The organism is Variovorax sp. BGA-UO-ETr-C22 (genome assembly GCF_059567965.1).
The window spans coordinates 165,001-608,644 of record NZ_JCAQPA010000011.1 but is presented as its reverse complement, the minus strand read 5'-3'; the positions used below and the strand labels follow the sequence as shown (position 1 = coordinate 608,644).

Sequence of the window (443,644 nt, the reverse complement as noted above, 5' to 3'; positions counted from 1 at the left end):
CGCACTGGAAACCCGCGTCGATGCAGCGCGCCGCGGCCAGCGCCGCGACCACTGTCTTGCCCGAGCCCACGTCGCCCTGCAGCAGGCGGTGCATCGGAATCTGGCGGTGCAGGTCGGCCGTGATCTCCTCGCCCACGCGCTGCTGCGCGCCGGTGAGGCCGAAGGGCAGCACGGCGAGCAACTGCGCATGCAGCGAACTCGCCGCCGCGTCGGTGGACGCAGGCAGCACCGGCGCACGCTGCGCCGCGCGCTCCAGCCGCGCCTGCAATTGCGAGAGCTGCTGCGCCAGCAGCTCCTCGGCCTTGATGCGCTGCCACGCCGGGTGGCTGTGGTCTTCGAGCGCGGCGATCGACACGTCGGGCGTCGGGTAGTGCAGGAAGCTCAGCGCGCTGCGCAGGTCCCACGCGCCGCGCAGGCCGATCTGCACCGGAATGGTCTCGTCGAGCAGCGCGCGCGCCAGGCCCGAGCGCACCTCGCGCCGCAGCACCGGCTGTGCGAGCCCGGCCACGGTCGAGTACACCGGCGTGAGCGCGTTGGGCAGCGCCGTGCCGGCCGCCTTCACGGTCGGATGCATGATCTGCCGCCCCACGAAACCGCCGCGCATCTCGCCGCGCACGCGCACCTTGGCGCCCACCGCGAGCTGCTTCTGCTGCGACGGATAGAAGTTGAAGAAGCGCAGCTGGCAGGTGTCGCTGCCGTCGTCGATGGTGGCGATGAGCTGGCGGCGCGGGCGGAACACCACCTCGCACTCGGTGACCACGCCCTCGACCTGTGCCATGTCGCCGTCGCGCGTGTCGGCCAGGCGCACGATGCGGGTCTCGTCCTCGTAGCGCATCGGCAGGTAGAGCGCGAAGTCGATGTCGCGCACGAGGCCGAGCTTGCGCAGCGCGCGCTGCACGAGGCTCAGGCCGGTGCCGGGCGGTTGCGCCGGCGCGGCAGGGGGAGTCGGTTCTTTCTTGGCGGGCACGGACAAGGCTTCTAGCGTGGACGGCAAAGGTCCGTCAAGGCGCTGCGGGCATCGGGGAACATGAACTGGAAACCGGTGCGCAGCAGCTGCGCCGGCACCACGCGCTGGCCTTCGAGCAGCAGGTCGGCCTGCTCGCCGAGCAGCAGCTTCACGGGCGCGGCGGGCGTGGGCATCCAGCAGGGGCGGTGCAGCACGCTGGCCGCGACGCGGGTGAAGGCCTCCTGGCTCAATGCACCCGGTGCGGTGACGTTGAAGGCCTGCGCGCTGGCCGGGCCGGTGTCCGGCTCCGTCACCGTCCACACATGTGCGACGGCGCGGATCAGGTCATGCACATGCACCCACGACAGCCACTGCCGCCCGCTGCCCAGGCGCCCGCCCATGCCCAGTTGCACGGGCATCAGCAGCTGCGGCAGCGAACCCTGGTGGCCCAGCACGAAGCCGAAGCGCAGGCAGGCCACGCGAACGCCGTGCGCCACGGCCGCGTGCGCGGCGCGCTCCCAGCGCTGGCACAACGTCGACATGAAGATGTCCTGCGGCGGCGCGTCTTCGGCGAGTTCGGTGGCGTCGCCCTGCGGCTGCACGCCGTAGTAGCCGATGGCCGAGCCCGAGAGCAGCAGCCACGGCTTGCGCGGGCGCGTCGCGATCCATGCGACGAGCTGCTGCGTCAGGCCTTCGCGGCTTTGCAGCAGCTGCCGCTGGCGCCGCGCGCTCCAGCGCTGGCCGAGGATGCGCGCGCCCGCGAGGTTGATGACGATGTCGATCGTGTCCGCGGCGGGAATCTGGTCGAGCGACTGCACGCAGCGCACCGCGCCGCCGAAGCCCCAGGCGGCGCCGCGCGCGTCGCGCGTCCACACCGTCACCGCATGGCCGTCGGCCAGCAGGTGGCGCACGAGGATCTGGCCGATGAAGCCGGTGCCGCCCGTCACCAGCACCTGCTGCGGCTTCGTACCGAAGCGCACTGGGGCCTCGACGGCACGTACCTGCGCCTGCTTCTGCTGCTTGAACAGCGCGCGCGCCGCGAAACCGTCGCGCAGGCCGGAGATACCGACACCCACGCCGCACAACGCCAGGAAGGCGCTGAGCCAGCCGTGCGGCTGCCACACCATCGCCGTCGGTTGCGCTGCCCAGCCGACCGCGCTCATCGCCAGCAGCGCGATGAACGCGCCGGCGTTGATGGCCAGCACCGTGTGCGTCACGCGTTCGGTGGGCGGCAGCAGGCGGCTGCCGTCTTCGACCACGAAGTCCCACAGCGTGAGCACGATCTCGACGCCGAACACCGCGAGCAGCACCCAAGCCCACGCGCCGTGCCAGGCCCATGCCGACAGCCCGAGGAACAGCGCGCAGTAGATCGACGAGCGCGTGGCGTGGATCGCCAGCTCGCGCCCCGCCGTGCCGCGGCGTGGCAGGGCTTCTGTGCCTTCGTGGTGGTAGAGCGTGTCGAAGGCGCCCAGCGCGCCTTGCGCCGCCATGAGCTGCAGGGCCAGCAGGTGCGTGTCGATCATGCGGACACCGCCTGCGGCTCCGGCACTTCCTCGAACACGCCGACCTGCGTGAAGGTCGTGCCCATGAGGCAGTGGCGGATCTCGATGCGGATGTTGAAGCGCTCGGGCGTCTCGTTGTGGTGCCAGAGAAAAGTCTTGCCCGGCGTGAACAGGCCCGGCAGCGGAAGGCGCCAGCCGAACACCTCCCAGAAATAGCCGTCGCTCTGGAAATGCAGGCTGCCGCTGGGCTCCACGCTCAGCACCAGCTTCATGCCCAGCCCCATGCCCACGTACTCCAGCACCTCGCCGCGTTCGCTCTCGCGCATGAAGCTGGTGAACTGGATCGGCTTGCGGCCGTGCAGGCGGTAGATGCGCTGCTTGTAGATGGCCGGGTCGTCGGGCCGGGCGTAGACCTGGATCTCGACCGGGAAGTGGCTGTCGCTGTAGGGGATCAGCGCGCCCTGGATCATCGGCTGCGTGAGGTGCCCCAAGAGCTTGCCGAAGCGCGAGCAGCGCAGCTCGCTGAGCGCGCCCAGGTAGTGCAGCGCCTTGCCCGGCAGGGGGTTCTTGTCGAAGCGCCGGCGGATGTCGGGGTGCAGCCCCATCCAGGCGCCGCCCAGGATCTTCTTGAAGAGCTCGCCTTCGGAAGGAGGGGCGGGGGACGGCGTGACACGCGCGACGGAAGAATCGACCATGCGTCGATTCTGCCTCGGCAACCCCGAGCGGCGCCCGTGATTCCGGGCCATGGGACAATCGCCGCTCTCCGCCTTTTTCTCTTCCCATGCCTCCTTGGCACGGGCCCGTCCGGCCCTCAAGCACCATGCGCGCCTTCACGCTTTCCGATTTCGATTTCCATCTGCCGCCCGAACTGGTGGCACAACACCCGGCCACCGAACGCACCGCCTCCCGTCTGCTCGACGGCACAGGCCCCGCCCCGGCCGACCGCATCTTCAAGGAACTGCCCTCGCTGCTGCGCGCGGGCGACCTGCTGGTCTTCAACGACACGCGCGTAGTCAAGGCACGCCTGTTCGGCGAGAAGCCGACCGGCGGCAAGCTCGAGCTGCTGGTCGAGCGCGTGCTGCAGGGCCACGAGGTGGTCGCGCACATGAAGGTCAGCAAGAAGCCGCCCGTGGGCACCACGCTCGAGATGGTGGGCGGCTTTCGCGCCACGCTGCTGGGCCGCTGGCCCGAGGAAGACGGCGCGCTGTTCCGCTTCGGCTTCGAGAGCGATGCCGGCGAAGACCCGTATGCGCTGATGCAGCGCTGCGGCCACGTGCCGCTGCCGCCCTACATCACGCACACCGACTCGGCCGACGACGAGAGCCGCTACCAGACCGTGTTCGCGCGCGTGCCCGGCGCCGTGGCCGCGCCCACGGCCGCATTGCACTTCGACGAAGGCCTGCTGGCCGAACTCGAAGCGCGCGGCGTGCAGCGCGCCAACGTCACGCTGCACGTGGGCGCCGGCACCTTCCAGCCGGTGAAGACCGAGAACATCGCCGAGCACACGATGCACGCCGAGCGCTACGAAGTGCCCGAGGCCACGCAGCGCGCTATCGCCGGATGCAAGGCACGCGGCGGTCGCGTGGTCGCCGTGGGCACGACCACGGTGCGCACGCTCGAGTCGTGGGCCAAGAGCGGCGAGGCCACGGGCGACACGCGCATCTTCATCACGCCGGGCTTCGCCTTCGCGCACGTCGACGTGCTGGTGACCAACTTCCATTTGCCCAAGAGCACGCTGATGATGCTGGTCTCGGCCTTCGCGGGCTACGAGCGCGTGATGGCGCTGTATGCCCACGCCATCGCCAACGGCTACCGCTTCTTCAGCTACGGCGATGCCATGCTGCTCGCACGCACCCAGGACTGAACGACATCATGCTGAACTTCGAACTCCTCAAGACCGACCCCGACAGCCACGCGCGCCGCGCCACGCTCACGCTCAACCACGGCAAGGTCCAGACGCCGATCTTCATGCCCGTGGGCACGTATGGCACCGTCAAGGGCGTGATGCCGCGCAGCCTCGAAGAGATGGGCGCGCAGATCATCCTGGGCAACACCTTCCACCTGTGGATGCGCCCGGGGCTGGACGTGATGGCGAGCTTCGGCGGGCTGCACCAGTTCGAGAAATGGGACAAGCCCATCCTCACCGACTCGGGCGGCTTCCAGGTGTGGTCGCTGGGCGCGATGCGCAAGATCAGCGAAGAGGGCGTGAAGTTCGCGTCGCCCGTCAACGGCGACAAACTGTTCCTCACGCCCGAGGTCTCGATGCAGATCCAGACCATCCTGAACAGCGACATCGTGATGCAGTTCGACGAGTGCACGCCCTACGACACCAAGGGCCACATCACGACCGAGGCCGAGGCGCGCGTCTCGATGGAGCTGAGCCTGCGCTGGGCCAAGCGCTGCCAGGCCGAGTTCACGCGCCTGCAGAACCCGAACGCGCTGTTCGGCATCGTGCAGGGCGGCATGTTCGAGAACCTGCGCGAAGAGTCGCTGGCCGCGCTGGTCGACATGGACTTCCCCGGCTACGCCATCGGCGGCGTGAGCGTGGGCGAGCCCAAGGAAGAGATGCTGCACATCATGGGCCACACGCCGCACCGGCTGCCCGCGAACAAGCCGCGCTACCTGATGGGCGTGGGCACGCCCGAGGACCTGGTGCAGGGCGTGGCCGACGGCGTCGACATGTTCGACTGCGTGATGCCCACGCGCAATGCGCGCAACGGCACGATGTTCACGCGCTTCGGCGACCTGAAGATGCGCAACGCGCGCCACAAGAGCGACCCGCAGCCGGTCGACCCGAGCTGCACCTGCCACGCCTGCGCGGGCACCTCGGGCGTGAGCTGGAACGACGGCGGGCGCGAAGGCTTCAGCCGCGCCTACCTGCACCACCTGGACCGCTGCGGCGAAATGCTCGGCCCGATGCTGTGCACGATCCATAACCTGCACTACTACCTGAACCTGATGACGGAGATTCGCGCGGCGCTCGACGCGGGCACCTTCACGGAGTTCCGCGCGCAGTTCAAGGCCGACCGCGCACGCGGCGTCTAGGACTTCGCGGCGCCCGGGGGCTGGATGGCCAGCGGCGTCGCGTAGGGCTCGATGCGCAGCAGCTCGTTCCTGAAGACCACGACCTGCCTGAGCGGTGCCTGCACCAGCGCCCCGCTCGCGTCCTTGTGCGAGGCGTACTGCCAGAGCGTGAGCTGGCCCTTCTCGGCCAGCATGGCGGCCAGCCGCTGCACGGGCGGCGCCGTGCCGGTGCCCAGTTGGGCCGCCTCGATGCCCACCACGATGTCATCTCGCGGCGAGACCACCTTGAAAAGCAGCACGGGCGCCGGTGCCTGCGCCTGTGCGCGGACGTGCCGCGCCGCGAAGGCGGCCGGAAGCAGCGCGAGACAGAAGACGAAGCGGCGGTTGAAGGAGCTCATGGGTCGAAGCGTATGCCTGCCACGGCGCCCTGCCCACAGGCCGGAAGCCATACGCCGGGTGGAGGCCCGGCCGGCACCAGAGACGCCGTCATCCGGTACGCTTGCCCTGTCTTCACTGCGGTTGTCCTCACCCTCATGACCCACGCCTCCCCACCCACGGCCTATACCGCCCGCTACCCCTCGCTGGCCGGCCGCACCGTGTTCATCTCGGGCGGCGCCAGCGGCATCGGCGAATCGCTGGTGCGGGCCTTTCATGCCCAAGGCGCGAAGGTCGGCTTCTGCGACCTCGACACGGCCGCCGGCGATGCGCTTGCCGCGCAGCTGCAGGGCGCTCACCCCGCGCTGTTCGTGCCCTGCGACGTGACCGACACGGCCGCCCTCGCCGCCGCCATCGACGCGGTGCGCCAGCGCTTCGGGCCGGTGTCGGTGCTGCTGAACAACGCGGCCAACGACCGCCGCCACGAGATGGCCGACGTGACGAGCGACGACTTCGACCGCCTCGTGGCCGTCAACATCAAGCACCAGTTCTTCGCCGCGCAGGCCGTGGCCGACGACATGCGCGCGCTGGGCGGCGGCTCGATCGTCAACTTCGGCTCGATCAGCTGGCTCATGAAGGGCCGCGGCTACCCGGTCTACCAGGCCTGCAAGGCGGGCGTGATCGGCCTCTCGCGCTCGCTGGCGCGCGACCTGGGCAAGCAGAACATCCGGGTCAACACGATCATGCCGGGCTGGGTGATGACCGAGCGGCAGATCAAGCTGTGGGTGAAGCCCGAATCGGGCGCGGAGATCGATGCGGCGCAATGCCTGCCGGGCCGCGTGATGGCGGAAGACATCGCCGCGATGGCGCTGTTCCTCGCGGCCGACGATTCGCGCATGTGCACCGCGCAGGACTACGTGGTGGACGCAGGCTGGACCTGAAGCACTTCAACTAACGGTCGCCCCAAAGAAAAAGCCCGGCATGCCGGGCTTTTTGCTGCGTGGGTGGCGGGACGATCAGTCGCGCAGTTCGGCCGGCAGCGTGCCGCCATTGGCGGCGATGCGGCTCATCACCTGCTTGTGCAGGCCGATGTTCCATTCGGCCGAACCCGGTTCGCCGTTGCTGTAGAGGATTTCGCTGGCCAGTTCCTTGCGCGCGGCGAGGCTGCTGTCCAGGCCCAGCAACTTGAGCAGGTCGACGATCGAGGTGCGCCAGTTCAGGCCGGCGGCACCCGGCATCGCGTCCAGGACGGCGGGCACGTCGCCCAGCGGGATCGCAGGCGGCGGTGCGACAGCGGCCGGTGCGCCGGGTGCAGCCGCCGGCGGTGCGGCGACGACTTCAGCGGCGTTGGCCGACGGAAAAATCTTGGAAAAAATCTTGCCGAAAATGCTCATGGGTGTGCTCCGTCAATGTGAATGGGAAAACCCGCGGCACGGCGTTGCGTGACGCAGCCCGGGGTTGTAGCACGACCGTGCGGCGCTTTCGCTACGTGGCCGGCTGAACCGGCGCGCCCGGCGTGACCGATTGCGCAGTGCCGGTCACAGGTGTATGCGGCGCCTGCGCAGCGGCCGAGGTACCGCAGGCATGGCAGAACTTGGAGAACGCGCTCTTGCGCGTGCTGCAGTGGCCGCAGTGGTCGAACAGGCCGATGCCGCAGTGCGGGCAGAAGTCGATCTCGTTGTTCTTCAGGTCGACCGGCCGCTCGCAGCCGGGGCACACGCTCTTGGCCAGGCGGGCCAGCGCGACGTCGTAGCTCAGCTCTTCGCGGCGCACCTGGTCGGGCTGCTGCTCGGCGAGCTTCTGGCGCGCCAGGTAGCGGTTGAGCGCCACGATGGCATAGCGCCCCACCAGCACCGTGAGCACGATGCCCACCACGTAGCGCACGTAGCCGCCGTAGCTCGGCAGGTAGGGCACCAGCTCGACGAAGAAGGCAAACAGGGCGAAGAAGATGAAGCCCCACACGAAGGGCCAGTAGGTGCTCTTGCGCTTCTTCACGAACAGCCAGCCGGCCACCAGCAGCAGCGGCAGGGTCAGCGCGAGCCGGTAGCCGAACACGCGCAGTTCGACGCGGCGGTACTCGGCGTCCAGGCGCTGCTGTGCGTCGTGCTCCAGCACGCCCAATGCCGCGCGCGCACGCTGCTCGGCCTGGCGCGCGTCGAGCGCGATCTGGCGCTGCGCGTCGGCCTTGCGCTGCGCTGCGTCTTCCTTCTGCTTGAAGGCATCGAGCGCCTTGGTGCGCGCGATGAGCTCGGTGTCCTGGTCGGGCTGCGCGGTGGCGCGGCGCGTGGCGATCCAGTTGCCGAAGGTCTCGCGCGCGTTGGCGCTGGCCTGCTGCGCCGTGTTGAGCTGCAGCTGTGCCTGGTCGAGGTCGCGCGCGGCCTGCAGCTCGGCGGCCTCCGAGGCCTTGATGGTGGCGCGCAGCGGCTCGGCTGTCGGCTTGTCGATGAAGTCGTCGAGCACGCGCACGCGCTCGACCTGCGGCAGGTCGCCCACGATCGTGCTGCCCAGCCCGATCAGGAAGCTCGCGAACACGAACGCCACCAGCCACAGGCCGCGGCGGAACCACTTCTCGGACAGGCGCAGGGATTTGCTCATGGTCTTTCCTTCGTTCTTTCTTTTCTTCGTTGCTTCTCTTCGCTCAGAGCTTGAGTGTGACTGGCGCCGCGCCCAGGCCCGCACGCGGCAGCCAGGCAAACACCGAGTCGACGGTCACGGTCTCGATGCGGTCCGAAAACCGCTTCTCGTTCGGATGATCGTCGAAAGCGATGTTGGCCGAGCCCACGCGCCCGCCCAGGCGGGTCAGCGGGCCGAGGTTCAGCGTGGTCGGCTCGTAGCCCTTGAACTGCAGCCAGGCCTGCGCCTGCGCGCGGGTGCCGATGGTGGCGGGTTCCATCGCGGCGGCCAGGGTCTCGATGGCCCACTGGTTCGACTGCTGGTACTTCTGGCCCCAGGCGTAGCTCACGATGCTGTAGGGCGCCACGTTCAGGCGCACGAGGCGCGCATCGGGCTCGCGCAGCGCGGCTATCAGCTGCGCCTGCACCGCCGGCGTGGGCACGGACCAGGCGGCCTCGTAGCGCCACAGGTCGTCGAGGAAGAACTCGCCCAGCCCCTGCCGGTAGACCGCGGCCACCGCCGTGCCGCAGTGGTTGAGCTTGTGCACCACGCGCCACGGGCCTTCGTCGGTCTTGTAGGCGATGCCCAGGTGCGAATAGCGCAGGCCGTACTTGCCCAGGTCCTGCCCGGCGCGCGCCAGGATGACGACGCGCGCGCCGCTCGCGTCGAGCTGCTGCGAGGTGCGCTCGGCCAGCTGCATGCCCTTGACGATCAGCGCCGGCGTCGGCCTGACCTGTTCGCACGAGCGGCCGGCGTTCGCCTGCAAGGGCAGCACCGCTGCGACGGCGAACGCCAGCAGCAACGCGGGGCGCAGGGCGGGTTTCACGACAGTCTTTCGTTGTGGAGCAGTGCGCGGCCGACCGCGTTGGGCACGAAGGCCAGCACCTCGCCCGCGGCCGAGAGCACGACACCCGTGCCGATCACGCTCACGACCACGGCCGTGCCGGCGGCCGCCGACACGCCACGGGTGGCGCGCCCCATCACCTTGACGCTGGCGCGGGCGCCGTCCGAGGCGCGTTCGAGCAGGTAGACGGTGCCGTCGACCGAAGCCTCGACCGCGATCACGGTGAGCACCGAGCCGCCCACCGACAGCGCCGCGGGCACGGCGACCACCGCGGTAGCCGACGCCCCGACGACCGAAGCGGCACCGACCACCGAGGCCACGGGCAGCAGCGACAGCGCGGCCGAGGCCTCGCTCTGGGCCCGTGCGGGCAGCGGCGTCGCGACACTCGCGAACGCGGCGCAGGCGGCGAAGGCCAGGGCGGCCATCGACCGCGCCAGGGCGGTCCTGCGCGAAGCCTGCAGGCCGCGCTGGAGGATCGAAACGGTGGGGGATGAGAGGGGTTGCATGAAGGCCTCGCGGCGCAGTGAAGGTGAGCGAATGATGGTTCGCCTTCACGCCGCGGGGCTCGAATACTTCAACCAGTTTCGATCCTGGCGTCTCGCAGTATCCCGAAGAGATACTTTGGGGCGCACGCCTCAGGAGGCCAGCAGGCCGGCCACGCGCTGGCGCAGCGTCTCGGGCTGCACCTCCTGCGGCGCCACGGGGTGGCCGACGCGCAGGCCCACGCGACTGAAGAAGCCGCGACGGAAAGGCTTGGCCATGGCGACCTGCTGGCCGCCGCGCAGCTCGATGCGGCTGAAGTACGAGCCCCAGAGGTTGGTCAGCGCCATCGGGACCACGGGCGGCTCGATGCCTTCGGCGCGCGCGCCCTCGAGGATCTTCATCACGCCGCCCTTGAAGGGCTGCAGCTCGCCGTCGCGCGTGATCGCGCCTTCGGGGAAGATACCCAGCAGGTCGCCTTCGCGCAGCACGCCGATGGCCTTGGCAAAGGCCGCCTCGTACGCGGCCGGGTCCTCCTTCTGCGGCGCGATCGGAATGGCCTTGGCCAGCTTGAACAACCAGCCGAGCACCGGCACCTTGAAGATGCGGTGGTCCATGATGAAGCGGATCGGGCGCGGGCTCGCGGCCATCAGCAGCACCGCGTCGATGAAGCTCACGTGGTTGCACACCAGCACGGCGGCGCCCTCGGTGGGAATGTGCTGATCGTCCTTGATGTTGAAGCGGTACACGAAGCGCGACAGCACCCAGGCCACGAAGCGCAGCAGGTACTCCGGCACCAGCATGAAGATGTAGAACGCGACCACCGCGTTGGCGATGCCGGTGAACAAAAAGATCTGCGGAATGGTGAAGCCCGCGCCCAGCAGCGCGCCCGCCAGCACCGAGCTGCCGATCATGAAGAGCGCGTTGAGGATGTTGTTCGCCGCGATGATCCGCGCGCGGTGCGTGGGCTGGCTGCGCAGCTGGATCAGCGCGTACATCGGCACGCTGTACAGGCCCGCGAACAGCGACAGCAGCCCCAGGTCGGCCATCACGCGCCAGTGCGCCGGCTGCTGCATGAAGGCGCCCAGGCCCATGCCCGTCACCGGGGGCAGCGCGCGCGAGGCAAAGTACAGATCGATGGCGAACACGCTCATGCCGATGGCACCCAGCGGCACGAGGCCGATCTCGACCTGCCGGCGGCTCAGCGTCTCGCACAGCAGCGAGCCCACGCCGATGCCCACCGAGAACACCACCAAGAGCAGCGACGCCACCTGCTCGTCGCCGTGCAGCACTTCCTTGGCGAAGCTGGGGAACTGGCTCAGGAACACCGCGCCGAAGAACCACATCCACGAGATGCCCAGCAGCGAGCGGAACACCACGATGTTCTCGCGCGCCAGCATCAGGTTGCGCCAGGTTTCGCTGAAAGGGTTCCAGTTGATGACCAGACTCGGGTCGGTGGCCGGCGCGGGCGGAATGGCCTGCGCCACGCCGCGCCCCACCAGCGCCAGCAGCAGGCAGGCCACGGCCACCGTGGTGTGGCCGATCTGCGGCATCGCCACCAGCAGCCCGCCCGCCACCTGGCCCAGCAGGATGGCGACGAAGGTGCCCATCTCGACCATGCCGTTGCCGCCCGTGAGCTCGCGCGAATCGAGCACCTGCGGCAGGTAGGCGAATTTGACCGGCCCGAACAGCGTGGAGTGCAGCCCCATGAGGAACACGCAGCCCAGCAGCACCACCGCGTCGGCGCGCACGAACCCCCAGGCGGCGATCACCATGATCGCGATCTCGAGGTTCTTGACGAAGCGGATCATCTTCGTCTTGTCGAACTTGTCGGTCAGCTGCCCGGCCGTGGCCGAGAACAGCAGGAAGGGCAGGATGAACAGCGCACCGATCACCAGCCCCGCCATCGCCGGCGGCATCCAGCTCAGTTGCAGCTGGTAGGTCACCATGACGGTGAAGGCGAACTTGAAGAGGTTGTCGTTCGCGGCCCCCGCGAACTGGGTCCAGAAGAAGGGCGCGAAGCGCCGCTGGCCGAGCAGGGCGAACTGGTTCGCGTGGGCGTTGGGCTCATGCACCACGGGCGCAGTCGCGGCGGCGGCGGGGGTTGTCATGCGATGCAATCTCCTCTTTGTCTTCTACCGCTGCGCCACGGGCGTTCCAGTGGCCAAGCCGCGTCATGCCGCGATGGCGGCTGGGTCGGGATTGTGCCGCAGCAGGGTGGCGCGCCAGCCCTTTTCGAGGCGGTACAGCGCCATCAGCACAGGCAGGCCGGCCAGCGACGCCACCAGGTGCTTGAGGGTGTGGCCCGACACGAGGTGGCCGGTGGCTTCGTAGATGGCGTGATCGCCCAGTTCGAAGGCCTTGGCCACCACATAGAACGCGATCACCCAGCCCAGCTTGAGCCCGACGGCGCCGCGCATCGGCGTGGCCAGCGCCAGCGTGAGCACCACCGCCATGCCACCGAACTGCACCAGCGCCCACGGCAGCACGTTGCCGGTTTCCTGGCAGACCTCGGCCGCCAGCAGGCCGGCCGTGAGCACGAACCAGGCGGCGGGCCAGCCGGCGCGCTGGCTGACGCGCTCGCAGACGGCGATGCCGATCAGGCCCGCGAAGGCCACGGCCATGCCGGCGCGGTCGGCGGCGAGGCGGGGCGCGTCGGGCATCAGGTGATAGAAGGCCGAGCCGGCGGCGGTGGCGATCAGGCCGGCGAAGAACAGCCAGGCGCAGTCCAGCGTGTTGTCCGGCGGGTCGTTGGCGGGCGGCGCCAAAGGGAACCCGGCCAGCGCCTCCTGGTGCGAGCGGTCGATGCGGTTGAGCCGGTACAGCCCCAGGCAGCCGATCGCCAGGAACGGCAGGTTGCTCAGTACGTCCATCGCGTTGGGCAGGTGGAACAGCGGCCGGTTGTCGGCGAACACGGAGGCGATCGCCACGTCGGCGGCCGGCAGCGCCGGGCCGAAGAAGGCGATCAGCAAGAGCAGCGCGAAGGTGAACAACAGTCCGCGTTCGCGGCGTGTCAGGGTGGGCAGAAGCATGGCGTTCCTCGGTGGGGTGGTGGCTGGCGGGTGGAATCTAGTTGCCAGCCCTCCCCCAGGCATCGAGAATCGATACGAGGCACTATTTCACTCCCTTCGGTATCCTTTTTCTATACCTTCAACCCGTACCCTCCCTTCATGAGCACCACCGTCGACCTGGTCCAGGCCCTCAAGAACGAACTCAAAAGCGCCCGCATGACGTATGCCGACCTGGCCCGGTCGCTGGACATGGCGGAGTCCAGCGTCAAGCGCATGCTGGCCAAGAGCGACATGCCGCTGTCGCGCGTCGATGCGATCTGCCGCGCCCTGAAGATCGATTTCGCCGAGCTGGCGCGGCGCGTGGCCGACGCCCAGCCGCTGCTGAAGGAGCTGACCCACGAGCAGGAAAAGGCCGTGGTCAAGGACAAGAAGCTGCTGCTGGTGGCGATCAGCGTGCTGAGCCAGTGGACGCTGGAGCAGATCGTGTCGTCGTACCGGATCACCGAGGCCGAGTGCATCGGCTGCCTGGCGCAGCTGGACCGCATCGGCATCATCGAGCTGCGCCCGCTCAACCGGTACCGCCTGAAGCTCGCGAAGACCTTCCGCTGGCGCCCGCACGGCCCGGTGATGGAGTTCTTCCGCGAGAACGTGGTGCTCGACTACTACAAGGGCGGCTTCGACGGCCCGGCCGAGGGCCTGCTGCTCGTGCACGGCTCGATCAGCCGGTCGCTCGCGCCCGCCTTCATGGAGCGGCTGCAGCGCGTGGCGCAAGACTTTGCGCAGCAGCACCAGACCGACCAGAAGCTGTCGGCCAAGGACCGCGAGGGCTACACCCTGCTCCTTGGCATGCGCAACTGGGAATTCGAGCTCTTCACCCGCCTGCGGCGGAACTGAAGGCCCGTCAGGGCTTCGCTGCTTCCAATGCGTCGCGCGTGGTGCGCGCCGCGTTCTTCGCCGCGTCGGCGAAGTCTTCGCCCGACGAGGCGTAGATGATCGCCCGCGACGAGTTCACGATGATCGGCGCGTCGGCGCGCCAGCCGGCGCGCACGGTGGCGACCGCGTCGCCGCCCTGGGCACCGACGCCCGGGATCAGCAGCGGCACCGTCGGCGCGAGTTCGCGCACGCGCTCGATCTCGGCCGGGTAGGTCGCGCCCACCACGAGGCCGAGCTGGCCGTTGAGGTTCCACGGGCCCTGCGCCAGGCGGGCGACGTGCTCGTACAGGAAGGGCTGGCCCTCGACGCTGGCCAGGCGCTGGCCCTGCAGGTCGGAACCGCCGGGGTTGCTGGTGCGGCACAGCAGGAAGGCGCCCTTGCCTTCGTACTGGAGATACGGCGCGACCGAGTCGAAGCCCATGAAGGGCGACAGGGTCACGGCGTCGGCGCCGTAGCGCTCGAAGGCTTCGAGCGCGTACTGCTCGGCGGTGGAGCCGATGTCGCCGCGCTTGGCGTCCAGGATGGTGGGCACGTGGGGCGCGTTGCGGCGCATGTGCTCCATCAGGCGTTCGAGCTGGTCTTCGGCGCGGTGGGCCGCGAAGTAGGCGATCTGGGGCTTGAAGGCGATGACCAGGTCGGCCGTCGCGTCGACGATGCGCGCGCAGAAGTCATAGATGCGGCTGGCGTCGCCCTTGTACGCCCCCGGGAATTTGGCTGGCTCCGGGTCGAGGCCCACGCAGAGCAACGAACCGTTGGTTTGCTGTGCAGCGGCCAGCTTGTCGAGGAAAGTCATGGGGCCCGATTTTACGGACCCCGCCCGCCGCTCTCAGGCCGTAGGGGTGGCCTGCTCTGCCGCCAGGCACAGGTCGGCCCAGGCGCGGGCCTTGTCGGCCGGGTTGCGCAGCAGGTAGGCGGGGTGGTAGGTGGCCACCACCGGCACGCCGTTGGCCGACGCCAGCGGCACGGCGCGACCGCGCAGCTTGCCCAGCGGATCGCGGCTTTGCATCAGGCTCTGCGCGGCCAGCGGGCCCATCGCCAGCACGACGCACGGCGCCAGCGCCGTCGCGTGGGCGTCGAAGGCGGCGTCGATCGGCTGCGGGCTGCCGGGCTGGCCGGCGGCCACGCCGCGGTGCGTGCGCATCAGGTGCACGGGCGTGCGGCCGTCGTGCAGCTTCAGCGCGCGCAGCATGTTGTCGAGCAGGCGGCCGGCGTCGCCCGCGAAGGGCTCGCCGTGGCGGCCGTCGGCCTCGGGCGGCATGTCGGCCACGACCAGCCAGCCGCCCTGCACCGGCGCCGCGGCATCGGCCTTGTCGGCGTACAGGCGGCAGGGCGCTTCGACCAGCACGGCGGCGCCTTGCGCGACGGGCGCCGGCGCGACAGGACGCGGCGCCGGGGCGGCCACGGGGCGGGCGACGGGTGCGGGTGCCGGGCGCGGCGGGGGCGGCGCGTCGTACGACTGGTCGCGATCGTCGAGCTCCAGCGGCGGGCCTTCGGGCATGTCGGGCATGCCGGAATCAGCGGCCACGGGGACCTGCGGTTCGGCTTCGACTTCGATCTCGGGTTCCGGTGGCACGGGCCACCAGACCTTCACGCCCATCTCGTCGAGCATGGCGCGCTGTCGCGCGTCCAGGCGCAGGGTGTGGACCGCGGTGTCCGTCATCGCAAAGCTCCCCAGGCGGAGCCTGTTTCGTTGAGGCGCATGCTCATGACGACCGCGTCTTCACGCTTGCCGTCGAACGCCGGGTAGTAGCCCTTGCGCACGCCGACGCTGCGAAAGCCTTGCCGCAGGTAGATGTCGAGCGCGCGCCGGTTGCTTTCGCGCACCTCGAGCCACAGCCACAGCGCGCCCTCGCCGCGCGACCAGCCGGCCAGCGCTTCGAGCATGAGCGGCGCCCAGCCCTGGCGCTGGAAGGCCGGCGCCACGGTGATGTTGAGCAGGTGCACCTCGTCCACGCCCTTCATGGCGACGAAGTAGCCGATCAGCGTTTCGCCCAGGCTCGTGCAGGGCGACTCGACACCCGGCGCCACGCCGGGCGCCAGCAGGCACTGGCAGTGGTAGCCCACGGCCATGGAATCGGTGAAGTTGGCGCGCGTCCAGGGGTGCGTGTAGGCCGTCTGCTCGACCGCGCACACGGCATCGATCCGCTCGACGGTGAGCGGTTCAAGACGGGCTTCGACGGACTGGAGGACGGCGCTCATGCGGGGTTCGGCGGAACGGCGGCCGCCGCCTTGATGGCGGCGCGTTCCTCGGTGGTTTGCGCCACTTTATCGCGAACATACAGCGGCCAGGCCTGCGCGGCGGGCACGGTGCGGCCGGCCGCGAGCAGCGCGGGCGCCAGCCGCAGCATGGCGGCGGCCGTGGGCAGCACCTCGTGGCGGGCCGTGGCGCTTGCCAGGCGCGGGCCGTAGGCGGTGAAGGCATTGCCGGCGAGCGCCCAGCCGGCCGGCACCTCGAGCGCCTCGGGGGCGAGCAGCAGCGGCTCGGGGTCGCCGCCGAACGGGCCGGCGGTGTCGAAGTCGTAGTGCGCGGCGTAGAGCTGGTCCATGCGCGCGTCGAGCACGGCCACCACGCGCTGCGCGCCGAAAGCATGGCGCGCCTCGTCGGCCACGGCCAGCAGGGTGTCGACCGGCAGCAGCGGCACCTTGGCGCCGAAGGCCAGCCCCTGCGCCACCGAGCAGGCGGTGCGCAGGCCGGTGAAGGAGCCCGGGCCGCGCCCGAAGACGATGGCGTCGAGCTCGGCCAACGCGAGCCCCGCGTCGGCGAGCAGCTCGCGGATCAGCGGCAGCAGCGTGCTCGACGCCTGCGCGCCGCCCACGCCGCTGTGCGCCAGCACGCGGTCGCCGTGGCGCACCGCGACCGACAGGTGCTCGGTGCTCGTGTCGAAGGCCAGGAGCTTGTCAGACATTCGGACGCCCCATTCCCGCCGGGCACGGCGTCGGGCAGACCGGCGCCACGCGCACGGCCGCCGCGCGCACGCCGAACAGGATGCCGGCCGTCACCAGCGCGAGCCCGGCGACCAGGCTCCAGTGCATCGGTTCGCCCAGCCACAGCACCGCGCCGAAGGCCGACAGGCCCGGCACCAGCGCCGTGATCATGGTGGTGCGCACGGGGCCGAAGTGCTGGATCATCTTCGTGAAGGTGATGCCCGAGATCACCACCGAGCCGACGCCCTGGAAGGCCATCTGGAACGCGACCTCGCCCCACGGCGCGCTGCCGATGTGGCTCACGACCGCGCCTGAAGCCACCAGCAGCGTGTAGACCGGCACATAGGTCATGAGCGCGAACACGGTGATGGCGATGGTCGCGCGCACGGCGTCCAGGCCGTGGCGGCGCGCCACCACGCTGTAGCAGGCCCAGCAGAAGGCGGCGCCCATGAACATCAGGTCGCCCTTCCAGACCTCGCCGCCCTCGAAGGCGTGCAGCAGGCTGCGCCCGCCGACCACGAGGTCGCCCGCAACGATCATCGCCAGGCCGATGGCGCGCGTGGGCGTGATGCGGTCGCGCAGCACCAGCGCGGCCAGCAGCGTGGTCCACAGCGGCAGGCTGCCGGGCATCAGCACGGCGGCATGGCCGGCCGGCGCGAAGAAGAAGCCGCTGTAGGCGATGAGCGCGTAGGCCACGCCGCCGAAGATGCCGGCGGTGGCGGTGATCCGCAGCGACAGCGGCGACAAGCCGAAGAACGAGGACACCGCGCCGCGGTGCTTGGTCGCCAGCCACGCGCCCCAGGGCACCAGCACCAGGCTGGCGCCGCAGACGCGCGCAAAGGCCAGGTCGAAGGGCGTGAGCGAGCGCGCGGCCGAGGCGCGCGCGATGAGGATGAAGGCGGTCCAGACCACGACGGTGACCACGGCCGCGCCGATGCCGAGCATGCGGGGAGACAGGAGGGGCGGGGAGGTCTGCGGGGGCGCGGCGGGCATCCCGCCATTATCGAGGGCGGGCCCCGGCCGCGCAGGGGCGGGGCGAATCAGCCGGCCTCGTCGGCGCGCAGGATCGCCAGCCCGACCGCGCGCAGCGGCGCCAGCGCCTGCTCGGGGGCCTGCGGCGCCACCAGCAGCTGCGTCGCGTCCGCCAACGGGCTGACCACCCAGGCCGACGCGGCCCCCAGCTTTTCGGACGAGGCCAGCACGACAGTCTCGGCAGCCGCGGCCATCAGCGCGCGCTTGATCTCGGCCTCTTCCGCGTCGCCCGTGGTCAGGCCCGCCTCGGCATGCACGCCGGTGGCGCCCATGAAATACGTGTCGGCATGGATGCGCGAAATGGCCGCCATGGCCGCCGCGCCGACCGCCACCATCGAATGCCGGAAGAGGCGCCCGCCGATCAGCACCACCTCGATGCCGGTGTGCGCCGCCAGCTCGACCGCCACCGACGGGCTGTGCGTGACCACCGTGGCCTGCAGCGCGAGCGGCAGGTGGCGCGCCAGCTGCACGGCCGTGGTGCCGCCGTCGATGAACACCACCTGCCCCGGCTTCACGAGGCGCGCGGCGGCGCGGCCGATGGCCACTTTTTCGTCGGGCGCGAGCTGCTGGCGCCCGCTGAAGTCGGCCTCGGCCGCGGCCACCGGCAGCGCGCCGCCGTGCACGCGCTGCAGCAGCCCTTCGGCCGCGAGTTCGCGCAGGTCGCGGCGGATGGTGTCCTCGGACAGGGCCAGCTCTTCGCTGAGCGCCTTGGCGACGACCTGGCCGTCGCGCCGCAGGACCGAGAGGATGTGTTGTTTGCGTGGGCCGGTGAGCATGGGCCGATGGTAACGGGTTTGCACGTTATTGCACGAATCTTCTTGATATTGCACGAATCCGGTTCTATGCTCACCGCCATGACCCTCCATGACCGCGTCCGGGTGCACGAAGTCACCCTCCTGTCCGACAACTGGTACACGCTGCGCACCACCGCCTTCGACTGGCGGCGCGCCGACGGCGAGTGGCAGCGCATGCACCGCGAGACCTACGACCGCGGCAACGGCGCCACGCTGCTGCCCTATCACCTGGGCCAGCGCACGGTGCTGCTCACGCGGCAGTTCCGCTACCCGGCCTTCGTCAACGGCCACGACGACCTGCTGATCGAGGCGGCCGCGGGCCTGCTGGACAACGCCGCGCCCGAGGCGCGCATCCGCGCCGAGGTGGAAGAAGAGCTGGGCTACCGGCTCGGCACCGTGCAGAAGGTGTTCGAGAGCTTCATGAGCCCGGGCTCGGTGACCGAGAAGCTGCACTTCTTCGTCGCGCCCTACGAGGCCTCGATGCGCGTCGGCGCGGGCGGCGGGCTGGCGGAAGAGGGCGAGGACATCGAGGTGCTCGAGCTGGGCATCGACGAGGCGCTGGCCATGGTGGCCGACGGCCGCATCGCCGACGCCAAGACGATCATGCTGCTGTACCACGCGAAGCTGCACGTTTTCGCGCCGGGATAATCGGCGGATGCCTTTTGCCCCCCGCCGTGCGCAGACCTTCGCGCTGACCCTCGCCCTGCTGGCCCCGGCCGGCGCCCTCGCCCAGCAAGCGCTTCCGCCTCAAGTCGATGCCGCCCTCGCGCGCGCCAAGGTCTCGCGCGAGGCCGTGACCCTGCTGGTGGCCGATGCCGACGCGGGCCGCGCGCCGCGCCTGGCCTGGCGCTCGCAGGTGCCGGTGAACCCGGCCTCGATCATGAAGCTGGTGACCACCTACGCGGCGCTCGACCTGCTCGGCCCGGCCTACAGCTGGAACACGCCGGTCTACGTCGAGGGCTCGGTGGCCAACGGCGTGCTCAACGGCAACCTCTACATCAAGGGCCAGGGCGATCCCAAGCTGGTGCTGGAGCGGGTGTGGCTGCTGCTGCGCCATGTGCAGGGCCTGGGCATCACCACCGTGAGCGGCGACATCGTGATCGACCGCAGCGCCTTCGAGACCACGGTCGAGAACGACCCGGCCGCCTTCGACGGCGAGCCGCTGCGCCCCTACAACGCCTCGCCCGATGCGCTGCTGGTGAACTTCAAGTCGGTGAACATGACCTTCGCGCCCGACCGCGCGGGCCAGTACGCGCGCGTGAGCTACGAGCCCCCGCTGGCCAGCGTGGCGATGCCGCCCACGGTGCCGCTGGCGCCCGGCGAATGCGGCGACTGGCGCGGCGCGCTCAAGCCCGACTTCAGCGACGTGAACCGCATCCGCTTCAACGGCGGCTTTCCCACCGGCTGCGGCGAGAAGAGCTGGGCCGTGGCCTACGCCGACCCGCGCACCTACAGCCTGCGCGCCATCGGCGGCATGTGGGCCGAGATGGGCGGGCGCGTGGGCGGCCAGATGCGCGAGGGCCGCGTGCCCGCGGGCCTGAAGCCGGCCTTCGACTTCGAGTCGCCGCCGCTGGCCGAGGTGGTGCGCGACATCAACAAGTACAGCAACAACGTGATGGCGCAGCAGGTGTTCCTCACGCTGGGCCTCACGCAGAAGCAGCGCGGCACCTTCGAGGCTTCGCGCAGCGCGCTGGGCCAGTGGTGGCGCGAGCGCATCGGCACCGGCGAGGCGTCGCCGGTGTTCGAGAACGGCTCGGGCCTGTCGCGCGACGAGCGCATCAGCGCCGCCGCGCTCGGCAAGATGCTGCAGGTGGCGTGGCGCTCGCCCGTGATGCCCGAACTGGTGGCCTCGCTGCCCGCGATGGGCGTGGACGGCACGCTGAAGCGACGCACGCTGCGCTCGGGTGGCGCGGCGCACCTGAAGACCGGCACGCTGCGCGACGCCTCGGGCGTGGCCGGCTACGTGCACGGCGCGAGCGGCCGGCGCTACGTGCTGGTGGCCATCGCCAACGGCGAGAACGCCGGCGCCGCGCGCGCCGCCTTCGATGCGCTGATCGACTGGACCGCGCAGGACCAGTGACCCGGACGGGGCCCGAGCCGCCCCGCTACTGAATAGGTTCTGCTCGCAAACGCTGCTTGCGCGCGGCCATGGCGCTGCCCAGAATCGGACGCTCGTTCGTTTTCGATACAACTCCAGGAGACGCGTCTTGACCTTGCAGCACCCACGGCATTCACAGCCCTCGTCCTTCCCGGCCCGCCGGGTCACCACCGCGGCGACGCTCGCTGGCGCCACGTTGCTGCTCGCCGCCTGCGGCGGGGGCGGCGGTGGGGGCGGCATCGGCATCGGCTTTCCGCCACCGGGCGGCGGCAGCGACACCGGGCGCGGCTCGGTCGTCACCAGCCCGCCCGAGCAGGGCACCAAGCTCACGGCCGACCAGTTCAGGGCCAGCCTGCAGGCCTCCGACCAGGGCAAGGCGCTGCTGCAGGTCACCGGCGCGCCCAAGTGCGGCGTCGACATGCGTTACCTCGAGTACCGCACCGTCGGCGGCAAGAACGAAGCCACCAACGCCACCGCCGCGATCATGGTGCCCTCGGGTTCCGACGTGGCCTGCAGCGGCGCGCGCCCCGTGGTGCTGTACGCGCACGGCACCACGCCGGCGCGCAACTACAACCTCGCCAAGTGGACCGACACCACCCAGCCGGCCGCCGGCGAAGGGCTGATGGTGGCCGCCATGTTCGCGGCGCAGGGCTACATCGTGGTGGCGCCCAACTACGCGGGCTACGACAAGTCGACACTGCCCTACCACCCGTACCTCAACGGCGAGCAGCAGGGCAAGGACATGGTCGATGCGCTCACCGCGGCGCGCAAGACCTTCTCGGACATCGGAGCGAACGACGCCGGCTCGCTGTTCATCACCGGCTATTCGCAGGGCGGCTACGTGGCGATGGCCGCGCACCGCGAGATGCAGGCCACCGGCAAGACCGTGACGGCCTCGGCCCCGCTGGCCGCGCCCTCGGCCATCAGCCTCTTGACCGACTACACCTACCTGGGCTGGCCGGCGCTGGGCGCCACGCTGTTCGTGCCGCTGCTGTCGACGAGCTGGCAGCAGCAGTTCGGCAACGTCTACAACAGCACCAGCGACGTCTACGAAGCGCAGTACGCCACCGGCATCGACACCCTGCTGCCCACCCTCACGCCGGGCACGCTGTTCTCCAGCGGCAAGCTGCCGCAGCTGGCGCTGTTCCCGGCCGACGGCAAGCCGGGCCCGGTGAGCCCCGAGCTGGCGATCTTCTACGGCGCCAACAACCTCATCAAGCAGAGCTTCCTCACGCAGGCGGCCACCGACATCCAGTCGGCCCCCTGCCCCGGCAACGCGCTGCCGGCCACGGCCGCGTCGCTCGGTTCGGCCACGCCACTGGACTGCAAGCCCGCCACGGGCTTCCGCAAGGCGGCCATCGCCAACGACCTGCGCAACTGGGTGCCGACCAAGCCGATGCTGCTGTGCAGCGGCGCGAACGACCCGACCGTGAACTTCCTGAGCACCCGCGCCACGGCCGGCTACTTCCGCGCCAAGGGCATGCCGGCCGCCGCGCTCGCGGTGGTCGACCTGGAAGACCGCGGCACCACCGACAGCTATTCGGCCGCACGCGCCGGCTTCGCGCAGGCCAAGGACCTGCTGGCACAGAGCACGCCGGGCAGCGCCACCGACAAGGCGCGCGCCGTGACCGCGGCCTACCACGGCACGCTGGCGCCGCCGTTCTGCCTGGCGGCAGCGCGCGGGTTCTTCCAGGGAGTGCTGGCGGCCGGGGGCTGAGCCCCGCGGCCTAAAAGGCGTTGATCAGGCCGCTGCAGCGCGCTGCAAGCGGTCTTTCACGCCTTCCCACTCGGGCGTGTCGGGCGGCGTCTCGACCCAGATCAGCTTCACGCCCTGCGCGTCGAACTCGCGCAGCACCGCGAACAGCTGCTGCGCGGTGGCTGCGGCATCGTCGGGCATGCGCCGCAGCAGCACGCGCTGCGAGCGGCTGCGCACGCTGCTGCGCGTCCACACGGCGATGTGCGCGGCGTTGGCGCCGAGCACGTCGAGGCCCGTCTGGATCGCCTTGGGGTCCATGAGCCGCACCTTGGCGTCGGGCGCGTAGTGCGCCTCCAGCGTGCCCGAGGCGCGCGGGTCGGGCGTGTCGAGCACCTCGCGGTCGCGCAGCGGCTCGCCGACGGCGGCCTCGATCTGGTCGCGCGTGATGAGGCCCGGGCGCAGCAGCACGGGCGCGCCGCGGCTGCAGTCGACGATGGTCGATTCGATGCCCACTTCGCAGGCGCCGCCGTCGACGACGAGCAGCGCGTCGCCGAACTCGTCGTGCACGTGCTGCGCCGTGGTCGGACTGACGCGGCCGAAGCGGTTGGCGCTGGGCCCCGCCAGGCCGGGCACGCCCTGCTCGGCGCAGGCTTCGAGCAACGCCTGCGCCACCGGGTGCGCGGGGCAGCGCAGGCCGATGGTGTCCTGCCCGCCGGCCGCCGCCGTGCCCACGCCGGGCTGGCGCGTGACGATCAGCGTGAGCGGGCCGGGCCAGAAGGCCTGCACGAGCTTCTGCGCGAAAGGCGGCAGCGGCTGGGCGAAGCGCGACAGCGCCTGCGCGCCCTTGGCGCCCGCCGCCACGTGGACGATCAGCGGATGGTCGGCCGGCCGGCCCTTGGCCGCGAAGATGCCGGCAACGGCGGTGTCGCTGCTGGCATCGGCGCCCAGGCCATAGACGGTCTCGGTCGGGAAGGCGACCAGCCCGCCCGCGCGCAGCACGCGCGCGGCCTCGGCGATGGCGTCGGGAGCGCGGCCGTCGAGGATCATGCGAGCGCCGGCAGGCCCAGCAGCAGCGCGGCCTGCGAGGCATTGGCGCGCACGCTCTCGAGCGTGGCGCCGGTGAGGGTCAGGTGGCCCATCTTGCGGCCGCGGCGCGGTGCCAGCTTGCCGTACAGGTGCAGGTGGGTGCCGGGCAGGGCGAGCACCTCGCTCCAGCGCGGCGCGACCGGCTTGGCGCCGTCGCCTTCGCCGCCCGGGAACCACAGGTCGCCCAGCAGGTTGAGCATGACGGCGGGGCTGTGCTGGCGCGGCGCGGTCAGCGGCAGGCCGGCGAGGGTGCGCACCTGCAGCTCGAACTGCGACACGTCGCAGGCTTCCATCGTGTAGTGGCCGCTGTTGTGCGGGCGCGGTGCCATTTCGTTGACCACCAGCGAACCATCGGCCAGCGCGAAGAACTCGACGCACAGCACGCCCACGTAATCGAGGCCGCTGGCGATGCTCTTGGCGGAGTTGACCGCGCCCTGCGCCACGGTCTTGGGCATGTTCTGCGGATGCACCTCGGTCACGGCGAGGATGCCGTCGCGGTGCAGGTTGCGCTGCGGCGGGAAATGCACGATCTGGCCGTCGCGGCCGCGCGCCAGGATCACCGAGCACTCGAACTCGAGCGGCAGCATCTTCTCGAGCACGCAGGGCACGCAGCCGGCGGCCTGCCAGGCCTCGACCAGCTCGGCGCGCGTCTTCACGCGCTGCTGGCCCTTGCCGTCGTAGCCCAGGCGGGCGGTCTTGAGGATGCCGGGCAGCAGTTGGTCCTCAACAGCGGCCAGTTGCTCCGCGGTCTCGATGACGGCATAGGGCGCGCAGGGCACGCCACAGCGCGTGAAGTGCGCCTTCTCGGCGATGCGGTCCTGCGCGATGGCGATGGCCGAGGCCGCGGGCGACACCGGCCGCGCCACCGCCAGGTGCTCCAGCGAGGGCGCGGGCACGTTCTCGAACTCGGTGGTCACCGCGTCGGCCAGGCCGGCCAGGCGGGCCAGGCCGTCGACGTCGGCGTAGTCGGTGTGGATGTGGTGGTGGCTCACGCGGCCGGCGGGGCTGTCGGCATCAGGGTCGAGCACCGCGGTGAAGTAGCCCATGCGCTGGGCCGCGTGCGCGAACATGCGCCCGAGCTGGCCGCCGCCGAGCACGCCGAGCGTGGCGCCCGGGAGGATGGGCAAATCGCCGGCATGGCCCGAATGGCCGGTGCTCACAGTGCACCCCCGCCTTGCGGCGAGAAGGGCGACACCGCCGCGCCCGCTTCGGGCGGCGGCAGCACCATGGCCTCCGCTGCGGCGGTCTGGGCCGTGCGGAAGGCGTCGAGCTTGGCGCGCAGCGCCGGGTTGTTCACCGCCAGCATGGCCACGGCGAACAGCGCCGCGTTGGCCGCGCCGGCGGTGCCGATGGCAAAGGTGGCCACGGGCACGCCCTTGGGCATCTGCACGATGCTGTAGAGGGAATCGACGCCCTGCAGGTGGCGGCTGGCCACCGGCACGCCGAGCACCGGCACCGTGGTTTTCGACGCCAGCATGCCCGGCAGGTGGGCCGCGCCGCCCGCTCCCGCGATGATCGCGGTGAGCCCGCGCCCGGCGGCGCTTTCGGCGTACGCGAACAGCGCATCGGGCATCCGGTGGGCCGAGACCACCTTCGCTTCGTGGCTGATTCCGAATTGCTGGAGAATCTCGACCGCGTGGCGCATCGTCTCCCAATCGGAGTTCGAGCCCATCACTACACCGACCTGAATGGTTTCGTTCATGGTTTCAATTTTACGTTTCACCCCCAGCTGTTCCCGATGATCGACATCACTCTCGAAAATTTCCAGGCCGAGCTGATCGAAGGCTCGGTCGCCACGCCGGTGCTGCTGGACATCTGGGCCGAATGGTGCGGCCCCTGCAAACAGCTCGGCCCGGTGCTCGAAAAGCTCGAAACCGAGTACGCCGGCCGCTTCACGCTGGCCAAGCTGGACGCCGACAAGGTGCCGCAGATTTCCTCGCAGCTGTCCGAGATGTTCGGTGTGCGCAGCATCCCGTTCTGCGTGATGTTCAAGGACGGCCAGCCGGTGGACGGCTTCGTGGGCGCCATTCCGGCCGAGAAGATCCGCGAATTCCTCGACAAGCACGTGCCGGGCGCGGAGGAAGCCGAAGCGGCGTCGGAAGGCGCCGCCGCGCAGGAAGCGCTGGCCGAGGGCGACACCCTGGGCGCGCTCGAGAAGCTGCAGCATGCCGTGGCCACCGACCCGGCCAACGACGACGCGCGCTTCGACTACATCAAGCTGCTGCTGCAGGAAGGCCGCATCGACGACGCCAAGGTCGCCTTTGCCCCGGTGATCGCCAAGACCACGCTGGTGCGCCGCTTCGATTCGCTGCAGCGCTGGATGGACGCCATCGATTTCGCCGCACCCGTCACCGGATCGGCGCCGACGCTGGGCGACTTCGACGACAAGATCGCGGCCAACAAGCGCGACTTTGACGCCCGCTTCAACCGCGCCCGCCTGCTGATGGCCGCCCAGCGCTGGACCGACGCGATGGACGAGCTGCTCGACATCCTCATGCGCGACAAGAGCTGGAGCGAAGACCTCGCGCGCAAGACCTACATCGCGATCCTCGACGTGATCGAGCCGCCGAAGGTGAAGGTCGCCGACGGGCAGATTCCGCCGGACGATCCGGTGGTGGCCACGTACCGCCGCCGCCTGAGCAGCGTGGTGTTGAGCTGAACGGCTGAACGGCTGAACGACGCATTGCGCCTTTCAGTGCGCAATTGAACAAGAAAGCGACCTGTGGGTCGCTTTTTTATTGCTGCCACCACCCCATATAGATAGCATTGCTACTCAATTTCCAATAAAAGCGCATTGCAATGCTCCAACTGACCGAAGAACTCGAAAAAGCCCGCAAGGCCGGCGGCCTGAGCCAGGAGGCGCTGGCCACGCGCGCCGGGCTGTCGCGCATGACGGTGCAGCGCATCGAAAGCGGGCAGATCGATCCACGCCTGTCGACGCTGCTCGAAATGGCCCGCGTGCTGGGGCTCGAGCTGATGCCCGTGCCCGCCAGCCTGCGCCCGCAACTCGAAGACTTCGTGCGCTCGGGCGGGCGCCTGCTCGGCCAGCCGGCGGGCGTGGGCGCGCCGCCGTCCATCGCGCAGAGCCTGGCCGACGAGAACCGGTGAGGCGGTGAGCACGCGCGCCGCCTTCAACACGGGCATCCGCTACCTGCGGATGCAGCTGCACCTGCCCGGTGGCAGGCGGCGCGCCATCGGTTACCTCTCGCAGTACGGCGACATCCTGCGCGTGTCCTTCGACGAGGCCTACATCGCCGACGCGGGCCGGCCCACGCTGTCCCTCGCGTACCGCGGTGCCGACGAGGCGGCCACGCGCGCCATCCTCGCCTCGGCGCGCGACGCCCGCGTCTCGCGCAGCGACGGCCGCTGGCCCAGCTACTTCCAGAACCTGCTGCCCGAGGGCCACAACCGCGAGCGCCTGGCGCAGCAGCGTGGCTGCGCAGCCGACGACGAGTTCGAGCTGCTGGCCGCCGCCGGCCACGACCTCATGGGCGCGCTCGAGGTCGAGCCCGTGCCCACGTCCGAGGGCATTCCCGACACCGTGCGCCACTGGCACACGGCGCTGGGGCTCGACGTGCTCGAACCCGGCTTTGTCGAGATGCCGGTGGAAGACGCCGCCGCCATCCCCGGCGTGGTGACCAAGTTCTCGGCGGTGCAGGACGGGCGGCGCTACGTGGTCAAGCGCCACGGCGCGGCGGGCTCGTTCATCCTCAAGCTGCCGAGCACGCGCCACCCCGACCTGGTCGCCAACGAATACACCGGCTACCGCCTGTGCGGCGCGCTCGGCCTCGACTGCGCGCAGGCCCACGTGATCGACCGTGCCGACGCCGACCTGCCCGAGCAGGTGCCCTTCGCGCAGATCCTGGCGGTGCGCCGCTTCGATCGCACGCCCGAGGGCGGGCGCATCCACATGGAAGAGTTCGCGCAGGTGCTGCAGTACGAGCCGCGCCAGAAGTACGGCCGCGGCCTGGCCACCGACTGGCCCGCCATGCTGCGCGTGCTCGATCGCCTGTCGCCCAACCCGGTGGCCGACGTGCGCGAGTGCGTGCGCCGCCTCGTGGCCTTCATCCTGCTGGGCAACAGCGACGCGCACCTGAAGAACTGGGCCCTGCGCTACCCCGACGGCGTGGCACCGGTGCTCGCGCCGCTGTACGACCCGGTCTGCGTGGCCGCCTTCTTCGAGGATGTGCCGGCGCGCGACTACGGCGTCAACCGCGCCATCGACGCCACACTGCGCGCCTTCGACGGGGCGGCGCTGGAGGCGCTGCTGCGCGCGGCCGGGCTGCTGCGGCCGGCCCGTTTGATGGCCATCGCGCGCGACACCGTGCGCCAGGCCCAAGCCGAGTGGCCCGCGCTGCTGGCGCAGGACGGCACGCCGGCCAGCGTGCGCCGCTGCGTCGAGGCGCGCCTCGCGGGCGGTGTGGCCCTCGCCAGCCTCGCGGCCTGAAGAAGCCCGGATGCGCCATCGGGCCTGTCTTCGCGCCGGCCACGGCGTCGCATACGATGGCGCCGGTTTTAACTTGTTGCAGATTGAAAAGGAAAATTGGCCATGCGTTCCTTCGCCCGCCGTACCGCGCTCCCCGCCGTTGCCTCGGCCGCGCTGCTGCTGACCGCCCTGACCGGTTGCGGCAGCGGCATCAGCCTCGACGAGCCGATCGAAGGGCCGGTGTGGCGCCTGGTGCAGCTGGGCGACGAGCCCATCGCGCCGGGCGGCGATGCGCAGCTGCAGTTCGATCGCAACAGCGGACGGGTCAGTGGTTCAGGCGGCTGCAACCGCGTCACGGGATCGTTCACGCGCGCCGGCGTGTCGCTCAAGCTCGGCCAGATGGCCGCGACGCGCATGGCCTGCGCCGACCCGGTGCGCGGCGCCAACGAGGCGCAGTTCCTGTCGGCGCTGCAGAACACGGCCAGCTACCGGCTGGCGCCGGGGCGGCTCGCGCTGCTCGATGGCAGCGGCCGCACGGTCGCGCTGCTCAGCAGCGGCAACCGCTAGGAAAAAACAGATCAGCCGTGGGTGAGGCGGTCCAGCGCCTCACGGTACTTGGCGGCCGTCTTCTCGATGACTTCGGCCGGCAGGCGCGGCGCCGGGGGCGTCTTGTCCCAGGGCTTGCCGTTGATCTTGGTGGCTTCGAGCCAGTCGCGCACGAACTGCTTGTCGTAGCTCGGCGGGTTGGTGCCGGCGGCCAGCGCGGCCTCGTAGCCCTCGACCGGCCAGTAGCGCGAGCTGTCGGGCGTGAGCACTTCGTCCATCAGCACCAGCGTGTCGTTCTCGTCCAGGCCGAACTCGAACTTGGTGTCGGCAATGATCATCCCCTTGGCGAGCGCGATCTGGGCCGCCGCCTCGTAGATGGCGATGCTGACCTCGCGGATCTGCTGGGCCAGCTTGGGGCCGACGACCTCGACCACGCGCTCGTAGCTGATGTTCTCGTCGTGCTCGCCGGCCGCGGCCTTGGCGGCGGGCGTGAAGATCGGGCGCGGCAGCTTGCTCGCGTTGGTCAGGCCTTCGGGCAGCGGCACGCCGCAGACGGCGCGGTTGTCCTGGTATTCCTTCCAGCCGCTGCCGGCCAGGTAGCCGCGCACCACGGCCTCGACCGGGATCGGGCGCAGGCGCTTGACCAGCATCGAGCGGCCCGTGACCTGCGCCACCTCGTCGGGCTGCACCACGCTCTCGGGCGCTTCGCCCGTCAGGTGGTTGGGGCACAGCGCGCCCAGGCGGTCGAACCACCACAGCGCCATCTTGGTGAGGATCTCGCCCTTGCCCGGGATGGGCTCGCCCATGATCACGTCGAAGGCGCTGAGCCGGTCGCTCGCGACCATCAGGATGCGGTCTTCGCCGACGGCGTAGTTGTCGCGCACCTTGCCGCGCGCAAGCAGGGGCAGGCTCTGGATGGAAGAGGTGTGAACGGTGGTCATGGACGGATGCTCGGCTGGGAAACGGTGACGGGAAAAGCGGATTGTGCGCGCAGAAAAAAGCCACCGCGAGCGGTGGCCTGCGGCGCGCAGTCGGTCTTCGTTAGATGACTTGCTGCGCCAGGTCGCCCTTGGCGTACTTGGCGGCAACGACCTGCAGCGTGTCGCCCTTGATCTTGGCGCCCTGGCCTTCGCAGCCGAACTCGATGTAGCGCTGCTTGCAGATCTGCTTGGCGGCTTCGCGCGCGGGCTTGAGCCACTCGCGGGCGTCGAACTTCTCGGGGTTCTCGGCCAGGAACTTGCGCACCGCGCCGGTCATCGCCAGGCGGATGTCGGTGTCGATGTTGATCTTGCGCACGCCGTACTTGATGGCTTCCTGGATTTCCTCGACGGGCACGCCGTAGGTTTCCTTCATGTTGCCGCCGTATTTGCGGATGATTTCCAGCAGGTCTTGGGGCACCGACGACGAGCCGTGCATCACCAGGTGGGTGTTGGGCAGGCGGGCGTGGATTTCCTTCACGCGCTGGATCGACAGGATGTCGCCCGTGGGCTTGCGCGTGAACTTGTAGGCGCCGTGGCTGGTGCCGATGGCAATGGCCAGCGCGTCCAGCTGCGTGGCCTTCACGAACTGGGCGGCTTCTTCGGGGTCGGTGAGCAGCGAGGCGTGGTCGAGCACGCCTTCGGCGCCGATGCCGTCTTCTTCACCGGCCATGCCGGTTTCGAGCGAGCCCAGGCAGCCCAGCTCGCCTTCGACCGTGACGCCGACCTTGTGGGCCAGTTCGACCACCTTGCGGGTCACGTCGACGTTGTAGTCGAACGAAGCGGGCGTCTTGCCGTCTTCGTGCAGCGAGCCGTCCATCATCACGGACGAGAAGCCCAGGTCGATCGCGCCCTGGCAGATGGCCGGGCTCTGGCCGTGGTCCTGGTGCATCACCAGCGGGATGTTCGGGTACTGCTCGATGGCGGCCTGGATCAGGTGCTTGATGAAGGCTTCACCCGCGTATTTGCGGGCGCCGGCGCTGGCCTGCAGGATGACGGGCGCGCCGGTTTCCTTGGCGGCCTCCATGACGGCCTGGACCTGTTCGAGGTTGTTGACGTTGAAGGCCGGAATGCCGTAGCCGTTGGCGGCGGCGTGGTCCAGCAGTTCGCGCATCGAGACGAGTGCCATGGGAAATACCTCGTGGGAATAGAAAAAGACGGGAAAAAGAGAAGGCGGAAAGTCGGGAGAAAACTACCCCGATTCTACCGAGCCCCCTTGTGGGACAGGGCCGACGCCACCCCGGGCGCCACGGGTACTGGCGCGCAGCTCTTTTTCAACTTTTTCAGATCGGCAACTGCGTGGTCGACAGCACCTGCTTGAGCACCACGAAGGTCCGGATCTGCCGCACGCCCGGCAGGTACAGCAGCTGCTCGGCATGCAGGCGGTTGAAACTGTCGTTGTCGCGGGTGCGCACGAGCATGAAGTAGTCGAATTCGCCCGTGACGACGTGGCATTCGAGGCAGCCCGACACCTTCTGCGCCGCCTTCTCGAAATCGGCAAAAGAGTCGGGCGTGGAGCGGTCGAGCACCACGCCGATCATCACGAGCATGCCGACCTCGAGCGCGTCGGGGTCCAGCAGGGCGACCACGCCCTTGATGAAGCCCGCGGCCCGCAGCCGCTCGACCCGGCGCAGGCAGGCCGGCGCGCTGAGGTTCACCTTGGCGGCCAGCGCCACGTTCGACACCGAGGCGTCGCGCTGCAGGGCGCGCAGGATGGCGCGGTCGGTGCGGTCGAGCTCCGTCGGGGCGCGCAACTTTGTTGTGCTCATGGATTCCTTTCCGGATGAAAAACCTTCTGTATGGCCATCCTGCCTTCTTTTGATCGAAGAAGCCAGCCAACTTCGCAAGCACATTGCAAAGCCTTCTTCCTACGATCGACAGCTTCAACCCCTCACCGCTTTTGGAGCTGCGTCGATGAACCTGAAGAAATTCCCCCGCCACGCCCTGACCTTCGGCCCCACGCCGATCCAGCCTCTGAAGCGCCTGAGCGCCCACCTGGGCGGCAAGGTCGATCTCTACGCCAAGCGCGAGGACTGCAACAGCGGCCTGGCCTTCGGCGGCAACAAGACGCGCAAGCTGGAGTACCTGATTCCCGAGGCGCTCGAAGGCGGCTACGACACGCTGGTGTCGATCGGCGGCATCCAGTCGAACCAGACGCGGCAGGTGGCGGCGGTGGCCGCGCACCTGGGCCTGAAGTGCGTGCTGGTGCAGGAGAACTGGGTCAACTACTCCGACGCGGTGTACGACCGGGTCGGCAACATCGAGATGTCGCGCATCCTCGGCGCCGACGTGCGGCTGGACGCGGCCGGCTTCGACATCGGCATCCGCCAGAGCTGGGAACAGGCCATGGCCGACGTGCGCGCGGCCGGCGGCAAGCCCTTCCCGATCCCGGCGGGCTGCTCGGAGCACCCGCGCGGCGGCCTGGGCTTCGTGGGCTTTGCCGAGGAAGTGCGCCAGCAAGAGGCCGAGCTCGGCTTCAAGTTCGACTACATCGTGGTCTGCTCGGTCACGGGCAGCACGCAGGCCGGCATGGTGGTGGGCTTCGCGGCCGACGGGCGCGCCGACCGCGTGATCGGCATCGACGCCTCGGCCAAGCCGCGGCAGACCTACGAGCAGATCCTGCGCATCGCCAGGAACACGGCCGAGCTGGTCGAGCTGGGCCGCGACATCACGGAGAAGGACGTGGTGCTCGACCGCCGCTTCGGCGGGCCCGAGTACGGGCTGCCGAACGAGGGCACGCTGGAGGCGATCCGTTTGAGCGCGCGCTTCGAGGGCATGCTGACCGACCCGGTGTACGAGGGCAAGTCGATGCACGGGATGATCGAGAAGGTGCGCCTGGGCGAATTCCCGGCCGGCTCGAAGGTGCTGTATGCGCACCTGGGCGGCGTGCCCGCGCTGAACGCCTACAGCTTCCTGTTCCGCAACGGCTGAACCAGACGGCGCCATGAAAAAGGCCGGCATGTGCCGGCCTTTGTCTTGCTGCGAACGAACTCAGCTCGCCCTGCAGATCTTCAGCATGTTGGTGCCACCAGGCGCGCCCATCGGCTCGCCGCAGGTGATGGCGTACACGTCGCCGCTTTGCACGATGCCGCGCTTCTTCAGATGGCTCTCGGCCTGGCGCAGCGCGGTGTCGCGGTCGCTTTCCGAATCCATGAGCAGCGGGCGCACGTTGCGGTACAGCGCCAGCTTGCGCTGCGTGGCCAGGCGCGAGGTCAGGGCGTACATGGGAATGTGCGCGCGGTGGCGGCTCATCCACAGGATGGTGGAGCCCGACTCGGTCAGCGCCACGATGGCCTTGGCGCCCAGGTGGTGCGCCGTGAACAGCGCGCCCATGGCGATCGACTGGTCGATGCGGCTGTAGGTCTTGCCGCTGAAGTCGGCGTCGAGCGTCTTGTCCTCGGCCGCTTCGGCGGCTTCGCAGATGCGGCTCATTTCCTGCACGGTCTCGAGCGGGTAGCGGCCCGAGGCGGTTTCGGCGGAGAGCATCACGGCGTCGGTGCCGTCGAGCACGGCGTTGGCCACGTCGCTCACCTCGGCGCGGGTGGGCACGGGGTTGGTGATCATCGACTCCATCATCTGGGTCGCGGTGATCACCACCTTGTCCATGTCGCGCGCCATGCGGATCATCTTTTTCTGCAGCGCCGGCACGGCGGCGTTGCCCACTTCCACGGCCAGGTCGCCGCGGGCGACCATGATGCCGTCGCTGGCGCGCAGGATTTCTTCCAGCTTCGGAATGGCCTCGGCGCGCTCGATCTTGGCGATCATGCCGGGCTTGTGGCCGTACTCGGCAGCCGCGACGTTGCACAGCTGGCGCGCCATTTCCATGTCGGTGGCGTTCTTGGGGAAGCTCACGGCCACGTAGTCGGCCTGGAAGCTCATCGCGGTCTTGATGTCTTCCATGTCCTTGGCCGTCAGCGCGGGCGCCGTGAGGCCGCCGCCCTGCTTGTTGATGCCCTTGTTGTTCGACAGCTCGCCGCCCAGCTTGACGGTGGTGTGCACCGCTTCGCCCTTGACGCCGTCGACCGTGAGCACGATCAGGCCGTCGTTCAGCAGCAGCTTGTCGCCGGGCTTCACGTCGCGCGGCAGGTCCTTGTAGTCCAGGCCCACGGCATCGACGTCGCCCAGCTCGGTGCGCGAGGCGTCGAGCACGAACTTGGCGCCCGGCTCCAGCCAGATCTTGCCCTGCGCGAACTTGCCGACGCGGATTTTGGGGCCCTGCAGGTCGGCCATGATGGCCACTTCGCGGCCAGCCTTGCGGGCCGCCTCACGCACCATGGTGGCTCGGTCGATGTGGTCCTGCGCCGTACCGTGGCTGAAGTTCAGCCGCACCACGCTGACCTTGGCCAGGATCATCTGTTCCAGCAATTCCGGCGTGCTGGAGGCGGGGCCGAGGGTGGCGACGATCTTGGTGGCGTGGCGGGGGATGCGGTCCGAGCTCATGAAGGGGGTCTCCGTTTTGTATTCGCTACTGTATACACTTTGTGTGTCGAACGGAAGTCAGTCGCCACGGGGGATTTCCCTCCCGTGGCCGGACCGCCGCCGGAATCAGCCGGCCGCGCGCTTGGCCAGGATCTCGAAGGCCGGCAGGGTCTTGCCCTCCAGCACCTCGAGGAAGGCACCGCCGCCGGTCGAGATGTAACCGACCTGCTTTTCGATGCCGTACTTGGCGATGGCCGCCAGGGTGTCGCCGCCGCCGGCGATCGAGAAGGCGCTGCTTTCGGCAATGGCTTGCGCGATGGCCTTCGTGCCGCCCGCGAAGGCGTCGAACTCGAACACGCCCACGGGGCCGTTCCAGACGATGGTGCCGGCTTCGCGCAGCTGCGCGGCCAGGATGGCCGAGGTCTTCGGGCCGATGTCCAGGATCAGGTCGTCCTCGGCCACGTCGGTGGCGGCCTTGACGGTGGCGGGCGCGTCGGCCGCGAAGGTCTTGGCCGTGACCACATCGACCGGGATCGGCACGTCGGCGCCGCGCGCGCGCATGGCGTCGATGACGGCCTTGGCCTGGTCGAGCAGGTCGGGCTCGGCCAGCGACTTGCCGATCGAAAGGCCCGCGGCCAGCATGAAGGTGTTGGCGATGCCGCCGCCGACGATCAGCTGGTCGACGTTGGCCGACAGGCTCTTGAGGATGGTGAGCTTGGTGCTGACCTTCGAGCCCGCCACGATGGCGACCAGCGGGCGCTTGGGCTGGGCCAGCGCCTTGGTGATGGCGTCGATCTCGGCCGCCAGCAGCGGGCCGGCCGCGGCCACCTTGGCGAACTGGGCGATGCCGTAGGTGGTGGCTTCGGCGCGGTGGGCGGTGCCGAAGGCGTCGTTCACGTAGATGTCGGTGAGCGCGGCCAGCTTGCGGGCCAGCGCTTCGTCGTTCTTCTTCTCGCCCTTGTTGACGCGGCAGTTCTCCAGCAGCACGACCTGGCCGGGCTTGACGTCGACGCCGTCGACCCAGTTGGCCACCAGCGGAACCTCACGGCCCAGCAGCTCGCCCAGGCGCTGGGCGACGGGCGCCAGCGAGTCTTCGGGCTTGAACTCGCCTTCGGTCGGGCGGCCCAGGTGCGAGGTGACCATCACGGCCGCGCCGGCGTCGAGCGCCAGCTGGATGCAGGGCACCGAAGCGCGGATGCGCGTGTCTTCGGTGATGCGGCCGGCGTCGTCTTGCGGCACGTTGAGGTCGGCACGGATGAAGACGCGCTGGCCGGCGGCCTTGCCTTGCGCACAGAGGTCGGTGAATCGAATGACGTTCATGGGTCTGAGGATGGTGAAAGACGGGACTGCCCGCATTGTAGTTTTCGCCCTCCGGCACCCCTGCGCGTCTCTTGCGGGGCGGTGATGCTTTTTCAGGCCTTCGACTGCGCGGCCGCGAACTGCTCCAGGATGCCGACGAAGCTCGCCGCCGCGGGCGACAGCGAACGCCGCGCCGCGCTGTACACGCAGACCTCGCGGTGGAAGTCGGGCGACTCGAGCCGCACCATCTGCAGCCCGTGCGCGCGCACCAGCGACGCCGAGTAGGTCGGGCACACGGTCAGCCCCAGCCCCGAGGCCACCATGCCCAGCGCGGTGGTCATGTACGACACCTCCTGCGTGCCCGGCCGCATCAGGAACGCACGCTCCTCGGCCCCCAGCTCGGGCAATACGCGCTGGCGGAAGTCGCGCGTGGGCGCGATGAAGGTGTAGGGCCCCAGCTCGTGCCAGCGCACCTTGCGGCGCTTGGCAAAGGCGTGGCCGGGCGGGCAGATCAGCCAGTGGCGGTCGCGGAACAGCGTGCGGCGCTCGATGGCGGCGGCGTCCACCGCCACGTCCTGGCCCACGGCCAGCTCGACGTCGCCGGCCGCCACGCCCAGCAGCAGGTGCTCGGGCAGCGTGTCGGCCAGGCGCACGTCCACGTCGGGGTACGCCTCGCGGTAGGCGGCGATCACGCGCGGCATCAGCGTGCAGGCCATGAGCTGCGGCGCTGCGAGCCGCAACAGCCCTTTCTTCTTGTCACGCAAATCGGTCACGCCCGCGACCGCACTCGTCAAGTCGCCGAGCAGCCGGTGCACCGACGGCAGGAACTCGCGCCCCGCCTCCGACAGCTGCACGCGCCGCGTGTTGCGGTCGAGCAGCTGCACGCCCATCTCGCGCTCGAGCTCGCGCACCAGCACGCTGAGCGCCGACTGCGTGAGGTGCAGCTGCCCGGCGGCGGTGGTGAAGCTGCCGGTTTCGGCCACGGCGGCGAAGGCGCGCAGCTGGCGCAGGGTGAGGTTCATATATATGGTTATTTCATCAATCGATGAATTAATTTCGATTGCATCATAAGACGCGGCATTGCCCAATCGCGGCCTCAACGGAGACACGCATGCCGACGACGACCGCCCCCACGTCCGCGCCCCCCATTCGCGGGCTGCACCATTTCGCCTGGCGCTGCCGCGACAGCGAGGAAACCCGCCACTTCTACGAAGACCTGCTGGGCCTGCCGCTGGCCCACGTCATCAAGAACGACCACGTGCCGAGCACGGGCGAGTACTGCCCCTACGTGCACATCTTTTTCCAGATGCGCGACGGCGCGTACATCGCCTTCTTCGACCTGGGCGACGACACCGCCGCGCTGCCCTCGCCCAACACGCCTTCGTGGGTGAACCACATCGCGCTGCGCGTCGACTCGGTGGCCGACCTGCTCGCCGCCAAGGCGCGGCTCGAAGGCGCGGGCATCGAGGTGCTGGGCGTGACCGACCACCACATCATCGAGTCGATCTACTTCTTCGATCCCAATGGCATCCGCGTGGAACTGACCACGCCGACCGTGCCGCAGGCCGAGATGGACGCGCACGCGCGCCATGCCCATGCCGACCTCGACGCGTGGACCGCGCGCAAGGCGGCGCTTCGCGCAGCGAAAGGCGCGTCGCATGTCTGAGCTGCAACTTGCCGTCATCGACGTGAAGCCCGGCGCGGCCATGGACAGCCAGTCGGGCCTGCAGCTGCTGCGTCCGCGCATCTACGGTGCCTTCCGCGCGCCGCCGGGGCCGAAAAAGATCGCGGCCATCGTGATGCACCCGACCAGCAACTTCATGGGCCACTACCTCATCGGCCCGCTGGCCGAGCGCGGCATCTGCTGCATGGGCCTGAACTCGCGCTTCGTCGGCAACGACACCGTGCTGCTGATGGAGCGTGCGATTCAGGACCTGGGCGCCGGCGTGCAGTACCTGCGCGCGGCCGGCTACGAGAAGGTGTTCCTGGTCGGCAACTCGGGCGGCGCGGCGCTCTCGGCCTTCTACCAGGCGCAGGCCGAGCAGCTCACGGCCACGCACCTGCCCGACGGCGACCCGACGCACCTGCACGCCAGCGACCTGCCCCCAGTGGACGGCCTCGCGCTGTGCGCCGCGCACCTGGGCCGCACGCGGCTCATGCGCGACTGGATCGACCCTTCGGTCACCGACGAGCACGACCCGCTCTCGGTCGACCCCGAACTCGACATGTACGACCCGCGCCACCGCGTGCCCTACGAGGCCGAGTTTCTCGCGCGCTTCAGCGCGGCGCAGAAGGCGCGGATGGACCGCATCGAGCAGTGGTGCCTCGAGCGCCTCGCGCTGCTGCGCAACACACCCGGCGCGCCGCGCGACCAGACCTTCGTCGTCTACCGCACGCACGCCGATCCGCGCTGCGTCGACCTGTCGCTCGATGCGAACGCGCGCCTGCCCGGCAGCGTCTGGGGCGATGCGCGGCAGGTGAACTATTCGGCCAACGCGATGGGCCGCACCACCTCGCTCACCGCGTTCCTCTCGCAGTGGTCGTCGCGCTCGCAGGCCGACGGGCCCACCAACCTCGCGCGCACCACGGTGCCCAAGCTGCTGCTGACCTACACCGGCGACCAGTCGACCTTCCCGAGCACGCGCGATGCGTGGATGGCCGCGGGCGGGTCGCGCATCCGCAATGTCGACATCGTCGGCGGCAACCACTACCTGGCGGGCCAGCCCGAGCTGATCCCGCAGGCGGCCGATGCCATCGCCGAGTTCGCGCACGCGCTGTAGAAGAGCCATGGAAAACTTTGCATTCGCACCGGCCTACGAGTTGCCGGTCTGGCCCTTCACGCCGCCGCCCGAGCTGAACGGCACGACCATCGTGCGCCACCCGGTCGTGATCGTCGGCGCCGGCCCCTCGGGCCTCACGCTGGCCTGCGACCTCGCGCAACGCGGCGTGCGCGCCGTGCTGCTCGACGAGGACGACACCGTGGGCGTGCGCGGCGCCTCGTCGCGCGGCATCTGCTACGCACAGAAGAGCCTGGAGATCTTCGAGCGCCTGGGCATCTACGAGCGCATCGCGGCCAAGGGCGTCACCTGGTCGTTCGGTCGCACCTTCTCGGACGACCAGGAGGTCTACAACTTCAACCTGCAGGCCACGAGCGTCTCGAAGCAGCCGCCTTTCGTGAACCTGCAGCAGTTCTACATCGAGTGGTTCCTGGTCGATCGCATCCTCGAACTCGGCGTGACCGACCTGCGCTGGAAGAGCCGCGTGACGCACGTCGAGCCGCTCGCCGACGGCGTGCGCATCGACATCGAGACGCCCGCCGGCAGCTACACGATCGAGGCCGACCACCTGATCGACGCCACCGGCGCGAACAGCCCGATCCGCACGCAGCTCGGCGTGGCATCGCACGCCTCGCGCAGCACCGACCGCTGGTGCATCAGCGACGTGCGCTTCGAAAAACCGCTGCCCACCGAGCGCTGGACCTGGGTCGATGCGCCCTTCAACGAAGGCCGCGGCGTGTGGCAGCACCTGATGGCCGACGGCGTGTGGCGCATCGACTACCAGATGCCCGAGGACTGCGACCCCGCCGAGATCAGCCGCCCCGAGGTGGCCGGTGCGCGGCTGCGCGAACAGCTCGGGCCCGACGTGGCGTTCGAGTTCGTGTGGATCGGCCCGTACGGCTACCGCGACCACCTGCTGGAGCGCTTCCGCCACGGCCGCGTGTGCTTCATCGGCGATGCCGCGCACGTGGTGAGCCCCTTCGGCGCGCGCGGCGGCAACACCGGCATCCAGGACGCGGCCAACCTCGGCTGGAAGCTTGCACTGGTCGCGCAAGGGAAGGCCGACGAGGCGCTGCTCGACAGCTACGACGCCGAGCGCCGCCCGGCCGCGCAGGAGAACCTGACGGTCACGAGCCGCTCCGCGCGCTTTCTCGCGCCGCGCTCGCCGGCCGAGCACACGCTGCGCCGCGCCGTGGTGGCGCTGGCCAAGCGCCACACCTTCGCGCGGGCGCTGGTCAACACGGGCCGCATGTCGGTCGCCAACGACTACCCCGCCGCGCCGCTGTTGCCCGAGGGCGCGCGCACGGTGCAGAACCTGCCGCTGCATTGGGCCGACGGGCGCGAGACCACGCTGATGCAGCTGCTGGCCGAGGGCACGCAGTGCCTGGGCCTGTGGTTCGCGCCGACGCGCGCGCAGGCGCAGGCCGCATGCGATGCCACGGCCGCACTGCCGCTGCGCCTGCTGGCCGTGGGCGGCGACAGCGGCCTGCCGACCTTGCAGGCCGACGAAACGCTGGCGCGCCACCTCGGCCTCGACCCCGGCGCGACGGGCGGCTTCGTGCTCGTGCGCCCCGATGCCTACCGCGCTGCGCTCCTTGTGCAGGCCACCCCCGACACGGTCACCGCTGCCGTCCGCACGGCGCTCGCACTCCCCTCGTCCCCATGATCACCGAGCCCCGCATCCCCGACCCCGACGGCTTCTACGCCGCGCTGCTGGCCGCGCACGAAGGCCGCACCGAGGCGCAGAGCGCCGACCTCAACGCCCGCCTCGTGCTGCTGCTGGCCAACCAGTGCGCCGACCAGGCCGTGCTGCTCGCCTGCATCCGCGCGGCAGCCGAGGCCGACGACGACATCCCCACGACCACGACAACACCTCCATGACCGCCACTGTCTCTTTCGCTTCCGCCTCCGACACCCGCGAGCAAAAGCCCAGGCTGCAGGAACTCGCGCCGGGCGCCTACGGCTACATCAGCGACTTCGATCCCAACTGCGGCTTCGTCGTCGGCGAAGAGCAGGTGGTGCTGATCGACACCCGCCCCACGCCGCGCATGGCGCGCGACTTCCTCGCGGCGATCCGCAGCGTGACCGACAAGCCGATCCGCACCATCGTGCTCACCCACTACCACGCGGTGCGCGTGATGGGCGCGAGCGCCTTCGACGAGGTGCAGGAGATCGTCGCCAGCAACGGCACGCTCGACTGGATCCGCACGCGCGGCCAGGCCGACTTCGAATCGGAGGTGGGCCGCTTCCCGCGCCTGTTCGCGGGCGTGGAAGAGATCCCGGGCCTGACCTTCCCGACCACGGTCTTCGACCGCGAGATGACGCTGTCGCTGGGCGGTGGCCGCGAACTGCGGCTCATGGCACTGGGGCGCGGCCATTCGAGCGGCGACACCGTGGCCTGGCTGCCCGACAGCGGCGTGCTGTTTGCGGGCGACGTGGTCGAGAACCACTGCGGCGTGTACGCGGGCGACGCCTACATCGGCGACTGGGCCGGCACGCTCGACGCGGTGCGCGCGCTGCAACCGCGCGTGCTGGTGCCAGGACGCGGCGCGGTGCTGCAGGGCGACGCCGCCTGCGCCGAGGCGATCGGGCTCACGAAGGACTTTCTCTCGACGCTGCTCGACAGCGTGCGCGCGGGCATTGCCGCGGGCGAGACGCTCAAGGGCTGCTTCGCGCGCGCCGAGGCGGCCATGACGCCGCGCTTCGGCGGCTGGCCGGTGTTCCAGCACGTGCTGCCTTTCGACGTCTCGCGCGCGTACGACGAGCTGCGCGGCATCGAGCACCCGGTCGTGTGGACCGCCGAACGCGACCGCGAGCTCTGGCAGGTCCTGCGCGGCACCTGAGCCGCCCCCTTTTTCAACAAAGCAACGGAGACAAAAACGATGAAACGCTTCCTTCCCCTGCTGGCCGCGACCCTCGCGCTCGCCGCCGCATCCTTCGCGTCGGCGCAGCCTGCGGCCTACCCCAGCCAGCCCGTGAAATGGATCGTGCCCTACGTGGCCGGCGGCGGCACCGACAACCTCGCGCGCTCGCTGGCCGAGGCCATGCAGCCGTCACTCGGCCAGCCGCTGATCATCGACAACCGCCCCGGCGCGTCGACCAACATCGGCGTGTCGGTGATGATGCAGGCCAAGCCCGACGGCTACACGATCATGCAGGCCGAGAACGCGGCGCTGCTGTTCAACGAGCACATGTTCGCCAAGCTGCCCTACAAGCCGGCGACCGACTTCACCTACATCGGCACCATCGGGCGCTTCCCGGTGGCGCTGGTCGTGCACCCCGACTTTCCCGCGAAGAACGTGGCCGAGTTCGTGCGCTACGTGAAGGCCAACCCCGACAAGGTGAGCTACGCCTCGCCCGGCAACGGCTCGCCGCATCACATGGCGATGGAGCTGTTCAAGCAGAAGGCGGGCCTCACGATCACGCACGTGCCGTACAAGGGCGCCGCGCCCGCCATGACCGACGTGATGGGCGGCCAGGTGCCGACGATGATGCTCGACCTGGCCTCGGGCCTGCCGATCATCAAGTCGGGCAAGGTGCGCGTGCTGGCCATCGCGCTGCCGCAGCGCGCCGGTGCGTTGCCCGAGGTGCCGACCTTCGTCGAGGCCGGCTTCAGCGACGTCAACGCCTACGCCTTCCACGGCCTGATCGGCCCGGCCGGCATGCCGCCCGAGGCCGTGGCGCGCATCAACACCGAGCTGCACAAGGCGATGAAGGCACCGAAGGTGGTGAAGCTGTTTGCGGAGTTCGGCTTCGAGGCGCTGCCCGGCACGCCGCAGGACTTCTACAAGCTCTCGCGTGCGGAGAGCGATCGCTGGGGCAAGATCATCCAGGCAGCCGGCGTGAAGCTCGACTGATCCGACGGCCCGGCTACCAGCCCAGTCCCAGGTGCAGGGGCAGGTACACCGCCATGCCGGCCAGCATCGTGCCCAGCACGCCGCGCCGCCAGAAGTAGTAGGCGCCGCCGACGACCGCCGCGTAGAGGCGGGCGTCGTGCAGCGTGGTGATCAGGTGGCCCTGCGTCATCACGATCTCGGGCGCGATCACGCCGGCCAGCGCGGCGGCCGGCGCGTAGTGCAGCGCGCGGTGCGCCCACTCGGGCAGGCCCCAGGGCCGGTCGAGGATGAAGAAGAAGCAGCGCGTGAGCACGGTGACGCCGGCGAGGCCCGCGATCACAGCCAGGGACCACCAGTCGGTGCCGCCGCCGCTCACTTGTCGTCCTCCGCGTCGGGGTCGAGCCCGAACTGCTTTTCGAGCCAGAAGCACAGCAGCACGGCCACGCCGATCGCGACCACGATGTTGAGCTTGAGCGGCAGCGCATAGGCCGCGACCGCCGTGGCGCCCGCGATGAGCGCGGCCAGCACGCGCAGCCGCGTCGTCGCCATCGAGCAGACGATGGCCACCAGGCTCAGCACGCCGGCAAAGCCCAGGCCCCAGGTCTGCGGAATGAAATTGGCCAGCGCGATGCCCAGCAGGCTCATGCCCATCCACGCGCACCAGGTCACGAAGTAGTTGCCGGTGAGATACGCCTCTTGCGACAGCCGCTCGGTGGGCGTGGTCGGCGGGGCCGTGTACTGCTTGGTGAAGAGCGCGTAGCTCAGGTCGGCCGTCAGGTAGCCGTGCAGCAGGCGGCGCCAGCGCGGCATGTGCATGAGGTAGGGCCGCAGGTGCAGGCTGAACACCACGAAGCGCAGGTTGACGCAGAAACCCGTCGCCAGAATCACCCAGGCCGGCGCGCCCGCGGCCAGCAGCGGAATGGCGGCCAGCTGCGAGCTGCCGGCGTAGACGAACAGGGTCATCGCCACGGCCTCGAGCACGCTCATGTCCGACTTGACCATGGCCACGCCGGTCATCAGGCCCCAGGCGCCGATGCCGAGCGCGGCCGAGGCCATGTCGCGCATGCCGGCGCGGAACTCGGGCTGGCGGCGCAGCGTGGGCGAGAGGAACATCAGCCGAAGACCTGGCCGGCCTTCAGGTCGAAGCCGCGCAGGAAATCGGCCGCGGGCAGGCGCTTGCCGCCCGGGCGCTGCAGTTCGGTGAGCACCACGGTCGCATCGGCGGCCGCCACGGCGACACCGGTAGCGTCGGCCGAGACGATGGTGCCGGGCGTGGCGGCGCCTGCAGGGCCGGTCGCCACGTGCGCGGCCCAGAGCTTGACGGTCTCGCCGCCGAGCGGACTGTTGGCACCGGGGAACGGATCGAAGGCCAGGACGCGGCGCACGATGGCCGCGGCCGGCTGCGTCCAGTCGATCAGCGCTTCGTGCTTCTCGACCTTGTGGGCGTAGGTGATGCCTTCGGTGGGCTGCGGCGTGCGGACGAGCTGACCGATCTGCGCCAGCGCCTCGACCACCATGCGCCCGCCGAGCGCGGCCAGGCGGTCGTGCAGGCGGGCGGTGTTCTCGCCGGGCGCGATGTCGAGCGCCTCGCGCAGCAGCATGTCGCCGGTGTCCAGGCCCGCGTCCATCTGCATGATGGTGATGCCGGTCTGTGCGTCGCCGGCCTCGATGGCGCGGTGGATCGGCGCCGCGCCGCGCCAGCGCGGCAGCAGGCTGGCGTGGATGTTGAGGCAGCCGTGCGCCGGCAGGTCGAGCACCCACTGCGGCAGGATCAGCCCGTAGGCTGCGACCACCATCACGTCGGGCTGCCACGCCAGCAGCGTGTCGCGCGCGGCGGTGGCCTCGTCGGGGTACTTGCCGTCCAGCCGCAGGCTGCGCGGCTGCGCCACGGGCCAGTTGTGGGCCACGGCGCACTGCTTGACGGGCGAGGCCTGCAGCTTCATGCCGCGGCCGGCGGGCCGGTCGGGCTGGCTCATCACGCCGACGATGTCATGGCCGGCGGCGGCAATGGCCTCCAGGGCGACGCGCGCGAACTCGGGCGTGCCCGCAAAAACGACTTTCAACGCGCTCAATCCCGGATCCGTTCGAATTCGAGGTCATCCCCCGTGTGGTACCGGCGCACCACGCCGGTGGGGTCGATGTAGATATAGAGCATGCGGCGCTCGTTGATGGCCTTGTAGCGCCAGGTCCAGACGGTGCCGTCGAAGGAGCTGACGCGGCTGATTTCGTAGGGCTTGCCGTAGAAGGCCAGCACCTCGTTCTGGCGCCAGCGGTCGACCTGGATGTCGTGGTCGAAGCGCGCCTCGGTGAGCACCTGGGTCACCGAGACGACCTTGCCGGACGCGTCGAGGTCGATGTCGACCACCTCGAAGCCGGCCGGCATGCGCGAGTACTGCAGGCGCTCGCCGCCGCCGTTGAGCGGGTAGCGGCCGGTGGGCGCGCCCAGGCGCTGCAGGGTCTCGGCGGCGGAGGTGCCGGGCTGGATGCGCGTGGGTTCGCTGACGCAACCCGCCAGGAACAGCAGTCCGGCGGCGGCCAGCGAGGACCACGCAGCCCGGTGGCTCATGCCCGTGCTTCTTTCATGTCCTCGCGCTGCTGCTTGAGGAGCTTGCTCTTGATGCGGTTGCGCTTGAGCGGCGACAGGTATTCGACGAACACCTTGCCCATGAGGTGGTCGAGCTCGTGCTGGATGCACACAGCCAGCAGGCCGTCGGCCTCGATGGTGTGGGTGTTGCCGTCGGCGTCGAGCGCCTGGACCTTCACCGAGGTGGAACGCATCACGCCGTCGTAGATGCCGGGCACCGAGAGGCAGCCCTCTTCATTCAGCACCTTTTCGTCGCTGGCCCAGGTGATTTCCGGGTTGATGAGCACGATCGGCTCGTTGCGCTCTTCGGAGACGTCGATCACGACCACGCGCTCGTGCACGTCGATCTGGGTCGCGGCCAGGCCGATGCCGCTCGCGTCGTACATGGTTTCCAGCATGTCGGCGACCAGCGTCTTGATGCGCGCGTCCACGCCCTGCACCGGCTTGGCCACCGTGTGCAGGCGCTTGTCGGGGTAACTCAGAATGATTCGTTTGGCCATGAAATCGGGGGGAAGTTGTGGCTATTTTCGCCAATTCCGCGACGCGTCGCGGCGCATTGACGCGAAAACGTTGCCCTTGCAAGGGCTTCGGGCGCAGAATTCGTAGCAAATTGTGAGATTCGTATGCGCCACGATACTTCGTGCGCTCACCCATCCAGACATGACACAGCCCAGCTCCACCGAACACCAGCGCCCGACCTTCTTTGCCTTCTGGACGGCCGCCCTGGCGGTGGCCGGCAGTTGCGGCGCCACGGCGGCCTGGGCGCAGACGACCTACCCGGTCACGCCCCAGCAGCGCGCCACCGCCCAGCAGACCGCCCAGGCCGGCGTGCCGCTGAGCGAGCTGTCGCCGAAGGCGCCCGACGAGTACACCGTCAAGCCCGGTGACACGCTCTGGGCCATCTCGCGCCTGTACCTGCTGCGCCCCTGGCGCTGGCCGGAGCTGTGGGGCATGAACATCAACGAGATCCAGGACCCGCACCGCATCTACCCGGGGCAGGTGCTGTACCTGGACAAGAGCGGCGGCCGCGCCCGCCTGACCACCCGCCGCAGCGTGGGCGGCGTCGACGGCGGCACCATCAAGCTGTCGCCGCGCACCCGCTTCGACTCGCTCGCCGGCATGGCCCTGCCCACGCTCAACCCGAGCCTGATCGAGCCCTTCCTCAGCGAACCCATCGTGGTCGACGCCAACACGCTCGACGCCGCGCCGCGCATCGTGGCCGGCAACGACAGCCGCGTGCTGCTGTCGCGCGGCGACCGCGCCTATGCGCGCGGCAACGCCGAGTCGCCGCTGGTCGAAAAACCGGGCCCGGTGCAGCACTACCGCATCTTCCGCAGCGCCACGCCGCTGAAAGACCCCGGCACCGGCGAAATCCTCGGCTACGAGGCGCAGTACCTGGGCAAGGCCCAGTTGCAGCGCGGCGAATCGACCACCATCGAGACGACCGGCGACAAGGACGTCATCACGGTCGTGCCGGCCAGCATCGACATCATTGCGTCGCGCGAGGAAATGCGCGCCGGCGACCGCCTGCTGCCCGAGCCGCCGCGCCAGCTGCTGAGCTACGCACCGCGCGCCCCCTCCACCCAGGTGGATGGCCGTATCGTGTCGGTCTACGGCAATGCCGTGCAGTACGCGGCGCAGAACCAGGTCGTGGCCATCAACAAGGGCACGCGCGACGGCGTCGACAACGGCCACGTGCTGGCCATCTTGAAGAACGGCGAGACCATCCTCGACCGCACCGGCGCCCGCAAGGAAACCATCAAGCTGCCGAACGAACGCATCGGCCTGCTGATGGTGTTCCGTACCTTCGAGAAAGTCTCGTACGCACTCGTGCTCGAAATCAACGACACTCCCCGCGCCGGCGACTTCCTCGTCAATCCCTGACACGCGCCTGAGGCTTCTTTCTCGCACACTCGTTTGGAACGCGCAGAACTCGCAGGCTGGCTGCGACTTTCACTGACACCAGGCGTCGGCGACGGCGCCGCACGCCGCCTGCTCGCGGCCTTCGGACTGCCTGACGCGATCTTCGCGCAGCCCGAGGCAACGCTGGGCGAAGTCGTCAGCACCGCCCAGGCCGCCGCGCTCAAGCAGCCGCCCTCCGGCCTGCAGGCGCAGGTCGACCAGACCTGGCAATGGCTGCACCCCGCGGACGACCCCACCGGCGGCGCCATCACGCGCCGCGTCGTGACGCTCGGCGACGCCGGCTACCCGGGCTCGCTGCTCGAGATGGTCGACCCGCCGCTGATGCTCTACGTGCTCGGCGCCGCCGCCTTCGACCTCACGCAAATCGGCCGCAGCCTCGCCGTGGTCGGCAGCCGCAACCCGACGCCGCAAGGCGCCAGCCATGCGCGCGCCTTCGCACGGGCGCTGGGCGAAGCGGGCCTGCCCGTGGTCTCGGGGCTGGCGCTCGGCATCGACGGCGCGGCGCACCTGGGCGCGCTCGACGCGGCCGGCGACGCCCCGGTGCTCGCCACGGTGGCCGTGGTCGGCACCGGCCTGGACCGCGTGTACCCCGCGCGCCACCGCGACCTGGCGCACCGCATCACGCTGCAGGGACTGATCGTGAGCGAGCTGCCGCTGGGCACGCCGCCGCTCACGCAGAACTTTCCCAAGCGCAACCGCCTGATCGCGGGCCTGGCGCGCGGCACGCTGGTGGTCGAGGCTGCGCTGGCGTCGGGCTCGCTCATCACCGCGCGGCTCACGTCGGAACAGGGCAAGGAAGTGTTCGCGATCCCGGGCTCGATCCACTCGCCGCAATCGCGCGGCTGCCACGCGCTGATCCGCCAGGGCGCGAAGCTGGTCGAGTCGGTGAACGACATCCTCGAAGAGCTGCCGCCGCTGGCGCCAGCCGCTCGCACGGTTGCCAGCGACACGCCTTCGCCGGCCCCGGAACACCCACTGCTCGATGCCCTTGGCTTCGACCCGGTGAGCCTCGATGCGTTGAGCGCACGCACCGGCTGGAGTGCGGCCCAGCTGCAGGCGAAGATGCTCGAGCTTGAACTCGACGGGCATGTCTCGCGGTTGCCCGGCGGCCTGTTTCAAAGAGCAGCCGTCGGCTGACGCACGAAGTGCACGAAAGCCTGGGGACACACGACAGATTCCTCGGCTATATTGGACCCATGTTCGAAGTGCTCGTGTTTGTGTATGAAAACTACTGGCGCGGCGATGCCTGCCCCGAACCCGAACAGCTGGGCCGCAAGCTCAGTGCGCACGGCTTCGAGGCGGACGAAATTCGCGACGCCCTGCAGTGGCTCGATGGCCTGAGCCTTGCCACGCAAGGCCTGCAGTTTGAACACCAGGCCAGTGAAGGCGATGACGACAACGCCATCACCACTGCCCGCGTCACGCTGGGCGGCGCGCCCGATGCGGCGCTGCCCCAGTCGAGCCAGTCGATGCGCGTGTACTCGCCGTCGGAGCAGGAACACCTCGGCGCCGAGTGCCTGGGCTTCATCCGCTTTCTCGAACTCTCGAACGTGCTGCCTTGCGGCCTGCGCGAGATCGTCGTCGAGCGCGCGATGGCCGCGCCGGGCGACCCGGTGGCATTGGACGAACTCAAGATCATCGTGCTGATGGTGCACTGGAGCACGGGCATCGAGCCCGACGCACTCGTGCTCGACGAGCTTTGCGAGAGCCGCGAAGGCCGTACGGCACACTGAGCTCGCCTCCGAGCTGCGCGCACTTCCCCACAGACGAGAGCAGCCGCGCGGCTGACTAGTTCAGCAGCCGCTCGGGATTCGCATCGAGCTTCGCCAGCGCCTCGCGCGTTGCGCGCGCGGTGAGCGTTTCTTCCTCGGCCGGCACCAGCAGGCCAGCCTGCAGGTACATCGCCAAGCGCCCAGCCTGGATGAGGAAGCTGCGGCCGTCGGCCGACGCGAACAGGTGCAGCTGCTTGCGGTCGCTGCGCCAGACGAACTGGACCTGGGTCACGCGGTCGTTGTGGTCCAGCATGAACCAGTTGCCGACCTGCAGCTCGTGGGTCCACGCGAGCATGTCTTCGGCCACCTTGACGCCGGCGGTGTCGGAAATGACCTCGATCGCGGTCGCGTCCACGCCGAGCAGCAGTTCGATGCTCTGGGCGTCCAGCGGCAGGCTGGACGCGCTGCCGTCGTCGGTCACGAAGTCTTCCAGGTGCGCCAGCCGCTCGGCCATGGCCTCGATCTTGGCCTGCGGAATGGCTTCGGTCTTCGACATGAAGGCGTCAGTCAACGTGGCGCCGATGGTCTTGATGTGGCCCTCTTGCGGCTCACCGACGATCCCCAGCAGGTCCATGCCCTGGCGCAGGCGCTGCAGCAGCTGCGGCAGGTCTTGAATCACGCGGGCGCGGTCGGCGCGGTTGGGCTTGGCGCTCGCGGCCCAGACCAGCTCGGAGGCCACGCGCTTGAGCATCACGGTGTGCTCGCCCTGCGCGCCGTAGCGCAGCGCGGCGATGGCCAGCACCTCGGCCCAGACCTTGAACAGGAACTCGCGGATCTCGTCGCGCACCGGCATGTCGTTGAGCATCTTGCGCAACTCGATGGTGTACTGGATCGCCATCGTCTCCTTCTGCTCGACCTGCTGCGCCACGCTCATGACGCGCTGCGTGGCGTCACTCTGCGTGAGGTAGCGGCTGAGGAAAGCGACGAACTCGTCGAACACCAGCTTGAACACGCGCTGGCCGGTTTCGGGGTACTGCTCGATCACCTGCACCACGCGCTTGATCTCGTTCTCGAGCGCGCTGCCGGTGATGGCGGCGGCGTCGAAGCCCATCACGCAGGAGCCCATGCGGTCGATCAGCATGCGCGCGGGGTGCTGCAGGGTGCCGAAGAATTCGGGCTCGGCGATGGCCACGCGCAGCACGGGCATCTGCAGCCGCGCGAACCACACGCGGGCGGAGAACGGAATGCGCTCTTCCGCGAGGATCGCCTGGAACATCAGCGCCACGATCTCGACCGTGGCCTTGTCGGCCGTGGTGGGCGCGCGCTTCTTGAGCTCGGCGGTGCGCCGGCGCAGGTCGACGGCGGTCTGCTGGATCAGCGTGGCCTGCTCGCCGCCGCCGTCGATGTACTGCGTGGCCGCCATGCGGTAGGCGACCTCGGCATCGGCGATGGCGCCGGCAAAGGTGCGTGAAAACACGCGGGGCGCGGCCACGCCGCCGCCGGTGCCGGTCGTGCCCCCGCCCGGTTGCGAGGCGCCGGCCTCGCCGCCGATGCGCGCGGCGACAAAGCGCTTGAGGCTCAGCAGCGCGGTCTGCGCGCGCTGCCGGGCGAAGGCGAGCGGCGAGCTGCCCATCATCGAGCTGGAGGCCGGCCCCGACGACGGCACGGACGCCGCATGCGAGGCCTGGAAAGCGAAACCCGGACGCTGTGGCTGCTGTGACTGCTGCTGGCCGTGCGGCACGGCCGCACCCGCCGACGACCCCTGCCCCATCGGCATGCTCGACGACACCGGCATGCCCATGGACGACGGGCCGCCGCCCGAATCGCCCGTGCGGCGCACGAAGCTCTTGAGGTCGATTTCGGGCATCACGCCCTGCGCGATCAGGAAGGCGTTGGCGCTTTCGTAGGCCTTCACGACCACGTCCGCCAGGGCCTGCTGCGCCGTGCCCTGCACGCGGCCCCAGGCCTCGCGGCTCAGGCCGGCAGCCAGCCACTGTTCCACCAGCAGCTTGGCCAGCGTCTCGGGTTTCAGCACGTCCCGGGCATCGAGCTCGTGCGTGCCTTCGAGGTGCTGGATGCGCAGGCGCAGGTCGCTGAGTTCGAAGCTGGCCTTGTCGTGGATGGTCTGCGCGAGGCGCGAGGCGAGGATGTTGCTCTCGACCACCTCGTCGCCGATGAGCTCCAGCCGCAGCGCCGCGGGGGCCGACGAGGTGCCGCCCGCCGGGCCCGTGCCCAGCGCCTTGCGCCAGCCGGTCTGCGCCAGCGACACCCACTGCGAGGCATGCCCCTGGAACGCCACGAGGTCGTCGCGGCTTTCCTGCATGGTGCGCGCGCTGCCGACATCGGAGGCCACCGCGGTCAGCCGGTCGCGGATGGCCTGGGCCAGCGGAGCGATCGCACCTTCCGTGGCCGCCACGAAACGCTCACGCGCCTCGCGTGCGAGCTGCAGGGAAGAAGCGGACCGCGCAGTGCTCATTGATGGATCGGAAAGGCCGGAGAGAACGGTTCATCGGCGACAGCCCCGAGCTTGCATCGGGATGCGCCACCGCACAAGTGCGGGTGACGCGAAGCTGGCGCCGAAGTATCCCTCAGACGACGGCGCCGGCGTTCGGGTCGTCGCCGCCGGAGTCGCCGTCGCGCTTGACCGGCGGGCCCTTGATCAGGTCCTCGCGCTTCACGCCCAGCCACATCGCGATCGCGGCGGCCACGAAGCACGACGAGTAGATGCCGAAGCAGATGCCGATGGTCAGCGCCAGCGCAAAGTAGTGCAGCGTCGGGCCGCCGAAGAAGAACATCGACAGCACCACGAGCTGCGTGGAGCCGTGGGTGATGATCGTGCGGCTGATGGTCGAGGTGATCGCGTTGTCGATGACTTCGGTGGTCGTCATCTTGCGGTAACGACGGAAGTTCTCGCGCACGCGGTCGAAGATCACGACCGACTCGTTCACCGAGTAGCCCAGCACCGCGAGCACCGCCGCCAGCACCGCCAGCGAGAACTCCCACTGGAAGAAGGCGAAGAAGCCCAGGATGATCACCACGTCGTGCAGGTTGGCCAGCACGGTGGACAGCGCGAACTTCCATTCAAAGCGGAACGCCAGGTAGATCATGATGCCGATCACCACCATGGCCAGCGCCTTGATGCCGTTGGAGGTCAGCTCGTCGCCGACCTGCGGCCCGACGACCTCGATGCCGCGCTGCGTGGCCGACGGGTCGACCGACTTCAGCGCCTGCATGACCTGCGCGCTCTGCTGGTCGGAGCTCATGCCCTTCTGGGTGGGCAGGCGGATCTGCACGTCGCGCGAGGTGCCGTAGTTCTGCACCTGCACTTCGGGATAGCCGAGCTTGGTGACGGCCTCGCGCACCTTGCCGATGTCGGCCGATTGCTCGTAGGCCACTTCCATCACCGTGCCGCCGGTGAACTCCACCGACAGGTGCAGCCCGCGGTGGAACAGGAAGAACAGCGCCAGCGCAAAGGTTGCGAAGGAAATGATGTTCAGCACCAGGGCATGGCGCATGAACGGGATGGTCTTGTGGATGCGGAAGAATTCCATGGCGATGGTCCTCGGCCGTTACTTGGTGTCGACCACGGCCGTGCCGTCGGTCTTGGGCCGCCAGACGGTGCCGATCGACACAGACTTGAGCTTCTTCTTCTGGCCGTACCAGAAGTTCACGAGGCCACGCGAGAAGAACACGGCGGAGAACATCGAGGTGACGATGCCGATGCAGTGCACCACCGCGAAGCCGCGCACCGGGCCCGAGCCGAAGGCCAGCAGCGCAATACCGGCAATCAGCGTGGTCACGTTGGAGTCGAGAATCGTGCCCCAGGCGCGGTCGTAGCCCGCGTGGATGGCGGCCTGCGGCGAGGCGCCGTTGCGCAGCTCCTCGCGCACGCGCTCGTTGATCAGCACGTTGGAGTCGATGGCCACGCCGATGGCCAGCGCCATGGCCGCGATGCCGGGCAGCGTGAGCGTGGCCTGCAGCATCGACAGAATGGCGACCAGCAGCATCAGGTTCACGGCCAGCGCGATCGACGAGAACAGGCCGAACAGCGCGTAGTAGGCACACATGAAGACCATGATGGCCAGGAAGCCGTACATCACGCTCTTGAAGCCTTTTTCGATGTTGTCGGCGCCGAGCGTCGGGCCGATGGTCCGCTCCTGGATGATCTCCATGGGCGCGGCCAGCGAGCCGGCGCGCAGCAGCAGCGCGAGGTCGCTCGCTTCGGCCACCGTCATCGAGCCCGAGACCTGGAAGCGGTTGCCCAGCTCGCCGTTGATCGACGGGGCCGTGAGCACTTCGCCCTTGCCCTTCTCGAAGATCAGCATGGCCATGCGCTTCTTGTAGTTCTCGCGGCTGACGTCGCGCATGATGCGACCGCCCTTGGCGTCCATGGTCAGGTCGACCTTGGGCTGGTTGCTCTGCTGGTCGAAGCCGGGCTGGGCGTCGGTGAGGTTCTCGCCGGTGACGAGCACCTGCTTCTTCACGATCACCGGGCGGCCACCGCGGTCGAGGAATTTCTCGGAGCCGAAAGGCACGGGCGCGCCGCTCAGCTCGGCCGCGCGGCCTTCGGCGCTTTCGTCGACCATGCGCATTTCGAGCGTGGCGGTGCGGCCCAGGATTTCCTTGGCCTTGGCCGTGTCCTGCACGCCGGGCAGCTGCACGACGATGCGGTCCAGGCCCTGCTGCTGGATCACCGGCTCGGCCACGCCGAGTTCGTTGATCCGGTTGTGCAGGGTCGTGATGTTCTGCTTGAGCGCGGCGTCCTGCAGGCGGCGGGCCGCCTCGGGCTTGATGGTGGCGGTCAGGCGCCAGTTGGTGCCGTCTTGCGTGTCGGTGGTGCTGAGGTCGGGGAACTGGTCCACGATCAGGCGCTTGGCGGTCTCCAGCGAGGCCGCGTCGCGGAAGGTCACCTCGACGGTCTGGCCGTTGCGGCTGACCTGGGTGCCGCGGATGCTCTTGTCGCGGAAGGTGGTGCGCAGGTCGCTCGCGAACGATTCGGCCTTCTTGTCGATGGCGCCCTTCATGTCGACCTGCAGCAGGAAGTCGACGCCGCCGCGCAGGTCCAGGCCCAGGTACATCGGGAACGCATGCAGCGACGTGAGCCACTTGGGCGAACGCGACAGCAGGTTCAGCGCCACCGTGTAGGGCGGGTCGCTGGCGTCGGGCACCAGGGCGCGCTGCACGACGTCACGCGCCTTGAGCTGGTCGTCGGTGGTGGTGAAGCGGGCGCGCAGCGAGCCGGCGTCCAGCGTCACCAGGTCGGGCGTCAGGCCGGCCGCCTTCAGCGCCTCCTCGACCCGGGTCTGGGTGGCGGCATCGACCTTGACGGTCGTCTTGGCCGCGGACACCTGTACCGCGGGTGCCTCGCCGAAGAAATTGGGCAGGGCGTAGATGAGCCCCACGAGCAGCACGATCACGATGATCGTGTACTTCCAGACCGGGTAACGGTTCATGAGAAGGCGCTTTTCACAAGCGTTTCAGAAATGGAACACGGCGTGACTTGGGGCCCTGCGCCCTGAAGCGCAAGGTTCAGCTCACGCTTTTATTGCTTGACGGCGCCCTTGGGCAGCACCTGGACCACCGCGCTGCGCTGGATCTTGATCTCGACGCCGTTGGCGATTTCCAGGCCGAGGTACTGGTCGTTCAGCGAAGTGATCTTGCCGAGCACGCCGCCGGCCGTGGCGACTTCGTCACCCTTGGCCAGGGCTTCGATCATGGCGCGGGCCTCTTTCTGGCGCTTCATTTGCGGGCGGATCATGACGAAATACAGCACCACGAACATCAGCACCAGCGGCAGCATGCTGCCCAGCGAAGACAACATGTCGCCACCACCGGCGGCTGCGGGCGCGGTTTGAGCGAAAGCAGAGGAAATGAACAAGAGAGTCTCCAGCAGAGGGAAGAGAGAAGAAAAAGACTTCAGATGCGCGGGCCGGGCCCGCGGTTCCGCGCCCACGAGGGATGCGGGCCGCAAGTCAAAGGCTCGGCGGGGGAGGCCGCGCGCAGTCGGGCATTGTATTCGGCGCAGATGGCCGTTTCGCGCCCTTATCCGGCGCACCCCCGAGGGCTTTCAGCTATCGTTTAAATAGCAAAGAGCGCCGCAGGGGCGCTCTTTGTCAGGGGAAACGGGCCTGGCGGATCAGGCCGCTGCGCGCTGCGCCTGGGGGTTGCGCCACTTGGCCATCAGCTCGGTCCAGCGGGTGCGGGCCGCCGCGAGGTTGCGCTCCTTCACGTGGCCATAGCCGCGGATCTGCTCCGGCAGCGCCGCGATCTCCAGCGCCAGCGCGTGGTTGTCGGCGCGCAGGCCCTTGAGCACTTCCTCGATGCTGGCGCGGTACTCGCCGATGAGGGCGCGCTCGGTCTTGCGCTCTTCGGTGCGGCCGAAGACATCGAGCGCCGTGCCGCGCAGGCCCTTGAGCTTCGCCAGGAAGCGGAAGCCCGTGAGCATCCAGGGGCCGAACTTCTGCTTCTGCAGCTGGCCCTTGGTGTTCTTCTTTGCCAGCAGCGGCGGCGCCAGGTGGTAGTTGAGCTTGTAGTCGCCCTCGAACATGCCCTCGACGCGGTCCAGGAAGCTGCGGTCGGTGTGCAGGCGGGCGACTTCGTACTCGTCCTTGTAGGCCATGAGCTTGAACAGGTAGCGGGCCACCGTTTCGGCCAGTCCCGTGCTCTTGCCGACGGCCGACTCGACCTGCTGCACGCGGCCGACGAAGGCCTTGTATTCCTCGGCGTAGGCGGCGTTCTGGTAGCCGGTCAGGAACTCGGCGCGACGAGCGACGAGGGCCTCGACCGTCTCGCGCTTCTTGAACTCGATGACCTGGCCCGGGCGCACGCGCTTTTGCAGCTCGTCCGGGCGCACGGCGGCCTGACGGCCCCACTCGAAGGCGGTCTTGTTGTTCTCGACGGCCACGGCGTTCAGCTCGATGGCGCGCATCAGCGACTCGTGCGCCAGCGGCACCCAGCCCTTCTGCCAGGCGTAGCCCAGGATCATCGGGTTGACGTAGATGGTGTCGCCCATCAGCGCGGTGGCGGCGGCATCGGCGTCGAAGGCGCCCAGGCCGTCGATGCCCACGGCGCGCGCAATTTCAGCGGCGCAGGCGTCTTCGGGGTTCTGCCAGTTGGCGTTGCGCACGAAGGCGGCCGTGGGCGCGCTGTGGCTGTTGAGCGCCACGTGCGTGCGCCCTTCGCGCATGCGCGCCATGGTCTCGGCGTTGATCGTGACCAGCGGGTCGCAGGCCAGGATCAGGTCGGCCGCCGCGGTGCCCACGCGGGTGGTGCGGATGTCGTCCTGCGTGTCGCCGATGAGCACGTGGCTCCAGGTGGCACCGCCCTTTTGCGCCAGACCCGCCGCGTCCTGCGTGACGATGCCCTTGGCCTCGATGTGCGCGGCCATGCCCAGCAGCTGGCCGATGGTGATCACGCCGGTGCCGCCGACGCCCGCCACCACCACGCCCCAGACCTTGCCGCCCGCGAGCGACGGAATGGCGGGCTCGGCCAGCAGGCCGAACTCGGCCGGCGTGGCCGCCTTGTTCTTGCCCTTCTTCTTGAGCTGGCCGCCCTCGACGGTGACGAAGCTCGGGCAGAAGCCCTTCAGGCAGCTCATGTCCTTGTTGCAGCTGCTCTGGTTGATGGTGCGCTTGCGGCCGAATTCGGTTTCCAGCGGCTCCACCGAGAGGCAGTTGCTCTGCACGCTGCAGTCGCCGCAGCCTTCGCAGACCAGCTCGTTGATGACCACGCGCTTGGCCGGATCGACGGCCGTGCCCCGCTTGCGGCGGCGGCGCTTTTCAGTGGCGCAAGTCTGGTCGTAGATGATGGCCGTGGTGCCGGACATAGCGCGGAACTCGCGCTGGATGTCGTCCAGCAGGTCGCGGTGCTTCACCTGCACGTGGTCGCCCGGAATGCTCACGCCCTCGTACTTCTCGGGCTCGTCGGTGACGATCACGACCTTCTTCGCGCCTTCGGCGTGCAGGCTCTCGGCGATCTGCAGCACCGAGTGGCCCTCGGGGCGCTCGCCGACCTGTTGGCCGCCGGTCATGGCGACCGCGTCGTTGTAGAGGATCTTGTAGGTGATGTTCACGCCCGCCGCGATGCTCTGGCGAATCGCCAGCAGGCCGCTGTGGAAGTACGTGCCGTCGCCCAGGTTGGCGAAGATGTGCTGGTCGGTCGTGAAGGGCTGCTGGCCGACCCATGGCACGCCCTCGCCGCCCATCTGCGTGAAGCCGATGGTGGAGCGGTCCATCCAGGTCGCCATGAAGTGGCAGCCGATGCCGCCCATCGCGCGCGAGCCTTCGGGCACGACGGTGCTGGTGTTGTGCGGGCAGCCCGAGCAGAACCAGGGCTGGCGCGTGGCGTCGGCCACGCTGGTGGAGGCCTGCTGCACCACCATCGCGCGCTCCTTGGCCTCGAGGATGGCCAGTTGCGCGTCGATGCGCGCGGCCATGTCGGCGCCCGCGGCGGCCAAGAGGCCGGTCTTCTTCAGGCGCGCGGCGATGGCCTTGGCGATGAGCGCCGGGTTCAGGTCGGCGTTGGCGCGCAGCAGCGTGTGCGAGGTCGGGTTGGGCATCGACCATTCGCCGCCGGAGTAACCGTCGTCCGTGGAGCTGGCGCCTTCGTCGAACTTGCCGACCACGTTGGGGCGCACGTCGGAGCGCCAGTTGTAGAGCTCTTCCTTCAGCTGGTACTCGATGACCTGGCGCTTCTCCTCGACCACCAGAATCTCTTGCAGGCCGGTGGCGAACTCGCGCGTGAGCTGCGCCTCCAGCGGCCACACCACGCCCACCTTGTGCAGGCGGATGCCCAGCTGGCGGCAGGCCGCGTCGTCCAGGCCCAGGTCGATGAGCGCCTGGCGCGTGTCGTTGTAGGCCTTGCCGCTGGCCATGATGCCGAAGCGGTCGTTCGGGCCTTCGATCACGTTGTGGTTCAGGCGGTTGGCGCGGATGTAGGCCAGCGCGGCGTACCACTTGTAGTGCATGAGCCGGGCTTCCTGCTCCAGCGCATGGTCGGGCCAGCGGATGTGCAGGCCGCCGGGCGGCATCTCGAAGTCGGTGGGAATGACGATGTCGACGCGCTCGGGGTCGATCATGGCCGTGGCGCTGGACTCGACGATCTCCTGGATCGTCTTCATGCCCGACCACACGCCCGAGAAGCGGCTCAGTGCGAAGGCGTGGATGCCCAGGTCCAGGATTTCCTGCACGTTGGCCGGGAAGAACACCGGCGTGCCGCAGGCCTTGAAGATGTGGTCGCTCTGGTGCGCGGCCGTGCTGCTCTTGGAGATGTGGTCGTCGCCCGCCACCGCGATCACGCCGCCCCAGGCGGTGGTGCCGGCCATGTTGGCGTGCTTGAAGACGTCGGAGCAGCGGTCCACGCCCGGGCCCTTGCCGTACCAGATACCGAAGACGCCGTCGAACTTGTTGGTGCCCTGCGGCGAGAAGCCCAGCTGCTGCGTGCCCCACAGCGCCGTGGCCGCAAGCTCTTCGTTCACGCCGGGCTGGAAGACGATGTTCTGTTCCTTGAGGAACTTGCTGGCTTTCCACAGCGCCTGGTCGTAGCCGCCGAGCGGGGAGCCGCGGTAGCCGCTGATGAAGCCGGCGGTGTTCTTGCCGACCTGCTTGTCGCGCAGGCGCTGCAGCATCGGCAGCTTGACCAGGGCCTGGACCCCGCTCATGAAGGCGCGCCCGTAGTCGAGGCTGTATTTGTCGTCGAGCGTGACGGTTTCTAGCGCGCGGCGAATGTGCTCGGGCAGCGGGGCGTTCATGTTCTCTGTCTCCGTATTGGCAGGGCTTTGTGGGCCTGGCTGAGGGGTGTGGGTCTGTGCCCGGTAGGGCGCAAGCCCATGGTGACGCAAAGTGTATGCCGGGGTCTGCGACAGGTGTTTGCGTTTTTTGCCTCGGAAAAACGACTTTCAGAAAAAATCTTGCTTAACATCCACCCCTATGGAAAGCATTGACAAGTTCGACCTCGCTATCCTGCAAGAACTGCAGACCGATGGCCGCCTCACGAACGCCGAGCTGGCGCAGCGCGTGGGCCTGTCGGCGGCGCCCTGCTGGCGCCGCGTGCGGGCGCTGGAAGACGCCGGCTTCATCAAGGGCTACCGCGCCGAGATCGACCGCCACAAGATCGGGCTGGGCGTGCTCGCCTTCGTGCGCGTGGACACCGAGCGCGTCACCCACGAAGCCACGCGCAAGCTCGAAGACGCGATCCGCAAGATGCCCGAGGTGGTGGCCTGCCACTACATCAGCGGCACCGGCACCTTCGAGTTGCAGGTGGTGGCGCAGGACCTGAACGGTTTCTCGGCCTTCGCGCGGCAGAACCTCATGAACCTGCCGAACGTGAAAGACCTGCACACCAGCTTCTCGCTGGGCGAGGTGAAGGCCAACAGCGCGCTGCCGCTGGGGCACCTGGCGAAGTAGCCGCCTTTTAAAAAGAAAAGGGCCGCCTCCCGCGAGGGAGCCGGCCCGACGGCGATGCGCCCTGGCGGACTGATTAGAAGGTGATGTCCTTCTCGACGTCCTGCAGCTTGCGGCGGGCCAGCGCCAGGTTCGACTTCGCCTTGTCGAGCACGAAATAGATGAACACGCCTTCCTTCTGCGCCATCGGGCGCAGCAGGTGGTACTGCTTGCCCAGCGTGATGAGGATGTCTTCGATGGTGTCGCTCAGGCCCAGCGCGCGCATCGTCTTGAGCTTGGCGCGCATCACTTCGGTGTTGCCGGCGGCGGCCACTTCGAGGTCCACGCCGGTGCCGGCGGCGCCCAGCATCATGCCGCTGGCGGAATCGACCACGGCAGCGCACAGGGCGCCGTCGGCGGTCAGGAGGGTGTCGAGGCTGGTCTGGATCGAGGCCATGTCAGTAAGTCCTGTGAGTGAAATTCATGCGAATGAAAAAAGAGGGTGGAGACGTCGCATGCCAATCCGTCCCCGCCTGTGAATTCGTAGCCAGAACCTAGAGCTGCGGCGCCTCGAGCGCCCGCACGCAGGCCGCCGTGCGGTACATCGCCTGCGCGAGCACCGCGTCGGCGTCGGCGATGACGTTCACCACCAGCGAGGTCTCGCCGCTGTGCACCGGGCTGACGAGCGCAAAGCCGTTGTCGGTCGCGACCGTGATGCAGGTGCAGCGGCCCAGGCGCGCCTCCTGCGACACCACGGCACCGATGGCGGCGATCGAGCTGGCCATGGCGGCGATGCGCGCGGGCTCGACGTCGCGCCGCGCGACGCTGGCGATCTCGAAGCCGTCGGGCGTGGCGATCACCACCGAAGCGACGCCCGTGACCTCGTCGAGCACGCGGCGGGCCTCGACCGCGGCGCGCAGCTTCAGGGCGTGGGGGATCTTCATGGCGCGGCCTCCTCGTCGAGCACTTCGATCTGCATCAGCAGCGTCTCGATCAGCGCGACCACGTCGTCCTTGCGGCGCGGATCGACCGCCAGCAGCGGCAGCACGAGCCCGCGCGCCGCCAGGGCCTGCGCGTAGTCGTCCAGCGTGGGGGTGGGGTGCGACGGCAGGCGGCTCACGCCCACGGCGCAGGGCATGCGCTCGAGTGCGCCGGCGAAGCCGTCCAGGTACTGGGCCAGGTCGGCCATCGGGTCGGGGCGGCTGTTGTCCAGCAGGATCGCCAGGCCCAGCGCATCGCGCACCAGGATCTTCCACATGAAGTCGAAGCGGCTCTGGCCCGGCGTGCCGTACAGGCGCAGCCGGTCGCCGTTGTCCAGCGTGACCTGGCCGAAGTCGAGCCCCACCGTGGTGGTGGCCTTGGCGACCGAGATGTCGGCGTTGGCGACCTCGGTGGCGATCGGCGCGGTCTCGCTGATGGCCGCGATGGCCGTGGTCTTGCCCACGCCCATCGGGCCCGTGAAGACGAGCTTGAAGTCCCTCATGCCGGCGCCCCGTTCAGGCCAGCCCGAGGCGTCGGCGGATGCGCGAGAGCAGGCCCCGCTTGTGCTGCGCGGCCTCGCCGCCGGCGCCAGCCCCCGAGGGGCGCGGCGCGCGGGCTTCTTCCGACCAGGTCAGCGCGCCTTCTTCCTCCAGCAGGCCGAGGAAGGTGCTGCACTCCTGCACGTCGATGCGGCCCAGCACGCTGAGGCTTTCGGCCGACTGCGCGCTCTTGGACAGGGCCGCCGCCAGCCGCACGTAGATCGGATGGCGCTGCAGGGTCACCTGCGAGGGCCAGCGGATCAGCGAGGCGCGCGCGCGGATCGAGCGCACCATGGCGCGCGCCGCGTCGCCCGAGGCCCCGCTGGGCGCGACCTGGTTGAGCAGCGCGACCAGCTCTTCCGCGTAGATGGGACGTGCCAGCGTGCGGCGCGCGGGCGCGGCAGCCACGGCCTCGCCGCGCGCCACCATCGGCACCACGAAGCGCGCGGACGGCGTCTGCCGCTCGGCGGCCGGCGCATCGCCGTCCACCAGCAACAGGTCGCAGGGCTGCGACTCGCTGACCGTCCACAACGACCGGAGATTGGAGCTGAGGCGAACGATGATCCGCAGGAGCTCGACCTCGACCTGAGGGAGCCCCATGACGCCCAAAACCAATGGCATACCTTCTTCCCTGAGCAATTGTTTTTAATAGTTCCTTATTGTTATATGTGTTAACTAATTGATGCGTTGTGTATCGAGTCGATGCCCAAATTTGGACGCGCACCGAGAAGTAACGCACACGCTGGGAGCGCCGGGCCGGCGGCGCGGCCCTTCGCGAGACCTCTGGGACACTGGGCCCCCATGAATCCCCAAGAAACCGGCCCACGGGCCCTGTCGCACCTGCACACCCTGGGCCTGCTGACCGACGCCGAACACGCGCAGGCGCTCGCGCACCCCGACCTGCCCAACACGCCGCTGCGCACCCCGAGCGAAGCGCTGGGCTGGGCGGCCGCCAAGGGCATCGTGGCGCCGGAGGCCCTGCCCGGCCTGCGCAGCCGCGCCGCTCCCGGCGCGCAAGACGAGGCGCACCGCACCGTGGCGAACGCCGTGGCCATGGTCAGCGGCCAGGCGCCGGCCTGGGTGCTGCTCGAGATCAGCCTCATGGCGAACCGCCTGGAAGACGGCGTGACCGAGAGCGCCCTCGATCAACTGCAGGCGCTGCAGTTGATCGATCCTGCGCAGCACGCACAGGCCTTCAGCCTGCTGCCCGCCCAGGAACCCGAATGGGCGGCGCCCGCCTCGCCGGCCGCCACGCTGGCCTGGGCCGTGCGCACCGGCGTGCTGACGCCGGCGCAGCTGCAGACCCTCGCATCGCCGATGTCCGCGGTCTCGCCGGAAGGCCGGCAGGTCGTGGCCGATGCGCTCGTCCGCACGGAGCGCAGCAGTGGCGGGCGCACGAAGACCGTGCGCACCCACAGCGTGACGTGGAGTTCCACTGGCGCCTCCGGCTCGCCCCGCGCGGGCAAGGTGATCGCCGTCGTGGCCGTGGTGGCGGTCGCGCTCTACTTCCTGTTCGCCCGGTAGGCGGCAAGGGGTCCCGATAGCGACCGCCTAAAATGCTCGCCCACCGCTTCCCGCCGGGCGGCAAGACACAAGGACCCCGAATGAACTCTCTACGCCGTGCCCTGGCCCTCGGCCTCGCTGCCGCCACGCTCGCCTTCGGTGCCCAGGCCCAGAACCGCGAACTCACCGTGGCCTCCAGCGCCACCTACGCGCCGTTTGCCTTCGAGAACAAGGACAAGCAGATCGTCGGCTTCGACATCGACATCATCAACGCCATCGCCAAGCAGCAGGGCCTGAAGATCAAGATCGTCAACACGCCCTTCACCGGCATCTTCGGCGCGCTGAACAACGGTGACGTCGACCTCGTGATCTCGGGCGTCACCATCAACGAGAAGCGCAAGCAGAGCTACGACTTCACGCCGCCGTACTTCGCGGCGCGCCAGCTGATCGCGCTGCCGAAGAACAGCACCGTGGCCTCGCTGAAGGACCTCACGGGCAAGAAGATCGCCGTGGTCAGCGCCTCCACCGCCGACGACATCGCCTCGCGCGAGTTCGGCAAGACCAGCCCCAACATCCGCCGCTTCGAGAGCACGCCGCTCATCATTTCCGAGCTGGCCGGCGGCGGCGTCGATGCCGCCATGGGTGACAACGGCGTGATCGCCTACCGCGTGGCGCAACACCCCGAGCTGAAGACGCTGGACGACAAGTCCTTCCCCGAAGAGGGCTTCGGCATCGTCGTGAAGAAGGGCGACAAGGCGCTGCTCGACAAGCTGTCGGCCGGCCTGGCGGCCATCCGCGCCGACGGCAGCTACGTGACGATCTACAAGAAGTGGTTCAACAAGGACCCGAACGTGCGCTGAGCCGCACGGCATTTTCCTGAACACGGCCGCCCTCACGCGGCCGTTTCGTTTTTCCGCTGACCGACAGATAGACAGAGAGTTGAGGACGCAAGCATGGAACAACCAGTGCTGCTTTTCGGATGGTTCCGCTGGGACATCCTCGTGGAATACAAGGACCTGTTCTGGCAGGGCGCCTGGATGACGCTGCGCATGACCGTGGTCTGCGTGCTGCTGGGCGCGAGCTGGGGCCTGTGCCTGGCGCTGGCGCGGCTGGCGCAGGCGCGCCACGCACCGTGGACCTGGGTCACACGCCTGCTGCTGCGCTGGCCCGCCACGGTGTACGTGAGCTTCTTCCGGGGCACGCCGCTGTTCGTGCAGATCCTGCTCATCCACTTCGCGGTGATGCCGGTGTTCATCCACCCGAGCACGGGCATCCTGATCGACGGCGAGCTCGCGCGCACGCTCAAGCAGGAGCACGGCGCCCTCATCTCGGGCGTGGTCGCGCTCACGCTGAACTCGGCGGCCTACATCTCCGAAGTGTTCCGCGCCGGCATCCAGTCGATCTCGCGCGGGCAGTTCGACGCCGGCCGCTCGCTGGGCCTGAGTCCCGCGCAGGTGATGCGCTACGTGGTGCTGCCGCAGGCCTTTCGCCGCATGCTGCCGCCGCTGGGCAACAACGCGATCGCGCTGCTCAAGGACACCTCGCTGGTGTCGGCCATCGGCCTGGCCGAGCTGGCCTACGCCGCGCGCACCGTGGCCGGCGCCTATGCGCGCTACTGGGAGCCGTACCTGGCGATCTCGGTGGTGTACTGGGTGATGACGCTGGTGCTGACCACGCTGCTGCGCCGGCTGGAACACCGTCTCGCGCGCAGCGACCGGGGTTAGGCGCGCCGCCTCGCGCCACAATAGCGCGACATGCCGCCCATATCCCCCGAAGAGACACCCCTCCCGCCGGCCCGGCCACAGCCCTCGAACCTCGCGGCGCTCGAGCCCCTGAAGCTCCCCGTGTTCCGCATGCTGTGGAGCACCTGGCTCATCGCCAACATCTGCATGTGGATGAACGATGTGGCGGCGGCGTGGATGATGACCTCGCTGACCACCTCGCCGATCTGGGTCGCGCTGGTGCAGTCGGCCTCCACCCTGCCGGTGTTCCTGCTCGGCCTGCCCAGCGGCGCGCTGGCCGACATCCTCGATCGCCGGCGCTGGCTGGTGGCCACGCAGTTCTGGCTGGCCGGCACCGCCGTGGTGCTGTGCGCCGCCATCGCGCTCGACGTGATGACCGCGCCGCTGCTGCTGGCGCTCACCTTCGCCAACGGCATCGGGCTGGCGCTGCGCTGGCCGGTGTTCTCGGCCATCGTGCCCGAGCTCGTTCCGCGCCAACAGCTGCCGGCGGCGCTGGGCCTGAACGGCATCGCCATGAACGCCTCGCGCATCGTCGGCCCGCTCACGGCCGGCATGCTGATCGCGAGCGCGGGCAGCGTGTGGGTGTTCGCGCTCAACGCGGTGCTGTCGGTGGCCTCGGGCTTCGTGGTGCTGCGCTGGCGCCGCGAGCACACGCCCAACCCGCTGGGGCGCGAGAAGCTCATCAGCGCGATGCGCGTGGGCGTGCAGTTCGTGCGCCAGTCGCAGCGCATGCGCGCGGTGCTCACGCGCGTGTCGCTGTTCTTCTTCCATTCGACGGCGCTGCTGGCGCTGCTGCCGCTGCTGGCACGCAACCTCCAGGGCGGCGGTGCCGGCACCTTCACGCTGCTGCTGGCCGCCATGGGCACGGGCGCGATCATCGCGGTGCTGTTCCTGCCGCGGCTGCGCCAGGCGCTCGGGCGCGACCAACTGGTGCTGCGTGGCGCCATGCTGCAGTCGGCCGCCACGGCCGTGATGGCCGTGGCGCCCAACGCCTGGGTCGCGGTGCCGGCGATGTTCTTCGGCGGCATGGCGTGGATCACGGTGGCCAACTCGCTGTCGGTGTCGGCCCAGCTGGCGCTGCCCGACTGGGTGCGCGCGCGCGGCATGTCGACCTACCAGATGGCGATCATGGGCGCGAGTGCGATCGGCGCGGCGCTGTGGGGCCAGGTGGCCACCGTCACGTCGCTGAAGCTGAGCCTGGCCATCGCCGCCGTGAGCGGCACGCTGCTGATGCTGGCGGCCATGCGCTGGGTGACCGACGTGAGCGGCGAAGACGACGTGCGCCCCGCCCAGGCCGGTTGGGCCACCGGCCCGCCGGCCGAGGCGCCGCAGGAAGACGGCCGCGTGGTGATCACGGTCGAGTACCTGATCGACCCGTCGCGCGCCGCGGCCTTCCACCTCGTGATGCAGCAGACCCGGCGCGCGCGCCTGGGCCAGGGCGCCATCGGCTGGGAGCTGCTGCACGACATCGCGCAGCCCGAACGCTACGTGGAGCAGATCGTGGACGAGTCGTGGACCGACCACCTGCGCCGCTTCAACCGCGCCACCGCCGCCGACATGGCGCTGCGCGAACGCCGCCTGGCCTTCCACCTGGGCGAGTCGCCGCCGGTGATCACGCGCTTCGTGGTGCGGCGCTGAGCAGGGCCGTCAGCGGAAGAACGCCAGCCGCGCGAGGAAGGTGTGGTCGGCCTCCGCCGCCATCAGCCCGACCAGCACCAAAAGGCACAGCGGCGGCAGCAGGATCGCGTAGACCAGCGCCATCCGCTCCCACGCCATGTGCATGAAGACCGCGACGATGAGCCCGGCCTTCAGCAGCATGAAGACGATGATCAGGCCCCAGCGCAGGTAGCTCTGCACATGGAAGTAGTCGACCATGTACGACATCGCGCTGAGCACGAACAGGAGCCCCCAGATCTTCAGGTACAGGCCGATCGGGTGCTGCTGGCCGGTGGTGGCGTGGGTGGTGTTCATGATGATGGTCCTCACCAGAGATAGAACAGCGCGAAGATGAAGACCCACACCAGGTCCACGAAGTGCCAGTACAGGCCCACGATCTCGACCACCTGGTAGTTGCCGGCCTTGTCGTAGTCGCCGCGAATGAGCTTGAAGGCCACCGCGAACAGCAGCACCACGCCGGCCGACACGTGCAGCCCGTGGAAGCCCGTGATCATGAAGAAGGCCGCGCCGAACTGCGCCGCGCCCATCGGGTTGCCCCAGGGCCGCACGCCCTCCTCGAGGATCAGCTTGGACCACTCGAAGGCCTGCATGCCCACAAAGAGCTCGCCGAAGGTGGCGGTCACGAGCATCAGCGTGGCGGCGTTCACGCGGTCGCCGCGGTAGGCGAAGTTGACCGCCATCGCCATCGTGCCGCTGCTGCTGATGAGCACGAAGGTCATGATCGCGATCAGCAAAAGCGGCACGTCGGCCCCGCCCACGTGCAGCGCGAACACCTCGCTCGGGTTCGGCCAGGCCACGGTGGTCGAGACGCGCACCGTCATGTAGCCCGTGAGGAAGCAGCTGAAGATGAAGATGTCGCTCAGCAGGAAGATCCACATCATCGCCTTGCCCCACGAGACGTGGAAGGCCTGGCGGTCGGACGACCAGTCGGCCACCAGGCCGCGCCAGCCGCTCGTGGCGACGGCGGGGCCGGTGAGGGTTGCTGCAGTGCTGGAGTTCATGCGAAGCCTCCTCACGCCGTGCCGCAGAGGACGCGCGCCACCTCCGGCGTCACCCACCCCAGCAGCGCGAACAGCGCCAGCCACACGGCCAGCATGAAGTGCCAGTAGCGCGCGCACAGCGCGATGCGCCATCCGGCCCGGGCGGGGTCGGCCCACGCGACGCGCGCCGCCATCGCCCACCCGACGAGGCCGCCCGCCAGGTGCAGCCCGTGCATGGCGGTCAGCAGGTAGAAGAAGCTGCCCGACGGGTTGCCGGCCGGCAGCACCTGCGCGTGCGCCATCGCGGCCCAGGCCCACAGCTGCACGCCGAGGAAGCCCACGGCGCACAGGCCGCCGGCCAGCAGCAGGCGGCGCATGCGCGCCGGGTCCACGCGGCGCGAGGCGGCTTCCAGCGCCACGCTGCCCGCCACCAGCAGCGCCGAGCTGAGCCACAGCTGCCACGGCAGCGCGAGCGCGACCGCGTCGCCGCTGCTCATGCGCATCACGTAGGCCACGGTGAACAGGGAGAACAGCGCGGTGACCACGCCCATGAAGACCCACAGGCCGATGCCCGCCGCGCTCGCGTGCGCGTCGCGCAGCCGCACGTCGCGGGGCAGGCCGCGCAGGCGCAGGGCGGCGTCCGCGTTCATGCCGGGGCTCCGCGCGCGCCGCTCACCGGCACGTCGTCCTTGTCGTCGCTCGCCTGCGGCGGTGCGTTCTGCGCGATGAAGTCTTCCGCCGCGCCCGCCACGCCGTAGGCGTAGGCCCAGCGGTAGGCCACGGGCAGCCGCGGCCCCCAGTTGCCGTGGCCGGGCGGCGTCTCGGGTGTCTGCCATTCGAGCGAGGCGGCACGCCACGGGTTGGCGCCGGCCGGCCGGCCGCGCCAGGCGCTCCAGGCCAGGTTGACGATGAAGAGCAGCTGCGCCGCGCCGACCACCAGCGCGACCACGGTGATGAACTCGTTCAGGCTGAAGGCCGACGGCGGAATGAACTTGTAGCCGTCGAAGTTGTAGTAGCGCCGCGGCATGCCCAGCACGCCCAGGTAGTGCATCGGGAAATAGATCGCGTAGGTGCCCAGGAAGGTGATCCAGAAATGCAGCCGGCCGAGCCGGTCGTCCAGCATGCGCCCGGTGATCTTGGGGAACCAGTGGTAGATGCCGCCGAACACCACCAACAGCGGCGCCACGCCCATCACCATGTGGAAGTGCGCCACCACGAAGTAGGTGCCCGACAGCGGGATGTCCACGCTCACGTTGCCCAGGAAGAGGCCCGTGAGCCCGCCGATGACGAAGGTGCACACGAAGGCCAGCGCGAACAGCATCGGCACCGACAGGTGGATGTCGCCGCGCCACAGCGTGAGCAGCCAGTTGTAGACCTTGATCGCGGTGGGCACCGCGATGACCAGCGTGGTGGTGGCGAAGAAGAAGCCGAAGTACGGGTTCATGCCGCTCACGAACATGTGGTGCGCCCACACCACCACGCTGAGCCCGCCGATGGCCACGATGGCCCACACCATCGTGCGGTAGCCGAAGATGCGCTTGCGCGCGTGCACGCTGATCAGGTCCGACACGATGCCGAAGGCCGGCAGCGCCACGATGTAGACCTCGGGGTGGCCGAAGAACCAGAACAGGTGCTGGAACAGCAGCGGGCTGCCGCCCTTGTGGCCCGACAGCTGCCCCATCGACACCAGCGCCGGCATGAAGAAGCTGGTGCCCACCGTGCGGTCCAGCAGCAGCATCACGCCGCTGACGAACAGCGCCGGAAAACCCAGCAGCGCCAGCACCGTGGCCACGAAGATGCCCCACACCGTGAGCGGCATGCGCAGCAGCGTCATGCCCCGGCAGCGCGCCTGCAGCACGGTGGTCGCGTAGTTCAGGCCGCCCATGGTGGTGGCCACGATGAAGATCAGCAGCGACACCAGCATCAGCACGATGCCGCCGCCATGGCCCGGCGTGCCGGGCAGGATCGACTGCGGCGGGTACAGCGTCCAGCCCGCGCCGGTGGGGCCGCCCGCGACGAAGAAGCTCGCCATCAGCACCACCACCGACAGCAGGTAGACCCAGAAGCTCAGCATGTTGAGGTAGGGGAACACCATGTCGCGCGCCCCCACCATGAGCGGGATCAGGTAGTTGCCGAAGCCGCCGAGGAACAGCGCCGTGAGCAGGTAGATCACCATGATCATCCCGTGCATGGTCACGAACTGGTAGTAGCGCTCGGCGTTGATGAACTCGAACTGGCCCGGAAAGCCCAGCTGCAGTCGCATCAGGTTGGACAGCACCAGGCCGACCACGCCCACCGCGATGGCGGTGCAGGCGTACTGCACGGCGATCACCTTGTGGTCCTGGCTCCAGACGTAGCGGCGCAGGAAACCCTGCGGCGCCGGGTGACCGCCATCGTCGTGTTCGTCGTCGGCGGGGGTGAGCACAGCAGCGTCGGTCATCGCGCGGCCTTCTGTTCGGTGGCAGCCTGCGCCGGCGGGCTGCCCAGACTCTGGATGTAGGCCACCAGCGCGGCCAGTTCCTCGTCGCTCAGGTCGATCTTCGGCATCACCGGCGGGAAGCCCTTCACGTGGCGCGCCTGCGGGTCGCGGATGAAGCTGCGCAGGTAGGCCTCGTCGACCAGCGCGGTGCTGCCGTCGGCCATCGACTCGGTCTTGCCGTACAGGCCCTTCCAGGTCGGCCCCACGCGTGTGCTGCCGTCGATGGTGTGGCAGGCCACGCAGCCCTTGGCGTCGGCCAGCGCGCGGCCCTGGTCGACACGGCCGCCACCGCCGGCCGGTGCCTGGGCAGCCTGCGCCGCCTTGGCCGCTTGCGCCAGCTGCATCGCGCCGAAGGTCGGCAGCGCCGTGCGCCAGGCGTCGTAGGCCGCCGCGTCCTCCACCACCACGAAGCCGCGCATGTTCGGATGGCCCACGCCGCACAGCTGCGCGCACAGCGCCTCGTAGCGGCCCGCGACGGTGGGCGTGAACCAGAAGCGGCTGACCTGCCCCGGCACGATGTTCATGCGGGCGCGGATGGGTGGCACGAAGAAGTCGTGCAGCACGTCGTGGGAGCGCATCAGCACCAGCACCGGCTGGCCGATCGGCAGGTGCACCTCGTCGCCGGGGACCAGCAGGTCGTCCCGCCCCGCCGCGTCGGCCGGGTCGAGCCCGAAGGGGTTGGCGGCGCTGACGAAGCGCGCGTCGGTCGCGCCCAGCTTGCCGTCCGCGCCCGGCAGGCGAAAGCGCCACTGCCACTGCTGGCCCAGCACCTCGAGCACGCGCGCGTCATGCGGCGTGCGCACGTAGTTCGCGTACACCACGAGGCCGGGCGCCAGCAGCGCCATGATGCCGGCGGTGGTGCCGCCGATGAGCCAGCGCTCCAGCGTGCGGCTCTCGGGCGCATGCGGCGCCACGCGGCGCCCCTCGCGGTGGCGAAAGCGCACCACGGTGTAGGCGAGGAACAGGTTGATGACGACGAAGAACAGGCCGGTGATGAGCAGCGTGATGGTCAGCGTGTCGTCCATGCGCTGCCAGTTGGAGGCCAGCGGCGTCGTCCACCACGGGTTGACGACGTGGAACGCCACCGAGGCCACCACGATGAGCAACAGGACGACGGCGATGGTCATGTGCTGCGCTCCCTGGGGTGGCCATCGTGGGGTCCGGGAGTCGCATGCGCGGCGGCTTCAGCGGATCGCCGGAATCCGCGGCTCTTCGCCCTCGAAGCGGGCCTCGGGGTGCGTGGCCTCCAGCATCGCCTCGACCTCGCGCACGCGCGACGGCGGCAGGTCGACCATCAACAGGACCTGGCCCTGCGCGATGGCGCTTTCGAAGCGCGCCAGCCGCGGGCTCGGGATCGACACGCCGACCATGGTGGCCGACCAGGCGCCCACCACGCCGCCCAGCAGCGCCAGGCCCACGGCCACGGCCCATTCGGGCTCGTCGCCGAACACGGGGAACAGCAGCGCGGCCAGCAGCCCGACGACCACGCCGCAGGCGGTGCCGAGCACCCAGCCGGTCTTGGCGGCGTGAACGAGGTCGGAGGTCTGCCAGACGTTGGCCGCATGGAGCCCGGCCATGTCCTGGCCTTCGCGTGCGGCGAAATGCAGGTGCGCGATGTCGACACGCGCCTGCAGCAGATCGTGCATCGCCTGCCTGGCACTCGCCAGGTCCGGCAACAGCCAATAGATGCGTCTTTTCACGGCGCCTCCTTTCCGTCTTGCGACGAGCAAGAGACCATGCTTGAGTTATAGGCTCAACAAGGGCCGCATTCAAGTCGGCGCGCCATCGGGACCGACCCGGTGAGTACGGAAGTTCGTCGGTTTCCAGAAGGGCAATTGCACTGAATAATCCGCCGCTCCAGGCCCCACGGCCTCATGAAAAACAAGAAGGAGCAGACGACATGCGCATGGAGCGAGGCCCCCGGTTTCCATTTTCCCGCCGTCACCCGGCATCCCCCCTTCCCTGGCTCGCGGCCGCCCTTGCAGGGCTCGCAGGCGGCGCCGCGCACGCGGCCTGCGGCCCCACCGCCACGCCGGTCACCGGCGACACGGTGGTCTGCGACGGCACCACGACCGTATCGCCCAGCGTGATCGCCACGCCGGGCAGCATCGGCGTCACCATCACCGTGAACAGCGGCGCCACGCTGACCACCAACGCCACGCAGGCGCTGCTGGTGCGCGATGCGAGCACCATCACCAACAACGGCACGATCACGGTGTCGGGCGGCTCGGGCTCGGCGCGCGCGGCGATGGTCGCCACGGGCAACGACAACACGCTGACCAACAACGGCACCCTGAGCACCACGAGCAGCGGCACCGCGGGCATCCTGGTGACGTCGAACAGCAGCACGCGCACGCGCATCACCAACAACGGCAGCATCGTCACCACGGGGGGCAGTTCGCATGGCATCTCCCTGCTGGGCCCGGGCAACACGGTGGTCAACAACGGCAGCATCTCGGCCATCGGCACCTCGGCCAAGGGCGTGTACCTGCAGGGCGGCAACCTCGTGGCCAACCTGCTGGTGAACACCGGCAGCATCGCCACCACGGGCGCCAACTCGCCGTCGGGCGGCGCCGACGCGGTGCATGCGAACACGCTGGGCGGCAGCTTCTTCTCGCGCGTGGAGAACCGGGCCGGCGCCTCGTTCTCGAGCGCCAACGGCTACGGCTACCGCGGCCAGAACGGCAACGACGTGCTGGTCAACGCCGGCACCATCGAAGGCCACGGCGGCACCGCCAGCACCGACGCGATCTACATGGGCGCGCTCGGCAACGGCACGCTGATCCTGCAGACCGGCTCGGTCATCAAGGGCGGCGCCGACGGCGGCGTCGGCAAGACGGCCAGCACCTTTCTCGAAGGCAGCGGCATGGTCGACAACGCCTTCCGCAACTTCCAGCACCTGACGATGCGCGGCACTGCGTGGTCTTGGCTGACCGACGCGAGTTTTTCGGATTCGATCCGCGTCGAGTCCGGCCGCTTCAATCTGCCCGCCACGCTGACCAGCCCGGTCATCACGGTGCTCCCCGGCACCACCGTGGCCGGCACCGGCACCTTCGCGGGCAACGTGACGAACCAGGGCACGCTGCTGCCCGGTCCGAACGACGGCGTCGGCTTCGGCGCCTTCACGGTGCGCGGCAACTACTTTGGCGGCAGCGGCGCGCTGGTGCAGGTCAACACGGTGCTGGCGGGCGACAACGCGCCGTCGGACAAGCTGGTGATCGACGGCGGCGCAGCCACGGGTTCCACCGGCCTGCGCGTGGTCAACCGCGGCGGCCTGGGCGCGCCCACGCTGGCCGACGGCATCCTGGTGGTGCAGGCCGTCAACGGCGGCACCACGGCCGAGCAGGCGTTCTCGCTGACCCAGGCGGTGGAGGCCGGCGCCTACAACTACCGGCTGTTCCGCGGCGGCGCGACGGGCAATAACCGCGACAACTGGTACCTGCGCAACAACGGCTACCTCGTGGGCGGCACCGTGGTGGGCTCGCGGGAGGAAGCCGCCGAGGTGATCGCCGAGACCGGCGCGCCGGCGACGGTGGAGCAGGTCAAGCTCTACCGGCCCGAGGTGCCGCTGTACAGCGCCCTGCCGATCGCCGTGCGCCGCCTCGGGCTGGCGCAGCTGGGCACCTTCCACGACCGGCAGGGCGATGCGCAGCTGCTCACGGACGGTGAAGGCCGGCAGGCCTCGTGGGGCCGCGTGTTCGGCGAAAGCACGCGACAGCGCCTGCGCGGCGATGCCAATCCGCAGTTCGACGGCAGCGTGAGCGGCCTGCAACTGGGCCACGACTTCCTGGCGACCACCGACAGTGCGGGCGGGCGCCACCGCGTCGGCGTGCTGGGCGGCTACACGCGGGCCAGCGGCCACGCGAGCGGCGTCGCCGACGGCGCCACCAACGAGGCGGCCGGCCGGCTCACCGTCGAGGGCTACAGCCTGGGCGCCTACTGGACGCGCATCGCGAGCAGCGGCTGGTACAGCGACGCCGTGCTGCTGGCCACGCGCTACAAGGCCGATGCGCGCTCCACCTTGGGGCGCGGCGGCCGCCCGCACGGCACCAGCGTGACCGCATCGCTCGAGGCCGGCTACCCGCTGGCGCTGAGCGACACCGTGACGCTGCAGCCGCAGGTGCAGCTCATCTGGCAGCGCAGTTCGCTCGACGACTTCGACGACGGCCTCTCGACCGTGCGCTTCCAGCGCGACAACGCCGTCACCGGCCGGCTGGGCGCGCGGCTCGAAGGCCGCTTCGAGGCGGGTGGCGGCGTCTGGAAGCCCTACCTGAAGCTCAACCTGTGGCACACCTTCAGCGGCAGCAACGCCCTCTACTTCGGGCCGAGCGACCAGGTCGTGAACCGCCGCAACGCGAGCGCGCTCGAAGTGGGCGGCGGCATCGTCGGGCAGGTGAACAAGACGCTGTCGGTCTACGGCGGCCTGGCCTACACCAGCGCCATCGGCATCACCGAGCAGACCGGCGTGCAGGGGCAACTGGGGCTGCGCATGCGCTGGTGACCCCGGGGCGCCGGGGGCCCGGACGGCTCGACTTTTGACCGCCCGTGCAAATTTGATGGCATGCGGTTTGCTTGATAAAGATCAACGGGTATCCACGGATAGCCAGTCTTTTTTGACCGTATGGATAATTTAGCCCATCATCCCGTCCGCCCGCCACGAGGTACACCCCGATGAATCACCCCCCCTTGCGCAGCCGCTTCTGGTCCGACCTGACCAGTGAAGAGTTCTCCCGCCTCGACCGCGAACGGCTGATCGCCGTGCTGCCGGTGGGGGCGACCGAACAGCACGGCCCCCATTTGCCGATGTCGACCGACACCGCCACCATCGACGGCATGGTGCGCGCCAGCCTGCCCTACCTGCCCGACGACCTGCCGGTGCTGTTCCTGCCCACCGTGCCCTACGGCAAGAGCAACGAGCACTCGCGCTACCCGGGCACGCTCACGGTGTCGGCGAACACGCTGATCTCGCTGTGGAAGGACGTCGGCGCCTGCGTCGCCAAGGCCGGCGTGCGCAAGCTGGTGCTCTACAACAGCCACGGCGGGCAGATGAGCGTCATGGACATCGTGGCGCGCGACCTGCGCGAAGAGCACGACATGATGGTCGTGGCCGCCAACTGGTACACCCTGGGCCTGCCCGAGGGCCTGTTCACCGCGCACGAAGGCAAGCACGGCATCCATGCCGGCGACCTCGAAAGCTCGGTGATGCTGCACCTCACGCCCGACTACGTGCGCAAGGACCAATTCCAGAACTTCGGCTCCATGACCGAGCAGCTGGCGGCCGAGAACAAGTTCCTGTCGATCACGCCCAGCGGCAAGCTCGGCTGGCAGATGCACGACATCAACCCGGCCGGCGCCGCCGGCGACGCCACCCGCGCCAGCGCCGAGAAGGGCGCCGCGGTGCTCGACCACGTGGGCCAACGCTTCGTCGAACTGCTGCACGAGATCGACCGCTTCCCCCTCTCGCGCCTGGCCAACGTTCCGGCCTGGCGCTGACGCCAAGGAGTCCCATGGAAAGCACCACGCCATCCACGCCGCCCCTGGTCCGCCTGCGCAACGTCGGCAAGCGCTTTGCCAACGGCACGCTCGCCCTGCAGGGCATGACGCTCGACATCGGCGAGCACGACTTCGTCAGCTTCCTGGGCCCCTCGGGCTGCGGCAAGAGCACCGCGCTGCGGCTGATCGCCGGGCTCACCCGCATCAGCTCGGGCGACATGCAATGGTCGGGCGCCAACACCGGCAGCGCCAAGGACAGCAAGAGCGACCGCGACCTGGGCTTCGTGTTCCAGGAACCCACGCTCATGCCCTGGACCAAGGTGTTCGACAACGTCTGGCTGCCGCTGAAACTCGCGGGCATGAGCCGCGACGAAGCCGCGCCAGTGGTGCAACACGTGCTGGAGCTGGTCGGCCTCTCGCGCTTTGCCGACGTGTACCCGCGCGAGCTCTCGGGCGGCATGAAGATGCGCGTGTCGATCGCGCGCGCGCTGGTCACGCACCCGCGCCTGCTGCTCATGGACGAGCCCTTTGCCGCGCTCGACGAAATGACGCGCATCAAGCTCAACAACGACCTGCTGGCCATCTGGCGCGAGCACCGCTTCTCGATCGTGTTCGTCACGCACAGCGTGTACGAGTCGGTCTACCTGTCGAACCGCATCGTCGTGATGGCAGCGCGCCCGGGCCGCGTGATCGACGAGATCGCCATCGACGAGCCTTACCCGCGCGGCGAGGCCTTCCGCACCTCCAGCCGCTACAACGCGCACTGCACGGCTGTTTCGCAATCTCTGCACGGAGCGCTCCATGGCCTCGACATCGACCATTGAAACCGTGATGCCCCTCGACACCACCAACGAAGCCACGCCGTCCGCCGAGACGCTGCGCGCGCACGAAGACAAGCTGCGCCGGCGCGAGGCCACGCTGCGCATCGTCGTGCCGGTCGTCATCGTTGCCGCGCTGCTGCTGGTGTGGGAGTGGATGGTGCGCGCCAACGACATCCCGCACTACATCCTGCCCGCGCCCTCGCTGATCCTGCGCACGCTGTTCGACAACTGGGGGTCGCTCTCGGGCGCGCTGTGGTTCACGGTGAAGCTCACGCTGCTGGCGCTGGGCGCCGCCATCGTCGGCGGCGTGCTGCTGGCCATTGCGTTCGCGCTGTTCAAGTGGGTGGAAATCGGCCTGTTCCCGATCGCCGTGATCCTGCAGGTGACGCCGATCATCGCGATCGCGCCGCTCATCCTGATCTACGTGTCGAGCACCACGGCGGCGCTGCTGCTGTGCGCGTGGATCGTGGCCTTCTTCCCCATCCTGTCGAACACCGTCATCGGCCTGAAGAGCGCCGACAGCAACCTGCGCGACCTGTTCCAGCTCTACAAGGCCTCGCCCTGGCAGACCTTCCGCTACCTGCTGGCGCCCAGTGCGCTGCCGTACTTCATGGCGGGCCTGAAGATCGCCGGCGGCCTGAGCCTGATCGGCGCGGTGGTGGCCGAGTTCACGGCCGGCACGGCGGGCAAGGAAACGGGGCTGGCCTCGCGCATCCTCGAGTCGAGCTTCCGCACCGAGATCCCGATGATGTTCGCGGCGCTGCTGCTGGTGTCGCTGCTGGGCATCGTGATCTTCATCGTGTTCGCCGCCCTGTCGCGCCTCGTGCTCGGCCACTGGCATGAAAGCGAAATGCGCCGTGAACGCTAGAACGCCGCTGTCCACCGTCGACTGGGACGCCGTGCGCGAGGACCTGCACGGCCTGAACGTGATCGCCACGCCCAGCCAGCGCAAGCAGCTGTCGAAGGACTTCTACTGGTACAGCCCGATCCTCACGGCGCAGCTCGCGGGCTGCGTGGCCGACCTCGTGGTCAAGGTCAGCACCGAGGACGACGTGCGCCAGGCCGCGGCCGTGGCCGCGAAGTGGAAGCTGCCGCTCACCGTGCGCGCGGGCGGCACCGGCAACTACGGCCAGTGCGTGCCGCTCGAAGGCGGGCTCGTGCTCGACGTGACGCAGATGTGCCGCGTGCTCGACCTGGCCGAGGGCCGCATCCGCGTCGAGGCCGGTGCGCGCATGCACGACATCGACCTGGCCGCACGCGAGACCGGGCAGGCGCTGCGCATGTGGCCCTCGACCTGGCACGTGGCCAGCATCGGCGGCTTCATCGCGGGCGGCTTCGGCGGCATCGGCTCGTTCCGCCACGGCATCCTGCGCGACCCCGGCAACCTGCTGCGCGCGCGCGTGATGACGGTGGAGCGCGAGCCGCGCGTCATCGAGCTGGTCGGCGACGAGATCCAGCAGGTGCACCATGCCTACGGCACCAACGGCGTGATCCTCGACGTGGAAGTGGCGCTGAGCCCGGCGGTCGACTGGGTGCACTGCACGGCGCTGTTCGACACCTACCGCGGCGCGCTCGACTTCGGCATCGCCGCGCAGGCGCCTTCGCTGGACATCTTCCTGCTGTCGACCGTGGAGGCGCGCTTCTCGCCCTACTACACGGCCATGGGCGATCGCTTTCCGCCCGACCGGCACGCGGTGTTCACCATGGTCTCGCCCGACTCGATGGCCGAATTCCGCGCGCTCGCGGCGGCGCACGGCGGCACCCTGTCGGTGGCCGGCACCGAGGCCGAGCTGCAGGCCGAGGGCCTGCCGCCGGCCTACGAGTGCGCCTTCAACCACACGACGCTGCAGGCGCTGAAGGCCGACCGCAGCTGGACGTACCTGCAGGTGGCCTACGCCCAGCCCTTCGACCCGGCCGTGGTCGAGCGCCACATGCAGATCTTCGGCGACGACGTGCTGCAGCACCAGGACTTCGCGCGCGCCAACGGCCAGTGCGGCACCTTCGGCATCCTGCTCGTGCGCTGGAAGGGCGAGGCCCACCAGTACGAGGTGATGCGCGAGATCGAGTCGCAGGGCGGCGCGCAGATCTTCAACCCGCACGTCTTCACCATCGAGGACGGCGGCATGAAGACCATCGACACGCAGCAGATCGAGTTCAAGAAGCGCAGCGACCCGATGGGCCTGATGAACCCCGGCAAGACGCGCGGCTGGACGCCCGACATGGCAGTCGAGCGTTGAGAAAAACATTTAGTCTTCGCATCCCGTCCCCACCCCAACCTCCACAGGAGTCCGTCCCCATGCGCATCCCCGCTTTCTCTCTTCGGCCGCTGGCCTTCGGCCTGGCCCTCGCAGGCGCCGCCTTCGCCGCACAGGCCCAGGACAAAGTGGTGTTCGCCACCAACTGGAAGGCGCAGGCCGGCCACGGCGGCTTCTACCAGGCGCTGGTGGACGGCACCTACAAGAAGTACGGGCTCGACGTGGAAATCATGCAGGGCGGCCCGATGGTCAACAACCGGCCGATGCTGCCGGCCGGCAAGGTCGACTTCCTCATGACCGGCAACCTGCTGCAGTCCTTCGACAACGTGAAGAACGGCGTGCCCACCGTGGTGGTCGCGGCCATCTTCCAGAAAGACCCGCAGGCCATGTTCGCCCACCCGGGCCAGGGCTACGACACCTTCAAGGACATGACCAAGGCGCCCGTGGCCTTCATCGGCAAGGACGGCCAGTTCAGCTTCTGGCAGTGGATGAAGTCGGAGCACGGCTTCAAGGACGCGCAGCTCAAGCCCTACACCTTCAACGTCGGCCCGTTCCTGGCCGACAAGAAATCGATCCAGCAGGGCTATGCCATCTCGGAGCCGCTGTCGATCAAGGCGCAGGCCGGCTTCGACCCGGTGGTGCACCTCTTGGCCGACCACGGCTTCTCGACCTACGCCACCACCATCGAGACCCGCGCCGACCTGATCAAGACCAAGCCCGAGACGGTGCGCAAGTTCATCGAGGCCTCGATCGTCGGCTGGAACAACTACCTCTACGGCGACAACAAGGCCGCCAACGAGCTCATCGCCAAGACCAACCCCGACGCCACGCCGGCCGCGCTGCAGGGCTCCATCGACCTCATCAAGAAGATGGGCATCATCGACAGCGGCGACTCGCTCACCAAGGGCATCGGCGCCATGGACGAAGCACGCGTGAAGGACTTCTACGAGAAGATGGTCAAGGCCGGCCTGTACAAGCCGGGCGAGATCGACCTGTCGAAGGTCGCGACCACGCAGTTCGTCAACAAGGGCGTCGGTGTCGACATCCGCAAGAAGCTCACCGGCAAGTAAGTCGCTTCGTTTTTTCCCGTGGGTCGCGCGGGGCTTGCGCCGGGGTCAGATGCCGGCGCCTGGGTTGCCATAAGGCACTGCGCGGCCTTTGTTCCCTTGGGCTCTGACCCCGTCTCGCCGAACAGGCGAACCGGCCCGAACCATGAAAACGCTCGTCGTCCATTGCCATCCGAACCCTGACAGCTTCAACCACGCGCTGTACCGCACCGCCCTCGAGGCCCTCACGCCGCGACACCCCGTCAAGGCCATCGACCTGTACGCCGAGGGCTTCGACCCGACGCTGACACGCGAAGAGCGCATCGCCTACCTCGACAACCCCGAACTGATCCGCGAACGCGTGAAACCCCACGTCGAAGCGCTGCTGTGGGCCGAGCACCTGGTGTTCGTCTACCCCACCTGGTTCCATGGACCGCCGTCCATGCTCAAGGGCTGGCTCGAGCGCGTGTGGCTGCCGGGCGTGGCCTTCCTGCCCGCCGAGCGCAAGGGGCAGCTGGCGAAGTCGGGCATGCGGCACATCCGCCGGCTGACGGTGGTGACCACCGGCGGCTCGCCGCGCTGGTTCGTGATGGCCATCGGCGACCCGGGGCGGCGGCTGTTCACGCGCGCGCTGCGGGCGCTGTTCGCGTGGCGCTGCAAGGTGACGTGGCTGCAGCTGCACGACATGAACGCCGTCACCGACCGCGACCGCACCCATTTCATCGCGCGCGTGGCGCGCACGCTGCACAACATCCAGTAGACACGCAGGGAGACACACACCATGAGCCTCGAACGCACGCTGACCGTCCGTGTCGAACGCATCTCGCGGCAGACGCCGGAAATCCTGGCCTTCGAGCTGGCGCATCCGTGGGGCCGGCCGCTGCCCGGCTACGAGGCCGGCGCGCACATCGACGTGCACATGCCCGGCGGCTTCTCGCGCCAGTACTCGCTGGCGCGCGCGCCCTCGGGCAGCGGCGGCTACGTGATCGGCGTGAAGCGCGAGCACGCGAGCCGCGGCGGCTCGGCCTCGATGCACGAGCGCGTGCGCGAGGGCGACCTCATTGCCATCAGCGCGCCGCGCAACACCTTCCCGCTGCGCGCCGAGGCCCGCCGCCACCTGCTACTGGCCGGCGGCATCGGCATGACGCCGCTGCTGGCCATGGCGCAGGCGCTGGCCGCACGCGGCGCCGACTTCACGCTGTGCGTGTTCGCGCGCAGCGAGGAGCACCTGGCCTTCGCCGAGGCCCTGCACGCGCCCGCGCTGGCGCCGCACCTGAAGCTGCACCTGGACCAGGGCGACGCGTCGCAACGCATCGACCTGCGCGCCCTGCTGGCCGAGCGCGCGCCCGACACGCACCTGTACGTGTGCGGCCCCGGCGGCTTCATGCAGGCGGTGCGCGAGGCCGCCGCGCACTGGCCCGAGGACGCGCTGCACACCGAGTACTTCGCCGCGCCCACCGGCACGGCCGCCGCCACCACGGGCCTGCCCTTCACGCTGAAGCTGGCGCGGCGCGGCATCGAGGTGCCGGTGGCGGCCGACCAGACCGCGGTCGACGCGCTGCACGAGGTCGGCATCGACATTCCCGTGTCGTGCCAGCAGGGCCTGTGCGGCACCTGCGTGGTCGAGGGCGACGGCGAAGGCGCCGAGCACCGCGACTTCTGCCTCACGGGCACCGAGCGGCGCACCAAGGTGGCGCTGTGCTGCTCGCGCGCCAAGGGCCCCGACCTGGTGCTGCAGCTGTGAGCGTGACGGACACCGACAGCGAAGCCCCCGCCACGCGCGGGCGTTCGCGCAAATACACGCAGGTGCTGGGCCTCATCAACCAGGCCGCTATCGAGGTGTTCGCCAGCGAGGGGCTGGCCGGCGCGTCGACGCAGGCCATCGCCGACAAGGCGGGCCTGTCGAAGGCGCAGCTGCACTACTACATCGAGAGCAAGGAGGCGCTGTACCGCCAGGTGCTGCAGGACATCCTGACCGACTGGATCGTGGTGTTCGGCTTCAGCGACGAGGCCTTCGGCCCACGCAAGGTGCTGGGCGATCTGATCCAGCGCAAGATGATGTTCTCGTTCGAGCACCCGCTGCGCTCGCGCATCTTCACGGCCGAGATGATGCGCGGCGCGCCCGTCATCAACAGCATGATGGACACGAGCAAGCAGCGCACCGACCAGGCCGCCGCCGTGATCCAGAACTGGATGAACCAGGGCCTCATGGACACAGCCGACCCGATGCTGGTGCTGTTCCACATCTGGGCCGTGACGCAGTTCTATGCCGACCACGCCACGCAGGCCGCCTACTACCGCAACACGGCGCAGCAGGGCGACGACAAGGACCGGCGCTACCTGATCGAGCAGGTGACGGAGTTTCTTTTGAAAGGCGCGGGCGTCAAGTAGCCGCGCGCTGCGGCAGGTACATGGTGGCTTCCACCTCCACCAGCACCTCGTCGCCCGGCAGGAAGCGCGACACCTCGACCACCGTGCTCACCGGCGGCTCGCCCGGATAGAACAGGCCGCGCACGCGGTTGTAGAAGGCGTAGTGCGGCAGGTGGCGGAAGTACTGCACCAGCTTCACCACGTCTTCCATGGTGCCGCCGTGCTCGGCGGCGATCTGGCGGATGCGCTCCAGCACGAACCAGCTCTGCGCCACGATGGGCGCCTCGAAGATGTCGACCGACATCTGGCCCGTGGCATAGCCCACGCCCTGCAGCGCGGTGCGGGCTTCTTCCGGGATGGCGTCGTAGCCCGCCACCGCGCGGCGCGTGGCCGGGTCGACGGCGACCACGCCGCTCATGAAGACGAAATCGCCGACGCGCTTGGCGGCGGCATAGTTGGCCATCGGCTTGCCCATGCTCATGGTGTGTTCTCCAGTGCCCGGCCTGCGCGGTAGACGGTGCGTTGCCGTCCGCGCGGGCCGATGAGTTCGTGTTCGTCGGTGGCGGCCAGCACCACCAGGTCGGCCGGGCAGCCCGGCGCGATGCGACCGTCCCACGCGAGGCCCAGCGCTTTCGCGGGGTTCACGGTGATGGTGTCGAGCCAGTCGGCGGCAGGCGCCAGGTGCGCCATCTGCACGCCCAGGCCGAAGGTCTCGAGCAGGTCGTAGCTGCCGTAGGGATAGAAGGCGTCCTGCACGTTGTCGGTGGCCAGGCTGGCGCGCAGGCCGTGCGCAGCCGCCTCGCGGATGCGCGTGATGCCGCGCGCCACGGGCGTGCGGTCCCACGCGCCCTGCAGGTAGAGGTTGGTGGTCGGCAACGCGACGAGGTGCAGCCCGGCGCCGGCGCACAAGGTGAGCGTCTCGGCGGCCACGGCATCGTCCTGCACCGAGAGCGAACAGGCGTGGCCGCAGACCACGCGGCCCTTGAAGTCGCGCGCGCGCACCAGCTGCGCGATGCTGCGCAGGCCGCTGGCGTCGGTGTCCAGGCCTTCGTCGACGTGGAAGTCCAGCCCCAGCCCGTGCTGCTGCGCGAGGTCGAACACGCGGCCCAGCTTGGCGAAGAGGCCGTCGTTGCGGTAGATGAAAGCGCCCAGCGAACCGCCCGCGCGCTTCACGTCGCGCGCGATGCGCTCGCCGGCCGCGAGGTCGGCGAACACGTCGAGCGGCACGAGCGCGACGAACTGCAGCTCGATGCGGCCGGCCCATTCTTCGCGCAGCGCCTCGAACACGGCCAGCGCGGCCGGCGGTTCGGGCTCGACCCAGTCCAGGTGCGTGCGCAGCGCGCGCGTGCCGGCGCGCCAGGCCTCGTGCAGCGCGCGCTCCATGCGCAGGCGCAGCGAGGCGCCGGTCCAGCTCGCGCGGTGGCGGCCCATGCGCTCGATGGCGGTGAACAGGTCGCCCTGCGCGGCGCCGACGTCCTGCACGGTGAAGTTCTTGTCGATGTGCGCGTGCGCCTCGACGAGCGCGCTCAGCAGCGTGCCGCGCGCCTGCGTCTGCGAGGCGCTGGGCGCGATGGCCGCGACCTTGTCGCCGTCGATCGTGACGTCGAAGACCTGCACATCGCCCGCTGCTGCGAAGCCCCGCAGCGGCGCCGGAATGCGCAGCGCTTCGAGCGTCGTGGTCGTCATGCGCGCTGGCGCCAGTCGCGCAGCCAGCCCAGGCCGGCCGAGGTGCCGCCGGGCTCCATGCCGCGGCGCGGGCGGTACTCGCACCCGACCCAGCCCTGCCAGCCGCACTGCGCCGACACCTCGTCGATCACGCCGAAGAGGTAGTCGTAGTTCTGCTCGCCCACATCGGGCTCGTGGCGCTCGGGCACGCCCGCGATCTGCAGGTGGCCGACGCGGCCGGTCGGCAGGTACTGGCGCAGCTTCATCGCCACGTCGCCCTCGACGATCTGGCAGTGGTACAGGTCCATCTGCACCTTGAGGTTGGCGGCGCCCACGGTCTCGACGATCTGGTGCGCGTGGTCCTGCCGGTTGAGAAAGAAGCGCGGAATGTCGCGCGTGTTGATCGGCTCGATCAGCACGTCGCGCCCGGCCTTCGCAGCCTCGGCCGCGGCCCAGCGCAGGTTCCCGACATAGACGGCCTCTGCCGCCTCGCGCGCGAGGCCTTCGGGCACGAGGCCGGCCATGACGTGGATGCGCGAGCAGTCGAGCGCCACGGCGTAGTCGATGGCTTTCGCAATGCCTTCGCGGAACTCGCCCTCGCGCCCCGGCAGGCAGGCCAGGCCGCGTTCGCCGCCGGCCCAGTCGCCGGGCGGGCCGTTGAACAGCACCTGCTGCAGGCCGTTGTGCTTCAGGCGGGCGACGATTTCCTCTTTCGAGAAGTCGTAGGGAAAGAGGTACTCGACGGCCTGGAAGCCGTCTTTCGCGGCGGCGTCGAAGCGGTCGAGAAATGCGAGCTCCGGATAGAGCATCGAGAGGTTGGCGGCGAATTGGGGCATGGGGTGTTTGTACTACCAGCGCGCACCGAAAGTGCGGCGCAGTTCATCGATCTGGTCGGGGGTGAGCGGTGCGGGCCGAGTGGCTTGCGTGAGCACCTGCAGGCGGGCGGTTTCTTCCAGCTCTTCGAGCACGGCCATCGCGGCGGCCGGCGTCTCGTGCCAGACATTGGGGCCCAGGCGCGCGAGCATCGCCGCGCGGATCGGCGTGCCGGCCGCGCCGTAGCGCGCGATGGCCTGCGCCACCTGCTCGGCCGCCTCGGGCGCGCCGGGGCGGTGGTACGGGATGACCGGCACATGGCCGACCTTCATCACGAAGTAGGGCGTGAGCGCGGGCAGCAGTTCGGCTTGCGGGTTGCCCAGGGTCAGGGCCACGCAGTGCGTGCTGTGCGTGTGGATCACGCAGGCCGTGGCCGCATCGAAGCCGCGTGCGGCGGCGTAGATGCGCGTGTGCAGCGCGATGGTCTTGCTGGCGCGGTCGCCGCCGGTCTGCTGGCCCTGCGCATCGAGCCGTGCGAGCCGCGCGGGGTCGAGAAAGCCCAGGCAGGCATCGGTCGGCGTGATGAGAAAACCGTCGTCCAGCCGCACGCTGATGTTGCCGGCCGTGGCGTGCACGTAGCCGCGCTCGAACAGGCTGCGGCCGACGCGGCAGATTTCGTCGCGGGCTTCGTTCTCGGTCATGCGAGCACTGTAAAAGCTTTGGTGAAGAAATCGTCGCTGCCGAAGTTGCCCGACTTCAGCGTGATGTGCAGCCCCGCTTCGGGCGCGGCGTCGCAGCGCGCATGGCACCACGGCACGCCGGGATCGATCTGCGGGCCGATCTGCATCTGCGCGATGCCCAGCGCCTGCACGCAGGCGCCCGAGGTCTCGCCGCCGGCCACCACGAGCTGGTGCACGCCGCGCTCGACCAGGCCGCGCGCAATGGCGGCGATGGTGCGTTCGACCATCGCGCCGGCTTCTTCCACGCCGAGCCGTCCCTGCACCGACTTCACGGCGCCGGCTTCGGCGGTCGAGTAGACGAGCACGGGGCCTTTGTCGATGAGCGGTGCGGCCCAGGCCAGCACCTCGGCCGTCACGTCCACGCCCGCCGCGATGCGCAGCGGATCGATGGCCATGGCCGCGCCGCCGCGCTGGATGAAGTCGAGCACCTGCCGGTTGGTGGCGAGCGAGCAGCTGCCCGACACCACCGCCGTCTTGCCGCCGGCCTTCGGCAATGCGCTGGCCTGCGACGACGGCGCGAGGCCGAAATTGGCCGGCAGGCCGATGGCCACGCCCGAGCCTGCCGTGAGCAGCGGCAGCTTCGCGAGCGCCGGGCCCATGCGCAGCAGGTCGTCGTTCGACACGGCGTCGACGATGGCGATGGCCACGCCCTCGGCCTTCAGCTGCGCGATGCGTTCTTCGATGGCCGCTGCGCCGCGTGCGACCACCGCGTGATCGATGAGGCCCACCTTGCGCGTGCACTGCGCCTGCAGCACGCGCACGAGGTTGGGGTCGGTCATCGGCGTGAGCGGATGGTTCTGCATGCCGCTCTCGTTGAGCAGCACGTCGCCCGCGAACAGGTAGCCCTTGAAGACGGTGCGCTTGTTGTCGGGGAAGGCGGGCGTGGCGATGGTGAAGTCGCATTGCAGCGCGTCCATCAGCGCCTCGGTCACGGGGCCGATGTTGCCTTGGGCCGTGCTGTCGAAGGTGGAGCAGTACTTGAAGTAGATCTGCTGCGCGCCCTGCGCCTGCAGCCAGCGCAGCGCGTCGAGCGACTGCGCGATGGCCTCGGCCGGTGCGATGGTGCGCGACTTGAGCGCGACCACCACGGCATCCACGTCGGCATCGAGCGGGCCTTCGGGCACGCCGATGGTCTGCACCACGCGCATGCCGGCGCGCACGAGGTTGTTGGCCAGGTCGGTGGCGCCGGTGAAGTCGTCGGCGATGCAGCCGAGCACGAGCTTCGCCATCGCTCAGCCCTTCAGCGCGAGCGTGACCGCCTGCGCGTTCTCGCGCACGTAGTCGCGCAGGATGGCGTCGAAGCTGGCGTCGGCCTTCAGGCCCAGCGCCTCGGCGCGCGCCGCATGGATGCGGCTGGGCCAGCTGGTGACGATCTTCGCGATGGCGGCGTCGGGTTCCCAGTCGATGAGGGCGGTGGCCTCGGTGCCGGCGATGCGCTCGAGCGCCTGCGCCATCTCGCGCACGGTGGTGGTCAGCGCGGGCAGGTTGATGGCGGTGCGCGCACCCCATTCGGCGGCACCGGCGGTGGCCGCGCGCACGATGCCGGCGACGGTGTTGCCGGGCGAGGCCAGCGCGACCGGCGTCTCGGGCGCCACGGGGCAGCGTGCGCGCACGCCGGCCAGCGGCTCGCGCAGCATGCCGCTCAGGAAGCTGGAGGCCGCACCGTTCGGACGACCGGGGCGCACCGACACCGTCATGAGCCGCACATTGCGGCCCTGCACGAAACCCTTGCGCGTGTAGTCGGCCACCAGCTGCTCGCCGATGAACTTCTGGATGCCGTAGCTGTTCTGCGGCGTGGGCAGCGTGGTGTCCTCGATCACCGCGGGCAGGCGCTGCTCGGGCGAATCGCCGAACACGGCGACGGAGCTGGAGAACACGAACACGGGCGCATGGCCCGCGCTGCGGCAGGCGTCGAGCAGGGCGCGCGTGGTGTCCAGGTTGCTGCGCATGCCGAGGTCGAAATCGGCCTCGCACTCGCCGCTCACGGCGGCGGCGAGGTGGAACACGGCGTCGGTGTCGGCCAGCGGCAATGCGCCGTTGGCGGCCTGTTCGTAGAGGTCGCCCTGCACGAACTGGATGCGCGCGTCGGCTGCAAGGTCGGCGGGCGGCGGCACGCGGTCGGCGAGCGTGATGCGTGCGATGTCTTTCGCCGCGCCGCCAGCCAGTGCGAGCGGGCCGCTGGCGAGCAGGGTGCGGGCGAGGCGGGCGCCGAGGAAGCCGCAGCCGCCGGTGATGAGAACGTTCATGGTGTGTGTCTTTCCTGGGTCGGTGGAGCGCTGTCGCTCGATGTTATTTTTTCGATTCTTTCGCAACGGGCAGCTCGATGCCCGGGAAGATCTTGATGACCGCGCTGTCATCTTCGCGCGCGAAGCCGGCCGTGGAGGCCTGCATGAACATCTGGTGCGCGGTGGACGACAGCGGCAGCGGAAACTTGCTGGCGCGCGCCACGTCGAGCACCAGGCCCAGGTCCTTCACGAAGATGTCGACGGCCGACAGCGGCGTGTAGTCGCCCGCGAGCACGTGGGCCATGCGGTTCTCGAACATCCAGCTGTTGCCGGCGCTGTGGGTGATGACCTCGTACAGCGCGTCGGGGTTCACGCCTTCGCGCAGGCCCAGCGCCATGGCCTCGGCCGCGGCGGCGATGTGCACGCCGGCCAGCAGCTGGTTGATGACCTTCACCTTGCTGCCCGCGCCGGCCGAATCGCCCAGGCGGTAGACCTTGGCGGCCATGGCGTCGAGCATGGCGCCGGCCTTCTCATACGCCGCGGGGGTGCCGGCGGTCATCATCGTCATCTGGCCGCTCGCGGCCTTGGCGGCGCCGCCGGAGATCGGTGCGTCGAGGTACAGGATGCCTTGCTGCGCGAGGCGCGCCTCGAGCGCCACCGACCAGTTCGGGTCGACGGTGGAGCACATCACGAACAGGCTGCCGGGCTTCATCGATGCCGCGCAGCCGGGCGTGGTGCCGTCGCCGAACAGCACCGACTCGGTCTGCGCCGCGTTGACGACCACGCTGACCACGATGTCGCACTGCGCACCGAGCGCGGCCAGCGTGTCGCAGGCGGTGCCGCCGTCGCGCGCGAAGGCCTCGGCCACGCCGGGGCGCACGTCGAACACATGCGGCGCATGGCCCGCGCGGCGCAGCGATTGCGCCATGCCGCTGCCCATGGCGCCCAGGCCTACGAGGCCGACGACGGGGGTGTTGGAAGAAGAAGTCATGTCGTGCGTCCTTCGATCAGCGATTGACGAGTTGCTTCGGGGTGAGCCACACGCCGATGGCGCCGAGCACCAGCGCGCCGGCCAGCACGTACATGCCGATCTGCGTGCTGCCCGTGAGGTCCTTCAGGTAGCCGATGAGGTACGGGCTCACGAAGCCCGCGAGGTTGCCCACCGAGTTGATGACCGCGATGCCCGCTGCCGCCGCCGTGCCCGAGAGGAAGGCGGTGGGCAGCGACCAGAACAGCGGCGCGCAGGTGAGCACGCCGGCCGCGGCGAGCGACAGGAAGGTCAGCGACACGACGGTGTTCTGCGTGTACGAGGCCGCGACCGTGAAGCCCACGGCGCCCATCATCGCGGGGATGATCAGGTGCCAGCGGCGCTCGCGGCGCGCGTCGGCGCTGCGGCCGAACAGGTTCATCGCGACGATCGCGCACAGGAACGGAATGGCGCTGAGCAGGCCGATGTTGAAGTTGCCCTGCACGCCCGTGGCTTTCACCAGCGTGGGCAGCCAGAAGGTCAGCGCGTACTGGCCCATGACGAAGGCGAAGTAGATGAGCGCCATCCACCACACGCGCGCGTCGCGGAACATTGCGCCCACCGAGTGCGGGCCCTTGGCGCCGTGCGCCTGGTCGCGGTCGACCTCGCGCTGCAGCAGGTTCTTTTCTTCGGGCGAGAGCCAGCGTGCGTGCTTGATGCCGTTGTCCAGGTAGAACAGCACCATCACGCCCACCAGCACGGCGGGAATGGCTTCGATGATGAACATCCACTGCCAGCCATGCATCGACGACACGCCATGGAAGGCGTCCATGATCCAGCCCGACAGCGGGTTGCCGAAGATGCCCGCCACGGGAATCGCCGACATGAACACCGCGATGATCCGTGCGCGCCGGTGCGACGGGTACCAGTGCGTCAGGTACAGGATCACGCCGGGGTAGAAGCCCGCCTCGGCCACGCCCAGCAGGAAGCGCAGGATATAGAAGCTGGTTGGCGTTTCCACGAACACGAAGCAGGCCGACAGCAGGCCCCAGGTGATCATGATCCGCGCGATCCACACGCGCGCGCCCACGCGGTTGAGCAGCAGGTTGCTGGGCACTTCGAACAGGAAGTAGCCCAGGAAGAAGATGCCGGCGCCCAGGCCGAACACGGTTTCGCTGAAGCCGAGGTCCGCGCCCATCTGCAGCTTGGCGAAGCCGACGTTCACGCGGTCGAGGTACGCGACCACGTAGCACAGCATCAGGAAGGGCACGAGGCGCCAGAACACCTTGGCGTAGGCGCGTTTTTCGAGCGCGGCGTCGGGCGCGTCAGCCGCGAGGGGCGCGCCGGCCTGGAGGGTGGAAGTCATTGGGAGGGAGTCCGCTGGATGAAAAAACGGGGCCGTCCCGTCACCCTGCGGCGCGGTCGCCCCTTACTTGTCAGGTCATCATACAAATTTAAGACAAGCTCCCGGATACGGGATAACCCGCACATTCTGCCCCTGCGGAAAAATTGTGAGCGTGGGCTTACTTGCCCGCCGGCCAGCCTTCGACCAAGGGTCGGGCGAGCTGGGCGCCTTCCTGCTGCCAGAAGGCCGGGTCGGCCTGCTCGATGCGGCGGATGGCGTTGTCCATGTGCGCCTTGGCGGCTTCGCGCGCGGCCAGCGGGTCGCCGGCGTCGATGGCCTCGACGATGCGCGCGTGTTCCTGCGCCACTTCGCGCACGAAGTCGGCGCGGCGCGCCTCGTTGGCGCGCGTGACGCGGGTGGCGCCATGCAGGAACTGCCGCAGGTACTGCAGCGTGCCGATGAGGAAGGGGTTGCGTGCGGCCTCGGCGATGGCGCGATGAAAGCGCACGTCCTCGTCGGCCCCGTTGCCGCCCATCGACACCGCCGCATGCAGCGCATCGATGGCGTCGCGGATGCGCAGCATGTCCTCGGGCGTGCGGCGCTCGGCCGCGAGCGCGGCCACCTCGGCCTCGAGCGCGCGGCGCAGCTCGACCATCTGCACCACCGCTTCGCGCGAGGCCACATGCGGCATCTCGAAGCGCAGCGGCTCCACGCCGGCAGCGCGCACGTACACGCCGCTGCCCTGGCGCGAATCGACCAACCCGAGCGACTTCAGCCGCGACACCGCCTCGCGCACCACCGTGCGGCTCACGCCGAACTGGGTGGCCAAGGCGGTCTCGGTGGGCAGCCGGTCGCCTTCCGACAGGCGTCCGCTGCGCACCTCGGCCACGAGCGCTTCCGCCACCTGGTCGGCCAGGCGGACGGCGGGAGCGAGGGACTGGAAGCGGGCGGTCATGGGCGCGGGAAGGCGGTGGGGCCTGCGACTCTAACGCAGGCACCGCACCGTCACGCCGCATGGCCGCGCTGGCGTCAGACGCCGAGCGCGTGCCGCGCGGCCCGCGCGATGCTCGCCGCGTCCACGCCGAAGAAACCGCGCAGCGCGGCGCGCGTGTCGCTGCGACCGAAGCCGTCGGTGCCCAGCGTGAGGTAGCGGCGGCCTTCGGGCAGGAAGGCGCGCACGCTCTCGGGCAGGGCGCGCACGTAGTCGGTGGCGGCGACGATCGGGGCCTTGCTGCTGCCCTTGCCGAGCTGCTGCGCGACGAAGGGCGTGCCGGCGTCTTTTTCGCCGGCCAGCGCGCGCTGCTCGCAGGCCTGGCCGTCGCGCGCGAGTTCGCTCCAGCTCGTGACGCTGAACACCTCGGCCGCGATGCCTTCGTCGGCCAGCTGCTGCGCGGCCTTGATGACCTCGGTGAGGATCGCGCCCGAACCCAGCAGCGTGACGCTTTGCTTCGCCTTGCCCGATGCCGGCGCATACGTGCCGAAGCGGTAGCAGCCGCGCAGGATGTCGGCCTCGGCGCCGGCCGGCAGATCGGGCTGCGCGTAGTTCTCGTTCATGAGCGTGACGTAATAGAACACGTCCTGCTGCTCGACCATCATCTCGCGGATGCCCGCGTCGACGATGACCGCCATCTCGCCCGCGAAGGCCGGGTCGTAGGCCTTGCAGTTGGGAATGGTCGCGGCCACGAGGTGGCTGCTGCCGTCCTGGTGCTGCAGGCCTTCGCCGCCGAGCGTGGTGCGCCCCGACGTGGCACCCAGCAGGAAGCCACGTGCGCGCTGGTCGGCCGCCGCCCAGATGGCGTCGCCCACGCGCTGGAAGCCGAACATCGAGTAGTAGATGTAGAACGGCAGCATCGCCAGGCCATGCACGCTGTAGCTGGTGGCCGCGGCCGTCCAGCTCGCGATGGCGCCGGCTTCGCTGATGCCCTCTTCCAGGATCTGGCCGTCGGTGGCTTCGCGATAACTCAGCACCGAGCCGATGTCTTCCGGCGCATAGCGCTGGCCCACGCTCGAATAGATGCCGACCTGCTTGAACAGGTTGGCCATGCCGAAGGTGCGCGCCTCGTCGGCCACGATCGGCACGATGCGCGGGCCGAGCGCCTTGTCCTTCATGAGGTTGCCCAGCATGCGCACGAAGGCCATGGTGGTGCTCATCTCCTTGCCCGCGGCGGCCGTGGCGAACTGCGCGTAGGCCGCGATGTCGGGCTTGGGCACGACGTCGCAGGCGGTCTCGCGGCGCGGCATGGCGCCGCCGAGCGCTTCGCGGTGCTGGCGCAGGTAGCGCATCTCGGCGCTGTCTTCGGCCGGGCGGTAGAAGTCCATCGCGGTGGCCTGCGCGTCGGTGAGCGGCAGGTTGAAGCGGTCGCGGAACTCGAGCAGGTCAACGTCGCCCATCTTCTTGTGCGAGTGCGTGGTCATCTTGCCCTGCGCGGCGCTGCCCATGCCGTAGCCCTTCTTGGTGTGGGCCAGGATGACGGTGGGCTGGCCCTTGTGGGCAGCGGCGGCGGCGTACGCGGCGTGGATCTTCACGAGGTCGTGCCCGCCGCGCTTCAAGCGGTCGATCTGCTCGTCGGTCATGCCTTCGGCCAGGCGCGCGAGCTCGGGGTTCTGGCCGAAGAAGTTGTCGCGGTTGAAGCGGCCGTCCTTCGCGGCGAAGGTCTGCATCTGGCCGTCGACGGTTTCGGCGAACACGCGCGCGAGCGCGCCGCTCACGTCCTGCGCGAACAGGCCGTCCCAGTCGCTGCCCCACACGAGCTTGACGACGTTCCATCCTGCCCCGGCGAAGAGCTTCTCGAGCTCGTCGATGATGCGGCCGTTGCCGCGCACCGGGCCATCGAGGCGCTGCAGGTTGCAGTTGACGACCCACACGAGGTTGTCGAGCTTTTCGCGCGCGGCGAGCGTCAGCGCGCTCATCGATTCGGGCTCGTCCATCTCGCCGTCGCCGAACACGCCCCAGACCTTGCGGCCTTCGCAGTTCAAGAGGTTGCGGTGCGTGAGGTAGCGCATGAAGCGCGCGTGATAGATCGAGCTGATCGGGCCGATGCCCATCGAGCCGGTGGGGAACTGCCAGAAGTCCGGCATCAGGTACGGATGCGGGTAGCTGCACAGCCCGCGCGCGCCGCTGCCGTTCACGAACGCGGGCGCGGTGAGCTCCTGGCGGTAGTGGTTCAGATCTTCTTCGCTCAGGCGGCCTTCGAGGTAGGCCCGCGCATACACGCCGGGTGCGCTGTGCGGCTGGAAGAACACCAAATCGCCGCGGTGCGCCGGGCTGCGCGCATGGAAGAAGTGGTTGAAGCCGGTCTCGAACAGGTCGGCCGCGCTGGCGTAGCTGGCGATGTGGCCGCCGAGTTCGCCATACGCCTGGTTGGCCTTGGCCACCATGGCGAGCGCGTTCCAGCGCATGAGCGAGGCGAGCTTCTCTTCCACCGCGAGGTCACCCGGGAACGGCGGCTGGTCGGCCGCGGCGATGGTGTTGACGTACGGCGTGGCCAGCTCGGGCTGCCAGCCGATGCGCTGCTGCCGCGCCAGGCGCGCCAGCTCGGCCAGCATCTGGCGCGCGCGCTGCGGACCTTGCGTCTGCGCCAGCGCCAGGAAGGCGTCGCGCCATTCGGCGGTCTCTTCGGGGTCGGGGTCGTGCGACGGCGGCGTGTCGAGCAACAGGGCGCGCATCTGGTCGGCGGAGATCGGGGCGTTCATGCCAGCACTTTAAGCCGCCTTGCGGAAAATTAGCTACCGGCACCTGCGACTTCATGGCTATTCGCAAGCATAAAATGCCGCGACCCAAGCGCTTTACGGAATTTCATGGAACTCGACGCCATCGACCTGCGCATTCTCGACGAGCTGCAACGCGACGGCGCCCTGTCGAACGTCGAACTCGCGCGCCGCGTGCACCTGTCGCCCTCGCCCTGCCTGGCCCGCGTGAAGGTGCTGGAGACCAGCGGCGTGATCGACCGCTACGTGGCGCTGGCGAACGCCAAGGCGCTGGGCTTGGGGCTCAACGTGTTCATCTCGATCAGCCTGACCACGCAGAGCAAGCAGTCGCTGGCCGACTTCGAGCAGCGCATCGCCGAGCACGACGAGGTGATGGAGTGCTACCTGATGACCGGCGACAGCGACTACCTGATCCGCATCGCCGTGGCCGACATGGCGGCGCTGGAGCGCTTCATCATGGAGCAGCTCACGCCGATTCCAGGGATCGAGAAGATCCGCTCGAGCTTTGCGCTCAAACAGGTGAGATACAAAACGGCGCTGCCGTTGCCAGCAGCGCCGTCCTGAAGCAAGCGCAAGCCGCCGCAGCGGCAGCCTCGCCTTACTTCGCCAGCTTGATCTGGATCGGGTCGGCCGTGAGGTAGCCGACGGCCGCGGCGTAGCGGTCCTTGTAGTTGGCGCGCACCAGCGGGTCGAGCGTGGCCTGCACCTTCGAGTGGATGCCGCCCCAGTCACCCGCGTGCTGGAAGTTGCTCATGATGTAGGTCCAGCCGTTGATCTCGTCCACGGCATGCAGGCCAGTCGATTCGCCACCCGCGGGGATCGACATGAGGCGCGAGAGCTTCTTGGTGTCGATGTTGTAGGCCCACAGGAAGTTGTTGACGTGGCTGCTGCTGTCCTCGCCGATGAACAGCGTGCGCAGCTTTTCCGAGAACTTGATGTTGTCGGGGTTGCCGATCTTGTCGGGGCTGGAGGTGTTGCCCAGCGCGTCGGGCGTGGGGAGGTCTTCGCCCACGATCAGCGCGCGGGTCTGCGTCGGCACCCAGTCGCTGTTGATGGACTTGCCGTCGGTGTCCTTCTGGCCGCCCGCAAGGTTGTGCGCCATCACGCCGCCGGCGCTGAGCTTCTTGGGCAGCGCGATGTTGTTGGCCGCCGACCAGCCCTTGCCGCCGCTGACCATCGAGTCCTGGATGTTCTGCAGCGCGGAGTAGGCCACCTTGTCCTTGATGTTGACGGTGGTGCCTTCCATCTTGGTGAAGGCCATGCTGGCGCCCTTCACGTTGGCGTAGCGGTGGGTTTCCAGGAAGGCCGCGGCCTTTTCCATGCCGGGCTTCACGCGGCCCCAGCTTTCCTTGCCGTCCAGGAACATGTGGGTGTACGTCGGGTCGGCGGGGTTGGTGGTGGTCACGTCCATGATGTCGGTGGCCTTGAGCGAACCGGCCAGTGCCTCGATCTCGGCGCTGGTGGCATGACCCAGGTTGATCCACGTCATCTTGGTGGCGGATGCGGCGGCGGGGTCGATCGAGTAGCCGGCCTCGTAGCGGGCCACGTAGAGCGTGCCGGCCGACAGGTCTTTTTCCTTGTCGGCGACGAACATGAAGAAGCCGCCGTTGGTGTAGTCGTCGCCCATGATGGCGGTGCGGTTGTCGGGCATGACCTGGATCAGCTCGTGCGAGATGCGGCCCATGCAGTAGTGCTTCTTCACGCTGCCGGTGCCGTCGGGGTTCACGGTGATCTCAGGCAGGTGGCCGTAGTGGTACGGGTTGGCCTTGGTCTCGTCGCCGAACACGTTCTTGCTGTAGGCCTTGAACATGTCGGTGCCGGCGGCGGTGGTCGCGTCGGGCTCGTACTCTTCGCTGGACAGGTGGGTGTTCCACGGCGACAGGCTGGCGCCGCAGGTGATCCACAGGCCGTGGGCGCTCGACATGTCGACGTTGTGGTACTTGACCAGGCTCAGCTTGCCGGTGGTCTGGTCCTGGTCGAGCGTGAGCACCGCGATGGGCGAGGGCAGCGTGCCATAGGTGTTGTCGCCCTTCAGGTTGCGACTGGTGTATTCGAACTGCACAACGGCGAACACCGCCTTGCCCTTGACGCCGGGCACGTTGGCGTTGGGCAGCGAGATCAGCGAGGTGCCGTCCGGGCTGTCCGAGAAGAACTGGCGCTCCTTGCCTGCCACCGACGCGTCGATGATCGGCTGGTTCTTGATGTCGACGTAGCCGCCCGCGAGGATCTTGCCGCCCTTGCCGTCCGGCACCATGTCGCCGGTCAGGAAGAAAGGCTGGTAGGCCAGGCGGTATTCGGTGGAACTGCCGTTGTCGAACGACACCTTGAGCGTGGAGCCCACGGTGTTCGTGGCCATGGCGGCCGGGTCGGCCAGCGTGGGCGCGGCCATGCCGTTGAATTCGGCCGAGACGAACTGCGCAGCCGGTGCGGGTGCCGGCGCGGGGGCCGGCGGCGGCACCACGAAGGGCGGGAAGGCCTGGCCACCGCCGCCGCCACCGCCGCAGGCGGTGAGGAAGGCGACGCCGCCCAGCGGGAGCATCGGTGCGGCGCCCAGCAGTTTCAGGGCGTGACGGCGGGAGGCGCCGGGCGCCTTGGCTTGATCAGTCATTTGTTTTCCAGGGATCGTGGGTGGTTCGGCATGAGGCCGAAAGTCGACCTCTGTCAGGGCGCAGACCTTAAAAGGCGCCCATGACGAAGGCATGCATCGCGCATGACAGAACGATGACGACCGCCACGACCACACCCCGCCCACGCACCGGCCGGCAGCATGCAAAACGGCGCGGGATCACCGCGCCGTCGTGTCGTTCAAGGAAAAGAAATGGCCGTCAGGGCGCCGGCAACTGCCTCGGCCACAGCGCCCACAACCGCAGCGGCTGGTTCACGCTCGCCGCCAGCCGTCCGGCCTCGGCGCCGGTGCCGGCGAAATAGTCGGCGCGCACGGCGCCCAGGATGGCGCTGCCGGTGTCCTGCGCCACCACCAGCTTCTGCAATTGCGCAGTCGGGCCGTTCGATGCGAGCCACACCGGCGTGCCGTAGGGAATGCTCTCGCGATCGACCGCGATGGAGCGCCCCGCCGTCAGCGGCACGCCCTGCGCGCCGCGCGGGCCGAAGGCGGCGTCGAGTTCGCTCATGGTCTCTTCGCGGAAGAACACGTAGCGCGGGTTGCTCCACAGCAGCTGCGACACGCGCTGCGGGTTCTGCGCCACCCAGGCCTTGGTGTCGTCGGGCCACTTGCCGACCTTGGCGACGCCCTGGCTCATCAACCACTGTTGCACGCTGCGGTACGGCTGCTCGTTGGTGGCCGCGTAGGCCACGCGCACCGTGTGCTGGTAGCCGTTGGCCTCGGTGATGCGCAAGCGGCCCGAGCCCTGGATGTGCAGCATCAGCGCGTCGATGGGGTCGGCCATCCAGGCGATCTCGCGACCGCGCAGCGCGGCCTGGGCCTCGGGCAGGGTCTCGATCTCCTGGCGCGTGAACCAGGGGCGCTTGGGCACGAGGCCGTCGGGCGCCTGGTACAGCGGCACGCTGAAGCCGGCCGAGGGCACGCGCGAGGCTTCGTACACGGGCTCGTAGTAGCTGGTGAGCTTGCCTTCGCTCTGGCCCGCGAGCGATTCGACGCGGTAGGGCTGCAGCCGGTCGGTCATCCAGCGGCGCTGCTCCTCGGGCGTGGCGATGGCGAGCTGGCGCACCTCGCGGCACAGCGGCGCGAAGGCGGCGTTGGGGCGTGCGCAGTTGGCCAGCAGCGCGATCCACGCCTCATGCAGCGGGTCTTCGCTGAAGCCCGGCAGCTCGGACCAGCCCACGGGCACCCAGCGGCTTTTCGGATGCGCGAGCGATCCGGTCAGCGGACCGAGGTCGCGCGGCGGGGTGACGGTGGGTCGGGTGGGGGTGTCGGGGGCACGGGGGCCGAGGGAACAGCCGGCAAGCGTTGCTACGATCGCAAGCCCGACCAGCCACTGGAGTCCATTTCTCATGGGTTTGATTCTGCTTGAAGCCCTCGCCGCGGGACTCGTCCTGATCTTGATCATCTGGTGGACCATGTTTTCCGGGCGTAACAAGGGTGAATTGCATGACGACCCCGACGCCGAGCGTGAGGACAAGGATTCGCCGCCCAAAGTGTGAATTGCTCGTGTAGCCACACGGCGCGGCCCACTGTCGGACAAGCACCCTATTGCTACAACTTTAGTAGCAATCATCGCAGCATTCACGGGCGATGGCGAAAGTTTTCTTATTTTCCGTAGGGCTTTGAGCACGTACCATCGCATACCCGCCGGGGGCTAAGCTGTGGCCCGCTTGATTCAACCTTGAAAGGGATCGCCATGAAAAAGTTCGTTCTTGCAACCACCGCAGCTGCCCTCGTCCTGTCCGGCTGTGCCGGCGGAATGACCGACACCCAGCGCAACACCGGCATCGGTGCCGGCATCGGCGCGCTCGGCGGCGCCGCCATCGGCTCGGCCACCGGCGGCAACCGCGGTGCCATCGGCACGGGCGCGGTGGTCGGTGCGGCAGCTGGCGCGCTCGGCGGCTACCTGTGGTCGCAGCGCATGGAAAACCAGAAGCGCCAGATGGAAGCCGCCACCCAAGGCACCGGCGTGGCCGTGACGCAGACCGCCAACAACGAGCTCAAGCTCGCCATTCCGAGCGACGTGTCGTTCGACGTGGGCCGCTCCAACATCAAGTCGAACTTCGCGCCCGTGCTCGACCAGTTCGCCAACGGCCTGCGCAACAACCCGAACGCCGAGGTGCGCATCATCGGCCACACCGACAGCACCGGTTCCGACGCCATCAACAACCCGCTGTCGGTGGACCGCGCCGCCAGCACGCGCGACTACCTGGTGGCACGCGGCGTGAGCGCCGCGGCGTTCCGCATCGAAGGCCGTGGCTCGCATGAGCCGGTGGCCGACAACAACAGCGACGCCGGCCGGGCACAGAACCGCCGCGTCGAGATCTACGTGGGCGAGCGCGCACAGCGCGGCTGATCGCAGCCCCACCGGGAAACCGGCCGCCCTATCGAACGGCCGGTTCCCGCTTCAGTTTTCATTGGTCCAAGCAGAGGGAAAATTCATGAGGAAGTTTGTTGTGTCTAGCGCGGCCCTGGCCGCTGTGTTGTTCATCGCGGGGTGCGCATCGTCGACCCCGCCGGCCGAAGCACCGGCCGCACAGCAGGCCGCACCGGCCAACAGCTGGACCGCCCGACTGGACGCGCTGAAGGCCGAGCTCGAAAGCTCCACCAAGGGCACCGGCGTGGTGATCTCGCAGACCGCCGACAACCAGCTTCACGTCGTGATTCCGAATGAACTCTCGTTCGACACCGGCCGCGCCAACGTCAAGCGCAACCTGGCGCAGGTGCTGGACAAGGTCGCCGAAGGCCTGAAGAGCGCCACCACCGCCAGCCTGCGCGTGGTCGGCCACACCGACAGCACGGGCAGCGAGGAAGGCAACGAGCGCCTCTCGGTGAGCCGCGCCGACAGCGTGCGCAACCACCTGGTGGGCCGCGGCGTGTCGACCACCGTGATCACCACCGACGGCCGCGGCTCGCGCGAGCCGCTGGCGGACAACGGCACGGCCGCCGGCCGCGCGCAGAACCGCCGCGTCGAAATCTTCGTCGCCGAGAAGATCTGAGCACCGGTGCTGCGCGCACCCCGCGCGGCACCGTCAGGAAATCCCGCATGAGGGCACGGCACCGCCGGCCCTAACATCGCGCGGCCTGCACGCGGCGCGCGCACCGCGTGCCGGGCGGACACGAGAGGAAACTCCGATGAACGCCATCGCGCCGGCCCCATCGAGCGCCGCATCCCGCTTTGCCCCGGACATCATCGCCGCGGGCACCGGTGCGCAACCCCAGTACCTCGTGACCGGCGGCGACCAGCTGTTCGCCGCCCGCTGGCAGCAGGACGCGTGCTGGCTGCCCTTCCACGGCGCGGCGCATCACGTGCTGGTGCTGCACGAGAACGGCAGCACGGCGGTGCGCAAGTACGAGCGCGGCAAGCTCGTCGCCTCGCGTTCGCGGCTGGGCAGCGTGAGCTTCATTCCCTGCGACGGCACCGAATGGGAAATCGGCGGGCGCTGCGGCGTGGTGCACCTGTACATCGGGCAGGCGCTGATCGCGCGTGTCGCGGCCGAGGAAGACCTCGGGCCGGCGGTGGAGATCGACCCCTTCTTCGCGATCCGCGACCCGTGGCTGCAGGGCTTCTTCCAGATGCTGGTGAGCGAGGTGGAGCTGTACGGCAACGTGCCCGCGAGCCCCGATTCGCTGCTGCTCTCGCAGAGCCAGCACCTGCTGGCGCATCACCTCGTGCGGCGCCACTGCGCACCGGGGCGCGGTGCGCCGCCGCGCACGGAGGGCGCGCGCCGGCAGCCGGTCCTGACGCCGCGGCAGCTGCGCCGGGTGACCGAGCACATCGACGCGCACCTGGCCACGCCGCTGGGCCTGGCCGACCTTGCGGGGCTAGTGCACCTGTCGCAGGACCACTTCATCCGCAGCTTCAAGGCGGCCAGCGGCATGGCGCCCTACCAGTACCTGCTGCGCCGCCGCCTGGAAGGCGCCGCCGAACTGCTGCGCACCAGCGACCTGCCCGTGGAAGCCGTCGCCACGCGCATGGGCTTCGGCAGCGCCGCGTACTTCTCGACGCGCTTTCGTGCGTTCCTCGGCGTGGCGCCAAGCACCTACCGCCGCATGCGCTGAACCGCGCAGCGACTTGCGCAAAAGCGCGCCACTTTCGACATCCCGTGCTTCGTTCGGGCCAACAGGCCATGGCGTGGGAAGCCGCTCCTAGACTGGCTTCGCAGGCCGATCCCGGCCGCATCACCCCACGGAGACACCATGACCCTGACCGCCCTGAAAGCCACGCCGCCGGCCAGCGCCGCCCATGCGCGCATCACGCTGCCGTACCCGCATTTCCAGAAGCTCGAAAGCTATCCGTGGAAGCCGTGGGTCATGCCCGGCGTGGCCTACAAGCTGCTGAGCATCAACCGGCGCAGCGGCGGCTTCACCTGCCTGCTGAAGGTCGATCCCGGCACCGAGGCGCCGGTGCACCATCACCTGGGCGCCATCGAGGTGATCGTGCTCGAGGGCGACATCTACTACGAGCGCAACGACATCGGCCGCCCGGGCGACTACATGCACGAGCCCGCAGGCGACATCCACCAGCCGCGCTCCGACGGCGGCTGCGTGCTGTTCTGCGTGTTCGAGGGCGCGATTGCCGGGCTGGGCGAGGACGGCAACGTCGTCGGCATCGTCGACGGCCGCAGCATGCTGGAGATGGCCACGCGCGACGGCGCGGCGCAGCATGTGCACAGCTGAGGTGCGGCCTGCGGGCTAGAGGTCGCGCAGGCGGTTGGCCAGCTCCACCGCCGACTTCACTTCCATCTTCTCGAACACGCGCGCCCGGTGGACCTCCACCGTGCGCACGCTGATCGCGAGCTGGTCGGCGATGAGCTTGTTCGGCAGGCCCTCGACCACGAGGCGCATCACGTCGCGCTCGCGGTCGGTCAGCTCGGCGATGCGGTCGGCCAGGCCGCGGCGCACGCGCTGCACCTCGAGCGCGCGCTGCGACATGCCCAGCGCCTGCTCGATGCGGTCGACCAGCGCGTTGTCCGAGAACGGCTTCTCACAGAAGTCGAAGGCGCCGCGCTTGACCGCCTCGACGGCGGTGGGCACGTCGGCATGGCCGGTCAGGAAGATCACCGGCATCTCGGCCAGCAGGCCGCGTTCGGCCAGCCGGTCGAACAGCACCAGCCCGCTCATGCCGGGCATGCGCACGTCCAGCAGCAGGCAGCGCGGCTGGTCGGGCAGCGGCGCCTCGTCCAGGTACTGCTCGAAGGCCTCGGCGCTGCCGAAGTGCTCGCTGGCCAGGCGGCGCGAACGCAGCAGCCAGGCCAGCGCCTCGCGCACGCTGGCGTCGTCGTCCACGATAAAGATCAAGCCATCGATCAGCGGTTGCATGCCATGAGGTCCAGCGGAACAGAGAAAACGAAGAAGAAAAAGGCGGCTAACCCGCAGCGGGAAGGGTAAACCTGAAGACGGTGCCCCGGGGGCGGTTGGGCTCGAACATCAGCGCGCCGCCATGCTGCTCCACCACGGTGCGGCACAGGCTCAGGCCCAGGCCCATGCCGTCGGGGCGCGTGGTGAAGAAGGGCGTGAACAGGCGCGCCGCCACCTCCTCGCTGATGCCGCAGCCCAGGTCGGCCACGGAGAACTCGAGCCAGCGCCGGCCGTCGGCCGGTACGGTGGCGCCCACCGGCAGGGCGCGCGCCACGCGCAAGCGCAGCACGCGGCTGCCGGGCGCGTGGTCGGCGCCGTCCATGGCCTGCATGGCGTTGCGCGCCAGGTTCAGCAGCACCTGCTCGACCAGCGTGCGGTCGCACACCACGGCGGGCAGGCGCTCTTCGCAGACGATCTCGATCGTCACGTCGAGCTTGCGCGCCTGCAAGCGCACCAACGGCAGCACGGCGTCGATGAGCGCCTGCGGCGCCACGGCCTCGCGCATGCGGTCGCGCCGGCGCACGAAGTCGTGCACGCTGCGGATCACCTGGCCCGCGCGGTCGGCCTGCTCGGCGATGCGCTTCACGGCCATGGCCACCTCGGCCTGCTCGCCGCGCGCCTCGGGCCCGATCAGGTTGAGCGAGCCGGTGGCATAGCTGGCGATGGCGGCCAGCGGCTGGGTGAGCTCGTGGCTCAGCAGCGAGGCCATCTCGCCCACGGTGGCCAGGCGCGCGCTGGCCTGCAGGCGCTCCTGGCTGGCGCGCGAGAGTTCCTCGACGCGGCGCTGCTCGCTCACGTCGATGAAGGCGCTCATCCAGCCGGTCTGCACCTTGTGCGCGTTGATCAGCGGCGCCTCGAAGATGAGCACCGGAAAGCGCGTGCCGTCCTTGCGCATGAAGACCGACTCGAAGCCCTCGCGCGGCGGCAGGCCGCCCGCGAAGCGGCGCGTCTGGCGCAGGTGGTACTCGTGCGCCAGCTCGGTCGGCCAGTAGGGCGCCTCGACGCTGTCGGCCATGAGCTCTTCGGGCGTGAAGCCGACCATCTCGCAGAAGGCCGGGTTGACGTAGGTGATGCGCCCCTGCAGGTCGCGCGCGCGCAGGCCGGTGATGACCGAGTCTTCCATCGCCTTGCGAAAGGCCAGCGCGTCGGCCAGGTCGCGTTCGGCGCGCAGGCGGCGGCGGGTGTCGCGCGCCAGCAGGACCAGCACCGACACGAGCGCGATCGAGATCGCCGTGACCAGCGCCGTGAGCATGTTCGGGAACAGGTCGGGCGCGGCACGCCAGCCGTCCACGCGCAGCATGAGCGAGGCGCCCGGCAGGTCGATGCGCTGCTGCGAGGTGAACACGCGCGTGCCGATGCGCCGCGAGGTGCCCAGCGCCACCAGCCGCGTGCCGTCGGCCTCGGTGAAGGCGACCTCCTGGCCGCGCGTGAGCGTGGGGCCGACCAGCTCGACCAGCGTGTCGCGCAGCGAATAGCTGGCCACCAGGTAGTCGCCGGCGTCCATCGGCAGGCACAGCTCCATCACCTCGACGCCACCGCCGCCGGCCACGGGCACGTAGTGGCTGGGCGAATAGGCGGGCGCGCCGGCCTTGCGCGCGGTGGCGCAGGCCTGCGCCACGTCGGACTGCGCGGGGCCGCGGTTGCTTTCCTCGAGGATGCGCGTGCGGTAGGGCGTGTTCACGGCCTCGATGGGTTGCAGCTGCGCATCGCGCCACTCGAGCCGCAGCCATTCGCGGTGCTCGCGCAGCTGCGCCGCCGCGCGGTCGGCCCAGTGCGTGCGCTCCATGCCCGGCGCGAGCGTGGCGCGCAGGCTCTGGGCGTTGCGCTGCAGGCCGCTGCGCAGGTCGACGACGGCGTCGGCGGTGTCGCGCTCCAGCGCGGCCTGCACCTGCTCGACCTCGTGCCGGCCGGCCAGCCACACGACGGTGACCAGCAGCGCCGACACCAGCACCGCCAGCAGCAGCCACAGAAACCAGCGCTTCCACAGCGAGCGCAGGCGCGCGAAGGCGACGACCCAGGCCCGGCGCTGCGGCGGTGCGGAAACCTCGAGCGCCTCGTCGGCCATCGTCAGGCGAGCACGCGGTGCGACAGCGCGGGCAGCTGGGCGCGCGTGCGCTCGACCTGCCGGGCGTCGAGGTCGAACAGCACCACGCCCTCTTCGGCGGCCTGCTGCGCCACCACCGTGCCCCAGGGGTCGATGACCAGCGACTGGCCCCAGGTCTGGCGGCCGTTCTCGTGCGTGCCGCCCTGCGCGGGTGCGACCACCCAGGCCAGGTTCTCGATGGCGCGCGCGCGCAGCAGCACCTCCCAGTGGGCGGCGCCGGTGGTGCGCGTGAAGGCGCTGGGCACCAACAGCAGGTCGGCGCCCTGCCCCGCCAGCGCGCGGTACAGCTCGGGAAAGCGCAGGTCGTAGCACACGCTCATGCCCACGCGCCAGGCGTGGCCGTCGCGCGAGGGCAGCTCGAACACCACGGGCTGCGCGCCCGGCGCGATGACGCGGCGCTCGTCGTAGCGCTCGGTGCCGTTGTCGAAGAAGAACAGGTGGATCTTGTCGTAGCGCGCCACGCACTTTCCTTCGGGCGAGAAGGCCAGCGAGCTGTTGAAGACGTGGTCGGCGTCGTCGCTCTCGATGGGCAGCGTGCCGCCCACGATCCACAGGCCGAACTCGCGCGCCGCGTCGGCCAGGAAGCCCTGCACCGTGCCGGCGCCGGCGGTTTCGCGCAGGCCGAGCTTGTCGGTGTCGCGCGCGCCCATCATGCAGAAATACTCGGGCAGCACCGCGAGCTCGGCGCCGTCGCGCGCCGCCTGCCCGAGCAGCGCGTGGGCGCGCACGAGGTTGGCTTCGCGGGCGATGGCGGACACCATCTGGATGGCTGCGACTTTCATTGCGTGGTCTCCGTTTTCTTGCCTTCGCTGGCGCCCGTCGATGTCGATCCACCACCCGGCAGGCCGGGCAGCAGCTGCAGCGAGCGCGGCACCTTGGCGATCTTGGGGTCGGCCCAGGTGCCTTCGACGTGGAACTCCTGCGTGGCGGCCGCGGCGAGCGGCTTGCTCAGCACCCACTGCGCGAGGAAGGTGCCCAGGCCGATGGCCGGGTTGATGGCGGTGGCCACCAGCGCGGCCGTGCCGGCGTTGATCTCGGGCACCACCACCACGCGCAGGTTCTGCGTCTCGCGCACGATGTCGGCCGAGCCGTCCATGAGCGCGGCGGCGTTCACGCCCTTCATCTGCAGGTTGTTGGTGCTGGCAATGCCCTTGTTGATCTTCGCGTCGCCGCGGATGAAGTCGAAGGCGAAGCCCTGGCTGAACACGTCGCGGAAATCGAGCGTGAGCCGGCGCGGCAGCGCCTGCAGGCTCAGCACGCCCAGCAGCTTGGCCAGGCCCGGGTCGGCCTTGAGGAACTGGCCCTGCTCCACGTCGACCTGCAGCTGGCCGCCCAGGCTGGGATAGTCGAGCGAGAACGGCGAGCCGCGCCAGTTCACCTCGCCCTCGAGCCGCCCCTTGCCGCGGCGCAGCACGCCCGGCATGCCGAAGCGCGTGAGCAGGTCGCCGGCGTCGGCGATGTCGAGCTTGAAGTTCATGGCCGTGGTGCGGCGCTGGCCGGCGCTTGCGCCGCCGCCCGCCGGCGCGGCCCAGGTGCCCTTGGCGGTGAAGGTGGCCTCGGGCACGCTGAAGGCGAGCTTGTTGAGCAGCCATTCGCGCCCGCCGCGGTTGACGGCGTCGATCTCGGCGCGGCCCAGGCGCTTGCCGAGCAGCTCGAAGTCGTCGACCACGATGTCCAGCGCCGGCAGGGTGCCGGGTTGCTCGTCGAGCAGGGTCTCGACCTGCGTGGCCTCGGCCGGCGCGATCTTCAGGCGCGCGAGCCGCGCATAGAGCCGGCCGGCCTGGCTGTGGCTGTACTCGGCGTAGCCGCTGAGTTCGGAGGCGTCGACGTTGGCGCGCCACAGCGCGCCTTCGCGCGTGCCGCCGAGCACCACGTTGTGCAGGGTGCGCCCCGCGATGCCCAGTTGCTGCGCGCGCACCGCGATGCGCGTGGGCAGGTAGGCCAGGTCGGGATCGTCGGCGCGCTCGCCGCCGCCGACCACCGCGGCAGTGCCCACCAGCGTCTGCCAGGCGCCCATGTCGAGCTTGGCGACGTTGACGTTGGCGAACACGCCGCGGTCGGGCGGCAGCGCCGTCTCGCCGGGCGCCAGCCCGATGCCGATGCCGCCGCGCAGCACATGCGCCTGGCCGTTGGCCGACAGCTCGCGCACGTACTGCACCGAGCCGACGCGGCCGAGCTCGAGCGTCAGCTGGTCCTGCGTGGCGCGGCGGGCGTCGCGCGCCAGCACCTTCTTCTCGATGCGCAGCGGCATCAGCTCCTCGGCCGTCTTGACCAGCGGCGTGGGCAGCGCCAGCGCCAGCCCCTGCAGGCTGCTGGTGAGCGAGAACTCGGGCGTGTCGTCGCGCATCGAGAAGGTGGCGGCGTAGGGCGTGCTGCCGGTGGCGTGCTTGGCCAGGCGCGCGAGCCAGTCGACCTCGCGCGCGCCGCGCAGGCCTTCGGCGCTGGCCGTGCCCTGCGCCTTCAGCGCCAGTTCGCGCTGCGGCCCGCTGAAGCGGCCCTTGCCTTCGACGCGCACCTCGCCGCCCAGCAGGCGGGCCTGCACGCCGGCCAGCGAGAAGCCGGTGTCGGTGAAGTTGAGCGTGCCGCGCGCCTGCGTGAACGGCGGCGCCTCGGGCACCACCTGCAGCTCGTTGTCGGCCAGCGTCACGGTGGCCTGCACCTTGGTGTTGTCGACGTTTTCCAGCGGGAGATCGAGGCGCAGCTTGTAGTCGGCCGAGCCGGTGGCGCGCGCGCGCTGCAGGAAGGGCCCGGCCTCGCCGGCCAGCGGCGCGCCGGCACGCAGCACCTCGCCCAGCGGCCCCTTGGCCTGCGCATCGACGCGCAGCAGCGCGGCGTGGTGCGACATGTCGGCGATCTGCGCCTCGGCCTTCGTGACCTCGACGCCGGGCGCGCCGGCAATGCGCCCGCGCGCATTGCGCACCAGCATGCCCGCGCGCTCGAACACCAGCTCGCCCGACACGCCGGTGAGCGCCGGCCACACGGGCGGCGGCGCGGCGGGCGGGCCGGTGCGCGACGCCGGGGTCGCGGGCGCGGCGGTGGCGGCCGCGAGCGAGGGCGGCACGTAGGCGTAGTGCACGTCCGACACCTTGGCCGCGATGCGGAACTCGCCCTGCTTCGGGTCCATGAAGGGCATGTCGTGCAGGTCGCCGCGCACGCGGAAATCGACCGTGCTGGCGGTGCCCTTGACGACCGACTCGCGCACGTAGTCGCGCGTGTGCTGCGGAATGTCGAGCGGCAGGTAGCGGAACACGCGGGTGCCGTCGGCGCGCGTGAGCTTGCCCTGCAGGTCGAGCACGCCGGGGTGCTGCGCGCGGCTGCTCGAGGTGGCCGGGTCGCTGGTGCGCCAGTGGGCCTCGGCCTCGCCCTCGGCGTCGGCGTTGGCGAAGCGCAGCTTCGACACCTGCACCTGCATGGCGCCGTTGTCGAGCTTCCACTGCAGCTGGGTCGAGAGCCGGTCGATGGGGATCACCGGGTCTTCGAACACGCCTGGGAACTCGAGCGTGCCCTTGGCCATGGCCAGCGTGGCGGTGCCGCCGGTGTGGCTCGCGTCGAAGTCGAGCGTGGCGCCGCTCAGGCCGGGGGTGCCGGGGTGCACGCGCGGCGGCGCGGCGGAGGTGCCGGCCGGCGCCGGGGTGGTCGGGGCGGTGACTGCAGGCGCCGGCTGCGACGCCACGCGCAGGCCGCTGACCCGGCCCTTGGCCTGGTAGCGCGCGATCGCGTCGGGCGCGCCCTGCCAGTTCATGTCGATGCGCTCGACCAGCCCGCGCGGCGCATAGGCGCCCAGCACGCGGTGCGTGGCCTCGCCCAGCGGCAGGCGGTCGGCGATGAGCGCCAGCGCCGCGAGGTCGAGCCGGTCGGCCTTCAGCGCGCCGTGCTCGGGCGTGCGGCCCTTGGCGGGCGTGTGCTGCAGCCACAGGTTGCCGCCCGGCCAGCGCAGGCCGTCGACGGTGTCGAACTGCAGCGCGGTGGTCGAGAACTCGAAGGTGTCCGCGTTCATCTGCCCCGCCAGCCGGCCGGTGACGGCGCGCAGCACCAGCGGCTGCAGCCCCTTGCCGAGCGAGGCGTCGATGCGGTTCAGCCCCAGGTCGGCGGCGCCGCCGACGATGCGCCCGTCGTCCACGTCGGCCCACAGGCGCAGCGCGCCGTTACCTTCGCGGATGCGCGCGTCGAGCGAAACGTACTGGCCCAGGCGCGTGACGTCGATGTAGGGCAGGTCGGCATAGAGCTGGCCGTCCCACGTCTGCCAGTGGCCGCTGCGGATCGACAGCAGCGGCTGGCGGAACTGGCCGCGCAGCGTGAAGCGCTCGCCCCAGCCGGCCGGCGGCGTGGCGTCCAGCCGCAGGCCGTGGCGGCGCGCGCCGTTGCGGGACACGAAGCGCACGTCGGTCAGCAGCAGCGGTTCGGCGCGGCGCTGCTCGTCGGTCCAGCGCACGGTGCCGCCTTCGATGACGAACTCGCGCTGCGCGAAAAACCAGTCGGCGGCGCGGGTTTCTCCGGTCGTGTCGGTCTCCATGTGCAATCCAGCCACATGGAGTTTTCCCTGAGTGTCGCGGCGCACGTCGAGCTGCGGGCCCTCGATGTAGAGCTGCTCGAAATTCAGGCGCCACAGCGAGCGCGGCGACACGCTCGCCACCACCCGCACGAGGCGAAGGGCCTCGCGCTGGTCTGCGTCCTGCAGCACCACGTCGCGCAATTCGAAGGCCGGAAATAGCCCTTCGGAACGGGCGGTGATGGCGCCGATGCGCACCGGGACACCGATGGCCTTGCTAGCCTGCGCCTCGAGTGCACCGCGAAAATCGCCGATTCGCGGCACAATCCACGCGTGCAGGACCACGACTGACAGTGCCAGCAGAAGCCACGCAGCGAAGAGCAGACCCAATAGCCAGCGCGCTGTCACAGCGGTGATTTGGAGCAGACGTGAAGGGGAAGACGCCGTGTCGTTCATTGAGGATCGCGCTGTGTCGGGAATTATGACCGCCAGCCTTGAGCCGGGTTCCGCGCCAACCCACACCAGTGTGAATCAGTTGCCATCCAATCCGACGCCTCCCGCGTTTTCTTCCAGTTCCCGATTCGTCCAGCGGCTGCGCCGCCGCTATGCGGCCGAGCTCGAATTGCTGCCGCCCGGCGAGCCCCGGCGCGAATCGATGACCGTCGCCTACGACGCCCTGCGCGCACGCGGCGTGGCCGTGGGCGATGCGTTGCGCATCGTGCGCCAGCTCACGATGGAACGTCTGGTCACACTCGACTGCGACCAGCAGGCCCCGCTCGCGGTGGTGACCACCGCCGTGACCGAGCTGGCCGAACTGGCCCTGGACATCGCCTGCCAGGACGCCTGCCATGAACTCGACGCCCAGCACGGCGCGCCGCTCGGCCCCGAAGGCCAGCGCTCGCAGCTGTGGGTGATCGGCATGGGCAAGCTCGGCGCGCGCGAGCTCAATGTGTCCAGCGACATCGACCTCATCTACCTGTACGACGTGGACGGCGACACGGCCGGCGATGCCGACGGGCGCGGCAAGCTGTCCAACCAGGAGTACTTCGCGCGGGCCGTGAAGCGCATCTATGCGCTGGTGGGCGACGTGACCGAGCACGGCTTCGTGTTCCGCGTCGACCTGGCGCTGCGGCCCAACGGCAACTCGGGGCCGAGCGTGGTCTCGCTCGACGCACTCGAAGAGTATTTCCAGGTGCAGGGCCGCGAATGGGAGCGCTTTGCCTGGATGAAGAGCCGCGTGGTCGCGCCGCGCGCCGTGGTGCTCGGCGGCCAGGCCCAGGCGCTGCGCAACGTGGTGCTGCCCTTCGTGTTCCGCCGTTATCTCGACTACAGCGTGTTCGACTCGCTGCGCATCCTGCACCGCCAGATCCGCGAGCAGTCGGCACGCCGCAGCGCCGGACGCCCCGAGCGCGCCAACGACGTGAAGCTGTCGCGCGGCGGCATCCGCGAAATCGAATTCACCGTGCAGCTGCTGCAGGTGGTGCGCGGCGGCCAGTTTCCCGAGCTGCGCACGCGCCCCACGCTCGACGCGCTGCAGCGGCTGGCGCGCGCCAACCTCATGCCGCAGGACACGGCCGACACGCTGGCCGCGGCCTACGAGTTCCTGCGCCGCGTGGAGCACCGCATCCAGTACCTGGACGACCAGCAGACGCACGTGCTGCCGGTCAACGACGACGACCTGCGCTGGATCGCGCAGTCGATGGGCTACGCCGACTGCTGCCCCTTCCTCGAACAGCTCGACACCCACCGCGAGTTCGTGGCCCAGGAGTTCGACAAGCTGCTGGGCGGCGAGAAGCCCTGCAACGGCAAGTGCAACGGCAAGAAATCCGCCGCGCCCGCCGACCTGGTCGACCTGCTCGACGACCTGCCGCCCGTGTTCGCCGAGCGCATCCGCGACTGGTGCGAAACGCCGCGCGTGCTCGCCCTGCGCGAGGAAACCCGGGGCCGCCTGCGCCAGCTGGTGCAACGCACCGGCCAGTGGCTGAAGGAGCCCGACGGCGAAGGCGCGGGACAGACGCCGCGCCACGTCGATGCCGCCATGCGCTGGGCCGACTGGATCGAGCCGCTGATGCGCCGCGAGAGCTACCTGGCGCTGCTGGTCGAACGCCCCGCCGTGCAGGAGCGCCTGCTGCGCCTGCTGGGCGCCGCGAAATGGCCGGCGCGCTACCTCATGCAGCACCCGGGCGTGATCGACGAGCTCGCCAGCGATGAAATGCTCTCGGGCCGCTTCATCGCCGACGAATTCGAGCGCGAGCTCGAAGCGCGCCACACCTCGCTCACCCGCACCGGCGAGGCCGACGAAGAGCGCCTCTTGAACCTGCTGCGCCACGCCCACCACGCCGAGGTGTTCCGCACACTGGCGCGCGACGTGGACGGCCGCATCACCGTCGAGCAGGTGGCCGACGACCTGAGCGCGCTGGCCGACACCACGCTGCGCGTGACCGCGCGCTGGTGCTGGCCCCACGTGCGCAACCGGCACCGCGAGGTGCCGCAGTTCGCGATCATCGGCTACGGAAAACTGGGCGGCAAAGAACTCGGCTACGGCAGCGACCTGGACATCGTGTTCGTCTACGACGATGACGACGAGCGCGCCGGCGAGGTCTATGCGGCCTACGTGCGCAAGCTCATCAACTGGCTCACGGTGAAGACGCGCGAGGGCGACCTGTTCGAGATCGACACCGCACTGCGGCCCAACGGCAACTCGGGCCTGCTCACCACCAGCTTCGAGGCCTACGAAAAGTACCAGCTCGGTCGCGGCAGCAACACCGCGTGGACCTGGGAGCACCAGGCCATGACGCGCGCGCGCTTCGTGCTGGGCAGCGCCGACCACGGCGCCGAGCTGGGCGCGCGCTTCGACCAGGTGCGCGAGGCCGTGCTGGTGGCGCCGCGCGACCGCGAGGCGCTGAAGGCCGAGATCATCGGCATGCGCAACAAGCTGCGCGGCGCCCGCCCCGTGAAGGCCGACCGCTTCGACGTGAAGCACAGCCCCGGCGGCATGGTCGATGCCGAGTTCGCGGTGCAGTTCCTGGTGCTGTCGGCCTCGGGCGCGCACCCCGAGCTGATTCCCAACCTGGGCAACATCGCGCTGCTGCTGCGCGCCGAACAGGCCGGGCTGCTGCCCGAAGGCGTGGGCCGCAACGCCGCCACCGCCTACCGCGAGCTGCGCCGCGTGCAGCACACCGCACGCCTGAACGAAGAGCCCACGCAGGTCACGCCGCCCGCCCTGAGCGCCGAACGCGACGCCATGCTGGCCTTGTGGAAGGCGGTCTTTGGCTGACCGCGCCCTCGCCTCTCGCGCGCTGACGGCCTGCGCCCTGGCCGCCGCGCTCGTGCTGGCCGGCTGCGCCAGCGGACCGCGCAGCAGTGGGGGTGGCGTCGCCAGTGTGCGCGATGGCCCCGGCAGCAACATCCCGTCGGACCTCGACCGCGTGCCCGACGCCGAGCCCCGCATCGAGCCCATCCGCAGCAGCGGCGGCACCAGCAAGCCGTACACGGTGCTGGGCCGCGGCTACGTGCCGATCATCGACGACCGGCCGTTCCGCGAATCGGGCATCGCCTCGTGGTACGGCCGCAAGTTCCATGCGGCCTCCACCGCCAGCGGCGAGCCCTACGACATGTACGCCATGACGGCCGCGCACAAGACGCTGCCGCTGCCGAGCTATGTGCGGGTGCGCAACCCGGCCAACGGGCGCGAGGTGATCGTGCGCGTGAACGACCGCGGCCCCTTCGTGGACGGCCGCGTGATCGACCTGAGCTACACGGCGGCGCTGAAGCTCGACCTGCTGCGCGGCGTGGCGCCGGTGGAGATCGAGCGCATCACCAACGACGACATCCGCACCGGCGCCTGGCGCCGCGATGCGGGCACGGCCTATGCCGCGGCACCTGCGCCCACGCCTGTGCCGGCTCCCGCGCCCGTCCGGGTGGCGGCAGCGCCGGTGGCCGTGCCGTCGGCCTGGGTCGCGCCGGTCGCGATGACCGCCGCTGCAGCCCCCGCCGCGACGATGCCCGTGGCACCGCAAACGCCGGTGATGGCCGCGGCACCATCGGAGCCCGAGGCCCCGGCCGGACCGCGTGAGGCGATGGTGGTGACCGACCTCGCGCCGCTGGCCCCGCTCGCCGCGCCTGCAACGTCATCGGCGCCCGCTTCCGCTTCCGCTGCCGCCGGTTTCTGGGTGCAGCTCGGCGCGTTCCGCGAACGCGATGGCGCCGAGACGCTGAGAAGCCAGGCCGCGCGCGGCCTGCCCACGCTGGCACCGCAGTTGCGCGTGTTCAGCGAAGCCGGCACGCACCGCCTGCAGGCCGGGCCGTTCCCGTCGCGCAATGCGGCGGGCGAGGCCGTCACCCAGCTGCGGGACAGCCTGCGCATCGCGCCGATGGTGGTCGAGCGGCGCTAGAACGCGCCGCCCGGCTCAGGGCATCGCCTTGGCCACGACCTGCGAACGCAGGCCCACGCCGAGGCGGTTCCACGCATTGATCTGCGCCACGGCGAGCGAGAGCTCGACGATTTCCTGGTCGCTGAACACGGCCTTCAGCGCTTCGAACTCGGCATCGCGATCGGCGTGGTGGTCGGCCAGGCGCGTGAGCGTCTCGGCCCAGTCCAGCGCGGCGCGCTCGCGTTCGTTGAACAGGCTCACCTCGCGCCAGGTGGCCAGGCTGTTGATGCGCTGCCAGTCTTCGCCCTGCACGCGCAGGTCGCGCACGTGCATGTCCAGGCAGTAGGCGCAGCCGTTGATCTGCGAGACGCGGGCAAAGACGAGGTCGATCAGCACCTTGCCGAGCGTGCTCGACTCGAAGCTGCCGTTGACGGCGATCATGGCCTGGAAGGACTTGGGGGCGAACTTGGTCCAGGCGAGACGGAGGGCGGGGGCTTGGCTCATGAGATGTACTCCAGGGTGGTTGAAGGAAGAAAAGCGAAATCTGCTTGCTACACCCTGAAGACGCGCCAGCCACCGGCCCTGTGACAGGCTGCCCGAATTTTTTCTTCAGGCGCCCCGTTTGGCCGCGAACAGCTGGGCGATGCGCGCCAGCTTGTCGGGGTTGCGCTGGGCGCGGATGCGCACGATGCGCTCGCCCTCGATCTCGAAGGTCTGGGCCGATTCGAGTTCGCCGTCCAGAAAGCGCAGCATCCCGGGCTCGCCGTTGAGCTCGACCAGCTCCATGCGCACGCCCGCGCCCATGCGGCGCCAGAGCGAGAAGTACAGCTGCGCCAGCCGCTGGCTGCCGCGCAGGATCTTGCTGAAGGTCTGCACCTTGCCGCCGCCGTCGCCGATGAGTTCGACGTCTTCCGCCATCAGCACCTTCAGGTCCTGCATGCTGCCGCGCGCGGCGGCGTCGGCAAAGGCGCGCAGCAGGCGCTGGTGGGTCTCGCGCGAGACCTGGAAGCGCGGGCGGGCCTCCTGCACCTGGGTCTTGGCGCGGTGCACCAGCTGGCGGCAGGCGGCCTCGCTCTTGCCCAGGGTCTGGGCGATCTCGTCGTAGTCGGCGTCGAACACCTCACGCATGAGGAAGGCGGCGCGCGCCTCGGGCGCCAGCCGCTCGAGCACGGCCAGAAAGGCGACGGAGATGTTGTCGACGCGCGCTAGCGTTTCCTCGGGCGTGTCGGGCGACCCGGTGAGGGTGGGCTCGGGCATCCACGGGCCGATGTAGTGCTCGCGCTGGACCTTGGCGCTGCGCAGCCGGTCGATCGACAGGCGCGTGACGACGGTCACGAGCCAGGCTTCGGCGCTGTCGAAACTGGCCTTGTCGGCCTCGTGCCAGCGCAGCCAGGCGTCCTGCACCACCTCTTCGGCCTCGGCCACGGAGCCGAGCATGCGGTAGGCGATGCCCTGGAGGCGGCGGCGGTGGCTGTCGAAGGTGAGGGTCGGGTCGTCCATGCCCGATTAGACGTTTGACGCCGCCGCGTTGTGACAGCGAGCGCCCAAAAAAAATCGCCCCGGCATGCGGGGCGATTTCATCGATGTCCTGGGACGACTCAGGCGCCCTGGTATTCGGGCTTGGGGCCCAGCGTGGCCGAGACTTCCTTGCGATAACGGTTCAGCTCCTGCACGGTCTTGAAGCTGCGGTTCATCAGCAGGCTCAGGTTGTGCAGGATGCGCTCGCCGACCTTGGTTTCCCAGCCGGCGTCGAACTTGATCTGCTTGTCCAGCCAGTGCTCGAGCCAGTCGGGATCGGGCATGCGGCTCTGGATGGTGTCGTTCGGGAACAGCGCCTTGTTCACGTGCAGGTTGGTCGGGTGCAGCGCCTGGGCGGTGCGGCGCGCGCTGGCCATCAGCACGCCGACCTTGGTGAAGGCGGCACGGGCTTCGTCGCCGAACTTTTCCATGGCGCGCTTCATGTAGCGCAGGTAGGCGCCGCCGTGGCGGGCTTCGTCCTGGCTCAGCGTGGTGTAGATGTGCTTGATGACCGGCTCGGTGTGCCACTGGGCGGCGCGGCGGTACCAGTGGTTCAGGCGGATCTCGCCGCAGAAGTGCAGCATGAGGGTTTCGAGCGGGGGCGCCGGGTCGAAGTCGAAGCGCACCTCGTGCAGCTCCTGTTCGGTGGGCGCGTGCTGCGGGCTGAAGCGCTTCAGGTACTCCATGAGCACCAGCGAGTGCTTCTGCTCTTCGAAGAACCAGATCGACATGAACGCCGAAAAGTCGCTATCGTGCCGGTTGTCGCGCAGGAACATCTCGGTGGCCGGCAGCGCCGACCACTCGGTGATGGCATTCATCTTGATGGTCTGCGCCTGCTCTTCAGTCAGCAAGGAAGCGTCGAACGACTGCCAGGGGATGTCCTTGTCCATGTCCCAGCGGACGGATTCGAGTTGTCTGAAGAGTTCCGGGTAGAGCATCAAAGTCTTTCAATGGCCGCCGATTTTAGTCGGGCCGTTTGGCGCGCCCGTGACAGACGCGCGATGATGTGCTTACGCGCGCGCCCGCGCCATAGATGCACACCCCCCTTTTCGATCCAGGAGCCCGTCATGCGAACCCCCGCCCGATTGTCGATGCTGCGACGTTGCGCCACGGCCTTTTCCCTCGTGGCGGGCCTGTCCGCCGCCCTGTCGGCGGGTGCCCAGACGGCCCCCGCCGCCCCTGCCGCGCCCGCGGTGGGCGGCGCCGCCGGATGCCCGGCGATCCTGCAGCACAGCTTCCCGCGGCTGCAGGATGAAAAGCCCCAGAACCTGTGCCAGTACTCCGGAAAAGTGGTCCTGGTGGTCAACACGGCCAGTTTTTGCGGCTTCACGCCGCAGTACAAGGGGCTGGAGGCGCTGGACATGAAGTACCGCGCCCGCGGCCTGGTGGTGCTGGGCTTCCCGTCGAACGATTTCTCCCAGGAATCGGGCTCCAACAAGGAAATCGCCGACTTCTGCGAAAGCACCTTCGGCGTGAAATTCCCGATGTTCGCCAAGTCTTCGGTGCGCGGCACCGACGCCAACCCGCTGTTCAAGCAACTCGCGCAGGCCTCGGGCACGACGCCGAAGTGGAACTTCTACAAGTACCTGATCGGGCGCGACGGCAAGGTGGTTCAGGCGTGGTCGAGCATGACGGCGCCCGACGAGAACGGCTTCATCCAGGTGATCGAGAAACAGCTCGGCCCCAGCGGCGACTGACCGACCCTGCAATGTGAACTTTGAGTCACAAACGTTTACCACTCGAACGGGAACCGTGCGGCGGCACCGCGCTCATACTTGAGCGTGGGCGGCCAAGGCCCACAGGTTTTCATGTTGCGAGGTCTTCCGGGCGCCTGCCGTCCGGTTGAAATCCCGAGGCGATTCTTCTCCTCCTCCCTCCCTCCCTCCTTCGTGTCGGGGCGCCTCGCAGCATTTTTGTCTTCCCGCCGACAGCGGGGCCCGCGATGACGCAGCGCCCCCCTCGGCCTTCCTGTACGCGGTGGCCCGAACGGCCCCAAGAAAAAAGCGCCCCGCGGGGCGCTTTGTCGTTTCAGGGCTGGGTGTCGATGAAGCTCGGCCGCAGCATGAGCTTGTCGTACAACTTGGCCAGGTTGGCGTGGTCGCCGCGCCAGTCGATCTCGGGAAAACGCAGCCCCAGCCAGCCCAGCGCGCAGCCGACCGCGATGTCGGACAGGCTCAGGTGGATGCCGCTGCAGAAGGGCTTGTCGCCCAGGCCCTTGGCCATGGCGGCCACGCCGGCCTGGACCTTGGCGCGCTGGCGCTCGATCCAGGCGGCGCTGCGCTCGGCGTCGGCGCGGCCGGTCCAGGTGGCTTCGAGGCGCCAGAGCACGCCGGCGTCCATGACGCCGTCGGCCAGCGCTTCCCAGGTCTTGACCTCGGCGCGCTCGCGGCTTTGCTGCGGAATGAGCTTGCCCACGGGCGACAGGGTGTCGATGTATTCGACGATGACGCGCGAGTCGAACATCGCCTCGCCGCCTTCCATGATCAGGCACGGCACCTTGCCCAGCGGATTCGAATGGGCGATCGTGGTGTCTGCGGACCAGACGTCTTCGATCACGAACTGGTAGTCGAGCCGCTTTTCGGCCAGCACCACGCGCACCTTGCGCACATACGGGCTGGCGGCGGATCCGATCAGTTTCATGAAGGCTCTCTCCCCATCGCTTGTTAACGTTTGTTCGCAGGCATTTTAGGTGAAGGGAAAAAGACAGCGTCCGAATTCCCCCGCGGCGCGGCCACCCGGCGGCCGCCTAAAATTCGGGCATGAGCTTTTCCACCGTCTCCGCCCTCTCCCCCCTTGACGGCCGCTATGCGGCCAAACTCGCGGCCTTGCGCCCGCTGATGAGCGAACAGGGCTATATGCACCGTCGCGTGCAGGTGGAGGTGGCCTGGTTCATCGCGCTGTCCGACTGCGGCTTTGCCGAGTTCAAGCCCCTCACGGGCGGCGCCCGCAAGTACCTGATGGGGCTGGTGTCGCACTTCTCCGAGGCCGACGCCCTGGCCATCAAGGACATCGAGAAGACCACCAACCACGACGTGAAGGCCGTCGAATACTGGATCAAGTCGAAGTTCGAAGCCCGGCCGGAGCTGCTGGCCGCCGCCGAGTTCGTGCATTTCGCCTGCACCAGCGAAGACATCAACAACACCAGCCACGCCCTGCAGATCCAGGCCGCGCGCGACACCGTGGTGCTGCCGGCCATCGACGGCCTGATCGCCAAGCTGCGCGAAATGGCGCACCAGTTCGCCGACGTGTCGATGCTCTCGCGCACGCACGGCCAGACCGCCAGCCCCACCACCGTCGGCAAGGAAATCGCCAACGTGGCGGTGCGCCTGACCAAGGCCCGCGCGCAGATCGCCGCCGTGCAACTGCTGGGCAAGATGAACGGCGCCGTGGGCAACTACAACGCCCACCTGGCCGCCTGGCCCGAGTTCGACTGGGAAGCCTTCAGCCGCAAGGTCGTGGAGACGCCCGCGCCGCTGGGCCTGGGCCTGAGCTTCCAGCCCTACAGCATCCAGATCGAGCCGCACGACTACATGGCCGAACTGTTCGACGCCGTGGCGCGCGTCAACACGATCCTGGTCGACTTCTCGCGCGACATCTGGGGCTACGTGAGCCTGGGCTACTTCAAGCAGCGCCTGAAGAAGGGCGAGATCGGCTCGTCGACCATGCCGCACAAGGTCAACCCGATCGACTTCGAGAACGCCGAGGGCAACCTGGGCCTGGCCAACGCGGTGCTGCGCCACCTGAGCGAGAAGCTGCCCATCAGCCGCTGGCAGCGCGACCTGACCGACAGCACGGTGCTGCGCAACATCGGCGTGGCCTTCGGCTATGCCACGCTGGCCTACGCGAGCCTGGCCACCGGCCTGGGCAAGCTCGAGATCAACCAGGAAGCGCTGGCCGACGACCTCGAGGCCTCGTGGGAAGTGCTGGCCGAGCCGATCCAGACCGTGATGCGCCGCTTCGGCGTGCAGGGCGCCTACGAGCAGCTCAAGGAAGTCACGCGCGGCAAGACCGTGACGGCCGAGGCGCTGCACGGGCTGATCCGCTCGCTGGCCATTCCCGAGGAAGAGAAGACCCGCCTCCTGGCCATGACGCCCGCCAGCTACACCGGCAAGGCGGCCGAACTGGCCCGTAGAATTTAGGCTTCCCCCGCGACGATCCGCCGGCCCGTGCCGCCCACGGCCGGTGCGCCTCGTTCGCCCACCGATACCCTCCAGCCAACGTGCCCTGTACAGGGCACGCCAGCCGACAACCCTGACGGGACGCCTCGACGTCCCCGTTGTTCATGCGGCGCGCCCCACTGAGACGCCTCTGGCTCACGCTCCACCGATGGATCGGCCTCACGCTCGGGCCGCTGCTCGCCCTCACGGCGCTCCTGGGCGCCGTGCTGGTGGTGGCGCTGCCGCTCGACCGCGCCGGCCATCCTGAGTTCTTCACGGCGCGAAGCGGCAGCAACACGGACTCGACACCGCTGGAGCCGCTGCGCCAGCGCCTGCTCGCCGAGTTCGGCCCCGACACCAACTTCACGCTGCGCCCGCCACGCCAGCCCGGCGACACGCTCTGGGTGCTGGTGCGCGGCCCGTGGGACGGCACGCTCTACCTCGACCCCGCCACCGGCGCCGAACAGGGCCGCCGCGGCACGCACGAAGGCGCCTACAACCTGCTGTTCGAGCTGCACAGCAGCCTGCTGCTGGAAGACACGGGCAAGGGCATCCTCGCCATCGCCGCGCTGGCGTACCTGTTCCTGCTGGTCACCGGCGTGGTGCTGTGGTGGCCGGCGCGCTGGCCGCCCTCGCTGCGCATCGTGCTGGACCGCGGCCTGCTGCGCGGGCTGTTCGACCTGCACCGCACGGGCGGCGCCGTGCTCGGACTGCTGATCGCCGTGTCGGTCTTCACCGGCGCCTACATGGCCTGGCGACCGCTGGGCGGCTTCATCTCGACCGCGCTCGGGCAAACACCTGCCAAGGCGCCCGGGGTGCCCAAGGGCACCGCCACCGGCCCTCGCCTGCCGCTCGACGATCTCGTCGCCCGCGCGCAGGCCGTGTTCCCCGGCCAGCCCATCGGCTACGTGCAGGTGCCCGGCCGCGCGGACCGGCCGCTGCGCGTGCGCTTCCGGCTCGCCGACGACCCGCACCCGAACGGCATCGGCTCGGTGTGGGTGCATCCGGTCACGGGCGAGCTGCTCGGCGTGCGCCGCTGGCAGGACATGGACACCGGCAACGGCGCGGTCGTCGTGATCTACCCGCTGCACACCGGCGTGCTCGGCGGCGTGGTGCACCAGGCGGTCACCGCGCTGCTGGGCCTGGCGCTGGCCGGCCTCGGCCTGAGCGGCGTGTGGCTCTGGTGGCGCCGGCGTGCCGTGGCTGCGGCCGCGCGCAGCCAGGCGCTGTCGCGCGGCACGGCGCCCTGAACGACGCACACCCCATCCCTTCATCCATCACAAATACATCGAGGAGGACTCCCTTGTTCCCGCACAAAAAAACCGCCATCGCCCTGGCCCTGCTGCCCCTGAGCCTGCACAGCTTCGCGGCCGACCCCGAGCCGTCGAAGTCGCTCGAGGCCATCACCGTCACCGGCGACTGGCTCGGCACGCCCACCGAGACCAAGGTGCTCGAGCACGCCGGCGCGCGCAGCATCGTCGAGCGCCAGCAGATCCAGGAAAGCGGCTCGGCCAGCGTGCGCGACGTGCTGCGCCAGGTGCCTGGCGTGCAGGTGCAGGAGAGCAACGGCACCGGCGGCAGCGACATCTCGCTCAACGTGGGCGTGCGCGGCCTGACCTCGCGGCTGTCGCCGCGCTCGACCGTGTTGCTGGACGGCGTGCCGCTGGCCTACGCGCCCTACGGCCAGCCGCAGCTGTCGCTGGCGCCGGTGTCGCTGGGCAGCCTCGAGGCGGTCGACGTGGTGCGCGGCGCGGGCTCGGTGCGCTACGGCCCCCAGAACGTGGGCGGCATCATCAACTTCGTGACGCGCTCGATCCCCAAGCAGTTCGCGGGCGAAGTCGGCGTGGGCGTCGAGAGCGCCAGCCACGGCGGCGGCACCAAGAGCACGCCCAGCCTGTTCATCGGCGGCACCAACGAGAACGGCCTGGGGCTGGCACTGCTTTATTCGGGTACGCATGGGGACGGCTTTCGCCAGAGCAACGACAAGACCCGCATCGACGACCTGATGCTCAAGGGCGCCTACCGAATCTCGAAGACCGACGACATCGCGATCTCGCTGCACCACTTCGAAGGCAAGGGGCGCATGCCCGGCGGCCTGACGACGGCGCAGTTCGCGGCCAACCCGTTCCAGTCGGACCGCCCCTACGACGAGTTCACGGGCCGCCGCACCGACGGCTCGCTCAAGTACACGCACAACGACGGCGTGAACAAGTTCGAGATGCTGACCTACTACACGGACTCGTACCGCAGCAGCTACCTCGAACAGGAAGGCACGGGCGCCAACGCCAACCGGCGCCGCCTGACCACCGCGCCGCGCAACTACAAGACCTACGCCTTCGAGCCCCGCTACTCGCGCCTGGTCGACTCGGGCAGCGTGGTGCAGGAGATCAGCATCGGCGCGCGCTACCTGAAGGAAGAGGCCTCCGAAACGGCCACGCGCAGCAGCTACTACCGGCCGGCGCCGGGCTTCGACGCCTACGCGCTCGCGCAGCCCGCGTACCAGACCAGCAAGGGCGGCACGACCGCGCACGCGTTCTACATCGACGACCGCATCGACTTCGGCAACTGGACGGTCACGCCCGGCGTGCGCTACGAATCCTTCCGCTCGCACAACGACGTGTTCACCGTGGCCAACAACCGCATCACCAACGCGATCTACCCGAAGATCGATTCCAACGAGGTGCTGCCCACGCTGTCGGTGCTCTACCGCATGAGCGAGCGCTGGACGCTGTTCGCCAATGCCGGCGTGTCGTTCGGGCCGCAGCAGTACGCCCAGCTCGCGCAGTCGACCACCAGCCTGCACCCCGAGAAGGCCAAGACCTACGAGATCGGCACCAAGTACAAGGGCGAATCGTGGAGCGGCGAGCTGACGCTGTTCAACATCAACTTCGACAAGGAGCTGCAGCTGGCGCGCTCCATCACCGGCGACGTCGGCCAGTGGACCGACCTGGGCGCCACGCGCCACCGCGGGCTGGAGTCGGCGCTGCGCTACGACCTGGGCAGCCTGAGCGACGCGCTCAAGGGGCTGTCGGTGTCGGGCACCTACACCTACACGCAGGCCACCTCGAAGGCCGGCGTGTTCGCGGGGCGCGACCTGCCCTTCTACTCGCGCCATGTCGCAACGCTCGGCGCACGCTACGAACGCGGGCCGTGGACGCTCAATGCCGACCTCTACGCGCAATCCAAGCAGCGTTCGCCGGGCTCGCCGGACGACGGCGCCAGGTACATCACTGTGGAAGACCCGAGCGGGCGGCTGGGCGACATCCCGGGCTACGGCACGGTGAACCTGCGCGCCGCCTACGACTTCGGCCCCTCGCTGAGCCACCTGAAGCTGGCCGTGGGCGTGAAGAACCTGTTCGACCGCCGCTACTACAACCGCTCGGTCGACAACAACGGCGGCAAGTACGTGGGCCAGCCGCGCACGGTGTACCTGCAGGCGTCGCTGGCGTTCTGAGGCCGAAGGGGCGCGCGCATACACTCGCGCACCCATGGCTCTCAAATCCACCATCTTCAAGGCCACCCTCGCGGTGGCCGACATCGACCACGGCTACTACGCCGACCATGCGCTGACCCTGGCGCGCCACCCCAGCGAGACCGACGAGCGGATGATGATCCGGCTGGTCGCGCTCGCGCTCAACGCGCACCAGCTGCAGGACATCTGCAACGGCGACGGCACGCTGGCCTTCGGCGCGGGCCTGTCGAACGTCGAGGAGCCCGACGTGTGGCTGCGCGACTTCACGGGCCAGACCAAGATCTGGATCGAGGTCGGCCAGCCGGAAGACAAGCCCATCATCAAGGCCTGCGGCAAGGCGGACGAGGTGATCGTCTACTGCTTCAACCACGCGGCCGAGATCTGGTGGCGCGGCATCGAGAGCAAGCTCACGCGGCCGCAAAACCTGAAGGTCTACCGCGTGCCGACCGAGGCCTCGCAGGCGCTCGCCAGGCTGGCGCAGCGCAGCATGCAGCTGCAGGCGACGATCCAGGAAAGCACGCTGACGCTGGGCGACGGCGTGAACAGCATCGACGTCGAGCTGCTGCGCTGGAAGTAACGAGCCCGGGCGGCTAGGCCGCCGGCATCATCTCGCCGCACTGCCAGCACTGCTCGAAGCCGCCTTCGACCTGCTCGCCGCACACGCACAGCCAGCTGCGCTGCGGGCGGTTCTGCAGTTCGTGCAGCAGGCGCTTCGCGAGCTCGTACTGCGATTCGTCGTCGATCCAGATCTCGGGCAGGCACTGGTCGGGCGGCAGCTGGCCCATGACCGCGCCGAGGAATTCGCGCTGCACCGTCGCGGCCACGCCCTCCTCGCACAAGGCGTGCGCCCACACGGTCGCGATCGCGAGGTTGGGGGCTTGCGCGAGGCGGCGCATGGTCAGGGCGCCCAGTTTTTGTCGTCGTCGGGGTCGAACTCGGGCTCGGGCTCGGCGACGGTGGGCTCGGCTTCGCGTGCGCGCTCGGCGTAACGGTTGAAGCGCCAGGCCGAGTCTTCCATGGTGATGCGGCGCCAGGTGACGCGCTTCTCGACCGGCGTCATCGCCGGCCAGTACTGCACCTCGTCGAAACTGCGGCCGCAGCCCTTGCATTCGTCGTCGCCCTGGCTGGTCGAGCAGATCGCGATGCAGGGCGTGTCGGGCGTGCTGTGGTACCAGTCGAGCCAGGCAGCCCAGGCCTTGGCGGGAAAGCCGACCTCGTCGACCTCGTCTTCGTGGTGGAAGACCATGAGCGCGTAGACCTCGGCCAGCGCGCGCAACTCGGGCGCCAGCGTGATGCCGTCGGGCGAGGGAGACTTCTCGCGCCAGTGGTTGATGGCGGCCTCGATGTCGGTGATGTGGATGGCGGCCATGGAGAGTGAAAAAACAGCGAGCGGCGATCATAGTCCCGCAATGTCCCGCCCCTTCCTAGGGCCATATGCGCTCCCAAAAATGGAGCATCCAATGCCCGCTGCATGCGCCCCTCCGGACATTTGCCCTTAAATGTAAAGAAAACTTTTGGTTGCCTCGGCGCGGTCTTCAATGATCTAATCCCGCCCACGAAGGGGAGTAGCTCCCGATCGCTGTCCCCGGGCAGCGTGAATCGTCAGGTCGTCAATACGAAGCACAACACTTCCGGCCTGTCGGGCGACACACGCGCGGACGCAGGTCGGCGCGCTTGCTGTTGTCGAGCGAGACCTTCGATTTGAACCTGCGCAGGTTTGGTCGAAGCGTTCGCAAGTCCCCGGTGTCACCCGGCCTTCGCTCCCCCGCTTTCGACCGCACCCGCGCAGGGTGAATCGAAACGCATCGGCATGCCGCTGCCCGTCGTGGTCCCCATCAGGGAGCTGCGGGCGTGGCGCCAAGACAAAGAGGAATCTATGGAACAGTTCATGGCCCCGGAATTCTGGGTCGCGGTCGGTCAGATCATCATGATCGACATTCTTTTGGGCGGCGACAACGCCGTCGTCATCGCGCTGGCCTGTCGCAAGCTGCCGCCCGCGCAACGCACCCAGGGCATCCTGTGGGGTACCGCCGGCGCCATCGTGCTGCGCGTGATCCTGATCTTCTTCGCGCTCACGCTGCTCGCGATTCCGTTCCTGAAGCTGGTGGGCGCGATCCTGCTGCTGTGGATCGGCGTGAAACTGCTGGCCCCCGACCATGACGACGCGCACGGCAACATCGCCGGCAGCGACCGCCTCTGGGGCGCCGTGAAGACCGTGATCGTGGCCGACCTGGTCATGAGCGTGGACAACGTGATCGCCATCGCCGGTGCCGCACAAGGCGCGGGCGACGGCCACCAGATGCCGCTGGTGATCTTCGGCCTGCTCGTGAGCATCCCGATCATCGTCTGGGGCAGCCAGCTGGTCATCAAGCTGATGGACCGCTTCCCGATGATCATCACGCTGGGCGGCATGCTGCTGGGCTGGATCGCCGGCACGATGGCCGTGTCCGACCCGGCCCTGGCGAACCCCGCCAACTGGACCTGGGTACCGAAGGTGCCGCAGACCGACACCATCAAGTACGCCGCCGGCATCATCGGTGCGCTGCTGGTGCTGGCGATCGGCAAGTGGGTGGCCTCGCGCAAGCCGGCCCCCGCCACCCCGGCCCACTGAGCGTTCGTTGAACGATAAGCGCCCCGCACTGAAACTTCTTGCATCAATCCGGTCTCTGTCACTCTAACTATCAAAGGAGAGCACTCATGGAAAAGATCATTCTTTACGTCGACGACGCCGTCTATGCCAGCGAGCAGTTCGCCGAACTGGCGCCGGATGCCGACAACGTCGTGGCGCGCCATTGGGTGCTCGTGGCCTGCGCGCCGCGCATGACACACCGGATCAGCAAGTGGGTGAGCCACAGCGCGCGCGAGAACTGGCGTGCCAAGTGGTTCAGCAAGGTGCAGGCGCAGATGCTGCCGCTGCTCGAACGCAACGGCGGCCAGGTGACGGCGGTGCTGGCCAAGGGCCCGCTGACCGACCTGACGCAGCAACTCAAGCGCGAGCACGCGGCCACCCACGTGGTCGATGCGCGCCGCCCGAAGATCGGCGTCGACCTGGAACCGGTCACGCCCGACCAGACCCCGCCCAAGCAATCGGGCTGGGCCTTTCCCGGCGCCGTGATGGGCATGGGCGCGCTGCTGGTGCTGGCCAACGAGCTGGCCGAGTAAGCCTGATCAGGGCCGCACGCCCTCCCGAACCGACACAAGCCCCGCTGCGGCAACGCAGCGGGGCTTGTTCTTTTGTACGGGCCCGTGGGGTATCCTGCGGCGCATGCGCATCCTCCTCAAATGGCTGCTCAGCGCCGTGGCGCTGCTCGCGGTCGCCTACCTCTACAGCGGCGTCCAGGTCCAGAGTTTCGGTTCGGCGCTGCTCGCGGCGGCCGTGATCGGCCTGCTCAACATGGTCGTGCGGCCCGTGCTGGTGATCCTGACGCTGCCGGTCACCATCGTCACGCTCGGGCTGTTCCTGTTCGTGATCAACGCCCTGCTGTTCTGGGCCGCCTCGGGCCTGCTCGGCGGTTTCCATGTGAACGGCTTCCTCGCCGCGCTGCTGGGCTCGCTGATCTATTCGCTGCTCGGGCTGCTCATCGAGAGCGCACTGGGCGGGCTGCTGTCCTCCCGGCGCTGAGCGCCGCCCCTCGACGCTTCACTACTTCAGCGGCGGCTCCTCGGCCTGCTGCTTGACCAGCACGTCGACGGCGCGTGCGCGCGTGTCGATGATCGATGCCTCGTAGTGGTCGATGGGCGCACCCGACTTGCGGACCAGCTCCTGTGCCGCCTTGAAGCGGTCGCGCGCCGCCGGGTAGTCGAGGATCGCCACGTTGGCCTCGGCATCAGCGCGGATCGCGCGCAGCGTGTCGTTCTGCGCGCCGTACAGATTGGCCAGCGTGCGCCAGGCCGTGGCGTCCCGCGGATGAACGGCCACCCAGTCGCGCAGCACGGGCACCATCGGCGCAGGCTGGCGCTGGGCGATCGCCGCTTCGGCCGCGAGGATCATCTCAGGCCGCTCCTTCGACTTGGCGTCGAGCAGTGCCGCCGCGCGAGAGGCGCCACCGGCCGCGAGTTCGATCTCGGCCTGCAGCCAGCGCGCCTGCTTGCTTGCGGCCGCATCGTCGGCCGTGCGGGCCACGAGCCGCTCGGCCAATGCGCGCGCCGCCTTGAAATCGCGCAGCTCCTTGGCCGCCATCGCCGCCGCGTAGAGCGTGCCCGCCTGCTGGGCCGGTGAACTGCCCGCGAACTCGCCGCTCGACGCGGCATTGACCCACAGCCGCAGCACGTCGACACCCGGGCGCGTCAGCACGCGGGCGCGCGAGGCGACCATCGCGTGGTCCATGACCAGCGGCACCACCGGCGGCGCGGCGTCGGCGCGGAACTGGAACCGCCCTTGCATGTCCGAGATGCGCTCGGTGGTCAGCGGGTGGCTGCGCAGGTAGGGGTACGAGCCGTTGTCGTTCAGGCGCGAGGCGTACTGCAGCTTCTCGAACATCGCCGCGGCGCCCTGCGGCGCAAAGCCCGCCTGCGTCATCACGCCGAAGCCGATGCGGTCGGCCTCGCGCTCCATGTCGCGCGAGAAGCTCAGCTGGTTCTGCATGAACAGCGCCTGGCTGCCCATGATCACCGCCTGGCCGGCGTCGGAATTGCGGCTCTTGCTGGCCGCGATCATCCCCAGGATCAGGCCGGCGATCATCAGGGGCATCTGCTTGCCCTGCTTGTTCATGATGCGCGAGATGTGGCGCTGCGTGACGTGCGACAGCTCGTGCCCGAGCACCGTCGCCAACTCGTCGCGGCTGCCGACCGCGGCCAGCAGCCCCAGGTTCAGCCCGAGGTAGCCGCCCGGCAGCGCGAAGGCGTTGATGTTGCGGTCGCGCCCCAGCAGGATGGTCCAGGCGAAGCGCTCGTCGAGCTCGGGCGTGAGCTCGCCGCGCGAGCGCGCGGCGGCCAGCAGGCGCTGCCAGATGTCCTGCACATAGGCGGCGATCACCGGGTCGTCGATGTAGTCCGTGTCGCGGTACAGCTCGCGCACGATCTGGTCGCCCAGCCGGCGCTCGGCACTCGCCGTCATCTCGCCGCCGTCACCGAGGCCCGGCAGGATCTGCTGCACCTGCGCCAGCGCAGGGGCCGGCAGCAGCACCTGGGAAGCTATCAAAAAAGTAGCGCACACCGCATGCCGAATCGGCGTCGGGCGGGTTTTCTTGTGGGGAGAGGGAGTCAAGCGCGGCATTCCTCGTCTGTGGCTCGGGCTCGTATGATGCATCTTCAAAACGAACGTTCACCGATGAGCACCCTCACCCATTTTGACGCCCAGGGCCAGGCCCACATGGTCGACGTGGCGGCCAAGCCCGCCACCCACCGCGTGGCCGTGGCCACCGGCCGCATCGAGATGCAGCCTGCGACGCTGGCGCTGATCGAATCGGGCACCGCCAAGAAGGGCGACGTGCTGGGCATCGCGCGCATCGCCGGCATCCAGGCGGCCAAGAAGACCAGCGACCTGATCCCGCTGTGCCACCCGCTGGCGCTGACCCGCGTGGCCGTGGCCTTCGCGCTCGCCGAGGGCGGCCAGGCGCCGCAGGTGGCCTGCACCGCGACCGTCGAGACCGTCGGCCCGACCGGCGTGGAAATGGAAGCCCTGACCGCCGTGCAGGTCGCGCTGCTCACCATCTACGACATGTGCAAGGCCGTCGACCGGGGGATGCGGATCACCGACGTGCATGTGCTGGAAAAGCACGGCGGGAAGTCGGGGAGCTACGTCGCGGCGGGCTGAGCCCCGGGGCGCGGCGGCTACAGCTCGGGCGCGTCGTCCGGGCGGTTGTCCAGCCAGCGGGCGAACGCGGCCGGGAACGCCACCCGGAAGCGCTCGGCCCAGGCGTGGGCCTCGGCATCGCGGCCCAGCAACTCGGCGCTTTCGATCAACTTCACGATGACGCGCGGCTCGGGCGAAAAGTGCAGCACGCGCCCGGCCAGTTCGTGCATGTGCGCGGCATTCGCCGGCGTGACGGCTGTCAGCGTCACCTCGGCGAAATCCACCTGGCGTGAGAACAGCCAAGAGCCCTGGAGCTTGGCTAGCGTGTCGTCGCGGTAGGCCGGCAGGCGGGCGTCGCGCGGCAGGTAGATCTGGCTGACGCGGGTGTAGTCCCAGGCGGCGTAGCCGATGACGACGACCCAGGCCGCGGCGGCTGCGAATGCGGCCAGTTTTTTGCCGCTCGCTTCCGGGCGCTTGGGCGATGCCGGCCACAGGATGCCGAGGCACAGGCCGAACACCAGCTGGAACGGGCCGTACCAGAGCGGGTACTCGAGCAGGCTGTGCACGAGGATGACGCCGAGCAGGCCCCACGCCATCAGCCGCAAGGGATCGCGCTCGCGCCACGGCTTTGCCGCACCCACCATCCACAAAAAGCCGCCGCAGATGAGCAGCGCCGCCGGAATGCCCAGCTCGACCGCGAGGTGCAGCGGCAGGTTGTGGGCGTTGTCGAGGATCACGGGGAAACGCGGGCCGTTGTACAGCGTGGCGAAGTGCGCGAAGCTCAGTTCGCCCCAGCCCCAGCCGGCGAGGGGGCGTTGGGCGATGAGGGTGAGGACGTTCTGCCAGAGGACGACGCGGCTGTCGGTGGTGATGACGGTGGGTTGCAGGCGGTGGAGCATGCCGGTGCCGGAAACTGCCGCGCCGGCACTGGCCAGGTACGGCAACAGCCAATGAAATGCGAAATACAAGGGAATCGCGCCGAACAGGACCCACGGTGCAGGAAGACCGAAACGCTCGCTCTGCGCGCCTCCTTGCGATCCGCGGCGCTCCCGCCATGCCATGACGGCGGCGATGCTGGCGATCAACAGCAATTGCAGCAAGCCCGTGCGGGACACTGACGCCGCCACGGCTGCGACCAGCAGAACGGCGACGACACCCAACGCCCAGTCGGCGCGTCGAGATCGCCGCGACGCATACAGCCATAACGCCGCGACCAAGGCCAGGTTGATCAGCGTCGCGAACTGGTTGCGCTGGCGCAGATTCCCCCAAGCCCGTCCTTCGGAGGGAGAGGTGGTCAGGTGGCCAAGAAACTCCGCCCAGCCGTAGTACTGGAGCAGGCCAAGGACCGCGGTCAGCAAGCCTGCGACGAGCAGGCCCACCGCCATTGAACGGGCATCCGACTCTTGCCCGTGTGCTGCTCCCGCGCCAATGGCGGCTGCAGCGCCTATTCCCACCAACACGCCCAGCGTCGGCAAGAGGAACGCATTGCCTCGACCCACGGCTGACAACGCGACAAAGAACGCACTGGCGGCCAACCAGACCCACACCTTCTTTTGCAAGGGAGCGGTCGGCGCCAAAACGAGCAATACTGCAAGACAGGCACCCGTGACGAACGACTGCCAGGCATTGACCGAAGGGCCCGCGACCAGGGGGCACACGAACGGCAATGCAACCAGCCCCGCGAACACCACGCGACCTGTGCGTTCAGCCACAGGCGTGGGGGCGCGGGCAATGTCAGCGGTCATCCGTCGGCATTGTGCCCTTGGCCCAAGTCTCGAACGGGAGCGCGCCCGATCGCGAGGGCGACGCCCGGGAACGCCGACAGCAACGGATCGCTGTACCGGCAGCCGTCAGAACGGTGGCGAAACCACCGGCCTCCAGGCGCGGCGCCAGACCTTGGGCGCCGAGCAGCCGTCACCGGCCTTCTGCGTGCCGCCCACCCCGGTCAGATAGCCAGTCTCGTTGGTGCAATCGACATCGGGCCTCAGGTCCGGCCGGCCTTCGTTCGGCTGGCCGATCATGTTGCGCGAACTCACGTTGCCACGTGTGAAGCCACCAGCAGGAATGGAGACGATCGAATAGAAATCGAAGCTGCCGTTGGAATCGACGTCGAAGGAATACTTGTTCTTGCCCGTCAATGCGTCAAGCACGTAGATGATGTTGGGCAGGCTGCCGGTGGCCGTGCAGGACTCGAGGCCCAGGTCCTTACTCTCAGGCAGAAAAGACGTGATCATCACGCTGCTTCCCAGGTTGGCCAGGTCGCCCACGATCCGCTCACCGTTGGCCATGGCGCCGGTGTAGTTGATCACGCCCAGATTCAGCAGCCACCCCTTCTTGGTTTTCCAGTCCACGGGGTTGGCACTGACCTGGTAGAAATTCTTGCCTTCCTCAGTGGCGCCAGTTCCCCTCTTCAGCGTGCCCGTGTCGATGGTTTGCGCCACCAGGTCCGTGAGTACAACCTTGTTGAAGCTTGCCTTGTCGTTGCCTCCGATTGGCGTCTGGTCCCAGATGCCGTAGATGGCCTGCTTCGTGGCCGGCGTCTTCAGATCGTCTTCGTCGAGCAGGATGCCCGTACCCACCACCACGATGGCGCCGCACTGCGAGGTGGTGCTGTACGTGCAGGCGCTGGCATCGCCGGGGTGGACCTGCCATGTGGGTGCGGCGTAGATCGGCTGCGTCTTGCCGCCCGGCGTCGTGAACAGCGGCCGGTCATAGGACACCACGAACTTCGAGCTGCGCAGATCGAAGCGCCAGAGGTTGCCATTAGCGTCGCCCGCATAGGCGGCCACGATCTTGCGGTTGGTGTCCCGCACGGCGACCACACCGCCCAGACCGCGGTTGCCGTCGGTGACGGCGTTGCCAAACGCAGCCGGTAGCGGGATGAATTTCTTGAGTTTTCCGGTGATCGCCTCCACCACGTACAGGCCGATCTGCTTGCCTGTCGCTGGATAGTGCCCGCTGCCCGTCAGCATGACCCAGGTGCCATCGTCCAACTGCCCCGCGGTGGGGTTGTTGGTCACGTTGGACAGATCGCCATATCCCGTGGTCTTGTTATCCAGCTCCCAGAGAAAGTGATCTTTGGTCGGCGTCCGGTTACCCGCGTTCATGGGCGACTCTAAGCCGTACATGAAGCTGCCTGCCCGTCCGCCCGTGCCCAGCACCAATTGACGCCAGGCAACTCCGCCTCCGGGGGTCAGATTGTTCTTGTCGTACACATCGTGCTCCACCAGTGGCCCGTCCAAGGTGTAGCGGAAGCGGAAATTCGAGTTAGCCAGATCAATCTGCGAGGCCATGGCCCCCTTGGGCATGAATTCAGCCAACTCCGTGCCAGCCGGGATGCCCGACAGCGTGGTGTCGGTCTTGGCCGCGTTCAACACATGGATCTTGCCGTTATTGGTGGCGGCAAAGATAGTGGGAGGCAGCGACGTCTTGTTGCTCTTGTAGGCAGCATAGGTGTCCTTGCCGTCGACCGAGCCGTATGTGTTGTAGCCCATATCGATGCGCCCGCCCACAAACACCGGCGGCGAGTTGACCGAGGCGCCAATCGGCTGTTTGCGCGAGCGGTAGATGTTGCCACTGACATCTTTTTGCGGATCCTCACCCAGCAGGTAGCGGATGAAGCTGCTGTCGGTGGGCTGCAGACTGTTTACGTTCAGCAGCGTCTTGAGATCTGTCGGCAAACTGCTCAGCAGCGTGGTGGAGGTCAATTCCACACGCTTGCTGGCCTGCTGGCTGGGCGCGTTGGCGTCATAGTCCGACAGCGTGAAAATCTTCCGGCTCGTCAGCGCCGGCATCTTGGCATTGGCAGACCATTCCGGCACGGGCTTGCCACCGACCACGGAAGCGTAACCACCATTGGCGTTCAACCGAAAGGCCTTGATGTCGCCACTGTTATCCGCCGTCTGGTATTCGGTCGTGTACTTGTATTGATTTTCCAGCGTCTGGAATTCGCTGCTATTGCCCGACACGGCCACACCAGCATCATTGCCAGAGCCCACCATGCTGCTCAACGCATTGTCGAGCGCTTGGCGAACGTCTTCACCCGAATAAACACTGTACGCACGACCGCCACCGGTATATCCGGCACGGATAAAATCATCTACTCGCAATGAGTCACTGGTGTATTCGTCGTTCAGATTGACATTCGAGGCATTGCCAGCCCACTTGGGTTGCGTAGCCGTGTTTCCTGCGAGCCAAGCAATGTTGTATTTGTTGATCTGATCCCAAGTCAGCCCACTCGTCGACACCCCCGCATCACCCGACGGCGTCAATCCCCAGCCAATGGTGAATGTTGTCATGTTCTGCCAGAACGTGGGATTGCGCTGCCCTTCCACAACGGGAACGTTGTCGAGAAGGTCTTTGGAGAAATCTGTATGCCAAAAATATCGCGCCGTCAAATCAGCAAATCCCCTGCTGCTGATCCCACCATCGCTGTAGGGAATGTAGAGATTTCGGGCTGCCAATTTCTTGACTAAATCTGGATTGCTGCTATTTGAGCCGGGGGCTCCAGTAGGCTCATATTGGAGTGTCGCCGCATTTCCCGAAGGCCTGCCATCAAAATTAGGGCCCTGCGTATTGGAATATTTGGTGGCGACACCTTTCGCAGTACCCCAATTCCAAGCACCATCGGACAACACGATCGCGTACGCGCGCCTGCAGCTTAGATCATCACTGCCTACCTTGACTGAACTTGCAGGGTCATTTTTCCAAGCATTGGTAAGAGGCGCTCCGCTGGAGGTCGATGTTTCACTTCCGGCGTAGTAATTGGCTGCGAGAGTCAATGCATTGTGACTTGGTGTACCACCCTTGGGGGTCACCCCATAGATCCAATTGTAGAATTTTGTCTTCCAATTTTTGGTTGGGTCATTTTTTTCATCTCTGAAATAATTAACCCCACTTACAATTTTAGTTGCCGCCTCAGTACTTCCGCTTGCATTGTATTGGACATACCCCACTCTAAATTTATTGTCATAATTCTGCATCGCCAGCCCTAGGGCTGTACTAACAGCAAGTGTACGATTTCGATACCATTGGTACCAATTGGAAATATTTTTTATTTCCAACTCTTTAGTGCAGGTCGTCACATTCGCCCCGCAATCTGTTCGCTTATGTCCACTAGGCAAAGAGATAGTACTTGGACCCGACGAAAAACTCACATCAATTACTGTTCTGCTGGAGCTTGAGCAATTTTTATTCACGCATTGCACATAGGTGAATGTTTTTTCCTTGGCGTCATCCTGATTCGTATAAGCCGAATGACTAGGGGTAATGTTCCAACTGTCTTGATTGTCAACAAATACGATCGGATTATCCTGCGGCGTGCCTCCGGCGTTCACTCTGGCCACATACGTAATTGCCGGGTTGTAATATTGCGTATTCATGCTGCTTGATCGCATCGAATACCAACCATACTTATTCCTACACCCTCGCTCCCCTCCCCTGCAATTGTCATCGACCGAATATTCATCTTGATATTCATAGGCCATTGACCCTGAGTTATCCAGCACGAACATCAGATTGGGCTTGGCGCCCGGCACGGCGCTGTACAGCGGAGCCTGACTGGGCGTACTGGCAGCTAGTGCGTCACCAGTAGCCAGAGCTGCCGAAATCCAGGCGGCGACAAGCCCAACGGTTGTCAGCAGCAGGCTCCATCGCGCGCGTTTGGCTTGGGTAGGTGTCGAAGCGAGAACTTGAGGAATGGCTTTCATGTTGTCTTCCCTGTCGATCAGAGGGGGCTCATGGGTAGTTCATGCGTATCGGGTCGGCCTTGCATATCCGGACCGTGCATGGCATTCGTGTCGGGGTCGGGCAAACGGGGCAAAAAAAGCGCGAACTTCTATTTCCAGCAGTCCGCAGCCCCGAGGCCCGTGGCGGCACTCTCCATGCCCCTCACGCCTTGGCTGTTCAAGGTCAGCGTGCCGCATTTGTCTGCGCTCATGCTGCCGGTACGGGTGGCCTTGAGGGTGTAGCTGTGGGTGGTGTCCGGCGCGAATACGGCGATGATGTAGTTGGCGGCACCCGATTTGGGCGAATTGCGCAGCCCCACGGGGAGCATGCTGACGTCGTCCTTCTTCTGCTCGGTTTCAGTGGCGCTGGAGCCCCCAGCACTCAGGGTGTAGCGGTCATTGGCCGAGTAATAGCGCTGCATGAACTGCGCGGCTTCCATCAGGATGGCTTGAGCCTCGGCGCGCTTGGAGCGGCGCAGATGTTCCTGGTAACTCGGCAACGCGACGGCCGCGAGGATTGCAATGATCGCGACGACGATCATGACTTCGATCAAGGTGAAGCCACGGTGGGGCCGGCGGAAATCGAAAGAGGGGTGTGTCATGGCTGAAATGGGCAGGTACGTAGGACTCAGCTGCTGCGCGACAGCACGGACTGCATCCATGATTCGGCGCCCCGGGTGGATTTCCCGGTCGAGCTGTCGAACTTGGCGTTGTTGGCGAAACCCCGGGCCGTGATCAGGTAACCCGTCAACTTGGGTGTAGACGTGCTTTCGATCTTCTGGATCAGGCAGCGCGGCGCGATGTCCAGTTGTGCGGAGTCCACGTCGGTGCCGGAGGGCTTCTTGTTGTAGTAGTCCGCCGGAAGGCTGATCACGTTGTTGCCTGTCCAACTGGCACTCTTGCGCCATTCGGCGGCAGGGTCGAACTCCGAGCCGATGGTGGTGGTGATGATCTTGCCGCGCAGGCCCGTGGTGGAGTACTCGGTGTAGTCCTTGCCGTCGCCATCGAAAATGGCCACCTGTTCGCAGAAACGCAACGCGGTTTCCGCGGCCTCGCGAGCCACTTCGGTCGAGCGGATGCCATTGATGCTGCGCTCGCTCTGGGTCGCGTTGCGGATGGCGAAGGTGCCCAACAGCGACAGGATCACGATCAGGATCAAAGTGATGACCAGCACCACGCCGCGCTCTTTCCGGCATGAAGAACGCGCCAAGAAGATGCGCTGGCCGTGATAGTGGGAGGACATGGTGCTCATTGGATGATCAGGCGGTTTCTCAGCAGAACCGTGGTGATATAGGCCCTGCGCAGATAACCGTCGCTGCTGGTGACGTCGACGTTGCTGCAGTTCTTGTATGACGTACCACCAGCAGGCGCGTCCTTCACAGGTTGATCGCTGCGCATGAGCAGGCATACGCGCACGCTCAGCACGCGACCCCACTGGTCTTCGGTGAGATCGGGCAGGACGCCGCTACTGGTCAGGTTGCCAACTTCACTGGCGGTCAGATAACCGACGATCTGATGCCGCATGGGGTCATAGCTGGCGGCAAGTTCGGCGCTGGGGCGGTTGGCCACGCCGTAGAGGATCTGCATTTCTTCGACATTGGCCAGCAGCGGTTGCGAGGTACCAATCGTGTTGGCTGTGGCGCTGCTTTTTTCCGATCCGCGACAGGACAGCATGGGCTGCGTGCTCGCGTCGGTCACCGAGTAGCGGTTGTCTGCCAGGGTGTAGTTGCCGGCTGCGGGCGTAGTGGGCGGGGCGACCTGCGAGGGCGCCACCGCGGCGATGCCCGTGCCCACACAGTTCGTCGCCAGCGGCGCGCTGTCGGTGGAAGGCATCGTGTTGTCGGTGGTGGCTTCGTACCGGATGGCAATGGCATCGCTGCCGCTGCCCGTTTTGCACGCCAGACTGCCGAAGGCGCCGGCGATGGTGGCGTCGGTGAAGCCGCCGTCACACCCACGCACGGCTGGGCCCGCGTAGTTGCCCATCACGGTGGCGCCGTTGCCTGGAATGATCTGCCGCGAGTAGCCGGCCTGCTTGAGTTGCTGCTGGATCAGATTGAGCGCGAGGATGCCGTCCTCGTTCATCTGCGTTTCGACCTGGGACATCTGGCTGCCCCGACTGGACGCGACATAGATCGAGAGACTGGACGCCAGGATCACCAGGCCGAGCGTCAACGCGATCAGCAGTTCGAGCAAGGTGAAGCCGGCGACTGAATGCCGCGCGCGCTGCGGGAAGACTGCGGTTCTTTTCATAGCGTGACCCGGAAATACATGCAGGTCACCGAAGCCAAGGCCGCCTCGGAGATGTTGGCGCCCTTGGGACAGGGCTGTGATTGCCGAAAGCCCTCACCCTCCTGGATCGAGGTCCAGATCAGCCAAATATTCAGGACACGGGTGGCGGGCAGGCCATTCACGCCCGCTGGCGCGTCCGTCAGATCGGTGGTGACGTACGCGGTGCCGCCCGGCAGCCGGTTGGCAACGTTGGTGAGCCATTGCGACTTGTCGTAGTTCGCGATGGCCGCGCCGCAGGTGTTGATGGGGTTGGTGGGGTTGGAAGTGTCGACCTGGCAACTCGCCGGCGCCTCCGTGGGGTCGCTCGTGGCGGCTGAACGCGTGCTGGCGGTATAGGCCGCGGTGTTGGCGTAGTTGGCGAAGCCTTCAAGATTGGCCCGAGCGCGCTCCGTGTAATCGGTCACCAGGCTCAAGCCGGTGGCCCGCATGCGGGAGAACTGGTTGTACTTGATGGCCGAGGACGTGAGCCCCGCCATGCCGAACAGGGCAACGGCCAGGATGACGATGGCCACCAGCACCTCGATGAGGGTGGCGCCTCGTTGTCTGTTGTGGGTTTTCATGTCCGTGAAGAGAGGGCGGGGCTGTCTGGGCGCGGCCGAACTGTCGGTTGACCTCATCCCTCGTTGCTGTCGCAGTCGGACGCATTCGCTACGGAACGGACGCGACCGGGCTTGGTGATGCAGAGGGCCTTACGCGCCCACGGCGTGGCGCTGGCACTGCTGAAGCCGGTGGCGTCGATGTCGATGCCATTGGCAGTGCCGTTCAGCAGGCCGTTGGGCAGGAAAACAAAGCGCCCTGCCGTCTTGAGCTTGATGTTCGCGATGCCGGGGGGCGCCACCTGGCGAAGCAACAGCTCATCGCCGTTCGTCGAAGAAAAGTCGTTGTTGGCGTCGCGATCGTTGTTGACGAACACGATCCAGCCGCTGGCGTAGCCTTTTGCGCCTGCAGAGGTCTCGCAGGCAGTGGCCGTGCTGGACGCCACCCGGCACACGACGACCGGGCGTCCACGCGCGATGGCTTCCGTACGTGCAATGCGCAGCGAGCCGGTCAGGGCATTGACGGTATTGGAAGCACGCCACTGGGCGATGAAGCGCGACATCGAAGGGGCGGCGATGCCGACCAACATCGCCAGGATGGCAAGTGTGACGAGCAATTCGATAGCTGTCAGGCCCTGCTGACTATAAGGGCTCCGCATCCATTGAGCGTTGAGACGGCGCGTTACAAACATGAGTTCGAGCTAGCTTTTGCGCTGGATCCATTGCCGATAGTTGCTCGTCGCCTCGCATCGACGCGGGCCAACTCGGCAGCCGGCGGAGCAACGCCGGCGCTCCCCGAGGCGTCCGGGCTCACCTGACATGCGAGGGTAGGTTGCATTTTTTTAGAAACGTGTCTTTTTGTGAACCCAAATGCTATTGGAAGCTCAGGTTCAAGCGACGCCGTATGTCGCTCAGTAGCGGCCGTCTGGCGACGGATCTGCGCTACGGACGTCGAAATCGGACCGGCGTGTTGACTTGCATCAAGAGGAGGCTTGCCCCAAAGATTCGGGGACACCCTCAGACGAGTAGCGATGCTGAGACGCAGGTCCCGGGCGAGTCTCGCGCAGGCAGCTCGCAAAGACGCGCCATTGGTTCACTGAAGATAGCCCCTCGGAAGAAAACGCACCTGACGTCGTGCGCTTATCGAGCTTCTCTTCCAGGGTTGGCAAAACCGCGCGCGGTGATCAGGCAGGCGACAGGGCCTTTCGCTAGCCAAGTGAGAAGAGGGTCTTGAGAACTCGATCGCTAGAGTTCAGCGTGTCGTCCAGATGTATCTAGCCAAAGCTGGCTCCAGAATGCTCGTCGATGGTCGTGAATGCCCTCAGCCAACGCAGTGGATGTGCATGATGCTGTCGCCATTGACTCGATTTCCGAGGTCGGTCGGGCACGAGACGTGGAACGATACGTTCAACCATGAGAGGAAAAGCTATGAAATCTCGAATGTGAATGAATAGGTCCTTATTCGAAGATAAAAAGCAGCCACATCACCGCTCTCGAGGTAATCAACGAACCCCTATCGCTCCAACTTCGAATTCAAATCATCAAAACTCGAAAGCACGGGGTAAATATTTCGCCACCCTTGCCAATCAAATTTAGCTTGCGCACAGTATTTTATAGAGCTCACCGCGCACATCAACTTAAGCGCTCTCTTGGACTCTACAGGCATCTCATTCAGTCCCGAGATTAGTGCGTACTTGAATAATAAATTCCCCCACCCGTACCGCTCAGAAACTTTTCGAACCCTTTCAATTTCTTCTGGATGAATGCCGCTCATGGGCTCCATTTTTACCACTTCAGCCACCTCCAAAAAGCCAGTTAGCATCTGGGTGGAGGGCAGGGAAATTTCTTTTTTCTCACCTATGCCTGCAGCCTGATATTGCAGCTCACTCCAAGTGCGCTCCCAGTGAAAGTACTCAGATACCAGCAAAAAGGCACCCCAAGCAATCAAAAGGGAAACTCCGAAAAAAAAACTCCGCAATGAAGCCACGAGCCATGTAAATTTCGGTTTGGCCGACTTCATTTCCTTACCAAGAACGGCACCCGCGATCAAGCTTACCGGCAACAAGAAATACAAGTAATTTATCGGATACTCGAAGAGAGCATGGAAAAAAATTGTCGCCACCGCCAGAAGCAAAGTTAGTTGCGTCGAACTTTTCGCCAACCCGATTCCGCGCCTAGCCCCAATAAATAAAAGAAAAACCATACCCACTGCGATTGGAATCCCCATCCAAAGCATCAAATCAAGAAAAATATTGTGCGCCGACTCAAGGTATATATGCAGTGCACGATGATCCATTGCGACAACTTGCTGGGCAATTGGCACCTGATTCCATCCGTAGCCGAACCAGGGTGCTCGGCTTATTGCATCAATCATTTGATGCCATATCTCCAACCTTAAATCCGAACCAAAGCGATCAACCAATGAAGATTGACCTACATCAAGGAGTAAGATTTTATTAATCCCTGTCAGCCATAAAAATGCCGACGAGAAAAACAAAAATGAAATCAGCACACCTTGGGTTGATATCTTTGCCTTTACTCTTTTTCGGCAAAGTAGCCATGAAAATGAAATCAAAACCCCTGCAATCAATGCACTCCGAGATTGCGTCAGCGCCAATCCAAATGAAAGTATTGCGCTTATAAACAACAAAAAAGTGGCACTGGCCTTCCTGATTTCATACAGATATATCAGACTCAACTGCCCGAGAAGAAGCAATGTCGCCAGCTGATTTGGCTGAGCCATATTTGCATATGGCCGCCCACCGGAGCGCAGGTCAATGACAAACACCCCAAGCCACCCCAATCCCAGCCATTGATGCAACTGAATGAAAACAGAAACAACAGAAGATATTAAAAAAGCAAAAAAAAGAAGCGTCACCCCCTTATTTTCCTTGGAAGCATTGAATCTGGATAAAAATCGCTCTCCAAAGAAAAAAGCCAGCCCCCCCCCTAACAGGTATAGAGCCGCGACAAAGGCATCGGAAAAATAAAAAACCTTTCCAACTAAAAACTGAATCAAAGGGACCGCAACAAGAACAAGCACTGCAATCAGAGCCAGTGGATGTTTAGTCCGCGCTGAGTCGATCAACGAAACAGCCAACAACGGAAAAAAAGCAACTCCCGCCATCATTTCCTGATGGAATGTTAGCCATGGCAAATAATGATTCGGCAAAAGATATGCAAGGGGCAAAAAACACCCCAGCCATAGCATCGAGTATCGGGAGATTTTTTCCATAAAAAAAGGCGTGCAAATTGCACGCCATTTTCTTTTTATCTAGATTATCCGCCGCGGCACGAACCCGGCAGGTATTTGGGATCGATTGCAGTTCCCGCTGTGTACGGACCGCAAATCCAGCGATTGATGGTCCCCCCCGGCGTGGGCGCAGCAACTGCAGTCGCACTGGTAGAGGGCGTCATCGAAATTTGCTTGCTCAAGGCACCCTTGAGATCGGCAGCAGCTGTCGTCGTGATAATGATCACGCCAGTATTGGTGGTCGCGACAGATTGGACATATTTCGTGGCGGCGCTCGACGCACTGCCTTGCTCGCAACCCCAGTTGTTGGCAGCAGGCAAAGAAGCACCGGTCGCGCTTTGCACGGTCTCAGTGATGCTCGTGCGGCACGCAGAGCCCGCCAGAATTGCCTCGGAAACCTTCGCACGGATGGTGTAGTCCTGATACGCCGGCAGCGCCACAGCAGCCAAGATACCAATGATCGCCACAACGATCATCAATTCGATCAGGGTGAAACCCTTTTGCACATTGCGTGCGATAGAACGACGGTTCATTCATTAACTCCAGGTTGGTTTGTAGAGCCCGGGAACCAGCCCGGAGCGAGGAACCTTCCGCAGCATCCGTGCCACCCGGTTTCCCCACTCTGCAGCCCTCGATCGGGCCGCCTTTGGTCACAAGATGGTTACATGATGTGACACAACTCGCACTCAGATGCCAATTGTGTCGACAAATTTGTCATGCCCGACCAGGCCCTGTCAGAAGGTCAGCACCCCATCCGCCTTGAGCCAGCGGATGTCCCGCTGCGCCAAGCCCGCCACCTCCCGCCCCGCCAGCATCTCGATCTGGCTCATGATTTCTTCGGTCTCCGCCGGCTTGGTGTGGGTGATGTAGATCGGGTACTGCTTGCCCGGATCGATCTGCGCCAGCTCGTGCGCCAGGGCCACCGGCGACAGGTGCAGGCTGCGTTCGGCCAAGGCCTCCTCGCGGGAGCTGAAGGCCGTCTCGATGACCAGCATCGCCACGTCGATCGCGTTGATGCGCTCCCAGAAGGGCGGGTTGCGCTCGGTATCGCCGCTGAAGACCCAGTGAGCGCCGCCTTCGGCCCGGCGGATGGCGAAGCCGCAGGCCGGCACGGTGTGGACTGCCGGCAGCACCTCGATCAGCTTGGGGGCGTCGCGGCCCAGCTCGAGGCGCTGCCCGACGGTGATCTCGTGAAAGCTCACGAACGGCGATTCGGGGCTGGGAATGCGCTCGAAATTCGGCCAGATGACGTTGTTGAATACATGCGCCCGCAGCGCGTCGATGGTGGCGGCCAATGCATGCACGCGCAGGGGCCGGGCGCGGCGGCTGCCGACGGCGTCGAGCATCAGGGGCAGGGCGGCGATGTGGTCGAGGTGCGAGTGGGTGAGCACCACGTCGTCGATGGCGGCCATCTCGTCGAGGGTGAGGTCGCCGACGCCCGTGCCGGCGTCCACGAGCAGGTCCGCATCGACCAGGAACGAGGTGGTGCGGCAGTCCTTGGCGATGGCGCCCGAGCAACCCAGCACGCGAACCTGCATTGTGGAAGACCCCTTGTATGCGTCTGTCGTCATTTGGTGTCGAACCGGGTGGCGCCGTCCCAGTCCGGGTCTTGCGGGCGAAGCGCCATCGAGGCTAAACGCTGGGCGTAGAGCTGGTAAAGGACTTTTTTCGCATCCGCGGCGAGCAGGGGAGCCAGCAAGTTCCGGCCCAGCGCCCAATCCTGGCGGCGGTAGGCGGCGAGCACCTGGCTCCAACGGTCGAGTTGCTGCCGTGTGTCCTGCGCCTCGGCTGTGGCTTCCGGCGCAAGCGGGGTGTAGATGGCGACGGCCTGGGCCTTGCCCTTGACGCGCACGCTGTCGAGTTCCTGCCAGACGAAGCCGGGCGCCGCCTCGCGGGTGGTGCCGCTGGCCACGATCTCGACCCCGTAGTGTCCGCTCAGGCCCTCCAGCCGGGACGCGAGATTGACCGCGTCGCCGACCACGGTATAGCTGCGGCGCGCGGTCGAGCCCATGTCGCCGACGCTCATGAGGCCGCTGTTCAAACCGATGCCCGCGCTGATTTCGGGGCGGCCGTTGGCGCGGTGCTGGCGGTTGATGTCGTGCACGGCGGCCGCCATGTCGATCGCCGCCTGCACGGCGAGCGCGGCATGGCCGGGGGTGTCGATGGGTGCGCCCCAGAAGGCCATGACGCAGTCGCCCATGTATTTGTCGACGGTGCCGCGGTGCGCGCTGATCACCTCGGTGAGCCGGCTGAAGACGGTGTTCAGGAAGGCCTGCAGCTCGGCCGGCGCCATCTGCTCGGACAGCCGGGTGAAGTCCCGCATGTCACAGAACATCACGGTCATTTCCTTGCTCTCGGCGCGCATGCTGTAGCGGCCGGGGCGCACGAGCATTTCGTCGACCAGCTGCGGCGGCACGTAGGTGCCGAAGAGCCGCACCAGCCCGCGCCGCGCGCGCGATTCGACGAAGTAGCCCCAGCTCATGTTGAGCGCGAAGGCCAGCGCCACCATGACGAGCGCCGACGCCAGCGGGAGCACGAGGCTATGGCCGACGTAGAGCCAGGTGTTGAGGCCGACCAGCGCGGCGACCACGCCGGCGCCGAACAGCACGGCGCGCGATGCGGACAGCAGCGACAGCCCGAACGCGAGCAGCAGCCCCGCCGTCAGCACGGTCAGCACTTCGTAGCCCGGCGCGTAGTCGGGCACGGCCAGCAGGCGCCGGTCGAGCAGGCCCGAGACGATGTTGGCGTGCACTTCGACGCCCGGGAACGCCGCGCCGACCGGGGTGGCTCGCAGGTCCTGCAGGCCGGGCGCGGTGGCGCCGAGCAGCACGATCTTGTCCTTCAACTCGCCCGGCGCCAGTCGGCCCTCGAGGACGTCGGCAGCGGCCACGTAGCGGAACGACCCCGCGCGCGGACCGCCGGGGCCGCGAAACGGCACCTGCAGGCTGGCACTCTGGTCGACCGGGATACGCAGCGACCCCAGCACCAGCGCCTGCAGGCGCGGAAAGTTGCCGTCGCCGGCCACGAGCGCCGGCCGCACGGGCGGCGAGCCGTTCGCCAGCCGGTACACCGCCAGCGCCAGCGACTCGTAGTGCCCGGGCGACGCATGCTCGCCTTCGTAGCGGGCGATGAGCGGCACGCTGCGGATCACGCCGTCGTCGCTGCCGTCACCGACCAGGGTGTTCAGGAACCCCGCGACCGGCGCCGCGCGCCCCAGCACCGGCAGGCTGGCGCCAAAGCCGTTCCAGAGCGTGACGAAGGAAGCATGGGGCGGAAAGGCGTCGGGTGGCAGCACGGGCGTCGCCGGCAGCAGCCCCTTGGCGCTGGGCTGTTCGGTGCGGGTGAAGTAGTAGCCGAGCGCCACGGGCTGGCCACGCAGGGCCTGGGCCAGTGTGGCGTCGTGGTCGAGGGTGGGGGCGAGCTGGTCGATCTCGGCAGCGAGGCCCGGCACGCCGCTCAATGGCCCGGCTGCGATCTCCTTCAAGCGCCCGAGGCCGGAGCTGCGATCGGGCTCAAGAAACATCACGTCGAAGCCGAGCACGGCCACGTGCTGGCGGGCCAGCAGTTCCGTCGTGAGGCTGGCGATCTTGTCGCGCGGCCAGGGCCACTGGCCCTCGCGCGCCAGGCTGGCGTCGTCGACATCGACGATCACGACCCGCGTGTCGGGCGTGCCCGGCATGGTGGCGCGCAGGCGGGCGTCGTAGATCAGGTGGTCCAGGTGCTCGATCACGCCCAGCCGCCAGGCGCCGGTGGCATGGAGCAGCGCCAGCAGCACCGGTAGCAGCGTGATGGCGATGCGCGGCCAGTGCCGCCGCAATGCGCTCATGGCTGGTCAGCCTTGGACAACAGATGCCTGCCGGCAAAAAAACGGGGGGCGGAGCGGGGCGCCGGAAGCGGCTCAGATCCGGACGAACTGCATGCGCGAGGCGCCGCCGAGTTCGAGCACGTCGCCTTCCTGCAGCGCGACGGCCTCGGCGCCCAGCGGGGCGCCGTTGAGCGTGACGCTGCCGACGACGGTGGCCGCCACGTAGCCCTGGCGGCGGCGGGTGACGACGGCCACGGCGACGCCGGGCTTGCCGATGGTGGTGACCACCTTCTGCAGCGGGACGTCCTGGCCTTCGTTGGCGCCCGAGAGCACGCGCAGCACGGGCACGCCCAGCTCGACCAGCGCACCCGATTCGGTGGGTGCCGACGAGAGCGGCATCGGCGCCGAATACTCGGAGAGCGAGGCCCGCACGGAGCCAGGGCCGGCCATGAGGTTGCTGTGCGAGCGGAAATGGATGCGGCAGCCGCCGACCTCGATGACGTCGTTGTCCTGGAGCGCCTGCTTCTGGACGGCCAGCGCATTGACGTAGGTGCCGTTGGTGCTGTTGAGATCTTCAATTTCGACTTCGCCGCCGCTCATGTGCAGCACGGCATGCTCGCCGCTGACGGCGAGATTGTCGATCACGATGTCGTTGTAGGCGCGCCGGCCCAACGTCGTGCGGTTCTTGGCGAGCGCCACTTGGCCGATGACGACGCCATCGACCGAAATGATCATCTTCGGCATGGCCGATTACTCCCCGTTTGCAAAGATCCAGCACCGTCAGGCGGCGCAAACGGTCCGCCGCCTGGGTTGGCTGCTACATGGCCCCGCGGGTCGCTTCGCTGACGCCCGCCTTGGCCAGAACAACTGAAATGTTATCCCGTCCGCCATTGTCGTTTGAAATTGCAACCAAAAGTGAAGCCATCTCCTTCAGCCCGAGATCACGGCTCAAAAGCGTGAAAAGCTGCGCATCCGGCACCATCTCGCTGAGCCCGTCGGAGCACAGCATGTACAGGTCGCCCGGCCTGGCGCTGTGCTCGTGCATCTCCAGCAACACCTGGGCTTCCACGCCCACGGCCCGCGTCACGAGGTTGCGGGTGGGGGAGTTCAGGGCCTCTTCGGGCGTGATGGCGCCCGCGTCGAGTTGCTGCTGGCGCAGCGAATGGTCGCGCGTGAGCTGCTCCAGCTTGTTGTTGCGCAGGCGGTAGCAGCGCGAATCGCCGATGTGGCCGACGACCACGCGCTGGGGGCGGAACGCCGCCAGCACCAGGGTCGTGCCCATGCCTCGCAGTTCTTCGTGGGTGATGCCCGCCTGGAGGATGGCGCCGTTGGCCTCGTCGGTGGCCGCCTGCAGCGCACGCCGGACCACGCGGGCGGGCGCCTGCATGCCGGCCTGGGCGAACCAGCGGCCGAAGCTCGCGTGCATCAGCGAAATGGCCATGGCACTGGCCACCTCGCCGCCCTTGTAGCCGCCCATGCCGTCGGCCAGCAGCGCCAGGCCGAGGGCCGGGTCGACGTGCACAGCGTCTTCGTTGTGAGCGCGCAGGCGCCCGACATCGGTCAGCGCCGCAAACTCCCAGCTCAGCGCCGGTCGACTGGAGAAAAGGGAAACGCCAACACCTGCCATCGTTTGTCAGCGCTCGCTTTTTGAAGGGATCAGTGCGCAGCAGCGCGTGCGCGCCGTTGCAGGAAGCGGCCCAGGGCCACGACAAGCACCGCGCCGGCGATCGCGCCCACGTAGTGCATCCAGGGGTTGGCCGCCAGCGCCTCGTGCAGCGACACGTCGCTCACGATGGTCTCGCCGCCGACCCAGCCGATCAGCGCGGCGCCCAGCATGACGATGATCGGGAAGCGTTCCATGAGCTTGATCATGAGCGTGCTGCCGAAAATCACCAAGGGGATGCTGATGGCCAGGCCCAACACCAGCAGCACCATGCTGCCTTGCGCGGCGGCCGCCACGGCGATCACGTTGTCCAGGCTCATCACCAGGTCGGCCAGCAGGATGGTCCGCACGGCCGCGAACATGCTGCCGTATTCCTTGGACTCGCCGTCGCCTTCGTCTTCCTCGCTGAGCAACTGCAGGCCGATCCACAGCAGCAGGGCGCCGCCGATGATCTGCAGGTAGGGCAGCGCCAACAGCTTGGCCGCCACCACCGTCAGCACGATGCGCAGCACCACGGCCGCGCCCGAGCCGAACAGCACGGCCTTTTTCTGTTGCGCGGGCGGCAGCGATCGCGCCGCCATGGCGATCACGACGGCGTTGTCGCCCGAGAGGATGATGTTGATCCAGACGATCTTGATCAGACCGATCCAGAAGTCCGTGCTTTGAAGAAGTTCCATGTCTCTGATTCCACTGTGTTGTAGTTAAAAAAGCGCCCGCAACTCAATGCGGGCGCTTTTTCATTTCTGCGTGGTAATGCGAGCGGCGGGAATGCCGCCAGCGGTGCGTGTGCTTTTTACAGCTTGCCCTTGAGCAGCTTGGCCAGCTCCGAGAAGTTGCGCGTCACGGTGAAGCCGCACTCTTCCATGATGGCGAGCTTGGCTTCGGCCGTGTCGGCGCCGCCCGAGATCAGCGCGCCGGCGTGGCCCATGCGCTTGCCGGGAGGGGCGGTGACACCGGCGATGAAGCCGACGACCGGCTTCTTCATGTTGTCCTTGCACCAGCGGGCTGCGTCAGCCTCGTCGGGGCCGCCGATTTCGCCGATCATGATGACGGCGTCGGTGTCCGGATCGTCATTGAAGGCCTTCATCACGTCGATGTGCTTCAGGCCGTTGATCGGGTCGCCGCCGATGCCGACTGCCGACGATTGGCCCAGGCCGATTTCCGTCAGTTGAGCCACGGCTTCGTACGTCAGCGTGCCCGAACGCGAAACCACGCCGATGCGGCCCTTGCGGTGGATGTGGCCGGGCATGATGCCGATCTTGATTTCGTCGGGCGTGATCAGGCCGGGGCAGTTCGGGCCCAGCAGCAGGGTCTTCTTGCCGCCGGCGGCTTCCTTGGCCTTCATCTTGTTGCGCACTTCGAGCATGTCCCGAACCGGAATGCCTTCGGTGATGCAGATCGCCATGTCCAGGTCGGCTTCGACAGCTTCCCAGATGGCGGCCGCGGCGCCTGCCGGCGGCACGTAGATCACCGACACGGTGGCGCCGGTCTGCGTGGCGGCTTCCTTCACCGAACCGAAGATCGGGATGTTGAAGATCGACTCGCCGGCCTTCTTCGGGTTCACGCCGGCCACGAAGGCGTTCTTGCCGTTCGCGTATTCCTGGCACTTCTCGGTGTGGAACTGACCGGTCTTGCCGGTGATGCCTTGCGTGATGACTTTGGTGTCTTTGTTGATGTAGATCGACATGACTTGTTCCTTAGGCCTTCTTGACTGCTGCCACGACCTTCTGGGCCGCGTCCGCCATGGTGTCGGCGCTGATGATCGGCAGGCCCGACTCGGCCAGCAGCTTCTTGCCTTCGACTTCGTTGGTGCCCTTCATGCGCACGACCAGCGGCACTTGCAGGTTCACGGCCTTGCAGGCTGCGATCACGCCGGTGGCGATGGTGTCGCACTTCATGATGCCGCCGAAGATGTTCACGAGGATGGCTTCCACGTTCTTGTTCTTCAGCATGATCTTGAAGGCTTCCGTGACCTTCTCGGGGGTGGCACCGCCGCCCACGTCCAGGAAGTTGGCCGGCTCGCCGCCGAACAGCTTGATGGTGTCCATGGTGGCCATGGCCAGGCCGGCGCCGTTCACCAGGCAGCCGATGTTGCCGTCCAGCGAGATGTAGGCGAGGTCGAACTTCGAGGCTTCGACTTCGGCCGCGTCTTCTTCGTCCAGGTCGCGCAGGGCCACGATTTCGGGGTGGCGGAACAGCGCGTTGCTGTCGAAGTTGAACTTGGCGTCCAGGGCGACGACGTTGCCCTTGCTGTCACGGTTGAGCGGGTTGATCTCGACCAGCGAGGCGTCCGTCTCCATGTAGCAGGTGTAGAGCTTCTTCAGGATGTCGACCGTTTGCGCGGTCGAATCGGCCGGCATGCCGATGCCGTCGGCGATTTCCTTGGCTTGCGCGTCGGTCAGGCCGTCCTTGGGGTCGGCGTAGACCGTGATGATCTTCTCGGGAGTGGAATGGGCCACTTCCTCGATGTCCATGCCGCCTTCGCTCGAAGCGATGAACGCCACCTTCTGGGTGGCGCGGTCGGTCACGGCCGAAATGTAGTATTCCTTGTTGATGTCGGCGCCGTCTTCGATGTAGAGGCGACGCACCTTCTGGCCTTCAGGGCCGGTCTGGTGGGTCTTGAGCTGCATGCCGAGGATCTCGCCAGCCAGCTTCTTGACGTCTTCGATCGACTTGGCGACCTTGACGCCGCCGCCCTTGCCGCGGCCACCCGCGTGGATCTGGGCCTTGACGACCCAGACCGGGCCTCCAAGCTTCTGGGCGGCCTCGACCGCCTCCTGAACCGTATAGGCCGGGATGCCGCGCGGCACCGGCACGCCGAACTTGGCAAGGATTTCCTTGCCTTGGTACTCGTGAATCTTCATGAGGGATGTCTCTCGGAAGGAGGAGGTTGAGAACGGGAGATCGGGAGTGAGACTGTTGTTTCTGCTCTGTTGTTCGCGGGCGACGGCAGCCTGACGGCTGGGGGCGGCGAACAACCGCGGACTGTATCATGGTGCGCCGCACCAATACTTGATGCGCGGTTGCGGTCAATACGTACTTTCTTCTAGCCACCCTACGCATACTCCGATATGGCCAAGGTTTTCATCGACGGCGAAGCCGGCACCACCGGCCTGCAAATTCGCGAGCGGCTGCAGACGATGCCGCAGATCGAGCTCGTGAGCATCGCGCCCGAGCTGCGCAAGGACGTGACCGCCAAGCGCGAGCTCATGGCCGGCGTCGACCTCGTGGTGCTGTGCCTGCACGACGACGCGGCACGCGAGTCGGTCGCGCTGATCGACCAGCTCCCGGGCAAGAAGCCCAAGATCATCGACGCCTCGACCGCCCACCGCATCGCGCCGGGCTGGGTCTTCGGCTTCCCCGAACTCGTCGAAGGCCACTGGCAGGCCGTGGCCCAGGCCGACCGCGTCGGCAACCCCGGCTGCTACGCCACCGGCGCGATCGCCATGGTGCGTCCGCTGGTCGACGCGGGCCTGCTGCCGGCCGACTTCCCGGTGTCGCTGCCTTCGGTGAGCGGCTACTCCGGCGGCGGCCGGACCATGATCGAGGACTACGAGGGCGGCAAGGCGCCGCTGTTCGAGACCTACGCGCTAGGCCTGAAGCACAAGCACATCCCCGAAATCATGACCTACACCGGCCTCACGCGCCGCCCGGTCTTCATTCCGTCGGTGGGCAACTTCAAGCAGGGCATGCTGGTGCAGTTGCCGCTGCACCTGGACCTGCTGCCCGGCAAGCCCAAGGCCGGCGACCTGCAGGACGCCCTGGCCGCGCACTATGCCAAGAGCAACACGCCCGAACAGTTCGTGAAGGTGCTGCCGCCGACCGACGACGGCAAGCTCGACGCGCTGGCGCTCAACGACACCAACCAACTCGAGATCCGCGTGTTCCCGAACGAGGACCATCGCCACGCCGTGGTGATCGCGCGCCTGGACAACCTGGGCAAGGGCGCCAGCGGCGCCGCGGTGCAGAACCTCAAGCTGATGCTGGCGCTCTGAGCCCCCGCTTCAAGCGCTGATAAGAGAAAGGCCGGCCCGCAAGGACCGGCCTTTTTTGCTTTCAGTCGGGCCGCATCGTGCCCGTGTCGCGGTAGCGCACGTGCCATGAAAACGCCTCTTCGAGCCGGTGCGGCGTGTGGCCGCCGCAGGTCGCCACAGCACGCGTGTAGTAATCCTGCAGCATCGCGCGGTACGGCTCGGCCGCGCAGTTGGCGATGATCGCCGCCGCCCGCTCGCGCGGTGCCAGCCCGCGCAGGTCGGCCAGGCCCACCTCGGTGACCAGGATGTCGACGTCCTGCGGCGCATGGTCGACGTGCGACACCATCGGCACGATGCTCGACACCGCGCCCTGCTTGGCGACCGACTTGGTCGCGAAGATCGACAGGTAGGCGTTGCGCGCGAAGTCGCCCGAACCGCCGATGCCGTTCATCATGTGCGTGCCCAGCACGTGGGTCGAGTTGACGTTGCCGTAGATGTCGGCTTCCAGCGCCGTGTTCAGCGCGATGATGCCCAGGCGCCGGATGATCTCCGGGTGGTTGCTCACCTCCTGCGGCCGCAGCACCAGCCGGTCCTTGTAGCGCTCCAGGTCGCCGAACACCTGCCGCGCCTTCGCGGGCGACAGCGTGATCGACGAGCCCGAGGCGAAGTCCAGCTTGCCGGCGTCGAACAGGTCGAAGGTCGAGTCCTGCAGCACCTCCGAATACATCGTGAGGTGCTCGAACGGCCCCGTGCCCAGCCCCGACATCACCGCGTTGGCGACCGTGCCGATGCCCGCCTGCAGCGGCAGCAGCCGCTCGGTGAGCCGGCCCTGCGCCACCTCGCGCTCGAAGAAGGCCACCAGGTGCGCCGCGATGGCCGCGGTCTCGGCGTCCGCCGGCAGCACGGTGGAGGTGCTGTCGGCCTTGTCGGTGATGACGATGCCCAGGATCTTCTCGGGCGGGATCTCGATCGCGCTGGTGCCGATGCGGTCGTGCGGCGCCACCAGCGGCATCGGCTCGCGCTGCGGGCGGTGCTTGGGAATGAAGATGTCGTGCAGCCCTTCGAGCGCGGTCGACTGCGAGGTGTTGATCTCGACGATCACCTTGTCGGCCAGGATCGCGAAGCTCGCGCTGTTGCCGATCGAGGTGCTCGGCACCAGCGCGCCGGTCTCGGTGATGGCCACCGCCTCGATGATCGCGATGTCGATCGGCGGAATCTGCCGCGTGCGCAGCATCTCGACCGTTTCCGACAGGTGGTGGTCGATGAACATCACCTCGCCGCGGTTGATCGCCTGGCGCAGCACGGTGTCGACCTGGAACGGCATGCGCCGGCTGATGGCGCCGGCCTCGGTCAGCTGGCGGTCCACGTCGCCGCCCAGCGAGGCGCCGGTCATCAGCGTGATCTTCATCGGCGCGCGGCGCGCGCGGGCCGCGAGCGCCAGCGGCACGGCCTTGGCGTCGCCGGCGCGCGTGAACCCGCTCATGCCGACCACCATGCCGTCGCGGATCCATTCGGCGGCGGCCTCGGCGGTGGTGATCCTGCTGCGCAGGGCGGGCAGGCGGATGCGGTCTTCGTGCGGCATGGGGGACAAAACGTCTTTCTTTCGTCAGGCAGGAAAAAGAAAAGCCGGCACCACGCGCGCGGCGGGTGTCAGCGCAGGAAGTAGTCGACCGGCACCAGCGGCGCCGGCGCCGGGGCGCCCACCGACTGGCACAGGTCGATCTCGAGCGTGCGGCACAGGGCCTCGAGCGGCAGGTCGTTCGACTCGGTGCCGAAGGGCTCCTCGATCTCGTCGCCGAGCGCGTCCAGACCGAAGAAGGTGTAGGCCACGATCAGCACCACCACCGGCGTCATGAACCCGACCGAGTCCACCAGCCCGAAGGGCAGCAGGTAGCAATACAGGTACGCCGTGCGGTGCAGCAGCAGGGTGTACGAGAAGGGAATGGGCGTGCTGAGGATGCGCTCGCACGATGCAGCCGCCGCGCTCAGCGCCGACAGCGTGCCGTCGACGCCCGCCGCCAGCGCCGGGTCGATGCGTCGCGCGCGCAGCGCTTCGCGCAGGTCGGCGCCCATGTGCATCAGCAGCGCATGCGGCCGGTTGGCGACCTGCGTGAGGCCCTGCCACTCCGCTTCGCGCAGGAAGGGTTGGGTGTCGCTGGCGGCGTCGGTGCCGCGCAGCTGGTGGCGCAGCGCATGGGCGAAGGCCGCGGCGCGCAAGGTCATGCGCACGCGCAGGTCGTCCAGGCGGCGGACGGTGTCGGCGCCGGCGTTCACCGGCGCATCGCCGTCGATGAGGCTCTGGCACTGGCGCGCCAGGTTGCGCGAGCGCAGGATCACCTCGCCCCAGAGCTTGCGCGCTTCCCAGAAGCGGTCGTAGGCCGCGGTGTTGCGAAAGCCCAGGAAGATCGCCAGCGGCAGGCCGAGCAGCGCGAAGGGCACGGTGCCGAGCGGAATCTTGATCGAGCCGAAGCGCCCGTGCAGCACCGTGACGACGATGGCCACGATCACGTTGAGCGTCAGCGCCGCGGCGATGCGCGGCAGGACGGAGCCCCGCCAGGACAGAAACAGCTTGAGCCCGGACGGGCGTTTCCGGACGATCATGAAAGCGGGGGGCAGGGGAGACAGGCAGGCATGGAGGCCGCGCACACCGCAAGGCCCGCGCGGGCGCTGATTGTCGCCGAGGCGTCAGCGCCGCAGCAGCTGCACGCCTCAAGACCAACGAAGACGGTCGGGCTCAGCGCACGAGCCACAGCCCCACGCCCAGCAGGACCGCCTGCGCGGCCAGCGCGATGTAGAAGAGCTTGCGCGAGGGCGTCGCCATCTCCTGCAGCACCTCGTGGATGCGGCGCGTGAGCAGGGCGCGCAACGCGGGGTCTTCGCCCGTCGCCGGCGTCGTCGCACCGTGCGCGGCACGCTCCTGCTGCCACTCGGCCAGCATGTCGCTCAGGGGCAGGCGGCCCAGCACGAAGCCGACCACCGCGCGCACGGCCCGGCCTTCGCCTAGCACCGGCGCGAGCTGCTGGCACAGGGCGTCGGGCGAGAGCCAGTCGGCCACGCGCTGCAGGCCGCCGTGCGTGCGCGGCATGGCTTCGATGCGGCCCGCGATGGCGTCACCCAGGCGCTGCGACACGGCCTCGCCGCGCGCCGCGACCAGGTGCTGCATCGCGCGGGCGCGGCCCCGCTGCACGCCGAGCAGGAAGTACACGCCGACGAACAAAGACAGCAGCACGGCCACCAGCAACGGCGGCGACATGATCAGCGCCAGGATGGCGCCCGCGCCACCGGCGCGCGCCGCCGGGATGCCCGGGCCCTGCAGCTGGCTCAGGTAGTAGAAGAACACGCCGCCGCCGAGAAACAGGCCGATCAACGCGCCCTTGATGGCCGAGCCGGCGAAGGCGAAGCCGGCCTTGGCGCCGGTGCGAACGAGAGACTGCGGGTGGGCGGGCGGCGACGACATGAAGGGTTCCTCCGGTTTTTTTGAAAAGCCGCCTCCTGCGAGGCCGGTCGCTGGCGATCATGCCACCGCCTTCCCGCACCATAATCGCGCCACACAACAACGAGGAGGATCGTCATGGGAACCGTCAAGTTTCAGAAACCGACCGGCGCATTCGTCGCCGCATCCTGGGCCGCGCTGATCATCGGCGCCATCGTGTACCTGCTCGGGCTGTGGAATGCCGCGATGCAGCTCAACGAGAAGGGCTACTACTTCACCATCCTCATGTACGGCCTGTTCTCGGCCGTGTCGCTGCAAAAGACGGTGCGCGACCGGCTCGAGGGCATCTCGGTCACCGGCATCTACTTCGGCCTGTGCTGGGTCTCGCTGCTGCTGTCGGTGGGCCTGCTGGCCGTGGGCCTGTTCAACGCCTCGCTGGCCGCGAGCGAGAAGGGCTTCTACGCCATGGCCTTCCTGCTGAGCCTGTTCGGCGCGGTGGCGGTGCAGAAGAATGTGCGCGACATCGCCGCGTACAAGGCCGAGAACCCGCTGGCCGACGACGTCACGGCCACCGAGTAAGCCAGGCCGGGCTCAGCCCGCCTCGAGCAGGCGGCGCAGGGCCTGCAGGTCGCGCGCGATCCATCCGGCATCGCGCGCAAAGGCCGCATCGTCCATGTGCGGCTGGCGCAGCAGCGTGAACTGCAGCTCGCACACGCCGGGCGCCACGCCGATCACGCGAAACGGCAGGTAGACCTCGGGCACGCCTTCGGGCGCCACCCAGTGGTCGAGCACGCCCAGGTCGTTGGGCGGCGCAAAGCGCATGCGGGCCTCGCCGCTTTCGGGCGTGCGCACGATCCAGTGGTCGCCGTGCGGCACCAGCGCGCTCTTCGCGAGGCCGCTGGCCCAGTCGGGCAGCCGCTTCGGGTCGGACGCGAGCGCATAGGCGTCGCGCCATTCGCAGTGCACGCGCTGGGTGATGACGCGGGACAGGGCCGCGTCGCCTTCATTCGCCGTTGGGGTCGTCGCTTGGGTCATCGAAGTCGCTCCTGAGCACCTTGGACACGACGGCGCCCGAGAAACCGCGCGCCATCAGGAATCGCATCTGTTTCGCGCGCTCCTTCGCATCGGCGGGTGGCGCGTCGAAGCGGCGGCGCCACAGGGCCGTGGCGCGCTCGACTTCGGTCTCCTGCAAGCCGGCCACCGCCTGCGCGATGGCTTCGGGCGCGATGCCCTTGGCCTGCAGCTCCTGCTTCACGCGCAGCGCGCCCGAGCGGGCGGCGCGCTGGTGCAGCACCGAGGCGACCACGCGCGGCTCGCTGATGAAGTCCTTGGCGGCCAGCTCGTCGAGCGCCTGGGCCAGCGTGCCGGGCTCTTCCTCGTGCTTGGCCAGCTTGCGCTCCAGCTCCGCGCGCGAATGCTCGCGCTGGCTCAGGAGGCGCAGGGCGCGGCCTTTGAGGGAGGGGGCGCTGAAGGCCATTCGGGGGTGGTGGGTCGCTCACGCGGCCCACGCATTGCGCGAAGGCCGCCTATCTCGAACTTACTCCGCCGCCTTGTCGGCCTTCGATGCCTTGGCGGGCTTCTCGGCCTTCTCGGGTTCGCTGCCGGCATCGGCCGCGAGCAGCGGAATGCCCAGCGACTCGCGCACCTTGTTCTCGATCTCGCGCGACAGGTCGGGGTTCTCGCGCAGGAACTCGCGGGCGTTGTCACGGCCCTGGCCGATCTTCTCGCCGTTGTAGGCGTACCAGGCGCCCGACTTGTCGATGATCTTGGCGTTCACGCCCATGTCGATGATCTCGCCCTCGCGGCTGATGCCTTCGCCGAACAGGATGTCGAACTCGGCCGTCTTGAACGGAGGGCTGACCTTGTTCTTCACCACCTTCACCTTGGTTTCGTTGCCGATGGCCTCGTCGCCCTTCTTGATGGTGCCGATGCGGCGGATGTCCAGGCGCACCGAGGCGTAGAACTTCAGCGCATTGCCGCCGGTGGTGGTTTCGGGCGAGCCGAACATCACGCCGATCTTCATGCGGATCTGGTTGATGAAGATGACCATGCAGTTGGTCTTCTTGATCGTGGCCGTGAGCTTGCGCAGCGCCTGGCTCATCAGGCGGGCCTGCAGGCCGGGCAGCGAGTCGCCCATTTCGCCTTCGATTTCGGCCTTGGGCGTGAGCGCGGCCACCGAGTCGACCACGATCAGGTCGACGGCGCCCGAGCGCACCAGCGAGTCGACGATTTCGAGTGCCTGCTCGCCGGTGTCGGGCTGGCTGATCAGCAGGTCGGACAGGTTCACGCCGAGCTTCTGGGCGTACTGCACGTCGAGTGCGTGCTCGGCGTCGACGAAGGCGCAGGTGCCGGCCTGCTTCTGCATGGAGGCGATCACCTGCAGCGTGAGCGTGGTCTTGCCCGAGGATTCCGGGCCGTAGATTTCAACGACGCGGCCACGGGGCAGGCCGCCGACGCCCAGGGCGATGTCCAGGCCCAGCGAGCCGGTGGAGACCACCTGGATGTCTTCGAGCGCCTCGCCTTCGCCGAGCCGCATGATCGTGCCCTTGCCGAACTGCTTTTCGATCTGGGCCAGCGCGGCCTGCAGGGCCTTGGCCTTTTCACTGTTGGCGACCGAGATGCTTGCGCCCTTGACGACTGCGTCCATGTGGAAATCTCCTTGAATATCAACGGTTTGTGTCGGGGTTCATCCATCTGCTTTTAACCACAGGCTGGATGCTTGAACAGTAGTGTAGGGGCTCGTGGCGTTTCGCAAACCCACTTTAAAGTCAGTTTGCCTTACCATCTGAGGCCATGGCCGACCCCGCCTTTCCCACCGATCCCGACGCCTGGCGCCAGACCCATCTGGGCCGCCTGCTGGGCCATGCGATGCGCCGTTTCGACGAGCGCGTGCTGGCGCTCATGGCGCACGACATCGACGTGCCGCTGGCGCTGTCGAACCTCGCGGCGCGCGCGCAGGTGAGCGCGGCGCACATCCACATCACGCGGCACCTGGCGCGCGAGGGCTCGCGCCTGACTGAACTGGCCGAGCGCGCCGGCATGACCAAGCAGGCCATGGGCACGCTGGTCGACCAGTGCGAGGCCTGGGGGCTGGTCACGCGCGGCCCCGACCCGCTCGATGCGCGCGCGCGGCGCGTGCTGTTCACGGCCGACGGGCTGGCCTGGCTGGACGCCTTCCGCCGCGCCGTGACGCAGACCGAGCGCGAGTTCCGCGCCAGCGTGGGCGACGAGATCGCCACCGTGGTAACCATCGGACTCGAAGCCTATACAGCGGGCTAGACTCGCGTTGAGACAAATGTGAACTGCGCCGGCATGGCGCCTGAATCCGCCGGAGGTGGCTCATGCGAATACTGATTGCCGAAGACGACCAGGTGCTGGCCGATGCCCTGCTGCGCAGCCTGCGCACCTCGGGCGCGGCGGTCGATCACGTGGCCAACGGCTCGCAGGCGGACACCGCGCTCATGACCCACAGCGAGTTCGACCTGCTGATCCTCGACCTCGGGCTGCCCAGCCTGCACGGCATCGAGATCCTCAAGCGCCTGCGCGCGCGCGGCTCGCAGCTGCCGGTGCTGGTGCTCACGGCGGCCGACAGCGTGGAAGAGCGCGTCAAGGGCCTGGACCACGGCGCCGACGACTACATGGCCAAGCCCTTCAGCCTGCAGGAGCTCGAGGCGCGCGTGCGCGCCCTCACGCGGCGCGGCATGGGCGCCACCAGCAACGCGATCCGCCACGGCCCGCTGGTCTACGACCAGGCCGGCCGCGTGGCGACCATCGACGGCAAGATGATCGAGCTGTCGGCGCGCGAACTGGGCCTGCTCGAGGTGCTGCTGCAGCGCGCCGGCCGGCTGGTCAGCAAGGACCAGCTGGTGGACCGGCTGTGCGAATGGGGCGAAGAGGTGAGCATCAACGCCATCGAGGTCTACATCCATCGCCTGCGCAAGAAGATCGAGAAGGGACCGGTGCGCATCGCGACGGTGCGCGGGCTGGGCTACTGCCTCGAGAAGATTCCCGGTTGAGCGTGCCCCGCCCGCGCAGAACGCCCTCAGGGCTGCTTGCGCAGATTGACGAGCAGCGTGGCGCCGGTGTTCGAACGGATCAGGAACATGAGGCTGCGGAAGTAGCCGTTGCTGTCGTACACGCCCGCCGGCACCAGCCCGATGATGGCCGGCCCGGCATAGCTGCCGGTGGCGGCGGGGGTGAGCTTGCAGTCGTTGGTGCTGGCCGTGGCGGCATTCACGGCCTTCAGCGTGAGGCTGTACATGTTCTTGGCCGAGCCGGGCTGCGCCAGGGCGACAGTACCCGAGAGCGTGCACTGGCCGATCTGCACGCCGCTCGTGCTGCCAGTGAACACGCCCTGGCCGTCGACCTGCACCGTCACGCCCAGGCTCGGGCTGCTGTCGGTGTTGGACCACGTGCCGGTCATGCTCGCCTGCGACACCGCCAGCGCGTTCTCGATCGTGTAGGCCAGCGGGCCGACATCGGACGGCCTGCGGTTGTCGTAGGCGTAGGTGCCATCCACCGACTTCTTCGGCGCGAAGGTTCCCGAGCCCGTCACCGGATATGCGTTGGGCGGAACATACAACTCGGTGTCCAGGTTGAACGACCAGTCGAGCCCCGTGACCTTCAGCGAACCCCACATCGTGCCCCCGAGGAAGCTGCCCGCCAACGAACCGTTGGTGCCGACGAAGGCAATGCCTCGCACGCCCGCGTAGATGCCTTCGCTGTCGTTGCCCACCGCGGCGGTGGAGCCGGGCTGCGGCGCACTCAGCGAGGGCGACGGCTCGGAGCCCGGCACAGCGGCACGGTTCTCGGCCGGTGCGGGCGCGGGCGCCGGGGCCGGGGAGGGCGCAGGGGCGGGCGCCGGAACCGGTGCGATCGGCAGCATCGGCATGCCACCGCCGCCTCCGCCACCTCCACCGCCGCATGCGGTGACACCCACGCTGGCGGCCAACACGGTCGCGGCCATCCAGAGCGGCTTGGGGCAGCCGCCCACTGTCTTTTGCTTCATGATTTCTTCCCTGATGTTTTTGAATTGCAGAAACTGCACGTCAAGGCTACAACCAGTCACACCTTGTCAATGAAACGTCACACCTGCGAATCGCAGTACTAGTTCACGCTCGCCCGCGTTCTTTCGCCTTGCCAGGAACTCCCTTGAAGCTCTTCCAGCGCGCCCAGCGCTCCCTGTTCGGCGAGATCCTCGACTGGATGCTCACGCCGCTGCTGCTGCTCGTGCCGGTGAGCATCGGCGTGACCTGGCTGGTGGCGCAGGGCATCGCCAACGCGCCCTTCGACCGCGCGCTGGAGCACAACGTGAAGGTGCTGGCCGAGCTGGTCACGGTGAAGCAGGGGCAGACGCACTTCGTGCTGTCGCAATCGGCGCGCGAGATCCTGCGCGCCGACGACGCCGGCCACATCTACTACCAGCTGCTCGACGGCCACGGCACGCTGCTGCACGGCGAGCGCGACCTGCCGCAGCCCAACGTGGACGACCCGCCCGGCACCAACGTGGTCCTGCTGCACAACAGCACCGTGCACGGCCGGCCGGTGCGCGTGGCCTCGCTGTGGATTCCCAGCGGCAGCGAGGACGTGCCGCCCTCGCTGCTGCAACTGGCCGAGACGCGCGAGAAGCAGGCGGTGCTCGCCACCGAGATCATCAAGGGCGTGCTGCTGCCGCAGTTCGCGATCCTGCCGCTGGCGGTGCTGCTGATCTGGCTGGCGCTGGTGCGCGGCATCAAGCCGCTGTCGGTGGTCGAGGCGCGCATCCGCGAGCGCCGTCCCGGCGACCTGAGCCCGCTCGACGAGTCCTCGGTGCCGCTCGAGGTGGTGCCGCTGGTGTCGTCGGTGAACGAGCTGCTCGACAAGCTCAACGACTCCATCTTCACGCAGAAGCGCTTCCTGGCCGACGCCGCCCACCAGCTCAAGACCCCGCTCGCGGGCCTGCGCATGCAGGCCGACCTGGCGCAGCGCGAGGGAGCCAACGCCGACGAGCTCAAGCAGTCGCTCAAGCAGATCGGCCGCGCCAGCGTGCGCGCCACGCACACCGTGAACCAGCTGCTGTCGCTGGCACGCGCCGAAGGCACCAGCGCCATGACGCACTGCCAGCCTTGCGACCTCGCGCGGCTGACCATCGAGGTGGTGCGCGAGGCCGTGCCGCGCGCGATCGAGAAGCGCATCGACCTCGGTTACGACGGCGTCCAGGCCGGCGCGCCCGGCGTGATGGTCGACGGCAACCCGACGCTGCTGAAAGAGCTGGTGCGCAACCTGGTCGACAACGCGCTCAACTACACGCCCTCGACGCCCGAGCGCCCCGGCGTGGTCACGGCGCGCGTGCTGGCCGACCCCTTCGGCCACGTGCAGCTGGTGCAGGTGGAAGACAACGGCCCCGGCATCGCCGAGGCCGACCGCGAGCTGGTGTTCGAGCCCTTCTACCGCGTGCTCGGCAACGAGGCCGATGGCTCCGGGCTGGGCCTGCCGATCGTGCGCGAGATCGCCAACCAGCACCGCGCGCGGGTCAAGCTCGAGGACGCACATCCCGGCAAGCACCCGCCGGGCGCGCTCTTCACCGTGCGCTTCGAGGAGGCCCCTTCCGAATGAATCCGCTCGACACGCTGCGCCAACGCTTCCTGGAAATCCGCCTCGACACCGACGTGTCGGACATGTTCGACTTCGGCGCTGATCTGCTGGAACAGGATTCAGCCGAGGCGCTGGCCTTCCACTACGCGCTGCTGCACGACACCGGCATGGACAGCGAGCTCTACGACTGGCTCTGCCGCAAGTTCGGCGAGCGCGGCGACGAAGCCGAAGACCACCTGCTCGCGCAGTTCGACCGCGAGCCCGACCCGGCCATGCAGGCCACGGTGCTGCAGCTGCTCGGCGGCTTCAAGTACCGCAAGGGCCGGCGCCTGAAAGAGACCGCGGCCCTGGCGCGCGCCGCGCTCGCGTCGCCGCACGAAGAGCTGCGCTGCAAGGGGCTGTGGGTGATCGGCTGGCTCGGCGGCACGACGGACATCGCCAAGGTCGTGCCGCTGCTCGCGCACGACGCCGTCGCCACGAACCGCCGATGGGCCGCGAGCGCGCTGATGCAGATCGTGTTCAACCGCCGCAGCGCTGCGCCCAAGGCGCTCGAGCCCTTGCGCCAGGCGCTCGACACCGAGACCGATCCGGTCGTGCTGGGCGGCATCCTGGTCGCGGTGCAGGAAATCGCGGGCAAGAAGTTCGGCCTGAGTTCGAGCTCGCACGAGCCGCCGTCCGAAGAAAAACTGCAGGCCGCATTGGCCAAGGCGCGGCGCATGTTCGCGCGCGCGGCTGCTGCCTGATCCGCTCAGGGCGCAGGCGTGCCCGAAGGCTTGGCGTCTTTGCGAATCTGCACCCACTCGGGGTGGATCTGCCGCGCCATGCGCTGCGGCTCGCGCTCGTCGAGCGCTGCGGGCGCAAGCCCGAAGCCAGCCAGGTCGCCGCGCGTCCACAGCCAGTAGCCCGCGTTGGCGGCGAGCAGGGCGATGAGGACCAGGCGCAGCTTCATGCCCTCGCTCAGAAAGACATGCCGCGCGGGCGCACGCTCACTTCGTCGCTCGAGATCAGTTGCAGGCCGGCATCGGTGCGCACCTGCAACTCGCCGCCCCAGGCCACGCCTTCGCACAGGCCGGCGGTGCCGTCGCTGAGCGTCACCTCGCGCCCGCGCAGCACGTCGCGCGCCGCAAAGCGCTCGGCAAAAGGCGCGAAGCCGTTCGCCTCGAAGGCGAGCACGCTGCGCACCAGCGGCTCGGCCAGCGACAGCAGCACCTCGGGCGCGGACGCGTCGGGCTGCCACTGGCGCAGCCAGGCCGGCGGCGTGCGCATGCCGTCGCCCTCGCGCGGGCCGATGTTGATGCCGATGCCGACCACGAGGTAGCGCGCGGCATCGGGCCGGGCGGTCTGCGGCATCGCCGTTTCGATGAGGATGCCGACCAGCTTGCGGTCGTTCACCCAGATGTCGTTGGGCCACTTGAGGCCGACCTGGTGCGCGCCCGTCGGGTCGAGGCTTTCGGCCACGCTCACGCCCACGGCCAGCGACAGGCCCGACCAGTCGGCCGGCGCCAGCGGCATGCCCAGCGAAAAGGTGAGCGAGGCGGGCGCCTCGGGCTGCTGCGCGCTCTGCCACGGGCGGCCGAGGCGACCGCGCCCCGCCGTCTGGCGCTCGGCCACGAGGAGCACGGGGTCGGTGCGGCCGGCGCGCGCGCGGCGCATCAGCTCGGTGTTGGTGGAATCGATTTCGGCCACGGCCTCGACCGCGAAGCCGGGCAGCAGCGGCGCGACCGTCGCGGCGATCCGGTCTTCGAACCAGGCGCTGGCCGGCGTCGTGGCCATCGTCAGTCTCCGGCGGCGGCCGGGGCGTCGCCCTTGGACTTCTTCTTGCCGTCGGCCTTTTTCTTGTCGGCCTTCTTGTCCGATTTTTTCTTCTCGGCTTTCTTTTCAGCCTTCTTCGCTTCCTTGGCCTCGGCCTTCTTCTTCTCGGCTTTTTTCTTGGCCTTCTTCTTTTTCTTCTTGTCTTTTTCCTCGTCCTCGTCCTTGGGCGTCAGCAGCGTGCCGCGGCACATCTCGGAGCCGCACCAGCACGGGAACTCGGACAGCAGCTTCTCGGTGTACGGCTCGTCGATGATCAGGCCGTAGTCGTAGTTCAGTTCCTCGCCGGCGGCGATGTTTCTCAGGGCCTTGATATAAACGCGCCCATCGACTTCGTCGGCCTCGCAGTTCGGCTCGCACGAGTGATTGATCCAGCGCGCGTCGTTGCCCTTCACATTGCCGTCGATCACGCGGCCGTCGTCGATGTGGAAGTAGAAGGTGTGGTTCGGCTGGGTCGGATCGTGCGGATGGCGGCGCAGCGCCTCTTTCCAGCTGATGACCTCACCCTTGTATTCGATCAGCGTTTCACCTTCGGCCAGGTCCTGCAGGGCGAACACGCCGTTGCCGTGGACGTCCGAGCGGCGCATCTGGATGCGCCGGCCACCGGAGCGCGTGGCGGCGGACCGCGCCTCGGGCTCGGTCACGGGGGCGGCTTCCTTGTCGCGGCCGGCGGAAAGTGGGGATTTGGAAGGCATCGCCGAAGTCTGTTAGGTTGAATATGCACACATGCGTGTGCGCGCGTGCGCACGCGGAAGCCGCAGAGTATAGAGAGCCCTCAGATGACAAAGACTTTGGTAATCGCAGAAAAGCCGTCGGTGGCCCAGGACATCGTCCGGGCCCTCACGCCGGTGGCCGGCAAGTTCGACAAACATGACGAGCATTTCGAGAACGACACCTACGTCGTGACCAGCGCCGTGGGCCACCTGGTCGAGATCCAGGCCCCGGAGGAATTCGACGTCAAGCGCGGCAAGTGGAGCTTCGCCAACCTGCCGGTGATCCCGCCGCACTTCGACCTCAAGCCGGTCGACAAGACCAAGACGCGCCTGAACGCCGTGGTCAAGCAGGCCAAGCGCAAGGACGTGACGCAGCTCATCAACGCCTGCGACGCGGGCCGCGAGGGCGAGCTGATCTTCCGCCTGATCGAGCAGTACGCCGGCGGCAAGAGCCCGCTGGGCAAGCCGGTGAAGCGGCTGTGGCTGCAGTCGATGACGCCGCAGGCGATCCGCGACGGCTTCGACGCGCTGCGCACCGAAAAGCAGATGCAGGGCCTGGCCGACGCCGCGCGTTCGCGCTCCGAGGCCGACTGGCTGGTGGGCATCAACGGCACGCGCGCCATGACGGCATTCAATTCGCGTGACGGCGGCTTCTTCCTCACGACCGTGGGCCGCGTGCAGACGCCCACGCTGTCGGTGGTGGTGGAGCGCGAGGAGCAGATCCGCAAGTTCGTTTCGCGCGAGTACTGGGAAATCCACGGCAGCTTCGCGGCCGAGGCCGGCCAGTACCCCGGCAAGTGGTTCAACCCCGACTGGAAGAAGGCCAACGCGCCGCTCTTGGCCAACGGCGAACCCGACGCCGAGCAGCGCGCCGACCGCGTGTGGTCCGAGCAGGAAGCCCGCGCCATCGCCGACGCGTCGCGCGGCAAGCCCGCCACCGTCACCGAAGAGAGCAAGCCCACCACGCAGGCCTCGCCCGCGCTGTTCGACCTGACCTCGCTGCAGCGCGAGGCCAACGGCCGCTTCGGCTTCAGCGCCAAGACCACGCTCGCGCTGGCCCAGAGCCTGTACGAACGCCACAAGGCGCTGACCTACCCGCGTACCGATTCGCGCGCGCTGCCGGAAGACTATCTGCCGGTCGTCAAGCAGACCATGGAGATGCTCGCCAACAGCGGCATGAAGCACCTGGCGCCGTTCGCGCAGCAGGCGGTCGACGGCAACTACGTCAAGCCCAACAAGCGCATCTTCGACAACGCCAAGGTGTCGGATCACTTCGCCATCATCCCGACGCTGCAGGCCCCGAGCGGCCTGAGCGAGGCCGAGCAGAAGCTGTACGACTTCGTGGTGCGCCGCTTCCTGTCGGTGTTCTTCCCGAGCGCCGAGCACCAGGTGACCACGCGCATCAGCACGGTGGAGCAGGGCGGCAAGAAGTACCCCTTCCGCACCGACGGCAAGGTGCTGGTCAAGCCGGGCTGGCTCGCCATCTACGGCAAGGAAGCCCAGGACGACGAGAAGGAAGACGACAAGGACGGCAAGCGCCTCGTGCCGGTGAAGCCGGGCGAGATCGTGCAGAACGAGTCGGCCGACCTCAAGGGCCTGAAGACGCGCCCGCCCGCACGCTATTCGGAAGCCACGCTGCTGGGCGCCATGGAAGGCGCCGGCAAGACCATCGACGACGACGAGCTGCGCGAGGCCATGCAGGAAAAGGGCCTGGGCACGCCAGCCACGCGCGCAGCCACCATCGAAGGGCTGATCGCCGAGAAGTACATGCTGCGCGAAGGCCGCGAGCTCATCCCGACCGCCAAGGCCTTCCAGCTCATGACGCTGCTGCGCGGCCTGGGCGTGGAAGAACTGTCCAAGGCCGAACTCACGGGCGAGTGGGAATACAAGCTCGCGCAGATGGAGAAGGGCGCGCTGAGCCGCGACGCCTTCATGCGCGAGATCGCCGAGATGACGGAGCACATCGTCAAGAAGGCCAAGGAGTACGACCGCGACACCGTGCCGGGCGACTACGCCACGCTCGCCACGCCCTGCCCCAACTGCGGCGGCGTGGTGAAGGAAAACTACCGCCGCTACGGTTGCACCGGCAAGAGCGGCACGGGCGAGGACGCCTGCGGCTTCTCGTTCGGCAAGTCGCCGGCCGGGCGCACCTTCGAGGTGGCCGAGGCCGAGCAGCTGCTGGCCAACAAGCACATCGGCCCGCTCGAGGGCTTCCGCTCCAAGGCGGGCTGGCCCTTCACCGCCGAGATCATCCTCAAGTACGACGGGGAAGAAGCGAAGAACTGGAAGCTCGAGTTCGACTTCGGCGACGACAAGAACGAAGACAGCGGCGAGATCGTCGACTTCAGCCAGCAGGACACCGTGGGCCCGTGCCCGGTCTGCGGTGCGCCGGTGTTCGATCACGGCAGCAACTACGTCTGCGAGAAGTCGGTGCCGACGAACGAGCAGCCGACCCCGAGCTGCACCTTCAAGACCGGCAAGATCATCCTGCAGCAGCCGGTCGAGCGCGACCAGATGGAGAAGCTGCTCGCCACCGGCAAGACCGACCTGCTCGACAAGTTCGTGTCGATGCGCACGCGCCGCGCCTTCAAGGCCTTCCTCACGTGGAACGCCGAAGAAGGCAAGGTGACCTTCGAGTTCGCACCGCGCGAAGGCGGCAGCAAATTCCCGCCGCGCAAGACCTTCGGCAAGCCGGCCGCCAAGACCGCGGCGGCCAAGAAGGTCGCGGCGAAGAAGACGCCCGCCGCCAAGAAGGCACCGGCCGAGAAGAAGGCAGCCAAGCCGCGCAAGCCGGGCGCGGGCCTCAAGCCCAGCGACTCGCTGGCCGCGGTGATCGGCGCCGAACCGGTGGCGCGCACCGAGGTCATCAAGAAGCTGTGGGACTACATCAAGGCCAACGGCCTGCAGGACGCGACCAACAAGCGCGCGATCAACGCCGACGCCAAGCTGAAACCCGTGTTCGGCAAGGACCAGGTGACGATGTTCGAACTCGCGGGCATCGTGGGCAAGCACCTCTCGGCGCCCGACGCGGCCTGACGACGCATGCAGCGCCGACACCTCGCCGCCGCCCTGTGTGCAGCGATGCTGCTGGGCGGCGCGGGACTGGCCCAGGCCGCCGCGTGGCCTGACAAGCCCGTCAAGCTGGTCGTGCCTTTCCCACCCGGGCAGGCCACCGACATCTTTGCCCGCGCGCTCGCCGAACAGCTCGGCAAGCGGCTGGGCCAGCCCGTGATCGTCGACAACAAGGCGGGCGCGGGCAGCAACATCGGCACCGAGTTCGTGGTGCGCGCGCCGCCCGACGGCTACACGCTCGTGGTGGCCGGCAGCGCGATGGCGGTGAACCAGACGCTCTACGCCAAGCCGGGCTTCGACCCGCGCAAGGACCTGGTCGGCATCTCGCTGATCGCGAAGGTGCCGCTGGTGTTCCTGGCCACGCCCGAGAGCGGCATCCGCACGCTGGCCGAGCTCACGGCGCGCGCCAAGGCCGAGCCCGGCAAGCTCAGCTACGCGAGCGCCGGCATCGGCGGCACGCAGCACCTGTCGGGCGAGATGTACAAGTCGGCGGCGCATGTGTTCATCACGCACATTCCGTACCGGGGCAGCGGGCCGGCGCAGGCGGATTTCCTGGGCAACCAGGTGCCGCTGATGGTCGATTCGGTGACGGCCGCGCTGCCGCACATCAAGGCGGGCAAGGCGGTTGCGCTGGCGGTGACATCGGCCACGCGCTCGTCGCAACTGCCCGAGGTGCCCACCGTGCGCGAGAGCGGCGTGGCCGGCACGAAGAACTTCGAGGCCGTCGGCTGGCTCGGCCTGATGGCGCCGCGCGGCACGCCGCCCGAGATCGTGGCGCGGCTGAACCACGAAGTGACCGACATCCTGAAGAGCGAGCAGATGGCGCGCTTCATCCGCGACCGGGGCTCCGAGCCGGCGCCCACGAGCGGCGCCGAGTTCGACCGCTTCGTGGCGAGCGAGATCGGGCTCTGGGGTGCGGCGGTGAAGGCCTCGGGCGCCAAGCCCGAGTAACTTTTCAGGCCAACGCGACCGGCGGCAGCACGGTCGCTTCCCCGCTGCGGTCGACTTCGGCCAGCAGCCAGTGGCGGAAATGGTCCAGCGTGGCCAGCTGGCCCCGCCCTTCGGGGTAGCAGAACCAGTAGCCCTCGCTGCCCCGGTAGCCGCCGTTGGGCAGCGGCTCTTCCACCAGCCCCGACGTGATCTCGTCCTGCACCAGGCAGCGCGGCACCAGCGCCACGCCCATGCCGGCCATGACGGCGCGGATCATGGTCTGGAACTGGTCGAACTGCAGCCCGGCCAACGGGTCGAGCCCGCGCACGCCGTGCGCCTCGCTCCAGTGCAGCCACGACTGCGGCACGCTCACGTGGCGCAGCAGGGTGCAGCGCGCCACGTCCTGCGGCGTGCGGATGGCGGCCTCGGCCTGCGCGGCGCGCGGGGCGATGAGCGCCACGTCCTGGCCCGCGAGGTAGTGCGAGCGCGCACCGGGCCAGTGGCCGTCGCCGAACAGGATGGCGCAGTCGAGCTCGGGCCGCTCGAAGTCGTAGCCGTGCACGAAGGGGACGAAATGCAGCGTGATCTGCGGGTGGCGCTGCTGGAAGTCGGGCAGGCGCGGAATCAGCCACTTGGCGCCGAAGGTGGGCAGCGTCGACAAATGCAGCGCACCGCCGCCGTCACCGCTGGTGATGAGCTCCAGCGTGGCCGCCTCCAGCTGCGCCAGCAGGGCGCGCACCGCCTTTTCGTAGCGCTCGCCGGCCGGCGTGAGCGCCAGGCGCTTGCGGCTGCGCTCGAACAGCGGCGCGCCGATCCAGCGCTCGAGCTCCTGCACCTGCTTGCTGACCGCGCCCTGCGTGAGGTGCAGCGCCTCGGCCGCGCGCGACACACTGCCGAAGCGCACCACGGTGGAGAAGGCGCGCAGCAGGTTCAGGGGCGGGTTGAGGCGTCGCAGCGGCATGGGGGAGCCCATCAAGTCATTCCAGATTGGAATGATATCGGGTATATCCTTTGCTTCAGGTGAGCTGCAGCTTTGCACATTCACTCATCGTTCCATTGGAAGAACCCTCATGCAACGTCGTCATTTCCTCTCCACCCTGGCTGCCGTTTCTTTCGCCCCAGGAATATCCTTTGCCCAAGGCAAGCCGATCCGCCTGGTCGTGCCCTTCCCGCCCGGCGGCGCCACCGACATCACGGCCCGCGTGCTCTCCGAGCCCCTGGCCAAGATCCTCCAGCAGCCCGTGGTGATCGACAACCGCGCCGGCGCGGGCGGCTCGATCGGCATGGCCGAGCTGGCGCGCGCCACGCCCGACGGCCTGAGCTTCGGCGTGGCCACGCTGTCCACGCACGGCGTGAACCCGGCCGTGTACCAGAAGCTGCCCTACGACCCGATCAAGGGCTTCGCCGCCGTGACCGAGCTGGTGAAGGCGCCGGGCGTGATCGTCATCAACCCGGCCGTGCTGCCGGTCGGCAGCTTCGCCGAGCTGGTGAAGTACCTGAAGGCCAACCCGGGCAAGGTGTCGTACGCCTCGCCGGGCAACGGCACCATCGGCCACATGTGGGGCGAGCTGTTCAAGAGCAGCACCGGAACCTCGATGGTGCACATCCCCTACCGCGGTGCGGGCCCGGCCATCAACGACGTACTCGCGGGCCAGGTGCCGGTGTACTTCGACCAGGTGGCCTCGTCGCTGCCGCACGTGAAGGCCGGCAAGCTGAAGGCGCTGGCCGTGTCCTGGAGCGGCCGCCTCGACGTGCTGCCCGAAGTGCCGACCTACGGCGAACTGGGCTACGCGGCCAGCAACGACCCCTCGTGGTTCGGCATGATCGCGCCCGCCGGCACGCCGCCCGAGCTGGTGCTGCGCATGCAGCAGGCCGTGGCCACCGCGCTGAAGGACCCCGCGGTGCGCGAGCGCCTCGCGCTGCAGGGGCTGTACGCCTCGGGCACCACGCCGGCCGAGTTCACGAAGCAGATCGCGAGCGAGATCGAGAAGATGAAGAAGGTGGCCGCCTTCGCGCGCATCCGATTGGACTGACCGACACCGCCTATGCATCCAGTCCTGAAACTGATTCAAACCCGCGCCCAGGTGACGAGCGTCGCCGGGCACACCCCGCTGGTGCTGGACTCCCCGCACAGCGGCACCGTCTACCCCGAGGACTTCCGGCCCGTGTGCGAGCTCGCCACGCTGCGCCGGGCCGAAGACACCCACGTCGAGAAGCTCTACGCCTTCGCGAGCGACAGGGGCGCCGCCTGGATCGAGGCGCACTTTCCGCGCAGCTACCTCGACGCCAACCGCGACATGGCCGAGGTCGACACCACCATGCTCGACGGCCCGTGGACCGACCCGGTGTCGACCGACCCGCGCGTGCTGTCGAAGGTGCGCCTGGGCAAGGGCCTGATCTGGAAGCTCACCGACGAGGGCCTGCCGATCTACGACCGGCCGCTCACGGTGGCCGAGGTGCGCCAGCGCATCGACCAGTGCTGGCGCCCGTACCACGCAGCGGTGGCGCAGGCCATCGACGAGGCGCATGCGCGGCACGGCTACAGCATCCACATCAACTGCCACTCGATGCCCGCCATCGCGGGCAGCCACGCGACCGACTTCCCGGGCCTGGCGCACGCGGACTTCGTGATCGGCGACCGCGACGGCAGCACGGCCGACCCGGCGCTGTCGCAGCGGCTGTGCGCGCACCTGCGCGCATGCGGCTACAGCGTGGACTACAACCACCCGTACAAGGGCGTGGAGCTGGTGCGCCGCCACGGCGACCCGGCGGCGAACCGGCACAGCATCCAGGTCGAGATCAACCGCAAGCTCTACATGGACGAGGCCACGCTGGCGCTCGACGAGGCCGGCGCGGCGCGGCTGCAGGCCGACCTGCGCTCGATGGTCGAGATGCTGCTGGCGACCGACCCGCGCGTGGCAGGCTGAACACCGCCGCCCCTGCAGGGGCTGGTGTCTTTGTTACAGGGCGGCCGGGGGCCCCGGCCTATAGTGGGACGTCCTTAGTTCTCTGGAGTCCTGCCGTGAAGTCGATCCTTGCCGCCCTCGCCGTCCTTGCGACCGGTCTGCTGGTCTCGGGCTGCGCCGGCACCGCGCCGTCGCCGTCTTCGTCCTCCTCCACGTCTTCATCGGGCAGCGGCGTGACGGTGTTCGGCACCATCGACGCCGGCGTCAGCGGCACGACGAACAAGTCGTCGCGCTGAGCGAGAGCCTCAGGCCACCGTCGCCAGGTAGCCCCGCAGCGCATCGCGCAGCTGGCGTGACAGCGTCTGCAGGTCGGGCCGCCCGCCGGTGCCGATGTGGGTGTGCGCGACCAGGCCGTAGATGATGGTCTGGCACACGCGCGCGGCCTCTTTCTTCTGCGGGCCGTCGGCCCTCACGTCGCCCGCCGCGTCCAGCACGCCCACCCATTCGGCCACGAAGCGGTCGTACATCTTGCGGTAGGCCTCGGGGCTGGAGAGGTGGCGCTCCAGCAGGTAGTGCGCGCCCCAGGCCACGGGCTGCGTGCGGTGCGCGTCGAGCTGCGCATCGATCACCGCGTCGACGATCTCGCGCCACGGCCGGCCTTCGTTCGTGGCCACGACCGCGCGCATGTCCAGCAGCAAGGCCTTGGAGCGCAGGTGCAGGCACACGCGCGCCAGGTCTTCCTTGTTCTCGAAGTATTCGTAGAAGCTGCCCAGGCCCGTGCCCGCCACGGCCACGATCTCGCGGATCGTGATGGCGGCGTAGCCCTTCTCGACCAAAAGCCGAACAAAGGCTTCCTGCAGCGCCTGCGAGGTGTGGCGCGCGCGGGACTGGCGCGGCTTCCTCCTCGGGGCGGCGGCGGGTGCACGGGCGCCGGTCATGGCCGCCGAACCCGAACACCTTGGGGGCGGGTTGTTCCTAGAATTTTTGATCCCATCGAAAGGCATTCTGCAATGACCTCGCCCGACCGCGCCCCCGAGACAACGCCCCCCGCCGTCTACACCGGCGAGGGCGATGCGTGGCTGCCCGACGCGCTCTCGCGCGGCCCGTGGGACCCGCGCGCGCAGCACGGCGGCGCGCCCGCCGCGCTGCTCGCGCACATCGCCGAACGCGCGGCGCCCGGCCCCGGCTGGCAGCTGGCGCGGCTCACGCTCGAGCTGGTGAAGCCGGTGCCGGTGGCGCCGCTGGCCACGCGCACGCAGTCGCAGGCCTCGCGCGCCACGGTGCGCGTGGGCATCGACCTGCTCGCGGGCGACACGGTGGTGGCCCGCGCGCACGCGCTGCTGCTGAAGACCTCGCCGCTGACCTTGCCGGCAAACCTGCCCGCGGGCGACGCGCCGCGCGAACTGCGCCCGCTGCCCGAGGACTGCACCGAGCGCCTGCGCATTCCCGGCCTGCCCGACGGCCTCTCGTTCCACCAGACCGCCGTCGAATCGCGCCTCGCGCAGGGCGACATCGCGCAGCCCGGCGCGGGCGCCGCGTGGTTCCGGCTCGCGGTGCCGCTGGTGCGCGGCATGGCCACCTCGCCCGCGATGCGCGCGGCGGCGGCGGCCGACTTCGGCAACGGGCTGAGCTGGGTGCTGTCGCCCGCCGACTTCCTGTTCTCGAACGCCGACCTGAGCCTGAACCTGTTCCGCGTGCCCGAGGGCGAGTGGATCGGCCTGCGCGCCAGCACCGAGATGCACGCCGGCGGCGCGGGCCTCACCGTGTCCCACCTGTACGACACGCGCGGCCTCATCGGCCTCGCGACCCAGACGCTGGTGGTGCGCGAACGCGCCGCTGCCGCCTGAACACGCTCCCCTTTCACCGATTCACGGAGACAACGCCATGACCATTCCCGGCATCCACCCCGACAACCAGGTCCCCGAGCTCAAGGACTACAACGTCTACACCAGCGACCCCGCCCTGCGCGGCGCGGTGGGGCGCGGCGGCGCGGCCTGGCGCGACGACGAGCTGGTGCGCCAGGGCGCCGAGTACGGCGCCGAGGCCACGCTGCGCGCCGCCGAGGACGCCAACCGCCACGAGCCCGAACTGCACACCCACTCGCGCACCGGCACGCGCATCGACAGCGTGCAGTTCCACCCCGCGTGGCACACCATGATGTCGATCGCGCGGCGCAACGGCATCGCCAACCTGCCGTTCTTCGACGAGCGGCCCTCGGCCTGGGTGGGCTACGGCGCCTCGCTGTACATGCACAGCCAGATCGAGTCGGGCTCCACCTGCCCGACCACCATGACCAAGGCCTGCATCCCCGTGATGCGCCGCAACGCCGCGCTGTACGCCGACCTGCGCGACAAGCTCGCCGCCCACGTGCACGACCCACGCGACATCCCGCTCGAAGGCAAGACCTCGATGACCGTCGGCATGGGCATGACCGAGAAGCAGGGCGGCAGCGACGTGCGCACCAACACCACGCGCGCCGTGCCGGCGGGCAGCGGCCCGTGGGGCAGCGAGTTCCTCATCACGGGCCACAAGTGGTTCTTCTCGGCGCCGATGTGCGACGGCCACTTGGTGCTGGCCAAGACCGACGAGCACGGCTCCTCGTGCTTCTTCGTGCCGCGCTGGCGGCCCGACGGCAGCAAGAACGCGATCCACATCCAGCGCCTGAAGGACAAGGTCGGCAACCGCTCCAACTCCAGCAGCGAGGTCGAGTTCAAGGAGGCCTGGGGCGTGCTGGTGGGCGACGAGGGCCGCGGCATCCCGACCATCATCGAGATGGCCACCGTGACGCGGCTGGACTGCGCGCTCGCCAGCGCCGGCTTCATGCGCCAGGGCTTCGCGCAGGCGCTGCACTACACGCGCAACCGCTTCGCCTTCGGCAAGGCGCTGGTCGACCAGCCGGTGATGACCGAGCTGCTGGCCGACATGGCGCTGGAAACCGAAAGCGCCACGCTGCTGGCGATGGAGCTGGCCGCGCGCTTCGGCTCGCCCGCGCCGCTGGACACGGCCTGGCGCCGGCTGCTCACGCCCGCCGCCAAGTTCTGGAACTGCAAGCGCGCGGTGGCACTCACCGGCGAGGCGATGGAGGTGTTCGGCGGCAACGGCTATGTGGAAGACGGCCCGATGGGCCGCCTGTTCCGCGAGGCGCCAGTCAACTCGATCTGGGAAGGCTCGGGCAACGTGATGTGCCTCGATGTGCTGCGCGCCGTGTCCCGCAACCCGGACGACGCGCACCTCGTGCTCGACCACCTGCAGGAAGTGACCTCCGGCGAAGCGCGCCTGCAGACCGAGGTGCAGGCCCTGCGCCAGATGGTGCAGCTGGCGCCGCAGGACCTGGAACGCCAGGCGCGCCGCTTCACGCAGCGGCTGGTGCGCGCGGCGCAGGCCGGCCTGATGCTGCAGCACGCGAGCCCGCTCGCGGCGGCGGCCTTCGTGTCGAGCCGCTTCGATCCCGACTGGGGCCCGGTGACCGGCATCAGCGCCGGCACCAGCGACCCCGGCGCGCTGGTGCGCGCCGCCTGGCACTGAGCACGGAGCCGACACGGATGGATTTCGTTTCCCTGCTTGACCAGCACGCCCGCACCCAGCCTGCGCACGAATGCCTGCGCGCCGCGGGCCGCGCCTGGACCTACGCCGAGTTCGCCGACCTCTCGCGCCGCGCCGCCACCGTGCTGCGCGCGCAGGGCGTGGGCGCCGGCGACAAGGTCGCGCTGCTGTGCTTCAACACGGTCGGCTTCGTCGCCGCGATGTTCGGCGCCTGGCGCCTCGGCGCGGCCGTGGTGCCGGTCAACCACAAGCTGCAGGCGCCGGAGATCGACTACGTGCTGGCCCACGCGGGCGTGCGCCTGTGCGTGGCCGACGGCACGCTCGCGGCGCAGATCACCCCGCGCATCGCGCACCGCTGCGACTGGCTCGCGACCGACAGCGCCGCCGACGGCCTGCCGATGTTCGACGACATGACGGCGCAGGCCGCACTGCTGGGCGGTGACGACACAAGCGCCCCGGCGCCCGGCACCGACACGCTGGCCCAGGTGCTCTACACCTCGGGCACCACGGGCAAGCCCAAGGGCTGCCTGCACAGCCATCGCAACGTCTTCATGGCGGCGGTGTGCACGGCGGCGGGCATGTCGCTGTCGCGCAAGGAGCGCACGCTGGTCGCGATGCCCGTGTGGCATTCGTCGCCGCTCAACAACTGGCTGCTGGGCACGCTGCTCATGGGCGGCACCGTGGTGCTGCTGCGCGAGTACGCGCCCAAGGCCTTTCTCGACACGCTGGCCGAGGAGCGCATCACCTTCACCTTCGGCGCGCCCATCGCCTTCCTGGCGCCGCTGTCGGTGGTGCCCGATGTGGCGCGCTACGACTTCAGCGCGATGCGCCTGTGGGCCTACGGCGGCGGCCCGCTCGGCGCCGACATGGCGCGCAAGCTGGCCGACAGCTACCGCAGCGACCGCTTCGTGCAGGTCTACGGCATGACCGAATCGGGCCCGCTGGGCACGGTGCTCTACCCGGAAGACGCGATCGCCAAGGCCGGCTCGATCGGCCGCGCGGGCGTGCCCGGCGTGGCGATCGAGGTGCGCCACCCCGACGGCCGGCGCTGCGGCGCGGGCGAGGTCGGCGAGATCCACCTGCGTTCGCCGGCCGTGATGCAGGGCTACCTCGACAACCCGCAGGCGAGCGCCGAGGCCTTCGATGCGCAAGGCTGGTACCGCACGGGCGACCTCGCGCGGGTGGACGAGGACGGCTTCCTGTTCATCGTCGACCGGCTGCGCGACATGATCATCACGGGCGGCGAGAACGTCTATTCGAAGGAAGTGGAAGACGCGCTGGGCGCCCACCCCGACGTGCAGGACGTGGCCGTCATCGGCCGCCCACACCCCGAGTGGGGCGAGACCGTGACGGCGGTGCTGGTGGCGCGCGGCGGGCGCGCGCTCGAGGCGCGCGAGCTGGTGCGTTTTCTCGAGGACCGGCTGGCGCGCTACAAGATTCCGCGCATCTTCGAAGTGCGCGAGAGCCTGCCGCGCACGGCGACGGGCAAGCTGCTGAAGCACCTGTTGCGCGACGCGGCGTGAGCGTTGGGCAGTGCAGTCGTTGATCGACCGGCACAACGACAGCGCTCAGCGGGCGCAGGACACTGGGTGCTTCCCGCAGCGAAATCAAGGAGGAGGCCGCAGGCCGGGGGACATTCGCGGAGGGAAGTACCCGGTGGCCTGTGCACGCGCCCCGAACCGCAGCGCCGTCAGCGCCGCAACAACGCCTGCCGCAGCAACCGCGCCGCCCGGTTGCGAATGCGCCCCTGCATCTCGCGCATGCTGGTGCGCGGCGCCACGCGGGCGGTGGCGCAGGCCCACAGGAAGTCGTGCAGGATCGGTGTGTCGTCCACGGTCTCGGTGCTGCCGTACTTGTGGAACTCGGGGTGCCACTGGGTCGCCGCAATGTAGCCGCGCCCCTTCTCGGGCCGGCGGCGAATCGCCTCGGGCACGCGGTCGGGCAGGCTCCAGGCCTCGATCTCGAAGCCGGGCGCGAGCCCCTTGATGCCCTGGTGGTGGATGCTGTTGACGCGTGCCGTGCGCACCTCGGGGTACAGCTTCGCCAGGCGCGTGCCTTCGACGATCTCGATCTGGTGGAAGTTCTGGTCGTAGGTCACCGGGTCGCGGTGGCGCACCGTCTCGGGGTGGCCGTGCTGCTCCTCGATGTCCTGGTAGAGCGTGCCGCCGAAGGCCACGTTGATCAGCTGCAGGCCCCGGCACACGCCGAAGATCGGCTTGCCGGCCTGCTCGAAGGCTTCCACCAGCGCGAGGTCGTACAGGTCGCGGATCTGGTCGCCGATCCAGGCGTCTTTCAGCGGCTCCTCGCCGTAGCTGCCGGGCCAGACGTCGGCGCCGCCGTGCATCACCACGCCGTCGAGCCATTCGGCGTAGTGCGACAGCTTGGTGTCGCCGCGCGCCGTCTCGCCCGTGGGGCAGGGCACCATCACCACCATCGCGCCGGCCGACATGAGCCAGTGGGCGATCGATTGTTCGACGTACTGCAGCGTCTTGTTCGTGAAAAGCGAGCGGGCCGGGTCGGCGTGCGAGAAGCAGGCGGACAAGCCGATCTTGAGCCGGGCGGCGACAGGCTGAGACATGTCGATGGGTTCCCTGTGGACAAAGTTCATTGTGCGCCCATCGAACTTCGGTCGTGTGTCAGCCGAACCCCCGAAGTATGCTGTGCGGCGCATCAGGAGACACGCATGAAGACGATCAAGGGGCCGGGCATTTTTCTGGCCCAGTTCGCGGGCGACACGGCCCCGTTCCACTCGCTCGACGCCATCGCCGGCTGGGCCGCGGGCCTCGGCTACCAGGGCGTGCAGATCCCCAGCTGGGACACGCGCCTCATCGACCTGAAGCGCGCCGCCGAAAGCAAGACCTACTGCGACGAGATCAAGGGCACGTTGGCCGGCCACGGCCTGGAGATCACCGAGCTCTCGACCCACCTGCAGGGCCAGCTGGTCGCGGTGCACCCGGCCTACGACGCGGGCTTCGACGGCTTTGCGGCGCCCGAGGTGCGCGGCAACCCCGTGGCGCGCCAGCAGTGGGCGGTGCAGCAGCTGCACCATGCGGCCAAGGCCTCGGCCAACCTCGGGCTCACGGCGCACGCGACCTTCTCGGGTGCGCTGGCCTGGCCGTACCTGTATTCGTGGCCGCCGCGCCCGGCCGGCCTCATCGAGGAAGCCTTCGACGAACTGGCGCGCCGCTGGCGCCCGATCCTCGATGCCTTCGATGCCGTGGGTGTCGACGTGGGCTACGAAATCCACCCCGGCGAAGACCTGCACGACGGCGTGAGCTACGAGATGTTTCTGGAGCGCGTGAACAACCACCCGCGCGCCTGCCTGCTCTACGACCCGAGCCACTTCGTGCTGCAGCAGCTCGACTACCTGGCCTACATCGACCACTACCACGAGCGCATCAAGCTCTTCCACGTGAAGGACGCCGAGTTCAACCCGACCGGCAAGCAGGGCGTGTACGGCGGCTTCCAGAGCTGGATCAACCGCGCCGGGCGCTTCCGCTCGCTGGGCGACGGGCAGGTCGACTTCAAGGCCATCTTCTCGAAGATGGCGCAGTACGACTTTCCGGGCTGGGCGGTGCTCGAATGGGAGTGCTGCATCAAGCACCCGGAAGACGGCGCGCGCGAAGGCGCCACCTTCATCCGCGACCACATCATCCGCGTGGCCGACCGCGCCTTCGACGACTTCGCGGCGGGCGGGGCGGACGTGGCGGCGAACCGACGGATGTTGGGAATCGGCTAACTCGTCGAGCGGATCGCGTCGTCGAGTATTTCCAGGCCGCGGTCGATTTCTTCCGGCTTCACATTCAGCGGCGGCGCGATGCGCCACACGGCCGCCATGCCGCCGACGGCCACGATGTTCATGCTCAGTCCGCGCGCCATGCAGGCGTCGGTGATGGCGCGGCCACGCTCGGCGTCGGGTTCGCGGGTCTCGCGGTCCTTCACGAGTTCCACGCCCTGCAGCAGGCCGTGGCCGCGCACGTCGCCGATCACCTCGTGCCGCGCCTTCAGCGTGGCCAGGCCCCGGCTCAGCCGCTCACCCATGGCGGCGGCGCGCTGGTTGAGCCCTTCTTCCTCGAGCACGTCGAGCACTGCCAGCCCGACCTCGGCCGGCAGCGGGTCGGACACGTGCGAGGTGACGTGCACGAAGCCCTTCTCGTGGCAATCCTGTTCGATCGCTTCGCTGGTGACCGTGGCGCCGATCGCCAGGCCACCGCCCAGCGTCTTCGAGACGGTGAGGAAGTCGGGCACCACGCCAATTTGCTCGAACGCGAAGTTGCTGCCCAGGCGGCCGAAGGCGGTCTGCGCTTCGTCCAGGATCAGCAGCATGCCGCGCTCGCGGCACTTGGCCTGCAGCTTCGGGAAGTAGCCGGTGGGCGGCACGATCACGCCGCCCGAGCTCAGCACCGGCTCGGCGATGAAGGCCGCGAGCGAGCCGCTGGACTGCGCATCGACCATGTCGAAGCCGACATCGAGGCAGGTGGTGTCGCAGGCGTCGCGGCAATGGCGGATGGGGCAGCGGTAGCAGTTCGGCGCGGGGATCGACATGGTGCCGGGCTTGCGCGGCCCGTAGTCGACGTGGTGCCGGCCGGCGAAGGTGAGCGCGGCCATGCCGCCATTCACGCCGTGCCAGCCGCCGTTCAGTCCCACGATCTCGTAGCGGCCGGTGGCCACGCGGGCCATGCGCGCGGCGGCCTCGTTGGCCTCGCCGCCGGTCGACAAAAACAGCGATTTCGACAGCGACGGCGGCAGCATCGCCGCCAGCCGCCCGGCCAGCGCCGGCACGGCCGGCCCGACGAAGCCGCTGTACAGGTGCAGCGCGCCTTCGCAGGCCTTCTCGATGGCCGCGACGATGCGCGGGTGGTTGTGGCCGATGGTGGCGCACATCTGGCCCGAGGTGAAGTCGAGGATCTCGCGCCCGTTCGCGTCCCACAGCGTGGCGCCGCGCGCCTTGACGATGACATGCGGGCTCAGCCCCATGCCGTAGCGCACGAGGTGCTTGCTGACCACGGGGTCGTAGGTTGCGCCTTCGGCCATCGGATGCTCCTTGTTCGTCGGGGGAGCCCCAGCGTAGCCATCGGCCGCGAAATCCGGTGTCGTTGTGCGGGCCCGAAAACGAAGCCGATTGCGTGCGCCTTGCGCCACACTGGCGGCACCATGAAAACCGGCACCCTCGATCGCATCGACCAGTGCATCCTGGCCGAACTGCAGGCCGACGCGGGCCTGCAGAACCAGACGCTGGCCGAGCGCGTGAACCTCTCGCCCTCGGCCTGCCTCAAGCGCGTGCAGCGGCTGCGGCGCGCGGGCGTGATCCGCGAAGAAGTGGCCATCCTCGACGCCGCGCGCGTGGGCTTTCCGGTGCTGGTGATCTCGCGCGTGTCGCTGCGCAGCACCACGCGCGAGGCGATCGGGGCCTTCGAGCGCAAGGTGCATGCGCTGCCGCAGGTGCTGCAATGCCATTGCGTGGCCGGCGAGACCGACTTCGTGCTCGTGATCTGCGCGCGCTCGCTGCCCGACTACCAGGCCTTCGCGCAGGAGCAGCTGGGCGACGCGCTGGAGCTGGAGAACTACTCGAGCGACATCGTGCTGTCGACCACCAAGTTCACGACGCGGCTGCCGCTGGACAGCGCCTGAAGGCGCCGCCGCTACAGCAGGCGCACCAACCGCCGGATGGCGCCGTCGATCTGCGACTCGGCAATCAGGCCGAAGCCGAAGGCCAGGCCGTTGGGCGCGTCGGGCGCCTGCGGATCGAGTGCGAAGCGCGACAGCGGCGGCAAGGTGATGCCGGCCGCCGCGGCGCGCTCGACCACCGCATGGTCCCGCGCGCCGCCGTGCAGCCAGGCCGACAGGTGCAGGCCGGCATCGGACGGAATCGCCTCCAGCCGGCCCGCGCCGTGGCGCGCCAGCGCGTCGAGCAGGGCGCTGCGCCGTGCGCCGTACAGCTTGCGCATGCGGCGGATGTGGCGCGCCAGGTGCCCTTCGGCGATGAAGGCCGCCAGCGCCTCCTGCCCGAGCACCGGGCCGTGCCAGTCGGCCAGCTCGCGCGCCCGCACCAGCGCCGCGCGGGCCCAGGGCGGCGCCACCACGAAGCCCAGGCGCAGCGCGGGGAACAGGCTCTTGGAGAAGGTGCCGACGTAGAACACCGAGCCGGCGCGGTCGAGCGTCTGCAGCGCGTCGAGCGGGCGGCCGGCAAAGCGGAACTCGCTGTCGTAGTCGTCCTCGATGAGCACGGCGTTGCGCGCCCGCGCAAAGGCCAGCAGGGCGGCCCGGCGCGGTGGCGACATCGCCACGCCGGTGGGGAACTGGTGCGAGGGCGTGACGCAGACCACGCGCGCCTCGGGCGGAATGCGGTCCACGCACAGGCCTTCGTCGTCGGTCGGCACCGTGACCACCTTCGCGCCGGCCGCCAGCATGGCCTCGCGCAGCGAGGGATAGAACAGCTGCTCGACCGCCACCACCGTGCGCCCCGGCACCACCAGGATGCGCGCCAGCAGCCCGAAGGCCTGCTGCGCGCCAGCCGTGACCACGATGTCGTCGGCCGTGCAGCCGACCGCGCGCGTGAACGACACATGCGCCGCGATCGCCTCGCGCAGGGCGCCCTGGCCCTGGGGGTCGGCGTAGTCGGCGGTCTGGCGCGCCACGCGGCGCAGCGCGCGGTCGGACAGGCGGCGCCAGATGTCGAACGGAAAGGCGCCGACATCAGGCAGGCCGACGCGGAAGTCGTCGCGCGCGGCCCGCGGCTGCAGCGTGGGGGCGAGGTCGGCCCCGGGCACGTTCAGCGGCACCAGCCGCGGATCGCGCCGGGGCGCGGCGCCCGCCTCCTTGGGCGTGGCCCGGCCGCGCCGCAATGCCGGCAGCGTGTCGGCCACGAAGGTGCCGGAGCCCGGACGCGCCAGCAGGTAGCCCTCGCTCAGCAGCAGGTCGTAGGCCGCCAGCATGGTGTTGCGCGACACGCCCAGCCGCTGCGCCAGCGCGCGCGTGGCGGGCAGGCGCGCGCCGGGCTGCAGCCGGCCGTCGAGGATGGCGTCGCGCAGCTGGCGGTGCAGCGCGCGCAGCAGGTCGCGCGAACCGGCGGCCGGCAGGCGCAGGGCAAGCTCGAAAAGTGGCTCCATGATCTTTGCCGATTGTGGTTCTTTTGAAGAGCCGCCTGCAAACCTATTCTGGAGGCCTTGGAACACCCACCCATGGAGTCCTTCACCATGCACACCGCTCCTGAAACCCCGCAGCAACCGCCGGCCGAACGCCTGCCCCTGGGCCTGGCCTGGCTCGCGCTGGGCGCCTTCGCCATCGGCACCGAAAGCTTCATGGTCGCCGGCCTGCTGCCGGTGCTGGCGGCCGACCTGCAGGTCAGCGCCGCGCGGGCCGGCCAGCTGGTGCTGCTGTTCGCGCTGAGCTATGCGATCGGCTCGCCGCTGATGGCCGCGCTGCTCGCGCGCTTCGGGCGCCGCCCGCTGCTCATCGCCAGCCTGGCGACGTTCGCGGGCCTCACGGCGGCGGCCTCGATGGCGCACGGCATCGCGCAGCTGGCCCTGGCGCGCGTCGCGCTCGGGCTGGTGGCGGGCGTGTTCCTGCCGACGGCCAGCGCGGTGGCGGCGGCGATGGTGTCGCCCGCGCTGCGCGGCCGGGCGCTGGCCATCGTGACCGGCGGCGGCACCGTGGCGGTGGCGCTCGGCGTGCCGCTGGGCGCCTGGATCGCGGGCTGGGGCGGCTGGCGCACGGCCTACCTGCTGATCGCTGCGGTGGCGGCGCTGGCCACCTGGGGCCTGTGCGTGGGGCTGCCGCGCACGCTGGCGCAGGCCCCCACTGACGCGGCCCCGCGCACCTCGGCCTTCGCCGTGGCGCGCGAACCCGGCGTGGCGCCGGCGCTGCTGGCCACGGTGCTGTGGGCCACGGGCGGCTTCAGCTTCTACACCTACATCGCGCTGTTCCTCGGCCACACGCTGGGCTTCGGGGCCGAGGGCGTGGGCGCGGTGTTCTTCGCGATCGGCGTGGCCGCGGCGCTGGGCACCGCGACCGGCGGCTGGGCCACCGATCGTTTCGGCGCCGACCGCATGGCGCGGGGCTTCGCGCTGGCGCTGGTGGTGATCATGGGCGGGCTCTCGTTCGCCGCTCAGATGCTGCCGCGCGGGCTGGCGCTGCCGCTGATCGTGGGCCTGTCGGCGCTGTGGGGCTTCGCCGGCTGGGGCTTCGGCCCGGCGCAGGCGGTGCGGCTGATCCGGCTGGCGCCCGAGCGCGCACCGATGACGCTGTCGCTCAACGCCTCGGCGGTCTACCTGGGCATCGCGGCGGGCTCGGGGCTGGGCGGCGCGACCATCGCGTGGTTCGGCGTGAGCGCGGTGGGCTGGGTGGGCGCCGCCGCCCAGCTGGCGGGGCTGGTGCTGCTGTGGCGCGCGGCGCGGCGGGCCCGGTCGGCCGCGCCTGCGGCACCGACAGCACCTGCCTGCGCCTGATCCTGCGACGGGTTGCTATATTTTCAATAGCTACATTGATAGGATGGATGGCCCTTCGGGGCCTTTTTCATGCGGGCGTTGTTTTTAAGACAAGCAACTGTCATGCCCTGCAAGCTATAATGTCGGGTTCGTTTCGATACCACGACGAAGAATTTCGTCACCCCCGCCGGCCGATCTGCGTTGCCATCCGAATCCGGGATCCAGGATTCATCAGGCTTCTCGTTTCCAGCCCTCGGGCCACGCCGGCTTTCACAGTGTGTTGGAGCGCCAGACCGGGCGCCCATGAATGCCACCACTGCCTTCGTTCCTGTTGAAGCGAATCGCGCGTGCGGCGCGTCCGTTCTCACTAATTTTTCGGCATTGCGCGCCCCGCACCGGCACGCAGCGCCCCAGGCTTCATGGACACTTTCGCAACAGCATCGCGGTGGGCAGGTTTCTGCTTCCCGCACCGCAACGACAGATTCCTGGACGCCGGCTGACCCGCCGGCCGACTGAAACCAACACGCCCATCTTCATCTCCAACACACATCGAACGATTCAGAGGTAATCACACATGCCCAAGGAAGAACTGATCGAAATGAACGGCGCAGTGACCGAAGTCCTGCCCGACTCGCGCTACCGCGTCACGCTCGACAACGGCCACCAGCTGATCGCCTACAGCGGCGGCAAGATGCGCAAGCACCACATCCGCATCCTGGCCGGCGACAAGGTCTCGCTCGAGCTGTCGCCCTACGACCTGACCAAGGGCCGCATCACGTTCCGTCACCTGGAACGCCGCGGCCCCCCGCCGACCAACTCGGGCAACAACACGCCCCGCCGCTGAGCGACGCCCGGCCGGCCTTGCAGAGCGCCCTCCCGGAGGGGGCCCTGCAAGGCCTTTGTCTTTTCCGGGCCGTCACTTTTTTCCTTCTCGCGTTTTCCTGTCTGTCTCCGGCTGCCGAACGATGAACTCCACCACCTCCCCAGCCGGCGGCCTCCAGGCCGAACCCCACGGCTTTGCCACGCTGGCGCTGTCGCCCCAGATGCTGGCCAACCTCACCCAGCTCGGCTACACGCAGATGACGGCCATCCAGGCCGCCGCGCTGCCGCCCGCCTTGCTCGGCAAGGACCTGATCGCCCAGGCCAAGACCGGCAGCGGCAAGACCGCCGCCTTCGCGCTGGCGCTGCTGTCCAACCTGAACCCGCGCCGCTTCGCCATCCAGGCGATGGTGCTGTGCCCCACGCGCGAGCTGGCCGACCAGGTCACGACCGAGATCCGCCGCCTGGCGCGCGCCGAAGAAAACATCAAGGTCGTCACGCTGTGCGGCGGCGTCGCGCTGCGCGGGCAGATCGCCAGCCTGGAGCACGGCGCGCACATCGTGGTGGGCACGCCGGGCCGCATCATGGACCACCTGGAGCGCGAGAACCTCGACCTCTCGGCGCTCAACACGCTGGTGCTCGACGAGGCCGACCGCATGCTCGACATGGGCTTCTTCGACGACATCGTGAAGGTGGCGCGCCAATGCCCGAAGGAACGCCAGACGCTGCTGTTCTCGGCCACCTACCCCGAAGGCATCGCCAAGCTCGCGCAGCAGTTCATGAAGAACCCCGAGCAGATCACGGTGCAGGCCCAGCATGAGGGCAGCAAGATCCGCCAGCGCTGGTACCAGGTGAAGGACAGCGAGCGGCTGCACGCCGTGAGCCTGCTGCTGGACCATTTCCGTCCCGTGAGCACGCTGGCCTTCTGCAACACCAAGCAGCAGTGCCGCGACCTCGTCGACGTGCTGCAGGCGCAGGGCTTCAGCGCGATGGCGCTGTTCGGCGAGCTGGAGCAGCGCGAGCGCGACCAGGTGCTGGTGCAGTTCGCCAACCGCAGCTGCTCGGTGCTGGTGGCCACCGACGTGGCGGCGCGCGGGCTCGACATCGCGCAGCTCGAAGCCGTGATCAACGTCGACGTGACGCCCGACTCCGAAATCCACATCCACCGCGTGGGCCGCACCGGCCGCGTGGGCCAGCAGGGCGGCTCGGAAGGCCTGGCGCTGAACCTGGCCAGCATGAACGAGATGGGCTTCGTCGGAAAGATCGAGCTGCTGCAGGGCCGCGAGTCCGAATGGCACCCATTGGCCGAGCTCACGCCCGCCAAGGGCGCACCGCTCACGCCGCCCATGGCCACGCTGCAGATCGTCGGCGGGCGCAAGGAAAAGATCCGCGCCGGCGACGTGCTGGGCGCGCTGACCGGCGACTGCGGCTACACCAAGGACCAGGTCGGCAAGATCAACGTCAACGAGTTTTCGACCTATGTCGCGGTGGACCGCGGCATTGCCGAAGAAGCCGCCCGCAAGCTCGGCAACGGCCGCGTGAAGGGCAAGAGCGTCAAGGTGCGCCTGCTGACACCGCAGTCGACCTGACATCCCTCCCATGCTCCTGTTTGGGCGCTTGGCAGACGAAATCTGCCGATGTGGCCTAATCGGGGGTCGAACATCTTTTTTATCCGAGCTTTCCATGCCCAAGAAAATCCGTACCGAAGCCGACCGTCTTGCCAGCCCGAAGCCGACGCCCATGCCCGGCTACACCGTGCCGCGCAACGGTGGCGGCCAGAAGATCAGCCTCGAGCGCGGCACCGCCACGCGCAGCAAGAAGAACCCGGGCAAGCGCCCGAGCAAGGGCGGCTGATCCAGCCCCCGCGGCTCTTTCTTCGGAGCCACGACGAACGCGCCCCCCGGGCGCGTTTTGTCATTGGGGCCTGCCCTGCATCACGCGCCGCCATGTCCGACGACAACCAGATCTACATCCCGCCCTCGTTCTTCGCGGTCTACAGCGACGCGCGCCAGCGCCTGCGCGAACCGATCGACGTGGTGCGCGCGCGCTACGAGATCTGCGAAGACCTCGCCGGCCACCTCGTGGGCCATGCGCAGATCCAGCACCACACCGAGGTGCCGGTCGAAAGCGAGATCCTGCGGCGCATCCACGCCGGGCTGGCCACGCCGGAATCGGGCGTGTCGGTGCCCGAGGCCGGCTGGATCGTGCAGCGGCTGGCCGAGCTGCTGGGGTGGGAAGCGCCCGAGATCGCCGAGCCGGCGGGCGACTAGCCCCCCGCGCGCCTCACCGCGCCGCGAACCGCTCCAGCAGGAAGTCGACGAAGGCGCGCGTCTTCGCCGCCAGGTGACGCGACGGGTACACGGCGTACACCGGCGTGCGATCCGCCTCCCAGTCGGCGAGCACGGCTTCGAGCCGGCCCGCCGCCAGTTCCTGCTCGACATAGATGCGCGGCACCAGGCTCAGGCCGAAGCCCGCGAGCAGGGCGTCGCGCACGGCGATGCTGGAGCTGACCTTGTAGCGCCCGTCGATGGGCACCGCCACGCTGCGCCCGGCGCGGCGGAAGGTCCATTTGTTCGCGTGGCCCGACAGCGTGAACTGCACGCACTCGTGGGCCTTCAGGTCTTCGGGCGCGGCGGGCCGGCCGTGGGCCGCGAAGTAGCCGGGCGCACCGCACAGCACGTGGGTCATGGTCATGAGTTCGCGCGCGACCAGGCTCGAATCTTCCAGTCGGTCGCTGCCGCGGATCGCGAGGTCGTAGCCCTCGCCGATCAGGTCGGTGCGGGTGTCCTGCAGGTTCAGCTCGAGCCGCAGGTTCGGGTGGCGCGCCATGAAGGCGGGGATGTGCGGCGAGATGCAGGTCAGCGCGAAGGTCAGCGGCGCGCTCACGCGCAGCACGCCGCCCGGGCTCGCGCCCACGGGCGCCAGCGCGGCGTCGGCCTCGTCCAGGTCGTCGAGGATGCGCGCGAGCCGCTCCACGTAGGCCGCACCGGCCTCGGTGAGGCTCATGCTGCGCGTGGTGCGGTTGATCAGCCGCACCTTCAGGTGCGCCTCCAGCTCCGCGATGTTCTTGCTGACGGCCGCCGCCGACAGCCCCAGCTGCCGCGCGGCGCCGGCGAAGCTGCCCGCCGCGGCGGTGGTGCGAAAGACCTTGAGGGCGGTGAGATGGTCCATGGGCCGGCGCTCGATTAACGACTGTCAGTAAAGAATCAATTCATTATTCGAGCATTCACAACCACAGGTCAACGCCCTAGATTCGAGCCATGACCTCCCGCACCACCGACCTCCTGCTCACCGCGATCGCGCCCGCGGTCTGGGGCAGCACCTACATCGTGACCACCGAGCTGCTGCCGGCGAACTACCCGCTGACGGTGGCGCTGCTGCGCGCGCTGCCGGCGGGCCTGCTGCTGATGCTGATCGTGCGCCAGCTGCCGCCCCGGGCGTGGTGGGGGCGCATCCTGCTGCTGGGCGCGCTGAACTTCTCGGTGCTGTGGGCGATGCTGTTCCTGGCCGCCTACCGGCTGCCGGGCGGCGTGGCGGCCACCATCACCTCGGTGCAGCCGCTGTTCGTGGTGTTCCTGGCCGGCCTGCTGCTGGGCGCGCCGGTGCGTGCGCTGTCGGTGGCTGCGGCCGTGATCGGCATGGGCGGCGTGGCGCTGCTGGTGCTCACGCCGAACGCCGCGCTCGACGCGCTGGGCATCGCCGCGGCGCTCACGGCGGCGGTGTCGATGGCCTTCGGCACGGTGCTCAGCCGGCGCTGGCAGCCGCCGGTGTCGGCGCTGACCTTCACGGCTTGGCAGCTGACGGCCGGCGGCCTGCTGCTGCTGCCGGTGGCGCTGTGGCTGGAACCGCCGCTGCCCGCGCTCACGGCGATGAACTGGGTCGGCTTCGCCTGGCTCGGCCTGGTCGGCGCCGCGCTCACCTACATCGTGTGGTTCCGCGGCGTGGCGCGGCTGGAGCCCTCGGCGATCGCGCCGCTGGCCTTCCTGAGCCCGGTGACGGCGGTGATCCTGGGCTGGGCCTTGCTGGGCCAGAGCCTCTCGGGCTGGCAGATGGCGGGCATCGGCATCGTGATCGCGAGCATCTGGCTGAGCCAGCAGGCGCAGCGCGGTGCGCAGCCGGTGGCGGCGGTGCAGCCCGCACCCAGCCGCTGAAGGCTTACGCCACTGGCGCTGCCTGGCGCAGCAGCTGCAGGTAGCCGGGCTGCACTTCCATGCACGCGGTCGCGCCCTGGCGCTGCAGCAGGCGGTGCGCCTTCGGCAGCGCCCAGCAGGGCAGGTTGGTGAACATGTGGTGCTCGCAGTGGTAGTTGACCCAGTAGGGCGCCACGAAGATGCGTTCGAGCCAGCCGGCGTGCGTGGTGCGCGCCTGGCGCAGCGGGTCGGCTTCGTTCTGCGCCACCAGCGCATGCTCGGCGATGTTGCGCACGCGGCTCACGAGCGGCAGCCAGGTGGCCATCGGCAGCAACCACATCAGCACCCAGGCCCACCACACGCCGGCCAGCGTGAAGGCCAGCAGGCCCAGGCCGTTGCCGATGAGAAAGCGCCGGTCCTTTGCCAGCTCGCGCCCGCACACGCGCAACGCCGATTCGCCCGGCGCGCGCTGGCGCAGGGCATCGCCGATGTGCCCGAAGCGCTGCTTGTAGAAGGTCTGGCCGCTCAGGTCGCGCACGACCTTGCGCCACATCGAGTCGCGCGAGATCGGGAAGGGCGCCGACAGCACCAGGTCCGGGTCTTCGGTCTGCTGCACGAAGCGGTGGTGTTGCAGGTGATACGGCCGGTAGTCGCGCAGCGTGGGCGAGCACAGCCAGTAGCCGACCCAGTCGTTCACCTTGCGGTTGCGGTGCAGCCCCGCGTGCGCGGCGTCGTGCATGAGGATGAACAGGCCCAGCTGGCGCGTGCCGACGATCGGCACCATGAGCGGAATGGTCCACGGCCACACGATGCCCACGAGCATCGCGGCGCCGATCACGCCCCAGCAGTGCGCCACCAGCCACAGGCCCCGCCAGGACGAGCGCGCGGTGAGCGATTGCCACTCGTCGGGGGTGAAGAAGTCTTCGGGTCGAGCGCGGGGTGCAGCGGCCATCGGGCCAGTATGCGGTGAAGGCACCGGCAGATCACGCGTAGTTCCCCGGTGTGGGCGGGGCAGGCGAGGCCCTTCGGCCTACTTGTCGATGATTTTCCGGGCGAAGACTTCGAGGTAGTCCATGAGCCGCTCGGCGCCCGCGATGGCCGCGGCCTCGTCGCCGGTGGCGATGCCCTGCGCCAGTTCGAGGTGCGCGTTGGCGCCCTCGACGATCTCGCCCTCGTGCTGGTAGGCGTACCAGAAGCGCCGGCACTGCACGATCAGCGGCACCACCGCCTTCACCGCCGAGTCGTTGTGGCTCGCCTGGTGCGTGACGAGGTCGAGCGCGCGGTCGGCCTGCATGTAGTCGTTCAGGTCGCCGCGGCCGGCGGCTTCGACCATGGCCTCGGCGCAGCGCACGATGGCCTGGCGCTGCGGCGCGGTGGCGCGGCGCGCGGCGCAGGCGGCAATCAGCTGCTCGAGCACGCGGCGGGTCTGGATCACGTCCAGGTGGTCGGCCAGGTCGATGGTCGACACCAGCAGGCCGCGGCGCGGCTGCTGCACGATGAGGCCGATCGACACCATGCGCATCAGCGCCTCGCGCACCGGCGTGCGGCCCAGGCCCGTGCGCTCGGCCAGCTCGGCCTCGACGATCTGGCTGCCGGGCTCCAGCTGCATGGTGGACAGCAGCGCCTCGATGGCGTCGTAGGCCAGGTCGGCCGCGCGGCGCTTGGGCGGGAGTCGGGGAGCGGTCTTCGGGGCAGCCATGGTGGGGGTGTGGATGTGCTCGTGCGTGTGCGGATGCGTGGCCGTCATTGTCGGGCGTCGCCGGGGGCTGCAAGCCCGGCCAGTGTCTCGATGCGCACCGGCACCAGCGGCGGGCGCGGCGCGGGCGGCGTCCAGCCGAACAGGAACTGCGCCGCGTCGCCGCACACGCGCCCCTGGCAGGCGCCCATGCCGCAGCGGCGGTGCAGCTTGGCGTCGGTCCAGCCGGTGCAGGCCGAGAGCGCGGCAAAGGGCACGTCCTCGCAACGGCACACGAGCGTGTCGGGACGGGGCAGGGCCTTGAGGTCGTCGGCCAGCGCGAAGCGGCGGTGCAGTTGGGCGGCGAAAGCGTCCCAGCGGGCGCGTTCGCGATCGTGCGCGCGGGCCTTGGAGGTCTCGCCGACGGCGGCATGGCCGGCGATGGTGCCCTGCACCAGCGCGCGCTCGCTGCCGCCGAAGCCGGTGCACTCGCCCGCCGCGTAGATGTCCGCGACGCTCGTGGCCTGCAGTGCATCGACCTCGAGCCCCGGCCCCGCCAGCGCGCAGCCGAGCAACTGGCCCAGCTGCGTGTTGGGCGTGAGGCCGAAGCCGCAGGCGATGCGGTCGCAGGCCATCTCGACCTCACGGCTGCCTTCGCGCAGCCGCACCGATTCGACCTGCGTCGTGCCCTGCGCCGAGACGATGCGCGACGCGGTGCGATAGTTCGCATCGGCCAGCGTGAGCGCCTGCACGGCCTTGCCGGGCCAGCGCACGAGGCTGGCACCGAAAGCCGCGACCGAGGCGAACGAGGCCTGCTCGGCGATGCGCAGCACCTGCGCGCCCGCCGCCTTGGCAGTGGCGGCGGCGGCCAGCAGCAAGGGCCCGCTGCCGGCGATGACGATGCGTTCGCCCTCGACCGGCAGGCCGGCCTTGATCAGCGCCTGCAGCCCGCCCGCGCCCGTCACGCCGGGCAGCGTCCAACCGGGGAAGGGCAGCAGCAGCTCGCGGGCGCCGGTGCACAGGATGAGCTTTGTCCATCGCATGCGCGTCGCGCCCTCGGCGTCTTCGAGCAGCAGTTCATGCGAAGCAGGCGCAGCGACCACACGCGTGCCGCTGCGCACGCGCAGGTTCGCGTGGCGTGCGAGCGCCTCGCGCCATTGGCGTGCCGACGGCGGCAGCGACGCGCCGGGGCCGTCGCGCCAGATCTGTCCGCCGGGCGCGGGGTTGTCGTCGATCACCACGACCGATGCGCCACTGGACGCCGCCGCCACGGCCGCGGCCATGCCCGCGGGGCCCGCGCCGACGACCAGCACATCGCAGGTTTCGAGCGTGACGCCGCTCATGCCGTCGTCTCCACACGCATGCCCTCGGCGCACACGGTCTGGCAGGCGAGGCGGCGCCGCCCGTCGATCTGCACGCGGCACTCCTGGCACACGCCCATGCCGCAGAACGGCGCGCGCGGCTGGCCCGTGACCGAGGTGCGCGCCGCGCCCATGCCGCCGGCGATGCGCAAGGCGGCGGCGACCGAGCTGCCAACCTTCACGCGCACGGGCTGTCCGTCGATGTACAGCAAGGTCTGAGCGCTCATGCCCTCTCCCGCAGGCCGCGCGGCGCATACGGCGCGGCGTCGAAATCGGGCGCTGCGCCGGTCATCAGCGCCGCGAGCACGTGCGCGCTGCCCGGCGCCGTGGTCACGCCCAGCCCTTCGTGCCCGACCGCGAGCCAGAGCTTCTCGCGCCACGGGTGCTTGCCCAGCAGCGGCAGGCCGTCGGGCGAGGCGGCGCGCAGGCCGGTCCACGCGCGCACGGCGTTCAGGTCGGCGAGCCCCGGCAGGTAGTCGAGCGTGCGCTGCAGCATGCGCGCGAGCATCGGCGCCTCCACGGCCAGGTCGGTCGTGTCGAACTGGCGCGACGAGCCCACCAGCAGCTGCCCCGTGGGGCGCGGCTGCACGTTGAAGGCGACCGAGTCGCCGTCGCTGTGATGCGCGCTGGTCACGTAGCCGAGCTCGACGAGCTGGTGGCGCACCGTGCCCGGGTAGCGGTCGGTGATGAGCAGGTGGCCCTTCTTGGGGCGGATCGGCAGCTCGGGGCACAGCGTCGTCGCCTCGATGCCGTTGGCGAGCACGACCTGCGGCGCGGTGCGGCGGCTGCCGTCGGCCAGGCGCAGGGTGCCGTCGTCCTCGATGGCCTCGACCTTCGCGTGCTCGACCTGCACCAACGCCGCATGCTGCGCGAGCAGCCAGCGCGCCGCGTTCGGCGCATACAGGATGCCGTCGCCCGGCACTTCGAGCGCGCCCGACAGGCCGGGGCGCAGGGCAGGCTCGGCGCGCGCGAGTTCGGCCGCGCCCAGCAGCCGGCTTTCGATGCCGAGCGCGCCCAGCCGCTGCTGCTTGCGTTCGGCCTCGGCCATTTCTTCGTCGTTCGCCGCGATCCAGAGCGTGCCGCAGGGGCTGTAGGCGCAGTCGGCGCCCAGGCGCGGCGCGAGAGCGCGCCATTGCGCGACCGAGTGGCGGCTGAGTTCGAGCTCGGCCGCGTTGTCGTCCATCACCACGAGGTGGCCCATGCCCGCGCCAGTGGCGCCACCCAGGCGCGCATCGAGCACGCGCACGCGCACGCGGCGCCCAGCCTGCGCCAGCGCATGGGCACACGCCGCGCCGACGATGCCGGCGCCGATGACGATGACGTCCGCGTCCATGCGCCCCGGTGTCAGAGGCGGATGCCCCAGCCGAAGGGGTCTGTGTCGTCGATGAGCAGCGTGGCCTCGGCGCTGATGTGCGCGCGGCCGCGCAGCGTGGGAATGACCTGGTCGCCGTCCATCGCGTAGCTCGCCTCGAAGACGCTGCCGATCACGCTGGCCTGCCGCCACACCGCACCCGGCGCGAGCTTGCCGTCGGCCGCGAGGCAGGCGATCTTGGCGCTGGTGCCGGTGCCGCAGGGCGAGCGGTCGTAGGCGTTGCCGGGGCACAGCACGAAGTTGCGGCTGTCGGCGCCTTGGTCGTCGTTCGCGAAGAGTTCGATGTGGTCGATCTCCGCGCCGTTCGCGCCCGTGATGCCCTGCGCTGCCAGCGCCTTGCGCAAGGCGGCCGTGTAGTCGGTCAGCGCCGCGAGGTTGTCGCTCGCCACGCGCTGGCCGTGGTCGCTCACCAGGAAGAACCAGTTGCCGCCCCACGCCACGTCGCCGCGCACGGTGCCGTGGCCCGGCAGCTCGACCACCACCTGGTGCAGGTGCCGGTACGCGGGCACGTTGCGCACGCTCACCGAGCCGTCTTCGTGCAGCGTGGTCGTGACGGTGCCGACAGGCGTCTCGATGCGGTGCTCGCCCACGCCGATGCGCCCCATGTGCGCCAGGCTCGCGACCAGCCCGATGGTGCCGTGGCCGCACATGCCCAGGTAGCCGGCGTTGTTGAAGAAGACCACGCCGGCCGCCGCATCGGGCGACACCGGCTCGCACAGCAGCGCGCCGACCACGACGTCGCTGCCGCGCGGCTCGAGCACGGCGGCTGCGCGCCACTTGTCATGTTGATCAGCCAGCAGCGCGCGGCGCTCGGCCATGGAGCCTTTCCCCAGATCGGGAAAGCCGCCGATCACAAGGCGCGTGGGCTCGCCGCCCGTGTGCGAGTCGATGACCTGGATGCGTTGCATGGGTGTGGGGCTCGCTCAGTAACTGGCAATGGGCACGGGGGCCGCGTTCTTGAAGGTGAAGACGGTGATGGGCGCCTGCTTCATGTTGCCCTTGTCGTCGTACGCGTAGGTGGCGGCCACGCCCTTGTAGGTGGCCTTGTAGAGCTCGGCGCCGACCTTGTCGGGGTCGATGGCGTTGGCTTTCTTCATCGACTCGCCGATGAACAGCACCTGGTCGTAGTACGAAGCGGCGTACGCGTCGGGGTCGACGTTGAAGCGCTTCTTGAACTTCTCCTTGAAGGCCGGGCCGCTTTGCGCCTTCTCGAGCATGGAGCCGCCCTGCGCGCAGAACACCAGGTCGTTGACCGCGTCGCCGCCGATCTTGCCGGTGGCCGGGCTGCACACGGTGTCGCCGCCCAGCAGCTTGCCGGGCACGGCCAGCTGCTTCATCTGGCGCGCCATGGGCGCGGCCTGCGGCGCATAACCGCCGAAGAAGATCGCCTCGGGCGCCTTGCCCTTCATGTTGGTCAGGATGGCGGTGAAGTCGACGGCCTTGTCGGTGGTGAACTCCTGGCCCACGATGGTGAGGCCCTGCTTCTTGGCCTCTTTGGTGAACTCTTCAGCGAGGCCCTGGCCGAAGGCGGTGCGGTCGTCGATCACGCCGACCTTCTTCACCTTCAGTTCCTTGGCCGCGTACACGGCCATGGCGCCGCCGATCTGGTTGTCGCTGGCAATGATGCGGTACAGGTTCTTGTAGCCGCCCTGCGTGACCTTCGGGTTGGTGCCCACGGTGGAGACCAGCGTGCCGCCGTCGCTGTAGATGCGCGAGGCCGGAATGGCCACGCCCGAGCAGTACGGGCCCATGACGAACTTGACGCCGTCGTCGACGAACTTTTGCGCCACGCTGACGCCGGTCTTGGCGTCGCACTGGTCGTCTTCGGAGACCAGCTCGAACTTCAGCGTCTTGCCGCCGACGCTGAGCTTCTTCGCATTGAGCTCCTCGATGGCCAGGCGGATGCCGTTTTCATTGTCCTTGCCCGCGAAGGCGTTGGGACCCGACAGCGGACCGCTGTGGCCGATCTTGACCACCTGCTCCTGTGCCTGCGCGGGACTGGCCACGGCCAGGGCGACCAGGCCCGCGAGACTGAGTGAGGAAACCATGCCTGCTTGTGACTTCATGCTTCTTCCTAGGGTTGGGAACAATGAAAAACGACAGGGCCCTCGTGCATGGAGACCTGTCTCAGTTTAAATATATTAAGTACATATCTTGTAGATATCTGTGGGGCAAGCGCTCTTTCGGTGGCTGGGGTTCTGTGATATCTGTGAACGAACGGGCCGTTCGGGGCGCGATCCCGCCGACGGGGAGCCTTGCTCCGCGAATGTCCCCCGGCCTGCGGCCTCCTCCTTGATTTCGCTGCGCAAGGCACCCCATCGACGTGATCGGGTCAGTGCGGTGGTTGATCGGCGAAGAACCCACAGCGTGCCCCGTGCCCGGGACACTGGGTGCTTCCCGCAGCGAAATCAAGGAGGAGGGGCGAAGCCCCGGGGGACATTCGCGGAGGGAAGTACCCGGTGGCCCGGGCACGCGCCCCGAACAGGAGCGCCAACCCAAGCAAGCAAAGGTCAGTCGACCTTCGCCCCCGAAGCCTTCACCACCACCCCCATCGCATCCCAATCCGCACGCAGCAGCTTCTGGAAAGCTTCGGCACTCTGGCTGCGCGGCTCCACGCCCAAGCGCTTGAAGCGTTCCTGGATCGCCGGATCGGCCAGCACCTTGTTGGCTGCCGCGTTGATGCGCTCGACCTCGGCCTTCGGCGTGCCCGCCGGCGCCAGGAGGCCAATCCACGAATCGAAGGCGTAGCCCGGCAGGCCGCTCTCGCCCACCGTCGGCAGCTTCGGCAGGAAGGGGCTGCGTGCCTGGCCCGTGGAGGCCAGCAGCTTCACGCGTGCGTCGTCCTGGAAGCCCATCACGCCGATGCTCGACGAGATCACCGCCTGCACGCGGCCCGCGAGCACCTCGTTCACGGCCTCGCCGGTCGACTTGGTCGGGATGTGCGTCATCTGCAGGCCCGCCTTCGCGAGGAACGACGCCATCGCCAGGTGCGTGGCACTGCCGTTGCCGGCCGAGGCGTAGTTGTACTTGCCGGGGTTGGCCTTGACCTCCTTGATGAAGTCGGCCGTGGTCGCCACGTTCATGCCGCTGGCCACCGCCAGCACGTAGCCCGCGTTGCCCACGTTCGCCACGCCGACGAAGTCCTTCAGCGGGTCGTAGGGCAGCTTGCTGTACAGGAAGCCCGCGATGTTGTGGCTGGCCGCCGCCAGCACCAGCGTGTTGCCGTCGGCCGGCGCCTTGGCCGCCACCGCCGCGCCCACCGTGCCGCCCGCGCCCGCGCGGTTCTCGACGATGGCGCTGCCGCCGAGCGCGACGCCCAGCTCGTTGTTGAAGGCGCGCGCCACCGTGTCCTGCACGGCGCCCGTGCCGAAGGGCACGATGATGTGGATCACGCGCTGCTGCGCGTGCGCGGCACCAAGGCCGCCGCCCAGGGCCACGGCGGCTGCAAGCGCAGCCAGCGAACGTCGGGTGAACAGGGGAAAAGTCATCGAGGTGGCCGCTTTCATCGTCAACAAAGAAGTCGTTTTTCAGGTGCCCGACGGCAGCCAGCGCTGCACCAGCTTCACGAAGTAGCTGGCACCGATCGGGATGATCTCGTCGTTGAAGTCGAACGAGGTGTTGTGGATGATGCAAGGGCCGGGCCCGTGGCCATCCAGCCGGTGGTCGCCGTCGCCATTGCCGAGGAACGCATAGCAGCCGGGCCGTGCGAGCAGCATGTGGGCAAAGTCTTCGGCGCCCATCACGGCGGGAAAGTTGTCGGTGACCATGTCGTCGCCCACCACCTCGCGCATCACGCCGGCGGCAAAGCGCGCCTCGGCCGGATGGTTCACCGTCGGCGGCGAGGAACGGTTGAAGTACACCTCGGCCGTGCAGCCATGCGCCGCCGCCACGCCGGCCGCCACTTCGCGCAGCCGCGCCTCGAGCTTGTCGATGGCCTCGATGGAGAAGGTGCGGATCGTGCCGCCGACTGTCGCCACATCGGGAATCACGTTCGGCGCATCCGAGCCCTGCAGCTGCGTGACCGCCAGCAGGGCGCGCTCGGTGCTGGGAATGGTGCGCGCCACGATGGTCTGCAGCTGCTGCGCCAGCGTGACCACCGCGGCCACCGGGTCGATGCCGGTGTGCGGCATCGAGGCGTGCGTGCCGCGCCCGTGCACGGTGATCTTGTAGGTGTTGCTCGACGCCATCAGCGCACCTTCGTTGAGCGCGAAGCGGCCCACGTCGCCGACGGGAAAGTTGTGCAGCCCGAAGACCGCGTCGCACGGAAAGCGCTCGAACAGGCCCTCGTCGATCATCTTCTTGGCGCCGGCCTTGCCCATCTCCTCGGCGGGCTGGAAGATGAAATGCACAGTGCCGTCGAAATCATCCGGCCCTTGTTGCGACAGATGCCAGGCGGCGGCCAGCAGCATCGTCGTGTGGCCGTCGTGGCCGCAGGCGTGCATGCGGCCGGGGTTCGTCGACTTGTGGGCGAACTCGTTGGCCTCGTGCAGCGGCAGCGCGTCCATGTCGGCGCGCAGGCCGATGGTGCGGGCCCCCGTGCCCTTGCGCAGCACGCCGACCAGGCCCGTGCCCGCGATGCCGCGGTGCACCTCGATGCCCCATTCGGTCAGCAGGCTCGCCACCTTCTCGGAGGTGCGGTGCTCCTCGAAACCGAGTTCGGGGTGCGCGTGGATGTCGCGCCGGATGTCGATGAAACGGGTGGCGTGGGCGGCGAAGGCGTCGACGAGATTCATGGCGGGCGGCTGCGGGATCGTTCGCGAAAAACAGAAGCGAACGATTCTGGCGCAGCCGCCCGCGCGGCGCATGCTGGCTTACGCGCAGTTCGTCGCTCAGGCGAGCCGGCCTTGCGCGCGCAGCGTCGCGCCGATGCGGCGGATCTCGGCCTCGCCCCGGTCGAGCGTCGCGCGGCTCGTGTGCACCGAGTAATGGCCCATCACCAGCTCGTGCGGATGCGGCACCGCCGAGCCGAGCACGAAGGCCGTGTCGCCCTGCGCCACGACGTCGATGGCCGCACCGGATTCCTCGAACACCGCGAGCTCGCCCGTGCCGATGGGGCCGCCGGTGCCGTCGCCCGCATCGAGCCGGCCCGCGTTCACCGCCACCCAGCCCACCGTGTGGCCGGCGGGCGGCGTGTAGCGCCAGCGTTCGCCGTCCTTGAGCTGCACGGCCAGGTAGTTCATCGGCGAGGGCGCCGGAATGGGGCTCTGCGCCGCGCCGTAGCGCCCGAGCAGCACGCGCGCCGGGCCTTCCTGCGGCACCTGCGAAGGCGCGAGGTAGATGCTCTGCGCGGGCGCGTTTTCTTCGGCGGCCGGCAGCGCCACCCAGAGCTGGAAGCCCTGCACGCGCGTCACGCCCGGCGCCGGTGCGCCCGTGTGCCACACGCCGTTGCCGGCGCGCATCCATTCGACGCCGCCGCCGCGCAGCACGCCCTGTTCGCCGGTCGTGTCTTCGTAGAGCGTGTCGCCTTCGATGAGCCACGTCAGCGTGGCGATGCCCGAGTGCGGGTGCAGGCCGAAGCCCTTGTGGCCGCCGTCGACATCGAAGCCGAACAGGTCGAGGAACACGAAGGGCTTGAGGTACTCGCCCAGGTCGCCGGGGCTCATGAGCCGCGTGATCGGCCCGTGCTTGGCGCCGCGCGTGCGGTAGACGATGGCGCGGGTGTCGGTGGCAACCACTGCGCTCATACGGCCTCCCTGACGGTCTTCAGTGCGCGGGTCCACCACGCCATGTCGTCGAGCAGGCCCGTGGCCGACTGCGCCAGGTGCGGGAAGTCGTCGAAGGACTTGCCCTGCTGCCAGATGCCGAGGAACTCGACCATGCCGATGTGCACCGCGTGGCGCACGGGCGCCATCTGCATCTCGACCGCGACCAGCCGCAGCTGCTCCACCGCGCGCGCTGCGCCCACACCGCCGTAGCCCACGAAACCGATCGGCTTGCGGATGAACTCCTTGTAGGCCCAGTCGATCGCGTTCTTCAGCACCGCGCTCGGGCCGTGGTTGTACTCGGGCGTGACGATGATGAGCCCGTCGAAGGTGGCCAGCTTGGCCTGCCAGCGCTGCGCGGCCTCGTTCTTCACCGGGCCCCAGGCGGGCGCACCGGCTTCGTTGAAGAAGGGCAGCGGGTGCTCGCGCAGGTCGACCAGCTCGAAGGCCAAGTCGGTGCGCTGCTTCGCGATCTCGTGGATCCACTGCGCGGGCTTCTCGCCGAAGCGGCCTTCGCGGGTCGAGCCGATGACGATGCCGATGCGGGGTTGTTGTTGCTGTCCGGTCATGGGGTGCGTGCTCCTGAATGAAATGGGGTGGTCGAAGGCCGGAAAGGCCATGGACTCAAGGTTAGGCACGCACGCATTGATCGACTAGACGGTAGAGTCGGATTGCACTCGTCCATCAATAGAAGGAATAGACCCCGCCATGCTCGACCTCAACGACATCGCCGTCTTCGTGCAGGTGGTGCGCCACGGCAGCTTTGCCGAGGCCGGCCGCCGGCTGGGCCTGCCGCCCAACACCGTGAGCCGGCGCATCCAGCAGCTGGAGGCGCAGCTCGGCACCCGGCTGCTGCAGCGATCGACCCGCAAGCTCACGCTCACCGGCGCCGGACAGGACTTTCACGAGCGCTGCGCCGAGGCGGTCGACGGGCTGGTCGAGGCCGGGCAGGCGCTCATCACCGGCAGCCAGGAACCCAGCGGCCGCGTGCGCGTGGCGGCCACGGCCGACTTCTTCGACTTCTTCCCCATGGCCTGGGTGGCCGACTTCCTGGCCGCGTACCCGCTGGTGCGCGTCGAGTTCGTGCTCAGCGACGCCAAGGCCGACCTGATCGCCGAGCAGATCGACATCGCCTTCCGCGGCGGCGCGCTGGCCGACTCGGGATACGTCGCCCGCCAGCTGCTCGGCCCGCGCACCGACGGCCTCGTCGCCAGCCCCGCCTACCTGGCCGCGCGCGGCACCCCCGCCGCGCTGGGAGACCTGGCCGACCACGACTGCGTGACCCCCGCCCACCCCAGCGGCCGCACCACCTGGCGCCTGACCGGGCCCGGCGGGAAGGAAGAAGAAGTACAGGTCGGCGGCCGCTTCAGCGGCAACACCGCGCAGGCGCTGCGCAAGGCCGCCATCGCCGGTCTGGGCATCGCGCTGCTGCCGCCCGCCATGGGTCGGCTCGATGTGGAGGCGGGGCGGCTGGTGCCGGTGCTGCCGCAGTACCAGCGCACCGGGCACGGGCTGAGCGTGGTCTACCCGAGCCGCAAGCACCTGCCGCGGGCGGTGTCGGCGTTCATCGGGATGGTGACGCAGAAGCTGCGGGAGGAGGAGGCGTTGCCGGATGTGTGGCGGGCGCGGATGACCTGACTTCGGACGCGGATCGATTTCCACAGAAAATGCCCGCCATGAAAATCGAAAAAGACACCGTCGTCACCCTCAAGTACAAAGTCGCCGACGCCCAGGGCAAGCTCATCGAAGCCAGCCCCGAGCCGATGGCCTACCTGCATGGCGGTTACGAGAACACCCTGCCCAAGATCGAGCAAGCGCTCGACGGCCAGGAAAAGGGCTACCAGACCACGCTGAACCTCGCCCCCGAAGACGCCTTCGGCCTGCGCGACGAGGCGCTGGTGCGCACCATCCCCAAGACCGAGTTCCCGCCCGGCGTGAAGGTCGGCGGCCAACTGCAGGGCCGGCTCGACGACGGCACCGAGCACGTCTTCACCGTGACCAAGATCAAGGGCCCGGTCGTGCTGCTCGACGGCAACCACCCCTGGGCCGGCAAGGCGCTGAAGTTCAGCCTGCAGGTGACGGACGTGCGCGCGGCGCTGCCGGTGGAGATCGAGCACCGGCATGTGCATGGGGCGCACGGGCACCATCACTGATCGATGGCGTGACTGACGAACGCCGAGGGCCGCGTGGGCCCGGCGTTCGCTCCGCCAGCTGCTTCCTGGTTACTTCTTCTTCCAGAACCTCGGCGCCTCGCCGATTCTCTCCAGTGCCTCACGGCACGCCGTCGCCCCCGCCGCGCGGCGCGCGCTGAACCAGCCCACCGCGAACCACGCACGCGGGTCGCGCGCCGCGACCTCGCGGTACAGCGCAAGCGCCACCGCCTCGTCGTTGAACGCGCCCAGCGCGTCCTGCGCGGGGCGCAGGGCTTTCAGATAGCGCTCGGCCGCGCCCTTCTTCTTTTTGCCGCCTTCCGCCTCGGCGAACAGCGGCGCCGCGAACTCCGCCAGGTAGCGCAGGCGCTTGAGCCGCTTGCGCGCGCGGTGCTGGTGTTCGGTGGCGAGCGATTCGAAACTCCGGCCGTCGCGCACCGCCTGTTTGTGCAAGCGCTGGAGCCGCTCGCGCAGCAACTGAAGGGCCGCGTCGGCAGCGAGCGGCGTCGGGCCCGTCGACTCGGGTGCGGCAGCGGTGAAGCCGATCAGCGACACCAGCACGTCCTGGAACGCGGCGGCGCGCACGATGTCGCCGGGTGTCGATGCCGGCGCGGCAGACGCATCGCTGGCATCACCCGCCAGCGGATCGACCTCCGGCGCGCCCGCTTCACGCAGCCGCGGCTGCGCGAGCTTCACCACCTGTTCGCGGTCGCGCAGTTCGCCGAGCGCGCGGAAGGCGTCGACCAGCGGCGGCTCCCACATGGCAGCGCCGAAGCGGCTCGTGTCGGCGTCGAGCCCCGCCAGTTCGCGCAGCGCGGTGCGCAGGCGGCGGATGCCGATGCGCAACTGGTGGATCTGCTCTTCGTCGGTGCTGCCCGCGGCGATCTCGCTGGCGTTGGGCAGCATCTGGTCCAGGCATGACGCGACCACGGCCTGCTGGAGGGCGCGACCGTCGCGGCCGTGGGCCGGGAAGCGCGGCGCTTCGGCCTTGATCGCGGGCACGGTCTCTTGCTCGGCCAGCAGGCGCATGCCGCGTTCGGCCTTCGAGACGGTGCTGAACCACAGGCCGTGCTGCTGCGACCAGCGCCGCGCGAGCGCCACGAGCCCCTGCACATCGCCGCTCTTGAGTTCGAGCTCCAGCTCGCACACGGGCGAGGCGCGCTGCGCGGGTGTGCCCGCGTGCGCGACGACCTTGCCGACGTCCAGCGCCATCTCGACCACGGCGCCGGCCGGGCCGCTCACGCGCAGGTCGCGCGTGAGCCGCACGATGTCGGTCGACTGGCGCTCGACCAGCGGCACCGCGCCGCCGTCGGCCGCTTGCAGCAAGCGGGCCAGCCGCTCGCCGACGGGCGTGCCGGCATGGCGTGCGGGGTCGATGGCGGGCGCGGCGGCGCCGGTGCCCAGGTCGACGTTGTGCTCGAGCCGGTGCAGCGCGTTGTCGCCGGCGGCCTTGACCGTCTGCACCCAGCGCCGGCCCTCCTTGCGCAGGCGCAGCACCATGCCGTCGGCCACGAGGCGCTGGTCGGCGGTGTCGAAATAACGGGCCTGCAGGCGCGTGCGCACGACGGCGCCGCGCCGCAATGCGGCTTCGACGGCCTTCAGGCGGCCGGCGGGAATGCAGAACTTGAACTCGATTTCCATGGTGTTCATGATGCCCGCTCTTTTTCCCCCTCAGCGAGGTGGTGCCGGCCGATTTCCGGTGCTTCGAAAAATCATGTGGACACCGTCCATTTTCTTTGATATCTTTGTGGACGGCGTACACAAAGACGTCGGCAAACACCCCATTCACCCTTCATCGACACAGGAAAGACACCATGGCCACCAAGCAGATCTTCGTGAACCTCCCCGTCCGGAACCTCGACAAGAGCAAGGCTTTCTTCGGCGCGCTGGGCTACACCTTCAACCCGCAGTTCACCGACGCCAACGCCGCCTGCATGGTCATCCACGAGGGCAGCATCCACGCGATGCTGCTGATGGAGGACTACTTCAAGACCTTCACGAACCAGGGCATCGCCGACGCCCGCAAGGAGAACGAGGTGCTGGTGTGCCTGTCGTGCGAGAGCCGCGCCGAGGTCGACGAGCTGGTCGCCAAGGCGGTGGCCGCCGGCGGCACGACGCCGCGCGAGCCGAAGGACTACGGCTTCATGTACGGCCACGGCTTCCAGGACCTGGACGGCCACATCTGGGAACTGGTCTACATGGACCCGAACGCCGAGATGCCCCAGCAGTGACCGTGGGGGCCGGACGATGCCCATCGTTCCATATGCGCTCTTGATCGTTGCGCGGAAGGCACCTACCGAAAGGCGGCGGCGCCCCGATATTCCTGGTTCCGGCGCGGCCCGCATGGCGGCCGTGCCTGCCTCACCAAGGAATACCGACATGTCCGACAGCAACGACAACCACAGCGCGTCTCCCATCGTCCAGGTCCAGCCGCTCGGCTTCCCGTGGCAGACGCTGGACCCCTTCCTGTTCTGCGTCTACCACGACGACGCGTACCCGAAGGGCAACGGCCGCATGGGCCCCGAGGCCTCGCTGGCCGGCCGCCAGATCGGCCAGGACTTCAGCCGCAAGGACGGCTGGAGCATGTACCACGGCGAGACGGTGCCGGGCTTTCCCTCGCACCCGCACCGCGGCTTCGAGACGGTGACCATCGTGCGCAAGGGCCTGGTCGACCACTCCGACTCGTTGGGCGCCACCGCGCGCTTCGGCGGCGGCGACGTGCAGTGGCTCACGGCGGGCAAGGGCATCGTGCATTCGGAGATGTTCCCGCTGCTGGACGCCGGCGCACCCAATCCGCTGGAGCTGTTCCAGATCTGGCTCAACCTGCCGGCGAAGAACAAGATGGCCGAGCCGCACTTCACGATGTTCTGGTCGGAGGCGATTCCGCGCTTCGCCTCGGACGACGCGCAGGGCGGCCGCACCGAGGTGGCGGTGATCGCCGGGCGCTTCGGCGGCGATGACGCGCAGGCCCAGGCGGCCATCGACCCGCTCGCGCCGCCGCCCGATTCGTGGGCCGCTCAGGCCGGCGCCGACCTGGCGATCTGGACGCTGCGCATGACGCCCGGCGCGCGCTGGACGCTGCCGCCCGCCACGGGCGAAGGCACGCGGCGCATGCTGTATTTCTTCAAGGGCGCCACCGCGCAGGTGGCGGGCCGGCGCGTGGACGGGCCGGCGGCCATCGAGCTGCGCGCCGACGCGGCCGTGGAACTGTGCAACGGCCCCGAGGGCGACGGCGAGTTCCTGCTGCTGCAGGGCCGCCCGATCGGCGAACCGGTGGCGCAGTACGGTCCCTTCGTGATGAACACGCAGGCCGAGATCGCGCAGACGATGGCCGACTACCGCCGCACGCAGTTCGGCGGTTGGCCCTGGGCCGACCCGGCGCCGGTGCATGGCGCCGAGGCCGCGCGCTTTGCGCGGCACCCGGACGGGCGCGAGGAAGTGCCGGGAGCCTGATCTGCGGGCCCGGCTGCGCGGTTCTCAGTAGCCGCGCAGCACCTCGACGCTCAGCGCGGTCATGCTGGGGATGAACTCGATCACGTCGGTGCGCGCGACGCCGCCCTGCACGAAGGGGTCGCGCGCCAGCACCGCCTCGAGCCCCTCGCGGTCGCCCGAGCGCGCGAGGATCACGCCGCCCTTGCGCGGCACCTGGCGCCCCGAGGCCACGAACAGGCCGCTGGCGTAGTGCTTCTTGAGCCAGGTGACATGCGCATCCATCAGAGCGTCGAGTTCCTCGAGCGGGCGGATGTAGGTCAGGGTGACGATGAACATGGCAAAGGCAGGTCGATGCGGAAGATGACCCGATCCTATGACCTCGCCACGACGGTGGCGGGGCGAGAGTGTGTCTCGCGGGTAACTGTCGCATGCGGCATGTGCATGCCGGCCTTGTCGCCCACCGGACCTGCGCACCGGCGTGCGATCTCGTAGATTCGGTCGTTGCATTCCTCAGTTCATGTCACTTCACCGGAGACCCTGTTCCATGATCCAAGTCGTTGCCGTCATCACCGCCAAGCCCGGCCAGCGCGCCCTTCTGCTCGAAGCCTTCAAGGCCAACCGCGCCGCCGTGCTGGCCGAAGAGGGCTGCATCGAGTACGCCGCCACGATCGACGCGCAGGGCATTCCCCCGTCCAAGGCCAGCTTCGGGCCCGACACCTTCGTGGTGATCGAGAAGTGGGCCTCGCTGCCGACCCTGCAGGCGCACGCGGTCGCGCCGCACATGGCGGCCTTCAGCGCCCAGACCAAGGAGCTCACCGAGAGCAAGCGCATCCACGTGCTCGAACCCATCTGACCCTGCCGCACCGCCGCCGCCTTCGCGCGCGGCGCGATGCCTGCTACCCTCGCGCCGGGGAGAAGAAGACATCTCGGACGAGGGGGTTCAAGACATGGCGATCGTCTCCAGACCGCAGGGCGTGCGCTGGCGCACTGGCGCGCTCCTGCTGGCGGCACTGGCCACGGGCTGCGCACAGCTCGGCGCACCGCCCTATGCCGCCGACTACGAAGCGCTCGACCGGCTCGAGGCCCACAACCCCGGCAAGGTCGCGGTGGCCAAGGTGCAACCCACCGACCCCAACGACAGGATCAACACCCTGGGCCTGCGCCGCGCCAGGCTCGTGTCGCCCAGCGGCACCTTCGCCCAGTACCTCGAAGACGCGCTGATGCGCGACCTGAGCGAGATCTCGGTCTACGACCCCAAGGCGCCGACCCGCATCGCGGCGCGCATCCTCGTCAATGAACTCGACCTGGGCGTGATCAACGGCTCGGGCCGCATGGACGTCGAAGTCACCGTCACGCGCAACGCCGCGCAGACGCTGCGCAAGACCTACCGCGGCGAGATCGCCTTCGATTCGAGCTACGCCAACATCGTGGCCGTGCCCGCCGGACAGGCCGCGTACCCGCGGCTGGTGCGGGCGCTGCTGCGGCAGGTGTATGCCGATCCGCAATTCGTCGCGGCCATTGCGCCGCCTGCGCAATAAGGCCGGGGACGCACCATGCCGATTCTTCCTTCCCTGACGCCCCGGCTGGCCGCCGCACTGGCAACCGCCGTGCTGCTGGCGGGCTGCGCCCACCCGATCACGATGATCACCGAGACCGCACCGCCCCGGTCGACCGCCCACCTCATTCCCAAGAAGGTGGCCTACGTGATGACCGACGCACAGCGCGACCTGCAGGTGACCACCGCCGGCGGCAGCGGCGACCGCGTGAGCTACTACCCGTACCGCGACCTCGAAAAATCGATCCGCGACGCGCTGCGCGCGGTCTACCGCAACGTGGTCGTGCTGCGCACCGCCGGCGATGCCAAGGCCAACGAGGCGGCGGGCGTGTCGCTGGTGTTCACGCCGCAGATCAAGACCGATTCGAGCTCGTCTTCATGGATCACCTGGCCGCCCACCGCCTTCACGGCCGAGGTGGCCTGCGTGGTGACCGACACCGCGGGCGCCGAAGTCACACGCGTGCGCGCGGTCGGCAACGGCACGGCGGAGTTCGGCGAGTTCAACGGCGACTACGGCCTGGCCGCCCGGCGCGCGGCCACGCGGATGACAGCGCAGCTCAGCAGCGAGATACGGCGCAACGAGAAGCTGCGCTGAGCCGTTCGACGGCCACTCGCCCAATAAAAAAACGCGCCCGAGGGCGCGTTTTTCGTGGGAGCCGCGAAGTCTTACTTCGACACGACCTTCACCATCTCGAGGCACTTGTTCGAGTAGCCCCATTCGTTGTCGTACCAGCTCACGAGCTTCACGAAGGTGCCGTCCAGTGCAATGCCGGCTTCGGCGTCGAAGATCGAGGTGCGCGGGTCGCCGCGGAAGTCGGTGGCGACGACCTTGTCTTCGGTGTAGCCCAGCACGCCCTTCAGTGCGCCTTCGCTCTGTGCCTTCATTTCAGCGCAGATCTCGGCGTAGGTGGCGTCCTTGACGAGTTCGACGGTCAGGTCGACCACCGACACGTCGGAGGTCGGCACGCGGAAGCTCATGCCCGTGAGCTTCTTGTTCAGCTCGGGGATCACCACGCCCACGGCCTTGGCCGCGCCCGTCGACGACGGAATGATGTTTTCCAGGATGCCGCGGCCGCCGCGCCAGTCCTTGTTGCTCGGGCCGTCCACGGTCTTCTGCGTGGCGGTGGCGGCGTGCACGGTGGTCATCAGGCCGCGCTTGATGCCCCACTTGTCGTTCAGCACCTTGGCCAGCGGGGCCAGGCAGTTGGTGGTGCAGCTGGCGTTGCTGATGATGGCTTCGCCGGCGTACTTCTTGTCGTTCACGCCGTAGACGAACATGGGGGTGTCGTCCTTCGAGGGGGCCGACAGGATCACCTTCTTGGCGCCTGCGTCGATGTGCTTCTGCGCGGTTTCCTTGGTGAGGAACAGGCCGGTCGACTCGAGCACGATGTCGGCGCCGACTTCGTTCCACTTGAGCTGCGACGGGTCGCGCTCTTGCGTCAGGCGGATCTTCTTGCCGTTGACGATCAGCGTGTTGCCTTCGACCGTGACTTCACCCTTGAAGCGGCCATGCACCGAGTCGTACTGGAGCATGTAGGCCAGGTAGTCGGGCTCGAGCAAGTCGTTGATGGCAACGATTTCGATGTCGTTCTTGAAGTTCTGCACGGCTGCGCGCAGCACGTTGCGACCGATGCGGCCGAAGCCGTTGATACCGAGTTTGATAGCCATCTGACTTGCTCCTAAGGTTGAAAAACTTTTGATCGGACGGGAAGAGGACGAACCGCGCGACGCTCAGTCGCGCAGGGCCGCTTCCACGGTGGCGGCCACGTTCTCCGCCGTGAAACCGAAGTGCTTGAACAGCACGGGCGCGGGGGCCGACTCGCCGTAGCTGTCGATGCCGACCACGGCCGCGCAGCCGTACTTCCACCAGCCGTCGGTGCAGCCCATTTCGACCGCGACGCGCGGGATCTTCTTGGGCAGCACGGCCTTCTTGTAGGCCAGGTCCTGGCGGTCGAAGGTGGTGGTCGAGGGCATCGACACCACGCGCACGGCGATCTTCTTGTCGGCCAGCAGCTTCTGGGCGGCCAGCGCGAGCTGCACCTCGGAACCGGTGGCGATGATGACGGCGGCCGTCTTCTTGTTCTTGAGGCCGACGTTCTCGGGCTCGGACAGCACGTAGGCGCCGCGGCTGATGTCGCCCAGGTCGCTCTTGGCGGCGTAGGCGATGTTCTGGCGGCTCAGCAGCAGCGCGGTCGGGCGCGTGGCGTTCTGCAGTGCGACAGCCCAGGCCACGGCGGTTTCGGCCGTGTCGCCCGGACGCCAGACGTCCAGGTTGGGAATGAGGCGCAGCGAGGCGGCGTGCTCGATCGACTGGTGCGTCGGGCCGTCTTCACCCAGGCCGATGGAGTCGTGCGTGAACACGTGCACCACGCGGCGCTTCATGAGCGCGGCCATGCGGATGGCGTTGCGGCTGTAGTCGCTGAAGGTGAGGAAGGTGCCGCCGTAGGGGATGTAGCCGCCGTGCAGCGCCACGCCGTTCATGATGGCGGCCATGCCGAACTCGCGCACGCCGTAGTTGATGTGGCGGCCGATCTCGCCGTGCGGCGGCTCGACGGCATCGCCCTGTGCGGCTTCGTCTTCGCCGCCCTGGGGCACCACCGGTGCGGGGGGCGCGTTCAGCACGACGGCGCCGGTCTTGGCGTCGAAGCGCAGCGCGGCGGTGCTCTTGGTGTTGGTGAGGTTGGAGCCGGTGAGGTCGGCGCTGCCGCCGAGCATTTCGGGCAGCGCGGCCGTGAAGGCCTCAAGTGCGAGCTGGCTGGCCTTGCGGCTGGCCACGGTTTCGCCCTTGGTGTGGGCGGCGACCACGGTGTCGAACGCGACCTGGTGGAAGTTCTTGGGCAGCTCGCCCTTCATGCGGCGCGTGAACTCGGCGGCGAGTTCGGGGTACGCGGCCGTGTAGGCGGCGAAGGTGTCGTTCCAGGCGGCTTCGGTCTTGGCGCCTTCGGCCTTGTGGTCCCAGTCGGCATACACCTCGGCCGGGATTTCGAAGGCGGGGTAGGGCCAGCCGATGGCTTCGCGCGTGAGCTTGATTTCTTCGGCGCCCAGCGCCTCGCCGTGCGCCTTGGCGGTGCCGGCGCGGTTCGGGCTGCCCTTGCCGATGGTGGTCTTGCAGACGATCAGCGTGGGCTTGGTGGCTTCCTTCTTGGCCTTGGCGATGGCCTTGGCCACTTCCTTGGCGTCGTTGCCGTCGATCGGGCCGACGACGTTCCAGCCGTAGCCCTTGAAGCGCTCTTCGGTGTTGTCGATGAACCAGGGCTTGACCTGGCCGTCGATGCTGATGCCGTTGTCGTCGTACAGGGCGATCAGCTTGTTCAGGTGCCAGGCGCCGGCGAGGGCGCAGGCTTCGTGGCTGATGCCTTCCATCATGCAACCGTCGCCCAGGAAGGCGTAGGTGTGGTGGTCGACGATGGCCAGGTCCTTGCGGTTGAACTCGGCGGCCAGCAGCTTCTCGGCCAGCGCGAAGCCCACGGCATTGGTGATGCCCTGACCCAGCGGGCCGGTGGTGGTCTCGACGCCGGGAGTGACGTCGACTTCGGGGTGCCCGGCGGTCTTGCTGTGCAGCTGGCGGAAGTTCTTGATCTCGGCCAGGGGCAGGTCGTAGCCCGTGAGGTGCAGCACCGCGTAGATCAGCATCGAGGCGTGGCCGTTGGACAGCACGAAGCGGTCGCGGTCGAACCAGTGCGGGTTGGCGGGGTTGTAGCGCAGGTGCTCGCCCCACAGGGCGACGGCCATGTCGGCCATGCCCATCGGTGCGCCCGGATGTCCGGAATTGGCTTGTTGAACGGCATCCATTGCCAGCGCGCGGATCGCGTTGGCCATCAGGGCTTGGTTTGCCATGGGCAGTGGGCTTTCGGGGGAAAAGGGTGGGTGGGGGATACGGGAGAACCCGAGATTTTACCGGGCGAGCCGCGCCCGGCCTCGATACAGGGCCAACACCCCGCTGATGCTCTCTTGTGTCGCAGGCCCGGCTGCTAGAGTTGCCCCCCATGCAAGGGCTGCACCTCACCGCCGATCTCCACGACTGCCAATGCGGCCTCCAATGGCTCACCGACGGGCGCGCGCTCGGCGAGGTCTGCACCAAGGCCGTGGCCGCCGCCGGGCTGCAGGCCGTGGGCAAGCTGGTCCACGGCTTTCCGGCCACGCCGCAGGGGCCGGGCGGCGTGACGGCCACGCTGCTGCTGGCCGAATCGCACCTGTGCATCCACACCTGGCCGGAGCAGCGCGGCGTGACGCTCGACGTGTACGTCTGCAACTTCGGCGCCGACCACTCGGCCAAGGCGCACGCGCTGATGGCCTGCCTGGTGGCGCTGTTCCAGCCCCGCCACAGCGAACGCAACGAACTGCAACGCGGCCGTGTGGCCGGGTCGGTGCAGTGATGGCGGTGCGCGCGATGATCCTGGCCGCCGGCCGCGGCGAACGCATGCGGCCGCTGACCGACGCCACGCCCAAGCCCCTGCTCGAAGTGCGCGGCAAGCCGCTGATGCAGTGGCCGATGGAAGCGCTGGCCGAGGGCGGCTTCACCGAGCTGGTGGTCAACACCGACTGGCTGGGCGCGCAGGTCGCCGCCCGGTTCGGCGCGAACCCCTTGCTGAATGGGCACGGCGCGCTATCAATTTCATATTCCGACGAGGGCCGCGACTTCGGCGGCGCGCTCGAAACGGCCGGCGGCATCGTGCGCGCGCTGCCGCTGCTGGGTGAGGTGTTCTGGGTCGCGGCCGGCGACGTGTTCGCGCCCGGTTTCCGCTTCACCCAGGCCGCGGTCGACCGCTTCCTGGCCAGCGGCAAGCTCGCCCACCTGTGGCTGGTGCCGAACCCGGCGCACAACCCCAAGGGCGACTTCGGCCTCTCGGCCGACGGCCTCGCGCTGAACCAGGCGGCCGACAAATACACCTTCTCGACCATCGGCCTGTACCGCGCCGCGCTGTTCGCGCCGCCGTACTGCGACATCCCGGCCGGCAATCCGGACGGCGCCAAAGCCCCGCTGGCACCGATCCTGCGCGCGGCCATGGACAACCAGCAGGTGAGCGCCGAGCTCTACACCGGCGACTGGACCGACGTGGGCACGCCGCAGCGCCTGCAGCAACTCAACGCCGGGGTCGCGCCGGCAGCGGGCGCATGACGCTCGCGCCGCTGCCCGACGCCCTGCGCCTGCTGCCGCAGCGCCTGCAGGACCTGGCCCTGGCGACCGCCGCCGAACGCAACGACGGCGCGCCCGAAGACCCGCTGACCGTACCGCTCTACGTGAGCGACTTCACGCGCCTCAGCCTCGCGCCCATGCGCCAGGGCTGGCACGTCGAATACTTCGGCGACACCTGGGGCGACGCCTTCGACGAAACCCTGGCCTGCCTGAGCCGGCAGGACGTGGCCGACTGCATCACTTCGCTGTCGTTCAGCGGCCCCGACAGCGGCGCCAACGGCTCGCGCGAATGGATGTTCACGCCGCTGCTCGAGAGCCCGGTGATGTTTCCCCGCCTGCGCTCGCTCTTCATCAAGCCGACGCAGCCGGAGGACCACAACCAGTCGCTCGTCTGCACCAGCGACGGCATCCTCGAGGAACGCGGCGACATCGCGCGCTGGGTGCGCAAGACGCCGCACCTGAGCGAACTGACGGTGCCGAACGCGCCGAACGCCGACTTCTTCGCCGTGCCGCTGCCGCAACTGACCAGCCTGTGCGTCGGCGCTCATTTCGCCACGCAGCACTTCATCCGCCACCTGGCCGCCGCAACGCAGCTGCCGGGCCTCAGGCTGCTGGACTTTTCCGAATCCACCGAGCAGCAGATGGCGTGGCCGGCCGACCGGACGCCCGGCGGCATCACGGCCTTCGAAGACTACGTGGCCTTGCTGCACAGCCCCGTGGGCGCGCAGCTGCGCGTGCTGAGGCTGCGCAACACCTGCCTCGACCTGGCCCAGCTGCAGCAGCTGCAGGGCGTGCGGCAGCGGCTGCAATTCATGGTCATCCAGTCAACGATCGGCGGCTACGTCAGCCACTTTGCACAGGATGTGTTCCCATGGCGGCATCTGGTATCCGCGGACCCCGGACTTGCACCGTATCGAAAGTGAAATCCCATGCTCAATGACACCACGATCTACGCCGAGCGCCGCGCGCGCCTCGCTTCGCAACTGGGCAAGGACGGCATCGCCATCGTCCCGACCGCGCCCGAGCGCCAGCGCAACCGCGACAGCGACTTCCTGTTCCGCCACGACAGCTACTTCTACTACCTGACCGGTTTCACCGAGCCCAACGCCTGGCTGGTGCTGGCGGGCGACGGCCGCGCCACGCTGTTCTGCGCGCCGAAAGACCTGGAACGCGAGATCTGGGACGGCTACCGCCTCGGCCCCGACGCCGCCCCCGCCGCGCTGGGCGTGGACGAGGCCTTCTCGGTGAACGACCTCGACGCGAAGTTGCCGAAACTGCTCGAAAACCGCTCGACCGTGTGGTTCCCCTTCGCCACCCACAAGGGCCTGGAAACCCGCATCGACGGCTGGCTGCAGTCGGTGCGCGCGCGCGTGCGCTACGGCGCGCTGTGCCCCGAGGAGCAGCGCGACCTGTGCGGCCCGCTCGACGAGATGCGCCTCGTGAAGGACGCGCACGAGCAGGACATCATGCGCCGCGCCGCGCAGATCAGCGCCCGCGCCCACATCCGCGCGATGCAGCTGTCGGCGCGCATGCTGCGCGAGGGCAAGGACGTGCGCGAGTACCACCTCGATGCCGAGCTGCTGCACGAGTTCCGCCTGGGCGGTTCGCAGTACCCGGCCTACGGTTCCATCGTCGCGGCCGGCGCCAACGCCTGCGTGCTGCACTACCGCGCCGACGCCGCGCCCGTGCGCAAGGGCGAGCTGGTGCTGATCGACGCCGGCTGCGAGCTCGACGGCTACGCCAGCGACATCACCCGCACCTTCCCGGCCGATGGCAAATTCAGCGGCCCGCAGCGCGCGCTGTACGACCTGGTGCTGGCCAGCCAGGACGCCTCGGCCGCCGCCACCAAGGCCGGCAACCGCTTCAACGACCCGCATGATGCGGCCGTGAAGGTGCTGGCGCAGGGCATGCTCGACCTGGGCCTGCTCGACGGCAACAAGGTCGGCAGCGTCGACGACGTGATCGATTCGCGCGCCTACTTCCAGTTCTACATGCACCGCACCGGCCACTGGCTGGGCATGGACGTGCACGACTGCGGCAGCTATGTCGAACCCACGCAGGTGGGCGAGGTGAGCGAGCGCAAGGACCCGCTGTCCAACGAACTCATCAAGAACCGCCCGAGCCGCATCCTGCACCCGGGCATGGTGCTGACGCTGGAGCCCGGCATCTACGTGCGGCCCGGCGAAGGCGTGCCCGAGAAATTCCACAACATCGGCATCCGCATCGAGGACGACGCGATCGTCACAGCCACGGGCTGCGAACTGATTTCGCGGGGGGTGCCGGTGAAGGCGGATGAGATCGAGGCGTTGATGCGCGCCTGAGCGCGGATCAGCCGGGCAGCGCGCAGAACAGCGCCTGCCCGATCGCGAGCACCGCGGCGCCCATGGCAATGCGCGGAAAACGGTGCGGCAAGCCACTCAACAGCCCGACCGTCGCCAGCGCCGCCGCAGTCAGCGCCCCGAGCCACAGCACCCACCCCACCGACCCGCCCGCCGCCTCCAGGCTGGCCCACAGCGACAGGCACAGCAACGCCGTGCCCCCGAGCTGCAGCCATCGGCGCCAGGCGCCCGGCGTGTGGCCGCGGCCGAAGACGTCTTCGCTGTGGCGGTCCATCGCGAGGCTCAGCGCACAGAAGCCGGCCAGCGAGGCGGCGAACACCAACCCGAGCAGCGGCATCACGACCCCTGGCCCGACGCGGCGAGCTCGGTCGGCGGCGGCTTGACGGCTTTCTTCGGCGCGGCCAGCGCCTTGCGACGCTTGCGCTCCACCAGCCAGGTCGCACCCGCGAGCCCCAGGCCGAGCGCGATCGCCACGAGGTCGAAGCCCGCCACCGAACTCGGGCCGCTGCGCAGGCTCACGGTGAGCGGCGCGGGGCCGGTGAAGGCATTGAGCACCGGCAGCAATGCGAACAGCAGCGCGCCGAGCGCAAGCTGCGCCTGCCACATGCGCAGGGTCGGGCGCAGCAGCCCCAGGACGGCGGTGGCGCCCCAGACGATGAAGAACCAGCGGATCTCGGCCTCGTTGCGGCCGGCCACGTCGACCGGCAGCAGGCGGTTGGCCCAGAAGAAGGCGGCCATCGCCACGGGCAGGCCGGCGATCGCACCGAGGTTCAGTCCGTCGACCAGCCGCAGGCCGAAGCCGATGCGCCCGCCCTGCTTGAGGGTCTTGGCGTATTTCTGACGCTCCTTCACGGCCCACAGCAAGAGGCCCGTGGCCACCATCAGGCAGCCCGCCAGGCCCGAGACGAAGAACAGCGCGCGCAGCAGCGGATCGGCAAAGCGGCCGATGTGCAGGCCGTAGAGCACGCCGCGCGTCTCGGCCGCGGCCTTGGGCACGTCGCCGAAGCTGCCGATGAGCGCGCCGGTCGTGCCGTTGAACTGCATGCTGGGCTGGTCGTACGACAGGTGCCGGCCTTCGGCCCGCGTGAGCGAGACCACGGCGTTGGCGTCGTTCGGCTGGTGCACCACGATGCGGCCGACGGGCGCGCCGTCCCAGTGGGCCGTGGCCTGCGCCACCATCGGCGCGAGGGGCGCCAGCGCGGCCTTCGTTCCCGAGGCCTTGATCTGCGTGCGCACGCCGCCCGGGAAGGCCTCGGCGAAGAAGGTGTCGTTGCCGCCGTGCGCCTTGTAGGCCACCTGCGGGCCCCACGGCATGTACATGAACATCAGCGTGACCAGCCCGGTGTAGGTGATCATGGCGTGGTACGGCAACGCGAGCACGGCGGTGACGTTGTGCGCGTCGAGCCACGAGCGCTGGCCCTTCTTCGGGCGGAAGGTGAAGAAGTCCTTGAAGATGCGCTTGTGCGTGACGATGCCGCTGACGATGGCCACGAGCATGAACATCGCGCAGAAGCCGACGATCCAGCGCGCCCAGAGCGCGGGCATGTAGTGCAGGTCGAAATGCAGGCGGTAGAAGAACTCGCCGCCGCGCGTCTCGCGCGGCGCGGTGATCGCCTGGCCCGTGGCCGGGTCGAGCATGGCGCGGTCGAAGCTGCGGCGCCGGTCCACGGGCGGCGAACCGGGCGGCGGCGGCTTGGCCCACAGCAGACTCACGCCGGGCTCGCGCTCGGTGGGCAGGGTGATGAACCAGCGCGTGGCATCGGGCGCGTGGCGCTGCATGAAACCCAGCGCGTTGTCGGCGGCCACCGGCTGCGGCACCGTGCCAGGCGCCACGGCGTGCAGCTCCGGCTTCATCCAGAAGGTGATCTCGTCCTTGAAGTACGAGGCCGTGCCGGCCGCGAACACCATGAAGAGCACCCAGCCGACCAGCAGGCCCGACCAGGTGTGCAGCCAGGCCATCGACTGACGGAATCCTTCCTTCATGCGGCACCTCCGCCGCCCTGGGTCCACAGCAGCAACAGCAGGCCCTGCAGGGCCGCCGCGATGGCAAGGCCGGTCCAGGCGCGCCACGCCGAGCGCGCCGCGAAGACCCACATCACAGCCACGGCGTAGACGAGGAAGGAGGCCAGCGTGCCGGTCAGCGCGGCTTCGCTGCGCGCCATGCCGAAGAGGGCGGGCAGGCCCAGCGCGAGCACGGCGGCCGACAGCGCAGCCACGCCGTAGCCGCCCGCGATGGCAGCAACGGCCCGCGACGCGACGCACATCCGGTAGCGGAGGCCGGCGCTCACGACGGGCGCCGGACGACGTGCAAGGTCGTTCGGAAATTCATGGGACAGAGGGAGAGGAGAAACCTGGAGAATGAGAATCATACTCATCTTCTCGGTTTTTCTCGCCCCCGCCCATCCCGCGAGCGGGGCCTTGAAAGGCGGGCGCCGCCGTACGCCTTACTTCGCCTGCAGCAGCGCGCCGGCCTCGAGCAGCACCAGCTCGTTGTCGTCGGCCTTGTTCGGCTCGCGGCTGCTGGAGAAGGGCAGGTTGTTGTCGTTGCCGACCACGATGTGCGTGGCATCGACCACGTCGACGTTCTCGATGGTGAAGAACGGGAATTTCAGCACGCCGTCGTTCAGCGGCTTGGGCGCGAGCTTGTTCGGGTCGGCGATGTTCAGCAGGTCGATGTAGCCGATCTTGCGCACCGCGCCGCCCACGTTCGCGTCGCTCAGCTCGACCTTGTAGACGCGCTTGAACTTCGCGATGTCGTGGAAGCAGTCGGTGCGCTTCTGGCCTTCGGGGCAGGCCTTGTCGCTCGTGCCCTCGCCGTTGTCGCGCTCGATGATCAGGCCGGTGGTGCCGTCGATCATGTTGAAGTCGCCGATGGCGTGGCCGTTGGCTTCGAGCACGTACTTCCAATGGCGGCCCGTCCACTTCTCGGTCGCGACGTCGAACTCCAGCACGCGCAGCGCTTCCTTGCCGTCGACCTTCTCGTACTCCTTGACCTCGGCGTTCCACACCGGGCCTTCGAGCAGCGCATAGAGCTTGCTCCCGTCCTTGGACGAGGCCATGCCTTCGAAGCCCTTGGAGCGCTTGACCTGGAAATCGACAGCGCCGCCTGGTGCGCCCGGCGTGGTGACCGCGGGGTGATCGGGCGAGCGCACGGCCTTGCCGTCGACCTGCGTATCGAACACCGCGAGCACCTTGCCCTTCAGGTCGGCCTTGATCAGGAAGGGGCCGAACTCCTCGCCGATCCACAGCGCGCCGCCGGCGAACTGGAAGCTCTCGGGATCGAAGTCCGAGCCGGTCAGGTAGCGCTGCTTCGTGCCTTCGTGAACGATGCGGAACGGCACCTTCTTGTCGGGGTCGTGCAGGAAGATGGTGTTCAGGCGATTGAACTTGCCGCTCTTGAAGTCCACCTTGTAGTGGTTCAGGTAGAGCATGAAGTCGGGCGAGTTGGCCTTCGCGCCGGCACCGTTGTCGGTGAGGATCCAGAACGTGCCGTCGTCCATCTTCTTGATGCCCGAGTGGCCCTGCAGCGGTTGGCCCTTGAAGGGCACCGAGACGCCAGTGCCGCGGCCCGCCGAGAGGCCTTCGACGGTGCCCAGCGCCTCGACGCGCTTGCCGGTGGTGAACTTGCCGCTGGCCTGCAAGTCGGCCGGTGCGTCTTTCGGGGCGGCAACGAAGCTCTGCGCGGGCAGCACGGCGTGGCCGGCGAGCGTGGCGGGGAAGGCGGTCTGTGCGGCCGCGCCACCGCAGGCGAGTGCGGTGGCCAGGGCGATGAAGGAGAGGGAGGCGAGACGCGTCATGGGCAGAAGAAAGGTTTCAGTCGAAACGCGAGACCATGCCCAGCCTGCGTGACGCAGCCATGACATCCGTTCAAGGCGCGATGTCCACCGTCACCTCGCGCGACTCGGCGCGGCCCTGATCGTCAATTGCGCGCAGCACATAGCGCCGGCCAGAGTCCGCGAGGTCGGGCATCCAGGTGATGCCCTCGCCGGGTGCGGCGCGACCGACCAGCGCGTCATCGGCAAACCAGTAGATCGTCTGCGTGCCTGCCGCCGCTTCGGCGCGCAGCACGAGCGGCTCCGGCTTCTTCACGCGCAGCGTGTGCCGCACGCCGCGCAAGGGCGAGGTGATGAGCGGTGCCGTCTCCGAGGCCTCGCCCTTCTCGCAGCCATCGGTCGGCAGGCTCGCGCGCGGCAGGCCCGCCTGGCGGAACAGCCGCCGCATGTCGCTGCCCCATTGCTCGACCACCTGCTGGCGCGCGTTGGGCTGCGGCCCGCACACCACCTTGCCGGTCGTCTCGTCGACCCACACGGCGCGGTGCAGGTTGCTCACCTGGATCGGCGACTTGCCGGCGATGAACCATGTCGTGGTGCGCACCGGGCACAGCGCATCGGGCAGCCCGCCCGTCGCGGTGCACACCTCGACCTGGCGCAGGTCGGGCGGCTGGCGCGCCGCGATCTCGCCGGGATCGAGCCGCTCCGCACGCAGCGCATCCACCATGCGCAGGAACAGCGGCGCGGCCGCATCGACGCCCACCAGCGCGGGGTTGCTCGTGCCATCGAAGTTGCCGACCCACACCACGAGCACATGGCGACCGAACACGCCCGCGGTCCACGCATCGCGAAAGCCCCATGACGTGCCCGTCTTCCACGCGATCGCGGGACGCGCGGGCAGCGTGGTGTCGGGGCGTGGCGTGTGGCGCAGCATGTCGAGCGTGATGAACGAGGACTCTTCGCTCAAGAGGCGCAGCGGCTGCACCGGCCGCTCGTCGGGTGCGGGTTGCGTGTAGCGCAACGGCTGCGAGATGCCGCCGTTCGCTAGCGTGGCGTAGAGGCCCGCAAGCTCCTCGGGCGTGACTTCGCCGCCGCCCAGCACCAGCGCGAGGCCGTAGTGCGATTCGCTCTGCAGCTTCTGCACGCCCGCAAGCCGCATGAAGTCGTAGAGCCCCGGCTTCGACAGCTTCGCGGCGACCGCCACCGCGGGGATGTTGCGGCTGCGGATCAACGCCTCCTGCGCGGGCAGCGGACCGGCGAAGCGGTGGTCGAAGTTCTCGGGCGTGTAGGGGCCGAAGGAGGTCGGTGCGTCCTTCAGCATCGTCTTCGGATGCAGCAAGCCCTGGTCGAGCGCGAGTGCGTAGATGAAGGGTTTGAGCGTGGACCCCGGCGAGCGCTTGGCCTGCGTGCCGTTGACCTGCCCCGCGATGGCGTCGTTGTGCCAGTCGGCCGAACCGATCAGCGCGCGCACCTGCATGGTCGAGGCGTCGAGCAGCAACGCGCTCGCGTTGGTCATGCCGACGTCGGCATGCGTGCGCAAGTACTGGCCCATCACGCGCTCAAGCGTGGCCTGCATGCGCAGGTCGATGGTGGTGCGCACTTCCTGCACGCCGCGCTCCTGCGCGAGCAGCATGTCGGTGGCGTGCGGCGCGAGAAAGGGAAGGCTGCCGCGCGACTGCGCGGAGAGCGCGAGCTGCGCATCGGGCGCATGCTGCTTTGCGGTCGGATCGCGCTCGGCCCACAGCGCCCACAGGCGTTCGCGTGCCGACTGCAACTCTGCATTGCGACCGCGCTCGGCAATGCGCTTGACGGGGTTCTGCGGAATCACCGCGAGCGTCAGCGCCTCGGGCAGGCTGAGCTTGGCGGCGTCCTTGCGGAAGTAGATGAGGCTTGCGGCCTGCACGCCTTCGATGTTGCCGCCGTAGGGCGCGGTGTTGAGGTACGCCTCGAGGATCTCGCGCTTGCTGAAGCGCGCTTCGAGCCAGAGCGCCGCGCCGATCTGCGCGATCTTGCCCATGGCCGTGCGGCTGTCGATGCCGTAGACACGCCGCGCCAGCTGCATCGTGAGCGTCGAGCCGCCCTGCCGGCGCTCGCCGCTGGCGATGCGCCACGCGCTGCGCACGAGCGCGGCGGGGTTGACGCCGGGGTGCGCGTAGAAGCGGCGGTCTTCGTACAGCAGCACCGCATCGACCAGCGTCGGCGAGATGCGGTCGAGCGGCACCCAGAGGCGGTATTGCTCGTCGCTTGCGAGGGTGAGGCGCAAGAGTTCGCCACCTTGCGCGTACACGGCACGCGAGCTGCCGACGGTTTCGCTGAGCGGCGCGTGCGGCCAAAGACGCAGCAGCGCGAGCAGGAGAGCAACCGCCAGCGCCCACAGCGCAGGCTTGCGGAGCCTTCCCAACTTCACGCTGAAGCGCATGACGGCCTCGCTGCCTTGCGTCAGTTCGCGACCACCTGAAAGCGCGCACCCGCAGAGCGCGAATACACGCGCCGGTCGTACATCGCCTCGCCGTACGCGGCCGGCACCACGAAGTCGCCGACGTTGGTCGCCCGCGCCTTGTAGGTCACCTCGAGCAGGTTCTTGTCGACGGCGCCGTAGAACACGACGCGGTCTTCGCGGATGTCGGCGTACTGCACCTTCCACGAGCCGCCGCCACCGAGGCGCTTCTTCCAGATCGGCGCATCGGCATTGGCTTCCTGGTCGTCGCCCACGGCCTGCAGCACCGGCTCCAGGCCACCGGGCAGCAGGTCGACCAGCGCCACGTCGTTGAGCTGTGCGCGCTCCAGGCTGCGCACGCGCACCCGCACGGTGACCTCTTCGCCGAGCTTGGCCTTGGTGATCGGGTTGCCCTTGGCATCGAGCACTTCATGGAAGATCTCGAGGCCCTGGTTCACCGGCGTGGTGGGCACGTTGCGCTCGAAGCCCTGTTCGGCCCAGCTGTAGTACAGGTTGAAGTCGCTGTCGTTCGACAGCTTGAGCTTGGCCGTGCCGGCGGGCACCGCGGCACGCGTGATCGGGTTCACCGAACCCAGCGCGAGTGCCGCGGCCTGCCCTTGCGCGTTGACGCTCTGCGCCGTGAGCTTGCCCTCGGCGTTCTGCGCCACCGCTTCGAAGTACGCATCAACCGCGAGCAGCATCGAGGCCGACGACAGGCTGTTGTACCAACCGTCGCGCACCATCGCGCCCATGCCTTCCCACACGTCGGGCTTCAGCGTCTTCAGGCGCGAAGGGAAGTGGCGGCCCACCAGGTGCAGCGTCATGCTGTCGTGCACCAGCGGGTCGTAGTACGCGCCCCACACGTTGCGGCGCTGCTTCTTCTCGGTGCGCGCGAGCAGGTCGGACCACACCGGGTTGAGCAGCTCGTTGGCCACTTGCTCCTGCTTCACGAGCTGGTAGCTCGCGGCGAGGTACACGGCGCCCAGGTCGTCGCTCCAGCCTTGTGTCTGCTTGTTGCGCCACGCTTCGCGCAGGTTGGCCAGTGCGGCCGGCGCGATGATGCCCTGGCGCGTGAGCAGGTAGGCCGCCTGCGTGCGCTGGCGCCAGCCGTCGAGCGAGGTGTCGCCGCTGCCGAGCCAGCCCTGCAAGTACGTGTTCGCCTTTTGCAGCAGGTCTTGCGGCACGGGCAGCTTGTGGTCCTTGGCTTCGATCAGCAGGTGCACCGCGTAGAGCGTGGCGAAGGCATCGGTGCCCGCGCCGGGCCACAGCGAGAAACCGCCGTCGGCCGTCTGCCGTGCGCGCAGCTGCACGAGGTAGCGCTCGAAGGTCTTGCGCGCCTCGGGCATCGGACCCTGCTCGGGCGTGCGGCCGCGCGCCATTTCCTTCACCAGCTCAGGGCGGCCCGACAGCAGCACGGCCGGGAAGGTCTGGCTCGTGATCTGCTCGGTGCAGCCGTGCGGATACACCTCCAGGTACTGCATGAGGCCGGTCGCGAAGGCCCACGGCGCGGCGGACACCGCGACATCGCTCTTGCGGAAATTCGGGTACAGGTCGGCCTTGCTGCTCAGCTCGCCCGCACGCTGGAAGCTGCCGGCCTGCACCAGCGTGACGAACGGCGACGCAGGCCGCACGCTCACCTCAGTCGACAGGCGTGCGCTGAAGATCTTGTGCGTCGAGGTGAACACCAGCGCCGACGAACCCAGCACCGCCTGCTCGCCCGGCTTGGCGCGCACGTTGAACCTGGTGCTCGCTTCGCCGCGCTCGTTGACCTTGAGCGTCTGCGTCGCATCGCCCACCACTTCGAGCCCGCCCGAGGCGGTGAGCGTGAGCGCAATGGGCACGTCCTTGCCCGACCCCACGATGTTGTTCGCGAGGCCCACGCCCACTTCGACCGTGTCGCCGGGCGCCATCGCGAGCGGTGCGTTCGGCAATATCACCATGTCGCCGCGCACCACGGTGCGGGTGCTCTTGGCGGCGGTGGTCTCGTCGTTCACCGCGACGGCCATCACACGCAGGCTGCCGTTGAAACTCTCGGGCACGGTGTAGCTGAACTCGCGGCTGCCGTTCACATCGACGAGACCCGACCAGTAGGCCACCGGCTTGTCGCGCTTGCGCTTGAACGGATTCAGGTGCTTGCCCAGTTCGCCTTCGCCGTCACCGCCGGGCGCTGCGCCCTGCATGAGCTTCTTGAACTCCGGCAGGATCAGGTCGAGCGTCTGCAAGGTGCCCACTTCGAGCGCCCGCTTCTGGAAGAAGTGCTTGAGCGGGTCGGGCGTCTTGTAGCGCGCCACCTGCAGGATGCCTTCGTCCACCGCGAACAGCACGGCGCGCGTGGGCTTGTCGCTGGTGAGCTTCATCTTCACCGTCTGGCCGGGCTTCACCAGTTCGCTGCTGGTGAGCTGCAGGTTCGCGGTGCGCTTGGCCAGGCTGGTGGCGAAGGGCACGACGCCGTACGACAGCGGGCTCATGTAGACCTCGTCCGAGGCCGGGTCGCGCACGAAGTGCACGTTGATGTAGCCGGTGCCCTCGAAGTCCTTGGGCAGCACGATCTTCTGCACCGAAGCGGTCTTGTCGGTCTTGAACCATGCGTGGGCATAGACCTTGTCGCGCTCGATGGTGATGAGGCCTGCGCCCACGTACGGCGCGCGGATGCTCACCTCGATCTCCTGGCCCGGCTCGTAGTCCTTGCGGTCGAGCGTGAGCTGCAGTTCGGCGTTGCGGTCCAGCGAGCGCGAGACGTTCGCGTTGCCCGCCACGCTGTACTCGACGCGGTTCAGCTCCAGCCCGCCGGCATTGCGCACCACGTAGGCAAAGTTGCCGGGCGTGGAGGTGTTCAGCGCGATGGTGTTGCCGGCCGCGACGATGGCCAGCGGCTTCTCGTCGATCACGATTTCCTTCTTGCGCGACTCGTAGCGGTAGAGGCCGTTGTCCTGCTTCACCAGCACCGAGAGCACCTTGCGCTCCACGCGCTCGATCTTCAGGGCATCCACGGCGGTCTTCTTCGCCTGCGGATCGATCGCGATCACGGTCGCATTGCGCGCGGCGCCCTTGCTCACGTAGCTGGTGTCGCCATCGACCTTCACGCCCACGAGGTAGGGCATGTCACTCACCAGCGTCTGCGCCTCGGCCGAGACGCTGCGCCCGCCCTCGGGCTCGAAGGCCTTGGCGAGCACGTGCACCTGGTACGTTGCCGCATCGAAGCGCGAGAGGCGCAGGTCGAACTCGGCCTTGCCTTCGGCGCTGGTCTGCACGCTGCCCAGGTCGTCGACCTGCTTCTCGGCGGCGCGCTGCGGATCGAAGAAGGCGTAGTCGGCGAATGCGCGGAACACCGGGAAAGCCGGGCTCAGCGTGAGCGTGCCTTCGACCTTGCGGTCGGGCGCGGGTGTGCCGAAGAGGTTCTGCACGTCGATGAGCGCCTTCAGGTCCTTGGGCCTGACCCAGCCCTCGGCGACCTCGCTGCTGAGCTTGGCGACGACCTTGGTGCGGTCGGGCAAAAACTCCTGCACCTTCACCGTCGTGCTGCCGATCAGCAGGCCCTGCACCTCGGGGTTGCCGGGCGAGGATTCGCGCGGCAGGTAGAGGTTGACGGTGTAGTTGCCGGTGGGCGAGGTGTCCTGCGTGGCGTGGGCGATTTCCGCCGCACCGCCGGGGCCGAGCTTGAGCTTCTCGCGGCGCACGCTGAGGCCGCGCGCGTCGATGATCTCGGCCTCGAGCGGCAGGTCGCGCAGCGACGTGGCCCAGTTGCCCGCCTTGACCATCATCGCAATGTGCATCGTGTCGCCCGGGCGGTAGATGCCGCGGTCGCTGAACACGTAGGCGGTCATCTGGTTCGGCACACCGGCCGCGCGCAGGCCGCCGACGTCGAAGCGCGAGATGTCGAGCGTGCGGTCGCTGCGGTTGAAGGGCAGGAAGCTCAGGTCGCCGTCCTTGCGCACCACCAGCACCACGGGCGCTTTCTCTCGCTGGTAGCCGGCCAGGTTGGGCAGCTTGGCGGCGCCCGTGGCGTCGGTGGATTGCGACGCGACGATCATGCCGTTGCGGCCCCACACCTCGACCAGCGCACCGGCCACCGGCTGCCCGTTGGCGATGCTCTGCACGAACACGTCGCGCGTGCCGTCGAGCGACTTCTTGGCGACGATGCCCAGGTCGGTGACGAGCACCAGGCGCTGGTCCTTCTGGTCTTCGGGGTTGCCGCTTTCGGGGTCGCCTTCGCCCTCGTACTGTTGCTGTTCTTCCTGTTGTTCCTCTTCGGGCTGCGCCTGCGTGGCGTCGCCTTCGGCCTTCTTCTTGGCCTTGGGGTCGTAGCCCTGCACCTTGAGCAGGAACACGCCGCGGCGGTCGGCCACGTCGCTGCGCAGGTACTGCGCGAAGTCGACGGTCTCGTAGTGCGCCTTGCCGGCGGGAATGCTGAGCGGAATCTCCTTCTGGAAGCGGTCGACGAGGTTGTCCGACTGCAGGCTGCCGTTGAACTGCGGATGCGCGAAGTCGCCATTGGTCTGCGTGATCAGGTGCTGCAGCTGCTGCGGCAGCAGGCGCCCGATTTCCAGGCGGATGCCGGGCAGGTCGCGCACCAGGATCGGCAGCTTGCGTTCACCGGAAAGTGCGAGCAGCGAACCCTGGCTCATGATGGTGAGCTCGGGCGCGAAGGTCTTGAGCAATCGAACGTCCTGCCGCGCCGCGCCGAGCTGATAGCCGCCCGGCGTCTTCAGGCCCTTGGCCACGCGCACCAGCAGGTAACGGCCGCCTTCGGCTTGCGGGAGGCGGAAGCTGACCATCTCGGTCACTTCGCGTTCGCTGGCGATGGGCTGCAGACTGATCTTCTTCGCGCGACGCAGCACCGCGTCGGTGACCTTCGAGGGGTCGGCGGACCAGTCGAACTTCTCTTCCGGATCACCCTTGGCTTCTTCCGTGGCGGGCAGCAGCCAGGCCTGCACCACGCGCGCCATTTCGCGCTCGTGCACCGGCATCGAAGCGGTGACGTGCATCACATGCTCGGGCTCGCCGTTCTCGCCCGTGACGATGGTGGGGTCGATGCTCGAGATGTCGAGGCTGAAGAGGCCGGGGATGTCGACCGCGCGCGAGATGTCGCTGCGCTGGCCGGGGCCGCCCTTCTGCGCGACCGCACCGGAGGTAAGGCTGAGCACCACGGGGCGCGTCTTCTCGGGAATGGGCAGCGGCTCGGACTGGAGGGTGGCGGTGAGGCGCAGCTTGTCGTAGCTGACGGTGAACTTCTCGCTCGCGCATTTGCCCACGCTGAAGATCGAGGTGCCGCAGGCCTGGTCATAGGTCAGCACCAGGCGCTTTTCGAACTCTGCCGTGTTGACGGGGTGCGAGAAACGCACCTGGAAGAGGGCACGGCGCACGTTGGCCTGCACCGGGTCCTGGTAGAACTCCGCGCCCGCGATGCGCGCGTTGAACTCGGGCGAGGTGAACTCGTACTTGCGCTGCTCGATCTCGATGTGCGGCGCGAGCGCGTCCTTCGCCAGCTGCACCTTGTAGGGTTGGCCCACCGGCCAGTCCTGCGCGGGAAGGAACTCGAGCTTCTTCTGGCTGCTCCACGACCAGCGCCCGGCGATGGCGGGCTCGATGCTGACGCCGGTCGCCTCCTGGCCGATGCGCGCGATCGGCGCGACCGAGGCGGAGAAGTTGATGACGACCGGGTTGGGCCCCTTGTCGTTTTCGATCTGCGTGCGCGGCGGCGGCACGATCTGCGCGGTGGAAACGACGGGCTCGACGCGATCGGGCGTGAGGCCGTGCCACCACTTCAGCACATGCGGGCTGGCGAACCAGCCGGCGAGCACCAGCAGCGCCAACAGCACCACCCAGGCCAGCCGTTGCTGCACCCACTGCAGCCCGAAGAGAAGAAAGGCGCCCACGATGCGCAGCCACCCCGGGGGTCGCCAGGAACCGATGAGTCCGCGTGCCAGCGGACGCAGGAACCCGAGCGCACGGCCCAGTCCGGTGAAGAGCACGTCGCTGAGCGACGCGAGTTTTCGATTGGCAACTTGAAGCATGGACGCTCCCCCGATGTTTTTGTTGGCGCCTGACAGTCTCTGCCCGGTCTGTGAAGCCATGGCGCTGTGTGTGAAGTCTGCGTGAAAACCGCACAGGGCCCGCGCACCGGCCCGTCTCGAACGTCAGAACGAAAGTGCGGGCTTGTTCACCATCAACCAGAACACGACGGCCATGGCCACGAAGGCCGGGTAGCCGAGCAGTTCCCAGTAGCGCTGGTAGCGCAGATACAGCGACGGCAGCGCGGTGCTCTCGCGATGCGCCTGCCCCGCCAGGGCCGCCATGCGGATCTGCAGCCACACCACCGGCAGCCAGCACGCGCCCGCGAACGCGAACAGCCCCAGCGACAGCGCCAGCCACGGCGTCGACAGCGGCCAGCCCGCCAGGTGCGCCAGCGCGAAGCCGGTGAGCGGCTGCAGGATGACGGTGGGCGTGGTGAACCACCAGTCGGCACGCACCACCAGCCGGCTCACCACCGCCTGCGCCGGCACGCTGCCGCTGCGGTTGGCAAAGAACATGTAGAAGGCCGAGCCCAGCCCCGTGCCGACCATCAGCACGCTGGAGACGATGTGCAGCCACTTGAGGACGAGGTAGGTGTTCATGGCGTGGCGCGTCGGTACAAGTGCCAGAGCAGCGCGGCGATGGGCAGGTTCTTGAGCAGCGGGCCGAGCGGATGCAGCCACAGGTCCGGCTGCAGCACGGTCGCCACGAGCGTCATGGCGAGCATCAACGCGAAGGCGGCCAGGTAGACGGTGCGGCCGGGTCGCAGCCACAGCGCCAGGCCGATCGCAAGATCGGCCGCCGCGCCGCCGACGATCAACGCCTGCACCAGCCATGGCGGCGAGGCGATGCCCGCGTCGGCCAGCACGCGGCGGCTCTGGCCGTCGAGCTCGACGATGCTGGCGACGGCGGTGAAGAGCCAGACCGCGACGAGGCTCAGGCGCAGCAGGCGGTCGTCGCCGTCGTCAGCAGGGCGCGTCATGGCGCGGGCGCCCCTTCGTCGATCACATCCGTCACCATGCCCCAGCGCGCGAACTCGGGGTCGAACTCGGGCAGCGTGAGCAGGCCGGCGCAGGCGTGCGCGCCCGTCGCCAACGCCTCGCCGCGCGCGAGCCGGCGGGCCAGCAGGATGGCGGCCATGCAGGGAATCTCGGGGCCGTGGTTGTCGTCGGCCGCGATGTGCCAGGCGCGGCGCGCGATGGCGCCGTGTGCATCGGTGCCTTCGACGCGCACCACCATGCCGCCCAGCGCGGTGCCGAACGCATCGAACACGCCGCCCGTCGCGTGCAGCAGCGGCGCCAGCTTCTGCGGTGTGCGCAGCAGGCCCGTGCGGCGCAGGAACGCCAGAAAGGCGAAGGCGTGCTGGGTCAGGCCGACTTCGAGTGCGGCGCGGAACATGACCGACTGCACGCCGGCGTAGCGCGCCGGAAAGAGTTCGAGGTCGGGGATGTCGCACAAGGCGCCGCGGCGCGGCTTCATGCGCGCGAACTGCACCTTCGCGGGATGGGCCCAGCCGGGCTGCTCGGTCCAGCGGCCGCCCTGCCAGACGCGGATCGGCGCGCCGCAGTAGGCCAGCACGCCCGCGAGCGTCGCTTCGCCGCGCGGTGCGCCCTGTGCCGGCGCGATGCAGATGTCGATGCTGCGGATGCCTTGCCAGCCGGCGGCGAGGTGATCGACCACCGCCGACGACAGCGCGGGCACGGTGCTGGCGCCGGTCACGGCGGTGCGGCCTGCGCTGCGGAAGGCGGCGTCCATCGCGGCGGGGAAGTCGCACACGAAGCGCCGGCCGTCGGCCAGGTCGATGTAGTGCGCGCCGGCGGCTGCCACGGCCTGCGGCACGCGGTAGTCCTGGCCCTGGAACGGGCCGGCGGTGTGGATGACGAGGTCGACGCCCAGAAAGCCCAAGCCCTGCGCGAGGTCGGGCGACTGCGCATCGACCCGCACACCGCGTGCGTTGCCGCCCAGCGATTGCGCAAAGGCCGTGGCCCGTTCGAGGTCGCGCCCGCCGACCCACAGTTCGATGCCCGCGTCCTGCGCGAGTGCGCGGCTGATGCGCGCGCCGAAGTTGCCGTAGCCGCCGAGCACCAGCGTCTTCATGTGAGGCGGGCTCCGGCGATGTGGCCGCGCGTGAACGCTTCCTCGAAGATCGAATAGCCCGACCAGTCCGCGTGCGCGAACGACAGCCGGCCGGCAACCACGCGGTCGCCGTGCGCGCCGATCTGCGCGAGCAGACCGGGCCGCGGGATCGACATGGCGTGGCCGTAGCGCGTGATCTCGACGCGCGTGGCGAGCGCGGGCAGGTCGGGGTGCGGCACCGACAGCTCGGCCAGCAGTTCGTCGCGCCATGCGGTCCACGGACGCTCGAGCAGCAGCTGGCGGCCGTCGCCGGTGTCGTAGCCGCTCGGGCCCAGCGGGCGGTACCAGCTGAGCACGGTGCCGCGCGGCGTGGGGTCGAGCGTCTGGTGGCGCGCATCGACATACCCGAGGCCGCGCGTGCCGTAGATCACGTTGTCCCAGCTCGGCGCGGCGCCGATGCGGTCGGCCAGCGGACCGCGCAGGTGCACGTTGGCGACCAGCCAGGGCGCGTAGCGCACATGCGCGGCGGCGCTGGTCAACAGCGACGGCGGGTTCTCGACCACGCGCGCGGCGATGAAGACGGGCAGCGCGACGATGCAGCGCTCGGCCTGCCAGCGCACCATCGATTTCGACGCGGCATCCCACGCATCGACCTCGACACCCGCGCGCCCTTCGGCGATGCGCGTGACGACCTGGCCGGTGCGCAGGCGCGCGCCCAGCGGTGCGGCCAGCTGCTTCGTGAGCCAGCCGTTGCCTTCGGGCCAGGTGAGTACGCCGTCGCGATCGGGGTTGGTGTCGTTGACGCTCCCACTCGCATCACCGGGCGCATGGAAGCCGTGGCGGCTCGCGAAGTAGTGGATGCCGGCCCAGGCCGACACCTGCGCGATGCCGGCGCCGTAGTCGTCGCGGCAGCAGTAGTCGAGGTACCAGCGCAGGTGGGCGTCGTCGAAGCCTTCGCGGTCGAGCCAGCCCGCGAAGGGCAGGGCGTCGAGCGCGAGCAGTTCGGGCGTGACGGCGAAGCGCAGCGTGGGAATGGCGAAGTGGGCGGCGTGCTGCAGCGCGTCGATGCGCTGCGCGAAGCGGCGGTACTGCGCCTGCGTGCCGGCGCCCACGTCGTGCACGGGCAGCAGCCCGTCCTGCCATTCGCCGCGAAAGAACAGGCGTTCCTGCGGGCTGTGGCAGAGGTGGCGCTCGTCATACGTCCAGCGGCCCGCCACGCGGCGGCGCAGGCCGAGTTCTTCGAGCAGGTCCTGCACCTCGTGCGCGTCGTCGCCGGGCGTGGGCAGGTAGTGCGCGCCGAGCGGGCAGGCGATGCCGCCGACCACGCCGCCGCGCGCGTTGCCGCCGGCGGTGTCTTCGAGTTCGAGCAGCGCGAAGTCGTCGATGCCCGCGAGGCGCAGCGCACGTGCGGCCGCCAAGCCGGCAACGCCGCCGCCAGCGATGACGACGCGGGTGCGCTTGACGGTGGCCGGGGCCTGCGACTTGAGCGTGCCGTCGCGCATCGCGTGGCCGCGCGCGACATCGATGCCGGTGAAGCCGCCTTCGATGACCGGCGGTGGCGCCTCGCAGCCGGCCAGCGCCAGGGCGCCTGCACCGGCAGCGACGCCAAGAAAGCCACGACGCCTCATGGCACACGGTTCCTTCGTGGAACACCGCGGAACCGGCTTTGCCGGGCCGCAGGTGTTGCCCCCGGCAGGGGGTTGGCGAAGCGACACGAAGTGCGCGCAGCCTGGGGGCGAGCCATATCAGTGCGCCATGACCTTGCCCCACTCCTGTTCGTAGGTGGTGACAAGGGTCTGGTTCGACAGGCGGTTCACTTCGGTCGGCACGCGTGCCATGTCGAGCGGAAAGTCGAACATCAAAGGCAGCGTCGCCGGCGTGAGAAAGCGCATGCCGCCCGGCAGCGCGTCGGGCTGCCGGTAGGGCCGGTGGCTCGCGATGATGTAGCCCCACTCGCCGAAGCTGGGCACGTGCGCGTGGTACGGCGTGGCCTTCAGGCCGACCGACTCGATCGTGCTTGCCACGGTCCAGTAGCTCTTGCGCGCCACCAGCGGCGAGGTGGTCTGGATCACGGCGTAGCCGCTGGCCGACAGGCGCCGGTCGAGCAGCGCGTAGAAGCTGTTGGTGTAGAGCTTGCCGATGGCGAAGTTGGTCGGATCGGGAAAGTCGACCACGATGACGTCGAAGGTGTCGCCCTCCTGCTGCAGCCACTGGAACGCGTCGGTGTTGACGACCTTCACCTTCGGCGACGAGAGCGCGTGCCCGTTGAGCGCGGCCAGCGTCTCGTGCGTGGTGAAGAGCTGCGTCATGTTCGGATCGAGCTCCACCAGCGTGACCGACTCGACCGAGGGGTACTTGAGGATCTCGCGCACCGCCATGCCGTCGCCGCCGCCGAGCACGGCGACTTTCTTGGGCGCGCCGTGCGCGGCCATCGCGGGGTGCACCAGCGCCTCGTGGTAGCGGTACTCGTCGCGCTCGGCGAACTGCAGGTTGCCGTTGAGGAACAGCCGGTGGCCGAGCGCGCCGCGCGTGACCACGATGCGCTGGTAGGGCGAGCTGGCGCTGAAGACGATGCGGTCCTGGTAGAACTTGTCTTCCGCCAGCGTGGTGATGTGGTCGGCGCCCCAGAAGGCGCCGATGAGCGCGGCCAGCGTCAGGAAGCAGGCCACCGCGTGCGCGCCGGCGCGGCGCAGTTCATGGCGGAACAGCCACAGCGCCCACACGGCCACCGCGGCGTTCATCACGCCGAACAGCAGGCCGGTGCGGATCATGCCCAGCTGCGGCACGAGGATCAGCGGGAACGCGACCGACACGGCGAGCGCGCCCAGGTAGTCGAAGGTCAGCACCTGCGACACGAGGTCCTTGAGCACGATGTTGCGCTTGAGGATGCGCATCACCAGCGGAATCTCGAGCCCCACCAGCGTGCCCACCACCACCACGAGGCCGTACAGCAGCAGCCGGAACGCGCCCGGCACGTAGGCGTTGGCCAGGAACAGGATCGCCGGCAGCGCGCCGCCGATCAGCGCCACGAGCAGTTCGATGCGAAGGAAGTGCGCCGGCAGCTGCCGGTCGAAGTAGCGCGAGAGCCACGAGCCGACGCCCATGGCGAACAGGTAGGTGCCGATGATGGTGCTGAACTGCAGCACCGAGTCGCCGAGCAGGTAGGAGCTCAGCGCGGCCGCGCTCAGTTCGTAGACGAGGCCGCAGGCCGCGACGACGAACACGCTGGCGAGCAGCGCGATCTCCACGGGTTGCGCCCCCCGCGCATCCGGGGTGCGCGCGGGCAGGGCCGCGTCGCTCAATGGATTGCTGCGGCCACGATGACGCTGATGCCGAGGCACATGGCGGCCACGACGAGCGCCAGCGCCCTGTTCTGCTTCTCGACGATCTCGCCCCACAGGTCATAGGGGGTGATCTTGTCGATGATCAGAAAGCAGATCCAGAAGACCACCACGCCGATCAGCGCATACACGAGCGATCCGAGGACCACGCCCGGTTTCAGCCATTCAATTCCCATGGGGACCTCCAGTCGTAGCAATAAAGAGAGAAACAAGAGAGCGCCTGCGCGCGATCTTCGTCATTTGTGGCCGCCGCCGCTCGAGTAGCCGCCGTACGAACCGCCCGAGCTGCGGTACCCGCTCGAGGAGCCGCCGCTGCAGTTGCTCATCATGATCAGCACGAAGAGGATGACCACGATGACGAGGATGATCGTGCCGCAGCCCATGCCCGACGCGGCGCTCACGGGCAGCGCGTCGCCGCGCGAGAACAGGTCTTTCTTGGCGTCGAGCTTGAAGGCCGTGGCCACGGCGCCGCTGTCGATCTTGCTGCCCGAGGACCAGGTCAGTTCGTTGGCCGAGCGCTCCATCGAGAGCAGCGCGCCGCCGCTGGCGAAGTCGCGGTTGAAGGTCTTCTGCCCGCGCTCGACCTGCCAGTAGAACTCGCCAGCCACGTAGGTGGTCTCGGCGTTGTAGGCGTACTGCTGCTGGTAGCGCTTGTTGAGGTAGGTGGCGGTGGTGCCGTTCTCGGCCATCACGGGCGCGCCGGTGGTCGGCTTGACCATGCTCCAGCCGTCTTCGGCATCGACCAGGAAGCTGAAGCCGCGCTTCTTGTTGTACAGCAGGTACTCGTCCCAGCCGAACTGCTCGTCGTCGCCGGGCTCCTGGCCCATGCGGTGCTGGAAGCCCACCACCTGCCACTGCGCGCCCTGCAGCTGGCCCATGCTGCCCAAAGCGATGAGCGGGCGCACCGGCTCGTTCTGCTCGGCGTGCTTGAGCTCGCCGCCGATGCCTTGCGACAGGTCGATGATGCTGTTGCACGAGCCGCAGGTGATGCTCTTGCTGTCGGCCAGGTTGACCGTGACCGGCGAGCCGCAGTTGGGGCAGTTGAAGCTGCGGCCCTTCTCGTCCTTCGCGGATTCGTCGCGCAGGCCAGTGAGCTGCAGGTCGTCCAGCTGCACCGAGCGGCCGAGGTACGCGGTGGGCGGGGCGGTGCCGTAGTCGATGCTGAGCACCAGCCCCTTGTCGTTGCGCAGTTCGACCATCGCGAACGCTTGGCCGAGCTCGGGCAGGTGCGGCAACTCGCCCTGCGCGGAGGTCAGCGCCACCTGTTCGTTGGAGGCGACGGTGTAGCTCTGGCCGGCGAAGGCGGTGGTGGCGCCCACGCGCAGGTCGCCCGGCGGCGGCGCGGCGCGCTGCAGGTCGAAAGGCAGCGCAAAGACGTAGGCGCCGTTGTCCTCGCTGAGGACGCCGGTGCGGTCGCCGTCGAGCGCGGCGATCCACTCGGTCCAGCGCCCGCCGGGGTAGGTGTACTGCAGGCGGCCGATCAGCGTGAAGGGCTTGTCCTGGATGCGGCCGGCGGCGAACAGCTGCAGCGGGCTGAAGTCGTCGAACAGCTCGGCCATCTTGCCGGTGCGCGCGAGCGTGTCGCCCTGGCGCACGACGGTGCTCTGGCAATACGGGCAGACCGCGTGCGTCGATTGCGCCGAGCGGAATTCGACCGGCGCGCCGCAGCCGGGGCAGGGCGCGCGGTAGTAGCGTTGGGAGCCGGTTTCCTCAGCCATGGCGCACCAGGTGCGATGGCGCGGCCGGCCACGAATGATTCAAGCCCAAAAGGCCTCTGACGCCCGCTGGGCGGGCGTCAGTCGCTATCGAAAACATTGCGACGAATCAGACGAGCTTTTTCAGCAGTTCGGCCTTCTTGGCGTCGAACTCTTCCTGCGTGAGGATGCCCTTGGTCTTGAGTTCGCCGAGCTTCTCGAGCGTGGTCATCACGTCGGCGGCGCTCACCACGGCCACGGCCGGCTGCTGCGTCGTGGCCGCGGCCTGGGCCGCGGCGTTCGGGCTCAGGCCCTGCGCGAGGTTCTGCGCCAGCACCTGGCCGAGCGCCACGCCGGCGCCCAGGCCCATCGCGTCGCCCGCGATGCCGCTGCCACCGGCTGCGCCTTCGGCGAACTTGGGAATGGCCTGCGCCGTCTGGTACTGCATGAACTTGCCCATGTCGTTGCCGACCATGCCCATGCCGATCTTCTGGTCGAGGATCTTCTGCAGCTCTTCAGGCAGCGAGACGTTCTGGACCGTGATGTTCTCGAGCTTGATGCCGATCTTCTCGAACTCGGGCACCAGCTGGGTGGCCAGCGCGGTCGCGAACTGGATCTGGTTGGCCGCCAGGTCGAGGAAGGGCAGGCCGCTGGAGGCGATGGCGTTGCTGATGTTCTGCAGCACCAGGCCGCGCAACTGGCCGTCGAGGTCGGCCACGGAATAGATGTCGCGCGTGCCGGAGATTTCGGTGTGGAACAGCTTCGGATCGCCGATGCGGAAGCTGTAGTTGCCGAAGGCGCGCAGGCGCACGGCGCCGAAGTCCTTGTCGCGGATCGTGATCGGCTGGGGCGTGCCCCACTTCTGGTCGACCTGCTGGCGGGTGCTGAAGAAATAGACGTCGCTCTTGAAGGGGGATTCGAAGAGCTTGTCCCAGTTCTTGAGGTACGTGAGCACGGGCAGCGTCTGCGTCGTGAGCTTGTACATGCCGGGGCCGAACACGTCGGCCACCTGGCCTTCGTTGACGAACACCGCCATCTGCGACTCGCGCACGGTGAGCGAGGCGCCGTTCTGGATTTCCATCTCGGCCATCGGGAAACGCCAGGCCAGCGTGCCATCGCCGGACTCGGTCCACTGGATGATGTCGATGAACTGTTTCTTGATGAAATCCATCAGGGCCATGGTCGTTCCTCTCGAGATGTTGTCGGTTTGTGTCCCAGCCACACATATTGCCACAGGGCTTTGACGGCGCCCCGTGCTTTTGGTCATGCCTGCCACCGGCCATGCGACGTAGGGCGGTATGGACCGAGGTCTACAATCGGCGCCCCCAGAAGAAGCGCCACCAGGAGCAACGGCACATGTCCGATTCGACCGCATCGTCCCCTTCGACCCCCACCCCGGAAGACAAGCGCGCCCTGTTGCGCCGTGCCGCCCTCGAGTACCACGAGTTTCCCGTCCCCGGCAAGATCGCCATCGCGGCGACCAAGCAGATGGTCAACCAGCGCGACCTGTCGCTGGCCTACTCGCCCGGCGTGGCCGCGCCCTGCGAGGAAATCGTCAAGGACCCGGCCAACGCCTTCAAGTACACCTCGCGCGGCAACCTCGTGGGTGTCATTTCCAACGGCACCGCCGTGCTGGGCCTGGGCGACATCGGCCCGCTGGCCTCCAAGCCGGTGATGGAAGGCAAGGGCGTTCTCTTCAAGAAATTCGCCGGCGTCGACGTGTTCGACATCGAGATCGACGAGAAGGACCCGGTCAAGCTGGTCGAGATCATCGCCTCGCTGGAGCCCACCTTCGGCGCCATCAACCTGGAAGACATCAAGGCCCCGGACTGCTTCTACGTCGAGCGCGAGCTGCGCAAGCGCATGAAGATCCCGGTGTTCCACGACGACCAGCACGGCACGGCCATCACCGTGGCGGCCGCCATGCTGAACGGCCTGAAGGTGGCCGGCAAGAACATCGCCGAAGTGAAGCTGGTCACCTCGGGCGCGGGCGCCGCGGCGCTGGCCTGCCTGAACCTGCTGCTCAAGGTGGGCCTGAAGCGCGAGAACGTGTTCGTCACCGACCTGGCCGGCGTGGTCTACGAAGGCCGCGAAGAGCTGATGGACGACGACAAGCGCCAGTACATGCAAAAGACCGACATGCGCAAGCTGTCGGAAGTGATCGCCGGCGCCGACGTGTTCCTCGGCCTGTCGGCCGGCGGCGTGCTCAAGCCGGAAATGGTCGCCAAGATGGCGCCCAAGCCGGTGATCTTCGCGCTGGCCAACCCGAACCCCGAGATCGCGCCCGAAGACGCCCATGCGGTGCGCAACGACGTAATCATGGCCACGGGCCGCACCGACTACCCGAACCAGGTCAACAACGTCCTGTGCTTCCCGTACATCTTCCGCGGCGCGCTCGACTCGGGCGCCACCACCATCACCGACGAGATGGAGATTGCCGCGGTGCACGCCATCGCCGAGCTGGCCCAGGCCGAGCAGAGCGAGCGCGTGGCCGCCGCCTACGCCGGTGAAAAGCTGAGCTTCGGCCCCGAATACCTGATTCCCAAGCCCTTCGACCCGCGCCTGATGATGAAGATCGCGCCGGCCGTGGCCAAGGCGGCCGAGGAAAGCGGCGTGGCGCTGCGCCCGATCAAGGACCTGGACGCCTACCGCGACAAGCTGCAGAGCTTCGTCTACGCCTCGGGCACCACCATGAAGCCGATCTTCGACGCCGCCAAGCGCGCACCGAAGAAGCGCGTGGCCTACTGCGAAGGCGAGGAAGAGCGCGTGCTGCGCGCCGCGCAGATCGTGGTGGACGAAGGCCTGGCGCGCCCGACGCTCATCGGCCGCCCGGCCATCATCGCCCAGCGCATCGAGAAGTTCGGCCTGCGCCTGAAGGAAGAGCTCGACTACGACGTCGTCAACGTCGAGCAGGACCACCGCTACCGCGACTTCTGGCAGACCTACCACCGCATGACCGAGCGCAAGGGCCAGACGGTGCAGACCGCCAAGATCGAGATGCGCCGCCGCCTCACGCTGATCGGCGCCATGCTGCTGCACAAGGGCGAGGTCGACGGCATGATCTGCGGCACCTGGGGCACCACGCTGATCCACCTGCACTACATCGACCAGGTGATCGGCAAGCGCCCCGGCGGCTGCGCCAGCACCCCGCAGGACGTGCCGGTGTACGCCTGCATGAACGGCCTGCTGCTGCCCGACCGCCAGGTGTTCCTGGTCGACACGCACGTCAACTACGACCCGACGCCCGAGGAACTGGCCGAGATCACGACCATGGCGGCCGAGGAAATGATGCGTTTCGGCCTCAAGCCGAAGGCCGCGCTGCTGTCGCACTCCAACTTCGGCACCAGCAACGAACCCAGCGCCGTCAAGATGCGACGCACGCTCGACCTGCTGCGCGTGCAGGCGCCCTGGCTCGAGGTGGACGGCGAAATGCACGGCGACGTGGCGCTGGACAGCAAGCAGCGCGCGGTCGTCATGCCGCACAGCGCGCTCGCGGGCGACGCCAACCTGCTGGTGTTCCCCAACATCGACGCCGCCAACATTTCTTACAACCTGCTCAAGACCGCGGCCGGCGGCAACATCGCCATCGGCCCGGTTCTGCTCGGCGCGGCCAAACCTGTGCACATTCTCACGGCGAGCGCGACTGTTCGCCGCATCGTGAACATGACAGCCTTGACAGTGGCCGACGCAAACGCCGAGAGATAGGCCATTTGGCGAGAGTGGACGCCAACTTAAGGCGTCGCTTTCTGCCCCCGCGACTGCTCAAACTTTGGGCAGTCGCTTGCTATTTTCGCCAGCGTGGTGCACACTCGCGGGCTTGAATTTGCGGGTTAACCCCGAGGTTGAGCGCAATTCAAACCCCCCGCTCTTTTCTTGTGGTGCCCCATGGCGGCTTACGCCTCGATCACGTCCTCTGTCACTAAGTTTGCGCTCACCAGCTTGATGCTGGTGGCTCTGACGACGGGGGCCGAGGCCCGCGGATGGTTCGGCGCCGACAAAACGTCCTCCGAGGCATCGATTGCCCTGACCGATCTGCCGGTCCAGGGCCAGCGAACCTACCAGGCCATCCTTGACGGTGGCCCCTTCCGGTACGACAAAGACGGCACGGTATTCGGCAATCGCGAACGCATCCTGCCAGCGGCACGCCGCGGGCATTACCGCGAGTACACGGTGCCAACGCCCGGCGCGCGCAACCGCGGTGCCCGGCGGATCGTTTGCGGTGGCGAGCAGCGCACGGCGCCCGAAGCCTGCTGGTACACGGCGGACCACTATGCGAGTTTCAGACGGATTGCGCCATGAGCGATGACAACGACCTGAGCGGCGCCCCGAAGCGCCCCGACGAGATGATGATGACTATGGAAAGACCAGCGGATATGACCTTATCCCTTCGAGCCGTACGCCCGAACATCGTGCAATCGATCCGCGCGTTCCGCGTGAACGACCTGCAGGATGCCGCCAACGCGGCCGGCCAGCACTTCCTGTACGCCAACCTGGGCAACGCCCAGACCAAGCAGGACGTGCTCGACCTGATTGCCCAGCAGTTCACCTTCCCGGCGCACTTCGGCAAGAACTTCGACGCGCTGTACGACTGCATGACCGACCCGTTGCATAAATCGGGCCCGCAGCCTGGTTTCGTCATCGTGCTCGAACAAATCCCGGCCAACGCCAAGTTCGACAAGGAAGCGCGTGAGCAACTGCTCGACATCTTCCGCGACGCTTCGGACTACTGGGGCGATCGCAAGGTCCCGTTCCGCTGCTTCTATTCTTTTCTGTAGCCCGTTCTGCATCCACCAGCCAAGCAGAACGGGCGAATGAGGCTCAGCCCACCGCTGAAACCCTCGATGGCATCGAAGTCAACACCACCGCCACGGCAGCCGCCGCGGCCACGCCCGCCGCCAGCACCGAGCCGGCCGGCGAGAAAATGCCGACCGACAAGCTCGTCGACGTGTCGCCCCTGGCGCTGCGCATGAGCAGCCCCTTCAACGCGGGGTACTGGCTGGCAGCTGCGTAACTGCAACCGCTCGCCGCCACAAAAAAAAGCCCGTCATCGACGGGCTTTTTTCATGGGGGAACGGCCTGGGCCAGTGCAACGTATTCGGCCACCGGCACCTCCTCGGCCCGGCGCTGGATGTCGAACTCGCCGGTGAAGCCGTGCTCCCCCAGCCACTTGCCCAGCGTGTGCCGCAGGATCTTGCGGCGTTGGCTGAAGGCGACCTGCACGATCTCGCCGAGCCGCGCCGCATCGACCGCCGGCGGCTGCGCGAGCGGCACCATGCGCACCACGGCGCTGTCCACACGCGGCGGCGGATCGAAGCTCTCGGGCGGCACGAACAGCACGTTCTCCATGTCGTAGCGACACTGCAGCATCACGCTCAGGCGGCTGTAGTCCGAGGTGGCGGGCCGGGCCACCATGCGGTCGATCACTTCCTTTTGCAGCATGAAGTGCTGGTCGGCGATCAGGTGGGCATAGCCCAGCAGGTGGAACAGGATCGGCGTGGAGATGTTGTAGGGCAGGTTGCCCACCACGCGCAGCGGTTTCGGTTCGGCCTTGGCCGCGAGTTCGGCGAAGTCGACCTTGAGCACGTCCGACTCGATGACATCCAGCTGCGGATGTTCGCGCAGCCGCTTGGCCAGGTCGCGGTCGAGCTCGATGACCGTGAGCCGGCCGAGCCGCTCGACCAGCGGCTGCGTGAGCGCCGCCAACCCCGGCCCGATCTCGACCATCGCATCGCCGGGCTGCGGCGCGATCGCCTGCACGATCCCGTCGATGATCCCGCCGTCGGACAGGAAATGCTGCCCGAACCGCTTTCTTGCAATGTGCTGTGCCATCGCGGCCTAGAGCGCTGCCGCGGCCATCAGGACTGCGGCGTCTCGCGGTATTCGACGTAGGCGCGCGCGCGCACTTCCTGCACCCAGGTGGTGAAGGCTTCTTCGACGCGCTGTTCGCGCAACGCGGCACGTGCGGCTTCGCGCTGCTCCGACTGGCTCAGCTTGGCTTCGCGGCGGCCGACCACCTGGATCAGGTGGACACCGAAGCGCGACACCACGGGGTCGCTGATCTGGCCCGGCGTGAGCCGGTCCATGGCTTCCTCGAACTCGGGCACGAACTGGCCGGGGCGCGACCAGCCGAGGTCGCCGCCTTCCTTGGCGCTCGCGTCCTGCGAGTTGTCGCGCGCCAGGCCGGCGAAATCGGCGGTGCCGGCCTGCACGCGGCGCTTGAATTCCTGCAGCTGGGCCACCGCCTGCGCGGTCGTGCGCTTGGGGTCGTTCAGCAGCAGGATGTGGCGCACCTGGGTCTGGGTGATGGACGCATCCGACGAGCCCACCTGCGCCTTGGTCAGCACCTTGAGCACGTGGAAGCCGGCGCCCGAGCGCACGGGCCCGGCGATGCCGTTCACCGCGGTCGATTGCGTGGCCTCGACGAACACCGGCGGGTAGCGGTCGGCGCTGCGCAGGCCGAGCGCGCCGCCGTTGGCGCGGTCGGGCGAATCGGAGTTTTCGCGCACCAGCTTGGCGAAGTCTTCGCCGCTGCGCGCGCGCTGTGCGAGGTCGGTGGCCTTCTTCTGTGCGGTCGCGACCTGCGCCTCGGTGGCGTTCTCGGGCACGGCCACCAGCAGCTGGGCGATGTTGAGGTTGAGCAGGGCGTTGTTCTTGACGGCGCTCTCGCGCTGGTCGCGCAGGTATTCGTCGGCCTCGGTGTCGCTGATCTTGACCTTGGACTCGACCTCGCGGTCGCGCAGGCGCGTGAGCAGCAGCTGGTCGCGCAGGTCGTTGCGGAATTCGCGCGGCGAGATGCCCTCGGCCGCTACGCGGCTGCGCAGCTCGGTGAGGCTGATCTCGTTCTGGCGGGCCACGGTCTGCTCGGCCTGGTCGATCGCCACGTCATCGACCTTGATGCCGTTTTCCTTCGCCAGCTGCAGCTGCGCACGCTCGGTGATCAGGCGCTCCAGCACGAGGCGCGTGAGTTCGGCGCGCGGCACGCGCTCGGCGTCCGGGTTCTCGCGGATCAGACGGGTGACACGCGACTGCACCTCGGTGTTGGTGATCGGCTCGGAGTTGACCAGCGCCACGATGTACTCGGCCGCGCGCTGCACCGGCGCCGCCGCGGGACCGGCAGGGCGCGCCGCCGGCGGCACGATCCGGGGACCGGCACGCATGATGTCCGTGATGCCGCTGCCGGAACGAAAGCCCTGTGCGCCGGCCGTTGCGGCGATGGCCGCAAGGCAACCCAGGGTGATGAGGGAACGGATGTGTTTCATGGCGTGAACGGTCGTCGTTTCAGTCGTAATTGGTGAAGCGGCTCGGGGCTTCGGTCGGTTGACGCAGCGGCTGGTAGCGCTGCACGTTCTGCCGCAGGGCCTGCATCGGGCTCGAGCCGATGCTGGAGAACCCGACGAATTCGAGCTGGAACATGATGCGGGTGTTGGCCGTCACCTGGCCGGTGGTGATGCGCTGCAGCACCACACGGCTGATCCAGCAGCAGCCGTCGTACTCGACCCCGAGCACGCCGTCCGTGAGCTTCTTGTCCTGCAGGCTGTAGTTCAAGCGACCCACGGCGTACCAGCGTCCACCGCCTTCGCCCTTGCCCGGCCCGAGGTCCTTGCCCTTGTCTCCCCACAGGTCGTTGAGCGGCCATTGCCAGCCGAAGTCGATCGACTTGTTGCCGTCGGTGGCCGTGGGCGTGCTCGGCGCCTGGTAGCGGAAGGCGGCGCTGAGGTTGCGGTACGGGCCCGGGTTGTAGCGCGCGCTGATCGCGCTGCGCGTGGAACGGCGCGAATCGGGGTTGTACTGGAGCAGCGTGTCCAGGCTCCACTTGGGCGTCCAGTTGATCTGGGCGCCCAGCAGCAGGTCGCTGGTGCGGTCGGTGACCGGCGCGACGCCCGGCAGCGTGACCTTCTGGTCGGCGAAGCGAAAGCGCTGCGCGATGCCGAAGCGCACGGCTTCCACGCCGGTGCCCGGATCGATCAGGCGGGACGTGACGCCCAGCGTGAGCGCGTTGGTGTCCGAGATGCGGTCGGCGCCCGAGAACGCGTTCTCGGTGTAGATGGTCGCAAAGCTGAAGTCGTTGGCGGCCGAATCGTAGTTCGGCAGCATGCTCTGGTTGCGGTACGGCGTGTACACGTAGTACGCGCGCGGCTCCAGCGTCTGGCGGAAGGCGCGGCCGAAGTAGCTGGCGTCGCGCTCGAAGACCAGGCCGCTGTCCAGGCTGAAGGTCGGCACGACGCGGTTCGACGAGGTCGGGAAGAAGTACAGCTGGCTCGGGTTGTACGGCATCCCGTTCACGTAGTCGATGCCGTTGACCGACACCTTCGGAATGGACGACTGCGGCAGGTAGTAGTTGTACGAGGTCGCGTGCAGCTGCAGCTTGGGGATGACGAAGGAGCTCGGCGTGAGGAACGGCCGGCTGATCGCCGCCTGCGCGAACACGCGGTCGCCGTCGGGCTGCGACTGCTGGATGAGGTCGAAGCCGGGCTGGCCGGCCAGGATGCTATTGACGCGAAAGCGCGAGTAGTCGGTGTTCAGCGAGACGTCGAAGCCGTGCCAGTCGTACTTGGCGTAGTTGGCCGTGATCTGCGGCACGCGGTCGTACGAGGGCACGACCGGCGACAGGTTGTACTGCAGCGTCTGGTAGCGCAGGGCGCGCACGGCGCCGCTCCAGTCGCCCTTGGTCCAGTTCAGCGAGGCATCGTTCGGCAGCTGGCGCTGCGCCAGCGTCGGCGTGCGCGTGAAGTCGCGCCAGTAGTCGTTGTCGCTGACGCGGTTGATGTTGAGGCTGGCGGACAGCGAGTCCAGGCCCAGCGCCTTGGCGTCGAAGTCGTGGTGGTGGTTGAGCCACAGGCCCCAGCGCTTACTGCTGTCGGGCGGCTTGCCGAAGTTCAGGTCCTTGAGCGCGATCTCGCCGTTGTTCAGCTTCTGCAGCTGCTCGGCGCGCGCCTCGTTGTAGCGCTGGCCCACGAGGCGGTCGCTGCCCATCAGGTCCAGACGGATGCTGCCGCTGTAGTCCTTCTCGAGATAGCGGAACTCACTGGCCAGGTTGAGCCCGCGCTTGCTCATCAGCGTGGGCGTGAAGGTGGCGTCGCGGTTGGGCGCGATGTTCCAGTAGTAGGGCTGTGCGACCTCGAAGCCGTTGGTGTTGTCCAGCCCGATGGTCGGCGGCAGCAGGCCGCTCTTGCGCTCGTTGGACAGCGGGAAGGTCACGCGCGGGATCGGCGGCGTCGTGATGCCCATGAAGCTCATGCGCGCATCGATGGCGACGCCTTCGTTTTCCTCGGTGTCGGTGGTCAGCGTGGCGGCGGTCAGCAGCCAGGCCGGCATCCAGCCGGGAAAGTCCTCGCGGCGGCAGGTGGTGTAGCTGGCGCGCCGCGCGATCGAGACGTTGGAGTCGACGAAGTCGATGCGCTCGGCCTCGCCGTGGCCGCCGGTCGCGAGGAAGCGGTAGCGCACGTTGTTGAAGAAGCCCTCGAAGGTCTCGAGCTTGAGTTCCAGCTCGGGGCCCTCGTACACATTGCCGGCCTGGTTGACCCGCACGTTGCCGGTGGCCTTGGCGCGGTCGTCCGGCTGGTAGTACTCGAGGCGGTCGGCCGTGATGGCGACCGGGCCACGGCGCAGCGTGGCGTTGCCCTCGACCACGGTCTCGAGGTCGGGGCGGCCGGAAATGCGGTCGCCGGTGACAAGGCTGGGCAGCTGGCTGCGTTGCACGGGCGTCAGCGTCTCGGTGAGCAGCGGCGTGCGCTTCAGCGTGAGCGGTCCCTCAAGCACACCGGCTTGCTGGGCAAAGGCGCCATGCGCGTGCAGCAGCGCCAGCGACAGCACGGCCAGTGGCAGCGGCGGGCTCGAACGTCGCAAGGCAGCGCGTGGGGTCGTAGGCATCGATTCGGAACGAAAAATCGTCGGGACGGCGCGGCAAGCCGGCGGGTTGCGGGGTCCGGCAGCCACCCCGCCCGGTCGGATCGACCTCGAGCAGGGGTGCCGCGCCAGGCGGATTTGTAGAATTGATTATCCATGACAGCACCTTCGACCCCGGCGTCCACGACCCCACACCCTGCCCAGACCATTCTCTGGACAGATCCGCAGCGGGCCGAAGCGTTCCGGGGCTGGCTGGCCGGCATTGCCGAGGCCCGGCAACTGCGCCCGGACACCGTCCGGCTGGCGTCGGCCGACGCGAGCTTTCGCCGCTATTTCCGCCTCGACACCACCGACGGCGGCACGCGCATCGTGATGGATGCGCCGCCCGACAAGGAAAACAGCGCCCCCTTCGTGCAGGTGGCACAGCTGATGACCGAGGCCGGCGTGACGGCGCCGCAGGTGCTCGAATGGGACCGCGACCACGGCTTCCTGCTGCTCGACGACCTGGGCCGCCAGACCATGCTCGACGTGATCGATCCGGCCCGCCCGGACGCCAACCGGCCGCTCTACGACCTGGCCATCGACGCGCTGATCCGCTGGCAGCTGGCCTCGAAACCCGGCGTGCTGCCGCCTTACGACCGTGCGCTGCTCGAGCGCGAACTGGCGCTCTTTCCCGAGTGGTACATCGGCAAGCACCGCGGCGTGGCCGTCGAGGGCCAGCTGAAGGAGCGCCTGGACCGCGCCTTCGCGCTGATCGTCGAGAACAACCTCGCGTCGCCGAGCGTCTACGTGCACCGCGACTTCATGCCGCGCAACCTGATGGTGGGCGACGATGCCGGCCAGCCGTTGGGCGTGCTCGACTTCCAGGACGCCGTCTACGGCCCGATCACTTACGACATCGCCAGCCTGATGCGCGACGCCTTCCTGAGTTGGGACGAGGAGTTCGTGCTCGACATCACCATCCGCTACTGGACCGCCGCGCGCAAGGCCGGGCTGCCGGTCGACGAGGACTTCGGCGCCTTCTACCGCGCGGTCGAATGGATGGGCCTGCAGCGCCACCTCAAGGTGGCCGGCATCTTCGCGCGCCTCACGCTGCGCGACGGCAAGCCGCGCTACCTGGCCGACACACCTCGCTTCATCGCTTACATCCGCGCCACCGCCAGCCGCTACATCGAGCTGAAGCCGCTGCTGCGCGTGATCGACGAGGTCGAGGGCACCACGGCCGTCACCGGCTTCGCCTACGGCCGAGTCTGAAGAGAAACTGAAAAAAGCCAAAAAAGAAAATCGCTGTAGCGCCCGTACCACGGGCGCCATCAGCTCCTGATCTCATCGCATGCCCCGTTTTCACTGCTCCGTGCCGCTGACCGCCGGCGCCAGCCTGGCGCTGCCGCCGGGCGCCGCGCGCCATGTGCAGGTGCTGCGCATGCAGCCCGGCGACACGCTCACCCTGTTCGACGGCGCGGGCGGCGAGTACGCCGCGACGGTCGAGCGCATGGGCCGCAGCGAGGTCGCCGTGACGGTGGGTGCCCACACGTCCATCGAACGCGAAGCGGCCCGCGCCGTGCACCTCGCGGTCGGCATGCCGGCCAACGAGCGCATGGACTGGCTGGTCGAGAAAGCCACCGAACTCGGCGTGGCCAGCATCCAGCCGCTGGCCACGGCGCACGGCGTGCTCCGCTTGTCGGGCGAGCGCGCCGAGAAGAAACGGGCGCACTGGGAAGCCATCGCCGTTGCGGCCTGCGAGCAATGCGGGCGCAACCGCGTGCCAGTGATCCATCCGGTGCAGTCCTTCGCGGGCTGGCTCGGCAGCGCTGCTGCCGCGGATACGGCAGCGACGCGCTTGGTGCTAAGTCTGGCCGAGGGCACGCGCGCCGTCACCGCCGTGGCCGCAGAGACACCCACCGCGCAACCGGCGCTCGTGCTGAGCGGCCCCGAAGGCGGCCTCAGCGCCAGTGAAGAGCAGGACGCCATCGCGCGCGGCTTCGCACCGGCCACGCTCGGCGCGCGGGTGCTGCGCGCCGAAACCGCGGCGCTCGCGGCGCTGGTGTCGCTCGTCGGCGCCTGAGCGGTTCGGGGGGTGTTTTCCGCGAGGCGCACACCGGGCGCCTGCGGAACAATGGCCGCTTCGTTTTTTCTTGTTCAATCCGCCTCCCGGAAGGACCGCTCCCCCATGCCTCGTTCATCCCGCGCGTTTCGTCTCGCCCCCCTCGTCCTGGCCGCGCTGTGCGCCATGCCCGCCGTTCACGCCCAAAGCCAGGCCGTTGCGCCCACACCGGCGCAGGTCAGCCCCGCGGTCGATCAGGCCTACACCCAGCTCATGGCGTCGCCCGCGATCCGCAAGCTGCTGGAATCGGTCAAGGCCGACCACGAACGCACGGTCGAAGAACTGAAGACGCTGACCGAGATCGAGGCGCCGCCCTTCAAGGAACAGAAGCGCGCCGAAGCCTTCCTGGCACGCCTGAAAGCGCTCGGCCTGCCCGACGCGAAGATCGACGCCGAGGGCAACGTGATCGGCCTGCGCAAGGGCACGGGCAACGGCCCCAAGCTGCTCATTTCGGCGCACCTGGACACCGTCTTTCCGGCCGGCACCGACGTCAAGGTGAAGGAGCGCGACGGCAAGCTCTTCGCGCCCGGCATCGGTGACGACACGCGCGGCCTGTCGGTGCTGCTGTCATGGCTCAAGGTGCTCAACGACAACAAGATCCAGACCGTGGGCGACCTGATGATCGTTGCCAACGTCGGCGAGGAAGAGCTGGGCAACCTGCGCGGCATGAAGGCCATCTTCCGCGACCACCTCGACATCGACGGCATGGTCGGCCTGGAGCCCTCGCCCGACGGCCACGTGCTGGTGCTCGGCACCGCGAGCCACCGCTACGAAGTCACCTTCAAGGGCCCGGGCGGCCACAGCTTCGGCGCCTTCGGGCAGGTGCCCAGCGCGATCCACGGCATGGGCCGCGCGATCGCCAAGATCGCCGACGTGCGCACGCCGAGTTTCCCCAAGACCACCTTCACCGTCGGCACCGTGGGCGGCGGCACCTCGGTAAACACCATCGCGCCCGATGCGCGCATGGCCATCGACATCCGCTCGGACGACATGGCCTCGCTGCTCGAGACCGAGAAGAAGATCCTCGCCACGCTCGACGAGGCCGTGGCGGAAGAGAACAAGCGCTGGAACGTGACCAGCCTGAGCGTGAGCACCAAGCTCATCGGCGACCGCCCGGGTGGCCGCACGGCGCCCGACTCGGTGATCGTCGAGGCCGCCACGCGTTCCAACAGTGCTTTCGGCCACAAGACGCTGCTGCGCGGCGGCAGCACGGATGCGAACGTTCCCATTTCGCTGGGCATCCCGGCCATCATCATCGGCGGCGGCGGCAAGTCGGGCGGATTCCACTCGCTGGCCGAGTCGATTGACGTGACAGATGCATGGAAAGGCGCGCAGAATTCGCTCGTCACCGTGCTCGGCCTGGTCGGTGTGCAGGGCGTCAGCCCCGCGCTCCTGCCGAAACGCGCAGCACGCAGCAAGTAATTTGTCACGTTGCCAGTTCGAAAGTGGCCGCGCCACTTTCGGCAAGCGGGTCGCCACATTGGAAAATGTGAGCGTTTCTGTCACACACCAAGGAATGGTCATGGGGTTGCTCGATTCGGTACTCGGTCAGGTGCTAGGAGGCGCTGCACAACAGCAGCAACCGCAAGGCGGTGGCCTCGGGGGATTGGGAGATCTCGGAGGCCTCGCCGGTGCCCTGGGCGGCCTGCTTGCCAATAACGGCGGGCAGGGCGGCCTCGGCGGCATGGTCTCGAAATTCGAGCAGGCGGGCATGGGCGACGTGATCGGCTCGTGGATCGGCAACGGTGAAAACAAGCCGGTGTCGGGCGATCAGTTGCAGAACGCGCTGGGCGGCGACACGATCGCCGCCATCGCTTCCAAACTCGGCATCAACGCACAAATGCTGCTGCCGATGCTGGCCACCATGCTGCCGGCCCTCATCAACCAGCTCACGCCGCAGGGCAAGGTGCCCGAGCAGGGCCTCGGCAACCAAGACGACCTGCTGGGCTCGCTCAGCGGGCTGTTGCAAGGCAACAAGCCGACCTGACCTGCCATCCGGCGAATTTCATTCTCAGAATTCCGGCGCCCGCGAGGGCGCTTTTTTTTGGCCGGCGCCTTGCCTTCGTCGCCCAATCGCGTAGAACCGCGCCCCATGAATCGCAATCTGTGGCTCCTGGCCATCTGCCAGGGCCTGCTCCTGACCAACAACGTCACCTTCATCGCCATCAACGGCCTTGTCGGCCTGGGCATCGCTCCGCAGGGCTGGATGGCCACGCTGCCGGTGATGGGCTACGTGGTGGGCGGGGCGTTGAGCACGGGACTGGTGGCGCGCACACAGCAGCGCTTCGGCCGCCGCGGTTCGTTCCAGATCGGGCTGGCGGTGGCGGTCGGCTCGGCGCTGCTGTGCGCCTACGCGGCGTCCTCGAAGAACTTCTGGCTGCTGTGCTTCGCGACCGTGGTCGCGGGCTACTACAACGCCAACGCCGGGCTCTACCGTTTCGCGGCGGCCGAACTGGCACTGCCGGCCTGGCGCGAGAAGGCCGTGTCGATGGTGATGGCCGGCGGCCTGATCGGCGCGGTGGCGGGGCCGAACCTCGCAACCTTCACGCGCGACGCCCTTTCGGTGCCCTTCGCCGGCGCGTACATCGCGCTGGCGGCGGTGGCGCTGCTCTCGATGGCGGTGATGCATTTCATCGAATTCCCGCCCTCGCCGACCCGCAAGGAAGCCGGCGGCGGCAGGCCGCTGGGCGAGATCATGCGCCAGCCCGTGTTCATCGTGTCGGCCGCCGCAGGCGCGCTGAGCTACGGCGTGATGAACCTGCTGATGGCCGCCACGCCCATCGCGATGCAGATCTGCAGCCTGCCGTTTTCCGACGCGGCGCTGGTGCTCGAATGGCACGTGATCGGCATGTTCGCGCCGGGCTTCTTCACCGGCCACCTGATCCGCCGCTTCGGCGCGCTGCCGGTGATGGGGGTGGGGCTGGCGCTCAACCTCGGCTGCATCGTGGTGGCGTTGTCGGGCGTGGACCTGCACCACTTCCTGGTGGCGCTGTTCCTGCTCGGCGTGGGCTGGAATTTCCTGTTCACCGGCAGCACGACGCTGTCGCTCACGGCCTACACGGCCGAGGAGCGCGACCGCGCCCAGGGCGCGCTCAACTTCTGCGTGTTCGCGACGCTGGCGCTGACCTCGTTCGCCTCGGGTGTGCTGGTGACCACGCAGGGCTGGCAGCTGTTGAACTACGGCTCGCTGGTGCCGGTGGCCCTGACCGGCGCCGCGCTGCTCTGGCTCGCGCAGACGCAACGCCGGCGCGCGCCGGTGGCCAAGGCCTGAGCCTCAGGCCACGCGCGCGGGAACAGCCGCCGCTGGAAACCGCCGGTCGAGCCAGCGTTGCAGCGTGTCGAACACGAGCTCCGCATCGAGTTCGTTGAAGAGCTCGTGGTACAGCGCGTCGAAGCACTTCGCCTCGACGTTGCCGCTGGGCGCCGCGGCGGCCGCGAAGGCGCGGCTCGCAGCCGGCCGCACGAGCCGGTCGTCGCCCGCGTAGATCAGCAGCGTGGGCACCGGCCAGCGCGCCGCGTGCTGCTGCACCGTGACGCCTTCGTACGCGAGGAAACGCGCCAGCCGACTGCCGATGCGGTCGTGCGTGAGCGGATCGTCGCGGTAGGCCTGCACCACCACCGGGTCGTGCGAGAGGTAGTTGTCGTCGAGCCCGTTGCTCACGCGCAGGTTGGGCGCGATGCGCGGCAGCACCGCCAGCAGCATCTTCTGGAAGCCGTTCAGCCCCGGATCGAGCCCCGGCGACGAGAGCACCAACGCATCGACCGGCCGCACGCCGCGCGCCACCAGGCTCGCGGCGACCAGGCCGCCCAGGCTGTGGCCCAGCAGCACCAGCGGCACACCGGGGTTCTCGCGGCGCGCATCGTCGATCACCAGCGCCAAGTCGTCGACCAGACGCAGCTCGCTGGGCAGGCCGCCGCGCGCGCCGGTGGATTCGCCGTGCCCGTGGTGGTCGTGCGCCCAGACCGCGAAGCCCCAGCCGTGCAGCTGCTTGGCCAGGCCGTGGTAACGCCCCGCGTGCTCGCCCAGCCCGTGCACCACGACCACCACGGCGCGGGGCGTGCCCGCAGCGGGCAGCCGCCGCAGCGCCAGCGTCTCGCCGTCCGGCGTGGACAGCGACACACGGTGCGGCAGGGGCAGCGCGTCGTTCATGGGTGCACCCTTGGCGCTGCGCGCCTTCCCGCCAGGCGGGAGCGAGCTTGCTTGGGGCGGCCCGGCGCGGCGCTCAAGCCGCCACCGGCTCCGCAGCCGCGGCGCGGTGCGCCACCGGCAGGGCGGCGATGACCTCGGCCACGGCGGCCGTCAGCTTCTTGGCGTAGGGCACGTGCAGGAACTCGTTGGGGCCGTGCGCGTTGCTCTTCGGGCCCAGCACGCCGCAGACCATCATCTGCGCGGTCGGGAAGCCGGCGCTCAGCATGTTCATCAGCGGGATCGTGCCGCCCTGGCCGATGTAGCCGCAGGAGGCGCCGAAGTGCGCGCGCGAGGCCTTGTTGAGCGCGTCCTCGAACCACGGCGTGATGGTGGGGGCGTTCCAGCCGGTGGCGCCACCGCCGCTTTCGAAGGTCACGCGCGCCTGGTAGGGCGCGTTGTCTTCGAGCAGGGCCTTGAGCTTTTGCACCGTCTCGGCCGCATCGACCAGCGGCGGCAGGCGCAGCGAGAGCTTGAAGGCGGTGTAGGGGCGCAGCACGTTGCCCGCGTCCTTCAGGGCCGGGAAGCCTTCGGCGCCGGTGACCGACAGCGTGGGCTTCCAGGTGCGGTTGAGCAGCGCCTCGACCGGGTCGGTGGTGGTCGGCAGCGCGAACATGGTCGAGCCGCCGCAGTCGTAGTGCGCCCACGGGAAGCGCTTGTAGACCTCGTCGCCGAGGATGGCCGCCGTGGCCTTGGCCTGCGCCAGCCGGTCGGCCGGCACTTCGCAATGGAAGCTGGCAGGCAGCAGGCGGCCGGTGGCGCTGTCTTCGAGGCGGTCGAGCACCTGCCGCATGATGCGAAAGCTCGAGGGCACCAGGCCCGAGGCGTCGCCCGAATGGATGCCTTCGGTCAGCACCTCGACCTTGAGCGTGCCGCTGGCCATGCCGCGCAGCGAGGTCGTGAGCCACAGCTGGTCGTAGTTGCCGGCGCCCGAATCCAGGCAGATCACCAGCTCGACCTCGCCCAGGCGCGGACGCAGCGCGTCGACGTAGGGCAGCAGGTCGTAGGAGCCGCTTTCCTCGCAGGTCTCGATGAGGCCGACGATGCGCGGGTGCGCCACACCCTGGGCCTTGAGCGCCTGCAGCGCGGCCACGCTGGCGTACACGGCGTAGCCGTCGTCGGCGCCGCCGCGGCCGTAGAGCAGGCCGTTCTCGTACTTGGGCGTCCACGGGCCGAGGTCGTTGCGCCAGCCGGTGAACTCGGGTTGCTTGTCGAGGTGGCCGTACATCAGCACGGTCTCGGCCATGTTCGTGCCGGTGGCCGGCACTTCGAAGAACAGCACCGGCGTGCGGCCTTCGAGGCGCACGATCTCCAGCTTCAGGCCCTCGACCTTCTGCGCCTCGACCCAGGCCGCGGCGTTGCGCAGCACGGTCTCCAGGTAGCCGTTGGCCGACCAGTCCTTGTCGAAGCCGGGCGACTTGGCGGGGATGGCGATGTAGTCGGTGAGTTGCTTGACGATGTCGCCGTCCCATTGGGCGGTGACATCAGAGAGGGCGCGCGTCGCGTCGAGCGTGCCGGCGGGCATTTCACGGTGCAGGGGGGCGTTCATCGGGGGATTCTCCGCGGGGACGAAAAAACGCATTTTGCGCCTCGCGGCGAGCGCGCGTAGAGTGCGGGCGATCTCAAAACCCGGAGCGCAATGTGAGCAAGGCAACATCGACGCGGATCAAGGTGGGGATCGGCGGCTGGACCTACGAGCCCTGGCGCGACAACTTCTATCCAAAAGGCCTGGCCCACGCGAAGGAGTTGAACCACGCCAGCCGGCAGGTCAGCGCCATCGAGATCAACGGCACCTACTACAGCACCTTCAAGCCCGAGACCTTCCGCAAGTGGCGCGACGACACGCCCGACGACTTCGTGTTCTCGATGAAGGCCTCGCGCTTCACCACCAACCGCAAGGTGCTGGCGACCGCGGGCGAGTCGATCCAGCGCTTCATCGACAGCGGCGTGGCCGAGCTGGGCGACAAGCTCGGGCCGATCGTCTGGCAGTTCATGCCGACCAAGCAGTTCGATGCGGAAGACTTCGAAGCCTTTCTGGAGCTGCTGCCGAAGAAGGAGGGCAGCCGCGTGCTGCGCCACGTGATGGACGTGCGCCACGAGAGCTTCATCACGCCCGCCTACAAGGCGCTCGCGAAGAAGCACAAGGTGTCGACCGTGTTCACCGACGCCGACAAGTTTCCGTCGTTCGAGGAGCCCGAAGGCGACGTCGCCTATGCGCGGCTCATGATGGCCGACGCGTCGCTCGCGACCGGCTACGCGCCCAAGGCGCTCGACACCTGGGCTGCGCGCGCGCAAGGCTGGACCACGACGCCGAAGGCGCGCGACGTGTTCGTGTATTTCATCAACGGCGCCAAGGAGAGAGCCCCGGCCGCGGCCGGGGCCTTGCTGCAGCGCCTGGGGTGGGCGCCGCCGGCTGCAGACGCAGCAATGGCCGCCGCCGCGGACAAGCCGAAGCCGGCGGCCAAAAAGGCCCCACCGAAAAAGAAAGCGCCCTGATCGACGGTCGTCAGACCGGGCGCATCAGGTGCCTCAGGCGGCGGCCTGCAGCGACGGCTTGGCGCCGAAGCTGATCTCGCCCGACAGCTGGCCGCCTTCTTCGATCACGATCTTGCCGTAGCGGATCTTGCCGGTGACCTTGCCGGTCGAGTGGATGACGAGCTTCTCGCGCACGGTGAGGTTGCCGTCGAACACGCCGCGGATCTCGGCGATGTCGATCTCGGCCGAGCCCTTGAACTCGCCCTGTTCGGCGATCTGCATCAGGCGCGAATCCATCGTCGCCTCGACCAGGCCTTCGACCACGAGCGTGTCGCAATCGGTGATCTCGACGCCCTTGAGCTTGATGTTCGGGCCGACGGTGAGCTTGCTGCCGCCTTCCTTGGCGGCAGGAGCGGCCGCCGGGGCCAGGCCGGCCTGCGCGGTCAACGAGGAGGGATTGACGGGAGTGCCCGAGAGATTGGTGCCCGAACCAACCAGCGGTGCGGGACGGGACGTCAGCGAATCGGTGTCACGATCGCGCTTGCCGAAAAAGGGGGACTGTGTGGCCAATGGGGAGCTCCTCAAGAAAGGGGACTATCGTAAGAACGCACTCACGGCATGCGGCACTTCATTGCGCAATAAGCGTAACTGAATAAGTCGCCCGGGGCCCCTGACAATGCCCCGCATGACCCGCCTGATCCGCCCGAACATCGAAGCCCTGTCCACGCCCGCCGCCACCGACTCGCGGTTCGACAAGCCCGCGCGCGGCTGGCGGCGCACGCTGTTCACCGTGATCTTCGAAGCCGACACGCCCGCCGGCCTGTGGTTCGACCTGACGCTGATCGCGGTGATCGTGATGAGCGTGCTGGTCGTCATCCTGGACAGCGTGCAGTCGATCCGCGACCAGTGGCGGCCTCTGTTCAATGCCCTCGAATGGGTGTTCACGATTCTCTTCACGCTGGAGTACATCGCGCGGCTGTGCTGCGTGAACAAGCCGCTGCGCTACGCGCTGAGCTTCTACGGCGTGATCGACCTGCTGGCGCTGCTGCCGACCTTTCTCGTGGCCTTCGCGCCCGAGCTGGCATACCTGATCGACGTGCGCATCCTGCGGCTGCTGCGCGTGTTCCGCATCTTCAAGCTCTCGCGCTATTCGGTGGAGTACCGCGCGCTGGTGTCGGCGGTGGCATCGAGCCGCCGGAAGATCACGGTGTTCGTGGGCTTCGTGATGCTGGTGGTGCTGGTGATGGGCACGCTGATGTACGTGGTCGAAGGCCCGACGCACGGCTTCACCAGCATTCCGGTGGCGATCTACTGGGCCATCTCCACCATGGCCACGGTCGGCTTCGGTGACCTCGTGCCCAAGACCGACCTGGGCCGCGCGATCGCCTCGGTGATGATGCTGCTGGGCTGGGGCGTGCTGGCCGTGCCCACCGGCATCGTGACGGCCGAGATGACGCGGCGCGGTGTCGACGACGACCTGGCCGAGCCGATCGCGCTCGCATCGCGCGGCGTGCTCGCGCTGGCGGCGGAGCCGGCCCGGGGCAAGGCGCCTGCGAAGCGGCTCACGCCGTCGGCCAGACGACGCGCCCTTGCGCAGCATCGTCGAGGCGCGCGATGAAGGCATCAGCCTCGGGCGCGGGCAGCGCGAAGGCAAAGCGCACGTCATCGCCGTGCTGCACGTCTTCGAGCACCGCGCCGATGGCGGCCAGCTCGCGCCGCACCAGCCCCTCGAGCGCGTAGGGCACGGCGCACTGCAGCTGGCGCTGGCGCACGAGCGGCACCAGCGTGGCACCGAGCAGGGCCTGAGCGACGGCGTCGGTGTAGGCGCGCACGAGGCCGCCGGCGCCGAGCTTCACGCCGCCGAAGTAGCGCACCACGGTGGCGAGCGCGCCTTCCACCTGCTGGTGGCGCAGCACCTCGAGCATGGGGCGTCCGGCCGTGCCGCCGGGCTCGCCGTCGTCGTTCGCCGCCGACTGTCCGCCGGCCATCAGCGCCCAGCACACGTGCGCAGCGCCCGGGTGTTCGGCGCGCAGCGAGGCGACCACGGCCAGCGCGGCCGCACGGTCGGGCACCGGTTGCACGCAGCCGATGAAGCGGCTTTTCTTGATGAGCAGGTCGCTGTGAACCGGCTGCGCGAGCGTGAAGCTCATTCCGACCCGATGTCCGTGCGGTGCAGGGGCGGCGTGCTCAGCCGCCCCGCTCGAACTTGAACACCGCCGTGCTGGCGCGCGCGTTGGGCAGCCAGCGCACGTCGCGCCCGTTTTGCAGGCCGAAGGCGTCGAGCACGCGCAGGTTGTTCTTGCCGGCCAGCACCTCGAAGTCCTTGTAGGTGCCGACGCGGATGTTGGGCGTGTCGTACCACTGGTAGGGCAGGCGGCGCGTCACGGGCATGCGCCCGCGCGCCACGCTCAGGCGGTTGGGCCAGTGCGCAAAATTGGGAAAGGCGACGATGCCGAAGCGGCCCACGCGCGCGGTCTCGCGCAGCATGACCTCGGCATTGCGCAGGTGCTGCAGGGTGTCGATCTGCAGCACGACGTCGAAGGTGGCGTCATCGAACATCGCCAGGCCTTCGTCGAGGTTGAGCTGGATCACGTCGACGCCGCGGCGGATGCACTGCAGCACGTTGCCGTCGGCGATCTCCACGCCGTAGCCGGTGCAGCCGCGCTCGCGCTGCAGCAGGTCGAGCAGGGCGCCGTCGCCGCAGCCCAGGTCGAGCACGCGCGAGCCCTTCGGCACGAGCTCGGCGATCAGTCGTTGATGTGCAAGGTCGCTCATTGGAATTCCTTGGCGACGCGTTCGAAGTACGAGCGCACCACGCCCATGTAGCGCACGTCGTCGAGCAGGAAGGCGTCGTGGCCGTGCGGCGCGTCGATCTCGGCGTAGCTCACGTTGCGGCGGTTGTCGAGCAGCGCCTTCACGATCTCGCGGCTGCGCGCGGGGGAGAAGCGCCAGTCGGTCTTGAAGCTCACGAGCAGGAACTGGGCCGTGGCCTGCGCGAGCGCCGTGCTGAGCTGGCCGCCGTGGTGGCGCGCGGGGTCGAAGTAGTCGAGCGCGCGGGTGATCAGCAGGTAGGTGTTGGCGTCGAAGTACTCGCTGAACTTGTCGCCCTGGTAGCGCAGGTAGCTTTCGATCTGGAACTCGATGTCCTGCGTGGAATAGCGGTAGTCGAGCCCCGCCACCTCGCCCTCGACGGCGCTGCGCAGGATGCGCCCGAACTTGGCGTTCATCACGTCGTCGCTCAGGTAGGTGATGTGGCCGATCATGCGGGCGATGCGCAGGCCGCGCTTGGGCACCACGCCGTATTCGTAGAAGTGGCCGCCGTGGAAGTCGGGGTCGGTCACGATGGCGCGGCGCGCCACCTCGTTGAAGGCGATGTTCTCGGCCGTGAGGTTGGGCGCGCTGGCCACCACCACGGCGTGGCGCACGCGGTCGGGGTACTGCAGCGTCCACGACAGCGCCTGCATGCCGCCGAGGCTGCCGCCCATCACGGCCGCGAGCGTGCGGATGCCGAGCGCGTCGAGCAGCGCCGCCTGGGCATCGACCCAGTCTTCGACCGTGACCACCGGGAAGTCGGCGCCGTAGACGCGGCCGTTGGCGGGGTTCACGTGCATCGGGCCGGTCGAGCCGAAGCAGGAGCCGAGGTTGTTGACGCCGATCACGAAGAACCGGTCGGTGTCCAGCGGCTTGCCCGGGCCCACCATGTTGTCCCACCAGCCCTCGGAGCGGGCCTGGCCCTCGTACACGCCCGCGACGTGGTGCGAGGCGTTGAGCGCATGGCACACCAGCACCGCGTTGCTGCGCTCGGCGTTGAGGGTGCCGTAGGTTTCGTAGGCGAGCGTGTAGCCGCTGATCGAGGCGCCGCTGCGCAGGGCCAGCGGGCCTGCGAACTGCATCGACTGCGGGGTGACGACCAAAGGTGACGACGACATGAATGAAAAAACCCGGCCTCGCCAAAAACGAGCCGGGTTCGGCAGCCGTCTTTAGCAGAATTTATAGAGCGCCCGCAAGCTGAAGCAAATCGGCGCAGGGCAAGTATAGCCCCGTGACTTTTTCCTGCTACCAGCCGACGATCATCACGACGCCCAGCACCAGGAAGATCGCCGCCGAGATGCCGTGCACGAGCTTGATCGGTACGCGCCGCACGATCTTGTCGCCCAGCCAGACGACCGGCGCATTGGCCAGCATCATGCCCAGCGTGGTGCCGACGACGACCCAGGCGTAGTCCTGCGTGAAGCGGGCGGCCAGCATGACGGTGGCGATCTGGGTCTTGTCGCCCATCTCGGCCAGGAAGAAGGCGATCACCGTGGTGCCGAAGACGCCGAACTTCGAGACGCCGGGGGCGTCGTCTTCATCGAGCTTGTCGGGAATCAGCATCCAGACGGCCATCGCGATGAACGAGCCGCCCAGGATCCAGCGCAGCACCTCGGGACCGAGCCAGCGCGTGATGTAGTTGCCGACCGCGCCGGCCAGCGCGTGGTTGATGACCGTGGCGACAAAGATGCCGAGCACGATCGGCCAGGGTTTCCTGAAGCGCGCGGCCAGCAAAAGGGCCAGGAGTTGGGTCTTGTCGCCCATTTCGGCGAGCGCGACCACGCCCGTTGCAACGAGAAAAGCTTCCATGATGGATGTGGGGTTCCTTGGGCCGAAGGACGCAATTGACCGCACAACACCTTCGGCCATATTCCCGAAGTTGTGCGGTCAAAGGTCTCGCCAGGTGTGTTCACTGCACGCGCCATGTCCTCGTGGGGCAAGGACAAGTCTGTTGACGCGGGCCCTTCTCGTATGCGGAAGGCGGCTACTCCCCAATGACCCGCAAATTGTAGCCGCATCGTCAATTTCCCCGGCTCAAACAGGTAGGCGTGCGCTAACTTCTACTAGTTTCGAAAGGCGCTACCTCAAGACGCAAATTCCTGCTTGCTTTTTTGATATTTCACCCATAATGCACGAGCATCCCTCTTGATTTTGGGCGGGAGCAATTCGGTGATCGGTCAGTTTCGCGCGGCTCGGCGGCTCTCGTTTGAGTGATGCTTTCGGGACTCCATCGCTTTTCTTGATGTGTTTATAGGAGTCCCTTGATGGGCAACAAACTCTACGTCGGCAACCTGCCTTACTCGGTGCGCGACGGTGATCTCGAGCAGGCCTTCGGCCAGTTCGGCGCAGTGACCAGCGCCAAGGTCATGATGGAGCGCGACACGGGTCGCTCGAAGGGCTTCGGCTTCGTCGAGATGGGCAGTGACGCGGAAGCACAGGCCGCCATCAACGGCATGAACGGCCAACCCCTGGGCGGCCGCAGCGTGGTCGTCAACGAAGCACGTCCCATGGAAGCACGTCCCCCCCGCAGCGGTGGCGGCGGCTACGGCGGCGGCGGTGGTGGTTATGGCGGCGGTGGTGGCGGTGGCTACGGCGGCGGCGGTGGTGGCGGCTACGGTGGTGGCGGCGGTGGCCGCTCCGGCGGTGGCGGCGGCTACGGCGGCGGTGGTGGTCGTTCGGGTGGCGGCGGCGGTGGTGGCGATGGCGGTTTCCGCAGCCCCTACGGCGCAGGTCCCCGTGGCGGCGGCGGTGGTCGCAGCGGCGGTGGCGGCTACGGCGGCGGCGGCAACGGTGGGTACTGAACCCCGTTCACTCCTTCGCATGCCTCACGGCATACAAACACAAAAGGCTCCCTCGGGAGCCTTTTTCTTTGCCTGCGCGCTGTGCAGTTAGCGATGAAGCTCAGGCTTCGCCGCTGCGCTTCTTGCGTGCTCGGCCCTGCACCGCGCGGTCGAGCACGGCATTGGGCAGCAGGCGCATGACCTTGGCGACCACGCCCATCTGCCAGGGAATCACGCGGTAGCTCGTGCCGGCCTCGATGGCGCGCAGCGCCTGAGCCGCAAAGTCCTGGGGCTGCATGAGAAAGGGCATGCCGTAGCGGTTGCCCTGCGTCAGCGGCGTGTCGATATAGCCCGGGCAGAGCGTGACGACCTTCACCCCGCTGTTGTGCAGTTCCCCGCGCAGGCTTTCGCAGTACGCGACCACGCCGGCCTTGCTCGCGCAGTAGGCGCCGTGCCCCGGCAGCCCGCGGATGGCGGCGACGCTGCCGATGCCCACGAGCCGCCCGCTGCCGCGCTGCACCATGGCCTGCACGAAGGGATGGAAGGTGGCGGCCAGCCCCACGTTGTTGACGGCGAAGGTGCGCGCCAGCACGTCGAGGTCCGAACGCTCGGCCGTGTCGATGCCGATGCTGATGCCTGCGTTGGCGATCACCACGTCGGGCACGCCCTGGCGCGCGATGCAGTCGGTGCCGGCGGCCACGATGCTGTCGGTGTCCGCCACGTCGGCGCCGTAGACCTGGTAGCGGCCCGCGTCCAGCTGGCGGCCCGTCGCCCAGGTTTCGATCTCGCCCGTGCGCCGCGCGACCAGCGCCAACCGATAGCCCGCGTCATAGAAGCACGCGGCCAGCGCCTGGCCGATGCCGCTGGAGGCGCCGGTGATGAAGACGAGCGGTGCGGCGGTAGTCATGTGTCGGTCGTCTCCCGGGAACTGTTTTCTTGTTGTGTGGCCGCTCAGCGCGGCTTGCCCGCCGCGGCCGACGGCACCAGCACGCCGCGCACGCGGCCCGTGAGGTTGGCCACGCCGCTCAGGTTGTCGTAGTCGAGCGTATCGCCCGTGAATTGGTCGCTGCCGCGGATGAGCGTGACCGGCTTGTTCGACTGCACCTTCTCGGTGTCGAGGAACGCATGCAGGAACTCGCCGCGAAACTCCAGCCGCGGCGTGGCCTTGCCGCTGGCGCTCACCGCGGGTTCGCGGATCACGATCGCGTTGCCGAACAGCTGGATCTCGCTGCCGTCGGAATTCGACAGGCCCCGGTTCGCCGACGAGCGCGTGACCAGCCCCTCGGGCGACACCGAGCGCATGCGCACCTGGTCGACCTCGATGGTGTCGGTGTCCGGGTAGTGCCGTCCCTCGGTGCCGTGCAGCTCGCTGCGCAGGTCGCCGTTGGGCAGGAAGTTCTTGATGACGAAGTCCCGCATGAAGTAGTCGGGCTCGTGCGTGGGCGCGGCCTTGACGGTGGGTTCCAGCAGCTTGGGCGCATTGCGCACCAGCCAGTAGGTGCCCAGCGCCACGCCCGCCATCAGGATGATTGGCAGGTAGATGGTGGTGCGGTCGAGCACATCGCGCGTCAGGTTCCAGGCGCGTCGCAGCTGCGGGCTCATGGTCGGGGGCCCAGGGCAGCGTCGAGCAACGGGCGGTACTGGCCGCAGGCCGTCAACAGCAGGTCGCAGAATTCGCGCGCCGCGCCTTCGCCGCCGCGTGCGGTGGTGACATAGCGCGCCACGGCGCGCACCTCGGCGTGCGCATTGGCCGGCGCCGCCGCGAAGCCGACGCGGGTCAGCACGGGCAGGTCGGGCCAGTCGTCGCCGATGGCGGCGGCCTGCGCCCAGATGAAGCCCAGCTGCTTCAGCATGGCTTCGGCGGCGGGCAGCTTGTCTTCGGTGCCGTAGCGCACGTGCTCGATGCCCAGCGCCTCGAGCCGCACGCGCAGCGGCTTGGAGTCGCGCCCGGTGATCACGGCCGGCGTGATGCCGGCCTTGCGCAGCAGCTTGAGGCCGTAGCCGTCGAGGATGCTGAAGCGCTTGAGCGTCTCGCCGTGCTCGGTGAAGTACACGCCGCCGTCGGTCAGCACGCCGTCGATGTCGAAGAAGACGATGCGCACGTCTTGCGCGGCCAGCAGGGTCTCGGCCTGGAAATCAAGCGGCATCAGATGACCTTCGCGCGCATCAGGTCGTTGGTGTTCACCGCGCCGACGATCACCCCCGCGCCGTCGATCACGAACAGGCGGGTGATGCCGCATTGCTCCATGAGTTCGGCCGCCTCCACCGCCAGCGCGTCGACGCGGATGGTGCGCGGGTCGCGGTGCATGATGTCGGCCGCCTTGGGCGTGCGCAGGTCGGCGCCGGCCTCGATCAGGCGGCGCAGGTCCCCGTCGGTGAAGATGCCCAGCGCCCGGCCGTCGGGCTCCACCACCGCGGCGGCGCCGAAGCCCTTGATGCTCATCGCGCGCATCAGCTCGCTGACAGTGGCCGTCGGCGGCACGCACGGCACTTCATCGCCCGAGCGCATGACATCGCTCACGTGGGTGAGCAACTTGCGGCCCAGCGCACCGCCGGGGTGCGAGCGGGCGAAATCTTCGGAGCCGAAGCCGCGCGCATCGAGCAGGGCCACGGCCAGTGCGTCGCCCATGGCGATCTGCGCGGTGGTGCTCGCGGTGGGCGCGAGGTTCAGCGGACAGGCTTCCTTGGCGACGCCGGCGTCGATCACGATGTCGGCATGGCGCGCCAGGGTGGAATCGGGGCGGCCGGTTATGGCGATCAGGGGCACGCCCTGGCGCTTGACCACCGGCAGCAGCACGGTGAGTTCGTCGACCTCGCCGCTGTTGGAGATGGCGAGCACGAGGTCGACCGCCTTGATCATGCCGAGGTCGCCGTGGCTGGCCTCGGCCGGGTGCACGAACATCGCGGGCGTGCCGGTGGAGGCAAGGGTGGCGGCGATCTTGCGGCCGACATGGCCGCTCTTGCCCATGCCCATCACGACCACGCGGCCGCGCACTTCGAGGATCTTGCGCACGGCCTCGACGAAACTCGGGCCGACGCGGGCCTTCAGGCCGAGGACGGCTTCGGCTTCGATGTCGAATGTGACGCGTGCCCGGGCCAGGATGGCGTCGGGGTCGACCACGTGGGTCGGGGCGGGGCGGGAGCTCATCGCCGGATTTTACGAGGCGGGCGCGGTCGGCGATCACATGGCCCGGGGAAGTCCGGGGCACGGACATTGCTCTAGCATCGGCGCCTATGTCTTCGTTCGATCTCACGCTGTTGTATCTGTTGGCCGCGGTGATCGGCGTGGTGGCCTGCCGGTCGCTGAAGCTGCCTCCGATGCTCGGCTACCTGACGGCCGGCGTGCTCATCGGCCCGCATGCACTCGCACTGGCGCAGAACTCCGAAGGCATCCGCCACCTGGGGGAATTCGGCGTGGTGTTCCTGATGTTCGTGATCGGGCTCGAGTTCAGCCTGCCCAAGCTGCGCGCCATGCGCAAGCACGTGTTCGGGCTGGGCATGGCGCAGGTGCTGCTGACCATGGCGCTGGCCACCGCCGGCGCGCTGCTGATCGCCACGCAGCTGCCGCCAGCCTGGCAGCTGGGGTGGCAGACCACGCTGGCGCTGTCGAGCGCGCTCACCATGAGCAGCACCGCCATCGTGGTCAAGCTGATGGCCGAGCGGCTCGAGCTGGAGAGCGAACACGGCAAGCGCGTGATGGGCGTGCTGCTGTTTCAAGATTTGGCCGTGGTGCCGCTGCTGGTGCTGATTCCCGCGCTGGGCGCGCCGCCCGAGGCACTGGCCAAGGCGCTGGGCTTCGCGCTGGTGAAGGCCACCTTCCTCATCGGCGTGCTGCTGTACGGCGGGCCGCGCATCATGCGCTGGTGGCTCACGCTGGTGGCGCGTCGGCGCAGCGAGGAGCTGTTCATCCTGAACGTGCTGCTGATCACGCTGGGCCTGGCCTGGCTCACCGAGCTGGCCGGCCTGAGCCTGGCGCTGGGTGCCTTCATCGCCGGCATGCTGGTGTCGGAAACCGAATACAAGCACCAGGTCGAGACCGACATCCGCCCCTTCCACGACGTGCTGCTGGGGCTGTTCTTCATCACCGTCGGCATGTCGCTCGACTGGCACATCGTGGTCGAGCGCTGGCTGCTGGTGGCGGTGCTGCTGCTGGTGCCGCTGCTGTTCAAGCTGGGGCTGGTGACGGTGCTGGCGCGGGTGCTGGGCGCCACCTCGGGCGTGTCGCTGCGCACCGGCCTGTACCTGGCGCAGGCCGGCGAGTTCGGCTTCGTGCTGCTGGCGCTCGCGCAGGACCGCAACCTGTTGCCGCCGTGGCTGGCCAACCCGGTGCTGGCGTCGATGGTGCTGTCGATGCTGGCCACGCCTTTCATCATCATGTACAGCAACGCCATCGTGCGAAAGCTGGTGGCCAGCGACTGGCTGCAGCAGTCGCTGCAGATGACGACCATCGCGCGCAAGACCATCAACACCGCGCAGCACGTGATCATCTGCGGCTACGGGCGCTGCGGCCAGAACCTGGCGCGCATCCTGGAGCGCGAAGGCATTCCCTACATGGCGCTCGACCTCGACCCCGACCGCGTGCGCCAGGCCGCTGCGGCCGGCGATTCGGTGGTGTTCGGCGACGCGGCGCGGCTGCAGGCGCTGATGGCCGCGGGCCTGGCGCGCGCCAGCGCGGTGGTCGTCACCTACCTGGACGTGGGGGGCGCGATGAAGGTGCTGGCCAACACCCGCGCCCACGCGCCGCACGTGCCGGTGATCGTGCGCACCCAGGACGACCACGACCTCGAGAAGCTGCAGGCCGCCGGCGCGACCGAGGTGGTGCCGGAGGCCATCGAGGGGTCGCTGATGCTCGCCAGCCATGCGCTGGCGCTGGTCGGCGTGCCGATGCGGCGCGTGATCCGCGTGGTGCAGGACCAGCGCGACGCGCGCTACAACCTGCTGCGCGGCTACTTCCACGGCGCCGACGACGATAACGCCGACGAGATCGACCACGAGCGCCTGAACAGCTTCACGCTCACGCCGGGCGCACGCGCCATCGGCCAGACGCTCGGACGGATTGCGCTGCCGACGCTGGGTGTGCGGGTGGCCAGCCTGCGCCGCCAGGACGGCCAGGCGCGCGTGCCGGCCGACGACACGCTGCTGTCGGACGGCGACACCCTCGTGCTGTCGGGCAAGCCCGCCGCGCTGGCGATTGCCATCGAGCGGCTGCAAAAGGGCTGAGGCCGCCGGCGCGGGCTCAGTTCAAGAGCGACGGGTTGCGCTTTTCTTCTTCGATGCGCTGCTGACGGCGCACCGCTTCGCACTGTGCGTGCGACCTGTACTCGGGCTTCACGCACTGGGCCGCCATGCATTGCGCCTTGGCGATGAAGTTGCGGTCGCCGCATTGGGCCTGCGGGTCGGCCGGCGGGGCCGGTGTCGCTGGCGCGGGTGCCGGGGCAGCCGCCACAGGTGCTGCGGCGGGCGGGGCCTGGGACGCCGGTGCGGGAGGTGTCACGGGCTTGCGCGGCTTCGCGACGGGTGTCGGCTTGGGTGCGGCTTCCGCCGGCTCGGTGATCGCTTCCGCGGGCGGCGCTTCGGCCACGGGCGGCTCAGGCTCGGTCGCGACCGGCGGTGCTTCGACCGCCGCTGGCGTTGCAGCGGGAGCCGGCGCGACGACAGGAGTCGGTGCCACGGCCGGCTCGGGCGCCTTGCTGCCGGTCCCATAGCCCAGCCAGCCCGCGACCACCAGCAGCAGCGCGACCGCGAGCAGCCCCAGCCACAACCCGATGCCGCGCGGGCGCAGCACCGGTTCGGGCGGCTTGATGCGCTTGACCTTGATCCGCGTCTTTGGCCGGTCGGCCCGCGGGGACGGAGGCAAGGACGATGCGGCGCCCCCGCGCCCCGGCGCGACGATCACGGTCTTTTCATCCGCGGGCGGAGGAGGTGGTGGCGGCTCGGGCCTCCAGCCACTGGACGCCGGCGACGACGCGCGCTTCGACTCGACAGGATCGAACAGCGGCGCGGGAATGGTCGGCGCACGCAACTGGGCCGGTGCGGTGGTGGCCCATTCGCGGTCGGCAGGACTGGGCGCCGGGGGTGGCGCGCGGTCGGCGGCCGACAGCCGGCCACCGCAGTTCCTGCAGAAATTGGCACCCTCGCGGTTGTCCGCGTCACAGACCGGGCAGATCAAGGCCATGGCTCACCAGCAATTCTCGGGATCGGAAACGAAGACTTGTTCTTGTTGTTGTGCGGCGGCTGGCAGCGCGCGGCGAGCGGGAAGGCTCCGCTCAACTCAGGTGACGGCCACCCGCTTGGAGCGGTGCGCCATGCGCTTGGCGATCACGGCGCCGAGCGCCATCGCGATGTCCAGCGCCATGTTGGGCTGGCGGTTCGACATCTCGGAGAACCGCACGGCCGTGAGGCGCCACACGCGTCCCGCGCCGGTAACCACCACGTTGGCTGCATGCGGCTCGCGCGAAAAGAACGAGCCCTCGCCCACCACCGAGCCCGGCGACAGCACGGCCAGGCGCATCTGCTCCTTGCTGCTGACGCGGTGCACGCTGATGGCGCCGCTTTCGACGAAGAACACCGAGCGGTCGTGCGTGCCCTGCGAGATCAGCACGTCGCCGATCGCGGTTTCGATGGGCTGCAGATAACCCGCGAGCGTGTCCCACTGCGCGACGCTCAAGGTCAGCGCGAACGCATCGGCGCTCAGGTTCTCCGCAATGGAGCGGCTCAGGTTCTGGATGGACATGTTTTTCTCGACCCCCGCAAGTGATCCGAAGTATCCGCGAAGGCCCCGAGGTTCGGCTACAACTGTTTACGCTTTCACCAGCGAAGCGCACGCATGTGTCGCTATTTCCCGATACAGAAGCGCGAAAAGATGACCCCCAGCAGGTCGTCTGCGCCGAACTCGCCGGTGATCTCGTTGAGCGCGTTCTGGGCCAGCCGCAGCTCCTCGGCCAGCAGGTCGAGCAGCTGGGCCTGCGCCGCCAGGTGGGCGGCCGCCAGCGCGAGGTGCGTCTCGACACGGGCCAGTGCCTGCACGTGGCGCGCGCGCGCCAGGTAGACACCTTCGGGCACGGCCTGCCAGCCGGCCATCGCCAGCAGCTGATCGCGCAGCGCCTCGATGCCCGCGCCGGTCTTGGCCGACAGGGCGATGCCTTCGGACGGCGGCGCGGCCGACGCCGCCGCGTCCTGCTTGTTCCACACATCGAGCACCGGCACGCTCGCCGGCAGCTTGCGCTGCAGGCCGGCCAGGATCTCGGCGTCGGCGGCGGCGTAGTCGGGCTGGCCGGCGCGCGTCAGGTCGTGCAGGAACAGCACGGCGTCGGCGCTTTCGATCTGGCCCCAGGCGCGCGCCACGCCGATCTGTTCGACCTCGTCGGTGCTGTCGCGCAAGCCCGCGGTGTCGGCCACATGCAGCGGCACGCCGTGGATCTGGATGGTCTGCGAGACCACGTCGCGCGTGGTGCCCGCGATGGCGCTCACGATGGCCAGCTCGGCACCGGCCAGCGCGTTGAGCAGCGAACTCTTGCCGGCATTGGGCTGGCCCGCGATCACCACCTTGATGCCTTCGCGCAGCAACGCGCCCTGTTTGGCGCGCTGTTGCACGGCGGCCAGCTGCGCCTGCAGCCGCTGCAGCTGGCCGGTCGCGTCGGCTTTCTGCAGGAAGTCGATCTCTTCTTCGGGGAAATCGAGCGTGGCCTCGACCAGCATGCGCAGGTGGATCAGCGCGTCGCGCAGCGTGTGGATCTCGCGCGAGAAGGCGCCCGACAGCGAGCGCCCGGCGCTGCGCGCAGCGGCCTCGGTGCTCGCGTCGATCAGGTCGGCGATGGCCTCAGCCTGCGCCAGGTCGATCTTGCCGTTGAGAAAGGCACGCTGGCTGAACTCGCCCGGCTCGGCCACGCGCAGGCCGGGCAGGCGCGGACGGCCGGTGGCCGGATCGATTTCGGCCGCGGCCTCGAGGCAGCGCGACAGCAGCAGCTGCAGCACGACCGGGCCGCCGTGCGCCTGCAGTTCGAGCACGTCTTCGCCGGTGTAGGAGTGCGGCGTCGGGAAATGGATCGCCAGGCCGTGGTCGACCGGCTCGCCCTGCGCATCGCGAAAGGGCAGGTAGGTGGCTTCGCGCGGCTTGAGGGCGCGGGCGCACAGCGCCTGGACCAGCGGCGCCAGCCGGGCGCCCGACACGCGAACGATGCCGACCGCCCCACGCCCCGGGGCGGTGGCGATGGCGACGATGGGATCGGTGGTGCGGGCGAGGGTCATGACAGCGCGATTCTTTCAGCAAAAAGCAAAGGGCCGCGGATGCGGCCCTTTGCGGGTGGCGGAGGCCGGCCGGCTTACTTGCCGAGCACGCCCAGTCGCTTGTTGATGAACCACTGCTGCGCGATCGACAGCACGTTGTTCGTGATCCAGTACAGCACCAGGCCGGCCGGGAAGAAGATGAACATCACGCTGAACGCGAGCGGCATGATCCACATCAGCTTGGCCTGCATCGGATCGGGCGGCGTCGGGTTGAGCCAGGTCTGGAACAGTGAGGTGGCCGTCATGACGATCGGCAGGATGTACCAGGGATCGGGTGCCGACAGGTCGGTGATCCAGCCGATCCACGGTGCGTGGCGCATTTCGACCGACGACAGCAGCACCCAATAGAGCGCGATGAACACCGGGATCTGGATCACGATCGGGAAGCAGCCGCCCATCGGATTGACCTTCTCGGTCTTGTAGATCCGCATCATTTCCTGCTGCATCTCTTGCGGCTTGTCCTTCAGCCGCTCGCGCATTTCCATGATCTTCGGGTTGATGGCCTTCATCTTGGCCATGCTGGCGTAGGCCTTGGCGTTGAGCCAGTAGAAGGCCGCCTTCAGCAGCACCACCAGCGCCACGATCGCCCAGCCCCAGTTGCCCAGGATGCCGTGCAGCTGCGTGAGCAGCCAGTACAGCGGCTTGGAGATGATCGCGAAGATGCCGTAGTCCTTCACCAGGTCCAGGCCGGGGGCGATGGCTTCGAGCTTCTTTTCTTCTTCGGGGCCGGCGAACAGCGCGCTGTTCACGACCTGCGTAGCGCCCGGGGCGATCTTCGGCAGCGTGGCGACCATGGCCACGGTGAAGAGGTTGTCGCCCAGGTCCTTCACGCGGAATTCGCGGCGCAGCTGTTCGCTGGCCGGGTCGCCCTTGAGCAGCCAGGCCGAGGCGAAGTAGTGCTGCACCATCGCGATCCAGCCGTCGTTGGCCGGCGGCGGCGGCTCGACCTTGCCCTTGGCGATGTCCTTGAAGTCGAGCTTGTGGAACTTCTTCTCGTTGGTGTACGCGGCCGGGCCGGTGAAGGTGTTGGTGCCGAACATGGTGCCGGCGGCCACGGTGCCGTGGCGCAGCAGCTGCATGTACAGCTGCGCGTCGCGCGGCTGGTCGCTCACGTTGACCACTTCGTGGCGCACGCCGATGACGTAGTCGTCACGCTTGAAAACGTAGGTCTTGATGTACTTCAGGCCACCGACCGGGGCGCTTTCGAAGGTCACCTCGAGCGTGTTCTGGCCGTCGGCCATCGTGCGCGGACCGGCCTTGGGCGTCATGGCCGTCAGGTGGTTGGGGAAGGCGTCGCCGGCGACGGAGTTCAGCAGGCCGGTCTGCGCCACGTAGCGCGTGGCGGGCGAGCCGTTCTCGAACAGCACGACGCGCTTGGTGCGGTCGGCTTCGTCGTACTTGAGCAGTTCGAGGTGGTTGACCGTGGCGCCTTCGCTGTCGATCGTCGCCTTGAACAGGTCGGAGGTCACCACGACCTGCTCGCGCGGCGTGGCCGGGGCCGCCTGCGTGGGCACGGCGCCTGCGGTGCCGCCGGCTGCGGCAGCCGCGGTCGGCACGCCGTTGTTGGCCGCGCTGCCCGTGGCCGGCGCCGTGGCGGCGGGCTTGGTCGACGGCAGGAAGGTCGGCTTGTTGCCGTTGAAGACCTGCCATTGGTCCCACAGCAGCACGAGCGAGAAACCAAAAATCACCCACAGGATCGTGCGGCGGATATCGTTCATGACGAAGACTTCTTGTCGGAGGAGAGAAGAGACGAAAACAGCGATCCTGACTTGTCAGTGCGACGCTGTGATTTCGGTGGAACCGGATCGTGGCCGCCCTGGCACCAGGGCTGGCAGCGCGCGATGCGGTGCAGCGTCAGGTAGCTGCCCTTGAGCGCGCCGTGCACTTCCAGCGCCTCGATCGAATACACCGAGCAGGTCGGCGTGAAGCGGCACGACTGCCCGAGCCAGGGGCTCAGCAACAGGCGGTAGCCCTTCACGAGGCCGATCAGCAGGCGTTTCATGCGGAGGCGGGTGCGGGGGAGGCGGCAGCCGGTGCTGGCGGACGCCCGGCGCGCGCCAGCAATTGCTGGAGCTCGGCGCGCACGGCGGCCTTGAGCTTGTCCGAGGAGGCGCTCACGAACGCCTTGCGATCGAAACCGGCGCGCAGACGCACCACGTGCGCGGCACGCGGCAACACGACGCCGGGCGCGGCGCTCACGGCGTAGATCTGGCGCTTGATGGCGTTGCGCGTCACCGCGCGGCGTGCCCAGCGCTTGGGCACCATGGCGCCCAGCCAGACCTCATCGGACGGAAACAGCGAAGCGGCGCCCGATGGGGAAACATCGAGCGCACAGCGGTGCAATGCGAAATGGGCAGTGCGCGCCACGGTGGCACCTGCGAGGACGGCCTGGAATTGCGCGCGGGTCTTGAGCCGCTGCAAGGAAGCCGGGCCGCGGACGTCGCTGCTGGCGGAGCCAGGCGCAGAGGCTGCAGGAGCCTGCGCGGACGTGTCGGCGGCTGACAACGGCAGGTGGGGTGCCGTCAGACGGCCAGGCGCTTGCGGCCCTTGGCGCGGCGTGCGTTGATCACGGCGCGGCCGCCACGGGTCTTCATGCGGACCAGAAAGCCGTGGGTACGGGCGCGGCGGACTTTGGATGCTTGGTAAGTGCGTTTCATGATGGTTTCCTGATTCCCTGTTTGCGCCGGTTTCCGCATGAAGGCATGCAAAAACCCGGCGAGCGCTGGGGGAGCGAGTTTCGGATGGCCCCCGAAAGACGCTGTGAAGGCTTTTCAGGGAAACCCGCAATTATCGCAAACATTGGCCGCCGGAACAATCTTCGACTGGATTTGCGGGCCTTTCCATGTGCAGCGCAGCATGTGGATAAGGTTTTGACAAGTTAGAATGCCCAGCGCCTTCCAGCAGAGAATATCCACAATACCTATACAAGAAATGCCCGAGGGTTCCATCACTTTTTCAAGCGCCCATGTCGACTGACGGCATCGGCGAAAGCCTGTGGCAGGCCTGCGTCGACCAGCTCGCGCAGGAGCTGTCCGAGCAGCAGTTCAACACCTGGATCAAGCCCCTCACCGCGCAGGTCGCCGACGACCTTTCGCGCATGACGGTGTTCGTCGCCAACCGCTTCAAGCTCGACTGGATCCGTGCCCAGTACGCGGGCAAGATCGCGGCCATGGCCGAGAAGATGTACGGCCAGCCGGTCACCATCGAGTTAGCGCTCGCTCCGCGTGAAACCCCCGTCCGTGTTGCACCCATGGCCATCATGGCCGAAACGGATGTGCCGCGCGACGTGGCCGGCCCGGGCGAGGAACCGGCGGCCGCCGGCTTCAAGAACCGGCTCAATTCGGGGCTCACTTTCGACACCCTGGTCGAGGGCACGGCCAACCGCATGGCGCGCGCCGCAGCCATGCACGTGGCCGGCATGCCGGGCCACCTGTACAACCCGCTTTTCATCTACGGCGGCGTCGGCCTGGGCAAGACCCACCTGATGCACGCTGTGGGTAACCGGCTGCTGGCCGACCGGCCCGATTCCAAAGTTCTCTACATCCACGCCGAGCAGTTCGTGTCGGATGTGGTCAAGGCCTATCAGCGCAAGACTTTCGATGAGTTCAAGGAGCGCTACCACTCGCTCGATCTGCTGCTGATCGACGACGTGCAGTTCTTCGCCAACAAGGACCGCACGCAGGAAGAGTTCTTCAACGCCTTCGAGGCCCTGCTGGCCAAGAAGTCGCACATCGTGATGACCAGCGACACCTATCCCAAGGGGCTGGCCGACATCCACGAGCGGCTGGTGTCGCGCTTCGATTCGGGCCTCACGGTGGCGATCGAGCCGCCCGAGCTCGAGATGCGCGTGGCGATCCTGATCAACAAGGCCCGCGTCGAAGGCACCGAAATGCCCGAGGAAGTCGCCTTCTTCGTGGCCAAGAACGTGCGCTCCAACGTGCGCGAGCTCGAAGGCGCCCTGCGCAAGATCCTGGCGTACTCGCGTTTCAACCAGAAGGAGATCTCGATCGCCCTGGCGCGCGAGGCGCTGCGCGACCTGCTGTCGATCCAGAATCGGCAGATCTCGGTCGAAAATATCCAGAAGACGGTGGCCGACTACTACAAGATCAAGGTCGCCGACATGTACAGCAAGAAACGCCCGGCCAGCATTGCGCGGCCGCGGCAGATCGCGATGTACCTGGCCAAGGAGCTCACGCAGAAGAGCCTGCCGGAAATCGGCGAGCTGTTCGGCGGTCGCGACCACACGACGGTGCTCCACGCAGTGCGAAAGATTTCGGGCGAGCGCCAGCAGCTCACCGAACTCAACCAGCAGCTGCACGTCCTCGAACAGACCCTCAAAGGCTGAAGCCGAATGTCATCAAGAACGCCCCTCGCGACAGCGGAGAATGGCGTCCTGAAAGCTGATTCAAAGAGATAAGAGAAGAGGAAGAAGACATGATCGTTTTGAAGGCAACCCAAGACAAAGTTCTTGCCGCGCTGCAGTCGGTGGCCGGCATCGTGGAGCGGCGTCACACCCTGCCGATCCTGGCCAATGTGCTGATCCGCAAGACCGGCGGCCAGCTGCAGCTGACCACCAGCGACCTCGAGATCCAGATCCGCACCACCGCCGAGCTCGGTGGCGACGAAGGCAACTTCACGACCACCATCGGTGCGCGCAAGCTGATCGACATCCTGCGCACCATGCCGGCCGACCAGACCGTGAGCCTCGAATCGAGCGCCAGCAAGCTGGTGCTCAAGGGCGGCAAGAGCCGCTTCACGCTGCAGTCGCTGCCCGCCGAAGACTTCCCGCTGGTGCAGGAAGCCGCCAATTTCGGCCCCGTGTTCAGCGTGCCGCAAAAGACGCTGAAAGACCTGCTCTCGCAGGTCTCGTTCGCGATGGCCGTGCACGACATCCGCTACTACCTGAACGGCATCCTGTTCGTGGCCGAAGGCAAGCAGCTGAGCCTGGTGGCCACCGACGGCCACCGCCTGGCGTTCTCCTCGGCCATGCTCGACGTCGAAGTGCCGCGCCAGGAAGTGATCCTGCCGCGCAAGACCGTGCTCGAAATGCAGCGCCTCCTGTCGGACGCCGAAGGCGCCATCGAGATGCAGTTCGCGAACAACCAGGCCAAGTTCAGCTTCGGCGGCATGGAGTTCGTCACCAAGCTGGTTGAGGGCAAGTTCCCCGACTACAACCGCGTGATTCCGAAGAACCACAAGAACACCGTCACGCTCGGCCGCGCGCCGCTCCTGGCCAGCCTGCAGCGCACCGCCATCCTGACCAGCGAGAAGTTCAAGGGCGTGCGCCTGAACATCGAGCCGGGCACGCTGCGCATCGCGTCGAACAACGCCGAGCAGGAAGAAGCCCAGGACGAGCTCGACATCGACTACGGCGGCGACAGCATCGAGATCGGCTTCAACGTCACCTACCTGATCGACGCGCTGTCGAACATGGACCAGGACATGGTCAAGCTGGACCTGGCCGACTCCAACAGCTCGGCCTTGTTAACCATCCCCGAGAACGCATCTTTCAAGTACGTCGTGATGCCGATGCGCATCTAGACCCTGGAAAACACAGCGCCTTGCGCACACGACCCGCGGCCCCCCGCGGGTTTGCGCTTTCAAGAGGCGGCGAATTGAGCTTTTGAGAGCCCGAAAAATCACGGGAAACCCGTGAGAGACAGAGGAATATCCGAATGAGTGCAGAAGAGAACAAGCCCGACGTGCCGCACACCGAGCCGGTCTATACCCCCGAAATCCAGATCGTGGCGCCCGAAGGCGTCCCCGCCGACTCCAGCTACGGCGAAGGTGCGATCACGATCCTCGAAGGTCTGGAAGCCGTGCGCAAGCGCCCGGGCATGTACATCGGCGACACCTCCGACGGCACGGGCCTGCACCACCTCGTGTTCGAAGTGGTGGACAACTCCATCGACGAAGCGCTCGCGGGCCATTGCGACGACATCGTCGTCACGATCCACTCCGACAACTCGATCTCCGTCACCGACAACGGCCGTGGCATTCCCACCGGCGTGAAGATGGACGACAAGCACGAGCCCAAGCGCTCGGCCGCCGAAATCGCGCTCACCGAACTGCACGCCGGCGGCAAGTTCAACCAGAACAGCTACAAGGTCTCGGGCGGCCTGCACGGCGTGGGCGTCTCGTGCGTGAACGCGCTGAGCGTGAAGCTGCGCCTGATCGTGCGCCGCGAAGGCAAGATCCACGAGCTCGAATTCAGCCGCGGCTTCGTGCAGAACCGCCTGCTCGAAACCGTGAATGGCTTCGAAGTCTCGCCCATGAAGGTCATCGGCGACACCGACAAGCGCGGCACCGAGGTGCACTTCCTGCCCGACACGGAAATCTTCAAGGAAAACAACGATTTCCACTACGAGATCCTGAGCAAGCGCCTGCGCGAGCTGAGCTTCCTGAACAACGGCGTGCGCATCCGCCTGCTCGACGAGCGCACCGGCAAGGAAGACGACTTCTCCGGCGCCGGCGGCGTGCGCGGCTTCGTGGAGTTCATCAACAAGGGCAAGACCGTCCTGCACCCGAACTCGTTCTACGCAGCGGGCGAGAAGCCGGCCGATACCTACGGCGGCATCCCCGGCACGCACATCGGCGTCGAAGTGGCGATGCAGTGGAACAGCGGCTACAACGAGCAGGTCCTCTGTTTCACCAACAACATCCCGCAGCGTGACGGCGGCACCCACCTCACGGGGCTGCGCGCCGCGATGACCCGCGTCATCAACAAGTACATCGAAGAAAACGAGTTCGCGAAAAAGGCGAAGGTCGAAGTCACCGGCGACGACATGCGCGAAGGCCTGTGCTGCGTGCTGAGCGTGAAGGTGCCCGAGCCCAAGTTCTCGAGCCAGACCAAGGACAAGCTGGTGTCCAGCGAAGTGCGCGCACCGGTGGAAGACATCGTCGGGCGCCTGCTCACCGACTACCTGCAGGAACGCCCGAACGACGCCAAGATCATCTGCGGCAAGATCGTCGAGGCCGCCCGTGCCCGCGAAGCCGCGCGCAAGGCCCGCGAAATGACGCGCCGCAAGGGCGTGCTCGACGGCATGGGCCTGCCCGGCAAGCTGGCCGACTGCCAGGAAAAGGACCCCGCCCTGTGCGAGGTCTACCTGGTGGAGGGTGACTCCGCCGGCGGCTCCGCCAAGCAGGGCCGCGACCGGAAGTTCCAGGCCATCCTGCCGCTGCGCGGCAAGATCCTGAACGTCGAGAAAGCACGCTACGAGAAGCTGCTGACCAGCAACGAAATCCTGACGATGATCACCGCGCTGGGCACCGGCATCGGCCGCGCCGGCGCGACCACCGCGGGCGGCGGCGCGGACGACTTCAACGTCGCCAAGCTGCGCTACCACCGCATCATCATCATGACCGACGCCGACGTGGACGGCGCCCACATCCGCACGCTGCTGCTCACCTTCTTCTACCGCCAGATGCCCGAGCTGGTCGAGCGCGGCCACATCTACATCGCGCAGCCGCCGCTGTACAAGGTGAAGGTCGGCAAGGAAGAGCAGTACCTGAAGGACGGCCCCGCGCTCGACGCCTTCCTGCTCAAGGTCGCACTGAAAGACGCGAGCATCGAGACCGGCGGCGCCGCCTCGACCACGCTGTCGGGCGACACCCTGGCCGAGCTGGCGCGCAAGCACCAGGTGGCCGAGGCCGTGATTGCGCGCCTGCGCAACTTCATGGACGCCGAAGCGCTGCGCGCCATCGCCGACGGCGTGGCGCTCGACCTCGACACGCCGGCCGCCGCCGAAGCCTCGGCCGTCGCCCTGCAGGCCAAGCTGCGCGAGCTCAACACGACCGGCGTGCCGGCCGAGGTGAGCAGCGAGTTCGACGCCCGCACCGACAAGCCGCTGCTGCGCATCAGCCGCCGCCACCACGGCAACATCAAGTCCAGCGTGATCTCGCAGGACTTCGTGCACGGCGCCGACTACGACGCGCTGGCGCAGGCCGCCAACACCTTCCGCGGCCTGCTGAGCGCCGAAGGCGCGCTGGTCAAGCGCGGCGAGGGCGAACGCGGCAAGGAAGAGAAGGTCGACGACTTCCGCCAGGCCATGAAGTGGCTGATCGGCGAAGCCGAACGCGCCACCTCGCGCCAGCGCTACAAGGGCCTGGGCGAGATGAACCCCGAGCAGCTGTGGGAAACCACCATGGACCCGACCGTGCGCCGCCTGCTGCGCGTGCAGATCGACGACGCGATCGAAGCCGACCGCGTGTTCACGATGCTGATGGGCGACGAGGTGGAACCGCGCCGCGAGTTCATCGAGCAGAACGCGCTGCGCGCGGCGAACATCGACGTCTGATCGATCGATCGATCGATCGATGGCACGGCACCGGCGGTGTCGCGCTGTTCACCAAGGGGGCGCCTGCAAGCGCCCCTTTTTTTTGATTCCTCTTACTGCTTGCGCTGCACGAACAGGTTGCGCTTGGCGTCCTCCGGGTACGCGAAGCTGATCTGCCCGTTGCGCACCACGCCCATCACCAGCATGTTGGGCGACAGCGCGTCCTTGTCGTTTTCCGAGAACGACTTGTCGTAGGTCGTGACCACGCCGTAGTAGGGCCGCTTGGGCTGCTCGAGCGCGGCCTTGATGAACGGGCCTTCGAGCTTGCCGCTGGGCACGTTGAACATCGCGTGGGCCAGCAGGTAGGTGGCGTCGTAGGCCTGCGCGGCGGCCATCGGCACCGGGATGCGCTTGGTGTTGAATTTCCGCGCGTAGTTGGAAAGAAACGACGAGCGGCGCTCGTTGCTCGGCTCGGCGATGAAGCTCTGCGCCATCAGCGCGCCTTCGGAAGCTTCGCGGGCGCCCTCGATGAAGGACGGGAAGGACAGCGTCCAGGCCCCGACCTGCGGCACCTTCCAGTTCAAGGCCTGCCGGCTGCGCGCGATGACGGCGTTCTCGGGGCCCACGGTGTAGCTGAAGATGACGTCCGCGCCGGCCGCCTTGGCCTCCGACAGCTCCTTCGTCAGGTCTTTCACCCCAAGCGGAAATCTCCCCACGTACACGGGCTTGAGGTGCTTGGCCGCCAGCGCCTTCTCGACATCCTTGGCGCCCGCCTCGCCGTAGCCGGTGCTGTCGTGCAGCACGGCAACCCGTTTCCAGCCGCGCGCCAGCAGGTCGTCGACCACGAAGGGGGCCTGGATGCTGTCCTTGGGCGAGGTGCGAAACACATAGCTCGTGGCCGGCGGATAGGTCGACGTCAATGGCGAGCCGGTGGCGCAGGGCACGATCAGCGGCAATTTCGCGTCATTGAAAACGGCCAGTGAATTCATCGCCACGCCGGTATTGCAGAAGCCGATGGTGGCGACCACTTTTTCATTGACGAGGGCCTGGGATTGCGAACGGCCAATGTCCGGATTGGCCTGGTCGTCCTTGATCACCAGTTCGAGCGAGCGGCCCAGATACCCGCCCACGGCATTGATTTCGTCGACGGCCATCTTCACGCCGTTGAGCATGGGCAGGCCGAAGTCGGCCGACGGCCCGGTGAAAGGGCCGATGACGCCGATGCGGATCGGCACCGGCTGCTCTGCGCTTGCCTGGGCGACCAGTCCCAAACCCATCAGCAAAAAAACGAATCGGCGATTTGAATGAAGCATTTGGTTTGCGCGCTTTGAAAGGAAGCGCCGAGCCTAATTTCTTTGCGCGCCCGCCAATAGCTAGGGAATGCCCAGTCAATTGCGCACCAATTCCGTCTTCTGTTGCCAATTCAGCGCAGGCCGCGGGGCCGGCGACGCATCGGAAAGCGCTCGTTCGCGGCGCGTCCGCGAGCCCCGTCTCAGGGTTTCCGATGAAAGACACCCGAAAAGCGTGACCGGCGCCCGTCACACGGGCGTCACCAGCTATGAAAACAATAGCATTCACCTGCGCAACGCAGAAGCTTCCTCGTAAACGCTATATCTAGCCCGACTCTTGCTAAGCAAAATTCCTGACGGATTTCCTGTCACGCAAGATCGAGGACACACAGAGCAATGAACCCCAAGCGTTTCCAACAGCCCGTGGCTGCACTGGTTCTGGGCGCCGCATCGGTCGCCGCGGCCTTCCTCGTGGCCGTGTCGCCGGCCCATGCGTTCTCGAACCCGCCGATCCAGGTCGCGCAGGGCATCGAATACATGTGCGGCGGTGCCGCCAAGGGCGAAGCCGCCTTCATGGAAATGGTGGCGCCGCGCTGGGCCGCCGCCATCGACTTGCGCGTGAACGACGGCAAGGGCGCGCAGCAGGCCGGCTTCCCGGCCAAGGCCTCGATCCAGGTGCGCCAGAAGTACACAGGCCAGACGGTGATGCAAGTGCAGACCCAGGCGCCTTACATGCTCGCGCGGCTCGAACCGGGCGCCTATGACGTCGACGTGACGCTGGGCGGGCTCACGCTCACGCAGCAACTGGTCGTGATCGCCGGCATTCCGGCGCGCGCCTCCTTCGTCTGGCCGTCGAACTTCGACATGGCCTCGGTCGCGCCACCGCTGCCCCAGGCGCTGGCACAAACCGCCGCGCGCTGACCCGACGCGGGCCGCTGCGGCCCGCGCGCAGTTAAGTCTTCCTTAAGTCGTGCCCGGCACAGTGCCTTCCTGCGTGGCGTGTCGCCACCACCGCCCGGAAAGGAAGGCTCCGATGTCTCTCACCACCAATCCCCTGTTTCTGTTCTCGCACGCCCGGCCCGTGGCTGCGGCGGCCGGCGCCGCCTTGCTGGTGCTGCTCGGCGGCGCGCTCTCGGCGCAGCCGGCCCAGGCCGCGATGAACCCGCCGATCCACATGGCGCACGGCGTCGAGTACATGAGCGGCGGCATCGGCCAGGACGAGGCGCAGCTGATGGAAACTGTGTCGCCGCGCTGGCCCGCGAGCTTCGAATTCGCGATCAAGGACGGCCGCCGCGCCGATTTCGCGGCCGGCGTGCACGTCACCGTGCGCGACAGCCACGGCACCGCGCTGCTCGACAACGTGGTCTCGGGCGGCCCGTTCATGGTGGCGCGGCTCGAGCCCGGTCGCTATGAAGTGGAGGCTCGCATCGGCGGCCAGACGCTCAAGCAGACGCTGCTGGTGTCGCCCGGTGCGCCGGCCAAGGCGCTCTTCGAATGGCCGGCGGGCACCGACATGGCGTCGGCCGGCACGCGCACGGTGCGGTAAGCGAGGCGGCACCGCGCCGCGGGCGGTGCCGAACGGGCGCGCCCGCGACGCCCCAACGCCCGCTATCCGGTTGCCCTGCGCTATAGAAAAAATAGCGACCCCGGCAGCTTTCGACGCCTTGAATGCGCGGCATGCGCCTTGCAGATGACGTGTCCCGGGCAATGCCCGCGTCCCCCCAGTCCTCATGCCGATCCGTCCCCTGAGCGTCCTGACCGCGCTGCTGCACGTCTACATCGCGCTGCGCCTGCTGCCTGCGCTGGCGTCGCTCACGCCTGCGTGGCCGCTGGCGCTCGTGCTGCTGGCGGTGTCGGCGGTCACGATGCCGCTGCCCTTCGTGTCGCGCAGCCACCGCGCCGACCGCAAGGCGAAGCCGGCGGGCGAGATGCTGCACTGGATCGGCCTGATCAGCATGGGCTGGTTCTCCTCGCTGTTCGTGCTGACGCTGGTGCGCGACCTCGGCCTGCTGCTGGCCTGGCTGGCGAGCGCGCTCGGCGGCCTGCAAGTGCCCTGGGACAAGGTCGGGCCCTGGAGCGCGCTGACGGTGCTGGCGCTGGCCACGGGCGTGTCGCTGGTCGGCTTCGTCAACGCGCGCCGCACGGCCGGCGTGAAGCAGGTCGACGTGCCCATTCGCGGCCTGCCGGCAGCGCTGGCCGGCTTCACGATCGCCCAGCTCAGCGACATCCACGTGGGCCCGACGATCCGCAACGGCTACATCCAGCGCATCGTCGACGCGGTGAACCGGCTCGGCGCCGACGCCATCGCGATCACCGGCGACCTGGTGGACGGCAGCGTGCCCGAGCTGCGCGAGCACATCGCGCCGCTGGCGGGGCTGCGCGCGCGCCACGGCACTTTCGTGGTCACGGGCAACCACGAGTACTACGCGGGCGCGCACGCCTGGATCGACGAGCTGCGCCGCCTCGGCCTGAAGGTGCTGCTGAACGAGCACGTGGTGCTGCAGACGCGCAACGTGCGCGGCGCGCAGACCGACGAAGAGCTGTTCGAAAGCGCGCTGGTGCTGGCCGGCGTGACCGACTTCACCGCCGGCCACTTCGACGCCGCGCACGCGAGCGACCCGCACCTGGCGCTGTACGACGCACCGCCGCTGGTGCACACGCGCGTGCTGCTGGCGCACCAGCCGCGCAGCGCGCCGGTGGCGGCCGCGGCCGGCTACCAGCTGCAGCTGTCGGGCCACACGCACGGCGGCCAGTTCTTCCCGTGGAACCTGTTCGTGCCAATGCAGCAGCCGTTCACGGCCGGCCTGCACAAGCTGCACGACATGTGGATCTACGTGAGCCGGGGCACCGGCTACTGGGGGCCGCCGAAGCGTTTCGGCGCGCCGTCGGAAATCACGCTGGTGACGCTGGTCCCGGCGCAGCCCTGAAACGCAGCGGCGTCAGGCCTGCAGTTCGGCCAGCAGTCGCCGCGCGTTCGACGTGGCGGCCGCGTGGATCGGCTTCAGGCCTTCGCGCGCAATGCGCACTGCCACCCCCGTGAGCTGACCCGCCGTGCTGGCGCCGCGCGCCGTGGCCTGCACGAGCGCGTCGCCGTGCGTGGCCGCCTGCGCCGGCGTGAAGCTGCCGGCCAGCGAGAAGAGCGCCGTGGCGCCCTGCAGCCATTGCTGCCATGCACGCTGGGCCAGCGAGGCCTGGCTGCTGTGCCACTGCCGGGCCATCGCCAGGCCCGACTCGCTCGCCGCGGCGAGCTTTTCGTGGCCCATCAACTGGAATTCCGCAAGGTCGGCGGCGCTGGGCGTGAGCCCGGCTTTGGCGATGCGCTCGGTGCGCATGCGGATCACCGTGCCGGACGACAGCAGGGTCTCGTGGGTCTTGAGGGCCAGGTCGACCCATTGCATCAGCGGGCTGGCCACGCGGGCGGTGGTACTGAAGGACGACATGGGAAGAGGGCACGTAGGGGAACAGAGGGCCACTATAGGCCTGCAAAGTGAAAATTGTTGCAGCGCAACATTTCCTGACCGTCATTTCACCGATCGATTGCTTTCTGCGGGCAATATTTAACGTTTGTTGTGGTTGTTGCCGGCATCCGCGCGCAAGCGCCGTGCACGCGCCTCGGTGACGAGGTAGGCGACCAGCGCCACGGCCAGTGGCAACAGGTAGTACAGCGCGCGGTAGGCCAGCAGCGCCCCCAGCAGCCGGGCGCTGGGCACCTCGTGCGCGAGCAGCGCGACGAACACGGCCTCCAGCACGCCGAGCCCCGCCGGCACGTGCGTGACCACGCCCGCCACCGCCGCGACCAGCAACACCGCGAGCACCTGCGGATACCCGACCTCGCCCTGCAGCAGCACCCAGATCACGCCGCCGATGAGCGACCAGTTGACGCACGACATCACCAGCTGCAGCAAGGCCATCGGCAAGCTCGGCGTGCGCAGCGCATGGCCGCGCACGCGCCAGACGTGGCCATCGGAGAACGCACACAGCGCCAGGTAGGCGAGCGACACCATGAGCAGCACCGCGCCGAGCATGCGCAAGCCGCTGCCGTCGATCTTCCAGTCGGGCGGCAGCGCCATCGGCCAGAAGCAGAAGGCGACGCCGGCCACCACGAGGTAGCCGAGCCAGTTGGTCAGCATGCTGAAGCCCAGCACGCGCGTGATGGTCTCGTTGCCCAGCCCCAGGCGCGAGTACAGCCGGTAGCGGAAGGCCACGCCGCCCACCAGCGAGCCGAAGTTGAGGTTGAAGGCGTAGCTGATGAAGGTCACGCCGACCACGGTGCCCACGCCGAGCCGGTGCTTCGTGAGGTGGCGCCCGAGCAGGTCGTAGGTGCTGTAGAGCCCGAAGCTGGCGGCGGCCAGCGCGCCGGCCGCGAGCAGCGTGGTGCCCGGCAATGCGCGCAGTGCGGCGAACACTTCGGCCCAGTCGATGGTGCGTGCCTGCTTCAGCAGCAGCCAGGCGATGGCGCCGAAGAAGGCCCAGATCGCCACGCGACGCGCCCACGGCCACCAGGGCCGGTGCGTGAGGGCGAGGGAAGCGCTCATGCCGTCTCCGTGCGCGTCGTGCCCTCGTCGCCGCGCTTCTTCTGCTGCGCCATGAGATCGGTCGCCTCGGCCGGCGTCAGGCGCGGCGCATGGCGCGGCAGGCGGTTCAGCCACGACGGGTACCAGCGCAAGAAGTGGAAGACGAAGAAGCTGCGCACCAGCCGCCAGCCGCTCCATTCGCTGGCCAGGTCGTGCGCGCCGATCTGCTTGCAGCTGTGCTGCATGAGATGGTCCATGCGCTCCCACAGCACCTTGTTGAACGCGGTGTCGCGCACCACCACGTTGGCCTCCAGGTTGAGCGACAGGCTCAGCGGGTCGAGGTTGCTCGAGCCCACGGTGCTCCAGCGGTCGTCCATGAGGGCGACCTTGCCGTGCAGCGGGCGGTCGCAGTACTCGTAGATGCGTACGCCCGCATGCAGCAGGTGGTGGTACAGCATGCCGGCGGCCGTCTTCACGATCGGCATGTCGGGCTCGCCCTGCAGGATGAGCCGCACGTCCACGCCGCGCCGCGCCGCGCGCCGCAACTCCTTGATGAGCCGGTAGCCCGGAAAGAAGTACGCGTTGGCGATCACGATGCGCTCGCGCGCGGCGCGGATCGCGGCGCGGTAGTGGCGCTCGATGTCGTTGGTGTGGCGGCGGTTGTCGCGCGTGACGAATATCGCGTCGGCCTCGCCCGCCGCGGCCTGCAGCTGCGACACGGGCGGCGCCTGCTTCAGCCTTCGCCGGAACCAGCCCACGCCCTTGCCGCCGACTGCAATCGCGCGCAGCACGAACTGGTGGATCTCGGCCACGATCGGCCCGGCCAGCTCCACCGCGTAGTCCTGCTTGGCCTTGGGCCCGAAGTCGAGCAGGTGGTCCTCGGAGTAGTTGATGCCGCCCACGAAGGCGCGCTCGCCGTCGACCACCACGATCTTGCGGTGCATGCGGCGGAACACGTTGAGCCGCTGGCCCAGGAAGCGCTGGCCCGGGTCGAACACGCGCACCTTGACGCCGGCCGTGGCCAGGCTTTCGAGGTACGCGTGCGAGAGATCGGGCGAGCCGAAGCCGTCGATCATCAGGTCGACCTTCACGCCGCGCTGCGCCGCCGCGCGCATGGCCGCATGCAACGCCAGGCCCACCTTGTCCTCGAACAGGATGAAGGTCTCGATGATCACTTCGCGCCGCGCCGCGCCGATGGCCTCGAACACGCGCGGAAAGAATTCCTCGCCGTTCTCCAGCAGGTCGATGCGGTTGCCGCCGGTCCAGTGGCCGGCGCGCTCGGGGGTGTCGCGCATGGGGGCCTCGCTGCTCACAGGTCGATGTCCGCCACCAGCGGGGCATGGTCCGACAGGTGCGACCAGGGCCGGCGCGGCAGCACCACGGGCGCGTGCGCGCCCGCGTTGCGCACGTAGATGCGGTCCAGCGGCAGCAGCGGCAGGCGCGCCGGAAAGGTGCGCGCGGCGCGGCCGTGGGCATGCACGAACACCTCGCGCAGCGACGCGCCTTCGGCCAGCACGTCGTGCGCGCGGGCGCGCCAGTCGTTGAAGTCGCCCGCCACGATCAGCGGCGCGTCGGCCGGCACCTCGTCGCGCACGATGTGGCACAGCAGCTCCAACTGCTGCTGGCGGTGCGCCTCGGCCAGCCCCAGGTGCGCGCAGATCGCATGCACGTCGACCGTGCGCCCGGGCAGGCGCAGCACGCAGTGCAGCAGGCCGCGCTTCTCGGGGCCGCTCACCGACACGTCGTGGTTGCGGAAATGCACGATCGGAAACTTCGACAACACGGCGTTGCCGTGGTGCCCCTTCGGATACACCGCGTTGCGCCCGTAGGCGAACTGCGGCCACATGGTGTCGGCCAGGAATTCGTAGTGCGGCGCCTCCGGCCAGTTGTTCACCGTGCGCGAATGGCGCGCGTGCGTACCCATCACCTCCTGCAGGAACACCACGTCGGCGCCCACCGTGCGCACCGCGTCGCGCAGCTCCGGCAGGATGAAGCGGCGGTTGAGCGCCGTGAAGCCCTTGTGGGTGTTCACGGTCATGACCTTGAGCGAGGCCGGTGCGGCGGCGACAGCGGCCTCGGGCAGCGGGGAAGTGATGGGGGAGGACATCGGTGTTCCCGTTGTACGTGGCCGCGCCCGCGCCGACTGTAGGAACGCGCCACCTTCTTCGCGTGCCTTTCACGCAAGGGCGGCGGGCTCCTACAGGCAGGCCTGCCGCACCCCCACACAGCGCCCGAAACGAGGCTCCTACGGTGGTTTCAAAGCCGATGCCAACGCGCTCGCGCTTTGTGCCTTTTTCCATCTGCAAAGGAGCTTTCCATGATGACCACCCTGCAACGCCTGACGATCCCCACCGCGCTGCTCGCCGCCCTGCTGGGCGCGGGCGTCGCCCAGGCCCAGAAACCGGCGCCTGTCGAACCGATGGCGGGCGACAGCTCGATGCCCGTCTCGCGCGAAGCCGTAAAGGCCGAGGCCCGCGCGCAGAACCGCAACAACGCCAACAGCGTGGTGCCCAAGGGCGAGGCCAGCACCACCGTGAACCACCAGCCCAACGCGATGCCGTCGCCCACCGGCGAGCGCTCGCGCGCCGAGGTGCGCGCCGAGACGCAGCACGTGAAGCCGCGCTTCGGCCAGCCGGGCGAACGCCCGGCGGTGCCGACCAACCCGACCGAGAAGACGGGCACGCCGCAGTAACACCGCGCGCCCATGAAAAAGCCCGCGATGCTTTGCGCATCGCGGGCTTTTTTCCTGCCCTTTCCTGGAGGCCGGCTCCCTTCAGCCGGCCGCCTGGTCAGCCTCAGCTCTTGGCCGGCGCTGCACCATGGTGGCCTTCATGCCCACCGCGATGGAAGCGATGGCCGTGGCCCGCGAACTTCGCGGTCTCGGCGTCGAAGGTCTTCTGCTGCTCGGGCGTCAGCGCGGCGTAGAAGGTCTTGGTCGCTTCGGCGCGCTTGGCGAACCGGGCGCTGCGCTCGGCCTGGCGGGCCTGCATGTGCTCCAGGCGCTGCGGCGTGGTCAGCTTGGCGAACTCGGCGCGGTCCATGCGCTGCGGGCGGGCGGCACCGGCCGGCGGCTGGCTGGCCTCGGTGAAGCTGCTCCACGCGCCTTCCTGGGCGCTGGTGAGCTTGAGCTTGTCCTTCAGCGCGGCCAGGCGCTTGGCACGGTGCTCCTTCATGCGCTCCATGCGCTGGGCCGGGTCCATGCGCTTGTGCTGCGCCTTGGGTGCGGCGGTGGCATCGGCGGGGGCCGTGGCAGCCGTGGGTGCAGCGGTCGACGGCGTGGTAGCGGCCGGCGCCTGAGCGAAGGCACCCGAAGAGGCGAGGGCGGCCGAACCCAGCAGGCTGGCCCAGACGATGCGTTGGCGAAGAGAGATCATGAGAGTCGCTTCCTTTCGAAGAAGTCCGCCACCAAAGGGCAGCGGGTGAGACGAAGTGTGGAGCGCCTCTGTAACGCGTCCGTGAGCCGAACGTGAGCGTGCGTAAAGAAGCATGAACCGCAGCGCGGTGCTGCCGCCCGCAGCGTGACTTATTTGGGCCGGGGCGCCTTCAGCCCGCGGTCGGGCGCTTGCAGCTTGCCGGCGCGCAGCGCGGCCACCGCGAGCACCACGGCGCGCGCGACGTTGCGCACCTCTTCCTGCACGTCGGCATCTGCGTCCAGCGCCTCGTGGCTGGTGGCGTAGGGCGCGTAGTAGCCGATGTAGCGATCGAGCCGCGCCTGCGCGCCGGCGTCGACCAGGCCCATCCAGTCGAGCCAGTCCGTGAGGTTGCGGCGCAGGCCCTCGGGGCCGGCCACGTCGCCGTGCACCACCACGCCGTAGACGCGGCCTTCCAGGTGCTTGGGGTAGCCCCAGCCTTCGAGCTCCAGGGCCTTGGCCTCGTCGGGCTTCTTGCCGTGCGTGCTGGTGGGGTCGGGGTTGCCGCCGTCGGCGCACACGAGGCGGTCGATCATGAGCTTGAGCGGGCTCGCGGCCTGGTACCAGTGCGTGGGCGTGAGCACGATCACGCCGTGCGCGGCCACCCAGCGTTCGTAGATCTCGTTCATCCAGTCGCCGGTCTGGCGCAGCGCGTGGTTGGGGTAGCAGCTGCAGGGCCAGTGGCACAGCGGCATCGCGGTGGAGACGCAGCCCTTGCACGGGTGGATGTGGCGGCCGTAGTCCGACGTGAGCCGGCTCAGGTCGAGCACGTCGACCTCGATGCCGCCGCCTTCGAGCACCTCGCGCGCGCACTGCGTGAGGCGCCAGGTCTTGGAGATTTCACCGGGACAGGTGCCGTCGTTGCGCGGCGAGCCGTTGACGAGCAGCACGCGCGAGCGCGTCTCGGGCCGGCCCCAGGCGTCCTGCGCCGCGTCGATGCGCGCGCGGGCGTCGAGCCAGTCGACCGAGAGTTCGTAGTCGGGGTCGGCATAGCCGGGCCCGGCGCGGCGCGTCACGGGCGCCTTGCGGCCTTCGTCATACGCTTTCCAGGCGATGTCTTCCAGGCGCCGCAGCGCCTCGGTCTCGGCCCGGAACGCCGGGTCGTGGAAGCTCTGCATGAAGCGGTCGTGGAACTCGGCGCGCTGCAGCATCGGCGGCGCCTGTCCCTTGCGTATCGTGGGAGGCATGACCGCAATCTAGGCCGCGCACCGGCCGGCGCGAACCGCACGCGACGCCGACTTGCGGTAGGCGAGCGACTACAGAGGCTTCGGGCTCAGCCCAGCTTGCCGTTCTGGAAGTCGTGCACTGCCTGCTTGATCTGCTCGGGCGTGTTCATCACGAAGGGCCCGTACTGCGCGATGGGCTCGTTCAGCGGACGGCCCGCGATGAGCAGCGCGCGCGCCGGGCTGTGGTTGCTGGCACCGGCGCGCAGCACCGTGCCGTCGCTGCCGGGGTCGTTCGCGAGGATGGCCATGCGCCGCGTCGGCACCTCGCTGCCGGCGATCCACAGCGATTCGCGGAACACATAGACCAGCGCGTTGTGGTCAGGCGGCAGCGGCTGCGCGAACTCGGCGCCGGGCGGCAGCGTGATGTCCAGGTACAGCGGTTGGGTGTGCGCGCGCTGCTCCGCGCCCACGACGCCGTGGCTGGTGCCGGCGATCACGCGCACGTGCGCGCCGCTGGCGGTGGTGAACTCGGGGATCTCGCTGCTGCGGATGTCGCGGTACCAGGGCTCGCGCATCTTGTCCTTGGCGGGCAGGTTGAGCCAGAGTTGAAAGCCTTCCATCAGGCCTTCTTCCTGCTCGGGCAGCTCGCTGTGCACGAGGCCGCGGCCGGCCGTCATCCACTGCACGCCGCCGTTCTCGAGCAGGCCTTCGTGGCCCGCGCTGTCGCGGTGGCGCATGCGCCCGGCGATCATGTAGGTGACCGTCTCGAAGCCCCGGTGCGGGTGGTTCGGAAAGCCGCCGATGTAGTCGCCCGGGTTGTCGCTGCCGAAGGCATCGAGCATCAGGTAGGGGTCGAGCCGCTTCTGCAGCGGCTGCTGCAGCACGCGGGTGAGTTTGACGCCGTCGCCGTCACTGGTGGAAACACCGGCCACGATGTGGTCGATGCCGCGCGGGGTGGCGACGGGATCGGTGGGGTGGTGGTGGGCATGAACGTTCGTCATGCCGCCCATGGTGGCACCAAAGCCCCGACCGCGCCACCGGTGGGGGTGCCCGCCGGCCGGAGCCGTTCAGCTCAGCGCGGCCACTGCTGGCGCTGCCAGTAGCGGTACTGCCAGCGCGTCTCGAAGCCCGCGCGGCGGTACAGGGCCAGCGCCGGCTGGTTCTGCGCGTCGACCTGCAGGAACACCCGCTCGACGCCGCGTGCCAGCGCCGCCTGCGCCAGGCCCGCCAGCACGCGCCCGGCCAGGCCGCGCCCGCGCTGCGACTGTTCGGTGCGCATGCCGTGCACGCTGGCCCAGCCGTGGCCGAAGGCCATGGCGCCGGCCGCCACGGTGGCGCCGTTTTCGCGCACGCTCGCAAAGAGCGAGCCCGTGGCGCGCGACAGCGAACGCACGCGGTGCACGCCGTCGACCGGGTCGAAGCCTTCGCCCAGGAACAGCGCGGCCCAGTCCGGATCGGGCGACGCGTCGACGTCGGCCAGCCGCACGTCCGCCACGACGAGGTCGCGCATGCGCTGCGCCGAGCCGGTCTGCACGCAGGTCGGGCTGTCGGCCATGTAGTGCCGGCGCGCGAGTTCGGCGCGCAGGGTGTCGAAGCAGGCGGCGTCGGCCAGCCGCAGCGCGGGCGCGACCTGGCGGCTGTCGCAGCGGTCTTCGATGCGGTCGAGCGTGCCGGCTTCCACCGGGTCGCGGTGCAGCGGCACGGCCGAGCGGGCGCGCTTGACGGTGCCGCGGTCGAAGGGCAGCAGCCAGCCGTCGAGTTCCTCGCAGGCCTCGGGGGCCACCGCCGCCACGGTGGCGCGTTCGATGGCCTCGATGTCGTGAGGGCCAATGCTCATTGCACGGCTTCCGGCGGCGCGTACTTGGCCGCGGCCACGCTCTTGAGCAGCGCCTCGCGCTGGTTGCGGCTGATGCCGCGCACGCTCTCGGCCACCCACTTGGTGCGGTCGGCATCGATGTGACCGTCGCGCCGCCATTGCTCCAGCACGGCCTGCGGTTTGTGCAGCATGGCCGCGAGCCAGACGGCCTGCGCCGGTTCGAGCGTGCGCGCGCTGCGCTTGAAGTAGCGCCGCGCCGCGGCCTCGCCGCCGCAGAGGTTGCCGCCCCACGGGGCGTTGTCGAGGTACAGCTGCAGGATGCGGGCCTTGCCCAGCGTCTGCTCCATCTCGACCGCGTACAGCAGCTCGCGCAGCTTGCGCTCGGCCGTGCGGTCGCTGCCGGTGACCAGCAGCTTGGCCAGCTGCTGCGTGAGCGTGCTGCCCCCGCGCCGGGTCTGGCCGGGCTTCTGGTTGTGGTCGATCGAGGCGAGGATCTCGGTCAGGTCGTAGCCGGCGTGGCTGAAGAAGCGCTGGTCTTCCGCCGCGATGACGGCGCGCGCCAGCCAGCTGTCGTTGGCCAGCTTGCCCGACGGGCCGCAGCTGGTGCGCGCGCCCAGCATGGCCTCGGTGCCCAGTCCTTCGACCGTGAACTGGCCGATGGCCGGCTGCACCGCGAAGGTGGCGTCGGGCAGCAGCAGCTGCGCCTGCACCGCCAGCGTGCCGCCGATGCGGGCACGCTGCAGCTCGGGCAGCGCCGGCACGAGCACGGCGTACCAGCGGGCGATGGGCGCGTCCTGCACGCGAACGTCGAGCTGCAGGTTCTTCGGCGCGAGGCGGCCGGTCCAGGTGCCCTGCAGCAGGGCGTTGCTGTCGGCCGCCTGGGGCGTGGCCTCGAAGGTGCCGGCCAGCGTGTTGCCGTCGCGCCGCACGGTGGCCACCAGCCGCTCGACCTTGATGGGCTGCGTGCCAAGCGCCGGCACGTCGGCGATGCACGGCGCGCAGCGCATCTGCTGCTGGCCGGTTTTCTCGTCCCAGGTGAAATGCACGGTGCCGAAGCGGGTGTCGAGCGCGTGGCCGTTCAGCCGCGGCGCGAACCAGGACGAGGTGGCGAGGCGCACCGCGGTGGGCACGCCGATCTCGAACGAGAGCGGGCCGGCCTTCACCGTGGTGCTCCATTCGCCCGCCGCCGGCGCAAGGGCGATCTTGGCGATCAGGAAGATGGCCACCAGGGCGGTCAGGACGAGGGCCAGCAGCCCGAAAAGCACGAATCGCAGGGTCTTCTTCACAAACACGTTCTCATCACATCGGTCTTGCCACGGTGACAGCTTGCCACGGACCGTGCGACTGGCCGCTGGCCGCCGCCCAGTACCAAGCCGAAGTGTCGGTGAAAGCCGTGCCTTGGGCGTCGACGATGCGCTCGCAGACGCGGAAATTTGCCGTACCGTGCCGTTGCGCCACAAAACAGCGCCACATCCGCGCCTGCGCGTCGCGTTCCAGCCGCGCCTGCTCGATGCGGTAGCCCAGCGCGCGGTAGCAGTCGGCGGCCGGATGCAGCATGCGCGTGGGCCGGTTCACGGCGCGCATCACCAGCGTCTGGTGGCCGTCGGTCATGCGGCCGATGGCGCCCGGGAAGCGATCGGCAAAGCGCTGCTCGACCTCGCTCAGCGCCAGCGGGCGCAGCGGCACGCCGTCCCACTGGCTCGGCCATTCGTGGGACCCCACGGCGTCGGCCTCTTCGGCCGGCGCGCGCAGCGCCGCCGCGGCCGACCAGAGCACGCACAGCAGCATCGCCAGCGCGAAGGCGCTCTTGTGGCCCACGCGGTTGATGAAATGGTTGGCGAACCAGCGCTCAACGAACGGTATCGACACGGCGGCCTCCTTCGGCGGTGATCAGGCCCGGCAGCGGGCGGTCGATTTCGATGCGCGGTGCGACGCGCGCCGGCACCATCAGGCGCGCGATGGCACCGCACACCACGGCCAGCAGCACCAGCCCCAGCGCGTTGTGCGCCCACGGCGCGAGCACGTGGCCGGCGCCTTCGAACGCGATCAGCACGCTGTTGCGCACGATGTTGCCGGCCAGCACCAGCAGCCCGACCGCCGGCAGGCGGCGCAGGAAGGCGCGGTCGCTGCGCCGCGCCCACAGCGCGACCGCGCAGGCCGTGAAGTAGCCCAGCCACACCATCTGCACGCCGGAGCAGGGCGCATCGACGATCACCAGGCGGCCGTCAACCATCAGCGTGGCGCCTTCGCGCGCCACCTCGAAGCCCGGCGCGAGCAGCCAGCGGCTGGCTTCGGCCGTCACCACGCGCAGCGGGTAGCCGGCGTAGAACTGCAGCGACGACAGCAGCGGCAGCGCCAGCACCGACAGCCCGGCCACCGGCAGCGCCGCCACGCCGCGCGGCAAAAAGGCCAGCAACCCGGCCGCGAGCGAGAGCACCGCCACCAGACCCGAGGCCAGCGGCGGCAGCGCGGGCAGGCCGCCCCCGCCCGTGCGCAGCAGCGTGGCGAGCACGGTGCCCAGGCCGGCCAGCGCCAGCCAGCCCAGGCGCGGCGAGGCGCGCAGCTCGCGCCGGCACTGCCAGGCGAGCGCCGCCAGGGCGACCAGCGCCACGAGGCCCAGCGGATCGTCGGAACCGTCCTGCAGGCGTCGCGCCATCCAGGCCCAGGTGGGTGCGAGCGCGGCGCACTGCAGCGCGAGCCAGCCGAAGGCCGGCGTGCGGTCGATGCGGATGGCCCAGTCCACGACGCGCGGATGTTGGTGGGCCAGGGTTGCCAGAGACATGGTCGTGCGTCCCGTGTTCAAGCAGTAAAGCGGCGCGGGTCGTTGCGGCGCGCGCGGCGGCGCAGCATGGCCAGCATCGACAGCACGACGGCGATCGCGCCCAGCGTTTCCGGCTCCGGCGTGCTCGGCACCTCGGCGCCCAGTGCCAGGTCGCTCACGCCCTGCGGCATCGGCAGCGGCTGGTTCACGTCCACGCTGTTCTGCGGCGCGACGTTGCGCACCACCTTGTCCACCGCGATGAAGCTGGTGTACTGCGTGAGCAGGCTGTACTTCAGGCCCAGCTCGGTGATGCGGTCCTTGAAGGCGGCGCTGCCTTCGAGCGCTTCCTGGTCGCTCAGGCTCTGGATGCGGTGGCGCGCCCACAGCGTGCGCAGCGCGGCGGTGTCCTGGCGCGTCTGCGGCGTGATGCGCACTTCCTCGCGGTACGGGCCGGTGGCGGCCTGGCCTTCGATGATCACGCGGCCCTTGGGCTGTCCATTCGAATCCGGGCGCCACTTGCCGAACACGATCACCGGGCGTTCGCCCAGCACGTCGGGCAGCGCCTGCGGCTCCACGTCGTACACGTCCAGGCCGCCGAAGGTGGCCTTCACGTTCGTGAGCACGGGCGACTCCACCATGCGGCGAAAGCGCGCGGCCTGCTCGGGTGCCTGCACCGGGTCGGTGATGATGAAGGGCTCGCCCATGCCGGCGCGCGCAATGCCTTCCATGAGGCTGCGGTTCACCGACGAGCCGATGCCGAAGGCGAACACGTTGGCCTTCGACAGGTTGTTGCGCACCAGCTCGAAGGCTTCGCGCTCGACCGTCACGTAGCCGTCGGTCACCACCACCACGGTGCGCGACACGTTCGCGGCCTTGGGCTCGGCGTACACGCGCTTGAGCGCCGGAATCAGCTCGGTGCTGCCGCTGCCGCTGTAGTTCTTGATCGTGGCGAGCGCCTGCTCGATGTTGGCGCGCGTGGCCGGCACCGACTGCGGTGACAGCATCTTGTTGCTGCCCGAGAACAGCAGCACGTTGAAGGTGTCGCTGGGGCGCAGGCCGCCGATCAGGCGTTCGAGCACGGTCTTGGCGGTGTCCAGCGGAAAGCCGTGCATCGAACCCGAGATGTCGACCACGAAGATGTAGTCGCGCGGCGAGATGGCGCTGGCGGTCACGGCCTTGGGCGGCTCGACCATGGCGAGGAAGAAGTTTTCTGCGTTGTCGCCCTGGCCCTTGTAGAGCATGAGGCCCGATTCGATCTTTTCACCCGCCAGGCGGTAGTCGAGCACGAAGTCGCGGTTGTCGGCGGGGCGGCCGTCGGCACCGAGCGTGATGTCGGCGTGCTGGTCTTCGTCGCGCTTCTTCACGTCGATGGTGTGCGTGGCGGAGCGGATTTCCTTCAGGCCCATCGGCGTGTCGATGCTCGCCGTGAGCTTGAAGCTGGTGGCTGGTGCCACGCCGGCGCGCAGCGTGGGCTGCGCCGGCCATGAAGCCTTGGCGTTCTCCGACTGCGGCGAGTTGTATCGCGGGCCGACCACAGTCGGGAACACGAACTGGTAGTTGCCCGACTGCGGCACCAGCAGCTCGGTGTAGCGCAGCTCCACCTTCACGTCGTCGCCCGGCAGGATGTTGGCGACGTTCATCTGGAACACGTTGGGCAGGTGCTGCTCGAGCAGCGCGGCGGTCTTGCCTTCCTTCTTCGCGGTGTCGTATTCGATCTTCGCCTGCTGCTTCTCGCGGATCTGCGCCGTGATGAGCCGGTCGGCCAGGCGCACGTTCAAGCCGCTCACCGCCGCCTTGGTGGAACCGGGGAACACGTACTTCGCCTCAATGGCGCGCTGGCCTTCGTTGCGGTAGGTCTGGGTGACCGTGACGTCGGCGATCACGCCCGAAATCCTGACCGAGACCTCGGTGCCCTTCAGCGGCAGGCGGTCGACCGAGGGGTCGTCGCTCTTGACGAAGAAATACGGGCTCTCGGTCTTCAGGCGCGGACCGGCGGGCGCTTCCTGCGCGTGGACCGGGCGGGCGCCCATGGCGATGAAACCCACGGTGGCCAGGCTCACGGTGGCGAGCCAGAGCCAACGGCCGGGGCGTGGGGTGGTGGGGGTGTCCATGGCGGGTGTCCTTCTGCGTGCGAACTTGCACGGCCCTCACTGTCGTGAGCGTGCGAGAAGGCAGTTGGAAGGCGCGTTGAAGTCGCCACAACCGGAGGCGCCGCTGTGTGAAGTCTGTGTGAAGTGCGCCGCGCGGCGGCTTCATACGGCCTTCGGATCGGCCGGAGAGCATCGGCGCCTCATCACGAAAAAACCCGGAAAAGAGGGGAGAAACCCATGCTTCAACTGTTGAAGGCCCTGCAGGCTTCGGTGCTGGTCAAGGTGGCCGGCCTGTTCTTCCTGCTGCTGGTGCTGTGCATTCCGCTGGCACGGATCGACGACCTGAACCGCGCCCGCGGCGAAAGCCAGCAGGAGGCCGCGCGCGAGCTCGCCGAGTCTTATGCCGGGCCGCAGGCCATGGTCGGCCCGCTGCTGCTGGTGCCGTACGTGGAGCGCTGGATGGAGCCGCTGCGCGACGCGCAGGGCAAGGTGATCGGGCAGGCCCCGCAGAGCAAGGAGATGGTGCACGCCGTGTTCCCCGACAAGCTGCACATCGAGGGCGACATGGCGCCGCAGGAGCGCTACCGCGGCATCTTCCGCATTCCGTTCTACACGCTCACGGCCGCGCTCGGCGGCGGCTTCGCGGGCTTCGACCCGCAGGCCGTGCCGCACAGCGAAAGCGGCTCGTCGATCGAGTTCCGCCCGCCGTTCGTCGCCTTCCACGTGAGCGACCTGCGCGGCCTCGACGGCTCGCCCGCGCTCACCGTCAACGGCGAGGCGCTGCGCTTTCGCCAGCGCGTGCCGGGCCTGCCCGACAACGCCACGTACGCCGACGGCATCCACGCGCCGCTCACGGGCGCCGCGCTCGCCGCCTGGCAGACGGGCAAGCCGCTGGCCTTCGACATGAAGCTCTCGCTGGTGGGCCAGGACACGCTCTCGATGGTGCCGATCGCCGAGGAAACCACCGCGCACCTGCGTTCGCCGTGGGCGCACCCCAGCTTCGGCGGGCGCTTCCTGGCCACGCAGCGCGAGGTGACGCCGCAGGGCTTCGACGCGCACTGGCGCGTGTCCTCGCTCGTGACCACGGCGCGCGAGCAGGTGCGCGCCGGCCTGTGGGGCGGCGAAGGCGATGCCGCGCAGAACGCCGCGGCGGCCGTCGTGCGCACGGCGCCCTCGGCGTCCATGTCGCGCCATGCCTCGGGCCCGCTGCAGACCTTCGACGTGTCGCTCGCGCAGCCCGTCAACGTGTATTCGATGAGCACGCGGGCCGGCAAGTACGGCGCGCTCTTCATCGGCCTGGTGCTGATGGCGGCCTTCATGTTCGAGCTGTTCCGCAAGCTGCGCCTGCACCCGGTGCAGTACGGGCTGGTGGGCCTGTCGATCGCGCTGTTCTTCCTGTTGCTGCTCGCGCTGTCGGAGAAGTTCGCCTTCTGGATGGCCTATGCAGGCGCGGCCGCAGCCAGCGTGGCGCTGCTGGCCGTGTACTTCAGCGCGGTGCTCGAAGGCTGGCGCCGCGGCCTGTCGTTCGCCGCCTTCGTGGCGCTGCTGTACGGCGCGCTCTACGGCCTGCTGGCCTCGGAAAGCAATGCGCTGCTGCTGGGCGCGCTGCTGATTTTCGGCATGCTGGCCGCGCTGATGCTCGTGACGCGCAAGGTCGACTGGTATGCGCTGTCGCGCCGCAGCGAACCCGCCCCGGCCACCCCGGCGGCCACGGTGGACGCATGAGACTGCTGCGCGCCATCCCCGCCATGCTCGGCTGGCTGCTGCTGGCCGTGCTGTGCGCCTGGGCCTGGCACCTGAAGGACCCGCACCTGCGCTTTCTGCGCGAGGAGGAGCTGCCGCTGCTGCTCGCCGCGCTGTGCGCCGCCGCCGCGATCGCCTGGCGCAGCGCGCGCGGTGCGCGCCGTGTGGTGGCACTGGCCCTGGTGGTGGGCGCGACGCTGACGGCGCTGGGCCACGAACTGGCCTCGCGCCAGCACCGGCTGGAAGTGAACGCGGCCTCGGGCCCGGTGGCGCAGGCACTCGGCGCGCGCTTCATCGTCGGCTACGACGACGCGAACGACCTGCGCGAGCTGGCCCGCCGGGGCCTGATCGGCGGCATCTTCGTCACCGGCCGCAACGTGAAGGGCCGCAGCGCCGACACCCTGCGCGCGGAAATCGCCAGCCTGCAGGCGCTGCGACAGGCGGCCGGCCTGCCGCCGCTGGTGGTGGCGACCGACCAGGAAGGCGGCGGCGTCTCGCGCCTGTCGCCGATGGTGCCCCGCCAGCCGGCACTCGCCAGCCTGCTCGAGGCCGACGTGCCCGCACACGAACTGTTGCAACGTGCCCGCGCCTACGGCGCGCAGCAGGGCGGGGCGCTTGCCGCGCTGGGCATCACGCTGAACTTCAGCCCCGTAGTCGACCTGCGCCCCGGCCGCGCCCCGGGCCGCTGGGACCTGCACACCCGCATCGAGGAACGCGCCATTTCCAGCGACCCCGACGTCACCGCGCAGGTGGCGCTCGCTTACGAGCAAGGCCTTGAATCGGCTGGCGTGCGCGGCACGCTCAAGCACTTTCCCGGCCTGGCCGGCGTGACCGAGGACACGCACCACATGGGTGCCGAACTGCACACGCCCGTGGCCCGGCTGGCCGCGCACGACTGGAAGCCGTTTCAAGACGTGTCGAAACATTCGGATGCCGCGATCATGCTCGGCCATGTCATCCTCGGGGAACTCGACGCGGACGCGCCGGTCTCTTTCTCACGCAAAATCGTGCGGCAGGTGATTCGAGGCGAATGGGGCTTTCAGGGCCTGCTCGTCACCGACGACCTCACGATGGGCGGGGCCTACAACCGAGGCCTTTGCAACGCCACGCTGGGCGCACTCGACGCCGGGGTGGACCTGCTGCTCATCGCCTACGACGACGACAAGTATTTCGATGCCATGCACTGCGCGCTGGAAGGCGTGCGGCGCGGCGCGCTCGATCCCCGGGTGACGGAACGCCCGCGCGCGCCACGGCTCCAACCTCTTCGCTAGCCCCCATCCCATGTCCCAAGAACCTCGCCCTTCCCAACCCGCCGGTGCGCTGCGCCAGCTCCCGTGGAAACGCATCGCCGGCTGGAGCGCCATCGCGGCCGGTGCCGGCGCCGTCGCGCTGCTGGGCGCCGCCATCGTGGGGGTGGTCGCCATCTACCCGAAGCTGCCCGACATTTCCGAGCTGGCCGACTACCGGCCCAAGCTGCCGCTGCGCGTGTACACGGCCGAGGGTTCGCTGATCGGCGAGTTCGGCGAGGAGCGCCGCAACCTCACGCCCTTCGCGAACATTCCGAAGGTCATGAAAGACGCCGTGCTGGCCGTGGAAGACGCGCGCTTCTACGACCATGGCGGCGTGGACTACAAGGGCTTCGCGCGCGCGGCCGTGGCCAGCTTCAAGGGCGGGCGCAAGCAGGGCGCCTCGACCATCACGATGCAGGTGGCGCGCAACGTCTACCTGAGCTCGGAGCGCACGCTCAGCCGCAAGGCCTCGGAGATCGTGCTGGCCTTCCGGCTCGAGCAGCAGCTGAGCAAGGACCAGATCCTGGAGATCTACCTGAACCAGATCTACCTGGGCAACCGCGCCTACGGTTTCGCCGCCGCCTCCGAGGCCTACTTCGGCAAGCCGCTGCAGCAGGTGACCATCGCCGAGGCCGCCATGCTGGCCGGCCTGCCGAAGGCGCCCGGCGCCAACAACCCGGTGGCCAACCCGCGCCGCGCGCGGGCGCGCCAGCTCTACGTGATCGACCGCATGCACGAGACCGGCTTCATCACCGCCGAACAGGCGGCCGAAGCCAAGAAGGAAGAACTGCACCTGCGCGACGCCGCCGACCCGAACCGGCTGCACGCCGAGTACGTGGCCGAGACCGTGCGCCAGATGATGTACGCGCAGTACGGCGACAGCATCTACACCAGCGGCATGAAGGTCTACACCTCGCTGGTGGCGGCCGACCAGGCGGCGGCGTACAAGTCGCTGCGCAAGGGCATCATGGATTACGAGCGCCGTCAGGTGTACCGCGGCCCCGAGAAGTTCGTCGACCTGCCGGCCAGCGGCCAGAAGGAAATCGACGAGGCCGTCGACGAAGCCCTGGCCGAGCACCCCGACAACGGCGACGTGATCTCGGCCGTGGTGCTGGAAGCCAGCGCCAAGGAAGTGACCGCGGTGCGCGCCAACGGCGAAGCCTTCGAGATCTCGGGCGAGGGCCTGAAGCCCGCGCAGTCCGGCCTGGCCGCGAAGGCGCCGCCGAACATCAAGATCCGTCGCGGCGCCGTGATCCGCGTCGCGAAGACGCCGAAGAACACCTGGGAAATCACGCAGCTGCCCGAGGTGGAGGGCGCCTTCATCGGCATGGACCCGCGCACGGGCGCCATCACGGCGCTGGTCGGCGGTTTCGACTTCGGCAAGAACAAGTTCAACCACGTCTCGCAGGCCTGGCGCCAGCCGGGCTCGAGCTTCAAGCCCTTCATCTATTCGGCCGCGCTCGAAAAGGGCTTCACGCCCGCCACCGTGGTGAACGACGCGCCGCTGGTGTTCGATGCCGCCGCCAATGGCGGCCAGCCCTGGGACCCGAAGAACTTCGACGGCGGCTTCGAAGGCCCGATGCCGCTGCGCAACGCGCTCATGAAGTCGAAGAACCTGGTCACGCTGCGCGTGCTGCAGTCGATCGGCGCGCCCTACGCGCAAGACTGGGTCACCAAGTTCGGCTTCGACAAGGACAAGCATCCGGCCAACCTGCCGATGGGCCTGGGCGCCGGTTCGGTCACGCCGATGCAGATGGCGGTGGGCTATTCGGTGTTCGCCAACGGCGGCTACCGCGTCAACCCGTACCTCGTGACCCGCGTGACAGACCTCAAGGACAAGGTGCTGATGGAAACCGAGCCCCCGGTGCTCGACGAAAGCCGCCGCGCCATTCCCGCGCGCAACGCCTTCATCATGGAATCGCTGCTGCAGAGCGTGGTCAAGGGTGGCTCCGGCTTCAAGGCCTACCAGGCGCTCAAGCGCGACGACCTGTACGGCAAGACCGGCACCACCAACGACTCCTTCGACACCTGGTTCGCGGGCTTCCAGCCCACGCGCGTGGGCATCGCCTGGGTCGGCTACGACACGCCGCGCCAGCTCGGCGTGCGCGGCGAGACCGGCGGCAGCCTGAGCCTGCCGATCTGGATCGGCTACATGCAGTCGGCGCTGCGCGGCGTGCCCGTGACCCTGCCGGCCGAACCGCCCGGCGTGGTGAGCATCGACGGCGAGTGGTACTTCGACGACTTCACGCCGGGCCACAACGTGGCGAGCCTGGGCCTGGAAAGCGCCGAGCAGCCGATCCAGCCGGTGGAAGTGCTGACGGGCGCGCCGGTGGGTGCCCCGCCACCGCCTGAAGAGCGCAACCGCATCCTGGACTTCTTCCGCTAGAAAACAGCGAGAGCCACCCAAAGACGCGGGGGACGCGCGGTGCCTACACTCGGTGCCGCGGCCCCCGCTTCTTTTTTGTCTCTTCTCTTTTCTCCCCTTTTCTCGCATCCATGGAAATCCTCACCCTGGTGGCCCTGATCGCCGCCGGCTTCTACATCCTCAAGTCCAAGGAACAGCGCCAGCGCATCGCGCTGCTCGGTCGTCATCTGGGCCGCTACCAGATCGAGAAGCTGATGGAGAGCCTGACCCAGGGCTACCTGCGCTGCCTCGGCGAAGACGACGCCGAGCGCCGCCAGCAGATCTGGCACCTGCTCGACGCCACCGAGGAAAAGCTCGCGGGCCAGTTCGAAACCTTCGCCGCCGAACTGGCGCGTGAACCCGAAGCCGACACGCGCGTGAGCCGCCTGCCGGTGGCCTTGCCGTTCGCCACCACGCTGTTCCCTTCCACCAGCTTCGATCTGCGCGAAGCGCTGCGCATTCATGCGCGCGGCATCGTGGGCGTGGCGAAGAATGCGGCGGGCCGCTCACCGAAATCGAAGGCCTTCACGATGTCGGCCGAGCTGTTCCTGATGCAGCACACCTGCCACTGGTTCTGCAAATCGAAGGCCGTGGCCTCGGCGCGCATGCTGGCGCGGCACCAGACTTCGTACGAGCAGCTGCTCGACGCGGTGAGCCCCGAGACGCGCGAGGCGTATCGCGCGCTCGTGGGTCAGTGATGGGTTGACAGCAGCGGCAGCGTGAGCGTCGCCACGGCGCCGCCGCGCGTCGCATTGCCCAGGTCGATGCGGCCCCGGTGCAGGGTCGCGATTTCCTTCACGAACGCCAGCCCCAGGCCCGTGCTCTTCTTCTGGCTGTGCGGCCGGGCGAGCGAATAGAACTTCTCGAAGACTTTTTCCTGCGCGTAGTCCGGAATGCCCGGGCCGTGGTCGCGCACGTTGATGCGCGCCAGCCGCGAGGTGGTTTCCAGCGTCAGCAGCACCTCGCTGTCGGGCGGTGAAAAGTCGAGCGCGTTGTCGAGCAGGTTGCTGATCGCGCGGCGCAGCAGGAACGGATCGCCTTCGACACGCGCGGGCTCGCGGATGTTCACGATCAAGCGGATGCTGCGTCGCGACGCGGCGGGTTGCGCGCTGGCGGCAATGTCTTCGATGAGCGGGCCCAGCGCCACCGGTTCGGTGCGGTCGAGCGTGCGCCGCGTCTCGAGCGCGGTGAGCTCCATCATGCGGTCGACGATTTCCTGGATGCGCTGGGTTTCGCGTTCGATGTTCTTCAGGAAACGCTCGCGCTGGTCGTGCGGCATCTGCGGTTCCTGCAGCAGCTCGGCCGCGCCGCGGATCGCCGACAGCGGGCTCTTCACTTCGTGCGTGAAGGTCTGCACGTAGTCGGCCACGTAGTTGCGTCCGGTGAGCGCGTCGCGCATTTCGCCGAAGCCGGTGCGCACCGCGTCGACCGCGCGCCGCGCCATGCGCGACAGGCTCAGGCTGCGCTGCGCGCGCACCCAGGTCCAGTAGTCACGGATCAGGCCGAAGGGCCGCACCAGCCAGACCGAGACGATCACGGTGAGCAGCAGCAGCGCCAGCGCCGAACCCACGCCGACCCAGATGGTGCGCACACGCGCGTCCTCGACGAACTGGCCGAAGCTCTGCACCGGCTTGCCGACGCTGACGACGCCGACGATCTCGTCGTTCCAGCGGATGGGTGCGCCGACGTACATCACGGAAGTGCGCGGGTCGCCGTCGACGTCGCGCGAGGTGCGCGCGCCGTACAGGCCGCCGAGCGTGCGCTTCACGTCGCTCCACTGCGAGTAGTCGTTGCCCAGGTGGCGGCCGAGCGAATCGAACATCACGCGGCCGGTGCGGTCGGTGACGTACACGCGCAGCTCGACCCGGCTCTTGTGCAGGTTGTAGATCTGGGCCGAGAACTCGCGCGTGTAGACGCTGCGAAACAGCGGCTCCAGCCGCGCCGTGTTGATGGCGCCGGCGATCACGTCCTGCTCGACCAGGCTGGCCATGAGCTGCGAGGTTTCGACCAATGATTCCTCGGCCGACTCGCGGTAGCGCGGGTCGATGTCGGAAACGACGCGGTACAGCAGGAAGGCGATGCCCGCCGTGTAGATCAGCAGGATGCCGATAAAAATTCGCGTGCGCCGCGTCATTCCCTGTTGGCGGGCAGATCTTCGTGCAGCGCGTAGCCGGTGCCGCGCAGCGTGCGAATCGGCTCCACCTCCGGCGCGATGGTCTTGAGCTTGGCGCGCAGCGTCTTGATGTGCGCGTCGACCGTGCGGTCGAAGCTGTCGCTGGCGTCGTCCCAGACGAGTTGTAGCAGTTCGTCGCGCGTGAACACGCGCCCCGGGCGCTGGACCATGAGTTTCAGCAGGCCGTATTCGTAGCGCGAGAGTTCGAGCAGCCGTCCGTAGTAACGGATTTGCATGCGCTCGCTGTCGAGCGCAAAGGGGGTTGCGGGGGTCTGTGGCGCCGCTGAAGGCGGCGCCGGCGCGTTTTGATGGGGTACCCCATGAATCGGCGCTGCGGCCGCTGGCGGGCTTCCTGGGCCGTTTCTGGCACTGCGCCGCAGGATGGTCCGCACGCGGGCGACCAGCTCGCGGGGTGAAAACGGCTTGGCAATGTAGTCGTCTGCACCGAGTTCGAGGCCCACCACGCGGTCTATTTCGTCGCTGCGGGCCGTCAAAAAGACCATCGGTACCTCCGGGCCGCCCATCGACTGGTTAAGCGCCTGGAGGCGTTTGAAGAGCTCGAAGCCGTTCAGGTCGGGCAATCCGATGTCCAGGATCGCGAGCGCGGGGCGCTCCTGCGCGAACTGCGCGATGGCTTCTTCGGCCGTGGCGCACCAGATCGGCTGGAAACCGTCGCTGCTCAAAACGTACTGGAGCGTGTCGGCGATGCCCGATTCGTCTTCGGCAATCAGGATCCGGGGTTTGAAGCTCATCCGGCGATGTTAGCGAGGGCCACGGACGACCCGTGCCCGGTTTTCCGCCCGAGGCGCCGGCGACCGGCGCGGCCTTTCGCGACCTTTTTTTTCGGGCGCGGCTTTTCCTCTTCCTGTCTTCTTATTCTTCTTATTCAAATTAGTAGTAGTAGATAAGGGTCGCACCGGTCTGTGGAAAGGTCGCTTTTTCCTTGACGTGACAACGACTTGTCATGCCCGCGTCACTGTGCGCACCCGCGCTTCCGTGATGTACCCGCAACTTGGACAACATGGGGTAACCCGCCGGCCCTGTGGATAACCGATGGCTTGTGCAAAAACTCTCCCCAGAGTTGTCCTTTGACAGCCTTCCGGAATTCTGCGAAAGGCGGTTTTCGGGTCGAGAAATTCATTGCCTGTTAATTGAGCAGGCTGTAGATTTCCCTTGCAAATCAATGACTTGCAACGCCCCTACAGAGCAGTGCCGGGGTTATCCACAGAGTTGCCCCAGTTTTGTGGGGAGAACGCGTGGAGGAACCTTCGGGCGCTGCGCGGACCCAATCGGCTCCTTCACATGACGAAAAAACTCGAACATGACACCTTCTGAAACAAAAGCGATCGTCACCTTGAGCCTGCTGGCGGCCTTCGTCGATGGCGAAAAGCACGAGCGCGAGCGCGCCGAGATCAAGCGCATCGCCGAGGGCCTGTCGCAGGCCGACGGCGTGAACCTGCCGACGATCTACCAGGACGTGCTCATGAAGCGGGTGTCGCTGGCCTCGGTGGCCGGCGAGCTGAAAAGTGCCGAGTCGCGCCAGCTGGCGTACGAGATGGCGGTGTGCATGTGCGACGCCGACGGCGTGCAGTCGGAGCCGGAGCGGCTCTTCCTGATGGACGTGCGCAGCTCGCTCGGCCTGGACGCCTCGGCGGCGCAGTTCTCGCAGCGGGCGGAAGACATCGCCGCCGCGGTGCCGGCGGCTGTGGCGGTGACGGCCGGAGCGGCCGCAACCCCCGCGGCGCCGCAGGCGCCCGACAGCACCGAGCTCGACCGTGCGATCCTCAACGCCGCCATCCTCAACGGCGCGCTCGAGCTGCTGCCCGAGACGCTGTCGACCATGGCGATCATTCCGCTGCAGATGAAGCTGGTCTACCGCATCGGCCAGGCGCACGGCTACCAGCTGGACACCGGCCACATCAAGGACTTCCTGGCCACCGTGGGCGTGGGCCTGACCTCGCAGTACCTGGAGCAGGCGGGTCGCAAGCTGCTCGGCGGCCTGCTGGGCAAGGTCGGCGGCGGTTTGCTGGGCGGTCTGGGCAAGCAGGCCGTGAGCTCGGGCATGAGCTTCGCGTCGACCTATGCGCTGGGCCACGTGGCCAAGCGCTACTACGCGGGCGGGCGCACGCTCTCTACGCAGATGCTGAAGGACGCGTTCTCCAGCGTGGTGAAGGAAGGGCAGGGCCTGCAGACGCAGTACCTGCCGGCGATCCAGGAACGGGCGCGCACGCTGGACACGAGCCAGGTCTTGTCGCTGGTCAAGAACGCCTGAGCCTCGCGGCTTAAACCTGACTCAGATCGTCGAGGATCGGGCAGTCGGGCCGCGCGTCGCCGTGGCAGCAATGCACAAGGTGCGCGAGCGTGCTGCGCATCGACTGCATGTCGGCGATGCGCTGTTCCAGTTCACCCAGGTGCTTTTGCGCGATGCGCTTGACGCTCGAGCTGGCGCGGCGGCGGTTGTGCCACAGGCCGACCAGTTCGGCGATTTCTTCCATCGAGAACCCCAGGTCGCGCGAGCGCTTGATGAAGCGCAGCGTGTGGATGTCGGCGTCGTTGTACTGGCGGTAGCCGCTCTCGGTGCGCGCCACCGCGGGCAGCAGGCCCAGGCCTTCGTAGTGGCGCACCATGCGCGCCGACACGCCCGACAGCCGCGCGGCTTCGCCGATGGCCACCTGACGGCCGTGGGCGGAGGTCGCCGTCATCATTGAACGGTGTAGCCGGCGTTCTCGATCGCGACCACGATGTCCTGGCGCGGCTGCTGGCTCAACACGTCCACATGACCGGTTTCGAGATCGACCGTGACTTGCGCATGCGGGTCGACCGTCTGCACCGCGTCCTGCACCGCCTCCACGCAGTGGTTGCAGCTCATGCCGGAGACCTGGAATTTCTGGCTCATCGTCGTTGCTCCTTGTCGGAATGAATGAAGGGTGGAAGGATTGAACACCCGAATCGGGGACAACGCCAGTTTCAACCCTCTCACGATGTCAACGTCCAGCCAAGGGCTTTGAAGCCACCGCGCTTGACCTTGCCATGGTGTCAGGCTTTAGCCTCGGGACCATGGAACACATTCAGCCTCAACCTTCCGCGGCCGCCGCCACGCTGGACCTCTCGGTCGGCGGTATGACCTGCGCCTCGTGCGTGATGCGCGTGGAGCGCGCGCTCAAGAACGTGCCCGGCGTGCAGAACGTGAGCGTCAACCTCGCGACCGAGTCGGCCCGCATCGTGGCCACCGGCGGCGAGGACATGGCCCTGCTGTTGCGCCGCGCCGTGCGCGCCGCCGGCTACGAGCCGCGCGCCGAAAGCACCGCGCAGGACGAGGCCGCCGCGCTGTCGCCCTGGCACGGCTTCATGCCCGTGGCCGTCGGCCTGGCGCTGTCGATCCCGCTGATGGCGCCGATGCTCGGCGACCTGATCGGCCAGAGCTGGATGCTGCCGCCCTGGGTGCAGCTGCTGCTCGCGACGCCGGTGCAGTTCTGGCTTGGCGCGCGTTTCTACCGCGCGGGCTGGCACGCGGCCAGGGCCCGCACCGGCAACATGGACCTGCTGGTGGCGCTGGGCACCAGCGCGGCCTTCGGCCTGTCGCTGTGGCTGTGGTGGCGCGCCGCCACCGGCGAGCATGCGGGGCACGGCATGGTGCCGCACCTGTACTTCGAAGCGTCGGCGGTGGTGATCACGCTGGTGCTGCTGGGCAAGTGGCTCGAGGCGCGTGCCAAGCGCCAGGCCACCTCGGCGATCCGCGCGCTGCAGCAGCTGCGGCCCGAAGTGGCGCACCTGATCAACGCACGCGGCAAGGAAAGCGACGTGCCTCTGGCCGAGGTGATGGTCGGCGACCGCCTCGCCGTGCGCCCCGGCGAACGCGTGCCGGCCGATGCGCGCGTGCTCGAAGGGCAGTCCGAGGTCGACGAATCGATGCTCACGGGCGAACCGCTGCCCGTGGCCAAGAACCCCGGCGACAACTTGACCGGTGGCGCGGTGAACGGTGATGGCCGCATGGTGATCGAGGTGCGCGCGGTCGGCGCCGAGAGCGTGCTGGCACGCATCATCCGGCTGGTCGAGGACGCACAGGCCGCCAAGGCGCCGATCCAGCGCATGGTCGACCAGGTGGCTGCCGTGTTCGTGCCGGTGGTGCTGGTGATCGCGCTCGTCACCTTCGCGGGCTGGATGGTCGCGGGTGCCGGCGTCGAGACCGCGTTGATCCATGCGGTGGCGGTGCTGGTGATCGCCTGTCCCTGTGCCTTGGGCCTCGCGACGCCGGTGGCGGTGATGGCGGGCACGGGCGTGGCGGCGAAGCACGGCATCCTCATCAAGGACGCGCGGGCACTGGAAATTGCACACCGCGTCGACACCGTGGCCTTCGACAAGACCGGCACGCTGACGGTGGGCCGTCCCGTGCTCACGGCGCTGCTGCCCGCGGCCGGTGCGCTGGCGAAGGAGAACGACCTGCTCGCCACGGCCGCCAGCCTGCAAGGCGGCAGCGAACATCCGCTCGCACGCGCCGTGCTGACCGCCGCCGCCGAACGTGGCGTGCAGGCGCCGCCGCTCGGTGCGATGCAGGCCATGCCGGGGCGCGGCGTGCGCGGCGAAGTGAATGGCGCGACCTGGGCCATCGCGAGCCTGCGTTGGTGTCGCGAACTCGATGCGATGCCGGCCGAAGCCGACATCGAACGCCTGCAGTCGCAAGGCGCCACGGTCTCCGCGCTGCTGCGTTTCGATGATGCGGGTTCCGCGCATGTGCAAGCGCTGCTGGCTTTCGCCGACGAGCCGAAGCCGCAGGCCGCCGAAGCGATCCGCACCTTGCGCGGGCGCGGCCTGCGCGTGGTGATGATCTCGGGCGACAACCTGCGCGCGGCGCAGGCGATGGCCGCGCGCCTGGGCATTCCGGCCGAGGACGTGCGCGCCGACGTGCTGCCGGCCGACAAGGCCGAGCAGGTGAGTGCATTGCGCAAGAACGGCCACGTGGTCGCGATGGTTGGCGACGGTGCCAACGACGCGCCCGCACTGGCCGCGGCCGACGTGGGCATCGCGATGGCGCCGTCGGGCGGCGGCACCGACGTGGCGATGGAAGCGGCCGGCATCACGCTGATGCGCGGCGACCTCGCGCTCGTGGCCGAAGCGCTCGAGCTTTCGGGCCGCACGGTGGCGAAGATCCGGCAGAACCTGTTCTGGGCCTTTGCCTACAACGTGGCTGGCATCCCGCTCGCGGCCTTCGGTTTGCTGAGCCCGGTGGTGGCCGGCGCGGCGATGGCGCTGTCGAGCGTGAGCGTGATGGCGAATGCGCTGTTGCTGCGGCGCTGGAAGCCGAAGCACCAACAACATTGATCCGACAGCGGATCAGTCGAACAGCAGCGCCATCAGGTGCTCGTCGATGAAGTCCGCTTCGCCGGCCCGGCGGTAGAACTGGCGCAGCGTGCCTTCCTGCACGAAGCCCAGCCGGGCATAGAAACGAAGGGCCGTGGCGTTGTCGCTCTCGGCCATCAGCTCGACGCGGCGAACGCCTTCGGCCTTCAGCCGCGCGAGCACGTCGGTCACCATGGTCTGCGCGATGCCACGGCCATGCAATGTGGGATCGACCGCGAGCGTGCCCAGGCTCGCCACATGCTGCGCACGGCCCGGGTAGCGCGTGACGCGGTAGAAGCCGGCGAGCTGACCATCGACTTCGAAGATGAAGAAAGCACCGCTGTCGAGCAGGCCCTGGAAGATCGGGCGAAAGTCGTCGCGCGGCATCGGGTCGTAGCCCAGGTAGGGCACGACCCGCTCATGCATGTAGAGATCGAAGACGGCGTCGAAGTCCGAGGGGGCGGCAGGGCGGTGCAGGGGCATGTCGCGCTTCTTCTGGGAGGTCTGCGGGGCAGGATGCGGCCGAGCATAGCAAGGCGGTGCCGACGATCGCACCGCTTTTTTTCCCCCCGAAGTTCAGCCCTCCGAGACGCGCCGACTCGCAACGATCACCGCGTTGGTGCCGCCGAAGGCGAAGGAATTCGACAGCACATGGCGCAGGCCCCGCGCCTCGCGTGCCGCGCCGCGCACGAAGTCGACGTTGCCGAACGCGGCGTCCGGCGTGCGCAGGTGGGCGATGGGCGGCAGGGTCTCGCGGGCCAATGCGCGCAGTGCGGCCACGAGTTCGATGGCGCCGCCGCCGCCGAGCACATGGCCGTGGATCGCCTTGGTCGCGCTGACCGGCGCGGTGTGGCCGAACAGTTCACCGATCGACGCGGCCTCAGCCGCGTCGCCCGCGCTCGTCGCCGTGCCGTGGGCGTTGATGTGGCCGATGTCCGAGGGCACGAGCCCGGCGTCGCGCAGCGCGGCACGCATGGCGCGCACCTGGCCGGCCGGGTCGGGGTTGGTGATGTGCGTGCCGTCGCAGTTGCTCGCGTAGCCGCTGAGCACAAAGGGTTGTGCGCCGGCGCCGCGCGCCCGCGCATGCGCCTCCGATTCGAGCACCAGCGCGGCCGCGCCCTCGCCGATAGCGAAGCCCGCGCGGTCGCCCGAGAACGGACGGCAGGCGGTGGCGGGCGCATCGGCCGGCGGCGGCGCCATGACGCGCATCGCGTGCCAGCTGGCCATCACGCCGGGCGTGAGCATCGCGTCGTGGCCGCCGACGATGGCGATGTCGATCCAGCCGCCGCGGATGGCGCGCATGGCTTCGCCGATGGCCACTGCCGATGAAGCGCAGGCGCAGGCATAGGCCAGCGCCGCGCCGCGCGCGCGGAAGTGCAGCGCCAGTTCGGCGACCGCTGCGTTGGGCATCACGGTGAGCACGGTGGTGGGGCGCATGCGGCGCTGTTCGCCGTAGAGCGCGCGCGTGGTGGCGTCGAAGGTGCCGGCGCCGGCCAGGCCGCTGCCCCAGAAGACGCCGAGGCGGTCGCGGTCGATCGTGTCGAGGTCGAGCCCGGCATCGGCCGCGGCATCCTGCGCAGCGGCCAGGGCCATCGCGGTGCCACGGTCCAGCGGCAGGCGCGAGGCGCTGCGCACGCCGCTGGCGTCGAAGTCGCAGGTGGCGGCGGCGATGGTCATCGGGTCCATGCCCGGGATCTCGAGCGTCTGCGCGCGCACCGCGGAGCGGCCGGTGAACAGCGCATCGTCGAAGGCCGCGATGCTGCGTCCGAGCGGCGTGATGAACCCCAGCCCGCTCACGTGCACGGGTGCGGCGGCGGTGTGGGCCGTGGCGGTGGCCGCCAGCACGGCATGGGCGGCGCCGCTGCTCATGCGGCCGCTGCCATGGGTTCGGCGCGTGCGGCGGCGGCTTCGCCCTCGGCATCGATCACCTCGCACAGCCGCTGCAGCGTGATGCCGGCTTCGCGCGGGTCGAGCCGGTCTTCGGGAATGCGCAGGTGGAAGGCGTCTTCCACCGCGAAGACGAACTCCATGAGCGCCAGCGAATCGAGGCCGAGGTCCGACAGCGCGGTGGCCGGCGAGATGGCCGCGCGCGCGACGCGGAAGTCGGTCTCGAGGATGGTGGCGATGCTGTTGAAGGTGGGAGAGGACGACATGGGCGGGTTCCTTTCGGTCTGGCCTGGGGTCAGGCGTGGAGAACAAGTCCGCGGACGCGGAACACGGGTTCGGGCACCGGGCCGTGGGCCACGGTCTCGGCGAAGGCGAGGGTCTCGCGCACGACCTGCTGGCGGTCGTTGTCGATGCTGATCATGTGGTAGCTGTTGTTCAGGACCACGGTGCGCAGCGAGGCGCAGCGCAGCCCGCGCACGAGCAGGTCGAGGTTGGACAGGCTGGCCACCTCGTCCTCGCGCGCATGCAGCGCCAGCACCTGCTCGCACTGCACGTCGTTCAGGCGCCGTCGCACGTGGCGGATCAGCCGGTCGTGCTCGCGCAGGTGGCCCACGCCGATCACCGCGCTGCCGGCGCGCGAGACCTGGCGATGGCGCAGCTCGCGCTCGATCCAGGTGCGCACGCGCTCGTTCTTCACGCCGTAGGGCGGGCGTTCGCGGTACTGCCAGAGGCGGCCCAGCGGCGTGTAGAAGGCCAGCGGCAGCAGAAAGCGCGTGCGCGGCACGGCCCAGCCGTCGAAGCGCAGCGTGGTCGACATGAGCACCAGCGCGTCCACCTCGCGCCCGCAGCGGATGGCGCCGCCCAGGGCCAGCGAGGCGCCGGCCGAGATGCCGACCAGCATCACGCGGTCGTGCGTGCGCCGCAGCGCCTTCACGTGCGCCTCGAGGGTGTCGAGCCAGCGCTCGAAGGGCACGGCCTGCTGCAGCGGCGCGGCGGCGTCGAACGAGTAGCCGGAGATGCACAGCGGCTGCACCGCATACCCGTGGCGCTGAAGGGTCGATTGCACGGTCAGCAGCTCGTCAGGCGTGCTGCATAAACCATGCAGCAGAACCACCGCGGTGCGCTGCACGGCGGGGGACACCAGGCTCAAGGGATCGGAGGGATCGCGTGCACTCATCGGAAGGTGTGTCGTATGCTCATGTCGCGTTTATCGCGGTGAGCGACTGACCGGCCGCTGACGCGTCCATCGCCAGGGCAGACCCACAAATCACCCACCACTCATTCACTCACCATGCGAATCCTGCTTGTGGAAGATGACACCGTGCTGCGCGACGTGATGCTGCGCAGCCTCGCCGACGCGGGCCACCGGGTCGACGTGTCGACCAACGTCGAAGATGCCGACCACCTGTGGCGCGTGCAGCCCTTCGACGCCGTGCTGCTCGACCTCAACCTGCCCGCCACCGCCAGCCCCACCAGCGGCCTGGCGAGCGGCCTCACGGCCTTGCGACAGGCGCGTGCGCGCGGCGACCGCACGCCGGTGCTCGTGCTCACGGCGCGCGGGCGCACCGAAGAGCGCATCGCCGGGCTCGACGCCGGTGCCGACGACTACCTGGGCAAGCCCTTCGACCTCGCCGAGGTGGAGGCACGGCTGCGTGCATTGGTGCGGCGCGCCAAGGGCACCGAAGACATCGTGGTGCTCGGCCAGCTCAAGCTCGACCGCAAGGCGCGGCGCTTTGCGGTCGCGAACGCACCGCTCGACCTGCCGGCGCGCGAGTTCGAGGTGTTGTGGGAACTCATGAGCCCGCCGGGCCGCACGGTGAGCAAGCGGGCGCTGTCGGACAAGCTCTCGGGTTTCGACGAATCGCTGGGCGACAACGCGCTCGAGGCCTTCATCTCGCGCCTGCGCAAGAAGCTGCTCGGCTCGGGCGCGGGCATCCGCACCTTGCGCGGCATCGGCTACCTGCTCGAAGCCGAGGTGTGAGAAGCGACCCGTGAGCGAGGCCACCACCCCACCGGTCACGCGCACTGCACCTTCGCTCACGCGGCGCGTGCTGCGCAACGTGCTGGTGCCGCTGGCGCTGACCTGGATGGCCGGTGCGGTGATCGCACTCGTCATCGCCAACTATTTTTCGGAACAGGCCTTCGACCGCGGCATGCTCGACGACGCCTATGCGCTGTCGGCCAACGTGCAGGCCGGCGAACGCGGCATCGAGCTGCTGCTCACGCCGCGCGAGGTGGCGACCGTGCTGTTCGACCAGACCGACAAGGTCTACTTCTCGGTGCAGCGGCTCGACGGCACGCTCATCTCCGGCAGGGGCGACCTGAAGGCGCCGTTGCCCGACGAAGGTTCGCGCTACCGTTTTTCCGACATCGACTACGACGGCAATGTGCTGCGCGCTGTGGTGCTCGACCACGACGCCGAGCCCGGCCTGCACATGCCCTACCGCGTGATCGTGGCCCAGACCACGCTGAGCCGCGCCGCACTGGTTCAGCGGCTGCTGTTCTATGCCATGGCGCCGCAGGTGCTGCTGCTCGTGCTGCTGGCGGTGTGGCTCTGGCATGGCATCCGACGCGATCTGCGGCCGCTCGGCGAGTTGCAGCGCGCACTCGACACCCGCGATGTGCGTGACCTCTCGCCAGTGGCCGTGGCGCAGACCTCGAAAGAACTGCAGCGCCTCGGCGATGCCGTCAACGCACTGTTCGATCGTCTGCGCCACAGCGTGCGTGCGCAGCGCGAGTTCGTGGGCAACGTGGCGCACGAGTTGCGCACGCCGCTCGCCGGCATTCGCGCGCTGGCCGAGTACGGGCTCGCGCAGCACGACACCGAGGTGTGGCGCGAACAGCTCACGCGCGTGTCCGAACGGCAGGCGCGTGCGAGCCACCTCATCGACCAGCTGCTCGCGCTGGCATTGGCCGACGAGGCGCGCACCGACCTGCAGCGCACGCCGGTATCGCTGGACATGCTGGCCGAGCAGACCGTGCTGCGCCACCTGGCGCGCGCCGATGCGCGCGGCGTCGACCTGGGCGCGCGTGGCCTCGACGACGGCGTGACGGTGCTTGCGAACGAAGCGCTGGTGGAGGGCATCCTCGACAACCTGATCGACAACGCGCTGCGCTACGGCGGACGCACGATCACCGTCGAACTCGCGGGCCGCACGCTGAGCGTGATCGACGACGGACCCGGCATTCCGCTCGAAGCGCAGCGCGACCTCATGCAACGCTGGGCGCAAGGCCCCGCGGGCCAGAAGCTGGGGCAAGGCGCGGGGCTGGGGCTGTCGATCGTGGCGCGCTATGCCGAGCTGCTGGGGGCAGAACTGCGACTCGAAGCCGCCGAGCCGACCGGCCTGCGCGTGAGCGTGACCTTCGGGGACGACGCCTGACCGTTCACGCGCGTGTCAGTGGCTTGCGCAGATAGACGCGTGTGCGCCCGTCGAGGGATTCGCGCCGGAACTCGACATAGCCGATGCGCTGGTAGAGCGCGAGGTTCTCGGTCATCTTCTCGTTCGTGAACAGGTAGATCGATGCGTGGCCCTGGCGCAGCGCTTCGCGCTCGGCCAGTTCGAGCAAGGCGCGACCCGCGCCGCTGCCCTGGTGGTCGGGGTGCACGGCGATGACATCAATCAGGAAGCCTTCGTCTGTGACATCGAGCAGCAGTGCGGCGCCGATCTGTTGCTCCGGTCGCTCGGCCACCCACACCTGCAGATGTGCGATGGCCTGCGCGTAGTCGCGCGTCATCGGCCGCGGCGTGAGGCCCAGGCGCGGGATGTAGGTGCGGAAGGCCTCGACCGCGCATGCGGTGACAGTCGCCACGTCGTCGGCGGTGGCGCGACGCAGATGCCAGGATGCAGCGTTGTCGCTCACGCGTCGAACTCGACCTCGCCCTCGATCTCCACCGGGATGCCGAAAGGCAGCTCCGCCATGCCCACGGCGCTGCGCGCATGGGCGCCGACCTCGGGACCGAAGAGCTCGAGGATCAGATCGGAAAACCCGTTGATGACCGCCGGCTGCTGTTGAAAGCCGGGCGCCGAGGCCACCATGCCGAACACGCGCGTCCATGCGGTGATGCGGTCCAGGTCGCCGAGCGCGCGCTGCAGGCTGCCGAGCATCGCGAGGCCGGTGAGGCGCGCGGCGGCGTAGCCTTGGTCGACTGTCAGCTCTGCGCCGAGCTTGCCCAGCGGCGCAGCGATGCGGCCATCGGCCGTGAGCGGGCCGTGGCCCGAGACGATCGCGCGCCGGCCGATGAGGCGGACGAACTGGAAGGGAAGGACGACGCCGGGTGGTGGCGTGACGGGAGGGGGCAGCACGAGGCCGAGTGCTGCGAGTCGTTGTTCGATGCGGGCCATGGCGTTGCGCTCCTGCAGGCGGACGTTGATGAAGAGGTCCGCCGCATCTTGCCATGGCCCTCAGGGGCCGCTGGGGCTCAGCCCAACGCCGGATAGTCCGTATACCCCTTCACCCCACCCCCATACATCGTGGCCTTGTCGAGCTCGTTCAGCGGCGCGTGCTCGCGCAGGCGGCGCACCAGGTCGGGGTTCGAGATGAAGGGCTTGCCGAAGGCCACGAGGTCGTCGCCTTCCTTCACGGCTTCTTCGGCCAGGGGGCGGTCGTAGCCGTTGTTGACCATCCAGGCGGCCTTGCCGCCGGCGGCGCGGTAGGCGGCCTTGAGGGCTTCGTAGTCGAAGGGGCGGTCGGCGATTTCGCGCGGGCCGCCGGTGGCGCCTTCGATGATGTGGATGTAGGCCAGGTTCAGCGGCGCGAGCTGCTGCACGACATAGGTGAACAGCGGCTGCGGGTCGCTGTCGTGCGCGTCGTTGGCGGGCGTGACGGGCGACAGGCGGATGCCGGTCTTGCCGCCGCCGACGGCATCGACCACGGCGCGCGTGGACTCGAGCAGCAGGCGCGCGCGGTTCTTGATGGAGCCGCCGTAGTCGTCGGTGCGCTTGTTGCTGCCGTCTTTCAGGAACTGGTCGAGCAGGTAGCCGTTGGCGCCGTGCAGTTCCACGCCGTCGAAGCCCGCGGTCTCGACGGCGTTGCGTGCGGCCGCGGCATAGGCGTGGACGATGCCGGGCAGTTCGGCCGCGTCGAGCGCGCGCGGCTCGGACGTTTCGACGAAGGTGGGCACGCCGTCCTTGATGAGCACGGTCTTGGTCTTGGCGGTGATGGCCGAGGGCGCGACGGGCTTGCCGCCACCGGGTTGCAGTTCGGTGTGCGAGACGCGGCCCACGTGCCACAGCTGCACGACGATCTTGCCGCCCTCGGCGTGCACGGCGTCGGTCACGCGCTTCCAGGCGTCGAGCTGCTCGGTGCCGTAGAGGCCGGGCACGTCGGCGTAGCCCTGGCCCTGGTGGCTGATGGCGGTGGCTTCGGTGATGAGCAGGCCGGCGCTGGCGCGCTGGGCGTAGTAGGTGGCGGCGATGTCGGGCGGGATCGCGTTGGGCGAGCGGTTGCGCGTGAGCGGCGCCATCACGATGCGGTTGGCGAGCTGGAGGTCGCCGGCCTGGACGGGGTCGAAAAGGGTGGACATCGTGGATTGAGGGGGCAGAGTTGAAACAGGCGCAAGGCTAAGCCGCCCGTCTCAACCCTGCTGTCGCACGGTTGTCCCGATTGGTGCTAAGGAAGCAGCCGCGCCAGCAGCGCCGGGTTCACGCGCACGGGCAGCGCCAGCAGGATTTGCCCCATGCCCTTGCCGAGCGGGTCGTTGCGCAGCGAGGCCATGCCGCCGCCGCCCAGCGCCTGCTCGCAGACGAAGTTGAAGGCGTGGATGCCGGGCACCTCGTGGCGCGTGACGTGGCCCTGCACCAGGTGCGCGAGCCATGCGGCCACGCGCGCCTCGGTGAGTTGCGCGCGCAGCAGCGGCAGCAGTTCGGGATGACGCGCGATGACGCCGATGTTCGAGGTGTCTCCCTTGTCGCCGCTGCGGGCCCACGCGAGGCGGATCAGCGGGACCTCGATGGCCTCGTCGCCGGGCGTGGCAAGAGGCAGTGCATCGTTGGTGCGCACGGCGGGCGGGTCGCCGCTGGTGGCGAGCGTCGCTGGCACATCGACGGCCCGCCCATCGACGCGCACCTGCGGGCTTACGCGCGCCTTGTCGAGCAGGAACGCGTACTGCCGGATCGACGGCGACACCGAGGCGCGCCCGCCGCCCGCGCCCGTGGTGCCGGGCGCCCATGAGGTGCCGGCCGGCGCGACCTCGCGCGCGAACAGCTCCAGCGCGTCCTTGCGCGGATGCGTCACGGCGAGCCGCAGCACGGCCTCGCGGATCTGCTGCGCCTGCGTCTGCGCGTGCGGGCCGTAGCAGGACTCGGCGCCGAGCACTTCGAGCTGCGTGCCGCTGTAGGGCCCGAGGCCTTGCTGCGCGAAGAGGGCGCCGGTGCGCGCGAGGATCGCCTCGCCGGTGCGCCGCGCCTTGGCCACCGCGTCGAAGCCGACGATCGTGAGCTGCGCCGCGGTCTTGAAGCCGTCGACATACGTGGCGCAGACCTTGTAGCTGCCGGTGGGTGCGCGGCCGCGCGCGCCGTGCACGCGCACGCGGTGTTCGCCCGCCTGTTCGATGCGCACCTGCGTGAAGTCGGCCACCACGTCGGGCAGCAGGTAGGCGGCGGGGTCGCCGATTTCGTAGAGCATCTGCTCGCCGACCACGGCGGGCGTGAGCTTGCCGCCGGTGCCCGCGGGCTTGGTGACGATGAAGCTGCCGTCGGCGCTGCATTCGACGATGGGGTAGCCGATGTTCGGCCAGTCGGGCACGGTGTCCCAGTCGGTGTGCAGGCCGCCGGTGGCCTGGCAGCCGCACTCGATGATGTGGCCCGCGAGGCTGCCCGCGGCAAGCAGGTCGTGGTCGCCGGGCTGCCATTGGAATTCGTGCATGAGCACGCCGAGCGTGACGGCCGAGTCGACGCAGCGGCCGGTGATGACGACCTGCGCGCCCGCGTCGAGCGCGGCCTGGACCGGGCGCGCGCCGAGGTAGGCGTTGGCGCTGAGCACGCGCTCGGGCAGCGGCGCGCCGCTCTGCAGTTCGCGCACGGGCGGTTGCGAGGCGCGCAGTTCGGGCAGCAGCGGCGACACGTCGTCGCCGCTGACCACGGCGATCTTCAGCGTGATGCCTTGCTCGGCGGCCAGTGCGGCGAGCGCATCGGCGCAGCCTTGCGGGTTGACGCCGCCCGCATTGCTCACGACGCGGATGCCCTGTTTCACGACGTCTTTCAGCACGGCCTTCATCGCGACGGAGACGAAGTCGGTCGCGTAGCCCAGCTCGGGCTTCTTGAGCCGTGCGCCCGCGAGGATCGACATGGTGAGCTCGGCGAGGTAGTCGAACACGAGGTAGTCGATCTGCCCGCTGGCCACGAGCTGCGGCGCGCCCACGCTGCTGTCGCCCCAGAAGCCGGAGGCGCCGCCGATGCGCACGACGCGATTGCTGTTGCTGCTGTTCATCGTCCACTCCATTGCGGCTTGCGCTTCTCGCGGAAGGCGAGCTGGCCTTCGGCCGCGTCTTCGGTCAGCGCGAACAGGCCGATCTGGCTTTCGGTGAAGGCCATCGATTCCTCGAAGGCCATGGCCTCGATCTTCTTCATCGTGTACAGGCCGCGGCGGATGGCGGCGGGCGACTTGTCGAGCAAGCGACCCAGCAGCCAGTCGACGCTCTCGTCGACGTCGTCGCTCACGCGGTTGATTAGCTTCAGCTCGAGCGCCTGCGCGGCGTCGATCGGTTCGCCGGTGATGCACATCTCGGCCAGCACGCGGCGCGGCAGCAGGCCGCCGAGCACGCTGAGCACCTGCGCGGGAAACACGCCGACCTTCACTTCGGGCAGGCCGAACACGGCCTGGCGGCTGGCCACGGCCAGGTCGCACATCGCCATGAGGCCCATGCCGCCCGCCATGCAGGCGCCGTTGACGCGCGCGATCAGCGGCACGGTCGATTGCCGCGCCTGGCGAAAGAGGTTGGCGATGCCCTGATAGGGCGCGGCGTAGTCGAACTTGAACGAGGTGCCGCTTTGCAGGTCGGCGCCGGCGCAGAAGGCGCGCGTGCCGGCGCCCGTGAGGACCACGGCGCGCACGGCGGTGTCGCGGTTGGCGCGTGCCAGTGCATCGGACAGGCCCTCGAGCACGGCCGCGTTGATGGCGTTGCGGCGTTCCTGGCGATCGATGGTGAGCCACATGACGGGCCCGCGCATCTCTTCGCGCAGCTCGACGGGGGACGGGGAAGAAGGGGGAGGGGATTCGGACATGGGCGGCTCGGCTTCCTGGTGACGGATGCCGTAGCGTCGCCCGAAAAAAAAGCCGCGGCATGCGGCTTGTGGCTGCGGCGATCCGGGTTTTCCCTAGGGTGGCCCGGACCGTCGCTGGCGTCGCGTTCTGCGCGCTTTGGCTTACTTCAGCAGGCCTTCGGCCTTCATCGCTTCCTGAACGGCGGGGCGGGCGGCCACGCGGGCGTGCCAGGCCAGCACGTTGGGGAAGTCCGAGATGTCCACGCCGGTGGGCTTGGTCCAGTTGGTGACGGTGAACAGGTAGCCGTCGGCCACGCTGAAATGCTCGCCCATCAGGTACTGCTTGGCGGCGAGTTCGCCGTCGAGCCACTGGAAGCGGGCCTTGAGCTTGTCCTTGGAGATGGTCTTGGCTTCCTCGGGCATGGCCGGGTTGAACAGCGGGCTGAAGCCCTTGTGCATCTCGGTGCCGATGAAGGTCAGCCATTCCTGCAGGCGGTAGCGCGGCATGGTGCCGTTGGCGGGCGCGAGGTTCTTGGTGGGGGCGAGGTCGGCGATGTATTGCACGATCGCCGGGCCTTCGCGCAGGCGGGTGCCGTCGTCGAGCTCGAGCATCGGCACGTAGCCCAGCGGGTTGATGCCGTAGTAGTCGGTGCCGTCCTGCAGCTTGTGGCTCTTGGTGCTGGCCAGCACGGGCTCGAAGGCGATGCCCGCTTCGTGCAGCGCGATGTGGGGGGAGAGCGAGCAGGCGCCGGGCGAGTAGTACAGCTTCATTCGAAAAAACTCCAATGGATAGAAGGAAAAGATCTGTGTGACCGCAGGGGATGCTAGCGGGTTTGGCTGCATCGCGTTTTTGTCCTACGGCGGCTTGCGCGCGCCGACTATCGGGTGGCTGGTCGGGGCTTCCTACAGTCCGGACACGGCGGCACATGCCCGCTGCAAAGCAACCAAGGAGTGGTTCACCATGCTCAAGTACGCGATCATTTTTGCGGTCATCTCGCTCGTGGCGGGTCTGCTGGGCTTTGGCGGCGTGGCGGCCGGCGCGGCGGGCATCGCCAAGCTGCTGTTCGGCCTGTTCCTCGTGCTGGCGGTGCTGTTCGTGGTGCTGGCCGCACTTGGCGTGGGCGCGGTGAAGAAGGCGCTCGATTGACCGCCTTGCCCCATGCCATGCACCTGTCGCACGTCGACCTGCGCCTGGACTACGAGGTGGACGCCCCGGCGCACCTGCGGCTGAACATCGAGGCCGCGCGCACGGGTGCGCAGGCGGTGCTGGCCGAGACGCTCACCATCGCGCCGCCCGCGCGGCTGCGGGTGGGCTGCGAGCCCGACAGCGGCAACCGCTTCGTGCGCTTCGACGCGGCGCCCGGCCCGCTGACCATCGCCTACCGCGCGACGGTGCGGCGCCCGGTGGTGCATGTGCCGGCCACCTTGCCCGAGGTGCCGGTGAGCCAGCTGCCCGACGCGGTGCTGGGCGACCTGCTGCCCACGCGCTATTGCGAGTCGGACCTGCTGGCGCGCTGCGCGCAGCAGCTCTTCGGCGACCTGCCGCCGGGCATCGGCCGCGTGCAGGCGATTGCCGACTGGATCCACGACAGCATCGTCTACGTGCCGGGCAGCAGCGACTCGACCACCACGGCGCGCGAAGTGTTCGTGCAGCGCGCCGGCGTGTGCCGCGACTTCGCGCACCTGGGCATCACCTTCTGCCGCGCGCTCAACATTCCGGCGCGGCTGGTGGTGGGCTATGTGTGGTTCGACGAGCCGCCGCAGGACTTCCATGCCGTGTTCGAAGCCTGGCTCGGCGGGCAGTGGGTGCTGTTCGATCCGACACGCATGGCGCCCGTCGATCGGCTGGTGCGCGTGGGCACGGGGCGCGACGCAAAGGACGTGGCCTTCTCCACGATCTTCGGCGCGGTGCGCATGACCGACAAGAAGCTCGCCGTGCGCGAATTGCAGGACGAGCGGGCCATTGCGCCGCGCACGCCGGCGCCCAGCGGCGAGCTGCGGGGCATCGAGAAGCCCGAACCGGTGCTCTGACCCTCCCAAGCGACCGCCCGGCGCGGGTTGTTTGCTATTAAATATATAGCAACCTGCGCAATGCCGACAAGGCTCCGGGCCGATTTTGGCGCGGCTCCCTAGCTTGTCCACACAGGGGTTGCGGCAGGGCATCGCCGCTTAAAATTAGTGCCCTTTTTTGCGCCGCGCACGCGTCTGTGGTGCGCCCCCTTTTTCCAATGCTGTACCCCGAAGAATTCGATGTGATCGTCGTCGGCGGTGGCCATGCCGGCACCGAAGCCGCGCTCGCTTCCGCACGCATGGGCGCCAAGACGCTGCTGCTCTCCCACAACATCGAGACGCTGGGGCAGATGAGCTGCAACCCGTCGATCGGCGGCATCGGCAAGGGCCACCTCGTGAAGGAGGTCGACGCGCTCGGCGGCGCGATGGCCATTGCCACCGACGAGGCGGGCATCCAGTTCCGCATCCTCAATTCGAGCAAGGGCCCGGCCGTGCGCGCCACGCGGGCGCAGGCCGACCGCGTGCTGTACAAGGCCGCGATCCGCCACCGCCTGGAAAACCAGCCGAACCTGAGCCTGTTCCAGCAAGCCGTCGACGACCTGATGATCGAAGGCGATCGCGTGGTCGGCGCCGTCACGCAGGTGGGCATTTCTTTCCGCGCACGCACCGTGGTGCTGACCGCGGGCACGTTCCTCGACGGCCGCATCCACGTCGGCCTCGACAACTACCAGGCCGGCCGCGCGGGCGACCCGCCGGCGATCAGCCTGTCGGCGCGCCTGAAGGAACTGAAGCTGCCGCAGGGCCGCCTCAAGACCGGCACGCCGCCGCGCCTGGACGGCCGCAGCATCGACTTCTCGAAGTGCACCGAACAACCCGGCGACGGCATGCCCGGCGGGGCAGGGCCGATGCCCGTGTTCAGCTTCATGGGCAAGGTCGAGATGCACCCGCAGCAGATGCCGTGCTGGGTGACGCACACCAACCAGCGCACGCACGACATCATCCGCTCGGGCTTCGACCGCAGCCCGATGTTCACCGGCAAGATCGACGGCGTCGGTCCGCGCTACTGCCCGAGCGTCGAAGACAAGATCAACCGCTTTGCCGACAAGGACAGCCACCAGATCTTTCTGGAGCCCGAAGGCCTGACGACCAACGAGTACTACCCGAACGGAATCTCGACCAGCCTGCCGTTCGACATCCAGTACCAGCTGGTGCGCTCGATGCCGGGCCTGGAAAACGCCCACATCCTGCGCCCGGGCTACGCCATCGAGTACGACTACTTCGATCCGCGCGAACTCAAGAGCAGCTTCGAGACCCGCGCGATCCGCGGCCTGTTCTTTGCCGGCCAGATCAACGGCACCACCGGCTACGAAGAGGCGGCGGCCCAAGGCCTGTTCGCCGGCATCAACGCCGCGTTGCAGTGCCGGGGCGAAGACGCCTGGCTGCCGCGCCGCGACGAGGCCTACCTCGGCGTGCTGGTCGACGACCTGATCACCAAGGGCGTGACCGAGCCGTACCGCATGTTCACCAGCCGCGCCGAGTTCCGGCTGCAGCTGCGCGAGGACAACGCCGACATGCGCCTGACCGAAGCAGGGCGCAAGCTGGGCCTCGTGGACGACGCGCGCTGGGACGCTTTCAGCCGCAAGCGCGACGCTGTTTCACGTGAAACAGAGCGGCTCAAGTCGATCTGGGTGAACCCGCGCAACCTGCCGGCGACCGAGTCGGCCCGGGTGCTGGGCAAGGCCATCGAGCACGAATACAACTTGGCCGACCTGCTGCGCCGGCCCGACGTGAACTACGAAACCCTGATGTCGCTGGACGGTGGCAAGTACGGTCCGTCGTCGGCGCTGAGCGCTTCCGAGATCGAGCAGATCGAGATCTCGGCCAAGTACTCCGGCTACATCGAGCGCCAGCACGACGAAGTGGAGCGCGCCGCCCACTTCGAGAACCTGAAGCTGCCGGCCGATTTCGACTACGGCCAAGTCAAGGCGCTGAGCTTCGAGGTGCGCCAGAAGCTGGACAAGCACCGGCCCGAGACGCTGGGGCTGGCATCGCGCATCTCGGGCGTCACGCCCGCCGCGATCTCGCTGCTGATGATTCACCTGCGCAAGGGCGGGCACAAGGCCTTCGCCCGCGACGCCGCCGATACCGCCACGACCACCGAAGCTGCTGCCACCGAGCCGCACACCGCACCATGAGCGCGACGCCCCTCGACACGCTGCGCGCAGGCGCAGCCGCCCTGGACGTGGCCCTGTCCGACACGCAGGGCGAACAGCTGCTGGCCTACGGCACGCTGATGCTCAAGTGGAACAAGGTCTACAACCTGACGGCCGTGCGCGATCCGGCCGGCGTCATGACGCACCACCTGCTCGACAGCCTCGCGGCCGTCGCACCGCTGCAGCGCGAGTGGGCAGGGAAGGGCAGGCTGCTCGACGTCGGCTCCGGTGGCGGTCTGCCGGGCGTGGTGATCGCCATCATGCGGCCCGACATCGAGGTCAGCTGCCTCGATGCGGTCGCCAAGAAGGCGGCCTTCGTGCAACAGGTGGCGGCCGAACTGGAGCTGCCGAACCTGCGCGGCCTGCATGCGCGGGTCGAATCGTTGGCCGGCAGCTACGAGGTGATCAGCTCGCGCGCCTTCGCGTCGCTGCCCGACTTCTTCAACGGCTCGGTGCACCTGCTGGCACCGGGCGGCGTCTGGCTGGCCATGAAGGGCAAGGTGCCGACCGACGAGCTGGCCGTCTTGCCGGCGGGCGTCGCAGTGTTTCACGTGGAACAACTGACGGTGCCGGGCCTGGACGCCGAGCGCTGCATCGTCTGGGCACGCAAAGAGGCCGCCTGATTTCGTAAAAGATGCGACGGCGCCGGCAAAAGCCGGTGCCGGAGCAATCTTCCCGGCGCTGGCCTGCCTTAGACTCGAAGCCTCCCCCTGGCTCTCTTTTTCGAGGCAAATCCCATGTTCGGCATCGCTGACTACGGCGCATTCGTCGCCGCCATCGTCCTGTTCCTTCTGATTCCCGGTCCCGGCAATCTGGCGCTGATCACCTCGACCAGCAAAGGCGGCATTCGCGGCGGCCTGGCAGCGACATTCGGCGTGATCCTGGGAGACCAGGTCCTGATGTGGGCAGCAGTGGCGGGCGTGTCGGCCGTGCTGGCTGCTTACCCGGCCGCCTTCAAGGCGGTGCAGTGGCTGGGCGCCGCCTACCTGGCGTGGCTCGGCCTCAAGATGCTCCTGGCCAAGCCCGGCGCGGCGCCGATTTTGAACATCCGCCCGAGCCATTTCCTGCGCCAGGCGCTGACGATCACCTTGCTGAACCCCAAGGCGATCGTGTTCTACATGGCCTTCTTCCCGCTGTTCGTCGATCCGGCGCGCCACCAGGGCCTCATCACTTTCGGCGCCATGGCCGTGACCATCGCCGCGCTGACCTTCCTGTACGGCCTGACCTCGACGCTGCTCACGCACTTCCTGGCCGAGCGCATTCGCGCCAATCCCCGCATCTCGGCCACGCTCGAAAAGCTGGCCGGCACCTTCCTGATTGCCTTCGGCATCAAGCTCGCGATCTCGCGCTGACCGACCCCGACGACCCGCACTGACGACACATGGCCAAGATTTTCTGCATCGCCAACCAGAAGGGCGGCGTCGGCAAGACCACCACCACCGTCAATCTCGCCGCCGGCCTGGCCAAGGTGGGCCAGCGCGTGCTGATGATCGACCTCGACCCCCAGGGCAACGCCACCATGGGTTCGGGCATCGACAAGCGCCAGCTGGAGCTCACGGTGTACGACGTGCTGCTCGAGTCGGCCTCGGTGGCCGAGGCGCGGGTGAAGTCCGACAAGCTTGTCGAGGCCGAAGCCAGCTACGACGTGCTGGGCGCCAACCGTGAGCTGGCCGGCGCCGAAGTCGAAATGGTGGCGCTCGACCGCCGCGAAAAACGCCTGCGCACCGCGCTGGCCGCGGTCGGTGCCGAGTACGACTTCGTGCTGATCGACTGCCCGCCGAGCCTGAGCCTGCTGACGCTCAACGGCCTGTGCGCGGCCCACGGCGTGATCGTGCCGATGCAGTGCGAGTACTTTGCGCTCGAAGGGCTCACGGACCTGGTCAACACCATCAAGCAGGTGCACGCCAACCTCAACAAGAACCTGCAGATCATCGGCCTGCTGCGCGTGATGTTCGATCCGCGCATCACGCTGCAGCAGCAGGTGAGCGAGCAGCTCAAGTCCCACTTCGGCGACAAGGTGTTCGATACCGTGATCCCGCGCAATGTGCGCCTGGCCGAAGCGCCGAGCTACGGCCTGCCGGGCGTGGTGTTCGACCCGTCCGCCCGCGGCAGCCAGGCCTTCATCGCCTTCGCCGAAGAGCTGGTCGCCAAGATGCCGCCCGCGAGCGCCTTCGCCTCGGGCGCGGTGGCACCGCCGGTCACGCCCCCGCCGCGCGTGGTGCCCGACCTGCCGATTCCCGACGATGTGCTGGCCGCCGCGCCTTCTGCTTCCGTCGCCGATACCGATCAAAACCCCGTCTGATGCTCGCCCGACCGGGCGCAGGCGCTATCAAGTTCGTAGCAACCAGCCATGAGTGAACCCCGCATCCTGCTGCTGCCCGGATGGCAGAACAGCGGCCCCGGCCATTGGCAGACCCGCTGGGAGTCGGTCTACGGCGACCGCCGCGTCGACCAGCACGAATGGATGCGCCCGCTGCGCGGCGACTGGTCGATCCGCCTCGAAGAAGAAGTGCTGGCCGCGCCGGGCCAAGTGGTGCTGGCCGCCCACAGCCTCGGCTGCATCCTCACCGCCGCCTGGGCCGCACATTCGCGTAACACGCACAAAGTGCGCGGCGCGCTGCTGGTGGCCCCCGGCGACCTGGAGCGCGACGACCTGCGCCAACTGATTCCCGGCTGGGCACCCATCGTGCGCCAGCCGCTGCCGTTCCCGGCCGTGCTGATCGCCGCCAACGACGACCCGTACTGCGAAGCCTCGCGCTCGAAGCAGCTGGCCCGCGACTGGGGCGCACGCTTCATCGATGCCGGCACCGGCGGCCACCTGAACGCCGAATCCGGCCTGGGCGACTGGCCCGAAGGCCGGAAACTCCTGAACGACCTCTCGAAAGACACGCACTGATGGCGACCAAGAAACCCAAGGGCCTGGGCCGCGGCCTCGAAGCGCTGCTCGGCCCGACGGCCGCACCCTCCGCCGATCCGCTCGGCAATGGCGGCGACCGCGCCACGGAAGAGGGCGGCGTCCCGCAGAACCCCAACACCCTGAAGCTCGACCAGATGGTGGCCGGCGTCTACCAGCCGCGCACCCGCATGGACGAGGGCGCGCTGTACGAGCTGGCCGAGAGCATCAAGGTGCAGGGCATCATGCAGCCGATCCTGGTGCGCCGGCTCGATGCCGAATCGGCCGCGGCCAAGAACGCCGAGTACGAAATCATCGCCGGTGAGCGGCGCTTCCGGGCCGCCCGGCTTGCGGGCCTGGACACCGTGCCGGTGCTGGTGCGCGACGTGCCCAACGAGGCCGCGGCGGCCATGTCGCTCATCGAGAACATCCAGCGCGAAGACCTCAACCCGCTGGAAGAGGCCCAAGGCCTGCAACGCCTGGTGACCGAGTTTGGGCTCACTCACGAAATGGCGGCCCAGGCCGTCGGCCGTTCACGCAGCGCTGCCAGCAACCTGCTGCGCCTGCTGAACCTCGCCGAGCCCGCGCAGCTGATGCTGATGGCCGGCGACATCGACATGGGCCACGCACGCGCGCTGCTGTCGCTCGACCGCGGCACGCAGATCACCGCCGCCAACCAGATCGCCGCCAAGAAGATGTCGGTGCGCGAGGCCGAGGCGCTGGTGAAGAAGCTCGCGGCCGAGTTCACGCTCACACCCTCGCGGCGCGGCAATGCCGGCGAGAAATCGCGCGACCTGCAGCGCGTGGAAGAAGAGCTGGCCGACCTGCTGACGGCCGAGGTCGAGGTGCGCATCAAGAAGCGCACGAAGCGCGGCGAGAGCGGCGAGCTGGCGATCCACTTCGGCTCCATCGAGGCGCTCAACGGACTCATCGAGCGCATCCGCCGAACGGCCTAGTTCGGCTTGCGTTGCGAAGACGGACCCCTGCGTTCGTTTGATTGATTCCTGCAATCCTTTGCGCGTATCCTCGATCGCGGTTTTTCTTTCAGCCCTGCAAGACCACCACCATCGAAACGAGGGAGTCGACCATGCCGTTCTTCGCCACCAAGTTCCCGCTCGCCGCAGTCGCCGTCGGCGCACTGCTGCTCACGGGCTGCGCCACCACCGACATGCAGATGGGCAGCCAGTCGGCCAAGACCATGGCCACGGGCAGCGCCGCCGGCGGTGCCACCTCGGGCGAGAGCAGCCAGCTCGAGCGCTGCGAATCGCCGCTCGGGACCGTGTCGCTGGTCGAGAACGTCAACGCCGGCTGGTACACCATCCTCACGGGCGAGTACCGCCTGCCGCCTACTGCAAATCTGTTGCGTTTGCTGGTGCAGCAGTCGAACTGCTTCGTGGTGGTCGAGCGCGGTGCAGCCGGCATGAACGCGATGACGCGTGAACGCGCGCTGCAGCAGTCGGGCGAGATGCGCGGCGGCAGCAACTTCGGCCGCGGCCAGATGGTGGCCTCCGACTACGGCCTGTCGCCCGAGATCGTGTTCAGCAACAGCGATGCCGGCGGCATCGGCGGCGCGCTCGGCGGCCTCGTGGGGGGCGGCCGTGGCCGTGCCATCGCAGCCGTCGGCGGCAGCCTGCAGACCAAGGAAGCCAGCGCCTTGCTGACGCTCATCGACAACCGCTCGGGCGTGCAGGTCGCGGCAGCCGAGGGCAGCGCCTCCAAGACCGACTTCGGCGCCTTCGGTGGCCTGGCCGGTCGCAGCGGCGCCGGTGGCCTTGGCGGCTACACCAACACGGCGCAGGGCAAGGTGATTGCCGCAGCCTTCATGGACGCGTTCAACCAGATGGTCCGTTCGCTGCGCAACTACAAGGCACAGACCGTGCGCGGCCAGGGCCTGGGTGGCGGTGGCCGCTTGGGCGTCGACGGTGGCGCCGCGCCTTCGCAGACCTACGTACCGCCGGAGCCGGCACCGGCACGTCGCCGCAGGTAAGAACAGGACGCGGGCCTTCGGGCCACGAAAAAGCCCGGCGCTCTTGCGAGCCGCCGGGCTTTTTTACTGACTGCGACCGAGAGAGATCAGAGGCTGAAGATCTTGCCCGGGTTCATGATGTTCTTCGGATCGAGCGCGCGCTTGATCGTGCGCATCATGTCGATCGCGCCCACGCCGGCTTCGGTCACCAGGAAGTCCATCTTGTGCAGGCCCACGCCGTGCTCGCCGGTGCAGGTGCCTTCGAGGGCCAGCGCGCGGCTCACCAGCGCGTGGTTCAGCTCCTCGGCCTTCACGCGCTCTTCGGGGATGTTCGGATCGAGCAGATAGCCGAAGTGGAAGTTGCCGTCGCCCACGTGGCCGACGAGGAAGTAGGGGATGCCGCTGGCATCGGCTTCGGCCACCGAGTCGAGCAGGCAGTCGGCCAGGCGCGAGATCGGCACGCAGGTGTCGGTGGAGATCACGCGGCAGCCCGGACGCGACTGCACGGCCGCGAAGTAGCTGTTGTGCCGCGCGGTCCACAGGCGCGTGCGTTCTTCCGGCGTGCTGGCCCATTCGAAGGCGTTGCCGCCGTGGCCGCTCGCGAGTTCCTGCACCGTCTCGGCCTGCTCCTTCACGCCGGCGGGCGAGCCGTGGAATTCCATCAGCAGCATCGGCTCTTCGCGCAGGTTGAGCTTGGCGTAGGCGTTCACCATGCGCACCGTGTTCACGTCGATGAGCTCCACGCGCGCGATCGGCACGCCCAGCTGGATCGTCTCGATGGTGGTGCGCACCGCGGCCTCGATGCTCGGGAACGAGCAGATCGCCGCCGACACCGCCTCGGGCAGCGGGTAGATGCGCAGCGTGACCTCGGTGACCACGCCCAGCGTGCCTTCGCTGCCCACCATGAGGCGCGTGAGGTCGTAGCCGGCCGACGACTTCTTCGCGCGCGTGCCGGTGCGGATGATGTCGCCGCTGGCCGTGACCACTTCGAGCGCCAGCACGTTCTCGCGCATCGTGCCGTAGCGCACCGCGTTCGTGCCGCTGGCGCGCGTGGCCGTCATGCCGCCGATGGAGGCGTCGGCGCCCGGGTCGATGGGGAAGAACAGGCCCGTGCTCTTGATCTCTTCGTTGAGTTGCTTGCGCGTGACGCCCGGCTGCACCGTCACCGTGAGGTCGTCGGCGTTGATCGACAGCACCTGGTTCATGCGCGACACGTCGATGCTGATGCCGCCTTGCACCGCGAGCAGATGGCCTTCGAGCGAAGAGCCGACGCCGAAGGGGATGACCGGCACGCTGTGTTCGCTGGCGAGCTTCACGGCATCGGCAACATCTTGCGTGCTTTCGGCGAACACCACGGCCGCGGGCGGCGGCGCGTCGAACGACGACTCGTCGCGCCCGTGCTGCGTGCGCACCGCCATCGCCGTGGAACAGTTGTCGCCGAAGCGCGCCTTCAGCCCGTCGATCAGGGCTGCGGGGACATCGCGCAGATGAAGCGCCGGCATCAGGTGCGAGGTGGAAGTCGGGGCGTTCATCGGGCGTCTCCTGGAGGGGCTGAGGGGGATCGGTCATTTTACGGAGCGCGCACCATAATGCGCTTCGGTAAAAGACATGAACCCCACGACCCTTGCAGCCCTCGCGGCCTTTCCCTCGCAGCTCGAAGCCCACTACGCGGCCATTCCCAAAGCCTTTCGGCATTGGGCGCCGCCGTCGTGGGAGGGCGTGCCCAGCGAAGCCTTCACTGCCATCGAGCAGCTGTGCCATGTGCGCGACATCGAGATCGAGGGCTACCACGTGCGCCTTCGCCGCACGCTCGCCGAAACCCATCCGACGCTCGCATCGATCGACAGCGAGCCGCTGGCCATCGAGCGCCATTACGGCGCGGCCGACCCTGCAGCGGTGCTCGCCGAGTTCCGCCAGGCGCGCGTGCAGACGATGGAAATCATCTCGCAGCTGAGCGACGCGCAGCTGGCGCGCACGGCCGTGTTCGAGGGCTACGGCCCGCTCACGATGCGCAGCCTCATCCATTACCTGTGCAGCCACGACCATCAGCATCTGGCCGGACTGCAGTGGCTGGCCGGCAAGATCGACGCCGCCGGCCTTTCGACCTGAACCGAGGAGCGCCCATGGGCAACCGACTTTCCCAGATCGCCACCCGCACCGGCGACGACGGCACCACCGGCCTGGGCGACAACACCCGCGTGCCCAAGGACCACCTGCGCGTGCACGCGATGGGCGACGTGGACGAACTCAACTCGCACATCGGCGTGCTGCTGTGCGAGCCGCTGCCAGAGCCCGTGCGCGAGCTGCTGGTCGATGTGCAGCACCAGCTCTTCAACCTCGGCGGCGAACTCTCGATGCCGGGTTTCACGCTGCTCAAGCCCGAGGCGCTGCTGCAGATCGACAACGCCCTGGCCGACCACAACGCCGCCTTGCCGCGCCTGGCCGAATTCATCCTGCCCGCCGGCACGCGCGCCGCCTCGCTGGCGCATGTGTGCCGCACCGTGGCGCGGCGTGCCGAGCGCGCCGTGGTGTCGCTGGGCGCCACCACCGAACTCAACGACGCGCCGCGCCAGTACCTCAACCGGCTCAGCGACCTGCTCTTCGTGCTCGCACGCGTGCTCAACCGCATGAACGGCGGCGACGACGTGTACTGGAAGAGCGAACGCATGGCCCGCGCGGCCGCCGCCGAATCCGAAGACCACTCCCAGGGGACGACGCCATGAAGAAGCTTCACATCACCACCGCATCGCTCGCCGCCATCGCCGCCGCGCTCTGCCTGCCCGTCACCGCGCAGGCGCAGAGCGCCGACAACCCCCCGCCCCAGGCCGAACGCGCCCACACGATCAAGTCGCCCTCGCGCAGCGGCAAGGTCGTGGGCAGCGTGCAACGCGGCACCAACGCCGCCGGCCGCGGCGTCAACCGCGCCGATGCCGCCACGCGGCGCGGCGTGAGCAACGTGTCGGAAAAAGCCAGCCGGCCCGTGCGCAACGTGGGCGAGTCCTTCGGACGCAAGCTGGCACCGGGCTCGAGTGGCCGCGCGGCACCGCCGCCTGTGGGGCCGCAGGGCAACGCGCCCTGATTCACTGCTGCTGCTGTTCGTTCAGGGCGACGCTCCCGCCGACGCGGTACCTTGCTCCGCGAATGTCTCCCGGCCTGCGGCCTCCTCCTTGATTTCGCTGCGCAAGGCACCGCATCGGCGTGAGCGTTGGGCGGTGCGGTCGTTGATCGGCCGCACGACGACCGCGCCCATCGTGCGCAGGACACTGGGTGCTTCCCGCAGCGAAATCAAGGAGGAGGGCGAAGCCCGGGGGACATTCGCGGAGGGAAGTACCCGGTGGCCTGTGCACGCGCCCCGAACCCACCGAAAGGAAAGCCCACAGACATGGCAAGAAACATAGAGATCAAGGCCCGCATCGACAGCGTGGACCGCATCGCAGAAATCGTCGCAACGCTCACCGACCAGGGCCCCATCGAGATCGCCCAGGACGACACCTTCTTCCGCTGCGAGCACAGCGCCGACCGCCTCAAGCTACGCACCTTCGCGCCCGACCGCGCCGAACTCATCTTCTACCGTCGCGCCGACAGCACCGGCCCGAAGGAATCGTTCTACCTGATCACGCCCACCGCCACGCCCGACGCGCTGCGCGAATCGCTCACGCTCGCCTGGGGCCAGGCCGGCCGCGTGCGCAAGCAGCGCCGCCTGTTCCTCGTGGGCCGCACGCGCGTGCACCTCGACCGCGTCGAAGGCCTCGGTGAATTCCTCGAACTCGAAGTGGTGCTGCAAGACGGCGAGCCCGCCGACGCCGGCGTGGCCGAAGCCCATGCGCTCATGGCCCGGCTCGGCGTCGCTGAAGACCAGCTGGTGCAGGGCGCCTACGTCGACCTGTTGCGCGCGCAGGCCGCCTGAGCCATCGGACAGCCCGCGGGCACGCGCGCCAGCAGGTCTTGCCGCAGCGCATTCAGCTCGGCGATCTTCTGGTCGATGACCGCGACCTTGTCGGCCAGCAGCGCCGCAATCGCCTCGTCGGGCGCGGCCGACTCCCACACCGCGGGCAGGTTGTCACCGATCTCGTGGAGGCTGAAGCCGAGCTTTTGCGCAGTGCGGATGTAGCCCACCATCTGCACGGTTTCCTTCGCATAGACCCGGTAGCCGTTGCTGCCACGCTGCGCGCGGATCAGGCCGCGCTCTTCGTAGAAGCGCAGCGTGTCGCGGCTCAAGCCCGTCGCCGAAGCCAGCTGGCCGATCTGCATGGTCGTGGTTCCTTCGCCGAAGAATGAGCTTGACCCTGGAGCGTACCCGAGGCTTTAGCTTCCGGGGCTTCTTCACTCCCTGCAGGGCTCTTCTTCATGATCGCGCTTCCCACCTACCAACGCATCGTCCACGCCAGCGCCTGGTACGACCTCGTGGTGACCATCGGCTTCGCCACGCCATGGACCTTCGCCGCCGTGCACACCCTGCTGCTGTGGACCATCCAGACGCTGCAGCTGCCAGGCAGCTTTCCGGCCTTCGACCCCGTGCACATGCTGATGGCCAACCTGCTCGGCTCGGTGGTCACCGTCTGGGCCGTGCTGCGCATCCGCGATCCGCGCCTGCGCTATGGCCGCTACGACGCCGTGGCGCGCTTCCTGTTCGCCACCTGGCAAATCTACGCCGTGACGCAGGGCGCCAGCCTGATCATCCTCGGCTTCACCGCGATGGAGTTGCTGTTCGGCGTGCTCGAGAGCCTGCCGGTGCGCAGTGCCACAGCAGGCGTACCGATGCGCTCCAACAGCGCAACAAACCTCAGCGCCAGCCCGCAGCCTTGAGCTGCTCGGCCAATTGCTCCGCCACCTTGGCGTAGCCTTTAGCGTTCGCATGGATGCGGTCCGAGCGCAGGGCCGCATCCGACAGCACGCCCGAATACACACCGGCGACCAGCAACGCCTGCCCCGACTTCGCGACCTCTTCGTAGAACGGCGCATCGCTGAGCGAGCCGACCACCGCGCGCATCGCATCGGGCGCCGGCGTGGCCAGCACCGCCACATGCGGCGTGTGCGCACGCGCCTGCTCGATGAGTGCCGCGAGGTTCTCGCGCGTGCTGGCGGGCGACACGCCGCGCAGCATGTCGTTGCCGCCGATGCCGATCAGGATCGCGTCGTAGCTGCCGGCGGACAGCAGCGCGGGCAGGCGTTCCAGCGCACCCGCCGAGGTGTCGCCGTTGACGCCCGCGTTCTCGACCTGCCAGCCCGTGAGCTCGCCCAGCTTCGCGGGCCACGCCGTGTCGGGCGACGCGCCGTAGCCGAAGGTCAGGCTGTCGCCCAGCGCCAGCACGCGGGCATCGGGCTTCAACGCATTGGCTGAGGCCTTTCGTTTGCCGCACGCGGCGAGCAGCAGGGCGGTGGCCGGCACGCCGGCGAGCATCTGGAGGAGGTGGCGTCGCTTCATGTGGCGCGCAGCTTAAACGAGGCCGCGCGGCCGTTGGCGCTTGCCCCTTCGCTTGCTCGGAAAGCGCATAAGCCTCTCCGTTTTCGTTCCTTCCCGGCGCCGGGACAGCGGCGAAGAATCGCGGCCCTGCACATCCCTTCACTGCCACCGAGGTCCGACGCCATGCTGCCGCCGCTGTTCACCCGCCATCGTTTCCTGCGCCATGCGGTCGCACTGTCCGCCGCCTTGCTGGCCGCGCCGCTCGCGGCCTGGGCCGCACCCGCCAGCGGCGAGCCCGTGTGGTTCGGCGTGAGCGGTCCGCTCACCGGACAGAACGCGCAGTACGGCGCGCAGTGGAAGGCCGGCTTCGACCTCGCGCTGGAGCACATCAACGCGCAGGGCGGCATCCATGGCCGTCCGCTGGCCTACAACTTCGAGGACAGCCAGAGCGACCCGCGCCAGTCGGTCGCCATTGCGCAGAAGCTCGTGAACGACAAGCGCGTGCTCATCGAGCTGGGCGACTTCTCCAGCCCCGCCTCGATGGCCGCCTCGCCCATCTACCAGCGCGCGGGCCTCGTGCAGCTGGGCTTCACCAACTCGCACCCCGACTTCACCAAGGGCGGCGACTACATCTGGAGCCCCTCGATCAGCCAGGCCGATGCGCAGCCGCTGCTGGCCGACCTGGCCGTGAAGACGCTGGGCTTCAAGCGCATCGCCGTGCTCTTCCTGAACACCGACTGGGGCCGCACCAGCAAGGACGTGCTCGTGAAGGCCGCGCAGGAGCGCGGCGCGCAGCTCGCCATTGCCGAGGGCTACCAGCCCGACGAGAAAGACTTCCGCTCGACCCTGGTGCGCGTGCGCGACGCCAACCCCGACGGCGTGGTTCTCATCTCTTACTACCCCGACGGCGCGCTCATCGCGGGCCAGGTGCGCAGCGTGGGCCTGAAGCAGCCGATCGCCGCGGTGGGCTCGGTCTACTCGCCCAAGTTCATCGAGCTCGGCGGCGCGGCCGTGAACGGCATCCACACCAACACCGCCTTCTTCCCCGAGGAGCCGCGCACCGAAGTGCAGGCCTTCGTGAAGAGCTTCCGCGCCAAGTACAGCAAGGAGCCCGACGCCTTCAACGCCTATGCCTACGACGCCGTGGTGTACGCGGCCGCCGCGCTGCGCGAAGCCGGCCCCAAGGCCGACCGCAAGGCCGTGCGCGACGCGTTCTACAAGATCAAGGACGTGCCCAGCGTCATCTTCGGCAAGGCCAGCTTCGATGCGCAGACGCGCCGCGTGATCGGCGTGAAGAGCGTCAACCTGGTGGTGAAGGACGGCAAGTGGGCGCAGATTGACGAGAAGGCGGCGGCGCTGGCATCGGCCAAGTAGATGAGCTTCACCTCCTTCTTCGACCACACGGTCAACGGCCTGATCATCGGCAACATCTATGCGTTGCTGGCGGTCGGGCTCGCGCTGATCTTCGGTGTCTCGCACCTCATCAACTTCGCGCACGGCTCGGTCTACACCGTGGGCGCGTACATCGGCTGGGCCAGCATCACGTATCTGCACACGCCGCTACCCATCACCATCGCGCTGGTGGTGCTCGGCTCGGGCGCGCTGGGCATGCTCATCGAGCGCGTGGGACTGCGGCCATTGCAAGGCGCCGCGCGCATCGCGCCGCTGCTGGCCACCATCGGCATCAGCTTCGTGCTCGACATCCTCGTGCAGCTGGTGTTCAGCCCCGACCCGCGCGCGCTGCCCACGCAGCTGCCCGACTGGCGCCTGCAGATCGGCACCGGCACCATCGGCGCGCTCGACCTCTTGATCGCGGGCATCGGCATCGCGAGCGCGGCCGTGCTGTTCGGCTTCCTGCGTTTCACGAAGCTGGGCTGGGCCGTGCGCGCCACCGCGCAGGACCGCGACGCCGCGCAGCAGATGGGCGTGGACGTGAACCGCGTGAACCAGACCGTGTTCGCCATCGCGGCCGCACTGGGCGGACTCTCGGGCCTGCTGGTGGGCATGTACTACAACAACATCAGCCCGGCGATGAGCTTCCAGGCCACGCTCAAGGGCGTGGTGGCCACGGTGGTCGGCGGCGTGGGCAACGTGCCGGGCGCCATCGTCGGCAGCCTGCTGCTGGGTCTCATCGAAAGCTACGGCGTGGCGATTCTCGGCACGCCGTACCGCAACCTCTTTGCCTTTGCGTTGCTGCTGGTCATTCTGGTGTGGAAGCCCAATGGCTTGTTCGGCCGCAAGCGTGTGCTGCCGCCCGAGCCGCTCACCGGCACCTTCATCGCACCGAGCAAGCCGTGGCGCGTGCCGCCGCGCGTGTTGCTCGCGCTGTTCGCCGCGGCCGTGCTGTTGCCGCTGTTCGATCCGTCGCCCTATGTGCTGCAGACGCTCACCAACGCGTGGCTCTACGGTGCGCTCGCACTGAGCCTCACGCTGGTGGCCGGCACCATCGGCCAGATCTCGCTGGGCCACGCGGGGCTGCTGGCCATCGGCGCGTACGCCTCGTCGCTGCTGGTGCTCGACCTGCACCTGCCCGTGGGCACGGGCATCGTGGTCGCGGGCGTGCTCACCTCGCTGATCGGCACGGCGCTGATCTTCCCGGCCTTCCGTCTGCGCGGGCACTACGTGTCGATCGCCACGCTCGGCATCGGCGAGATCGTGGCGCTCACCATCCTCAACTGGGAAAGCCTCACGCGCGGGCCCATCGGCGTGTCGGGCATTCCGCCGCTGTCGCTGTTCGGGCGCGATGCGTCGTCGAACGAGGCGATCTACTGGGCCTCGTTCGGCGCACTGGTGCTGCTGGCCCTGCTGCAGTGGCGCCTGCTGCGCTCGCACCTGGGCCGCACCTTCCGCGCGGTGCGCGAAGACGAGGTGGCCGCGCGCGCCTACGGCGTGAGCCCCGACCGCTACAAGGCGCTGGCCTTCGGCTTCGGCGGCTTCGCAGCGGGCGTGAGCGGCGCCTTCACCGCGCACATGTACTCGTACATCAACCACGAGACCTTCGGCTCGCAGATCTCGATCCTCGCGCTCACGATGGTGATCCTCGGCGGGCTCGGGAACATCAGCGGCGCATTGCTGGGCGCGGTCGCGCTCGTGAGCCTGCCCGAGCTGTTCCGCGTGACGGCCGAGTACCGGATGTTGATCTACGGCGTGGCACTGCTTCTGTTGATCCGCTTCCGTCCCCAAGGCCTGCTCGGCACCGTCTGAAAGAACCACCAAACACCATGAGCCACCTCAACGACTACCTCGCCGAGAAACGCACCGCCGTGCTGGCACGCAACGCCGCCGTCGCGGCTGGCACTGCGCAGCCCTCGCAACTCAAGGCCAGCGTGCGCGCCGAAGGCCGCAGCGGTGTGCGCCGGCTGCGCATCCGCGAGCACCAGGTCATCAGCGACAGCCCGCCCGATTTCGCGGGCTACAACCTCGGCCCGAGTTCGCCCGAGCTGCAGCTGGGCGTGCTCGGCACCTGCGTGACGCACATCTTCCTGATCCAGGCGGCCGAACGCCAGGTGCCGCTCGAAAGCCTCGAGGTCGAGGTGACCGGCGTCATCGACCCGCGCGGCGGCAAGCCGGGCCACGAGCAGACGCCGATCTGGCCGCACGAGATCGGCTACACCGTGCACATCGATTCGCCCGCCAGCCGCGAGGAGATCGACGCGCTGTTCGAAGCGGTGGAGCGCAACTGCCCCATCCTCAACCTGCTGCGCAACCCGCAAGCCATTCGCGCCGAGGTGAAGCTCGTGAACTCGAAGGCGAAGGTCGCCGATGCCGTCGCTGCTTGAGGTCCGCGGCCTCGTGCGCCGCTTCGGCGGGCTCACGGCCGTCAACGCCGTCGACCTGCAGGTGGGCGAGGGCGAACTGCTGAGCGTGATCGGCCCGAACGGCGCCGGCAAGACCACGCTGTTCAACCTCGTCACCGGCCTCGACAGGCCCGATGCCGGGCAGGTGCGCTTCGACGGCCACGACATCACCGGCCTGCCCGCGCAAGAGCTCGCACAGCGCGGGCTGGCGCGCACCTTCCAGCACGGGCGCGTGTTCGCGAACCTCTCGGTGCTCGACAACGTGCTGGTCGGCGCACACACGCGGCTGCGCGCCGTGAAACCGCGCGTGGGCGGTGTGCCGGGCTTGGGTGCGCTGGCCGAGCTGGCGCTCGCGCTGGTGCAGCCGAGTGCCGTGCGACGCGAGGAAGAAGCGCTGCGCGACGAGGCGCGCGAGATCATCGCGCTCTTCGGCGAACGCCTCACGCCGCGCACCGACCATCCGGCCTACAGCCTCTCGTACGCCAACCGCCGCCGCGTGGAGATCGCGCGCGCGCTCGCGCTGCGGCCGCGCCTGCTGCTGCTCGACGAGCCCACGGCCGGCATGAACGAGAGCGAGACGGCCGAGATGCTGGAGATCATTCGCGGCCTCAAGGCGCGCGGCCAGACCATCCTGCTGATCGAGCACAAGCTGGACCTCGTGATGCAGCTGTCCGACCGCGTGGCGGTGCTCGACGACGGCCGCAAGATCGCCGAAGGCCTGCCCGACGACGTGCGCAACGACCCCGCGGTGATCGAGGCCTACCTCGGCCATCGCCAGGTCGGCGAAGCGCAGGAAGAAGCGATGCCCGCATGATCGCCACCGTCGCGCGCACCGGCCTGTCGCCTTCTTCCCTCTGGGGAGAGGGGAGAAACGACGACCTGCCTGAACGTGCCATCACGCAAGCTTCGGCGGGCGCTGTACAGCCACTGCTCCAACTCCAGAAGGTCAACAGCTTCTACGGCCCCGTGCAGGCGCACTTCGACCTCGACATCGAAGTGCGCACGGGCCAGATCGTCAGCCTGCTCGGCGGCAACGCCAGCGGCAAGTCGACCACGATGAAGATCGTGCTCGGTCTGCTCAAGCCGCGCTCGGGCGAGGTCCGCTTCAACGGCGAATCGACGCTGGGCCTGAGCACGCCGCAGATCATCCGCAAGGGCATCGGCTCGGTGCCCGAGGCACGCCGCCTGTTCCCCGCGATGACCGTGCGCGAGAACCTGCTCATGGGCGCCTATGCGCGCCGCGACCGCGCGGCCGTGGCCGACGACCTGGAACGCATGCTCGAGCTGTTCCCGCGCGTGGCGCAGCGCCTGGGCTTCCTGGCCGGCACGCTCTCGGGCGGCGAGCAGCAGATGGTGGCCATGGCGCGCGCGCTCATGGGCCGGCCGCAGCTGCTGTGCATGGACGAACCCACCATGGGCCTGTCGCCGCTGTACGTCGACAAGGTGCTCGAGCTCATCGCGCGCATCAACGCGCAGGGCGTCTCGGTCTTCATGGTCGAGCAGAACGCCAGCCTCGCGCTGCAGATCGCGCACCACGGCTACGTGCTGCAGACGGGCCGCATCGTGCTCTCGGGCCCGGCGCGCGCGCTGCTGGCCGACGCGCGCATCCGCGATGCCTACCTGGGCGGCGAGGGCGCCGCCCGCACCGCCTCCTGACGATGACCCTTTTGCTGCGAAGAAGACCTTCACCATGCCCCTGACCCTCGACCATGTCGTGATCGCCGTGCACGACCTCGAACGCGCCATCGCCGACTACGCCGCGCTCGGCTTCCATGTGCTGCGCGGCGGCGACCATCCGGGCCGCAGCACGCACAACGCGCTCGTCGTGTTCAGCGACGGCAGCTACTTCGAACTCATTGCATGGCGAGAACCGGCGCCCGCCGAGCGCTGGTGGCAGCTGCTGCAGCGGCACGGCGAAGGCATCGTCGATTTCGCCTTGCTGCCGCGCGACACCGCCGTCACCGTGGCCGACGCGAAAGCGCGCGGCCTCGTGCTCGAAGGCCCGCTCGACGGCGGACGCGTGCGCCCCGACGGCGAACACCTGCGCTGGCAGACCGCGCGCCCCCCATCGGCCGACCTGCCGTTCCTGTGCGGCGACCTCACGCGGCGCGCCCTGCGCGTGCCCGAGGGCGCCGCGCGCGTGCATCCCAACGGCGTGCTCGGCGTGGCCAGCCTGGCCATTGCCGTGCGCGACCTCGACGCCACGCTGGCGCGCTACCGCGCCTTGCTGGGCACGGTCTCCGACGACACGAGCACGCACATCGGCGAACCCGTGGCCGTGCCTGCCAGCCAGGTGCGCGTGGCCGTGATCGCCCTGGGCAGCAGCGTGCTCGTGCTGTCGTCGCCGCGCGACCGTGCCCCGGCGGCGGAGCTGGGCGGCGACGCGCTCGCACAGCGCCTCGCCGTGCGCGGCGAGGGCCCTTACGCGTTGGTGCTGCACACCGACCGGCCGCAATCGACCGGCACCTTCGACCTTGCACGCGCGCACGGCGCGTGGATCGAACTCGACCTGCCGCCGGTGGACGCACTGGAGGCGCAGGGCCGCGTGCGCGCCAACGCGGCGAACAGCACGGTGGGCGGGTAGGGCGCAGCCTCAGCGGCCGCCCAGGTGCGCCTTGCGCAGCGCGGCCCGCATCTTCTTCTGCAGCGCCGGCCCGCCCTTTTCCAGCGCGGCCGCGGGCGCGCCGCTCTCGGCCGTCACCGGCCGGTGCTTGCGCCCCCAGATGCCGAGCTGCGTGATCACCGGCAGCAGGTCGATACCCACCGGCGTGAGGCTGTAGAGCGCCTTCTGCTTGTGCGTGGGGTCGTCGGTCTTGCTGAGCACGCCGTGCGCGACCAGCGTGTTCAGCCGCTCCGTGAGGATGTTCGAGGAGATGCCTTCTTCGGACTGCAGGAACTCGCGAAAGTGGCGCTTGTCCGCAAACATCAGGTCGCGAACGATCAGCAGGCTCCAGCGGTCGCCGACGACTTCGAGCGCGAGGTTGATCGGGCACAGGGACTTCTGCTGGATGGCCATCGGGATTCCGCGGGTTCTAGAAACTGCTTGCATTTTCGCATCGGTTTGAGAATACTGAAACTGCTTGCATTTCGAGATCGGTTTGCGCAAGCGGCCTGAAGGAGACTCCGATGCGAAAGCTCATCGTGCAAATGCAGATGTCGGTCGACGGGTTCGTGTCGCCGGCCAACGGCGACATCGACTGGCAGCTGTGGGGCTGGGGCGACCGGTGGCGCTGGGACGCGGCGCTCAGGCGCGACTTCAACGCCGTGTTCGCGGGCGTCGACACGATCCTGCTGAGCCGCAAGATCATCGAGGAGGGCTACCTCGACCACTGGGGCCGCGCGGCGACGCGCTTTTCGGCGAACCCCGACTACGCCTTTGCCCAGCGGATCGTCGAAGCGCGCAAGGTCGTGCTCACGAACAAGCTGCAGGCCTCGCGCTGGGAGCGCACCGACATCGCGCGCGGTGCCATGGCCGACGAAGTGAGCGCGCTCAAGCGCCAGCCGGGCCAGGACATCCTCACCATCGGCGGTGTCGGCTTTGCGTCGTCGCTCACGTCGGCAGGGCTGGTCGACGAGTTCCAGTTCTTCGTGAACCCCACGGCCGTCGGCGCGGGCCGCTCGGTGTTCCACGACACGCGCCATGGCCATGCGCTGCGCCTGCTCGGATCGACCGCCTACGACTGCGGCATGGTGGTGAATCGCTACGCGCCCGCGTGAAGTACGTCACGCGCGTGCAGGACAACACGCCGTGGAGATACCTGCGCTTACCGGATTTCATCTGACGGTGACCTGACGCACCCGAAGCAGACACACGCGCTGCACAGAATGGAGGCGTCATCACAGACACACAAAAGGAGTTCCAGATGATCTTCCGTACCAAGCGCCTGACCACTGCCGCCGTTGCGGCGCTCGCAATGTCCCTGGCGGCAGGCAGCGCGCTGGCGCAAGATCGCCGGGGCGACGACCACCGCCCGGGCGGCGGCCGCTACGAGCAGCGCGATGACCACCGTCCTGGCGGCGGTCGCTATGACCAGCGCGACGACCATCGCGGGCATCGCGGCCCTCACGCCGGCTATCGCGGCGACCAGGACTTCCGCGACGGCCGCCAGTTCGACCGCCGGGGCTTCCCGCAGCCGCACACCGAGTGGCGCCGTGGCGGCCGCGTGCCGACCGAGTACCGGGGCCGCAACTACGTGGTGAACGACTGGCGCGCCTACCGCCTGCAGCAGCCGCCGCGCGGCTACCAGTGGGTGGGCGTGGGTGGCGACTACGTGCTCGCAGCCATTGCCACCGGCCTCATCGCGCAGATCATCGCGGGTCAGTAAGCCTTCGCACTGCGCTCGCACCGCGCACATGCAAAAACCGCCACAGGAGACTGTGGCGGTTTTTCTTTGGGGAACTGGGGGAGGGGCTTGTCAGGCCACCGCGGTGGCGGCCGATTGGGCGCACACGTTGCGCCCGGTGATGGTGAGGCGCAAACCGCCGCCATGCCATTCGAGCCAGTTGAGATCGACGTACGCGTCGATGTCGCGATCGTCGATGCGATCGGCCTGGCGGCTTTGCAGCAGCTCGACCGTGGCGGGCAGGGCACGTTTCAGGCGTTCGCGCTTCTCCGCTGCATCGGCCGCCTTTTGGGCGGCCCGGGTGGCCTGTAGTTGCTGCTGCTGCTGCGAAGTCGATGCCATTGCTGATCCGTTCCGGAAGCCAAGGAATTAACCCGAATGTACGCCGCTTGTGTGAAGCTGCGCGCATTCTTTTCAACCCTGGAGCCGGAAGTGTCGATTTCGTTGCGCTTGAGCTAAATCTCGTAGTGAGAAACCTTGACCTCGTCGCCCAAGGCCTTCTCGACAATCGCGCGCGTCAATGTCGGCGCAAACGACTCGATGAACGCGTAGACATATTTGCGCAGGTAGGTGCCGCGTCGCACCGCCAGCTTGGTGAGGTTGATGCCGAACAGCCGCCCCGCATCGAGCGCGCGCAGCTGCGTGTCGCGCTCGGCCTCGTAGGCCACGCCGGCGACGATGCCCACGCCCAGGCCCAGCTGCACATAGGTCTTGATGACGTCGGCGTCCATCGCGGCCAGCACGATGTTGGGCTGAAGGCCGCGCTGTTCAAACGCCTCGTCGATGCGCGAGCGGCCCGTGAAGCCGGTGTCGTAGGTGATCAGCGGGTGTTGCGTGAGCGCCTCCAGCGTGAGCGGCGCGTCGAGCAGCGGATGGCCTGGCGGCACGATCACCGAGTGCGTCCAGCGGTAGCAGGGCAGGGCGACGAGCTGCGGGTAGTCGCCCAGCGCCTCGGTGGCAATGCCCACGTCGGCCTCGCCGTCGAGCAGCATCTGCGCGATCTGCTTGGGCGAGCCCTGGTGCAGGTGCAGTTTCACGTTCGGGAACTGCGCGCGGAATTCCTGCACCGCCACCGGCATCGCATAGCGCGCCTGCGAGTGCGTGGCCGCCACCGAGAGCAGGCCGCTTTGCTGTGCCACGAACTCCTGGCCCGCGTGCTTGAGGTTGCTGCTCTCCATCAGCATGCGCTCGATGATCGGCAGCACGTGGCCGCCGGGCTCGGTGAGGCCCGTGAGCCGCTTGCCGGCGCGCACGAAGAGCTCGATGCCGAGTTCTTCCTCGAGTTCGCGGATCTGCCGGCTCACGCCGGGCTGCGAGGTGTGAAGGGTGTGGGCGACCTCGGTCAGGTTGAAGCCGCAACGAACGGCCTCGCGTACCGAGCGCAGTTGTTGAAAGTTCATCGGGCGCGCAGGAGGTGAAAAGAGGTCCGGACCCCGGGTCGGGGCCGACCGGCGATTCTCGGCAGAAGGGCTTATGCAGGGAACGATGCGTTTGTTGGTTCCACATGAGCAAAACATCTATGAGGCCCCTCTGCGTGGGGAAGTTGATATTTCGCACGACTGTGCTAAAGTTCGCCGCATGGACGCCAAGACCCAGAAAAGCGAACTCACCCGCGCCGCCATCGTCGGCGCGGCGATGCATCTCGCGCTGGCCGAAGGGCTGGAAGCCATTTCGCTGCAGGCTGTGGCGAGCCGGCTGGGGCTGTCCAAGAGCGGCGTGTTCTCGCGCGTGGGCTCGCGTGAAGCGCTGCAGAAGGCCGTCATCGAGGAATACGGCCGCGGCTTCCTGGCCGAGGTGTTCGTGCCCGCCATGCAGAAGCCCAAGGGCCTGCCCCGCCTGAACGACATCGTCGCGCGCTGGATCGCCCGCACGCGCGACGTCGAAGCGCAGAACGGTTGCCTCTACGTGGCCGGCGCCTTCGAGTTCGACGACCGCGAAGGCGAACTGCGCGACCTGCTGTTCGACGAGATCACGCGCTGGCGTGCCGCGCTGCGCCGTACGGTGCTGCAGGCGGTCGAGACCGGCGAGCTCCAGGTCGACACCGACCCGGCCCAGCTCGTGAGCGAGATCAACGGGATCATGATGAATCAGCTGCACGACGCGCGCTTCCTGCGCGACGGGCACGCGGCCGAGCGCGCGGGCCAGACCTGGCAGCGCCTTCTTTCCAGCTACCGCGCCTGAGGCGCACCCGCAGACGACGGCCACCGCCTCTTCGTTTGCCTTAATTTCGCACCACCGTGCGATAAAAAAGGAGAAGCACCATGCTGATCATTGCCCTCTTCATCGCCGCCTACGCGGCCCTCCTCGGTGTGCGCGGCGTGCAGGACACGCTGCGCAGCCTGCCGCGCAGCAACCAGGACTGGGTCTGGTACTGAGCCCCTGAACGAAAGCCTTCCTCATGACCACCACCACCCACACCACCGCCCCCGTGGGCTACTACAGCGCCAGCCCGCTGATGCGCGCGATGCGCTTCGGCCTCGGCGCCTCGCAACGCCTGTGGCCCGCGCTCGGCGTGCGCGCGGCCTACCGCGTGTTCGGCACGCCGCTGCCGCCCAAATGGCTGTACCGCGGCCAGCAGCCCGGTGCCGACTGGCGCCGCGAGGCCTGGTCGTTCGAGGACGCGAACGTCGGCATCTACCACTTGGCCGCGCAGGACTCGGGTGCCGAGTCGGCGCCGGTCGTGTTGCTGGTGCACGGCTGGGGCGGCCACGCGGGCCAGATGCTGCCGCTGGCGCAGGCCGTCGCTGCGCAAGGCCTGCGGCCCGTGCTGGTGGAGATGCCGGCCCACGGCCGCAGCGCGGGCACGGCCAGCAACCTGCCGCAGTTCGCGCGCGCCATCGACTACGTGGCGGCGCGGCTGGGTGCCGACGGGCACGTGCTGCGCGCGGCGGTCGCGCATTCGCTGGGGGCCAATGCGCTGGCCTATGCGGCGGGGCGCGGGCTGCCGGCGCAGCGGCTGGTGCTGCTGGCGCCGCCCGCCTCGCCGCGCGAGTACACGCGCTACTTCGCGCAGGTGTTCGGCCTCAGCGAGCGCACGCGCGCGGGCATGCAGCGACTGATCGAGGCACGCGAGGGCATCCTGATGCAGCAGCTGGAGCCCGCCGCCGTGGGCCCGCGCATCGCGCAGCCGACGCTGATCGTGCATGACCGCGACGACCGCGTGAACCGCTTCGCCGACGCCGAGGCCTTTCGCGATGCGATCGCCGGCGCGCGGCTTTTTCCCACGCAGGGCTGGGGCCATCGCCGCATCCTCAAGAAGCAGGCCGTGCTCGCGCAGGTCACGCAGTTCCTGGCGTAGCGGCCGGCGGTCACGTGCGCGTGAAACGGCGCCCCTAAACTGGGCGCCACCCATGGCCTTCGCCATGGACGACACACGCACCGACCACACATGGGCAATCGTTCCTGGCTCTATCTCGAACACAGTCTTCCCGACACCGAAGAAGCATCGGCCGACGAAATCGCCGAAGCCAACAACAACTTCCCCGTGCTCTGGCAGCTCCTGCTGGCCGATGGCGCGGCCGGCGACGCCATCGACCACCAGCGCGTCTTCGGAGATGCCGACACCGACAACCTCGCCAGTGACGCGCACGCCGCGCTCGCGCGCATCCGGCTGCTGCACGCCTTTGTCGAACGGCACCCGATGCTGCACACGCTGCCGCAGATCGCGCTGCAGTTCGAGGCCGTGGCGCAGCACTTGGCCGAGCTGATCGACGACACGCCCGACGACAGCACGCCGCGCTTCTCGGCGAACCTCGACGAGTTGTCCTGGCTGGGCGGCGATGCCGACGGCGAAGGCTTCATCGAACGCAACCGCCGCGAGTGCAATGAACTGTGGGCCGAGGTGCAGCGCTGCATCGACAGTGGCAACCACCCGGGCGTGGACGCGGCGCTCGGCGTCCAACGTTTCGCAGACTGGGAGTCCTGGGCCTGGCAGTTCGGCTTCGGCAGCCTGTCGCATCCGTATTTCGACGGCTACGAGGCGCCGCGCGACGAGCGCTTTGCCGACTTCGAGCCGGAAGAAGATGAAGACGACGACGAACGCCCCGACTACGACAACCACCTGGGCGGCGACCTCTGGCGCTTCGAGGTCGACGGCCGCTGGGGCGTGATGCGCGTGGTGTACGACGACGACGGGCGCAGCCAGCGCACCACCGTGGTCGAGCCCGCGTGGGACGACATCCGCTACGCCGGTGCGGACGATCCGCGCCTGCTCTGGATCTCGCAAGGCGAGCGCTCCGGCCTGCTGCATGCCGACGCCGACGCCGAGGCGCCGCGCGTGCTGCTCGAACCGCAGCTCGACGAGGTCTGGGCCTTCGAGGGCGACATCGCCACGGCCCTGGTCGGCGACCACGTCGGCCTGCTGCGCACCGACGGCAGCTGGCTGCTCGCGCCCTCGGTCGACGAGGTCTGGAGCTTTGTCGAAGGCCGGGTGCGTGCCCGCGTGGGCGAGCGCATCGGGTATGTCGACCTGCAGGGCCAGTGGGCCATCGCGCCGCGGTTCGAAGAGGCTGAAGACTTCACGCCTTTCGGCCTCGCGCCCGCGCGTGGCGACGAGGGCGGCTGGGGGCTGGTGCGCGCGGACGGCGAATGGGCCGTGCCGCCGGATTTCGAAAGCCTTCAGTGGCGCCATGACTGGGAGGGCTTCGACGCCAAGCGCGACGGCAAGAGCGGGCTGCTCGATGCGCAAGGCCGTGTCGCGATCGAGCCGGTGTACGAACAGGTCGACCTGCTCGAGGAATACCCCATCGAGATCCTGACGACCGAGGACACCGATCCGTCGAACGAACGCGGCGTCCCGGCCCGGCCGAAGCGCTTCGCCGTGGAACGCGCCGACGGCCTGTGCGGCCTGCTCGATGGGCAGGGCCGCATGCTCGTGCCCTGCGACTACGGCCGCTTCGAGACCCTGGAGCCGCTGACCGGCCAGGAGCGCGCGCACGCCATGGTCCGGCGCGACCTGGTGCGCGTGGCGTCCAAGGGCGGGCGCACGGCGAAGAACGCGCCGTGGTTGCGCGGCATCTACGACGTGGCCGCCGGCCGCGAGCTGGTGCCGTGCCGGCACCGCACGCTCCAGCCGCTGGCCTGGGGCACGCAGGACTTCGGCTGGCTGGTCGCCGATCCGGTGCCGCGCGCCGCAAAGGTCGAGAAGGGGCAACTCGCCGTGGGCGTGCTGCGCGCAGACGGCTCGGTGCTGCACCCGCAGGCCTATCCGTGGATCACCGCCGCGTTGTCGGTCAGCGATGGCTGGCTGGCCGGGGCGGTCCGCTCCGAGCTGCGCAAGCGCTGGGGCGCGGGCGAGCCGGTGAAGGCCGTGCGCAACGACACCGGCCTGTACGTCTGGCTGCATGCCGACGGCCGCGAGCAGGCGCACACCGAACACATGGCCGCGCGCCATGCCGCCGGCGACCTGCGGGCCGCCTACGAACTGGCCTGCCACCTGCGCGACGGCGAGGGCATCGAGGCCGACCCGCGCGAAGCCCTGCGCTGGATGGCGCACGCCGCCGGCGTGCGCGCGCCCGGCGACGCCCCCGCGACCGCCTCACCCGACGGCCTGCCCGTGGCCATGTGCGAGCTCTCGGAGATGCTGCTCTGGGACACGGCGGGCCTCGGCGCCGAACCCGCCCTGGCGCGCGCATGGCTGCTGCACGCCATCGCCCACGGCGGCGAGGACGACGCCGCCACGCACGCCCATCTCGGCTACATGCTGACGGAAGGCGAGGGGGGCGAGCGCGACCTGGAAGGCGGCATGCGGCACTACGAACGGGCCGCCGAGCAGAACAACACGATGGCGCTCTACAACCTCGGCCTGGCGTACAAGCTCGGCGAACCGGGAGAGCCCGACCTGGCCCGTGCGATCGGCTACTTCCGCCGCGGCCACGAAGCCGGCGACGTCAGCGCCACAATGCAGCTCGGCCGCACGCTGTGCCTGCACGCAGGGGCGTTGGCCGAACAGGGCCAGGGAGAAACGGAAGTGAAGGCCTTGTACGCCGAAGCCCTCTACGCGCTGCAGAAGGTGGCGGAGGACAGTACGCAGCGCCAGCAGGGCTGGGCCTGCTACGAGCTCGGCTGGATGCGCATGCAGGGCCAGGGCGCGCCGGAAGATGCTGCGGCCGCAGAGCGCTGGCTGCTCACCGGCGCCGCGCTCGATGACTGCGAAGAGAACCTGGAGAGCCAGCGCGCCTGCGTGGAATCCCTGGCGGAGCAGTTCTACGGCGACCGCGAAAGTCCGCTCTTCGACGAGGACAAGGCCCGCGCGTGGGCGCAGCGGCTGGAGGCGCTGCCCGCTGCGGCCCCGGATCAACCGGCGTGAGGCGGTTGATCGAGGTTCTGGCGCTCAGCGCGCCGGAACCGGATCGGGCAGTTCGATCTTGATGTCCAGCACTTCGAGGTTGTCCTGGGTTTCCAGGTGCACCTTGATGTCGTCGGCGTTGATCGACACGTACTTGGAAATCACCGCCACCAGCTCGCGCTGGAGCTCGGGCAGGTAATCGGGGCGCTTCTTGCCGCTGAGGCTGGAGCGCTCGTGAGCGAGGATGATCTGCAGGCGCTCCTTGGCGACGCTCGCAGTCTTCTTCTTCTCACCAAGCAGGAACGAAAGAAACGACATGCCTACTTGCTCCCGAAAATCCGTTTGAAGAAGCCCGGCTTCTCGGCTTCGACGAAGCGCATCGGCTTGTCTTCGCCAAGGAAGCGCGCGACCACGTCGCTGTACGCCTGGGCCACGTCGGTGTCCTTGTCGTGGATGGCGGGCACGCCCTGGTTGGAGGCGTGCAGCACGCTTTCCGACTCGGGGATCACGCCGATCAGCTTGATGCGCAGGATGTCCTGGATGTCTTCCAGCGAGAGCATCTGGCCGCCGGCCACGCGGTTCGGGTTGTAGCGCGTGATCAGCAGGTGCTCCTTGATCGGCTCGCCGCCGTCCTTGGCGCGCTTGGTCTTGCTGCTGAGCATGCCCAGGATGCGGTCCGAGTCGCGCACCGAAGAGACTTCGGGGTTGGTGACGATCAGCGCCTCGTCGGCGAAGTGCATCGCCATCATGGCGCCGGTCTCGATGCCCGCGGGGGAGTCGCAGACGATGTAGTCGAAGTCCATGGCGGCCAGGTCGGTCAGCACCTTCTCCACGCCGTCCTGCGACAGGGCTTCCTTGTCGCGCGTCTGCGAGGCGGCCAGCACGAACAGGTTGTCGCACTGCTTGTCCTTGATGAGCGCCTGGCTCAGGTTGGCCTCGCCCTGGATCACGTTGATGAGGTCGTACACCACGCGGCGTTCGCAGCCCATGATCAGGTCGAGATTGCGCAGGCCCACGTCGAAGTCGATCACGGCCGTCTTCTTGCCGGCGAGCGCAAGGCCCGACGCGAAGCTGGCGCTCGTGGTCGTCTTGCCGACGCCGCCCTTGCCCGAGGTCACCACCACAATTTTGGCCATCGCCATTCCTTCTTGTTTCGATTCAGTTGTCGATTGATGCTCAGCGCTGCCGCGTTCCTGGTTTTTCATCAGGGAATCGCGTCGATCGCTATTTTTTTGCCGTCCAGGCGCACCTGGGCGGGCTTGCCCAGCACGGGCTCGGGCAGCGGCACTTCGTTCGTGCGGTAGATGCCCGCAATGGCCACCAGCTGCGCTTCCATGCAGGTCGAGAAGATCCGCGCCTCGGTGTTCCCGCGCGCGCCGGCAATGGCCTTGCCGCGCAGCGGCGCGTACACATGCACGTTGCCGTCGGCGATGACTTCGGCGCCGAAGCTCACGATGGCCGTCACCACCACGTCGCCGCCACGCGCGTAGATCTGCTGGCCCGAGCGCAGCGGCTTGTCGATCAGCAGCGTGCCGTTGGCCGGCACAGGCAGCTCGCGCACGATCTGCGGGGCCTCCGAAGCCGCAGGCGCCTCGGCGGGCGGGGCCGGCGGGCGGGGCGCGGGGGCCGCGGGCATGGCGGCCACCGACAGGCCGGCTTCACGTGCCGCGGCATGCTGCTCGGGGCTGCCGCCGCGCACGGCGATCGGCTGGGTCTGGTGGCGCGCCAGCAGGCTGCGCAGGGCGGCAAAGTCGATCTCGGGGGCGTCGGTGCCGCCCTCGGCCGCCTGTTCCTGCAGCAGCGAGAGGTCGATCACCACCGGCTCCTGCTCGAAGAAGTCGGGCGAATCCGCCAACTGGGCGTCGAGCGCCTCGGCCAGCACGTCGAGGTCGGCTGTCTTGAGGATCACTGCGATCAGCGGCAGTGTGGCGCTCTTGAATTCGAAAACCGCCTTGGTACGAGCGGCGGAAACATCGGCCATTGGAAAACGTGTGTGAACGTCGGTGCGAAAAGCGTTGGAGTCTAACGGGCGCCGGCCAAAGCCCGGTGACCGGCGCCGCGTTCACTGACCCCGCACAACAGTTATTGCACGAGGTTTCACTTTGTCTGCGCTCAGGCGTTGCGCGAACGGCCCAGCAGGGCGTAGAGGATGATGGCCCCGAAAGTGGCGGTTCCGATGCCGCCGAGCGCGAAGTCGCCGAACTTCAGCGTGAAGTCGCCGGTGCCGATGATCAGCGTGATGGCGGCCACGATCAGGTTCTTGTTCTGCGAGAAATCGACCTTGTTGTCGACCCAGATCTTGGCGCCGGCAATGGCGATCAGGCCGAACACCACGATGCTCACGCCGCCCATCACCGGCAGCGGAATCGCCTGGATCAGCGCGCCGAACTTGGGGCTGAAGCCCAGGATGAGCGCAATGAAGGCCGCCACCACGAACACCGCCGTCGAGTAGATGCGCGTGGCCGCCATCACGCCGATGTTCTCGGCGTAGGTGGTCACGCCGGTGCCGCCCGCGGAACCGCTGATGACTGTGGCAATGCCGTCGCCGATGAAGGCGCGGCCCATGTACGGGTCGAGGTTGCGCCCGGTCATGGCCGTCACGGCCTTCAGGTGGCCGAGGTTTTCCGCCACCAGGATGATCGCCACGGGCGCGATCAGCAGCATCGCGTTGGCCGTGAACACCGGCGCCGTGAAGGTCGGCAGGCCGAACCAGGCCGCGTTGGCGATGCCGCTCAGGTCGACCGGCTTGCCCAGGCCCATGCCGTTGGTGAGCGCGGCGTACACCAGCGTGGCCAGGATCAGGCCGATGAGGATCAAGAGGCGCTGCACCATGCCGCGCGTGAACACCGCCACCAGGCCCACGCACAGGAAGGTCACGGCCTGCATCCACGAGTCGAAGTTGCTGGCCGCCATGTTCTTGATGGGAATGCCCGCCAGGTTCAGCCCGATCACCGCCACCACGGCGCCCGTGACCACGGGCGGCATGAAGCGCTCGATCCAGCCCGTGCCCACGGCCTGCACGATGGCGCCGATCAGGATGTAGACCACCCCGCAGGCCACGATGCCGCCCAGCGCCACCGCGATGTTGGCGTTGGCCCCCTTGCCCGCGTAGCCGCTGGCCGCGATCACCACGCCGATGAAGGCGAAGCTCGAGCCCAGGTAGCTGGGCACCTTGCCGCCCGTCACGAGATAGAAGATGAGCGTGCCGATGCCGCTCATCAGGATCGCGATGTTGGGGTTGAAGCCCATCAGGATCGGCGCCAGCACCGTGGCGCCGAACATGGCGATCACGTGCTGGATGCCCATCGCGCCGGTCTGCAGCCAGGGCAGCCGCTCGTCGGGCGCGATGACGGCGCCGTTGGCCAGTGTGGACACCGGCTTTTCAGTCCAGTTGAACATGTGTTTTCTTCTCCTCGGTTGGTGTGTGTTTGGGGGGTCGACGCGCTCCCTGGGGCGAGATTGTGGTCGATCCACCCCGTGCTGAACACGGGTGCCACCCGCAAGAGGCGTACCAGCGGGAGAAGAAAGAAAAGAAGCGCCCCGGGGGCGCGCCCGCGCTCAGCGCGGCTGCAGCACCGCCATGGTGATGCGCGAGACGCAGGTCAGCTCGCCCGCCTCGTTCGTCAGGTCGATCTGCCAGACCTGCGTGGTGCGCCCGCGGTGCACCGGGCGCGCCGTGCCGATGACCCAGCCGCTGGTGGCCGAGCGGATGTGGTTGGCGTTGATGTCCAGACCCACCGCGCGGTCGCCCTCGGGGGCCGAGTAGTGCGCGCCGCAGGAGCCCAGCGTCTCGGCCAGCACCACCGACACGCCGCCGTGCAGGATGCCGTAGGGCTGGCGGGTGCGCTCGTCCACCGGCACGCGGGCGCGGATGAAGTCGTCGCCCACCTCCAGGAATTCGATGCCCAGGGCGGCCACGGCCGTGCCCACGTGGTTGGCGGTCAGCGATTCGACCGAGATCTCTTTCTTCCAGATACGCATGCAGGGGTCTCCGATACAGGGGGTGCGAGGGCACTATAGCGACGACGGCTGACAACCGCAGTCGCCTTTGCGTGCTACCTTGGCCCGATGACCTTCCCTTCGGTGCGGCGGTGGCTCCTGAGCTCGGCGGCGGTGCTGCTGCTGGGCATCGGCGCGCTGGCGCTCGTGGTGGCCGCGCGCCTGCCCGACGACGAGGAGGTGGCGGCCCGCATCGCCGCTGGTTTCTCGCAGCGCTACGGCGTCGAGCTGACCGTGGGCGGCGCCCACTGGTCGCTGTGGCCGGTGCCCGTGCTGGCGCTGTCCGAGCTGGCGACCGACCAGCCCCAGCCCATCACCCTGCGCCGCGTGAGCGTGCGGCTGCACCTGTGGCCGCTGCTGCTGCGCCGCGAGGTGGCGATCGACGAGATCGCGCTCGAGAGCCTGGTGCTGCCGCGCGCCTCGGTGCGCGCCTTCCGGGACAAAGGCCCCGAGCCGCAGGAAAGCGAGCGCATCGTGCCGCTGCCCGCGCCCTGGACCCTGGCGGCCTTGCCGGTGGAGCGCGTGCGCTGGCGCGACGTGGTCTGGATCGACCGCCGCGACATCGCGCTGGCCTACGACGGCGAGGTGACGTTCGACGACAACTGGCGCCCGCGCGAGCTGCGTCTGGAGCGCGCCGGCGCCGCATCGCCCGTGCGCCTGCGGCTGGACCGCGAGGGCACGGAAGACCGCTGGCGCACCCGCATCGATGCCGGCGGCGGCACGTGGAACGGGCAGGCGCGGCTCGAGGTGCTGCCCGAGGGGCGGGGCTTGCGCGTGTCGGCCGAGCTCGATCCGCGCCAGGTCGACATCGAGGCGCTGGTGCAGGCCTTCGGGCGCCGCTCGGCGGTGGCGGGCAAGGTCTCGGGCCACACCTCGCTGGTGGCCGAGGCCCGCGAGGTGGGCGCGCTGATGCGCGGCCTGCACACGCGCACGACCTTCTCGGTGCAGCCCGCCACGCTGACCCGCCTCGACCTGGCCAAGGCCGTGACCACCGCCGGCATCAGCCGCGGCGGCACCACGGCGCTGGACGAGCTCACGGGCACGCTCGACACCCAGGGCACCGAAGACGGCATCGTGATGCGCTACACGAACCTCAAGGCGCGCTCGGGCGTGCTCACCGCGAGCGGCAACCTGCGGCTGTTCAACCGGCAGATGTCGGGCGAGATGGCGGTGGACCTGGTCGACGGCGTGGTTGGCGTGCCGCTGAAGATCGGCGGCAGCGTGGCCGAGCCCGAGGTGTCGATGACCGGCGGTGCGCTGGCGGGGGCGGCGGTCGGCAGTGCGGTGCTGCCGGGGGTGGGCACGGCGATCGGGGCGCGCGTGGGGCAGCAGGTGGAGAAGCTGTTCGGTGGGGATGAACCGGCGAAGAAGAAGACGCCACCGAAACCCTCTGCATCGCAGCGCTGACTCGCTGGTTGCCGTCGCGTTCAGGGCGCGTGCCCAGGCCACCGGGTACTTCCCTCCGCGAATGTCCCCCGGCCTGCGGCCTCCTCCTTGATTTCGCTGCGGGAAGCACCCAGTGTCCTGGGCACGGGAAGCGGCAGCGGTGTGCGGCCGATCAACGACTGCACTGAACACGCTCACGTCGATGGGGTGCCTTGCGCAGCGAAATTAAGGAGGAGGGCGAAGCCCGGGGGACATTCGCGGAGCAAGGTGCCCCGTCGGCGGGAGCGTCGCCCTGAACAGCGCTTCCAGCCATCAGGAGAACGCCTTGATCACCGCCGGCACCGTCAGCACCGCCGTGTAGTAGCCCATGAACTGCACGCCCGTGTTGAAGCCGATGGCACGCGACAGCAGCCCGCCGAGCAGGCCCATCGTCAGGATCACCAGCAGGCCGAGCAGCTGGCCTTCCCACACGCTGATCACCACGATCAACCCGACGAAGGTCGCGATGATCGCTTCGTGGCTCACCTTGCGCGACACGAACAACGCCGCGCGGCGCGCGAAGTTCATCGTGAAGGGGTAGGCCACCAGCGCCGCGAGCACCACGGCCAGCATGCCGTAGCCCAGGAACTCCCAGTGGTTCAGCAGGTTGTGCAGGTTGTGCGTCTGGCCCGTGGCCGAGTCGATGGTGAACACCGGCGGTGCGTTGAACAGCGGCGCCGCAGGGCCGGCCGCCACGGGGCTCAGCGGCAGGCCGATGGCGATCAGCGGGATCAGCGCTTCGGCGATGTAGGTGGCCTCGGTCACGCCGTTGCGCGCGGCCAGCGTGGTGGTGAGGCGGTGGTACGCATGCTTGATGCGCGAGCCGACCAGCTCGCCCAGCACCACCGTCATCGCCACGGGGCTGAACACGAAGGTGGCGCTGGAGATCGCGGCGGTCGCGAAGGTCCACTTCACCTGGCCGCGGTCGAGCACCTTGAACGGGTTCGGGAAGTAGCCCGACCAGCCCTTCACGTCCGGCGCGAGCGAGAAGGTGCGGACCTTGTCGCGCTTCATGCGCGCACGCGCCGCGGGCGAGATCACCGAGAACAAATCGGCCACCAGTGGCCCGATGGCGATGCCCAGGAAGTAGCTGATGCTGAGCTTCACGCCGTACTTGCCCGTGAGCGCCTGCAGCGCCACGATCACCATCACGAACGGCACCAGCGTGGCCACCGAGGCCCAGCGACCGCTCGAGAAGTAGGCAATGGCCACGGCCGCCACCACGAAGATCCACGGCGCCGCCTTGGTGATGGCCGCGCCGTACGGCGCCAGCAGCACCGCGAACAGCACGGCCAGCGGCACCGCGAGAAAGGCCGCGATGATCGCGCCCGACACCATCTTGCGCAGCGCGATGTGCGGCACGCCCAGGTTGCGCAGCACGTTGGCGTCCTGCAGCAGCGGCGTGGCCATGGTGTCGCCCGGAATGCCCAGCAGCGCCGTGGGCACCGCGTGCGTCATGTGCTTGGCCACGGCGGCCGCCAGGAAGAAGGTGAACACGCCTTCGGGCGGCACGCCCAGCAGCACCACCAGCAAGGTGAGCGGTGCGAGCGTGGTGGTTTCGTCGGTGCCCGAGACGAGGCCGATGGCCGCGAACACGATGGCGCCCACGAGGCCCATGCCGGTGGCGACGAGGATCTGGTTGAAGAGTGCTGCGTCGATCACGAGGCGGCGCCTTCGGCGGCCTTGGCGGCCTGGGGCTTGTACGACGCGAACAGCTCGTAGATCTCGAGCTCCTTCATCTCGCGCACCACCACGGGCGGCAGGTCGTCCACCGAGCCCAGGTCGCCGTGCTCGGCGGCCAGCTCGGCCAGCACCTCTTCGCGCCAGCGCGGATCGGCGGCGGTGCCTTCGACCACTTCGCGCTTGGGCGTGAAGAGCTTCGCGCAGATCACGCCCGAGACCACGCAGCCGCCCAGGCCCGCGAGCATCGCGTAGGCACGCGCCAGTTCGGGCGTGCTCACGACGCTCGCGAGCACGCGGCTCGCCACGAGATAGCCCGTGAGGCTCACCGCGACGCCGATCGCGATCGACCACGCGAGGTGGCCCAGGTCGGCCGTGTCGCCCCATATCTCCACCAGCCGCCAGCGGGCGGGCGTTGCACTGTCTGCGTTCATTCGAGTTGTCTCCGTCTGTGGTTGTGTGACGGCCGCGTGCGCGACCGCCGCGGTGTCGGCCGCGGACCGTGGTGCGGGAGGCTCCCGCGTTGCTTACTTCTTGCGCAGCGCGTCGAGCAGCGCCACGGCGCGGTCGGTGCGCACGTCGTGCTCGGCGGCCATCTGCCTGGCGATGGCGTCGATCTCGTCGCCGGTGGCGCCCGCGACGAGCGCGATGTTGCGGGCGTGCAGCGCCATGTGGCCGCGCTGGATGCCTTCGGTGGCGAGCGCGCGCAAGGCGCCGAGGTTCTGCGCGAGGCCCACGGCCACGGCGACTTCGCCAAGCTCCTGCGCCGACTTCACGTCAAGGATCTTCAATGCGAGCCGTGCGAGCGGGTGCGTCTTCGTCGCTCCGCCCACGAGGCCCACCGGCATCGGCATCTCGATGGTGCCGACCAGCGCGCCGCCCGCGTCCTTCTCCCACGTGGTGAGCGAGGTGTAGCGTCCGCTGCGGCAGGCGTACGCATGCGCGCCGGCTTCCACCGCGCGCCAGTCGTTGCCGGTCGCGACGATCACCGGGTCGATGCCGTTCATGATCCCCTTGTTGTGCGTCGCCGCGCGGTAGGGGTCGATGGCCGCGAAGGTGTACGCATCAATCACGCCTTCGACCACCTCTTCGCCGCTGCGCTCGCGCGTGGCCAGCACGGCGGGCGCGAGCCGCACGCGCGCACGCGCCAGCCGCAGGTCGGCCAGGTTCGACAGGATGCGCAGGCGCACCGTGCCGCCGGTGAGCTTTTCGACCAGCGGCGACACCGCCTCGGCCATCGTGTTGACCGTGTTCGCGCCCATCGCGTCGCGCACGTCGACGATCAGGTGCATCACCACCATCGCGCCGCGCGGCGTGTCGCCGAACACATGCACCTCGATGTCGCGGCAGCCGCCGCCCAGGCCGATCAGCACCTTGTCGCGGCTGTTCGCCACGGCCAGGATCTCGTCGCGCGCACGCAGCAGCGCGAGCCGCGCACCGTACGGGTCGGTGATGCCGATCACCTGCACCTGCGCGCGCATCAGCGGCCCGGTGCTCGAGGCCTCGAAGCCGCCGCCCTCGCGCGCCAGCTTGGCCATGAAGGAGGCGGCGGCCACCACCGAGGGCTCCTCGACCGCCATCGGCACCAGGTAGTCGCGCCCGTTCACGGTGAAGTTGCCGGCCACGCCCAGCGGCAGCTCGAAGGTGCCGATCACGTTCTCGACCATGCCGTTGGCGCGCTCCACGCCCAGCGCGCCGGGTTGGGCGAGCAGCGCAACTTCGTCATCGGTGAGCGCGGCGGCCTGTGCGATGTGGGCCAGGCGTTGGGCGGGCGTGAGTGCGCGGAAATTGGGAATGCGGGAATCGGCGGCCATCGGTGCGTGTCTCTTCGGAAGGTGAATTCGGGAGCAGGCAATTTAGGCCGGCTGTACCGCCCGCGGAAGGCACAGTTTGGCGGGACAGTGCGGACAGTGGTGCGCCGCCACGCCTCGCTGTGTCACAGTCCAAGCCCATGACCACGATCGCCGATTCGCTCGCCGACACCCTCGCGCGCCAGATCGCGAGCGGCGCTTACAAGGCCGGCGACAAGCTGCCCTCGCTGAGAGAACTCGCTCAGCTGCATGGCTATGCCAAGAACACCGTCGTGGCCGCCTTCGAGCTGCTGGTGTCGCGCGGCCTCGTCGAGCCGCGGCGCGGTTCGGGCTACTACGTGCTCGCGCAGGCCACGGCCACGCCCAAGCCCGCCGAGGACGACGCGGGCAGCCTCGGCCGCGCGATGGACATCGTGTGGCTCATGCGCGAGCAGCTCAAGACGCAGCCCGATGCAGTGGCGGTGGGCGACGGCTTTCCGCCCGTCGAATGGCTGGCCGATGTGCGGCTGGACAAGTACCACCCGAAGGTCGTGCGCACGGGGCTCGGTGCGCTGTTCCGCTACGGCAGCCGCTTCGGCTACGCGCCGCTGCGCGACCACCTCGTGCGCAAGCTCGCGGACTTCGGCATCGGCGCCGAGCCGCGGCAGATCGTGCTCACGCACGGCGCCAACGAGGCGATGGACATCGTCATCCGCTACTTCGTGCCGCCCGGCGGCAAGGTGCTGGTGGACGACCCGGGCTACTACCCGCTGTTCGGCAAGCTCAAGCTCGCGGGCGCACAGATGCTCGCGGTGCCGCGCCTGGCCGACGGGCCCGACCTCGAGGTGCTGGAGCAGCTGCTCATCGCCGAGCGGCCGCGCCTGTTCTTTACGCAGTCGCTCGCGCACAACCCCACGGGCTCCGACATCTCGCCGGCCAAGGCCTTTCGCGTGCTGCAGCTGGCGCAGAAGTACGACCTGCTGATCGTCGAGAACGACCCGCTGGCCGACTTCAAGCCGACCGCATTGCCACGGCTCTCGGCGCTCGACCAGCTCGAGCGCACCATCTACATCGGCAGTTTTTCCAAGTCGTTCTCGGCCGCGCTGCGCGTGGGCTTCATCGCTTGCGGCGCCGACCTCGCGAGCGACCTGGCCGACCTGAAGGCGCTGATCCACGTGAGCAGCTCGGAGTACAGCGAGCGCACGGTCGACGTGATCCTGAGCGAGGGCCACTACCAGCGGCACCTCAAGCGCCTGCAGCAGCGGCTGGGCGAGGCCACGCGCGACGCGCTGAAGCTGTTCGACGCCGTGGACGCCGAGGTCTTCGCGCGCAGCCCGCAGTCGCTCTACATCTGGGCCGCGCTGCCCGGCGTGGACGACTCGCTGGCTTTCGCGAAAGAACTGCTGCCGCGCAAGATCGTGATGGCGCCGGGGCGCATCTTCAGCGTCGACTCGACGCAGGTCTCGCGCTGGTCGCGCTTCAACGTGGGTGCCATGGCCGACCCGCGCTTTGCGAAGGCGCTGCGCACCGCCTTGCGGCGGCGCGCTTGAATCAGCCGGTGAAGGTGCCGTGCCGGCCCGCACCGCCGGCAAAGCGCGCGGCGCCGGCTTCGCCTTCGGCCGCGACGATCGGCACGCCCTGCGCGCCTTCGCGGCGCAGCGCCTCGGCCAGCGGCAGGTCCCACTGTTCGAAGGCGGAGCGGCGGTCGGCCAGCATGCACTGCTGCGGAAAGGCGGCGATCTGCCGCGCCAGTTCCTGCGCGGCGGCCAGCGCGCCGCCCGGCGGCGTGGTGCGGTTCACCAGGCCCATCGCCAGCGCCTCGGCGGCGGACACCGGCCGGCCCGTGAGGATCAGGTCGAGCGCACGCCCCATGCCCACGAGGCGCGGCAGCCGCACGGTGCCGCCGTCGATCAGCGGCACGCCCCAGCGGCGGCAGAACACGCCGAACACCGCGTCGTCGTCGGCCACGCGCAGGTCGGCCAGCAGCGCGAGCTCGAGCCCGCCCGCCACCGCGTAGCCGTTCACCGCCGCGATCAGCGGCTTGGACAGCGCCATGCGCGTCGGGCCCATCGGGCCGGCACCGCCGCCGTCGGGGTCGAGCTCGTTGCGGCGCGCCGGATCACCGACCGCGCCCAGGTCGGCGCCCGCGCAGAAATGGCCGCCCGCGCCCGTCAGCACGGCCACGCGCAGCGCGTCGTCGGCCTCGAAGCGTTCGAAGGCCGCGCGCAACGCGGCGGCCACCACGCCGTCCACGGCGTTGCGTTTGTCGGGACGGTTCAGCGTGAGCGTGCAGACGGGGCCGTCCGCTTCGAAGGTCACGCAGGGTGGGGTGGACATGGGCGGCGTCTCCGGGAAGTTGAAATGGCGGGTGGCCCGGCCATCGTAGAAAACATTCCCGGGTTCTCCAACCCCACCGCGTTCAGGTGGCGCGGATCACGTCCGCATCGCCTTCCGCCAGCGCATGCAGCCGCGCCACCTCGGCCGCGCGCCGCATGAGCACGGCGCGCTGGTTGATGTAGCCCTTGTCGGTGATCTCGCCCGCATCGAGGCTCGGCGGTTCGGCCAGCACCAGCGCACAGGCCGGGCACTGCGACGAGCCTGCGCCTTCGTCGCGCAGGGCACGCAGCACCCCGGCGATGCGCGCGGCCAGTGCGTCGGGCGCGAGGGCGGCGCCTTGCGGGCTGGCGAACACCAGCATGCCGATCGCGTCGCGGTCGTGGCCCGTGAGCACGATGTCCTGCACATGCGGCGCCAGCAGCGACACCAGCTTCACGCGCAGCGTGCCCACCGACACCCAGGTGCCGGTCGAGAGCTTGAAGTCTTCCGCCACGCGGCCGTTGAAGATCACGCCCTGCGTCGGGTCGCCGGGGTTCGCAAGAAAGCCGGCGTCGCCGATGCGGTAGTAGCCCTCGGCGTCGAAGGCACTGGCGGTCTCGCGCGGTGCGTCGCGGTAGCCGGGGAACACCGAGACGCCCTTGACGCGCATCTCCAGCTTCTCGCCGTTGGGCACGAACTTCAGTTCCAGCCCCGGCAGCGGCGCGCCGATGCAGCCGGCGCCGTCGAGCTGCCAGTGCGCCGAGGTGATGGCGGGCGAGGTCTCGGTCGCGCCCCACGAGGTGGTGAGCCACAGCGGGCGCGCGGGCCGCACGCGCCGCGCCACGGCTTCGAGGCGCTGCCAGGTCGAGGGCGCGAGCGCCGCCGCCGCGTAGAAGGCCAGGCGCAGCCGCGAGAACACTTCGGCGGCGAGTGCGTCGTCGGCTTCGAGGAACGGCAGCAGCATGTCGAAGCCGCGCGGCACGTTGAACAGCAGCGTGGGTTTCACCTCGCGCAGGTTGCGCACCGTCTTCTCGATGAGGCCCGGCGCGGGCCGACCCTCGTCGATGTAGAGCGCGCCGCCGTGGCACAGCACCATGTGCAGGTTGTGGTTCGCGCCGAAGGTATGGCTCCACGGCAGCCAGTCGACCAGCACCGGTTTTTCTTGCGCGAGGAAGCGCCAGGTCTGCGCCATCATCTGCTGGTTGGCGCACAGCATGCGGTGCGTGTTGATCACCACCTTGGGCTGGCCGGTGGAGCCGGAGGTCAGCAGGTACTTGGCGTGCGTGTCGGGGCCCACGGCGGTGAAGGCCTGCATGACGGCGGGCGTTTCCTTCGCGTCGAGCAGTTGGTCGAAAGCCAGCGCGCCCGGATGCGTGTCGGCGTTGCGGCTGAACACCGTCACGGCCTCGAGGCCGCAGCCGGCGAGCGATGCGCCGTACACCTTCGCGTCGGAAGCGTAGATCAGCCCGGGCTGCAGCGCTTTCAACATGCCGTGCAGCCGCGACGGGTCTTTCGCCATGCGTGAGTAGGCGCTGGACAGCGAGCAGGCCGTGCGGCCGATGTGCATCGTCGCGAGCATCAGCACGGCGTGGTCGATGGCGTTGTCCGAGAGGATCACGACCGGCCGGCCTGGTGGCAGGTCCAGGTCGAGCAGGCCCTGCGCGACGGCACCGACGGCTGCGCGCAGCGCGCGGTAGTCGAGCGTGCGCCAGCCTTCGCCGCTGTCATCGCGTTCGGCAAACGCCAGCGCGTCGGGCGTCTCGCGCGCCCAGCGCTCGATCCATTCGCCGATGCAGCGCGCATACGGCTGCAGCACTGCCGGCGAGCGCAGCACGAACGAGCCGTCGTCGAAGTCGATGCGCACCGTGCGGGGCGGCGCGACCAGGGTGTCGTCGAGAAGGAAGTCGGTCATGTCAATCCAGCGTACCCGTCTCGGCCTTGGCGCGAATCAGGTTCAACAGCAGGGTGTCGCGCGCGGCTTCGAGGTCGGCGGTGTGGCGCGTGCCGAGGGCTTCGTCCACGCCTTGCACCACCTGCTGCTTCAACGCGTCCGTCATCGACGGCGCGCCCAGGTCCTTCCACCAGTCTTCGATCGGACCGCCCAGGTGCGCGAGCAAATGCTCGATGCCGCCCGCACCGCCCGAGAGGTGCAGGTTCATGAACGGCCCCATCACGGCCCAGCGCAGGCCGGGGCCGTGCGCGATGGCGGTGTCGATGTCGGCCACGCTCGCCACGCCTTCGTTGACGAGGTGGAAGGCCTCGCGCCACAGCGCGGCCTGCAGGCGGTTCGCGATGTGGCCTTTCACCTCGCGCTTCACGTGGATCGGCCGCTTGCCGATGGCGGCATAGAAGGCCATCGTGCGGGCGATGGTGTCGGGCGAGGTCTGCTCGCCGCCGATCACTTCCACCAGCGGAATCAGGTGCGGCGGGTTGAACGGATGCCCCAGCACCACGCGCTGCGGGTGCGCGCAGCCCGACTGCACACCGCTGATCGCCAGGCCCGAGGAGCTCGACGCGAGGATGGTCTCGGGCGGCGCGGCGGCGTCCATGCGGCGGAACAGGTCGATCTTGAAATCCATGCGCTCGGGGCCGTTCTCCTGCACGAAGTCGGCCACGGCCACGGCGTCTTCCAGGCTGTCGTGAAAGCGCAGGCGGTCGACCGAGGCGCCCTCGGCGAGGCCGAAGCGTTCCAGCGTCGGCCAGTGCTGCGCCACGGCGGCGCGCAGCCGGTCTTCGGCGCCGGGCGAGGGGTCGGTCGCGTTCACGTCGAGACCGTGCGCGAGGAAGTGCGCGGCCCAGCTCGCGCCGATCACGCCGGTGCCGACGACGGCGACGCGCTTCACGTCGGTGGTGAGGTTCATGCCGATTTCCACCGCGCGCAGCGGCTCTCCGTCTTGGTGGTCCACGCGGCTTCGCCGGGGATGTTCTCGATCACCTTGTAATAGTCCCACGGCTCTTTCGACTCGGCCGGCGCCTTCACCTGCATGAGGTGCATGTCGTGCACCATGAGGCCGTCGTCGCGCAGCCAGCCGCCCTTGACGAACATGTCGTTGAACTTCGTCTTGCGCAGCTGCGCCATCACCTTGTCGGCGTCGTCGCTGCCCGCGGCCTTCACGGCCTGCAGGTACTGCAGCGCGGCCGAGTAGTCGCCGGCATGGAAGGAGGAGGGCATGCGCTTGTGCTTGTCGAAGAAGCGCCGCGCCCAGGCGCGCGACTCGGGGCTCTGGTTCCAGTACCAGCTGTCGGTGAGGTACATGCCCTGCGAGGCCTTCAGGCCCAGCGCGTGCACGTCGTTGATGGTGATGATCATGCCGGCGAGTTTCATGTTCTTGCTGATGCCGAACTCCGCCGCCGACTTGATGGCGTTCACCGTGTCGCCGCCCGCGTTGGCCAGGGCTAGCACCTGCGCCTTCGAGCTCTGCGCCTGCAGCATGAACGACGAGAAGTCGCTCGCGCCCAGCGGGTGCTTGACCGAACCCGCCACCGTGCCGCCGCTGGCCTGCACGGTCTTGGTGGCGTCGCTTTGCAGCGCGGCGCCGAAGGCGTAGTCGGCGGCCACGAAGTACCAGCTCTTGCCGCCGGCCTTGACCACCGCGCTCGCGGTGCCGCGCGCCATGGCCACCGTGTCATAGGCGTAGTGCACGGTGTAGGGCGAGCAGTACTCGTTGGTGAGGCTCGACGCGCCCGAGCCCACCACGAAGTACGGCTTCTTCTTGTCGGCCGCCACGCCGGCCATGGCAATGGCCGCGCCCGAGTTCACGCCGCCGATCAGCATGTCGACCTTGTTCACGTCGAACCATTCGCGCGCCTTGGCGGCGGCAATGTCGGGCTTGTTCTGGTGGTCGGCCGTGACCAGCTCGATCTTCTTGCCATCGATGGCGCCGCCCATGTCGGCGATGGCCATGCGGATCGCCTCGGCGCCGGCGGGGCCGTCGTAGTCGCGGTAGATGCCCGACATGTCGCTGATGAAGCCGATGCGGATCGTGTCGTCGGACACCTGGGCGAAGGCGCCCGATGCGAAGAGGGCGCCGAGCGCGAGGGCCAGTGCGGTGCGAGGGGTGTTCATGTGCGTTGTCTCCGTTCGTTGTTCTTGCCTGTCGTCAACCCAGCGCGAACTCGGGCCGCGGGCCGCCTACGCGCGGCAGGCCCATGATCTGGCGCGCCTCGGCCGGCGTGGCCACTTCCATGTCGAGCTCGCGGATCACGCGCACGATGCGCTCGGTGAGCTGCACGTTGGTGGCGAGTTCGCCGTGGCGGAAGTAGAGGTTGTCTTCCAGCCCCACGCGTGCGTGGCCGCCCAGCAGCAGCGCCGCCACGTTGGCTTCGAGCTGCGACATGCCGATGCCGCTCACGCCGAAGATGGCGCCCTTGGGCAGCGTGTCGACCATCATCTGCAGGTTGCGCGGCGAGTAGGGCATCGCGTTCTGGAAGTTGCGGTGCACGTTCATCACCAGGTTGACGAAGTAGGGCTCGTCGTCATGGCCTTCCTCGATCAGCGTGGTCGTGTCCTGCAGGATGTGCGTGGGGCTGAACACCTCCCACTCGGGCTTGATGCCGCGCGCCTTCATGCCAGCGGCGAGTTCGCGCCCGCGCGTGATGGGCGTGTCCATCAGGATCTGCTTGCCCTCGAAGCTCAGGTTGAGCGTGGTGGCGTCCAGCGTGCACATCTCGGCGCCGGCGTCCATGCCCTTGATGCGCTCTTCCCACGCGATCTCCCAGCGATCACCGGCCAGCGGCTTCACCATGTCGCCGTGCACGCCGCCGCCGGTGGAGTTGTTCAGCACGATGTCGCAGCCGCCCGCGCGGATGCGGCTGTTGATGTCGCGGTACACCTCGGCGTTGCAGGTGGCGCCGTCGTCGGGGCGGCGCGCGTGGATGGCCACCACGCTGGCGCCGGCGTTCCAGCAGCGCAGCACGTCGGCGGCGATCTCGGCGGGCTGGGTGGGGAGGTGGGGGTTCTGCGACTTGTGCGCCATGCCGCCGGTGGGGGCGATGGTCACGATCACTTTGCGCTTCGACATGCTCGGGAACTCCTGGTGTCTTTCATGGGGGCGCGCCATTATTTTTTGTGATGCGTTCGTACTCAGTCATCGCGACGACATTCAGGGGCAGGGTTTACGCGGCGCCAGCCGCTAAAGTCGCCCCTGCGCCGTTGCGCACACAAGGAACCTCTCCATGAAATTTCTGCCCATCGTGCTGGCCGCCGCGGCCGCGTTCACCGCCCTCGGCGCCGCCGCGCAACCCGCCGGCCCCGCCACCTGCGACGCCAAGCGCGAGGCCATCGGCCGCGACATCGAGATGGCCAAGTCCAAGGGCCAGAAGCAGCGGGTTCGCGGGCTCGAAACCGCGTTGGCGGAAGTGAACCGCCATTGCACCGACGCCAAGCTGGCGGCCGAGCACCAGAAGCGCATCCGCGCCCAGGAGCGCAAGGTGGCCGAGCGCGAGCGCGACCTGCGCGCGGCGCAGGAGAAGGGCCGTGCCAGCAAGATCGCGGACCGCGAGAAGAAGCTGCACGAGGCGCAGGCCGAGCTGCAGCAGCTCAAGGGCGCGCAGTAAACAAAAAAGACAGCATGCCCCCGACCAAGCCGGCGATCCCCGCGGCCTCCCTGACCATTCCCCAGCTGCTGCAGGGCTCGGCCTGGTTCCCGCTGCTCGACGTGGGCGCGGGCGAGCGCGTGCTCGACGAGATGCGCGAGGTCGAGGTGGCCGCCGGCGCCGCGCTGTGCCGGCGCGGCGACACGCCGCTGCACTGGTACGGCACGCTCGAAGGGCTGCTCAAGTGGTCGATCACCTCCAGCGACGGCCGCTCGGTCACGCTGGGCGGGCTGTCGGTGGGCAGCTGGTTCGGCGAAGGCACGCTGCTGCGCGCCGTGCCGCGCTCGGCGGACATCATTGCGCTGCGGCCCAGCCGCGTGGCGCAGCTGCCGCTGGAGACCTTCGAGTGGCTGCACCGCACGCAGCGCGGCTTCGATCACTTCCTGCTGCAGCAGATCAACGAGCGGCTGCACTGGTTCATGGGCAGCTACGCCGCGCACCGGCTGCTCGACGCCGACAGCCAGGTGGCGCGCGCGCTGGCCGGCCTGTTCCACCCCTGGCTGCACCCGGGCAGCGAGCCGCACTTGCAGACTTCGCAGGAAGAAATCGCCAACCTGTCGGGCGTGTCGCGCCAGCGCTGCAACGCGGCGCTCAACCGGCTGAAGGAGGCCGGGTTCCTGCACATCGAGTACGGCGGCATCACCGTGACCGACCTCGAAGGCTTGCGCCGCTTCATCCAGGAGTGAACGACGCCCTCTCCCCGAGGGGAGAGGAAGCGCCAGCCGCTCAGCGCTTGTGGTGCGACGCCGCCAGCTCGTACACCGGCGTGTCGATTCCTTCCATGCGCGCCTTCAGCTGCAGCGCCAAAAACTGCGAGTAGTGGCGCGACTGGTGCAGGTTGCCGCCGTGGAACCACAGCTGGGGCACCTGCGTCGGCTTCCACATGTTGCGCAGCTCGCCTTCCCACGGACCCGGGTCCTTCGGCGTGTCGGAGCCCAGGCCCCAGCACTTGCCGACCTGGTCGGCGGTCTCGGGCGAGATCAGGTCGGCCAGCCAGCCGTTCATCGAGCCGTAGCCCGTGGCATACACCAGCAGGTCGGCCGGCAGCTCGGTGCCGTCGGTGAGCGTGACCGAGCGTTCGTTCACGCGCTCGATGTTCACGCCGCTCTTGAGGTGGATGCTGCCGTTGGCCACCAGCTCCGAGGCGCCCACGTCGATGTAGTAGCCCGAGCCGCGCCGCAGGTACTTCATGAACAGGCCCGAACCGTCCACGCCGAAGTCGAGCAGGAAGCCGGCCTTCTCCAGCCGCGCATACAGGTCGGCGTCGCGCTTCTTCATCTCCTCGTACACCGGGATGTGGAAGGTGTGCATGATCTTGTAGGGCACCGAGGCGAAGATGAGGTCGCCCTTGTGGTGGTCGATGCCGCTCTTCACCGCCTGCTCGGAATACAGGCCGCCCAGCGCCAGTTCCATGAGCGACTGCGACGGCGCGATGTGCGTGGACGAGCGCTGCACCATCGTCACGTCGGCACCGTGCTCCCACAGCGCCGCGCAGATGTCGTGCGCCGAGTTGTTCGAGCCCAGCACCACGCACTTCTTGCCCGCGTAGGCCTCGGGCCCCGGGTGCTGGCTGGAGTGGTGCTGGTCGCCCAGGAAGTTCTCGGCGCCCGCCACCTTCGGCACGTTCGGGTAGCCCGACACGCCGAGCGCGAACACCAGCTGCTTCGGGCGCAGCGTCACGGGCTTGCCCTCGCGCTCCACCTGCACCTCCCAGCGCTGCGTGGCCTCGTCGAAGCGCGCCTTGGTCGCGTTGGTGGAACTCCAGTAGTTGAGCTCCATGATCTTCGTGTACATCTCGAGCCAGTCGCCGATCTTGTCCTTGGGCGCGAACACCGGCCAGTCGTCGGGGAAGGGCATGTAGGGCAGGTGGTCGTACCAGACCGGGTCGTGCAGGCACAGCGACTTGTAGCGCTTGCGCCAGGAGTCGCCGGCCTTGGCATTGCGCTCCACGATGATCGTCGGCACGCCCAGCCGCCGCAGCCGCGCCCCCAGCGCGATACCGCCCTGGCCGCCGCCGATGATCACCACCTCGGGCTGCTCGGTGTAGCCCAGCGCGGCCTCTTCGTCGCGGCGCTTCTCGAGCCAGTTCTTGCGGCCCTTGTGCACGCCGTGCTCCGCACCCTTGATGCGGTTGTCGCCGGTCTTTTCCTCGAAGCCCTTCAGCTCGGTCATGGTGGTGAGCAGCGTCCAGGCCTTGCCATTGCGCAAGCGAAGGTGGCCGCGTCCGCGCGCCACGCGCGTCTCGAAGCCGAACCACGCATCGACCACGCCGTCGGCCTCGGTCGCCTCGCCTTCGAGCGCGAAGGCCGTGGGCTGCGTGTCGGCCAGGCGCGCCTGCAGCATCGCGCGGATGGCGCTCGCGCCTTCCTGCGTGCGGATGTTCCAGGTGAAGGCGACGAGGTCGCGCCAGTAGCTGTCGGCCTCGAACAGCGAGACGGCTGCGTCGATGTCGCCGCGTGCGAGCGCGGTGGCGAAGTCGGCCAGCCATTGGGCGGCGGCCCGGGTGGGGCCGGTGGTCGGGTCTGTCATTGCATGTCTCCGTGTGTCGTTGAACGAATCGAACCGCGGCGCGGCAAGGCGCACGCGGGGTTCGTGGCGCAGCTTTCGTGCCGCGTGGGGCACGACGAAGAATCAAGGGGTTGGCGGGGGTTTTGTCGCAAGCGCCTGTCGCTGTCTCACCGAGACTGAGACGATGCATGAGAATTTGAACGAAGTATAAAATTGGACGACGTTCAAATTCAAGGGCCCCGAACCGTGACCGAACCAGACCCCCCAGGCCGCCGCGAGCGCCGCCGCACCCAGACGCTCGACCACGTCGCCGCTACCGCCATGCGCCTGTTCGAAGCCCAGGGCTACGACGCGACGACCATGGAGCAGATCGCGCAGCAGTCCGACGTGGCCAAGGGCACGCTCTACAACCACTTCCCGACCAAGGAAGCGATCCTGGCGCACTGGGTGCACCTCGAACTCGTGGTCGATGCGCAGCGCCTGCACGAGGCCATCGACCCGAAGGAGGGCTTCACCGAGCAGCTCACCGGCCTGCTCGATGCCTCGGCCGACTGGTCCGAGCGCTACCGGGCCTACCTGCTCGACTACTTCCGCTTTCGCTTCCTCAACATCGAGAGCGAACTCGGCGGCGGCGACCGCAGCACGCCGCGCGACCTGTCGGGGCTGTTCGAGGCGCTCATCGCCGCCGCCCAGCAGGCTGGCACGCTGCGCACCGACGTCTCGGCCGCGCACCTCGCGAGCCTGCTGCACCACCTGTACTTCGGCGCGCTGATGCGCTGGCTCACGCTGCCCGGCCTCGTGTTGCGCGACGAGTTCGCGGTGGTGGTCGAGCTCTTCGTCGGCGGCGCGCGCATGGCCCCGAAGCCACCCGCTGCAAGGAGGCGCGCCTCATGAAACTCGCCGTGCTCACTTACGGCACCGAGGGCGACGCCCGCCCGCTCGCTGGGTTGTGCCGCGCGCTGGACGACGCGGGCCATGCGTCGGTGCTGCTGGCGGACGCGACCACGCTCGGCGCGGCCGAACGGCTCGGCGTGCGCGCGCAGGCGCTGGCCGGCGACATCCGGCAGGCGCTCGGCGGCGTCATCGCGCAGGGCGACAAGCCGGCTGCCGCCGCGAAGGCACTGGCGGACATCGCCAATGCCAACGCCACGCCCTGGCTGCGCCAGACCGTCGAGGTCGCGCAGGGCTGCGATGCGATCGTCTGCGCGGGGCTCGCGGCCTTCGTGGGCCTGTCGGCGGCCGAGGCGCTGGGCGTGCCCGCCATCGGCGCGGGCATGTTCCCGCTCACGCCGACGGCCGCCTTCGCCTCGCCCTTCCTGCCGCCCGCTCGCGTGCCGCACTTTTTGAACCGCGCGAGCCATCACCTCGTCAACGGGCTGCTCTGGCGCGCCTTCCGCCCGGCCGTGAACGCCGCGCGCGCCGAGGTCTGCGGCCTGCCGCCGCGCCGCCGCCTGTGGACCACGCACCCCGCGCTCTACGGCTACTCGCCGAGCCTGCTGCCACGCCCCGCCGACTGGCCCGCCAATGCCGCCGTGTGCGGCCAGTGGCTCGCGCCCGCGCCCGACTGGCAGCCGCCGGCGGCGCTGCACGACTTCCTTGCGGCCGGCGAGGCGCCCGTCTACATCGGCTTCGGCAGCATGACGGGCTTCGACAAGGCGCGGCTGCTCGCGGCCCTCGTCGATGGCATGGCCGGCCGGCGCGCGGTGCTGCATCCCGGATGGAGCGGCCTCGAAGTGGGGCAGTTGCCGCCGAATTTCCACGTCATCGGCGACACCCCGCACGACTGGCTGTTTCCGCGGATGGCGCTGGTGGTGCACCACGGCGGCTCGGGCACCAGCCACTCGGCCGCGCGCGCGGGGGTGCCTTCGGTGGTCGTGCCCTTCGCGGGCGACCAGGCGTTCTGGGCGCACCACCTCGCGCAGGCGGGCGTGGCGCCGCCCGCGGTGGCGGGTGCCCGCTTCGGTGCCGACGACCTGGCGCGCGGCATCGCCTTCGCGCACGACCCGCAGGTGCGCGCGCGGGCACGGGCATTGGGCGAACGCATGCGCGCGGAAGACGGCCTGGGCACGGCCGTGCGCGCGATCGCGCAGATCCTGAGGCGTTAACCGCGCTGCGGCGCCACGATGCCGAAGCGCTTCATGTGGCGGTACGCGGTGGCGCGGCTGATGCCGAGCGCTTGCGCGGCCCGCGCCACGTGCCAGCGGTGGCGCTGCAACGCATCGAGCAGACGCGTGGCGTCGGCGGCGCTGTCGTCATCGTCGACCGTGGAAGGCATGGCGTCGCGGTGGTCGAGCGACGGCCGATGCGGCGCCAGGCGCAGCTCCTCGGGCGTGATGCTGGCCCCCGTGCAGAGCGCCAGCGCCAGCCGCAGCACATTGCGCAACTCGCGCAGGTTGCCCGGCCAGTCATGCGCCATCAGCCGCAGCATCGCCGCCTCCGACAGCCGCGCCGCCGAGCCCATCGCCGCCGCCCCTTCATGGAACATCGCCTCGATCAGGTAGCGCCGGTCGCGCCGCGCGCGCAGCGGCGGCAGCTTCAGCACCGCGCCGCACAGGCGGTAGTACAGGTCCTCGCGAAAGCGCCCGGCCGCGACCAGCGCCGACAGGTCGCGGTGCGTGGCCGCCACCACCGCAAGGTCCACGCGCTGCGGCGACTCCGCGCCCAGCGGCAGCACCTCGCCCTCGGACAGCACGCGCAGCAGCCGTGTCTGCAGCGCCATCGGCATGTCGCCGATCTCGTCGAGAAACAGCGTGCCGCGGTCGGCCTGCGCGATCAGCCCTTTCATGCCCTTGGCGCGGCCGCCCGTGAAGCTGCCGGGTGTGTAGCCGAAGAGCTCGCTCTCGATCAGAGAATCGGGAATGGCCGCGCAGTTCACCGCCACGAAGGGCAGCGCCGCACGCCGGCTCGCGCCATGCAGCGCGCGCGCCAGCACCTCCTTGCCGCTGCCGGTCTCGCCCTCGACGAGCACATGGATGCCGCGGTCCACCAGCCGGCGCGCCTGCGCGATCAGCTGCTGCATGGCGGGGTCGTCGTCGCCCGCGATGCGTTCGAGCGGTGGCAAACGGTCCGAAGGTTGGGGCGCCGGCGATGAGGGCGCGGTGACCGGCGAGCGCCGCAGGCGTGGCGCGATCAGCGAGGCGTGGTACTCGCCCCCGCCGGGCAGCAGCACGGTGTGCGCAAACGGCAGGGCCGACGCGCCGCCGTTGCCCAGGCGCCAGATCGCGTCCATCGGCAGGTGCAGCAGGTCCGACACGGCGCCGCCTAACAGTTGCTGGTGTCCCGGGAAGACCTCGCGCGCCCCCCCGTTGGCACCCACCACCGTGCCGCCTTCGTCGAAGGCCAGCATCACTTCGCCCGCCACGTCGACCAGCCCGAAGGCACTGCCCAGCCGCAGGATCCAGTGGCCGCGAAAGTGCCGCAGGAAGTCGGCGTCCTCGATCATCCGCGCGTAGATCGACACCAGGTGCCGCACCAGGTGCTGGCTCTCGCGCGCCTCGGGCGAGCGCAGCGCCGACACGTCGAGGATCGCCGTGAGCTTGCCGCTGTGGTCGAACAGCGGCGCCGTCGTGCAGGTGAGCGCGATGTGCGTGGCGTCGAAGTGCTCGGTCTGGTGGCAGGTCATCGGCTGGCGCTCGATGAGGCAGGTGCCCACGCCGCAGGTGCCGGCGTGTGCCTCGTTCCAGTCGGCGCCCAGGTACAGGCCGGCGCGGCGCAGCTGGTCGTCCCAGGCTGGGTTGCCGATGTAGTCGACCGTGATGCCCTCGGCATCGGTCAGCAGCACCATGTAGCCCAGCTCGGCCACGCGGCGGTAGATGTCTTCCATGCCCGCACGCGCGGCGCGCAGGAAGTGCTCGAGCTGCTGCTGGTGCGCGCGCACCTCCTGCGCCGGCAGGATGCGCGCGGGCGTCGGCCGCGACGGGTCGAGCCCGTGGTCGCGCACGCAGCGCGCCCACGACTTGTGCACCAGGCTCGCCGCCGGATCGGCCCGCAGCGCCGTGCCGGTGGCGATCGAATAGACGTTGTCGATGTGGCGCGATTGCAGGGACGTCATGCGCAGCCTCGTGCGTGGAGTGGGCGCGGCACGGGGAGGGGCTGCGCAGCCGGACATGATTCGGCTGTCGCGCTGTCGCAGGACAGAGGTGAAACCCGGTGGAACGGACGTGTTACTCCCCCTCACATCGAGGGCAATGCGGCCCGATCCGGCGCCATTCCTTCACTGCGGCGGCTTCGCACGCTCGGCCAGCCGCTTGCGGTACTCGGTGGTCGTCAGGCCCGCGAAGCCCCAGTCGTCGGTGTCGATCTCCTCGATCACGATGTGCGTCCATTCCGGCGGCTTCTTCAGCACCCGTTCGAGCGTTTCCGTGAACTCGGCAATGACCTGGGTTTTCTGTTCGCGCGTGACGCCGTCACGGGTGATCTTCAGGTTGATGAAAGGCATGGTGTGCTCCTTGGGTGAATGACTGAGGTGATTACCACTTGCCGGTGCTCATGCCGCCATCCACGGGCAGCACGACGCCGGTCGTGAAATCGGCGCCCGTGAGGTAGAGCACCGCATCGGCGATCTCCTGCACGGTCGCGATGCGGCCAGCGGGCGCCAGGCCGTTGAGGAAGCCGTGCTGCTCGGGCGTGTACAGCGGCGTGTCCACGATGCCGGGTGCCACCGCATTCACCTTGACGTTGTGCGGTGCGAGTTCGAGCGCCAGCGCGCGCGTCGCGGCATTGATGCCGCCCTTGATCAGCACCGGCAACACGGCCGGCACCTGCTGGTTCGGCTGCAGCGCGATGCTCGCCGTGATGTTCACGATGTGTCCCTGGCGGCGCGCGACCATGTGCTTTGCCGCGGCCTGCGAGGCGTAGACGAAGCCCTTGAGGTTCGTGGCGACCAGCTGGTCGAGTTCGTCTTCGGTGTAGTCGACGAAAGGCTTCGCGTTGAAGATGCCCGCGTTGTTGACGAGCACGTCGACCTGGCCGAAGCGCTCCACGGCGCGGTCGACGAGCTGCTGCGCCGTGTCGCGGTGGCCGATGTCGCCCGCGACGCCGAGAAGGCGCGCCGGGTTGCCGAGCTGCTTCGCGGCGGCTGCGAGCCGCTCTTCGGTGCGCGCATTCGCGACCACGTTGAAGCCGCGCGCGAGGTACGCCTGCGCAAGGCCCAGGCCGATGCCGCTCGAGGCGCCGGTGATGACCACGGTGGGTGAAGAGTTGTCCTGCATGTCGGTTCTCCAGGGAAGTTGATGACGTGGGGAGAACTGTATTGATGACAGCGAAACAGATAAATCACTAGACTCGCACTTCACTTGATACACAAGGTAATCAATCCATGCAGCGGCAGTTCGGCGACATCCTCCTGGGCAGCATCGAGTTGTTCTGCCTCGCCGCGGAGAGCGGCGGCTTCACCTCGGCGGCACTCGCGGCCGGCGTGACGCCCGCGGCCGTGAGCCGATCGATCTCCCGGCTCGAGAAGCGGCTGGGATTGCGGCTTTTCGTGCGCACCACGCGCAGCGTGCGGCTCACCGACGCGGGCCGCTCCTACTTTGCACAGTGCCGACAGGCGCTGGCGCAGCTCGCCGAGGCCGAGCGCGAGGTGACGGGCCAGCAGGCGCTGCCTTCGGGCACGCTGCGCATCAGCGTGCCGACCACCTACGGCCACCACCGCATCCTGCCGATGCTGCCGGCGTTTCGCGAACGCTTTCCCGACATCCGGCTGCACGTGCACCTGAGCAACCGCAACATCGATTTCGTGGAAGAGGGCTACGACATGGCCGTGCGCGTGCGGGCCCAGCCCGACTCCACGCTGATCGCGCGGCACCTCGAGGATGCGGACCTGGTCGTGGTCGCCACGCGCAAATACCTGAGGAGGGCCGGCACGCCGCGCACGCTGGACGACCTCGCCGCGCACGAGTGCATCCAGTTCGAGCTGCCCAGCAGCGGCCGCCGCATTTCGTGGCTCTTCAAGGAGAACGGCAAGGACCGCGAAGTCTTCGCGGACGGCGCCTACAGCTGCTCCGACGACGTGCTCGGAGGCGTCACGCTCGCGAAAAGCGGCGCCGGGTTGTTCCAGACCTACCGCTTCGTCGTGGAGAAGGAACTGGCCGACGGCGCGCTCGTCGAGGTGCTGAAACCTTTCGCCGGTCGCTCGCGGCCCTACACGCTGCTGTACCCGGACGGGCGCCACGTGCCGCTGCGCATGCGGGTGTTCATCGATTTCCTGATGGCGCAGCGGACCGGGTGACGCCCGCCACGCATGCTCACACGCCCAGCAGTTCCTCCAGCACCGTCGGCTCCGCCAGCAGATCGGCCGACGCTCCATGCCGCACGATCTGCCCCTTTTCCATCACCACCGCCAGGTCCGTGTGCGCGAGCACCTTGCGGTAGTCGCGGTCGACGATCAGCGTGGCGATGCCCGTCGCGCGGATCTCGCTGATCACGCGCCAGATCTCGGCCACGATCAGTGGCGCGAGGCCTTCGGTGGCTTCGTCGAGGATCAGGAGGCGCGGGTTGGTCATGAGCGCGCGGCCGATGGAGAGCATCTGCTGCTCGCCGCCCGACAGCTGCTGGCCGCCGTGCGAGAGCCGTTCCGACAGGCGCGGGAAGGTGGCCATCACGCGGTCGAAGGTCCAGGCGCGCTGGCCGTCGATGCCGGCGCGTTCGCTCATCACGAGGTTCTCGCGCACCGACAGGTTCGGGAAGATGCCGCGCCCCTCGGGCACGTAGCCGATGCCCAGCCGCGCCATCTTCTCGGGCGGCAGGCCGGTGACGGTGCGGCCGTCGACCTGCACCTCGCCGGAGGCCGGACGCACGTAGCCCATGATCGTGCGGATGAGCGTGGTCTTGCCCATGCCATTGCGCCCGAGCAGGCCGACCGAGGTCGCCGCGGGAATGCCGGCGTGCACGCCGCGCAGGATGTGGCTGTTGCCGTAGTAGGTGTTGAGGTCGCGAACGATCAGCATCAGTGTTGCTCCTCGCCGAGGTAGGCCGTGCGCACTTCGGGGTTCTCGCGGATCGACGTCGGGTCGCCGGTCGCGATGACGGTGCCGTTCACCATCACGGTGATGCGGTCGGCGATGCGGAACACGGCGTCCATGTCGTGCTCGACCAGCAGGATGGCGTGCGTGGCCTTCAACCGCGCGAGCAGCGTGAGCATGCGGTCGGTTTCTTCCGCGCCCATGCCGGCGAGCGGTTCGTCCAGCAGCAGCACGCGCGGGTGGGTGGCCAGGCACATCGCCACTTCGAGCTGGCGCTGCGCGCCGTGGCTCAGCGTGCCGGCGACGCGCCGGGCTTCGGCCGTGAGGCCGGCGGCTTCGAGCGCGGCATCGGCCGAGGCGTTGCTGGTGGCGCAGCGCTGCGACGACTGCCAGATTGCCCAGGGCTTCGCCGTGGCGGCCTGCGCGGCGAGGCGGCAGTTCTCGTGCACCGTGAACTCCGGGAAGATGGTGGTGCGCTGGTAGCTGCGGCCCACGCCGTCGCGGGCGCGGCGCGACTGGGCGCGCGCGGTGATGTCGACGCCGTCGAGCGCAATGCGGCCTTCGGAGGCCTCGATCTCGCCCGAGAGCATGTTGATGAGCGTCGACTTCCCGGCGCCGTTGGTGCCGATCACCGCATGCACCTCGCCGATGTGCAGGTCGAGCGTGACGGCGTTGACGGCCGTGAGGCCACCGAAGCGGCGCGTGAGCTTGTCCACGGACAGCAGTGCGGTGGTCATGCGCCTCCCTTCGGCGACAGGCGCTGCACCAGGCCGATCAGGCCCTTGGGCAGCAGCGCCACGAACACGATGATGGCAATGCCCAGCGTGAGCTGCCAGTGGTCGGCCAGCGGGCCCATCACGGCATGCGTCGAGAAGATTTCCTTGAGCAGCGTGAAGGCCACGGCGCCGATCACCGCGCCGCGCAGGTGGCCGAGGCCGCCCAGGATCACCATCAGCAGCACTTCGCCCGAGTTGTGCCAGGCCATCAGCTCGGGGTTGACCACGCCGTCGCGCGAGGCCAGCAGGAAGCCCGCGAGCCCGGCCAGCGCGCCCGCGAGCACGAAGGCCGCGAGCTTGTAGCCGTACACCGCGAAGCCCGCCGCGCGCATGCGCTGCTCGTTCACACGGATGCCCGCGAGCGCCGCGCCGAAGCGCGAACGGCGGATGAGTGCCAGCAGGCCGTAGGTGAACACCAGCGCCGCCAGCACCACGTAGAACAGCACCGTGCGGTTCTCCATGTCGAGCGCGCCGAGGGCCGGGCGCACGTACAGGTAGATGCCGTCGCTGCCGCCGCCGACCTTGGTGTCGTGGAACACGAAGAACGCCATCTGCGCGAAGGCCAGCGTGACCATGATGAAGTACACGCCGCGCGTGCGCAGGCTCAGCGCGCCCACGAACAGCGCATACAGCGCCGCCGCGCCCATCGACAGCACCAGCAGCACTGCGAAGTTGCCGCCCTCGTTGCCCGAGGCCAGCACGGTGACGTACGCGCCGATGCCGTAGAAGGCCGCGTGGCCCAGGCTCACGAGCCCGGTCATGCCCACCAGCAGCTCCAGGCTGAGCGCGAAGATCGACAGGATCATCACCTTGACGATGAAGTCCGACGCGTAGTTGCCCAGCAGCGGGCCGGCCACGGCGAGCGCGATGGCGCACAGCACGGGCACGACGAAGGCGCCGCGCCGGGGAGATGTAGACACAGATGCAACCACCGGGCTCATGGCCGCCTCCCCATCAAGCCTTCGGGCTTCCAGATCAGCACGATGGCCATCAGCAGGTAGATGCCGATGCCCGCCAGGTCGGCGAAGAACACCTTGCCGAAGGTGTCGACGAAGCCCACCAGCAGCGAGGCGACGAGCGCCCCCGTGATCGAGCCGATGCCGCCGATCACCACCAGCACGAAGCAGATGATGAGCACGCTCGCCCCCATGTTGGGGTACACCGAGGACATCGGCGCGGCGATCATGCCGGCCAGCGCCGCCAGCGCCACGCCGGCCGCGAACACGATGCGGTACAGCCGCTTCACGTCGATGCCCAGGCCGCGCACCATGTCGCGGTTGCTGGCGCCGGCGCGGATCATCATGCCCAGGCGCGTGCGGTTCACCACGTAGTACAGGCCCACGGCCAGCACGATGCAGGCGGCCGAGGCAAACAGGCGATACCACGGGTAGCTCATGACGTTGCCCAGCGCGAAGCTGCCGTCCAGCCACGCGGGCACCTTCACGCCGTGCACGTCGTTGCCCACGAAGATGGAGCGCAGCTCCTCGAACACCAGGATGAGCCCGTAGGTCATGAGCACCTGCTGCAGGTGGTCGCGCTGGTAGAGGTAGCTGAAGAAGGCCCACTCCAGCACGTAGCCGAAGATCGCGGCCAGCACCACGCCGGCCACCAGCATCAGCAGAAACTGGTCGCCGAACAGCGGCGCCAGCGAGAACGCCATGTAGGCGCCGATCATGTAGAAGCTCCCGTGGGCGAGGTTGATGACGCCCATGATCCCGAAGATCAGCGTCAGCCCCGAGGCCACGAGAAAGAGCAGCAGGCCGTACTGAACGGAGTTCAGGCACTGCACCAAGAAGGTTCCGAAATCCACCGTGTGATCCCAGTTGAGTGTGGTTGCCGCAAGGCGGCTCGCAACCCCGTGACTCGGTCAGGGGCCGCGAGGGAACGAGACGAACGCTGGGGCTTGGGGCCCGCTGCTTACATCCGGCAGCCGCGAGCCGGGTCCGAGAGACCCTTGATCGCGGTGCTCACCAGCTTGTTTTCCTTGCCCTCGACCTTTCGCAGGTAGATGTCCTGCACCGGGTTGTGCGACTTGCTCACCGTGAAGGTGCCGCGCGGGCTGTCGATCTTCGCCTTCTCGATCGCGCCCGTGAACTCGGCCTTCTTCGAGATGTCGCCCTTGGTGGCATTCAGGCCCACGCCCAGCATCTGCGCGGCGTCGTAGCCCTGCACCGCGTACACGTCGGGCTGCAGCTTGAACGACTTGGCATAGGCCACGCGGAAGGCGTTGTCGCGCGGGGTGTTCAGGCCGTCGGCGTAGTGCAGCGTGGTGAGCATGCCTTGCGCCGATTCGCCTTGCGCGTCGAGCGTGCCGTCGGTCAGGAAGCCGGGGCCGTACAGCGGGATGGTCTTGTTCAGGCCGGCGGCCTGGTAGTCCTTGACGAACTTCACCGCGCCGCCGCCCGCGAAGAAGGCGTACACCGCATCGGGCTTGGCCGCGGCGATCTCGGTCAGCAGGGCCTGGAACTCCACGTTGGGGAAGGGCAGGGTGAGTTGCTTGTCGACCTTGCCGCCGTTCTTCTCGAAGCCTTCCTTGAAGCCGTTGACCGACTCTTCACCGGCCGCGTACTTCCAGGTGATGGTCATGACCTTCTTCTTGCCCTGCTGCTTGGCCGCCACCTCGCCCATGGCGAAAGCCGGCTGCCAGTTGCTGAACGAGCTGCGGAAGATGTTGGGCGCGCACATGGGGCCCGTCACCGCGTCGGCGCCGGCGTTCGGCACGATGAGCACGGTGCCGCTTTCCTTGGCGGCCTTGGCCATGGCCATCGCCACGCCCGAGTGCACGGTACCCACGATCACGTCGACGTTGTCGCGCTTGATGAGCTTGTTGACGTTGTCGGTGGCCTTGGCGGGGTCGGACTCGTCGTCGACCTTGAAGTATTCGATCTCGCGGCCGGCCAGCTTGCCGCCTTGCTGTTCCACGTAGAGCTTGAAGCCGTTTTCAATGGCCACGCCCAGGGCGGTGTAGGTACCGCTGTAGGGCAGCATGAGGCCGACCTTGAGCTTTGCCGTGCCCTGTGCGCCGGCCGCGGAGGCCAGGGCGGCGAGGGCGATGGCCGTGAGCGCCAGGCGCGCGGTGCGAAGGTTCGTCATGGTGTCTGTCTCCTGTTGTTGGTGATGAAAGAAGCGGTCGCGACGATGACACGATCCGGCTGATCGCGATGCGGGGAATGCCCGCATTCAGGGATTTCGAGCAGCTCGCAAATCCCACCGACGCGCGGTGCGATGTCGCGGATCTGCGCGAGCGTGCCGTACGCGTCGTCGATGCCCTGCACCGCGAGCAGGGGGCAGCGGATGGTGGCCAGCTCGGCCTCGATGTTCCAGTCGCGAAAGGGCGGGTGCAGCCAGATGCGGTTCCAGCCCCAGAAGGCCGAGTCGGCGCTGTCGTGGTAGCGGCCGAGCTTGGCGGGCAGGTCGGTGCTGCGGTAGGCGGTGCGCGCGATCTCGATGTTCGCGACGGTCTTGTCTTCCACGAAGATGTGCGGCGCGAGCACCACGAGGCCCGCGACCTTGTCCGAGAAGCGCGAGGCGTACAGCAGCGAGATCGAGCCGCCGTCGCTGTGGCCGAAGAGCCACGGCTTCTCGTCGCCGAGCTTCAGCGCGGCGAACAGCGCGGGCAGCACCTCGTGCGCCTGGCGGTGCATGAAGTCGACGTCCCAGATCTCGTCCTCGGCGCGCGGCGTGGAGCGCCCGTAGCCGGGGCGCGAGAACACGAGCCCGCGCGCGCCGGCGGCCTCGCACACTTGGGCGGGAAAGTCCTTCCACATCGCGACGGAGCCCAGGCCCTCGTGCAGGAACACGATGAGCGGGGTGTCGGCGCCGCGTTCGGGGGCGATCCACCGGCACTCGATGCGCACGGTGCGCCCGCGCCAGTCGATGGTGGCGAAGTCGGTGGCAACCGTGGGCGTGCTCATGCCTGCTTCTCGCGTTCGCGCAGCCGGAAGCGCTGGATCTTGCCGGTGGCCGTCTTCGGCAGCTCGCTCACGAACTCCAGGAAGCGCGGGTACTTGTAGGGCGCCAGGCGCTCCTTCACGAAGGCCTTGAGCTCGTCCTCGGTGGCGGCGGCGCCGTCTTTCAGCACCACGAAGGCCTTGGTCTTCGTGAGCCCGTCGGCGTCGTCCTTGCCGATGACGGCGGCCTCGAGCACGGCGGGGTGCTGCATCAGCGTGGCCTCGACCTCGAAGGGTGAGACGTAGATGCCGCTGACCTTCAGCATGTCGTCGCTGCGGCCCGCGTAGGTGAAGTAGCCGTCGGCGTCGCGCGTGTACTTGTCGCCGCTCTTGGTCCAGCCGCCCTGGAAGGTGTCGCGCGATTTCTCGCGGTTGCACCAGTACATCAGTGCCGAGCTCGGGCCGCGGATGTACAGGTCGCCCACCTCGCCGTCGGGCACGGGGCGGCCGTCTTCGCCGCGCAGCTCGACCTCATAGCCGTCCACCGGCTTGCCCGTGGTGCCGTAGCGCACGTCGCCGGGGCGGTTGGAGATGAAGATGTGCAGCATCTCGGTCGAGCCGATGCCGTCGATGATCTCGCAGCCGAAGTGCGCCTTGAAGCGCTGCGCGATCTCGCCGGGCAGCGCCTCGCCGGCCGACGAGCACATGCGCAGCGCCACGGCCTCGCGCGCGGGCAGCTTCGGCGAGGCGAGCATGCCCGCGAAGCCGGTGGGCGCGCCGAAGAACACGGTGGGCTTGTGCTCGGTCCAGCGGCGGAAGGTGGCGTCGGGCGTGGGGCGCTCGGCCATCAGCACCACGGTGGCGCCCACCGACAGCGGGAAGGTCAGCGCATTGCCCAGGCCGTACGCGAAGTACATCTTGGCGGCCGAGAAGCACACGTCGCCTTCGGTGAGGCCGAGCACGGGCTTGCCGTAGAGCTCGGCGGTCCACCACAGGTTGGCGTGTGTGTGCACCGTGCCCTTGGGCTTGCCGGTGGAGCCGGAGGAATAGAGCCAGAAGCCCGGGTCGTCCGACGCGGTGGGCGCGGGTGCGGGCAGGGGCTCGGCGGCGGCGAGCGCAGCTTCGAACTCCTGCGCGCCTTGGGGCAATGCGCCCGTCGGTTGCGACACGAACAGCGTCTGCACTTCATGGCCGCCGCGCGCCATCGCATCTTGCAAGGTCGGCAGCAGCGCGCCCGACACCAGCACCGCCTGAGCGCGGCTGTGGTCGAGCATGTAGGCGTAGTCGTCGGGCGTGAGCAGCGTGTTCACGGCCACGGGCACGATGCCCGCGTACAGGCACCCCAGGAAGCTCACGGGCCAGTCGTTGCCGTCGAGCATGAGCAGCAGCACGCGCTCTTCGCGGCGGATGCCCGCGGCCTTCAGCGCGGCGGCCAGGCGGCGCGCGCGGTCTTCGAGCTGGCCGTAGCCCAGCGTGCCGCGGTCGTCGATGTAGGCGGTGCGTTCGGCGCGGCCGCGGTTGAGGGCGAACAGGTGTTCGGCAAAGTTGAATCGTGCGGGCAGGCTGCTGTTCATCGTGTGTCTCCTTGGGGCCTGTGCGTGGCGCTAGAGGCCGAGGGCGGCGAGCACGCCGGGGCTCGCCTGCACCGCGCTCCTGCGGTGATAGAAATCGAGCGCGCGCAGGCCGCCCAGTTCGGCGCCGCCGCCCGCGCGGCCGGGGCCGCCGTGCAGCGACATCGGCATCACGTTGCCGTGGCCGGTGTGGGCCTGCGCCACCTCGGGCGTGATGACGTGCACGCGCCCGTGGCTCGGCGCGACCGACAGCGCGGCCTGGGCCAGCGCGGCATCGTCGCTGCCGTACAGCGAGGTGACGAGCGAACCCTGGCCCCGGTGCGCGAGCGCGATGCCGTGCGCCAGGTCGTTGTAGGGCAGCAGCGTGGCGACCGGGCCGAACACCTCCACGTCGTGCACGCGCTGCGCCGCATCGGCGTCGCGCGCGCCCAGCAGCACGGGGCCGATGCAGGCGGCCACGGTGGGGTCGGCGTCGATGAGGGGCTTGTTGCGGCCGTCGTGCAGCACGGTGGTCTGAGCGGCCAGGGCGTCGAGGCCATCGCGCACCGCGTTCAGCTGCGCGCGGCTCACGAGCGAGCCCATGCGCACGCCCTCGTTGCGCGGGTTGCCGACCGTGACGCCCGCGAGCTTGGCGCCGATGGCTTCGGCGGCGGCGTCGTACACCTCGGCCGGCACCAGGATGCGGCGGATGGCGGTGCACTTCTGGCCCGACTTGACCGTCATTTCGCGCACCACTTCGCGCACGAGCAGGTTGAAGGCCTCGCTGCCGGGCGCGGCGCCGGGCAGCAGCAGGGCGCTGTTGAGGCTGTCGGCCTCGATGTTCACGCGCACCGAACGCTCGGCCACGGCCGGGTGCGAACGGATGATGGCGGCCGTCTCGGCCGAGCCGGTGAACGAGACCACGTCGAAGGGCTGCAGTTGGTCCATCAGGCCGGCCGAGCTGCCGCAGATGACCGACAGCGCGCCGGCCGGCAGCACGCCCGCATCGACCACGTCTTTCACCATGCGCTGCGTGAGCCAGGCGGTGGCCGTGGCGGGCTTGACGATCACGGGCACGCCCGACAGCAGCGCGGGCGCGGCCTTTTCCCACAGGCCCCACGAGGGGAAGTTGAAGGCGTTGATGAACAGCGCCACGCCGTGCGTCGGCACCTGCAGGTGCTGCGACTGGAACACCGGCTCCTTGCCGAGCTTCACGGCCTCGCCATCGCGCAGCGCGCGCACGTCGCCGAGTGCATCGCCCCACTTGGCGTACTGGCCGAGCGTGAAGATCGCGCCGTCGATGTCGACCGCCGAGTCGTTCTTCACCGTGCCGCAGTTCGCGGTGGCGATCTCGTAGTACGCATCGCGGTTCGCCTGCAGCACCTTCACGACGGCGGTGAGCAACCCGGCGCGCTGGCGGTAGGTGAGGGCGCGCAGCGCGCGGCCGCCCTGGTCGCGGGCGAAGGCAAAGGCCTCGGGCAGGTCGAGGCCGGTGGCGTCGACGCGCGCGAGTTCGGTGCCGAGCACCGGGTCGAACAGGGGCGTGCCGGCGCCCGTGCCGCTTTGCCAGCGGCCGGCGACGTGGTTGGAAAGAAGGTCGGTCATGCGGTGAACTTGATCTGCCCCTCGGGCAGCAGGTAGAGGACGAGTGCGCGGCCCTGGGCCACGGTCGGGCGGTGTGCGGTGCCGGGCCCGTAGACGCACCAGCCCGCGGGCCGTCCGTCGAAGGTGGCGGCGGGGGTGTCGTCCAGCGGCATGATCAGGTCGATCTCGCCGTTCGGGTGCGTGTGGTGCGGGCCGGCGAGGTCCTGCATGTCGACCACGTCGACCGAGAAGCGGTGCAGCGCGTCTTCGGCCTTGAAGACGCGGCCGTACTTGATGCCGCCGCCTTCGCGGTCGCACAGCCAGCCTTCGGCGACGCCGCCGATGCAGGCCTGGCGCAGTTGTGCAAAACGGGCGCTGCCGGCGCCGTGGGTGGCGTTGAGCCACTGGTCGAGCGTGGCGTCCAGCGGCTGGCCGGCGATCTCGGCGGTCAGGTCGGCGATCAGCTGGTGAAATGCCGCCTTGCCGGTGGCGGGCGTGGGGGTGTCGGACATCGTGGGCCTCGAACGGATGAACTATCGTCTTCTTGCAGGAAGTCTGCGTGTGCAGTATCTTGCGTGTGATCGAACAATAAGCAGCGAGACAACAGGTGTCAAGCAATATAGTGCATCTATGGTGTTTACCCTGAGCGCGCACAATCCCGGCGAAGAACGAGGAATGGCATGAACGAGCATGTAGACGCGGTGCTGGCCACCGCGCCCGAGGGCGGCACCGGCAACCACGGCGCCGCCGTGGCCGGGGAGGCCAAGAACCCATTGCTGGTGGCACTGGGCGACCGCGTGCGCAACCTGCGCGCGCAGCGCGGCCTCACGCGCAAGGCGGTGGCCCTGTCGGCCGACGTGTCGGAGCGCCACCTGGCGAACCTGGAATACGGCATCGGCAACGCATCGATCCTGGTGCTGCAGCAGGTGGCCGGGGCGCTGCACTGCTCGCTGGCCGAGCTGGTGGGCGACGTGACGACCAGCTCGCCCGAGTGGCTGCTGATCCGCGAACTGCTGGAGCACCGCAGCGAGGCCGACCTGCGCCGCGTGCGCGTGGCGCTCGGCGAGATGCTGGGCACGGCTTCGGTCGACCCGGCGCGGCACCGGCGCATCGCGCTCGTGGGGCTGCGCGGCGCGGGCAAGTCGACGCTGGGGCAGATGCTGGCCGAGGACCTCGAAATTCCATTCATCGAGCTGAGCCGCGAGATCGAGAAGCTCGCGGGCTGCAGCGTGCGCGAAATCCACGACCTGTACGGCACCAACGCCTACCGCCGCTACGAGCGCCGCGCGCTGGAAGAGGCGGTGCAGATCTACAGCGAGGTGGTCATTGCCACGCCCGGCGGCATCGTGTCCGACCCGGCCACCTTCAACGAGCTGCTCGCCCACTGCACCACCGTGTGGCTGCAGGCCGCGCCCGAGGAGCACATGGGCCGCGTGGCCGCGCAGGGCGACACCCGCCCGATGGCCGCCAGCAAGGAGGCCATGGAAGACCTGCGCCGCATCCTGAACGGGCGCGCCGCTTTCTATTCGAAGGCCGATCTGTCGGTCGATACCAGTGGGAAGACGTTGCCGCAGAGCTTCCAGGCCTTGCGCGCGGTTGCTCGGCAGTCGATGGGGCTGGCCTGAGTTTCTGGCTGCTGGCGTTAGGGCGCTCGCTGTTCAGGGCGACGCTCCCGCCGACGGGGTACCTTGCTCCGCGAATGTCCCCCGGCCTGCGGCCTCCTCCTTAATTTCGCTGCGCAAGGCACCCCATCGGCGTGAGCGTGGGCAGTGCGGTGGTTGATCGGCCATGACCCGACCGCGTGCCCCGTGCGCAGGGCACTGGGTGCTTCCCGCAGCGAAATTAAGGAGGAGGGCGAAGCCCGGGGGACATTCGCGGAGGGAAGTACCCGGTGTCCTGCGCACACCCCCCGATCCGTCGTGCGCCCCGCACAAGCCCTGCCCTATCCAGAAATCTGAAAAAAAGCACAACAGGCATTGACTTGCCTGTTTGCATGCAGCATGATGCATGTCATCGGAACAAGGAAGTGCACTATTATTCCTGTTCACGGTTTTCTGAACACAGCCCCACAGGAGACTTCCGCATGACCGACACCACGCTCCAGGCGCCCCAGCGCGTCGACTACCGCATCGAACCCGCCCAGTACCGCCACTGGTCGCTGAGCTTCGACGGCGCCATTGCGCGCCTCACGCTCGACATCGCGGAAGACGGCGGCATCCGCCCCGGCTACAAGCTCAAGCTCAACAGCTACGACCTGGGCGTGGACATCGAGCTGAACGACGCGCTCAACCGCATCCGCTTCGAGCACCCCGAAGTGCGCAGCGTGATCGTCACCAGCGGCAAGGACCGCATCTTCTGTTCGGGCGCCAACATCTTCATGCTGGGCGTTTCCAGCCACGCCTGGAAGGTGAACTTCTGCAAGTTCACCAACGAGACGCGCAACGGCATGGAAGACACCTCGAAGCACTCGGGCCTGAAGTTCCTCGCGGCCGTGAACGGCGCCTGCGCCGGCGGCGGCTACGAACTGGCACTGGCCTGCGACGAAATTTTGCTGGTCGACGACCGCTCCTCGTCCGTCTCGCTGCCCGAAGTGCCCCTGCTCGGCGTGCTGCCCGGCACCGGCGGCCTGACCCGCGTGACCGACAAGCGCCACGTGCGCCACGACCTCGCCGACATCTTCTGCACCAGCGTCGAAGGCGTGCGCGGCCAGCGCGCGGTCGACTGGCGCCTGGTCGATGCCGTGGCCAAGCCCGCGCAGTTCCCCGCCGCCGTGCAGGAACGCGCCACCCAACTCGCCGCCGGCAGCGACCGCCCCGCCGGCGCCAAGGGCGTGGCCCTGACCCGCGTCGAACGCACCGACAGCGCCGACGGCATCGCGTATGCCAACGTCAATGTGCAGATCGACCGCAGCAAGCGCACCGCGACGATCACCGTGAAGGCACCCACCGGCGCGCAGCCGGCCGACATCGCCGCCATCGAAGCCGCAGGCGCCGCCTGGTGGCCGCTGGCCGTGTGCCGCGAGCTCGACGACGCCATCCTCAACCTGCGCACCAACGAACTCGACGTCGGCACCTGGCTGCTCAAGACCGAAGGCGATGCCGCCGCCGTGCTCGCCTCCGACGCCGTGATGTTCGCCAACAAGGACCACTGGCTGGTGCGCGAAACCATCGGCGCGCTGCGCCGCACGCTGGCGCGCCTGGACGTGTCGTCGCGCAGCCTGTTCGCGCTGGTCGAGGCCGGCTCGTGCTTCGCCGGCATGCTGGCCGAACTGGCCTTCGCGGCCGACCGCACCTACATGCTCGCGCTGCCCGACGACGCCGCGCGCGCACCGAAGCTCACGCTCAACGAATTCAACTTCGGCTTCTTCCCGATGGTGAACGACCAGAGCCGCCTGCAGCGCCGCTTCTACGAAGAGGCCGCACCGCTTGAAGCCGCGCGCGCCGCCGCCGGCCAGGCGCTCGACGCCGACGAGGCCGTCAAGCTCGGCCTCGTCACCGCCGCACCCGACGACATCGACTGGGACGACGAGATCCGCATCGCCATCGAAGAGCGCGCCGCCATGTCGCCCGACGCACTCACCGGCCTCGAAGCCAACCTGCGCTTCGCGAGCAAGGAGAACATGGCCACCCGCATCTTCGGCCGCCTCACGGCCTGGCAGAACTGGATCTTCAACCGCCCCAACGCCGTCGGCGAAAAGGGCGCCTTGAAGGTCTACGGCACCGGCCAGAAAGCCGGCTTCGACCTGAACCGCGTTTGAGCACAGAGCAGTCCGCACAACCCAAGGAACAACGATGAGCACGATCAACTACAGCGAGAAGATCCCCAACAACGTCAACCTCGGCGAAGACCGCACGCTGCAGCGCGCGCTCGAAGGCTGGCAGCCCAACTTCATCAACTGGTGGGACGACGTGGGCCCCGAAGGCTCGACCAACCACGAGGTGTACCTGCGCACCGCCGTGAGCGTCGACCCGCAGGGCTGGGCGCAGTTCGGCCACGTGAAGATGCGCGACTACCGCTGGGGCATCTTCCTGAACCCGGGCGACGCCAACCGCGAAGTGCACTTCGGCGACCACAAGGGCGAGAAGGTCTGGCAGGACGTGCCCGGCGAACACCGCGCCAACCTGCGCCGCATCATCGTCACGCAGGGCGACACCGAGCCCGCGTCGGTCGAGCAGCAGCGCCACCTGGGCCTCACGGCGCCGTCGATGTACGACCTGCGCAACCTGTTCCAGATCAACGTCGAAGAAGGCCGCCACCTGTGGGCCATGGTCTACCTGCTGCAGAAGCACTTCGGCCGCGACGGCCGCGAAGAGGCCGACGCGCTGCTGCAGCGCACCTCGGGCGACGCCAACAACCCGCGCATCCTGGGCGCCTTCAACGAGAAGACGCCCGACTGGCTCGCGTTCTTCATGTTCACCTACTTCACCGACCGCGACGGCAAGTTCCAGCTGGCCGCGCTGGCCGAGAGCGCGTTCGACCCGCTGGCGCGCACCACGAAGTTCATGCTGACCGAAGAGGCGCACCACATGTTCGTGGGCGAGAGCGGCGTGTCGCGCGTCATCGCGCGCACCGCGCAGGTGATGAACGAGCTCAAGACCGACGACGCGCAGAAGATCCGCGCCGCCGGCTGCATCGACCTGGGCACCATCCAGCGCTACCTGAACTTCCACTACTCGGTGACCATCGACCTGTTCGGCGCCGACCAGTCGAGCAACGCCGCCATCTTCTACAGCTCGGGCCTGAAGGGCCGCTACGAAGAAGGCAAGCGCGACGACGACCACGTGCTCAAGGGCCAGACCTACAAGGTGCTCGAGGTGAAGGACGGCCAGCTCGTCGAGAAGGACGTGCCGATGCTCAACGCCCTGAACGAAGTGCTGCGCGACGACTTCATCAAGGACTCGGTGGCCGGCGTCGGCCGCTGGAACAAGGTGCTCGAGAAGGCCGGCATTCCCACCCGCCTGGTCGTGCCGCACAAGGCCTTCAACCGCCAGATCGGCGCCCTCGCCGGCATCAAGATGTCGCCCGAGGGCCGCGTGGTGAACGACATCGAATGGGCCGCCAAGCGCGACGAATGGCTGCCGAGTTCCGAAGACTTCGCTTTCGTGGCATCGTTGATGGGCCGCGTGATCGAGCCGGGCAAGTTCGCAGGCTGGATCTCGCCGCCGGTGATGGGCATCAACCGCCAGCCGGTGGACTTTGAATACGTGCGTTTCGGCTGAGCGTCTGGATATGAAGCCCTCGTCCCCACGGCGAGGGCATGGAGAACAACATGGACATGGTCGTTGAAGCCGGGGTCATCAAGCAGCACCTGATCGACCCCGAGATCTGCATCCGCTGCAACACCTGCGAGGCGACCTGCCCCGTGAATGCGATCACGCACGACGACAACAACTACGTCGTTCGTGCGGACGTCTGCAATGGCTGCATGGCCTGCATCTCGCCGTGCCCCACGGGCTCGATCGACAACTGGCGCACCATGCCGCTGGTGCGTGCGTACACCATCGAAGAACAGCTCACGTGGGAAGAACTTCCCGCCGAGCTGTCGCCTGAAGAACTCGAAGCCGCGGGCGTGTCCGGCGCAGCCGCTTCGGCCGCGGAAGTGCCCGCTCAGACGCAGGCCCAGGCCGCCGTGCAGGGCACCGAGCCCGCCTTCAACTCCGCGCAGTACGGCGCCAGCGTGCCGCCCTGGTCGGCCGCGCACGCCTACACCAACCTCTTTCCGCCGAAGACGCCGACCACCGCCACCGTGGTGGGCAACTTCAACTGCACCGAGGCCGGCTTCGACAGCGAGACCCACCACATCGTGCTCGACTTCGGCGTGGTGCCGTTCCCCGTGCTCGAGGGCCAGTCGATCGGCATCGTGCCCCCGGGCGTCGACGCCATCGGCAAGCGCCACCATGCGCGCCAGTATTCGGTGGCCAGCCCGCGCAACGGCGAGCGGCCCGGCTACAACAACGTCTCGCTCACCGTGAAGCGCGTCACCGAGGACCACGAGGGCGATCCGGTGCGCGGCGTGTGCTCCAACTACGTGTGCGACCTCAAGGTGGGCGACACCGTGCAGGTGGTGGGGCCCTTCGGCGCCTCGTTCCTGATGCCGAACCACCCCAAGTCGCACATCGTGATGATCTGCACCGGCACCGGCAGCGCGCCCATGCGCGCCATGACCGAATGGCGCCGCCGCCTGCGCAAGAGCGGCAAGTTCGAAGGCGGCAAGCTCATGCTGTTCTTCGGCGCGCGCACGCAGCAGGAGCTGCCGTACTTCGGCCCGCTGCAGTCGCTGCCGAAAGACTTCATCGACATCAACTTCGCGTTCTCGCGCACGCCGGGCCAACCTAAGCGCTACGTGCAGGACCTGATGCGCGAACGCGCCGCCGACCTGGCCGCGCTGCTGAAAGACGGCGCCAGCCACTTCTACGTGTGCGGCCTCAAGAGCATGGAAGAGGGCGTGGTGCTTGCACTGCGCGACGTGGCGAAGGAAGCGGGGCTCGACTGGGACACCGTGGGTGCGCAACTCAAGCGCGAAGGCCGCCTGCACCTCGAAACGTACTAAGCTGCGACGGATGCAGTTCGCCGACTTCCACGCAGGCCAGGTCATCGAGGCCGGGCCTTATGTGCTCACCGAAGCCGAACTCGTGCAGTTCGCGCGGGCCTACGACCCGCAGTGGTTTCACACCGACGCCGAGGCGGCGGCCGGCAGCCCCTTCGGCGGGCTCATCGCGAGCGGCTGGCACACCTGCTCGATCGCGATGCGGCTGGTGGTCGAGGCGGCGCTGGCCGGTTCCGAATCGTTCGCGTCGCCCGGGCTCGAGCACGTGCGCTGGCCGAACCCCGTGCGACCCGGCGATGCGCTGCGGCTCGTGGCCGATGTGATCGAGGTGCGCCGTTCCGAGAAGCGCCCCACGCTGGGCATCCTGCGCTGGCGCTGGCGGCTGTTCAACCAGCGCGCGCTGGTGGTGCTCGACACCGAAGTCACCAGCCTCTTCAAGCTGCCCGCACCCGACCTCTGAACGACACAAGCCCGCAACGCGCTAGCGCTGCGGGCTTGATTTCTTGTTGCGGAGCGATGTGCTGCAGCCGCCGCGTCCGGCCGCTGCAGCGATGCGGGGTGCGACTTACTTCTTGTGCAGGTCGACCGCGCCCGAGCCCTGCGCCTTGCCGCTCGCCTTGGCACCGGCCGTGGCCGGTTTCACGGCGCCGCCCACGGCGCCAGCGGCACCGGTCGCGCTGTTCACGGTGCTGCCCACGGTGTTGGTCACACCGCCGACGGCTTGCGTCGCGCCGCCCACGGCGCCGGTGGCACCGCCGACCGCACCCGTGGCCGTGCCGAGCACGCCACCGACGGCATTGCCCACGCCGCCGGTCGCGCCGGTGGTGGAGGTGTCCGCGTTGGCATCGGCCGACGCACCGGTCTGCGTGCGTGCGCCTGCTGCGCTGCCTTGTGGCGTCGCGCCGGTGCTGCCCGAGGCCTTCACATCGGCGTTGACCCCCACGCCGACCCCGACGCCTTGCGCCTGGGCCGTCCCGCCGAGGGCCAGCAGGCCCGCCAGCATGGCGCCGATGAAGATGCGGTTGGTTGCATGTGTAGTCATGAGTGACAGTTCCTTTCGTTGCTGAGTCACGGTTTGCAGAACCGACCGGGGTTCGATCGATTCGGGGGCAACCATGACGGGCCGGCAGGTTGTCGCCATGTGCGGCGCGTTCGCCCGACGCTGTGGGAATCGGCCGTCGACGGAATCGGGGGCTCGTGCGTTAGGGCGGCGTTTGCAAATCCCCGCCCGATCCGGGGTTTCTGGGCGCGATGCGCCGCGGCATCGAAAACATGCAACTAATAATGTTGCATGAAAAGAGACAGCAAGCTTTCCGGCGTGCTCCACGTGCTGCTGCACATGGCCGAGCTGAACGCCCCCATCACCTCCGAGGCGCTCGCCGCGGCGATGCAGACCAACCCCGTGGTCGTGCGTCGGCTCATGGCGGGCCTGCGGCAGGCCGGCTTCGTCAGCTCGGCCAAGGGGCATGGCGGCGGCTGGGTGCTGTCGTGCTCGTTGAATTCGGTGACGCTGGGCGACATCCACAACGCCGTCGGTGCGCCTGCGCTGCTGGCCATGGGCAATCGCACCGAGAGCCCGGGCTGCATCGTCGAGCAGGCGGTGAACGCGGCGCTCGACGGCGCCTGCCAGGAGGCCGAGGCGCTGCTGCTGCGGCGGCTCAACGGGATCACGCTGGCCGATCTCTCCAGGGACTTTCATCGCCGCATGACGGGCGGCGGCTTCACCGCGAAGGACATCGCACATGCGTTTTGACGCACTCATCGTGGGCGGCAGCTTTGCCGGCCTCTCCGCCGCCATGCAACTGGCGCGCGCACGCAGGAAGGTCTGCGTGGTCGACGCGGGCGCGCCGCGCAACCGTTTCGCCGCAGCCTCGCATGGCTTCTTCGGGCAGGACGGCATGCCGCCGCTGCAGATGATTGCCGATGCGCGCGACAAGCTGCTCGCCTATCCGTCCGTCACCTTCGTCGAAGGCACGGTGACTGCGGCGACGGCCGATGGCACGGAGGGCTTCACGGTTTCGTTGAACAGCGGGGAACAGCTGTCGACGCGCAAGCTGCTGCTGGCCTTCGGCGTGCAGGACGGCCTGCCGGACATCGCGGGCCTCGGCGAGCGCTGGGGCCAAAGCGTGTTGCACTGTCCTTATTGCCACGGCTACGAGTTTGGCGACCGTCCGCTGGGCGTGCTCTTTCACAGCGCGCATCCGCCGGATCACGCGCTGCTGATCTCCGAGTGGGGCCCGACCACGCTCTTCCTGAATGGCGACGCGGGGCCGGATGCCGAGGCACGCGCCCGGCTGCAATCACGCGGCGTGGCCGTGGAGCCCGGGCGCATCGCCGGCCTCGAAGGGCAGGGGACGAACCTCGCGGCCGTGCGTCTCGACGACGGCCGGCGCGTGCCGATCGAGGCGTTGTTCGTGGCGCCGCACACGCGGCCGACCAGTCCGCTGGCCGAGCAGCTGGGCTGCGCGTTCGACGACGGCCCGACCGGCCGGGTGCTGCGCGTCGATGCGATGAAGACGACCACGGTGCCCGGCGTGTACGCGGCGGGCGACGTGGCGATGGCTTTTTCCAACGCCACGCTGGCCTCGGCCGACGGGCTGTTCGCCGGGGTGTCGATGCACCGCGCGCTGGTGTTCGGCGCCTGATTTCAAATTTTTTCGGGGGAAGATGGCAAACAGCCTCAAACCACCCTATAATCTGAGGCTCACGCGGGAATAGCTCAGTTGGTAGAGCGCAACCTTGCCAAGGTTGAGGTCGAGAGTTCGAGACTCTTTTCCCGCTCCAAATCGCATGAAAAAGGCCACCTCATCAGGTGGCCTTTTTTATTGGCGCGTCGCTTTCAACCTCGCGCCGGCAGCACGGTCCCCCGGCTCTCGCCGAAACCGATGCGCGCATGGCCGGGCTTCTCGCACCAGCCGCGCAGCAGCACCGCATCCCCGTCTTCCAGGAAACCGCGCGTCTCGCCGTTGGCCAGCGTCACCGGGGTTTGGGCCGCGCGCGTCAGCTCGATGATCGCGCCGGCCTCGCCCTCGCCGGGGCCCGAGATGGTGCCGCTGCCGAACAGGTCGCCCGGGTTCAGGCTGCAGCCGCCCACCGTGTGGTGCGCCACCATCTGCGCAATGCTCCAGTACTGGTGCCGGAAGCTCGTGGCCGACAGGCGCGACGGCCCTGTCTTCTGCTGGCGCGCCTTTTCGCTTTCGAGCCAGACCTCGAGCTGGATGTCGAGTGCCCCGCCCTCGCGGTTCGCGCTGCTCTCCAGGTAGGCCAGCGGTTGCGGCTCGTTCACGGGCCGCGTCCACGCATGGCGGTAGGGCGCCAGCGCTTCCATCGTCACGATCCACGGCGAGATCGTGGTGGCGAAGTTCTTTGCCAGGAAGGGCCCGAGCGGCGCCATCTCCCAGAACTGGATGTCGCGCGCCGACCAGTCGTTGAGCAGGCAGAGACCGAAGATGTGGTCTTCCGCGCGCGCGAGCGGAATCGCCTCGCCCTGCGCATTGCCCTGGCCGATCCACACGCCCAGCTCCAGCTCGTAGTCGAGCCGCGCGCAGGCCTGGTAGGTCGGCGCCTTCGCGCCGGGCGCCATGGCCTGGCCCATCGGCCGGTGAAAGCGCTGGCCGCTCACGCCGATGGTCGACACGCGCCCGTGGTACGCCGTCGGCACCCAGCGGAAGTTGGGCGTGACGTCGCCGTCGGGGTTCATCAGGCGGCTGATGTTCAGCGCGTGGTCGATCGAGGTGTAGAAGTCGGTGTAGTCGCCGATGCGCGCGGGCACGGTGTATTCGACCTCGGCCTGCGGCACGAGGCAGCCGCGCAGGTCGTTCGCGGTCGCGGCCGGCGCATCGCTGTGCAGCAGCGCGAAGACCGCATGGCGCAGCGCCTGCCAGGCGGGCGGGCCGAGCGCGAAGAAATCGTTCAGCGCGGGCAGGGCGGCGGCGCGTGCCGCATCGAGCGCGAGGCCGTCGACGTGCGAGCCCGCAGCCAGCGCCGCGAGGTCGAGCACCTGGTCGCCGATGGCCACGCCGCCGCGAAACGGTTCGGGGCTGCCGGTGCGGCGGAACATCGCATACGGCAGGTTCTGGATCGGAAAGTCGCTGCCCGCGACGTTGGCGGATGCGACCCAACTGCGGGCGCCGGCGTCGTGCGTGTGGTTGAGTTCGATCATGTTCACACCGACGCCATCAGCGCGTCATCGAAGATCGCCACCGCGCGCGTCCAGCCCGCCGAGGCGCCGCGGATCTTGTGCGGGAAGCAGCTGATGAAAAAGCCCGTGGGCGGCAGCACCTCGAGGTTGTGCAGCTTCTCGATGTGGCAGTAGCCGATGTCGCGCCCGGCCTTGTGGCCTTCCCAGATCAGCGAGGCGTCGTGCGTCTCGCCGTACTTCTTGGCGGTGTGCACGAAGGGCGCGTCCCAGCTCCACGCGTCGGTGCCCGTGAGGCGCACGCCGCGCTCCAGCAGGTACATGGTGGCTTCGTAGCCCATGCCCGCGCCGGCCGACACATAGTCGGGGTTGCCGTAGCGCGAGCCGGCGCGCGTGTTGACCACCACGATCTCCAGCGGGCTCAGCGTGTGGTTGATGCGCTTGAGCTCGGCCTCGACATCGGCGGCCGTCACCACATAGCCGTCGGCGAAGTGGCGAAAGTCGAGCTTCACGCCGGGCTGGAAGCACCATTCGAGCGGCACGTCGTGGATGGCGATGGCGGGCTTCTTCTCGCCCAGCGCCTTGTCCATGGTCGAGTGAAAGTGATAGGGCGCATCGAGGTGCGTCCCGTTGTGCGTGGACAGCTGCACCAGCTCCACGGCCCAGCCTTCGCCGTCGGGCAGGTCTTCTTTCTTCAGGCCGGGAAAGAAGGGCTCGATCTGCTCGAAGGTGTGCTCGTGCGTGAAGTACTGGATCTTCGGCGCGAAGGCCGGCGGATCGGACAGCACGTCGTTTTCGAGAAAGATCGACAGGTCGACGAACTTGCGTGGCATGGCGAGGCTCCTTGTGGGGTGTAGGTTTTGAAGGAATCGATCGAATCGGTCAGGGCTGCTGCCAGCGCAGCAGGCGCTTTTCGGCCAAGGCCAGCAGCGCGTTGCTCACGAAGCCGATGAGCCCGAGCAGCACGATGCCGGCGAACAGATCGCTGGCGCGGAAGGCGCGCGCCGCCAGCAGGATGGCCTGGCCCAGACCGCTTTGCGAGGCGATCATTTCGCCCACCACCGCGACGATCAGCGCAATGGTCAGTGCCAGCCGCATGCCGGCCAGGATGTCGGGCATGGCGTTGGGCAGGCCCATCTTCCAGATGTACGCGGTGCGCGACATCTGCAGGCAGCGCGCCACCTCCGACAGGCGCGGCTCCACCGCCGCGAAGCCGTGCACCGTGGCCAGCAGCACCGGCCACATCGCGCCGAAGGCGACCACGAACAGCACCATGCCGGGGTTCAGTCCGAAGATCGAAATGGCCAGCGGCAGCAGCGCCGAAGCAGGCAGCGGACGGATGAACTCCAGCGTCGGCTGCACCCACGCACGCACCGCGGGCGACACGCCGATGGCCGCGCCCAGCAGCACGCCGAACAGCGATGCGAGCAACCAGCCTTCGACCATGCGGCCGATCGTGGCCTGCGTGAAGGCCAGCAGTTCGCCGTTGCCATCGTTGCCCGAAGAGAGATTGAGCCCTTCGAGCAGGCTCGCGAAGGTGGCCTGCGGCGTCGGCAAAAACACGCGGCTGACCCAGCCCGCGTTGCTCGCCACCCACCACAGCGCGACCAGTGCGAGCAGCACGGCCACGGAGCCCAGCCACCCCAGACCCAGTCGGTCGTTGCGGTTGTTGTTCATGGCTGCACCCCCATGCGTCGCGCGACCAGGGATTGCAGGCGCACCATGCCCGCGTTGACCGCGAAGCCCACCATGCCGATCCAGCCCAGCCACGCGAGCATCAGCGCAGGGTCGAAGCTCTGCTGCGCGATCATCATCGCGTAGCCCATGCCGTGCGGATTCGCGGCGATCTCGACCGTCACCGCCACCACCAGCGCGACCGCCACGCCGAGGCGCAGCGCGACGAACAGGCGAGGCACGATGGCCGGCAGCACGATCTTGAAGGCGCGTTCGCGCGCCGACAGCCCGAGCACGCGGCTCACCTCGAGCAGCCGGGGCTCGATCTGCTGCACCGCCGACTGCACCAGCACCAGCAGCGGCCAGAAGGTGGCGAAGGCGACGATGGCCACCTCCATGCGCACGCCGAAACCGAAGCCCAGCATCGCAAGCGGGATCAGCGCGACGGAAGGCACGGGGCGCAGCACCTCGATGGACACGGCGCCCAGCTGCGCCGCGCGGCGCGAGAGCCCGAGCACCAGCCCGAATGCAATGCCGAGCACCGCACCCAGCAGCAGGCCGAGCGCCGCCGTGCCGAGCGTGAAGCCCGTGGCCTGCCAGAGCGAGCCGTCCATCGCAGCGCCGACGAAGGCCTTGGCCGCCGCACTCGGCGGTGCGAGCGCATCGCTGCCCAACGCCGCCGCGCGCCGCGCGTACCACTCGAAGGCACCGACCAGCAGCGCGGGAAACACCCACGGCCGCAGCCAGCGGAAGACGAGGCCTTCAGTCATGGCCCTGCTCGATGAAGGCGAACAGTTCACGCCGCAACTGCAGGTACTCCGGATGCTCCTTGGTCGTGAGCTGGTCGCGCGGGCGCGGGATCTTCACGTCGATCATCCGCGCCAGGCTCGGCCGCCCCGGCCCGGGGTTGGCCTGCAGCGCGATCACGCGGTCGCCGAGGTAGATGGCTTCTTCCAGGTCGTGCGTGACGAACAGCACCGTGAGCCCATCGTCGCGCACCAGCCGCGCCAACTCATCCTGCAGGCTCTGGCGCGTGAGTGCATCCAGCGCGCCGAAGGGCTCGTCCATCATCATCAGCTCGGGCTTCTGCGCGAGGCAGCGCGCAATCTGCGCGCGTTGCTGCATGCCGCCCGACAGCTGCACCGGAAACTTGTGCGCGTGCTTGGCGAGCCCGACCTTGCCGAGCACGTCGGCGATGCGCGGTGCGCGCTCGGCCGCGGGCACGCCGGCGGCCTCGAGCGCCAGGCTCACATTGCCTTCGACCGTGCGCCACGGCAGCAGCGCGCGGCCGTAGTCCTGGAACACGAAGGCCACTTCGCGTGAGGGCGCCGTCATCGGCACGCCCTTGCGCCGCACCTCGCCGGCGCTGGCCGTGACAAGGCCGCTGGCCGCGCGCAGCAGCGTGGTCTTGCCGCAGCCGCTCGGGCCGACGATGCACACGAACTCGCCGCGCGCCACGTCGAACGAGGTGGGCGACAGGATCTCGCGCCCGCCGAGGCGGATGGTGACGCCGTCGAAGCGCAGGAAGGAATCGGCGGCTGCGCTCACTTGGCGATCAGCTTCGCAACGTCGATGTTCGTCTTGAGCATGTCCTGCTCCTTCATGAGCCCGGTCCAGTAGCCCAGCTGCTTGTCGGTGACGACCGGGCCGGGCGGCGAGACCTGCACCTTGGCCAGCACCTCGGGCGGCAGCTTGATGTACTTGCCGATGGCCGTGCGCACCTTGGCGTCGTTCTTCGGCTGCTGGATGAAGGCGCCGGCCTCGACCAGCGCCTCGCGGAAGGCGCGCGCCGTGGCGGGGTTCTTCGCCACCCACTCGCGCTTGGCCGCGTGCACGATGGTCTGGTTGTTCTCGGGCAGGAAGGTCGAGTAGTACGAGGCCACGTAGCCCGCGCCGCTCTCGGTGATGCGGCTCATGAACGGGTCGGCCGACACCACCGCGTCGACCGAGCCGCCGCGCAGCAGGTCGGCATGCTGCGGGAACGCGGCCTCGATGAAGTTCACCTTGCGGTAGTCGACGCCGCTGTCCTTCAGCCACGCCCGGAAGGTCACGTGCAGGAAGGCACCGAGCCCCGGCACGCCGATCTTCTTGCCCACGCAGTCCTGCGCGCTCTTGATGCCCGAGCCCGCGCGTGCCACGAGGCCGAAGCCCGTGATCGTCTTCGAGGTGAGACCGCCGCCGGCCACCAGCACCAGGTCGAGCCCGCCGTCCACCGCCTGCAGGAACACCGAGGGCGTGGGCCCGCCGATCTGCAGCGAGTCGGACTGCAGCGCGGCCGGGATGGTGGAGTTCAGCGGAATGAACTTCAGCTCCACGTCGAGGCTGCGCTTCTTGAAGTAGCCCTCTTCGGCCGCCACGAAGACCGAGGCGAAGTCGGTCACCGCGGTGTAGCCGAACACGATCTTCGGGTGGGCCTGCTGGGCGCGCGAAGGCAACGTGGCGGTGGCCGATGCGGCCGCGAGCGCCGACAGCAGGGTGCGTCTTTTCATCATGGCTGGGGTCTCCTGGGGATGGTCTTTTTCGTGCGTGAGGGCTTGGCGGCGGCGGCCTTGGCGGCCGCTTTCGGTTTCGGCAGCGCGGCGCGCAGGCCGCCGGCGATGAAGTTCACGAGCATCGGCGCCACGGCCGGGTCGGCGCGCGTGTTCTCGCCGCGCGAGAGCCGTTCGATGCGGCTGTCGGTCAGGTGGTGCAGCAGCGCGCCCAGCGCGAACTGGTAGCCCCATGCGACCTGGCTGCGCGTGGCGTGCGGCAGCGCCACGTGCAGTGCGTCGATGTAGGCTTCGGCCAGCGGATCGAAGTAGCCGCGCAGCACGCGGTCGGCTTCCTCGGTGGCGTGGTACAGCTCGCGCGCCACCAGCAGTGCGTAGTACTCGCCCTCGGTGCTCGCGCGCAGCGCCAGCACGGGCGCGGTGAAGGCTTCGATGATGCGCGGCAGCGTGCGCGCGTCGTCGGGGTCGATGGTCACGGCCGCCAGGCGCGCCAGCCGCTCCTCGATGCTGTGGCTCCAGTGTTCGAAGATCGCGTGGAACAGCTCGTGCTTCGGGCCGAAGTAGTAGCCCACCAGCGCGAGCGGCACGCCGGCTTCTTCGGCGATCTGGCGGATCGTCACGGCGTGGTAGCCGTGCTGTGCGAAGAGCTTCTCGGCCGCCAGCAGGATCGCCTGGCGGCGGTCGGGCCGGGCGGCCTCGGGCGCGACGGTCGAGGCGCGTGATGCAGGCGAGGCGCTGCGTTTTCGGGCCGGCGGTGTGCGAGCGTTCATGGGGGCGTATTGAACGGCTGTACAAAAATGTTGAACACACGTACAAACCCTGAGGTCAACCCTCATTGAGCACGGCCGTTCGCGGCGCTACGCTCGTGGCATGCCCGCTCCCAACATCCCCCAGATCCGCCTTTATCAGAACTGGCTGCGCGACACGCGCGGCCTGGCCTTCGACAGCTACGACGCGCTGTGGCGCTGGTCCGTCACCGACCTGGACGCCTTCTGGCAGAGCATCTGGGACTACGCCGGCCTGCGCTCGCCCACGCCGCACACCGCGGTGCTCGCCGAACGCCGCATGCCCGGTGCGCGCTGGTTTCCCGGTGCGCAGGTCAACTACACGCGCGAGGTGCTGCGCCACGCCGACGCGGCCCATGCGGCCGGCCTGCCCGCCATCGTGAGCGACAACGAACGCGGCGAGGTGCGCGAGCTGTCGTGGCCCGAACTGCGCCGGCAGGTGGCCGCGGTGGCGCTCACGCTGAAGTCGCTCGGCGTGCGCCGCGGCGACCGCGTGGCCGCCTACATGCCGAACGTGCCCGAGACCATGGTGGCGTTCCTCGCGTGCTCCAGCATCGGCGCGGTATGGAGCGTGTGCGCGCCTGACATGGGCACGGCCGCCGTGGCCGACCGCTTCCGCCAGATCGAACCCACGCTGCTGATCGCGGTCGACGGCGTGCACTACGGCGGCAAGCCGCTGGACCGCAGCACCGTGCTGCAGGAGCTGCGCGGTCAGCTGCCGAGTGTGCAGAAGCTGCTGCTCGTGCAGTCGCCCTTCGCTGCGAACGCGGTGGCGCATGACGTCGAATGGCAGCAGGCCATCGCGCGCGACGATGCCGAAGTCGCAGCCTTCGAGCCCGAGTGGCTGCCCTTCGACCACCCGATCTGGATCGTCTATTCAAGCGGCACCACCGGCCTTCCCAAGCCCATCGTGCACGGGCAGGGCGGCATCTTGCTGACCATGCACGCCTGCGGCCTGCACAACGACGTGGGCGCGAGCTACGGTGCCAACAACTTCGGCGAGCGCTACCACTGGTACAGCTCCACGGGCTGGGTGATGTGGAACTCGCAGCTCTCGGGCCTGGCCTTCGGCGCCACCATCTGCATCTACGACGGCAACCCGGCGGGCAGCAAGGACAAGCCCGACTGGGGCGTGCTGTGGCGCTTCGTCGCCAAGCACCGCGTCACCTTCTTCGGCGCGGGCGCGGCCTACTTCACCAACTGCATGAAGGCGGGGCTCGTCGCGAAAGACTGCGGCGACCTGTCGCGCGTGCGCGCGCTCGGCAGCACCGGCTCGCCATTGCCCGACGAGGTGCAGCGCTGGGGCTCGCAGCAGATCCTCGATGCGGGCTCGAAAGAGGTGTGGTGGTGCAACATCTCGGGCGGCACCGACTTCTGCGGCGCCTTCGTCGGCGGCAACCGCGAGCTGCCCGAAGTGCCGGGCCAGATGCAGTGCCGCGAACTCGGCCATGCGGTCGAGGCCTGGAACGAGCAGGGCCAGCCGGTCATCGGCGAGGTCGGCGAGCTGGTGTGCACGCAGCCCATTCCGTCGATGCCGCTGTACTTCTGGGGCGACGAAGGCAACGCACGTTATGTGTCGAGCTACTTCGACACCTACCCTGGCGTGTGGCGCCACGGTGACTGGATCAAGATCGGCAGCGACGGCGGCTGCATCATCTACGGCCGCAGCGACGCCACCATCAACCGCCAGGGCCTGCGCATGGGCACGAGCGAAATCTACAGCGCGGTCGAAGGCCTGCCCGAGGTGCTCGACTCGATGGTGGTCGACCTCGAATACCTGGGCCGCGACAGCTACATGCCGCTGTTCGTGGTGCTGCGCCCCGGCGTGGCGCTCGACGACGCCATGCGCGCGCGCATCAACAGTGCGATCAAGACCTCGCTGTCGCCGCGCTTCGTGCCCAACGACATCTTCCAGGTGGCCGAGATTCCGCGCACGCTGTCGGGCAAGAAGCAGGAGCTGCCGATCAAGAAGCTGCTGCTGGGCCAGCCCATCGAGAAGGTCGTGAACCGCGAGGCGATGGCAAACCCCGGCAGCCTGGACTGGTATGTGGCTTTCGCCGCACAGCGGGCCTCCGCATAATGGGGCGATGAAAAGACGCACCAGCCTCCTCATGCTCTCCGCCGTTGCCGGCGCCTCCGTCCTGAGCGCCTGCGCGGGCGGCTCGCCGGGCACGCCGGCCCAACCCGCCGCCGCACCGCTGCGCGTGACGGGCACCGTGGCCTACCGCGAGCGCATCGCGCTCGACCCCGCGGCCGAAGTGCGCGTGCAACTGCTCGACGTGTCGCGCATGGACGCGCCCTCGGTCGTGCTCGCCGAGCAGCGCATTCCCGCCAACGGCAAGCAGCCGCCCTTCGCCTTCGAGCTCAGCGTCGATGCCGCGCGCATCGACCCGCGCATGCGCTACGCCGTGGCGGCGCGCATCACGCGCGGCGAGCAGCTGCTGTTCATCAACGACACGCAGTATTCGGTGCTCACGCAGGGCAACGGCACCACCGCCAACCTGATGCTGGTGCGCGTGGCCACGCCACCGCCGCCGCCGCGCCCCTCGCGCTGATCGAGCACCCGCGCGACACGACGTTCGCGCGGGTCAGTTCAGATCAGGTCAGCAACTCGTGCAGCACCATGCGCGTCTGCCGGCCGCGCAGCTCCACCAGCTCTTCGATGCGCCGCGTGGCCAGCCGGCCGTTCAGGGCCGCGTAGGTGACTTCCGAAATCAGCATGCGCGTGCCCAGCTGGCGGTTCGCGCCTTCGATGCGGCTGGCCACGTTCACCACGTCGCCGAACGCCGTGTACGACAGCCGGTCGTTCGAGCCCAGCACCCCCGCCACCACCACGCCCGTGTGAATGCCGATGTGCGTGCGGAACTCGGGCAGGCCCTGTTCGGCCCACTGCCGGTTGAGCTGATGCATCTCGGCGTGCAGCTCGAGTGCGGCGCAGCAGGCCTTGTACTCGGCGTCTTCCAGGTCGGCCGGCGCGCCCCACAGCACCATGATGCCGTCGCCGATGAACTTGTCGATCACGCCGCCGTGGCGCGCGAACACCGCGGCCGCGAGGTTGAAGTACTCGGTCAGCTGGCGCACCAGCACATCGGCCGCGATCGATTCGGAGATCGACGTGAAGCCTTCCACGTCGGTGAACATCACCGTCACCTGGCGCGGCGAGCCGTTGGGCGCGAGCGCGTGGCCCTGCGCCACCAGCTGGTTGATCACGTCCACCGGCACGAACTTGCTGAAGGCCTTGAGGCTGCGCGCCGAATCGTCGAGCGCCTGGTCCAGGTGCTGGATCTCGAGCACGCGGCTGGGCTCGCGCGGCAGGTCGTCGAGCTCGAGGCGGCCGATGCGGTGCGCGATGCGCGAGAGGTTCTCGACCGGCGCCGTCACCAGCTTTGAGAGCTTGAGCGACATGTACAGCGCCAGCCCCAGGAACACCAGCGCCAGCAGCAGCGACCACGCCACCGCGCGCCGCAGGCCACCCAGCAGCACGTCTTCGGGCACCCAGCTCACCAACTGCCAGCCGGTGGCGGGAATGCGCGAGGCCTGCACCAGGTAGCGCCGGCCTTCGTGGCTGAAGGCGAAGGCCTTGTCGCTGCCGCTGCCGGCGATGCCGTCGGCCACCATCTGCGCGTTCAGTGCACCGAGCGCGCCCGTGGGCGCCTCCAGCGTGTGCAGAACGCCCGGCATGTCGCTGCGCGCGAGCACTTTGTGGTCGGCACTGAGCAGCGCGCTGTTGCCGTTGCCGTTGCGGCTGAACAGGCGCACGAACTCCGACAGCCGGCCCAGCGACACGTCGCCCGCCACCACCATCGCCTGCGGGCTGCCTTCGGCCTGGCGGCGCTGGCTGGGCAGCGCGTAGGTCACGCCCAGCTCCTGCGCGGCGGCGAACACGTAGGGGACGGTCCAGACCGGCCCCTGCGTCTTGCGCGCCTGCACGAACCAGCTGCGCTGCGTCGGGTTGTAGTTGCTGCGGTAGGCCTCCACGCGCTGCGTGGCAAAGCGCTGCTGCACGTCGGCCTCGGAGCCCAGCGGCAGCTTGTACTGCCAGGTCTCGGTGGTGAAGCCGTCGCCGCGCGCGATGTGCCGGATCGCCGGCACCGGGTAGCGCAGCGCCATCAGCATCTTGCCCTCGACGTTCGCCACGTAGACGCTGTCGAGTTCGGGCGACTGCTGCAGCAGCGTCCACAGGAGCTCGGCCGTGCGGTCCACGTTCTCGCCCGCGGGCGTGAGGCTGGGCGAGCTGCCGATCGCGCCGACCGCCGACTCGGCCTTGGCCAGGAAGGCCAGCACCTTGTCTTCAGTGCGGTCGTGGTTCGACTTGTGCGCCGAGGTGCCGATCGTCGTCACCAGCCGCTGCGACCCCCAGTAGCCCAGCGTGACCAGCAGCAGCGACTGCGCGAGCGCTACGGCACTGACGATGGAGCCGACATCGACCCGGAAGCGACGCGGGCGTCGGGGCGGCGGACTCTCGGCGGTGGAAGGGGACGGGGATGGTGGCACCGGCGTGGTGACGTGCGCGAAAGACGGGCGACCCGTCCCATCCGGAGGCCCGGACGATTCCTTGTACATACAGCTCCCTGACGACAACTCGGAACGGACCCCGGCTCCTCCTCACGAGGTCGTGGCCCGGCGTCCGGAGGGTGTTGCGGGGCCGATCGTGTGCGCCGGCCATCCTGGCAATCCCCCGGATGCGCGCGGGATTTTCGCCTGTATTTGGTACATGTGTGCAACTTTGCACGCTTGGTGCGATGTTGCTGCGCCCGAGGGCTTGATTGCGAACGGACGTTCGTTCTATTCAGCGCGCGTCGTGAAAGATCAGGCCCAGCGTGTGGCGCTGTCCGCTGCGCACGCGGCTCACGCCGTGGCGCATCGTCACGCGGTAGCTGCCGCGCGTGCCCGCCACGGGCCGCTGGTTCACCGCGAAGACCACGGCCTCGCCCTGCGCGAGCGACACCACCTCGGCGCGCGACTGCATGCGCGGGCGCTGCTCGGTCAGCACGAACTCGCCGCCCGTGAAGTCTTCGCCGGGCCGGCTCAGCAGCACCGTGAGCTGCAGCGGAAATTGCAGGTCGCCGTACAGGTCCTGGTGCAGGCAGTTGTAGTCGCCTTCGTCATAACGCAGCAGCAGCGGGGTGGGGCGCAGCTGTCCCGCCGCGTGGCAGCGCGCGAGGTAGGCGGCATGGTCCGGCGGGTAGTCGGCCGGCTGGCCCATCGCAGTGGCCCAGGCATTGGCCAGCGGCGCGAGGCGCTCGTACAGCGCGCTGCGAAACGCCACGAGTTTGGACGGCAGCGGGTTCGCGAAGTACTGGTACTCGCCCTGGCCGAAGCCGTGGCGCTGCATGACCACGCGGCTGCGAAAGCGCGCGCCCTCGTCGTACATGGCCGTGAGCGCGGCGCATTCCGCGGGCGTGAACAACGCCCCGGTGACGGCACAGCCGCGCGCGGCGAGGTCGGCATCGATGCGGGGCCAGTCGAGGGCGTGGATGCGGGCGGCGACGGAAGAACTCATGCGGGCAGTGTCGCGCGGTGGCGGGATGCGGGCTCGCCGTTTTCGGACGCGGGTTTCGGTGGGGCCGGGCCCGGCTTGAGCGATCATCCTGACGACCAAGCCCGAAAGCATTCCATGAGCACCCAGAACCCCACCCCCCAAGACACCGCCAACGACTGGCAACTCCCCTGGACCGGCGGCTGCCGCTGCGGCCAGGTGCGCCTGCGCATCACCGCACCGCCGCTGCTGGCCATGGCCTGCCACTGCACCGGCTGCCAGCGCATGAGCGCCAGCGCGTTCTCGCTGTCGTTGGCCATTCCGACGCCGGGCTTCGAAGTGGTGTCGGGCGAGCCCGTCATCGGCGGGCTGCACGGCGAGGAGTCGCACCACTTCTTCTGCCCGCACTGCAAGAGCTGGATGTTCACGCGCACCGAGGGCATGGACTATTTCGTCAACCTGCGCGCCACCATGCTCGACCGGCACGAATGGGTCGCGCCCTTTGCGGAAACCTGGACCGACGAGAAGCTGCCGTGGGCCACGACGCCCGCGAAGCACAGCTTCGGCACCTTGCCTGCGATGGACGCCTTTCCGGCGATGATCGAAGCTTATGCGCGGGAAGGCGCCCGGCCCGCGAAGGGCTGATCACGCCGCGCTGGCCAGTTGCCGGCCCGCGCCTTTCAGAGCGGCGCGATCGGAATGCAGATGTCGCATTCGAACGCGCTTGTCTTCTCGTCGAAGGCCATGTCGGGCGCGTAGTACTCGAACGCGGGCCGGCTGTCGAACTGGAAGCCGCTCGCGGGCAGCCAGTCGCGCATGAGGCGCGTCCATGCGTCGTTGATCTCCTCGGGCAGGCCCTGGAACCGCAGCGCGGCATAGCGTCCGCCCGGCAGCACCGTCTTCTGGAAGCCGCCATCGGGCACGAAATCGTCGGGCACTTCCACGCAGGCGTCGTAGCGCGAGTGCTCGGGCGCGGTGATGCTCGGGTCGTCGTGGCTGATGCCGTAGCGCGCATGCGACCACAGCTTGTGCGCGCCGATCCAGGGCGCGGCCTTCTCGGCCCAGAACGCGCCCACCGGCGCGCCGAACGGGCCGGTGTAGCGCAGGTAGGCGATGGTGACGGGAGAGCGGGTGATCAGCTGGACATTCACGGGTGGCTCCTGATGATGCGCGGCGTTGCGCGATGGAGATCCATTCTTCGTGAAGCCGTGCAGGGCGATCTGATCAGGATTGCTATGGCGTGAGGGGTCATCGCAGGGCAAGGACCAGTCGTGCGATGCACGCCACGCGCTGGGCGCGCTGCCGAAACGCGCGCGGAACGCGCGGGTGAACGCCTCACCCGAACCGAAGCCCACCGACACCGCCGCCTCGAGCACCGACAGGCGCGGCTGCGTCGCGAGCCGCAGCGCGCCCACCTCCACGCGGCGGCGCCGGATGTAGTCGCCCAGCGTTTCGCCGGCCCAGGCTGCGAAGAGGCGATGGAAGTGGTACGCCGAGAAATGCGCCACGTCGGCCAGCGCCGCGAGATCGAGTGCCTCGTCCAGGTGGTCGTCGATGTGCGTCAGCACCTTGTGCATGCGCCATTCGTACTCGGAGCGGCTGTCGCGCGGCATGGCGCGCATTCTCAACCTTGGCGGGCCTGCGCGAGCAACCAATCACTGAACAACTTCAACAACGGCCGCTGGTCCGCCCGCTCCGGCGTCACCAGGTAGTAATTGCGCTCACCCGACAAGGGCCGCGGGCAGGCCACCACCAGCTCGCCACGCGCCAGCTCGTCGGCCACCAGCATCGTCGGCATCAACGCGACCCCGAGCCCGTGTGAGGCCGCCGCAGCGAGGATCGAGAACAGCTCGTAGCGCGGGCCGCCGCGGGCGGTGGGCGCATCGACCTGCTGCGCGTCGAACCACTGGCGCCAGCCGTCGGGGCGCGTGCTCTGCTGCAGCAGCGGCATCTGTGCGATGGCTTCGGGCGACACGGCCTTGCCGTGGGGCAGCAATGAAGGGCTGCACACGGGCACCACGTCTTCATGCATGAGCAGCAGCGCGCGCGTGCCGGCCCAGTTCTCGACCTGCGCGGGTGTGCCGGCGTACAGCGCGGCGTCGAATTCCGCGTCGGCGAAGAGAAAGGGGCGGGTGCGCGTCTCGATGTGCACCACCACGTCGGGCTGCAGCGCCGCAAAACCGCGCAGGCGCGGCACCAGCCAGCGCGTGGCGAAGGTGGGCACCGCCGCCAGCGACAGCGACCCGCCTTCGCCCTGGTGCGCCATGGCGTCGAGCGTGTCGCGCTCCATGGCTTCCAGGCGGCGGGCGATCTGGCGTGCGTAGGCGGCGCCGCTGGCCGTGAGCGCCACGCCGTGCCGCGTGCGGCGAAACAGCGCCACGCCCAGGAAGGCCTCGAGCGCCCCGACCTGGCGCGACACCGCGCTCTGCGTGAGCGCCAGTTCCTGCGCGGCGCGGGTGTAGCTCTCGTGGCGCGCGGCGGCGTCGAAGCACACGAGGGTCTGCAGGGGCGGGATCTTGCGGCGCATGTATGCCGGGAGTGTATGACTGGCGGATTGGTTTCACCGGTAAATCAACAAGATGTATCTCTCAAGATGTGCGTCAGGCGCATATCTGGGTGAGGATTCATCGTTTGCGCCGGGCCCCCTGCGTGGCTACGATCGACCGCATTCCCCCTTCTTTTGTTTCTTCTTCCTTTTCCGGAGACATCCACATGGCCGCCAAAGCGCAATTCCACTGGGACGACCCCCTTCTTCTCGACCAGCAACTGACCGACGAAGAACGCATGATCCGCGACGCGGCCAACGCCTACTGCCAGGAGCGCCTGGCGCCCCGCGTCATCGAAGGCTTCCGTACCGGCGAGACCGACCCCGCGATCTTTCGCGAAATGGGCGCGCTCGGCCTGCTCGGCCCGACGATCCCCGAGCAGTACGGTGGCCCCGGCCTGAACTACGTGGCCTACGGCCTGATCGCCCGCGAAGTCGAGCGCGTCGATTCGGGCTACCGCTCGATGGCCAGCGTGCAGAGCTCGCTGGTGATGGTGCCGATCTTCGAATTCGGCACCGAAGCACAGAAGCAGAAGTTCCTGCCCAAGCTCGCCACCGGCGAATGGATCGGCTGCTTCGGCCTGACCGAACCCGACCACGGCTCCGACCCCGGCAGCATGGCCACGCGCGCCAAGAAGGTGCCGGGCGGCTACTCGCTCAGCGGCTCGAAGATGTGGATCAGCAATTCGCCCATCGCCGACGTGTTCGTGGTGTGGGCCAAGGAAGTCAGCGAAAGCGGCACCGTCGGCCCGATCCGCGGCTTCGTGCTCGAGAAGGGCATGAAGGGCCTGAGCGCTCCCGCCATCCACGGCAAGGTCGGCCTGCGCGCCAGCATCACCGGCGAAATCGTCATGGACGGCGTGTTCTGCCCTGAAGAAAACGCCTTCCCCGAAGTGCAAGGCCTCAAGGGCCCGTTCACCTGCCTGAACAGCGCCCGCTACGGCATCTCGTGGGGCGCCATCGGTGCCGCCGAAGACTGCTGGCACCGCGCCCGCCAGTACACGCTGGACCGCAAGCAGTTCGGCCGCCCGCTCGCCGCCAACCAGCTCATTCAAAAGAAGCTGGCCGACATGCAGACCGAGATCACGCTGGGCCTGCAAGGCAGCCTGCGCCTGGGCCGCATGAAGGACGAAGGCATCGCCGCCGTCGAAATCACCTCGATCATGAAGCGCAACAACTGCGGCAAGTCGCTGGACATCGCCCGCATGGCGCGCGACATGATGGGCGGCAACGGCATCAGCGACGAGTTCGGCGTGGCCCGCCACCTGGTGAACCTCGAAGTGGTCAACACCTACGAAGGCACGCACGACATCCACGCGCTGATCCTGGGTCGCGCCATCACCGGCATCGCAGCTTTCGCGAACTGATCGGACGCATGACCACCAAGCCCGCAGCACTCGACGGCATCAAGGTCCTCGATCTGTCCCGCGTGCTCGCGGGCCCGTGGTGCACGCAGATCCTCGCGGACCTGGGCGCCGACGTCGTCAAGATCGAACGCCCCGGCGTCGGCGACGACACGCGCACCTGGGGCCCGCCGTTCGTGAAGGACGCGAACGGCCACGACACCGACCAGGCCAGCTACTTCACCTCCTGCAACCGCAACAAGCGCTCGGTCACCATCGACATGGCCACGCCCGAGGGGCAGGCGCTGCTGCAGCAGATGGCGGCGCAGGCCGACATCGTGGTCGAGAACTTCAAGACCGGCGGCCTCAAGCAGTACGGCCTCGACCAGGAAAGCCTGCGCGCGGCCAACCCGCGCCTCATCTACTGCAGCGTGACCGGCTTCGGCCACGACGGCCCCTACGCCGAGCGCGCCGGCTACGACCTGATGATCCAGGCCATGACCGGCATGATGAGCATCACCGGCCGCCCCGACGGCGAACCCGGCGGTGGCCCGCTGCGTGTGGGCGTGGCACTCACCGACCTCTTCACCGGCGTGTACGCCAGCACCGCCATCCTCGCGGCGCTGCAGGTGCGCGACCGCACCGGCGAAGGCCAGCACATCGACATGGCGCTGCTCGACGTGGGCATGGCCATCCTCGCCAACCAGGCGAGCGCTTTTCTCAACACCGGCAAGGCGCCGGGCCGCCAGGGCAACACGCACCCGAGCCTCGCGCCTTATCAAGACTTTCCGACGCAAGACGGTTCGATGCTGCTGGCCATCGGCAACAACGGCCAGTTCGCGCGTTTCTGCGAAGCCGCCGGCCACGCCGGGTGGGCCGCCGACGAACGCTTTGCGACCAACACGCTGCGCGTGAAACACCGCGGCGTGCTGATCCCGATGCTGGAAGAGCTCACGCGCACCCGCACCACCGCCGACTGGGTCGCGCTGCTCGAAGACAAGGCCGTGCCCTGCGGCCCCATCAACGACATCGCGCAGGCCTTCGACGACGCGCAGGTCAAGGCGCGAGGCCTGGCCGTCACGCTGCCGCGCGATGCGGGTGACGGCATCGCCAGCATCACCGGCGTGGCGAGCCCGCTGCGCCTCACGGCCACGCCGCCCGTGCTGCGCCGCGCACCGCCCGCGCTCGGGCAGCACACGCAAGAGGTGCTGGCCGAAATGGGCGTCGACGCCTCGCGCTTCGAGGCATTGCGCGCAGCCGGGGTGGTCTGACACACTGGCGGGCATGACGCGCCCGCCTGCTTCGTCTCCTGTTGCTTCCGCTGCCGATGCGGCCCCGTTCGCGGTGCTGCGCATCGACCATGTCGTGCTGCGCGTGCGCGACGCCGCGCGGTCCATGGCCTTCTACTGCGATGTGCTCGGTTGCACGCTCGAGAAGCGCCGCGACGACCTCGGCCTCGTGCACCTGCGCGCCGGCAGCAGCCTCATCGACCTCGTCACGCACGACGGCAAGCTGGGCCGCCAGGGCGGCGCGCTGGCCGGGCGCGAGGGGCGCAACGTCGATCACCTGTGCCTGCGCATCGAGCCTTTCGACGAAGCGGCGATCCGCGCGCGCATGGCGCGGCACGGCGTGCCGGTGCAGGGCGAGGTGCAGAACAACTTCGGGGCCGAGGGCAGTGGTCCTTCGATCTACATCGAGGATCCCGATGGCAACGGCGTCGAGCTGAAGGGGCCTGCGGCCTAGCCGCCGCGCCCCATCACCGCCACCGCGAACACCACCACGCCCAGCGCGAGGTTCAGCGTCACCAGCTGGCGCACGGTGTTCAGCCGCGCGGCCGCCACGGGCCAGGCGTTGTCGTCCACCGCGCGGCGCAGCGCGCGGAACACCGAGGCGCGGATGTAGACATAGACCGCCGCCATCACGAGCGCAATGCCCATCATGGCTTCGACGCGCCAGTGCACGGCGCGAAAGCCGCCGGTCGCGTGGATCAAACCGATGCCGGTCACGAACAGCAGCGTAACGGATGCGTCCACCCCGATGAAGAAACGCCGCAGCGTCGCGGCCATCATGCGCAGGCGCAGCGGCGGCTCCAGCGTGGCGACGGCGGCGGGGCGCACCGCGAAGTGCATGACGGCCATGCCGCCGACCCAGAAGGCGGCGCACAGCAGGTGAATGAAGAGGGGAGCGAGGTAGGACATGGGCTCCGATCAGAACACCGAACCGGCCGCGCACGCAACGCAAGTCCCCATGCCCTTCAACCCGTCGCGCCGCGCCCGCGCGTGCTCGCACGGGGCTTGCCGATGCCCGTGCCCGCGATCGAATCGGCATAGCGCTTCATGTCTGCCACCACCTGCCGCAGCAGTGCCGCCGCAGCTGGCGGCAGCAGGCGGCCGTGGCGCGACACGATGTGCGAGCGCCCCTGCGACAGCAGCGGGTTCTTCATCGGCAGCTCGACCAGCGACGGGTGGTCGGCATTGGGCGTGAGCGAGATGCGCGTGCCCAGCGTGTAGCCCAGGCCCGCCGACACGAAGTGGCCCAGCGCGCTGAACGAGGTGGTGGTCAGCAGCGCGGGCAGTCGCACACCCTCGCTGATCTCGGCCGCCTCGATGTGCTGGCGCACGCCGAAATTGCGGTGCAGCGTGGCGCCGGGGTAGGGCAGCAGGTCGGCCAGCTTCAGCGGGCGCCCGAGCTGCGCGAGCGGGTGCGAGCCCAGCACCATGGCCTGGATCGGCTGCGCATGCGACTGGTGCGAGGTGAGCCGCTCGTCCTTCGGCGGCTGGAACAGCATGCCGATGTGGGCGCGTTCCTCGATCACGCGGCGCACGATCTCGTCGGTGCTGGCCACGTCCAGGTTCACCGTGATCTTCGGGTGGCTGGCCATGAAGATGCGCAGGCTGTGCCGCATGAGCCAGTCGACATAGCCTTCACCGGCCACGATGTCGATGTGGCCGCTCTCGATCTTGCGGATGCTGTCCATCTGCGCCAGCAGGTGCTGCTTCTGCCCCTGCTGCCGGCGCACGTAGCCGGCCAGCAGCTGGCCCGCGTCGGTGGGCACCACGCCGCGTCCGTGGCGCTCCAGCAGCGGCAGGCCGCACTCGGTCTCCAGGATGCCGATGGCGCGGCTCACGGCCGACGGGTCCATGTCGAGCACGTCGGCCGCGCCGCGCACCGAGCCGCTGTCGAGCACCTGCATGAAGTAGCGCACCCGGCGGGTGTCGAGCTTGTCGTCCATGGCGGTCGTCTCCGAGTGTTGCATTCAATGCAACGAATATCCTTATTTGCGGTCATTGATGCAAGAGGCTCGCCGCCCGAAACTCGCCGGCACCCCTCGAAAACGCCCACCCATGACCTCCGCTGCCTCCACGATTGCAGCCGTAGCGCCTTCCAGCGCCGCCGGCAAATTCAAGCTCCTCGTCGTCACCCTGGTCCTCGTGGCCGTGGCCGAACTGATCGGCCCGACGCAGTTCAGCGTCGGCCCCGGCAAGGTGGTGCTGCTGCCGATGCTGTGGGCGCTGCTCATGGCCGCCGCCTGGGGCATCGCGCACCGGCGCGTGCCGGGCGTGGTGCGCGTGGCCACGGCGCAGCAGTCGCTGGCCGGCGGCCTGCTCAACGCGGGCCTGCTGCTGTTCGTGGTGAAGCTGGGCCTCACGGTCGGCGCCGCGCTGCCGCAGGTGAAGCAGGCCGGCTGGGCGCTGCTGTTCCAGGAGTTCGGCCATGCGCTGGGCACCCTGGCGCTGGGCCTGCCGCTGGCGCTGCTGCTGGGCATCAAGCGCGAGGCTGTGGGCGCCACCTTCTCGGTGGGTCGCGAGGGCAACCTCGTGATCATCGGAGAGAAGTACGGCATGGCCTCGCCTGAAGGTCGCGGCGTGCTGGCCGAGTACATCACCGGCACCGTGCTGGGCGCGCTCTTCATCGCGGTGCTGGCGGGCTTCATCGCCAGCCTGCACATCTTCGACCCGCGCTCGCTGGCCATGGGCGCCGGCGTGGGCTCGGGCAGCCTGATGGCGGCGGCGCTGGGCGCCATCGCCGCGCAGAGCCCGCCCGAGATGCTGCCGCAGCTCACGGCGATTGCCGCCGCGTCGAACCTGCTGACCACCGTGGCCGGCTTCTACTTCACGCTGTTCCTGTCGCTGCCGCTGTGCTCGTGGCTCTACGGCAAGCTGGAGCCGGTGCTGGGCCGCTTCTCGAAGCATGGCGCGCAACAGGGCGCCGCTGTGGACGCAGGCGCGAACGTCTCGAGCGCCGACGTGGCCCACGCCGCGCCGACCTCGCTGCGCGACACGCTGCTGGCCTGGCTGGTGGTGGGCGGTGGCGTGCTCATCGGCAATGCCGTGACCTACAAGGTGCCGGTGCTGGTGTCGCTCGAAGGCGTGCTCGCCGTGGTAGCGATTGCCGGCGCCGTCGAAGCCATCAAGCGCTTCGTGCCGCGCCTGCCGATGGTGCTGGTGCTCTCGGTGGTGGCCACCGTGGTCGGCATCCCGGGCCTGTTCCCGTTCTCCGACGCGCTGATCGCGATCACCGCCAAGCTCAACTTCCTGGCCTTCACCACCCCGGTGCTGGCGCTGGCCGGCTTCTCGGTCGCGAAGGACCTGCCCGTGTTCCGCCGCCTCGGCTGGCGCATCGTGGTGGTGTCGCTCACCGCCACCGCCGGCACCTTCCTCGGCGCGACATTGATCGCCGAGTTCTTCCACTGATTTCATCCCACGAGAGATTCACGCCATGTACCGCGACCCCGAGATTGCCGAAGACACCCGTGCCCGCATGCTCAGCTGGCGCCGCGACATCCACGCCAACCCCGAGACCGCCTTCGAGGAACACCGCACCGCCAACGTGGTGGCCAACGCGCTGATGCTCATGGGCCTGCCCGTGCACCGCGGCCTGGCCGGCACCGGCGTGGTCGGCACGTTGAAGAACGGCGAGGGCCCCAGCATCGCGCTGCGCGCCGACCTCGACGCGCTCAACATGCAGGAGCTGGGCACGCAGGCGCATGCCTCCAAATGCGTCGGCAAGATGCACGCCTGCGGCCACGACGGCCACACGGCCATGCTGCTGGGCGCGGCCGAGCACCTGTCGCGCCACAAGCCCTTCCAGGGCACGGTGCACTTCGTGTTCCAGCCCGCCGAGGAAAACGAAGGCGGCGGCCGCGTGATGGTGGAAGAGGGCCTGTTCGAGCAGTTCCCGGCCGACGCCGTCTACGGCATGCACAACTTTCCGAGCCTGCCGCGCGGGCGCTTCGCGATCCGCAAGGGCACCATGACGGCCTTTCTCGACACCTTCGAGATCGTCATCACCGGCAAGGGCAGCCACGGCGCCATGCCCGAGACCGGCATCGACTCGGTGGTGATCTCGGCCCAGCTCATCAACGCGCTGCAGACCATCGTGAGCCGGCGCACCGGCGCCACCGACGCGGCCGTGGTCAGCGTCACGCAGATCCACGGCGGCGACACCTGGAACGTCATTCCCGAAACCGTGGTGCTGCGCGGCACCGTGCGCACGCTCGACGCCGCCATCCAGGACAAGACCCAGGCGGCGATGCAGCAGATCTGCGACGGCGTGGCCGCCACGCACGGCGCCAAGGTGGCGTTGGAGTACCGACGCGGCTACCCCGGCGTGGTCAACACGCCGGCCGAGACCGACGCGGCCATCGCGGCGGCGGCCAGCCTGGTCGACCTCGAGCAGGTGCACACCGACATCCCGCCGGCCATGGGCTCGGAAGACTTCGCCTTCATGCTGCAGAAGCGCCCCGGCGCCTACATCGGCATCGGCGCGGGCGAGGGCCCGAACGACCCGAACGTGCACAACCCGTACTACGACTTCAACGACAACATCCTGCCGCTCGGTGCGGCCTACTGGGTGGCGCTGGTCAAACAGCAGCTTCCGGTCGCATGATGCGCTGATGCTCTCCGCCTTCGACATCTTCAAGATCGGCATCGGGCCGTCCAGTTCGCACACCGTCGGGCCGATGCGTGCCGCGCTGCTGTTTGCGCAATCGCTCGAACGGCGCGGCCTGCTCGCGCAGGTGGCGCACCTGCACGTCGACCTGTTCGGCTCGCTCGGCGCCACCGGCCACGGCCACGCGACCGACCAGGGCGTGATCCTCGGGCTCTTCGGCGACGCGCCCGACACCGTGCGGCCCGAGACCGTGCAGCCGCGCCTTGACGCGCTGCGCCGCACCGGCCAGCTCGCGCTGCTGGGCGCCACGCCCATCGCCTTCGACCGCGTGCGCGACATCGCCTTTCGCGGCGAAGAGTCGCTGCCCGAACACCCGAACGCGATGCGCTTCACGGCCTTCGCGGCCGACGGCGGCACGCTGGCCGAAGGCACCTACTTCTCGGTCGGCGGCGGCTTCGTCGTCGAGGGCGGGCAAGCGGTGGCGCAAACGGCAGCCGCTGCAGCGGCCGTGCCGCATCCCTTCACGACCGGCGACGAACTCATGGCGCAGTGCCGCGCGCACGGCATCTCCGTGGCCACGCTGGTGCTGCGCAACGAATGCGTGTGGCGGCCCGAGGCCGAGGTGCGCGCGGGCCTGCTGCGCATCTGGGGCGTGATGCAGCAGTGCGTGCAGCGCGGCTTCGGCATCGACAACCCGCTGGCCGCGCAGGCGCTGCCCGGCCCGCTGCGCATGCGCCGCCGCGCGCCCGAGCTGCACCGCGAGCTGCTGGCGCAGGCCGGCGCCGCCGATCCGCTCGCGGCCATGGACTGGGTCAATGCCTTCGCGATGGCGGTGAACGAGGAGAACGCGGCCGGCGGCCGTGTCGTCACCGCGCCCACCAACGGCGCAGCCGGCGTGGTGCCCGCCGTGATGCACTACTACCAGCGCTTCGTGCCGCAGGCCAGCGACGAGGGCATCGTCGACTTCCTGCTCACCGCCGCGGCCATCGGCATGCTCTACAAGACCAACGCCTCCATCTCGGGCGCCGAGGTCGGCTGCCAGGGCGAGGTCGGCGTGGCCTGTTCGATGGCGGCCGGCGCGCTCGCCGCCGTGCTCGGCGCCACGCCCGCGCAGGTCGAGAACGCGGCCGAGATCGGCATGGAGCACAACCTGGGCCTGACCTGCGACCCGGTCGGCGGCATGGTGCAGATTCCCTGCGTGGAGCGCAACGCGATGGGCGCCGTGAAGGCCATCAACGCCTCGCGCATGGCGCTGCGCGGCAACGGCAGCCACTACGTCTCGCTCGACGCCGTGATCCGCACCATGAAGCAGACCGGCGAGGACATGAAGTCCACGTACAAGGAGACCTCGCTGGGGGGGCTTGCGGTCAACGTGGTGGAGTGCTGAGGCAGCAAGGCTGGCGTCGCTGCGTCAGAATGCGAAGCTCGTCGCGCCGGGCCCCGCAGCCCCCAGGTTCCCACGTCGTTTCCAAGGCGCACGACTTTCAGGAGTCGAGATGCCCATGGCCGGTCTTCCGCGCAGTCTCTTGCCCGGCGTGTTGCGCACCGCGCTGTCTGCCGTGCTGCTGCTGTGCGCCGCGCACGCCGTGCCCGCGGCCGGCGTGTTCCCCGCCGCGCAGTGGGCCACCCCGAGCGTGGCTGAACCGAGCCACTGGTCCGAAGCGAAGCTCAAGGTGGCCGATGCGTTTGCCGCATCGATCAAGTCCGACGCCTACCTCGTGATCGACAAGGGCGTGCTCGTGCATGCCTACGGCGACATCGACAAGCCGATGAACCTGGCCTCGGTGCGCAAGAGCGTGCTCTACGGCATTCACGTCGGCCGCGGCGAGATCGACCTGGACCAGACGCTGGGCCAGCTCGGCATCGGCGACAAGGACGGGCTCAGCGACACCGAACGCACGGCCACCGTGCGGCAGCTGCTGCAGCTGCGCTCGGGTGTCTACCATCCGGCCGCCTACGAGACCGCCCAGGCCAAGGCCGAGCGACCGGCCCGGGGCAGCCATGCGCCGGGCGAGCTCTGGTACTACAACAACTGGGACGCCAACGTGCTGGGCACCATCTTCGAACGCCGCACCGGACGCAGCGTCTTCGAGGCGCTGAAGACCGACCTGGCCGAGCCGCTGCAGTTCCAGGATTTCCGCTACCCGCAGGACACCGAGTCCCGGCTCGAACGCAGCTCCGAGCACCCGGCCCAGGTGATGCATCTGTCGGCGCGCGACCTGGCCCGCATCGGCCTGCTGATGGCGCGCGACGGCATGTGGCACGACAAGCGCATCATCCCGGCCGGCTGGGTGACCGAAAGCACCACCTCGTACACGACCGTCGGACCCGGCTGGAGCGGCTATGGCTATCTGTGGTGGGTGCCGCTCAAGGGCTTCCCGTTCTGGCAGCGCGGGCCCAATCAGCTGCTCCTGGCCGTGGGTGCCGGCGGCCAGTTCATGATGGTCGATCGCAAGCGCGACCTCGTCGTGGTGCACCGTGTCGACAACAGCAAGGGCTGGTTCCAACGCAGCGAGGTCCGCACCGACCAGTTCGCCGTGCTCGCGGCACACATCCTCGCGGCTGCACCGGTGGCCTCACCTGCGGCCGCCACCCCTCCCTGAACCCCAAAGGAAAGATGAGGCTCTCATGACCCGCTCCATCGCGCAGAAGCGCGCAGACTTTCGCGCGCTCCACACCCAAGGCTGCTTCGTCATTCCCAACCCCTGGGACACCGGCAGCGCGCGCTACCTCGAAGGCCTGGGCTACCAGGCGCTGGCCACCACCAGCTCGGGCTTTGCGTGGTCGCAGGGCCATGCCGACGGGGCCCTATCGCGCGACCAGATCCTCGCGCACCTGCGTGAACTCGTGGCCGCCACCGACCTGCCGGTGAACGCCGACTTCGAGAACGGCTTTGCCGCCGACGCGCAGGGCGTGGCCGAGAGCGTGCGCCTCGCGGTCGAGACCGGCGTGGCGGGCCTGTCGATCGAGGACTCGACCGGCAACCCCGACGATCCGCTGTTCCCCATCGACGTCGCGGTCGAGCGCCTGCGCGCCGCGCGCCGGGCCATCGACGCGGCGGGCGGCGACACGCTGCTCGTGGGCCGCGCCGAGAACTTCTTTGCCAACCGCCCTGACCTGGACGACACCATCGCGCGCCTGCGTGCGTACGCCGAGGCCGGCGCCGACTGCCTCTACGCGCCCGGCATCAAGACGCGCGAGCAGATCGCGGCCGTGGTGGCCGCCGTCGCGCCCAAGCCGGTCAACCTTCTGGTCGGCGCGACCAGCGAACTCACGATGGCGGACATCGCCGCGCTCGGCGTGCGCCGCGTCAGCGTGGGCGGGGGCATGGCGCGCGCGGCCTGGGGCGGCTTCATCCGCGCCGCGCGCACGCTGGCCGAGCAGGGTCGCTTCGACGGCTTTGCCGATGCCACGCCGGGCACCGAGCTGAACGCCTTCTTCCGTCCGTTCGCCGACTAGCCTCAGCATCGTGGATGCGCTGCTTGCCGAGATTCGCGCTTGCCGTGCGTGCGAGGCCTATTTGCCGCTCGGGCCGCGCCCGATCGTGCAGGCCAGTGCGAGCGCGCGGCTGCTGATCGTCGGCCAGGCGCCCAGCCTCACGGTGCACCAGACCGGCGTGCCGTGGAACGACAAGAGCGGCGACCAGCTGCGCCGCTGGCTCGGCATCGACCGCGAGGTGTTCTACGACGCGACGCGCATCGCGATCGTGCCCATGGGCTACTGCTACCCAGGCCGTGGCACCAGCGGCGACCTGCCGCCGCGCAAGGAATGCGCGCCCCTGTGGCACGACCGCCTGCTGGCGCAGATGCCGCACGTCGCGCTGACCTTGCTCATCGGCCAGTACGCGCAGCGCCACTTCCTCGGCAAGACCGCGCGCGGCGGCGTGACGGAAACCGTCGAGGCCTTTGCCGACTACGCACCGCGCTTCGTCCCGCTGCCGCATCCGTCGCCGCGCAACACCGCGTGGTTCCAGCACCATCCGTGGTTCGAGCGCGAGGTGTTGCCGGTGCTGCGCGAGCGCGTGCAGCAGGCGCTCAGCGCGCCTTCTTCCGAGGGGCCGACGGCCGCCTCGGCGGCTTCGCTTCGAGCACCAGCTCGGCCGGCAGCGCATCGTTCCACGACTCGGTGAAGTAGGCGCGGTCGCTCGGCACCAGCTGCGGCAGCACCTCGCGCAGCAGGCCCAGCGAGTGCTCGGCCGCCTTCAGGTCGCCTGCATGCGCCGCGTACCACGCGTGCTCGAACAGCAGGCTGCCCTGCTGCAGGCCGGGGTAGCGGCGTCGCCCGGCCTGGTGGTCGGCCAGCCGCGCCTGCGCCACGTCGACCCAGCGCGCGGGCCAGTTCGCGGTGTCGAAGGCGTCGGCGAGCGGGCCCGCGAGCTTCGACATGGCGGCCGGGTCGAGCGGCTTCTGTGCGCGGAACTGCGCGAGCGTGGGTTGTGCGTCGGGCCGGCAGTGGCCGCGCGCGATGCGCATCAGGTAGATCGCGTTCCATGCCGAGCGGCCCTGGCCGTCGGTGTGGCCGCACAGCCATTCGCTGAAGGCGATCCACTGCACCGCGCGGCGCGTGGTGTCGGCCCGGTGGCCGTCGTGCGCGAGCGCCGGCAGGTCGCCCAGGCCCACGCGGTCGAACAGCCACGCGGCCATGCCCATGTTGGCCGCCACGTGCTGCGCGGCATCGAAGGAGTGCGACTCGAAGGCCGCGGCCAGCGCCTCGCCGAAGCGCTGCAGCGACTCTTCGGCGAGCGCCGCGGCGGCCGGGCGGTCGTCGGCGGCCAGCGCGAGGGCGCGCGAGCGGCAGGCCAGCGCCCACAGGTTGCACCACTCGAAGCGCACGTCGGGGTGGTGGCGCAGCACCAGCGCACGCGCCGGGTCTTGCGCCATGCCGCCCAGCAGCGACTGCGCCAGCGGCAGGTCGCGCGCGGTGTAGGCGCACCAGGCCGAGACGATGCACTCCATCGCGCCGAGGTAGTCGTTGCCCGCCACATGGTGCGCGAGCCGCTGCTTCTTGAGCGCCTGCAGCCGGCGGCGCGCCTGTTCGTTGTCGCCGAGCCGGCGCCACAGCATGGCCTCGTTGAGCGTGACCAGCGCGCGCTGGAAGTCGCTGGCGGCCAGCGTGCCGGCCAGGCGGATGGCTTCGAGCGCGCTGCCGCCGGTTCCGCCCGCCACCGGCGACATCAGCCGGCCCTGCCGCGCGGCCTGCTGCGAGGCGACCAGCTGCTTCCAGAAGGCGGCGTCCTGCAGGTGCACGGCGTCGGGCGGCGTGATCGTGCCGACGGCCTGCGCCTTGCGGGCGCGCAGGCCGAGGAACGACGCCACCTCGGCGGCGGTGGCCGGTCGGTTGTCCACGAGCAGGCGGAGGCGCTTCGCTTCAGAAGCCGGCAGCCAGAACGGCCCCTGGCTGCGCCGCTCGGCGTTGAGAAAGCGCGGCTCTCGCTGCAGGTCTTCGCCCCAGCCGACCTCCAGGCCCCAGGCCTTGAAGTCGCGGAACGCGCGGCTCACGACCATGCGCAGCGTGCTGGCGTCGGACACCTCGCCGCGCAGGTCGGCCAGCCGCACGACACCGCTGCCGCCGCCATGGGCATGGGCGTGCTGCATGCGCACCAGCAGCCACAGCGACTGGAAGGCCGCGCGCCGTCCGTCGACGGACTGCGGCGAGGTGAGTTCGATGGAAAGAAGGGCGGGGGAGGCGGTGGAGGGCACGCCCCGGATTGAACCTCAAATCGCCCGCGGCTTCCTGAAGAAACCGCAGGCGGGGTTCAACGAGTCAGTAGCGGTTGCGGTCGACCAGCTCGGGCACTTCGCTGCGGCCGATGCCCAGGTCGCGCAGGTCGTGGTCGCTCATGCCGGCCAGCAGCAGCACGTCGTCGCGCGCGCGGCGGCGTGTCACGGCGCGGCGGCGCCAGTTGTGCAGGGCGTGCAGCAGGCGTTGATGAAAAGACGGTGGCTTCGGCGCGGTCACGGTGGGCTCCTGGTAGGGGAGCGCTCATCTTCCGGCGGCGCGTGCTATTGTGGAAGTTGAGATTTCTGACACCTTCAATCAGTATTCCTGATGCGACAGCTCAACCTCGACCAACTGCGCACCCTCATCGCCATCGCCGACCTGGGCACCTTCTCGGCGGCGGCGCAGGCGCTGCACCTGGCACAGCCCACCGTGAGCCTGCACATCAGCGAGCTCGAATCGCGCCTGGGCGCGCAGCTGGTGGTGCGCGGCAACCGCCGCGTCACGCCCACCGCGGCCGGCGCGGCGCTGGTCGAGCGCGGGCGCAAGCTGCTGCGCGACACCGACGAGGCGGTGGAGGCCGTCAAGCGCCAGGCCGAGGGCCGCACGGGCCGCGTGCGGCTGGGCACCTCCACCGGCGTGGTGGTCGACCTGCTGCCGCAGGTGCTCGAGGCGCTGGGCGTGGGCCATGCGGGCATCGACGTCGAGGTGAGCATCCTCGGCTCGGCCGAGGCGATGGCGCGGCTGGCGGCGGGCACGCTCGACATCGGCCTGGTCGCGATGCCGCAGCCGCTGCAGCGCGAGCTGGTGGTCACGCCGTGGCGCACGCAGCCCATGATGGCCTTCGTGCCGCCGCGCTGGAAGGCGCCCAAGCGCGCCACGCCGGCCTGGCTGGCGACGCAGCCGCTGATCTTCAACGACGCGACCACGCACATGTACCGGCTGTCGATGGAGTGGTTTGCCGCGGCCGGCTTTGCGCCGCGCGCGCGCATCGAGCTCAACTACGACGCGGCGATCCGCAGCCTGGTGGCGGCGGGCTATGGCGCGGCGCTGTTGCCGCTGCAGCAGACCACCGACGCGGCGCTCAACGAGCGCATGCAGATCGTGCCGGTCACGCCGAAGCTCACGCGCCGCCTGGGCATCGCGCACCGCCCGCACGCCACGCTCGACGGCGTCACGCAGAGCGTGCTGAAGGTGCTGACGGCGTTCCGCCAGCTCTGAGGGCCGTCAGCCCGGTCCGGGCTTGTGGCCGCGCGTGCCCAGCGAGAGGATCTCGTTGGCGTTGACGATGGCCGCGGCAATGTCTTCCATGGTGGTGCGCTTGCTCATGGCCTGTTCGCGGATCAGGTCGTGGGCCTGGCCTTCGGACACGTCGTGCGTCTTCATGAGGATGCTCTTGGCCTCGGCCAGCTGGCGCACGCCGAGCAGCTTGGCCTCGGTCTTGCGCAGGCGCCGCGCGAGCGAGCGGCTTTCCTTGTGGGCTTCGCGCGCGACCACCAGCGCCGACAGCAGGCCGAACGAGCGCACCGGCGACGGCAGCACGGCCTTGGCGCGGATCTCGAGCACGGCCTCGACGATGGTCGGGTTCTCGTAGGTCACGACGGCGATGACGGCGGGGGCGTCCTCGCTCTGGGTCCATTCGAAGCGCAGGTTGATGAAGTCGGGCTGCACGGCCATGAAGGCCACGTCGATGCCCTCGGGCAGGTGCTGCACGGGCGGCCAGAAGGCCTGCACCTGGCAGCCGATGCGCTGCAGTTGCTGGGTGAGCTGCCGGCCGTCTGCGTCGTCGGGGTGGATCACCGCGATCTTCAGCAGCCGCAGCTCCTTGAGCTGCGGTGGCGTCACCCGCAGGGTGTGTCGCTTGGGGGCTGTGCTGTCCACGGTCAGGTCTTTCGCGGGACGCGCCTTGAAGCCTCGCCGGCAACGGGAAGAAAGCAGCGCGACCTCATCCTAGAGCTCCAGCGCATCGAGCCGCGCCGTCCAGTCGCCCAGCGAGTGGGTGACGAGGTACGGGTCCGGGTACACCGGGCGCGTCGCCTGGCGCACGATGGTGAACTGCCCGTGCGCATCGACGCGGCCGATGCGCGGGTACAGGCAGGTGTGGTGGTTGGTCGGGTCGATCTTCACGCGGCCCTGCGGTGCATCGAACTCGCTGCCCAGGATGTGCGGCAGGATCTCCGCGATGCCATCGGTGCCCGCCTGCCGGAAGGCGTTGGCGAAGATGTGCATCTGGAAGTACGACGCCTCCCAGCACAGGTTGGGCACGCAGCCGTCGCCGAAGCGCGCGCGCAGCCGCGCCAGGCAGCGCTGGTTGGCGGGCGAATCGATCGACTGGAAATACGGCGCCGCCGTGAAGTGGCCCGTGGCCACGCCGGGGCCCATCTGCGAGATCTCGGCCTCCGAGGTCGTGAGGCTCGAGATGGGCATCGTCTTCGGGTCGAAGCCGGCCTCGGCATAGGCGCGGTACAGGCTGGCGGTGGAATCGCCCACCACCGTCGAGAAGATGAAGTCGGGCCGCTTGTCGCGGATGTCGTCCATGATCGCGCGGTAGTCCTTCTCGGTGGCGTCCAGCGCCACGTAGCGCTCGCCGAGCTTTTCGCTGCCGGGGCGCTGCATCACCAGCTCGCCCATGATGCGGTTCGACTCGTAGGGGTAGATGTAGTCGGAGCCGATCAGGTACACGCGCGCGCCGAAGTTCGTGGTCATGAACTCGGCCAGCTGCACGCTGTTCTGGTTGGGCGCCGCGCCGGTGTAGATCACGTTGCCCGAGTACTCGAAGCCTTCGTACAGCGTGGGGTAGAACAGCAGTTTGTTCCATTTCTCGATCACCGGGATCACGGCCTTGCGGCTGCTCGACATGTAGCAGCCGAAGAGCACGTTCACGCGGTCCTGCACGATCAGCCGCTCGGCCAGCTGGGCGTAGCGCACGGGGTTCGATTGCGGGTCGTAGCGCACCGCCACGAGTTCGCGGCCGTCGACGCCGCCGGCCGCGTTGATCTCCTCGATGGCCAGCAGCGCGCCCTGCAGCTGCGACAGGCCGATGGTCGAGGTGACGCCGGTCTCGGAATACAGAATGCCGACGCGAAGAGGGTCCCTGTCAGCCACTGGGGTGTCTCCTGGATGTGTGGGCCCTCATTGTGTGCTCCTCCCTGGCTTTCTTCATTCCGTCGGTCAATGGGCGGCGGCCAGCCGCGTGCTCATGCGGGCCAGCCGCGCGGGCAGGCTGCGCGCGTCGTCGGCGATGCAATAGTTGCGCCAGCCGAAGATGCGCCGTACGTACGCATCGGCCGCGCCGTCCACCGCGATGCAGGCGCTGCGCACGCCGGCGTCGCGCGCCTCGGCCACGGCCTGGCGGGCGTCTTCGATCAGGTACTTCGGGTCGTGCACGTCGATGTCCGAGGGCGCGCCGTCGGTCACCAGCAGGATCGCGCGCGGCCCGGCCGGCTCGGCCTGCAGGTGCGAGGCGGCATGGCGCAGCGCGGCGCCCATGCGCGTCGAGTAGCGCCCGCGCACCGCGCCGATCATGGCGCGCGAAGGCGGGGCCAGCGGCTGGCCGAATTCGAGCAGGCGGTAGTAATACACCTCGGCGCGCGTGTTCGACGAGAAGCCGTGGATGGCGAGCCGGTCGATGCCGCGCGCGTTCGAGGCGGCCAGCAGCAGCGCGGCCTGCTTCTCGAGGTCGAGCAGCGAGACCGCGCCATCGCCGTGGCCCGGGTCGTTGGCCGACTCGGAGAGGTCGAGCAGCACCAGCACGCTCGACGGGCGCGGCCCCTTGCCGGGGCGCATGAACAGCCGCGCATCGGGCCGCAGGCGCAGGCGGCGATCGACCAGCACCTCGATGGCCGCGTTGAGGTCGATGTCGTCGCCTTCCCACTGCCGGCGCAGGCGGTGCGTGCGGTCGAGGTGGCGTGCGCGGGGCAGGGCGAGTGGCACGATGCGCTCGTTGGCCGCCGCTCCCGAAGTGCTCGCCGCGCCCAGGCCCTGCCACGCGGGCAGCTTCTCGATCACCGTGCACCAGTCGGGTCGCAGGCGCTCCTGCGAGCGGTCCCATTCGGGGTAGGTGTAGCGTCCGAGTTCCATGTCGGCGATGCCTTCGGGTGGCGCGTCGTTGTCTTCGTTCGGTGCATCGGAAGGGGGTGGTGGCCGCGCGCCGGTCTGCTGCAGCGCGATGGCCTCGTCGGGCGGCGTCTCGGCCTCGCCGAAATCCCACAGGTAGCTGTTGTCGTCGCGCCAGGGCGCGGGCACGGCGTAGTCCTGCGGCTCGAAGCGCACGCGCATCTGGCCCAGGTCGTTGGCGAGGATCGAGGCGACGGCGCGGAAGGCGTCGTAGTCTTCCAGCCCCGTGCGCGAGACGGTCTCGTCGAACAGGCGGCGTGCCTTGTTCACCCAGTGGTTGTCGTCCTGCGCGTCGGCGCGCAGCAGCACGCGGTCCATGCGCGCGACCAGCGCGGCAAAGCGCAGGTCGAGCGGATCGGGCGTGGGCGGCAGCGCGGCGACGAACCAGCCATGCAGGCCGGGAAAGTCGCGGCACAGCAGCCGCTCGACGCGCGCATCTTCCAGGGCCGAGACGATGGCGATGCCCATGGGCTTGAGCGTGCGCGCCGGCCGCGCAGGCGTCGAGTGGCGCAGGTGCGCGACCGCATGCGCCACCATCGCGCGGTGCAGGCGCACGGCTTCGTCGTCCTCGGGCAGCAGCAGCCGACGCCCCGTGAGGACCGCACGCGCACCGGCCAGCGGCTGCACGTCGACATCGACGCCGGCCAGCCCGCGCGCCAGCAGCGAGAGGGCGCCGTGCCCGTCGTTCATCCGAACTGCGCCTCGACAAAGCCCTGCAGCGCGCTCGCCATGTCGGGGTCGTCGGTGAGGGCGCGTGTCATCGTCATGTCGCAGCTGTCGCGCGGCGACACGCCGTCGCGGATGAGCACGCCTGCGTAGATCAGCATGCGCGTCGACACGCCCTCGTCGAGCCCGCGGTGCTTGAGTTCGCGCGAGCAGTGCGCAATGGCGACCAGCTTCGCGGCGAGCCCGGGGTCGACACCGGCCTCGTGCGCGACGATTTCTGCTTCGAGCGCGCCGTCGGGGTAGTCGAACTCCAGCGCCGCGAAGCGCTGGCGCGTCGAGGGCTTCATGTCCTTGGCGCTGCTCTGGTAGCCGGGGTTGTACGACACCACCAGCTGGAAGTCGGGGTGCGCGTGCACCAGCTCGCCCTTCTTGTCCAGCGGCAGGATGCGGCGCGCGTCGGTCAGCGGGTGGATCACCACGGTGGTGTCCTGCCGCGCCTCCACCACCTCGTCGAGGTAGCAGATGCCGCCGTGGCGCACCGCGAGCGTCAGCGGCCCGTCGTGCCAGGCCGTGCCGTTCGCGTCGAGCAGGTAGCGGCCCACGAGGTCCGACGCCGTCATGTCCTCGTTGCACGCCAGCGTGACCAGCGGCCGCCCGAGCGACCACGCCATGTGCTCCACGAAGCGCGTCTTGCCGCAGCCCGTCGGGCCTTTCAGGATCAGCGGCATGCGGTGGCGGTACGCGTGCCGGTACAGCGCCACCTCGTGGCCCGCGGGCCGGTAGAAGGGCTCGGTCTCGATGCGGTAGGCGGCGAGCGGATCGTGCACGGGAGCGTTCATGGCGTGGCGAGCAGTTCCTGCAGGGCGTTGTCGATGAAGCGGGTGTCGACCGGGCTGCTGCCGCCGCCCGCGAAGTGGCCCCACACGCCGGGGATCGGGCGGCACTCGGCGTTCGGCATGTGCGACACCTCCCACGCGTTGTCGGCCACGGGAAAGTACAGGTCGCGCTCGGCCGGCATCACGATCGCGCGCGCCTTGATGGCGCCCAGCGCTTTCTTGAAGTCGCCCTGGAACACCGGGTTGTCGCTGATGTCGCCGTGCTGCCACGACCACAGCATCGCCAGCAGGTTGTTGGCGTCCTTCTTCAGGAAGAAGCCTTCCCAGTAGCCGACCAGGAAGTCCTCGAGCGAGCTGAAGCCCAGCTCGCGCCACAGCTGCTGCATGTAGAAGGGCTGCGACAAACCCCAGCCCGCGTACACGCGGCCCACCGCGCGCAGCCCGCGCGTCGGCGGCGTGGTGTACCAGCCGCCGTTCCAGGCCGCGTCGGCCGTGAGTGCGGCCTTCACGCCTTCGAGGAACACGATGTTGTGCGGCGCCGTCTTCGCCGAGCCGCAGAAGGGCGCGATGCGCTTCACCATCTCGGGGTACAGGCACCCCCACTGGTTGGTCTGCTGCGCGCCCATCGACCAGCCCACCACCAGCGCGAGCTGTTCGATGCCGAACTGCTCGGTCACCAGCCGGTGCTGCAGCGTCACGTTGTCGTAGAGCGTGACGTCCGGAAAGCGCGCCAGGTTGTAGGGCTCGGGCGTGTTGCTCGGCGAGGACGAGAGGCCATTGCCCAGCATGTTGGGCACGATGATGAAGTACTTCGCCGGGTCCAGCGCCATGCCGGGGCCGATGAGCCATTCGTTGTCGGGGTGCTGGCCCGAGTACCAGGTCGGGTAGACGATGGCGTTGCTCTTCTGTGCGTTGAGCATGCCGTAGGTCTTGTAGGCGAGCTTCGCGCCGCGCAGGGTGGCCCCCCGCTGCAGCGCGACATCGCCGAGTTCGAAGATGTCGTGGTCCATGGGGCGGCGCTTCAGCGGTGCTTGGCCGGTTCGTTCGGGATGCCTTCGATCGGGCACTCGGGCGTGCCCACCGTGCTGCGCGTGAACGACTCCACGCGCTCGCGCGTGCCCTCGGGGTCGTTGATCCACTGCGTGTAGAAGTTGTAGGGGCAGGCCGCCACGCCCTTGTCGCCGTCGCCCGAGTTGATGGTGCCGGTGTAGCCGCGGTGCACCAGCTTGAACAGGTGGTTCTGCGACTGACCGTTCTTGCGCGCGTCGCGGATCAGGCCCATCGACAGCTCGGCGTAGTTGATGCCCATCTCTTCCTCGCCGCATTCGCCGAGCGTGCGGCCGTCGAAGCCGATGAGCGCCGAGTGGCCGAAGTACGAGTACACGCCGTCGAAGCCGGCCGCGTTGGCCACGGCCACGTAGGTGTTGTTCATGAAGGCCATGGCCTTCGAGACCATGATCTGCTGCTCCTTGGCCGGGTACATGTAGCCCTGGCAGCGGATGATGAGCTCGGCCCCGCGCATCGCGCAGTCGCGCCAGATCTCGGGGTAGTTGCCGTCGTCGCAGATGATCAGGCTCATCTTCATGCCCTTGGGGCCTTCGCTCACGTAGGTGCAGTCGCCCGGGTACCAGCCCTCGATGGGCACCCACGGCATGATCTTGCGGTACTTCTGGACGATCTCGCCCTGGTTGTTCATGAGGATCAGCGTGTTGTAGGGCGCCTTGTTCGGGTGCTCCTCGTGGCGCTCGCCGGTCAGCGAGAACACGCCCCACACGTTGGCGCGCCGGCAGGCGTCCGCGAAGATCGCGGTCTCCTCGCCGGGGATGGCCGAGGCGGTGTCGTACATCTCCTTGGCGTCGTACATGATCCCGTGCGTGGAGTACTCGGGAAAGATCACCAGGTCCATGCCCGGCAGGCCTTTCTTCATGCCGACCAGCATCTCGCCGATCTTGCGCGCGTTGTCGAGCACCTCGGCCTTGGTGTGCAGGCGGGGCATCTTGTAGTTGACGACCGCGACGCCCACGCAATCGTTGCTGCTCGAAATATCACCATGTCTCATGACGCTGCTCCTGAAGGGGTGGTTGAAGAAAAAGAGAAAGGGCTCACACGGTCAGGAAAGACCTGACCTTGTCCTGGTCGAGCGTGGCGCGCGCTTCGTCGTGCACGATGCGGCCCCGGTCGATGACGAGAAAGCGGTCGGCCAGGTCGAGCGCGAAGCTCAGCACCTGCTCCGACACCACGACGGCGAAGCCGCGCTCGGCGCGCAGCACGTTCAGCGTCTGCGCGATCTCCTTGATGATCGAAGGCTGGATGCCCTCGGTGGGTTCGTCGAGGATCAGCACCTTCGGCTCCGAGATGAGCGCGCGCGCAATCGCCAGCATCTGCTGCTGGCCGCCCGAGAGGTTGCCGGCCTTGCGCTGCTTCATGTCTTTGAGCACGGGGAAGAAGGTGTAGAGGTACTCGGGCACCGTGCGGTGGCCCGACCTTGCGGCGCCCGACAGGATGTTCTGCTCCACCGTGAGGAACGGGAACACCATGCGCCCCTGCGGCACGAAGGCCAGGCCCTGCGCCACGCGCTGGTAGCTGGGCAGCGTCGTGAGCTCGGCGCCGCCAAGGCGGATGTGGCCGCCGCGCGCGGGCAAGAGGCCGATGAGCGACTTCAGCAAGGTGGTCTTGCCCATGCCGTTGCGGCCCATGATGGCGACCGCCTCGTCGGGCGCGACGCGCAGCGACACATCGCGGATGACGTGCGATTCGCCATACGCCACGTTGAGATCGGAGACTTCAAGCATCTGGGTTTCTCCTTCTTCTCAATGGCCGAGGTACACGTCGATCACGCGCGGGTCGGCCTGCACTTCGGCCGCCGTGCCTTCGCTCAGCAACTTGCCCTGGTGCAGCACCGTGACGCGGTGCGCGATGCGCTTGACGAAGTCCATGTCGTGCTCGATCACGACCACTGACTTGCCCGCCGAAATGCGCCGCAGCAGGTCGCCGGTCTGTTCGCGCTCGCGCGGGCTCATGCCGGCCACGGGCTCGTCGAGCAGCAGCAGCTCGGGCTCCTGCATCAGCAGCATCCCGATTTCGAGCCACTGCTTCTGCCCGTGGCTGAGCTGCCCGGCGCGGTGGCCCAGGCGATCGGCCAGGAAGACCTGCTCGGCCATCGCGTCGATGCGCGCACGCACGGCGGGCGTGCGGCGGAAGGTCAGCGACTGCAGCAGGCCGTGCATGCGCGGCAGCGAGATCTCGAAGTTCTCCAGCACCGTGAGGTCTTCGTAGACCGAGGGCGTCTGGAACTTGCGGCCCACGCCGGCGCGCACGATCTCGTACTCGTTCAGGCGGCCGAGGTCCTGCCCGTTGAACAGCACGCGACCCGCGCTGGGCTTGGTCTTGCCGCACACCATGTCCAGCAGCGTGGTCTTGCCGGCGCCGTTCGGGCCGATGATCACGCGCAGCTCGTTGCGCTCGACCGAGAGGCTGAGCCCGTCCACGGCCTTGAAGCCGTCGAAGGACACGGTGAGGTCCTCGATGCGCAGGATCTGCTCGCTCGACGGCGGCACGGCCGAGGCGGCCTGCGGCAGCCCGCCGTTGGGCATCGTCATCGTGGCGTTCATGGCGCCACCTCCGCACCTCGTCGGCGCATGAGCTTCTCGCCCAGGCCCGCGAGTCCGTTCGGCATCGCCCACACCACGAGGATGAACACCGCGCCCAGCACGTACAGCCAGCCTTCTGGGAAGGTCTCCGACAGGTACGACTTGAGGAAGCCGATGAGCAGCGCGCCGATCACCGCGCCCGGAATCGACAGCCGACCGCCGACCGCCGCGTAGATCACCATCTCGACCGAGGCCACGACGCCGATCACGCCCGGTGCGATCAACCCCACCTGCAGGCTGTAGAACGCCCCGCCGATGGCCGACAGCACGGCGGCCACCGCGAACACGAAGGCCTTCATGTGCGCCGTGTTGTAGCCGCTGAAGCGCACGCGGTCTTCCTTGTCGCGGATGGCGATCAGCAGCTTGCCGAAGCGGCTGCGCACGATGGCGAGCGACACCATCATCACCAGCGCAATGGCCGCCACCTCGACGAAGTACATCGTGCGCCTGGCCGCGTCGGTGGCGATGTCCCAGCCCAGCAGCGTGCGGAAATCGGTGATGCCGTTGGCGCCGCCGGTGTCGCCTTGCTGGCCGACCACCACCACCGTGAGCGTGAGCGCCAGCGACAGCGTGACGATCGCGAAGTACACGCCGCTCACGCGCCGCTTGAAGATCGCGTACGAGAACACGTAGGCCAGCACGGCGGGAATCACGAGGATGCCCACCACCGTCCAGCCCAGCGAGTGGAAGGGCTGCCACCACGCGGGCAGCTGCTCGACGCTGCTCCACACCATGAAGTCCGGCAGCTCGGGCGCCGAGGCTTCGAGCTTGAGGAACATGGCCATCACGTAGCCGCCCAGGCCGAAGAACATGCCCTGGCCCAGGCTCAGCACGCCGCCGTAGCCCCAGGTGAGCACCACGCCCACCGCGACGAACGCGAAGGCCAGGTACTTGCTCACGAGGTTGAGGCGGAACGGGTCGAGCGTGAGCGGCAGCACCACCGCCAGCAGCACCAGCACCGCCAGCAGGGCGCCGATGTCGCGCTTGCGTTGAGGAGAAAGACCGTGCATGCCTCAGCTCCTCGACCGCGTGGCGAACAGGCCGTTCGGCCGGAAGTACAGCACCGCGATCACCAGCAGCAGGATCGTGGCCTTGGCCATCGAGCCGCTCATGAGGTACTCGAGCCAGGTCTGCGACTGCGCGATGGCAAAGCCCGAGAGCGCGGTGCCGATGAGGCTTTGCACACCGCCGAACACCACCACGATGAACGAGTCGACGATGTACAGCTGGCCCGTGCCGGGGTTGGTCGAGCCGATCATCGTGAACACCGCGCCGGCGATGCCCGCCAGGCCCGAGCCCAGCGCGAAGGTCATCGCGTCGACGCGGTGCGTGTCGATGCCCACCGCGCCGGCAATGGCGCGGTTCTGCGTCACCGCACGCACCTTCAGCCCCCACGGCGTGCGGTACAGCAGCAGGTACACGCCGACCGCGACGAGGGCCGTGAGCCCGACGATGAAGATGCGGTTCAGCGGCAGCTGGATGCCCGCCGTCGGCTCCCACGCCCCCGCCAGCCACGAGGCCAGCGGCACGCTCACTTCCTGCGCGCCGAAGATCGAGCGGTAGGCCTGCTGCAGCATGAGGCTCAGGCCCCAGGTGGCCAGCAGGGTGTCGAGCGGCCGGTCGTAGAAGAAGCGGATGAAGCCCCGTTCCAGCACATAGCCGAACGCGAAGGTCACGGCGAACGCGAACGGAATCGCGGCGAACAGGTACAGGTCCATGAAGCCCGGCGCGTAGTGCGCGAAGAAGCGCGCCGCCAGGTAGGTCATGTAGGCGCCCAGCGCCATCAGCTCGCCGTGCGCCATGTTGATGACGCCCATCAGGCCGAACACGATGGCCAGCCCGAGCGCCATGAGCAGCAGGATGGTGAACAGGCTCACGCCGTTGAACACCTGCATCACCGCGATGTCGAAGTTCATCGCGTTCAGACCTTCGGGAAGGGGTTGGGCTCGACCAGCTGCGGCGATTCCCACACGATGTCGAACTGCCCGTCGGGCCGCGCGCGGCCCACGCGCACCTTCTTCCACACGTGGTGGTTGGTGGCGTGCACGCGCACCGTGCCCTCGGGCGCCTCGATCTCCACGCCCGCGGCGGCGGCCGTGACCTTGTCGACGTCGAAGGACTTGGCCTTTTCCACCGCCAGCTTCCACAGGTACACGCAGTTGTAGGCCACCTCCATCGGGTCGCCGATCACGCGGTCCTGGCCGTACTTGGCCTTGAAGGCCTTCACGAATTTTTCGTTGGCTGGCGACTTGATGCTCTGGAAGTAGCCCATGCAGGCGTAGTAGCCCGCGGCGTTGTCCTTGCCGATGCCGTCGATCTCGTTCTCGGACACCACGGTCGAGAGCAGCACCTGCTTGGCGCCGTCCAGGCCCGCCGCGCGCAGCTGCTTGTAGAAGGCCACGTTGGAGCCGCCCACCACGGTGCTGTAGATGCAGTCGGGCTTGGCGGCCTTGATCTTGTTGATGATCGACGAGAACTCGGTGTGGCCCAGCGGGGCGTACTCTTCGCCTAGCACCTTGCCGCCGGCCTTCGCGATGGCGGGCTTGGCGATCTTGTTGCAGGTGCGCGGGTAGATGTAGTCGGAGCCGACGAGGAAGAAGTTCTTGCCCTTCTCGCGCGCCATCCATTCCACCGCCGCGATCACCGACTGCGTGGCTTCCTGCGAGGGGTAGAACACGCGCTTGTCCTGCTCCTGGCCCTCGTAGTAGGTCGGGTAGAACAGCAGGCCCTTGGCCTGGTTGAGCACCGGCAGCAGCGCCTTGCGCGAGGCCGAGGTGTAGCAGCCGATGATGGCCGCCACCTTGTCGCGCTCCAGCAGCTTGCGCGCCTTCTCGGCGAACACCGAGTTCTCGCTCGCGCCGTCTTCGACCACGGCCTCGATCTTCTTGCCCATCACGCCGCCGGCGGCGTTGATCTCCTCGATGGCCAGTTTCTCGGCATCGACCAGCGAGGCCTCGGCGATGGCGATGGTGCCCGAGAGCGAGTGCAGCAGGCCGAGCTTCACGGTGGCGCCGTCCTGCGCGCGGGCCAGGCCGGCCACGCCGGAGGCGGCGCCCAGCACGATCATCGAGCCGCCGGTCTTCACGATCTGGCGGCGGTTGAAAGCGTTCGTCATGTCAAATTCCTTTGCTTTGGTTTTGTGCGAGTCATCAGGAACATCCGACCTTCGGAACCGCGTTTTGGGTGTCTCCTCCCGCTGCGCGGCCCCTGCAAACGAGCGCTGTGCTGCCAGTGCTTTTTCTTCGGGCAAGGCTGCGCCACCGGATGGCGCGCATCCGTTTGAAAAAGGCGTTGTTGCGACCGAAAAACAAAAAAGCCCGAACCGGTGGTGAAACCGATTCGGGCTTAATTGCCCGACACCTCGCTGGCAGCACTGGCAGCGGGCGTCGTATGACTGGGAACGATTGCTCGTTGGGGCGGATTCTTCTCGTCTCACCCCGGCGTGAACATACGCTTTTTCGCTAATTGGCGAAAGAGCGGCGCGTGTGCTATTCGCGCGCAGCGCCTGGACACATCAGCTGCGCGGGCGTGCGTAGTCCGACTCGATCCACGCGGTCGCGCTCGAGGTCGTGAGCCGGAACGCGGGCGACACGTTCACGCTCGCCAGCTCCAAGTCGTCGGCATCGTCGTAGGCCGTGAGCGTGGCCGAGGGGTTGTCTTCGTCGGGCACGATCGACAGCGCCACGCGGATGCGCTGCTCGTTGCGCGCAGTGACCGTCACGCTCTTGTTGAGCGTGGCGTGCAGCTGCTGCTCGTGGCGGCGGATCACCTCGGCAGCGGTCTTCACCAGCGTGTGGAAGGCGGGGGTGTCCAGCGGCTTGGGGTTCTTCTTGTCGCGGCCCATGGTCCAGGGGCCGACGAGCGCGGGCTCGGGGTCGCCGTGGCGGGTCATCTCGACGGCCCAGCCGTCGTCTTCCTCGTTCTTGATGATGCGGGCGGTCCAGAGGTCGTCGCGCCAGAGGCGGGGTTCCTGCAGGGGGAGGTGGTCGGGGGAATCGGTCGTCGTCATTCAGGGAGAGGCTTTGGGTCTTGCGCGGGGCATTGTCGCCCGGGGCGCGGGCGTGGAAGCTGCGCCAACGTACTGTTGCAAGCCCTCGACCAGCGCATCGAAGGCCACGCGGCAGCGCGGGCTGTGGCGCAGGTCCTCGTGCATCGTGACCCAGGTGTCGAGCTTGAGCGAGAGCGCGCGCGGCAGCAGGCGCACCAGCGCGGCGTCGCGCTTTGCCAGGCCCACCTGGCACACGCCGATGCCCGCGCCCGCGCGGATGAGGGCCAGCTGGGCGAGGTCGCTGTCGGTGCGCAGCGCAAAGGCATCGCGCGTGAAGCCCGTGACCGACTTGAACGACTTGATCGCCTCGCGCACGAAGGCCGAGGGCTGGTCGTAGCCGATGAGCGCGTGCGCCGCCAGGTCATCGGGCGTGCGCGGCGTGCCGTGGCGCGCGAGGTAGCTCGTGTGGGCATGGAAGCCCAGCTCGATGTTCCCGATGCGGCGCGCCACCAGTTGCGCCTGCCGGGGCCGCACCATGCGCACGGCGATGTCGGCCTCGCGCCGCAGCAGGTCTTGTACGCGGTTGGTCGACACCAGCTCGACCTTGAGCGCCGGGTGCGCTTCGCGCAGCCGCGCCACGACGGGCGGCAGCACCTCCACCGCGACCACCTCGCTGACCGACACCCGCACCGCGCCGCGCACCCCGTCGCCCTGGCTGCTGGCCGCGCGCTGCAGCGAGGCGGCGGTGCTTTCCATGGCCTCGGCGTGCGTGCGCAGCGCCAGCGCCACCTCGGTGGGCAGCAGGCCCACCTGCGAGCGGGTGAAGAGCACCACGCCGAGCGCTTCTTCGAGCGCCGCCACGTGGCGCCCGGCGGTGGGCTGCGTGATGCCGAGTGCGCGTGCCGCACCCGAGAGCGAACCCTCGCGCAGCACGCCGAGGAAGGAGCGGTACAGCTCCCAGCTGATGTTCCAGGTCATACGGAAATGTATGGCCGATGGTGCATGTTCGGCAATTCCATTCGAACCCCATCCTGCCCAGAATTCTTCCATCGATCACTGTTCAGGAGCATTTCATGGCACGCAACGACAACACGGTTCTGGTGCTCGGCGCCACGGGCGGCATCGGCGGCGAGGTGGCCCGCCAGCTGTGCGATGCGGGCTGGGAGGTGCGCGCTTTGAAGCGCGGCGCGGTCGAAGGAAAGCGCGAGGGCATCACCTGGCTGGCCGGTGACGCGATGGACGCGCAGGCCGTGCGGCGGGCCGCGAAGGGCTGCGCGGTCATCGTGCATGCCGTCAATCCGCCGGGCTACCGCGGCTGGTCGGAGCTGGTGCTGCCGATGCTCGACAGCACCCTCGCCGCCGCGAAGGCCGAGGGCGCGACCGTCGTGCTGCCCGGCACGGTCTACAACTTCGGCCCCGATGCCTTCCCGCTGCTGGCCGAAGACTCGCCGCAGCGCCCGCTCACCGCCAAGGGCGCGATCCGCGTCGAGATGGAACGGCGCCTCGAAGACGCCAGCCGCGAAGGCGCGCGCGTGCTGATCGTGCGCGCCGGCGACTTCTTCGGCCCGAAGGCGGGCAACAACTGGTTCTCGCAGGGGCTGGTGAAGGCGGGCCAACCGGTCCGGGCCGTCAGCTGCCCCGGTGACCCCGGTGTGGGCCACCAGTGGTCGTACCTGCCGGACGTGGCCCGCACCATGGTCGAGCTGCTGGCGCGGCGCGACCGGCTCGCGCCCTTTGCGCGCTTTCACATGGCCGGCCACTGGGACGCCGACGGCACGCGCATGAGCGACGCGATCCGCAAGGTGGTGGCCCGGCGCACCGGCGCCCAGGTGCGCGTGTCGGCCTTCCCGTGGTGGCTGCTGGCGCTGGCCTCGCCCTTCGTCGTCACCTTTCGCGAGCTGCGCGAGATGCGCTACCTGTGGCGCACGCCCGTGGGAATGGACAACGCGAAGCTGGTGGCCTTCCTGGGCCGCGAGCCGCACACGCCGCTCGAGGAAGCGGTGGAGGCCGCGCTCGACGGCATGGGCTGCCTGCCGACGGCGCCGGTGGCCGTCGCGGCCTGAATGCAGGTCAGAACACCGACAGCCCGGTGCGCGCCACGAACAGCTCCAGCGCCTTCATGCCCAGCAGCGAGTTGCCGGTGGCATCGAGCGCCGGCGACCACACGCACAGCGTGAGCTGGTCGGGCACCACCGCGACGATGCCGCCGCCCACGCCGCTCTTGCAGGGCAGGCCGATCGAGAAGGCCACGTCGCCGGCCGCGTCGTAGGTGCCGCAGGTGAGCATCAGCGAATTGATGCGGCGCGTCTGCCGCTCGCCCGTGACCTCGGGCTCGCCGGCGATCGGGTGGGCGCCGTCGCGGCACAGGAAGGCGGCGGCGCGCGCGAGCTGGCGGCAGCTCATGCGCAGCGCGCACTGGTGGAAGTAGGTGTCGAGCACCTCGGCCACGTCGTTGTCGATCTTGCCGAAGCTCTTCATGAAGTTGGCCAGCGCGACGTTGCGAAAGCCCGTGTCGGCCTCCGACTGCGCCACTTCATCGTCGAAGTCGATGCGCTCGCCGCACAGGCTGGTCATGAGCGCGAGGATGTCGGCCTTGGCGCTGCCGCCCCTGGTCTTGGCCTGGCTCACGAGCCGGTCGGCCACCGCGATGGCGCCGGCATTGATGAAGGGGTTGCGCGGCTTGCCCTGCTCGTTCTCCAGCTGCACCAGCGAGTTGAAGGGGTTGCCCGAGGGCTCGCGCCCGATGCGCTCCCACAGCGCGTCGCCCATGCGCTGCATGGCGAGCGTGAGCGTGAAGAGCTTGGACACGCTTTGAATGGAGAAGGGCGTCTCGAAGTCGCCCGCGCCGGCCTCTTCGCCGTCGCAGGTGCGCAGCGCGATGCCGAACTGCCGCGCATCGACGCGCGCCAGCGCCGGGATGTAGCTGGCCACGGTGCCGCCCTGGCCGAGCTGCAGGCGCAGGGTGGCGACGATCTCGTCGAGGACGGGCTGGAATCGGGTCGGGGTCTTCGTGCTCATGCCGGGCGTTGTACCGCAGGCCGCCGGTTCACCAGCACGATGCCCAGCGCCACGCCGATCAGCGCCACCACCAGCTGCAGCGTGAGCGGCTCCTTCAGCAGCGCCACGCCGAAGATCAGCGCGAACAGCGGCGTGAGAAAGGTGAAGGACGACATCTGCGTGGCCGGGTAGTGCCGCAGCAGCCACATCCACGTGAGGTAGCTGGCGAAGGCGCCGACCACTGTCTGCAGGCCGATGGAGGTCCAGGCCCAGGCGGAGTACGAGAAGCCCCAGGTTTCGCCCAGCGCGAGCGACAGCAGGGGACACACGGCGGCGGTCACGGCGACTTGATAGAACAGCGTTTTTTCCGCACTGGCCGTGGCCAGGCGCGTGGTGCGCAGCGTGAGCGTGGTCAGGCCCCAGAGCATGCCGGCCGCCAGCGCCATGCCGTCGCCGATGAGCTGCGACGAACTCATGTGGCCGAAGCCCTCGCTGAAGGCCAGCACCACGCCCGCGAAGGCGATGAACAGGCCCAGCCACTGGAAGCCGCGCAGCCGCTCGGCCGGCACCCAGCGCGGCAGCAGCAGCGACACCCAGAAGGGCGCGGTGTAGAGGAACACCGTGAGCCGCGAGGCGCTGGTGTGCTGCAGGCCCAGGTAGATGCCGGCGAACTCGCCCGCGAACAGCAGGCCGGCCAGCAGCCCGGGCCACAGCGTGCCGTCGCGCTCGAACAGCGGCACGCGCCGCACCGCGCACCACAGCCACAGCAGCGCCACCGCGCCGACCATGCGCACCGTGGCCTGCCACAGCGGCGGCACCTCGGTCACGGTGGTCTTGATGAGGATCTGCTGCAGGCCCCAGAACGCGCAGCAGACGATGAGCAGGCCGATGGCCAGGGAGTCGAGGTGGGTCTTGCGCTGGATCATTCGCGGTCAGTCGGTGGCGGCACGGGCGGCGGAAGGGCCGCCGAATTCATCCGATGATCGTAGCGCGCCGGCGCAAAAGCCGTGCGCCAGCGCTCAGTGCCCGGCCAGCGGGTAGGGCGGCTTGCCGCGCGTGCCCACCATCAGGTCGGGCACCACGGTCTCAACCTCGGCCACGGTGCGCGCCGCGCGTTCGAGCCTGCGGACCAGCGCCGCGTCGGGCACGCAGCCCTGCAGGTAGACCCAGCGGCGCTGCACCGTGACCCACACGCTGCTGCGGCGCACGCCGGGCACCGCGCGCAGCGCGGCGCGCACCTTGGGCGCGAGGGGCTTGTCGTAGCGGTAGGCGTTGCTGTCGGTGCATTGGCCGGCGAGCCAGCAGCTGGTGCCGCGCTCCAGCCGCGAGTGGGTCTGCGCGCGGCGTTCCTCGGCGGTGTAGTAGGGGCCCTGCGGCATGGGGCAGGCCGGCAGGCCCGCGGCGACCTGGAAGAAGGGGTCGTCGAACCAGTTCTGCCGCAGCGGCGATGGCTCGGTGGTGCCCTGCGCCGTGGCGATCCGCGCGGCGAGCAGCAGGACGGCCAGCAGCGCGGGGCGTTTCACAACGGGTGCTCGGTGTAGAAGCGCCCGCCGTGGAACAGCAGCGGCGAGGCGTCGGGGTCGTGCGTGCAGCGCTCCACCTCGCCCACGAAGATCACGTGGTCGCCTTCGTCGTAGCGGCTGCGGTTGAAGCACTCGAAGCTCGCCGCCGCGCCCTGCAGCACCGGCGCGCCGCCCAGGCCGTCGGTGTAGGCCACGTCGGCCCAGCGGTCGATGTTCTTGGTGGCGAAGCGCTCCGCCAGCGTCTTCTGGTTGGCGGCCAGGATGTTGACCGCGTAGTGCGAGCCGGCGCGCAGCGCCGACATCGACGCGGCCGCGCGTGCCAGGCTCCACAGCACCAGCGGCGGCGCGAGCGACACCGAGTTGAACGAGTTGGCCGTGAGGCCGACCAGGCTGCCGTCGGCCGCGCGCGCGGTGACGATGGTCACGCCGGTGGCGAACATGCCGAGTGCCTTGCGGAATTCGCCGGGCGAGAAGGTGGGGGGCTGGGCCCGGCGGGAGGTGGTCACGGGAGAACGGACGGCAAGGCGGTGAACGGCGGAGAAGGGGCCATTTTGGCTCAGGCTCTGGCGGGCTGCTGAACCGGCCCGAGCAACTCGGTCACCAGCCGGGTATAGACCGTGGCGGCGGCCGAGGGCGTGCGGCCCGCCAGCGTCACCAGGCTGTAGTGGGTGCGCATGCGCGACAGGCCCGCCACGGCCAGCGGCGCGAGCGCGGCGGTCTCGGGCGTGAGGCCGGGCGCGTGGGGCGCAAGGATCACCGCGTGGGCCGTGAGCGCGAGGTGCCGCAGCGTGTCGGCGTCGTCGCAGGTCACGTTGAACACGCCGCGGTCGGTGCGGCGGATCTGCCGGTCGAAATGCGCGGCCACCTCGGCCGGCAGGTTGGGGCCGGCCACCGGGTAGTCCATGAGCTGCTCGAGCGTGACCGGCGCCGGCTGCCTGAGCAGCGGATGCCGGGGCCGCACGAAGAAGGACACCGGCACGTTGGGCAGCCGCGCCAGCTTCAGGCCGGGCTGCTTCTTCAGGTCGCGGGTGTCGGCGATGAACAGGTCGATCTGGCGCCGGTGCAGGCGCTCGCTGAGGGTGGGGGTGTCGGCCACTTCCATGCGCATCAGCAGTTGCGGGTGGCGCTGCGTCATGAGCGAGAGCGCCGCGCGCCCGAGCAGCCCGGCCGCGAACGGGCCCAGGCCCACATTGAGGCTGCCGAGCGTGAGGCCTTCGAGCTGCTGCACCTCGCGCTGGATCTGCCGCGCGTCGGCAACCAGCTCGCGGGCCCGTGCCAGCACCAGCTCGCCGGCCTGCGTGAAGCGCACGGTGCCGTAGGCGCGATCGATGAGGCGGGCCTTCAGCGCCTGCTCCAGCGCGTCGATGCTGCGCGAGAGCGCGGGCTGCGACAGGTGCACGGCCTGCGCGGCACGCCCGAAGCTGCCTTGCTCGGCGAGGGCGATCAGGTGCTGGAGGTGGCGCAGCTGCATTTTGCGTTTTGGTTCAAAAGCAAGCGCACATTTTGCATTTGCCAAGGGGTTGGGCGCTTCCGAAAATCGGCCGCTGCCTTCCCGTGCCCCCGTCGTCCGACAGACCCCAACCCTGAGACATCGATGACCCGCATTGCCCGTGCTTCTTCTTTCGCGCCCACCCGTTTCTCCCTGGCCCTTGTCGCCTGGGCCTGTGCCTTCACCGCCACGGCGCAGCCGGTGGTGGCGCCCAAGGCGGCCGAGCCCGTCACGCTGAAGGCCAACGCCGACATGGCGAAGGCGCTGCCCTTCGCGAACAGGCAGGACTTCGAGGACGCGATGCGCGGCTTCATCGGCACCGTGCCCGACGCGCTGGTGACGGGCGCCGGCCCGCGCCCGGTCTGGAACATGAAGCCCTACGACTTCCTGAAGGCGAACGAGGCGGCCGACACGGTCAACCCGAGCCTGTGGCGCCAGGCGCAGCTCAATGCCATCCACGGCCTGTTCAAGGTGACCGACCGCGTCTACCAGGTGCGCGGCTTCGACCTGGCGAACGTCACCATCGTCGAAGGCGACACCTCGCTGATCGTGATCGACCCGCTGCTGGCCGCCGAGACCGCGCGCGCCGCGCTCGAGCTGTACTACCAGCACCGCCCGAAGAAGCCGGTCGGCACGGTGATCTACACGCACGGCCACGCCGACCACTTCGGCGGCGTGAAGGGCGTGGTCAACGAGGCCGACGTGGCCGCGGGCAAGGTGCAGGTGATCGCGCCCTCGGGCTTCATGGAATCGGCGGTGGCCGAGAACATCCTGGCGGGCAACGCGATGAACCGGCGCTCGCAGTATCAGTTCGGCACGCTGCTGCCGCCGGGCGCGCGCGGGCAGGTCGACACCGGCCTGGGCAAGGCGCTGGCGCGCGGCAGCGTGACGCTGATCGCGCCCACCTCGACCATCGAGAAGACCACCGAGGAGCGCACCATCGACGGCGTGCAGATCGTGTTCCAGCTGGTGCCGGGCTCCGAGGCGCCGTCTGAAATGCTCATGTACCTGCCGCAGTTCCGCGTGCTCAACATGGCCGAGGACGTGACGCACAACATGCACAACCTGTACACGATCCGCGGCGCCGAGGTGCGCGACGGCAACCTGTGGGCCAAGTACATCGACGAGGCGCGCGTGGCCTTCGGCGACAGGACCGACGTGCTCATCGCGCAGCACCACTGGCCCACCACGGGGCGCGAGCGCATCGTCGACCTGCTGAAGAAGCAGCGCGACATGTACAAGTTCATCAACGACCAGTCGCTGCGCCTGCTGAACCACGGCTACACGGCGTCCGAGATCGCCGAGACGCTGCGCATGCCCGCGAGCCTGGAGCAGGAGTGGTCCACGCGCGGCTACTACGGCACGCTGCGCCACAACGCGAAGGCGGTCTACCAGAAGTACCTGGGCTGGTATGACGCCAACCCGGCCAACCTGAACCCGCTGCCCCCGGTGGCGCAGGCGAAGAAGACGGTCGAGTACATGGGCGGCGCCGACGCGGTGGTGGCGCGCGCCCGCGAAGACTTCAAGAAGGGCGAGTACCGCTGGGTGGCCAGCGCGATGAGCCAGGTGGTGTACGCCGACCCGGCCAACCGCGCGGCACGCGAACTCGGCGCCGACGCGCTCGAACAGCTGGGCTACCAGTCGGAGGCGGGCACCTGGCGCAGCGCCTACCTGGTGGGCGCGATGGAACTACGCAACGGCGTGCCGAAGATCCCGGGTGGCAGCAGCGCGAACGGCGACACGCTGAAGGCAGTGAGCAACGAGCTCTTCTTCGACTTCCTCGGCGTGCGGCTCGATGCGGCCAAGGCCGAGGGCAAGACCATGGTGGTCAACTGGAACTTCACCGATTCGAACCAGAAGTTCGTGCTGACGCTGGAGAACTCGGCGCTCACGCACGTGAAGAACCAGCAGGCGGCGGGTGCAGATGCGACCGTCACATTGAGCCGGGCGACGCTCGATGCGATCACGCTGAAGCAGACGACCTTTCCGGAAGCGGTGCAGTCGGGGCGCGTGAAGATCGACGGCAACCGGGCGAAGCTGGGCGAGCTGTTCGGGATGCTCGACAACTTCGACCTGATGTTTCCTGTGGTCGAGCCCCGCAAGTAAGCGGGCTCAGCCGAAGAACCAGTAGCAGACCGCGATCGCGGCCACCACCCCCGCCAGCTCCGCCAGCAAGGCACAGGCCACGGTGTGCCGGGCGCGCTGGATGCCCACGGCGCCGAAGTACACCGCCAGCACGTAGAACGTGGTCTCGGTGCTGCCCTGGATGGTGGCGGCCACCAGCGCGGGGAAGCTGTCCACGCCCTGGGTCTTCATGGTCTCGATGAGCATCGCGCGCGCCGCGCTGCCCGAGAAGGGCTTGACGAGCGCCGTCGGCATGGCGTCGACGAAGCGCGCGTCCCAGCCGCCCGCCTGCACCAGCCAGCGCAGGCCGTCGAGCGCGAAGTCGAGCGCGCCCGAGGCGCGCAGCACGCCCACCGCGCACAGCATCGCGACGAGGTAGGGCAGCAGGTGCTTCGCGATGTCGAAGCCTTCCTTCGCGCCTTCGACAAAGGCCTCGTAGACCTTGACGCGCCGGATCGCGCCGGCCGCCAGGAACACGATGATCACGCCGAACAGCGTGAGGTTGCCCAGCAGCGACGACAGCGAGGCGATGGCCGCCGCCGACAGCGTGCCCAGGAGCGCCATGAAGCCGCCCAGCAGCAGCGCGCCGGGCACCAGGTAGGCCAGCACCACCGGGTCCCACAGCCGCAGGCGCTGCACCACCGCCACCGACAGCAGGCCCACCAGCGTCGAGGCGCTCGTGGCCAGCAGGATCGGCAGGAACACCAGCGTCGGGTCGCTGGCGCCCTGTTGCGCCCGGTACATGAAGATGGTGACGGGAAGCAAGGTCAGTGACGAGGCGTTGAGCACCAGGAACAGGATCTGCGCGTTGGTGGCCGTCACGGGGTCGGGGTTCAGGCGCTGCAGTTCGCGCATGGCCTTCAGGCCGATGGGGGTGGCGGCGTTGTCCAGCCCCAGCGCGTTGGCCGCGAAGTTCATCGTGATGAGCCCGAGCGCCGGATGCCCCGCCGGCACGCCCGGCATCAGCCGCCGGAACAGCGGCCCGAGCAGGCGCGCCAGCCAGCCGACGAGGCCGGCGGTTTCCGCGATGCGCAGGAAGCCCAGCCACAGCGTGAGCGTGCCGAACAGCAGCACCATCACCTCGACGGCCAGCCGCGCCATCGCGAACAGGCTTTCGACCAGCGCCGCGAACACGGTCGGGTCGCCGCCGACGAGCCACCGTCCCAGCGCTGCGAGCGCCGCCATCCCGAAGAACCCCAGCCACAACCCATTGAGCACGCGTTTTTTCCTTCTTTTCGTTGGCTGCCGTGTGTGCCGCTGATCATAGGGCGGCATGCCGCCCCGGCCGGGCTCTGCGGCGCTACAGTGCGACCCATGGCCGCCGCGCTGTTCCGCCTCCGTCGCTTCGTCGCCCTGGTGTCGAGCGGGCTGGCCCTCGCCTGGCTCGCGGGCTGCGCCAGCCTGCCGCCGCCGCAGCCGCACCCGGTGCTCACGAGCGCGATCACCGACGTGGCCGACACCGACCTGGGCCGGCTGGCCGCCCAGGACGCGCCGCAGGGCGGGGCGGCGGGGCTGTCGGGCTTCCGGTTGCTGCCCGAGGCGGCGTTCGCGTTCGATGCGCGCATCTCGCTGGCGCGGCACGCCGAGAAGTCGCTCGACGTGCAGTACTACCTGATCAGCAACGACGACGTCGGCCTGCTGTTCCTCAAGGAACTGCGCGAGGCCGCCGCGCGCGGCGTGCGCGTGCGGCTGCTGGTGGACGACCTGTACACGGCGGGCGAGGACGAGGTGTTCAGCAGCCTCTCGGCCTTCCCGAACATCGAGGTGCGGCTGTTCAACCCGCTGCCCTCGCGCGCCGGCTCGCTGCCCGCGCGGCTGCTGTTCTCGCTGGGCGACTTCGGCCGCATCAATCACCGCATGCACAACAAGTTGCTGGTGGCCGACAACAGCTTCGCGGTCTCGGGCGGGCGCAACATCGCCAACGAGTACTTCATGCGCAGCACGGCGGCGAACTTCATCGACATGGACGTGCTGTCCAGCGGGCCGATCGTGCGCCGCATGTCCGAGGGCTTCGACCGCTACTGGAACAGCGAGCACGCCTGGCCCATCGAGCGCATCGCGCCGCGGCGCCTGCCGGTGGAAGAAGCCCAGCGGCGCTTCGACACCCTGGCGCGCGCGGCCGTGCCCGACGTGCCCATGCGCCAGCGCGACATCCTGAACAAGTCGCCGCTCGGCGAGCAGCTCACCACCGGCCGCATCGACCGCTACTGGGCCCCGGCCACGCTGTTCGTGGACGACCCCGACAAGATCACGCGCAAGGCCGAGGCGGCCTACGGCGGCAGCGTGACCGAGGGCGCGCTCGGCGTGATCCAGGCGGCGAAGCACGAAGTGAAGATCGGCTCGCCGTACTTCATTCCGGGTGCGCGCGGCATGGCGATGATGAAGGCGACCATCGAGCGCGGCGGGCGCATCACGGTGGTCACCAATTCGCTGGGCGCCACCGACGAGCCGCTGGCCTATGCGGGCTACGAGCGCTACCGCGCCGACATGCTGAAGATCGGCGTCACCATCTACGAGATCGCGCCCACGCTCACCGGGCGTTCGGGGCGCTTCGGCGACTTCGGCAAGTCGATCAGCCGGCTGCACGCCAAGCTGGCCATCGTGGACGACGAGCGCTTCTTCGTCGGCTCGATGAACCTCGACCACCGCTCGGCCGCCGTCAACACCGAGATGGGGCTGGTGATCGACAGCCCGCGGCTGGTGCAGGACTACGACAAGCTCATGAACGGCGAGCGCGTCAACCTGGGCTACCGGCTGCGGCTCGCGCCCGGCGGGCGGCGTGTGCAGTGGCTCGAATACGACGACGCCGGCGGCGACATCGTGCACGAGGACGAACCGGGGGAATTCCTCTGGCTGCGCTTCAAGAACTGGTTGCTTTTACCCATCGTGGGCGAGGAGCTGCTCTAGGGTTTGTCATGACCGATCCAGTGAGGTGCGTTACATTTCTGTTTGAAATGTGAACTTTTGTCACCGACTATTGGAGGCTTTGATCATGACCGTCCCCGTGCCGCGCGAGTCGACCGCGCCGCTTTCCACCAGCCGCCGCCGCGCTCTTTCCGGGCTGGCCGCCACGACGGCCGCCGTCGGGCTGGGATTTCCGGCGTTCGCGCAGAACCGTGCGATCCGCATCGGGACGACCTTCGACAACAGCAGCGTCGAAAAGGCCAACGGCCAGGGGCTGTACCAGGGCTCCACCGCGTTCTTCAACGCGCTGAACAAGGCCGGCGGCATCCACGGCAGCAAGGTCGAGCTCGTGATGGCCGACGACACCTTCAAGCCCGAGGTGGCCAAGGCCAACGCGCTGGCCTTCGAAAAAGACGGCTCGGTGCTCGCGCTGGTGCACCCGCTGGGCACGCGCCAGACCGCCGAGGTGATGGACGCGGTGCCCGGCATGGCCGTGGTCGGCCCGATCACCGGCACCATCGCGCTGCGCAAGAAGACCTCGCCCAACACCTTCTGGGTGCGCGCCAACTACGACCAGGAGGTCGACAAGCTGGTGAGCACGGCCGCCGTGCTGGGCCAGACCCGCATCGGCCTCGTGCATTCGAACGACCCGCTGGGCCAGTCGGTGCTGGCGGCGTTCAAGAACGCGCTGGCCAAGGCCAAGCTGGAGCCGGCGGTGATCGCCACCACGCCCAACACCACGAGCATGGAAGTGGGTCCGGCCGCCGAGGCCATCGCCAAGGCCAAGCCGCAGGTGGTGGTGGTCGGCCTGGCGGGCACGGCGCCGGTGTTCCTGAAGGCGCTGCGCGGCGCGGGCAACAGCAGCTCGGCCTACGGCCTTTCGATCACGGCCAGCGCGCTGTCGGCCATGGGCGACCTGGCGCGCGGCCTGGGCTTCGTGATCGTGGTGCCGTCGCCGTACTCGACCAAGTTCGAGATCGTGCGCCGCTACCAGGCCGACATGGTGGCCAACGGCACCAAGGACTTCTCGCTCACCAGCCTGGAGGGCTACATGAACGCCGCCGTGCTGGCCGAGGGCCTGCGCCGCGCCGGCCCCGCGCCGACGCGCGCCGCCGTGCTCGGCGGCATGGCGAGCATCGAGAATTTCGACCTGGGCGGCGTGAAGATCAACTACGGCCGCTCCAACCGCGAAGGCGGCCAGTTCGTGGACGTGGCCGTGATCGGCAGCCGCGGGCAGATGCTGAGCTGATGCGGTCGAGGCGTACCGCGCGCTGCGGCGCACGGTAGCGCCTGCCGGTACGCCGGCACACGCACGGCCCTCTCGCGGGTCGGCGTGCTTACAGTGCGGCCATGACCCTCGAACTCATCCTGGGCCTCGGCCTGCTGGCCCTGGTGCTGCTGGACCTGGCCCTGTTCTTCCTCGTGCGCTGGGCCGTGCTGCGCGAGCACCTTGGGCCGCTGGCGGCCAGCCTTGTCTACGGCCTGTGCCTGGCTGTGCTGCCGTACTTCGTGTGGTGGGGCCTGGGCACCCACGTGCTGTTCGGCAAGGACACGACCTTCCTGGCACCCGTGGTGGACGTCGGCCTGGCCTTCATCCTGTACACCTGCGTGTGGCTGTCGTGGGGCGTGAGCCTGATCGCCGGGGGGCTGGCGTCGTGGCGTTTCTTCGTGCGGGCCCGGCGGATCGGCCTGGCCTGACGGCTCAGCCGGCCGGTGCTTCGGCGATGCCGACGCCCAGCAGGCCTTCGAGCAGCTCCTTGTCGGCCGCCAGCGCCGCGCTCGGGCCGGCGTGCACGACGGTGCCGCGCTCCAGCACGATCGCCTGGTGCGTCATGTCCAGGGCCAGCACCGGGTGCTGCTCCACCACGATCGAGGCCAGGCCTTCGGATTCGCACAGGCGCCGGATCGCCGCCGCCAGCTCTTCCACGATGATCGGCGCGAGGCCTTCCATGGGCTCGTCGAGCAGCAGCAGCTTCGGGTTGGTCATGAGCGCGCGGCCGATGGCCAGCATCTGCTGTTCGCCGCCCGAGAGCTGGTTGCCGTAGTTGCCGCGCCGCTCGCGCAGGCGCGGAAAGAATTCGTACACGCGCTGCAAGGTCCAGCTGCCGGGGCGGGCGATCACCGTGAGGTTTTCTTCCACCGTGAGCGAGGGGAACACTTCGCGCTCCTGCGGCACCCAGCCCAGCCCCGCGCGCACGCGCTGGTGCGCGGGCCAGCGCGTGATGTCGGCGCCTTGCCAGCGGATCGCGCCTTGCATCACGCGGGTGTTGCCCATCAGCGTTTCGAGCAGCGTGGTCTTGCCCACGCCGTTGCGCCCGAGGATGGCCAGGCTTTCGCCAGGCCGCAGCGAGAAGTCGAGGCGGTCGAGGACCACGGCGTTGCCGTAGCCGGCGGTGACGCGGTCGAAGGCGAGTGCGGCGGTTTCAGCCATGGTGGTGCGAGCTTCCCAGGTAGACCTCGCGCACGCGCGGGTCGGCGCCGATCTCGGCGGGCGTGCCTTCGGTGAGGATGCGTCCGCCCACCAGCACCGAGATGCGGCGCGCAAAGCGGAACACGAGCTTCATGTCGTGCTCGATGAAGAGCACGCTGATGTCGGCCGGCAGCGCCGCGATGGCTTCGAAGAGTTCGCCGCTCTCGTCTTCCGGCACGCCGGCGGCGGGCTCGTCGAGCAGCAGGATGCGGGGCTTGGCGGCGAGCGCCAGCGCGATCTCGAGCAGCCGCTGCTTGCCGTAGGCCAGCTCGGCCACGGGCACGTCGGCCAGGGCGTCGAGCTTCAGCGTGGCCAGCAGCGCATGCGCCTCGTCGAACACGGCGGTGCAGCCCTTGAGCGGCCGCCACCAGGTGGCGCCCAGGCCTTCGCGCTCGCTGATGGCCAGCACCACCGACAACAGCGGCGTGAGGCTGGGGAACAGCGTGTTGATCTGGAAGGTGCGCGCCAGCCCCATGCGGGCGCGCTTGTCGCCGGGCAGGCGCGTGATGTCGCGCGGGCCCAGGTGGATCTGGCCGCTGGTGGGCTTGAACACGCCCGTGAGCAGGTTGATGAGCGTGGTCTTGCCGGCGCCGTTGGGGCCGATCAGCGCCTGCCGCGCACCGGGCTCGAGCGACAGGTTGACGTCGCTCACGGCCTGGAAGGCGCCGAAGCGGATGCCCAGGTTCTGCGTGCGCAGCGCGTGCGTGGTGGTGTTCGTACTCATCGCGCCTTCCCCGTGCGCACCACGCGCGAGAGCGCGCCCATGATCCCGCCGCGCCCGAGCATGACGGCCGCGATCAGGAAGATGCCGAGCCAGAACATCCAGTACTGCGGGTTCATGTCGGCGAACCAGTCGTGCACCAGCATGTAGACGATGGCGCCGATGAGCCCGCCGTACAGCCGCCCGGTGCCGCCGAGCACGAGGATGATCAGCACTTCGGCCGAGCGGTTGAAGCTGATCGATTCGATGCCCACGAACTGCGTGGTCTGCGCCAGCAGCGCGCCCGCCACGCCGGCCACGGCGGCCGACATCGCGTAGGCCATGCGCAGCCGCGCTTCCACCGGCGAGCCGATGGCCGTCATGCGCTTGCGGCTGTCGTGGATGCCGCGCAGCGCCAGGCCGAAGGGCGAGCGCAGCACCAGCCGCACGAGCAGGAACATCGCGAGCACCACGCCGAAGGCATAGCCGAACGCGGTCTTGCCGTAGAGGTCGAAGTCGAACAGGCCCAGCACCGGCGCGATCACCACGCCCTGCAGGCCGTCGGTGCCGCCCGTGATGCCCGAGAGCCGGTTGGCCAGCTCGAACAGCAGCACGCACACGCCGATGGTGATCATCAGCCGCGTGAGGTCGGCGCCGCGCACCACGAGGTAGCTCAGCACATAGCCCAGCAGGGCGCACACGGCGAGCGCGAACGCCAGGCCGGTGAAGGGCTCGCTCCAGCCGTACTTGGCGAGCAGGCCGGCCGCGTAGGCGCCCGCGCCGAAGAAGGCGGCGTGGCCCACGGTGAGGATGCCCGCGTAGCCCAGCGCCATGTCCAGCGACACGGCGAAGAGCCCGAAGATCATGATCTGGCTCATCAGCGTGAGCTTGTCGGGCAAGAGGAAGAAGCTCGAGGCGAGCGCGAGCCAGAAGGCGATTTCGGCCGCGCGCAATTGCGCGGGGGACAGGCTCAGCGGCTTCACGCGAGCCCCTTCTTGGCGACGATGCCGTTCGGGCGCACCAGCAGCATGACGATCATGAACACGTAGATGAGAAAGGCGCCCGTTTCAGGCAGGTAGTACTTGCCCGCCACGTCGACGATGCCGACCAGCAGCGCTGCGATGAACGGGCCGGTGACGGTGCCCGCACCGCCCACGCACACCACCATCAAAAAGTAGACGAGGTACTTGAGCGGGAACGACGGCTCCAGCCCCAGCATGCCCAGGCTCAGCGCGCCGCCCAGGCCCGCCAGGCCGCAGCCCAGCGAGAAGGTCAGGAAGAACAGGCGCTGCACGTGGATGCCCGTGCCGCCCGCCACGCGCTGGTTGTCGACGGCGGCGCGCACCATGGCGCCGTAGCGCGTCTTGCCCAGGGCCAGCAGCAGCGCGACCAGCACGGCCACGCCGCAGCCGATGAGGAACAGGCGGTAGCGGCCCACTTCGAGGCCGAGCAACGACACCTGGCCCTCGAGCGCCTTGGGCAGCGTGAAGGGCTGCATCGTCGGGCCGAAGAAGTAGGTGAACGCGGCGATCGAGACGAACACCACGCCGATCGACAGCAGCACCTGGTCCAGCGGGTGCGCGCGGTACAGCCGCCGGTAGAACACGAACTCCAGCACCGCGCCCACCACCGCCGCCGCCACGAAGGCCGCCGCCAGCGAGAGCCCGAAGCCCAGGCCCCACTGGTTCATGAGCACGCTGGCCGCATAGCCGCCCACCATCGCGAAACTGCCGTGCGCGAGGTTGACGAAATTCATGAGTCCCATCGTGATGGACAGGCCCACGCCGATGAGAAACAGGAGCATGCCGTAGGCCACTCCATCGAAGATCACGATGCCCATGAATTTCCTGCTTGCTGCGTGCTGGCTGGCGTTGGCTTACTTGGGAGCGGCTTCCTTGGCCGGATCCTTGACGCGCTCGAACTTGTCGAACTCCACGTTCACCAGCTGGCCGTTGGCGCGCTCGGTCTTGCGGATGTAGACGGTCTGCACGATGTCGCGCGTGGCCGCGTCGATCTCGATCGGGCCGCGCGGGCTCTCGAAGCTCAGGCCCTTGAGCGCGTCCATGAACTTGTCGCCGGCGGTGTCGCCCTTGGTCTTGGCCAGCGCCAGGTCGATGGCGGCCATGGTGTCGTAGGCGGTCACGGCGAAGTAGCTGGGGCGCAGCTTGGTGCCGTTGTCGGCGGCGAAGTCCTTCACGAACTTCTGGTTCTTGGGCGAGTTGTGCGCGAACGAGTAGTGGTGGCTGGTCACGAGGCCCAGCGCCACGTCGCCGGTGGCGTCCAGGTAGCTGTCGTCGGTGGCTTCGCCGGTGGCGAACAGCTTGATGCCGGCCTGCTCCATGCCGCGCTCCTTCCACACCTTCAGGAAGGCCGGCGGCATCACGCCCGAGGGGAAGAAGAAGAACACGGCCTGGGGCTTGGCGTCCTTGATGCGCTGCACGTAGGCCGAGAAGTCGGGGTTGTTCATCGGCGTGCGCACCTCGCCCGAGACCTTGCCGCCGCCGGCGGTGAAGGCCTTCTTGAACGCGGTCTCGGCATCGACACCCGAGGCGTAGTCGGCGACCACGGTGTAGGCGTCCTTCACGCCCTGCTTGAGCATGTAGCGCGCCATCGGGTCGGTGACCTGCTGCACGGTGAACGACAGGCGCGCCACGTAGGGCGAGCTGGTGGTGATGGCCGACGACGCCGCGTTCATCACCAGCGTGGGAATCTTGGCCTGCGTGGCGATGGCGCCCACGGCGTACGCGTTGGGGCTGAAGTCCAGGCCGGTGAGCACGTTCACCTTGTCGCGCACGATGAGCTCCTGCGCGATGCGCTTGGCGGCGTCGGGTGCGGGGCCGGCGGTGTCTTTCTTGATGATCTCGACGGTGCGACCGCCCACCTTGCCGCCGTGCTCCTTCAGGTACAGCGCGATGCCGGCGTCGAACTGGCGGCCGTAGTCGGCGTAGGGGCCGGAGTAGGTCGCGATGAGGCCGATGCGCAGCGGCTCGGTGGTCTGTGCCTGGGCCGCACCCGCCATGCCGAGGCCGGCGAGCAGCAGGGTCGAGAGGAGGGTTCGCTTGGTCATCGTCGTCATGAAAAAACGCCTTTCAGTGGGAGTGGAATGCGCCGCACGGGCGCCGCTGGCTTGTAACCGGATGTTTGGCAGCGGGCGATGATGCCCGACGCGTTGGTCAGACCTGTGTATCGGGCACACGCACCGTGAGGCCATCGAGGGCGGCGCTCACGCTGAGCTGGCAACTCAGGCGCGAACCGGGCCGACGCTCGGACGCGACGGCATCGAGCAGCGCGCTTTCCATGTCGTCGGGCGGCGGCAGCAGTTCGAGGAACGCGTCGTCGACGTAGACGTGACAGGTCGCGCACGAGCAGCAGCCGCCGCACTCGGCGTCGATGCCGCGCACGTTGCCGCGGATGGCGGTCTCCATCACGCTGGCGCCGACCTTGGCGTCGACCTCGCGCGTGGTGCCGTCCTTGAGGATGTAGTGGATCGTGGGCATTGAAGGGTTCAGAACATGTCGAAGTACTCGCGGTGTTCCCACTCGCTGACTTCGAGGTTGAAGCGGGCGATTTCCGCTTCCTTGATGTGGCACAGGTAGTCGACGAAGGTCTTGCCCATCTGCGTGTTGAGCATCTCGTCTTTGCGCAGGCAGGCGAGGGCGTCGCTCAACGATCGCGGCAGTTGTTCGGCCGGCGTTTCGTACGGTGCATCGGCCGAGGGACCGGGGTCGGTCTTGTTGTGGATGCCGTCCAGCCCCGAGAACAGTTGCGATGCGAGGTACAGGTACGGGTTGGCCGTCGGCTCGCCCACGCGGTTCTCGATGCGCGAGGCGTTCTGGCCCGGGCCGCCGAGCACGCGCAGCATCGCGCCGCGGTTGTCGCGGGCCCAGATCGCGCGGTCGGGCGCGAGCGAGAAGGGCCTGTAGCGGCGGTAGCCGTTGATCGTCGGGCTGGCCAGTGCCGCCGCGCCGCAGGCGTGCGCCTTCAGGCCGCCGAGGTAGTGCATGCCGATCTCGCTGAGGTCGCGCCCGCCGGGCTCGGGCATGAAGGCGTTGACGCCGTCGCTCTTGCGGCGCAGCGACTGGTGCAGGTGCCAGCCGCTGGACATCACGTTGGGGATCTTCGGGCGGCACATGAAGGTGGCGTGCAGGCCGGCGCGCTGGCAGATCTGCTTGATCGCGCTGCGCAGCAGCACCATCGTGTCGGCAGGCGTCACGCCGGCCGTGGGGCCGAAGGTGAGCTCGAACTGGCTCGGGCCGAACTCGATCTCGAGCGAGCGCAGCGGCAGGCCGAGCGCCACGAGCTGTGAGCGCAGCAGCTCCATGAGGCCGTCGACGCGGTCGTAGCGCAGCTCGGTCAGGTACTGGTGGCCGTGCGAGAGCAGCGACACGCGCGGCGGTTCGCCGGGCTGGCCCGAGTCGGCCAGGCCCATGCGCGCGTCTTCGAGCTTGAAGACATGGAACTCGACCTCGAGGCCGGCGATGAAGTCCAGCCCGAGCTCGTCGAGCTGCGCCACCGCGCGCTGCAGGATCTGCCGCGTCGCGAAGGGGCAGGGCCGGCCGTCGGCCATGTAGGCATCGCACAAAATCCAGCCGGTGCGCGGCGCCCAGGGCAGCACCTTGAAGGTGGCGGGGTCGGCCACGATGGTGAAGTCGGCGCCGCCCTGCAGGCCCTCGATGGCGAAGCCGCCGCCCTGCGTGAACACGGGGAACACGGTCTTGTGCGAGGTGTCCTTGGCCAGCAGGGTGGAGGTGAGGTTCACGCCCTCCCACAGGGCCGAGCGCGCTTCGCCCGCGACCAGGGTCTTGCCGCGCAGCAGGCCGTGCTGGTCGGGCCAGGCGAAGCGGACGGTGTCCACCTCGCCGCTGTCGATGCGGCGCACGAGTTCGCGCGCCTGCGCATGCTGGTCGGCCGACCAGAGACCGAAGCGGTCGACGAATGTGTTGGTGCTGCTCATGGCGCGTGCTCAGGCAGCGAGCCGTGCAGACGCCCAGTCGGACTTCAGGCGGCGCGCGCGGTCGGCGTCCTGCCAGTAGGCCTCGGTGGCGGCTTCATCGACCACCTTGCCGATGCCGTCGATCGACGGCGGGCCGGTCATGGCGCTGGCCTGCGCGGCGTCGATGAGCATCGGCGCGGTTTCGCCGGCCAGCGTGGCCTCGATGGCCTTCACCAGCACGCGGCGGTAGGCAATGATCCCCTTGTCGGTGCTGCCAAGGTGCTCGCGCGTGCGGTCCTGGATGGCGCCTTGCGACTCCACCGCCCATTGGTCGTGCACGTTGATGTCGTCGCCCATGCCGGTGTAGGTCTCGGTCAGCTGCTCCTCGATGCTGTAGCCGTAGTTGTTGCGCTTGTTCTTGCGCGAGGTGTAGTCGGGCAGCTCGTAGAGCTTCAGGCGCTGGTCGCGCATCTGCTGCTTGTCGACCGGGCCGGTGAAGCTGGTGAACACGGCGTACCAGTAGCAGTGCGTGTCGTCCACGGGCACGTGCCATTGCGAGATGGTCATCTCGGCGCTCATCGGGATCACGAAGGCCTGCGGGAACACCACGTTGGTCACGCGCACGTGGGTGGTGTCTTCCGACAGCTTGCGCAGCGCCTTCAGGCGGAAGCCGTAGTCGGTGGGCTCCACGCTGATGTCGGGGCGGTCGTACTCGCGCAGCACCTTGGTGATGGGCATGTCGGAGTCGGCCGAGGCGCCGCGGAACTGCTTGCCGTAGCTCTCGGAGGTGTCTTCGTCCTCGAAGAAGCGGTGCAGGTACGAGGCGTGCGCGGGGTCGATGCCCACTTCGAGCGCCTGCAGCCAGTTGCATTCGAAGAGGCCCTTGAACGCGAAGGTGTGGCTGTCGGGGGCGACGAAGCAGTCGAAGTCGGGGAAGGCCGGGGGCTCGCCCTCGCCGATGTACGCGAAGACGATGCCTGCCTTCTCGATCACCGGGTAGGCCGACTGCTTGATGCGGCTGCACAGCTTGCTGGTGGCGGGCTCGGCCGGGGTCTCCAGGCAGTTGCCCTTGGCGTCGAACAGCCAGCCGTGGAAGGCGCAGCGGATGCCGCCGTTTTCGAGCCGGCCGAAGGCCAGGTCGGCGCCGCGGTGCGGGCAGTCGCGGTCGAGCATGCCGAGCTGGCCGCTCTCGTCGCGGAACAGCACGAAGTCCTGGCCCATGAGCTTCACGGGCTTGACCGGGCGCGGGCCCGCCAGTTCGTCGGCCAGGGCCACCGGCTGCCAGTAGCGGCGCAGCAGCTTGCCGGCGGGCGCGCCGGGTCCGACGCGGGTGATGAAATCGTTTTGCTCGGCGCTGATCATCGTGCGGGCTCCATCGAGAGGTCTTTGTCAGAAGGCCTGCAGGCATTGCATGCAGTTGTATGCATTGTCTTGGTGATTTTTGACAAAGGTCAAACTTTCATCGGCAGATTCGCCCTGTTTTGGGGCTCGAAGCGGCCATATATAGGGTTAACTCTGAGGTGATTGTGTGTTTTTGACACACTTCTGTGTGCAGTGCATGCAACAAACGCGCCCGTTTGGCTATGCTGCGTGCAGTGGCGGGCGGGTCTCCTAGAATCCGCCCATTCATCCCTCTCCTTGTTGCCCTGGCGCCTCCCGATGGACTCCCAACAATCCCGCGTGCTCGTGCAACTGCGCGACCTGATCCTCAAGGGCGAATTCGTGCCTGGAGAGCGGCTGGCCGAGATCCCGCTGGCCGAGAAGCTCGGGGCCTCGCGCACGCCGGTGCGCCTGGCGCTGGCCAGCCTCGAGCACGAAGGGCTCATCGAGCAGTCGCCCAGCGGCGGCTACCAGATGCGCCGCTTCACCTCGCAGGAAGTGGCCGATGCCATCCGTGTGCGCGGCGTGATCGAAGGCTTTGCCGCCCGCCTGCTGGCGGAAGACGGTGTGTCGCGCCAGTTGCTGCGCGACCTGAAGGACTGCCTGGAAGACGGTGACCGCGCCGTCAACAAGCCCAGCATGGAGATCGACGACTACGCGGCCTACGTCGAGATGAACGACCGCTTCCACCGATTGATCCTCGAAGGCTGCGGCAACCTCGCGCTCAAGCGCGTGATGGACATGCTCGGCGGCCAGCCCTTCGCCGCGCCCAGCGCGATGCTGCCCATGCAGTCGTCGATGGAGGAGGGTCAGCAGTGGATGCGCCAGGCGCACCGCACGCACCACGCGATGGTGCAGGCCATCGAGCGCGGCCAGGGCTCGCGCGCCCAGGCGCTCGGCGAGGAACACGTCGAGATTGCGCGCATGAACCTCGACTACGCGCTGGAGCGGCCTGAACTCGCGGCCGAACTCATGCCGGGCATCCGGCTCGTGGCCAAAGGACGCACCGCCTGACCGGCGCAACGGCCGGTCAGCGGATCTCGATCAGCAGCTGGGGCTGGTAGCCCTCTTGTTCGCCATTGCTGCGGTAGCCCAGCGGGTTGGCGACCACGCGGCAGCCGTCCTTCACATAGTCGAACGGGCAATGCAGATGGCCGTGCAGCCACAGCTGCGCGTGCGGCAGCAGCTCGTCGAGCGAATTGCAGAAACCCGCAGTGCCGGGCGTGAGCCCGTAGCGCGGATCGGCGCTCGCCAGGCTGGGCGCGAAATGGGTGATGGCCACCGTCGTGCCGTCGTAAGGCTGGGCCAGCGCATCACGCAACCAGGCCTGACAGGTGAGCGCTTGCTCTCTCATTTCGGCTGACATGAAGGGCTTGCCGTTGCGCGTGCCGGCCATTTTCTCGAGGTAGAAATCGGCCGCGCGCATCGCCTTGCCGCGCTTCTTGAGCGCCTCGGCGAGGCCGTCGCGGGGCTCGACCAGCGCGTCGAAATCGGCCCACAGCGTGGTGCCGATGAAGCGGATGCCTTCGATGACCAGCGTCTCGCGCTCCAGCCAGAGGATGCCGAGCTCGTCGCACAGCGCCCGCAGGCGCGCATGCGTCGCGTCGAAGTCGAGGTTGTCGTACTCGTGGTTGCCCGGCACGTAGACCACCGGCGTCGGCCAGCCCTTGCGCGGCGAGAAGCGGCCCAGGCCGAAATCGGTGTCCGTCAGGCGGGAGCCTTCCTGGTAGGAGCCGATGTCGCCCCCGAGCACCAGCAGGTCGGCGCCCGGGATGGGGTCGGCATGAAAGTTGGGGTGGGATTCCAGGTGGAGGTCGGAGAGCAGTTGCAGCTTCATCGTCGGGTCAGTCTAGGTGAATCGCACTATGCGTGAGATGCATAACCTGGGGCTTGCTTTACTAGGGATTACCCTTAATCTACATCCATCGTTAATCAACCCCGTCGCAGCCACAAGCCGCGCACCGTCATGTTCAGTCTTCTTGCCCAAGTGGCCCGTTTCTTCCGTTCGTCGCCGAGCCAGACCCCCGCCAGCCACGCTGCCGCGCTGATGGAAAGCGCCGACAGCCGTGCCGGTCGCGGTGCGCACCACGCGCAGGAGCTGCGTGCGGCGGCTTCCGCCTGGCTCAGCGTCGTCAGGTAATTCGCTGACGCGCGCCGCCCCGTGCGGCGCACCCGGGATCCAAGGGCAGGTCACGCCTGCCCGTGGACCGAGCCCGCGAACGCCGCGGCCGCCGAGCGCAACAGCGCCGTGCGCAGCCACTCGTGCGAATGCCCATGTTGGGCGCGCCGGTGCCAGATGGCATCCACGTGCACCGGCGGCTGGTCGAAGGGCAGGTCCCGCACCACCAGCTGATTCT

At 68.8% G+C, this 443,644-nt stretch carries 427 protein-coding genes, 1 tRNA gene and 1 riboswitch (2 of these 429 running past the window's edge); of the genes, 173 read left to right on the top strand and 255 right to left on the bottom strand.

Going from position 1 to position 443,644, the window contains the following annotated elements:
• The 3 genes in view from recG to AC57B8_RS22710 are tightly spaced (at most 11 nt apart) and all read right to left on the bottom strand, a layout consistent with a single transcriptional unit that may run on beyond the window.
• On the bottom strand, positions 1–967 hold the 5' end (the start) of the coding sequence (recG, locus tag AC57B8_RS22720) for an ATP-dependent DNA helicase RecG (protein WP_496480829.1). 1,142 nt of this gene lie to the left of the window's left edge; the window shows 967 of its 2,109 coding nt (coding positions 1–967); it begins with the start codon at positions 965–967; its stop codon lies off the left edge, out of view.
• An 11-nt stretch (positions 968–978) separates the two neighbouring features.
• A complete protein-coding gene (locus AC57B8_RS22715; protein ID WP_496480828.1) occupies positions 979–2,469 on the bottom strand; it encodes a TIGR01777 family oxidoreductase in 1,491 nt (496 codons plus the stop codon).
• A complete protein-coding gene (locus tag AC57B8_RS22710; protein WP_496480827.1) occupies positions 2,466–3,143 on the bottom strand; it encodes a DUF4166 domain-containing protein in 678 nt (225 codons plus the stop codon). Before AC57B8_RS22710 ends, AC57B8_RS22715 begins: the two co-directional genes overlap by 4 nt.
• 125 nt (positions 3,144–3,268) lie before the next feature.
• Here AC57B8_RS22710 and queA point away from each other — a divergent pair, with 125 nt between their 5' ends.
• Together queA and tgt are read left to right on the top strand one after the other, a co-directional pair.
• A complete protein-coding gene (gene queA / locus AC57B8_RS22705) occupies positions 3,269–4,312 on the top strand; it encodes a tRNA preQ1(34) S-adenosylmethionine ribosyltransferase-isomerase QueA (protein ID WP_496480826.1) in 1,044 nt (347 codons plus the stop codon).
• A gap of 8 nt (positions 4,313–4,320) precedes the next feature.
• Positions 4,321–5,493 carry a tRNA guanosine(34) transglycosylase Tgt gene (gene tgt, locus AC57B8_RS22700; RefSeq protein ID WP_307582126.1) on the top strand — a complete coding sequence of 391 codons (1,173 nt, stop codon included), beginning with the start codon at positions 4,321–4,323 and terminating at the stop codon, positions 5,491–5,493.
• On the opposite strand, the gene AC57B8_RS22695 is transcribed toward tgt, so the two are convergent.
• Complete coding sequence (locus AC57B8_RS22695; RefSeq protein WP_307582127.1) at positions 5,490–5,870, bottom strand: hypothetical protein; 381 nt, start codon at positions 5,868–5,870, stop codon at positions 5,490–5,492. The two genes, tgt and AC57B8_RS22695, sit on opposite strands and share 4 nt — an antisense overlap.
• A 135-nt stretch (positions 5,871–6,005) precedes the next feature.
• Between AC57B8_RS22695 and AC57B8_RS22690 the strand changes: the two genes are divergently transcribed.
• Complete coding sequence (locus AC57B8_RS22690; RefSeq protein WP_496480825.1) at positions 6,006–6,788, top strand: SDR family NAD(P)-dependent oxidoreductase; 783 nt, start codon at positions 6,006–6,008, stop codon at positions 6,786–6,788.
• A 75-nt stretch (positions 6,789–6,863) separates the two neighbouring features.
• On the opposite strand, the gene AC57B8_RS22685 is transcribed toward AC57B8_RS22690, so the two are convergent.
• The 6 genes from AC57B8_RS22685 to AC57B8_RS22660 form a co-directional block, all read right to left on the bottom strand.
• Positions 6,864–7,241 (bottom strand): DUF3597 domain-containing protein, encoded by a 378-nt coding sequence (locus AC57B8_RS22685; RefSeq protein WP_354348079.1) that lies wholly within the window; start codon positions 7,239–7,241, stop codon positions 6,864–6,866.
• Positions 7,242–7,332: 91 nt separating this feature from the next.
• A complete protein-coding gene (locus AC57B8_RS22680; RefSeq protein ID WP_496480824.1) occupies positions 7,333–8,442 on the bottom strand; it encodes a serine endopeptidase in 1,110 nt (369 codons plus the stop codon).
• Between the two features lie 43 nt (positions 8,443–8,485).
• The gene (locus AC57B8_RS22675) at positions 8,486–9,286 is read right to left on the bottom strand and encodes a DUF2145 domain-containing protein (RefSeq protein WP_496480823.1); all 801 of its coding nucleotides are present in this window, start codon (positions 9,284–9,286) and stop codon (positions 8,486–8,488) included.
• A complete protein-coding gene (locus tag AC57B8_RS22670; RefSeq protein WP_496482235.1) occupies positions 9,283–9,729 on the bottom strand; it encodes a hypothetical protein in 447 nt (148 codons plus the stop codon). The genes AC57B8_RS22675 and AC57B8_RS22670 overlap by 4 nt, the downstream gene beginning before the upstream one ends.
• Positions 9,730–9,939: 210 nt before the next feature.
• Positions 9,940–11,895: an MFS transporter gene (locus tag AC57B8_RS22665; RefSeq protein ID WP_496480822.1), complete on the bottom strand. Its 1,956-nt coding sequence runs from the start codon at positions 11,893–11,895 to the stop codon at positions 9,940–9,942.
• 63 nt (positions 11,896–11,958) lie between these two features.
• Positions 11,959–12,816, bottom strand: coding sequence for a hypothetical protein (locus tag AC57B8_RS22660; RefSeq protein WP_095747243.1), 858 nt, complete (start codon positions 12,814–12,816; stop codon positions 11,959–11,961).
• 138 nt (positions 12,817–12,954) lie between these two features.
• Here AC57B8_RS22660 and AC57B8_RS22655 point away from each other — a divergent pair, with 138 nt between their 5' ends.
• Positions 12,955–13,689, top strand: a complete 735-nt coding sequence (locus tag AC57B8_RS22655; RefSeq protein WP_062477478.1) for a helix-turn-helix domain-containing protein — start codon at positions 12,955–12,957, stop codon at positions 13,687–13,689.
• Between the two features lie 7 nt (positions 13,690–13,696).
• On the opposite strand, the gene pyrF is transcribed toward AC57B8_RS22655, so the two are convergent.
• The 6 genes from pyrF to AC57B8_RS22625 form a co-directional block, all read right to left on the bottom strand.
• Positions 13,697–14,521, bottom strand: a complete 825-nt coding sequence (gene pyrF / locus AC57B8_RS22650; protein WP_062477481.1) for an orotidine-5'-phosphate decarboxylase — start codon at positions 14,519–14,521, stop codon at positions 13,697–13,699.
• Between the two features lie 33 nt (positions 14,522–14,554).
• Complete coding sequence (locus tag AC57B8_RS22645) at positions 14,555–15,388, bottom strand: uracil-DNA glycosylase family protein (RefSeq protein ID WP_496480821.1); 834 nt, start codon at positions 15,386–15,388, stop codon at positions 14,555–14,557.
• A complete protein-coding gene (rimI, locus tag AC57B8_RS22640; protein WP_062483095.1) occupies positions 15,385–15,927 on the bottom strand; it encodes a ribosomal protein S18-alanine N-acetyltransferase in 543 nt (180 codons plus the stop codon). The genes AC57B8_RS22645 and rimI overlap by 4 nt, the downstream gene beginning before the upstream one ends.
• On the bottom strand, positions 15,924–16,634 hold the full coding sequence (tsaB, locus tag AC57B8_RS22635) for a tRNA (adenosine(37)-N6)-threonylcarbamoyltransferase complex dimerization subunit type 1 TsaB (protein WP_492730333.1): 711 nt from the start codon (positions 16,632–16,634) through the stop codon (positions 15,924–15,926). The genes rimI and tsaB overlap by 4 nt, the downstream gene beginning before the upstream one ends.
• Entirely contained in the window at positions 16,627–17,598 is a 972-nt protein-coding gene (locus tag AC57B8_RS22630) for a DMT family transporter (RefSeq protein ID WP_496480820.1), read from the bottom strand. Before AC57B8_RS22630 ends, tsaB begins: the two co-directional genes overlap by 8 nt.
• Before the next feature lie 95 nt (positions 17,599–17,693).
• A complete protein-coding gene (locus AC57B8_RS22625) occupies positions 17,694–18,461 on the bottom strand; it encodes a DeoR/GlpR family DNA-binding transcription regulator (RefSeq protein WP_496480819.1) in 768 nt (255 codons plus the stop codon).
• Between the two features lie 78 nt (positions 18,462–18,539).
• Between AC57B8_RS22625 and AC57B8_RS22620 the strand changes: the two genes are divergently transcribed.
• The 3 genes from AC57B8_RS22620 (at position 18,540) to AC57B8_RS22610 (ending at position 22,294) form a co-directional block, all read left to right on the top strand.
• On the top strand, positions 18,540–19,127 hold the full coding sequence (locus tag AC57B8_RS22620; RefSeq protein ID WP_496480818.1) for a GDP-mannose pyrophosphatase: 588 nt from the start codon (positions 18,540–18,542) through the stop codon (positions 19,125–19,127).
• A 7-nt stretch (positions 19,128–19,134) separates the two neighbouring features.
• On the top strand, positions 19,135–20,559 hold the full coding sequence (dacB, locus tag AC57B8_RS22615; protein ID WP_496480817.1) for a D-alanyl-D-alanine carboxypeptidase/D-alanyl-D-alanine endopeptidase: 1,425 nt from the start codon (positions 19,135–19,137) through the stop codon (positions 20,557–20,559).
• A 133-nt stretch (positions 20,560–20,692) separates the two neighbouring features.
• A complete protein-coding gene (locus tag AC57B8_RS22610; protein ID WP_496482234.1) occupies positions 20,693–22,294 on the top strand; it encodes an alpha/beta hydrolase family protein in 1,602 nt (533 codons plus the stop codon).
• A 24-nt stretch (positions 22,295–22,318) separates the two neighbouring features.
• Here the strand turns inward: AC57B8_RS22610 and AC57B8_RS22605 are convergent, their stop codons facing one another.
• Genes AC57B8_RS22605 through purE form a run of 3 tightly spaced genes read right to left on the bottom strand, consistent with a single transcriptional unit; the run spans position 22,319 to position 25,061 of the window.
• Entirely contained in the window at positions 22,319–23,320 is a 1,002-nt protein-coding gene (locus tag AC57B8_RS22605) for an L-threonylcarbamoyladenylate synthase (RefSeq protein ID WP_496480816.1), read from the bottom strand.
• Positions 23,317–24,519 (bottom strand): 5-(carboxyamino)imidazole ribonucleotide synthase, encoded by a 1,203-nt coding sequence (locus AC57B8_RS22600; protein WP_496480815.1) that lies wholly within the window; start codon positions 24,517–24,519, stop codon positions 23,317–23,319. Before AC57B8_RS22600 ends, AC57B8_RS22605 begins: the two co-directional genes overlap by 4 nt.
• The gene (gene purE, locus AC57B8_RS22595) at positions 24,516–25,061 is read right to left on the bottom strand and encodes a 5-(carboxyamino)imidazole ribonucleotide mutase (RefSeq protein ID WP_095950504.1); all 546 of its coding nucleotides are present in this window, start codon (positions 25,059–25,061) and stop codon (positions 24,516–24,518) included. Before purE ends, AC57B8_RS22600 begins: the two co-directional genes overlap by 4 nt.
• Before the next feature lie 36 nt (positions 25,062–25,097).
• Here purE and AC57B8_RS22590 point away from each other — a divergent pair, with 36 nt between their 5' ends.
• From AC57B8_RS22590 to AC57B8_RS22575, 4 genes are all read left to right on the top strand, one after another.
• Positions 25,098–26,018 carry a tetratricopeptide repeat protein gene (locus AC57B8_RS22590; protein WP_307637667.1) on the top strand — a complete coding sequence of 307 codons (921 nt, stop codon included), beginning with the start codon at positions 25,098–25,100 and terminating at the stop codon, positions 26,016–26,018.
• A gap of 140 nt (positions 26,019–26,158) precedes the next feature.
• Positions 26,159–26,467, top strand: a complete 309-nt coding sequence (locus AC57B8_RS22585) for a helix-turn-helix domain-containing protein (protein WP_062481916.1) — start codon at positions 26,159–26,161, stop codon at positions 26,465–26,467.
• A 49-nt stretch (positions 26,468–26,516) separates the two neighbouring features.
• Positions 26,517–27,806 (top strand): type II toxin-antitoxin system HipA family toxin, encoded by a 1,290-nt coding sequence (locus tag AC57B8_RS22580; RefSeq protein ID WP_496482233.1) that lies wholly within the window; start codon positions 26,517–26,519, stop codon positions 27,804–27,806.
• Between the two features lie 102 nt (positions 27,807–27,908).
• The gene (locus tag AC57B8_RS22575) at positions 27,909–28,352 is read left to right on the top strand and encodes an META domain-containing protein (RefSeq protein ID WP_139700726.1); all 444 of its coding nucleotides are present in this window, start codon (positions 27,909–27,911) and stop codon (positions 28,350–28,352) included.
• An 11-nt stretch (positions 28,353–28,363) separates the two neighbouring features.
• Here the strand turns inward: AC57B8_RS22575 and AC57B8_RS22570 are convergent, their stop codons facing one another.
• From AC57B8_RS22570 to AC57B8_RS22560, 3 genes are all read right to left on the bottom strand, one after another.
• On the bottom strand, positions 28,364–29,272 hold the full coding sequence (locus AC57B8_RS22570) for a phosphoribosylaminoimidazolesuccinocarboxamide synthase (protein ID WP_062478299.1): 909 nt from the start codon (positions 29,270–29,272) through the stop codon (positions 28,364–28,366).
• 100 nt (positions 29,273–29,372) lie between these two features.
• Positions 29,373–30,437: a class II fructose-bisphosphate aldolase gene (gene fba / locus AC57B8_RS22565; RefSeq protein ID WP_062478296.1), complete on the bottom strand. Its 1,065-nt coding sequence runs from the start codon at positions 30,435–30,437 to the stop codon at positions 29,373–29,375.
• A gap of 154 nt (positions 30,438–30,591) precedes the next feature.
• The gene (locus tag AC57B8_RS22560) at positions 30,592–31,077 is read right to left on the bottom strand and encodes an Lrp/AsnC family transcriptional regulator (protein WP_070063218.1); all 486 of its coding nucleotides are present in this window, start codon (positions 31,075–31,077) and stop codon (positions 30,592–30,594) included.
• A 145-nt stretch (positions 31,078–31,222) separates the two neighbouring features.
• On the opposite strand from AC57B8_RS22560, the gene AC57B8_RS22555 reads away from it, so the two are divergent.
• Positions 31,223–32,239, top strand: a complete 1,017-nt coding sequence (locus tag AC57B8_RS22555; RefSeq protein WP_496480814.1) for a 1-aminocyclopropane-1-carboxylate deaminase — start codon at positions 31,223–31,225, stop codon at positions 32,237–32,239.
• Positions 32,240–32,299: 60 nt separating this feature from the next.
• Here AC57B8_RS22555 and pyk read toward each other — a convergent pair whose 3' ends face one another.
• The 3 genes from pyk to AC57B8_RS22540 form a co-directional block, all read right to left on the bottom strand.
• Positions 32,300–33,748, bottom strand: a complete 1,449-nt coding sequence (gene pyk, locus AC57B8_RS22550) for a pyruvate kinase (RefSeq protein ID WP_062478290.1) — start codon at positions 33,746–33,748, stop codon at positions 32,300–32,302.
• A 105-nt stretch (positions 33,749–33,853) separates the two neighbouring features.
• Complete coding sequence (locus tag AC57B8_RS22545; RefSeq protein WP_390349632.1) at positions 33,854–35,047, bottom strand: phosphoglycerate kinase; 1,194 nt, start codon at positions 35,045–35,047, stop codon at positions 33,854–33,856.
• A 92-nt stretch (positions 35,048–35,139) separates the two neighbouring features.
• Complete coding sequence (locus tag AC57B8_RS22540) at positions 35,140–36,048, bottom strand: LysR family transcriptional regulator (RefSeq protein WP_496480813.1); 909 nt, start codon at positions 36,046–36,048, stop codon at positions 35,140–35,142.
• Positions 36,049–36,137: 89 nt separating this feature from the next.
• On the opposite strand from AC57B8_RS22540, the gene AC57B8_RS22535 reads away from it, so the two are divergent.
• From AC57B8_RS22535 to AC57B8_RS22510, 6 genes are read left to right on the top strand one after another with little or no spacing between them, the layout of a single operon-like run.
• Complete coding sequence (locus AC57B8_RS22535) at positions 36,138–36,692, top strand: VOC family protein (RefSeq protein WP_495272717.1); 555 nt, start codon at positions 36,138–36,140, stop codon at positions 36,690–36,692.
• Positions 36,685–37,806 carry an alpha/beta hydrolase family protein gene (locus AC57B8_RS22530; RefSeq protein ID WP_496480812.1) on the top strand — a complete coding sequence of 374 codons (1,122 nt, stop codon included), beginning with the start codon at positions 36,685–36,687 and terminating at the stop codon, positions 37,804–37,806. The genes AC57B8_RS22535 and AC57B8_RS22530 overlap by 8 nt, the downstream gene beginning before the upstream one ends.
• A 7-nt stretch (positions 37,807–37,813) precedes the next feature.
• Positions 37,814–39,469 carry an FAD-dependent oxidoreductase gene (locus AC57B8_RS22525; RefSeq protein ID WP_496480811.1) on the top strand — a complete coding sequence of 552 codons (1,656 nt, stop codon included), beginning with the start codon at positions 37,814–37,816 and terminating at the stop codon, positions 39,467–39,469.
• The gene (locus AC57B8_RS22520) at positions 39,466–39,684 is read left to right on the top strand and encodes a DUF2783 domain-containing protein (protein ID WP_139700740.1); all 219 of its coding nucleotides are present in this window, start codon (positions 39,466–39,468) and stop codon (positions 39,682–39,684) included. Before AC57B8_RS22525 ends, AC57B8_RS22520 begins: the two co-directional genes overlap by 4 nt.
• The gene (locus AC57B8_RS22515) at positions 39,681–40,646 is read left to right on the top strand and encodes an MBL fold metallo-hydrolase (RefSeq protein ID WP_496480810.1); all 966 of its coding nucleotides are present in this window, start codon (positions 39,681–39,683) and stop codon (positions 40,644–40,646) included. The genes AC57B8_RS22520 and AC57B8_RS22515 overlap by 4 nt, the downstream gene beginning before the upstream one ends.
• A gap of 39 nt (positions 40,647–40,685) precedes the next feature.
• Complete coding sequence (locus AC57B8_RS22510; RefSeq protein WP_496480809.1) at positions 40,686–41,660, top strand: Bug family tripartite tricarboxylate transporter substrate binding protein; 975 nt, start codon at positions 40,686–40,688, stop codon at positions 41,658–41,660.
• Between the two features lie 13 nt (positions 41,661–41,673).
• Here the strand turns inward: AC57B8_RS22510 and AC57B8_RS22505 are convergent, their stop codons facing one another.
• The 5 genes from AC57B8_RS22505 to def are packed head-to-tail and all read right to left on the bottom strand — an operon-like array spanning position 41,674 to position 44,723.
• Positions 41,674–42,015, bottom strand: coding sequence for an AzlD domain-containing protein (locus AC57B8_RS22505; RefSeq protein ID WP_095747259.1), 342 nt, complete (start codon positions 42,013–42,015; stop codon positions 41,674–41,676).
• Positions 42,012–42,752 carry an AzlC family ABC transporter permease gene (locus AC57B8_RS22500; RefSeq protein ID WP_496480808.1) on the bottom strand — a complete coding sequence of 247 codons (741 nt, stop codon included), beginning with the start codon at positions 42,750–42,752 and terminating at the stop codon, positions 42,012–42,014. Before AC57B8_RS22500 ends, AC57B8_RS22505 begins: the two co-directional genes overlap by 4 nt.
• On the bottom strand, positions 42,752–43,711 hold the full coding sequence (gene fmt, locus AC57B8_RS22495; RefSeq protein WP_496480807.1) for a methionyl-tRNA formyltransferase: 960 nt from the start codon (positions 43,709–43,711) through the stop codon (positions 42,752–42,754). Before fmt ends, AC57B8_RS22500 begins: the two co-directional genes overlap by 1 nt.
• Positions 43,708–44,205 (bottom strand): hypothetical protein, encoded by a 498-nt coding sequence (locus AC57B8_RS22490; protein WP_095950492.1) that lies wholly within the window; start codon positions 44,203–44,205, stop codon positions 43,708–43,710. Before AC57B8_RS22490 ends, fmt begins: the two co-directional genes overlap by 4 nt.
• Positions 44,202–44,723, bottom strand: a complete 522-nt coding sequence (def, locus tag AC57B8_RS22485; RefSeq protein WP_070063231.1) for a peptide deformylase — start codon at positions 44,721–44,723, stop codon at positions 44,202–44,204. Before def ends, AC57B8_RS22490 begins: the two co-directional genes overlap by 4 nt.
• Before the next feature lie 160 nt (positions 44,724–44,883).
• Here def and AC57B8_RS22480 point away from each other — a divergent pair, with 160 nt between their 5' ends.
• From AC57B8_RS22480 to AC57B8_RS22470, 3 genes are read left to right on the top strand one after another with little or no spacing between them, the layout of a single operon-like run.
• A complete protein-coding gene (locus tag AC57B8_RS22480) occupies positions 44,884–46,107 on the top strand; it encodes a LysM peptidoglycan-binding domain-containing protein (RefSeq protein WP_159279203.1) in 1,224 nt (407 codons plus the stop codon).
• A 33-nt stretch (positions 46,108–46,140) separates the two neighbouring features.
• The gene (gene dprA, locus AC57B8_RS22475) at positions 46,141–47,283 is read left to right on the top strand and encodes a DNA-processing protein DprA (protein WP_496480806.1); all 1,143 of its coding nucleotides are present in this window, start codon (positions 46,141–46,143) and stop codon (positions 47,281–47,283) included.
• A 59-nt stretch (positions 47,284–47,342) separates the two neighbouring features.
• Positions 47,343–47,879 carry a Smg family protein gene (locus tag AC57B8_RS22470; RefSeq protein ID WP_139700756.1) on the top strand — a complete coding sequence of 179 codons (537 nt, stop codon included), beginning with the start codon at positions 47,343–47,345 and terminating at the stop codon, positions 47,877–47,879.
• A 55-nt stretch (positions 47,880–47,934) separates the two neighbouring features.
• On the opposite strand, the gene AC57B8_RS22465 is transcribed toward AC57B8_RS22470, so the two are convergent.
• The 5 genes from AC57B8_RS22465 to AC57B8_RS22445 all read right to left on the bottom strand — a co-directional run bounded on the left by AC57B8_RS22465 (position 47,935) and on the right by AC57B8_RS22445 (position 57,606).
• A complete protein-coding gene (locus AC57B8_RS22465; protein ID WP_496480805.1) occupies positions 47,935–50,334 on the bottom strand; it encodes a DUF1631 family protein in 2,400 nt (799 codons plus the stop codon).
• 112 nt (positions 50,335–50,446) lie between these two features.
• Positions 50,447–51,409 (bottom strand): protein translocase subunit SecF, encoded by a 963-nt coding sequence (gene secF / locus AC57B8_RS22460; protein WP_062478240.1) that lies wholly within the window; start codon positions 51,407–51,409, stop codon positions 50,447–50,449.
• A gap of 18 nt (positions 51,410–51,427) precedes the next feature.
• Positions 51,428–53,311, bottom strand: coding sequence for a protein translocase subunit SecD (gene secD, locus AC57B8_RS22455; RefSeq protein ID WP_062478237.1), 1,884 nt, complete (start codon positions 53,309–53,311; stop codon positions 51,428–51,430).
• Positions 53,312–53,400: 89 nt separating this feature from the next.
• Positions 53,401–53,736 carry a preprotein translocase subunit YajC gene (yajC, locus tag AC57B8_RS22450; protein WP_062478234.1) on the bottom strand — a complete coding sequence of 112 codons (336 nt, stop codon included), beginning with the start codon at positions 53,734–53,736 and terminating at the stop codon, positions 53,401–53,403.
• 258 nt (positions 53,737–53,994) lie between these two features.
• Positions 53,995–57,606: an indolepyruvate ferredoxin oxidoreductase family protein gene (locus tag AC57B8_RS22445; protein WP_496480804.1), complete on the bottom strand. Its 3,612-nt coding sequence runs from the start codon at positions 57,604–57,606 to the stop codon at positions 53,995–53,997.
• Positions 57,607–57,784: 178 nt separating this feature from the next.
• Between AC57B8_RS22445 and AC57B8_RS22440 the strand changes: the two genes are divergently transcribed.
• A complete protein-coding gene (locus tag AC57B8_RS22440; protein WP_062478228.1) occupies positions 57,785–58,261 on the top strand; it encodes an Lrp/AsnC family transcriptional regulator in 477 nt (158 codons plus the stop codon).
• A gap of 73 nt (positions 58,262–58,334) precedes the next feature.
• Here AC57B8_RS22440 and AC57B8_RS22435 read toward each other — a convergent pair whose 3' ends face one another.
• The 4 genes from AC57B8_RS22435 to AC57B8_RS22420 all read right to left on the bottom strand — a co-directional run bounded on the left by AC57B8_RS22435 (position 58,335) and on the right by AC57B8_RS22420 (position 60,378).
• On the bottom strand, positions 58,335–58,694 hold the full coding sequence (locus AC57B8_RS22435; protein WP_307695214.1) for a hypothetical protein: 360 nt from the start codon (positions 58,692–58,694) through the stop codon (positions 58,335–58,337).
• A 97-nt stretch (positions 58,695–58,791) separates the two neighbouring features.
• Positions 58,792–59,181: a roadblock/LC7 domain-containing protein gene (locus AC57B8_RS22430; protein WP_492737467.1), complete on the bottom strand. Its 390-nt coding sequence runs from the start codon at positions 59,179–59,181 to the stop codon at positions 58,792–58,794.
• A complete protein-coding gene (locus AC57B8_RS22425) occupies positions 59,178–59,720 on the bottom strand; it encodes a GTP-binding protein (protein WP_496480803.1) in 543 nt (180 codons plus the stop codon). Before AC57B8_RS22425 ends, AC57B8_RS22430 begins: the two co-directional genes overlap by 4 nt.
• 13 nt (positions 59,721–59,733) lie before the next feature.
• The gene (locus AC57B8_RS22420; RefSeq protein ID WP_487847618.1) at positions 59,734–60,378 is read right to left on the bottom strand and encodes a hypothetical protein; all 645 of its coding nucleotides are present in this window, start codon (positions 60,376–60,378) and stop codon (positions 59,734–59,736) included.
• Between the two features lie 180 nt (positions 60,379–60,558).
• On the opposite strand from AC57B8_RS22420, the gene AC57B8_RS22415 reads away from it, so the two are divergent.
• The 4 genes from AC57B8_RS22415 to AC57B8_RS22400 all read left to right on the top strand — a co-directional run bounded on the left by AC57B8_RS22415 (position 60,559) and on the right by AC57B8_RS22400 (position 64,640).
• On the top strand, positions 60,559–61,281 hold the full coding sequence (locus AC57B8_RS22415; RefSeq protein WP_496480802.1) for a hypothetical protein: 723 nt from the start codon (positions 60,559–60,561) through the stop codon (positions 61,279–61,281).
• Between the two features lie 80 nt (positions 61,282–61,361).
• Complete coding sequence (locus tag AC57B8_RS22410) at positions 61,362–62,120, top strand: basic amino acid ABC transporter substrate-binding protein (RefSeq protein ID WP_062479619.1); 759 nt, start codon at positions 61,362–61,364, stop codon at positions 62,118–62,120.
• A gap of 93 nt (positions 62,121–62,213) precedes the next feature.
• Positions 62,214–62,984, top strand: coding sequence for an amino acid ABC transporter permease (locus AC57B8_RS22405; RefSeq protein ID WP_070063241.1), 771 nt, complete (start codon positions 62,214–62,216; stop codon positions 62,982–62,984).
• Between the two features lie 30 nt (positions 62,985–63,014).
• On the top strand, positions 63,015–64,640 hold the full coding sequence (locus AC57B8_RS22400; protein ID WP_095950483.1) for an MFS transporter: 1,626 nt from the start codon (positions 63,015–63,017) through the stop codon (positions 64,638–64,640).
• A 9-nt stretch (positions 64,641–64,649) separates the two neighbouring features.
• Here AC57B8_RS22400 and AC57B8_RS22395 read toward each other — a convergent pair whose 3' ends face one another.
• Genes AC57B8_RS22395 through AC57B8_RS22370 form a run of 6 tightly spaced genes read right to left on the bottom strand, consistent with a single transcriptional unit; the run spans position 64,650 to position 69,838 of the window.
• Complete coding sequence (locus tag AC57B8_RS22395) at positions 64,650–64,973, bottom strand: cytochrome C oxidase subunit IV family protein (protein WP_062479625.1); 324 nt, start codon at positions 64,971–64,973, stop codon at positions 64,650–64,652.
• An 11-nt stretch (positions 64,974–64,984) separates the two neighbouring features.
• Positions 64,985–65,680, bottom strand: coding sequence for a heme-copper oxidase subunit III family protein (locus AC57B8_RS22390; protein ID WP_496480801.1), 696 nt, complete (start codon positions 65,678–65,680; stop codon positions 64,985–64,987).
• Positions 65,681–65,691: 11 nt separating this feature from the next.
• A complete protein-coding gene (locus AC57B8_RS22385) occupies positions 65,692–66,309 on the bottom strand; it encodes a cytochrome c oxidase subunit 3 family protein (protein WP_307582194.1) in 618 nt (205 codons plus the stop codon).
• Positions 66,306–68,099, bottom strand: coding sequence for a cytochrome c oxidase subunit I (ctaD, locus tag AC57B8_RS22380; protein WP_496480800.1), 1,794 nt, complete (start codon positions 68,097–68,099; stop codon positions 66,306–66,308). Before ctaD ends, AC57B8_RS22385 begins: the two co-directional genes overlap by 4 nt.
• Positions 68,096–69,265: a cytochrome c oxidase subunit II gene (locus AC57B8_RS22375; RefSeq protein WP_496480799.1), complete on the bottom strand. Its 1,170-nt coding sequence runs from the start codon at positions 69,263–69,265 to the stop codon at positions 68,096–68,098. Before AC57B8_RS22375 ends, ctaD begins: the two co-directional genes overlap by 4 nt.
• A 57-nt stretch (positions 69,266–69,322) precedes the next feature.
• Positions 69,323–69,838, bottom strand: coding sequence for a hypothetical protein (locus tag AC57B8_RS22370; protein WP_062479635.1), 516 nt, complete (start codon positions 69,836–69,838; stop codon positions 69,323–69,325).
• Between the two features lie 200 nt (positions 69,839–70,038).
• Between AC57B8_RS22370 and AC57B8_RS22365 the strand changes: the two genes are divergently transcribed.
• From AC57B8_RS22365 to AC57B8_RS22325, 9 genes are all read left to right on the top strand, one after another.
• Complete coding sequence (locus AC57B8_RS22365; protein ID WP_496480798.1) at positions 70,039–72,639, top strand: autotransporter family protein; 2,601 nt, start codon at positions 70,039–70,041, stop codon at positions 72,637–72,639.
• 170 nt (positions 72,640–72,809) lie between these two features.
• Positions 72,810–73,631 (top strand): creatininase family protein, encoded by an 822-nt coding sequence (locus AC57B8_RS22360; RefSeq protein ID WP_062479637.1) that lies wholly within the window; start codon positions 72,810–72,812, stop codon positions 73,629–73,631.
• Between the two features lie 14 nt (positions 73,632–73,645).
• Positions 73,646–74,455, top strand: coding sequence for an ABC transporter ATP-binding protein (locus AC57B8_RS22355; RefSeq protein ID WP_062479639.1), 810 nt, complete (start codon positions 73,646–73,648; stop codon positions 74,453–74,455).
• Positions 74,433–75,320: an ABC transporter permease gene (locus AC57B8_RS22350; protein WP_174250296.1), complete on the top strand. Its 888-nt coding sequence runs from the start codon at positions 74,433–74,435 to the stop codon at positions 75,318–75,320. Before AC57B8_RS22355 ends, AC57B8_RS22350 begins: the two co-directional genes overlap by 23 nt.
• The gene (locus AC57B8_RS22345; protein WP_496480797.1) at positions 75,292–76,689 is read left to right on the top strand and encodes an FAD-binding oxidoreductase; all 1,398 of its coding nucleotides are present in this window, start codon (positions 75,292–75,294) and stop codon (positions 76,687–76,689) included. Before AC57B8_RS22350 ends, AC57B8_RS22345 begins: the two co-directional genes overlap by 29 nt.
• A 59-nt stretch (positions 76,690–76,748) precedes the next feature.
• Entirely contained in the window at positions 76,749–77,777 is a 1,029-nt protein-coding gene (locus AC57B8_RS22340) for an ABC transporter substrate-binding protein (protein WP_095950475.1), read from the top strand.
• Between the two features lie 142 nt (positions 77,778–77,919).
• A complete protein-coding gene (locus AC57B8_RS22335) occupies positions 77,920–78,513 on the top strand; it encodes an NAD(P)H-dependent oxidoreductase (protein WP_062479647.1) in 594 nt (197 codons plus the stop codon).
• 21 nt (positions 78,514–78,534) lie between these two features.
• Positions 78,535–79,497, top strand: coding sequence for a PDR/VanB family oxidoreductase (locus AC57B8_RS22330; protein WP_496480796.1), 963 nt, complete (start codon positions 78,535–78,537; stop codon positions 79,495–79,497).
• Positions 79,494–80,144, top strand: a complete 651-nt coding sequence (locus tag AC57B8_RS22325; protein ID WP_062479651.1) for a TetR family transcriptional regulator C-terminal domain-containing protein — start codon at positions 79,494–79,496, stop codon at positions 80,142–80,144. The genes AC57B8_RS22330 and AC57B8_RS22325 overlap by 4 nt, the downstream gene beginning before the upstream one ends.
• Here the strand turns inward: AC57B8_RS22325 and AC57B8_RS22320 are convergent.
• From AC57B8_RS22320 to mdeB, 10 genes are all read right to left on the bottom strand, one after another.
• Positions 80,137–80,604 carry a RidA family protein gene (locus AC57B8_RS22320; RefSeq protein ID WP_062479653.1) on the bottom strand — a complete coding sequence of 156 codons (468 nt, stop codon included), beginning with the start codon at positions 80,602–80,604 and terminating at the stop codon, positions 80,137–80,139. The two genes, AC57B8_RS22325 and AC57B8_RS22320, sit on opposite strands and share 8 nt — an antisense overlap.
• On the bottom strand, positions 80,601–81,809 hold the full coding sequence (locus AC57B8_RS22315) for an amidohydrolase family protein (protein WP_496480795.1): 1,209 nt from the start codon (positions 81,807–81,809) through the stop codon (positions 80,601–80,603). The genes AC57B8_RS22320 and AC57B8_RS22315 overlap by 4 nt, the downstream gene beginning before the upstream one ends.
• Positions 81,806–82,624, bottom strand: a complete 819-nt coding sequence (otnI, locus tag AC57B8_RS22310; RefSeq protein ID WP_496480794.1) for a 2-oxo-tetronate isomerase — start codon at positions 82,622–82,624, stop codon at positions 81,806–81,808. Before otnI ends, AC57B8_RS22315 begins: the two co-directional genes overlap by 4 nt.
• Before the next feature lie 12 nt (positions 82,625–82,636).
• Positions 82,637–83,302, bottom strand: coding sequence for a class II aldolase/adducin family protein (locus AC57B8_RS22305; RefSeq protein ID WP_496480793.1), 666 nt, complete (start codon positions 83,300–83,302; stop codon positions 82,637–82,639).
• A complete protein-coding gene (gene otnK / locus AC57B8_RS22300) occupies positions 83,299–84,570 on the bottom strand; it encodes a 3-oxo-tetronate kinase (RefSeq protein ID WP_496480792.1) in 1,272 nt (423 codons plus the stop codon). The genes AC57B8_RS22305 and otnK overlap by 4 nt, the downstream gene beginning before the upstream one ends.
• Before the next feature lie 3 nt (positions 84,571–84,573).
• A complete protein-coding gene (gene denD / locus AC57B8_RS22295) occupies positions 84,574–85,587 on the bottom strand; it encodes a D-erythronate dehydrogenase (RefSeq protein WP_496480791.1) in 1,014 nt (337 codons plus the stop codon).
• A 43-nt stretch (positions 85,588–85,630) separates the two neighbouring features.
• On the bottom strand, positions 85,631–86,557 hold the full coding sequence (gene ltnD, locus AC57B8_RS22290; protein ID WP_496480790.1) for an L-threonate dehydrogenase: 927 nt from the start codon (positions 86,555–86,557) through the stop codon (positions 85,631–85,633).
• A gap of 16 nt (positions 86,558–86,573) precedes the next feature.
• Positions 86,574–87,899, bottom strand: coding sequence for an MFS transporter (locus AC57B8_RS22285; protein WP_095747283.1), 1,326 nt, complete (start codon positions 87,897–87,899; stop codon positions 86,574–86,576).
• Between the two features lie 157 nt (positions 87,900–88,056).
• Positions 88,057–88,833 (bottom strand): FadR/GntR family transcriptional regulator, encoded by a 777-nt coding sequence (locus AC57B8_RS22280; protein ID WP_070063260.1) that lies wholly within the window; start codon positions 88,831–88,833, stop codon positions 88,057–88,059.
• 74 nt (positions 88,834–88,907) lie between these two features.
• Positions 88,908–91,571 carry an alpha-ketoglutarate dehydrogenase gene (mdeB, locus tag AC57B8_RS22275; RefSeq protein ID WP_496480789.1) on the bottom strand — a complete coding sequence of 888 codons (2,664 nt, stop codon included), beginning with the start codon at positions 91,569–91,571 and terminating at the stop codon, positions 88,908–88,910.
• 105 nt (positions 91,572–91,676) lie between these two features.
• Here mdeB and AC57B8_RS22270 point away from each other — a divergent pair, with 105 nt between their 5' ends.
• Positions 91,677–92,150, top strand: a complete 474-nt coding sequence (locus AC57B8_RS22270) for an Lrp/AsnC family transcriptional regulator (protein WP_159279182.1) — start codon at positions 91,677–91,679, stop codon at positions 92,148–92,150.
• Between the two features lie 34 nt (positions 92,151–92,184).
• Here AC57B8_RS22270 and AC57B8_RS22265 read toward each other — a convergent pair whose 3' ends face one another.
• Positions 92,185–94,194, bottom strand: a complete 2,010-nt coding sequence (locus AC57B8_RS22265; protein WP_354348039.1) for a PhoX family protein — start codon at positions 94,192–94,194, stop codon at positions 92,185–92,187.
• A gap of 217 nt (positions 94,195–94,411) precedes the next feature.
• Positions 94,412–95,560, bottom strand: a complete 1,149-nt coding sequence (mltA, locus tag AC57B8_RS22260) for a murein transglycosylase A (RefSeq protein WP_062480787.1) — start codon at positions 95,558–95,560, stop codon at positions 94,412–94,414.
• Between mltA and AC57B8_RS22255 the strand changes: the two genes are divergently transcribed.
• The 5 genes from AC57B8_RS22255 (at position 95,559) to AC57B8_RS22235 (ending at position 98,889) form a co-directional block, all read left to right on the top strand.
• Entirely contained in the window at positions 95,559–95,708 is a 150-nt protein-coding gene (locus AC57B8_RS22255) for a hypothetical protein (protein ID WP_167395077.1), read from the top strand. The genes mltA and AC57B8_RS22255 overlap by 2 nt on opposite strands.
• A gap of 197 nt (positions 95,709–95,905) precedes the next feature.
• Positions 95,906–96,565: a YiaD family glycine zipper/OmpA-like lipoprotein gene (locus tag AC57B8_RS22250; RefSeq protein ID WP_062480790.1), complete on the top strand. Its 660-nt coding sequence runs from the start codon at positions 95,906–95,908 to the stop codon at positions 96,563–96,565.
• 85 nt (positions 96,566–96,650) lie between these two features.
• Positions 96,651–97,208, top strand: a complete 558-nt coding sequence (locus AC57B8_RS22245; RefSeq protein WP_062480792.1) for an OmpA family protein — start codon at positions 96,651–96,653, stop codon at positions 97,206–97,208.
• A gap of 136 nt (positions 97,209–97,344) precedes the next feature.
• Complete coding sequence (locus tag AC57B8_RS22240; RefSeq protein WP_496480788.1) at positions 97,345–98,271, top strand: helix-turn-helix domain-containing protein; 927 nt, start codon at positions 97,345–97,347, stop codon at positions 98,269–98,271.
• Positions 98,272–98,409: 138 nt separating this feature from the next.
• Positions 98,410–98,889 carry a 2,4'-dihydroxyacetophenone dioxygenase family protein gene (locus AC57B8_RS22235; protein ID WP_159274136.1) on the top strand — a complete coding sequence of 160 codons (480 nt, stop codon included), beginning with the start codon at positions 98,410–98,412 and terminating at the stop codon, positions 98,887–98,889.
• Between the two features lie 15 nt (positions 98,890–98,904).
• On the opposite strand, the gene AC57B8_RS22230 is transcribed toward AC57B8_RS22235, so the two are convergent.
• The 4 genes from AC57B8_RS22230 to AC57B8_RS22215 are packed head-to-tail and all read right to left on the bottom strand — an operon-like array spanning position 98,905 to position 106,619.
• Entirely contained in the window at positions 98,905–99,531 is a 627-nt protein-coding gene (locus AC57B8_RS22230; protein ID WP_062480799.1) for a response regulator transcription factor, read from the bottom strand.
• Between the two features lie 46 nt (positions 99,532–99,577).
• Positions 99,578–101,635, bottom strand: a complete 2,058-nt coding sequence (locus AC57B8_RS22225; RefSeq protein WP_496480787.1) for a sensor histidine kinase — start codon at positions 101,633–101,635, stop codon at positions 99,578–99,580.
• A 2-nt stretch (positions 101,636–101,637) separates the two neighbouring features.
• Positions 101,638–102,456, bottom strand: a complete 819-nt coding sequence (locus AC57B8_RS22220; protein ID WP_095747289.1) for a carbon-nitrogen hydrolase family protein — start codon at positions 102,454–102,456, stop codon at positions 101,638–101,640.
• Positions 102,453–106,619 carry a YhdP family protein gene (locus AC57B8_RS22215; protein WP_496480786.1) on the bottom strand — a complete coding sequence of 1,389 codons (4,167 nt, stop codon included), beginning with the start codon at positions 106,617–106,619 and terminating at the stop codon, positions 102,453–102,455. Before AC57B8_RS22215 ends, AC57B8_RS22220 begins: the two co-directional genes overlap by 4 nt.
• 25 nt (positions 106,620–106,644) lie before the next feature.
• On the opposite strand from AC57B8_RS22215, the gene glnE reads away from it, so the two are divergent.
• Complete coding sequence (gene glnE, locus AC57B8_RS22210) at positions 106,645–109,440, top strand: bifunctional [glutamate--ammonia ligase]-adenylyl-L-tyrosine phosphorylase/[glutamate--ammonia-ligase] adenylyltransferase (RefSeq protein ID WP_496480785.1); 2,796 nt, start codon at positions 106,645–106,647, stop codon at positions 109,438–109,440.
• Positions 109,433–110,557 (top strand): septal ring lytic transglycosylase RlpA family protein, encoded by a 1,125-nt coding sequence (locus tag AC57B8_RS22205; protein ID WP_496480784.1) that lies wholly within the window; start codon positions 109,433–109,435, stop codon positions 110,555–110,557. Before glnE ends, AC57B8_RS22205 begins: the two co-directional genes overlap by 8 nt.
• A gap of 15 nt (positions 110,558–110,572) precedes the next feature.
• Here the strand turns inward: AC57B8_RS22205 and AC57B8_RS22200 are convergent, their stop codons facing one another.
• The 3 genes from AC57B8_RS22200 to AC57B8_RS22190 all read right to left on the bottom strand — a co-directional run bounded on the left by AC57B8_RS22200 (position 110,573) and on the right by AC57B8_RS22190 (position 112,992).
• On the bottom strand, positions 110,573–111,040 hold the full coding sequence (locus tag AC57B8_RS22200) for a carboxymuconolactone decarboxylase family protein (protein WP_062475252.1): 468 nt from the start codon (positions 111,038–111,040) through the stop codon (positions 110,573–110,575).
• Between the two features lie 105 nt (positions 111,041–111,145).
• Positions 111,146–112,036: an RNA polymerase sigma-70 factor gene (locus tag AC57B8_RS22195; RefSeq protein ID WP_496480783.1), complete on the bottom strand. Its 891-nt coding sequence runs from the start codon at positions 112,034–112,036 to the stop codon at positions 111,146–111,148.
• 98 nt (positions 112,037–112,134) lie between these two features.
• On the bottom strand, positions 112,135–112,992 hold the full coding sequence (locus AC57B8_RS22190) for a ferritin family protein (RefSeq protein WP_062475258.1): 858 nt from the start codon (positions 112,990–112,992) through the stop codon (positions 112,135–112,137).
• Positions 112,993–113,121: 129 nt separating this feature from the next.
• Here AC57B8_RS22190 and AC57B8_RS22185 point away from each other — a divergent pair, with 129 nt between their 5' ends.
• Positions 113,122–113,751 carry a glutathione peroxidase gene (locus tag AC57B8_RS22185; RefSeq protein ID WP_070063272.1) on the top strand — a complete coding sequence of 210 codons (630 nt, stop codon included), beginning with the start codon at positions 113,122–113,124 and terminating at the stop codon, positions 113,749–113,751.
• 331 nt (positions 113,752–114,082) lie between these two features.
• On the opposite strand, the gene AC57B8_RS22180 is transcribed toward AC57B8_RS22185, so the two are convergent.
• Positions 114,083–114,694 (bottom strand): glutathione S-transferase N-terminal domain-containing protein, encoded by a 612-nt coding sequence (locus AC57B8_RS22180; RefSeq protein WP_062475264.1) that lies wholly within the window; start codon positions 114,692–114,694, stop codon positions 114,083–114,085.
• Between the two features lie 119 nt (positions 114,695–114,813).
• On the opposite strand from AC57B8_RS22180, the gene purB reads away from it, so the two are divergent.
• The 4 genes from purB to AC57B8_RS22160 all read left to right on the top strand — a co-directional run bounded on the left by purB (position 114,814) and on the right by AC57B8_RS22160 (position 120,260).
• The gene (gene purB, locus AC57B8_RS22175; protein ID WP_095950454.1) at positions 114,814–116,193 is read left to right on the top strand and encodes an adenylosuccinate lyase; all 1,380 of its coding nucleotides are present in this window, start codon (positions 114,814–114,816) and stop codon (positions 116,191–116,193) included.
• 143 nt (positions 116,194–116,336) lie between these two features.
• A complete protein-coding gene (locus AC57B8_RS22170) occupies positions 116,337–117,461 on the top strand; it encodes a PepSY-associated TM helix domain-containing protein (RefSeq protein WP_496480782.1) in 1,125 nt (374 codons plus the stop codon).
• 53 nt (positions 117,462–117,514) lie between these two features.
• Positions 117,515–119,665, top strand: coding sequence for a TonB-dependent receptor family protein (locus tag AC57B8_RS22165; protein WP_496480781.1), 2,151 nt, complete (start codon positions 117,515–117,517; stop codon positions 119,663–119,665).
• Positions 119,666–119,699: 34 nt separating this feature from the next.
• A complete protein-coding gene (locus AC57B8_RS22160; protein ID WP_095950452.1) occupies positions 119,700–120,260 on the top strand; it encodes a YaeQ family protein in 561 nt (186 codons plus the stop codon).
• A 13-nt stretch (positions 120,261–120,273) separates the two neighbouring features.
• On the opposite strand, the gene AC57B8_RS22155 is transcribed toward AC57B8_RS22160, so the two are convergent.
• A complete protein-coding gene (locus AC57B8_RS22155) occupies positions 120,274–120,579 on the bottom strand; it encodes a putative signal transducing protein (RefSeq protein WP_095747296.1) in 306 nt (101 codons plus the stop codon).
• A 2-nt stretch (positions 120,580–120,581) separates the two neighbouring features.
• Positions 120,582–121,052, bottom strand: coding sequence for a DUF3717 domain-containing protein (locus AC57B8_RS22150; protein ID WP_496480780.1), 471 nt, complete (start codon positions 121,050–121,052; stop codon positions 120,582–120,584).
• A 507-nt stretch (positions 121,053–121,559) separates the two neighbouring features.
• Here AC57B8_RS22150 and AC57B8_RS22145 point away from each other — a divergent pair.
• The 3 genes from AC57B8_RS22145 to AC57B8_RS22135 all read left to right on the top strand — a co-directional run bounded on the left by AC57B8_RS22145 (position 121,560) and on the right by AC57B8_RS22135 (position 123,305).
• A complete protein-coding gene (locus AC57B8_RS22145; protein ID WP_062475282.1) occupies positions 121,560–122,294 on the top strand; it encodes a TerC family protein in 735 nt (244 codons plus the stop codon).
• Positions 122,295–122,380: 86 nt separating this feature from the next.
• A complete protein-coding gene (locus AC57B8_RS22140; RefSeq protein WP_062475284.1) occupies positions 122,381–122,845 on the top strand; it encodes a hypothetical protein in 465 nt (154 codons plus the stop codon).
• A 103-nt stretch (positions 122,846–122,948) separates the two neighbouring features.
• Positions 122,949–123,305, top strand: coding sequence for a phage holin family protein (locus tag AC57B8_RS22135; protein ID WP_095747298.1), 357 nt, complete (start codon positions 122,949–122,951; stop codon positions 123,303–123,305).
• A gap of 21 nt (positions 123,306–123,326) precedes the next feature.
• On the opposite strand, the gene AC57B8_RS22130 is transcribed toward AC57B8_RS22135, so the two are convergent.
• Positions 123,327–124,898, bottom strand: coding sequence for a M48 family metalloprotease (locus AC57B8_RS22130; RefSeq protein ID WP_496480779.1), 1,572 nt, complete (start codon positions 124,896–124,898; stop codon positions 123,327–123,329).
• A 54-nt stretch (positions 124,899–124,952) separates the two neighbouring features.
• Between AC57B8_RS22130 and moaC the strand changes: the two genes are divergently transcribed.
• Positions 124,953–125,438, top strand: coding sequence for a cyclic pyranopterin monophosphate synthase MoaC (gene moaC, locus AC57B8_RS22125; RefSeq protein ID WP_159274148.1), 486 nt, complete (start codon positions 124,953–124,955; stop codon positions 125,436–125,438).
• Between the two features lie 17 nt (positions 125,439–125,455).
• On the opposite strand, the gene AC57B8_RS22120 is transcribed toward moaC, so the two are convergent.
• The 16 genes from AC57B8_RS22120 to sucC all read right to left on the bottom strand — a co-directional run bounded on the left by AC57B8_RS22120 (position 125,456) and on the right by sucC (position 145,553).
• A complete protein-coding gene (locus AC57B8_RS22120; RefSeq protein ID WP_496480778.1) occupies positions 125,456–127,162 on the bottom strand; it encodes a PglL family O-oligosaccharyltransferase in 1,707 nt (568 codons plus the stop codon).
• A gap of 105 nt (positions 127,163–127,267) precedes the next feature.
• The gene (locus AC57B8_RS22115; protein WP_496480777.1) at positions 127,268–131,125 is read right to left on the bottom strand and encodes a pilus assembly protein; all 3,858 of its coding nucleotides are present in this window, start codon (positions 131,123–131,125) and stop codon (positions 127,268–127,270) included.
• A 128-nt stretch (positions 131,126–131,253) separates the two neighbouring features.
• The gene (locus AC57B8_RS22110) at positions 131,254–131,745 is read right to left on the bottom strand and encodes a type IV pilin protein (protein ID WP_496480776.1); all 492 of its coding nucleotides are present in this window, start codon (positions 131,743–131,745) and stop codon (positions 131,254–131,256) included.
• A gap of 26 nt (positions 131,746–131,771) precedes the next feature.
• Entirely contained in the window at positions 131,772–132,386 is a 615-nt protein-coding gene (locus AC57B8_RS22105) for a PilX N-terminal domain-containing pilus assembly protein (RefSeq protein WP_496480775.1), read from the bottom strand.
• A gap of 5 nt (positions 132,387–132,391) precedes the next feature.
• Positions 132,392–133,393: a PilW family protein gene (locus AC57B8_RS22100; protein ID WP_496480774.1), complete on the bottom strand. Its 1,002-nt coding sequence runs from the start codon at positions 133,391–133,393 to the stop codon at positions 132,392–132,394.
• Positions 133,390–133,992, bottom strand: a complete 603-nt coding sequence (gene pilV, locus AC57B8_RS22095; protein ID WP_496480773.1) for a type IV pilus modification protein PilV — start codon at positions 133,990–133,992, stop codon at positions 133,390–133,392. Before pilV ends, AC57B8_RS22100 begins: the two co-directional genes overlap by 4 nt.
• 53 nt (positions 133,993–134,045) lie before the next feature.
• Complete coding sequence (locus tag AC57B8_RS22090) at positions 134,046–134,660, bottom strand: GspH/FimT family pseudopilin (protein WP_496480772.1); 615 nt, start codon at positions 134,658–134,660, stop codon at positions 134,046–134,048.
• Between the two features lie 821 nt (positions 134,661–135,481).
• The gene (locus AC57B8_RS22085) at positions 135,482–137,203 is read right to left on the bottom strand and encodes an O-antigen ligase family protein (protein WP_496480771.1); all 1,722 of its coding nucleotides are present in this window, start codon (positions 137,201–137,203) and stop codon (positions 135,482–135,484) included.
• Between the two features lie 44 nt (positions 137,204–137,247).
• A complete protein-coding gene (locus tag AC57B8_RS22080; RefSeq protein WP_496480770.1) occupies positions 137,248–137,754 on the bottom strand; it encodes a pilin in 507 nt (168 codons plus the stop codon).
• A 201-nt stretch (positions 137,755–137,955) separates the two neighbouring features.
• A complete protein-coding gene (locus AC57B8_RS22075) occupies positions 137,956–138,759 on the bottom strand; it encodes a 3',5'-cyclic-nucleotide phosphodiesterase (protein ID WP_496482232.1) in 804 nt (267 codons plus the stop codon).
• Between the two features lie 29 nt (positions 138,760–138,788).
• The gene (locus AC57B8_RS22070; RefSeq protein ID WP_496480769.1) at positions 138,789–141,047 is read right to left on the bottom strand and encodes a CHASE2 domain-containing protein; all 2,259 of its coding nucleotides are present in this window, start codon (positions 141,045–141,047) and stop codon (positions 138,789–138,791) included.
• Positions 141,048–141,119: 72 nt separating this feature from the next.
• Entirely contained in the window at positions 141,120–141,770 is a 651-nt protein-coding gene (locus AC57B8_RS22065) for an FHA domain-containing protein (protein WP_095747310.1), read from the bottom strand.
• A gap of 73 nt (positions 141,771–141,843) precedes the next feature.
• Positions 141,844–142,653 (bottom strand): Stp1/IreP family PP2C-type Ser/Thr phosphatase, encoded by an 810-nt coding sequence (locus tag AC57B8_RS22060; RefSeq protein WP_070063289.1) that lies wholly within the window; start codon positions 142,651–142,653, stop codon positions 141,844–141,846.
• 29 nt (positions 142,654–142,682) lie between these two features.
• Positions 142,683–143,366 carry a TerC family protein gene (locus AC57B8_RS22055; protein ID WP_062475329.1) on the bottom strand — a complete coding sequence of 228 codons (684 nt, stop codon included), beginning with the start codon at positions 143,364–143,366 and terminating at the stop codon, positions 142,683–142,685.
• Positions 143,367–143,482: 116 nt separating this feature from the next.
• Positions 143,483–144,376 carry a succinate--CoA ligase subunit alpha gene (gene sucD, locus AC57B8_RS22050; RefSeq protein ID WP_056575184.1) on the bottom strand — a complete coding sequence of 298 codons (894 nt, stop codon included), beginning with the start codon at positions 144,374–144,376 and terminating at the stop codon, positions 143,483–143,485.
• 10 nt (positions 144,377–144,386) lie between these two features.
• On the bottom strand, positions 144,387–145,553 hold the full coding sequence (sucC, locus tag AC57B8_RS22045) for an ADP-forming succinate--CoA ligase subunit beta (RefSeq protein WP_062475330.1): 1,167 nt from the start codon (positions 145,551–145,553) through the stop codon (positions 144,387–144,389).
• 207 nt (positions 145,554–145,760) lie between these two features.
• Here sucC and argC point away from each other — a divergent pair, with 207 nt between their 5' ends.
• Entirely contained in the window at positions 145,761–146,684 is a 924-nt protein-coding gene (argC, locus tag AC57B8_RS22040) for an N-acetyl-gamma-glutamyl-phosphate reductase (RefSeq protein ID WP_496480768.1), read from the top strand.
• 61 nt (positions 146,685–146,745) lie between these two features.
• On the opposite strand, the gene scpC is transcribed toward argC, so the two are convergent.
• The 3 genes from scpC to AC57B8_RS22025 form a co-directional block, all read right to left on the bottom strand.
• Positions 146,746–148,245: a succinyl-CoA:acetate CoA-transferase ScpC gene (scpC, locus tag AC57B8_RS22035; protein ID WP_496480767.1), complete on the bottom strand. Its 1,500-nt coding sequence runs from the start codon at positions 148,243–148,245 to the stop codon at positions 146,746–146,748.
• 68 nt (positions 148,246–148,313) lie between these two features.
• On the bottom strand, positions 148,314–149,264 hold the full coding sequence (locus AC57B8_RS22030; protein ID WP_095747313.1) for a bestrophin family protein: 951 nt from the start codon (positions 149,262–149,264) through the stop codon (positions 148,314–148,316).
• Positions 149,265–149,397: 133 nt separating this feature from the next.
• Positions 149,398–150,120: a hypothetical protein gene (locus tag AC57B8_RS22025; protein ID WP_159274160.1), complete on the bottom strand. Its 723-nt coding sequence runs from the start codon at positions 150,118–150,120 to the stop codon at positions 149,398–149,400.
• A 114-nt stretch (positions 150,121–150,234) separates the two neighbouring features.
• Here AC57B8_RS22025 and yiaA point away from each other — a divergent pair, with 114 nt between their 5' ends.
• The gene (gene yiaA / locus AC57B8_RS22020) at positions 150,235–150,675 is read left to right on the top strand and encodes an inner membrane protein YiaA (RefSeq protein WP_062482786.1); all 441 of its coding nucleotides are present in this window, start codon (positions 150,235–150,237) and stop codon (positions 150,673–150,675) included.
• A 12-nt stretch (positions 150,676–150,687) separates the two neighbouring features.
• Here yiaA and AC57B8_RS22015 read toward each other — a convergent pair whose 3' ends face one another.
• The 3 genes from AC57B8_RS22015 to recA are packed head-to-tail and all read right to left on the bottom strand — an operon-like array spanning position 150,688 to position 152,743.
• Entirely contained in the window at positions 150,688–151,131 is a 444-nt protein-coding gene (locus AC57B8_RS22015; RefSeq protein WP_095747316.1) for a polyketide cyclase, read from the bottom strand.
• Positions 151,100–151,573: a recombination regulator RecX gene (recX, locus tag AC57B8_RS22010; protein WP_070063296.1), complete on the bottom strand. Its 474-nt coding sequence runs from the start codon at positions 151,571–151,573 to the stop codon at positions 151,100–151,102. Before recX ends, AC57B8_RS22015 begins: the two co-directional genes overlap by 32 nt.
• A 60-nt stretch (positions 151,574–151,633) precedes the next feature.
• Positions 151,634–152,743: a recombinase RecA gene (gene recA, locus AC57B8_RS22005; RefSeq protein WP_062482792.1), complete on the bottom strand. Its 1,110-nt coding sequence runs from the start codon at positions 152,741–152,743 to the stop codon at positions 151,634–151,636.
• A 146-nt stretch (positions 152,744–152,889) separates the two neighbouring features.
• On the opposite strand from recA, the gene AC57B8_RS22000 reads away from it, so the two are divergent.
• Both AC57B8_RS22000 and AC57B8_RS21995 read left to right on the top strand, forming a co-directional pair.
• Positions 152,890–153,375: a MarR family winged helix-turn-helix transcriptional regulator gene (locus tag AC57B8_RS22000; RefSeq protein WP_062482795.1), complete on the top strand. Its 486-nt coding sequence runs from the start codon at positions 152,890–152,892 to the stop codon at positions 153,373–153,375.
• Positions 153,376–153,437: 62 nt separating this feature from the next.
• Positions 153,438–154,112, top strand: a complete 675-nt coding sequence (locus tag AC57B8_RS21995) for a response regulator transcription factor (RefSeq protein ID WP_056575150.1) — start codon at positions 153,438–153,440, stop codon at positions 154,110–154,112.
• A gap of 26 nt (positions 154,113–154,138) precedes the next feature.
• Here AC57B8_RS21995 and AC57B8_RS21990 read toward each other — a convergent pair whose 3' ends face one another.
• Positions 154,139–155,104, bottom strand: coding sequence for a hypothetical protein (locus AC57B8_RS21990; RefSeq protein ID WP_496480766.1), 966 nt, complete (start codon positions 155,102–155,104; stop codon positions 154,139–154,141).
• A 143-nt stretch (positions 155,105–155,247) separates the two neighbouring features.
• Between AC57B8_RS21990 and AC57B8_RS21985 the strand changes: the two genes are divergently transcribed.
• Positions 155,248–156,690 carry a sensor histidine kinase N-terminal domain-containing protein gene (locus tag AC57B8_RS21985; protein WP_495272667.1) on the top strand — a complete coding sequence of 481 codons (1,443 nt, stop codon included), beginning with the start codon at positions 155,248–155,250 and terminating at the stop codon, positions 156,688–156,690.
• Positions 156,687–157,412, top strand: a complete 726-nt coding sequence (locus tag AC57B8_RS21980) for a HEAT repeat domain-containing protein (protein ID WP_496480765.1) — start codon at positions 156,687–156,689, stop codon at positions 157,410–157,412. Before AC57B8_RS21985 ends, AC57B8_RS21980 begins: the two co-directional genes overlap by 4 nt.
• A gap of 5 nt (positions 157,413–157,417) precedes the next feature.
• Here AC57B8_RS21980 and AC57B8_RS21975 read toward each other — a convergent pair whose 3' ends face one another.
• From AC57B8_RS21975 to AC57B8_RS21965, 3 genes are read right to left on the bottom strand one after another with little or no spacing between them, the layout of a single operon-like run.
• On the bottom strand, positions 157,418–157,618 hold the full coding sequence (locus tag AC57B8_RS21975; protein ID WP_095948345.1) for a sporulation protein: 201 nt from the start codon (positions 157,616–157,618) through the stop codon (positions 157,418–157,420).
• 8 nt (positions 157,619–157,626) lie between these two features.
• Positions 157,627–158,442: a biotin--[acetyl-CoA-carboxylase] ligase gene (locus tag AC57B8_RS21970; RefSeq protein WP_070063300.1), complete on the bottom strand. Its 816-nt coding sequence runs from the start codon at positions 158,440–158,442 to the stop codon at positions 157,627–157,629.
• Positions 158,443–158,444: 2 nt separating this feature from the next.
• Positions 158,445–159,173, bottom strand: coding sequence for an SET domain-containing protein (locus tag AC57B8_RS21965; RefSeq protein WP_390347754.1), 729 nt, complete (start codon positions 159,171–159,173; stop codon positions 158,445–158,447).
• A gap of 84 nt (positions 159,174–159,257) precedes the next feature.
• Between AC57B8_RS21965 and AC57B8_RS21960 the strand changes: the two genes are divergently transcribed.
• A complete protein-coding gene (locus tag AC57B8_RS21960) occupies positions 159,258–162,227 on the top strand; it encodes a DNA topoisomerase III (RefSeq protein ID WP_062480385.1) in 2,970 nt (989 codons plus the stop codon).
• A 6-nt stretch (positions 162,228–162,233) separates the two neighbouring features.
• On the top strand, positions 162,234–163,214 hold the full coding sequence (locus AC57B8_RS21955; RefSeq protein WP_496480764.1) for a tripartite tricarboxylate transporter substrate binding protein: 981 nt from the start codon (positions 162,234–162,236) through the stop codon (positions 163,212–163,214).
• 4 nt (positions 163,215–163,218) lie between these two features.
• On the opposite strand, the gene AC57B8_RS21950 is transcribed toward AC57B8_RS21955, so the two are convergent.
• The gene (locus AC57B8_RS21950; RefSeq protein WP_496482231.1) at positions 163,219–164,154 is read right to left on the bottom strand and encodes a LysR substrate-binding domain-containing protein; all 936 of its coding nucleotides are present in this window, start codon (positions 164,152–164,154) and stop codon (positions 163,219–163,221) included.
• 109 nt (positions 164,155–164,263) lie between these two features.
• Between AC57B8_RS21950 and AC57B8_RS21945 the strand changes: the two genes are divergently transcribed.
• The 3 genes from AC57B8_RS21945 to AC57B8_RS21935 all read left to right on the top strand — a co-directional run bounded on the left by AC57B8_RS21945 (position 164,264) and on the right by AC57B8_RS21935 (position 166,395).
• Complete coding sequence (locus tag AC57B8_RS21945) at positions 164,264–165,226, top strand: tripartite tricarboxylate transporter substrate binding protein BugE (RefSeq protein ID WP_062480391.1); 963 nt, start codon at positions 164,264–164,266, stop codon at positions 165,224–165,226.
• 12 nt (positions 165,227–165,238) lie between these two features.
• On the top strand, positions 165,239–166,120 hold the full coding sequence (locus AC57B8_RS21940; protein WP_496480763.1) for an N-formylglutamate amidohydrolase: 882 nt from the start codon (positions 165,239–165,241) through the stop codon (positions 166,118–166,120).
• Positions 166,121–166,215: 95 nt separating this feature from the next.
• On the top strand, positions 166,216–166,395 hold the full coding sequence (locus tag AC57B8_RS21935) for a hypothetical protein (RefSeq protein WP_062480395.1): 180 nt from the start codon (positions 166,216–166,218) through the stop codon (positions 166,393–166,395).
• Between the two features lie 9 nt (positions 166,396–166,404).
• Here the strand turns inward: AC57B8_RS21935 and AC57B8_RS21930 are convergent, their stop codons facing one another.
• A complete protein-coding gene (locus AC57B8_RS21930; protein ID WP_496480762.1) occupies positions 166,405–167,037 on the bottom strand; it encodes a TetR/AcrR family transcriptional regulator in 633 nt (210 codons plus the stop codon).
• A gap of 72 nt (positions 167,038–167,109) precedes the next feature.
• Between AC57B8_RS21930 and AC57B8_RS21925 the strand changes: the two genes are divergently transcribed.
• Genes AC57B8_RS21925 through AC57B8_RS21915 form a run of 3 tightly spaced genes read left to right on the top strand, consistent with a single transcriptional unit; the run spans position 167,110 to position 171,165 of the window.
• Entirely contained in the window at positions 167,110–167,946 is an 837-nt protein-coding gene (locus tag AC57B8_RS21925; RefSeq protein WP_496480761.1) for a thioesterase family protein, read from the top strand.
• 37 nt (positions 167,947–167,983) lie between these two features.
• Entirely contained in the window at positions 167,984–169,624 is a 1,641-nt protein-coding gene (locus AC57B8_RS21920; protein WP_496480760.1) for an acyl-CoA dehydrogenase family protein, read from the top strand.
• 17 nt (positions 169,625–169,641) lie between these two features.
• Entirely contained in the window at positions 169,642–171,165 is a 1,524-nt protein-coding gene (locus AC57B8_RS21915; RefSeq protein ID WP_496480759.1) for a class I adenylate-forming enzyme family protein, read from the top strand.
• 167 nt (positions 171,166–171,332) lie between these two features.
• Here AC57B8_RS21915 and AC57B8_RS21910 read toward each other — a convergent pair whose 3' ends face one another.
• On the bottom strand, positions 171,333–172,220 hold the full coding sequence (locus tag AC57B8_RS21910; RefSeq protein WP_062480404.1) for a gamma-glutamyl-gamma-aminobutyrate hydrolase family protein: 888 nt from the start codon (positions 172,218–172,220) through the stop codon (positions 171,333–171,335).
• 105 nt (positions 172,221–172,325) lie between these two features.
• Between AC57B8_RS21910 and AC57B8_RS21905 the strand changes: the two genes are divergently transcribed.
• Entirely contained in the window at positions 172,326–173,381 is a 1,056-nt protein-coding gene (locus tag AC57B8_RS21905; RefSeq protein WP_495261322.1) for a TIM barrel protein, read from the top strand.
• Here the strand turns inward: AC57B8_RS21905 and AC57B8_RS21900 are convergent.
• Positions 173,378–174,676 (bottom strand): aspartate aminotransferase family protein, encoded by a 1,299-nt coding sequence (locus tag AC57B8_RS21900; protein WP_496480758.1) that lies wholly within the window; start codon positions 174,674–174,676, stop codon positions 173,378–173,380. The two genes, AC57B8_RS21905 and AC57B8_RS21900, sit on opposite strands and share 4 nt — an antisense overlap.
• A 120-nt stretch (positions 174,677–174,796) precedes the next feature.
• Between AC57B8_RS21900 and AC57B8_RS21895 the strand changes: the two genes are divergently transcribed.
• Positions 174,797–175,273: an Lrp/AsnC family transcriptional regulator gene (locus AC57B8_RS21895; RefSeq protein WP_159274176.1), complete on the top strand. Its 477-nt coding sequence runs from the start codon at positions 174,797–174,799 to the stop codon at positions 175,271–175,273.
• 11 nt (positions 175,274–175,284) lie between these two features.
• Here AC57B8_RS21895 and pdxR read toward each other — a convergent pair whose 3' ends face one another.
• Entirely contained in the window at positions 175,285–176,751 is a 1,467-nt protein-coding gene (pdxR, locus tag AC57B8_RS21890) for a MocR-like pyridoxine biosynthesis transcription factor PdxR (RefSeq protein WP_496480757.1), read from the bottom strand.
• An 87-nt stretch (positions 176,752–176,838) separates the two neighbouring features.
• Here pdxR and AC57B8_RS21885 point away from each other — a divergent pair, with 87 nt between their 5' ends.
• From AC57B8_RS21885 to AC57B8_RS21865, 5 genes are all read left to right on the top strand, one after another.
• Complete coding sequence (locus tag AC57B8_RS21885) at positions 176,839–178,089, top strand: MFS transporter (protein WP_496480756.1); 1,251 nt, start codon at positions 176,839–176,841, stop codon at positions 178,087–178,089.
• A gap of 553 nt (positions 178,090–178,642) precedes the next feature.
• Positions 178,643–178,912: a translation initiation factor IF-1 gene (gene infA, locus AC57B8_RS21880; RefSeq protein ID WP_062482563.1), complete on the top strand. Its 270-nt coding sequence runs from the start codon at positions 178,643–178,645 to the stop codon at positions 178,910–178,912.
• Between the two features lie 121 nt (positions 178,913–179,033).
• Entirely contained in the window at positions 179,034–180,476 is a 1,443-nt protein-coding gene (gene dbpA, locus AC57B8_RS21875) for an ATP-dependent RNA helicase DbpA (protein ID WP_070063311.1), read from the top strand.
• 94 nt (positions 180,477–180,570) lie between these two features.
• Entirely contained in the window at positions 180,571–180,741 is a 171-nt protein-coding gene (locus AC57B8_RS21870; RefSeq protein ID WP_167395080.1) for a hypothetical protein, read from the top strand.
• Positions 180,742–180,833: 92 nt separating this feature from the next.
• Positions 180,834–181,157 (top strand): hypothetical protein, encoded by a 324-nt coding sequence (locus tag AC57B8_RS21865; RefSeq protein ID WP_095747332.1) that lies wholly within the window; start codon positions 180,834–180,836, stop codon positions 181,155–181,157.
• A 13-nt stretch (positions 181,158–181,170) separates the two neighbouring features.
• Here the strand turns inward: AC57B8_RS21865 and AC57B8_RS21860 are convergent, their stop codons facing one another.
• On the bottom strand, positions 181,171–182,058 hold the full coding sequence (locus AC57B8_RS21860) for a LysR family transcriptional regulator (protein ID WP_369630696.1): 888 nt from the start codon (positions 182,056–182,058) through the stop codon (positions 181,171–181,173).
• A gap of 89 nt (positions 182,059–182,147) precedes the next feature.
• On the opposite strand from AC57B8_RS21860, the gene AC57B8_RS21855 reads away from it, so the two are divergent.
• The gene (locus AC57B8_RS21855) at positions 182,148–183,038 is read left to right on the top strand and encodes an EamA family transporter (protein ID WP_495272653.1); all 891 of its coding nucleotides are present in this window, start codon (positions 182,148–182,150) and stop codon (positions 183,036–183,038) included.
• A gap of 4 nt (positions 183,039–183,042) precedes the next feature.
• On the opposite strand, the gene AC57B8_RS21850 is transcribed toward AC57B8_RS21855, so the two are convergent.
• From AC57B8_RS21850 to AC57B8_RS21800, 11 genes are all read right to left on the bottom strand, one after another.
• The gene (locus AC57B8_RS21850) at positions 183,043–183,969 is read right to left on the bottom strand and encodes a fatty acid desaturase family protein (protein WP_496480755.1); all 927 of its coding nucleotides are present in this window, start codon (positions 183,967–183,969) and stop codon (positions 183,043–183,045) included.
• Between the two features lie 78 nt (positions 183,970–184,047).
• Positions 184,048–184,716, bottom strand: coding sequence for a GntR family transcriptional regulator (locus AC57B8_RS21845; protein ID WP_496480754.1), 669 nt, complete (start codon positions 184,714–184,716; stop codon positions 184,048–184,050).
• A gap of 44 nt (positions 184,717–184,760) precedes the next feature.
• Positions 184,761–186,035, bottom strand: a complete 1,275-nt coding sequence (locus AC57B8_RS21840; protein ID WP_496480753.1) for an FAD-dependent oxidoreductase — start codon at positions 186,033–186,035, stop codon at positions 184,761–184,763.
• Entirely contained in the window at positions 186,032–186,280 is a 249-nt protein-coding gene (locus AC57B8_RS21835; RefSeq protein WP_496480752.1) for a (2Fe-2S)-binding protein, read from the bottom strand. Before AC57B8_RS21835 ends, AC57B8_RS21840 begins: the two co-directional genes overlap by 4 nt.
• Complete coding sequence (locus AC57B8_RS21830; protein WP_496480751.1) at positions 186,277–187,386, bottom strand: NAD(P)/FAD-dependent oxidoreductase; 1,110 nt, start codon at positions 187,384–187,386, stop codon at positions 186,277–186,279. The genes AC57B8_RS21835 and AC57B8_RS21830 overlap by 4 nt, the downstream gene beginning before the upstream one ends.
• 11 nt (positions 187,387–187,397) lie before the next feature.
• Complete coding sequence (locus AC57B8_RS21825; RefSeq protein ID WP_496480750.1) at positions 187,398–188,333, bottom strand: 4-hydroxyproline epimerase; 936 nt, start codon at positions 188,331–188,333, stop codon at positions 187,398–187,400.
• Between the two features lie 15 nt (positions 188,334–188,348).
• Entirely contained in the window at positions 188,349–189,491 is a 1,143-nt protein-coding gene (locus AC57B8_RS21820) for a branched-chain amino acid ABC transporter substrate-binding protein (RefSeq protein WP_095948363.1), read from the bottom strand.
• Between the two features lie 444 nt (positions 189,492–189,935).
• Complete coding sequence (locus tag AC57B8_RS21815) at positions 189,936–190,913, bottom strand: tripartite tricarboxylate transporter substrate-binding protein (protein WP_496480749.1); 978 nt, start codon at positions 190,911–190,913, stop codon at positions 189,936–189,938.
• Positions 190,914–190,952: 39 nt separating this feature from the next.
• Positions 190,953–192,158, bottom strand: coding sequence for a M20 aminoacylase family protein (locus tag AC57B8_RS21810; RefSeq protein WP_496480748.1), 1,206 nt, complete (start codon positions 192,156–192,158; stop codon positions 190,953–190,955).
• A 96-nt stretch (positions 192,159–192,254) separates the two neighbouring features.
• The gene (locus AC57B8_RS21805; protein WP_496480747.1) at positions 192,255–193,109 is read right to left on the bottom strand and encodes a pirin family protein; all 855 of its coding nucleotides are present in this window, start codon (positions 193,107–193,109) and stop codon (positions 192,255–192,257) included.
• Entirely contained in the window at positions 193,106–193,696 is a 591-nt protein-coding gene (locus AC57B8_RS21800) for an NADPH-dependent FMN reductase (RefSeq protein WP_496480746.1), read from the bottom strand. The genes AC57B8_RS21805 and AC57B8_RS21800 overlap by 4 nt, the downstream gene beginning before the upstream one ends.
• A 139-nt stretch (positions 193,697–193,835) precedes the next feature.
• On the opposite strand from AC57B8_RS21800, the gene AC57B8_RS21795 reads away from it, so the two are divergent.
• Both AC57B8_RS21795 and AC57B8_RS21790 read left to right on the top strand, forming a co-directional pair.
• On the top strand, positions 193,836–194,765 hold the full coding sequence (locus tag AC57B8_RS21795; RefSeq protein ID WP_496480745.1) for a LysR family transcriptional regulator: 930 nt from the start codon (positions 193,836–193,838) through the stop codon (positions 194,763–194,765).
• A gap of 38 nt (positions 194,766–194,803) precedes the next feature.
• Positions 194,804–195,280, top strand: coding sequence for an FKBP-type peptidyl-prolyl cis-trans isomerase (locus tag AC57B8_RS21790; RefSeq protein ID WP_062473516.1), 477 nt, complete (start codon positions 194,804–194,806; stop codon positions 195,278–195,280).
• A 69-nt stretch (positions 195,281–195,349) separates the two neighbouring features.
• On the opposite strand, the gene AC57B8_RS21785 is transcribed toward AC57B8_RS21790, so the two are convergent.
• A complete protein-coding gene (locus tag AC57B8_RS21785) occupies positions 195,350–196,927 on the bottom strand; it encodes a CYTH and CHAD domain-containing protein (protein ID WP_496480744.1) in 1,578 nt (525 codons plus the stop codon).
• A 164-nt stretch (positions 196,928–197,091) separates the two neighbouring features.
• On the opposite strand from AC57B8_RS21785, the gene AC57B8_RS21780 reads away from it, so the two are divergent.
• Positions 197,092–197,508, top strand: coding sequence for a VOC family protein (locus AC57B8_RS21780; RefSeq protein WP_159274192.1), 417 nt, complete (start codon positions 197,092–197,094; stop codon positions 197,506–197,508).
• Positions 197,509–197,656: 148 nt separating this feature from the next.
• Positions 197,657–198,730, top strand: a complete 1,074-nt coding sequence (locus tag AC57B8_RS21775) for a pirin family protein (protein WP_496480743.1) — start codon at positions 197,657–197,659, stop codon at positions 198,728–198,730.
• 24 nt (positions 198,731–198,754) lie between these two features.
• Here AC57B8_RS21775 and AC57B8_RS21770 read toward each other — a convergent pair whose 3' ends face one another.
• Entirely contained in the window at positions 198,755–199,045 is a 291-nt protein-coding gene (locus tag AC57B8_RS21770) for a YciI family protein (protein WP_062473524.1), read from the bottom strand.
• A gap of 208 nt (positions 199,046–199,253) precedes the next feature.
• Between AC57B8_RS21770 and AC57B8_RS21765 the strand changes: the two genes are divergently transcribed.
• The 3 genes from AC57B8_RS21765 to AC57B8_RS21755 all read left to right on the top strand — a co-directional run bounded on the left by AC57B8_RS21765 (position 199,254) and on the right by AC57B8_RS21755 (position 200,859).
• The gene (locus AC57B8_RS21765; RefSeq protein ID WP_496480742.1) at positions 199,254–199,562 is read left to right on the top strand and encodes a putative quinol monooxygenase; all 309 of its coding nucleotides are present in this window, start codon (positions 199,254–199,256) and stop codon (positions 199,560–199,562) included.
• A 94-nt stretch (positions 199,563–199,656) separates the two neighbouring features.
• The gene (locus AC57B8_RS21760) at positions 199,657–200,247 is read left to right on the top strand and encodes a hypothetical protein (protein ID WP_095948372.1); all 591 of its coding nucleotides are present in this window, start codon (positions 199,657–199,659) and stop codon (positions 200,245–200,247) included.
• A gap of 15 nt (positions 200,248–200,262) precedes the next feature.
• A complete protein-coding gene (locus tag AC57B8_RS21755; protein WP_447748458.1) occupies positions 200,263–200,859 on the top strand; it encodes a hypothetical protein in 597 nt (198 codons plus the stop codon).
• Between the two features lie 71 nt (positions 200,860–200,930).
• On the opposite strand, the gene gap is transcribed toward AC57B8_RS21755, so the two are convergent.
• Both gap and AC57B8_RS21745 read right to left on the bottom strand, forming a co-directional pair.
• Complete coding sequence (gene gap / locus AC57B8_RS21750; RefSeq protein ID WP_369630712.1) at positions 200,931–201,932, bottom strand: type I glyceraldehyde-3-phosphate dehydrogenase; 1,002 nt, start codon at positions 201,930–201,932, stop codon at positions 200,931–200,933.
• A 63-nt stretch (positions 201,933–201,995) separates the two neighbouring features.
• A complete protein-coding gene (locus tag AC57B8_RS21745) occupies positions 201,996–204,101 on the bottom strand; it encodes a transketolase family protein (protein ID WP_062473533.1) in 2,106 nt (701 codons plus the stop codon).
• Between the two features lie 149 nt (positions 204,102–204,250).
• Here AC57B8_RS21745 and AC57B8_RS21740 point away from each other — a divergent pair, with 149 nt between their 5' ends.
• From AC57B8_RS21740 to AC57B8_RS21725, 4 genes are read left to right on the top strand one after another with little or no spacing between them, the layout of a single operon-like run.
• Positions 204,251–204,640: an S-adenosylmethionine decarboxylase family protein gene (locus AC57B8_RS21740; RefSeq protein WP_062473535.1), complete on the top strand. Its 390-nt coding sequence runs from the start codon at positions 204,251–204,253 to the stop codon at positions 204,638–204,640.
• Between the two features lie 14 nt (positions 204,641–204,654).
• A complete protein-coding gene (locus AC57B8_RS21735; protein ID WP_496480741.1) occupies positions 204,655–205,383 on the top strand; it encodes a nucleotidyltransferase family protein in 729 nt (242 codons plus the stop codon).
• Positions 205,380–206,324, top strand: a complete 945-nt coding sequence (locus AC57B8_RS21730) for a hypothetical protein (RefSeq protein ID WP_496480740.1) — start codon at positions 205,380–205,382, stop codon at positions 206,322–206,324. Before AC57B8_RS21735 ends, AC57B8_RS21730 begins: the two co-directional genes overlap by 4 nt.
• A 6-nt stretch (positions 206,325–206,330) precedes the next feature.
• Entirely contained in the window at positions 206,331–207,722 is a 1,392-nt protein-coding gene (locus AC57B8_RS21725; RefSeq protein ID WP_062473541.1) for an aminopeptidase P N-terminal domain-containing protein, read from the top strand.
• A 7-nt stretch (positions 207,723–207,729) separates the two neighbouring features.
• Here AC57B8_RS21725 and AC57B8_RS21720 read toward each other — a convergent pair whose 3' ends face one another.
• From AC57B8_RS21720 to AC57B8_RS21655, 14 genes are all read right to left on the bottom strand, one after another.
• Positions 207,730–208,077, bottom strand: coding sequence for a DUF3325 domain-containing protein (locus AC57B8_RS21720; RefSeq protein WP_307582388.1), 348 nt, complete (start codon positions 208,075–208,077; stop codon positions 207,730–207,732).
• On the bottom strand, positions 208,077–209,723 hold the full coding sequence (locus AC57B8_RS21715; RefSeq protein ID WP_496480739.1) for a PepSY-associated TM helix domain-containing protein: 1,647 nt from the start codon (positions 209,721–209,723) through the stop codon (positions 208,077–208,079). Before AC57B8_RS21715 ends, AC57B8_RS21720 begins: the two co-directional genes overlap by 1 nt.
• Complete coding sequence (locus AC57B8_RS21710; protein WP_496480738.1) at positions 209,720–210,028, bottom strand: DUF3649 domain-containing protein; 309 nt, start codon at positions 210,026–210,028, stop codon at positions 209,720–209,722. The genes AC57B8_RS21715 and AC57B8_RS21710 overlap by 4 nt, the downstream gene beginning before the upstream one ends.
• A gap of 156 nt (positions 210,029–210,184) precedes the next feature.
• Entirely contained in the window at positions 210,185–211,537 is a 1,353-nt protein-coding gene (locus tag AC57B8_RS21705; protein ID WP_496480737.1) for an esterase-like activity of phytase family protein, read from the bottom strand.
• A 70-nt stretch (positions 211,538–211,607) separates the two neighbouring features.
• Positions 211,608–213,929: a penicillin-binding protein 1C gene (pbpC, locus tag AC57B8_RS21700; RefSeq protein ID WP_496480736.1), complete on the bottom strand. Its 2,322-nt coding sequence runs from the start codon at positions 213,927–213,929 to the stop codon at positions 211,608–211,610.
• A gap of 20 nt (positions 213,930–213,949) precedes the next feature.
• Positions 213,950–219,961, bottom strand: a complete 6,012-nt coding sequence (locus AC57B8_RS21695; RefSeq protein WP_496480735.1) for an alpha-2-macroglobulin — start codon at positions 219,959–219,961, stop codon at positions 213,950–213,952.
• Between the two features lie 123 nt (positions 219,962–220,084).
• On the bottom strand, positions 220,085–220,561 hold the full coding sequence (locus tag AC57B8_RS21690) for a DUF2269 family protein (protein WP_354345967.1): 477 nt from the start codon (positions 220,559–220,561) through the stop codon (positions 220,085–220,087).
• Positions 220,558–220,941 carry a DoxX-like family protein gene (locus tag AC57B8_RS21685; RefSeq protein ID WP_496480734.1) on the bottom strand — a complete coding sequence of 128 codons (384 nt, stop codon included), beginning with the start codon at positions 220,939–220,941 and terminating at the stop codon, positions 220,558–220,560. Before AC57B8_RS21685 ends, AC57B8_RS21690 begins: the two co-directional genes overlap by 4 nt.
• Entirely contained in the window at positions 220,938–222,056 is a 1,119-nt protein-coding gene (locus AC57B8_RS21680) for a saccharopine dehydrogenase family protein (RefSeq protein ID WP_496480733.1), read from the bottom strand. The genes AC57B8_RS21685 and AC57B8_RS21680 overlap by 4 nt, the downstream gene beginning before the upstream one ends.
• A complete protein-coding gene (locus AC57B8_RS21675) occupies positions 222,053–223,663 on the bottom strand; it encodes an FAD-dependent oxidoreductase (RefSeq protein ID WP_496480732.1) in 1,611 nt (536 codons plus the stop codon). The genes AC57B8_RS21680 and AC57B8_RS21675 overlap by 4 nt, the downstream gene beginning before the upstream one ends.
• Before the next feature lie 117 nt (positions 223,664–223,780).
• Positions 223,781–225,337, bottom strand: a complete 1,557-nt coding sequence (locus AC57B8_RS21670; RefSeq protein ID WP_496480731.1) for a polyamine aminopropyltransferase — start codon at positions 225,335–225,337, stop codon at positions 223,781–223,783.
• Entirely contained in the window at positions 225,334–225,552 is a 219-nt protein-coding gene (locus AC57B8_RS21665) for a DUF350 domain-containing protein (protein ID WP_062473571.1), read from the bottom strand. Before AC57B8_RS21665 ends, AC57B8_RS21670 begins: the two co-directional genes overlap by 4 nt.
• A gap of 60 nt (positions 225,553–225,612) precedes the next feature.
• A complete protein-coding gene (locus AC57B8_RS21660; RefSeq protein ID WP_496480730.1) occupies positions 225,613–227,094 on the bottom strand; it encodes a DUF4178 domain-containing protein in 1,482 nt (493 codons plus the stop codon).
• A 106-nt stretch (positions 227,095–227,200) separates the two neighbouring features.
• Positions 227,201–228,250, bottom strand: a complete 1,050-nt coding sequence (locus AC57B8_RS21655; protein ID WP_062473577.1) for an SPFH domain-containing protein — start codon at positions 228,248–228,250, stop codon at positions 227,201–227,203.
• Positions 228,251–228,426: 176 nt separating this feature from the next.
• Between AC57B8_RS21655 and AC57B8_RS21650 the strand changes: the two genes are divergently transcribed.
• The 3 genes from AC57B8_RS21650 (at position 228,427) to AC57B8_RS21640 (ending at position 231,845) form a co-directional block, all read left to right on the top strand.
• Positions 228,427–230,775, top strand: coding sequence for an NADP-dependent malic enzyme (locus AC57B8_RS21650; protein ID WP_495261296.1), 2,349 nt, complete (start codon positions 228,427–228,429; stop codon positions 230,773–230,775).
• Between the two features lie 180 nt (positions 230,776–230,955).
• On the top strand, positions 230,956–231,369 hold the full coding sequence (locus AC57B8_RS21645; RefSeq protein WP_056574987.1) for a guanyl-specific ribonuclease: 414 nt from the start codon (positions 230,956–230,958) through the stop codon (positions 231,367–231,369).
• Positions 231,370–231,419: 50 nt separating this feature from the next.
• The gene (locus tag AC57B8_RS21640) at positions 231,420–231,845 is read left to right on the top strand and encodes a barstar family protein (protein WP_095747788.1); all 426 of its coding nucleotides are present in this window, start codon (positions 231,420–231,422) and stop codon (positions 231,843–231,845) included.
• A 43-nt stretch (positions 231,846–231,888) separates the two neighbouring features.
• On the opposite strand, the gene AC57B8_RS21635 is transcribed toward AC57B8_RS21640, so the two are convergent.
• From AC57B8_RS21635 to AC57B8_RS21620, 4 genes are all read right to left on the bottom strand, one after another.
• A complete protein-coding gene (locus AC57B8_RS21635; RefSeq protein WP_190276597.1) occupies positions 231,889–232,053 on the bottom strand; it encodes a hypothetical protein in 165 nt (54 codons plus the stop codon).
• A gap of 78 nt (positions 232,054–232,131) precedes the next feature.
• A complete protein-coding gene (gene rsmA / locus AC57B8_RS21630) occupies positions 232,132–232,899 on the bottom strand; it encodes a 16S rRNA (adenine(1518)-N(6)/adenine(1519)-N(6))-dimethyltransferase RsmA (RefSeq protein WP_496480729.1) in 768 nt (255 codons plus the stop codon).
• A 26-nt stretch (positions 232,900–232,925) separates the two neighbouring features.
• Positions 232,926–234,329 (bottom strand): peptidylprolyl isomerase, encoded by a 1,404-nt coding sequence (locus AC57B8_RS21625; protein ID WP_062473582.1) that lies wholly within the window; start codon positions 234,327–234,329, stop codon positions 232,926–232,928.
• Positions 234,330–234,348: 19 nt separating this feature from the next.
• Positions 234,349–236,940 carry an LPS assembly protein LptD gene (locus AC57B8_RS21620; protein WP_492730107.1) on the bottom strand — a complete coding sequence of 864 codons (2,592 nt, stop codon included), beginning with the start codon at positions 236,938–236,940 and terminating at the stop codon, positions 234,349–234,351.
• A 132-nt stretch (positions 236,941–237,072) separates the two neighbouring features.
• On the opposite strand from AC57B8_RS21620, the gene AC57B8_RS21615 reads away from it, so the two are divergent.
• From AC57B8_RS21615 to AC57B8_RS21595, 5 genes are all read left to right on the top strand, one after another.
• Positions 237,073–238,170 (top strand): aminoglycoside phosphotransferase family protein, encoded by a 1,098-nt coding sequence (locus AC57B8_RS21615; RefSeq protein ID WP_496480728.1) that lies wholly within the window; start codon positions 237,073–237,075, stop codon positions 238,168–238,170.
• Positions 238,171–238,249: 79 nt separating this feature from the next.
• The gene (locus tag AC57B8_RS21610; RefSeq protein WP_496480727.1) at positions 238,250–238,981 is read left to right on the top strand and encodes a 16S rRNA (uracil(1498)-N(3))-methyltransferase; all 732 of its coding nucleotides are present in this window, start codon (positions 238,250–238,252) and stop codon (positions 238,979–238,981) included.
• Between the two features lie 105 nt (positions 238,982–239,086).
• The gene (locus AC57B8_RS21605) at positions 239,087–240,442 is read left to right on the top strand and encodes a M20/M25/M40 family metallo-hydrolase (RefSeq protein ID WP_496480726.1); all 1,356 of its coding nucleotides are present in this window, start codon (positions 239,087–239,089) and stop codon (positions 240,440–240,442) included.
• Between the two features lie 100 nt (positions 240,443–240,542).
• Positions 240,543–241,007, top strand: a complete 465-nt coding sequence (locus tag AC57B8_RS21600; RefSeq protein WP_062473592.1) for a YidB family protein — start codon at positions 240,543–240,545, stop codon at positions 241,005–241,007.
• Positions 241,008–241,112: 105 nt separating this feature from the next.
• A complete protein-coding gene (locus AC57B8_RS21595; protein ID WP_496480725.1) occupies positions 241,113–242,291 on the top strand; it encodes an MFS transporter in 1,179 nt (392 codons plus the stop codon).
• A gap of 3 nt (positions 242,292–242,294) precedes the next feature.
• On the opposite strand, the gene AC57B8_RS21590 is transcribed toward AC57B8_RS21595, so the two are convergent.
• A complete protein-coding gene (locus tag AC57B8_RS21590) occupies positions 242,295–243,170 on the bottom strand; it encodes an alpha/beta hydrolase (RefSeq protein ID WP_496480724.1) in 876 nt (291 codons plus the stop codon).
• A 73-nt stretch (positions 243,171–243,243) separates the two neighbouring features.
• Positions 243,244–244,755 carry a M20 family metallopeptidase gene (locus AC57B8_RS21585; RefSeq protein ID WP_159279096.1) on the bottom strand — a complete coding sequence of 504 codons (1,512 nt, stop codon included), beginning with the start codon at positions 244,753–244,755 and terminating at the stop codon, positions 243,244–243,246.
• Between the two features lie 92 nt (positions 244,756–244,847).
• Here AC57B8_RS21585 and AC57B8_RS21580 point away from each other — a divergent pair, with 92 nt between their 5' ends.
• Positions 244,848–245,702, top strand: a complete 855-nt coding sequence (locus AC57B8_RS21580; RefSeq protein WP_240531253.1) for a DUF72 domain-containing protein — start codon at positions 244,848–244,850, stop codon at positions 245,700–245,702.
• Positions 245,703–245,735: 33 nt separating this feature from the next.
• Here AC57B8_RS21580 and AC57B8_RS21575 read toward each other — a convergent pair whose 3' ends face one another.
• Positions 245,736–246,251, bottom strand: coding sequence for a bactofilin family protein (locus tag AC57B8_RS21575; protein ID WP_062473600.1), 516 nt, complete (start codon positions 246,249–246,251; stop codon positions 245,736–245,738).
• A 115-nt stretch (positions 246,252–246,366) separates the two neighbouring features.
• On the opposite strand from AC57B8_RS21575, the gene AC57B8_RS21570 reads away from it, so the two are divergent.
• On the top strand, positions 246,367–247,299 hold the full coding sequence (locus tag AC57B8_RS21570; RefSeq protein WP_496480723.1) for an ion transporter: 933 nt from the start codon (positions 246,367–246,369) through the stop codon (positions 247,297–247,299).
• Here AC57B8_RS21570 and AC57B8_RS21565 read toward each other — a convergent pair.
• The 4 genes from AC57B8_RS21565 to AC57B8_RS21550 form a co-directional block, all read right to left on the bottom strand.
• The gene (locus AC57B8_RS21565) at positions 247,244–247,831 is read right to left on the bottom strand and encodes a YigZ family protein (protein ID WP_495261286.1); all 588 of its coding nucleotides are present in this window, start codon (positions 247,829–247,831) and stop codon (positions 247,244–247,246) included. The two genes, AC57B8_RS21570 and AC57B8_RS21565, sit on opposite strands and share 56 nt — an antisense overlap.
• 37 nt (positions 247,832–247,868) lie before the next feature.
• The gene (metW, locus tag AC57B8_RS21560) at positions 247,869–248,456 is read right to left on the bottom strand and encodes a methionine biosynthesis protein MetW (RefSeq protein WP_062473606.1); all 588 of its coding nucleotides are present in this window, start codon (positions 248,454–248,456) and stop codon (positions 247,869–247,871) included.
• Entirely contained in the window at positions 248,453–249,610 is a 1,158-nt protein-coding gene (metX, locus tag AC57B8_RS21555; RefSeq protein ID WP_496480722.1) for a homoserine O-succinyltransferase MetX, read from the bottom strand. Before metX ends, metW begins: the two co-directional genes overlap by 4 nt.
• 127 nt (positions 249,611–249,737) lie before the next feature.
• A complete protein-coding gene (locus AC57B8_RS21550) occupies positions 249,738–250,301 on the bottom strand; it encodes a TMEM165/GDT1 family protein (RefSeq protein WP_095747370.1) in 564 nt (187 codons plus the stop codon).
• Positions 250,302–250,310: 9 nt separating this feature from the next.
• A riboswitch (yybP-ykoY riboswitch) is annotated at positions 250,311–250,497 on the bottom strand.
• A 259-nt stretch (positions 250,498–250,756) separates the two neighbouring features.
• On the opposite strand from AC57B8_RS21550, the gene rbp reads away from it, so the two are divergent.
• Positions 250,757–251,293 (top strand): RNA-binding regulator, encoded by a 537-nt coding sequence (gene rbp / locus AC57B8_RS21545; protein ID WP_070063360.1) that lies wholly within the window; start codon positions 250,757–250,759, stop codon positions 251,291–251,293.
• Positions 251,294–251,393: 100 nt separating this feature from the next.
• Here the strand turns inward: rbp and AC57B8_RS21540 are convergent, their stop codons facing one another.
• The 4 genes from AC57B8_RS21540 to AC57B8_RS21525 are packed head-to-tail and all read right to left on the bottom strand — an operon-like array spanning position 251,394 to position 254,420.
• On the bottom strand, positions 251,394–252,179 hold the full coding sequence (locus AC57B8_RS21540) for an SDR family oxidoreductase (RefSeq protein WP_496480721.1): 786 nt from the start codon (positions 252,177–252,179) through the stop codon (positions 251,394–251,396).
• A gap of 44 nt (positions 252,180–252,223) precedes the next feature.
• Positions 252,224–252,874 carry an LPS export ABC transporter periplasmic protein LptC gene (lptC, locus tag AC57B8_RS21535; RefSeq protein WP_070063362.1) on the bottom strand — a complete coding sequence of 217 codons (651 nt, stop codon included), beginning with the start codon at positions 252,872–252,874 and terminating at the stop codon, positions 252,224–252,226.
• Positions 252,871–253,419 carry an HAD hydrolase family protein gene (locus AC57B8_RS21530; RefSeq protein ID WP_495269348.1) on the bottom strand — a complete coding sequence of 183 codons (549 nt, stop codon included), beginning with the start codon at positions 253,417–253,419 and terminating at the stop codon, positions 252,871–252,873. Before AC57B8_RS21530 ends, lptC begins: the two co-directional genes overlap by 4 nt.
• A complete protein-coding gene (locus tag AC57B8_RS21525) occupies positions 253,419–254,420 on the bottom strand; it encodes a KpsF/GutQ family sugar-phosphate isomerase (protein WP_496480720.1) in 1,002 nt (333 codons plus the stop codon). Before AC57B8_RS21525 ends, AC57B8_RS21530 begins: the two co-directional genes overlap by 1 nt.
• Before the next feature lie 86 nt (positions 254,421–254,506).
• Between AC57B8_RS21525 and AC57B8_RS21520 the strand changes: the two genes are divergently transcribed.
• Positions 254,507–256,492: a monovalent cation:proton antiporter family protein gene (locus AC57B8_RS21520; RefSeq protein WP_070063364.1), complete on the top strand. Its 1,986-nt coding sequence runs from the start codon at positions 254,507–254,509 to the stop codon at positions 256,490–256,492.
• A 16-nt stretch (positions 256,493–256,508) separates the two neighbouring features.
• Here AC57B8_RS21520 and AC57B8_RS21515 read toward each other — a convergent pair whose 3' ends face one another.
• From AC57B8_RS21515 to rpmH, 7 genes are all read right to left on the bottom strand, one after another.
• Positions 256,509–257,447 (bottom strand): zinc ribbon domain-containing protein, encoded by a 939-nt coding sequence (locus tag AC57B8_RS21515; protein ID WP_496480719.1) that lies wholly within the window; start codon positions 257,445–257,447, stop codon positions 256,509–256,511.
• 96 nt (positions 257,448–257,543) lie between these two features.
• Positions 257,544–258,005, bottom strand: coding sequence for a Crp/Fnr family transcriptional regulator (locus AC57B8_RS21510; RefSeq protein WP_070063366.1), 462 nt, complete (start codon positions 258,003–258,005; stop codon positions 257,544–257,546).
• 101 nt (positions 258,006–258,106) lie between these two features.
• A complete protein-coding gene (gene mnmE / locus AC57B8_RS21505; RefSeq protein WP_354345997.1) occupies positions 258,107–259,519 on the bottom strand; it encodes a tRNA uridine-5-carboxymethylaminomethyl(34) synthesis GTPase MnmE in 1,413 nt (470 codons plus the stop codon).
• A gap of 74 nt (positions 259,520–259,593) precedes the next feature.
• Positions 259,594–261,276 (bottom strand): membrane protein insertase YidC, encoded by a 1,683-nt coding sequence (gene yidC, locus AC57B8_RS21500; RefSeq protein ID WP_496480718.1) that lies wholly within the window; start codon positions 261,274–261,276, stop codon positions 259,594–259,596.
• Positions 261,273–261,560 (bottom strand): membrane protein insertion efficiency factor YidD, encoded by a 288-nt coding sequence (gene yidD / locus AC57B8_RS21495; RefSeq protein WP_056574909.1) that lies wholly within the window; start codon positions 261,558–261,560, stop codon positions 261,273–261,275. The genes yidC and yidD overlap by 4 nt, the downstream gene beginning before the upstream one ends.
• A complete protein-coding gene (locus AC57B8_RS21490) occupies positions 261,557–261,979 on the bottom strand; it encodes a ribonuclease P protein component (protein ID WP_062480416.1) in 423 nt (140 codons plus the stop codon). The genes yidD and AC57B8_RS21490 overlap by 4 nt, the downstream gene beginning before the upstream one ends.
• 101 nt (positions 261,980–262,080) lie before the next feature.
• Positions 262,081–262,215 (bottom strand): 50S ribosomal protein L34, encoded by a 135-nt coding sequence (gene rpmH / locus AC57B8_RS21485; RefSeq protein ID WP_007834827.1) that lies wholly within the window; start codon positions 262,213–262,215, stop codon positions 262,081–262,083.
• Between the two features lie 308 nt (positions 262,216–262,523).
• On the opposite strand from rpmH, the gene dnaA reads away from it, so the two are divergent.
• The 3 genes from dnaA to gyrB all read left to right on the top strand — a co-directional run bounded on the left by dnaA (position 262,524) and on the right by gyrB (position 267,855).
• Complete coding sequence (gene dnaA, locus AC57B8_RS21480; RefSeq protein WP_062480418.1) at positions 262,524–263,903, top strand: chromosomal replication initiator protein DnaA; 1,380 nt, start codon at positions 262,524–262,526, stop codon at positions 263,901–263,903.
• 89 nt (positions 263,904–263,992) lie between these two features.
• On the top strand, positions 263,993–265,099 hold the full coding sequence (gene dnaN / locus AC57B8_RS21475; RefSeq protein WP_056574900.1) for a DNA polymerase III subunit beta: 1,107 nt from the start codon (positions 263,993–263,995) through the stop codon (positions 265,097–265,099).
• Between the two features lie 134 nt (positions 265,100–265,233).
• The gene (gene gyrB, locus AC57B8_RS21470) at positions 265,234–267,855 is read left to right on the top strand and encodes a DNA topoisomerase (ATP-hydrolyzing) subunit B (protein WP_062480420.1); all 2,622 of its coding nucleotides are present in this window, start codon (positions 265,234–265,236) and stop codon (positions 267,853–267,855) included.
• 92 nt (positions 267,856–267,947) lie between these two features.
• On the opposite strand, the gene AC57B8_RS21465 is transcribed toward gyrB, so the two are convergent.
• Positions 267,948–269,111 (bottom strand): ABC transporter substrate-binding protein, encoded by a 1,164-nt coding sequence (locus tag AC57B8_RS21465; RefSeq protein WP_496480717.1) that lies wholly within the window; start codon positions 269,109–269,111, stop codon positions 267,948–267,950.
• 408 nt (positions 269,112–269,519) lie between these two features.
• Here AC57B8_RS21465 and AC57B8_RS21460 point away from each other — a divergent pair, with 408 nt between their 5' ends.
• The 3 genes from AC57B8_RS21460 to AC57B8_RS21450 all read left to right on the top strand — a co-directional run bounded on the left by AC57B8_RS21460 (position 269,520) and on the right by AC57B8_RS21450 (position 272,050).
• A complete protein-coding gene (locus AC57B8_RS21460; RefSeq protein WP_369645724.1) occupies positions 269,520–270,044 on the top strand; it encodes a hypothetical protein in 525 nt (174 codons plus the stop codon).
• A gap of 112 nt (positions 270,045–270,156) precedes the next feature.
• The gene (locus AC57B8_RS21455) at positions 270,157–270,669 is read left to right on the top strand and encodes a hypothetical protein (RefSeq protein WP_139702960.1); all 513 of its coding nucleotides are present in this window, start codon (positions 270,157–270,159) and stop codon (positions 270,667–270,669) included.
• 184 nt (positions 270,670–270,853) lie between these two features.
• A complete protein-coding gene (locus tag AC57B8_RS21450) occupies positions 270,854–272,050 on the top strand; it encodes a metallophosphoesterase (protein WP_496480716.1) in 1,197 nt (398 codons plus the stop codon).
• A 12-nt stretch (positions 272,051–272,062) separates the two neighbouring features.
• Here AC57B8_RS21450 and AC57B8_RS21445 read toward each other — a convergent pair whose 3' ends face one another.
• The 4 genes from AC57B8_RS21445 to AC57B8_RS21430 form a co-directional block, all read right to left on the bottom strand.
• The gene (locus AC57B8_RS21445; RefSeq protein ID WP_307695328.1) at positions 272,063–272,563 is read right to left on the bottom strand and encodes a polyhydroxyalkanoate granule-associated phasin; all 501 of its coding nucleotides are present in this window, start codon (positions 272,561–272,563) and stop codon (positions 272,063–272,065) included.
• A 117-nt stretch (positions 272,564–272,680) separates the two neighbouring features.
• Entirely contained in the window at positions 272,681–273,658 is a 978-nt protein-coding gene (locus tag AC57B8_RS21440; RefSeq protein WP_496480715.1) for a lysylphosphatidylglycerol synthase domain-containing protein, read from the bottom strand.
• Entirely contained in the window at positions 273,655–274,932 is a 1,278-nt protein-coding gene (gene clsB, locus AC57B8_RS21435) for a cardiolipin synthase ClsB (protein ID WP_496482230.1), read from the bottom strand. Before clsB ends, AC57B8_RS21440 begins: the two co-directional genes overlap by 4 nt.
• A gap of 14 nt (positions 274,933–274,946) precedes the next feature.
• A complete protein-coding gene (locus AC57B8_RS21430; protein WP_062480435.1) occupies positions 274,947–275,744 on the bottom strand; it encodes an endonuclease/exonuclease/phosphatase family protein in 798 nt (265 codons plus the stop codon).
• A 213-nt stretch (positions 275,745–275,957) separates the two neighbouring features.
• Between AC57B8_RS21430 and AC57B8_RS21425 the strand changes: the two genes are divergently transcribed.
• Positions 275,958–276,329 carry a serine/threonine protein kinase gene (locus AC57B8_RS21425; protein ID WP_167395082.1) on the top strand — a complete coding sequence of 124 codons (372 nt, stop codon included), beginning with the start codon at positions 275,958–275,960 and terminating at the stop codon, positions 276,327–276,329.
• A 103-nt stretch (positions 276,330–276,432) separates the two neighbouring features.
• Here AC57B8_RS21425 and AC57B8_RS21420 read toward each other — a convergent pair whose 3' ends face one another.
• The 8 genes from AC57B8_RS21420 to AC57B8_RS21385 form a co-directional block, all read right to left on the bottom strand.
• Positions 276,433–277,011, bottom strand: a complete 579-nt coding sequence (locus AC57B8_RS21420; RefSeq protein ID WP_369630747.1) for a Spy/CpxP family protein refolding chaperone — start codon at positions 277,009–277,011, stop codon at positions 276,433–276,435.
• Between the two features lie 149 nt (positions 277,012–277,160).
• A complete protein-coding gene (locus tag AC57B8_RS21415; protein ID WP_492698577.1) occupies positions 277,161–278,234 on the bottom strand; it encodes an NAD(P)H-dependent oxidoreductase in 1,074 nt (357 codons plus the stop codon).
• A gap of 86 nt (positions 278,235–278,320) precedes the next feature.
• A complete protein-coding gene (locus AC57B8_RS21410; RefSeq protein WP_139702965.1) occupies positions 278,321–279,214 on the bottom strand; it encodes a pirin family protein in 894 nt (297 codons plus the stop codon).
• A 71-nt stretch (positions 279,215–279,285) separates the two neighbouring features.
• Entirely contained in the window at positions 279,286–280,050 is a 765-nt protein-coding gene (locus AC57B8_RS21405) for a GNAT family N-acetyltransferase (RefSeq protein ID WP_496480714.1), read from the bottom strand.
• Positions 280,047–281,315: a biosynthetic peptidoglycan transglycosylase gene (locus AC57B8_RS21400; RefSeq protein ID WP_496480713.1), complete on the bottom strand. Its 1,269-nt coding sequence runs from the start codon at positions 281,313–281,315 to the stop codon at positions 280,047–280,049. Before AC57B8_RS21400 ends, AC57B8_RS21405 begins: the two co-directional genes overlap by 4 nt.
• Before the next feature lie 13 nt (positions 281,316–281,328).
• On the bottom strand, positions 281,329–281,898 hold the full coding sequence (locus tag AC57B8_RS21395) for a hypothetical protein (RefSeq protein WP_307582464.1): 570 nt from the start codon (positions 281,896–281,898) through the stop codon (positions 281,329–281,331).
• Entirely contained in the window at positions 281,879–282,811 is a 933-nt protein-coding gene (gene xrtQ, locus AC57B8_RS21390; RefSeq protein WP_496480712.1) for an exosortase Q, read from the bottom strand. Before xrtQ ends, AC57B8_RS21395 begins: the two co-directional genes overlap by 20 nt.
• A 17-nt stretch (positions 282,812–282,828) precedes the next feature.
• Positions 282,829–284,901, bottom strand: coding sequence for a VIT and vWA domain-containing protein (locus tag AC57B8_RS21385; RefSeq protein WP_496480711.1), 2,073 nt, complete (start codon positions 284,899–284,901; stop codon positions 282,829–282,831).
• Between the two features lie 216 nt (positions 284,902–285,117).
• Between AC57B8_RS21385 and creD the strand changes: the two genes are divergently transcribed.
• The 4 genes from creD (at position 285,118) to AC57B8_RS21365 (ending at position 291,014) form a co-directional block, all read left to right on the top strand.
• Positions 285,118–286,605: a cell envelope integrity protein CreD gene (gene creD / locus AC57B8_RS21380; RefSeq protein ID WP_496480710.1), complete on the top strand. Its 1,488-nt coding sequence runs from the start codon at positions 285,118–285,120 to the stop codon at positions 286,603–286,605.
• A complete protein-coding gene (locus tag AC57B8_RS21375; RefSeq protein ID WP_496480709.1) occupies positions 286,602–287,894 on the top strand; it encodes a glycoside hydrolase family 3 N-terminal domain-containing protein in 1,293 nt (430 codons plus the stop codon). The genes creD and AC57B8_RS21375 overlap by 4 nt, the downstream gene beginning before the upstream one ends.
• A gap of 10 nt (positions 287,895–287,904) precedes the next feature.
• Positions 287,905–290,298 (top strand): penicillin-binding protein 1A, encoded by a 2,394-nt coding sequence (locus AC57B8_RS21370; RefSeq protein ID WP_062473814.1) that lies wholly within the window; start codon positions 287,905–287,907, stop codon positions 290,296–290,298.
• A 110-nt stretch (positions 290,299–290,408) separates the two neighbouring features.
• Complete coding sequence (locus AC57B8_RS21365) at positions 290,409–291,014, top strand: hypothetical protein (protein WP_496480708.1); 606 nt, start codon at positions 290,409–290,411, stop codon at positions 291,012–291,014.
• On the opposite strand, the gene creC is transcribed toward AC57B8_RS21365, so the two are convergent.
• Both creC and creB read right to left on the bottom strand, forming a co-directional pair.
• Positions 291,008–292,450 carry a two-component system sensor histidine kinase CreC gene (gene creC, locus AC57B8_RS21360; RefSeq protein ID WP_496480707.1) on the bottom strand — a complete coding sequence of 481 codons (1,443 nt, stop codon included), beginning with the start codon at positions 292,448–292,450 and terminating at the stop codon, positions 291,008–291,010. The genes AC57B8_RS21365 and creC overlap by 7 nt on opposite strands.
• Positions 292,447–293,241, bottom strand: coding sequence for a two-component system response regulator CreB (gene creB, locus AC57B8_RS21355; protein WP_496480706.1), 795 nt, complete (start codon positions 293,239–293,241; stop codon positions 292,447–292,449). Before creB ends, creC begins: the two co-directional genes overlap by 4 nt.
• Before the next feature lie 569 nt (positions 293,242–293,810).
• Between creB and AC57B8_RS21350 the strand changes: the two genes are divergently transcribed.
• Entirely contained in the window at positions 293,811–294,761 is a 951-nt protein-coding gene (locus AC57B8_RS21350; RefSeq protein ID WP_496480705.1) for a YcjF family protein, read from the top strand.
• Positions 294,762–294,771: 10 nt separating this feature from the next.
• On the opposite strand, the gene cueR is transcribed toward AC57B8_RS21350, so the two are convergent.
• Together cueR and AC57B8_RS21340 are read right to left on the bottom strand one after the other, a co-directional pair.
• The gene (gene cueR / locus AC57B8_RS21345; protein ID WP_062473804.1) at positions 294,772–295,191 is read right to left on the bottom strand and encodes a Cu(I)-responsive transcriptional regulator; all 420 of its coding nucleotides are present in this window, start codon (positions 295,189–295,191) and stop codon (positions 294,772–294,774) included.
• Complete coding sequence (locus tag AC57B8_RS21340) at positions 295,191–295,385, bottom strand: heavy-metal-associated domain-containing protein (RefSeq protein ID WP_062473802.1); 195 nt, start codon at positions 295,383–295,385, stop codon at positions 295,191–295,193. Before AC57B8_RS21340 ends, cueR begins: the two co-directional genes overlap by 1 nt.
• A gap of 161 nt (positions 295,386–295,546) precedes the next feature.
• Between AC57B8_RS21340 and AC57B8_RS21335 the strand changes: the two genes are divergently transcribed.
• A complete protein-coding gene (locus AC57B8_RS21335) occupies positions 295,547–297,808 on the top strand; it encodes a heavy metal translocating P-type ATPase (protein ID WP_496480704.1) in 2,262 nt (753 codons plus the stop codon).
• Positions 297,809–297,820: 12 nt separating this feature from the next.
• On the opposite strand, the gene AC57B8_RS21330 is transcribed toward AC57B8_RS21335, so the two are convergent.
• The 4 genes from AC57B8_RS21330 to AC57B8_RS21315 all read right to left on the bottom strand — a co-directional run bounded on the left by AC57B8_RS21330 (position 297,821) and on the right by AC57B8_RS21315 (position 300,890).
• Positions 297,821–298,309: a GNAT family N-acetyltransferase gene (locus AC57B8_RS21330; protein WP_496480703.1), complete on the bottom strand. Its 489-nt coding sequence runs from the start codon at positions 298,307–298,309 to the stop codon at positions 297,821–297,823.
• Positions 298,310–298,402: 93 nt separating this feature from the next.
• Positions 298,403–299,695, bottom strand: a complete 1,293-nt coding sequence (locus tag AC57B8_RS21325) for a beta-ketoacyl-[acyl-carrier-protein] synthase family protein (RefSeq protein WP_496480702.1) — start codon at positions 299,693–299,695, stop codon at positions 298,403–298,405.
• Positions 299,692–299,979, bottom strand: a complete 288-nt coding sequence (locus AC57B8_RS21320; protein WP_159274240.1) for a phosphopantetheine-binding protein — start codon at positions 299,977–299,979, stop codon at positions 299,692–299,694. The genes AC57B8_RS21325 and AC57B8_RS21320 overlap by 4 nt, the downstream gene beginning before the upstream one ends.
• A 29-nt stretch (positions 299,980–300,008) precedes the next feature.
• On the bottom strand, positions 300,009–300,890 hold the full coding sequence (locus AC57B8_RS21315; protein ID WP_496480701.1) for an alpha/beta hydrolase: 882 nt from the start codon (positions 300,888–300,890) through the stop codon (positions 300,009–300,011).
• Positions 300,891–301,004: 114 nt separating this feature from the next.
• Between AC57B8_RS21315 and AC57B8_RS21310 the strand changes: the two genes are divergently transcribed.
• Together AC57B8_RS21310 and AC57B8_RS21305 are read left to right on the top strand one after the other, a co-directional pair.
• Positions 301,005–301,694 (top strand): response regulator transcription factor, encoded by a 690-nt coding sequence (locus AC57B8_RS21310; RefSeq protein WP_056574813.1) that lies wholly within the window; start codon positions 301,005–301,007, stop codon positions 301,692–301,694.
• A gap of 10 nt (positions 301,695–301,704) precedes the next feature.
• The gene (locus AC57B8_RS21305; RefSeq protein WP_496480700.1) at positions 301,705–303,093 is read left to right on the top strand and encodes a sensor histidine kinase; all 1,389 of its coding nucleotides are present in this window, start codon (positions 301,705–301,707) and stop codon (positions 303,091–303,093) included.
• Positions 303,094–303,097: 4 nt separating this feature from the next.
• On the opposite strand, the gene AC57B8_RS21300 is transcribed toward AC57B8_RS21305, so the two are convergent.
• The 6 genes from AC57B8_RS21300 to gstA all read right to left on the bottom strand — a co-directional run bounded on the left by AC57B8_RS21300 (position 303,098) and on the right by gstA (position 308,685).
• The gene (locus AC57B8_RS21300; RefSeq protein ID WP_495304379.1) at positions 303,098–303,574 is read right to left on the bottom strand and encodes a GNAT family N-acetyltransferase; all 477 of its coding nucleotides are present in this window, start codon (positions 303,572–303,574) and stop codon (positions 303,098–303,100) included.
• Positions 303,571–304,056: an Atu1372/SO_1960 family protein gene (locus AC57B8_RS21295; RefSeq protein ID WP_493194838.1), complete on the bottom strand. Its 486-nt coding sequence runs from the start codon at positions 304,054–304,056 to the stop codon at positions 303,571–303,573. Before AC57B8_RS21295 ends, AC57B8_RS21300 begins: the two co-directional genes overlap by 4 nt.
• A 77-nt stretch (positions 304,057–304,133) precedes the next feature.
• Complete coding sequence (locus tag AC57B8_RS21290) at positions 304,134–305,237, bottom strand: alkene reductase (RefSeq protein ID WP_159279063.1); 1,104 nt, start codon at positions 305,235–305,237, stop codon at positions 304,134–304,136.
• An 86-nt stretch (positions 305,238–305,323) separates the two neighbouring features.
• Positions 305,324–307,141: an acyclic terpene utilization AtuA family protein gene (locus tag AC57B8_RS21285; protein WP_496480699.1), complete on the bottom strand. Its 1,818-nt coding sequence runs from the start codon at positions 307,139–307,141 to the stop codon at positions 305,324–305,326.
• Complete coding sequence (locus AC57B8_RS21280; RefSeq protein WP_185993749.1) at positions 307,138–307,935, bottom strand: enoyl-CoA hydratase/isomerase family protein; 798 nt, start codon at positions 307,933–307,935, stop codon at positions 307,138–307,140. The genes AC57B8_RS21285 and AC57B8_RS21280 overlap by 4 nt, the downstream gene beginning before the upstream one ends.
• 141 nt (positions 307,936–308,076) lie before the next feature.
• Positions 308,077–308,685, bottom strand: coding sequence for a glutathione transferase GstA (gene gstA, locus AC57B8_RS21275; protein ID WP_447739793.1), 609 nt, complete (start codon positions 308,683–308,685; stop codon positions 308,077–308,079).
• 190 nt (positions 308,686–308,875) lie between these two features.
• On the opposite strand from gstA, the gene AC57B8_RS21270 reads away from it, so the two are divergent.
• From AC57B8_RS21270 to AC57B8_RS21230, 9 genes are all read left to right on the top strand, one after another.
• Positions 308,876–309,061, top strand: a complete 186-nt coding sequence (locus AC57B8_RS21270) for a DUF1328 family protein (RefSeq protein ID WP_013538518.1) — start codon at positions 308,876–308,878, stop codon at positions 309,059–309,061.
• Entirely contained in the window at positions 309,058–309,945 is an 888-nt protein-coding gene (locus tag AC57B8_RS21265; RefSeq protein ID WP_496480698.1) for a transglutaminase-like domain-containing protein, read from the top strand. The genes AC57B8_RS21270 and AC57B8_RS21265 overlap by 4 nt, the downstream gene beginning before the upstream one ends.
• 197 nt (positions 309,946–310,142) lie before the next feature.
• Complete coding sequence (gene mnmG / locus AC57B8_RS21260; RefSeq protein ID WP_307582509.1) at positions 310,143–312,119, top strand: tRNA uridine-5-carboxymethylaminomethyl(34) synthesis enzyme MnmG; 1,977 nt, start codon at positions 310,143–310,145, stop codon at positions 312,117–312,119.
• Positions 312,116–312,760 carry a 16S rRNA (guanine(527)-N(7))-methyltransferase RsmG gene (gene rsmG / locus AC57B8_RS21255; RefSeq protein WP_496480697.1) on the top strand — a complete coding sequence of 215 codons (645 nt, stop codon included), beginning with the start codon at positions 312,116–312,118 and terminating at the stop codon, positions 312,758–312,760. Before mnmG ends, rsmG begins: the two co-directional genes overlap by 4 nt.
• Before the next feature lie 114 nt (positions 312,761–312,874).
• The gene (locus AC57B8_RS21250; protein WP_099794289.1) at positions 312,875–313,489 is read left to right on the top strand and encodes a LysE family transporter; all 615 of its coding nucleotides are present in this window, start codon (positions 312,875–312,877) and stop codon (positions 313,487–313,489) included.
• A gap of 29 nt (positions 313,490–313,518) precedes the next feature.
• The gene (locus tag AC57B8_RS21245) at positions 313,519–314,439 is read left to right on the top strand and encodes a ParA family protein (RefSeq protein ID WP_062473764.1); all 921 of its coding nucleotides are present in this window, start codon (positions 313,519–313,521) and stop codon (positions 314,437–314,439) included.
• A gap of 48 nt (positions 314,440–314,487) precedes the next feature.
• Complete coding sequence (locus tag AC57B8_RS21240; RefSeq protein WP_070061441.1) at positions 314,488–315,033, top strand: RBBP9/YdeN family alpha/beta hydrolase; 546 nt, start codon at positions 314,488–314,490, stop codon at positions 315,031–315,033.
• Positions 315,033–315,986: a ParB/RepB/Spo0J family partition protein gene (locus AC57B8_RS21235; RefSeq protein ID WP_070061440.1), complete on the top strand. Its 954-nt coding sequence runs from the start codon at positions 315,033–315,035 to the stop codon at positions 315,984–315,986. Before AC57B8_RS21240 ends, AC57B8_RS21235 begins: the two co-directional genes overlap by 1 nt.
• Positions 315,987–316,117: 131 nt before the next feature.
• The gene (locus tag AC57B8_RS21230) at positions 316,118–317,017 is read left to right on the top strand and encodes a CsgG/HfaB family protein (RefSeq protein ID WP_062473758.1); all 900 of its coding nucleotides are present in this window, start codon (positions 316,118–316,120) and stop codon (positions 317,015–317,017) included.
• Positions 317,018–317,103: 86 nt separating this feature from the next.
• Here AC57B8_RS21230 and AC57B8_RS21225 read toward each other — a convergent pair whose 3' ends face one another.
• On the bottom strand, positions 317,104–318,528 hold the full coding sequence (locus tag AC57B8_RS21225; RefSeq protein ID WP_070061438.1) for an FAD-binding oxidoreductase: 1,425 nt from the start codon (positions 318,526–318,528) through the stop codon (positions 317,104–317,106).
• 76 nt (positions 318,529–318,604) lie between these two features.
• On the opposite strand from AC57B8_RS21225, the gene AC57B8_RS21220 reads away from it, so the two are divergent.
• The 4 genes from AC57B8_RS21220 to AC57B8_RS21205 all read left to right on the top strand — a co-directional run bounded on the left by AC57B8_RS21220 (position 318,605) and on the right by AC57B8_RS21205 (position 320,903).
• The gene (locus AC57B8_RS21220; RefSeq protein ID WP_496480696.1) at positions 318,605–319,105 is read left to right on the top strand and encodes a DinB family protein; all 501 of its coding nucleotides are present in this window, start codon (positions 318,605–318,607) and stop codon (positions 319,103–319,105) included.
• Between the two features lie 14 nt (positions 319,106–319,119).
• A complete protein-coding gene (locus tag AC57B8_RS21215; RefSeq protein WP_062473752.1) occupies positions 319,120–319,719 on the top strand; it encodes a cob(I)yrinic acid a,c-diamide adenosyltransferase in 600 nt (199 codons plus the stop codon).
• Positions 319,716–320,075, top strand: coding sequence for a hypothetical protein (locus AC57B8_RS21210; RefSeq protein ID WP_496480695.1), 360 nt, complete (start codon positions 319,716–319,718; stop codon positions 320,073–320,075). Before AC57B8_RS21215 ends, AC57B8_RS21210 begins: the two co-directional genes overlap by 4 nt.
• Before the next feature lie 303 nt (positions 320,076–320,378).
• Positions 320,379–320,903 (top strand): class IV adenylate cyclase, encoded by a 525-nt coding sequence (locus tag AC57B8_RS21205; protein ID WP_496480694.1) that lies wholly within the window; start codon positions 320,379–320,381, stop codon positions 320,901–320,903.
• Here AC57B8_RS21205 and AC57B8_RS21200 read toward each other — a convergent pair.
• Positions 320,870–321,247: a MerR family transcriptional regulator gene (locus tag AC57B8_RS21200; RefSeq protein WP_496480693.1), complete on the bottom strand. Its 378-nt coding sequence runs from the start codon at positions 321,245–321,247 to the stop codon at positions 320,870–320,872. The two genes, AC57B8_RS21205 and AC57B8_RS21200, sit on opposite strands and share 34 nt — an antisense overlap.
• 96 nt (positions 321,248–321,343) lie before the next feature.
• Between AC57B8_RS21200 and AC57B8_RS21195 the strand changes: the two genes are divergently transcribed.
• Positions 321,344–321,802 (top strand): hypothetical protein, encoded by a 459-nt coding sequence (locus tag AC57B8_RS21195; RefSeq protein ID WP_496480692.1) that lies wholly within the window; start codon positions 321,344–321,346, stop codon positions 321,800–321,802.
• On the opposite strand, the gene AC57B8_RS21190 is transcribed toward AC57B8_RS21195, so the two are convergent.
• On the bottom strand, positions 321,780–322,421 hold the full coding sequence (locus tag AC57B8_RS21190) for a GDSL-type esterase/lipase family protein (RefSeq protein WP_496480691.1): 642 nt from the start codon (positions 322,419–322,421) through the stop codon (positions 321,780–321,782). The two genes, AC57B8_RS21195 and AC57B8_RS21190, sit on opposite strands and share 23 nt — an antisense overlap.
• Positions 322,422–322,583: 162 nt before the next feature.
• On the opposite strand from AC57B8_RS21190, the gene AC57B8_RS21185 reads away from it, so the two are divergent.
• From AC57B8_RS21185 to AC57B8_RS21160, 6 genes are read left to right on the top strand one after another with little or no spacing between them, the layout of a single operon-like run.
• Positions 322,584–323,774 (top strand): ABC transporter substrate-binding protein, encoded by a 1,191-nt coding sequence (locus tag AC57B8_RS21185; protein WP_496480690.1) that lies wholly within the window; start codon positions 322,584–322,586, stop codon positions 323,772–323,774.
• Positions 323,775–325,604: an ABC transporter permease gene (locus tag AC57B8_RS21180; RefSeq protein ID WP_095948443.1), complete on the top strand. Its 1,830-nt coding sequence runs from the start codon at positions 323,775–323,777 to the stop codon at positions 325,602–325,604.
• 17 nt (positions 325,605–325,621) lie between these two features.
• The gene (locus AC57B8_RS21175) at positions 325,622–326,179 is read left to right on the top strand and encodes an OsmC family protein (protein WP_489062294.1); all 558 of its coding nucleotides are present in this window, start codon (positions 325,622–325,624) and stop codon (positions 326,177–326,179) included.
• A complete protein-coding gene (locus tag AC57B8_RS21170; protein WP_496480689.1) occupies positions 326,163–327,011 on the top strand; it encodes an ABC transporter ATP-binding protein in 849 nt (282 codons plus the stop codon). Before AC57B8_RS21175 ends, AC57B8_RS21170 begins: the two co-directional genes overlap by 17 nt.
• Positions 327,008–327,853, top strand: coding sequence for an ABC transporter ATP-binding protein (locus tag AC57B8_RS21165; RefSeq protein WP_496480688.1), 846 nt, complete (start codon positions 327,008–327,010; stop codon positions 327,851–327,853). The genes AC57B8_RS21170 and AC57B8_RS21165 overlap by 4 nt, the downstream gene beginning before the upstream one ends.
• A 34-nt stretch (positions 327,854–327,887) precedes the next feature.
• Complete coding sequence (locus AC57B8_RS21160; protein WP_496480687.1) at positions 327,888–328,781, top strand: VOC family protein; 894 nt, start codon at positions 327,888–327,890, stop codon at positions 328,779–328,781.
• Positions 328,782–328,790: 9 nt separating this feature from the next.
• Here AC57B8_RS21160 and AC57B8_RS21155 read toward each other — a convergent pair whose 3' ends face one another.
• The gene (locus tag AC57B8_RS21155) at positions 328,791–329,213 is read right to left on the bottom strand and encodes a winged helix-turn-helix transcriptional regulator (RefSeq protein ID WP_095743055.1); all 423 of its coding nucleotides are present in this window, start codon (positions 329,211–329,213) and stop codon (positions 328,791–328,793) included.
• A 110-nt stretch (positions 329,214–329,323) separates the two neighbouring features.
• On the opposite strand from AC57B8_RS21155, the gene AC57B8_RS21150 reads away from it, so the two are divergent.
• A complete protein-coding gene (locus AC57B8_RS21150; RefSeq protein ID WP_496480686.1) occupies positions 329,324–329,914 on the top strand; it encodes a dihydrofolate reductase family protein in 591 nt (196 codons plus the stop codon).
• Between the two features lie 146 nt (positions 329,915–330,060).
• A complete protein-coding gene (locus AC57B8_RS21145; RefSeq protein WP_159274262.1) occupies positions 330,061–330,522 on the top strand; it encodes an RcnB family protein in 462 nt (153 codons plus the stop codon).
• Between the two features lie 90 nt (positions 330,523–330,612).
• Here AC57B8_RS21145 and AC57B8_RS21140 read toward each other — a convergent pair whose 3' ends face one another.
• The gene (locus tag AC57B8_RS21140; protein WP_070061423.1) at positions 330,613–330,882 is read right to left on the bottom strand and encodes a hypothetical protein; all 270 of its coding nucleotides are present in this window, start codon (positions 330,880–330,882) and stop codon (positions 330,613–330,615) included.
• Positions 330,883–330,995: 113 nt separating this feature from the next.
• The gene (locus tag AC57B8_RS21135) at positions 330,996–331,940 is read right to left on the bottom strand and encodes a CysB family HTH-type transcriptional regulator (protein WP_062473726.1); all 945 of its coding nucleotides are present in this window, start codon (positions 331,938–331,940) and stop codon (positions 330,996–330,998) included.
• Positions 331,941–332,118: 178 nt separating this feature from the next.
• Here AC57B8_RS21135 and AC57B8_RS21130 point away from each other — a divergent pair, with 178 nt between their 5' ends.
• The 3 genes from AC57B8_RS21130 to AC57B8_RS21120 all read left to right on the top strand — a co-directional run bounded on the left by AC57B8_RS21130 (position 332,119) and on the right by AC57B8_RS21120 (position 336,847).
• Positions 332,119–332,721 carry a TetR/AcrR family transcriptional regulator gene (locus AC57B8_RS21130; RefSeq protein ID WP_139704726.1) on the top strand — a complete coding sequence of 201 codons (603 nt, stop codon included), beginning with the start codon at positions 332,119–332,121 and terminating at the stop codon, positions 332,719–332,721.
• 217 nt (positions 332,722–332,938) lie between these two features.
• Positions 332,939–333,838, top strand: coding sequence for an alpha/beta fold hydrolase (locus tag AC57B8_RS21125; protein WP_496480685.1), 900 nt, complete (start codon positions 332,939–332,941; stop codon positions 333,836–333,838).
• A gap of 90 nt (positions 333,839–333,928) precedes the next feature.
• The gene (locus AC57B8_RS21120; protein ID WP_496480684.1) at positions 333,929–336,847 is read left to right on the top strand and encodes an SEL1-like repeat protein; all 2,919 of its coding nucleotides are present in this window, start codon (positions 333,929–333,931) and stop codon (positions 336,845–336,847) included.
• Between the two features lie 24 nt (positions 336,848–336,871).
• Here the strand turns inward: AC57B8_RS21120 and minE are convergent, their stop codons facing one another.
• The 5 genes from minE to AC57B8_RS21095 all read right to left on the bottom strand — a co-directional run bounded on the left by minE (position 336,872) and on the right by AC57B8_RS21095 (position 340,807).
• Entirely contained in the window at positions 336,872–337,144 is a 273-nt protein-coding gene (minE, locus tag AC57B8_RS21115) for a cell division topological specificity factor MinE (protein ID WP_056574726.1), read from the bottom strand.
• Positions 337,145–337,146: 2 nt separating this feature from the next.
• A complete protein-coding gene (gene minD / locus AC57B8_RS21110; protein WP_062481817.1) occupies positions 337,147–337,962 on the bottom strand; it encodes a septum site-determining protein MinD in 816 nt (271 codons plus the stop codon).
• A 68-nt stretch (positions 337,963–338,030) separates the two neighbouring features.
• Complete coding sequence (gene minC / locus AC57B8_RS21105) at positions 338,031–338,807, bottom strand: septum site-determining protein MinC (protein WP_307696825.1); 777 nt, start codon at positions 338,805–338,807, stop codon at positions 338,031–338,033.
• Between the two features lie 131 nt (positions 338,808–338,938).
• Positions 338,939–340,225, bottom strand: coding sequence for a solute carrier family 23 protein (locus tag AC57B8_RS21100; protein WP_062481812.1), 1,287 nt, complete (start codon positions 340,223–340,225; stop codon positions 338,939–338,941).
• 159 nt (positions 340,226–340,384) lie between these two features.
• A complete protein-coding gene (locus tag AC57B8_RS21095) occupies positions 340,385–340,807 on the bottom strand; it encodes a hotdog fold thioesterase (protein WP_095948453.1) in 423 nt (140 codons plus the stop codon).
• Positions 340,808–340,894: 87 nt separating this feature from the next.
• Between AC57B8_RS21095 and AC57B8_RS21090 the strand changes: the two genes are divergently transcribed.
• Complete coding sequence (locus AC57B8_RS21090) at positions 340,895–342,232, top strand: AsmA family protein (protein WP_496480683.1); 1,338 nt, start codon at positions 340,895–340,897, stop codon at positions 342,230–342,232.
• A 291-nt stretch (positions 342,233–342,523) separates the two neighbouring features.
• Here the strand turns inward: AC57B8_RS21090 and AC57B8_RS21085 are convergent, their stop codons facing one another.
• From AC57B8_RS21085 to AC57B8_RS21075, 3 genes are all read right to left on the bottom strand, one after another.
• The gene (locus AC57B8_RS21085) at positions 342,524–343,867 is read right to left on the bottom strand and encodes a tripartite tricarboxylate transporter permease (protein WP_139140391.1); all 1,344 of its coding nucleotides are present in this window, start codon (positions 343,865–343,867) and stop codon (positions 342,524–342,526) included.
• A 41-nt stretch (positions 343,868–343,908) separates the two neighbouring features.
• Positions 343,909–344,364: a hypothetical protein gene (locus AC57B8_RS21080; protein WP_095743059.1), complete on the bottom strand. Its 456-nt coding sequence runs from the start codon at positions 344,362–344,364 to the stop codon at positions 343,909–343,911.
• Between the two features lie 93 nt (positions 344,365–344,457).
• Positions 344,458–345,744, bottom strand: a complete 1,287-nt coding sequence (locus AC57B8_RS21075) for a hydroxymethylglutaryl-CoA reductase, degradative (protein ID WP_492738672.1) — start codon at positions 345,742–345,744, stop codon at positions 344,458–344,460.
• Positions 345,745–345,881: 137 nt separating this feature from the next.
• On the opposite strand from AC57B8_RS21075, the gene AC57B8_RS21070 reads away from it, so the two are divergent.
• Entirely contained in the window at positions 345,882–347,270 is a 1,389-nt protein-coding gene (locus tag AC57B8_RS21070; RefSeq protein WP_062481803.1) for an aminotransferase-like domain-containing protein, read from the top strand.
• 1 nt (position 347,271) lies between these two features.
• Here AC57B8_RS21070 and AC57B8_RS21065 read toward each other — a convergent pair whose 3' ends face one another.
• The 5 genes from AC57B8_RS21065 to AC57B8_RS21045 all read right to left on the bottom strand — a co-directional run bounded on the left by AC57B8_RS21065 (position 347,272) and on the right by AC57B8_RS21045 (position 353,057).
• A complete protein-coding gene (locus AC57B8_RS21065) occupies positions 347,272–348,057 on the bottom strand; it encodes a crotonase/enoyl-CoA hydratase family protein (protein ID WP_496480682.1) in 786 nt (261 codons plus the stop codon).
• Between the two features lie 82 nt (positions 348,058–348,139).
• Positions 348,140–349,948, bottom strand: a complete 1,809-nt coding sequence (locus tag AC57B8_RS21060) for a feruloyl-CoA synthase (protein WP_496480681.1) — start codon at positions 349,946–349,948, stop codon at positions 348,140–348,142.
• Position 349,949: 1 nt separating this feature from the next.
• On the bottom strand, positions 349,950–350,897 hold the full coding sequence (locus AC57B8_RS21055) for a 3-hydroxyacyl-CoA dehydrogenase NAD-binding domain-containing protein (protein WP_369630792.1): 948 nt from the start codon (positions 350,895–350,897) through the stop codon (positions 349,950–349,952).
• Positions 350,894–352,102 (bottom strand): ABC transporter substrate-binding protein, encoded by a 1,209-nt coding sequence (locus tag AC57B8_RS21050; protein WP_496480680.1) that lies wholly within the window; start codon positions 352,100–352,102, stop codon positions 350,894–350,896. Before AC57B8_RS21050 ends, AC57B8_RS21055 begins: the two co-directional genes overlap by 4 nt.
• A gap of 34 nt (positions 352,103–352,136) precedes the next feature.
• A complete protein-coding gene (locus AC57B8_RS21045) occupies positions 352,137–353,057 on the bottom strand; it encodes a beta-keto acid cleavage family enzyme (protein ID WP_496480679.1) in 921 nt (306 codons plus the stop codon).
• Positions 353,058–353,211: 154 nt separating this feature from the next.
• On the opposite strand from AC57B8_RS21045, the gene AC57B8_RS21040 reads away from it, so the two are divergent.
• Together AC57B8_RS21040 and AC57B8_RS21035 are read left to right on the top strand one after the other, a co-directional pair.
• Positions 353,212–353,592 carry a DUF1090 domain-containing protein gene (locus AC57B8_RS21040; protein WP_070061410.1) on the top strand — a complete coding sequence of 127 codons (381 nt, stop codon included), beginning with the start codon at positions 353,212–353,214 and terminating at the stop codon, positions 353,590–353,592.
• Positions 353,593–353,606: 14 nt separating this feature from the next.
• A complete protein-coding gene (locus tag AC57B8_RS21035; protein WP_070061409.1) occupies positions 353,607–354,317 on the top strand; it encodes a Crp/Fnr family transcriptional regulator in 711 nt (236 codons plus the stop codon).
• Between the two features lie 40 nt (positions 354,318–354,357).
• On the opposite strand, the gene AC57B8_RS21030 is transcribed toward AC57B8_RS21035, so the two are convergent.
• Positions 354,358–356,160 carry an NAD(P)/FAD-dependent oxidoreductase gene (locus tag AC57B8_RS21030; protein ID WP_496480678.1) on the bottom strand — a complete coding sequence of 601 codons (1,803 nt, stop codon included), beginning with the start codon at positions 356,158–356,160 and terminating at the stop codon, positions 354,358–354,360.
• Positions 356,161–356,385: 225 nt separating this feature from the next.
• On the opposite strand from AC57B8_RS21030, the gene AC57B8_RS21025 reads away from it, so the two are divergent.
• Both AC57B8_RS21025 and AC57B8_RS21020 read left to right on the top strand, forming a co-directional pair.
• Positions 356,386–357,033: a TetR/AcrR family transcriptional regulator gene (locus AC57B8_RS21025; protein ID WP_496480677.1), complete on the top strand. Its 648-nt coding sequence runs from the start codon at positions 356,386–356,388 to the stop codon at positions 357,031–357,033.
• Positions 357,030–358,244: a glycosyltransferase gene (locus AC57B8_RS21020; protein WP_496480676.1), complete on the top strand. Its 1,215-nt coding sequence runs from the start codon at positions 357,030–357,032 to the stop codon at positions 358,242–358,244. Before AC57B8_RS21025 ends, AC57B8_RS21020 begins: the two co-directional genes overlap by 4 nt.
• On the opposite strand, the gene AC57B8_RS21015 is transcribed toward AC57B8_RS21020, so the two are convergent.
• The 3 genes from AC57B8_RS21015 to AC57B8_RS21005 form a co-directional block, all read right to left on the bottom strand.
• Positions 358,241–360,190, bottom strand: coding sequence for a sigma-54-dependent Fis family transcriptional regulator (locus tag AC57B8_RS21015; RefSeq protein ID WP_496480675.1), 1,950 nt, complete (start codon positions 360,188–360,190; stop codon positions 358,241–358,243). The two genes, AC57B8_RS21020 and AC57B8_RS21015, sit on opposite strands and share 4 nt — an antisense overlap.
• Before the next feature lie 162 nt (positions 360,191–360,352).
• Positions 360,353–360,577, bottom strand: coding sequence for a tautomerase family protein (locus AC57B8_RS21010; RefSeq protein ID WP_070061404.1), 225 nt, complete (start codon positions 360,575–360,577; stop codon positions 360,353–360,355).
• Between the two features lie 31 nt (positions 360,578–360,608).
• The gene (locus AC57B8_RS21005; protein ID WP_496480674.1) at positions 360,609–361,349 is read right to left on the bottom strand and encodes an SDR family NAD(P)-dependent oxidoreductase; all 741 of its coding nucleotides are present in this window, start codon (positions 361,347–361,349) and stop codon (positions 360,609–360,611) included.
• A gap of 107 nt (positions 361,350–361,456) precedes the next feature.
• Between AC57B8_RS21005 and AC57B8_RS21000 the strand changes: the two genes are divergently transcribed.
• A complete protein-coding gene (locus tag AC57B8_RS21000) occupies positions 361,457–362,368 on the top strand; it encodes a LysR family transcriptional regulator (RefSeq protein WP_496480673.1) in 912 nt (303 codons plus the stop codon).
• A 16-nt stretch (positions 362,369–362,384) separates the two neighbouring features.
• Here the strand turns inward: AC57B8_RS21000 and AC57B8_RS20995 are convergent, their stop codons facing one another.
• From AC57B8_RS20995 to AC57B8_RS20955, 9 genes are all read right to left on the bottom strand, one after another.
• Complete coding sequence (locus tag AC57B8_RS20995) at positions 362,385–363,086, bottom strand: ABC transporter ATP-binding protein (RefSeq protein WP_070061401.1); 702 nt, start codon at positions 363,084–363,086, stop codon at positions 362,385–362,387.
• Positions 363,086–363,838, bottom strand: a complete 753-nt coding sequence (locus tag AC57B8_RS20990; RefSeq protein WP_496480672.1) for an ABC transporter ATP-binding protein — start codon at positions 363,836–363,838, stop codon at positions 363,086–363,088. The genes AC57B8_RS20995 and AC57B8_RS20990 overlap by 1 nt, the downstream gene beginning before the upstream one ends.
• Positions 363,835–364,797, bottom strand: a complete 963-nt coding sequence (locus AC57B8_RS20985; protein ID WP_447739868.1) for a branched-chain amino acid ABC transporter permease — start codon at positions 364,795–364,797, stop codon at positions 363,835–363,837. Before AC57B8_RS20985 ends, AC57B8_RS20990 begins: the two co-directional genes overlap by 4 nt.
• 17 nt (positions 364,798–364,814) lie before the next feature.
• The gene (locus tag AC57B8_RS20980) at positions 364,815–365,687 is read right to left on the bottom strand and encodes a branched-chain amino acid ABC transporter permease (RefSeq protein WP_062470301.1); all 873 of its coding nucleotides are present in this window, start codon (positions 365,685–365,687) and stop codon (positions 364,815–364,817) included.
• Positions 365,688–365,794: 107 nt separating this feature from the next.
• The gene (locus AC57B8_RS20975) at positions 365,795–366,970 is read right to left on the bottom strand and encodes an ABC transporter substrate-binding protein (RefSeq protein ID WP_139703460.1); all 1,176 of its coding nucleotides are present in this window, start codon (positions 366,968–366,970) and stop codon (positions 365,795–365,797) included.
• A complete protein-coding gene (locus AC57B8_RS20970) occupies positions 366,967–367,791 on the bottom strand; it encodes an alpha/beta fold hydrolase (protein WP_496480671.1) in 825 nt (274 codons plus the stop codon). The genes AC57B8_RS20975 and AC57B8_RS20970 overlap by 4 nt, the downstream gene beginning before the upstream one ends.
• A complete protein-coding gene (locus AC57B8_RS20965; RefSeq protein ID WP_496480670.1) occupies positions 367,788–369,341 on the bottom strand; it encodes a benzoate-CoA ligase family protein in 1,554 nt (517 codons plus the stop codon). Before AC57B8_RS20965 ends, AC57B8_RS20970 begins: the two co-directional genes overlap by 4 nt.
• Positions 369,342–369,371: 30 nt before the next feature.
• Positions 369,372–370,922: a 3,4-dehydroadipyl-CoA semialdehyde dehydrogenase gene (locus AC57B8_RS20960; RefSeq protein WP_496480669.1), complete on the bottom strand. Its 1,551-nt coding sequence runs from the start codon at positions 370,920–370,922 to the stop codon at positions 369,372–369,374.
• Positions 370,919–371,413 (bottom strand): 4-hydroxylaminobenzoate lyase, encoded by a 495-nt coding sequence (locus AC57B8_RS20955; protein WP_307582583.1) that lies wholly within the window; start codon positions 371,411–371,413, stop codon positions 370,919–370,921. The genes AC57B8_RS20960 and AC57B8_RS20955 overlap by 4 nt, the downstream gene beginning before the upstream one ends.
• A 168-nt stretch (positions 371,414–371,581) precedes the next feature.
• Here AC57B8_RS20955 and AC57B8_RS20950 point away from each other — a divergent pair, with 168 nt between their 5' ends.
• The 5 genes from AC57B8_RS20950 to AC57B8_RS20930 all read left to right on the top strand — a co-directional run bounded on the left by AC57B8_RS20950 (position 371,582) and on the right by AC57B8_RS20930 (position 377,908).
• Positions 371,582–372,526 carry a helix-turn-helix transcriptional regulator gene (locus AC57B8_RS20950; RefSeq protein ID WP_062470316.1) on the top strand — a complete coding sequence of 315 codons (945 nt, stop codon included), beginning with the start codon at positions 371,582–371,584 and terminating at the stop codon, positions 372,524–372,526.
• A gap of 458 nt (positions 372,527–372,984) precedes the next feature.
• Entirely contained in the window at positions 372,985–374,658 is a 1,674-nt protein-coding gene (boxC, locus tag AC57B8_RS20945; protein WP_496480668.1) for a 2,3-epoxybenzoyl-CoA dihydrolase, read from the top strand.
• A gap of 34 nt (positions 374,659–374,692) precedes the next feature.
• Positions 374,693–376,120: a benzoyl-CoA 2,3-epoxidase subunit BoxB gene (gene boxB / locus AC57B8_RS20940; RefSeq protein ID WP_062470322.1), complete on the top strand. Its 1,428-nt coding sequence runs from the start codon at positions 374,693–374,695 to the stop codon at positions 376,118–376,120.
• 50 nt (positions 376,121–376,170) lie between these two features.
• Positions 376,171–377,451 (top strand): benzoyl-CoA 2,3-epoxidase subunit BoxA, encoded by a 1,281-nt coding sequence (boxA, locus tag AC57B8_RS20935; protein ID WP_495304412.1) that lies wholly within the window; start codon positions 376,171–376,173, stop codon positions 377,449–377,451.
• Positions 377,452–377,461: 10 nt separating this feature from the next.
• On the top strand, positions 377,462–377,908 hold the full coding sequence (locus tag AC57B8_RS20930; protein WP_062470325.1) for a MaoC family dehydratase: 447 nt from the start codon (positions 377,462–377,464) through the stop codon (positions 377,906–377,908).
• Between the two features lie 105 nt (positions 377,909–378,013).
• On the opposite strand, the gene AC57B8_RS20925 is transcribed toward AC57B8_RS20930, so the two are convergent.
• Complete coding sequence (locus tag AC57B8_RS20925; RefSeq protein ID WP_496480667.1) at positions 378,014–378,490, bottom strand: adhesin; 477 nt, start codon at positions 378,488–378,490, stop codon at positions 378,014–378,016.
• Positions 378,491–378,739: 249 nt separating this feature from the next.
• Between AC57B8_RS20925 and AC57B8_RS20920 the strand changes: the two genes are divergently transcribed.
• The 3 genes from AC57B8_RS20920 (at position 378,740) to AC57B8_RS20910 (ending at position 380,232) form a co-directional block, all read left to right on the top strand.
• Positions 378,740–379,201: an RrF2 family transcriptional regulator gene (locus tag AC57B8_RS20920; RefSeq protein WP_496480666.1), complete on the top strand. Its 462-nt coding sequence runs from the start codon at positions 378,740–378,742 to the stop codon at positions 379,199–379,201.
• Positions 379,191–380,093, top strand: a complete 903-nt coding sequence (locus AC57B8_RS20915; protein ID WP_496480665.1) for an NAD(P)/FAD-dependent oxidoreductase — start codon at positions 379,191–379,193, stop codon at positions 380,091–380,093. The genes AC57B8_RS20920 and AC57B8_RS20915 overlap by 11 nt, the downstream gene beginning before the upstream one ends.
• A 63-nt stretch (positions 380,094–380,156) precedes the next feature.
• Positions 380,157–380,232 (top strand) — tRNA-Gly (locus AC57B8_RS20910).
• A 55-nt stretch (positions 380,233–380,287) separates the two neighbouring features.
• Here the strand turns inward: AC57B8_RS20910 and fahA are convergent.
• The 7 genes from fahA to AC57B8_RS20875 are packed head-to-tail and all read right to left on the bottom strand — an operon-like array spanning position 380,288 to position 386,519.
• The gene (gene fahA, locus AC57B8_RS20905; RefSeq protein WP_496480664.1) at positions 380,288–381,610 is read right to left on the bottom strand and encodes a fumarylacetoacetase; all 1,323 of its coding nucleotides are present in this window, start codon (positions 381,608–381,610) and stop codon (positions 380,288–380,290) included.
• 2 nt (positions 381,611–381,612) lie between these two features.
• Entirely contained in the window at positions 381,613–382,419 is an 807-nt protein-coding gene (locus AC57B8_RS20900) for a cyclase family protein (RefSeq protein ID WP_095743084.1), read from the bottom strand.
• Positions 382,420–382,468: 49 nt separating this feature from the next.
• Entirely contained in the window at positions 382,469–383,263 is a 795-nt protein-coding gene (locus AC57B8_RS20895; protein WP_496480663.1) for an ABC transporter permease, read from the bottom strand.
• Positions 383,260–384,030, bottom strand: a complete 771-nt coding sequence (locus AC57B8_RS20890) for an ABC transporter permease (protein ID WP_496480662.1) — start codon at positions 384,028–384,030, stop codon at positions 383,260–383,262. Before AC57B8_RS20890 ends, AC57B8_RS20895 begins: the two co-directional genes overlap by 4 nt.
• Complete coding sequence (locus tag AC57B8_RS20885; protein ID WP_139703481.1) at positions 384,023–384,808, bottom strand: ABC transporter ATP-binding protein; 786 nt, start codon at positions 384,806–384,808, stop codon at positions 384,023–384,025. The genes AC57B8_RS20890 and AC57B8_RS20885 overlap by 8 nt, the downstream gene beginning before the upstream one ends.
• Positions 384,805–385,752 carry an ABC transporter substrate-binding protein gene (locus AC57B8_RS20880; protein ID WP_354346114.1) on the bottom strand — a complete coding sequence of 316 codons (948 nt, stop codon included), beginning with the start codon at positions 385,750–385,752 and terminating at the stop codon, positions 384,805–384,807. The genes AC57B8_RS20885 and AC57B8_RS20880 overlap by 4 nt, the downstream gene beginning before the upstream one ends.
• Positions 385,749–386,519, bottom strand: a complete 771-nt coding sequence (locus tag AC57B8_RS20875; RefSeq protein ID WP_496480661.1) for a TetR/AcrR family transcriptional regulator — start codon at positions 386,517–386,519, stop codon at positions 385,749–385,751. The genes AC57B8_RS20880 and AC57B8_RS20875 overlap by 4 nt, the downstream gene beginning before the upstream one ends.
• 100 nt (positions 386,520–386,619) lie before the next feature.
• Here AC57B8_RS20875 and AC57B8_RS20870 point away from each other — a divergent pair, with 100 nt between their 5' ends.
• Both AC57B8_RS20870 and AC57B8_RS20865 read left to right on the top strand, forming a co-directional pair.
• A complete protein-coding gene (locus tag AC57B8_RS20870; RefSeq protein WP_496480660.1) occupies positions 386,620–388,614 on the top strand; it encodes an acetoacetate--CoA ligase in 1,995 nt (664 codons plus the stop codon).
• 7 nt (positions 388,615–388,621) lie between these two features.
• A complete protein-coding gene (locus AC57B8_RS20865; protein ID WP_070061382.1) occupies positions 388,622–389,089 on the top strand; it encodes a YbaY family lipoprotein in 468 nt (155 codons plus the stop codon).
• Between the two features lie 43 nt (positions 389,090–389,132).
• Here AC57B8_RS20865 and AC57B8_RS20860 read toward each other — a convergent pair whose 3' ends face one another.
• Both AC57B8_RS20860 and AC57B8_RS20855 read right to left on the bottom strand, forming a co-directional pair.
• Positions 389,133–391,097 (bottom strand): adenylate/guanylate cyclase domain-containing protein, encoded by a 1,965-nt coding sequence (locus AC57B8_RS20860; protein WP_354346120.1) that lies wholly within the window; start codon positions 391,095–391,097, stop codon positions 389,133–389,135.
• Positions 391,098–391,323: 226 nt separating this feature from the next.
• Positions 391,324–392,037 carry a 2OG-Fe(II) oxygenase gene (locus AC57B8_RS20855; RefSeq protein WP_496480659.1) on the bottom strand — a complete coding sequence of 238 codons (714 nt, stop codon included), beginning with the start codon at positions 392,035–392,037 and terminating at the stop codon, positions 391,324–391,326.
• Positions 392,038–392,151: 114 nt separating this feature from the next.
• Here AC57B8_RS20855 and AC57B8_RS20850 point away from each other — a divergent pair, with 114 nt between their 5' ends.
• Positions 392,152–392,658, top strand: a complete 507-nt coding sequence (locus tag AC57B8_RS20850) for a GFA family protein (protein WP_496480658.1) — start codon at positions 392,152–392,154, stop codon at positions 392,656–392,658.
• A 35-nt stretch (positions 392,659–392,693) separates the two neighbouring features.
• On the opposite strand, the gene AC57B8_RS20845 is transcribed toward AC57B8_RS20850, so the two are convergent.
• Together AC57B8_RS20845 and AC57B8_RS20840 are read right to left on the bottom strand one after the other, a co-directional pair.
• Positions 392,694–393,626, bottom strand: coding sequence for an AraC family transcriptional regulator (locus AC57B8_RS20845; protein WP_496480657.1), 933 nt, complete (start codon positions 393,624–393,626; stop codon positions 392,694–392,696).
• Between the two features lie 11 nt (positions 393,627–393,637).
• Positions 393,638–394,540, bottom strand: coding sequence for a LysR substrate-binding domain-containing protein (locus AC57B8_RS20840; RefSeq protein WP_492686847.1), 903 nt, complete (start codon positions 394,538–394,540; stop codon positions 393,638–393,640).
• Positions 394,541–394,725: 185 nt separating this feature from the next.
• Here AC57B8_RS20840 and AC57B8_RS20835 point away from each other — a divergent pair, with 185 nt between their 5' ends.
• The 3 genes from AC57B8_RS20835 to AC57B8_RS20825 are packed head-to-tail and all read left to right on the top strand — an operon-like array spanning position 394,726 to position 397,644.
• Positions 394,726–395,925, top strand: coding sequence for an acyl-CoA dehydrogenase (locus tag AC57B8_RS20835; RefSeq protein WP_093057036.1), 1,200 nt, complete (start codon positions 394,726–394,728; stop codon positions 395,923–395,925).
• 8 nt (positions 395,926–395,933) lie between these two features.
• Entirely contained in the window at positions 395,934–397,172 is a 1,239-nt protein-coding gene (locus AC57B8_RS20830; RefSeq protein WP_496480656.1) for a CaiB/BaiF CoA transferase family protein, read from the top strand.
• A gap of 13 nt (positions 397,173–397,185) precedes the next feature.
• The gene (locus AC57B8_RS20825) at positions 397,186–397,644 is read left to right on the top strand and encodes a VOC family protein (RefSeq protein WP_492683187.1); all 459 of its coding nucleotides are present in this window, start codon (positions 397,186–397,188) and stop codon (positions 397,642–397,644) included.
• Here AC57B8_RS20825 and AC57B8_RS20820 read toward each other — a convergent pair.
• Together AC57B8_RS20820 and AC57B8_RS20815 are read right to left on the bottom strand one after the other, a co-directional pair.
• Positions 397,641–398,099, bottom strand: a complete 459-nt coding sequence (locus tag AC57B8_RS20820; protein ID WP_307696787.1) for a CopD family protein — start codon at positions 398,097–398,099, stop codon at positions 397,641–397,643. The two genes, AC57B8_RS20825 and AC57B8_RS20820, sit on opposite strands and share 4 nt — an antisense overlap.
• Positions 398,100–398,155: 56 nt before the next feature.
• Positions 398,156–399,133, bottom strand: coding sequence for a LysR family transcriptional regulator (locus AC57B8_RS20815; protein WP_496480655.1), 978 nt, complete (start codon positions 399,131–399,133; stop codon positions 398,156–398,158).
• A 112-nt stretch (positions 399,134–399,245) separates the two neighbouring features.
• Here AC57B8_RS20815 and AC57B8_RS20810 point away from each other — a divergent pair, with 112 nt between their 5' ends.
• The 6 genes from AC57B8_RS20810 (at position 399,246) to AC57B8_RS20785 (ending at position 405,922) form a co-directional block, all read left to right on the top strand.
• Positions 399,246–400,595 carry a DUF3100 domain-containing protein gene (locus AC57B8_RS20810; protein WP_495272536.1) on the top strand — a complete coding sequence of 450 codons (1,350 nt, stop codon included), beginning with the start codon at positions 399,246–399,248 and terminating at the stop codon, positions 400,593–400,595.
• Positions 400,596–400,620: 25 nt separating this feature from the next.
• On the top strand, positions 400,621–401,790 hold the full coding sequence (locus AC57B8_RS20805) for a M20 aminoacylase family protein (RefSeq protein ID WP_496480654.1): 1,170 nt from the start codon (positions 400,621–400,623) through the stop codon (positions 401,788–401,790).
• Between the two features lie 4 nt (positions 401,791–401,794).
• Positions 401,795–403,180 (top strand): L-serine ammonia-lyase, encoded by a 1,386-nt coding sequence (locus tag AC57B8_RS20800; RefSeq protein ID WP_496482229.1) that lies wholly within the window; start codon positions 401,795–401,797, stop codon positions 403,178–403,180.
• Positions 403,181–403,295: 115 nt separating this feature from the next.
• Complete coding sequence (locus AC57B8_RS20795) at positions 403,296–404,396, top strand: serine hydrolase domain-containing protein (RefSeq protein WP_496480653.1); 1,101 nt, start codon at positions 403,296–403,298, stop codon at positions 404,394–404,396.
• Between the two features lie 25 nt (positions 404,397–404,421).
• A complete protein-coding gene (locus AC57B8_RS20790) occupies positions 404,422–405,252 on the top strand; it encodes an isocitrate lyase/PEP mutase family protein (protein WP_496480652.1) in 831 nt (276 codons plus the stop codon).
• Positions 405,253–405,262: 10 nt separating this feature from the next.
• Positions 405,263–405,922, top strand: coding sequence for a uracil-DNA glycosylase family protein (locus AC57B8_RS20785; RefSeq protein ID WP_496480651.1), 660 nt, complete (start codon positions 405,263–405,265; stop codon positions 405,920–405,922).
• On the opposite strand, the gene AC57B8_RS20780 is transcribed toward AC57B8_RS20785, so the two are convergent.
• Together AC57B8_RS20780 and AC57B8_RS20775 are read right to left on the bottom strand one after the other, a co-directional pair.
• On the bottom strand, positions 405,828–407,492 hold the full coding sequence (locus AC57B8_RS20780; protein WP_496480650.1) for a hypothetical protein: 1,665 nt from the start codon (positions 407,490–407,492) through the stop codon (positions 405,828–405,830). The two genes, AC57B8_RS20785 and AC57B8_RS20780, sit on opposite strands and share 95 nt — an antisense overlap.
• A gap of 64 nt (positions 407,493–407,556) precedes the next feature.
• Complete coding sequence (locus AC57B8_RS20775; protein WP_492742517.1) at positions 407,557–407,751, bottom strand: YjiS-like domain-containing protein; 195 nt, start codon at positions 407,749–407,751, stop codon at positions 407,557–407,559.
• 90 nt (positions 407,752–407,841) lie between these two features.
• On the opposite strand from AC57B8_RS20775, the gene AC57B8_RS20770 reads away from it, so the two are divergent.
• Positions 407,842–408,732 carry a LysR family transcriptional regulator gene (locus AC57B8_RS20770; RefSeq protein ID WP_496480649.1) on the top strand — a complete coding sequence of 297 codons (891 nt, stop codon included), beginning with the start codon at positions 407,842–407,844 and terminating at the stop codon, positions 408,730–408,732.
• Positions 408,733–408,738: 6 nt separating this feature from the next.
• Here the strand turns inward: AC57B8_RS20770 and AC57B8_RS20765 are convergent, their stop codons facing one another.
• The 11 genes from AC57B8_RS20765 to urtA all read right to left on the bottom strand — a co-directional run bounded on the left by AC57B8_RS20765 (position 408,739) and on the right by urtA (position 419,894).
• On the bottom strand, positions 408,739–409,392 hold the full coding sequence (locus AC57B8_RS20765; protein WP_496480648.1) for an ANTAR domain-containing response regulator: 654 nt from the start codon (positions 409,390–409,392) through the stop codon (positions 408,739–408,741).
• A gap of 69 nt (positions 409,393–409,461) precedes the next feature.
• Positions 409,462–410,616 (bottom strand): transporter substrate-binding domain-containing protein, encoded by a 1,155-nt coding sequence (locus tag AC57B8_RS20760; RefSeq protein ID WP_062470403.1) that lies wholly within the window; start codon positions 410,614–410,616, stop codon positions 409,462–409,464.
• Positions 410,617–410,682: 66 nt separating this feature from the next.
• Positions 410,683–412,317, bottom strand: a complete 1,635-nt coding sequence (locus AC57B8_RS20755) for a nitric oxide reductase activation protein NorD (RefSeq protein WP_496480647.1) — start codon at positions 412,315–412,317, stop codon at positions 410,683–410,685.
• A complete protein-coding gene (locus AC57B8_RS20750; RefSeq protein WP_492738595.1) occupies positions 412,314–413,132 on the bottom strand; it encodes an AAA family ATPase in 819 nt (272 codons plus the stop codon). Before AC57B8_RS20750 ends, AC57B8_RS20755 begins: the two co-directional genes overlap by 4 nt.
• A complete protein-coding gene (locus AC57B8_RS20745) occupies positions 413,129–414,139 on the bottom strand; it encodes an alpha/beta fold hydrolase (RefSeq protein ID WP_496480646.1) in 1,011 nt (336 codons plus the stop codon). Before AC57B8_RS20745 ends, AC57B8_RS20750 begins: the two co-directional genes overlap by 4 nt.
• Positions 414,140–414,150: 11 nt before the next feature.
• The gene (locus tag AC57B8_RS20740; protein WP_307582648.1) at positions 414,151–415,188 is read right to left on the bottom strand and encodes an aliphatic amidase; all 1,038 of its coding nucleotides are present in this window, start codon (positions 415,186–415,188) and stop codon (positions 414,151–414,153) included.
• Positions 415,189–415,231: 43 nt separating this feature from the next.
• Positions 415,232–415,921, bottom strand: a complete 690-nt coding sequence (gene urtE, locus AC57B8_RS20735; RefSeq protein ID WP_493194722.1) for an urea ABC transporter ATP-binding subunit UrtE — start codon at positions 415,919–415,921, stop codon at positions 415,232–415,234.
• An 18-nt stretch (positions 415,922–415,939) separates the two neighbouring features.
• Positions 415,940–416,722, bottom strand: coding sequence for an urea ABC transporter ATP-binding protein UrtD (gene urtD, locus AC57B8_RS20730; protein ID WP_070061447.1), 783 nt, complete (start codon positions 416,720–416,722; stop codon positions 415,940–415,942).
• A gap of 14 nt (positions 416,723–416,736) precedes the next feature.
• Positions 416,737–417,789, bottom strand: coding sequence for an urea ABC transporter permease subunit UrtC (gene urtC, locus AC57B8_RS20725; protein ID WP_496480645.1), 1,053 nt, complete (start codon positions 417,787–417,789; stop codon positions 416,737–416,739).
• A gap of 3 nt (positions 417,790–417,792) precedes the next feature.
• Complete coding sequence (urtB, locus tag AC57B8_RS20720) at positions 417,793–418,695, bottom strand: urea ABC transporter permease subunit UrtB (protein WP_447771275.1); 903 nt, start codon at positions 418,693–418,695, stop codon at positions 417,793–417,795.
• A gap of 5 nt (positions 418,696–418,700) precedes the next feature.
• The gene (gene urtA / locus AC57B8_RS20715; protein ID WP_496480644.1) at positions 418,701–419,894 is read right to left on the bottom strand and encodes an urea ABC transporter substrate-binding protein; all 1,194 of its coding nucleotides are present in this window, start codon (positions 419,892–419,894) and stop codon (positions 418,701–418,703) included.
• Here urtA and AC57B8_RS20710 point away from each other — a divergent pair.
• Entirely contained in the window at positions 419,893–420,111 is a 219-nt protein-coding gene (locus AC57B8_RS20710; protein ID WP_496480643.1) for a hypothetical protein, read from the top strand. The genes urtA and AC57B8_RS20710 overlap by 2 nt on opposite strands.
• Before the next feature lie 182 nt (positions 420,112–420,293).
• Here the strand turns inward: AC57B8_RS20710 and AC57B8_RS20705 are convergent, their stop codons facing one another.
• Both AC57B8_RS20705 and AC57B8_RS20700 read right to left on the bottom strand, forming a co-directional pair.
• Complete coding sequence (locus AC57B8_RS20705; RefSeq protein ID WP_496480642.1) at positions 420,294–420,788, bottom strand: hypothetical protein; 495 nt, start codon at positions 420,786–420,788, stop codon at positions 420,294–420,296.
• Complete coding sequence (locus AC57B8_RS20700; RefSeq protein ID WP_496480641.1) at positions 420,789–421,745, bottom strand: LysR family transcriptional regulator; 957 nt, start codon at positions 421,743–421,745, stop codon at positions 420,789–420,791.
• A 95-nt stretch (positions 421,746–421,840) separates the two neighbouring features.
• Between AC57B8_RS20700 and AC57B8_RS20695 the strand changes: the two genes are divergently transcribed.
• The gene (locus AC57B8_RS20695; protein ID WP_496480640.1) at positions 421,841–422,830 is read left to right on the top strand and encodes an NAD-dependent epimerase/dehydratase family protein; all 990 of its coding nucleotides are present in this window, start codon (positions 421,841–421,843) and stop codon (positions 422,828–422,830) included.
• Positions 422,831–422,837: 7 nt separating this feature from the next.
• Here AC57B8_RS20695 and AC57B8_RS20690 read toward each other — a convergent pair whose 3' ends face one another.
• From AC57B8_RS20690 to AC57B8_RS20670, 5 genes are all read right to left on the bottom strand, one after another.
• Positions 422,838–423,785, bottom strand: a complete 948-nt coding sequence (locus AC57B8_RS20690) for a glutaminase (RefSeq protein WP_496480639.1) — start codon at positions 423,783–423,785, stop codon at positions 422,838–422,840.
• Complete coding sequence (locus tag AC57B8_RS20685) at positions 423,782–424,690, bottom strand: DMT family transporter (protein WP_062470449.1); 909 nt, start codon at positions 424,688–424,690, stop codon at positions 423,782–423,784. Before AC57B8_RS20685 ends, AC57B8_RS20690 begins: the two co-directional genes overlap by 4 nt.
• A gap of 93 nt (positions 424,691–424,783) precedes the next feature.
• Positions 424,784–425,287 carry a BON domain-containing protein gene (locus AC57B8_RS20680; RefSeq protein ID WP_496480638.1) on the bottom strand — a complete coding sequence of 168 codons (504 nt, stop codon included), beginning with the start codon at positions 425,285–425,287 and terminating at the stop codon, positions 424,784–424,786.
• Positions 425,284–425,793, bottom strand: coding sequence for a flavin reductase family protein (locus AC57B8_RS20675; RefSeq protein WP_095743117.1), 510 nt, complete (start codon positions 425,791–425,793; stop codon positions 425,284–425,286). The genes AC57B8_RS20680 and AC57B8_RS20675 overlap by 4 nt, the downstream gene beginning before the upstream one ends.
• 50 nt (positions 425,794–425,843) lie before the next feature.
• Positions 425,844–426,758 carry a LysR family transcriptional regulator gene (locus AC57B8_RS20670; protein ID WP_496480637.1) on the bottom strand — a complete coding sequence of 305 codons (915 nt, stop codon included), beginning with the start codon at positions 426,756–426,758 and terminating at the stop codon, positions 425,844–425,846.
• A gap of 123 nt (positions 426,759–426,881) precedes the next feature.
• Here AC57B8_RS20670 and AC57B8_RS20665 point away from each other — a divergent pair, with 123 nt between their 5' ends.
• Positions 426,882–428,882 carry an alkyl/aryl-sulfatase gene (locus tag AC57B8_RS20665; RefSeq protein ID WP_496480636.1) on the top strand — a complete coding sequence of 667 codons (2,001 nt, stop codon included), beginning with the start codon at positions 426,882–426,884 and terminating at the stop codon, positions 428,880–428,882.
• A gap of 6 nt (positions 428,883–428,888) precedes the next feature.
• Here AC57B8_RS20665 and AC57B8_RS20660 read toward each other — a convergent pair whose 3' ends face one another.
• Entirely contained in the window at positions 428,889–430,118 is a 1,230-nt protein-coding gene (locus tag AC57B8_RS20660; RefSeq protein ID WP_062470462.1) for a nucleoside recognition domain-containing protein, read from the bottom strand.
• Between the two features lie 96 nt (positions 430,119–430,214).
• Here AC57B8_RS20660 and AC57B8_RS20655 point away from each other — a divergent pair, with 96 nt between their 5' ends.
• From AC57B8_RS20655 to AC57B8_RS20645, 3 genes are all read left to right on the top strand, one after another.
• On the top strand, positions 430,215–431,807 hold the full coding sequence (locus tag AC57B8_RS20655) for a phospholipase D family protein (RefSeq protein ID WP_496480635.1): 1,593 nt from the start codon (positions 430,215–430,217) through the stop codon (positions 431,805–431,807).
• Positions 431,808–431,892: 85 nt separating this feature from the next.
• Positions 431,893–433,053, top strand: coding sequence for an ABC transporter substrate-binding protein (locus tag AC57B8_RS20650; protein ID WP_159274327.1), 1,161 nt, complete (start codon positions 431,893–431,895; stop codon positions 433,051–433,053).
• 101 nt (positions 433,054–433,154) lie between these two features.
• On the top strand, positions 433,155–433,502 hold the full coding sequence (locus tag AC57B8_RS20645; protein ID WP_495303193.1) for a hypothetical protein: 348 nt from the start codon (positions 433,155–433,157) through the stop codon (positions 433,500–433,502).
• Positions 433,503–433,506: 4 nt separating this feature from the next.
• Here AC57B8_RS20645 and AC57B8_RS20640 read toward each other — a convergent pair whose 3' ends face one another.
• The 8 genes from AC57B8_RS20640 to AC57B8_RS20605 all read right to left on the bottom strand — a co-directional run bounded on the left by AC57B8_RS20640 (position 433,507) and on the right by AC57B8_RS20605 (position 441,269).
• Positions 433,507–434,235: an ABC transporter ATP-binding protein gene (locus AC57B8_RS20640; protein WP_369645825.1), complete on the bottom strand. Its 729-nt coding sequence runs from the start codon at positions 434,233–434,235 to the stop codon at positions 433,507–433,509.
• Complete coding sequence (locus AC57B8_RS20635) at positions 434,228–434,998, bottom strand: ABC transporter ATP-binding protein (protein ID WP_496480634.1); 771 nt, start codon at positions 434,996–434,998, stop codon at positions 434,228–434,230. The genes AC57B8_RS20640 and AC57B8_RS20635 overlap by 8 nt, the downstream gene beginning before the upstream one ends.
• Positions 434,995–435,957, bottom strand: coding sequence for a branched-chain amino acid ABC transporter permease (locus tag AC57B8_RS20630; protein ID WP_496480633.1), 963 nt, complete (start codon positions 435,955–435,957; stop codon positions 434,995–434,997). Before AC57B8_RS20630 ends, AC57B8_RS20635 begins: the two co-directional genes overlap by 4 nt.
• Positions 435,954–436,814, bottom strand: coding sequence for a branched-chain amino acid ABC transporter permease (locus AC57B8_RS20625; RefSeq protein WP_496480632.1), 861 nt, complete (start codon positions 436,812–436,814; stop codon positions 435,954–435,956). Before AC57B8_RS20625 ends, AC57B8_RS20630 begins: the two co-directional genes overlap by 4 nt.
• A 36-nt stretch (positions 436,815–436,850) precedes the next feature.
• Positions 436,851–438,050: an ABC transporter substrate-binding protein gene (locus tag AC57B8_RS20620; RefSeq protein ID WP_496480631.1), complete on the bottom strand. Its 1,200-nt coding sequence runs from the start codon at positions 438,048–438,050 to the stop codon at positions 436,851–436,853.
• A gap of 97 nt (positions 438,051–438,147) precedes the next feature.
• On the bottom strand, positions 438,148–438,471 hold the full coding sequence (locus AC57B8_RS20615) for a 2Fe-2S iron-sulfur cluster-binding protein (protein WP_062470484.1): 324 nt from the start codon (positions 438,469–438,471) through the stop codon (positions 438,148–438,150).
• Between the two features lie 8 nt (positions 438,472–438,479).
• Positions 438,480–439,928, bottom strand: coding sequence for a glutamine synthetase family protein (locus AC57B8_RS20610; RefSeq protein WP_496480630.1), 1,449 nt, complete (start codon positions 439,926–439,928; stop codon positions 438,480–438,482).
• A gap of 9 nt (positions 439,929–439,937) precedes the next feature.
• Complete coding sequence (locus AC57B8_RS20605; protein WP_496480629.1) at positions 439,938–441,269, bottom strand: aromatic ring-hydroxylating dioxygenase subunit alpha; 1,332 nt, start codon at positions 441,267–441,269, stop codon at positions 439,938–439,940.
• 297 nt (positions 441,270–441,566) lie between these two features.
• On the opposite strand from AC57B8_RS20605, the gene AC57B8_RS20600 reads away from it, so the two are divergent.
• A complete protein-coding gene (locus AC57B8_RS20600; protein WP_062470492.1) occupies positions 441,567–442,301 on the top strand; it encodes a GntR family transcriptional regulator in 735 nt (244 codons plus the stop codon).
• Between the two features lie 16 nt (positions 442,302–442,317).
• Here the strand turns inward: AC57B8_RS20600 and AC57B8_RS20595 are convergent, their stop codons facing one another.
• On the bottom strand, positions 442,318–443,124 hold the full coding sequence (locus AC57B8_RS20595) for a metallophosphoesterase (protein WP_095743129.1): 807 nt from the start codon (positions 443,122–443,124) through the stop codon (positions 442,318–442,320).
• A gap of 129 nt (positions 443,125–443,253) precedes the next feature.
• Between AC57B8_RS20595 and AC57B8_RS20590 the strand changes: the two genes are divergently transcribed.
• Positions 443,254–443,427, top strand: coding sequence for a hypothetical protein (locus AC57B8_RS20590; RefSeq protein ID WP_167394953.1), 174 nt, complete (start codon positions 443,254–443,256; stop codon positions 443,425–443,427).
• A gap of 50 nt (positions 443,428–443,477) precedes the next feature.
• Here the strand turns inward: AC57B8_RS20590 and AC57B8_RS20585 are convergent, their stop codons facing one another.
• Positions 443,478–443,644, bottom strand: partial view of a LysR family transcriptional regulator gene (locus AC57B8_RS20585; RefSeq protein WP_062470498.1) — the 3' end only. Its footprint extends 805 nt past the window's final position; the window shows 167 of its 972 coding nt (coding positions 806–972); its start codon lies off the right edge, out of view — the gene reads right to left on this strand; its stop codon occupies positions 443,478–443,480.

Excerpts from the sequence above, each read along its gene's own strand:
- AC57B8_RS22660 (WP_095747243.1), bottom strand. The coding sequence starts at position 12,816 with ATGCTTCTGCCCACCCTGACACGCCGCGAACGCGGACTGTTGTTCACC.
- AC57B8_RS22395 (WP_062479625.1), bottom strand. The coding sequence starts at position 64,973 with ATGAACACCACCCACGCCACCACCGGCCAGCAGCACCCGATCGGCCTG.
- AC57B8_RS21160 (WP_496480687.1), top strand. The coding sequence starts at position 327,888 with ATGCCCCTGACCCTCGACCATGTCGTGATCGCCGTGCACGACCTCGAA.
- AC57B8_RS22320 (WP_062479653.1), bottom strand. The coding sequence starts at position 80,604 with ATGAGCATGGGCAAGCCGATGGCCAACTATGCCGCCGCCAAGCGCGTC.
- AC57B8_RS22510 (WP_496480809.1), top strand. The coding sequence starts at position 40,686 with ATGAAACGCTTCCTTCCCCTGCTGGCCGCGACCCTCGCGCTCGCCGCC.
- pyk (WP_062478290.1), bottom strand. The coding sequence starts at position 33,748 with ATGAGCTCGGACCGCATCCCCCGCCACGCCACCAAGATCGTCGCCACC.
- AC57B8_RS21190 (WP_496480691.1), bottom strand. The coding sequence starts at position 322,421 with ATGAAGCGACGCCACCTCCTCCAGATGCTCGCCGGCGTGCCGGCCACC.
- AC57B8_RS22105 (WP_496480775.1), bottom strand. The coding sequence starts at position 132,386 with ATGTCCTCCCACTATCACGGCCAGCGCATCTTCTTGGCGCGTTCTTCA.
- AC57B8_RS21945 (WP_062480391.1), top strand. The coding sequence starts at position 164,264 with ATGCAACGTCGTCATTTCCTCTCCACCCTGGCTGCCGTTTCTTTCGCC.
- AC57B8_RS22570 (WP_062478299.1), bottom strand. The coding sequence starts at position 29,272 with ATGACCACCGTTCACACCTCTTCCATCCAGAGCCTGCCCCTGCTTGCG.
- AC57B8_RS22335 (WP_062479647.1), top strand. The coding sequence starts at position 77,920 with ATGAAAACGCTCGTCGTCCATTGCCATCCGAACCCTGACAGCTTCAAC.
- AC57B8_RS21075 (WP_492738672.1), bottom strand. The coding sequence starts at position 345,744 with ATGGCCGCCGATTCCCGCATTCCCAATTTCCGCGCACTCACGCCCGCC.
- AC57B8_RS21705 (WP_496480737.1), bottom strand. The coding sequence starts at position 211,537 with ATGACGCGTCTCGCCTCCCTCTCCTTCATCGCCCTGGCCACCGCACTC.
- AC57B8_RS21665 (WP_062473571.1), bottom strand. The coding sequence starts at position 225,552 with ATGGGAATTGAATGGCTGAAACCGGGCGTGGTCCTCGGATCGCTCGTG.
- AC57B8_RS21530 (WP_495269348.1), bottom strand. The coding sequence starts at position 253,419 with ATGCCGCTTGATTTCCAGGCCGAGACCCTGCTGGCCGCGCAAGACGTG.
- urtB (WP_447771275.1), bottom strand. The coding sequence starts at position 418,695 with ATGAACTTCGACATCGCGGTGATGCAGGTGTTCAACGGCGTGAGCCTG.
- secF (WP_062478240.1), bottom strand. The coding sequence starts at position 51,409 with ATGGAATTCTTCCGCATCCACAAGACCATCCCGTTCATGCGCCATGCC.
- AC57B8_RS22015 (WP_095747316.1), bottom strand. The coding sequence starts at position 151,131 with ATGACCCAAGCGACGACCCCAACGGCGAATGAAGGCGACGCGGCCCTG.
- AC57B8_RS20640 (WP_369645825.1), bottom strand. The coding sequence starts at position 434,235 with ATGGCTGAAACCGCCGCACTCGCCTTCGACCGCGTCACCGCCGGCTAC.
- AC57B8_RS21925 (WP_496480761.1), top strand. The coding sequence starts at position 167,110 with ATGACCTCGCCCGACCGCGCCCCCGAGACAACGCCCCCCGCCGTCTAC.
- AC57B8_RS21650 (WP_495261296.1), top strand. The coding sequence starts at position 228,427 with ATGTCCGATTCGACCGCATCGTCCCCTTCGACCCCCACCCCGGAAGAC.
- AC57B8_RS22340 (WP_095950475.1), top strand. The coding sequence starts at position 76,749 with ATGCGCATCCCCGCTTTCTCTCTTCGGCCGCTGGCCTTCGGCCTGGCC.
- AC57B8_RS21735 (WP_496480741.1), top strand. The coding sequence starts at position 204,655 with ATGATCCTGGCCGCCGGCCGCGGCGAACGCATGCGGCCGCTGACCGAC.
- ctaD (WP_496480800.1), bottom strand. The coding sequence starts at position 68,099 with ATGACCGACGCTGCTGTGCTCACCCCCGCCGACGACGAACACGACGAT.
- AC57B8_RS21000 (WP_496480673.1), top strand. The coding sequence starts at position 361,457 with ATGCAGCGGCAGTTCGGCGACATCCTCCTGGGCAGCATCGAGTTGTTC.
- xrtQ (WP_496480712.1), bottom strand. The coding sequence starts at position 282,811 with ATGTCTCTGGCAACCCTGGCCCACCAACATCCGCGCGTCGTGGACTGG.
- AC57B8_RS22710 (WP_496480827.1), bottom strand. The coding sequence starts at position 3,143 with ATGGTCGATTCTTCCGTCGCGCGTGTCACGCCGTCCCCCGCCCCTCCT.
- otnK (WP_496480792.1), bottom strand. The coding sequence starts at position 84,570 with ATGGCGAAGCTCGTGCTCGGCTGCATCGCCGACGACTTCACCGGCGCC.
- AC57B8_RS21125 (WP_496480685.1), top strand. The coding sequence starts at position 332,939 with ATGACCACCACCACCCACACCACCGCCCCCGTGGGCTACTACAGCGCC.
- AC57B8_RS20645 (WP_495303193.1), top strand. The coding sequence starts at position 433,155 with ATGACCCTCGAACTCATCCTGGGCCTCGGCCTGCTGGCCCTGGTGCTG.
- AC57B8_RS20695 (WP_496480640.1), top strand. The coding sequence starts at position 421,841 with ATGGCACGCAACGACAACACGGTTCTGGTGCTCGGCGCCACGGGCGGC.
- AC57B8_RS21720 (WP_307582388.1), bottom strand. The coding sequence starts at position 208,077 with ATGCCGCTGCTCGGGTTGGTGTTCGCCGCCTCGCTGGCCGGCTTCTGT.
- AC57B8_RS20995 (WP_070061401.1), bottom strand. The coding sequence starts at position 363,086 with ATGCTGATCGTTCGCGACCTCAACACCTACTACGGCAACAGCCACATC.
- secD (WP_062478237.1), bottom strand. The coding sequence starts at position 53,311 with ATGAACCGTTACCCGGTCTGGAAGTACACGATCATCGTGATCGTGCTG.
- AC57B8_RS20655 (WP_496480635.1), top strand. The coding sequence starts at position 430,215 with ATGGCCGCCGCGCTGTTCCGCCTCCGTCGCTTCGTCGCCCTGGTGTCG.
- pyrF (WP_062477481.1), bottom strand. The coding sequence starts at position 14,521 with ATGACTTTCCTCGACAAGCTGGCCGCTGCACAGCAAACCAACGGTTCG.
- def (WP_070063231.1), bottom strand. The coding sequence starts at position 44,723 with ATGGCCAAACGAATCATTCTGAGTTACCCCGACAAGCGCCTGCACACG.
- AC57B8_RS22345 (WP_496480797.1), top strand. The coding sequence starts at position 75,292 with ATGAAAGCGAAATGCGCCGTGAACGCTAGAACGCCGCTGTCCACCGTC.
- AC57B8_RS22025 (WP_159274160.1), bottom strand. The coding sequence starts at position 150,120 with ATGTCGTCGCCGCCCGCCCACCCGCAGTCTCTCGTTCGCACCGGCGCC.
- dnaN (WP_056574900.1), top strand. The coding sequence starts at position 263,993 with ATGATCGTTTTGAAGGCAACCCAAGACAAAGTTCTTGCCGCGCTGCAG.
- AC57B8_RS21310 (WP_056574813.1), top strand. The coding sequence starts at position 301,005 with ATGCGAATCCTGCTTGTGGAAGATGACACCGTGCTGCGCGACGTGATG.
- AC57B8_RS21035 (WP_070061409.1), top strand. The coding sequence starts at position 353,607 with ATGCCCCCGACCAAGCCGGCGATCCCCGCGGCCTCCCTGACCATTCCC.
- fahA (WP_496480664.1), bottom strand. The coding sequence starts at position 381,610 with ATGATCGAACTCAACCACACGCACGACGCCGGCGCCCGCAGTTGGGTC.
- AC57B8_RS22250 (WP_062480790.1), top strand. The coding sequence starts at position 95,906 with ATGAAAAAGTTCGTTCTTGCAACCACCGCAGCTGCCCTCGTCCTGTCC.
- AC57B8_RS21810 (WP_496480748.1), bottom strand. The coding sequence starts at position 192,158 with ATGAATCTCGTCGACGCCTTCGCCGCCCACGCCACCCGTTTCATCGAC.
- AC57B8_RS22190 (WP_062475258.1), bottom strand. The coding sequence starts at position 112,992 with ATGCTCTACCCGGAACTCTTCAGACAACTCGAATCCGTCCGCTGGGAC.
- dbpA (WP_070063311.1), top strand. The coding sequence starts at position 179,034 with ATGAACTCCACCACCTCCCCAGCCGGCGGCCTCCAGGCCGAACCCCAC.
- AC57B8_RS22405 (WP_070063241.1), top strand. The coding sequence starts at position 62,214 with ATGGAACAACCAGTGCTGCTTTTCGGATGGTTCCGCTGGGACATCCTC.
- AC57B8_RS21625 (WP_062473582.1), bottom strand. The coding sequence starts at position 234,329 with ATGAAACACATCCGTTCCCTCATCACCCTGGGTTGCCTTGCGGCCATC.
- AC57B8_RS22445 (WP_496480804.1), bottom strand. The coding sequence starts at position 57,606 with ATGAACGCCCCGCTGCCCGAGCACATTCGCCGCGCGCTAGAAACCGTC.
- AC57B8_RS21830 (WP_496480751.1), bottom strand. The coding sequence starts at position 187,386 with ATGGACGCGGACGTCATCGTCATCGGCGCCGGCATCGTCGGCGCGGCG.
- AC57B8_RS21515 (WP_496480719.1), bottom strand. The coding sequence starts at position 257,447 with ATGGCCTTGATCTGCCCGGTCTGTGACGCGGACAACCGCGAGGGTGCC.
- urtC (WP_496480645.1), bottom strand. The coding sequence starts at position 417,789 with ATGCACGGTCTTTCTCCTCAACGCAAGCGCGACATCGGCGCCCTGCTG.
- rbp (WP_070063360.1), top strand. The coding sequence starts at position 250,757 with ATGGGCAACAAACTCTACGTCGGCAACCTGCCTTACTCGGTGCGCGAC.
- AC57B8_RS22555 (WP_496480814.1), top strand. The coding sequence starts at position 31,223 with ATGAACCTGAAGAAATTCCCCCGCCACGCCCTGACCTTCGGCCCCACG.
- AC57B8_RS22135 (WP_095747298.1), top strand. The coding sequence starts at position 122,949 with ATGCGCATCCTCCTCAAATGGCTGCTCAGCGCCGTGGCGCTGCTCGCG.
- AC57B8_RS20815 (WP_496480655.1), bottom strand. The coding sequence starts at position 399,133 with ATGGACGACAAGCTCGACACCCGCCGGGTGCGCTACTTCATGCAGGTG.
- AC57B8_RS21140 (WP_070061423.1), bottom strand. The coding sequence starts at position 330,882 with ATGGCATCGACTTCGCAGCAGCAGCAGCAACTACAGGCCACCCGGGCC.
- AC57B8_RS21090 (WP_496480683.1), top strand. The coding sequence starts at position 340,895 with ATGACCTTCCCTTCGGTGCGGCGGTGGCTCCTGAGCTCGGCGGCGGTG.
- AC57B8_RS21095 (WP_095948453.1), bottom strand. The coding sequence starts at position 340,807 with ATGCGTATCTGGAAGAAAGAGATCTCGGTCGAATCGCTGACCGCCAAC.
- AC57B8_RS22420 (WP_487847618.1), bottom strand. The coding sequence starts at position 60,378 with ATGCCATTGGTTTTGGGCGTCATGGGGCTCCCTCAGGTCGAGGTCGAG.
- gyrB (WP_062480420.1), top strand. The coding sequence starts at position 265,234 with ATGAGTGCAGAAGAGAACAAGCCCGACGTGCCGCACACCGAGCCGGTC.
- AC57B8_RS21795 (WP_496480745.1), top strand. The coding sequence starts at position 193,836 with ATGCTCGACCTCAACGACATCGCCGTCTTCGTGCAGGTGGTGCGCCAC.
- AC57B8_RS20605 (WP_496480629.1), bottom strand. The coding sequence starts at position 441,269 with ATGATCAGCGCCGAGCAAAACGATTTCATCACCCGCGTCGGACCCGGC.
- mdeB (WP_496480789.1), bottom strand. The coding sequence starts at position 91,571 with ATGAACGCCCCGATCTCCGCCGACCAGATGCGCGCCCTGTTGCTCGAC.
- dacB (WP_496480817.1), top strand. The coding sequence starts at position 19,135 with ATGCCTTTTGCCCCCCGCCGTGCGCAGACCTTCGCGCTGACCCTCGCC.
- AC57B8_RS21425 (WP_167395082.1), top strand. The coding sequence starts at position 275,958 with ATGACCACCCTGCAACGCCTGACGATCCCCACCGCGCTGCTCGCCGCC.
- AC57B8_RS20770 (WP_496480649.1), top strand. The coding sequence starts at position 407,842 with ATGCGACAGCTCAACCTCGACCAACTGCGCACCCTCATCGCCATCGCC.
- AC57B8_RS20965 (WP_496480670.1), bottom strand. The coding sequence starts at position 369,341 with ATGAACAGCAGCCTGCCCGCACGATTCAACTTTGCCGAACACCTGTTC.
- AC57B8_RS22305 (WP_496480793.1), bottom strand. The coding sequence starts at position 83,302 with ATGACCGAGAACGAAGCCCGCGACGAAATCTGCCGCGTCGGCCGCAGC.
- AC57B8_RS22270 (WP_159279182.1), top strand. The coding sequence starts at position 91,677 with ATGGAACTCGACGCCATCGACCTGCGCATTCTCGACGAGCTGCAACGC.
- AC57B8_RS21230 (WP_062473758.1), top strand. The coding sequence starts at position 316,118 with ATGCCGTTCTTCGCCACCAAGTTCCCGCTCGCCGCAGTCGCCGTCGGC.
- urtE (WP_493194722.1), bottom strand. The coding sequence starts at position 415,921 with ATGCTTGAAGTCTCCGATCTCAACGTGGCGTATGGCGAATCGCACGTC.
- AC57B8_RS20755 (WP_496480647.1), bottom strand. The coding sequence starts at position 412,317 with ATGAACGACGGGCACGGCGCCCTCTCGCTGCTGGCGCGCGGGCTGGCC.
- AC57B8_RS22620 (WP_496480818.1), top strand. The coding sequence starts at position 18,540 with ATGACCCTCCATGACCGCGTCCGGGTGCACGAAGTCACCCTCCTGTCC.
- AC57B8_RS21605 (WP_496480726.1), top strand. The coding sequence starts at position 239,087 with ATGCCTCGTTCATCCCGCGCGTTTCGTCTCGCCCCCCTCGTCCTGGCC.
- AC57B8_RS21655 (WP_062473577.1), bottom strand. The coding sequence starts at position 228,250 with ATGGCCCTGATGGATTTCATCAAGAAACAGTTCATCGACATCATCCAG.
- AC57B8_RS22515 (WP_496480810.1), top strand. The coding sequence starts at position 39,681 with ATGACCGCCACTGTCTCTTTCGCTTCCGCCTCCGACACCCGCGAGCAA.
- pilV (WP_496480773.1), bottom strand. The coding sequence starts at position 133,992 with ATGAAAACCCACAACAGACAACGAGGCGCCACCCTCATCGAGGTGCTG.
- AC57B8_RS21375 (WP_496480709.1), top strand. The coding sequence starts at position 286,602 with ATGAGACTGCTGCGCGCCATCCCCGCCATGCTCGGCTGGCTGCTGCTG.
- AC57B8_RS21215 (WP_062473752.1), top strand. The coding sequence starts at position 319,120 with ATGGGCAACCGACTTTCCCAGATCGCCACCCGCACCGGCGACGACGGC.
- AC57B8_RS22435 (WP_307695214.1), bottom strand. The coding sequence starts at position 58,694 with ATGGCCTCGATCCAGACCAGCCTCGACACCCTCCTGACCGCCGACGGC.
- AC57B8_RS21910 (WP_062480404.1), bottom strand. The coding sequence starts at position 172,220 with ATGTCTCAGCCTGTCGCCGCCCGGCTCAAGATCGGCTTGTCCGCCTGC.
- AC57B8_RS21570 (WP_496480723.1), top strand. The coding sequence starts at position 246,367 with ATGACCCGCCTGATCCGCCCGAACATCGAAGCCCTGTCCACGCCCGCC.
- boxA (WP_495304412.1), top strand. The coding sequence starts at position 376,171 with ATGGACATGGTCGTTGAAGCCGGGGTCATCAAGCAGCACCTGATCGAC.
- AC57B8_RS22215 (WP_496480786.1), bottom strand. The coding sequence starts at position 106,619 with ATGAACGACACGGCGTCTTCCCCTTCACGTCTGCTCCAAATCACCGCT.
- AC57B8_RS20950 (WP_062470316.1), top strand. The coding sequence starts at position 371,582 with ATGAACGAGCATGTAGACGCGGTGCTGGCCACCGCGCCCGAGGGCGGC.
- AC57B8_RS22500 (WP_496480808.1), bottom strand. The coding sequence starts at position 42,752 with ATGTTCCTCTCGCCCACGCTGCGCCGCCAGCCCGAGTTCCGCGCCGGC.
- AC57B8_RS21170 (WP_496480689.1), top strand. The coding sequence starts at position 326,163 with ATGCCGTCGCTGCTTGAGGTCCGCGGCCTCGTGCGCCGCTTCGGCGGG.
- AC57B8_RS20690 (WP_496480639.1), bottom strand. The coding sequence starts at position 423,785 with ATGAGCACGAAGACCCCGACCCGATTCCAGCCCGTCCTCGACGAGATC.
- AC57B8_RS22715 (WP_496480828.1), bottom strand. The coding sequence starts at position 2,469 with ATGATCGACACGCACCTGCTGGCCCTGCAGCTCATGGCGGCGCAAGGC.
- AC57B8_RS22525 (WP_496480811.1), top strand. The coding sequence starts at position 37,814 with ATGGAAAACTTTGCATTCGCACCGGCCTACGAGTTGCCGGTCTGGCCC.
- AC57B8_RS21870 (WP_167395080.1), top strand. The coding sequence starts at position 180,571 with ATGCCCAAGAAAATCCGTACCGAAGCCGACCGTCTTGCCAGCCCGAAG.
- AC57B8_RS22230 (WP_062480799.1), bottom strand. The coding sequence starts at position 99,531 with ATGCAACCGCTGATCGATGGCTTGATCTTTATCGTGGACGACGACGCC.
- AC57B8_RS21675 (WP_496480732.1), bottom strand. The coding sequence starts at position 223,663 with ATGAGGCGTCGTGGCTTTCTTGGCGTCGCTGCCGGTGCAGGCGCCCTG.
- AC57B8_RS21200 (WP_496480693.1), bottom strand. The coding sequence starts at position 321,247 with ATGCAGATCGGCCAGCTGGCTTCGGCGACGGGCTTGAGCCGCGACACG.
- pdxR (WP_496480757.1), bottom strand. The coding sequence starts at position 176,751 with ATGGAGCCACTTTTCGAGCTTGCCCTGCGCCTGCCGGCCGCCGGTTCG.
- AC57B8_RS21020 (WP_496480676.1), top strand. The coding sequence starts at position 357,030 with ATGAAACTCGCCGTGCTCACTTACGGCACCGAGGGCGACGCCCGCCCG.
- AC57B8_RS20790 (WP_496480652.1), top strand. The coding sequence starts at position 404,422 with ATGACCCGCTCCATCGCGCAGAAGCGCGCAGACTTTCGCGCGCTCCAC.
- AC57B8_RS20670 (WP_496480637.1), bottom strand. The coding sequence starts at position 426,758 with ATGCAGCTGCGCCACCTCCAGCACCTGATCGCCCTCGCCGAGCAAGGC.
- AC57B8_RS21955 (WP_496480764.1), top strand. The coding sequence starts at position 162,234 with ATGCAGCGCCGACACCTCGCCGCCGCCCTGTGTGCAGCGATGCTGCTG.
- mnmG (WP_307582509.1), top strand. The coding sequence starts at position 310,143 with ATGCTGTACCCCGAAGAATTCGATGTGATCGTCGTCGGCGGTGGCCAT.
- AC57B8_RS21430 (WP_062480435.1), bottom strand. The coding sequence starts at position 275,744 with ATGTCCTCCCCCATCACTTCCCCGCTGCCCGAGGCCGCTGTCGCCGCC.
- AC57B8_RS22255 (WP_167395077.1), top strand. The coding sequence starts at position 95,559 with ATGGGTTTGATTCTGCTTGAAGCCCTCGCCGCGGGACTCGTCCTGATC.
- AC57B8_RS20835 (WP_093057036.1), top strand. The coding sequence starts at position 394,726 with ATGGCCGCCAAAGCGCAATTCCACTGGGACGACCCCCTTCTTCTCGAC.
- AC57B8_RS21965 (WP_390347754.1), bottom strand. The coding sequence starts at position 159,173 with ATGCCTTCCAAATCCCCACTTTCCGCCGGCCGCGACAAGGAAGCCGCC.
- AC57B8_RS21335 (WP_496480704.1), top strand. The coding sequence starts at position 295,547 with ATGGAACACATTCAGCCTCAACCTTCCGCGGCCGCCGCCACGCTGGAC.
- yidC (WP_496480718.1), bottom strand. The coding sequence starts at position 261,276 with ATGAACGATATCCGCCGCACGATCCTGTGGGTGATTTTTGGTTTCTCG.
- AC57B8_RS22520 (WP_139700740.1), top strand. The coding sequence starts at position 39,466 with ATGATCACCGAGCCCCGCATCCCCGACCCCGACGGCTTCTACGCCGCG.
- AC57B8_RS22280 (WP_070063260.1), bottom strand. The coding sequence starts at position 88,833 with ATGACCGCCCGCTTCCAGTCCCTCGCTCCCGCCGTCCGCCTGGCCGAC.
- AC57B8_RS21100 (WP_062481812.1), bottom strand. The coding sequence starts at position 340,225 with ATGTTCAACTGGACTGAAAAGCCGGTGTCCACACTGGCCAACGGCGCC.
- AC57B8_RS21240 (WP_070061441.1), top strand. The coding sequence starts at position 314,488 with ATGAGTGAACCCCGCATCCTGCTGCTGCCCGGATGGCAGAACAGCGGC.
- AC57B8_RS22680 (WP_496480824.1), bottom strand. The coding sequence starts at position 8,442 with ATGAGCAAATCCCTGCGCCTGTCCGAGAAGTGGTTCCGCCGCGGCCTG.
- AC57B8_RS22000 (WP_062482795.1), top strand. The coding sequence starts at position 152,890 with ATGGCCGACCCCGCCTTTCCCACCGATCCCGACGCCTGGCGCCAGACC.
- AC57B8_RS22265 (WP_354348039.1), bottom strand. The coding sequence starts at position 94,194 with ATGACTGATCAAGCCAAGGCGCCCGGCGCCTCCCGCCGTCACGCCCTG.
- AC57B8_RS20860 (WP_354346120.1), bottom strand. The coding sequence starts at position 391,097 with ATGTACAAGGAATCGTCCGGGCCTCCGGATGGGACGGGTCGCCCGTCT.
- AC57B8_RS21695 (WP_496480735.1), bottom strand. The coding sequence starts at position 219,961 with ATGCTTCAAGTTGCCAATCGAAAACTCGCGTCGCTCAGCGACGTGCTC.
- AC57B8_RS21600 (WP_062473592.1), top strand. The coding sequence starts at position 240,543 with ATGGGGTTGCTCGATTCGGTACTCGGTCAGGTGCTAGGAGGCGCTGCA.
- AC57B8_RS21085 (WP_139140391.1), bottom strand. The coding sequence starts at position 343,867 with ATGGGCCTCGTGGGCGCCATCGTGTTCGCGGCCATCGGCCTCGTCTCG.
- AC57B8_RS22410 (WP_062479619.1), top strand. The coding sequence starts at position 61,362 with ATGAACTCTCTACGCCGTGCCCTGGCCCTCGGCCTCGCTGCCGCCACG.
- AC57B8_RS21285 (WP_496480699.1), bottom strand. The coding sequence starts at position 307,141 with ATGAACAGCAGCAACAGCAATCGCGTCGTGCGCATCGGCGGCGCCTCC.
- AC57B8_RS22110 (WP_496480776.1), bottom strand. The coding sequence starts at position 131,745 with ATGACACACCCCTCTTTCGATTTCCGCCGGCCCCACCGTGGCTTCACC.
- AC57B8_RS21405 (WP_496480714.1), bottom strand. The coding sequence starts at position 280,050 with ATGAGCATTGGCCCTCACGACATCGAGGCCATCGAACGCGCCACCGTG.
- AC57B8_RS21620 (WP_492730107.1), bottom strand. The coding sequence starts at position 236,940 with ATGCCTACGACCCCACGCGCTGCCTTGCGACGTTCGAGCCCGCCGCTG.
- gstA (WP_447739793.1), bottom strand. The coding sequence starts at position 308,685 with ATGAAGCTGTACTACTCGCCCGGCGCCTGCTCGCTCTCCCCCCACATC.
- AC57B8_RS22390 (WP_496480801.1), bottom strand. The coding sequence starts at position 65,680 with ATGAACTCCAGCACTGCAGCAACCCTCACCGGCCCCGCCGTCGCCACG.
- AC57B8_RS21745 (WP_062473533.1), bottom strand. The coding sequence starts at position 204,101 with ATGGCAAACCAAGCCCTGATGGCCAACGCGATCCGCGCGCTGGCAATG.
- AC57B8_RS21250 (WP_099794289.1), top strand. The coding sequence starts at position 312,875 with ATGTTCGGCATCGCTGACTACGGCGCATTCGTCGCCGCCATCGTCCTG.
- AC57B8_RS21370 (WP_062473814.1), top strand. The coding sequence starts at position 287,905 with ATGTCCCAAGAACCTCGCCCTTCCCAACCCGCCGGTGCGCTGCGCCAG.
- mltA (WP_062480787.1), bottom strand. The coding sequence starts at position 95,560 with ATGAGAAATGGACTCCAGTGGCTGGTCGGGCTTGCGATCGTAGCAACG.
- AC57B8_RS22085 (WP_496480771.1), bottom strand. The coding sequence starts at position 137,203 with ATGGAAAAAATCTCCCGATACTCGATGCTATGGCTGGGGTGTTTTTTG.
- AC57B8_RS20955 (WP_307582583.1), bottom strand. The coding sequence starts at position 371,413 with ATGTCCGACACCCCCACGCCCGCCACCGGCAAGGCGGCATTTCACCAG.
- AC57B8_RS21825 (WP_496480750.1), bottom strand. The coding sequence starts at position 188,333 with ATGCAACGCATCCAGGTCATCGACTCGCACACGGGCGGCGAGCCCACG.
- AC57B8_RS22220 (WP_095747289.1), bottom strand. The coding sequence starts at position 102,456 with ATGAAAGTCGCAGCCATCCAGATGGTGTCCGCCATCGCCCGCGAAGCC.
- AC57B8_RS22425 (WP_496480803.1), bottom strand. The coding sequence starts at position 59,720 with ATGAGGGACTTCAAGCTCGTCTTCACGGGCCCGATGGGCGTGGGCAAG.
- AC57B8_RS21995 (WP_056575150.1), top strand. The coding sequence starts at position 153,438 with ATGCGAATACTGATTGCCGAAGACGACCAGGTGCTGGCCGATGCCCTG.
- AC57B8_RS22540 (WP_496480813.1), bottom strand. The coding sequence starts at position 36,048 with ATGAACCTCACCCTGCGCCAGCTGCGCGCCTTCGCCGCCGTGGCCGAA.
- AC57B8_RS22605 (WP_496480816.1), bottom strand. The coding sequence starts at position 23,320 with ATGATCCTCGACGGCCGCGCTCCCGACGCCATCGCCGAGGCCGCGCGC.
- AC57B8_RS21165 (WP_496480688.1), top strand. The coding sequence starts at position 327,008 with ATGATCGCCACCGTCGCGCGCACCGGCCTGTCGCCTTCTTCCCTCTGG.
- AC57B8_RS22145 (WP_062475282.1), top strand. The coding sequence starts at position 121,560 with ATGGAACAGTTCATGGCCCCGGAATTCTGGGTCGCGGTCGGTCAGATC.
- AC57B8_RS21970 (WP_070063300.1), bottom strand. The coding sequence starts at position 158,442 with ATGGCCACGACGCCGGCCAGCGCCTGGTTCGAAGACCGGATCGCCGCG.
- AC57B8_RS20840 (WP_492686847.1), bottom strand. The coding sequence starts at position 394,540 with ATGCGCCGCAAGATCCCGCCCCTGCAGACCCTCGTGTGCTTCGACGCC.
- AC57B8_RS21800 (WP_496480746.1), bottom strand. The coding sequence starts at position 193,696 with ATGACCGGACAGCAACAACAACCCCGCATCGGCATCGTCATCGGCTCG.
- AC57B8_RS20895 (WP_496480663.1), bottom strand. The coding sequence starts at position 383,263 with ATGAACAACAACCGCAACGACCGACTGGGTCTGGGGTGGCTGGGCTCC.
- AC57B8_RS21690 (WP_354345967.1), bottom strand. The coding sequence starts at position 220,561 with ATGAACACCTACCTCGTCCTCAAGTGGCTGCACATCGTCTCCAGCGTG.
- AC57B8_RS20635 (WP_496480634.1), bottom strand. The coding sequence starts at position 434,998 with ATGAGTACGAACACCACCACGCACGCGCTGCGCACGCAGAACCTGGGC.
- AC57B8_RS20830 (WP_496480656.1), top strand. The coding sequence starts at position 395,934 with ATGACCACCAAGCCCGCAGCACTCGACGGCATCAAGGTCCTCGATCTG.
- AC57B8_RS20810 (WP_495272536.1), top strand. The coding sequence starts at position 399,246 with ATGACCTCCGCTGCCTCCACGATTGCAGCCGTAGCGCCTTCCAGCGCC.
- AC57B8_RS21565 (WP_495261286.1), bottom strand. The coding sequence starts at position 247,831 with ATGAGCTTCACGCTCGCGCAGCCGGTTCACAGCGACCTGCTCATCAAG.
- AC57B8_RS21755 (WP_447748458.1), top strand. The coding sequence starts at position 200,263 with ATGCCGATTCTTCCTTCCCTGACGCCCCGGCTGGCCGCCGCACTGGCA.
- AC57B8_RS21980 (WP_496480765.1), top strand. The coding sequence starts at position 156,687 with ATGAATCCGCTCGACACGCTGCGCCAACGCTTCCTGGAAATCCGCCTC.
- AC57B8_RS20805 (WP_496480654.1), top strand. The coding sequence starts at position 400,621 with ATGTACCGCGACCCCGAGATTGCCGAAGACACCCGTGCCCGCATGCTC.
- AC57B8_RS20825 (WP_492683187.1), top strand. The coding sequence starts at position 397,186 with ATGACGCGCCCGCCTGCTTCGTCTCCTGTTGCTTCCGCTGCCGATGCG.
- AC57B8_RS20610 (WP_496480630.1), bottom strand. The coding sequence starts at position 439,928 with ATGAGCAGCACCAACACATTCGTCGACCGCTTCGGTCTCTGGTCGGCC.
- AC57B8_RS21440 (WP_496480715.1), bottom strand. The coding sequence starts at position 273,658 with ATGAGCGCTTCCCTCGCCCTCACGCACCGGCCCTGGTGGCCGTGGGCG.
- AC57B8_RS22590 (WP_307637667.1), top strand. The coding sequence starts at position 25,098 with ATGATCGACATCACTCTCGAAAATTTCCAGGCCGAGCTGATCGAAGGC.
- AC57B8_RS22415 (WP_496480802.1), top strand. The coding sequence starts at position 60,559 with ATGAATCCCCAAGAAACCGGCCCACGGGCCCTGTCGCACCTGCACACC.
- AC57B8_RS20960 (WP_496480669.1), bottom strand. The coding sequence starts at position 370,922 with ATGACCGACCTTCTTTCCAACCACGTCGCCGGCCGCTGGCAAAGCGGC.
- AC57B8_RS22690 (WP_496480825.1), top strand. The coding sequence starts at position 6,006 with ATGACCCACGCCTCCCCACCCACGGCCTATACCGCCCGCTACCCCTCG.
- AC57B8_RS22580 (WP_496482233.1), top strand. The coding sequence starts at position 26,517 with ATGCAGCTGCACCTGCCCGGTGGCAGGCGGCGCGCCATCGGTTACCTC.
- AC57B8_RS20650 (WP_159274327.1), top strand. The coding sequence starts at position 431,893 with ATGACCGTCCCCGTGCCGCGCGAGTCGACCGCGCCGCTTTCCACCAGC.
- argC (WP_496480768.1), top strand. The coding sequence starts at position 145,761 with ATGGCCAAGGTTTTCATCGACGGCGAAGCCGGCACCACCGGCCTGCAA.
- AC57B8_RS21550 (WP_095747370.1), bottom strand. The coding sequence starts at position 250,301 with ATGGAAGCTTTTCTCGTTGCAACGGGCGTGGTCGCGCTCGCCGAAATG.
- AC57B8_RS22170 (WP_496480782.1), top strand. The coding sequence starts at position 116,337 with ATGCGGCGCGCCCCACTGAGACGCCTCTGGCTCACGCTCCACCGATGG.
- recA (WP_062482792.1), bottom strand. The coding sequence starts at position 152,743 with ATGGACGCAGTCGTCAAGGGCGCAAGCATCTCGGTCGCCAACAGTGAA.
- AC57B8_RS22575 (WP_139700726.1), top strand. The coding sequence starts at position 27,909 with ATGCGTTCCTTCGCCCGCCGTACCGCGCTCCCCGCCGTTGCCTCGGCC.
- AC57B8_RS20930 (WP_062470325.1), top strand. The coding sequence starts at position 377,462 with ATGCAGTTCGCCGACTTCCACGCAGGCCAGGTCATCGAGGCCGGGCCT.
- AC57B8_RS22195 (WP_496480783.1), bottom strand. The coding sequence starts at position 112,036 with ATGGACGACCCGACCCTCACCTTCGACAGCCACCGCCGCCGCCTCCAG.
- AC57B8_RS21775 (WP_496480743.1), top strand. The coding sequence starts at position 197,657 with ATGTCCGACAGCAACGACAACCACAGCGCGTCTCCCATCGTCCAGGTC.
- AC57B8_RS22200 (WP_062475252.1), bottom strand. The coding sequence starts at position 111,040 with ATGAGCCAAGCCCCCGCCCTCCGTCTCGCCTGGACCAAGTTCGCCCCC.
- AC57B8_RS21615 (WP_496480728.1), top strand. The coding sequence starts at position 237,073 with ATGACAGCACCTTCGACCCCGGCGTCCACGACCCCACACCCTGCCCAG.
- AC57B8_RS22695 (WP_307582127.1), bottom strand. The coding sequence starts at position 5,870 with ATGAGCTCCTTCAACCGCCGCTTCGTCTTCTGTCTCGCGCTGCTTCCG.
- AC57B8_RS21385 (WP_496480711.1), bottom strand. The coding sequence starts at position 284,901 with ATGGACACCCCCACCACCCCACGCCCCGGCCGTTGGCTCTGGCTCGCC.
- AC57B8_RS21135 (WP_062473726.1), bottom strand. The coding sequence starts at position 331,940 with ATGAACTTTCAACAACTGCGCTCGGTACGCGAGGCCGTTCGTTGCGGC.
- AC57B8_RS21920 (WP_496480760.1), top strand. The coding sequence starts at position 167,984 with ATGACCATTCCCGGCATCCACCCCGACAACCAGGTCCCCGAGCTCAAG.
- AC57B8_RS22235 (WP_159274136.1), top strand. The coding sequence starts at position 98,410 with ATGACCCTGACCGCCCTGAAAGCCACGCCGCCGGCCAGCGCCGCCCAT.
- pbpC (WP_496480736.1), bottom strand. The coding sequence starts at position 213,929 with ATGCGCTTCAGCGTGAAGTTGGGAAGGCTCCGCAAGCCTGCGCTGTGG.
- tsaB (WP_492730333.1), bottom strand. The coding sequence starts at position 16,634 with ATGTCTGACAAGCTCCTGGCCTTCGACACGAGCACCGAGCACCTGTCG.
- AC57B8_RS21320 (WP_159274240.1), bottom strand. The coding sequence starts at position 299,979 with ATGTCGTCCTCTCCCACCTTCAACAGCATCGCCACCATCCTCGAGACC.
- AC57B8_RS21420 (WP_369630747.1), bottom strand. The coding sequence starts at position 277,011 with ATGATCTCTCTTCGCCAACGCATCGTCTGGGCCAGCCTGCTGGGTTCG.
- AC57B8_RS22100 (WP_496480774.1), bottom strand. The coding sequence starts at position 133,393 with ATGAAAAGAACCGCAGTCTTCCCGCAGCGCGCGCGGCATTCAGTCGCC.
- AC57B8_RS20990 (WP_496480672.1), bottom strand. The coding sequence starts at position 363,838 with ATGACCACCGCACTGCTGTCCGTGGACAAGCTCACGCGCCGCTTCGGT.
- AC57B8_RS22130 (WP_496480779.1), bottom strand. The coding sequence starts at position 124,898 with ATGCCGCGCTTGACTCCCTCTCCCCACAAGAAAACCCGCCCGACGCCG.
- AC57B8_RS22225 (WP_496480787.1), bottom strand. The coding sequence starts at position 101,635 with ATGGCCGACGAGGCGCTCGAGGTTTCCGCACCGCCGCAGCGCCGGGCC.
- AC57B8_RS22150 (WP_496480780.1), bottom strand. The coding sequence starts at position 121,052 with ATGGCCGCCATCCACATCACCGACATCGAGGCCGCCATCAACCACTGG.
- AC57B8_RS21855 (WP_495272653.1), top strand. The coding sequence starts at position 182,148 with ATGACCTCCCGCACCACCGACCTCCTGCTCACCGCGATCGCGCCCGCG.
- dnaA (WP_062480418.1), top strand. The coding sequence starts at position 262,524 with ATGTCGACTGACGGCATCGGCGAAAGCCTGTGGCAGGCCTGCGTCGAC.
- AC57B8_RS20700 (WP_496480641.1), bottom strand. The coding sequence starts at position 421,745 with ATGACCTGGAACATCAGCTGGGAGCTGTACCGCTCCTTCCTCGGCGTG.
- gap (WP_369630712.1), bottom strand. The coding sequence starts at position 201,932 with ATGGCTATCAAACTCGGTATCAACGGCTTCGGCCGCATCGGTCGCAAC.
- AC57B8_RS21765 (WP_496480742.1), top strand. The coding sequence starts at position 199,254 with ATGATCCAAGTCGTTGCCGTCATCACCGCCAAGCCCGGCCAGCGCGCC.
- AC57B8_RS22330 (WP_496480796.1), top strand. The coding sequence starts at position 78,535 with ATGAGCCTCGAACGCACGCTGACCGTCCGTGTCGAACGCATCTCGCGG.
- AC57B8_RS21245 (WP_062473764.1), top strand. The coding sequence starts at position 313,519 with ATGGCCAAGATTTTCTGCATCGCCAACCAGAAGGGCGGCGTCGGCAAG.
- denD (WP_496480791.1), bottom strand. The coding sequence starts at position 85,587 with ATGAACGTTCTCATCACCGGCGGCTGCGGCTTCCTCGGCGCCCGCCTC.
- AC57B8_RS22315 (WP_496480795.1), bottom strand. The coding sequence starts at position 81,809 with ATGACGACCACGACGCTCGAAGCGCTGCGCATTCCGGCGCCGCTGCGG.
- AC57B8_RS21220 (WP_496480696.1), top strand. The coding sequence starts at position 318,605 with ATGAACCCCACGACCCTTGCAGCCCTCGCGGCCTTTCCCTCGCAGCTC.
- AC57B8_RS21585 (WP_159279096.1), bottom strand. The coding sequence starts at position 244,755 with ATGAACGCCCCCCTGCACCGTGAAATGCCCGCCGGCACGCTCGACGCG.
- AC57B8_RS21740 (WP_062473535.1), top strand. The coding sequence starts at position 204,251 with ATGCAAGGGCTGCACCTCACCGCCGATCTCCACGACTGCCAATGCGGC.
- boxC (WP_496480668.1), top strand. The coding sequence starts at position 372,985 with ATGACCGACACCACGCTCCAGGCGCCCCAGCGCGTCGACTACCGCATC.
- minD (WP_062481817.1), bottom strand. The coding sequence starts at position 337,962 with ATGGCCAAAATTGTGGTGGTGACCTCGGGCAAGGGCGGCGTCGGCAAG.
- AC57B8_RS21715 (WP_496480739.1), bottom strand. The coding sequence starts at position 209,723 with ATGAAGGAAGGATTCCGTCAGTCGATGGCCTGGCTGCACACCTGGTCG.
- AC57B8_RS20900 (WP_095743084.1), bottom strand. The coding sequence starts at position 382,419 with ATGCCACGCAAGTTCGTCGACCTGTCGATCTTTCTCGAAAACGACGTG.
- rimI (WP_062483095.1), bottom strand. The coding sequence starts at position 15,927 with ATGAGCGCCGTCCTCCAGTCCGTCGAAGCCCGTCTTGAACCGCTCACC.
- AC57B8_RS22180 (WP_062475264.1), bottom strand. The coding sequence starts at position 114,694 with ATGAAACTGATCGGATCCGCCGCCAGCCCGTATGTGCGCAAGGTGCGC.
- AC57B8_RS20615 (WP_062470484.1), bottom strand. The coding sequence starts at position 438,471 with ATGCCCACGATCCACTACATCCTCAAGGACGGCACCACGCGCGAGGTC.
- urtA (WP_496480644.1), bottom strand. The coding sequence starts at position 419,894 with ATGACGAACGCTTTCAACCGCCGCCAGATCGTGAAGACCGGCGGCTCG.
- AC57B8_RS22535 (WP_495272717.1), top strand. The coding sequence starts at position 36,138 with ATGCCGACGACGACCGCCCCCACGTCCGCGCCCCCCATTCGCGGGCTG.
- AC57B8_RS21150 (WP_496480686.1), top strand. The coding sequence starts at position 329,324 with ATGCGAAAGCTCATCGTGCAAATGCAGATGTCGGTCGACGGGTTCGTG.
- AC57B8_RS20975 (WP_139703460.1), bottom strand. The coding sequence starts at position 366,970 with ATGACGAACCTTCGCACCGCGCGCCTGGCGCTCACGGCCATCGCCCTC.
- AC57B8_RS21325 (WP_496480702.1), bottom strand. The coding sequence starts at position 299,695 with ATGAGCAGCGGCGCCGCCCATGCCGTGCTGGCGGCCACCGCCACGGCC.
- AC57B8_RS22120 (WP_496480778.1), bottom strand. The coding sequence starts at position 127,162 with ATGACCGCTGACATTGCCCGCGCCCCCACGCCTGTGGCTGAACGCACA.
- minE (WP_056574726.1), bottom strand. The coding sequence starts at position 337,144 with ATGTCGTTTCTTTCGTTCCTGCTTGGTGAGAAGAAGAAGACTGCGAGC.
- AC57B8_RS21295 (WP_493194838.1), bottom strand. The coding sequence starts at position 304,056 with ATGGCCCGCATCGAACAACGACTCGCAGCACTCGGCCTCGTGCTGCCC.
- AC57B8_RS20845 (WP_496480657.1), bottom strand. The coding sequence starts at position 393,626 with ATGCCGCGCGACAGCCGCTCCGAGTACGAATGGCGCATGCACAAGGTG.
- AC57B8_RS21640 (WP_095747788.1), top strand. The coding sequence starts at position 231,420 with ATGACTATGGAAAGACCAGCGGATATGACCTTATCCCTTCGAGCCGTA.
- AC57B8_RS21785 (WP_496480744.1), bottom strand. The coding sequence starts at position 196,927 with ATGAACACCATGGAAATCGAGTTCAAGTTCTGCATTCCCGCCGGCCGC.
- lptC (WP_070063362.1), bottom strand. The coding sequence starts at position 252,874 with ATGAGCCCGCAGCTGCGACGCGCCTGGAACCTGACGCGCGATGTGCTC.
- AC57B8_RS22375 (WP_496480799.1), bottom strand. The coding sequence starts at position 69,265 with ATGACCATCGCCGTCGTCCTGTTGCTCATCGTGGTGGCCTCGGTGGCG.
- AC57B8_RS22070 (WP_496480769.1), bottom strand. The coding sequence starts at position 141,047 with ATGAGCGCATTGCGGCGGCACTGGCCGCGCATCGCCATCACGCTGCTA.
- rsmG (WP_496480697.1), top strand. The coding sequence starts at position 312,116 with ATGAGCGCGACGCCCCTCGACACGCTGCGCGCAGGCGCAGCCGCCCTG.
- AC57B8_RS22090 (WP_496480772.1), bottom strand. The coding sequence starts at position 134,660 with ATGTTTGTAACGCGCCGTCTCAACGCTCAATGGATGCGGAGCCCTTAT.
- AC57B8_RS22470 (WP_139700756.1), top strand. The coding sequence starts at position 47,343 with ATGTTCGAAGTGCTCGTGTTTGTGTATGAAAACTACTGGCGCGGCGAT.
- rsmA (WP_496480729.1), bottom strand. The coding sequence starts at position 232,899 with ATGGCACAGCACATTGCAAGAAAGCGGTTCGGGCAGCATTTCCTGTCC.
- AC57B8_RS22665 (WP_496480822.1), bottom strand. The coding sequence starts at position 11,895 with ATGACAACCCCCGCCGCCGCCGCGACTGCGCCCGTGGTGCATGAGCCC.
- AC57B8_RS22115 (WP_496480777.1), bottom strand. The coding sequence starts at position 131,125 with ATGAAAGCCATTCCTCAAGTTCTCGCTTCGACACCTACCCAAGCCAAA.
- AC57B8_RS21730 (WP_496480740.1), top strand. The coding sequence starts at position 205,380 with ATGACGCTCGCGCCGCTGCCCGACGCCCTGCGCCTGCTGCCGCAGCGC.
- sucD (WP_056575184.1), bottom strand. The coding sequence starts at position 144,376 with ATGTCGATCTACATCAACAAAGACACCAAAGTCATCACGCAAGGCATC.
- AC57B8_RS21080 (WP_095743059.1), bottom strand. The coding sequence starts at position 344,364 with ATGAACGCAGACAGTGCAACGCCCGCCCGCTGGCGGCTGGTGGAGATA.
- AC57B8_RS20890 (WP_496480662.1), bottom strand. The coding sequence starts at position 384,030 with ATGACTGAAGGCCTCGTCTTCCGCTGGCTGCGGCCGTGGGTGTTTCCC.
- AC57B8_RS21280 (WP_185993749.1), bottom strand. The coding sequence starts at position 307,935 with ATGTCCGAATCCCCTCCCCCTTCTTCCCCGTCCCCCGTCGAGCTGCGC.
- AC57B8_RS21930 (WP_496480762.1), bottom strand. The coding sequence starts at position 167,037 with ATGACCGGCGCCCGTGCACCCGCCGCCGCCCCGAGGAGGAAGCCGCGC.
- AC57B8_RS20915 (WP_496480665.1), top strand. The coding sequence starts at position 379,191 with ATGCGTTTTGACGCACTCATCGTGGGCGGCAGCTTTGCCGGCCTCTCC.
- AC57B8_RS21905 (WP_495261322.1), top strand. The coding sequence starts at position 172,326 with ATGAAGACGATCAAGGGGCCGGGCATTTTTCTGGCCCAGTTCGCGGGC.
- AC57B8_RS21205 (WP_496480694.1), top strand. The coding sequence starts at position 320,379 with ATGGCAAGAAACATAGAGATCAAGGCCCGCATCGACAGCGTGGACCGC.
- AC57B8_RS21975 (WP_095948345.1), bottom strand. The coding sequence starts at position 157,618 with ATGAAGCTGCGCCTGGTCCTCATCGCCCTGCTCGCCGCCAACGCGGGC.
- AC57B8_RS20970 (WP_496480671.1), bottom strand. The coding sequence starts at position 367,791 with ATGAGCACGCCCACGGTTGCCACCGACTTCGCCACCATCGACTGGCGC.
- AC57B8_RS21520 (WP_070063364.1), top strand. The coding sequence starts at position 254,507 with ATGTCTTCGTTCGATCTCACGCTGTTGTATCTGTTGGCCGCGGTGATC.
- AC57B8_RS21895 (WP_159274176.1), top strand. The coding sequence starts at position 174,797 with ATGAAAACCGGCACCCTCGATCGCATCGACCAGTGCATCCTGGCCGAA.
- AC57B8_RS22670 (WP_496482235.1), bottom strand. The coding sequence starts at position 9,729 with ATGGCCGCCCTGGCCTTCGCCGCCTGCGCCGCGTTCGCGAGTGTCGCG.
- sucC (WP_062475330.1), bottom strand. The coding sequence starts at position 145,553 with ATGAAGATTCACGAGTACCAAGGCAAGGAAATCCTTGCCAAGTTCGGC.
- AC57B8_RS21845 (WP_496480754.1), bottom strand. The coding sequence starts at position 184,716 with ATGGCTGCCCCGAAGACCGCTCCCCGACTCCCGCCCAAGCGCCGCGCG.
- AC57B8_RS22160 (WP_095950452.1), top strand. The coding sequence starts at position 119,700 with ATGGCTCTCAAATCCACCATCTTCAAGGCCACCCTCGCGGTGGCCGAC.
- AC57B8_RS21865 (WP_095747332.1), top strand. The coding sequence starts at position 180,834 with ATGTCCGACGACAACCAGATCTACATCCCGCCCTCGTTCTTCGCGGTC.
- AC57B8_RS21410 (WP_139702965.1), bottom strand. The coding sequence starts at position 279,214 with ATGACGAACGTTCATGCCCACCACCACCCCACCGATCCCGTCGCCACC.
- AC57B8_RS21915 (WP_496480759.1), top strand. The coding sequence starts at position 169,642 with ATGGATTTCGTTTCCCTGCTTGACCAGCACGCCCGCACCCAGCCTGCG.
- AC57B8_RS21815 (WP_496480749.1), bottom strand. The coding sequence starts at position 190,913 with ATGACTTTTCCCCTGTTCACCCGACGTTCGCTGGCTGCGCTTGCAGCC.
- AC57B8_RS21040 (WP_070061410.1), top strand. The coding sequence starts at position 353,212 with ATGAAATTTCTGCCCATCGTGCTGGCCGCCGCGGCCGCGTTCACCGCC.
- purE (WP_095950504.1), bottom strand. The coding sequence starts at position 25,061 with ATGAACGAAACCATTCAGGTCGGTGTAGTGATGGGCTCGAACTCCGAT.
- AC57B8_RS21145 (WP_159274262.1), top strand. The coding sequence starts at position 330,061 with ATGATCTTCCGTACCAAGCGCCTGACCACTGCCGCCGTTGCGGCGCTC.
- AC57B8_RS21685 (WP_496480734.1), bottom strand. The coding sequence starts at position 220,941 with ATGACGCGCCCTGCTGACGACGGCGACGACCGCCTGCTGCGCCTGAGC.
- AC57B8_RS22355 (WP_062479639.1), top strand. The coding sequence starts at position 73,646 with ATGGAAAGCACCACGCCATCCACGCCGCCCCTGGTCCGCCTGCGCAAC.
- AC57B8_RS22385 (WP_307582194.1), bottom strand. The coding sequence starts at position 66,309 with ATGAACGCGGACGCCGCCCTGCGCCTGCGCGGCCTGCCCCGCGACGTG.
- cueR (WP_062473804.1), bottom strand. The coding sequence starts at position 295,191 with ATGACGGCGACCTCCGCCCACGGCCGTCAGGTGGCCATCGGCGAAGCC.
- AC57B8_RS21610 (WP_496480727.1), top strand. The coding sequence starts at position 238,250 with ATGCCCCGTTTTCACTGCTCCGTGCCGCTGACCGCCGGCGCCAGCCTG.
- AC57B8_RS20705 (WP_496480642.1), bottom strand. The coding sequence starts at position 420,788 with ATGACGACGACCGATTCCCCCGACCACCTCCCCCTGCAGGAACCCCGC.
- AC57B8_RS21290 (WP_159279063.1), bottom strand. The coding sequence starts at position 305,237 with ATGTCCACCCTTTTCGACCCCGTCCAGGCCGGCGACCTCCAGCTCGCC.
- AC57B8_RS22545 (WP_390349632.1), bottom strand. The coding sequence starts at position 35,047 with ATGAACGTCATTCGATTCACCGACCTCTGTGCGCAAGGCAAGGCCGCC.
- AC57B8_RS20620 (WP_496480631.1), bottom strand. The coding sequence starts at position 438,050 with ATGACGACGATGACCAAGCGAACCCTCCTCTCGACCCTGCTGCTCGCC.
- AC57B8_RS22185 (WP_070063272.1), top strand. The coding sequence starts at position 113,122 with ATGCGAACCCCCGCCCGATTGTCGATGCTGCGACGTTGCGCCACGGCC.
- urtD (WP_070061447.1), bottom strand. The coding sequence starts at position 416,722 with ATGCCCAACGGCGGGCTGCCGCAGGCCGCCTCGGCCGTGCCGCCGTCG.
- AC57B8_RS21060 (WP_496480681.1), bottom strand. The coding sequence starts at position 349,948 with ATGACCGACTTCCTTCTCGACGACACCCTGGTCGCGCCGCCCCGCACG.
- AC57B8_RS21070 (WP_062481803.1), top strand. The coding sequence starts at position 345,882 with ATGACCACGATCGCCGATTCGCTCGCCGACACCCTCGCGCGCCAGATC.
- moaC (WP_159274148.1), top strand. The coding sequence starts at position 124,953 with ATGAGCACCCTCACCCATTTTGACGCCCAGGGCCAGGCCCACATGGTC.
- AC57B8_RS22055 (WP_062475329.1), bottom strand. The coding sequence starts at position 143,366 with ATGGAACTTCTTCAAAGCACGGACTTCTGGATCGGTCTGATCAAGATC.
- AC57B8_RS21850 (WP_496480755.1), bottom strand. The coding sequence starts at position 183,969 with ATGGCCGCTGCACCCCGCGCTCGACCCGAAGACTTCTTCACCCCCGAC.
- AC57B8_RS22140 (WP_062475284.1), top strand. The coding sequence starts at position 122,381 with ATGGAAAAGATCATTCTTTACGTCGACGACGCCGTCTATGCCAGCGAG.
- metW (WP_062473606.1), bottom strand. The coding sequence starts at position 248,456 with ATGAGCGACCTTGCACATCAACGACTGATCGCCGAGCTCGTGCCGAAG.
- AC57B8_RS21900 (WP_496480758.1), bottom strand. The coding sequence starts at position 174,676 with ATGGCCGAAGGCGCAACCTACGACCCCGTGGTCAGCAAGCACCTCGTG.
- clsB (WP_496482230.1), bottom strand. The coding sequence starts at position 274,932 with ATGCGCGACACCCCCGAGCGCGCCGGCCACTGGACCGGCGGCAACCGC.
- AC57B8_RS21455 (WP_139702960.1), top strand. The coding sequence starts at position 270,157 with ATGTCTCTCACCACCAATCCCCTGTTTCTGTTCTCGCACGCCCGGCCC.
- AC57B8_RS22645 (WP_496480821.1), bottom strand. The coding sequence starts at position 15,388 with ATGACGGACACCGCGGTCCACACCCTGCGCCTGGACGCGCGACAGCGC.
- AC57B8_RS21050 (WP_496480680.1), bottom strand. The coding sequence starts at position 352,102 with ATGAACACCCCTCGCACCGCACTGGCCCTCGCGCTCGGCGCCCTCTTC.
- AC57B8_RS22155 (WP_095747296.1), bottom strand. The coding sequence starts at position 120,579 with ATGCGCCGCCTCGCGCAAGCCCCCAACCTCGCGATCGCGACCGTGTGG.
- AC57B8_RS21760 (WP_095948372.1), top strand. The coding sequence starts at position 199,657 with ATGGCGATCGTCTCCAGACCGCAGGGCGTGCGCTGGCGCACTGGCGCG.
- AC57B8_RS22350 (WP_174250296.1), top strand. The coding sequence starts at position 74,433 with ATGGCCTCGACATCGACCATTGAAACCGTGATGCCCCTCGACACCACC.
- AC57B8_RS21365 (WP_496480708.1), top strand. The coding sequence starts at position 290,409 with ATGGAAATCCTCACCCTGGTGGCCCTGATCGCCGCCGGCTTCTACATC.
- AC57B8_RS22360 (WP_062479637.1), top strand. The coding sequence starts at position 72,810 with ATGAATCACCCCCCCTTGCGCAGCCGCTTCTGGTCCGACCTGACCAGT.
- AC57B8_RS22440 (WP_062478228.1), top strand. The coding sequence starts at position 57,785 with ATGGAAAGCATTGACAAGTTCGACCTCGCTATCCTGCAAGAACTGCAG.
- AC57B8_RS21055 (WP_369630792.1), bottom strand. The coding sequence starts at position 350,897 with ATGAACCTCACCACCGACGTGAAGCGCGTCGCCGTCGTCGGCACCGGC.
- mnmE (WP_354345997.1), bottom strand. The coding sequence starts at position 259,519 with ATGACCCTCGCCCGCACCACCGATCCCATCGTCGCCATCGCCACCGCC.
- AC57B8_RS22080 (WP_496480770.1), bottom strand. The coding sequence starts at position 137,754 with ATGAACCGTCGTTCTATCGCACGCAATGTGCAAAAGGGTTTCACCCTG.
- AC57B8_RS20595 (WP_095743129.1), bottom strand. The coding sequence starts at position 443,124 with ATGAAGCTGCAACTGCTCTCCGACCTCCACCTGGAATCCCACCCCAAC.
- infA (WP_062482563.1), top strand. The coding sequence starts at position 178,643 with ATGCCCAAGGAAGAACTGATCGAAATGAACGGCGCAGTGACCGAAGTC.
- fba (WP_062478296.1), bottom strand. The coding sequence starts at position 30,437 with ATGGCACTCGTCTCGATGCGCGAACTGCTGGACCACGCCGCCGCCAAC.
- AC57B8_RS22245 (WP_062480792.1), top strand. The coding sequence starts at position 96,651 with ATGAGGAAGTTTGTTGTGTCTAGCGCGGCCCTGGCCGCTGTGTTGTTC.
- AC57B8_RS22075 (WP_496482232.1), bottom strand. The coding sequence starts at position 138,759 with ATGCAGGTTCGCGTGCTGGGTTGCTCGGGCGCCATCGCCAAGGACTGC.
- AC57B8_RS22430 (WP_492737467.1), bottom strand. The coding sequence starts at position 59,181 with ATGAAGATCCCCCACGCCCTGAAGCTGCGCGCCGCGGTCGAGGCCCGC.
- AC57B8_RS20920 (WP_496480666.1), top strand. The coding sequence starts at position 378,740 with ATGAAAAGAGACAGCAAGCTTTCCGGCGTGCTCCACGTGCTGCTGCAC.
- AC57B8_RS20880 (WP_354346114.1), bottom strand. The coding sequence starts at position 385,752 with ATGATGAAAAGACGCACCCTGCTGTCGGCGCTCGCGGCCGCATCGGCC.
- AC57B8_RS20685 (WP_062470449.1), bottom strand. The coding sequence starts at position 424,690 with ATGATCCAGCGCAAGACCCACCTCGACTCCCTGGCCATCGGCCTGCTC.
- AC57B8_RS21045 (WP_496480679.1), bottom strand. The coding sequence starts at position 353,057 with ATGTCGAAGCGCAAAGTGATCGTGACCATCGCCCCCACCGGCGGCATG.
- AC57B8_RS21450 (WP_496480716.1), top strand. The coding sequence starts at position 270,854 with ATGCCGATCCGTCCCCTGAGCGTCCTGACCGCGCTGCTGCACGTCTAC.
- AC57B8_RS21780 (WP_159274192.1), top strand. The coding sequence starts at position 197,092 with ATGGCCACCAAGCAGATCTTCGTGAACCTCCCCGTCCGGAACCTCGAC.
- ltnD (WP_496480790.1), bottom strand. The coding sequence starts at position 86,557 with ATGACTTCTTCTTCCAACACCCCCGTCGTCGGCCTCGTAGGCCTGGGC.
- AC57B8_RS20850 (WP_496480658.1), top strand. The coding sequence starts at position 392,152 with ATGAGCACCCAGAACCCCACCCCCCAAGACACCGCCAACGACTGGCAA.
- AC57B8_RS21510 (WP_070063366.1), bottom strand. The coding sequence starts at position 258,005 with ATGTCCATCCAGAACCTGAGCCGCTCCATTGCGGAGAACCTGAGCGCC.
- AC57B8_RS20865 (WP_070061382.1), top strand. The coding sequence starts at position 388,622 with ATGAAAAGACGCACCAGCCTCCTCATGCTCTCCGCCGTTGCCGGCGCC.
- AC57B8_RS20820 (WP_307696787.1), bottom strand. The coding sequence starts at position 398,099 with ATGTCCTACCTCGCTCCCCTCTTCATTCACCTGCTGTGCGCCGCCTTC.
- yidD (WP_056574909.1), bottom strand. The coding sequence starts at position 261,560 with ATGAAACGCCTGCTGATCGGCCTCGTGAAGGGCTACCGCCTGTTGCTG.
- AC57B8_RS21820 (WP_095948363.1), bottom strand. The coding sequence starts at position 189,491 with ATGAAGTCACAAGCAGGCATGGTTTCCTCACTCAGTCTCGCGGGCCTG.
- otnI (WP_496480794.1), bottom strand. The coding sequence starts at position 82,624 with ATGCCCCAATTCGCCGCCAACCTCTCGATGCTCTATCCGGAGCTCGCA.
- AC57B8_RS21840 (WP_496480753.1), bottom strand. The coding sequence starts at position 186,035 with ATGAGCGGCGTCACGCTCGAAACCTGCGATGTGCTGGTCGTCGGCGCG.
- AC57B8_RS20625 (WP_496480632.1), bottom strand. The coding sequence starts at position 436,814 with ATGGGCATCGTGATCTTCGATGGAGTGGCCTACGGCATGCTCCTGTTT.
- yiaA (WP_062482786.1), top strand. The coding sequence starts at position 150,235 with ATGGGAACCGTCAAGTTTCAGAAACCGACCGGCGCATTCGTCGCCGCA.
- creC (WP_496480707.1), bottom strand. The coding sequence starts at position 292,450 with ATGACGCGGCGCACGCGAATTTTTATCGGCATCCTGCTGATCTACACG.
- AC57B8_RS21235 (WP_070061440.1), top strand. The coding sequence starts at position 315,033 with ATGGCGACCAAGAAACCCAAGGGCCTGGGCCGCGGCCTCGAAGCGCTG.
- AC57B8_RS21790 (WP_062473516.1), top strand. The coding sequence starts at position 194,804 with ATGAAAATCGAAAAAGACACCGTCGTCACCCTCAAGTACAAAGTCGCC.
- queA (WP_496480826.1), top strand. The coding sequence starts at position 3,269 with ATGCGCGCCTTCACGCTTTCCGATTTCGATTTCCATCTGCCGCCCGAA.
- metX (WP_496480722.1), bottom strand. The coding sequence starts at position 249,610 with ATGTCGTCGTCACCTTTGGTCGTCACCCCGCAGTCGATGCAGTTCGCA.
- recX (WP_070063296.1), bottom strand. The coding sequence starts at position 151,573 with ATGGCCTTCAGCGCCCCCTCCCTCAAAGGCCGCGCCCTGCGCCTCCTG.
- AC57B8_RS21005 (WP_496480674.1), bottom strand. The coding sequence starts at position 361,349 with ATGCAGGACAACTCTTCACCCACCGTGGTCATCACCGGCGCCTCGAGC.
- AC57B8_RS22065 (WP_095747310.1), bottom strand. The coding sequence starts at position 141,770 with ATGCCGAAGATGATCATTTCGGTCGATGGCGTCGTCATCGGCCAAGTG.
- AC57B8_RS22490 (WP_095950492.1), bottom strand. The coding sequence starts at position 44,205 with ATGAGCCACCGGGCTGCGTGGTCCTCGCTGGCCGCCGCCGGACTGCTG.
- AC57B8_RS21155 (WP_095743055.1), bottom strand. The coding sequence starts at position 329,213 with ATGGCCATCCAGCAGAAGTCCCTGTGCCCGATCAACCTCGCGCTCGAA.
- AC57B8_RS22655 (WP_062477478.1), top strand. The coding sequence starts at position 12,955 with ATGAGCACCACCGTCGACCTGGTCCAGGCCCTCAAGAACGAACTCAAA.
- AC57B8_RS20750 (WP_492738595.1), bottom strand. The coding sequence starts at position 413,132 with ATGAACGCTCCCGTGCACGATCCGCTCGCCGCCTACCGCATCGAGACC.
- AC57B8_RS20600 (WP_062470492.1), top strand. The coding sequence starts at position 441,567 with ATGGACTCCCAACAATCCCGCGTGCTCGTGCAACTGCGCGACCTGATC.
- AC57B8_RS20590 (WP_167394953.1), top strand. The coding sequence starts at position 443,254 with ATGTTCAGTCTTCTTGCCCAAGTGGCCCGTTTCTTCCGTTCGTCGCCG.
- AC57B8_RS21950 (WP_496482231.1), bottom strand. The coding sequence starts at position 164,154 with ATGCCGCTGCGACGCCTCAACCCGCCCCTGAACCTGCTGCGCGCCTTC.
- AC57B8_RS21990 (WP_496480766.1), bottom strand. The coding sequence starts at position 155,104 with ATGAAGCAAAAGACAGTGGGCGGCTGCCCCAAGCCGCTCTGGATGGCC.
- AC57B8_RS20665 (WP_496480636.1), top strand. The coding sequence starts at position 426,882 with ATGACCCGCATTGCCCGTGCTTCTTCTTTCGCGCCCACCCGTTTCTCC.
- AC57B8_RS22685 (WP_354348079.1), bottom strand. The coding sequence starts at position 7,241 with ATGAGCATTTTCGGCAAGATTTTTTCCAAGATTTTTCCGTCGGCCAAC.
- AC57B8_RS21030 (WP_496480678.1), bottom strand. The coding sequence starts at position 356,160 with ATGACAGACCCGACCACCGGCCCCACCCGGGCCGCCGCCCAATGGCTG.
- tgt (WP_307582126.1), top strand. The coding sequence starts at position 4,321 with ATGCTGAACTTCGAACTCCTCAAGACCGACCCCGACAGCCACGCGCGC.
- AC57B8_RS22240 (WP_496480788.1), top strand. The coding sequence starts at position 97,345 with ATGAACGCCATCGCGCCGGCCCCATCGAGCGCCGCATCCCGCTTTGCC.
- purB (WP_095950454.1), top strand. The coding sequence starts at position 114,814 with ATGAGCTTTTCCACCGTCTCCGCCCTCTCCCCCCTTGACGGCCGCTAT.
- AC57B8_RS21660 (WP_496480730.1), bottom strand. The coding sequence starts at position 227,094 with ATGGCTGAGGAAACCGGCTCCCAACGCTACTACCGCGCGCCCTGCCCC.
- AC57B8_RS20795 (WP_496480653.1), top strand. The coding sequence starts at position 403,296 with ATGGCCGGTCTTCCGCGCAGTCTCTTGCCCGGCGTGTTGCGCACCGCG.
- AC57B8_RS20870 (WP_496480660.1), top strand. The coding sequence starts at position 386,620 with ATGCCCGCTCCCAACATCCCCCAGATCCGCCTTTATCAGAACTGGCTG.
- AC57B8_RS21340 (WP_062473802.1), bottom strand. The coding sequence starts at position 295,385 with ATGAGCCAGAAATTCCAGGTCTCCGGCATGAGCTGCAACCACTGCGTG.
- AC57B8_RS22625 (WP_496480819.1), bottom strand. The coding sequence starts at position 18,461 with ATGCTCACCGGCCCACGCAAACAACACATCCTCTCGGTCCTGCGGCGC.
- AC57B8_RS22560 (WP_070063218.1), bottom strand. The coding sequence starts at position 31,077 with ATGAGCACAACAAAGTTGCGCGCCCCGACGGAGCTCGACCGCACCGAC.
- AC57B8_RS21595 (WP_496480725.1), top strand. The coding sequence starts at position 241,113 with ATGAATCGCAATCTGTGGCTCCTGGCCATCTGCCAGGGCCTGCTCCTG.
- AC57B8_RS21860 (WP_369630696.1), bottom strand. The coding sequence starts at position 182,058 with ATGGACCATCTCACCGCCCTCAAGGTCTTTCGCACCACCGCCGCGGCG.
- AC57B8_RS21445 (WP_307695328.1), bottom strand. The coding sequence starts at position 272,563 with ATGTCGTCCTTCAGTACCACCGCCCGCGTGGCCAGCCCGCTGATGCAA.
- AC57B8_RS20925 (WP_496480667.1), bottom strand. The coding sequence starts at position 378,490 with ATGACTACACATGCAACCAACCGCATCTTCATCGGCGCCATGCTGGCG.
- AC57B8_RS22630 (WP_496480820.1), bottom strand. The coding sequence starts at position 17,598 with ATGCTCGGCATCGGCGCGGCCGTGGTCACCGTCGTGGTCTGGACCGCC.
- AC57B8_RS21960 (WP_062480385.1), top strand. The coding sequence starts at position 159,258 with ATGACAAAGACTTTGGTAATCGCAGAAAAGCCGTCGGTGGCCCAGGAC.
- AC57B8_RS21015 (WP_496480675.1), bottom strand. The coding sequence starts at position 360,190 with ATGACGTCCCTGCAATCGCGCCACATCGACAACGTCTATTCGATCGCC.
- AC57B8_RS21770 (WP_062473524.1), bottom strand. The coding sequence starts at position 199,045 with ATGTTCATCGTCACCCTGACCTACATCCGCCCGCTCGAGGAACTCGAC.
- AC57B8_RS22060 (WP_070063289.1), bottom strand. The coding sequence starts at position 142,653 with ATGGCAGGTGTTGGCGTTTCCCTTTTCTCCAGTCGACCGGCGCTGAGC.
- AC57B8_RS22465 (WP_496480805.1), bottom strand. The coding sequence starts at position 50,334 with ATGAGCACTGCGCGGTCCGCTTCTTCCCTGCAGCTCGCACGCGAGGCG.
- boxB (WP_062470322.1), top strand. The coding sequence starts at position 374,693 with ATGAGCACGATCAACTACAGCGAGAAGATCCCCAACAACGTCAACCTC.
- AC57B8_RS21465 (WP_496480717.1), bottom strand. The coding sequence starts at position 269,111 with ATGGGTTTGGGACTGGTCGCCCAGGCAAGCGCAGAGCAGCCGGTGCCG.
- AC57B8_RS21350 (WP_496480705.1), top strand. The coding sequence starts at position 293,811 with ATGACACCTTCTGAAACAAAAGCGATCGTCACCTTGAGCCTGCTGGCG.
- AC57B8_RS21270 (WP_013538518.1), top strand. The coding sequence starts at position 308,876 with ATGCTCAAGTACGCGATCATTTTTGCGGTCATCTCGCTCGTGGCGGGT.
- AC57B8_RS21330 (WP_496480703.1), bottom strand. The coding sequence starts at position 298,309 with ATGCCCCTGCACCGCCCTGCCGCCCCCTCGGACTTCGACGCCGTCTTC.
- AC57B8_RS21130 (WP_139704726.1), top strand. The coding sequence starts at position 332,119 with ATGGACGCCAAGACCCAGAAAAGCGAACTCACCCGCGCCGCCATCGTC.
- AC57B8_RS20710 (WP_496480643.1), top strand. The coding sequence starts at position 419,893 with ATGTCAAATTCCTTTGCTTTGGTTTTGTGCGAGTCATCAGGAACATCC.
- AC57B8_RS21175 (WP_489062294.1), top strand. The coding sequence starts at position 325,622 with ATGAGCCACCTCAACGACTACCTCGCCGAGAAACGCACCGCCGTGCTG.
- AC57B8_RS21460 (WP_369645724.1), top strand. The coding sequence starts at position 269,520 with ATGAACCCCAAGCGTTTCCAACAGCCCGTGGCTGCACTGGTTCTGGGC.
- AC57B8_RS22400 (WP_095950483.1), top strand. The coding sequence starts at position 63,015 with ATGCCGCCCATATCCCCCGAAGAGACACCCCTCCCGCCGGCCCGGCCA.
- glnE (WP_496480785.1), top strand. The coding sequence starts at position 106,645 with ATGACCGCCAGCCTTGAGCCGGGTTCCGCGCCAACCCACACCAGTGTG.
- AC57B8_RS22585 (WP_062481916.1), top strand. The coding sequence starts at position 26,159 with ATGCTCCAACTGACCGAAGAACTCGAAAAAGCCCGCAAGGCCGGCGGC.
- AC57B8_RS21885 (WP_496480756.1), top strand. The coding sequence starts at position 176,839 with ATGCACACCGCTCCTGAAACCCCGCAGCAACCGCCGGCCGAACGCCTG.
- AC57B8_RS21680 (WP_496480733.1), bottom strand. The coding sequence starts at position 222,056 with ATGAAGACGCTGGTGCTCGGCGGCTACGGCAACTTCGGCGCGCGCATC.
- scpC (WP_496480767.1), bottom strand. The coding sequence starts at position 148,245 with ATGCCGCACGAAGACCGCATCCGCCTGCCCGCCCTGCGCAGCAGGATC.
- AC57B8_RS22480 (WP_159279203.1), top strand. The coding sequence starts at position 44,884 with ATGACACAGCCCAGCTCCACCGAACACCAGCGCCCGACCTTCTTTGCC.
- rpmH (WP_007834827.1), bottom strand. The coding sequence starts at position 262,215 with ATGAAACGCACTTACCAAGCATCCAAAGTCCGCCGCGCCCGTACCCAC.
- AC57B8_RS21010 (WP_070061404.1), bottom strand. The coding sequence starts at position 360,577 with ATGCCTTTCATCAACCTGAAGATCACCCGTGACGGCGTCACGCGCGAA.
- AC57B8_RS21185 (WP_496480690.1), top strand. The coding sequence starts at position 322,584 with ATGCTGCCGCCGCTGTTCACCCGCCATCGTTTCCTGCGCCATGCGGTC.
- AC57B8_RS21315 (WP_496480701.1), bottom strand. The coding sequence starts at position 300,890 with ATGAGTGCACGCGATCCCTCCGATCCCTTGAGCCTGGTGTCCCCCGCC.
- AC57B8_RS22530 (WP_496480812.1), top strand. The coding sequence starts at position 36,685 with ATGTCTGAGCTGCAACTTGCCGTCATCGACGTGAAGCCCGGCGCGGCC.
- AC57B8_RS20740 (WP_307582648.1), bottom strand. The coding sequence starts at position 415,188 with ATGAGACATGGTGATATTTCGAGCAGCAACGATTGCGTGGGCGTCGCG.
- AC57B8_RS22030 (WP_095747313.1), bottom strand. The coding sequence starts at position 149,264 with ATGATCGTCCGGAAACGCCCGTCCGGGCTCAAGCTGTTTCTGTCCTGG.
- AC57B8_RS21225 (WP_070061438.1), bottom strand. The coding sequence starts at position 318,528 with ATGAACGCCCCGACTTCCACCTCGCACCTGATGCCGGCGCTTCATCTG.
- creB (WP_496480706.1), bottom strand. The coding sequence starts at position 293,241 with ATGAGCTTCAAACCCCGGATCCTGATTGCCGAAGACGAATCGGGCATC.
- AC57B8_RS21525 (WP_496480720.1), bottom strand. The coding sequence starts at position 254,420 with ATGAGCTCCCGCCCCGCCCCGACCCACGTGGTCGACCCCGACGCCATC.
- creD (WP_496480710.1), top strand. The coding sequence starts at position 285,118 with ATGCTTCAACTGTTGAAGGCCCTGCAGGCTTCGGTGCTGGTCAAGGTG.
- AC57B8_RS20855 (WP_496480659.1), bottom strand. The coding sequence starts at position 392,037 with ATGAGTTCTTCCGTCGCCGCCCGCATCCACGCCCTCGACTGGCCCCGC.
- AC57B8_RS21725 (WP_062473541.1), top strand. The coding sequence starts at position 206,331 with ATGCTCAATGACACCACGATCTACGCCGAGCGCCGCGCGCGCCTCGCT.
- minC (WP_307696825.1), bottom strand. The coding sequence starts at position 338,807 with ATGGCCGATGTTTCCGCCGCTCGTACCAAGGCGGTTTTCGAATTCAAG.
- AC57B8_RS21195 (WP_496480692.1), top strand. The coding sequence starts at position 321,344 with ATGATCGCGCTTCCCACCTACCAACGCATCGTCCACGCCAGCGCCTGG.
- AC57B8_RS21940 (WP_496480763.1), top strand. The coding sequence starts at position 165,239 with ATGCATCCAGTCCTGAAACTGATTCAAACCCGCGCCCAGGTGACGAGC.
- AC57B8_RS21805 (WP_496480747.1), bottom strand. The coding sequence starts at position 193,109 with ATGAGCGCAGTGGTTGCCACCGACACCCGCGCCATCGTCTACCGCACG.
- AC57B8_RS21590 (WP_496480724.1), bottom strand. The coding sequence starts at position 243,170 with ATGAACGACGCGCTGCCCCTGCCGCACCGTGTGTCGCTGTCCACGCCG.
- AC57B8_RS21415 (WP_492698577.1), bottom strand. The coding sequence starts at position 278,234 with ATGCCTCCCACGATACGCAAGGGACAGGCGCCGCCGATGCTGCAGCGC.
- AC57B8_RS21645 (WP_056574987.1), top strand. The coding sequence starts at position 230,956 with ATGGCGGCTTACGCCTCGATCACGTCCTCTGTCACTAAGTTTGCGCTC.
- AC57B8_RS21120 (WP_496480684.1), top strand. The coding sequence starts at position 333,929 with ATGGGCAATCGTTCCTGGCTCTATCTCGAACACAGTCTTCCCGACACC.
- AC57B8_RS22365 (WP_496480798.1), top strand. The coding sequence starts at position 70,039 with ATGCGCATGGAGCGAGGCCCCCGGTTTCCATTTTCCCGCCGTCACCCG.
- AC57B8_RS22285 (WP_095747283.1), bottom strand. The coding sequence starts at position 87,899 with ATGACTTCCACCCTCCAGGCCGGCGCGCCCCTCGCGGCTGACGCGCCC.
- AC57B8_RS20875 (WP_496480661.1), bottom strand. The coding sequence starts at position 386,519 with ATGAACGCTCGCACACCGCCGGCCCGAAAACGCAGCGCCTCGCCTGCA.
- AC57B8_RS21180 (WP_095948443.1), top strand. The coding sequence starts at position 323,775 with ATGAGCTTCACCTCCTTCTTCGACCACACGGTCAACGGCCTGATCATC.
- AC57B8_RS20745 (WP_496480646.1), bottom strand. The coding sequence starts at position 414,139 with ATGGACCACGACATCTTCGAACTCGGCGATGTCGCGCTGCAGCGGGGG.
- AC57B8_RS21210 (WP_496480695.1), top strand. The coding sequence starts at position 319,716 with ATGAAGAAGCTTCACATCACCACCGCATCGCTCGCCGCCATCGCCGCC.
- AC57B8_RS21835 (WP_496480752.1), bottom strand. The coding sequence starts at position 186,280 with ATGAGCGCTCAGACCTTGCTGTACATCGACGGACAGCCCGTGCGCGTG.
- AC57B8_RS21540 (WP_496480721.1), bottom strand. The coding sequence starts at position 252,179 with ATGACTACCGCCGCACCGCTCGTCTTCATCACCGGCGCCTCCAGCGGC.
- AC57B8_RS21065 (WP_496480682.1), bottom strand. The coding sequence starts at position 348,057 with ATGTCCACCCCACCCTGCGTGACCTTCGAAGCGGACGGCCCCGTCTGC.